Genomic DNA, 461,373 nt, shown 5'->3' with positions numbered 1-461,373 from the left:
GTAGTTCGCTCATTGCAGCTGTCGTTCTGGTCGCCCTTATCTTCGCTGGGGTGACCCTGCTCGGTGCTTTCGACCCGTTCAACGCACAACCGACTGCCGAAACAACTCGAATCGACGGCGGGAGCGCCGCCGGCCTCGACCAGCGGCCTGACTTCGCGACCGGATCGCCAGCACTCCTTCAGAGCGAAATGTCCGAGGCCCCGATTCAGGCGGTCTCCGCAAGCGCGGCGGGCCCGCCACCACGGCTCGACGCCGACGGGCGCAGTGACGCGCTCTCCGGTGAACTGGCCGGCGCGCGCAGGGAGCTCGAAGAGGCGGTCCAGCGCACGCATGCAGCGGAAACTGCCACGGAGGAGCTGCGGCAGTCTCTTCAAACTGAGCGAGCCCGCAGCGCCGCCTTCGCGGACGAACTTGCCGGAACCCGCCGCGAAGTAGAGGCTCGTATCGCGCAGGCGCGCGAGGCGGACGAGGTGGCCGCACAGCAGAGGGATGCGGCGGCGTGGGAGATCGCTGAACTGCGGCAGTCCCTGCAGCAGGAGCGGGAAAAGAGCGCCGTCCTGGCGAAGCGAGTGAGCGCCGCGCAGGCGATAGCGGCAAGCGCTGAGCAAGAACGCTACGAGGCGCAGTCACGCGCCGCCGCCCTCGCGAGCGAGCTTGCCGGCATGACTGGCGGATCGGCTACGGCCGACGGTGCGACGGCGGAGCAAAGCGAGGCGGTGGGCGGGGAGATCGCGGAATTGCGGCAGTCCTTGCAGCAGGAGCGCGAAAGGAACGCAGCCCTCGCGCAACAAGAGGACGCCGCGCGGTCGGCAACGGCGAACGCCGAGCAACAACGCCGTGCCCTCGAAGAGGCCCAGGCTCATGCTGCCGCGCTGGAGAGCAAGCTTGCGCAAACGCGCGGCGTCATCGAATCGCTGAACGGGCATCTGCGCGAGGCGAACGATGCAGCCTCGCAGCAGAGACAGGCAGCGAACCGGGAGATCGCCGAACTGCGACAGTCGCTGGAGCGGGAGCGGAGCAGGACTGAAGCCAGGGAGAGCGAGATCGCCTCGGTATCGCGCCTTATCGATCAGCACGCCCCGGCGGCGCAAAGAAACGGCGGCCCGACCTTGTCGACGGCGCAGAACGTGACCGCAACGGAGCCGCCGACGAATCCAGGCCAGGACGAGGTGGAGGCCCGATTGATCCCGCGTGCCAGAGCGTTGCTCGATCAGGGCAATATCGGTGCAGCACGGATTGTGCTCGAGCTTGCGGCTGAGAAGAACAGTGCGCAGGCGACCTTCATGCTCGCGGAGACATATGATCCGGCGGTTCTGTCGGCTTGGGGTGCCTATGGAACGCGCGGCGAGGCGGCCAAGGCGCGCGAGCTCTACGCGAAGGCACAGAGGAGCGGCATTCGCGGAGCCAAGGAACGACTGGATGCATTGCATCACTGAGAGTGGGCTTTGCATTCATGCCGGGAAGAGTGGTGACGGTGGGCAATCCGGAAAGGAACGACATGAACAAGCTGCCAAGGTCGCTCTCGTCGCTCGTGCTCGCCGCGCTGGTGCCGATTGCCGTGCTGCTTCAAACGACTTGCCTGGAAGCACAAACCGCAAGATCGGCCAAGGCGGATGCACAAATGCTCCGACGGCCGCTCCCTCAGGAGAGCGAAAAGGGCCGGATGAACGCCTGGACCGTCGGGCTCGCGGGCGGCCTGCTCGAGGGCGCGCCGATCCGCCTCGCGGCAGAAATGGCCCGTGTCGTCGACGACGGAGCAGAGCTGCATCTCCTGCCGATCGTCACCCGGGGCGCCACCGACAATCTGAATGCGCTGCTCTATCTGCGTGGTGTCGATACCGCGATCATCAATTCCGACGCGCTCGAGGAGTACAAGCTTCAGGTTCCGCAGATCCAAAGCCGCATCACTTATCTGCTCAATCTGTTTCCGTCCGAGTTGCACATCTTCGTGCGGCCGGAGATCACGAGCCTGCAGGACCTTGCCGGCAAGAAGGTGAACTTCAATACTCAGGGCACCGCAGCCGCCTATTCCGGTCCGCTGATCTTCAGCCGCCTCGGCATCGACGTCGACAAGACGTTCATTCCGCATCAGCTTGCCCTGGAACAGATGCGCAAGGGGGAGATGTCGGCCGTCGTGTTCATCACGTCGAAGCCCGTGGACGCCTTCGTGCGAGGCCGCTGGGAAGCTGGATTCAAGTTCCTGCCGGTCCATTACGACAGGAAATTCGAGGACTATTATCTGCCGGCGACCTTGAACGCCAACGAGTATCCCAATCTGATCAAACAGGGTGAGCGGGTTGCGACTCTTGCCGTGCCGACGGCTCTCGTTGCATTCAACTGGCCGCCACGCTCAAACCGCTATCAACGCGTGGCGCGCCTCGTCGAGTACCTGTTCTCGCGGATTGACCGCCTGCAGGCACCAGGCTTCGATCCGAAATGGCAGTCCATCAATCTCGCGGCGTCCGTCCCCGGGCTCACCCGCTTCCCGGCTGCGCAGGAATGGCTGGATCGCAAGGCACGCAGCGTACAGGCGAGGCCATGAAGAGTGCCGTTCCTCCGTTCGCCGTCGCCTTGAACGTAGCCTGCGGAATCGCTTACGCGCAAGACACGGGCGATGCCGTCGAATCACTTCGGGCTTGTTCGGCGATGGAAGGGCGGGGCCGGCTGGAATGCCTGCAAGAACTGTCACGTAAGATTCCGCCGCCCGGGCGGCGGGCGTCAGACGGCGGCTGGCTGATCAGCGAGACCACCTCGCCGGTCGACTATTCACCCGTCGTCACCGCCACCACCTTTTCGGTTGGCGGCTCGGATGGAGCCACGATGCAACTCGCAATCCACTGCCGCAAAGGCCGAACGGAAGTCACGGTCGCCGGACCGGCGCTGTCACGGAGCGCCAACGAATACGTCATCTCCTTTCGGCTGAATGCGGACACGCCGATGCAACTCGCGGCGGCGTCGCCGTCATTCGGCTCCGGCGTCGCTTTCGGGGGCGACGTCGTAAAGTTGCTGAACGCGCTACCCGACGAGGGTCACATCGTCGTGCGCCTTTTCGCCCGCACTGGTCAGGTGCAAGACGGACAGTTCCTGCTCAGCGGATTCGAGAACGTGCGCAAGAGAATGGCGGCTGCATGCAAATGGCCACATAGCGTCGCCAGACCGGGAAGGTGATGGTCAAGGAACGGGAGACACGAGATGATCAATCCGAAGTTGACGATAGCAATCATCGGCGGCCTGGCGATGGTGCTTCTGGTCGAACCAAGCGCGCAGGCGCAACAGGACAACCAGTTGATCCCGCAGATGAGCGAGAAGAATCAGGCACGCGATCCGAAGCAACCGACTAGACGGATGCACGTGAGCAAGCCGGGGCAGACTCACACGAGCAAGCAAACCGCTGCGACACGGGCGGCGATGGCTCAGGCGACAAAACCCGATATCGTCAAAAAGCCGCACCAGCTAATATTGCAGGTCAATTCCAACGAACCTGCGATGATGAACCTCACGCTCAACAATGCCACCAATGTCGCGCAATATTACCGCGATCTCGGTGAACCAGTCTCAATCGAGATTGTCACCTTTGGTCCCGGTCTTCATATGCTGCGCGATGATACCTCGCCGGTAAAGCCACGCATCGAGGTGCTCGCGATGAGCAATCCCGAAATCTCCTTCAAGGCCTGCGGCAACACCCAGGAAAATATGCGGAAGGCGGAGAACAAGGACATCAATCTGATTCCGCAGGCGACGGTGGTCAAATCGGGTGTCGTCCGCGTCATGGAGCTGCAGGAACAGGGCTGGAGCTACGTCAAACCGTGAGGTCCGGCGACAATGAGGCTGTCGGATGCGCAGTTAGAGCGGAATGGCTTTAGGTTGAATCGATTGCCACGGGCTCGGTGCAACCTCTCCCGCTCTTGTCAGCCGAAGCCTTGGCGAAGGCGGATGCGGGAGAGGTCACGCCACCGGCTCGCGCCCACGGCGCGCCCGACGACAGGCTCCGGCGCGGGTCAGGGCTTTCTCCTCTCGGGGCTATCCCATTCCGGAAACATTCCCCAGCCCTCTCTCACAAGCGGGAGAGGGAGTGCACTTGCCTTGTAGCAATCTCCTTCACCAGCTCGGCGAGGAGATCGGTACGGCGCGCCACGCCGATGACGCGCACGCCTTCGGCGGCGAGGCCCCTGGCGATGGCGCGGCCGATGCCGATGCTCGCGCCGGTGATGACAGCGGTTTTCGATTTGAGCCCGAGGTCCATGGTCGCACGCTCCCTTGGTCCTGCCTGCTTTTTGTTGTTCGTTTGCCGCTCTGTCCCGCGGGCTTGCGAATTGCCCGACCGGGACGAGCAGTGGTAACCAAGAGGCTTGCCGAAGGACAAGAGCCTTGTTTAAGGACAAAAGCCTTGGCGAAGGAAATACGAAAAACAAAAGGCGTCGAAGGATGGTCTGGGATCCGCAGCAATATCTGAAGTTCTCCGGCCATCGGCTCCGGCCCGCCGTCGACCTGTTGATGCGGATTCCCGATTTTGCCCCACGCGCGATCGCCGATCTCGGCGCCGGCGCCGGCAACGTCACCAAATTGATCAGGGAGCGCTGGCCGGAGGCACGCGTGACCGGGGTCGAGGGCTCGACGGAGATGGTCGCGGCAGGACGCAAGGCCGCGCCTGACGTGGAATGGTCACATGAGGATCTCGGCCATTGGAGTCCCGCTGGGCAGTACGACTTGATCTATTCCAATGCCGCACTGCATTGGCTGCCCAATCATGCGGCACTGTTTCCGTCGTTGATGGAGAAGGTGACGCCCGGGGGCGTGCTCGCGGTGCAGATGCCGCGCAATTTCCTCGCGCCTTCGCATGTGCTGATCGGCGAGACTGCGCTCGACGGCCCATGGCGCTCCAAGGTGGAGCATCTCGTCACCCCGCCGCCGGTGGAAGGGCCGGGCTTCTATCACGATCTGCTCGCGCCGATGTCGGCCAACATCGACATCTGGGAGACCGAATATCTGCAGGTGCTCGAAGGCGACAATCCCGTGAAGGAATGGACCAAGGGCACCTGGCTGACGCGCTATCTCGACGTGCTCCAAGGCGAGGAGAAGGCCGCGTTCGAAGCCGCCTACGGGATGCGCGTCGCGAGCGCCTATCCGAAGAATGCGGCGGGGCAGACGCTGTTCCCGTTCCGGCGCCTCTTCATGGTCGCGCAACGGAAAGGCTGATGGCGCTGCCGCAATGCGGCATAGCACGCGTTGCCTTGGACTCGCGCGGATGCCGGCTTGCGCATCCGGCGGTCATCACGTTAGCTTGGCAGCGCTTAGCTCTCGTTGTTACCGACGGCTGCGGCCCAATAACAACAGTACCAACGGTCGGGGGCAATTGCGCTCCCGGCCGTTGCGCTTGAATGATCCAATCCGGGGGGACCAAGTTGCTGCGTGTGCTGAATCGCTTTCTCGATCATCTCGAGGAATGGCTGATCGCGACGATGATCGCGGCTGCGACGTCGCTCATCTTCGTCGCGGTGGTGCACCGTTACGGCGCCGGGCTGTCGATCGACCTCGCCAAATGGGCGGAAGCCCGCAACCTCACCGTCCTCGCCGTGCCCGCGCGCGCGACGTTCGCCTGGCTTGCCGCCCTCGATTTGTCATGGGCGCAGGAGCTCTGCATCTACATGTTCATCTGGATGGCGAAGTTCGGCGCCGCCTACGGCGTGCGGACCGGCATCCATGTCGGCGTCGACGTGCTGGTCAACATCCTGCCGGGCGGCTCGCGCCGCCGCATCATCACCTTCGGCCTCCTGTGCGGCGCGCTGTTCACCGCCATCGTGGGCTATTTCGGAGCCGCCTTCGTCAGCCACATGTGGCACAGCGGCCAACAGTCCAACGACCTCGAGGCGCCGATGTGGGTGGTGTATCTCACCATTCCGATCGGCTCCGGCCTGATGTGCTTCCGCTTCCTGCAGGTCGCCTGGTCGTTCTACCGCACCGGCGAGCTGCCGCATCACGATATGGCGGGCGTCGAGGGCGTCGAGGCGGATCCGGTGCATCCGGCGCCGGTCACGCCCACCCAGGTGGTCCGGGACGAGCGCAGCCCGCTCGGCTGGATCCTGATGCTGCTGCCGGTCCTGATCGTCGCGCTGTGCTTCGCGCATGCGGCCCATGTCATCACCTTGCCGCAGGGCCTGCGCGTCTTCATCGTGTTCGCGCTGCTGCTCTCGCTGATGCTGACCGGCATGCCGATCTCGATCGCGCTGGGTCTGACCGTGCTCTCCTTCATGTTCACGCTGACCGACGTGCGAACCGAATCGGTGGCGCTAAAGCTGTTCACCGGCATCGAGAATTTCGAGATCATGGCGATCCCGTTCTTTATCCTCGCCGGCAACTTCCTGACCCATGGCGGTGTGGCGCGGCGGATGATCACCTTCGCAACCTCGCTGGTCGGCCATTGGTACGGCGGGCTCGCGCTGTCGGGCGTGGTCGCCTGCGCGCTGTTCGCCGCGATCTCCGGCTCCTCGCCGGCGACCGTGGTGGCGATCGGCTCGGTGATCCTGCCCGCGATGGTCGCGCAAGGCTTTCCGAAGCGGTTCGGCGCCGGCGTGATCACGACGTCGGGCTCGCTCGGCATTCTGATTCCGCCGTCGATCCCGATGGTGCTGTACGCCGTCTCGACTAACAGCTCGGTCGGCAAGCTGTTCATCGCCGGCATCGTGCCGGGGCTTGCGCTCGCATCGCTGCTCGGCGCCACGACGTTCTATCGCGCCTGGCGCAACGACTATCCGCGGATGCCGAAGGCGACCTTCATGGAGCGTCTCGATGCGTTCCGCAAGTCGATCTGGGGCATCCTCCTGATCGTGATCGTGATCGGCGGCATCTACAGCGGCCTGTTCACGCCGACTGAAGCTGCGGCCGTCAGCGCGGTCTACGCCTTCATCGTCGCCGTGTTCATCTACAAGGATCTGAAGCTGCGCGACGTGCCGCGCGTGCTGCTGTCGTCGGCCAACCTCTCGGCGATGCTGCTCTACATCATCACCAACGCCGTGCTGTTCTCGTTCCTGATGACCTACGAGAACGTGCCGCAGGCGCTGGCGCAATGGATGATCGACCAGGGCCTGGGCTGGATCGGTTTCCTGCTGCTCGTCAACATCCTGCTGCTGCTCGCAGGCAATGTGATGGAGCCGTCCTCGATCATCCTGATCATGGCGCCGATCCTGTTTCCGGTCGCGGTCAAGCTCGGCATCGACCCGATCCATTTCGGCATCCTGATGACGGTCAACATGGAGGTCGGCCTTTGCCATCCGCCGGTCGGCCTCAATCTCTACGTCGCCTCGGGCATCGCCAAGATGGGGATCACCGAGCTCACGGTCGCAGTGTGGCCGTGGCTGCTGACGATGCTGGGCTTCCTCGTGGTGGTGACCTATTGGCCGGGCCTGTCGCTGTGGCTGCCGCGGCTATTGGGGATGTAGCGGTGCGACAGGTGTACCCTCTCCCCTTGTGGGAGAGGGTGGCTTCGCGAAGCGAAGCCGGGTGAGGGGTTTCTCTCCTCACGAACAGTTCTGCGAGCGGAGACATACCCCTCATCCGGCGCTTCGCGCCACCTTCTCCCACAAGGGGAGAAGGGAAGAGACCGGCAGCGATGTAGAAAGTCTACTCTGCGCTGCTCACCAGCTTGATCCGCGGTGCCTGCGCCTCGGTCAGGCTGCGATATGCGGCGAGGTAGTCCAGGGCCATGCGCCGCGCGGTGAAGCGCGTTTCGAACTGCTTGCGGATCGCGGCGCGGTCGAGTTGCGGAAGCCGGGTCACCACGCCCGCGGCGCTGATGACGTCCTCGACGATGAAGCCGGTGAGGCCCTCGTCGATGATCTCCGGCACCGAGCCGCGGTTGAAGGCGACGACCGGCGTTCCGCACGCCATGGCCTCGATCATGACGAGGCCGAACGGCTCCGGCCAGTCGATCGGCAGCAAGAGGCCGAGCGCGCCGCTGAGGAAATCCGATTTCTCGTGATCGCTGATCTCGCCGATGAAATCGACCAACGGATTGTTCTCGATCATCGGCCGGATCAGCTCGTCGTAATAATCCTGGTCGGCACGGTCGACCTTGGCCGCGATCTTGAGCGGAATGCCGCAATGGGTCGCGATCTTGATGGCGCGATCGACGCCCTTCTCGGGCGCGATGCGGCCGAGCACGGCGAGGTATTCCTGTTTCGCCGGCTTCGGCGTCAGCAGCTTCTCCGGCAGGCCGTGATGGATCGTCGTCACCCAGTTCGCCTGCGGCACCGGCCGCCGCTGCGCATTGGAGATCGAGATGACCGGCATCTTGGTGAAGGTGTTGAAGACCGGCTGATGCTCGGGAAGATCGAGCCGGCCGTGCAACGTCGTCACGAACGGGGTCGGCTGGCGGTGGAACAACGACCAGGGATAATAGTCGAGATGGAAGTGGAGGAAATCGAACTCCTCGTCGTCACATTTTTGCCGCACCCGCTCCAGTAGCACCATGTGCAGCGCGTTGGGATCGCGCACGGAACCGTCGAGCCGAAGCGCCCGCGGCCATAATGCATCGAGCTTGGCCGATGTCCGCGAGTCGCCGCTGGCGAAAAGCGTCACGTCATGGCCCAGGGCCACCAGCTCTTCCGTCAACCAATGCACCACCCGCTCGGTGCCGCCATACAGCTTGGGTGGAACAGCCTCCGTCAACGGAGCTACCTGCGCGATGCGCATCTCACCATCTCCTCTGCGATCATGAAGTTGAAACCCCCGCCTTAACGGCACCGGCAATGCCAGACGAGGGAACGTTCCCGCACCTGCGAAGTTCCTTCCCCCGAACGTTACATATTCGACACGTCGGCGGAGCGTCGCGATGCTGCCACTACATCTTCGCACATCGTCCGCATCCGCATGTCGTGATGGGATTGCCCGGGAACCGAGGCGAAGCGGTCGATGTTCACTCGACCAGTAACGAAACGAAAAATCAGCATAACGGGGCGACAGCCATATGGATCAGCTTTCTGGGTACGCGCGTAGGCCATTTGCCTTTGTCCTGCGCTATCTCCGGCGTCGTCTCGCGTCGCATTTGGTGATCCTGACCGCGGTCGTGGGGGCCGTTGCCTGCTCCGTAGGCACCCAGTATGGCGTCAAAGCTCTGGTTGACGCCTTGTCGGCCGGTCCCTCGTATGGCGGTGGCGTATGGCTGGCATTCATTCTGCTCATGTCACTGATTGCCGCCGACAACTTCCTGTGGCGGATCGCAAGCTGGACGGCGAGCTTCACCTTCGTCCGGGTCACGGGCGATTTACGGCGTGACATATTTCGTCATCTGACCGGGCACGCCCCGAGCTACTTCTCGGACCGGATGCCCGGCATGCTGACGAGCCGCATCACCGCGACCTCGAACGCGGTGTTCACCGTCGAGAACATGTTCGTCTGGAATGTGTTGCCGCCGTGCATTGCCACAATTGCGGCAATCATCCTGATTGGAACCGTCAGTCCCTACATGGCGCTCGGCCTGATCGCGATCGCGGGCGGCATGGTGGTTGCGATGTTTCGCCTGGCCGCGGCCGGCAAACCGCTGCATGACGATTTCGCCGACAAGGCCGCATTGGTCGACGGCGAGATGATCGACGTCATCAGCAACATGCCGCTGGTGCGCGCCTTCTGCGGCATCAGCCACGAGCATGAGCGGTTCGACGCGACCGTGAACCAGGAGCTGACCGCGCGCAGCCGCAGCCTGCGTTATCTGGAGAAGCTGCGGCTGTTGCATGCCGTCATCACCGTGCTTCTGACCATTGCGCTGATGGCCTGGGCGATCTCGCTCTGGCAGAAGGGCCAAGCGACGACCGGCGACGTCGTGCTGGTCTGTACGCTCGGCATCTCGATCCTGAGCGCGACGCGCGATCTCGCGGTGGCGCTGGTCGACGTCACCCAGCACGTCGCGCGTCTGACAGAGGCGATCGCCACGCTGCTGGTGCCGCACGAGCTCCGCGATCATCCCGAGGCCGAGCCCCTGGTCAAAAGCGGCGCGGCCATCGCGTACAACAACGTCACCTTCGGCTATCCCGGCAGCGACAAGATCTTCGAGCGCTTCAGCCTGCGCCTCCAGCCCGGCCAGCGCGTCGGACTGGTCGGCCAGTCCGGCGGCGGCAAGTCGACGCTGTTCACGCTGCTGCAGCGCTTCTACGACGTCGACGAGGGCAATATCACCATTGACGGCCAGGACATCTCGAAGGTGACGCAGCTGAGCCTGCGCGAGGCGATTTCCGTCGTGCCGCAGGACATTTCCTTGTTTCATCGCTCGATTCGCGAGAACATCCGTTATGGCCGGCCGAACGCGACCGACGACGAGGTGCTGCGCGCGGCGATCGCAGCGCGCTGCGACTTCGTCGAGAGCCTGCCCGAGGGCCTCGACACCATGGTCGGCGACCGCGGCGTCAAGATGTCGGGCGGCCAGCGCCAGCGCATCGCGATCGCGCGCGCCTTCCTGAAGGACGCGCCGATCCTGCTGCTGGACGAGGCGACCGCCGCGCTCGACAGCGAATCCGAGGAGGCGATCCGCGAGGCGCTGTCCCGCCTGATGCGCGGCCGCACCGTGATCGCGATCGCTCATCGCCTTGCGACGCTGCGCAATTTCGATCGTGTCGTGGTGTTGAGGAATGGTAAGATCATCGAGGACGGCTCGCCCGAGCGCCTGATGCAGGGTCACGGGCCGTATCGTGAGCTGGTCACGCAGGAAATGAGCCGGCTCGCGCAAGCCGCCGCGTAAACCAACAGTCGCGTTCTCGAGTCGGTCGCGTTTCGAATCAAGCGCAGGGGAGCAGCTCATGTCGGCAGAAGCCGTAACCCAGTTCGTCTCCGTGACGCGGACCCCGGAACAGGTCGCGGAACAGCCCTTCTACATTCCGATGACCGGGCCCTCGGCCCGGCCGCGGCGTTCGCTCAAGCACGACGACACCTTTATCGTGCTCGACAGCCACGGCGACATCGGCGCGTCCGCTGGCGGGCCGGACGGGCTGTTCCATCACGACACGCGCTATCTTGCGCGGCTGGAGCTCGTGCTCGACGATCTCCAGCCGCTGCTGCTCGGCTCGAATCTGCGCGACGACAATTCGGCGTTGACCGTCGATCTCACCAATCCGGACATCTACCGGCAGGGCAACCTCGTTCTGCAAAAGGACCTGTTGCACGTCGTGCGCACCATCTTCCTGTGGCGCGGCACCGCGTACCAGCGCATCGGCGTGCAGAACCATGGCGACCGGCGCACCAGCTTCGAGCTGACGCTGCTGTTCGGCAACGACTTCGCCGATCTGTTCGAGGTCCGCGGCGAGCGGCGGCCGCGCCGCGGCGTCGGAACCGGCCGGCTGCTCGGGCCGACCGACGTCCTGTTCGAGTATCGCGGCCTTGACGACGCCGAGCGGACCACCGGCCTGCATTTCGATCCGCGTCCGACGCGGCTCTCGGTCAACGCTGCGACCTGGGAGCTCGACCTGGAGCCGCACCAGGCCAAATCGCTGTTCGTGGCCGTGTCCTGCAACCGGCCGCTGACGGAGAAGCCGGTGCGGTTCTTCCCGGGTCTGCTGGCGCACCGCCGCGAGATGCGGCAGTCGACCATGGGCGCGGCCAGCATCGAGACCTCCAACAACATCTTCAACGAGGTGCTGTGCCAGGCCATGGCCGACCTCAACATGCTGATGACCGAGACGCCGCAGGGACGCTATCCCTATGCCGGCATTCCCTGGTACTCGACGACGTTCGGGCGCGACGGCCTCATCACCGCGCTGCAGATGCTCTGGGTCGATCCGCGCATTGCCAAGGGCGTCCTGCGCCGGCTCGCGCATTTCCAGGCCGCGGCGGTCGATCCGCTCGCGGACGCCGCGCCCGGCAAGATCCTGCACGAGATGCGCGGCGGCGAGATGGCGGCGCTCGGGGAAGTCCCGTTCGCGCATTACTACGGCAGCGTCGATTCGACCGCGCTGTTCGTGCTGCTCGCAGGCAGCTATTTCGAGCGCACCGGCGACGAGGCCACGTTGATCGAGCTGTGGCCCGCGATCGAGGCGGGGCTCGCCTGGATCGACGGTCCGGGCGATCCCGATCAGGACGGCTTCGTCGAGTACCAGCGCGCGACCGAGAAAGGGCTGGCGAACCAGGGCTGGAAGGATTCCTATGACGCGATCTTCCATGCCGACGGCCGGCTTGCCGAGGGCAATATCGCGCTCGCGGAGGTCCAGGGCTACGTCTTTGCCGCCAAGCAGCTCGCGGCGCGTTGCGCGCTGCGGCTCGGCAAGCCGGACCGCGTGCGCAAGCTCGAGGCCGAAGCCAGGGCGCTCGCCGAGCGCTTCGAGCAGGCGTTCTGGTGCGAGGAGCTCGGCACCTATGCGCTCGCGCTCGACGGCAAGAAGCGGCCCTGCAAGGTGAGGACCTCGAATGCCGGGCAGATCCTGTTCAGCGGCATGGTCCGCGAGGACCGCGCGCGTCTCGTCGCCGCCGATCTGATGCGGCCGCATTTCTTCTCGGGCTGGGGCATCCGCACCGTCGCGCAAGGCGAGGTGCGCTACAACCCGATGTCCTACCATGACGGATCGATCTGGCCGCACGACAACGCGCTGATCGCGCTGGGGCTGGCGCGCTACGGCCTCAAGCATTCGGTGGCGCATGTCTTCAAGGGGCTGTTCGACGCCGCGACCTACATGGATTTGCGCCGGCTGCCCGAATTGTTCTGCGGCTTCCGGCGCGAGAAGCGGCGCGGGCCGACGCTGTACCCGGTCGCCTGCGCGCCGCAGGCCTGGGCCAGCGCGACGCCGTTCACGTTGCTGGAGGCGGCGCTCGGCCTCGAGTTCGACGTCGCGCGCGGCGAGATTCGCCTGCGCAACCCGCATCTGCCGGCGTTCCTCAACGAGGTGATCCTGCGCGATCTGCGCCTTGGCGAATCCAGCGTCGATCTTCGCGTCAGCCGTCACGGCGACGACGTGGCGCTGGAAGTGTTGCGCACGCGCGGTCAGATCCAGGTCTCGATCGTGCTGGCGCGCTAGAGGCGCGAGGAGGAGGTCATGCGTGCGATCGGAAGGTTGATCTTGGGCGTGGCGATCGTCGCGGGCTTGACGGTCGCCGAATCGCGCGCGGCCGAGGAGCCGCCTGCATCCCCGAGCGAGGCAAAGGCACCGGCAAATGTGCAACCGCCGGCTTCCACGGTGCCCGTCACGCCCAAGGACGCCGCGCCGCCGCCATCGGTGACCATCATCGGCGCGAGCGAGGCCCACGGCGTTCTCGGCCGCGACGTTCGCAGCGCCGCCGGCGAGGACATGGGTCGCATCGTCGACGTCATCGTCGATCGCACCGGCCATGTCCGCGCTGCGGCGATCGATTTCGGCGGCTTCCTCGGCGTCGGCAGCCGCAAGATCGTCGTCGACTGGAACGCGCTGCGCTTCGGCAAGATCGCCAACAAGAAGGACAGCATCACGCTGGAATTGACCAAGGCGCAGGTCGCGGCCGCACCGGAATACAAGGAGGACACGCCGATCGTCGTGCTCGGCGCGTCCGGCAGCCTTCAGCCGCTGCAAGCGATTCAGTGAGGTGCAGGGAGGGCTGACCGCCCGTGCTGTTGTCGAGGAAGCCGAACCATGCAGATCGCGGCGGCGTCGTCGAGCAGGACAACGTCGTGGAGCCGGCGGCTGCGGGCATTCCGGCCCCGTCGCGGCAGAGCCTCCGCGGCCTCGACTGGTTCATCTTCTTCCTCGCCGACGTGCAGACCGGATTCGGTCCCTTCATCGCGGTCTATCTGACGACGCAGAAATGGACCCAGGTCGAGATCGGGTTCGTGCTGTCGATCGGCGGCATCGTCGCCCTGATCGGCCAGATGCCGGGCGGCGCGATCATCGATGCCGCGAAATCGGAGCGCCTCGTCGCCGCCCTCGCGATCGCGACCATCGGCGCCTGCGCGCTGGCCTATGCGGCGATGCCGATCTTCGCCGTCGTGGTGACCGCCGCCACGCTGCATGCGATGGCGAGCTGCGTGCTCGGGCCGGCGATCGCCGCGATCAGCCTCGGCCTCGTCGGCCCGCTCGCGATCGGCGAGCGGCTCGGGCGCAACGCGCGCTTCGCCTCGCTCGGCAACGGCGTCGCGGCGGCGGTGATGGGCACCGCGGGCTACCTGTTATCGAGCCGCTCGGTCTTCCTGGTCACCTTCCTGCTCGTGATTCCAACCCTGATCGCTCTGTCGCGCATCCGCGAGAACGAGGTCGACATCAGGCGCTGTCACGGCGAGCTGCCGCCTGAAGCCGCCGACCGCGGCGATCCCAATATCTGGCACCTGATCCGGCAGCGCCCGCTCATCGTGTTCGCGCTCAGCGTGCTGCTGCTGCAGCTCGCGAACGCCGCGATGATGCCGCTGATGGCGAGCGCGGTGACGGCGCGATCGAGCCAATGGGCGACCGTGCTCGTCGCCTTTTGCATCGTCGTTCCGCAAGCGATCGTGGCGCTGCTGTCGCCGACGGTCGGGCGCAAGGCGCAAGCGTGGGGCCGGCGCCCGCTGCTGCTGATCGGATTCGGTGCTCTGGCGATTCGCGGCCTGTTGTTTGCGACCGTGCGCGATCCGTATCTGTTGGTGCTGGTGCAGGTGTTCGACGGCATCACCGCGGCGGTCTTCGCGGTGATGATCCCGCTGATCGTCGCCGACGTCGCGTTCGGCAGCGGGCATTTCAACCTGGCGCAGGGGATCGTCGGCACCGCAACGGGCATCGGCGCGTCGCTGAGCACGGTGCTTGGCGGCTATGTCAGCGACAAGTTCGGCAATGCCACCGCATTCATCGGGCTGTCCGGCGTTGCCGCAGCGGGGCTCCTGCTGATCTTCTTTGTGATGCCGGAGACGCGGCGCACGGGTCTGACAGCCACCAAAGAAATGGCCGGCTGAACGAATTCAGCCGGCCAAAGTGGGTGGGGAGGAAGATTGAGGATCAGGCGTCGAGATTGTGCAGACGCTGGCGGTTGCGCAGCACGATCTGGCGGGCACCGGAGAAACCGAGAATGCCCTGAGCGTGAAGCTGCGACAGCGCGCGCGACACGGTCTCCAAGGTGAGGCCGAGATAGTCGCCGATGTCGCGCCGGCACATCGGCAGTGCCATCATGCCGGCGACGGCGAGGCGGCGGTCCATTTCGAGCAGGAAGGTCGCAACACGCTCCATCGCAGTCTTGCGGCCCAGCAGCAGCATGTGGTCCTCGGCATGGCGCAACTCGCCGGCCGTCATGGCCCAGAGCTTGCGGGCGACCTGCACGTCGGTGCCGGCGGCCTTTTCCAGGCTGGCGCGCTTCACGAGGCGGACTGTGGTGTCGATGATGGCTTCAGCGGCGAGGCGGTGAGTGGGACCGGATTCGAGGCCGAACACGTCGCCGGGAAGATGGAAGGCGCCGATCTGGCGGCGGCCGTCGGAGAGAAGCTTGTAGCTGCGCACCGCGCCGGTCACGACCTGATAGACATATTCGGCCGCCTCCTCCTCGCCATAGATCTCCTCGTCCTTGCCGTAGGAGAACTCGGTGGCGACCAGGCCGACATGGCCCGCGATCGCGCCGAACTGGTCGGTAACGGGGTGGGCAGGAGCAATCCTGCCACCGATTTGGGTGTTGATCGCCTGGGTGTTGAGCGTCTGGGTCAGCATCTGCGCCATCTCCGTTGTGATGGAGCACTGCTACGATGAAACACGCAATCCGGAAATTTCGCGCGTTATCTTAGGGATGTTTACCTACGTAGAGTCCCTAGGTCCCGCTCCGGGGCGGTCCTGGATGGCGTGGCGGATGCACTTGACCAGGTTTTCGTCGAGAAGCGGCTTCAAAACCACGTCCTTGATGCCCGCCATCGCGGCCCGGGCCGAGATGTTCTCGTCGGGATAGCCGGTGATCAGGATCACGGGCGCGTCGCGGTGGGATTTGCGAAGCCGGCCGGTCAAATCGATGCCGTTGATGTCGGGCATCTTGTAGTCGATGACGTAGCAGTCCGGCCCGGGCGCGGCGCCGAGATTGAGCAGCGCCGTGCCACTCCTGAAGGTCCGCACGGCGAAGCCGTCGGTCTCCAGCAGGAACCGCAGGGATCCGAGAACTGCGGCATCATCGTCGACCACAAAGACGGTGGGTTGTGGGGAGGACGACGGCCGCGCACGATGTGGGCTGACCTCAACCATGCTGTCTGGCTAGCACTGCGCCGTGAAGTCGCCTTGACCTGCCTCAATCGTTGAGCATGCCGGCGCGCATCGCGAGGCGAACCAGTTCCGAAAGGCTGCTCGCCTGCATCTTGGTCATGACGTTGGCCCGGTAGACCTCGATGGTCCGCGGGCTGATGTCGTATTCGCGGGCGATCAGCTTGTTGGAGAGGCCCGCGACCAGCCCCTCCATGACCTGGCGTTCCCGCGGGCTCAAGGACGCGACGCGGGCAGCGATGTCCTGCGCGACGGCCTCGTTCTTGGCGGCGGGCTCGGCCTGGCGGAGCGCCGACTCGATCATGGCGGTGAGACGGTCGTCATCGAATGGCTTTTCCAGGAAGTCGACCGCCCCGAGCTTCATCGCCTCGACCGCCAGCGGCACGTCGCCGTGACCGGTCATGATCACGATCGGGAATGGGCTTTGCTGCGCCTTCATCCGCTTCAAGAGCTCGATGCCGTCGAGGCCGGGCATGCGCACGTCGGAGACGACGCAGCCGAAACCGAGGCCGGGCAGGGCTTCGAGAAAGGCGAGCGCGTCGTCGAACAAAGTGACGGCGAAGCCGGCGGAATCCAGCAGGAAGTTCAGCGAGTCCCGCATCGCTGCGTCGTCGTCGATGACGTAAACATTTCCCTTGGTCGTCATGGATCAGCTCTCGTCGGTTGCCGGCAGGGTGAAGCGGAACGTCGCTCCGCCCGCTGCGTTGCTCTCGGCCCACATGCGGCCGCCATGGGCCTCGATGATCGAGCGGCTGATGGAGAGTCCCACGCCCATGCCGGTGTCCTTGGTGGTGAAGAAGGTCTGGAACAGGTTTGGAATGATGTCTTCCCGGAAGCCGATGCCGGTGTCGGAGACCTCCACCTCGATCATGCCGTCGGCGACACGGGTGTTGGCGACAACGAGCTCGCGCCGCTGCGACTGCGCCATCGCCTCGAGCGCGTTGCGGAACAGGTTGACCAGCACCTGCTGAATCTGCACCCGGTCGGCGAGAACGAGGTCGGCGTCGGGATCGAGGCTGAAGCGCAGCTGCACGTTCTGCTCGCGCGCGCCGGCGAGCCCGAGCGCGCCGGCTTCCTCGATCAGCTTGGACAGGCTCTCGACCCGCTTCTCGGATTCGCCGCGGGAGACGAAGTCGCGCAGGCGGCGGATGATCTGGCCGGCGCGCAACGCCTGCTCCGCCGCACGGTCCAGCGCGCTTTCGACCTTCGGCATGTTGGGATCGGTGCTGCCGGCGAGGAGGCGCCGCGATCCCTTCATGTAATTGCTGATCGCCGCCAGCGGCTGGTTGAGCTCGTGGGCGAGCGCGGAAGCCATCTCGCCCATCGCGGTCAGCCGCGACACGTGCACGAGCTCGGATTGCAGCTCCTGGAGCCGCGCCTGGGTCTGCTGGTGCTCGGTGAGATCGCGCACGAAGCCGGTGAAATGGGGCTCGCCCGCGCGTTGCGTCTTCCCGACGGACAGGTGCATCGGGAAGGTCGTGCCGTCGCGGCGTTTGCCCGTCACGATCCGGCCGATGCCGATGATGTGCGGATCATTGGTCCTGAGATAGCGCGTGAGATAGCTGTCGTGACGCGACTGATCGGGTTCCGGCATGAGAATGCTCACGTTCCGGCCGATCGCTTCCTGCCTGCTGTAGCCGAACAGCCGCTCCGCCGCGCTGCTGAAGAGCTGCATGATGCCGCGTGAATCGATGACGATCATGGCATCGGGCACCGTTTCGAGAATCGAGCGAAGATGATTCTCCTGGGACCGCAGGGCCTCTTCGAGCTGCTTCTCCTCGTTGATGTCGAGGAATATCCCGCTGAGGTGACGCGGCGTGCCCGCATCGTCCCGGATCACACCGGCCCTGACCCGGATCCATTGACCGTTTCCGGCTGCGCCGCGGACCTTGAAGGACAGGTCGAGACCCCCGCCGCCTTCCGACGTGCGCCCGATCGCCTTCAGGAGGTGGTCCCGATCGCCCGGCTCCAACAGGGAAAGAAAGAGATCGTAGCTGACGGCCTGGTCCGGCTGCAGGCCGAACAGCCGCCTGGCCGTGTCCGACCAGTCGAGTTCGCGAGTCTGCAGGTCGAGGTCCCAGGTGCCGACCCCGAATCCCTCGATGCGGACTCGGAAATGCTCGCCCCGACCATCGTCTGCCGGATGGTTCCCGCGGGTCGGCGCCAAGGCTCTGCTCCTCTTCTCGGCGGACCGGCAGGATGCCGTTACCGCTTCAGCAATGTCGCCCAAGGCTCGGCCGGAGGCAAGCGCGGACGTTGAATCCACTGGCGGATTCCCCATCGCCGGGAGAGCGGGCCACCAGAGGCGTCGGATTTGATCTAGCTCAGCCTGTTGCGCGGCAGCGGGTCTAGGATTCAAAAAATTCTGTAATGCTGGAGATTCCCGATGACATACGCCACCGTCATGGTCAGCCTGGCGCTCGATCAGCCCAACGAAGCGCGTCTTCAGGTCGCAGGCGAGCTCGCCGAACGATTCGAGGCGGCCATCGTCGGGGTCGCTGCGGCGCAGTTCGTCCCGCCGCTCTATTTCACCGACGGCGCAGAGGCGCAAGCGCTGATCGACGAGGGCGAAGCTTCGATCAAGCGGCGGCTGGCCGGGCTCGAAGCGCAATTCCGGGCGGCCGTGAAGAATCGCGGTGGGCATGCGGAGTGGCGCAGCGCGATGGATTATCCGGCCCGCTTCGTCACGGCGCAGGCGCGTTGCGCCGACATCGTCGTCAGCGGCGGGCAGAGCCCGGCCTTCTCCGATGCTTTCTCGCTGGCGAGTCCCAAGGACCTGGTGATGCAGACCGGCCGCCCGCTGCTCGTCGTTCCCGACCGGGCCAACTGGCTCGACCTGCGCAGCGTGCTGGTGGCGTGGAAGGACACGCCGGAAGCGCGGCGGGCGGTGGCGGGCGCGCTGCCGATGCTGCACAAGGCGAAGGACGTCACCATCGTGGAAATCCCGGAGCGGGGCGACGAACGTTCGGCCGTGATGGCCGGTGTCAGCGACGTTGCCGCCTGGCTCGGCCGCCACGGCATCACCGCGACGGCGCGCGTCCTCGAGGCCGCAGGATCCGAAACCGCTGCTGCGCGGTTGGAGAAGGCCGCCGCCGACACCGGCGCGGGCCTGATCGTCGCGGGCGCCTATGGTCATTCGAGATTTCGCGAACTGATCCTCGGAGGCGTCACTCAATATCTGGTGACGCAAACCGTCCGCAGCGTGCTGCTGTCGCACTGACCACCGGCCGGCCAGTTTGAGGAATCGAGGAGGACGCGCCGTGTACCAATTTCTTGAACAGACCGTCGACGGCTACATGACGCGCAACGTCAAGACGGTGCAGCGCGACCTCGACTTGTTCCAGCTCAGCGAGATGTTCGAGACCGACGATTTCAATTCCTATCCGGTCGAAGACGACGGGCAGGTGGTCGGCATCGTGACCAAGTTCGACATCCTGAAGTGCTTCGCCTTTACGCCGAGCCAGATGTTGCCGCGCTACGACGACCTGATGAGCCGCAAGATCGGCGACGTCATGACGCCCGAGTTCATCTATGTCAGCCCCGACACGCGGCTGACGCGCGTGCTCCAGATCATGGTCGAGCACCGCATCAGGAGCATCATCGTGCTCGACGGCGCGCAGAAGCTGGCCGGCATCATCGCGCGCGAGGACGTCATTGCGGCGCTCAAGGCGACGGCGCGGGAGTGACGTCTGGATCCTTCTGTTCCAACCTCCGTGATTTCACGGAGGTTATCTATCTTTCTTCCCTTCTCCCCTTGCGGGAGAAGGTGGCGCGAAGCGCCGGATGAGGGGTCGGCTTCAACGAAAAAACTTTTCGTGCGGAACCAACCCCTCACCCAAGTGAGTTTGCCGCACCTTTCTCGCTGCCCTCTCCCACAAGGGGAGAGGGCATTTCAACCGGCACTGCATCGGCTCACATTAACAGAAATCCATCTATCTTGATTTCAATCAATTCCCCGCGAGGGTGGATGTGGTTTCTGGCAGCGTGTTCTTTCAGAGAGAATCCGCATGAGCCAGCCCTCCATCTCAAAATCCATGACCATCGGTGAAAGCGGCTTGGCTGTCGTATTCGCAGTCACCGCTTTCCTCTGCGTGATCGCCTCGGCCAAGGCGCTCGATGCGCCCTTCGCGTTCCACGCTGCGCTCAGCGCGGCGGCGAGCCTCGCTGCGGTGTTCTTCATCGTCAACCGCTACTTCGAGCGGCCGGCGGCGCTGCCGGCCCAGGAGATCAACGGCCGCCCGAACTACAGCATGGGGCCGATCAAGTTCTCGGCCTTCATGGCGATGTTCTGGGGCATTGCCGGATTCCTCGTCGGCCTCATCATCGCCTCGCAGCTGGCCTGGCCCGCGCTGAACTTCGATCTGCCCTGGATCAGCTTCGGCCGCCTGCGCCCGCTGCACACCTCCGCCGTGATCTTCGCCTTCGGCGGCAACGTGTTGATCGCGACCTCGTTCTACGTGGTGCAGAAGTCCTGCCGCGCGCGCCTTGCCGGTGACCTCGCGCCGTGGTTCGTCGTGCTCGGCTACAACTTCTTCATCCTGATCGCCGGCACTGGCTATCTGCTCGGCGTCACCCAGTCGAAGGAATATGCCGAGCCGGAATGGTACGCCGATCTGTGGCTGACCATCGTCTGGGTCGTCTATCTGCTCGTCTTCCTTGCCACCATCTTCAAGCGCAAGGAGCCGCACATCTTCGTTGCGAACTGGTTCTATCTCGCCTTCATCGTGACGATCGCGGTGCTGCATCTCGGCAACAACCCGGCGCTGCCCGTTTCGGTGTTCGGTTCGAAGTCCTACGTCGCCTGGGGCGGCATCCAGGACGCCATGTTCCAGTGGTGGTACGGCCACAACGCGGTCGGCTTCTTCCTGACCGCCGGCTTCCTCGCCATCATGTACTACTTCATCCCGAAGCGTGCCGAGCGGCCGATCTATTCCTACCGGCTCTCTATCATCCACTTTTGGGCGCTGATCTTTCTCTACATCTGGGCAGGTCCCCACCATCTGCACTACACGGCGCTGCCGGACTGGACGCAGACGCTCGGCATGACCTTCTCGATCATGCTGTGGATGCCCTCCTGGGGCGGCATGATCAACGGCCTGATGACGCTGTCGGGTGCCTGGGACAAGCTGCGCACCGATCCCGTGCTGCGCATGCTCGTGGTCTCCGTCGCCTTCTACGGCATGTCGACCTTCGAAGGCCCGATGATGTCGATCAAGGTGGTCAATTCGCTCAGCCACTACACCGACTGGACCATCGGCCACGTGCATTCCGGCGCGCTCGGCTGGGTCGGCTTCGTCTCCTTCGGCGCGCTGTATTGCCTGGTGCCGTGGGCCTGGAATCGCAAGGGCCTCTACAGCCTCAAGCTCGTCAACTGGCACTTCTGGGTCGCCACCCTCGGCATCGTTCTCTACATCTCGGCGATGTGGGTGTCCGGCATCCTGCAAGGCCTGATGTGGCGCGCCTACACCTCGCTCGGCTTCCTCGAATATTCCTTCATCGAGACCGTCGAGGCGATGCATCCCTTCTACATCATCCGCGCCGCAGGCGGCGGCCTGTTCCTGATCGGCTCGCTGATCATGGCCTACAATCTCTGGATGACGGTTCGCGTCGGCGAACAGGAAGTCCAGATGCCCGTCGCTCTTCAGCCGGCGGAATGAGGAGCTCAAGCAATGTCGTTCTGGACACGTCACCAAATCTTCGAAAAGAACTCGATCATCCTGATTGTCGGCATCCTGCTGGTGGTCGCGGTCGGTGGTCTCGTCGAGATCACTCCGCTGTTCTACCTCAAGAGCACGATCGAGAAGGTCGATGGGGTCAGGCCCTACACGCCGCTGGAGCTGGCGGGGCGCAACGTCTATGTCCGCGAGGGCTGCTATCTCTGCCATTCGCAGATGGTCCGGCCCTTGCGCGACGAGGTCGAGCGCTACGGCCATTTCTCGCTCGCCGCCGAGAGCATGTACGATCATCCGTTCCAGTGGGGCTCCAAGCGCACCGGCCCGGATCTCGCCCGTGTCGGCGCCAAATATTCCGACGAGTGGCACGTCACCCATCTGGCCAATCCGCGCGCGATCGTGCCGCAGTCCGTGATGCCCGGCTATCCGTTCCTCAGCAAGGCCGAGATCGACCCGGATGCGATCGCCGGCGACATGCGCACCCTCAGGACCGTCGGCGTGCCCTATAGCGACGAGCAGCTCGCCAATGCCGCCGCCGACCTGAAGGCCCAGGCCGATCCGGACAATGCCGGCACCGACGCCTTCACCAAGCGCTACGCCAAGGCCGTCGTACGCAATTTCGACGGCAAGACCGGCACGCCGACCGAGATGGACGCGCTGGTCGCGTACCTGCAGATGCTCGGTACGCTGGTCGACTTCAAGATCTACAACGAGAAAGCCAATCTTCGCTGAGAAGGCATGAACGATGAAAGCCATCCTGACCGTCCATAATCTTGCGTCCGATCTCGTGACGACGATCTGGACACCGGTGTTCGTCGCGATCTTTCTCGCGATCATCGCCTACGCATTTTGGCCCCGTAACAAGGCTGCGTTCGACAAGGCAGCGCACCTGCCCTTGCGGGAGGAGTGAGAAACCATGACCGATCATTCTAGCGACATCGATTCCGTCTCCGGCAAGTCCACGACCGGACACGAGTGGGACGGCATCAAGGAGCTCAACACGCCGCTGCCGCGGTGGTGGGTGATCACCTTCTATCTCACCATCGTCTGGTCGATCGGCTACTGGATCGTCTATCCGGCCTGGCCGCTGATCCAAAGCAACACCACCGGCCTGTTCGGCTACTCCTCGCGCGCCGACGTCGCGGTCGAGCTCGCCAACCTCGAAAAGATCCGGGGTGACAAGATGGCGGCGCTGGGCACGGCCTCGCTCGCCGACATCCAGAAGGATCCGGCTCTGCTCGCGCTTGCGCGCGCCAAGGGCAAGACGGTGTTCGGCGACAATTGCGCGCCGTGCCACGGCACGGGTGCGACGGGGTCCAAGGGCTATCCCAACCTGAACGACGACGAATGGCTGTGGGGCGGCTCGCTCGACCAGATCATGCAGACCATCCAGTTCGGCGTGCGGTCGGGCCATGCCAAGACCCATGAGGGGCAGATGCTCGCCTTCGGCAAGGATGGCGTGCTGAAGGGCGACGAGATCGTCACCGCCGCCAATTACGTGCGGTCGCTGTCGGGCCTGTCGACCCGCAACGGCTATGACGCCGCCAAGGGCCAGAAGATCTTCGCGGAGAATTGCGCCGCCTGCCACGGCGACGCCGGCAAGGGCAACCAGGAGATGGGCGCACCTGATCTGACCGACAAGATCTGGCTCTACGGCTCCGACGAGGCGAGCCTGATCGAGACCATCGGCCAGGGCCGCGCCGGCGTGATGCCGGCCTGGGAAGGCCGGCTCGATCCCGCCACCATCAAGGCGATGGCGGTCTACGTCCACTCGCTGGGCGGCGGCAAATAGGCCGATCCGCGACCGACGACTTCCGGCGGGGGCGAAGAAAAGCGCCCCCGTTTGCGTTGGATCAACCTGCGCGGCGGTGCCGGGTCTAGGTTTAATCGCACCTTTGAAGAAGCTCGAGGCGATGAACAAGACCGTCAATCCGAACGAACTGAAGCCCGCGGACGACGTCGGGCCGCTCTATGCGGCCCGCAAGAAGGTCTATCCCCAGAGCGTCTCCGGTACTTTCCGCCGGATCAAATGGGGCCTGATGGCATTCTGCCTCGGCGTCTACTACTTCCTGCCCTTCGTGCGCTGGAATCGCGGTCTCGGCGCGCCGAGCCAGGCGGTGCTGATCGATCTTCCCAACAGCCGCTTCTATTTCTTCTTCATCGAACTGTGGCCGCAGGAGGTCTATTACTTCACGGGCCTGTTGATCGTCGCCGCGGTGGCGCTGTTCCTGATGAACTCCATCGGCGGGCGGATCTGGTGCGGCTATCTCTGTCCGCAGACGGTGTGGACCGACCTGTTCTACGCGGTCGAACGCCTGATCGAGGGCGACCGGCGCGAGCGGATGAAGAAAGACAAATCGTCCGATCCGATGAAGCTGGAGCGCATCTCCGAGATCGTGCTCAAGCATTCGATCTGGCTCATGATCGCCTGGTGGACCGGCGGCGCCTGGGTGCTCTATTTCAACGACGCGCCGACCCTGGTGAAGGAGCTCGTCACCTTCCAGGGGCCGATGCTCGCCTATATCTGGATCGGCATCCTCACCGCGACGACCTATCTGCTCGCCGGCTTCATGCGCGAGCAGGTCTGCACCTATATGTGTCCGTGGCCGCGCATTCAGGCCGCACTCACCGACGAATGGGCGCTCAACGTCACCTATCGCTATGACCGCGGCGAGAAGCGCACCTCGGTGAAAAAGGCCGCCGAGCTGCGCGCCCTCGGCCAGCAGGTCGGCGATTGCGTCGACTGCTACCAATGCGTCGCGGTCTGCCCGACCGGCATCGACATCCGCAACGGGCCGCAGATGGAATGCATCCAGTGCGGCCTCTGCATCGACGCATGCGACAACGTGATGACAAAGATCGGCCGGCCGAAGCGGCTGATCGGCTACGACAACGACATCAACATCCATCGCCGCCAGGAAGGCAAGGCGCCGATCTACCGGATCGTCCGGCCTCGCACCGTCGTCTATAGTGCCATTATCGCGGCCGTCGGCGGCTTCATGATCTATACGCTGGCGACCCGCAGCCTGCTCGACGTCAACGTGCTGCACGACCGCAACCCGGTCGCGGTCAAGCTGAGCGACGGCTCGATCCGCAACGCCTATACGGTGCGGCTGCTGAACAAGAGCGGCTACGACCGCGTCATCGCGATCGACGTCGAGGGGCCCGTGAACCCCACGATGCACGTCGTCGGCATCGATTCGGTCACGCCGGACCGTCCGATCATCGTGATCCCGCGCGATGCGACCAGCGAGCTGCGGCTGCTGGTCACCGCGCCGGCCGAAAACAATCCGGAGAAATCGATTCCGGTCCGCTTCCACGTCATGGACATCGGGCTCGGCGTCGCCGCGAGCGCCACCGACAATTTTGTCGCGCCGTAAGATCAGGAGACCACCATGTCATCCAAGCCGCTGACCGGAACCAAGGTCTTCCTGATGCTGGTCGCTTTCTTCGGCCTCGTGATCGGCGTCAATGCCACCATGATGAAGCTCGCCATCGCAACGCTGCCCGGCACCGACGTCGACAGCCCCTATGCCGCGGGCCTCGTCTACGATCGCGAGATCTCGGCGGCGCAGGACCAGGCCGCGCGGAAGTGGAAGGTCAACGCCCATGTCGAGCGCCGCAACGATGGCGGCGCCTCGGTCCAGGTCGAGGCCCGCGACGCCGGCGGCCAGCCGATCTCCGGGCTGAAGTTCGGCGGCCGGCTGGAGCGGCCGACTGACAAGCGCGCCGACCTCGCCGTCGAGCTCAGCGAAGCCGGCATCGGCCTCTATCGCGGCAATGCGGCGTCCGTCGCGCCGGGCCAATGGGACCTGGTGATCGAGGGCGAGGCGCGGGGGACGCGCGTGTTCATGTCGCGCAACCGCGTGATCCTGAACTGAAGGATTCCGTCATGCAGGTCACGCGCGATTTCTCTCATTACGTCCGCGATGCGGGCGAGGGCCTCCGGCACATCGATCTCGCCGTCGAGGGCGTTCACTGCGCCGGCTGCATGGCCAAGATCGAGCGCGGGCTCTCGGCCATCCCCGACGTCACCCTGGCGCGCGTCAACCTCACCGACCGCCGCGTCGCGCTGGAATGGAAGGCGGGCACGCTCGACCCCGGCCGTTTCATCGACCGGCTCGAAGAGCTCGGCTACAAGGCCTATCCGTTCGAGACCGAGAGTGCGGAAGTGGCCGAGGTCGCCGAATCCCGCTTCCTGCTGCGCTGCCTCGGGGTCGCCGCGTTCGCCACCATGAACGTGATGATGCTGTCGATCCCGGTGTGGTCCGGCAACGTCTCGGACATGCTGCCGGAGCAGCGCGATTTCTTCCACTGGCTGTCGGCGCTGATCGCGCTGCCGGCGGCGGCCTATGCCGGCCAGCCGTTCTTTCGCTCGGCCTGGCGCGCTCTGTCGGCCAAGACCACCAACATGGACGTGCCGATTTCGATCGGCGTGATCCTGGCGCTCGGCATGTCCGTGGTCGAGACCATCCACCACGCCGAGCATGCCTATTTCGACGCCGCGATCATGCTGCTGACCTTCCTCCTGGTCGGCCGCTTCCTCGACCAGAACATGCGGCGGCGGACCCGCGCGGTCGCCGGCAATCTCGCCGCGCTGAAGGCTGAGACGGCCGCGAAGTTCATCGGGCCCGACGAGATCTCGCAGGTGCCGGTGGCGGCGATCAATCCGGGCGACATCGTGCTGCTCCGGCCCGGCGAGCGCTGCGCGATCGACGGCACCGTGATCGAAGGGCGTTCCGAGATCGACCAGAGCCTGATCACCGGCGAGACGCTCTATGTCACGGCCGAGCAGGGCACGCCGGTCTATGCGGGATCGATGAACATCTCCGGCAGCTTGCGGGTGCGGGTCTCGGCCGCCTCCGAGGCGACGCTGCTCGCCGAGATCACGCGGCTGCTCGACAACGCGCTCCAGGCGCGCTCGCGCTACATGCGCCTTGCCGACCGGGCCTCGCGGCTCTATGCGCCGGTGGTGCATGCGACCGCGCTCCTGACCATTCTCGGATGGGTCCTCGCCGGTGCGAGCTGGCACGATGCGATCGTGACCGGCGTCGCCGTGCTGATCATCACCTGTCCCTGCGCCCTAGGGCTTGCGATCCCGACGGTGCAGACGGTGGCCTCGGGCGCGATGTTCAAGGCCGGTGTTCTGCTCAATGCGGGCGATGCGATCGAGCGGCTGGCTGAAGCCGACCATGTGATCTTTGACAAGACCGGCACGCTGACGCTGCCCGAGCTCGAAGTGATGAATGCCGCCGACATTCCCGCCGATGTCTTCGAACTCGCCGGCCGGCTCGCACTGTCGAGCCATCACCCGGTGGCTGCCGCCGTCGCGCAAGCTGCCGGTGCGAAGTCTCCGATCCTCAGTGCGGTGGAGGAGGCCGGGCAGGGTGTCCGTGCGACCGTCGACGGCCTCGAGCTTCGCCTCGGCCGTCCCTCCTTCTGCGGTGCCGAGGCGCTGGTCGCCAGCGCCTTGGTCGATCCCGAAGCTTCCATCGTCGCGTTCAGCAAGGGCAGCGAAAAATTCATCCTCTCGGTTCGCCAGGGCCTGCGACCCGATGCCAAGGCGGTGATCGCGGCTCTGAAGGCGCGCAACATCGGCATCGAGATCCTGTCCGGCGATCGCGAGCCGGCCGTGAAGGCCGCGGCCCAATCGCTCGACATCCCCGAGTGGCGCGCCGGCGTCACCCCGGCCGACAAGATCGCGCGGATCGAGGAGCTGAAACGGCGCGGTGCGAAAGTGCTGATGGTCGGCGACGGCATGAACGATGCGCCATCGCTCGCGGCGGCCCATGTCTCGATGTCGCCGATCTCGGCCGCGCATCTCAGCCAGGCCACCGCCGATCTCGTCTTCCTCGGCCGGCCGCTGGCGCCGGTGGTTGCCGCCATCGACGCCTCGCGCAAGGCGCTGCATTTGATGCGGCAGAACCTCTGGCTTGCGATCGGCTACAATGTGCTCGCGGTGCCGGTTGCGATCAGCGGCGTCGTGACGCCCCTGATCGCCGCTGCCGCCATGAGCGGATCGTCGATCCTGGTGATGCTGAACTCGCTGCGCGCCCGCAGCGCCTCGCGGGAGATCGTGTAATGGAGATACTGGTCATCCTGGTCCCGCTAGCATTGATGCTCGGAGGTGCCGGTCTCGTCGCTTTCCTGTGGTCGCTCAGGAGCGGCCAGTACGACGATCTCGACGGCGCCGCCTGGCGCGCGATCGCCGACGACGAGCCGCCGCAGGAAGCGCCGGCCAAGCGCTAGCGTTTCAGGGTGAATGTAAGCAGGGCTGCGGCAGCGAGCGCCGCGCCCACGCCGAATACGCACGCCTGCCATCCGAAAGCGTCGAACAGGCGCCCGAGCACGGCGGTGCCGACCAGTCCGCCGCAGAAGTAACACGTAAGATAGATCCCGCTGGCGATGCCGCGATTGTCGGCTGCGGCCTGTCCGACGAAACCCGTCGCGGCGGCCTGTGCGAAGAATGTGCCGACCCCGACCAGGACCATGCCGGCGAGCACTTCGCCCAGACGCGGCGACAGCATCAAGGGCAGGCCGAGCCCGGCAACAGCGAGCGCGCCCCAGATCGTGGGCCGCGTTCCCAGCCGCGCCGCCACCCTGCCGGCCAGAAGCGTCGTGACGATCGACGGCAGGAAGACGAAATAGACGAGGCCGAGATCCATCATGCCGAGCGACAGCGGCGGCCGCACCAGCACGAAATTGACGTAGGTGAAGGTGCCGATGAAGGCGAACAGGATGCAGAAGCCGATGCCGAAAGAGGCGCGCAGCTGCGGATTGCGCCAATGCGCGATGGTGGCGGCGAGCGGCGAAGCCGCCGGCGTCATCGCATGCATCGGCGGCACGCAGTTGACGGTGAAATAGACCAGCGCTGCGCCGGTAAGATTGAGCGCCGCGAAGAAGTAGAAGTTCCAGGCGAGGCCGAGGCCATCGGCCAATGCGGCCGAGATCAGCCGGCCGACGAGATTGCTGGCGACATTGCCGGTGATGTAGGCGGCAAAGGCGCCGCCGGCGTCCATGGCGCTGCATTGCTCGCCGAGATAGGCGAGGGTGAGCGCGAAGGCGGACGCCATGCACAGGCCCTGCGCGACCCGCAACGCGGTGAAGACGGCAAGATTGGGCGCGACAGCAAGCAGGCTGGTGGGAACCGCAAGCAGGGCCAGGCTGAGCAGGATGCCCGTTCGCCGGTCGATACGCGGGCTGAAGAAGCCGACGACGAGGCTGGCTGCGGCCATGCCGAAGGTGCTGGCATTGACGGCAAAGCCCATTGCCGCGGGTGTGACGCCGTAGTGCCGTGTCAGCGAGGGCAGGATCGCCTGCGTCGCGAAGAGATCGACGACCGTCAGGAATGCGGTGAGGCCGATCACGAGCGAGCGAAACGCGAAGCCAGGGGAATGCGCATTCATCGTCGTCGCGGTCGGTTTGATCGATGCGGAAAGATCGGTCATGTCGTTGCGCTCCCTCATGCCCCGGCATGCCCCGAGCGCGCGCCTCGTCCTTTGAGACGACCGCGGAGCCTGTCATCGGGCCGCGCTCTGCGCGGACCCGGTGGCGGTCTCCTCAGGATGAGGCTAAGCGACATCGTGGCCGCCGAGGCTGCTGCCGCACACTCCGTCCTCATCCTGAGGAGCCCGCCTGAAGCGGGCGTCTCGAAGGATGGCCGCACGGAATTACATATGGCGGTCGTTGGGATCCTTGCGGACGTCGCCGACATAGAGAATGACGGTCTCCTTGCCGAGGTTCTTCCACCAGTGCGAGGTGCCGTGGACTTCGGGGCGGATGTCGCCGGCCTTGTGCACGATCGGGTCGACGCAGTTGGAGGCGTATTCGACGATCTCGCCCTGCTGCACGAAGATCAGGGCCGGACGGTCGTCATGGCTGTGCCAGGGCACGATGCCGCCGGGCTCGATGGTCAGCTTGCGGAAGCGCAGCTCGCGGCCCTCAATACGGGCGGGCTGCTTGCCGAGATCGATCGCGCCGAGCGTCACGTCGGTAACGCCGACAGGCTTGTAGTCGACCATCGGCTGCGCATTCGGCTTGGTCTTGCCGGCCGGACATTCGCCGGCGAAAACCGGCGTCGCAAATGTCAGCGCGCCGAGAACGGCAACGCCTGTCCAAACCACGCGCGACATTGTGAGATGGCTAGACATGGAAAGTCTCCTCTGTTGGCCGCGAGCCCTGATGGCCGCGGGCTATGGCAGGAGCTTCGTCGAGACCTTTTCCATGTTGAAATGCCGGCTTGCTTTCGATGCGATAGCCCCGCGCTATGCCGATAGGCGGCAGCTATCGAACCGATTGGGCATCGGCATTTCCGCTTTCGCAGCATCCGGCGTCCGATGCCAGCAGGCCCGATTGCGGTCGCCCCTTGCGGGCGGGCGAACCGGGAAACTAATATTCGCCCGCAAGGAAGCCGGAGCAGGAAGATGACGTCTCTCTCGCCAGCCGATGCCGAACAGCTCAGGCTCGCGTTCCAGCGCTGCCGCGACATGGACAGCACGCTGAACGAACAGCTCCGCGCCTATGCCGATGCCAGCCGCGAGGTCTTTCCGGCCTATGGCGAGGCGGTCGATCGCCTGGTCGCGCGATTGAGCGACAACGGCGGCGGCGAGACCGCGCCGCGGCCGGGCGACCCGATGCCGCCGTTCATGCTGCCCGACGAGGGTGGCCGTCTCGTGTCGCTGCCCTCGCTGCTGGAGGGAGGCCCCGTCGCGGTGATGTTCTTCCGCGGCCATTGGTGTCCCTATTGCCGGCTCAATGTCCGCGCCGTGGTCCAGGCGCTGGACCGCATCAAGGCGATGGGGGCGCAGGTTGTCGCGATCGTGCCGGAGACGCAGGAATATACCGGGCAGCTCAAGGCCGAATCCGGCGCGCCGTTTCCGATCCTGACGGATCTCGACAACGGCTATGCGCTGTCGCTCGACCTCGCGATCTGGTTAGGTGCCGAGATCCAGCAATTGCTGTCCTATCAGGACATGGCGAAATTCCACGGCAATGACGGCTGGATGCTGCCGATCCCGGCCGTGTTCCTGGTCGGACGCGACGGCATCGTGAAAGCCCGCTTTGTCGATCCGGATTTCCGCAAGCGCATGGAGATTGACGATCTGATCGAAGCGCTGGAGCGCGCGAGCCAGGAGAATTGAGCTACGCTTTCTTCCTTCTCCCCTTGTGGGAGAAGGTGGCGCGAAGCGCCGGATGAGGGGTTGCCTCCGCAATCACAAAAGAGGATTGGAGTCGCGGAGAGATACCCCTCACCCGTCTCGCCGCTATGCGGCGAGCCACCCTCTCCCACAGGGGGAGAGGGAAGGGCGGTCGACACTGTAAAGACTACCCCGCGATCTCGCGCCAGTCGGCGCCGCGCAGCATGCGCATCACGGCGTTGCCCACGGCGGTGCGTTGCCGGCCGGCGACCCCATAGAGATTGACGGTGCGGCGGGCGTCCAGCCCCGTGACCGCGGCGCGGGTCAGCCGCTCCGGCACGGGCGAGGTGTGCGGCACCATGGCGATGCCCATCTCGGCCTCGACCAGCTCGATCAAGTCGCGCTCGTTCGAGACCTCATGACCCTGTTCGATGTCGATGCCGTGCTCGCGCAGGCTCGCGGAGATGCGGCGCGCGTGCTCGCAGAAAGTTCGGCTCAGCAGCAGCTCCGATCGCAGATCGTCCAGTTCGACCGAGCTGCGGCCGGCCAGCCGGTGCCCATCGCCGACGACGAGCTCGAAGCTCTCGGTGAACAGCGGCCAGACATCCAGCCGGTCCCAGGCCTCGTCGATCTCGGCCGCAATGCCGAGCTCGGCTTCGCCCTTCTTCAGGAAGTCGCCGACCTCCCGGCCCGAGCCGCGCAGAAAGCGGAATTCGAGCCGGTTGAACTGCCGCTTGATCTCGTTGAGATGCGGAATCAGCAAAGCGAGGTCGATCGAATGCGTCAGCGCAATGCGGAGCGCACCGATCTCTCCGCTCCTGAACGAGGAGGCGAGCGAGCGCGCGCCGATGGCCGCGTCATAGCACTGCTTCAGGAGTGGATGCATGCGCTGGCCGAGCTCAGTCAATTGCGCGGCGGGGCGTTCGCGGCGGAACAGGTCGCCGCCCAGCTCGGCCTCGAGCTGCTTGATCGCGCGCGTCAGCGAGGGCTGCGTGACGTTGCATTCCTCGGCCGCGCGCGTGAAGTTCAAGAGCTGCGCCACCGCGAGGAAATAGCGGACCTGGTGCATTTCCATGGATCGGCTCCCAGCAAATATCGACCGGAAATCTAGCCGATCAGGGCGAAAAATGACATCCCGCCTGCGATAGCGCGGACGTATCGACTCGGAAGCCAACCGGCATTTCCGCAAATCCCGGAGATCCCGCACATTTCGCTCCGGCCTGGCGCGGTGTCGCGCTGAGAAGAGGTCTGGATCATGAATATTCCCATCAAGACGCAGACGTCCGCTTCATCACGCGTGCTTGCCGGCAAGGTGGCGCTTGTCACCGGGTCCACCAGCGGCATCGGTCTCGGTATCGCGCGGGCCCTCGCCGCCTCGGGCGCCGACATCGTGCTCAATGGCCTTGGTGTCGCCAGCGAGATCGGCCGGACGCGCGAGCAGATCGCCGCCGAGTTCGGCGTCAAGGCCAGCTATTCGCCGGCGGACATGACGAGGCCGAAATCGATCGCCGAGATGATCGCGGCGACGGTGGCCCAATCCGGCCGGCTGGACATCTTGGTCAACAACGCCGGCATCCAGCATGTCGCGCCGCTCGACCAGTTTCCGGTCGAGAAGTGGGACCAGATCCTCGCAATCAACCTGTCCTCGGCCTTCCACACCACGCGGTTGGCCTTGCCGGCAATGCGGCAGCACGGTTTCGGCCGGATCATCAACATTGCCTCCACGCACGGCCTGGTCGGTTCGCCGTTCAAGGCAGCCTATGTCACCGCCAAGCATGGCATCGTCGGCCTCACCAAGGTGACGGCGCTGGAGACGGCGGAGCAGGGCATCACCTGCAACGCAATCTGCCCTGGTTATGTCCATACGCCGCTGGTCGAGGCGCAGATCGACGGCCAGGCCAAGGCCCATGGCATCTCCCGCGATCAGGTGATCCGCGACGTGCTGCTGGCGCAACAGCCGAACAAGCGCTTTGTTGCGGTCGAGGAGCTCGGCGCACTCGCGGTGTTCCTGTCGGCGGACGCGGCGGCCTCGATCACCGGCGTTGCGCTGCCGGTCGACGGCGGTTGGACCGCGCATTGACATGGGCCGGCGCAGCAAGTCGAATACTCGAACAGTGCAAGCTCACCAGGAGCGAGACATGGGCACGCAGGACAATTCTCAGCATAAGCAGCACGACCTGCCGGGTCAGGTCGTGCTCGTGCTTCAGGGCGGCGGCGCGCTCGGCTCGTACCAGGCCGGGGTCTACCAGGCCTTGCACGAAGCCGGCATCGAGCCGGACTGGATCATCGGCACCTCGATCGGTGCGATCAATGCGAGCCTCATCGCCGGCAACGCGCCCGAGCACCGGCTCGCGCGCTTGCGGGAGTTCTGGAAGCGGATGGAGCAGAAGCCGGTCTGGGACTGGCGAGCCGCGTTTCCCGGCTTCAACGAGAAGCTGGCCTATTGGTCGACCGTGACCCACGGCATTGCCGGTTTCTTCCGGCCCAATCCGCTGGCCCATGCCGGCGATTCCTATCCGCTGGGCGCCGATTACGCCGGCTATTATTCGACCGCGCCGCTGGAGAAGACGCTGAGCGAGCTCGTCGATTTTGATCTCGCCAACCGCTGCGCGCCGCGTCTGACGGTCGGTGCGGCTCATGTCGGCACCAGCGAAATGCGCTATTTCGACAGCCGCGACGGCGAGCTGACGGTGAAGCATGTGATGGCTTCGGGCGCGCTGCCGCCGGCTTTCCCCGCCGTGCGCATCGACGGCGAGCTCTATTGGGACGGCGGCATCCTGTCGAACACGCCGACCGAAGCCGTGTTCGACGACAATCCACGCAGGAACTCGCTGATCTTCTCCGTGCATCTGTGGAATCCGGTCGGGCCGGAGCCGACCACGATGGCGGAGGTGCTGAACCGGCACAAGGACGTGCAATATTCCAGCCGCATCGCCAGCCAGATCGTGCGACAGCAGCAGGCCCATCGTCTGCGCCACGTCATTAACCAGCTCGCGGCGCGGCTGCCCGAGAGCGAGCGCAACGATCCCGCGGTGAGGGAACTGACGAGCTACGGCTGCCCGACCCGCATGCATGTGGTGCGTCTGCTGGCGCCGCAGCTCGAGCACGAGACCCATACCAAGGATATCGACTTCAGTCCGTCCGGGATCACGCGGCGCTGGCACGCCGGCTATGCGCACACGAAATCGGTGCTGGCGCGCAAGCCCTGGGTCGGCGAATTCGATCCGCTCGCCGGCGTCGTGCTGCACGAGCATATGGACGAGATGCCGATGGCGGCGGAGTGAGGCTCTGTCCGTCATAGCCTCGCACGACGACGATTTTGCGGGCGCGCGGTCCGGAGTATGGTCGCCGTATCTTCGTCGCGAGGCTTGCAGTTGGTCGCTGAGAAAGATCTGGAGGAGTCGCTCGATACGCTGCGTGCCAACGCGGCGGGACCGGTCGCGGGCGTATTCGGTCCGGCCTCACTGACCTGGCAGATCGACCGGGAGGCCGTGCTCTTTCTCGGCGCCGGCCGTGCGCTGCTGCTGCAACTGGCCCATCCCTGGGTGGCGGCGGCGATCGCCGAGCATTCGCGTACCCTCGCCGATCCGATCGGCCGCTTCCATCGCACCTTCGACATCGTCTTTACGATGGTGTTCGGCTCGCTGGACCGGGCGCTGCTGTCGTCCCGGCAGCTGCATCGGCGTCACAGCATGATCGTCGGCGAGATGCCCGAGACCGTGGGGCCGTTCGCGGCCGGCTCGCGCTACTGCGCCAACGACATCCCCGCGCTGCGCTGGGTCCACGCCACGCTGGTCGAGACCGCGCTTATGGCACATGATCTGGTGCTGCCGCCACTCTCGGCGGAGGAGCGCGATCGCTATTGGAGCGAGGCCAGGCTGTACGGCGCCCTCTTCGGATTAAAGGGGGATGATTTGCCGGCGGACTGGTCCGGCTTCGTCGCCTACGCCAAGGCAATGGCGCAGTCGGAGACGCTGACCGTTGGCCCTGCGGCGCGCGAGATCGCCGCGCAGATATTCAGCGGCGCGCGCCCGTGGCTGCGGCCGCCGCGCTGGTACTGCGCGCTCACCGCGAGCATGCTGCCCGAGCGCTTGCGCGCGGGCTTCGGCTTCGAGCTCGACGCGCGTGCGATCCGATCCGCCGATCACGCGCTGCGGTGGATCCGGCGCGTCTATCCGAAATTGCCTGGCCGGCTGCGCTATGTCGGTCCCTACCAGGAAGCGCAGGCGCGGCTGCGGGGCGAAGCGCGGCCCGACTGGATGACGCGGTGTCTTAATCGCGCCTGGATCGGCCGTCCGCAGATGGATGTGCGCGGGAAATAGGGACTCGAGGCAAGCTCGTTGCAGCTTGTCATTCCGGGGCGCGCGGAGCGCGAGCCCGGAATCCATTTCTCCGAGCGTTCCGGCCGCACGATGGATTCCGGGCTCGCGCCAAACGGCGCGCCCCGGAATGACAGCGGTGCCTCACACCGACGCCAGCTTGCGGTACAGCGCGCTGTAGCTGCCGGCCGAGATGCTCCAGGAGAACGAGCGCCCCATGGCGCTGCGGCGCATCGTGTCGAGCTGGTCGTGGGCCATGAAGGCCGAGAAGGCGCGCCGCACGCCGCCGAGGAAGGACTCGCGCGACGGCCTCGAGAACAGGAAGCCGGTCTCGCCGTCGCTGATGGTCTCGGCGAGGCCGCCGGTCTGGTGACCGATCGGCAGCGAGCCGAAGCGCTGGGCGTACATCTGGCTGAGCCCGCACGGCTCGAACCGCGACGGCATCAAGGTGAAGTCGCTGCCGGCGAAGATGCGCCGCGCCTGGGCCTCGTTGAAGCCGATCGCAACCCCGATGGCGTCGGGGCGGCGGCGGTGCGCGTCGATCAAGGCCTGCTCGAGCGCCGGCTCGCCGGAGCCGGTGACCACGATCTGCCCGCCGGCATCGACGATCTCGTCCGCCGCCGATAGCACGAGGTCGATCCCCTTCTGGTGCACGAGGCGCGCAACGATGCCGAACATCGGCCCGCGCGAGACCGCCAGCCCGAACTGCTTGCGGACGTAATCCGCATTCGCCTTCTTGCCGACCCAGTCGCCGGCGCCGAATTGCTGGGCGAGCTGGGCGCAGGAGCGCGGGTCCCAGCTCTCGTCGATGCCGTTGAGGATGCCGGTGAGCTCGGCGGCGTCCGAGCGCAGGCGGAGCAGGCCCTCCAGGCCACAGCCGAACTCGGCCGTGGTGATCTCCCGCGCATAGGTGCCGCTGACCGTGGTGAGGTGCGAGGCGTAGACGAGGCCCGCCTTGAGGAAGGAGACCTGATCGTAGAACTCGACGCCATCGATGTGGAAGGAGCTCTCCGGTGCGCCGATCCGCCGCAGCGAGTCCTTCGGGAAGAGGCCCTGATAGGCGAGGTTATGGATGGTCAGGATGGACGGCAGCTTGGCGCCCTGCCAAGCCAGATAGGCCGGCACGAGCGAGGCCTGCCAATCGTTGGCATGGATCAGGTCTGCTGCCCAATTCTTGTCCAGCTTGCCCATGGCGAGCTCAGCCGCGGCCGAGGCCAAGCGCGCGAAGCGGATGTCGTTGTCGGGCCAATCGCGCCCGAGCTCGTCGCCATAGGGGTTGCCCGGTCGGTCGTAGAGCTGCGAGCACAACAGCACATAGACCGGCAGGCCGTCCTTGGTCGCGGCACGGCCGAGCGAGCAGGCCGGCATCTCCGCGAATGCGGGACAGCGGCCAACGACCTGAATATGCGTGAGTTGCTCGATGATGTCGCGATAGCCGGGCAGCATGATCCGGATATCGGCGAAGGAGCGAAGTGCGCGGGGGAGGGCGGCGGAAACGGCGCCCAATCCGCCGACGCGAACGAAGTCGTCCATCTCTGTGGTGACGAACAAGACCCTCAAGAACAACCGCCCTCTTTCGACCCCGCTTGCTGCTATGCAAGAACGGGTCCAGTTGTGCTGGAAATCCAAAGCCCGCCCACGCGGCACGTCTGTTCGGTAAACACTTTCCTACTCAGCCGCCGCCCTCTAGGGTCGCCGCATCAACAACAAAGATCTTCGATGGTTCCACGAGTTCAAGGGCGCAGGCAGGCATGCAGCTAGCAGATAAGCATGAGGGGACGACGACAAAGGCCTTCGCGGGCCTGCGGGTGCTGGATTTTTCGACCACCATCGCCGGGCCCCATTGCACACGGATGCTCGCCGACATGGGTGCCGAGGTCATCAAGATCGAGACCGATGGCGGCGAGACGATGCGGACGCGGCCTCCCCTCCGCAACGGCTGCAGCACCGCGTTCGGTCAGCTCAATGTCGGCAAGAAGAGCGTGGTCCTCGACCTCAAGTCCGAGGATGGCAAGGAGGCGGTGCGCCGGCTGGCCGCGACGTCGGACATTCTGGTCGAGAACTTCCGTCCCGGCGTGATGCGCCGCCTTCGGCTCGACTACGACAGCCTGCGTCAGGTCAACCCGAGGCTGATCTACTGCTCGATCTCGGGCTATGGCCAGACCGGCCCTTCGGCCGAGCTGCCGGCCTACGCCCCGGTGATCCACGCGGCCTCGGGCTACGACATGGCCCATCTCGCCTACCAGCCGGGCCGCAACCGTCCCGACTATTGCGGTATCTACCACGCCGACGTCGTCACCGGGACCTATGGTTTTGGCGCGATCGCGTCGGCGCTCTATCAACGCAGCGTGACGGGCGCCGGCCAGCACATCGACGTCTCCATGCTGGAAACCATGCTGTCGCTGACGCTGACCGAGCTGCAGAGCTCGCAATTCGCGGTGCCGCCGCCGCCACGCCCGATGTTCGGACCGACCGAGACGGCAAGCGGCTACGTCATGATCACGATCGCCAGCGAGAAGACGTTCCAGGCCCTGATGGGGGTGATCGGCCGCCCGGACTGGGTCTCCGATCCACGCTTCGCCACCTATGCTGCGCGGCGCGCGAACTGGGCCGAGCTGATGGACGGCGTCGAAATCTGGTCGCGGCAGCTTTCGACCGATGCGTGCTTGCGCGTGCTTGGCGCTGCCGGCGTGCCGGCCTCGGCCTATCGCAGCGTGTCCGAGGCCTTGGCCGATCCGCAGCTTGCGCACCGCCAGGCACTCTCCGAGGTGCGGGACGAGGGCGGCTCGTTCCAGGTGCTCAACCTGCCGTTTCGGATGTCGGGGGCTGACACGGCGCCGGCCAAGACCGTGTCCGTGCTCGGGGAGCACACCGACGCGTTGCGCCAGGAGATCGGCCTTGCGGACGGTACGGCAATTCCGCCAGGCAAAACGGCCGCGACATCCTGAGTCTCATCGCCGCCACATGCGGCGTTCGAACTCTCGTTCGTTCCTCTTGCCGAGGCGGGCATTTGTCGCCAAGCTCGCCTCCGAGTCATTCACGATCCGAAACATCGGACGAGGGATCCCGGGAGGAACCATGACGAACGCGGCGGCCTTGGCACGCAGGCGCGTGCCTATTTTCCTCGTTGCGGCATTTGCACTGGCTACGCCAGCGCAGGCGCAGAAATCAGGCGGCAGCATCACCGTCGGTCAGGAGCTGGAGATCGCAGGCTTCGATCCGCTCAAGGTCGGCGTCTACGACACCTCGACCTTCACCGCTGCCGCCGCGATCTTCGACACGCTGACGACGCTGAATGACAAGGGCGAGGCCGCGCCGAAGCTCGCGGTGTCCTGGAGCCATTCCGAGGACTACAAGACCTGGACCTTCAAGCTCCGCGAAGGCGTCAAATTCCACGACGGCACGCCGTTCAATGCGCAGGCCTTCAAGGAGAATTTCGACCGGCAGAAGGACCCCGCCAACAAGTGCCGCTGCGCCTTCTACATCACCAACGTCAAGGAGGTGCTGGCGCCGGACGAATACACAATCGTCTATAATCTCACCGATCCTTCCGTGAACCTGCCGGCGACGATCACCATCCAGAGCCAGAACAACGTCATCCATTCGCCGACCGCCTGGAAGACCAAGGGCGACGATTACAACCGCAATCCCGTCGGCACCGGCCCGTACATCCTGAAATCATGGACCGCCGGCGACCGCATGGTGCTGGAGAAGAACCCGAACTACTGGGACAAGGGTCGCCCGTATCTCGACCGCATCGTCCTGAAGCCGCTGCCCGACGCGCAGTCGCGCTTTGCCTCGCTGCAATCGGGCGAGGCCGACATCATCTGGGATGACGAGAACGACGCCGACAACATCATGAGGGCGCAGAAGGACCCCAAGCTCACCGTGCACACCTACAAGGGCTCGGGCGCGCAGGTCTACGCCTTCAACACCAAGGTGGCGCCGTTCGATGACGTGAGGGTGCGGCAGGCCCTGGTGATGGCGATCGACCGTCCCAAGATGTCGCAAGCGATCAGCAACGGCCTGAGCCGGCCCGCGAGCAATCCTTACGGCGACGGCTCCTGGGTCAAGTGCAAGGACGACGGGGCGCTGCCGTTCGACGTTGAGAAGGCCAAGGCGCTGATCAAGGAGTACGGCAAGCCGGTCGAGTTCAAGATGCTGGTGACGGCGACGCCGCGCGGCCGCATGGTCGGCCAAGTGCTGCAGCAATTCTGGAAGCGCGTCGGCGCCAACATGGAGATCGAGCAGGTCGACCAGGCCACGATTCCGACGCGCGCCTTCACCCGGCAGTTCCAGCTGACGCCGTGGCGCATCGTCGATCTCGCCGATCCCGATCCGCAGATGTACGCGAATTTCCGCAGCGGCAGCCCGCTGGCGCTCGCCGGATACGCGAACCCCGAGCTCGACAAGCTTCTGGACCATGCGCGCGTCACCGCCGACATCGGCCAGCGCACTGAGGATTATTGCGCCATCAGCCGTCTGATCAACAAGGAGGCGATCTGGTTCTGGACCTTCCAGAATACCTATTACGCGCTGTCCAGCGCCAAGCTGAAGGGCTTTCCGAAGATCTACAACGGCGTGATCGACGTCTCGACCACCTGGCTGGAATGACCGCGCGATGCTGAACTTCGTCGCGCGGCGGCTGCTTGCCATGCTGCCGGTCCTGCTCGCCGTCTCGTTGCTGACGTTCCTGATCGCCTCGCTGCTGCCGGGCGATCTCGCGCTCGTCATCCTGGGCGATCAGGCAACGCCGGAGAACGTCGCGGCGCTGCGCCGCGACATGGGACTCGACCAGCCGCTGTGGTGGCGTTACCTGAGCTGGCTCGGCCACGTGGTGCAGGGCGATCTCGGCCGCTCGTTTCGCACCGGGCAGACGGTGCTGCAGGCGGTGGCCGAACGCATCCCGGTCTCGCTGCAGCTGATGCTGATGGCCGAGTTCATCGGGCTCCTGATCGGTGTTCCCGTTGCGATCGCCTGTGCCGCGCGCGCCGGCGGTGCGTTCGACCGCTTCATGACCGGCAGCGCTTTCGCGATGCTGTCGATGCCGTCGTTCCTGACTGCGATCCTGCTGATCTATCTGTTCGCGGTCGAGCTGCGCTGGCTGCCGGCGACCGGCTATGTGCCGTTCACCGAGGCGCCGCTGGCCAATTTGCGCTTCTTCGTGCTGCCGGCGCTGACGCTGGCGCTGGCGGAATGGCCGGGCATCATGCGGGTGCTGCGCTCCGACATGATCGCGACGTTGCAGGAGGACTATATCGCGCTGGCGAAAGCAAAGGGTCTCAAGCCATCGCGCATCCTGTTGGTGCATGCGCTGAAGCCGTCGTCGCTGACCCTGGTGACGGTGACGGGCATCAATATCGGCCGCCTGCTCGGCGGCACGCTGATCGTGGAATCGATCTTCGCGCTGCCCGGCATCGGCCGGCTGCTGGTCGGGGCGATCTACACCCGGGACCTCGTCATTCTCCAGGGCGTCGTGCTGCTGGTCGCCTGCGGCTTCGTCATCGTCAACTTCATCGTCGACATGCTCTATGCCGTGCTCGATCCGAGGATCCGCCATGGCCACGCTTGAGCTGTCGATCCAGGACGAGGAGGTAGCTGCGCCGGTCGGCCGCAAGCCCAAGCTCGGCCTGTTGTTCTGGATCGCAAGCGCCTGGGTTGCGATCATCCTTTCGCTAGCGATCCTGGCGCCGGTGCTGCCGCTGCAGAACCCGACCGATATGGACATGCTGGAACGGCGCGCCGCCTTCTCCGGGGAACATTGGCTCGGCACCGACGGGCTCGGCCGCGACGAGCTCGCCCGGCTGATCTTTGGCGCGCGGGTGTCGCTAACGGTCGGGCTGATCGCGCCCATGATCGGCCTCGTCATCGGCGGCGCGCTCGGCCTGCTGGCCGGCTATTTCCGCGGCCGGTTCGAGACGCTGGTGGTCGGCAGCATGGATGTGTTGCTCGCCTTTCCGCCGCTGATCTTCGCGCTCGCGGTGGTCGCCTATCTCGGGCAGTCGGTCCCCAACCTCACTATTGTCCTCGGCGTGCTCGGCATTCCCGCTTTCATGCGCGTGGCGCGCGCGGCGACGCTGACGCTGGCGCGGCGAGAATTCGTGATCGCCGCCGAGGCGTTAGGGGCGAGCCATGCGCGCATCCTGCTGCGCGAGCTGCTGCCGAACGTCATCCTGCCGCTGCTCGCCTTCTTCCTGCTCGGCGTCGCCGTCACCATCGTGGTCGAGGGCGCGCTGTCCTTCCTCGGCCTCGGCGTGCCGCCGCCGATGCCGAGCTGGGGCAGCATGATCGGGGAGGGACGTGACAGTCTGGACGTCGCGCCGCGCCTCGCCTTTCTGCCGGCGGCAGCACTGTTTGCGACCGTGCTGGCGTTCAACCTCGTCGGCGACACCTTGCGGGCTCTCACCGACCCACGTCAGGGGGCACTGTGACCGCGCCGCTCCTGGCCATCGAGGATGTCGCGGTCGAGCTGCCGACCCCGCGCGGAAACCTGCGCGCGGTCGATCACGTCGACCTTTCGCTGCAGGCCGGCCGCACGCTCGGAATCGTCGGTGAATCCGGCTGCGGCAAGACCATGCTCTCGCGCGCCGTGCTGCAGCTGCTGCCGAAGAAGGCGAAGCTGACGGGCCGGGTGATGTTCGACGGCGAGGATCTGGTGCGGCTCGAGCCTGAAAGCCTGCGGCGGCTGCGCGGGCGCGACCTCGCGGTCGTATTCCAGGACCCCATGACCTCGCTCAACCCTGTGCTCACCATCGGCACGCAGCTGATGGAGACGATCCAGGAGCACCTCGAGCTTGACGCTCCCGCCGCGAAGGCCCGCAGCATCGAGCTGCTCGCCGCCGTCGGCATTCCCGCCCCGGAGCAGCGGCTCGCGCAATATCCGCATCAATGCTCCGGCGGCATGCGCCAGCGCATCGCGATTGCGATCGCACTGTCCTGCGAGCCGAAGCTCCTGATCGCGGACGAGCCGACCACCGCGCTCGACGTCACCATCCAGGCGCAGATCCTCGATCTGCTCGCGCGCGAGCAGCGCCGCCGCCACATGGCGATGATCATCATCACCCACGATCTCGGCGTGGTAGCCGGCCGCGCCGACGAGGTCGCGGTAATGTATGCCGGCCGGGTGGTGGAGCGCGCGCCGACGCAAGCCTTGTTCAAGCGCATGCACATGCCCTACACCGAGGCGCTGCTGGCGGCGATCCCGAAGCTCGATACCGCGCCGCATACGCCGCTGCCGGCGATCTGGGGCCGTCCACCCGATCCGACGCGCCCGCTGAAGGGCTGCTCCTTCGCGCCGCGCTGCAGTTATGCCGGCGGGCGCTGTCATGAGGCCAAACCGGTTCTGACCAGCGCCGAGGTGTCGGGACATCTCTATGCCTGCTTCCATCCGATCCGGATGACGGAGGGGATCGAGGCATGATGCAGCTTGCCGCGCGCCCCGCGCCGCTTCTCAACGTCGACAATCTCGTGGTCGAATACGGCCTCGGCAACAAGATTGTTCATGCCGTCTCCGGTGTCAGCCTCCAGGTCGCGCGCGGCGAGACGCTTGGGCTGGTCGGCGAATCCGGCTGCGGCAAGTCGACGCTCGGGCGCGCGGTGTTGCAACTGCGCCGCGCCAAGTCCGGCCGCGTGATGTTCGACGGCGAGGACCTCACCGCGATGGAGGGCGAGGCGCTGCGCCGGATGCGCCGCCGCGTGCAGCTGATCTTCCAGGATCCGATTGCTTCGCTCAATCCGCGCCGGCGCATCGGCGACATCGTCGCCGAGCCGCTGATCATCGCCGGGATCAAGGATGCCGCCGAGCGCAAACGGCGCGTTCACGAGGTGCTCTCCGCGGTCGGGCTCGACCCCGATCTCGTGGCGACCCGCCTGCCGCACGAATTCTCCGGCGGCCAGTGCCAGCGCATCTGTATCGCACGCTCGCTGGTGCTCAACCCGGAGTTCATCGTCTGCGACGAGCCGGTGTCGGCCCTCGACGTCTCCATTCGCGCGCAGATCCTCAACCTGCTGGAGGAGATGAAGGCGCGCTTCGGTCTGACGCTGCTGTTCATCGCGCACGACCTCGCGGTGGTCAAAGCGGTCAGCGACCGCGTCGCGGTGATGTATCTCGGCCGGCTCTGCGAGGTCGCCCCCTCCGAGCAATTGTTCGCGCGGCCTGCGCATCCCTACACCGCGCTGCTGTTGCAGGCGATCCCGGTGCCGGATCCGGACGTGCGACCCGCCGAAAGTGTGGCGGCCGGCGAGCCGCCATCGCCGATTGCGCCGCCATCCGGCTGCCGCTTCCGCACCCGCTGCCCGCGCGCAGATCAGCGTTGCAGCGCGGAGATACCGGAGTTGCGCCAGGTCGCACCCGGCCAGTTCGCGGCTTGCCATCATCCGCTGGCCTGAACTAAGACCGGTTTGTCTGGTCGCGCCGACCATGGCATGGTGGCGCGACAACAAGAAGCATGCGGGAGGACGCCGATGAAGAGTTTCAAGGTTGCCGATTTCAAGGCGCCGCTGCAGGAGGTCGACGAGGCGACGCCGCAGCCCTCGGGCACGCAGGTGCTGATCAAGGTGAAGGCCGCCGGCGTCTGCCACAGCGACCTCCACATCTGGGAAGGCGGCTACGATCTCGGCCATGGCCGCAAGCCGCTCTCGTTGAAGGACCGCGGCATCAACCTGCCGCTGACCATGGGCCACGAGACGGTCGGCGAAGTCCTCGCCTTCGGCCCCGACGTGAAGCCGACCGACCAGGGCGACCTGAAGGTCGGCGATGTCGGGCTGGTCTATCCCTGGATCGGCTGCGGCAAATGTGCAACGTGCCTCGCCGGTGACGAGAACATGTGCCTGACGCCGCGCTCGCTCGGGGTCTACTGCGACGGCGGCTATTCCGATCACATGCTGGTGCCGCATCCGCGCTACCTGCTCAATCTGAAGGGCCTCGATCCCGCGACGACGGCGCCCTATGCCTGCTCGGGCGTCACCACCTACAGCGCGCTGAAGAAGGTCGAGCAGCATTTCGACACGCCGATCGTGATGTTCGGCGCCGGCGGCCTCGGCCTGATGGCGTTGTCGCTGCTCAAGGCGATGGGCGGCAAGGGCGCGATCATGGTCGATATCGACGCGAGGAAGCGCGAGGCGGCGGAGAAGGCCGGTGCGCTTGCGACCGTCGATCCCAAGGCCCCTGACGCGCTGGAGCAGCTTGCCAAGAAGGCGGGCGGCCCTATCCGCGCCGTGATCGACCTCGTCGGCAACGCTGCTACGACGCAGCTCGGCTTCGACTGCCTGACCAAGGGCGGTAAGCTCGTCCTTGTCGGCCTGTTCGGCGGCGGCGCGACCTGGGCGTTGCCGCTGATTCCGATCAAGGCGGTGACGATCCAGGGCAGCTATGTCGGAAACTTGCGCGAGACGCAGGAGCTGCTCGACCTCGTGCGGTCGAAGAAGGTGCCGCCGATCCCGGTGACGCCGCAACCGCTCGCCAAGGCCAACGACGCGCTGCTGCAATTGCAGCAGGGCGCGGTGGTCGGGCGTACGGTGCTGACGCCGTAACGAATGCTCTCTCCCTCGTCATTGCGAGGAGCGAAGCGACGAAGCAATCCAGAATGTCTCCGTGGATGCAGTTCTGGATTGCTTCGCTTCGCTCGCAATGACGACCTGGTTGACACCTCCCTTGAGGCCTTAAATGTCCGCAAACAACGCCTTCCACATTGCCGTGCTCGCCGGTGACGGCATCGGCCCTGAAGTCATGGCGCCGGCGCTGGAGGTGCTGCGCAAGGTCGGCGAGAAGTCCGGCCTCGGCTTCCGCTTCACCGAGGCGCCGGCCGGCGCCAATCATTATCTCGCGACCGGCAAGTCGATGCCGGATAGCACCATCAAGCTCTGCGAGGAGGCGGACGCGATCCTGCTCGGAGCCTGCGGCCTGCCGTCGGTGCGCTACCCCGACAACACCGAGATCGCGCCGCAGATCGAGCTGCGCTTCATCTTCGATCTCTATGCCGGCGTGCGTCCGGCGCGCCTCATTCCGGGCGTACCGAGCCCGATCGTCGGCGCGGACCAGCGCGGCATTGATCTCGTCGTGATCCGCGAGTCCACCGAAGGCCTGTTCGCCTCGATGGGCAAGGGCGTCGTCACCCACGAGGACGCGCGCGAGACCATGGTGATCACGCGCAAAACCTCCGAGCGTTTGTTCGAGTTCTCGTTTCGCCATGCCGAGCGGCGCAAGGCGCGCGGCAAGCCGGGCGCGCTCACCTGCGTCGATAAGGCGAACGTATTCAAGGCGTTCGCGTTCTTCCGCGGCATCTTCGACGAGATCGAGAAGAAGCATCCTGACGTGAAGACCGACCGGCTCTATGTCGATGCCTGCTCGGCGATGCTGGTCAAGCGTCCCTGGGATTTCGACGTGATGGTGATGGAGAACATGTTCGGCGACATCGTCTCCGACATCACCGCGAGCCTGATCGGCGGCCTCGGCATGGCGCCGTCCGCCGACATCGGTGACAAATACGCGGTGTTCCAGCCGTGCCACGGCACGGCGCCTGACATCATGGGGCAGGGCAAGGCCAACCCGACCGGCATGATCCTGTCCGCCGCGATGATGCTGGATTGGCTCGCCGACAAGCACGGCATCGAGAGCGCTGCGGAAGCCGGCGAGACGATCGAGCGTGCGGTGGACCAGGTCTATGCCGGCGGCATCAAGCCGATGGAATTCGGCGGCGGCAATGGCACGGCTGACATCACGAAAGCGGTGCTGGGAGCGCTGTAGGGGCTGTGCTCTTCGCTTCTCTCCACGACGAAATTACTTCCCCCTAAACTGCGGCTTGCGCTTTTCCATGAAGGCCTGCCGGCCCTCGCGGAAATCCGCGCTGTCCATGCAGGCATTGCCGATCACCTTGATCGCCTCCATGTCGCGCCGGCTCTCGTCCTTCAGCACCTGCGCGATTGTGATCTTGGCCGCCTTGATCGCGAGCGGGGCGTTCTGCGCGATCGTCTCGGCCATCGCCATGGTCTCGCCCCAGAGCTCGCCTTGCGGAAACACGCGCTCGACGAGCCCGATGCGCAGCGCCTCGGCGGAATCGATGCGCATGCCCGTATACATCAGCAGCCGCGCCCAGGACGGCCCGACCAGCGACACCAGATGCCGCAGGCCGTCATAGCCATAGGCGATGCCGAGCTTGGCGGCGGGAATGCCGAACTGGCTTTCATGCGAGGCGAGGCGGATGTCGGCGAGCATTGCGACCTGCATGCCGCCGCCGAGGCAATAGCCGTCGATGCAGGCGATGGTCGGCTTGGGATAATCGGCGAGCAGCGTGCGCTGGGCGGCGCTGCGCTTGGCGTATTGCTCGGACGCCGCCGCATTGTGCCTCACCTTCTCGAACTGGCTGATGTCGGCACCCGAGACGAACGCCTTGCCACCGGCGCCGCGCAGGATCACGACGCGCACCGTGTCGTCGTCGCGCAAGGCCGTCAGCGCCTCGCCGAATCCCTCCCACATCTCCAGCGACATTGCGTTGCGCTTGTCGGGATTGTTGAAGGTGATCACGCCGACGCCATCGGCCGTGTGCGTCAGAATCTTGCCGTCGGCGTATGGTGTTCCGGTCGTGCTGATAACGTCTGGCATCGCGCGCTCGCTGCTCGGTGGCGAGGCGCAATGTGCGGCGCAGGCGCCGCCGCGGTCAACCGGCGCGGGAGAGCAGAGCCTGCATCCGGCTGTGCTGCGGTTGCATGGCGCGCGGCGTTCGACGGAGGCCGAAACGTCGAAGAAAGACCGCCAAGAAAAAGGGGCGGCCAGGCCGCCCCGAGACAGGCCGCGCGCAGTTGCACGCAGACTTCTTTCGGCCGATCTCGTGCAATCCGGCCGCGCCCCCGTGACGCGGCGGATTGAACGTCGGCCGCGAAGGCCGGACCGTCGACCGGCCTCAGCTCTCGTTCGCCGCGATCGATTCCATCAGCGAGACGAGCTGACGCTGCACCGTCTGGTCCTTGATCTTGCTGTAGGCGCGCAGCAGGCGGAGGCTGAAGGCCGAATCGAGAAAGAGCAGGCTCTCGACTTCGCGGGCCTTGTTGTCGCCGTCGTAGAAGAAGGTCACGGGCACATCGAGGGCGGAGGCGATCTGCTGAAGCCGGGCCGCGCCGACGCGATTGACGCCCTTCTCGTATTTCTGCACCTGCTGGAAGCTGACGCCGAGCTTCTCGCCGAGCTCGGCCTGCGAGATCTTCATCTCGACGCGCCGCAGACGGATCCGCTTGCCAAGCTCGATGTCCGGCTTGCCCGCGCTGCGCTGCTTCATTCTTTTCGCCGCTGCTTTCATCTCTGTTTTCACCTTTGTTCTTCGGTTGAAAATCCCCCGAAGAGCTGGGTCAGGGGTTCGCCCATATACGAGTCCTTGAATTCATGCGGGTGCACGAACTCTTCCTTAAACCACGGGAAGCGGGCCGGATTGAAAGCGTCGATCAGCCAGTCAATCATGTGCCGCACGCGCGGGATACGGCCGCTACCGGGGTGGTAGGACAACCAGATATCCAGCGGCCGGTTCAGCTCGACCTCCAGTGGAATTAGTTTCCCGCCGAGCGCAATGGCGTAGCTCGGGAAGACGCCGATGCCGGCGCCGTTCGCGACCGCCCAATAATTGGCGCTCGAGACGTTCGTCTTCATGACCAGAAGGTCACGTTCCGACACGCCCGGGAAGAAGCTCTCGAAGGATTCCTTGGCGGCGAGCTGGTCGGCGAATTGCAGCACCAGACGATGCTTGATCAATTCCGCCGCCGAGCGCGGCGCGCCATGCTTTGCGATGTATTTCTCGGAGGCCCAGAACATCAGATGCATGCGGCCGAGCCGCACCAGCTTGATGTCCAGCGCCGAGGGACGAGACAGATGAATGGCGACGTCGGCCTCGTGGCGCGAGACGTCGGCCGAGCGCATCGCGCAATGCAGGTCCACCAGGATTTTCGGATAGGCCTGCTGGAATTCGACCAAGCGGGGGGCAAGCCAGAATGTGCCGAGCCCTTCGGTGACGGCCACGCGGACCTCGCCCGACAGCGCGTTGGCCATCGAATCGCTGGCGCGCAGCACGTCGAAGGTGGCCGCCTCCATGCGTTCGACAGCGGAGACTACCAAGGCGCCCTCATCGGTCAGATGGGTGCCGTGGACGTCGCGCGTGAATAACGTGGTGCCGGTCTGGCGTTCGAAATCGTCGATTCGGCGCCGCACGGCGTTGATCGACAGAGACAGGCGCTCGGCCGCCGAGCGAAAGCTTCCGCATCGGACGACTTCCAAGAATATGCGGGCGGCGTCCCAGTCGGAGAGGCCGCTGATATTTGTCTTTGGGCGTTCCTCCAGAGGAACGCCCCTTTCCGCCAAGGAGTGCATACAATTCCCTTTGGAACGCTAAACTGGCAGAATCTGGCGCAAACCACAACCACGACGGGTTGGGGAACGACGAGTTTTGAACGTCATCCTTACTACCTTAGGGCGGTATTTGGATGCTCCCATGGGCTGGGAATTCGGGCGAGGCTATCGGCTCGAGTGAGGGGTATGACGTGAGTTCCGTTGCGAGCCGCGAGATGGCTGAGGGAGTGCCGGCGCTGACTGCAATGAACGGTCTTGCGCAGGAGTCGGTGCTCTTCGCCGTTGCTGGATCAATCGCACCGCGTCAGGCGTTCGCTCCCGGAGCATTGCGGCGGTCGCCAAAGGCACCGCATGGCGATGCGAGCGGGAACCCGGTTCCACAGCAGAAACACACTGAAATCAGGTTCGAAGGCGCAGTCGCCTCGTGCTATCTATCGTCTTCCATGGGGGCCAAGGGGGCGTGACAGATACGTCTCGCAGGCCGAATTAACGGAAAGAACGCCGGTGTCGCATTCAGACGAACAGTTGCAGTCGGTGCTGGAAACGCTCGAGGAGTGCCGCAGGGTTCTCAATGCCTGCAACAGCCGCGAGTCGGCCGAGATGCTGTCCATCGTCATCCTCGACGTCAGGATGAAACTGAAAGGAATCGACAGTGCCGATCTCAAGGCGCTGTGCGACGAAATGCTGCGGAGCGCTGCCAGCGAGCCGCCGCCCCCTTCCAAGCAGACGCAGGACCAGCCCCGGCGTCCGCTGCTCCGCGTGGTGAAGTAGCCGCGCCGCCCAATCTCGCTTTCCGGCGAGGTTTGTGCGCGTCCCGATGCCGCATCTGTGATCACGGAGGGCATCGGGCGGAGCCCTGGCTTTGTGCGCCTCTGTTGCGCATTCTCCGGCATGGGCTACACCAGAGCCGGTTCGGCTCCGGGCCGGGCGCGGTCCCTGCGCGCCCTGACGGGGCCTGAGATGGCTCCGATTGCATCATGCAAAATGTTTCGATTCCGGCCGCACTGATTGCGGGCCTCGTCAGCTTCCTCTCGCCTTGCGTCCTGCCTCTGGTTCCGCCCTATCTGGTCTACCTCACGGGCGCCACGATCGAGCATGTCGAGAGCGACGAGCCGGTCGCGGCCTCCAAGCGCGCGATTATGATGTCGGCGCTCCTGTTCGTGCTCGGTTTCTCCACCATCTTCGTGGCGCTCGGCGCCAGCGCTTCGCTGATCGGCGGGCTGATCCGTGCCTGGTCGGCGGAGCTGTCGATCCTCGCCGGCATCGTCATCATCATCATGGGCCTGCACTTCCTCGGCCTGACGCGGATCGGCTTTCTGATGCGGGAAGGACGCCTGCCGATCCCCAAACCGGTCGGCCTGTGGGGCGCCTATATCATGGGCCTCGCATTCGCGTTCGGCTGGACACCCTGCATCGGCCCGATCCTCGCCGCGATCCTCTCGGTCGCCGCGGCGGAAGCCACGGTGACGAGGGGCGCCGGCCTGCTCGCGGTCTATTCCGCGGGCCTCGGCATCCCATTCCTGATCGCCGCGCTGATGATCGAACAGTTCTCCGCGCTGTTCGCGCGCATGAAGGGCCACCTCGTCAACGTCGAGCGCGCAATGGGCGTCCTGATGGTGCTCACCGGCATCGGCTTTCTCACCGGCGCGGTCTCGAATGTGAGCATCTGGCTGCTGGAGACGTTTCCGGTGCTGCAGACGATCGGTTAGGGCGCGCGGGGACCGGGTTTTCACGGACGAAAAAGTAGAGGAACCGTTGAAATCGGTCAGGCATGCTGTCACGGAACGACGATTCCAAACCTTTCCGGTCCCAAGGCGTTGCATCGGGGGACAACTCGCATGGTGGAGATCACGTGACCAAGACACTGCGCTTAGAACCCCTGTCGGACAACGCGGCGTTGGTTGCCTGGCAATTTCTGGGGCAGCCGCTGCAGGAGTGGCCGAGCTGGGTTCAGTCGAATTGCTCGCTGCAGAAGGATGCCGACGGAAAATTCGAGCTTCGGCACGAGCGGCGCAGCGGCACACAGATCGTCTACCTCGGCGAGTGGCTGGTGAGAGATCTCGATGGCGGCGTGGACTTCTACACGGACGCTGAGATCTGGTCGCGGTTCGCTGCCAAGCGCTGACGCGCTGAGAGATTGAGCCAACGCGTCGATCGCGCCTTAGTCTTTCCTGCTCGTGCTCCGGACGATCAAAAGCCTGTGTCGTCGGTGGGGCAAAAGGCCTCGCGGCAGGGCCCATCCACAGAATGCAATCTGTGGTAATATTCTCTCGTACTGCACCCTGAGGGGCAATTCTTCAGAACGTATACTGAAACGAGTATTTTAGGCCAATCGACATCTTCGGCGCCCCTCTCCCCTAAAGCATTTGAGCAGGAGCAAGCGATGGGAACCGACGTGAATGTTCATCCCGGTCACGGCAAGGCCGGACGTCAACCGACGCGACAATTTCTGGATACGCTTTCCGGACACGACGATCCGGGCATGTTTGGCCGGATGTTTCCGACCCTGGAGCCGCTGGCTGTCGACGACGGTCCGCTGCGCGATCTCGCCGACGCGATGAAGGATCCCGCCCCCGGCGACGCCGCGGGAAACAACCTCAATGTCCCCGCGGGTTTCACCTATCTCGGCCAATTCGTCGATCACGACATTACGCTCGATCTGACCTCCTTCGGCGAGAAGGAAGCCGATCCGACGGCGGTCACGAATTTCCGCACGCCCGCACTCGATCTCGACAGCGTCTATGGTCTCGGCCCCGACGGCAGCCGTCATCTCTACGCGCGCAATTCGGCCAGCGACAGCGGCAAGACACCGGGCCCCAAGCTGCTGATCGGCAAGACCGTCAACGTCGATGACATCACCGGCGATCATCGCAACGACCTGCCGCGCAATCCCGAGGGGTTTGCCCTGATCGGCGATCACCGCAACGACGAGAACCTGGTCGTCGCGCAAACCCACCTTGCGATGCTGAAGTTTCACAACAAGGTCTGCGATCAGCTCGCGGCGTCCGGCAAGCCGGCGGGCGAGATCTTCGAGGAAGCGCGCCGGATCGTGACCTGGCACTACCAATGGATGGTCTTGCACGATTTCGTGGAGCGGATTACCGAGAAGGGGATCGTCGCAAAGATCCTCGAGCAGGGTCGGCGCTTCTACCGCTTCAAGAAGATCCCCTACATGCCCGTCGAGTTTTCGGGGGCGGTCTATCGTCTCGGCCACAGCATGGTGCGCCAGGTCTATAGCCACAACCGGATCTTCACGCCCGGTGGCCTCGCGCCGGCGACCCTGGACCTGCTGTTCAGGTTCACCGGGCTGTCGGGCGGCATCATCGGCGATCTGGCACCAAACCCGATTCAGCCACCGCTCCCGCTTCCGGTGCTTTCGAGCAACTGGATCATAGACTGGCGGCGCTACTATAAGCTGTTGCCGAACAATCCTGCGGGCGTGGGCTTCAATCCCTCCCGCAAGATCGACCCGTTCATCGTGCCGCAACTCCATACCCTGCCTGGTGACGGCGGCAGCCTGCCGTTCCGCAACCTCAAGCGCGGCGTGTTGCTGGGATTGCCGTCCGGGCAGGACGTCGCCAAGGCCATGAAGATCAAGAATCCGCTGACGCCGGAAGAAATCTCGAAGGGGAGCGACGGCGCCGTGGCGAAGAAGCATGGCCTGCACCAAAACACCCCGCTCTGGTACTACATCCTCAAGGAGGCGGAGCAGCGGGGCAGCGGCGAAAGGCTCGGCCCGGTCGGCGCGACCCTGCTTGCCGAGGTCTTCGTCGGCCTCGTCCATGGCGACCACCAGTCGTATCTCTGGCTCAAGGGCAAGACCTGGAAGCCGACGCTGCCGTCGCAAGTGCCGGGCGAATTCACGATGGCCGACCTGCTGCGTTTCGTCGGGGATGTCAGCCCGATCGACGGCATCTCGACCGTCTAGACCAGACGCCCGCCAGCGTTGCAGACGATGGGCCGGACCGGCGCGCATGGCGCGCCGGTCTGGACGTTTGCAACAATGCTCAGGGCTTGAACACGTAGCCCGGCGTGATCGCCGCCGTCTCCGGGATCGGCGGCAGGTCGGCGAACAGCTGAGGACGGTCTTTCATGACCTTGAGAATGTGCTTCGGCTCAATATGCGCATTGACGTCGAAGGTCGATTTGAGGATGCCGAGCCGGGTGAGCCGGTCCTGGGCGCTCCACAGCGCGCGGTAGTTGTTCGCCGACAGCCGGCGGTCCGCCTGCTGGATGTTGAACTGCATCGCGGCCTCCGCGACCTCCTGCTTCAGGCCTGGAATCCAGCGCGTGGCGACTTGTGCCGCCAGCTTCGGGTTCTTGCGCATCCATTGGTCGGCCTCGGAGACGGCGGCGAGGAATTTCTCGATGGTCTCGCCGTTGGCCTGCACCCATGGGCGTAGCGCGACGTTGAAGCCGATATAGGAGATCACGTCGCCGCCCCGAATGATCTCGACGGCGCCCGGCACGTCCTTGCCCGCGACGATCGGCCAGGGGTCCCAGCCCGAGAACGCGTCGATGCCCTTGGCGAGCAGGGCGACGGTCATGTCCGGCGGCGGGGTGTTGACCAGTGTTACATCGTCGGGCTTCAGCCCGGCCTTCTCCAGCGTCGCCAGGATGTAGAGATGGTTGATCGTGCCGAACGACGCCGCGATCTTCTTGCCCTTCAACGTCGACAGGTCGCCCTTGACGATGCCCGAGCCTTCGCGCGCGATGATCGCCATCGTGGCATCGGAGCCGGCCTTGGTGGCGTTGCCGCTGTAATTGCCCAGCGCGACGAGGTCCATGCCGCGCAGCACCGCGCCGATCATGGGTACGCCGACCTGCACGATCTCGCTCTCGCCGGCCTGCAACGCGTTCAGCGCGTCGACGCCGGTGGCGTAGGGGCGTGCGATCGTGACGTCGAGCCCGTACTTCTCGAAGAAGCCGCGCTCGAGCGCGATGGGCAGGCCGATCTGGTCGATGCCGGTGACCATGCCGGCCTTGAGTTTCGTCAGGGTTTGGGCGCTTGCCGGCACCATGCCGGCCAGAAGCGCCAATCCAAGCAGCAAGAGTCGTTTCATAGTCTCAGCCTCCCTCTTTTATCGGCCCCACCGCCGTCACCCAATAGGGCCGGGCCACGGCATTGAGGTCCGTTCTTTTGACACCGCGCAGCTCGATCGAATGCTCGTCCGTGCCCGAGACGCGTCCGTATTGCTGGAAGGCGAGCACGTGGAAACGCTCCGGCGTGAACGGCAGCTCGATCTGCACGTTCACCTTTTCCGACGTGCCCGTGAGCTGCGGCGAGATCTTTCCGGGCGCCGCGATGGTCAGCCAGAGCTGAAACAGTGCCCATGCGGCCACCGCGCCGAGAACGACACGGCTCTTGGGCGAGCGAAGAACGTCGGCGGCGATGCTCATGCTGCGCGCACCATCTGCAGCACGCGCGCCGAGAGCTGCTTGAACTCATCATCCCTGACGAGATCGTCCCAGATGCGAGGACGCGGCAGGTCGACCGCGATCTCGTCGAGCACGCGTCCCTTCGAGAGCACGACCACGCGATTGGCGAGAAACACCGCTTCCGACACGTCATGGGTGATGAAGATCACCGTCGGCTTGCGCTCCTGCCAGATGCGCGTCAGCTCCTCCTGGAGCGTCATGCGCGTCTGCGCGTCGACGCTGGCAAACGGCTCGTCCATCAAGAGGACGTCAGGGTTGTTGGCGAGTGCGCGCACCACGCCGACGCGCTGCTGCATGCCCCCGGAAAGCTCGTTGGGATAGCGGTGCGCCGCATGCGAGAGCCCGGCAAGCGCGAGATATTCATGCGCGATGCGGTCGCGCTCGGCCTTCGGCACGCCGCGCATCTTCGGCCCGAAGCCGACATTGTCGAGCACGGTCTTCCAGGGAAACAGCGCGAACGACTGGAACACGACGCCGCGCTCGGGGCCGGGCCCGTGCACCGGCTTGCCGTCGAGCAGGATGTCCCCCTTCGAATAGGGAATGAAGCCGGCGATCATGTTCAGGATCGTCGTCTTGCCGCAGCCGGAGGGGCCGACCACCGAGATGAACTCGCCGGGCTCGACGTCGAGTGAGATGTCGTGGACGGCGGTGACATGCGCGCCTGCATAAGGGTCGAAATAGGTCTTGCCGAGATTGCGCAGCGAGAGCGTCTTCATGATGTCACCAATCCCCAACGCTGGCCGGTCGCACGCTCGAGCGGGGCGAGAATCCAGGCGTCCACGATGTACCAGAGCAGTCCGAGAATGATCATGCCGAGGATGATCTCGACGGTCGACCCGGCGCGGCGCGCATCGAACATCATGAAGCCGATGCCCGACGTGCCGACGATCATCTCGACCGCGATCAGCGCGCGCCAGCCGTAGCCGAGTCCGTTGCGCAGGCCGGTGATGATGTTGGGCAGGGCGCCGGGCAGCGTCACCTCCCAGAGCACGCGCGCCCGCGAAGCCCCGAGGCTCAAGGCGGCGCGTGACAGATCGCGCGGTACCGATTCGACGCCGAGCACGGTGTTGAGCACGACGGGGAACAGCACGGTGTAGACGATGACGAAGGTCATCGTCGTCAGACCGAAGCCGAACCAGATCAGAAGGATCGGCAGCCAGGCGATGTCGCCGATGGCCTGGAAGAACAGCAGCACCGGCCAGCAGATGCGATGCGCCCAGCGGCTGGTGCCGATCAGGATGCCCAAGGGTATGCCGAGCGCCATGCCGACCGCGGCGCCGGTCGCGAGCCGGATCAGGCTGTCCTGGAGATAGTCGGGCAGGATGCCCTTGTAGGTCAGCGTGAAGAATGCGCGGATGACGTCGGCCGGGCCGGGGAAGAACGCGCGTGGAAACAGCCCGGCCTCGCTGACCGCGGTCCACAGCGCCAGCACCGGGATGAAGGGAATGATCGCGGCGATGCCCGGCCAGCGCCGGGTCAGGCGGGCATAGCCGGCCCAGATTTGCAGCAGGACGTTCATGCGCGCCTCACCATGCCCCAGCGCTCGATGGTCGCGCGTTCCAGCGGGACGAGCAACAGACGGTCGATCAGAAGCCAGAGCACGCCGATCACGATCATGCCGAACACGATCACCTCGGTGCGGTAGAAATCGCGCGCGACGAACAGCATGTAGCCGAGCCCGACATTGGTCGCGATCATCTCCGCGGCGATCAGGCCGCGCCAGGCAAAGCCCAGGCCGGTGCGAATGCCGGTGACGATATTGGGCAGCGCGCCCGGCAGCAGTACTTCGGTCAGCAGCGCCCAGCGGCCGGCGCCGAGCGAGGCGGCAGCGTTGCGCAGCGTGTGCGGGATGGTCCTGACGCCGAGAAGCGTGTTGTAGGCGACGACGAAGAATACGGCGTTGAAGATCACGAAGACGATCGCGCCGAAACCGTAACCGAACCACAGCGTCGCGATCGGGATCCAGGCAATGCCGGCGAGCACCGAGAAGAACCGGAACAGCGGCGTGAGAAAGGCCGCGACCGTCGGGCTGACGCCCATGGCGATACCGAGCGGCACCGCGGTGGCGATGCCGATTAGGGTCCCCAGGCCGACGCGCAAGAGGCTGGCGCCAACATGGGCGAACAACGTGCCGTCCCGGATCGAGTCAAGCGCGGCGGTGCCGACCGCGCCGACCGAGGGAAACACGCGCGGATTGACGTTGAACAGCGGGATCACGGCGGCCCAGACCGCGACCAGCGCAAGCAGCGGCGCGACGAACATTGCAGCGCCGGCCAGCGAGTTGACGCTGCGCATCAGCCGCGACGATCGGCCTTTCAGACTGCCCGTCAGCTGCATTCGACCTCCCTGAGGCTCAGCTATGCCTGTACCGGCATTTCCCACTGATCATTGCTGGTATCGTAGCCGCGTCTCGCGCAATCGCATATCTGTATCGGTTGCGACCCTCCTCGCGATCCGCGCGGAGCGGGGATCCGGGCCGAGCCCCTCATGTCACGGTGCATGGCGCTTTCTCTTGCGGTTGAGGCTCGGCTTCCTGACGGCGCGCAGGGTCGATCCATCCGCTTTGCGAGCCGCCGCGGCGATAATGGTCTTTCGGTTCGACAGCTTCGATCGGGTGTAGCCCAGCAGCCGTTCCATCGCGGCGCGCGCCTTCTCCGGGTTGCCGCTCTCGATGGCCCGCGCCGCCGTGACGTGGTTCGGCAGATTGTCCTTGAACCAGCCGCCGGGGCCGCCGACGGCAACGGTGAAGACGGTGCCCAGAATGGTATCGATCGCCCCGCGAAAGCCCTGGAGGACCGGATTGTGGGTCGCGTCCAGGATGGCGAGATGGAAAGCCTTGTCGGCAGCGAGGGCGCTGGCCTGGTCCTTTGCAGTCTGCATCGCCGCCAGGGCCGTGTCGATCCGCCAGCGGTCGTTCCTTGTTGCACGCTCGGCCGCAAGCGCTGCGGCAGCGGGCTCGATGATCGAGCGCACCTCCTGGATTGCCAGCAGAAGGTCCCGATCCGGCTCGTCCTGACCGACCAGCCAGCTTAGCACGTCGCGGTCGAGCAGGCTCCATTCGTGGCGCGGCAGCACGTGCGTGCCGTGGCGCGGCCGCACGCTGACCAGACCTTTGGCGGCGAGCGTCTTGATGGCTTCGCGCACCACGCCGCGCCCGACTCCGAAGCGGGCTTCGAGCTCAGGTTCCGGCGGCAGGGCTGTCCCGACCGGAATGAGATCCTGCGCGATCTCCCGGCCGAGCGTCGTCAGCACGGCGCGAATGCGGCCGGGCTTGATCGGCTTGTCGACGGGGCTCGGGCGCGCTCTTGCCACTCGTACGTTTCTCCCGTCCGGCCTGTCGCGGCTGGTTCGTTTGTATTTGGCTGCCACGCCCCGGCAGCTGCAATCATCGGATGTTTAACATCGGATGAATGGATGAGCGCAAGCGCAATTGTCGCAGCACACCCCGTGTTGCGTTGCGATATGCGCGTGGACCGCGGATCAAAGCGTCTCCTCCAGCGTGCAGGTCACAGTGCAGACGACGCCGCGCGGCAGGGGCAAGCCCCCGTGATCCGCTGCACCTCGGCATCGAGCACCATGCGCATGCTACGCACCGTTTCCAGCAAACGGCGCGCAGCCTCGCTGCGATCCTGATGGTAGTTGTAATAGGCAAGGCCCACCGCGAAAACGATCAGCGGTAGCGTCGTTCCGGCGACAAGGAGGCGAGCCGAACGGGCAAGGTAAGCTTTGGCGAACGCAGGCGTCCCGGTTCCAGCGCGGCAGCACCGGACAATGATTTTGAAGAGACCATAGGCGCAGGAATTGTGCTGCGCCACGAATTTTCGCCGTCCGTCCAGCGCGCTCCTGATCGCCGGAGACCTCGCGCCTCCGCCGCATACCGAAGCGGCGAGTTGCAGTGCAGCAGGCGTTTACGTGCAGTCCTGCGACGAAGGGGTAGCTCCAGCCCACGCGAAATGACTTCCGTCCCGCCGAGGTTTTTCATACGCTTGCCTCTCGCAAGCCGCATAACGGCTGCGCTCACGGCCCGGCGACAGGGCCGGAGCATCAAAGGGAGGGGAGACGATGAAGCGAAGGTCATTTCTCGCTGGGATCGGTGCAACCACTGCGGCAGCTGCCATCGGCATGCCGTCGATCCTGAGGGCGCAAGCCCCGATCACACTGAACGGTGCCGTGCAGTTCAATGACGACCATGCCTTCAATCGGGCCCTGCTGCGGTTCGAGGAGCTGGTGAAGAAGTATTACGGCAAGCCCGTCAACTTCACCCTGCACAGGAACTCTTCGCTCGGCCTCGAGAAGCAGTATTTCGAGTACATGTCGCAAGGCAAGGCAGTCGATTACGGCATCGTCTCGCCGGCTCACATGTCGACCTTCGCCAAGGCCGCCCCGTTCATCGATGCGCCCTTCGTGTTCAAGGGCATCGAGCACATGAACAAGGTGGTCGAAGCCAATATCCTGGCGCCAGTCGCCGACGAGGTCGCGGCCAAGGCGGACGTGGTTCTGATCGGTTATGCCGGCGGCGGCATCCGCAACATCTTCGCCAACAAGCCGCTCAAGAACCTCGCCGACCTCAAGGGCCTCAAGGTGCGCGTGCAGGGCGCGCCGATCTGGTCGAAGACCTTTGCGGCCGTTGGCATGAGCCCCACGGTGATCGCCTATAACGAAGTCTACAACGCGATCCAGAACGGGGTGATATCAGCCGGCGAGAACGAAGCGGCCGGCGTCGAGGCGATGAAGTTCTATGAAGTGGCGCCGCATCTCAACCTGACCCAGCACGCCGTGTCGATCCGGCCGATCTGCTTTTCCGTCAAGACCCTGAAGACCCTGCCGAAGGATCTGCAGGACGCGATCATGAAAGCGGGCAAGGAGGCCGGCGATTACGGCCGCCAGCTCGAGTCGAGCGAAGAGGTCGTCAAGCTCGACACGCTGGAGAAGGCCGGCAAGCTCAAGCGCGTTCCTTTCGAGGAGCGGGATGCCATGAAGAAGCTCGCCGACCCCGTGATGGCCACCTACGCCAAGGAGATCGGCGCAGAGGGCATTTTCGAGAAGATCAACGTCGTCTGAGGCCGCCCAGTCCGCCGACAGCATTCCGGGCAGGCCCCGCTTCCTGCCCGGACATGGCGGATGAGCGCCGTACGGAGCTCCAATGTCCGAAATGCACGTCCCGTCCACACCGTCGCTGTGGCGTCGCGTCACCGCGGCCTATGCGAAATTGTTGGAATTCCTGCTTGCCGCCTGCGTCGGCATCCTGGTCATCCCCGTCACATTGCAGATCGTCTCGCGCTACACGCCGTTCATTCCCTCCTACATCTGGACCGAAGAGATGGCGCGATTCCTGTTCATCTGGACGATCATGATCGGCGCCATGGTGGGCATTCGCGAGGCTCAGCATTTCGAGGTCGACGTGTGGCCCGATTTGTCGCGGCGGTCGGAGGCCGCGGTGCGGATCATCGCGCGGCTCGGCGTGCTGGCACTGGCCCTCGTGTTCGTGTCGGCCGGCATCGAATTCACCCGCTTCGCCTGGAACAGGACGTCGGAGCTGGCCGATCTGCCGCTCTGGCTGATCCACGTCGCCTGGCCGGTGGCCGGCGTGACATGGATCGTGTTTGCGGGCGAACAGATGCTCGATGAAATGCGCGTTCTGGTCGGGGCACAGCAATGAACGGCACCGTACTTTCTGCCGGACAGGCCGCCATGGTGCTGTTCGGGGTCTTCGTCGGCCTGCTGATCGTGCGCGTGCCGGTCGCCTTCGCGCTGGGCCTTGCCTGCGTGCCGATCCTTCTGATCGAGCCGCGCCTGTCGCTGATGACGCTCGCGCAGGAGACTTTCAACGCGTACAACTCGTTCATCCTGCTCGCGGTGCCGTTCTTTCTGTTGACGGCGAACCTGATGAGTATCGGCGGCATCACGGATCGCCTGGTGGCGCTGTCGCGCTCGATGGTCGGGCACTGGCCGGGGTCGCTGGCGCAGATCAACGTCGTGCTGTCGGTGTTCTTTGCCGGTATCTCCGGCTCCTCCACCGCGGATGCGGCGAGCCAATCGAAGATCTTCATCGATGCGCAGACCAAGGAGGGCTACGATCTCTCGTTCTCCATTGCCATCACGGCGGCCTCCGCGGTTCTTGCGGTCGTCATCCCGCCCTCGATCCTGATGATCGTGTGGGGCGGGCTGATCTCGACCTCGATCGCAGCGATGTATCTGGCCGGTATCGTGCCCGGGCTGCTGATCGCGGGCGCGCAGATGGCGACGGTGCACGTCTATGCGGTGCGCCGCGGCTACCCGACCTATCCGAAGTCGACCTGGGTCGACATGCGATGCGCCATCTGGCGGTCGATACCCGCGTTAATAACGCCGTTCATCATCGTCGGCGGCATTCTGCTCGGCTGGTTCACCGCGACCGAGTCCGCCTGCGTTGCCGTGCTCTATTCCGTCGTGCTCTCGGCGTTCTTCTACCGCGAGACGGGAATCCGCGAATTGTACAGAGCCTTGCTCGACACTGGGCGCCTCGCCGGCGTGGCGCTGTTCTGCGTCGGCACCGCCAGTGCGTTCGGCTGGCTGCTGGCCTATTACAAGATCCCGCAAGAACTGCTGGCGAACGTTTCGACATGGGGCATGGGTCCCGTCGCGGCCGGCTTCTTCATCGCCTTCTGCTTTCTGGTGGTGGGCTGCTTTCTCGACGCCATCCCCGCGATCATCATCGTCGGCACCGTGCTGGAGCCGCTCGCCAGGTCCGTCGATCTGCATCCGGTCCAGTTCGCGATCATCTCCATCGTCTCGCTGGCCTTCGGATTGGTGACGCCGCCCTACGGCCTCTGTCTGATGATCGCCTGTTCGATCGCGGGCGTGCGGCTGCGCTATGCCCTGAAGGACACGGTCATCATGCTGATCCCGATGCTACTCGTGCTGGCGGCGGTGATCATTTGGCCCAGCGTGTCGCTGTTCCTGCCGCGCCTGATCGTGCCGGAAATGCTCAAGTGAGGGGCGATGGCGTGATCCCGCGGCCGGCGTCGCGGGGTCGTTGCGGTGGACTACAGATTGCTTTCGGTGATCGCGGCGTAGACCATGCTGCGCAGCTCGCGGCGGATCGGATAGGCGCTCGACGGCAGCACTTGCGTCATGAAGATCGCGATCAGGTCCTCGGCCGGATCGATCCAGAACGAGGTCGTGGCGGCGCCGCCCCAATTGTATTCGCCGGGGCTGCCGGCGATCAATGTCTCGGCCGGGCGCATGGTGACGGCGAAGCCGAGACCGAAGCCGATGCCGTTATAGGTCGCTTCCGAGAACAGCGAGCGCGAGACTTCCGGCAGCGCACGGCCGCCCGGAATGTGGTTGGTCGTCATCAGCGCCAGCGTCTTCGGCCCGATCAGCCTGACGCCGCCGAGCTCGCCGCCATTGAGCAGCGCACGGCAGAAGGTCAGATAGTCGGCAACGGTCGAGCACAGCCCGCCGCCGCCGGAGATGAACGAGGGCGGCGACAGGAACGAGCTCGTTGCCGGGTCGTCCTGGAGCGTCAGCCCCTCGCGGCGCTGGCTCGCATGGAAGGTCATGCCGCCGCCGGGATCGGCGGAATAGCAGGCGGCGAAGCGATGCGCCTTCGAGGCCGGGACGTGGAAGTCGGTGTCGGTCATGCCAAGTGGATCGAGGATGCGCTGTTTCAGGAACTGCTCGAACGGCATGCCGGAGATCTTGCCAATGAGATAGCCGATCACGTCGGTTGCAACGGAGTAATTCCAGGCCTCGCCCGGCGAAAACTCCAGCGGGATCTTGGCCAGGCCCTCGACCATGGTCTGGAGTGTGCCTGACTTCTCGACCTCGCCGATCTTTTCAGTGCGATAGGCGGCATCGACGTTGGAGCGTTGCTGGAAGCCATAGGTGAGCCCAGAGGTGTGGCGCAAGAGGTCGACGATCAGCATCGGCCGGGACGGCGGCCGGGTCAGGAACGCCGGGTAGGTGCCGGCGACGAACACGCCGAGGTCCTTCCACTCCGGAATGTATTTGGCGACGGGCTCGTCGATGGCGACGAGGCCTTCCTCGACCAGCATCATGAAGGCGACGCTGGTGAGCGGCTTGGTCATGGAATAGATGCGATAGATCGTATCGTCCTTCACCGGCACCTTGCGCTCGACATCGGCAAAGCCCTGCACCGAGCTGTGCGCGACCTTGCCGCGGCGGTAGACCAGGAGATGCGTGCCCGGGAAACGCCCGGCATCGATGTACCGGCGCTTGAGATGCGCATCGACGCGGTCGAGCGCGGCCTTGGACATGCCGACGGATTCGGGCGAAGCGGGGGTGGGGGCGAGCATCAGTTCCTCCGGGGCGTTTTGTCGGAAAGTTGATACCGAAATGACGGCCGCATTCCAAGCCGGTTGCGCTTAACGAGGCCGGGCCGGCTGGTGTAGACTCGGGCTCGGAACGCAAGGAGCCCGCCGGGGCCAACGAGAAGAACGCGAGGGCAAACGCACCATGACTCAGTTCACCGAGACCGAACTCACCGAAGCCGTCGTCAGGAGCTTCGACCACACGCCCGACACGCGCGCGAAATTTCTGCTGCAGGAATTGGTGAGGTCGCTGCACGATTACGTGAGCAAGACCGGTCTCACCTTCGCGGAATGGGAATATGCCATCGATTTCCTGACCCGGACCGGGCAGAAATGCACCGACACCCGCCAGGAATTCATCCTCTTGTCCGACGTGCTCGGCGTCTCCATGCTGGTCGACGCCGTCAATCACAGGGATCGCGACGGTGCCACGGAGACCACAGTGCTCGGCCCGTTCTATGTCGGCGAGCACAAGGTGACTGCGCACGGCACCGACATCTCGCCGAACAACCAGACCGGCGAGCGGATGTTCGTGCAGAGCCGCGTCACCGATCTCGCGGGCAAGCCGCTCGCCGGCGTTCCCGTCGACGTCTGGCACGCCGATGACGACGGCTTCTACGATTCCCAGAAGCCGAACTACGATGAGGTCGGCGCCTCGGCGCGGGCGCGCTTCATCACCGATGACGATGGCCGCTTCTTCTTCCGCACCATCCTGCCGTGCAGCTATCCGATCCCGACCGATGGTCCGGTCGGCGAGATGATCGTGCAGACCGGCCGCCACCCGATGCGCCCGGCGCATGTGCACTTCCTGGTCAATGCCAGAGGCTATGAGCCGCTGATCACGCACGTCTTCATGGACGGTGACAAATATCTCGACTCCGACGTGGTGTTCGGCGTGAAGGACGACCTCGTCGCCAAGGTCGAGCCGCGCAACGACCTTGAGATGCCCGACGGCACCAGGGCGAACGGGCGGTGGCATTTGATGACTTACGAATTCCACCTCAAGCCGGGCGGCGGCATGGCGCCGAAGCCGCTCGGGATGAAGGCGACCGAGCCGGCGTGAGGATGCGAAATCTCAGTCATCCCCCGATATAGGCTGCCAACTCGTCGGGCGTACCCTTTGGAAAGGCGTCTTTCAGATGATCGAGGAAAGCGGAGACGCGCGCACTGAGCAATCGCCGCGAGGGATAGAGCGTCCATAGGGCGATGTCGGCTCCCTCGACGTCGCCCCAGCGAACGAGCGTGCCGGCGGCAAGATCGTGGCTGACGAGCGACAGCGGCAGCCTCGCGGCGCCGATACCGGCTCTCACGGCATCGCGAACCATCATCAGGGATGACAGTCGAAGCACGGGATCGATCGCGATGCGCGATGGGCCGCTTGGCCGTCTGATGTCCCAAGTCGCAGCTTTGTCATCGCCGCGCACGATGGCCGGAACGGCGAGGTTTCCTCTCGGGTGCTTCAGAGCGGGGCTGGCGACGACCAGCATTCGGTCGCGCAAGAAGATGCGGCCGACCAGGCTTTCATCCGGATCGGGATTGACCCGGATCACGAGATCAAAGCCTTCCTCGATCATGTCGACGTAGCGGTCATCGGTCGTGACTTCGAGCCCGACTTGCGGATGCCGAAGGGCGAAGCCGGCCGCGAGACGGCCCATCGCGGTTTGCGAGAAGAGCAGGGGTGCGCTGATCCGCAACCTGCCCTTTGGCTTGTCCCCGCCCGAGGCGATCGCGGCCGCGGTCTCGTCGAGCTCGGTGAGGAGTGCGCCCGTCCGCTCATAGAGCGCGCGCCCTTCCTGGGTGAGCTTGAGCGTGCGCCCGCCGCGCTCGAACAGACGCAGATCAAGACTGCTCTCCAGTTCGGACACACGTCGAGACAAGGTCGCTTTCGGACGCCCCGCTGCTCGCGCGGCCTTTCCGAACCCTCCGTGACGGGCGACGAGATTGAAATCGGCGAGCGCAAGCAAATCCATCTGTTCCACCAATGAGACGGTCTGTCCAAATATAACGACTATCGGCTCGCATGTGGATCATTAGTTTCCGGGTGTCTTCCAATACCCAACCGGAGTGATCCCATGACCATCCTCGTTACCGGCGCCACCGGCACCATCGGCCGCAACGTCGTCGAGCAACTCGTCAAGCGCGGCGCCGATGTGCGCGCACTCGTCCGAAATCCCGAGAAGGCCAACCTTCCGGCAGGTGTCGCCGTCGCCCAGGGCGACTTGCTGGACGTCGATTCCGTGCGCACTGCGTTTTCGGGCGTCTCGACGCTGTTCCTGCTCAACGCCGTGGTGCCCGACGAATTCACTCAGGCGCTGACTGCGCTCAACCTTGCCCGCGAAGCCGGCATCGAGCGGTTCGTCTATCTTTCGGTCATTCACAGCGACCTCTACGTGAATGTGCCGCACTTCGCCGGCAAGTTCGGGGTCGAGCGCATGATCGAGCAGATGGGCTTCAAGGCGACCATCCTGCGGCCCGCCTATTTCATGAACAACGAACTCATGATCAAGGATGCCGTGACCGGATATGGCGTCTACCCGATGCCGATCGGCAGCAAGGGCCTTGCGATGATCGACGCGCGCGACATCGGCGAGATCGCTGCGATCGAACTGATCCGCCGCGAGACATCCGCAGCGCCGCTTCCGCTCGAACGCATCAATCTTGTTGGCCCTGAGACACTCACTGGCGCGAAGGCCGCCGCGATCTGGTCGGAGGTGCTCGGCCGCGCGATCGCCTACGGCGGAGACGACACCGCGGGGTTCGAGAAGAACCTCAGGCAGTTCATGCCGCCCTGGATGGCTTTCGACATGCGGGTGATGGGCGAGCGCTTCCTCACCGAGGGAATGATCCCTGAGCCCGGCGACGTCGAGCGTCTGACCGGCATGCTGGGCCGTCCCTTGCGCTCCTATCGCGACTTCGTCGCCGAGATCGCGGCCCCCGTTTGAGGCTTGCCAGAGCAGAAGCGCAGGCGGGCTGGCTGCGCCGCTCGCTATCGATCATGTGGCGAGCGGCAATCTTGATCAGCGCGCATGCAGCAAGGCCAGCAGCACGACGACGGCGCAGGCGAGCGCCGCCGTTGTCAGCTTCCAGAACATCAGCGGGCTGCGCTCCAGGAGCGGTGTGATGCGCGTGTCGAGATAGGCCGGGTTGGGCGTGCGAAGCTCGAAGATGAATTCCGAGAGATCCTCGTGCCGCTTGTAGGGATCGGGATGGAGCGCGCGCCGGAGCGCGCCGTCGACCCAGGCGGGAACGTTGCGGTCATCGTCGGCGGCGCGATATTTAAGCTTTCGCACATCCGCCTTGCGCCGGATTTTGGCGATTTGGGTGCCGTAGGGCAGCTTTCCCGTCAGCATCTGGTAGCAGATCACGGCCAGAGAAAACATGTCGGAGCGCGGCGAGCCGCCTTGCCCCAGGAAATATTCCGGCGCCGTGTACTGGACGGTGCCCAGGATTTCGTCGGCCTCCCCTGGCGACGCCGCCTCGGCCACGCCGGCGACCCTGACCGATCCGAAGTCGATGATCTTGGCGGTGCCGGTCTTGTCGATCAGGATGTTGTCGGGCCTGAGGTCTTGATGCAGCATCTCCATGCGATGGAAGGCGCGCAGGCCTGCGGCGATCTGCTCGATGAGGCCGCGCACGGTTTCGAGATCGGGCCGCGGATTGTCGGTCATCCACTGCTTCAAGGTCTGCCCCTCGACGAACTCGGTCGCGACGTAGAGATAGCCGCGTCGCCGCGACTGCGACAGCGGCTTGAGCACATGCGGGCTGTCGATCCGGCGTGCGATCCATTCTTCCATCAAGAAGCGCTTGAGATAGGCGGCGTTGTCGCGTAGGTCGACCGACGGCAGCTTGAGCGCGACCGGCTGCTCGGTCTCGGTGTCGACGGCGAGGTAGATATGGCTGCGGCTGCTGCCGTGGATCTCGCGGACGATCCGGTAGCCGTCGAAGATCGCCCGCGGCTCCGGCAGCGTCGGCAGCGGCAATTCTGAGCTCTGATTGAAGATGCCGGCCGGATCGCGCTGCGGCACCGCATCGATCCGCAGGATCTGCACGGTGATGTTGTCGTCGCTGCCGCGCCGATAGGCTTCCTCCACGATCGCCTTCGCCGCCCCGTCCAGCTCGGCTGCGTGCTCGTCGATTGCACTCGTGACGAAACGCGCATCGACGAACTCGTACGCACCGTCGGTTGCCAGCAGGAACGTGTCGCCGGCCTCGATTTCGATCGCCTGATAGTCGATCTCGAGCTGCGGATTGATGCCGAGCGCGCGGCCGAGATAGGTCTGCTCGGACGAGACGATGATGCGGTGATCGTCGGTCAGTTGCTCCAGCGCCTTGCCGGCGACGCGATAGACGCGGCAATCGCCGACATGGAAGATGTGCGCGGTGGTTGCCTTGATGACCATGGCGCTGAGCGTGCAGACATAGCCCTTGTCGCGGTCATAGGCATATTGGCTCTTGCGCGTCTGCGCATGCAGCCAGGAATTGGTCGCCTCCAGCACACGGCGGGCGGAGGTCTTCACCGTCCACGACTCCGACGTGCAGTAATAGTCCATCAGGAAGCTCTTGACCGCCGACTCGCTGGCGATCTGGCTTACCGTGCTCGAGGAAATTCCGTCGGCGAGAACGGCCGCGATGCCCTTCAGGCTGAGCAGCGGCTCTTCCGGAATCAGGACGCCGTGAAAGTCCTGGTTGATGGGCTTGCGACCCTTGTCGGAATGCTGGCCGACCGAAATCTGGAGTCCGCGGGGCATCGTCATCACCGGGAGAGGGGAGCCTCACCGTGCTTGGGCGAGGCTCCCCTGTCGATACCTATTCGATCAGGCCGCGACGCGGGGCCTTGCAGCCTTCTCCGCCTGGCGCTTCGGCAGGGTCATGACGTGGGTGGCATAGAGGGTCATGCCGGTGAAGGCGAGGCCGCCGACGAGGTTGCCGAGCACGGTCGGGATCTCGTTCCAGATCAGATAATCCATGATCGAGAACTTCGCGCCGAGCAGCAGGCCCGACGGGAACAGGAACATGTTCACGACGGAATGCTCGAACACCATGTAGAAGAACACCAGGATCGGCATCCACATCGCGATGACCTTGCCGGGGACGGAAGTCGAGATCATGGCGCCGACGACGCCGGTCGAGACCATCCAGTTGCAGAGCATGCCGCGCAGGAACAGCGTCGCCATGCCGGCCGCGCCGTGCGCGGCATAGCCAAGGGTTCGGCCCTCGCCAATATTGCCGATGGCGGCGCCGACCTTGTCGGGCGCCTGCGTGAAGCCGAAGGTCGTGACGAAGGCCATCATGAAGGCGACGGTGAAGGCGCCGGCGAAATTGCCGACGAAGACGAGACCCCAATTGCGCAGCACGCCGTTGAGCGTAACGCCCGGGCGCTTGTCGATCAGCGCGAGCGGCGAGAGCACGAACACGCCGGTCAGGAGGTCGAAGCCCAGGAGATAGAGCATGACGAAGCCGACCGGGAACAAGAGCGCGCCGACCAGCGGCTGGCCGGTGTTCACGGTGATCGTGACGGCAAACCAGGCTGCGAGGGCCAGGATCGCGCCGGCCATGTAGGCGCGGATGATGGTATCCCGGGTGGACATGAAGATCTTGGACTCGCCCGCATCCACCATCTTGGTGACGAATTCCGAAGGCGCGAGATACGACATCAATGGTTCCTTTTGCTTGGTAAGTGAGATCGACACGCCCCCGACGAGGGCGCGGCTGAACGTCATCGGCCGTGCGGGCAGCCTGCCGCGCACGAGGGCTATGGAAAGTCTGGAAGCCTTGGGAATCGCGTCACGAGGACTCTGAAGCCGGAGACCGCGAAGCAGGTGAGCTTCCGGGATGCAGCCGCCAGAGGCTGCATCAATGCGGCCAAGCCGCAGTCGTCGTTGACGCAACCTTAGAAGCAATTTGTGTGCCGTGGTGCGTCGATCGAAAAAGCGAGCAAATTCAGCTGGATGTCAGCTGCAGGGGGGATGATTGGCAGAACTGCGCCGCCTCTTGCTTGAGCGACTGCACAACGTTTGTGCGACGCACAAGGATTGAGCAGATCGCAAACTTCGCGTGCGGAACAGGGCTGCGTTAGTCAGACGCGGAATTACCAAGCATCTGATTATCCATCATTTTTGGCGGTGGCAGGCTTGGCATGAAGCTTGAATAGTTCCAGGCCGACGCCATTGAAGCCGTCCCGCGAGACTTCTCATCCGAATTGCTGACGCACCCAAACGGGGTCTCCCCGTCGCGCGTTCGCATGCGCCTTTTTCTGGCGTCACGGACGGACGGGCTGCTCGTGCGCACTGACGCAATCATTCCGCAACGACGCAAAAGGACGACACGACCTATGACCAAGCGCATTCGCCGGCCCTCCGAGACTGGCCTCAGCCGCCGTCAATTGTTGAAAGCCACCGGCTCGACCGCCGCACTGCTCGCCGCCGCCAAGCTGAATTTCCCCGCCGGCGCCTTCGCGCAGGACGCAGGCCCCGAGGTCAAGGGAGCCAAGCTCGGTTTCATTGCGCTCTCCGATGCCGGCCCGCTGTTCGTCGCCAAGGACAAGGGCCTGTTCGCCAAGCACGGCGTGCCTGACACCGACGTGCAGAAGCAGGCGTCCTGGGGCACCACGCGCGACAACCTCGTGCTCGGCTCCGAAGGCAACGGCATCGACGGCGCGCACATCCTCACCCCGATGCCGTACCTGATCTCGGCCGGCAAGGTGACGCAGAACAACCAGCCGACGCCGATGTACATCCTGGCGCGGCTCAATCTCGATGCGCAGTGCATCTCGGTCGCCAAGGAATATGCCGACCTCAAGCTCGGCACCGATGCGGCGCCGTTCAAGGCGGCGCTTGAGAAGAAGAAGGCGTCCGGCAAGGCCGTGAAGGCTGCGATGACCTTCCCCGGCGGTACCCACGATCTGTGGATCCGCTACTGGCTCGCCGCCGGCGGCATCGATCCCGACAAGGACATCGAGACCATCGTGGTGCCGCCGCCGCAGATGGTGGCGAATATGAAGGTCGGCACCATGGACTGCTTCTGCGTCGGCGAGCCCTGGAATCTCCAGCTCATCCACCAGGGCATCGGCTACACCGCCGTCAACACCGGCGAGATCTGGAATAAGCATCCGGAGAAGTCCTTCGGCATGCGCGCGGCCTTCGTCGACAAATACCCGAAGGCCAGCAAGGCGATCCTAATGGCCGTGCTGGAAGCCCAGCAATGGGCCGACAAGGCGGAAAACAAGCAGGAGCTGGCCGCCATCATGGCCAAGCGGCAGTGGATCAACTGCCCGGTCGAGGACGTCTACGATCGCACCGCCGGCAAGTTCGACTATGGCATCCCCGGCAAGGTGGTCGAGAACTCGCCGCACGTCATGAAGTACTGGCGCGATCATGCCTCCTATCCGTTCCAGAGCCACGATCTCTGGTTCCTCACCGAGGACATCCGCTGGGGCAAGTATGAGCCGAACTTCGATACCAAGGCGCTGATTGCCAAGGTCAACCGCGAGGACATGTGGCGCGATGCGGCCAAGACCCTCGGCGTCGCCGCCGCCGACATTCCGGCCACCACCTCGCGCGGAAAGGAGACCTTCTTCGACGGCAAGGTGTTCGACCCCGAAAATCCGGCCGCCTATCTGAAGTCGCTCGCGATCAAGCGCGTCGAAGTCTGATGGAGCCCTGCGGCCGCCTTTAGGGGCGGCCGCATCGTCCCTGCCACGCCGGAGAGAGATAGCGATGAACATGACTGCCACGAAGATCGAGGTTGAGACCGCGACGCCTGCCGCAACGATTGCGCCGGTCGTCACGCTGACGCCGAAGCGTCCCCCGCGTACTGAGGCTTACGCACGCATGGCACGCGAGACCGCCGTGCGCGTGATCCCGCCGCTGATCGTGATCGCTCTGCTGACGCTGGTGTGGGAGCTGGTCTGCCGCAGAGCCGGCTCGGCGCTGCCGCCGCCCTCAAAAGTGTTTGCGGATACGAAGGAGCTGATCTTCGATCCGTTCTTCGACCGTGGCGGCATCGACAAGGGCCTGTTCTGGCATCTGTCCGCCAGTCTCCAGCGCGTCGCCTTCGGCTACTCGCTCTCGGCGATCGCCGGCATCGCGCTCGGCGTGCTGGTCGGGCAGTCGGTCTGGGCGATGCGCGGGCTCGATCCGCTGTTCCAGGTGCTGCGCACGATTCCGCCGCTGGCTTGGCTGCCGCTCTCGCTCGCGGCCTTCCGCGACGGCCAGCCTAGCGCGATCTTCGTCATCTTCATCACGTCGATCTGGCCGATCATCATCAACACCGCGGTCGGCATCCGCAACATCCCGCAGGACTATCGCAACGTCGCCGCGGTGGTGCAGCTCAATCCGCTGGAATTCTTCGCAAAGATCATGATCCCGGCGGCGGCGCCCTACATCTTCACGGGCCTGCGCATCGGCATCGGCCTGTCGTGGCTCGCGATCGTCGCCGCCGAAATGCTGATCGGCGGCGTCGGCATCGGCTTCTTCATCTGGGACGCCTGGAACTCCTCGCATATCAGCGAGATCATCCTGGCGCTGTTCTATGTCGGCATTATCGGCTTCGTGCTTGACCGCCTGATCGCGGGGCTCGGCAAGGTCGTCACCCGCGGCACCGCGCAGAACTGAGGAGAGGGGACATGACCGCCTACTTGAAACTCGACCACATCGACAAGGTCTTCACCCGCGGCACCGCCACCACGGAGGTGCTCAAGGACATCAATCTGACGATCGAGAAAGGCGAATACGTCTCGATCATCGGCCATTCCGGCTGCGGCAAGTCGACCCTGCTCAACATCATCGCAGGGCTGACCGGCGCCACGATGGGGGGCGTGCTGCTGGAAAACCGCGAGGTGAACTCGCCAGGGCCCGATCGTGCCGTGGTGTTCCAGAACCACAGCCTGCTGCCGTGGCTGACCGTCTACGAAAACGTCAGGCTTGGCGTCGACAAGGTCTTCGCCAAGACCAAGTCCCGTGCCGAGCGCGACGCCTGGGTGATGCACAATCTCAACCTCGTGCAGATGGCCCATGCCAGGGACAAGCGTCCATCGGAGATCTCCGGCGGCATGAAGCAGCGCGTCGGCATCGCGCGGGCGCTGGCCATGGAGCCGAAGGTGCTGCTGCTCGACGAGCCGTTCGGCGCGCTCGACGCGCTGACCCGCGCCCACTTGCAGGACTCGGTGATGGCGCTGCATCAGAAGCTCGGCAACACCATCCTGATGATCACCCACGACGTCGATGAGGCCGTGCTGTTGTCCGACCGCATCGTGATGATGACCAACGGACCGAGCGCGCGCATCGGCGAGGTGCTGGAAGTGCCGCTGGCGCGGCCGCGCAAGCGGCTCGACCTCGCGACCAACGCCACATATCTGAAGTGTCGCCAGCGCGTGCTCGAATTCCTCTACGAGCGTCATCGCTTCGTCGAAGCCGCGTAAGTCACGCGTTCACGCGGGATACGCCCGCGCTTAATTAATCGACATCAAGCTCAATCCTTGTGCGTCGCACAGGGATTGAGCGAAACGCAAATTTTGCGTGCGGAAAAGCCCTGCAAACGATTCGGGCAATACGAATAACATCCTGAAATCCCTGTGTTTCCTGCGTGCGCGCAACTGGCACGGAAATTGAAACGTCTTCGCGCGACGCCAACGACGACGTCCCTCAACATCATCAATCAGCATCGTGATCTCGCCACCGGGGTGAAGCCTCGGAGCGCGCCTCCGTGACCGGAGGCAGAGCCTGCAACGACGCAGCGGTGAGCCTGGAAGGGATACGCAATGACGAAGAATCCGACCCTGAACTCCAGCTGGATTTCAGACTGGCGCCCCGAGGATGAGGCGTTCTGGAACAATACTGGCAAGTCGATCGCGCGGCGCAACCTGATCTGGTCCATCGTCGCCGAACATATCGGCTTCTCGGTCTGGCTGATCTGGAGCATCGTCACCACCAAGCTGCCGCAGGCCGGCTTCCACTACACCACCGACCAGCTGTTCCAGCTCGTCGCCGTGCCGGGCCTGATCGGCGCCTTCATGCGCTTTCCCTACACTTTCGCGGTGACGACGTTCGGCGGCCGCAACTGGACCATCTTCAGCGCGGCGATCCTGTTCATCCCGACCTTGTCGCTCGCCTATTTCGTCAGCCAGCCCGACACGCCGTTCTGGCTCATGCTGCTGGTCGCCTCGACCGCGGGTCTCGGCGGCGGCAACTTCGCCTCCAGCATGACCAACATCTCCTTCTTCTTTCCCGACCGGATGAAGGGATGGGCGCTCGGCCTCAACGCGGCCGGCGGCAATATCGGTGTCTCCAGCGTGCAGCTCCTGACCCCGATCCTGATGACGCTCGCCGTCTTCAACCTGTATCAGGCGACGCCCGTCGACGGCATCTTCCTGCAGAATGCCGGCCTGATGTGGGTGCTGCCGATCGGCATCGCGGTGTTTGGCGCGGTGTTCTTCATGAACAACCTCACCACGGCGAAATCGTCGGTGAAGAACCAGCTCGCGATCGTCAAGCGCAAGCACACCTGGATCATGGCGTATCTCTATATCGGCACGTTCGGGTCCTTCATCGGCTATTCGGCGGCGTTTCCGCTGCTGCTGAAGACGCAGTTCCCCACCGTGACCATCTCGATCGCCTTCCTCGGCCCGCTGGTCGGCTCGCTGTCGCGTCCGCTCGGCGGCTGGCTCGCGGACCGGGTCGGCGGCTCCATCATCACGTTCTGGAACTTCATTGTGATGGCGGGCGCCACGGTCGGCGCGCTCTACTTCGTGGGGCACAAGGATTTCATCGGCTTCCTGTCGATGTTCCTGATCCTGTTCGTGACGACGGGCATCGGCAACGGCTCGACCTACCGCATGATCCCCTCGATCTTCCGCGAGGAGAACCTGTTCAAGGTGCGCGGCAAGGGCGATGCGGCACGCAGCGCTGCCCTGAAGACCGCGAGCATCGAGAGTGGCGCGGCGGTCGGCTTCATCGGCGCGGTCGGTGCCGTCGGCGGCTATCTGATCCCGAGCGGATTCGGCAAGTCGATCGCCATGACCGGCGGGCCGCAGCTCGCGCTCGTGGTCTATCTCGCCTTCTACGCCTCCTGCCTCGCTCTGACCTGGTGGTTCTACCTGCGTCGCAGCCCGCAGGGCGAAGGCGCGCCAAGCCTCGCCGAGGCGCGTGTGTGAGCACGACAAACTGGCACGAATGTCGCTTCTCCCCGTACGCGGGGAGAAGTCTCTCTGATGACGTTTGATCCATGAACTTTGTCCGCAATGGCGCGGACGAAGGCAGACCGAAACAGACAGGAGAACATCATGACGCCCGAGCAGATTACTCTCATTCAGCAGAGCTTCGCCAAGGTCGCCCCGATTTCGGAAGCCGCCGCGGTGCTGTTCTACGACCGCCTGTTCGAGGTGGCACCGTCCGTGCGCGCGATGTTTCCCGAGGACATGACCGAGCAGCGCAAGAAGCTGATGGGCATGCTCGCCGCCGTGGTCGGCGGCCTGTCGAACCTGGAATCGATTCTTCCCGCGGCCTCCGCGCTCGCCAAGCGTCACGTCGACTATGGCGCCAAGGCCGAGCACTACCCCGTGGTCGGCGCGACCTTGCTGTGGACCCTCGAAAAGGGCCTTGGCGAGGCCTGGACGCCCGAACTCGCCACAGCCTGGACCGACGCCTACGGCGTGCTGTCCGGCTACATGATGTCCGAGGCCTACGGCGCGCAAGCGCAGGCCGCCGAATAGGAGATGCGTTGTGAGTGAACCGCTGGTCATCGTCGGCAACGGTATGGCGGCCGCGCGTCTGGTCGACGAGCTCGCCAAGACCGCGCTCGGCCGCTATGCGGTCGCCGTGATCGGCGAAGAGCCGCGGCTCGCTTACAATCGCGTGCTCCTCTCCTCCGTGCTGGCGGGCGAGACCGGCTCGCACGAGATCGAGCTGCGGCCGGCCGGTTGGTGGCGAGACCGCGGCGTCACGGTGCGCTACGGCTATCGCGTCAGCGAGATCGATGTCGGCCGCCGTGAGCTCAAGATCGCGGGCGAGGAGAGCATGGAATATTCCAAGCTCGTGCTCGCCACGGGATCGACGCCGCTGCGGCTCAACGTGCCAGGCGCCGATCTTGCCGGCGTGCACACGTTTCGCGACACCCGCGACGTCGACCTGCTGTTGACACTGGCCGCGGCCAGGAAGCGCGTCGTCGTGGTCGGCGGCGGCCTGCTCGGGCTGGAAGCGGCCTACGGTCTCGCCAAGGCCGGCGCGCCCGTGACGCTGCTGCATCTGATGGATCGACTGATGGAGCGTCAGCTCGACGCGCCCGCGGCCGACCTGCTCAAGACGCTGGTCGAGCGCAAGGGTATCCGCGTCATGCTCAATGCCGCGACGGCCCGCATCCACGGCGAGGGCCAAGTCCAGGCCGTCGAGCTCGCCGATGGCAGCCGCATCGAGGCCGATGCGGTGATCTTCGCCGCCGGCATCAAGCCGAACGTCGCGCTGGCGAAAGAGGCGGGGATCGCGGTCAACCGCGGCGTCGTCGTCAACGACGTGATGCAGACCTCCGCGTCCGACATCTTTGCGCTCGGCGAATGTGCCGAGCATCGCGGCACCTGCTATGGCTTGGTCGAGCCCGCCTACGAGCAGGCGCGCGTGCTGGCGCGGCATCTGGCCGGCCGGCCCGCCGCCTATCAGGGCAGCGTGGTCTCGACCAATCTGAAGGTCTCCGGCGTCAGCGTGTTCTCCGCCGGCGACTTCATGGGCGGGGAGGGCAGCGAGAGCCTCGTGCTGTCGGATCGCAGGCGCGGTACTTACAAGAAGCTCGTCATCGCCGACGGTCGGCTCACCGGGGCGGTGCTGATCGGCGATACGATCGATGCGCTCTGGTACCTCGAGCTGATCCGCAATCGCGACAAGGTCGCTTCGATCCGCACCGACATGATGTTCGGCCGCGCGCTGGCGCAGCCTTCGAAAGCGGCGTGATATGACGGCGATCGATCCAAATCTCCGCACCACCAAGACCACCTGTCCCTATTGCGGCGTCGGCTGCGGCGTCCTGGCGACGCCCGACGGCAAGGGCGGCGCGGCGATCGCGGGCGACCCCGATCATCCCGCCAATTTCGGCCGGCTGTGCTCAAAGGGCTCCGCGCTCGGCGAGACCGTCGGCCTGGAAGGGCGGCTGCTCTATCCGATGATCCGCTGCAAGGGCGTGCTGGAGCGGGTCGCCTGGAGCGATGCGCTGGACCACGTCGCCCACCGCATGCAGCACATCGTGGCGCGCGATGGCGCCAACGCGGTCGCGTTCTATCTCTCCGGCCAGCTCCTCACCGAAGACTATTACGTTGCCAACAAGCTGATGAAGGGGTTTGTCGGCACCGCCAATGTCGACACCAATTCGCGGCTCTGCATGTCGTCCTCGGTCGCCGGCCATCGCCGCGCCTTCGGCGCCGACACCGTGCCCGGCTGCTATGAGGATCTCGACCAGGCCGATCTGCTCGTCTTCGTCGGCTCGAACGCGGCCTGGTGCCACCCGGTGCTGTTCCAGCGCATGCTGAAGAACAGGCAGGAGCGCGGCGCCCGCATGATCGTGATCGATCCGCGCCGCACCGACACCGCCGGCGATGTCGACCTGTTCCTCGGCCTCAGGCCCGGCACCGACACCGCGCTGTTCTCCGGCCTGTTCGTGCATCTCGCCGACAATGGCGTGCTGGACCGGGATTACATCGCGCAGAACACGTCTGGCTTCGATGATGCGCTGGCGCGCGCGCGCAACATCGCCGGCAGCGTCACTGCGACCGCGCTCGCCACGGGCCTCTCCGAGCAGGAAGTCGCCACCTTCTTCAGGATGTTCCGCGATACCGAAAGGGTCGTCACGCTCTATTCGCAAGGCGTCAACCAGTCGGCGCAGGGCACAGACAAGGTCAACGCCATCCTGAACTGCCATCTCGCCACGGGGCGGATCGGCAAGCCGGGCGCCTCGCCATTCTCGCTGACCGGCCAGCCCAACGCGATGGGCGGCCGCGAGGTCGGCGGCCTCGCCAACATGCTCGCCGCCCATATGGGCTTCACGCCGCCCGACATCGACCGCGTCAGACGGTTCTGGAAGGCGCCGCGCATCGCCACCCATGAGGGGCTGAAAGCGGTGCAGCTGTTCGAGGCGATCAACCGCGGCGAGGTCAAGGCGCTCTGGGTGATGGGCACCAACCCCGCGGTGTCGCTGCCCGATGCCGACATGGTGCGCGATGCCCTGAAGAAGCTCGAGCTGTTCGTGGTGTCCGAGAACGTGCTCTCCAACGACACCGTCGCGGCCGGCTCGCACGTGCTCCTGCCGGCGCTGGCCTGGGGCGAGAAGTCAGGCACGGTGACCAATTCCGAGCGGCGCATCTCGCGCCAGCGCGCGTTCCTGCCGGCGCCGGGCGAAGCGCGTCCCGACTGGTGGATCCTGAGCGAGACCGCAAAGCGCCTCGGCTTCGGCGACAGCTTCAATTACAAATCGGCCGCCGATATCTTCCGCGAGCATGCCGCGCTCTCGGCGTTCGAGAACAATGGCAGCCGCGATTTCGACATCGGCGCGCTGACCTCGCTGTCGGACGATGCCTTCGATGGTTTGAAGCCGGTGCAATGGCCGGTGCGCGAAGGCGGGATGCCCGGCGAGCGCTTCTTCGCGCAAGGCGGCTTCTTCACCAATGACGGCAAAGGCCGCTTCATTGCACCGGAGGTGCCGGCGCTACGCGGCGAGACCGGTCCGTCGCGTCCCCTGAGGCTCAACACCGGGCGCATCCGCGACCAGTGGCACACCATGACGCGTACGGGGCTGAGCCAGCGCCTGGGCGCGCATCTGCCCGAGCCTTTCGTCGAGATCCATCCCGACGACGCCGGCAAATACGGCATCGTCCATGACGGCTATGCCCGCATCAGCACCGATTACGGTCAGTGCATCCTGAAGGCCGTCGTCAGCGAGCGGCAGCAGCGCGGCACGCTGTTCGTACCGATCCACTGGAGCGCGATGAACGCCTCGCACGGCCGCGTCGGGGCGATGGTCGCACCGTTCACCGATCCGTTCTCGGGGCAGCCGGAAGCCAAGGCGACGCCGGCCGCGATCGCGCCTTACGAATTTGTCTTCCGCGGCTTTGCATTGTCGCGCAAGCCGCTCGATCTGCCGCAGAACCTGTTGTGGACGCGCGTGACCGTCAGCGGCGGCTTCGGCTATCTTTTCGCCGACAACGCGGATCTCGCCCGCTGGCCCGCCTGGCTCGAGAGCGTCGCCGGCGAGGACGTTGCCGAATATCGCGATTTCGGCGGCGGGGTTTTTCGCGCAGCTTCGTTCGCAGGCGATCGCATCGAGACCTGCCTGTTCGTCGGCCCCGCGCATGATGCCGGCGACTGGGAGGTGGTGAAGAGTCTGTTCGCGGCCGATCAGGTCAGCGACGAGCAGCGCCGCATGCTGCTGTCGGGCAGGTCAAGCGAAGGCGCGGCCTCGACCGGCCCCATCGTCTGCGCCTGCTTCGGCGTCGGCCGCGGCACCATCTGCGACAGCATCGCCAGCGGCGCGCGCACCGCCGCCGACATCGGCGCCAAGCTCAAGGCCGGCACCAATTGCGGCTCCTGCATCCCCGAGCTGAAACGCCTGATTGCGATGACGGAAGTGCCTGCACAGCAGGCGAAGGTCGCGAGCGCGGCGGGATAGGTCTCGTAGGGTGGGTTAGCGCAGCGTAACCCACCACTCTTCGTCAATGCGGAAGCGAAAGAGGGGGGTTACGCCAAGGGACTGCGCTTCGCGCAGCCCCGGGGCTAACCCACCCTACGCAGCGCCCGCACCATTGCAATGTGGACCACCCCAATCGACGCGCCGGCTAATGTGCCGTATGGTGCCGCGCTCCTTTCAACATCCACAACGACCATGATGTACCTGGAAACGCCGCCGCGCCTGATCGAGACCAGGCTGTTCACCGCCATGCCCGACAAGTTTCGCCGCAAGGGCGTGCGAACCGATTGGGCCGACGCCAACCGGCCGAACATACCGACCGAGAGCTTCATCGAGGGGCCGTCATTCGACAAGGACGGTAATCTCTATATCGTCGACATTCCGTTCGGCCGCATCTTCCGGATTGCGCCCGACGGCGAATGGTCGCTCGTGATCGAATATGAGGGCTGGCCGAACGGGCTGAAGATCGCAGCCGACGGACGCATCCTGGTCGCCGACTACAGGCATGGCATCATGGAGCTCGATGCCGCAGCCGGCCGCGTCAAGCCGGTCCTGACCGGGCGCAATTCGGAATCGTTCCGCGGCTGCAACGATCTGCATCTCGCCTCCAACGGCGATATCTACTTCACCGATCAGGGCCAGACCGGGCTGCATGATCCGAGCGGGCGGGTTTATCGGCTGGCATCGAACGGCCGGCTCGACTGCCTGCTCGACACCGGCATCAGTCCGAACGGCCTGGTGCTCGACCCAACCGAAACCGTGCTGTTCGTTGCGATGACGCGCGACAACGCGGTGTGGCGGCTGCCGTTCATGAAGGACGGCAGCGTGTCCAAGGTCGGCCGCTTCTGCTCGCTGTTCGGCACCAGCGGCCCCGACGGCTTGACCATGGATGCCAAGGGCCGCCTGTTCGTCGGCCACCCCTCGCTCGGCCACGCCTTCGTGTTCGCGCCGAACGGGGAACTGATCGCGCGCATCAAATCGTGCGCGGGACCGAACTGCACCAATGTCGCGATCGGTGGCGAAAACAAGGATCGGCTCTATATCACGGAGTCCGCGACCGGCAGCGTGCTGGTGGCGGATATCGGGGGATTGTAGCGCGGACTCTTCGCCTCTCCCCGCTTGCGGGGAGAGGCCGACGCGCAAAGCGCGGCGGGTGAGGGGGGCCTCCGCGAGTCTCTTTGTTATCGAGTTTGCGGAAGCAGCCCCTCACCCCGACCTTCTCAGCGCGAGCGAAGCTCGTCGCGGCCCCGTAAGAACGGGGAGAGGGAAAAATAACAGCGGAGATCGGAGCGACCATGAACAAGAAACCCTTCGGCAAGATCGGCGCCAGCGTCTCCGTCATCGGGCAGGGCACCTGGTATCTCGACCACGGCGACCGCAAGCGCGCGATCGCGGCGCTGCAGCGCGGGCTCGATCTTGGCATGACCCACATCGACACCGCCGAGATGTACGGCGATGCCGAGCTCGTCATTGCGGATGCGATCGCAGGCCGGCGCGATGAAGTGTTCCTCGTTTCGAAAGTGCTGCCCAGCAACGCCTCGCGCCGCGGCACCATCACCGCCTGCGAGCGCTCGCTGAAGCGGCTGAAGACCGACCGGCTCGACTGTTATCTGTTGCACTGGCGCGGCTCCTATCCGCTGGAGGACACCGTCGCTGCGTTCGAGGAGCTGGTGCAATCAGGCAAGATCAAGTCCTGGGGCGTCTCCAATTTCGATGCCGACGATCTCGATGAGATTCTCGACGTCTCCGGCGAGGGGCGGATCGCCTGCAACCAGGTGCTCTACCACCTGAAAGAACGCGCGATCGAGCATGCGGTGATCCCGTGGTGTGAACGGCATAATGTTGCCGTCGTTGCCTACTCCCCTTTCGGCCACGACGATTTCCCCGCAGGCAGCAGCAAGGGCGGCGCCGTGCTGGCGCGCATCGCGGAGGCGCGACGTGCGACGCCGCGTCAAGTTGCGCTGAGCTTTCTCACCCGTGCGACTACGGTGTTCGCCATTCCGAAGGCCTCGTCTGCGGAACATGCCGGCGAGAATGCGGCGGCAGGCGACCTCGTGCTGACGAAGGACGAGATTGCGGCGCTCGACGCGGTGTTTCCGCGCGGGCCGAAGCCGCGCGGCCTGCCCATGCTGTAGTGCACAACGGGCAAGATTAACGGAGCATTGACGCGCGCGGCGGCTCGCGCATATCGGCATCCTGTTTTCGGAAGTTGTGAATGCGGAGCAGATGTCGTTTTTTACGGCTGTTCTCGATTCGCATTTTGCCCGGGTTCCAGCTGTGACACCGCCGCCCGCCGCAGCCGCAAGGCTCGACAGTATTCCCATGCCCGTTCCGGAGAAGAAGCAGCAGGCTCGCCGCGCGCCTGCGCGCGTCGATCATCCCTTCAAGGGCATTGCGCTGGTGTTGCTCTCGACGATCTTCCTCGGCTGCTCCGACGTCACCGCGAAATATCTGTCGACCAGCCTGCCTTCGATCGAGATCACCTGGATCCGCTTCGTCACGTTCGCGCTGCTATTCACGCCCGTGATGCTGCCGGGCTCGCCACTGCATGCGATGCGCACCGAGCGGCTCGGTCTGCAATTGATGCGCGGCGCCGCACTCCTCGGCTCGTCGCTGTTCTTCATCACCGGCCTTGCATTTCTGCCCATCGCCGAAGCCTCCGCCACCGGCTTCGTCTCGCCGCTATTCGTCACCGCACTGTCGATCATCTTCCTGAGCGAGAAGGTCGGCATGCGGCGCTGGATCGCGACCGCGATCGGCTTGACGGGCGTTCTGATCATCCTGAGGCCCGGCACGAGCGCGTTCCATGCCGCCGCATTCTTCCCGATCATCTCGGCGTTCTGCTGGGCCGCCGCGCTGATCCTGACGCGGATGATGAGCGGTCGCGAAGCGGTGCTCACCACCATGGCCTATTCCGCGCTGACCGGCGTTGCGATCCTCAGCGTCATGGTGCCGTTCGTCTGGGTCACGCCGAGCTGGACCGCGATCGGGCTGGGCATCGTGATCGGCGTCGCCTCGACCGTGGGCCAGTGGATCATCGTGCTGGCCTATCGCTACGGCGATGCCTCGGTGCTGGCGCCGTTCTCCTATACGCAGTTGCTCTGGGTCAGCATTCTGGGCTTCTTCATCTTCGGCGAGGTCCCGGATATCTGGACGGTCGTCGGCGCCGCCTTCATCGTCGCCAGCGGTCTTTATATCGCCCATCGCGAGCGGGTGCGCCGCGCCCAGCTGCTGGTGCTGGAAGAGCGGTCCCCGAACCCCTGACGCAAGTTTGCACGTCCTGCTTCGTGCTATCACTCGCTCCAAAGGGGAGGAGCCGGATGCGCGCCGCGATTTTCAGGAACGGTGAGATTGTCGTTGGCCGGATGGCCGAGCCGACGCCGGGCCCAGGTCAGGTTCTGGTCAAGACGCTCGCCTGCGGCATCTGCGGCTCCGATCTGCACGCGCGCCAGCACGCCCATCGCATGGTGGAGATGGCGCGGAAGACCGGGCGCAAGCCGATGGACCTCAGCCGCGACGTCGTGTTCGGCCACGAGTTCTGCTGCGAGATCGTCGATTACGGCCCCGGCACATCGCGCAAGCTGAAGCCGGGAACCCAGGTCTGCTCGCTTCCCGCGCTGGTGACGCCGCAGGGCATCGAAGGGATCGGCTATTCCAACGACAATGTCGGTGGCTATGCCGAGGCGATGCTGCTGAGCGAAGCGCTGCTGCTCGAAGTGCCCAACGGCCTCGCGCCGGAGCATGCCGCGCTGACCGAGCCGCTCGCCGTCGGCGTTCATGCCGTCGCCAAAGCCAATATCCGTGGCGGCGAGGTGCCGCTCGTGATCGGCTGCGGCCCGGTCGGACTCGCGGTGATCGCCGCGCTGAAGCTCAAACGGCTGCATCCGATCGTCGCGGCCGACTATTCGCCGGCGCGGCGTGCGCTCGCCGCAAAACTCGGTGCCGACATCGTCGTCGATCCCCGCACGTCGCAGCCTTACGCGACCTGGGCCGAGCACGCGCAGATGTCGGAGGCCGAGAAGGCGGCGCGGCCGCCGTTCCAGGCCATGCTGCCCGCGCTAAAGCCCGCGATCATCTTCGAATGCGTCGGCGTGCCCGGCCTGTTGCAACAGGTGTTCGAGGGTGCCCCGCGCGATGCGCGCATCGTCGTGGTCGGCGTCTGCATGGAGAGCGACAGAAGCGAGCCCATGCTCGGCATCATGAAGGAGCTCAACGTCCAATACGTGCTCGGCTACACCCCGGAGGAGTTTGCTGCGTCGCTGCGCCTGATCGCCGAAGGGCAGGTGGACGCGGCCGCGATGGTCACCGCCGAAGTCGGCCTCGACGGCGTCGCCAAGGCCTTTGCCGATCTCGCCAACCCCGAAGCCCACACCAAGATCATCGTGCAGCCGTGGCGGTAGGAGTGTCAGTATTTCGCCGGCACGTACATCTCTGGCGGGACCGGGCCTCGCTGATAGTCGGGATGTCGCACGCGCGGCGGCAGCGTTACCGGAGCCCGCACGACCTCCTGGTACGGGATCTGAGTCAATAGGTGTGCGATGCAGTTGAGCCGGGCGCGCTTCTTGTCCACGGCATCGACGATCCACCACGGGCTATCCGGCAGATGCGTGTGCTCCAGCATCGTCTCCTTGGCCTTGGTGTACGCCTCCCAGCGACTGCGGGACTCGACGTCCATCGGGCTCAGCTTCCACTGCTTCAGGGGATCCTTGATGCGCATGGTGAAGCGGAATTGCTGCTCGTCGTCGGTAATCGAAAACCAGTACTTGACCAGGATGATGCCGGATCGGATCAGCATGCGCTCGAATTCCGGCACGGTCTTGAAGAACTCCTGGTACTCCGCCTCCGAGCAGAAGCCCATCACGCGCTCGACGCCGGCGCGGTTGTACCAGCTTCGGTCGAATAGCACGATCTCGCCGCCGGCCGGCAGGTGCGCGACGTAGCGCTGGAAATACCATTGCGTACGCTCGCGCTCGTTCGGCGCGGGGAGCGCCGCGACGCGGCAGATACGCGGATTGAGCCGTTGCGTGATGCGCTTGATCACGCCGCCCTTGCCGGCGGCGTCGCGGCCCTCGAACAGCACCACGACCTTCTTCCTCTCGCTCTGCACCCAGTCCTGGAGCTTGATCAACTCGCCCTGGAGGCGAAGCAGTTCCCGGAAATAGAGCCTGCGATCGACCATCGGCCTCAGGGTTCCGGTCTCGTCGAGGAGCTCGTCGAGACGGGTATCATCCATCTCCATCTCGAGTTCCTCGTCGAGATCGTCGGCCATTTCCTGGATGATGCGCTCGCGCTTGGAGATCTCGGATTTGCGATCGGCTGCGGTCATGGGCTCTTCTCTCGGCTCGGATACCAGCACAACGACCATCGGCGGGGTTTGTTGCGCCCATGTGACAACATGCAATCCGGCGGACGCTTGGTTACACCGGCAGCGCGATCGAATATTTCACTTGGCTCAGCGCAAAGCTCGATTCGATCGAGGCAATGCCGTCGAGCCGGGTCAGCTTGGTCTTCAGGAACGTCTCGTAGGAGGCGAGGTCGGCGGCGACGACGCGGAGCAGATAATCGCGGTTCCCGGTCATCAGATAGCATTCCAGCACCTCGTCCCATTTCGAGATGGCGCGGGCAAAGCGGTTGAGATCCTCCTCCTTCTGCCGTGCCAGCTTGATCGAGATGAACACGCTGACATGCAGTCCCAGCGCCTTCTGGTCGACGGTCGCGACATAGCGCGAGATGACGCCGCGCTCCTCCAGGAGCTTGACCCGGCGATGGCAGGGAGAGACCGAGAGCCCGACCTTGTCGGCGAGCTCCTGCATGGTCAGGCGGCTGTCGTTCTGAAGGTGGCTGAGGATCTTGCGGTCGATGGCGTCGAGCTCGGGCATTGGGATGAAACCTGCATTTTGTCCGCTACGTTGGTAAAGTATCCCAATATCGGCGGGGATGGCGCGAAAAATTGAGAAGTTTGACGCACCGCGCAGGCGTATGATCGGTGCATATTTCCCGGAGCATCGCCATGCCCGTTGACCCCGCCCGTCTTGACATCCTGACCGCCCTCAGCCGCAAGGCGCTGTGGCTGTCGTCCTGGACCATCCACCACGCCAATCACATCCGCTCCAATGCGGATGGCCTCAAGGTCGGCGGCCACCAGGCCTCGTCCGCCTCGCTCGCCACCATCATGTCGGCGCTGTACTTCCACGTGCTGAGGCCGGAAGATCGCGTCGCGGTGAAGCCGCATGCGAGCCCGGTGTTCCACGCCATCCAGTATTTGTTTGGCCGGCAGAGCCGCGAGAAGCTGGAGAACTTTCGCGGCTTCAAGGGCGCGCAGTCCTATCCCTCGCGCACCAAGGACGTCGACGACGTCGACTTCTCCACCGGCTCGGTCGGCCTCGGCGTCGCGCAGACGCTGTTCTCTTCGCTGGTGCAGGATTACGTCAAGGCGCATGGCTGGATGAAGGATCGCCGCGAGGGGCGGATGATCGCGCTCGTCGGCGACGCCGAGATGGACGAAGGCAACATCTTCGAGGCGCTCGCGGAGGGCTGGAAGCACGGCCTGCGCAACACCTGGTGGGTGGTCGACTATAACAGGCAGTCGCTCGATGCCGTTGTGCGCGAAGGTCTTTGGGAAAAGTTCGAGACCATGTTCCGCAATTTCGGCTGGGACGTCGTCATCGTGAAATACGGCCGCCTGATGCGCGAGGCCTTCGCCGAGCCCGGCGGCGAGGCGCTGAAGACGTGGATCGACAATTGCCCGAATGCGCTCTACGCGGCGCTGTGCTTCCAGGGCGGCGCGGCCTTCCGAAAACACCTCCATGACGAGATCGGCGACCAGGGCCCGATTACAAAGCTGATCGACAAGCGCAGCGACGAGGAGCTGCTGGCGCTGATGTCGAACCTTGGCGGCCTCGACATGGCGAGCGTGCTGGAGGCGTTCGATTCCATCGACCACGACCGCCCCGTCTGCTTCATCGCCTACACGATCAAGGGCGTCGGCTTGCCTTTCCAGGGCCACAAGGACAATCACGCCGGCCTGATGACGGTCGCGCAGATGGAGAAATATCGCGACAGCCAGAACATCCGGCCGGGCCACGAATGGGACAAGTTCGAAGGGCTGCCGCAGGATGCGGCCGAGCTCGAGGCCTTCCTCGCGCGGGTGCCGTTCAATCAGGATGGCCGCCGGCTCACGGCGCCCGTCGTCGAGGTGCCGCAACAGCTCGCCTTCAAGCCGTCGCCGCAGATGTCGACCCAGCAGGGCTTTGGCCTCGTGCTGAACGAGATCGCGCGCAGCGACAGCGAGCTCGCCAGGCGCATCGTCACGACCTCGCCGGACGTCACCGTCTCCACCAATCTCGGCCCCTGGGTCAACCGCCGCGGCCTGTTCGCGCGGGCCGAGAAGGCGGACTTGTTCCGCAGCGAGAAAATTCCCTCGACCTACAATTGGGACGCTTCGCCAAAGGGCCAGCATCTGGAGCTCGGCATCGCCGAGATGAACCTGTTCATCATGCTCTCGGCGCTCGGCCTGTCGCACCAGATCAACGGCGAGCGGCTCTTGCCGGTCGGCACGCTCTACGATCCTTTCATCGAGCGCGGCCTCGATGCGCTGAACTACGCCTGCTACCAGGACGCGCGCTTCATGGTGGCGGCGACGCCGTCCGGCATCACGCTCGCGCCCGAAGGCGGCGCGCATCAGTCGATCGCAACGCCCTTGATCGGCATGGCGCAGGACGGCCTGGCCTCGTTCGAGCCGGCCTTCGTCGACGAGCTCGCCGTGATCATGGCTTTCGGCTTCGAGCACATGCAGCGCGAACCGGGCGAGGGCGGTTCGGTCTATTTGCGCCTCTCCACACGCGCCATCGAGCAGGCGCAGCGGATCATGACACCGGAGCTGCGACAGGGCATCACCGACGGCGCCTATTGGCTGCGCAAGCCGGGCCCGAATGCCGAGGTCGTGATCGCCTATACCGGCGCGGTCGCGCCCGAAGCGATCGAGGCGACCGGCTTCATCGGCGAGAGCCGCCGTGACGTCGGCCTGCTCGCGATCACTTCGGCCGACCGTCTGCATTCGGGGTGGACCGCCGCGCGGAAATTGCGGCGCGACCGCCGCGGCGTGCAGCATCTCAGCCACATCGAAAAGCTGCTCGCGCCGCTGCCGCGCGACTGCGGCATCGTGACCGTGATTGACGGCCATCCGTCTGCGCTCGGCTGGCTCGGCAGCGTCCGTGGCCATCGCGCCGAGGCGCTCGGTGTCGAGCAGTTCGGCCAGACCGGCAGCATCGCGGACCTTTATCGGCACTATGGCATCGACGCCAACGCCATCATCGATGCGGCCGAAAGCCTCACCACCGGCGCGCCGGTGCTGCATCGGAAGATGGCGGTGTAGCGGAGGTAACTGCCTCGTCATTCCGGGGCGACGCGAAGCATCGAACCCAGAATCTGGAGATTCCGGGTTCGCGCTAATGCGCGCCCCGGAATGACGCCGTCGTCCACCTTGCCTCGTTCCCGCCATCGGCTCATATAACCTCCGCTCGCCGCAACGCTGGCCCCGCATATGGCGGGTTCAATTGCCGGCGCTTTCGTGCAAGGATGCCTGCCGAAACGCCCCCTCCAAGCCCCCAAGAAGAGGTTAACGATGGTCAATCGCATGCAATTCTACATCGACGGCGCCTGGGTCGACCCCGCCGTCAAGAAGTCCACCGCCGTGATCAATCCGGCGACGGAAGAGGCGATGTACGAGGTTGCGCTCGGCTCCAAGGCCGACGTCGACAAGGCGGTTGCCGCCGCCAAGCGCGCTTTCGCGACCTTCTCCCAGACCAGCCGCGAGGAGCGCGTCGCGCTGCTCAGCAAGGTCATCGAGGTCTATAAGGGCCGCCTCAAGGAGATCGGCGCCGCCGTCTCCGACGAGATGGGCGCACCGCTGCCGATGGCGGAGAAGCTGCAGGCCGGCGCCGGCCTCGGCCATCTCATGACCACGCTCGACGTGCTCAAGAACTATCATTTCGAGGAGCCGGTCGGCACCGCCATGGTGCTGCGCGAGCCGATCGGCGTGGTCGGCATGATCACGCCCTGGAACTGGCCGCTGAACCAGATCGCCTGCAAAGTCGCGCCCGCGCTCGCCGCCGGCTGCACCATGATCCTGAAGCCCAGCGAGTTCACGCCGACCTCGGCGCTGATCTTCGCGGAAATCCTCCATGAAGCCGGCGTGCCCAAGGGCGTGTTCAACCTCGTCAACGGCCTCGGCCCCGAGGTCGGCGCCGCCATGAGCGAGCACCCCGACATCGACATGATCTCCTTCACCGGCTCGACCCGCGCCGGCATCGACGTCGCGAAGCGCGCCGCGCCCACGGTGAAGCGCGTCAGCCAGGAACTCGGCGGCAAGTCGCCGAACGTCATCCTCGAAGGCGCCGACCTCACGAAGGCGGTGACCGGCGGCGTGATGCACATGTTCAACAATTCCGGCCAGTCCTGCAACGCGCCCTCGCGCATGATCGTGCCGCTGTCGAAGATGAAGGAAGTCGCCGCGATCGCGAAGGCCGTCGCCGACAAGACCAAGGCGGGCGATCCCCGCGCCGAAGGCACCACCATCGGCCCGGTCGTCAATCGCGGCCAGTGGGACAAGATCCAGGGCCTGATCAAGAAGGGCATCGACGAGGGCGCAACGCTCGTCGCCGGCGGTCCTGGCCTGCCCGAAGGCGTCAACAAGGGCTTCTATGTCCGTCCGACCATCTTCGCCGACGTCACGCCTGACATGACGATCGCGCGCGAAGAGATCTTCGGGCCGGTGCTGACCATCATCGGCGCCAAGGACGAGGCCGACGCGGTCAAGATCGCCAACGATACGCCGTATGGCCTCGCCGGCTACGTCACGGGTGCGACGGTCGAGGACGCCAAGCGCGTCGGCCGCCAGATCCGCGCCGGCAACGTCAACCTGCAGGGCGTGCCCAACGACCGCACCGCGCCGTTCGGCGGCTACAAGCAGTCCGGTAACGGCCGCGAGTGGGGCAAGTTCGGCCTCGAGGACTTCCTCGAAGTGAAGGCGGTCGCCGGCTTCAACGCGGCGTAAGTTCTTCCGTCTGAACAAACGAAGCGCCGGAGCGGGCAACCCCTCCGGCGTTTTTTAGCGCTGTCCTGTCATTCCGGGGCGTCGCGAAGCGACGAGCCCGGAATCCATTCCTCCACAAACTCCGTCGCACAATGGATTCCGGGTTCGCGCCGAACAGGCGCGCCCCGGAATGCGCCAGAGAGTTTCGCATTCCGAGGAAAGATCTCGTAGGGTGGGCAAAGGCGCGCTCTTTGCGCGACGTGCCCACCATCGCGCGACGAACGAGAGATGGTGAGCACGCTTCGCTTTGCCCACCCTACGAGACCGTGCTCGCGGCGCGTCTATCCCCCCACAGCACCTTGCGTGTTCACGTAAAGCGCGTAGATCGACTGGCTCGCGGCCATGAACAGGCGGTTGCGCTTGACGCCGCCGAAGCAGACGTTGGCGCAGCGCTCGGGCAGGGCGATGCGGCCGATCAGGACGCCGTCGGGCGCAAACACCACGACGCCGTCGAGCTCGGGATCGCCCATGCCCCAGCCGCACCAGAGATTGCCGTCGATGTCGCAGCGCATGCCGTCGGGCGTGCCCGGCCCGGCATCGATATGGATACGCTTGTTCGAGATCGTGGTGCCCTCGGGCGAGACGTCATAGGCGAGGATCTTTCGGTTCGGAACGCCCCGCGATTCCACGACATAGAGGATCTTCTCGTCCGGCGAGAAGCACAGCCCGTTCGGCCCGAGCACACCCTCGGCGACGATCGTCGCCTTGCCGGTCGCGGGATCGAGTCGATAGACGTTCGGATCGATCTCGGGCTCGGCCTTGTAGCCCTCGTAATTGCCGAGCAGGCCGAAGGTCGGGTCGGTGAACCAGATCGAGCCGTCCGATTTAACGACGACATCGTTCGGCGAGTTCAACCGCTTGCCGTTGAATTGATCGATCAGCACGGTGATGCTGCCGTCATACTCGGTGCGCACCACGCGCCGGCCGCCGTGCTCGCAGGTGATCAGCCGGCCCTGCCGGTCTCGCGTGTTGCCGTTGGCAAAATTCGAGGGCTTGCGGAACACGCTGACCGCACCGGTCTCTTCCTCCCACTTGAGGATGCGCTGGTTCGGGATGTCGCTGCACAGCAGATAACGTCCGTCGCCGAACCACACCGGCCCCTCGGCCCAGCGCAGGCCGGTCGCCAGCCGCTCCACCGCCGACAGTTTCAGCCAGTATTTTTCGAAGCGGGGATCGAGCGCTTTGATCGCGGGATCGGGATAATAGGTCGCCGGCCGCCAACCAGGCCGTTCCTCCGTGTGGGACGATGCCTCATTCATGCCGGTTCTCTCGTTTCGTTCCCTCTGGACAATCCTGCTATCATTAGAGACACGTGATCGCAAATTCGGTCACCAACGGCGAGGGACGACATGCCGCGTATTTTGATGACGGGAGCTTCGGGCGGAATCGGCACGAGCCTGCGGAAGCTGTTGCCGCCGATCTACCCGGATCTCCTACTGTCCGATATCAAGCCACCGGCTGATCTCGGCCCCGATGAAAAATTTAAGGCCGCGGACCTTGCCGATCTCGCGCAATGCGAGGCGATCTGTGAGGGCGTCGACGGCATCCTGCATTTCGGCGGCTATTCGGTCGAAGGCACCTGGGATCAGATCCTCCAGGCCAACATCATCGGCGGCTACAATCTGTTCGAGGCCGCCTACCGCAAGGGCGTCAAGCGCGTGGTGTTCGCCTCGTCGAACCACGCCGTCGGCTTCTATCCGCGCCATCACAAGATCGGCACCGACGTCACCCCGCGCCCCGACGGCCGCTATGGCGTCAGCAAGGTGTTCGGCGAGGCCGTCGGCGCGCTCTACGCCGACAAGCACGGGATGAAGGTGACTTGCCTTCGCATCGGCAATTTCGGCGACATGCCGCTCGACAAGCGCCGGCTCTCGATCTGGCTCAAGCCGGACGATCTCGTGCAGCTCTGCCGCATCGGGCTCGAGCATCCCGACATCCATTTCGAGATCTTCTACGGCGCCTCCTTCAACGAGCGCGCCTGGTGGGACAACCACCGCGCCTACGAATTCGGCTATCGCCCCACCGGCCGCGCCGAAGAGTTCCGCGACCACGCCATGGCCGAGCAGGCCAAGCTGAAGCCGGATCCGGTCGGCGATTATTTCCAGGGCGGCACGTTCTGCAGCATGGAGTTCGACGCTGATCCGGATCGTGTGATCGACTGGAATAAGCGGTAGAGATCGTTCACCGGCCGAGCGTCAACAGCGGCTTGCCGGTCTCGACAATGTAGGTCGCAAGCTCCGCGGCGTTGCCGCTGCCGACATTCTTCACGGCGTGATGCACTCCGTGAGGAATGAGCAGCACGTCCCCGGCTTTCAGGATGACGGGCGGCCTGCCGTCGAGCCGATATTCCAGCTCGCCTTCGATCAGATAGACGAGCTCTTCGCCCGGGTGACTGTGCCTGACGGCAACGACGCCCGGAGGAAAGTCGACGCGAACCTGGATGACCTCGCGCCCGGGCGCACTCAGCGCTTCCTTCATGAGATGTGTGCGCTTGATGTCGCCCAGTCGTGGCTCTTCGGATCGTGCCGAGAGTGAAGCCAGGCTGATTGCGGCGATCAGCGCCGCCGCAACCACGGTTCCACGTTTCGTCATGTGAATGTCCTTTCGGATTGTGCAGGATGTTGTCGGTGAGCGCATCAGCCGGCGGCAGCCGCCGGCATTGCGCGAAAGCTGATGGCCATGCGGTTGTAGGCGTTCATCAGGCTGATCGCGATCGTGAGGTCCACGAGCTCACGTTCTTCGAACACAGCGCGTGCGGCCTGGTATGCCTCGTCGGGCACGCCGGTCTCGGCAACCCGTGTCACCGTCTCCGCCCAGGCAAGGGCGGCTCGTTCGCGTTCGTCGAACAGATTGCCGGCCTCGCGCCATGCCTGCAGCAGCGCGATCTTCTCGACCTTTTCTCCCTTGTTGAGCAGGTCGCGGGTGTGCATGTCCAGGCAGTAGGCGCAATTGTTGATCTGAGAGATCCGCAGATAAACCAGCTCGATCAGCGTGGCGGAAAGCCGGCTCTGCAGGACGTAGCCGTAGACGCCGCCGAGCGCCTTGATCCCTGCCGGGGCGATCTGGTTATAGTCGAGACGCTTACTCATGTTTCTCTCCTTGACGATGATTCTGCTGGACGGCGGTGGTCAGATCCTTCTCGCTGCTGTCACGACGAACATTGTGAGCAGCGTGAGCCCCGCCGAGGTTGAATCGTATTTTCAGGGCGGGACTCTTTTTCGATTTCGGTTATTGCGCTGTGGTGTGAGCTCTCACCTGCGGATGACAGCCTTCAGCGAGTCCGTGAACACCCAGAAGGAAGCGGCGAGCAGGCCGACGTCCTTCAGCAGGAACTGACCCGGAGCGACCGTGATCGCGGGGACCCCGAGCTCCGGCACGACGACGCCGGGCGTCGAGATCATGAAGCTCAGCGTGGTGACGAACAGCCCGGCCGACAACAGGCCGCCGGCCGCGGAGTAGATCGGGCTGGACAGGCGGAGCGCGATCAGGAGCCCGATGCTGAGTTCGACGAAGCCGAGAAAGGTCGAGAAGCCGCGCACCGAGAACAGCGTGTAGAACCATCGCAGCAGCGGACTGTTCTCGACCAGGGGCACCAGTCCCTGTGCTTCGTAGTCGGTGAATTTCATCCCGCCGAACCAGGCGTAGATGATTGCGAGCGAGGCGTAGAGACCGATCCGGCTGATCGGTTCGGCGTAAGCGAGCAGGCGTTCAGAACGTTCGCGCCAACTGATCGTGCGGCGCAGGGCGATGGATAAGGTGGACGATTGGCTGATGATGCGTGACATGGTGATCTCCGTTTGATGCCGGTTGTTCGCTCACGCATTCACGTGCGTGTGCAGGTTGTAGCGAGGGGCGGGAATAGTGCTCGAGAGCTTGTTCGTCATGGCAAGCCGCGCGCTCTCGTGGCGATCCCACTCCGACTTGTCGGCCAGCGCCGGGATCGTCACGACTTCGCCGAGGTCGAGACCGGCGAGGGCGGCGTCGACCAGGTCGTCGGCCGACATGACGATCTCTGCCGGAAGCTGGTGAACCGGCGTGCCCGCGATGTCCCAAAACTCCGTCGCAGTGGCGCCCGGCAGCACGGCCTGAATGCGGATGCCCTTCCCGGCGAGCTCGTGAACGAGTGACTGGGTGAATGCGAGCACGAAAGCTTTCGAGCCGCCGTAGACGCCGTTGAGCAGCTCCGGCGCGATCGCGACGATGGAAGCGATGTTGATGATCGTGCCGTGGCCGCGGGCGATGAATCCGGGCACCGCTGCGTAGGTCAGGCGCGTCAGTGCACCGACGTTGAGACGGATCATGTCTTCCATCTTGTCGATGTCGGAATCGATCAGCGGGGCCGAGGCGCCGACGCCGGCGTTGTTGACCAGCACCGAAATGTCGCCGTTGGTTCTGATGAGTTGCTCGACGCGGCGGAGGTCGGCAGGGGATGTGAGATCGGCTTCCACCGTTTCCACCTTGCGGCCAGTTTCGTTGCCGAGCCTGCGCGCGAGCGATGCGAGCCGCTGCCTGTTGCGCGCAACGAGGATGAGGTCGTGGCCGCGCTTCGCCAGGCGATCGGCGTAGATCGCGCCGATTCCGGTCGAAGCTCCGGTGATGAGGGCAGTGCCTGTTCTGGTCTGGGTCATTTTCGTCTCTCCTTCGGATTGGGTGCGGAGAGGAATAGGCACTTCCGGAAATGGTGGGTATCTGGCAAAATCGGGATCTTTCCTTCCAGAATATGGAAGTGTCCCATGGATCGTCTCGAAAGCATGTCGGTGGTCCTGGCGGTGGCGGAGGCGGGCAGCCTGTCTGCCGCCGCGCGCCGTCAAAAAATGCCGTTGGCAACGGTGAGCCGGAAGGTTTCGGAGCTCGAGGAGCACCTCCAGACCAAGCTGTTTCATCGCTCGAGCCGCGCGCTCGTCCCAACGGACGCCGGTCGCTCCTACATCGCCGCGGCCAAGCGAATTCTCGCCGACCTCACCGAAGCCGAGCGCGTTGCCTCCGGCGAATACACCACGCCGCGTGGCGATCTCAGCATCACGACGCTGGTCGCGCTCGGTCGGCTATGCTTGCAGCCGATCCTTGCCGAGTTTCTTGCGGCATTTCCGGAGGTGGATGTTCAGCTCATCTTGCAGGACCGGACGCTTAACCTTCTGGACGAGAACATTGACGTCGCGCTTCGCGTCGGCGATCTCGCCGACAGCGGCCTGATCGCCGTGCGCGTGGGGGAAATTCACCGCGTCGCCTGCGCCAGCCCGTCCTATCTGAAGCTGCGGGGAACGCCGAAGGCTCCCGATGATGTCTCCGCCCACGACTGCATCAGCTATCCTCCGCTTCAATCGCCGGGCACGTGGAGATTCAAACGAGGGCAGACCGAGTATGCAGTGCCGGTGCGGTCGCGCTTCATTGCAAGCAATCTGGAATCGGCCATCGATGCCGCGCGCGCAGGCATCGGGATCACCGTCGTGTTCTCCTATCTGGCGTCGGATGCGCTGAGGTCTGGAGAGCTCGTTGCGGTCCTGCAGGACTTTCAACCGCCGCCGCAGCCGGTCAGCTTCGTCTACTCGCCCAACCGCTTCATGCCGGCGAAGCTGCGAGCGTTTCTCGACTTCGCAGGGCCGCGCCTGAGGGCGCGCTTGGCCGACAGTCCCGGCAACGTTGCGCCGCGGAGGCCGCGGGCGTAACTGCGGGCCCGCACATCAGAAATGCAGGTTGAGCCGCAACAGCGCCTGGTGCCGCTCGAGCTGATCGAGGTTGAGGCTGCGAACGTCGCCGATCGCCTGGCCGGCAACCTGCATCTGCCAGGTGCCGGAGATGCCGACCTCCTTCGAGATGTTGTAGGAGAAGGTTGGGCCAGCAAAGACTGCGTCTCCCAAAAAGCGGTCGAGGCCGCCGCCGTCATAGGCCCGCGCGTAGCGTACGCCGAGGCCGAGCACGAGGTCGGGATGCACTGCGTACGAGATCGCGGCCTGGAGCTGCATCTCGGAATCGTGTCGCCAAAGATTGGTTAGGGTCTCGCGGGTTCCGCCGGTCCCGTACCAGACGTTGAAGGCGGCGAACAGCCTGTCCTTGACCAGCTCGCGATCGAACAGGGCGGCAAATTCTGCGCCATATTGCGCGATGTGCATGCCGCTGCCGTCGTCGATCCGGCTCCAGCCGGGCTGCGCATGGAGAGTCAGCCCAAAGGGCGCGACGGCACGATCGAGCAGCTTGTAGCGCAGTTCGAGCGCCACCCCGCCGAAAGCGAGGTCGCGATGATCGGCAAGTCCCGGAACGCCATTGATGTGATGTCCGGTCAGTGCAAATCCTGGCGCGATCCGGAAGTTGTCCGAGACCGTGTATTTGACCTGATTGAGATTGGCCCAGGCTGCGTAAGTGCCGGAGCGCTTGCCGAATGCGCCGACATTCTCGAACTCGATCTCCATTTCGCCGGGCTTGCCGATGTCGGAGCCCATGCTGAAACCGAAGATGTGCTCGGTGTCGATTTCCGAATGAGCCGACGGCAAACCTCCCGTCAGCTTGCTGACGCCGGGGGCCGGTTCTGAGCCGGGCCAGGCATAGGCGAGGCCGCGTGGACCGTCGTCGGCAGAGGCGGAGACGCAACTCGCCAGATGACCGGCGACGACAATTGCGGCCGTTATTGCGCCCCGCAAGCTCAACTTTCTCAGCACGACATCCACCAACCCGCGCGAACCAAGGACACTGATCGACGCAAGGAGCTTGGTTCACGCGAAGCCCCTGCGATTGCAAGTCATTCGCAAGAACAATTCCACAGAATGGCCGGCCGTGCAACTACTTGCTAATCATTCTTAGTTGCGTTCAATGGAATTCACTTCGGCTGGGCGGCGGGTCGGGTCCGATCCACGCTGGAGAGGCTGGAAACGGGAGATTCCCTGCGCGTTCGGCGCCGTCCCGTGCGGCAATGCCGCGCGGTGCTCAGGAGTGCCAGAAACCAAGCGTCAGGCCTGCAAGTCGAGTTATTGACAATCAGGGCGCTGGCCTTACCACCACGACAAAAGCTGAAGGGAGCGCCCTGATGACGAGTGGCTTGCGCAAGGGTCTGACGAGCTATGGCGATGCCGGCTTCTCGCTGTTCCTGCGCAAGGCGTTCATCAAAGCCATGGGCTATTCCGACGACGCGCTGGAGCGCCCGATCGTCGGCATCACCAACACCTATAGCGACTACAATCCCTGCCACGGCAACGTCCCGCAGATCATCGAAGCCGCCAAGCGCGGTGTGATGCTGTCGGGCGCGATGCCGTTCGTGTTCCCGACCATCTCGATCGCGGAGAGCTTCGCGCATCCGACCTCGATGTACCTGCGCAATCTGATGGCGATGGACACCGAGGAGATGATCCGCGCCCAGCCGATGGATGCGGTGATCGTGATCGGCGGCTGCGACAAGACGCTGCCGGCGCAGGTGATGGCCGCGATCAGCGCCGACCTGCCGACCGTGGTCATCCCCGTCGGGCCGATGGTGGTCGGTCATCACAAGGGCGAGGTGCTGGGGGCCTGCACCGATTGCCGCCGCCTCTGGGCGAAATATCGCGCCGGCGACATGGACGATGCCGAGATCGAGGCGGTGAACGGCCGGCTGGCGCCATCGGTCGGCACCTGCATGGTGATGGGCACGGCCTCGACCATGGCCTGCATGATCGAGGCGATGGGCCTGTCGCTGCCGATGAGCGCGACGATTCCCGCGCCGCATGCCGAGCGTTTCCGTCTCGCCGAGGCCAGCGGCAAGGTTGCCGCGGAGATGGCCAAGGCCAAGGGCCCGAAGCCGAGCGACGTGTTGACGCCGGCCTCGTTCAAGAACGCGCAAGTCGTGCTGCAGGCGATCGGCGGCTCGACCAACGGCCTGATCCATCTGACCGCGATGGCGCATCGCTCGCCGCACCGGCTCGATCTCGCAGCGTTCGACCAGATCGGTCGCGAGGTGCCGGTGCTGGTCGATCTCAAGCCGTCCGGCGAGCATTATATGGAGCACTTCCACCACGCTGGTGGCGTGCCGAAGCTGCTGGCGCAGCTCGGCGATCTCGTCGACCTCGATGCCAAGACCATCAGCGGCCAGACGTTGCGGGAGATCGCGGCGAATGCGGAGGACGTGCCGGGCCAGGATGCGATTCGTCCGCGTGATAATCCGATCAAGAAGGAGGGCGGCCTCGCCATCCTGCACGGCAATCTCGCCCCGCGCGGCGCGGTCATCAAGCAATCCGCCGCCAGCCCGAAGCTGCTGCAGCACACCGGGCGCGCCGTCGTGTTCGAATCCGTCGAGGACATGACCTTGCGGGTCGACGATCCCGATCTCCACGTCAACGCCGACGACGTGCTGGTGCTGCGCAACGCCGGCCCGAAGGGCGCGCCGGGCATGCCGGAAGCCGGTTATCTGCCGATCCCGAAGAAGCTCGCGCGCGGCGGCATCAAGGACATGGTGCGCATCTCGGATGCGCGCATGAGCGGCACCGCGTTCGGCACCATCGTGCTGCACATCACCCCGGAATCCGCCGTCGGCGGGCCGCTGGCGCTGGTTGAGAACGGCGACATGATCCGCCTTGATGTGGCCAAGCGCAGCATCGAGCTCTTGGTTGACGCCGCCGAGCTGGAGCGGCGCCGCGCTGCGTTGAAGCCGGTGGCCGCGCCGGAAGAGGCGCGGCGCGGCTACGCCTGGCTGTTCAACGAGACCATCCTGCAGGCCGACGAGGGCTGCGATTTCGACTTCATGCAGAGAACGGGCCCCGCGAAGGGCTGAGCCACCGCCTCGCTACTTCCCCTTGCTCGTGAACTTCTTCACGGCGGTGCGGAACGCTTCCGTGTTCATTGCCATGATGATCTTGTGCTCCTCGGCATCGAGCTGCTGCTTCACCGGCGTGGTCGCCGCTTGATAGACCAGCTGCTTGGTGCCGGCGATTGAAGCCGGCGGGTTCTGCGCGAGACGCTCGGCAAGTTTTCGCGTCGCGGTCTTCAACTCGGCCGCGGGGACGGTCTTGGCAACCAAGCCCCATTCATAGGCCTGCTGCGCGGTAAAATTATCCTCGGCGAGAAAGATCTGCAGCGCCCGGCGGGAGCCGACCGTGCCGACGATGCCGACCGTCGAGCCGCCGTCCGGCGACACCCCGATCTTGGCATAGGCCGGCGTGAACTTGGCATCGTCAGCGGCGATGCAGAGATCGGTGACGAAGGCGAGGCCCATGCCGGCGCCGGCCGCCGAGCCGTGCACGCTCGACAGCGAGATCTTCGGCATGCGCCTGATGATCTCGATGAAGGCGTGATAGTGTTTCAAAAGCTCGCCGACCACTGGCGTCACCGTGCCGGCTTCGGCGGCGGCGCCGATCGTTTGCAGATCGCCGCCGGCGCAGAACGCGCGGCCTTCACCTTCGAGCACGACGACGCGGATGTCGTCGGCGCCTTCGAGATAGGCCGCGAGCTGCTCGAGCTTCTGCGCGATCGTAAGGTCGATCGCATTGAACGCGGCAGGGCGGTTCAGCGTGATGGTCGCGATCGGGCCGTCGACCTTGAGCAGGGCGGGATCGTTGGGCTTTGAGACGGGAGCGGTCATCTTAAATTCTCCGGCAGGAGGTCGAGGCTCGAACTAAATCGCAGAAGGGCAGGGGTGACAATCCCCGAACCGCCGCTCTTGCGCCGGGCGGAACGATAGGCTCAAATGGAGCCGCTTTCGCCAAGGGACGGACACGAGCGCCGGCTCCTCGCAAGGCCAGCAAGCAAATCAGCGAGAGAGGAGGCGGCATGGGTCACGCTCGTGTCTTCCGGAAATGGGCTGTCCGATGAGCGGCCCTGTGATCATTGTCGGTGCCGGCCATGGCGGCTACCAGGTCGCGGCATCGCTGCGCCAGGCCGGCTTTGCCGAGCGCATCTGCCTGATCAATGACGAGCCGCATCTGCCCTATCAGCGGCCGCCGCTGTCGAAGGCCTACATCAAGGGCTCCGCGGGGCCGGAGAGCCTGATGTTCCGGCCTGAGAAGTTTTACCATGACCAGAGCATCGAGCTGATCGCGGGCCGCGCCGCCTCGATCGACCGCGCCGCGCGCAAGGTGCATCTCGCCTCGGGCGAGACGCTGGACTATTGGCACCTCGTGCTGGCGACCGGCGCGCGCAATCGCCTGCTCGATCTGCCCAATGCCAATCTGCCTGAGGTGAAATATTTGCGTATCCTCAACGACAGCGAGGCGCTGCGCGCGATCATGCCGTCGAAGAAACGCGCCGTGATCATCGGCGCCGGCTTCATCGGCCTCGAATTCGCCGCGACCGCCCGCATCAAGGGCCTCGAGGTCGACGTGCTCGAGCTCGCCCCGCGCGTGATGGCGCGGGCGGTGACGGCGGAGGTCTCGGAGTATTTTCAGGACCGCCACCGCGAGGCCGGCATCCGCATCCATCTCGGCGTGCAGGCGACCTCGATCGAGGCCGAGGGCGGCAAGGTCACCGGCGTGTCCTTGAGCGACGGGCGGCATCTGCCGGCCGACCTCGTCGTGGTCGGCGTCGGCGTGCTGCCGAACATCGAACTCGCGGCCGAGGCAGGGCTGCCGGTCGCCGCCGGCATCATCGTCGATGAATATCTGTCGACAGCCGATCCCGACATTTCCGCCATCGGCGATTGCGCGCTGTTCGCAAGCCCGCGCTTCGGCGGATCGCTGCGGCTGGAATCGGTGCAGAACGCCACCGATCAGGCCCGCTGCCTCGCGGCAAAGCTGACCGGGGACAAGAAGCCGTATGACAGCCATCCCTGGTTCTGGAGCGACCAGGGCGAGGACAAGCTTCAGATCGCGGGGCTGACGACCGGCTACGACCGTGTCGTGCTGCGCGGCGATCCCGCCAGGAAGGCGTTCTCGGCGTTCTGCTATCACGGCGACAAGCTGCTCGGCATCGAATCGATCAACCGCGCCGGCGACCACATGTTCGGTCGTAGATTGCAGAGCATGGACCGCTCGATCACGCCGGAGCAGGCCGCCGACGAGAGCTTCGACCTCAAGAGCGCGCTGGCATGAAGTTCTTCTCCCCCGTTCTTACGGGGAGAGGGTCGGGGTGAGGGGCTCTATCCGCAGGATGAAATGATCGCGAGACCTGTACCCCCTCACCCGGATTGCATCTGCGATGCAATCCGACCTCTCCCCGCAAGCGGGGAGAGGTGAAGAAAGCCAGCGCCTATAAAACCGCCGCCACGTCCGCCGCCGTCGGCATCGACGGCCCGGCGCCCATCCGCTGCACGCTGATCGAGGCGGCGGCGTTGGCGAAGGCGAGGGCGGCGGGAAGGGGCGCACCATCAGCGAGTTGCGCGGCGAGCGCACCGACAAAACAGTCGCCGGCGCCCGTCGTGTCGACCGCCTTCACCACACGGCCCGCCACCGCAATCTCCTCGCGTGCGGCCAGCGCGAGCACGCCGCGCTTGCCGAGCGTGACACAGATGGTCTGGTCCGCGCGCGCCTGAAGTTGTCGCGCGACATCGATGATGCGGGCGGCCGCGTCGCTCTCTGAGAGCTCCACGCCGGCGAGGAAGCCGAGCTCGGTCTCGTTCAGCACGAGGATGTCGACCAGCGCCAGCAACTCGCCCGGCATCTTCTGCGCCGGCGCCGGGTTCAGCACGGTCACCGCCCCCGCCGCGCGGGCGCGGCGGAAGAACGTGGCGATGGTCGGCAGCGGAATCTCGAACTGGCTGACGGCGACGTCACCCTTCAGCAGCGGTACGACGCTGACATCATCAGCGCCGACCAGCCCGTTGGCTCCGGGAACGACGACGATGGTGTTGTCGGCCTCGGCCACCGTGATGATGGCCGTCCCGGTGTGCGCCTCGGCCGTTTCGACGACGTAGCCGAGGTCGATGCCCTGCTCGCCGAGAAAGGCCTTCAGTTCAGTGCCGAACGAATCCCTGCCCAGCCGGCCGATCAGCGTGGTCTGCGAGCCGAGCCGTGAGGCCGCGACCGCCTGGTTCGCGCCTTTGCCGCCCGGAAAATACAGCACCTGGCGGCCGGCGACGGTCTCGCCGATGCGGGGATGGCGATCGGCCGTCGCCACCACATCCATGTTGATGCTGCCGGCGACGAAGACGCGCCCCATCTTTGTCTAGACCCTGACCTCGAACTCGTGCCTGACCTTGGCGATATCGACCAGCGTCGGCAAGCCTGCCTCGTTGCCGAGGCGCTGGATCTTGAAGGTCGAGGCGGCGCGGGCGAAGTCGAAATGCTCGCGCCAGCTTTTGCCGGGATGGGCGAGGTAGGAATAGACATAGGCGCCGTGGAAGACGTCGCCGGCGCCGTTGGTGTCGATCACGCGCTCGCGCGGGATCGGCATCGCCGGCATCACCTGCACCGTCCCGGTTTCGTCGTACCAGAACAGGCCCTTCTCGCCCATGGTGACGCCGCCGATCTTGCAGCCGCGGCTCTTGAGGTAGTCGAGCATCTTCTCCGGCGTCAGATCCATCTGCTCGCACAGGCGCTCGGCGACGATGGCGACGTCGATGAATTCGAGCAGCTCATGGGTGTTGGTGCGCAGGCCGCCGCCGTCGAGCGAGGTCAGGATGCCGGCCTCGCGGCACACCTTGGCGTAGTGGATGGCGGCATCCGGCTGGTGGCCGTCGACATGCAGCGCGCGGCAGCCGCCGAGATTGAGCATCGGAAAGGGGTGGATGTGCTCGTCGTCGCGGCAGCGGACGATGGCGCGCTTGCCGTCCTTGGGCATGATGAAGGAGAGCGAGGACTGGTTGACCTTGCGCCCATGCAGCGAGATGCCGTACTTCGCGCACATGTCCTGGAACATGCGCCCCAGCCAGTCATTGGCTGCGGTCGCGATCAGGTCCGGCACGATGCCGAGCTTGGCGCAGCAGAACGCCGCCGTCACCGCATTGCCGCCGAAGGAGACCGCGTAGTCACGCGCCACGTGCTTCTCGTCGCCGGTCGGCATGTGGTCGGTGATGAAGACGACGTCGATATAGGTCTGTCCGATGAAGAGAGCCTGCATTGCTTGTCCGTGATGCGCTTGTGGTCCCGGCCGGCGAGATTACTCTAGCACCGGTTCCGCTCCGGAGGGACGCTGAAATTATTCGCAAAACTGCCGTCCGAAGCGCTTGAGGTCAGCATGGTCCGGGAATACGACCATCACTGGCCCATGCCAAGCCCGGACAAACGCCGTCTTTCGCTCCCGGGGTTCCCGGTCCACAAAAAGGGTGCAGAATGATCACCGGCCTCGATCACATCGTCGTTCTCGTAGGCGATATCGGCGCGGCCAAGGCGGCCTATCAGACGCTGCTCGCCCGCGCGCCGGCCTGGCAGAACTCGGGCGAGGGCGCCGACCGGGTGCTGTTCACCCTCGACAACATGACCATCGAGCTGATGGCCCCTCACGGCTTCAGCGTCACCGCCGACCGTATGCGCGCACTGCTCGGCGACCAGGAAGGCATCCTCGCCAGCCTGTGCTTTCGTGTCGCCGACATCGGCAAGATGCACCGGCGGCTGGAGCGGGTGGCCCTGAGGCCTGATACGGTCGCCGAGGTCGAAAGCAGCCACGCCGCCACCGACGCCGTGCTGCACTGGAAGCGCACGCGGGCCGCGACGGAGCTGACACGCGGCGTGCGCATGTTCTTCCTGGAGCTGGCCGACGAGCGTCCGAAATCGGCCGCGACCGACATCGCGCCGATCGAGGGACTCGACCACGTCGTCGTCACCACGGAGGATTCCGAGCGCGCCGCCGCGCTCTACGGCGCCCGGCTCGGTCTTGATCTCGCGCTCGACCGCTCGCACCAGGACTGGGGCCAGTTGATGTTCTTCCGCTGCGGCGACCTCATCGTCGAGGTGGTGCGCCGCCCGGTCGCGGGCGGCGATGCCGCGCATGACCGGCTCTGGGGCCTGAGCTGGCGGGTCGGCGACATCGACGCCACCCGCGCCCGCCTGATCGCGAGCGGACTCGACGTCAGCGAGGTGCGCACCGGCCGCAAGCCGGGGACGCGCATCATGACCGTGCGCAACGGCACCTGCGGAATCCAGACCGTGCTGCTGGAGCGTTCGCCGAAGCCGGTGGAGTGATTCTGTCATTCCGGGGCGATGCGTAGCATCGAACCCGGAAATCCATTTCGCGGCTGACTCTGCCGCCCAATGGATTCCGGGCTCGCGCCAAGAGGCGCGCCCCGGAATGACGAACATTCTCAAACTCACGCTCGCGTGCTACACGCGTCTTGTCGGCACCCAGCGAGCACCCGGTTTGGCGAAGGCAAAGCGAACTCTGAAATGGCAGCGTGACCCCGAGGGGATGCGGCTGCGCATTCTCGAAGCCGCCAAGCAGGAGTTTTCCGCCCATGGCCTTGCCGGCGCGCGCGTCGACCGCATCGCCGCCAAGGCCGGCGCCAACAAGCGCATGCTGTACTATCACGTCGGCAACAAGGACGAGCTCTATCTCGCGGTGCTCGAAGGCGCCTATGACAAGATCCGCAGCGAGGAGCGGGGGCTCGACCTCGAACATCTCGATCCGCCCGAGGCGATCCGCCGCCTGATCGAGTTCACCTGGAACTACTTCCTGCGCAATCCCGAATTCCTGTCGCTGCTGCAGACCGAGAACCTCGCGCGCGCCAAGCACCTGAAGAAATCGACCAAGGTCAAGTCGATGCACTCGCCCTTCGTCGAGATGATCCGCACCGTGGTGCGCCGCGGCGTCGACAGCGGCGACTTCCAGGTCGCGGTCGACCCCGTGCAGCTCTACATCTCGATCGCAGCGCTCAGCTTCTTCTATCTCTCCAATTCGGCAACGCTCAGCGTGATCTTCGGCCGCGATCTCCTGGACAAGAAGGCCAAGGACGAGCGGCTGGCGCACATGTCCGGCCTCGTGCTGGCGGCGCTGACAGGCAAGTCCGCCGCGCTGTTCGAGATCGGCAAGATGCCGAAGCCGCACGCCGCGGTCGTGCAAGCGGTGTAGTTCTCAAAGCTTTCCGTATCCGTCATGGCCGCGCTTGTCCCGGCCATCCACGTGCATCCGCGCGTAGGAGAGACGTGGATGCCCGGGACAAGCCCGGGCATGACGGGGAACTGCCGCCGCAAAACGTCACAGGAAAAGCTCTGGACAGTATTTATCCAACGGGTTAATTTCTCCCCATAATGAAGAAGACTGCCGGGAGTGAAAATTGGCCGAGCCGAAGCCGCAAAACGCTGTTTCCAAGCTGCTGAATGCAGCCTGGGTTCGGCCGTTCTTGTTCCTGGTCTTCATCGTCGTCGCCTGGGATCTCGCGATCCGGTTGTTCAGAATCCCCGCGTACCAAATCCCGGCGCCGCTCGATGTCGTCGCCGTGCTGCGCACCGAATGGCCGGAGCTGCTGCGCCAGTCCTGGCCGACCACCTATGCGACCGTCTGCGGCTTCCTGCTGTCGGCACTGTTCGGCATTCCCGTCGCGATGCTGATCGCGGGCTCGAAGACGGTGGAGAGCTACGTCTATCCGCTGCTGGTGTTCTCGCAATCGGTGCCGAAGATCGCGATCGCACCGCTGTTCGTGGTCTGGTTCGGTTTCGGCATCATTCCCAAGGTGATCTCGGCGTTCCTGCTCGGCTTTTTCCCAGTGGTGGTCTCCGCGGTGCAAGGCTTCAAGTCGGTCGACCCCGACATGGTCGATCTCGCCCGTGCCATGCAGGGCAGCCGCCTGCAGGTGTTCCGCGCGGTGAATCTGCCGCATGCGCTGCCGGCGATCTTCTCCGGCCTCAAAGTCTCGGTGACGCTGGCCGTGGTCGGCGCGGTGGTCGGTGAATTCGTCGGCTCCAATTCCGGCATCGGCTACGTGATGCAGCGCTCGATCGGCACGTTCGACCTGCCGACCATGTTCGCGGCGCTGGTGATCCTGGCGCTGCTCGGCGTGATCCTGTTCTGGATCGTCGACCGGATCGAGAAGCTGGTCATTCCCTGGCATGTCAGCCAGCGCGAGGACGTGATCTTTGCATCCTGACTAAAGCAACGAGCGGCCACCAACGGCCGACGCAACCAACGGCAAGGGAGAGAAACGATGAAGCGGTTGATTGGAGCTGCATCCTTAGCACTGATGGCGTTCGCAGCCATGCCGGCGCAGGCAGCCGACAAAGTCGTGCTGATGCTGAACTGGTACGTCTATGGCGAGCACGCGCCGTTCTATTACGGCAAGGCCAAGGGCATCTACGCCGCCGAAGGCATCGAGCTCGAGATCCAGGAAGGCCGCGGCTCGGCTGCGACCACGCAGGCGGTTGCCGCCAAGACCGCGGACTTCGGCTATGTCGACGTCCCCACCATGATGCGCGCCGCGATCAAGGGCGCGCCCGTGGTCGCAACCGGCGTGCTGCTGCAAACGAGCCCGATGTCCGCCATGGGCTTCGCCGACAAGAACATCAGGAAGCCTGAAGACATCAAGGGCAAGACGGTGGCGATCACGCCGGCCGATTCCATGACGCAGATCTGGCCGCTGTTCCTGAAGAAGACCGGCCTGAAGGAAAGCGACTTCAAGACCGTCGCCGGCGACGGCCAGACCAAGCTCAACGCCGTCATCAACGGCCAGGCCGATCTCCTGCTCGGCTACGTCATGGACCAGTCGATGAAGATCAAGGACGCCACCGGCAAGGATGTCTATCCGATCAAGTTCGCCGACTACGGCATCAACATGGTCTCCTCGGGCGTCATCGCCAACACCGACTACGTGAAGGCCAATGCGGACCTCGTCCGCCGCTTCATGTCGGCGACGACCAAGGCGGTCGAAGCTGCCGAGAAGGAGCCGAAGGCGGCGGCGCAATCGACCCTCGATGCCAACCCCAAGGGCGGCAAGATCGACACGCTGACGCAGGGTTTTGAGCTGACCATCCCGCTCTACCGGACCGCGGAGACCAAGGGCAAGCGGCCGTTCCAGGTCACCGACCAGAACATGACCGAGACCGTCAACCTGCTGGTCGAATATGGCGGCCTCGACGCCAAGGCCAAGGAGAACCCGAAGGCTTTCTACACCAGCGATTACCTGCCGAAGAGCGGCTCGTGAAACCTGCGACTGTCATGAGTGAAACCGCGCAGTCGGCCGCTCATCTGAGACTGGTGAGCGACCGGGCTGCCGGCGATGCGTCGGGCATCAAGCTGTCGGGCGTGTCGAAGACCTACCGGACGCGCGACGGCGATGTGCCGTCGCTGCGGCCGCTCGACTTCCACATCAATGACGGCGAGTTCTTCGTCGTGGTCGGCCCATCCGGTTGCGGCAAGTCGACGCTGCTCAAATTGATCTCGGGTCTGCTGGCGCCGACCACGGGCGAGATCCTGGTCGAGGGCCAGAAGGTGACGACGCCGCACGGCAATGTCGGCATCGTGTTCCAGAACGCGCTGCTGCTGCCCTGGCGCAACATCCTCTCTAACGTGATGCTGCCGATCGACATGAAGCGGCTGCCGCGCCAGGAATATCTCGACCGCGCCAAGTCGCTGCTGAAGCTGGTCGGCCTCGAAGGCTTCGAGAAGAAGCTGCCCTGGCAGCTCTCCGGTGGCATGCAGCAGCGCGCCTCGATCTGCCGCGCGCTGGTGCATGATCCGAAGATCATGCTGATGGATGAGCCGTTCGGCGCGCTCGACGCGCTGACACGCGAGCGCATGAATGTCGAATTGATGCGGATCCAGCGCGAGACGAAGAAGACCGTACTCTTGATCACGCATTCGATTCCGGAAGCCGTGTTCCTCGCCGACCGCGTGCTGGTCATGACCGAGCGCCCCGGCGCGATCGCCGCGATCTACGACGTGCCGCTGCCGCGCCCGCGCTCGCTCGACGCGATGGCAGACCCGGTGTTTACGGAGCTGGTGCAGCGCATCCGCAAGCATTTCTTCTCGCAGGGCGCGCTGGATTAGGGCGATGGCGTCAACTCCGAACTTTCGGCCGTCATGGCCGGGCTTGTCCCGGCCATCCACGTCTCGCTCCGCCTGGCAAAGAACGTGGATGCCCGGGACAAGCCCGGGCACGACGACCTTCATAGGACTATGTCGGTGCGCCTGAAGCTGCGAGACATCGCCTTCTTCGAACGTCCCGTGCAGTTCGCGCGGCCGTTCCGCTTCGGTGCGATCACGATCAACGCGACGCCGCAGCTGTTCGTGCGGGCCGAGATCGAGGTCGAGGGCCGGGGCACCGCCGTCGGTGCCAGCGCCGAGCTGCTGGTACCAAAGTGGTTCGACAAGCGGCCGGAGCTGTCGCCAGCGCAGACGGTGGACGAGTTGCGTCGGTCGCTGGAGATCGCGCGCGGACTCTATCTGGCACGGACCGGCTTCCAGACGGCGTTCGATCTGCATGCCTCCTGCATCGGTGCCCAGATCGCGACCTGCGCGAAGAAGAATATTCCGGCGCTGGCTGCGACTTATGGCACCGCGGAAATCGACAAAGCGATCCTCGACGCGCTGCTCCGCGGCGTGGAGAGCAGTTTCTTTGACGGGATGGCCGCGAACATCCCCAGCGTCGATGCGCGGCTTTCTCCTGACCTGAGCGAGCGGGACATCAGGACGTTTCTCTCCGGACGGATGCCGCTGCAGCGTGTTGCCATAAGGCATACGGTCGGCCTTGACGACGTCGTAGAAGGCGAGGGCGGCGTTGTCGACCCGCGCGAGAATACCGGTGCGCGCTACTTCAAGCTCAAGCTGTCCGGCGATCCGGCTGCCGATGCGGCGCGGCTCACCCGGATCGGCAAGGAGCTCGACGCGCTCGGGCGCGACTACAAGGTGACGCTCGATGCCAACGAGCAATACGCGGATCTCGCCGCGTTACAGGCCCTGATGGACCGGCTCGATCATGACGCCACGCTGCGCCCGATCTCAACGCGCCTGCTCTATGTCGAACAGCCGATGCCGCGCGACATCACGCGGCAATCGCCGCTCGGCTCGCTCGCCGCGCGCGGCTTCATCATCGACGAAGCCGACGATTCCTACGACGCGTTCCCGGCAGCACGGGCGCTCGGCTATCGCGGCATCTCCTCGAAATCTTGCAAGGGACTTTACAAGTCCATCATCAACGCCACGCGTGTGGCGAAATGGAGCGCGCAAGGCGAAGCCTTCTTCATCACTGGTGAGGACCTCACCTGCCAGGCCGGCCTTGCCGTGCAGCAGGATCTTGCGCTCGGTGCCTTCATCGGCGTCACCCACGCCGAGCGCAACGGCCACCACTACGTCGATGGCTTCGGTGAAACGCCCATAGCAGAAGCTCAGGCCTTCGCCGCCGCGCATCCCGATCTCTATGCCGATGCCAGGCGGGGCATCCGGCTCTCCATTCACGACGGCGATCTCCTGACGGGATCGCTTCATTGCGCGGGCTTCGCCTCGTCGGTCCATCCGGACTGGTCGGCATTGCGCCCGCTCGCCCAGCCAAGATCTCAGGAGCAATTGGCATGACCACCCAACGCCTCGGCCTCATCATGAACGGCGTCACCGGCCGGATGGGGCTCAACCAGCATCTGATCCGCTCGATCGTCGCGATCCGCGACCAGGGCGGCGTGCGCCTGAAGAACGGTGACCGTGTCATGCCCGACCCGATCCTGGTCGGCCGCAGCGCCGACAAGGTCGAGGCGCTGGCCAAACGCTACAACATCACGCGCTGGACCACCGATCTCGATGCCGCGCTCGCCGACAAGAACGACACTATGTTCTTCGACGCCGCGACGACGCAGGCCCGTCCCGGCCTGCTGACCCAGGCCATCAACGCCGGCAAGCACGTGTATTGCGAGAAGCCGATTGCGACGAATTTCGAGGAAGCGGTCGAGGTCGTGAAGCTCGCCAATGCCAAGGGCGTCAAGCACGGCACGGTGCAGGATAAGCTGTTTCTGCCGGGGCTGAAGAAGATCGCTTTCCTGCGCGATTCCGGCTTCTTCGGCCGCATCCTCTCGGTGCGCGGCGAGTTCGGCTATTGGGTGTTCGAAGGCGGCTGGCAGGAGGCGCAGCGGCCCTCCTGGAACTATCGCGACGAGGATGGCGGCGGCATCATCCTCGACATGGTCTGCCATTGGCGCTACGTGCTCGACAACCTCTTCGGCAACGTCCAGAGCGTCAGCTGCATCGGCAACACCGATATCCCCGAGCGTTTCGACGAGCAGGGCCAGAAGTACAAGGCAACCGCGGACGATTCCGCCTACGCCACGTTCCAGCTGGAGGGCGGCATCATCGCCCACATCAACATGTCCTGGGTGACGCGGGTCTATCGCGACGACCTCGTCACCTTTCAGGTCGACGGCACGCTCGGCTCGGCGGTCGCGGGCCTCACCGATTGCATGATCCAGGCGCGGCAGGCGACACCGCGCCCGGTGTGGAATCCCGACGAGAAGCGGCTGCACGACTTCTACGGCGACTGGCAGAAGCTGCCCGACAACGTCACCTACGACAACGGCTTTAGGGAGCAATGGGAGATGTTCATCCGCCACGTCTACGAGGACGCCCCTTACAAGTTCACACTGCTCGAAGGCGCCAAGGGCGTTCAGCTCGCCGAATGCGCGCTGAAGAGCTGGAAGGAGCGGCGCTGGATCGACGTCGCGCCCATCAAAGTGTGACATTCCGATGCTCATGATTTCGTCATTGCGAGCGAAGCGAAGCAATCCAGACTGCCTCCGCGGAAAGACCCTGGATTGCTTCGTCGCTTCGCTCCTCGCAATGACGGAGAGAGGACCAAAATGAACAAGCCAGTCCAACCGATGTCATCCCTGTCGCTGAAGCTGCCCAAAGCCGATCGCTCGATCGAGACCTATCGGCTCGCGGCCTCGCGCACGTTCCCCGCAAGGCTCGAAGGGCCGCTGAACCGCATCGCCTTCTCGGCCGTGCACACGGTCGCCGATCCCTTCGCCGACAACGATCCCTGGCTGTCGGTTGCGGTCGACTGGGACAAGACCATCGCCTTCCGCGAGCACGTCTGGGACCTCGGCCTCGGCGTTGCCGAAGCCATGGACACCGCGCAGCGCGGCATGGGGCTGGACTGGCCGACCTCGCTGGAGCTGATCACGCGCTCGGTCGCCGCCGCCAAGCGGCGCAATGCGCTGGTGTTCTCCGGTGCAGGCACCGATCATCTCGCGGTCGAGGACGCTGGGAGCCTCGACGACGTGATCCGCGCCTATGAAGAGCAGATCTCGGCGGTGGAGAAAGTCGGCGGCCGCATCATCCTGATGGCCTCGCGGGCCCTCGCAAAACTCGGTCGCAATGCCGACGATTACGCCAAAGTCTATGACCGCGTGCTCTCGCAAGTCCGTGAGCCCGTCATCATCCACTGGCTCGGCGACATGTTCGATCCGGCGCTGGCGGGCTATTGGGGCACGAGGGATCTCGACAAGGCCATGGACATTGCCGTCGCCATCATCAACGGCAATGCCGCCAAGGTCGACGGCGTCAAGGTCTCGCTGCTCGACAAGCAGCGTGAGATCGACATGCGTCGGCGTCTGGACAAGCGGATCAAGATGTATACCGGCGACGATTTCAACTACGCGGAGCTGATCGCCGGCGACGAACAGGGCTTTTCGCACGCGCTGCTCGGTATCTTCGATGCGATCGCGCCGGCGGCGTCCTACGCGCTGTCGCGGCTGGCGGCAGGCGACGAGGCTGGCTTCCACGACGTGCTGGGCCCGACGGTGCCGCTGTCGCGTCATATCTTCAAGGCGCCGACTCGGTTCTATAAGACCGGCGTCGTCTTCATGGCCTACCTCAACGGCCACCAGGATCATTTCACCATGGTCGGGGGACAGGAGAGCACGCGGTCCACGCTGCATTTGGCCGAGCTGTTCCGTCTCGCTGACAAGGCCGGCCTGCTCGCCAATCCTGAACTCGCGACGCAACGGATGAAAACCGTGCTGGCCTCGCATGGACTTGAAGCCTGATGCGCGATTTTTCGTCCGATCACCGCTGGCTGTCGCTGAACACGGCGACCGTCCGCAACCAGGGTGACCTCATCGAGATTATTGATGCCTGCGCACGTCACGGCATCCGAGCCATCGATCCCTGGCGCGACCAGGTCGCGAACGTCGGTCTCGGCCGCGCCGCGCGCGCGGTGCGCGAGGCTGGCCTTGATCTCTCAGGCTATTGCCGCGGCGGCATGTTCACCTCGGATGTCTCGCGCCGGGGCGAAGTGCGCGACGATAACAGGCGCTGTGTCGATGAAGCCAAGGCACTGGGCGCGCCCTGTATCGTCCTCGTCGTCGGCGGCCTGCCGCAATACTCGCGGCCGGGCAGTGAGGCTTCGAAGGATCTGGTGGCAGCGCGCGGGCAGGTCGAGGAAGCGCTCGCTGACATGCTCGACTACGCGAGGCAAGCCAAGCTGCCGTTGGCGATCGAGCCGTTGCATCCGGCCTATGCGGCCGACCGCGCCTGCGTGAACACAACCAAGCAGGCGCTCGATATCTGCGACCGGCTCGATCCCGGCCGCACCGGCATGCTCGGCGTCGCGCTCGACGTCTATCACATCTGGTGGGACCCGGAGCTGATGGACCAGATCGCACGCGCCGGCCGGGATCGCCTGCTCGCGTTCCACGTCTGCGACTGGCTGGTGCCGACCAGGGACATCCTCAACGACCGCGGCATGATGGGCGACGGCGTCATCGACATTAAATCGGTGCGCAAGGCCGTCGAAGCGCAGGGCTTTGCCGGCTATTCCGAGATCGAGATCTTCTCCAACGATTGGTGGGGCAAGCCGATGGACGAGGTGCTGAAGACTTGCATCCAGCGACATCGGACGGTGGTGTAGTTGCCTCGAAGGGTCTCGTGAAAAGTCAGACGATTGCGCTATCATCGATTTTACCGTCGAATCCCGGACTATCACTCGTCAGTTCGATCTGCGAAGCTCTGCCGACACAAATGCGCTTGCGACCAAGCAGGCGCGGAGGGAGGTTCGCAGTGGAGAAAGTGCGACGCTTGCGTGCGATGAGCTCACTGTGCCGTCAACAGGCCGCGTACAACAGCATGAACAAATGGAAGCTGCTCGCAGAGGCAGAATACTGGGATCATCTGGCTGACCTCGAGCAATCTTCCCATTTCCAACAGTGCAACGCCATCGTCTTGAATGAGGTAGAGCAGCCTCAAGCGATCACAGATGCGAAGTGCTGAGCGGAAGCCGATTTCCGCCGCGTGAGGAAAGGCCGTGTACTCATTAAAGGAAGGTCGGGCTGATCGTCCAGAGCAGCACTGCTTGTGACCCACAGCGGAATTGCCTCATGTTCAGATCCAATAACGCAAGTACAGGGTTGCCGTATCGCCCGTGTGCTCGTTGGATGGCAACGTCTGAAGCTTGAAAAGGCGCGCGATCATGATCGGGAAAGCTCCTCCATGAGCGCCTTGGCGGAACGAAGGTCCGGCGTTTCGAAGCCTTCCGTAAACCAGCCGTAAACCGAGCCAAGAAGGCACCGCGCGTCGGCTATCCTACCCTGGTCGTGCCAAAGCCGAGCCAAACTCATTGCGGCACGTAATTCAAAGGACTTTGCGCTCTGGCTTTGGGCGACCTTGAGTGCAGTTTGCAAATACCCCTCGACCTCGTCAGCTGGAGCACCACGAATCCGGTGCAGTTCGCCATCGATGCATGCAAGTTCTGCCTCCCACATATGCTCGTCACTGCGCGCGGCAAGGACCTTTGCTTCGGCAAGGGCAGCGACGCCGTTGTCGTAGTCACCTAAGTGGAGGTAGGTGGCCGCGAGCATCCATAAGTACCGAACCTGGTACCAACTGGCTCCGAGCCTGTTCCGCTCGTTCAGACTGAGGCGCATGAGCGCCAGGCCGCCCTCCACGTTGCCCTCTTGGGCCATGGCCCAGCCCCGCAGGATGAGGCCGCTCTCGCGCCAATAGTTCAAGCTGTTCTGATCGGCGAGATCGATGATGGACTCGGCGTGCGCTTTGACGGCCGCCACGTCACCCATTAGCTCCGCAGTGGCCGCCCCGGCATAGACCTGCACATGCGCGGTAAGGTTCGTCTGATTCAACTCAATAGCGTATTGAGATGCGGCACGGCTAGTCCGCTGAGCCTGTTCGGGGTAACCCAGAATCCAAAGCACAATCGCCAAGTAGGGTAGCGCCGAGGCCTTCGGGTCATGTACGTAGTGCACAGGCGGCGGCCGATGCGCCCCTGGTTGATAGCGCCTCAAGATCGTTTCGAACTCCGAGCGTGCGGTCAGAAAATCACCGGCGTGCATGGCGGTGAGCGCAGCCAGACGATGCGCAGCTAGTTCCAGTGCTGTGTCACTGGTGCGCTCGGCGGCGCGCTGCGTTTCGGCAACGAGGCTCTGCATGGCAGCAAAGTCGCCGCGCACGAAGTGGAAGATGAATTTGCCGCTAAGGGTGGAGAACAACGCACCCGTGTCGTCGAGTTCATAGCAGAGCGCATGAGCCCTGTTGAAGGCTGTGCCAAGCTGCGGAGCCGTGTATCCGTGGATGGCAATCAGTGGACCTCCGATTGCTGTTTGCAAAGCGAGTTCCTGACGATCGCGCTCCGGGCCTGGTGGATTGGACTTGAGCGCCTCCAGCCCCCTTGTGAGATGAGTGATCGCTTCGAGATTTGCGGAACGCCCAGCCGCAATGCGGCCGGCCCGCAGCCAATAGTCCACCGCCTTTCCTACCAGTCCACCCTCGGTGAGATGCAGAGCGATCGTCTCCGGCTCTGCCTCAGCACGGGCAGGGTAATGTTGTTCGAGAGCTGCAGCTATGCGGGCATGGATCTGCTGCCGCTTGCTCTTTAGAAGACTCTCGTGCGCGATGTCCTGCACCAGCGCATGTTTGAAGCTGTAGCCAACATTCGGAGGCACGCCACGACGGAATATCAGTTCCGCCGCCAATAGATCATTGAGAGCATGCTGGAGCGCGTGTTCGTCGAGCGCCGTTACGGAGCGGAGAAGATCGTGTCCGAATTCGCGTCCGATGCAAGCTGCAATCTGGGCAACCTCCTTGACCGGCGCCAACCGATCAAGGCGGGCCATCAACGAGTCCTGCAGCGTCGTCGGAATCGCTAGCGGCGGCAGCGGGCCGATCAATTCATAGCGGCTGCCGTGGTCTTTGAGCAGTCCGGATTCCACGACGGCCTTGGTGAGCTCCTCGACGAACAACGGCACGCCATCGGTCTTGGCCAAAATCTGCTCAAGCACCTCCTGGGGGAGTATCTTGCCGCCCGTAATCCGGTCAACGACTGCCGCCCCTTGCCTACGTCCTAATCGGCTTAGAAAGAGCGCTGTCACGTGTCCATGACCCGTCCAGCGCGGAACGAACTCGGGCCGGAAGGTAATGATCATCAAGATCGGAAGCCGCTGCATCTCGTCGACAAGCCGATCGAGAAATTCGAGCATGGTAGGGTCCGCCCAATGGACGTCCTCGTAAATGGCAAGGACCGGCTGTCTTGCCGCCAAGCCTTGTATCTGTTCCAGAAGGGCCTGGAATGTTCGCTCCTTCTTCTGGTGTGGACTAAGTGCAAGGGGTGGGTATCTGTCCCGTGTCGGGATTGCCAAGAGGTCCGCGAGAATCGGCGCGCTCTCCTGCACATCGTCCGTACCAAGCGCGAGCATGGCCTCGAGCTTGTCGAGCTGTTCGTCGGAAGCGTCCTCCCGCCGTATTGCCGCTGCTCGTTCAAGGAGGCCAACGACGGGATACAATGCGGTGTTGGTATGAAATGGTGAACAGAAATGGCTCAGTGGCGTGTGCGGCACACGTGCGACTTGGTCGCGTAAGGCTCGCACGAGCCGCGACTTGCCAATGCCGGCTTCGCCGCCGAGCAGGACGATCTGTCCTTCCCGCTCCTTTGCCTGCTCCCAGCGGTCCAAGAGCAATGCAAGTTCTTCATTCCGTCCGACCAGTGCGGTCGTTGCCATGCCGTGCTGGGCCTCGAACCTGCTCTCTGCTGCGCCTTCACCAATGACCAGCCACGCCTGCACCAATTCCGGGAACCCCTTGAGAGGCACTCTGCCGAGGTCGTGGTATGTGAAAGCTTCTCCGAGTAGGCGGCGCGTTGACTCGGCAATCACCACGTCACTGGGCTCGGCCAAACCCTGCAGTCGGGCTGCTAAGTTTGGTGTTTCGCCGATGACTGCGCGCTCGCGAGCCTCTCCCTCGCCAATCAACTCGCCGACGACGACGAGACCCGTTGCGATGCCGACGCGAGCGGCGAGCGCTGCACCACTGGGTTCGGTAAGCGATGCGACCGCCTTGGTCACCCGAAGCCCAGCGCGAACGGCGCGCTCCGCCTCATCTTCGTGCGCCCGCGGCCAGCCGAAATAAGCGAGTACGCCATCGCCCAAGAACTTGGCTATGTGGCCTTCGAATCGGTCGATCTCGCCGACCACGGTGTTGTGGTAGGCCTGCAAGAGGTCACGCAGCTCCTCGGGATCGCGCCCTGAAGCAAGTGCAGTCGAGCCGACCAGGTCGACGAACATGACCGTGAGCTGTCGACGCTCCGCGTCCGAAGGGATCGATGGCTTCACGTAGCCGGCAGGGCGATTGGCCTCGACCGCCACCCGGGTGATCGGTGGAGCGAGTGCATGGATTGCTCTTAGCACAGCCTTGCGCGGGCCGAGTGGCAAGCCAAGCTCCCGCAGGTCGGCTTCGGTCAGTTCTGGCAAAACCTCGGACGTGATTTCAGCGTCACAAAAGGTCTTTATGTAGCGCTCCAGCCCGAGACCGCGAAGCCATTGCGCGATATCCACGACAAGCCTCCTCGTGCCGCATCAGGCAACGGTCAGCTCAATTGAACGTATGCAGCTTCAGCTTCAGCGAACCATCTTCCTGTCGCTCAAACACGTGGGTTGCGATCCCGCCTGCAGGTTGGCTGGCGCCATCCGCTGTCTTACCGTTGGCGCTCCAATGGGCCGTGCCGTAGACGATCTTCTCATCTCCGCCGGCGTCGATGACGACCAACCTGTGATCGGTGAATCCGCTTGAAAACAGCCCAGCAAAGAAGCTCTCGATCTCTGTCGGACCGGATATCACTTGATGCGTTGGCGGCAACAATTTGGCGTCTGGCACGTAAGTCGCCGCGATAGCCCTGGCATCTGCTTTGTTGAATGCTGAGTCCCACGCGGCGTACGCCGCAGCAATATCGTGTTTTATGGAGGAAGCTAAGGCTGTCATGATCCCTCCCTCAATCGCGGGCTTGCTTTCGTTGGAGAACGATTACGTCACCTGACGTCGTTCGACCGCTGCAAATTGCAACGAGGGAACGCGACGCCCTCATTGGGCTGCGAACTGTTGCAGCCTGTTGAAGCGCGCCTTCTGCTCGCTACTCAGCGTGGCATAGAACTCGTCCAGGGCGGGTTCGACCAGCTTGGCGGCCGTCAGCATGGCCTCGAGCCGATGCTGCATCGTCTCCAGCCGTCCGACAGGTGTCAGCGGCGCATCGTTCGGACAGGCCGCCTGTAAGCCCTCAACGCCCTTCGCCGTCGCTTCGCTGAGGCGGTCGAGCGCCTCCTTCTGCTTGCCGGCCGGGTGGAGCACAGTTTCGATCCTCTGGATCGGCAACTGCGTGAGCCCGGACTTCGGATCGCCACAGCCCTCGCTACTCGCCTCCTGCTGCTGCGGCGAGCGCTCGCCGACATTGGGGCCAAGCGCGTTGAAGCGGGCCTGCTGCTCGTCACTGAGCGAGTTGTAGAAATTCTCCAGTGCCGGTCGAACGATCTTGACGGCTTCAAGCGTCGCGCTGATGCGGTTCATCATCGCGCGCAAGCGGCCAGGGGGAGTCAGTGCATAAGTCTCCGCGCAGGAATCCTTGAACACACCGGCAGCGTTGGCCGCCGCCGTCTTCAGCTCATCCAACAATGCGCGTTGCTCCGGCGTCGGCCGCACCGCCTGTGCGATATCGGCAAGCGGCCAGGCGGTCACGCCCTTGTCCGGCGTGGCACACAATTGCTGAAGCGTCTGCGGGCTCACGCTGGCACGCTGGCGCGCGCGGTAGCCGCCGCCGGCTTGCGGAGTGTCATACGGGTTGGTGCTGGCATAAGCGGAGTAAGGGCCGTCACCGCCCCAGAACACGGTGTCGACGAAGTCGTCATAGGCGTACGCCCAATATCCGGGCTCGTAGCCATAGGACCAGAACGTGTAGTTGAAGATGTCGGAATAGGCGTAAGGCCAGAACACGGGCCCAAGCCAAGCCACGAACACCGCGGGATGACGGTGACGCCAGGCCTGCCGGGGTGCCCAGCCGCTTTGGCGCGTGACGAGAGCCGCTTGGGTCAGCGCAGTGGACTGCTCGCGGAAGCGTTCCGCAAACCGTCCGCGCTCGGCGGCCTGCGCAGCGGCCGCAAGTGCCGGAGCGCGCTCCGCCGGAGCCTGCAGCCCAAGCCGCTGCTGGCGCGCCAGGTCAATTTGCTGCGCGCGCTGCTCTCGGCCAAGCAAGCGGTTTTGCGCCTGGAGCATTCGCTGCTGCGCCCGTTGCGCTTGCACGCCTTCCGGCTTTTGCGACTGCAATTGCTGCACCCGCTGCTGCAGACGTTCGATACGGGCCTGGCGCTCCGTTGTTTGGCGCGACAGCATGTCGCGCTGCCGTTGCTCCACCTGCTGCGAACGCTGTTGCACGCGTTGCTCGCGCTCCAGAAGTCGGCTCTGCGACTGCAGCAACCGTTGCTGCTGTTGCTGCGCCCTTGCGCCTTCCGGCTTCTGCGATTGCAATTGCTGCACGCGCTGCTGCAAGCGGTCGATGCGGTCTTGGCGTTCCGCGGATTGGCGCGAAAGCATCTCACGCGGCGGTCCCGATCGCTCGCTCACGGCCGGGGGGGCACTTGGGCGCGAAGGGGCGGCGATCTGCGGCGCCGGCCGCGGCGCCATCGCCGGACGTTGCGGCGCTGCCGGCGGGCGCTGGAATTCGCGGCGGGGCGCTGCCACCTGCGGGGCGGCTCGGGGAGCACTGATTTGTGGGGTCGGACGCGGTGGCGGTGAGGCGATGTGCGGCGCCGGACGTGGCGCCATCGCCGGTCGCTGCGGCATGGCTGGCGGCGCGGCGGGACGCGCCATGGCTGGCGGAGCCGCCGGACGTGCCATGGCTGGCGGAGCCGCCGGACGTGCCATGGCTGGCGGAGCGGCCGGACGTGCCATGGCTGGCGGTGCTGCTGGCGGTGCGGCTGGACGAGCCATAGCCGGTGGTGGTGCTGCCGGGCGTGCCATGGCCGGTGGTGCTGATGGCGGCGCTGCGGCTGGTCCTGGTGGTCCTCCACCCCGTCCGTGTCCGTGAGGTCCCTGAGCCGACGCGCTCGTCGTCAGCATCGAGACGCTAACCAAAACAGCCGTCAGGCAAACGCCACGCGGAAGCATGATCCTAGCTCCCAACTCGTAATCGCCCACGACTTTCAACGCACAGACTGTGGAATCGTTCGTCCTTGGTCACAGCCGGCATTGCGATCTTCCGACGCAGCCAGTCTCAAGAGAAATCCTGCGTCAGGATCGCGGCGAACCGCTCCAGCGCCCAGTCGACCTGGTCGCTTGTGATCACCAGCGGCGGGGCGATGCGGATCGTATGCTCATGGGTATCCTTGGCGAGGATGCCCTTGCCCTGAAGCGCCTCGCAATAGCGGCGTGCCAGCCCGGCCTCGGGATGCAGCTCGACCGCCAGCATCAGGCCGCGCCCGCGCACCTCGCGGATCGTATTGGCGCGAATGTCCTTCAAGCCCTCCAGAAAGCGCGCGCCTTGCCTCGCCGCGTTCTCGATCATGCCTTCCTCGACCAGCACGCGCATCGCCGCGCGGGCCACGGCGCAGGCAAGCGGGTTGCCGCCGAAGGTGGAGCCATGCTGCCCGGGTCGCAATGTCCCGAGCACGTCGTTGTTCGAGAGCACGGCCGAGACCGGATAGAAGCCGCCGGACAGGGCCTTGCCGAGCAGCGTCACGTCCGCCTCAATTCCCTCGTGCTGTTCGGCGAGCAGCTTGCCGGTGCGACCGAGCCCGGTCTGGATCTCGTCGAGCACCAGCATCACGTTGTTGGCGGTGCAGAGCTCCCGGACCTCAGTGAAATAGCCGGCCGGAGGAATGACGACACCGGCTTCGCCCTGGATCGGCTCGACCAGAAAGGCGACCGTGTTTGGGGTGATTGCTTCCGCAAGCGCCGGGGCGTCGCCGAACGGGATGACCTTGAAGCCCGGCGCGAACGGCCCGAAGTGTCCGCGTGTCTCGGGGTCGGTTGAAAAGCCGACGACGCCCAGCGTGCGTCCGTGGAAATTGTTGGCACAGACGATGATCTCGGCCTGGCCGTCCGGCACGCCTTTCACCTCGTAGCCCCATTTGCGGACCGACTTGATCGCGCTTTCGACCGCCTCGGCGCCGCTGTTCATCGGCAGTACCTTGTGGGAACCGGTGAGCGCGGCGATCTCCTCGTAGAACAAGGCGAGCTGGTCGTTGTGGAAGGCCCTCGAGGTGAGCGTCAGCCTGTGCGCCTGTTCGACCATCGCCGCCAGGATCTTGGGGTGGCAGTGGCCCTGGCTGACCGCCGAATAGGCGGACAGACAATCGAGGTACCGGTTGCCTTCGGTATCCCAGACCCAGACACCTTCGCCACGCGACAGGACGACCCCAATCGGCTCGTAATTACGGGCCCCGAAGCGCGCTTCTGTCGCGATGAAATCAATGACCGACGCGCTCATCTGCCGTCACTCCATTGCTGCGCGCGGGGGCGTCAATCGACTGCACCAGCGGGTCGCGCCCAAATGAATGTGGGTATCGGTTTGTCAGCTCGGAAGCCTTGATGCGCCGATGGCGCGGCGCGGCCTGATAGTCCCGAAATGTCAGGTGGTTCTGCCGGGCCACAGGGCACCGTTCCGCGACCCAGGCTCTACTGTGCATGGGGTTGTTTTCGCAGTTTGGTTGCCGGCCCCTCAGCCAAGCGCGCAGGGCACGCTCAAAAAGCCGCGGAACCGCACCCGTCCGCCGCGCACCGGCTGACCGCTGACGGCATAGTTCGGAAAGCGCGCCAGGAAGCGCGAGATCGCAATCGCCCCCTCCAGCCGCGCCAGGGCCATGCCTGCGCATTGATGCGCGCCTGTGGCGAAGGCGAGGTGCCGGTTCGGCGTGCGCGCGATATCGAAACGCTCGGGGTCGGGAAACTGCGCGGGGTCGCGATTGGCAGCCCCGATGCACAGCGTCACCGACGTGCCGGCATCGAGCATGACGCCGCCGAGCTCGACCTTCTCGGTGGTCATGCGGTTGCCGAGCTGGTTGGAGCTCTCGTAGCGCAACATCTCCTCGACCGCAGTCTTGATCATGTCCGGGTTCTCGATCAGGCGCTGCTTCTGGTCGGGATGGCGGTCGAGCGCCACGAGGCCGTTGCCGATCAGGTTGGTGGTGGTCTCGTGGCCGGCATTGAGCAGGAAGATGCAATTGTGCAGAAGCTCCTTCTCGGTCAGCCGCTCGCCGTTCTCTTCCCCCTGGATCAAACGCGTCAGCACGTCGCGCTCGGGATTGCCCGGCTTCGCGCGCCGCCGCGACACCAGCGTCTGCAGATAGGCGAGGAAGTCCGCCACCGCCTTGTTGCCGCGCGCAGCTACTTCGGGCGACACTACAGGTTCGAGAGCACCCAGGATCGCCAGCGACCAGTCGCGCAGCGGCCCGCGCTCCTCGTGAGGCACGTCGAGCAGGTTGCCGATCACCTCGATGGGAATCGAAGCGGCAAAATCCTCGATCAGTTCGCAAGCGCCCTTGGTTTCGATGGCATCGAGCAGGCCGTCGACCAGCTTGATCAGGTCCCCCTCCATGCTGGCGATCGCGCGCGGCGACAGCGCGCCCATGATCAGGCGGCGCACGCGGGTATGGGACGGTGGATCGTTGAAGACGAGGCTGGTGGTGTGATGCTCGTAGAGCAGGGTGTCGCCGTATTTCGGCGCGAACTCGCGCTTCTTGTCCGAGCTGAACGACTTGGTGTTCTTGTAGGTGGTGACGAGATCATCGTAGCGGGTCAGGAACACGGTGCCGTTGCGCAGGCGCTTGACCGGCTCGTTCTCCCGCAGTGCACGATAGGTCGGATAGGGGTTGTCGTAGAACTCCGGCGTCAGCTTCTCGAGGTCGAAGCTTGCCGCCAGCGCCTTCGCATCTGCGTTCATCCCGTTATACTCGCCGGTTAAAGCCGATATGCCGTTTTTGTTGTTCTGGTCGGCGCATGCATGCGTCTACAGTCTTTCTACCTTGCTAGCCGACCGGACAGGAAAATGCACGCACGCGCTGACGCTGCCGACACGGCGCCGAACTGGCCCGACGATATTTTCGCGACCCTCCAGCGCTTTGACGTCCGGCAGGTGCCTTACGTTCCGGACGCCGGTCATTCCAAGCTGATCCAGCGCGTATTGGCCTCATCCACCATGCGCGGCATTGCGCTGACGACGGAGGAGGAAGGCGTGGCGCTGCTCGCCGGCGCCTGGGCGGGCGGACAGCGCGGCGTGCTGCTGATGCAATCGAGCGGCGTCGGCAATTGCATCAACATGCTGTCGCTGATCCCGATCCTGCGCTTTCCGTTCCTCACGCTCGTGACGATGCGCGGCGAGTGGGGCGAGTTCAATCCGTGGCAGGTGCCGATGGGCTCGACCACGCAAGGCGTGTTCGAGCTCTCCGGCGTCAAGGTGCTGCGCGCCTCGCACGCTGCCGAGGTGCCTGCCGTCTTGGAAGCGGCCGCGGCGCAGGCCTACAACGCGCTGACGCCAACCGCCGTCCTTCTGTCGCAGCGCCTGATCGGCGCCAAGGTTTTCACCAAATGAGCAAGGCCAATCTCCTCGACCGCCGGCAGGTGGTGTCCACGTTGCTGGCGAACCGCAAGAACGTCGTCGCGATCGGCGGCCTTGGCGCTTCCACCAACGACATGTGCGCCGCCGGCGACCACGCCCGCAACTTCTACCTCTGGGGCGGCATGGGCGGCGCCGCGATGATCGGGCTGGGTCTGGCGCTGGCGCAGCCGAAGCTGCCGGTATTGGTCATCACCGGCGACGGCGAGATGCTGATGGGCATGGGCAGCCTTGCCACCATCGGCCTGCAGAAGCCGGCCAACCTCTCGATCGCAGTGCTCGACAACGAGGCCTATGGCGAGACCGGCGGCCAAACCAGCCACACCTCCGCCGCCGCCGACCTCGTCGGCATCGCCAGGGCTTGCGGCATTAACGACAGCCGGGCTGTCACGACCATGGCCGAAGTCGAAGCCTTCGCCAAAGCCGTCCACGACGTCTCTGCGGGTCCGCGCTTTGCCAATGTGAAGATCGACAGCGCCGGCCTGGAGCGGATTCTGCCGACGCGGGACGGGACCTACATCGTCAACCGGATCCGTGCTGACCTGGGCTTCCAGCCGATCTAGGCGGTCCGCCAATCCCTTGCTGAACGTCTGCACGCGGGCCGTGCAGGCTCGGCCAATTTCCATTGATTCTAGGTCGCACGCAGGTTGCGATGCAACATAGTGCTTGACTCCTGCGTGGGTGAGTGCTTACTCACCCAGCATGAGCTCATTGCGTATGACGAGCGACCTGAGGCGTCAATTGATCCTCGGCGCCGCAAAGCGCTGCTTTGCCCGACACGGCTATAACGGCACCACGACCAAGAGCGTGGCGGCCGCCGCTGCCATTTCTGAAGCGCTGCTGTTCAAGCATTTCCCGTCCAAGGCGGCGCTCTACGCCGAGATCCTCAGCGACGAATGCGAGGCGGATCCCGCTCTGATGGAGCTGCTCGAGCGCGAGCCGTCGACGGCTACGCTGGTCGAGGTGATCCGCGGCATGGTCGAACACTTCCTCCAGATCGCCGACGGTCCCGATCAGGAAGAGGCCCAGCGCCTGCGGCTAATGGCCACGAGCCATTTGGATGACGGCGAATTCGCCCGATTGCTGTATGCCAAGATCGAGACGCTGATCGGCGCTGTCTTCGTCGCCTCGCTCGAGCGTGCGGTTGCGAGCGGTGACGCGCGGCCCTGCGCTGGCGATCCGCTCAACCTGTTCTGGTTCGCGCATCATGCGGTGATGACCGCGGCGCTGACCAGGCTGCCGGCCACGCCCTGTCTTGCTTACGGCAGGGCGACCGACCTGGAGCGGCAGCTCTGTGAGTTTCTCCTGAGGGGTATCGGACTTAACGACGCCGCAATTGCTTCGCATCTGGGCCGCAATCAGGCCGCGGATGCGAACCGGGCGGCGATTGCAGAAAGTGCATGACATGAACATCGTGGCCGAAAACAAGATTTCGGGGCAACCGATCGACAACAAGGCTCCCAAGCGTCCGGTCCGGCCAGTGCGCTGGTTCATCATCGTTGGCACGCTTCTGGCCGTGCTCGTCGGAGGGCTCGTCTGGTTCAATTACTTCCGCGGCCAGATGATCAAGCAATTCTTCGCCAACAACAAGCCGCCGCCGACCGCTGTCAGCGCGGCCGAGGCGAAGTCCGAGGTGGTGCCGAACCTGCTCACCGCGGTCGGCAGCCTCGTCGCCGTGCATCAGGTCGACGTCAGCGCCGACGTCAACGGCCGTGTCACCGCGATCAAGTTCGAGCCGGGCACGCGCGTCGAGGCCGGCACGCCGCTGGTGCAACTGTTCGACGCGCCCGAGCAGGGCGATCTCGCCAATTACAAGGCGCAAGCGACCGTCGCGCAGCTGTCGCTTGAACGCGCCAAGCAGCTGGCCTCGCGCCAGTTCGGTCCGCAGGCGACCGTCGATACCGCGCAGGCTGCCTATGACCAGGCCCAGGCGGGCATCGCCAAGACCGAGGCGTTGATCTCGCAGAAGCTGGTGCGCGCGCCGTTCGCCGGCGATCTCGGCATGCGCAAGGTCGAGGTCGGCCAGTATCTGACCGCCGGCACGGCGATCGTGTCGCTGACCGATCTGTCCGAGCTGTGGGCCAACTTCACGGTGACGGAAAAGGATTCCGGCAGCCTCAAGGTCGGCCAGGTCGTGCGGTTGAAGGTCGACGCCTATCCGGGCCGCACCTTCGAGGGCAAGATCACCACGATCGAGCCCCAGATCTCGACCGATACTCGCAACATCCGCGTGCAGGCCACGATTGCCAATCCGGAGAAGATCCTGAAGCCCGGCATGTTTGTCACCACGACCGTGGTGCTGCCGGAAAAGCCGGCCGTGATCACGGTGCCTGAAACGGCAGTCGATTACACGCTGTACGGCGACTCGGTGTTCGTGATCACGGAGAAGAAGGAAGAGGACGGCAAGACCAGCCTGTCGGCGGTGCGCACCTTCGTGCAGACCGGCAACCGGGTCGAGGGTCGCGTCGAAATCGTCAAGGGCCTGAAGGTAGGCGACAAGGTCGTCGCTCTCGGCCAGCTCAAGCTGCAATCAGGCGCGCCGGTATCGATCTCGACCGATCCGGCCCCGCAGATCCCGGCGCAGCCGCCGCGCTACTGACAATATCCTCGCGTGATCCGGCCCGGCCGGATCACGCGTCTTGAAAAAAAGAAATCGAGATCGCCCGCGATGGCCTTTACCGACATTTTCATCAAACGACCGGTCCTGTCGGTCGTCGTCAGCCTGCTGATCCTGCTGATCGGCCTGCGCGCGGCAATGGTGCTGCCGATCCGGCAATATCCGAAGCTGTCGAATACGGTCATCAACATCACGACCGTCTATCCCGGCGCGTCCGCAGACCTGATCCAGGGCTTCATCACCACGCCGATCGAGCAGGCGGTCGCGTCCGCCGAAGGCGTCGACTACATCACCTCGTCCTCGGTGCTCGGCACCTCGACGATCCAGGTCTACATCAAGCTGAATTTCGATCCGAACCAGGCGCTCACCGAGGTGTTGGCGAAGACCAATTCAGTGAAGTACCTGATTCCGAAGGAATCCAACGACCCGATCGTCACCAAGACCACCGGCCAGACCACGGCCGTGATGTATCTCGGCTTCTCCTCGGACGAGCTGTCGGGCTCGGCCATCTCCGACTATCTGACGCGTGTGGTGCAGCCGGTGCTGTCGACCGTCGACGGCGTCGCCTCGGCCGACATTTTGGGCGGCCAGACCTTTGCGATGCGGCTGTGGCTCGATCCCGTGAAGATGGCGGGCCGCAACGTATCGCCGGCTGACGTTGCGGCGGCGATCCAGGCCAACAACTTCCAGTCCGCGGCCGGCCAGACCAAGGGCTATCTGATCGTCTCGAACGTCTCGACCAACACGGGCCTGACCAACGTCGATCAGTTCAAGAAGATGATCGTCAAGGCCAAGGACGGCGGCTTCGTGCGGATGGAGGACATCGCCACCGTCGAGCTTGCAGCCCAGAGCACGGATGCCAGCGTCGCCTTTAACGGCGAGCGCGCGATCTTCATTGGCGTGCAGGCGACGCCACAGGGTAATCCGCTGACGCTGGTCAAGGGTGTGCGCGCGCTGTTCCCCGAGCTCGAACGCAACCTCCCGCCCTCGATGAAGATGAAGGTCGCCTACGACTCGACCAAGTTCATCCAATCTTCGATCGACGAGGTGCGGAATACGTTGGGCGAAGCCGTCATCATCGTGATCGTGGTCATTTTCCTGTTCCTGGCCTCGCTGCGCTCCGTCATCATTCCCGTCGTCACCATTCCGTTGTCGATGATCGGCGTCTGCACGATGATGCTGGCGCTGGGCTTCAGCTTCAACCTGCTGACCCTGCTCGCGATGGTCCTGGCGATCGGCCTCGTCGTCGACGATGCCATCGTCGTGGTGGAGAACATCCATCGCCATCTGGAGGAGGGCAAGACGCCGGTCCAGGCCTCGCTACAAGGCGCGCGCGAAATCGTCGGGCCGGTCATCTCCATGACCATCACGCTCGCCGCCGTGTACGCGCCGATCGGGTTCCTCGGTGGCCTCACCGGGTCGCTGTTCCGCGAATTTGCCTTTACCCTCGCAGGCTCGGTCATCGTATCAGGCGTGATCGCGCTGACGCTGTCGCCCATGATGTGCTCGGTGCTGCTGAAGAACACCGAAGAGGGCCGCTTCGCCAAGTTGGTGAACCGGGTGTTCGGCGCCATGACGCGGTGGTATGGCCGCAAGCTCGACCGCTCGCTCGACTACAAGGCCATCACCGGCCTGTTCGCCGTGACGATCCTGGGACTCGTCGGCTTCCTCTACATGAACACTTCGAAGGAGCTGGCGCCCGAGGAAGATCAGGGCATCGTGTTCGCGGTGACCAAGGCGCCGAAATACGCCAACATCGACTATGTCGATTTCTACGGCGAGAAGCTCGACAAGGAATTCCAGAAATTCCCCGAGACCGATCTGCGTTTCGTGCTGAACGGCATCAACGGCCCGCAAGGCGGCATTGCCGGCATGCTCTTGAAGCCCTGGGACGAGCGCACACGCTCGTCGATCGCCTTGAAGCCGCTGGTGCAGGCCGAGCTCTCCAAGATCGAGGGCGTGCAGGCGTTCGCGTTCAACCTGCCGCCATTGCCGGGCGGACCCGGCGGTCTGCCGATCCAGATGGTGATCAATTCCACGGCCAGCTTCCAGACCGTCTATGAGCAGATGGAGAAGCTGAAGGAGGCTGCACGCAAGAGCGGCATGTTCATCGTCTCCGATAGCGACCTCGCCTACAACCAGCCGAACGTCGAGGTGACGATCGACCGCACCAAGGCTCAGGACCTCGGCGTCAACATGCAGAACCTCGGCTCGACGCTCGCGGTGCTGCTCGGCGGCAATTACATCAACCGGTTCAACCTCGAGGGCCGCTCCTATCAGGTGATTCCGCAGGTGCCGCGCGGCAAGCGGCTGTCCCCGGAATCGCTCGGTGGCTACTATGTGACGACCAACACCGGGCAGCAGCTTCCGTTGTCGACCGTGGTCTCGATCAGGACCAAGACCGATCCGAATTCGCTGACGCACTACAACCAGCTCAATTCGGCGACGTTCTCCGCCGTGCCGATGCCCGGCGTGACCGTCGGCGCTGCGGTCGACTTCCTCGAAGGCGAGGCCAAGAAGCTGCCGCAAGGCTTCAGCCACGACTATCTGGCTGACTCCCGGCAATACGTGCAGGAAGGCAATCAGCTTGCCATCACCTTCGGCTTCGCGCTGATCATCATCTTCCTGGTGCTGGCGGCCCAGTTCGAGAGCTTGCGCGACCCGCTGGTCATCATGATCTCGGTGCCGATGGCAATCGTCGGTGCGCTGATCCCGCTGTTCTTCGGCATGGCGACCATAAACATCTACACCCAGGTCGGTCTGCTCACCCTGGTCGGCCTGATCACCAAGCACGGCATCCTGATGGTGGAGTTCGCCAACGAGCTCCAGGTTAACGAGCGGCTCGACCGCCGCTCGGCCATCGAGATGTCGGCCCGCATCCGTCTGCGGCCGATCCTGATGACCACGGCCGCGATGGTGACCGGCCTGATCCCGCTCCTGACCGCGACCGGCGCGGGCGCGGCCAGCCGCTTCTCGATCGGTCTCGTTGTCGTCGCCGGCATGTCGATCGGCACGCTGTTCACGCTGTTCGTGCTGCCGGCAGTCTATGTGGTGCTGGCGACCGACCATCGCGCGGCGGCCGATTCGGAGCGGAACAAGCAGATCGGCGAGCTGGACCTCGATTCAAAGGCGCTACGGCCGACCTGAGGCCGCCGGCAGGCTAGTCCCGAAAGGGCGGCAGCGGTGATCCGCTGCCGCCCTTTTCGTTGGGTCTCGGGCGAGCTCCTTGCCGCGCTTGCGAGAGACAAGGTCCGGTCTTCTTGCTAGGTTCCGTGGAATGAGCCTGTCCCTCCACCCCGATACACCTCGAGCCGGGACATTGCCGAGCGCGGCCCCAGGCGAGGTCGCCTCCGGCGACACTGCGGGGCGCGGAATCCGGACCCGGCTCTTCGCCAAATACGTCGCGCTTTTCGTGGCGGTCGTCGCCATTGCGCTGCTCGCCAATGGCCTGTTCGAGGTCTACTTCTACTATCGCGAGCACAAGGCCTCTCTGATCCGGGTCCAGCACGAGCAGGCCGAGGCGGCCGCTGCCAAGATCGGCCGGTTCGTCAAGGAGATCGAGAGCCAGCTCGGCTGGACCACGCAGCTGCCCTGGTCGGGCGGCTCGATCGAGCAGCGCCGGTTCGACGCGCTGCGCCTGTTGCGCCAGGTCCCTGCGATCACCGAGCTGGCCCAGGTGGATTCGACTGGCAAGGAGCGGCTGCGGGTCTCGCGGCTGGCGATGGACGTGCTCGACAGCGGGATCGACCTGTCGAGCGATCCGAAGTTCACCGAAGCGGTCGCGCGCAAGGTCTATTACGGGCCGGTCTATTTTCGCCGGGAGTCCGAGCCCTACATGACGCTGGCGCTGGCGGGCGCACGCAAGGATGCCGGCGTCAGCATCGCCGAGGTCAATCTCAAGCTGATCTGGGACGTCGTGTCCCAGATCAAGGTCGGCGAGCACGGCAACGCCTACGTGGTCGGCCCGGAGGGCCGCTTGATCGCGCATCCCGACATCAGTCTCGTGCTGCGCAACACCGACATGTCCGGCCTTGCGCAGGTACGCGCCGTGCAAGCCGGCGGCGCCATGCCAGACGTGCTTTCCGAGGCCCACAACATCCAGGGGCAGAAGGTGCTGACCGCATCGGCCCCGATCGAGCCGCTGCGCTGGACCATGTTCGTCGAGCTGCCGGTCGAGGAAGCCTATGCCGCGCTTTATGCTTCGCTGCAGCGCCTTGCAATCGTGCTGCTCGCGGCATCCATCTTCGCGGTGCTGGCCGGGATCTTCCTGGCGCGCCGCATGGTCGGGCCGATCCAGGCGCTGCGGAGCGGCGCGGAACGAATGGGCGGTGGTGATTTCTCCCAGCGCATCTCGATCAAGACCGGCGACGAGCTCGAAGGACTCGCCGACCAGTTCAACGACATGGGCGCGCGCCTGCAGGAATCCTATGCCGACCTCGAAAAGAAGGTGGAGCAGCGCACGGCCGAGTTGCGGGAGGCGCTCGAACAGCAGACCGCGACGTCGGAAGTGCTGGAAGTCATCAGCTCCTCCCCCGGCGAATTGGAGCCGGTGTTCCGCAAGATGCTGGAGAATGCTACGCGGGTTTGCGGGGCTCAATTCGGTACGATGAATCTGTGGGACGGCAGTAAATTCAATATCGCCACGGACTACAACATTCCGCCCGAATTCTCCGCCTACCGCAAGCGGACGCCGATCCTTCCACACCCAGGATCGATTCTGGCTGCAGTCGTTTCGACGCATCAGCCGGCGCAGATCCGTGATTTGAGAGAGAGTCCGACCTACAAGGCCGGCGTTCCCAATGTCGTTGGAATGGCAGATATTGCCGGGGCCCGGACGCTCCTCGTCGTTCCAATGCTGAAAGAGGACGATCTGATTGGCGCGATCACCATTTTCCGACAAGAGATTCGCAGCTTCACGGATAAGCAGGTCGCTCTCGTCCAGAACTTTACCAAGCAGGCCGTCATCGCAATTGAGAATACGCGTCTGCTGAAGCAGCTTCGGGAGCGCACCACTGAGCTGTCGCAGTCGCTCGATGAGTTGCGCACCGCGCAGGACCGCCTGATCCAGACCGAAAAGCTCGCTTCCCTCGGCCAGCTCACCGCCGGCATCGCCCACGAGATCAAGAATCCGCTCAACTTCGTCAACAACTTCTCCGCGGTCTCGACCGAGCTGATCGACGAGCTCAACGAGATCCTGCAATCGGCCGCGCTCGACGGCAAGACGAAGAAGGAGGTCGACGAGCTGACCGGCATGCTCAGGGCCAATCTCGAGAAGGTGGTGCAGCACGGCAAGCGCGCCGATTCCATCGTCAGGAACATGCTGCTGCATTCGCGTCAGGGTTCCGGCGAGCATCGCGCCGTCGACATCAATGCGGTGGTCGAGGAGAGCCTCAATCTCGCCTATCACGGCGCGCGCGCCGAAAGGCCCGCCTTCAACGTCACGCTCCAGCGCGATTTCGACCCGGATGCCGGCATGATCGAGGTGTATCCGCAGGAGATCACGCGCGTCTTGCTGAACCTGATCTCGAACGGCTTCTATGCCGCGGCCAAGCGCAAGGAGAGCGAGGGCGATGCATTCGAGCCCACTTTGCGCGCGGCAACGAAGAATCTCGGCGACAGGGTCCAGATCCGGATTCGCGACAACGGCACCGGGATTCCAGCCGAGGTGAAGGAAAAGATGTTCAATCCCTTCTTCACCACCAAGCCGGCCGGCGAGGGCACGGGACTCGGCCTTTCAATGAGCCACGACATCGTGGTGAAACAACACGGCGGCACGATCGACGTGGACACCACACAAGGTGTATTCACCGAGTTCATCATCACGCTGCCGCGGACGATGGCAGCGGGCGACACTTCCGGAGGAAAGTCTTGAACGTTTACATCCTGGTCGTCGATGACGAGCCCGACGTCGAGGCACTGTTTCGGCAGCAGTTCCGGCGCGACCTGCGCGCCGGCCGGTTTCAGATGGAGTTTGCCCTCTCGGCCCCCGAGGCGCTCGAGCGCGCCGCCGAAGTCCGTGATCCCTCGCTGATCCTGATCCTGTCGGACATCAACATGCCCGGCATGAGCGGGCTCGACATGCTGCCGAAGGTGCGTGCCGCGCATCCCGATGTTCCCGTCATCATGATCACGGCCTATGGCGATGCGGAGACGCGCCGCAAGGCGATCGAACGGGGCGCCGTCGGGCTCCTCACCAAGCCGATCGACTTTGCGCTGCTGCGGCAGGAGATCGACACGAGGCTCGAGCAAGCCGCATGACTGCGACCATCCTCTTCGTCGACGACGAGCCGGATCTCGAGGCGCTGATCCTGCAGAAATTCCGCAGGCAGATCCGCGATGGGCAGCTCGCGCTGATCTTCGCGCGCGACGGCCTGGAGGCGCTGGAAGCGCTGGAGCAGAATCCGCATGTCGACATGGTGGTCTCCGATATCAACATGCCGCGAATGGACGGCCTGTCGCTACTCGCGAAGCTCCAGGAGGCCCAGGAGAAGAAGTCGACCATCATCGTCTCGGCCTACGGCGACATGAGCAACATCCGCACCGCCATGAACCGCGGTGCGTTCGACTTCCTGACCAAGCCGATCGACTTCGCCGACCTCGAAGCTACGATCGAGAAGACCGTCCGCCATGTGGAGATGCTGCGCGAGGTGCGGCGGCGCCAGATGGAAGCCGAGCGCGCCCATGCCTCGCTGTCGCGCTTCTTCTCGCCGGAGATTGCAAGGCGGCTGGCCGCGAACGTCGATGGCGACGGCATTGAGGTGCAGTGGCGCGATGTCGCCACCCTGTTCACCGATATTACAGGCTTCACCTCGCTGGTCGAGACCGCGCCTCCGCAGACCCTGGGCGAGCTCCTCAACGAATATGTCGGCGGCATGACCGAGATCGTCTTCGCCCATGAGGGGACGGTCGCCAAGATCATCGGCGATGCGATCCAGGTGCTGTTCAACGCCCCCGGCGACCAGCCGGACTATGCAACGCGCGCGGTCGCCTGTGCCCATGCTCTCGACGCCTGGGCGGAGGACTTTTCGGCGCGCTGGAAGGCAAGAGGCGTGAATTTCGGAGCTACCCGCATCGGCGCTCATGCCGGTCCGGCGCTGGTTGGCAATTTCGGCGGCAACCGCTTCTTCGACTACACGGCCTATGGCGACACCATCAATATTGCGGCCCGGCTTGAGGCGGCGAACAAGCACCTGGGAACGCGCATTTGCGTTAGTGCCAGCGTTGCGAATGGGGCCGAAAACTTTCGTGGCCGTCCCGTGGGCGACCTGATGCTGCGCGGACGCAGCGAGCCGCTGCGCGCATTCGAGCCGCTGCCGCAGGCGAGGTTCGAGGCGCCAGCGACGGCGCAATATGCCGAAGCGTTTGCCAAAATGGAGGCCGGCGATGCCGCGGCCATGCCGTCCTTCGCCGCGCTGGTCGGCATGCACGCCGACGATCCGCTGGCCGGATTTCACCTGAAGCGCCTGCTCAACGGCGCCAAGGGCACTCGCATGCAACTGGAATAGGAGTCCGTCATGACGCGCGAATTCTCGGCCGGCAACTATCGTTTCATCCCGTCCGTCTTCCAATATTCCGCCGGTGCTGCCGCGGATGAGGGCTACGAGATCGAGCGGGTCCGGTTCGACCGCCTGGTGCCGCTCGCCGAAGGATTTGCGCTGGCGGCAAAGTTCATCCAGGAGGCGGGCCGCCCGCTGACGGCGTTCTGCGCCTGCGAGCTGCGCTCGCCAGCGGCCTTCAGCGAAGAAGGCTTTCGCGCGTTCAATCTGCACTATGTGAAGACGCTGTCCGAATGGGGCATCTTCGACGGCAGCACCAATCCGGTGGCGCGCAGCAATGTCTGCCCCGAGATCGATCCGCCGTCCGAACCCTCGTTCTATGCGTTCTCCTTCACGCGTCCGACGCGGTCAAATTTGCCGAGCTTCGTCATCGCCGGCGGCGCCGAGGCGCGCGAGGGCAGCGGCACCTATGTCGAGCGCACGGTGCGCTACCGCGACCTCAGCCCGGAGGGGCTGCGCGAGAAGGTGCGCTTCACCACCACGTCGCAGATGGAAAACCGGATGGCAGCCTTCGGCTTCGGCTGGAAGGATACAACCGGGGTGCAGGCCTATTCCGTGCACGACTTTCACCATGCGCTGGTGGACGAGTTGGTCCGCCGTGGCGCGCTCCGCTCCGGGCTGACCTGGCATTTCGCCCGTCCGCCGGTGGTCGATCTGGAATTCGAGATGGATTGCCGCCGCGTGCTGCGGGAAGTGGTGATTTGAGGTCCTCACCAAGAGGAATAATCAGCGCTGCCTTGGGTCGAGTGCGTCGCGCAGCCCGTCGCCGAGCAGGTTCAGCGACAGCACGACGAGGAAGATCGCAAGGCCTGGCCAGATTGCCATCCAGGGCGCCTGGGTCAGGAAGCGTTGTGCCGCGTTGAGCATGCTGCCCCAGGACGGCGCCGGCGGCTGCTGGCCGAGGCCGAGGAAGGAGAGGGCGGCCTCGGCGATGATGGCCGCAGCGATCGAGAGCGTCGCCTGCACCAGAAGCGAGGGGAGGATGTTCGGCAGGATGTGCGAGAGCGCGATCCGCCACGGCGGACTGCCGAGTGCGCGTGCGGCCTCGACATAGTCTTCGGCTTTGACGACGAGCACCTGGCCGCGGGTCAGGCGGATGAAGATCGGCGTCGCCGAGATGCCGATCGCAATCATGGCATTGCCGAGGCTCGGGCCGAGGAACGCGGCGAGCGCGATCGCCAGGATCAGGAACGGGCAGGCCAGCATCGCATCGGTGATGCGGCTGATCAGCGCGTCGGTGAAGCCGCCGCGGTAGCCGGCGAGGAGACCGAGCGGCACGCCGATGCCGAGCGCGATCGCGACCGAGATTAGGCCTGCGAGCAGCGAGGCGCGCGCGCCGTAGACGACGCGGCTGAGGATGTCGCGGCCGAGCTCGTCGGTGCCGAACCAGTGGGCCGAGGTCGGCGGTTTGCGCACAAGGCTCCAGCTCGTCGCGATGGGATCATAGGGCACGATGAGCGGAGCGAGCACGGCAAGGGTGATGAATATCGTGAGCACGACGAGCCCGAACACCGCTGCCTTGCGCTTGAACAGCCGCCGACGCGCGCGGCGAGCCGGGCTATCCAGCTCGTCGGCTCGCGTGAGAGGACTCGGCAGTGCGGCGTCGGTCATGATCAGCCCCGAAGCCGCGGATTGACGAGGATGTAGGCGATGTCGGCCACCAGATTCAGCGTGATGTAGACCGTGGCCGTGACCAGGACGACGCCCTGAACCACGGCATAATCGCGGTTGAATACGGCATCCACGATCAGCTTGCCGAAGCCGGGAATGGAGAAGATCTGCTCGGTCAGGACCGCGCCTGAGAGCAGCGTACCGAGCTCGAGCGCGCCGAGCGTGATGACGGGGGTCAGCGCATTGCGCATGGCATGCTTGAGGATCACCGTGCGCTCCAACAGCCCTTTGGCGCGCGCGGTGCGCACGTAGTCGCTTTCCAGCACCTGAAGCATGGCGCTTCGCGTATGCCGCATCAGGATCGCGGCGATCGCATTGCCGAGCACGAAGGCCGGCATGATGGTGACGGCCAGGCTCGCGCGCCAGTTCTCGGTGAGCGGCACGTAGCCGGAAGCCGGCAGCCATCCAAGCTCGATCGAAAACAGGAAGATCAGCATGATCCCGAGCCAGAAGTTCGGCGTCGAGATGCCCCACAGCGCAAACAGGTTCGCGCCGTAGTCCCACGCGGAACCCTTCTTCACGGCCGCGACGATGCCGGCGGGAATGCCGATCAGCAGCGCGATCAGGATCGCCATCGAGCCGAGCTGCAGCGTCACCGGCAGCTTCTGCGCGATCAACTCGCGCACCGGCATCTTGTTGCGCAGCGACTCGCCGAAATCGCCAGAGAGCACGCCCTTGATCCAGTAGGCGTACTGCACCGGGACGGGCTGATCGAGCCGGTACTGGCGGCGGATCTGCTCGATCACGGCGGGATCGCGCTCCTCGCCCGCCATCACCAGCGCGGGGTCACCCGGCAGCAATTGCTGCAGCGAGAAGATCAGCACCGAGACGAAGAACAGCGTCGGCACGATCTGCACAAGTCGGCGGGCGAGGAAGTTCAGCATCCTCGCAGCGTCACTTCAGCTTGAGGCCGACAACGCGGACGAGGCCGTCCGGCATTTGCCTATAGCCTTCGAGCTTGGTCGTGTGCGCGATGATGATGCGGCGGTGATAGAGGTAGAGGATGGCGTGATCTTCCAGCTCCAGCTTCGCAAGTCTCTCGTAGGCGGCCTTGCGCTGAGCCATGTCCGACGTACGGCGGGCATCGTCGAGCGCCTTGTCCGCGTCGGCGTTGGTCCAGGCACTGTAGTTCTGCGGCGCATCCTTGCGCAGGAACACGTAGGAATTGCCATCGGGATCGATGCGTCCGCTCCATGCCAGCATGAAGGCCTGGTATTCGCCGGACTCGGCCTGCTTCAGCGACGTCGCAAACTCGGTGACGCGGATCTTCATATCGAAGCCCGCCTCGCTCGCCATGGATTGCACCACTTGAGCCACCGCTTCGGTCTCGGCACCCTTTGGTACCAGGAAGTCAACGCTGACTGGCCCAGTGACGCCGGCTTCCTTCAGGAGGGCCTTGGCTTTGGCGATGTCGCGGCCGTGGATCGGAAATGCGCCCTGATAATAGGGGTGATCGGGATTGACCCATTGGTTGCCCGGCTTGAATTCGCCGTTGAACACCACTTGGTTGATCGCCTCGCGGTCGATCGACCAGTCGAGTGCCTGCCGCACCTTGGCGGATTGGCTGAGCGGGCCCTTGGCCTTGTCCTTGCCGATGTTGAGCGTGATGCCCTGATAGCCGAGCTCGATGGCGGTCGCGACCTTCAGCCGCGAGTCGGCGCGCACCTCCTTGAGATCGGTGGCGAGCACGCGCTCGATCAGGTCGAGGCCGCCGGATTTCAGGTTTGCGAGCCGCACGGTCGCATCGACGATCGGCTGGAACACGATCTTGTCGATGAAGACGTTGTCCTTGTTCCAGTAGTCGGCGAATTTCTCGAACACAATGCGGTCCTGCTGCACGCGCTCGACGAACTTGTAGGGGCCGGCGCAGACCGGGCGAAGGCCGAACTTGTCGCCGGCCTCCTTGGCCGCCTTCGGCGACATCATCATTCCGGCGCGGTCGGTGAGCTGAGCGAGCAGGGGCGAGAACGGCGACTTCAACACCAGCTTGACCGTGAGGGGATCGACGATTTCGACGTGATCGACCGAGGCGAGCTCCGGCTTGCGGAACGAGCCGGGGAACGTCAGATGCCGCTCCAGCGAGAATTTTGCGGCCTCGGCATCGAACGGCTCACCGTCGTGGAATTTCACGCCGGGCCGCAGCTTGATGACCAGCGCCTTGCCGTCGTCGGCGGTTTCGCTCGAGAGCGCCAGCTGCGGCACGATGTTGAGCTTCTCGTCGATGTCGAACAGCTTGTCGCAGAAGGAGGAGAACACGATGCGGCCGACATAGGTGCGCGCCATCGTAGGGTCGAGGATATCGGGGTCCTCGGCGAGGCCGATGCGCAACGTGGTCTGGGCCTGCGCGGCCCCGATCGACACCAGCACAGCGGCGGCTGTTGCGGCCAGGCGAAACATCTTCATCGGTCAATCCCCATTGCTTCGGCTATTTCGTTGCGGACGCGGCGCACTGTATACCAACCCCGTCGGGGCTGCTGCCTTCCGTCTTTTGGCTGAAGGCCGCGACCAGCTTTGCAAGCGCCGGCGAAAACCCGCCGGCGGTGGGTAGAATGGCGTCGGCAGACGGCAGCTCCGCGGTGCGGTGACAGGCGGTGGCATGGCCGGTGCGGTCAGCTAGAAGCGCAGGCGCCTCATTGCGGCAGCGCTCGATCACGAACGGGCAGCGGGTGTGAAAGCGGCAGCCGGCGGGCGGATTGAGGGCGCTCGGGATTTCGCCCTCCAGCAGCACCGTCGTTCGTTTCGCCTTCGGCTGCGGCAGCGGGATCGCCGACAGCAGCGCCCGGCTGTAGGGGTGGCGCGGCGCGGCGAACAGCGCGTCGGCTTCCGCCGTCTCGACGATTTGGCCGAGATTCATCACCGCGACGTGGTCGGCGATGTGCTTGACCACGGCAAGGTCGTGCGAGACGAAGATGTAGGCGAGGCCAAGCCGGTCCTGGAGCTCGCGCAGCAGATTGAGGATCTGCGAGCGGATCGAGACGTCGAGCGCCGAGACCGGCTCATCGCAGATGATGAGCTTCGGCTCGACCGCGAGCGCGCGGGCGATCGCGATGCGTTGGCGCTGGCCGCCGGAGAATTCATGCGGATAGCGCCGGGCGAGGCGCGGCTCCAGCCCGACCAGCCGCAGCAGTTCGGCAACGCGCTCGGCCCGCCGCACCGGCGGCACCAGATCGTGCAGCGCCAGCGGCTCGGTCAGAATCTGGCCGACCGTCATGCGCGGATTGAGCGAGGCGTAGGGATCCTGGAAGATGATTTGCGCCTCGCGGCGGAAGGCGCGCAAGGCGCCGGCGTCGAGCGCGAGCAGGTCGCGGCCGTCGAAGCGGATCATACCAGCGTCTGGCTCGATCAGCCGCAGCACCAGGCGGCTGACGGTGGACTTGCCGCAGCCGGATTCGCCGACCAGGGCCAGCGTCTTGCCAGCCTCCAGCGAGAAGGACACGCCATCGACCGCCTTGACGTGCGCCAACGCGCGGCCGAGCAGCGAGCGCTGAGCGACGAAATGCTTGACCAGGCCTTCGACTTCGAGGAGCGCCATCACGACACCAGCAATTCGAGCGGCGCGCGGATGCAGCGCGAGAGGTGGCCGTCGCTGAGTTCGACCAGTGGCGGCGGCACCTTGGTGCAGGCGTCGAGCACGAAGGGGCAACGCGCGGCGAAGCGGCAGCCGGCGGGCGGCTGTGCCATGTTCGGCACCATGCCTTCGATCGTCGCAAGCTGCTCGGCGCGGTGGTCGAGCCGCGGGATCGAGCCGAGCAGGCCGACCGTGTAGGGATGCTGCGGCGCGGAGAACAACTCGTCGACCGGCGCCCGCTCGACGATCTCGCCGGCGTACATCACCGCGACCTCGTCGCAGACCTCGGCGACGACGCCGAGATCGTGGGTGATCAGGATGATCGCGGCGCCGCTCGCGGCCTTCAGCTCGCGCATCAGCTCCAGGATCTGGGCCTGCAGGGTGACGTCGAGCGCGGTGGTCGGCTCGTCCGCGATCAGCAGCCGCGGGTCGCAGGCGAGTGCCATCGCGATCATCACGCGCTGGCGCATCCCGCCGGAGAGCTTGTGCGGGTAGTCGTCGATGCGACGCTCGGGTGAAGGGATATGGACCCGGCGCAACAGCTCGATCGCGCGCTCGCGCGCGCTCCTCCGCGAGCCGCCGCGGTGACGCAGGATTGTCTCGATGATCTGGTCGCCGATCGTAAAGCTCGGATTGAGCGAGGTCATCGGCTCCTGGAAGATCATCGCCAGCCGGTTGCCGCGCAGATCGCGCAGGGTCTGGTCCGGCGTCGTCAGCAGGTCGAAGCCGTCGAAGCGGATCGCGCCACTTATTTCCGCGCTCTGCTTCGGCAGCAGGCCCATGATCGCCAGCGACGTCACGCTCTTGCCGCAGCCGGATTCCCCGACGAGACCGAGCGTCGCGCCATTGGCGACGCTGAGATCGACGCTGTCGACCGCGTGGGTGATACGGCCGTCGTCGCCATGAAAGCGGATACGCAGATCCTTGATCTCGATGAGGGGGCTGGCGCTCATGATCGTCTCGCCCGCGCCGCTTCGATGCTGGCGTCGATGACGCTGCGATCGGTGTTGCCGGCCGGGTTCTGCCGCGTCGGCATGGAGGCGCGGAAGTGCACCCAGAGTTCGTGGCTGACGCGCTCGAGGCGTTCGAGCTCACCGAGCGGATCGGGATGGTCGTCGGCGCGAATGTCCAGCGCTGGCCATTCCTCCTCGCCGTGGATCACGAGCGCGGCCGATTGCTTGCCGCGCTTGTCGCCGCCGGCGGCTTCGCCGGCGCGCATCGCCGCGAGCAGACGGCGTGGGAAGGGCAGGCTGTCGCTCGCGATATAGGTCCTCGCTGTCTCGTCGAGCACGTCGGCCCCCGCGAGCATGTTGCCGGCGATCGAGAAGCCGCTGCCGGCAATATGGCCGCACCAATCGACGCAGTCGCGCCCGGTATGCGCGGCGATGGCGCCGCTGGCATCCATCAAATGGACCTGCCGGCTCTCGCGGCCGTCATCGGTCGCCAGCAGCGTGGCGAGCACGTCGTGGGCGTTGAGGCCCTCGCGCAAGAGCTTGACGCCGTCGATGCCGTAATAGGGATTGACGAAGGCCTGCGTCGCGATGGCGCCGAGGCCAGCGGCGATGTAGGGCACGCGCGCGCCGACGGCGAAGAAGCGGGTCGCAACCGCGATGCCGAACTGGCCGGTGGCAGGATCGCGCGCGATGATCGACCAAGTCATGTGCTGCCTTCAGCGTCCCGCCGCGTAGCCCTGCATGCCGCGCGGATTGGCGGCGGCGCGCCGGCGCGGACCCACGCGTGAGGCCGCGGTCAGGCGTCCCTCGGACCAGTCGGGACCGATCTCGACGATATGCCCTCGCTCGCGCAGGTTCTCGATCGTTGCCTTCGGCACGCGGTTCTCGACCACGAGCACGCCGGGACGCGCGGTGCGCGGCCAGAACGAGATCGGGAAATGTTCGGAATGCCAGGCCGGCGCGTCGATGGCTTCCTGGAGATTGAGGTTACAATGGACGTGGCGCAGGAAGAACTGCGTGATCCACTGGTCCTGCTGATCGCCGCCCGGCGAGCCCCAGGCGAGGTAAGGCTCGCCGTCGCGCAGCGCCATGGTCGGAGAGAGGGTGGTGCGCGGCCGCTTCCCCGGCGCGAGCGCGGCGGGATGGCCTTCCTCCAGCCAGAACATCTGAGCGCGGCTGCCGAGGCAAAAGCCGAGCTCGGGAATGATCGGCGAGGATTGCAGCCAGCCGCCCGACGGCGTCGACGACACCATATTGCCGTCCCTATCGATGATGTCGAAATGCACGGTGTCGCCGCGCACCTCGCCGAAGCGGCCCACGGTCGGCTCGCCGGCGCCGAGCGCGCCGACCGCCTCGCGCTGGCCCTCCGCGCGGCGCAGCTTGACGACACCGCCGAAGCCCTCAACCGAGCCCGGAATGAAATCGAGCGAAGCCTTGTCGGTGACGAGCTTGCGGCGCTCGTCGTTGTAGGTATCCGACAGCAGCGTTGCGATCGGGATCTCGTTGAACTTGGGATCGCCGTAAAATTTTTCACGGTCGGCGAAGGCGAGCTTGGCGCATTCGATCTGGAGATGGATGAACTCCGGCCCGGTCGGATCGAGGCCGTCGAGTGCAAAGCCCTTCAGCAGCGCGAGCTGCTGCAAGGTGACCGGACCCTGACTCCAGACGCCGGCCTTGCAGACGGTGTAGCGGCCATAGTCGTAGGTGAGTGGCGCCTCGACTGTCGGCTGCCAGCGCGCCATGTCGTCGGCGGAGAGCACGCCGCGATGTGGCGAGCCGCTGACGTCCATCACCTCCTGGGTTCGGCAGAACTTGTCGACGGCTTCCGCGACGAAGCCTTGCGACCAGGCTTTGCGCGCGCGCTCGATCTCCGCATCGCGGCCACCGCCGCCGCTTTCCGCCTCGCTCAGGATCCGGGCGTAGGTCGCAGCCAGTGTCTTGTTGGTGAACAGCGTGCCTGGCTTCGGCACTTCACTGTTCGGGAGGTAGACCGCGGCGGACGTCGGCCAGTGCTTGCGGAACAGCTGCTCGACGGTCTGGATCGTGGCGCAGGCGCGCTCGACCAGCGGATAGCCGTCGCGGGCGTAGGAGATCGCCGGCTCCAGCACGTCGCGCACGCGCATCGTTCCGTAGTCGCGCAGCAGCATCATCCAGGATTCGAAGGTGCCGGGAACGCAGGCGGCGAGCAGACCCGTGCCCGGCACCATGTCGAGGCCTTCGCTTCTGTAATGCGCGATGGTGGCCCGCGCCGGCGCCGGGCCCTGGCCGCAGATTACCTCGGTGCGGCCGCGCTTGACGTCATGCACGATGATGGGCACGTCGCCGCCGGGACCGTTCAGATGCGGCTCGACCACCTGGAGCGTGAAGGCGGTGGCAACGCCGGCATCGAAGGCATTGCCGCCCTTTTCCAGGATGGCCATGCCCACGGCAGTCGCAATCCAGTGCGTCGAGGCGACGACCCCGAACGTGCCCTCGATCTCGGGCCTCGTCGTGAACGGATCGGGATTGATATTACTGCCCATGGGACTTCACCACCTTATTTCCGGCGCGTGCAATTGATCACAGGGCCACGCCGCTTCCAAATGCGCAGGCTGCATGGCACGCGCGCGTCACGCCGGGACCGGCGCGGTGTTGACCGCATGGCAGGCGACGCCGTCGATCAGTTCCGGGGTCTCCTTGCGGCAGAGATCGAACGCCAGCGGACAGCGCGGATTGAAGGCGCAGCCGGAGGGCGGATTGATCGGGTTGGGGATCTCGCCCTTGACCGGAATGCGCTGGCGGCCGCTCATGGCAAGATCAGGCACGGCGCCCAGCAGCATCTTGGTGTAGGGCATGCGCGGATTTGCGAACAGCTCGCGTCCGTCCGCGATCTCGACGATGCGGCCGAGATACATCACGCCGACGCGGCTCGCCATGTGGCGCACCACGGCGAGGTTGTGGCTGATGAACATGTAGGTCAGGCCGAACTTGTCCTGGAGGTCGCGCATCAGGTTCAGGATCTGCGCCTGCACGGAGACGTCGAGCGCCGAGGTCGGCTCGTCGCAGACGATGAATTCGGCGTCGGACGCGAGCGCGCGCGCGATCGCGATGCGTTGGCGTTGGCCGCCGGAGAATTCGTGCGGATATTTCAGCCGGTCGTCCGGATGCAGGCCGACGAGGCTGAGCAGCTCGCCGACGCGAGCCTGGATGTCGCGCTCGCCCTGGATCAGGTCGAAGGCACGGATCGGCTCGGAGATGATGGCATCGACCCGGAAGCGCGGGTTCAGGCTCGCATAGGGATCCTGGAAGATCATCTGGATGCGCCGGCGCAGCTTCCGCCGCGCTGGCGCCTGCCGCGGGTCGGTCATGGAGACGCCGTCGATCAGCACGTCGCCGGCGCTTGGCGGCAGCAGGCCGACGACCATGCGTGCCACCGTGGTCTTGCCGGAGCCGGACTCGCCGACCAGGGCAAACGTCTCGCCCTTCCTGATGTCGAAGGTAACGTGATCGACTGCCTTGAGATATTCGAGATGTCCGCCTTCAAGCACGCGGTTGAGCCAGGGTTTCGAGACGTCGAAGACGCGGCGCAGGTTTGTGGCCTGGACGAAGGGAGCACTCATGCCACGCTCTCCGCCGGCACGTCGTCATAGAGGTGGCAGGCCACCGATTGCGCGCCGCGCGGCAGCGGCTCCGGCCGATCGACACGGCAACGATCGAAGGCGAAGGCGCAGCGCGGATTGAACGAGCAGCCGCGCGGGATCGCCGACAGGCGCGGCATCGAGCCCGGGATCTGCACCAGGCGCTTGTCCTCGCCCGCAAGCGTCGGGATCGCGCCCATCAGGCCCTTGGCATAAGGATGCAGCGGATTCTTCACGAGGTCCTGCACCGGGCCGATCTCGGCGACGCGGCCGGCATACATCACCGCGACGCAGTCGGAGGTTTCGGCGATCACGCCCATGTCGTGCGTCACCAGCATCACCGCGGTGCCGTGGTCGCGTCCGAGCCGCTTGATCAGCGAGATGATCTGGGCCTGCACGGAGACATCGAGCGCGGTGGTCGGCTCGTCCGCGATGATCAGCTCGGGCTCGGCACAGATCGCGAGCGCGATCACGACGCGCTGGCGCATGCCACCGGAAAACTCGTGGGGATAGCCGTCGATACGCTTTTCCGGCGCGGGAATGCCGACTTCGGCCAGGAGGTCGATGGCGCGGCGGCGGGCGGCCGACTCGGACAGATTGAGGTGGGTGCGGATCGTCTCCACGATCTGGTCGCCGACCTTGTACAGCGGATTGAGCGATGTCAGCGGATCCTGGAAGATCATGCCGATGCGCTTGCCCCTGATACGGCGCATCTCCTCCGGCGGCAGATTGTCGATGCGCAGGCCCGCGAGATGAATCTCGCCGCCGGCAATGCGGCCGGGCGGATCGATCAGGCCGATCACCGCGAGGCCGGTGACGGACTTGCCGGCTCCGGACTCGCCGACGACGCCGAGCACCTCGCCCTTGGCAATGTCGAAGGAGACGCCGTCGATGGCGCGCAGCGTGCCGCGGCGGGAGGCAAACTCCACGTGAAGATCGCGCACGGAAAGGACGGGTTCGGTCATGGACGAGGCGTATTCATCGAAGCTTCGGATTGAGCGCGTCGCGCAGCCAGTCGCCGAGCAGATTGATCGATAGGATCAGCGTTGCGAGCGCGAGCCCCGGGAAGGCGACGATCCACCATTCGCCGGCGAACAGATAATTGTTGCCGATGCGGATCAGCGTGCCGAGCGAGGGCATGGTATCGGGCAGGCCGACGCCGAGGAAGGACAGCGTCGCCTCGGTGATGATGGCGAGCGCAAGGTTGATGGTGGCGATGACCAGAATCGGGCCCATCGTGTTCGGCAGCACGTGCCGCAGCATGATCTTCGGCGCCGGCAGGCCGATCAGCTGTGCGGCGGCGACGTAGTCCTTGTTCTTCTCGACCATCACGGAGCTGCGCACCGTCCGGGCATAGCCGACCCAGAAGCTCAGGCCGATCGAGATCACCAGCACCACCAGCATGCTGGTGGCGTCCAGCCGGTTGCCGAGGATTGATTTCGCGATGCCGTTGACCAGCAGCGCGATCAGGATTGCAGGGAATGTCAGCTGCACGTCGGCGATCCGCATGATCACGCCGTCCACTGCGCCGCCGAAATAGCCGGCGATCAGGCCGAGGGCGATGCCGAGCGCGCCGGCGAAGATCACGCCGGCGACACCCACGGCGAGCGAGATGCGCATGCCATAGAGAATCGCGGAGAACACGTCGCGGCCCTGCTCGTCGGTGCCAAGCAGGAACGGGCTCTGGCCGTCCGCAGTCCACAGCGGTGAAATCCGCGAATTCATCAATTGCAGCTGTGCCGGATCGAACGGGTTCTGCACCGCGAGCACGGATGCAAAGATCGCAAGCAGGAAGAACAGGACCGTGATAGCCGCAGCCACCATGGTGAGCTTGGAGCGGCGGAACGAATAGAACAAGTCGCTGTCGAGCGTGCGGCTGAACCAGCCATGGGCGGCCTGCACCGGCTGCGCGCTCTGCTTGTCGGAATTGGAGACGACTGCGTCGGACATTGCAGGCTGCCCTATGCGGCGCGACCGACGGTCGAGCGCAGGCGCGGATCGACCACCGTGTAGAGAATGTCGACCACCAGATTGATGGTGACGAAGATCAGTGAAACCATCAGCAGGTAGGCGGCCATGATCGGAATGTCGACGTTTTGCACGGCCTGGACGAACAGAAGCCCCATGCCCGGCCATTGGAACACGGTTTCGGTGATGATCGAAAATGCAATAACCGAGCCAAACTGAAGCCCGGCCACGGTGATCACCGGAATCAGCGTGTTCTTCAGCGCGTGGCCGAAATGGATCGCACGCGTGGTCAGCCCCCTCGCGCGGGCGAAGCGGATATAGTCGGTCCGCAACACTTCCAGCATCTCCGCGCGCACCAGCCGCATGATCAGGGTCATCTGGAACAGGCCGAGCGTGATCGAAGGCATGATCAGTGCCTTCAGTCCCGACACCGTGAGCAGGCCGGTCGTCCACCAGCCGAGCTTGACCACCTCGCCGCGGCCGAACGAGGGCAACCAGCCCAATGTCACAGCGAACAGGTAGATCAGGAGAATGCCGATCAGGAAGGTCGGCAGCGAGATGCCGATCAGCGAGACCGCCTGGAATAGTTTGGCCAGCACGGTATCGCGCTTGAGCGCCGAATAGACGCCCATCAGGATGCCGAACACCATTGCAAACACGGTCGCACAGATCGCAAGTTCCAGCGTCGCGGGCATGCGCTCCATCAACAGCGTCGCGACCGGCTGGCGGAACTGGTAGGAGACGCCGAACTTGAACTGCGCCGCATCGGCGAAATAGCGCACGAACTGCACCGGCACGGGGTCATCGAGGCCGAGCGACTTGCGCACGATCGCGCGTTCGGCGGCCGAGGTGTCGATCGAGACGATCTGGTTGACGGGGTCGCCGGCGAAGCGGAACATCGAGAACGCGATGATGCCGACGGCGAACATGACGCCGATGGCCTGAACGGCGCGGCGAAGCGTGAAAGCGAGCATGCCTTCCACTGTCCTTGGGTGAGCGTACGGCCGACGTCCTTGGCGGCCGGAAAAGAAAGGTCCCGGAAGGCGGATGCCGCCGGGACCTCGTGTTCAACCGATCCTATTCCTTCTTGGTTGCCCAGTGGAACATGACGAGATTGTCGGCGCGCTGCGGCAGGTTCACCTTCTTCGAAACGCCCCAGGCCAGCGCCTGCTGGTGCAGCGGGATGTAGGACCAGTCCTTCATGCCGATTTCGTAGGCCTGCTTGATCAACTGGTTGCGCTTGGTGGTGTCGGCTTCGACCAGCACCTTGTCGGTGATGGCGTCGAACTCCTTGTTGCAATAGCCGCCGAGATTGGCCTCGCCGCGCGAGGATTTCGCATCGTCGCGGCAGCCCATGATGTCGTAGAGCACGTTGTGGGAATCCATCGTGCTCGGAGTCCAGCCCAAAAGGTAGAACGAGGTCTGGTAGCCGCCCTGCTTCAGCACCTTGGCGAAGTACTGCGCCTTCGGTTGCGCCAGGAGATTGATCTTGACGCCGATGCGGGCGAGCATGCCGACCACGGCCTGGCAGATCGCGGCGTCGTTGACGTAGCGATCGTTCGGGCAGTCCATGGTGACCTCGAAGCCGTCGGGGTAACCGGCTTCGGTCAGGAGCTTCTTGGCGCCGTCAGGATCGAATTTCGGCCGCGTGAACTCCTTGGACAGCACGAACAGTTCCGGTGCGATCATCAGCGCCGACGGCGTCGACAGCCCGCGCATCACGCGCGTCTTGATCAGCTCGATGTCGATCGCCTTGTAGAAGGCCTCGCGGACGCGGACGTCCTTGAACGGGTTCTTGCCCTTGATGTTGGAGTAGAGCAGCTCGTCACGCATCTGGTCAAAGCCGAGGAAGATGGTGCGCAGCTCCGGTCCCTTCAGCACCTGGGCGTTCGGGCTGGAATCGACGCGGGAGATGTCCTGGATCGGAACCGGCTCGATGACGTCGACTTCGCCCGAGAGCAGGGCGGCGACGCGGGTGGCGTCGGAAGCGATCGGGGTGAAGATGATCTCCTTGAGATTGCCTTCGACCTTGCCCCAGTAATTGGGATTGGCCTTGAACACCGTCTTCACGCCGGGCTGATGGCTTTCGATGATGAAGGGACCGGTGCCGTTCTCGTTCAGTGAGGCATAGCTCGGCGTGGTCGCCGCCACCGGCGTCGGATCGACGACGTTGTTCTCCTCGGCCCATTTCTTGTTCATGATGTACCAGACATCCCACGCGTTGTGCAGGATGGGATTGGGCGAGGGCAGGACGAAGTCGACCGTGTAGTCGTCGACCTTCACTACCTTGACGTCGGGCGCAAGGCGGGTCTGCATGTTCGACCCCTTCTTGCGGACGCGATCGGCCGAGAACACCACGTCGTCGGCGGTGAATGGGTTGCCGTTGTGGAATTTCACGCCCTTGCGCAAATGGAAGCGCCAGCGGGTCGGCTCCGGGGTTTCCCAGCTTTCCGCCAGTGCCGGAATGATCTTGAGGTCCTTGTCGCGCGCGGTGAGGCCCTGATAGACGTGGCCGAGATGGGCGTGGGTGGTGCTCTCGTTCAGGGTATAGGGGTCGAGCGACTTCAGGTCACCCTGGTTGGCATAACGTAGCGTCTGGCTGGTCGCTGGCGAGACCGCCAACGCAAGCGTACCTGCGAGCGTCGCCGCAAACAGACTTTGACCGATTGACATTCTTGACCCTCTCCACACTGCCGCGCCGGTGATTTTTGATTGTTCGGCGGGGCTGACCGATCCATGTTGCCCAGAGTTCTCGACCCGTGCAAGCGTCATTCCAGCAAGGAACGCGCCAAGTTGCACCGCTGTGCAGCAATGCTGCCCGGCGTCCCCCGCGGCCGGCCGGCGAGCTTCTGCGCGGGTCGCGGGCCAGCCAATTTGATTGATTGACCATACGAGCCGATTGGGGAAGCCGATCCCAGCGGCTTCCCCTCAGGTCGCTTGCCTTGCAGACCTTCTCGCGGTGATACTCCGACGGGCCGCTCGAATCTCATCTGGAGGGGACATGAAGGTTAACATCGAAATCGACTGCACCCCCCTTGAGGCCCGCCAGTTCTTCGGTCTGCCCGATGTGGGGCCGATGCAGACGGCCGTGATGGACAAGCTGCAGCAGCAGGTTCTCAGCAACATCGAGAAGGTCTCGCCGGAATCGCTGATCCAGAGCTGGTTCACCTTCGATCCCAAGATCGCCGAGCGGTTTCAGGACATGTTCGTCGCGATGGCAGGCCTCGGCGGCACGCGCAGCGGCGACAAGAAAAAATAGTGTCGCCCGGGCCGGACGGGGCGCTGCAAGAAGGCCGGCTTCGTCCGCCGGGTCTCGGCCTGCTGCTCGCCGAGGCCCGTGGGCTATTCGAGTTGAATGCGAGCCTCTTGCTGTCGCCGCTCCTGATCCGGGCGCCGCGGGGCGATGGCCATCCGGTGCTGGCGCTGCCGGGCTTTCTCGCCAGCGACCTCTCGATGGTGCCGATACGGCGCTACCTCAGCGAGCTCGGTTATGCGGCGCATGCCTGGCGGATGGGCCGCAATCTCGGCGGGCTCGGGCGAATGCGGGATTCGCTGCGCATGCGCTTGGCCGAAATCCATGCCGCCACGGGACGCAAGGTCAGCCTGGTCGGTTGGAGTCTCGGCGGCGTCTATGCCCGCGATCTCGCGCTTTGGGCGCCGGACAAGGTCCGCTACGTCGTCACGCTCGGCAGCCCTTTCGCCAACGATGTGCGGGCGACCCACGCGACGCGGCTCTATGAGACGTTATCCGGCGAGAAGGTGGAGGACTATGCGGAAGCACGCGAGGCGATTGCCGGCGATCTGCCGGTGCCGGCAACGTCGATCTATTCGCGCGCCGACGGCGTCGTGAACTGGCGGACCTGTCTGCTGCGCCCCTCCGACCGTGCCGAGAACATCGAGGTGCACCTGGCGAGCCATATTGGGCTTGGCGTGAACCCGGCGGTGCTGTGGGCCGTGGCGGATCGCCTGGCGCAACCGGAGGGAGACTTCCGGCCATTTGACCGGGCGGGGCCGTTTGCCATTGCATATGCCCCGCCGGACCGGGCAGTATCGGCCTGACGAGAAGCGCCGCCAAGGCGCCCGTCGAATACTCGGGAGGGAACCATGGCTGACGGTAAGAAGCTGTCGTCGCTTGACGCGTCGTTTCTCTATCTGGAAACACCGGAGATGCCGATGCATGTCGGCAGCATGGCGATCTTCCGCCTGCCTGACGACTACAAGGGCGATTTCTTCGAAGAGTTCAAGGCGATGATCGTCTCGCGCCTGCACATCGCGCCGATTCTCAAGGCGCGGCTGGAGAAGGCGCCGCTCGACATCGATCATCCCTCCTGGGTCGAGGACGACCAGTTCGACATCGACCGCCACATCTTCCGGGCAAGCCTGCCGCAGCCGCGCGACCGCGCCACGCTCGAGCGCATCGTCGGCTGGATGCATGCCAAGCTGCTCAACCGCGCCCGTCCGCTCTGGGAGTTCTACGTGTTCGAGGGCATGAAGGACAACGAGGTCGGGCTCTATTCCAAGATGCACCATGCCGCGATCGATGGCGGCGCCGGTGCGGCGCTGACCAACATGATCTACGACATCTCGCCGATCCCGCGGAAGGTCGATCCGCCGACCGCGGGCAGCAAGCCCGGGCAGGAGCCGCGCGACATCGCCGCCAACCTGCTCGACTCCTATCAGCAGCTGTTCAGCCAGCCGCTGGAGGCTTCGCAAGCGGCGAAGAACCTGCAGCTGCCCCGCACCGGCAAGAGCGATATCGGCTCGATCCTGTTCGACAACGCTATGTACCAGATCGAGAGCGCGGTGCGCTTCGCCGGCAACATCCCGACCGTGCTCAAGAGCGTCTCCGACGTGCTCGGCAAGATCGCCGATCCGAAGTCGCGCGAGAGCCTTGCCAGCATGGTGTCGCCGCCGACCATGCTCAACAAGACGATCTCCTCGGAGCGGAGCTTTGCCGGCGTATCGATCCCGCTGTCGCGGGCGAAGGCGCTGGCCAAGCAGGCCGGCGGCAAGCTCAACGACGTGGTGCTGGCGCTCGCCTCCGGCGTCGTCCGCCGCTATCTCCTGCGATACGGCACGCTGCCGGCGAAATCCCTGACCGCAGCGGTGCCGATCTCGCTGCGGGAGGAGGGCAACACCGAGGCCAACAACCAGGTGTTCGGCATGATCTGCTCGATCGCCACCAACATCGAGGATCCCAAGGCGCGGCTGGAAGCGATCATCGCGCAATCAACCAAGTCCAAGGAGATGTCGCATCCTTTGCGGGCTTTGATGCCGCAGGTCTCCAACATCTCGATGCTGGGCGCGCCGATCATGGTGCAGATTCTGGCGCTACTCTATAGCCGCTCGAACCTCTCCGACGTGCTGCCGCCCGCGGCCAACATCACCGTGTCCAACGTGCCCGGGCCACGGCAGACGCTCTATGCCGCCGGTGCCGAGCTCTTGCACATCTTCCCGGTGTCTATCTCGACCCACGGGCAGGCACTCAACATCACCGTGCAGAGCTATCGCGACCAGCTCGATTTCGGCTTTATCGTCGGTGCCAACATCATTCCGCATGTGCAGGTGATGTGCGACATGCTGCCTGAGGAATTCGCCGCGCTGGAGGCGGCGTACACGCCGCCGGCCGCTGATATCAAGGGCGCCGCCGAGTAAGGACTTTGCAATGATTGAAATGCCGCCGCTCAAGTTCGCGACGACGAACGGAATCCGCATGGGCTATTACGAGGCGGGCCCGTCCGATGACAAACCGCCGGTCGTGCTGTGCCACGGCTGGCCGGAGCTCGCATTCTCCTGGCGTCACCAGATCAAGGCACTAAGCGAGGCCGGCATCCGCGTAGTCGCGCCCGACCAGCGTGGCTACGGCGCGACCGACCGGCCCGAGCCGGTCGAAGCCTATGACATGGAGCACCTGACCGGCGATCTCGTCGGTCTGCTCGATCATCTCGGGATCGACAAGGCGATCTTCGTCGGCCACGACTGGGGCGGCTTCGTCGTCTGGCAGATGCCGCTGCGGCATCCCACGCGCGTCGCCGGAGTCGTCGGCGTCAACACCCCGCATTGGGACCGCATGCCGATCGACCCGATCGCGCTGTTCCGCCAGCGTTACGGCGACCAGATGTACATCGTCCAGTTCCAGGATCCCGCGCGCGAGCCGGACAAGATCTTCGGCAGCCGCGTCGAGCAGACCTTCGACGCCTTCATGCGCAAGCCGCTGGCAAAGCCGGCAGCGAAACCGGACGAGCCGCCGATCGCGGGTGTCGGCGCCTCGTCGAAAACCAACCTGGCTTTCCCGCAGATGATTGCGGCGTACGACGCCAAGGTCGATCCGCGCACGCCGATCCTGTCGGCTGATGAGAAGAAGGTGTTCGTCGACACCTTCACGAAGACCGGCTTCACCGGCGGCATCAACTGGTACCGCAACTTCACCCGCAACTGGGAGCGCGCCGAGGGGCTGGACCACCACATCCACGTGCCCTCGTTGATGATCATGGCGGAGAATGATGCCGTGCTGCCGCCCTCGGCGGCCGACGGCATGGAGAAACTGATCGATGATCTCGAGAAGTATCTGGTGAAGGACAGCGGCCATTGGACGCAACAGGAGAAGCCGGAGGAGGTCAGCGCCAAGCTGATCGAGTGGCGGAGAAGGCGGTTTGGCTAGCGGTCGTCATTGGGAACGCGTCATTGCGAGGAGCCCGCGACAAATTGCCAAGCAATTTGCGCTGGCGACGAAGCAATCCAGACTGCCTCCACGGATACATTTCTGGATTGCTTCGCTTCGCTCGCAACGACGACATTGAGGCAGGGGGACTACATTTCGATGTCATCCAAGAACCGTCTGGACCCGATTCCGCAGCCGCCGACCAAGCCAGTGGTCGGCAATATGCTGTCGCTGGACGCGGCCGCTCCCGTGCAGCACCTGACGCGGCTTGCCAAGGAGCTCGGTCCGATCTTCTGGCTTGACATGATGGGCTCGCCGATCGTCGTCGTCTCCGGCCACGATCTCGTCGACGAGCTCTCCGACGAGAAGCGGTTCGACAAGACGGTGCGCGGCGCGCTGCGGCGCGTGCGTGCGGTCGGCGGCGACGGCCTCTTCACCGCCGACACCCGTGAGCCGAACTGGAGCAAGGCGCACAACATCCTGCTGCAGCCTTTCGGCAACCGCGCCATGCAGTCCTATCACCCGAGCATGGTCGACATCGCCGAGCAGCTCGTCCAGAAATGGGAGCGGCTCAACGCCGACGACGAGATCGACGTCGTCCACGACATGACCGCGCTGACGCTGGATACGATCGGCCTGTGCGGCTTCGAGTACCGCTTCAACTCGTTCTACCGGCGCGACTACCATCCTTTCGTCGAGTCACTGGTACGATCGCTCGAAACCATCATGATGACGCGCGGCCTGCCGTTCGAGCAGCTCTGGATGCAGAAGCGGCGCAAGACGCTGGCCCAAGACGTCGCCTTCATGAACAAGATGGTCGACGAGATCATCGCCGAGCGGCGCAAGAGCGCGGAAGGCATCGACGACAAGAAGGACATGCTCGCCGCGATGATGACCGGCGTCGACCGTTCCACCGGCGAGCAGCTCGACGACGTCAATATCCGCTACCAGATCAACACCTTCCTGATCGCAGGGCACGAGACCACCAGCGGCCTGTTGTCCTACACGCTGTACGCGCTGCTCAAGCACCCGGAGATTCTCAAGAAGGCCTATGACGAGGTCGACCGGGTCTTCGGCCCCGACGTCAACGCCAAGCCGACCTATCAGCAGGTGACGCAGCTCACCTACATCACGCAGATCCTCAAGGAGTCGTTGCGGTTGTGGCCGCCGGCGCCGGCCTACGGCATCTCGCCGCTGAACGACGAGACCATCGGCGGCGGCAAGTACAAGCTCAGGAAAGGAACGTTCGTCACCATTCTGGTGACGGCGCTGCATCGTGATCCAAGCGTGTGGGGTCCCAATCCCGACGCGTTCGACCCCGAGAATTTCAGCCGCGAGGCGGAGGCAAAACGGCCGATCAATGCCTGGAAGCCGTTCGGCAACGGCCAGCGCGCCTGCATCGGCCGCGGCTTCGCCATGCACGAGGCAGCGCTCGCGCTCGGCATGATCCTGCAGCGCTTCAAGCTGATCGACCACCAGCGCTACCAGATGCACCTGAAGGAGACGCTGACCATCAAGCCGGAAGGCTTCAAGATCAAGGTGCGGCCGCGCGCCGATCGCGAGCGCGGCGCCTATGGCGGGCCCGTTGCCGCTGCGTCCTCGGCGCCAAAGGCGCAGCGTCAGCCCACCACGCGGCCCGGCCACAACACGCCGATGCTGGTGCTCTACGGCTCCAATCTCGGTACCGCCGAGGAGCTCGCAACGCGCATGGCCGATCTTGCCGAGATCAACGGTTTTGCCGTGCATCTCGGCCCGCTCGACGACTATGTCGGCAAGCTGCCGCAGGAGGGCGGGGTGCTGATCATCTGCGCCTCCTATAACGGCGCGCCGCCGGACAATGCGACGCAGTTCGTCAAATGGCTCGGTGAGGATCTGCCGAAGGATGTCTTCGCCGGTGTGCGCTACGCCGTGTTCGGCTGCGGCAACAGCGACTGGGCCGCGACCTATCAATCGGTGCCGCGCTTCATCGACGAGCAATTGTCGAAGCATGGTGCGCGCGCGGTCTATCCGCGCGGCGAGGGCGATGCCCGCAGCGATCTCGACGGCCAGTTCCAGAAATGGTTCCCCGCCGCCGCGCAAGTCGCGACCAAGGAGTTCGGCATCGACTGGAATTTCACCCGCACCGCCGAGGACGATCCGCTCTATGCAATCGAGCCGGTCGCGGTGACCGCCGTCAACACCATCGTCGCCCAGGGCGGCGCAGTGGCGATGAAGGTTCTGGTCAATGACGAGCTCCAGAACAAGTCCGGCGCGAATGCTTCCGAGCGCTCGACGCGCCACATCGAGGTGCAGCTGCCGGCCAACCTCAGCTACCGCGTCGGCGATCACCTCAGCGTCGTTCCGCGCAACGATCCTACGCTGGTTGATTCAGTTGCCCGCCGCTTCGGCTTTTTGCCGGCCGATCAGATCAGGCTTCAGGTGGCCGAAGGCCGGCGCGCGCAATTGCCGGTCGGCGCGGCCGTGTCGGTTGGCCGCCTGCTCAGCGAGTTCGTCGAGCTGCAGCAGGTCGCGACGCGCAAGCAGATCCAGATCATGGCCGAGCACACCCGCTGCCCCGTCACCAAGCCGAAGCTGCTGGCCTTCGTCGGCGAGGAGGCGGAACCGCTCGAGCGCTATCGCTCCGAGATCCTCGCCAAGCGCAAATCGGTGTTCGACCTGCTGCTCGAATATCCGGCTTGCGAACTACCGTTCCACGTCTATCTCGAAATGCTGTCGCTGCTGGCGCCGCGCTATTACTCGATCTCCTCCTCGCCGTCGGTCGACCCCGCGCGTTGCAGCGTCACGGTCGGCGTGGTCGAAGGTCCGGCTGCCTCGGGCCGCGGCACCTACAAGGGCATCTGCTCGAACTATCTCGCCAATCGGCGGGAGGGCGATACGATCTATGCCACCGTGCGCGAGACCAAGGCGGGCTTCTGCCTGCCGGACGATCCTTCCGTGCCTGTTATCATGATCGGTCCGGGCACGGGACTTGCGCCGTTCCGCGGCTTCCTCCAGGAGCGCGCGGCGCGCAAGGCGAAAGGGGCCGCGCTCGGCCCGGCCATGTTGTTCTTCGGCTGCCGCCATCCCGACCAGGATTTTCTTTACGCGGAGGAGCTGAAGGCGCTGGCGGCGAGCGGCATCACCGAGCTGTTCACGGCATTCTCGCGCGCGGACGGGCCGAAGACCTATGTGCAGCACGTGATCGCGGCGCAGAAGGACAAGGTCTGGCCGCTGATCGAGCGGGGCGCGATCATCTATGTGTGCGGCGATGGCGGCAAGATGGAGCCCGACGTGAAGGCGGCGCTCGTCGCGATCCACCGCGACAAGAGCGGCAGTGATGCCGCGGCAGGCGCGCGCTGGATCGAGGAGATGGGCGCGAACAACCGCTATGTGCTGGACGTCTGGGCGGGCGGGTAGCCGCAGATCGTGGGGTGGGTTAGCCCCGCGGATTGCGCGAAGCGCAAACCACTAGGCGTAACCCACCAATTCTGTCCGAGCGGCGGGTTACGCCTTCGGCTAACCCACCCTACGATCCTGTTCGTGCTAAAGCATTCCCATGATTCCCTGGGAAAAGATTGACACCGCCAAAATTCCCGGTTCCGACGAGGAGCTTCGCCTGATGCGCCGGGGCAAGGAGTTCTCCATCAAGCTCGGCACCAACGAGCTGATGAACAGCCGCCTGTCGGGGTCGGAAGCAGCGCTGGCAACCCTTGCCGCGAAGCAGATCGAGAAAGTCGCAAAGCCCGTCGTTCTCATCGGCGGTCTCGGCATGGGTTTTACGCTACGCGCGGCGCTGGCCGTGCTCGGAGCCCAGGCGAAGATCGTGGTCTCCGAGTTGGTGCCGTCGGTGGTCGCCTGGGCACGAGGCCCGATGGCGGAGGTCTTCGGAGATAGCCTCGATGATGCCAGGGTGAGCATTCGCGAGATCGATGTTGGCGAAGTCATCCGGGCGAAGCGTTCGGCCTTCGACGCCATCCTGCTCGACGTCGACAACGGTCCCGAGGGGCTGACCCGGAAAGGCAATGACGCGCTCTACGATGCGCGCGGGCTGCAGGTTGCGAAGACGGCGCTGCGGGCGGGAGGCGTGCTGGCCGTCTGGTCGTCTGGACCCAATGCGGCATTCACAGGGCGCCTCAAGCGCGCCGGCTTCGACGTCAACGAAGTCAACGTTCGCGCCACCGGCAGAGGCGGCGGCGCGCGCCACGTGATCTGGATCGCGCGGAAGGGCTAGGCCGCCTGCGCCGCCGCGCCATGCGCATGCTTGTCGATCGCGTCGATGATCTCCGGCCAGAAGCGCATGGGCAGCGCGTGGCCCATGCCCTCGATCATCAGCAGCTTTGCGTTCGGGATCGACGCGGCCGTATCCTTGCCGCCTTCAGGGCGAACCAACGGATCGACGGTGCCGTGAATCACGAGGGTCGGAACCTTCACGGCGTGCAGCCGCTCCTTGCGGCTGCCGGAGGCAAGCACGGCGCGGAGCTGGCGGCCGACGCCGGCCGGATTGAGCCCGCGTGCAAACACCCGCTCGGCGCGGCCAGGGTCGAGCGCTTCCTCTTCCGGGAAATGCCCGGCGCGCAGCACCTTCCAGGTCTGGCCATAGCGGACGATGAACTCCTCCTTGCTGCGCGGCGGCGGTGCCATCAGCACCGCGGCGGCCTCGCGCGTCGGCGGCGGCACGCGCGGATTGCCCGTCGTCGACATGATCGAGGTCAGCGAGCGCACGCGGTGCGGAAACGACAGCGTCACCTCCTGCGCGATCATGCCGCCCATGGACGCCCCGACGAGATGCGCCGACTTGATGCCGAGCGCATCCATCAGCCCGACCGTGTCCTTTGCCATGTCGATCAGCTTGTAGGTCGCGGCCACCGGGATGCGCAAGAAGCGCAGCTTCAGCAGCTCGAACGGCGTCAGCCGCTTGCCGCCGGTGAGATGGCTCGACTTGCCGATGTCGCGATTGTCGAAGCGGATCACGCGGAAGCCGCGTGCGGCGAGCTGCTCGCAGAATGCATCGTCCCAATGGATCATCTGCGCCCCGAGGCCCATGATCAGCAGCAGCGGCTCGGCATTGTCGTTGCCGAAGATCTCGTAGCAGATGTCGATGCCGTTGGCGCGGACGGTCTGGGGTGGTTGATGGGCGGTCACGGGTTCCTCCTGCTGACCGATGCTGTATCGCACGGTTTCATTTCACGAAGAAGCCGCGTCTCCGACGTTGCGTCGGTTGCTTGCCGGTTGACCGGCACCGCGCAACGGTGTGGTATGGCGGGACAAGAAGGGTGCAAAGCCCTCCGCATTGGGAGGACGCCGATGACCGACAAGATCACCGATCCGGTCGCCTTGTGGCAGAAGATGGTTGGCGAAATGGAGAAGGGTTTCAACTCCTTCGCGACCAAGGCGATGGAGACGCCCGAATTCTCGCAGGCCATGAACCGCGCCGGCGGCGTTGCTGCAGGTGCTCAGAAGCAATTCGGCGATCTCATGGAGAGGTACCTGATCTCGATGAACCTGCCGAGCCGCGAGCAGATGACCGGCATCGCGGAACGGCTCCAGTCGATCGAAGGCCAGCTCGGCGAGATCAAGTCGATGCTGAGCCAGATGTCGGCCACTTCGGGCGCGCCGCAACCCGGCGCCGCGCCGCGGCCACCGCGAACCAAGCGTCCGCCGTCCGAAGGCGGAGACCAAAAATGAACGCGCCGGCGGGACTTGATCTTGCCTCGATCCCGGAGCGCATCCAGTCCGAGGTGCAGCGCGCGATTCAGCGCAGCATCAAGGGCGTCGAATATTTCTCGACCTCGGGCCCCTCGCTCGGCTCGACGCCAAAGGACGTGCTGCACTCGCGCGGCACCATGAGCCTCTATCACTACCGGCCGATGTCGGACGAGATCTACCGCGTGCCGGTGCTGATCGTAATGGCAACCACCAATCGCGGCTACATCCTCGACCTCGTGCCCGGCCAGAGCTTCATCGAGTTCCTGCTGAAACGCGGCTACGACGTCTACATGCTGGACTGGAGCGCGCCGAGGCCGGAGGAGAAGAGCCTGCGCATGGAGGACTATGTCCTCGACTTCATTCCGGACTGCGTCCGCCGCGTGCAAGCCGATTCCGGCGAGCAGGACGTCTCCGTCATCGGCTATTGCTTTGGCGGCGTGCTGTCGCTGCTCTACGGCTCGATCCACAAGGACGGGCCAATGAAGAACCTGATCTGCTTCACCACGCCGATCGACTTCCGGGAGATGAAGCTGTTCTCGAACTTCTCCGACCGCCGCTATTTCGACGTCGACCACCTCGTCGACAGCGTCGGCAACGTGCCGCCGGAGATGATCCTGTCCTCGTTCGAGATGCTGCGGCCGGCCTCGCGCACGGTGAGCCAGATCCAGCTCTGGGAAAACATCTGGAACGACGAGTTCGTGAAGTCGTACCGCATGTTCGACCGCTGGGCGACCGACACGCTGCCGCTCGCCGGCGAATATTTCCGCACCATCACCAAGGACCTGATGTGGGATAACAAGCTGTTCAACGGCACCATGTCGGTCGGCGGCCGTGCGGCCAGGCTCGAGAACATCACGGTGCCGATCCTGCATGCGGTCGCCGAGCACGATCACATCGTGCCCTATGAGGCCGCCAAGCACCTGATCGCCAAGATCGGCTCGACCGACAAGGAAGAGGTGATCCTGAAGGGCGGTCACGTCTCGCTCGTCGCCGGCGCCAACGCGGTGAAGCGGCTGTGGCCGAAACTGGATTCCTGGCTGGGAAAGAGATCGATATGAGCGAGCAGCGTTCCTATCCGCGCCATGTCAAGACCGACGCCGGCACTATCGAGATCCGCCTGATGTTGCCCGCGGACGAGGCCGCGGTGCTGGCTTTTGGCAAGGGCCTGCCGACCCATGACCTGTTGTTCCTGCCACGCAACATCAGCGAGCCGAAGGTGCTGTCGGCCTGGGTCAAGGAAATCGAGCGCGGAGCTATTCAGAGCCTGCTCGCGGTGAGAGAGGGCAGGGTCGTTGGTTGCGGCACGCTGGTGCGCGATCCCCATTCCTGGTCGCCTCATGTCGGTGAGATCCGGATGGTGGTTTCGCCTGAGGTCCGCGGCAAGGGCGTGGGCAAGGCGCTGTCGCAGGAGACTTTTGCGCTGGCGCTCGGAGCGGGCCTGGAAAAGCTCTCGGTCCAGATGACGGTGGATCAGCAGGCGGCGATCGCCCTGTTCGAGAGCCTCGGCTTCAAGGCCGAGGCCCTGCTGCGGGACCATGTCCGGGACGTCGACGGCAAGACCCACGACATCGTCGTGCTCGGCCACAACATCGCGCAGGTCCAGGCTCAGATGGAGGCCTACGGCCTGCCTGGCGCCGTGCAGCACTAAACAGGGGGCGTCCGACATTGGGTCCGGATCGAACCCATTCACGTGCCCCCATGGCTACGGAAGCATCAGGATGCCTCTCGCGAGGGCTGTTCACTATTTCGTGATATCGCACTGCAATATCAATATTGCGATGCACAATTAACCGTGCCATATAGGTCGTGCCCCGGGCCAATGCGGACGGGGTGAGCCCATAGCTCAAACCATTGAGGATGGAGAGAACCCCATGACCACTGAAACCAACACCGCTTTCGAGGGCTTCAAGGACGCTTTCAAGAACATCCAGAACCTGGAAGTTCCCGAGGCCGCCCGCGAATTCGTCAAGAAGACTGCCAACACCGCCAAGGACCGTGCTGCCGAGGTGTTCGCTGGCTCCGAGCGCGTGACCGCCGCCGTCGAGAACGCGGTGACCGAGTCCATCACCGAGGCCGGCAAGATCAGCCGCAACATCCAGCAGGCGATCTACGAGGACGCCGAGGCGTTCTTCTCGGGCATCGACAAGCTCGCGTCCGCCAAGTCGGTCAGCGAAGCCGTCGAGATCCAGTCGAGCCTGCTCCGCTCCCGCGGCGAAGTGTTCGTCTCGCGCGCCAAGGCGACCGCCGACTATCTCGGCAAGCTCGCCGCCAACGGTGCGAAGTCCGCTCAGGACAATTTCGCCAAGGTCTACAGCAAGACCGCCTGATCTGGCACCTGAGCACAAACTGAATTTGAGGCCCGCTTCGGCGGGCCTTTGTTTTTGCGCCGCCGTCATTGCGAGGAGCTCGCGACAAAATTGCGTAGCAATTTTGCGCTGATGCGACGAACAATCCAAAGTCTTTCCTCTGAAAGATTCTGGATTGCTTCGCTTCGCTCGCAATGACGAGTACTGTGATGCAGTCATGGACTCGTCTGTCACCTTTTCCTTCGACGCCCCCGGCGATGCTGCACGCGCGGCCGAGCTGCGCCGCGTCAAGACGCTGGCGACTTTGGTGCTGGCCGCGACGCTGGCACTGTTCGTCGTCGCGAAATGGCTACTGCCCGTGCATCCCGTGTTCGGCTTCATTGCCGCCTTCGCCGAGGCCGCGACTATCGGCGGGCTCGCCGACTGGTATGCCGTGGTGGCGCTGTTCAAGCGGCCGCTCGGCCTGCCGATCCCGCACACCGCGATCATCCAGAGCAACCAGGCCCGCATCGCCGACAAGCTCGGCGAATTCATCCAGGTGCATTTCCTCGAGGCGGGTCCCGTCGAAGCCAAGCTGAAGGAGATCGATTTCGGCTCCTTCGTCGCCGACTGGTTGCGCGACCGCAAGCGCAGCGACGACCTCGCGCGCTTTGCCCTGCGTCTCTTGCCGGAGGCCGTGTCCGCAACCGAAAGCTCCGGCCTGATGACCTTTATCATCCGCCGCATGTCCTCGCAGCTCCAGGCGATCGACCTTGCGCCGCTCGCGGCCGGCACGCTGCGCGGCTTCGTCGCGGAGGGACGGCACCAGATCCTGTTCGACGATCTCCTGCGCGTGATGCACGAGACCTTGAACCAGACAGAGACGATGGCGATGATCCGCGAGAAGGTGCGCGCGGAATTGCCGACCCTGCTCAAACTCTATCGCGCCGACAAGTTTTTGGTGAACAAGATCGTGGCCTCCGCCACCGCCTTCTTCAACGAAGTGCGCAGCGATCCCAAGCATCCGTTCCGCGGCGAGTTCGACCGCATGGTGCTGAACTTCGTCGACAGGCTCGGCACCGATCAGGCCTATATCGACCGCATCGACGGCCTGAAACGCGATCTCCTGGCGCGGCCGGAGCTTGCCGATCTCGCCCGCACCGTCTGGGCCAACACGCGCTCCTTCATCGAGCGCAGCGCGAGCGGCGAGACGCAGGTGCTGCAACATCATCTCGCCGGGATGTTCGTCTCGGCTGGCGAGGCGCTCGCCGGCGATGCCGAGCTGCGCGGCGAGATCAACAAGGGTCTCGTGACCGTGCTGCGCAGCTTCGTCGCGGACCAGAAGAGCGGCGTCTCCACCTTCATCTCCGATCAGGTCAAGGCGTGGAATATGACGCAGCTGATTTCGCTGATCGAAATCAACATCGGCCGCGACCTGCAATACATCCGCTTCAACGGCTCATTGATCGGCGGGCTCGCCGGGCTCGCGCTCTACACCGTAGAATCCCTGCTTCGATGGTTGTGACTTTTGCGTCACGGCCGTTAGCATTAACGCGCGGACCTATTGTCGCCCCGCGTCTCTCCCGCTTGAATGTCGGGAACCGGCCGCCTAGCTGATTCATGTTGCGCTGCGGAACGATCAAGAAGCCGGCGAGTTGGAATCTGTCTACGCATTTGCCGGCCTCGCCGGCCTCCTTTTCAGCGATTCTTCCCAGGGGACCATTGATGACCGCTACTGCCCAGACGCTGCGCCCGCCGTCCCGCACCTTGATGTTTCTGGAGGGGCGCGCGATCCACGAGTTCGGCGCATTCCTCGGCGCGCTGCCGCTGCTGAGCCTTGCGCCGCGCGGCGATGGGCATCCGGTGCTGGTGCTGCCGGGCCTCGTGGCCTCCGACACCTCCACTGGCGCGCTGCGCACGTTTCTGAGCAGCAAGGGCTATGCAGTGGCTGGTTGGCGCCAAGGCCGCAACTACGGCCTGCGGCCCGGCGTGCAGGATGCGATGCTCGGTCAGATCCGAGAGCTCAACGACACCCACGGCCGCAAGATCAGCTTGGTCGGTTGGAGCCTCGGTGGCATCTATGCGCGCCAGCTTGCCAAGATGGTGCCGGACAGCGTGCGCCAAGTGATCACGCTTGGTAGCCCCTTTGCCGGCGATCCACGCTCGACCAACGCCTGGCGCGTCTATGAATGGGCGAGCGGCCGCAAGGCCGACGAGGTTGATCCGCGTTTCGGCGGCGAGCTTGCCGCTCCGCCGCCGGTGTCGACCACCGCCATCTTCAGCCGTACCGACGGCGTCTGCGCCTGGCAAGGCTGCATGGAGAAGACGGGCGCACAGACCGAGAGCATCGAGGTCGAGAGCAGCCATTGCGGCATGGGCCATCATCCGGCCGCCGTCTATGCCGTAGCCGATCGCCTCGCGCAGAAGGAAGGCCAGTGGCGCCCGTTCGATCGCAGCGGCTGGCGCAGCGTGGTGTATCCCGATCCGCATCGGTAGCGCTCCTCTTCACCTCTCCCTGCAAGCTGGGCGAGGTCGGATTGCATCGGAGATGCGATAGCGGGGAGAAGGAGAAGAGCCGTCGTCCCCCTCCATTGTCGCGCCTGCACCAAACGCGCTAAGCCTGCCGCATGGCGCATCCGCTCTCCCGCATCATCGACCAGCTCAAGCGCGAGCCCTCGCGCACCGGCTCCATCGTCATCACAGTGTTTGGTGATGCCATCGTGCCGCGCGGTGGCTCGGTGTGGCTCGGCACGCTTCTGGAATTCTTCGAAAGCCTCGACATCGACAGCGGCGTGGTGCGCACCGCAATGTCGCGGCTTGCCGCCGACGGCTGGCTGACGCGCGAGAAGGTCGGCCGCAACAGTTTCTATCGCCTGGCCGACAAGGGCCGCCAGACCTTCGAGGCCGCGACGCGCCACATCTACGATCCGCCGCCGTCCGACTGGACCGGACGCTTCGAACTGCTGCTGATCGGCAATAGCGAGGATCGCGAGGCTTCGCGCGAAGCGCTCCGCAATGCCGGCTTCGGCAGCCCTCTGCCGGGCGTATGGGTCGCACCATCGGGCGTTCCGGTGCCGGATGAGGCGGCGGGCGCGATCCGCCTCGAAGTCTCGGCGGAAGACGACAGCGGCCGCCGTCTGCTCAGCGCGAGCTGGCCGCTCGATCGGACCGCCGACGCTTATCTGAAATTCATGAAGACGTTCGAGCCGCTGCGCGCCGCGATCACGCGCGGCACGGATCTGTCCGAGGCCGACGCCTTCACCGCGCGGATCCTCTTGATCCACCATTACCGCCGCGTCGTGCTGCGCGATCCATTGCTGCCCGAGAGCCTGCTGCCGCCGGATTGGCCGGGCAGGGCCGCCCGCGAACTCTGCGGCGAGATCTATCGCGCGCTGCTTGCTCCGTCCGAACAATGGCTCGACAGCCATGGAACCAATGAAAAAGGGCCGTTGCCGCCCGCGCGAAAGCTGCTGGAACGAAGGTTCGGCGCTTGACCATTATGTTACAGAAATATCTTGCATGATGTAAATCTTGTTATATATTCCTTCCCCAATAAGCGGGAGGATGCGCATGTACACCCAGGCGCTGAACACGGCCGAGACCGCTGATCGCGATCTCGAGGACGCAGGCAAAGCTGCGCAATTCCAGGCCCGCGTCGATGCCGAGGAGCGCATCGAGCCGAACGACTGGATGCCCGCGGCCTATCGCAAGACGCTCACCCGCCAGATCTCCCAGCACGCCCATTCGGAAATCGTCGGCATGCTGCCCGAAGGCAACTGGATCACGCGCGCGCCGACCTTGCGCCGCAAGGCCGCGCTGCTCGCCAAGGTGCAGGATGAATGCGGCCACGGGCTCTATCTCTATGCCGCCGCCGAGACGCTCGGCTCCTCGCGCGAGGAGCTGGTCGACGCCATGCTCGCCGGCAAGGCCAAATATTCATCGATCTTCAACTATCCGACGCTGACCTGGGCGGACATCGGCACGATCGGCTGGCTGGTCGACGGCGCCGCGATCATGAACCAGATCCCGCTGTGCCGCTGCTCCTACGGGCCTTATGCGCGCGCGATGATCCGCGTCTGCAAGGAGGAGTCCTTCCACCAGCGCCAGGGTTACGAGATCATGGTGACGCTGTGCCGCGGCTCGGAGGAGCAGAAGGCGATGGCGCAGGACGCGCTGAACCGCTGGTGGTGGCCGGTGCTGATGATGTTCGGTCCGCCCGACGCGACGAGCCAGCACAGCGACACCTCGACGAAGTGGAAGATCAAGCGCTTCTCCAATGACGAGCTGCGCCAGAAGTTCGTCGATGCCACCGTGCCGCAGGCGCAATATCTCGGCCTCACCATTCCCGATCCCGGCATGATTCAGGACGCTGACGGCCACTGGCGCTACAGCGAGATCGACTGGACCGAATTCAAGCAGGTGCTGGCCGGCAACGGCCCGTGCAATCGCGACCGCATGGCCGCGCGCCGCAAGGCACACGAGGAGGGCGCCTGGGTGCGCGAGGCGGCAGCTAGCTATGCCGCCAAGCGCGCCCAGCGTCAGACCGCCCAGGCTGCCGAATAGGAGAGCGATATGGCCACGCCGAACACGCCGCTGTGGGAAGTCTTCATTCGCAGCCGCAACGGGCTCGCGCACAAGCATGTCGGTTCGCTGCATGCAAGCGATGCGACCATGGCGCTGCAGGCCGCCCGCGACATCTACACCCGGCGCGGCGAGGGCCTGTCGATCTGGGTCGTGCCCTCCAGCGCGATCACCGCGAGCGATCCCGCCGAGAAGGGCATGATGTTCGAGCCGGCGGAATCCAAGATCTACCGGCATCCGACATTCTACGAGGTGCCGGAAGAAGTGGGGCACATGTGATGGGGATGATGTGATGTCTTGCGCCAACATCCAGGTCTCCGAAACGCCGCTGGTGCTTTACGCATTGCGCCGCGCCGACGATGCGCTGATCCTCGGTCACAGGCTGTCGGAATGGTGCGGGCATGCGCCGATGCTGGAAGAGGACATGGCACTCTCCAACATCGCGCTCGACCTGATCGGCCAGGCGCGGGAGCTCTACACCTTTGCCGCCAAGGTCGAAGGCAGGGACAACGACGAGGACAAGCTCGCTTACTTGCGCGACGTGCGGCAGTACCGCAATCTTCTCCTAGTCGAGCAACCCAACGGCGATTTTGCCCAGACCCTGGTGCGGCAATTCTTCTATTCCGCCTTCGCCGATCTCTACTGGCGCGCGATGATGAATTCGCGCGATGCGACGCTGGCGGCGATTGCTGCGAAATCGGAGAAGGAGAGCGCCTACCATCTGCGCCATGCCTCGGAATGGATTATCCGGCTCGGCGACGGCACTGAGGAGAGCCACGCGCGCACGCAAGGAGCGATCGATCATCTCTGGGCCTTTACCGGCGAGATGTTTGCCGTCGACGACGGCGAACGCGCGCTGATCCATGCCGGCATTGCCGTCGATCCCGCAAGCTTGCGCGGGCGCTGGCTGGCGACGCTCTCGGACGTCACGCGTGAAGCAACGCTCGCGCTGCCGCAGAACGAGTGGATGCAGCAGGGCGGCCGCTCCGGTCGTCACAGCGAGCATCTCGGCCACCTCCTGTCGGAGCTGCAATCGATGCAGCGGACTTTTCCGGGGCTGACATGGTGATGGTGACCGATGACGCCGCGCTGCGCCAGCGCGCCTGGGACGCCGCCGCCAGCGTGGTCGATCCGGAAATTCCGGTGCTGAGCATTGCCGATCTCGGCGTGCTGCGCGACGTCGTTCTCGACGGCGATCATGTCGAGGTCGCGATCACACCGACCTATTCGGGTTGCCCGGCCATGAACATGATCGCGCTCGAAATCGAGGTTGCGCTGGAGCGCGCCGGTCTTCAACATGCAAAGGTACGGACGGTGCTGTCGCCGGCCTGGACCACGGACTGGTTGACCGAGGACGGACGCAAGAAGCTGCGCGCCTACGGCATCGCGCCGCCGCAAGCTTCAAACTCGCGCCGCGCGCTGTTCGGCGATCAGACGGTGGCGTGCCCGCAATGCGGCTCGGACAAGACCGAGCTGCTGTCCGAATTCGGCTCGACCTCCTGCAAGGCGCTCTGGCGCTGCAAGGCCTGCCGCGAACCCTTCGACTATTTCAAGTGCCATTGACCATGTCCGCAGCCGCACCGCGCTTCCATCGCCTCGCCGTCAGGGACCTCCGCCGCGAGGCCACGGACGCCGTCTCGATGACCTTTGCCATCCCCAACGAACTCGCCGGCGATTACGCCTTCACGCCCGGCCAGTATCTGACGCTGCGCGCCACGCTCGACGGCGAAGAGGTGCGCCGCTCCTATTCGATCTGCTCCGGCCCTGACGACGGCGAGATCCGTATCGCCGTCAAGAAGGTCGATGGCGGCGCATTTTCGAGCTGGGCCGCCGAAGATCTCAAATGCGGCGACGAGCTCGACGTGATGACGCCGACCGGCCGCTTCGGTCTGGTCCCGCCGACAGATCGTGCGCGCGTTCATGTCGGCTTCGCCGCCGGCTCCGGCATCACGCCGATCCTGTCGATCGTGAAGGGCGTGCTCGCGCGCGAGCCGGGCAGCCGCTTCTTTTTGTTCTACGGCAACCGCACCACCGACAACATCATGTTCCTCGAAGCGCTCGAGGAGCTCAAGGACCGCTTCATCGATCGTCTCTCGATCTTTTACGTGCTCTCCGGCGAGGAGCAGGACATTCCGATCCTGCATGGCCGGCTCGACGGCGACAAGGTGAGGGTGCTGCTCCGCGCGCTGGTGCCGGCGGCCAGCGTCGATCACGTCTTCATCTGCGGTCCTCTTGGCATGAGCGAGGACATCGAGGCGACCTGCCGCGATCTCGGCATCGCCGACGAGCGCATCCATGTCGAGCGCTTCGTTTCCGAGTTCGGCGGCAAGCCGCGGCCGAAAAAGGCGGTTGCGCCCGACGCGCCGCCGAAGGCGATCGCCTCGCTGATCATCGACGGCAAGCGCCGCGACGTGCCCGTCGCCGAGGACGAGGCCATCCTCGATGCCGCGCTGCGCGCCGGCGTCGATCTGCCCTTCGCCTGCAAGGGCGGGATGTGCTCGACCTGCCGCGCCAAGCTGGTCGAAGGCGAGGCGCCGATGGACATCAACTATTCGCTGGAACCGTGGGAGCTCGAGGCCGGTTTTGTTCTCACCTGCCAGGCCAAGCCGTCCACCGAGCGTGTCGTGGTCGATTATGATCATGTCTGATCAGGCGTTCTGCGGCTCCGCAATGCAAATGCGTCGCAATATTTGACAGAGTGAGCCAACCAGAACAACATCATGAGCAACCGTCTGGCCGGGAGAAGCGCGTGAACGTCAAAGCCGCCCTGTCGCCTGAGGATATTGCCCGTGCCTGCGCCGAGGCGATGTGGGCCGAGGACGATGCCTCCAAGGGTCTCGGCATGGAGATCGTCGAGATCGGCCCGGGCTTTGCGACGCTCGCCATGACGGTGCGGCCTGATATGGTCAACGGCCAGCGCATCGCCCATGGCGGCTTCATCTTCACGCTCGCCGATTCCGCCTTCGCGTTCGCCTGCAACTCGCACAATGAGCGCGTCGTCGCGGCGCAGGGCCAGATCACTTTCATCAAGCCCGGCAAGCTTGGCGATCGTCTCATCGCAAGAGCGCGGGAGATCACCCGCGGCGGCCGCTCCGGCATCTACGACGTGCGTGTCACGGTGGGCGAGGTCGTCATCGCGGAATTCCGCGGACATTCCCGCGTCATTCCCGGCAAATGGCTGCCGGCGCAAGATCAATAAAACCAAACAAAAAAGAACAGGCAATGTGGGGAAACGAGGATGGCTCTGACGAGGCTCAAGGAAGGTGGCAACGCCTATAGCGCCGAGATGGATGCGCATGAGCGCGCCTCGCGCGGCGAGATCATGGCGCTGCAGAAGCAGCGGTTGGCGTGGTCGCTGAAGCACGCCTACGACAACGTCGCGCATTACCGCAAGGCGTTCGACAAAGCGGGCGTGCATCCGTCCGACTTTCGCGAGCTCTCTGATCTCGCCAAATTCCCGTTCACGGTCAAGACGGACCTGCGCGACAATTATCCCTTCGACATGTTCGCCGTGCCGCGCGAAAAGCTGGTGCGGGTGCATGCCTCATCCGGCACGACCGGAAAGCCGATCGTGGTCGGCTATACGCAGCGCGACATCGACACCTGGTCCGAGGTGATGGCGCGCTCGATCCGCGCCGCCGGCGGCCGCACCGGCATGATCATCCACAATGCGTATGGCTATGGACTCTTCACCGGCGGTCTCGGCGTGCACTACGGCGCCGAGAAGCTTGGCTGCACGGTTGTCCCCATTTCCGGGGGCATGACCGAGCGGCAGGTGCAGCTCATCAATGATTTCCGGCCCGACATCATCACGGTGACGCCGAGCTACATGCTGGCGATCCTCGACGAGTTCAAGCGCCAGAAGCTTGATCCGCGCCAGTGTTCGCTCAAGATCGGCATCTTCGGCGCGGAACCCTGGACCAACGCGATGCGCGCCGAGATCGAGGACGCCTTCGACATGGACGCGACCGACATCTATGGCCTGTCCGAGGTGATCGGCCCGGGCGTCGCTCAGGAATGCATCGAGACCAAGGATGGCCTGCACATCTGGGAGGATCATTTCTACCCGGAAGTGATCGACCCCGAGACCGGCGCGGTGCTGCCCGACGGCGAGAAGGGCGAGCTGGTCTTCACGTCGCTCACCAAGGAAGCCTTTCCGGTGATCCGCTATCGAACCCGCGACCTGACGCGGCTGCTGCCGGGAACGGCACGGCCGGGCATGCGGCGGATGGAGAAGGTGACCGGGCGCTCGGACGACATGATCATCCTGCGCGGCGTCAATCTGTTCCCGACCCAGATCGAGGAGGTGCTGCTCGCGACCGACTGGTGCGGCGGCCATTTCATCCTCGAGCTCACCCGGGAAGGCCGCATGGACGAGCTCACCATCATCGCCGAGGCGCGGCCCGAGAGCTGGGACGGCCGCGGCCTCGTCGACCATGCGGATCGAATTTCGACCCACATCAAGAATACGATCGGCGTCAGCTCCAGGGTGCAGGTAGTTGCGCCGGCCACGCTGGAGCGCTCGCTCGGCAAGGCCAAGCGGCTCTTCGACAAGCGGCCAAAGGACTGACCGGACGGATTGACTCGACCGGCGCCAGAGGCGACAAGGCCCGCGAGAAATCGCGGGTCTTTTCATGTCAGCCGATGCCAAAACCGTCGAAGCGCGCTGTGTGCGCCTCAGCGCCAAAGCTGAAAATGCCGCTGCGCTTGCGCCGACAATTGAGCGGCAGATGCTTGCGCGCGGGCCGAACGATCTTCTGATCGAGGTGAAGGCTGCCGCGGTCAATCCCTCCGACGTCAAGGCTGCGACCGGGCTGATGCCCTATGCCGTGTTCCCCCGGACCCCCGGCCGCGACTATGCCGGCGTGGTGATTGACGGGCCCGCCGCCACCATTGGGAACGAAGTGTTCGGCTCGTCCGGGGACCTCGGCATTCGTCGTGACGGCACTCATGCGAGCCATCTCGTGGCCGAAGCCGATGCGGTCGTGGAGAAGCCGAAGACTGTGTCCTGGGAGGAGGCCGCCGGCATCGGCGTGCCCTTCGTGACCGCGATGGAAGGCTTTCGCAGGGCGGGCGTGCCGAAGCGCGGCGAGACCGTTCTGGTTTTCGGGGTGAATGGCAAGGTCGGTCAGGCCGCGGTGCAGATCGCGACCTGGCAGGGCGCGCGCGTGATCGGTGTGGTGCGCAGGGCGGAAGCCTATGAAGGCCACACCAACGCGCCCATCGAGGTGATCGACGCCTCCGCCACCGAAATCGCCGCGCGCGTGCACGAATTGACCGGCGGCAAGGGCGCCGACGTCGTCTTCAACACGGTCGGCGATCCCTATTTCCAGGCCGCGCACAAATCGCTCGCGCTTCGCGGCCGCCAAATCCTGATCGCCGCGATCGACCGCGTCGTGCAGTTCAACATCCTCGAATTCTATCGGGGCCAGCACACTTATGTCGGCATCGACACGCTGGGTCTATCCTCGGCCGCGACGGGTGCGGTGCTGCGCGACATCGGGCCGGGTTTTGCGAGCGGCCATCTGAAGCCGTTTCCGATCAGGGCGAATGCGATCTATCCGCTGGAGCGCGCGAAGGAAGCGTATGTTGCGGTCGCCGGCTCCTCGCGTGACCGGGTGATCCTGAAGCCGTAACCATGGAATCCACGCAACTCGTTATCCTCGCCGGCCTGGCCATCGGTCTCGTCTACGGTGCCGTTGGCCTGCTCAGCGGTTTCTGCCTGATGAGCAGCATGCGCGGGTTACTGGCTGAGGGCGACGGGCGGCTGGTGCGGACCTACGCGCTCGCAATCGCTGTTGCGATCGCCGCGAGCCAGTTCCTCGCCGGCAGCGGCACGGTCGATCTCGGCAAGTCGATCTATCTGCAGCAATCGTTTTCGCCGGCGGTGCTGTTCCTCGGCGGCCTGCTGTTCGGCTACGGCATGGTGCTTTCGAACGGCTGCGGCTCGCGGGCGCTGGTGCTGCTCGGCCGCGGCAATCTCCGCTCCTTCGTGGTCGTGATCGTGCTCGCGATTGCCGCGCAGATGACGCTGAAGGGCCTCATCGCACCGGCGCGCATTGCGCTGGTCCAGGCAACGCAAGCCACGGCTCCTGCCAATTCGCTGCCGTCGTTGCTGGCGACGCTCGGCTTCACGGAATCGCTTTCACGCGCGCTCGCCGCGGCCGCGACAACCGTCGCGCTGAGCCTGTTCGCTTTCGCGCATCCTGCGTTCCGTCGCTCGCCCGGTCAGGTCGTAGCGGGCATCATTGTGGGCCTCCTCGTCGCCGGCGGCTGGCTGGCCACCGGCTATCTCGGTGCCGACGACTTCAATCCGGTCCCCGTGACCTCCCTTACGTTCGTCGCGCCGATCGCCGATAGCCTGCAATATGCCATGCTCTCGACTGGACTGACGCTCAACTTCGGCATCGCGACGGTGGCCGGCGTCTTCGCCGGCAGTCTGGTGACGGCACTCGCAACTGGCCGCTTCAAGCTCGAAGGCTATTCCTCGCCGCGCCACATGCTCCGCTCAGGGACCGGTGCCGCGCTGATGGGGATCGGCGGCGTGATGGCGTTCGGCTGCTCGATCGGGCAGGGGCTCACCGGCGTGTCTACGCTCGCGCTGGGATCGTTCGTCGCGGCTGCCGGCATCCTGCTCGGCACCGCGGCGGGCCTGCGCGGGGTTCTGCGGGTTCAGCCTCTCGCGGTGGCCTGACTGCGCAACAACCGATCGCCCAGCGTCGCAAGGCCGATGCCGGAGACGATCAGCGCGGCCGCGACGGCAAGGCTCGCGTCGATGGGTTCACCCAGAAGGATCGCAGCGCTGGCGATGCCGACCAGCGGTGTCCCGGTGGTGCCGAGCGACGTCGTCAGGGCTGAGATGCTCTTGTTGACCATCGACATCGCCCAATAAGCCAGGACCGTTCCGACCAGGCCCGAATAGAGAAACAACAATACGCGCCTCCACGACCACTCCACATGCGGGAGGCCATCCACAGCTGTCGCGCCGACCGACAGCACGATCGTTGCCACGAGCACCTGCCAAAGCAAAAGCTGAAGCGGAGATCCGATCCAGCGATGCGCGCGGATATAGATGATGTTCGCAGCCCAAGAGATCGCGGCCAGGATGACCATGCCGGCGCCGAGCAGCACGTTTGGGTTGGTCCAGTCGATCGAGGATGGATTCAGGATGACGGCAAGGCCGATCAGCCCGAGCAGAGCGCCGGCGAGCTTCGGCGCCGTCAGCGTGTCCTTGCCGAAAAGGGGCGCGGCGAGTGCGACCCAGAGCGGCGTGGTGTAGCCGAGCACGATGCCCTTGCTTGCGGGCAGGAAGCGAAGGCCGCTGGCAACCAGGATCGAGAACAGCGTCATATGCAGCAGCGCCACGCTCAGGATCACGGGAAAGTCGCGTCGCTCCGGGATCACGAGATTGTTGCTCAGTCCGAGCAGCACGAACAATCCAGCCAGCGCGATCCAACTCCGGATTGCCGCGCTCCACAACGGCGGGACGAACTGCACGAGCTGCTTGGTCACCGACCAATTCACGCCCCAGGCCAGCACCACGATGAGGAACAGGCCGATGGCCGCACGGGGTGACAGGGTGTTCATGTCGCAGGTCCTTGAAGCAGTCCGAGCCGCCGGATAGCATCCCGACTGGCATTTGAAAAAGTGCCAGATTGGAGAAGAAGAGAGTGCCAGTATCCGACACGACGATCTCCGCGTTGATCGAGCTGAAGCGGACCGATGGCGAGGGGCTGGTGGCGCAACTGACGAGCCAGCTGCGAGGCCTGATCGCGACCGGCCGCCTCGGCAAAGGCCGCGTGCTGCCGTCGAGTCGACGGCTTGCGAGCGATCTCGGCGTCTCGCGCAACACCGTCACATACGCGTTCGAGCAGCTCGCGGCCGAGGGATATGTCGCAGCGTCTCATGGCCGCCGTCCCGTGGTCATGATCGACGGCCACGAACGCATCGAACGGGGCGCCGTCGCAGCGGGCGAATGCGTCGGCAAACTGCGGCTCTCGCCTTGGGCTACGAAGCTCCAGCAGGCCGACTGGCCGATGTCTTATCGGGGGGAGCTCAAACCGCTGCGCCCGGGGCTGGGCGATTTCAGGGAGTTTCCGAACGAGGTCTGGGCACGCTGCCTGCGCCGCAGTGCCGTGCATGCAGGCAGGCGCGAGCTGGGACCGGTCAACCGGCTGCGCCTGCGGGAGGCGCTGACGCATTATCTGGCGACGAACCGGGACGTCCGCGCCACGGCGGAGCAGATCATGATCCTGCCGAGCGCGCAGGCCGCGCTGACCTTGATTGCTGCCACACTCATTTCACCGGGCGATCATGTATGGGTTGAAGACCCCGGCTATCCCGGCGCGGCGGCTGCCTTTCACGCATCCGGCGCGCGCCTGACCGGCATCAGCCTGGATGAACAGGGCATGCAGCGAATGCCAGGCCTTGGAGCTCCCAGGCTGATCTTCATGACGCCGTCGCATCAGCACCCAACCGGCCGGTTGATGTCGCTAGCCCGTCGAACCGAGTTTCTCGCGGCAAGCCGGCCCGGCAGGACCTGGATCGTCGAGGACGATTACGACGGCGAATTCCACTACGACAGCCGGCCGGTGCCGGCCTTGCAGGGGTTAGATGCCCATGGCCGTGTGTTCTATGTCGGCACATTCTCGAAGGCGATGAGGTCGGACATCCGGCTCGGCTATCTGGTCGCGCCGGCGGCGCTGGTCAGCACCTTGGAGATCGCGCAGCAGCACATGGGACTGATCGCCGCCAGCCACATTCAGGAGGCGCTGGCCGAATTCATCGCCGATGGGCACTTCCTCGCGCATCTGCGCCGCATGCGCCGGCTCTATCACGCGCGCCGCGATCATCTTGTCGAGGAGCTGCAGCGGCATCTCGGTGGCATGCTCTTGGTCGAGGTGCCCCCCGGCGGTATCCAGCTCGTCGCCCGTCTCGAGCGCGGCCGCACTGATCGGGCGGCGGTGAAGCGGCTGGTCGAGGCGGGCGTCGAAACGCGCGCCTTGTCCAGCCTAGCGCTCGGCAAGCCGCGCGATCACGGCCTGCTGCTCGGCTTTGCGGCGTGGCGCGAAAACGAGATCAGCGCGGCCGTGCGCACGATGGCGTCGTGCTTCTAGCGGGGCATCGCTACTCCACCGCTTTCGTCACGATCCGGATCTCCGATGTCAGCGTCCGGTGCACCGGGCACTTGTCGGCGATCTCCATCAGCTTCTTGCGCTGCTCGGCATCGAGGGCGCCGTCGATCGCGATGTCGCGCTCGATCTGGTCGAGCATGCCCTCGCGGGTCTCGCACTCCGCACAATCCTTGGCGTAGATCTTGGAATGCTTCAGCGTGACCGTGACGCGGTCGAGCGGCAGCGACTTGCGGTCGGCATAGAGACGCATGGTCATCGAGGTGCAGGCACCTAAGCCGGCGAGCAGGAAATCGTACGGGCCGGGCCCGGCATCCGCGCCGCCGGCTGCAATGGGCTCGTCCGCCACCAGATGATGCGGGCCGACGATGATGGTCTGGTTGAACTTGCTCTTGCGGGTCTCCTGCACCACGACCTTCCGCGGCTCCTCCGGCAGATCCATCGCCTTTGCGGGCGTCGCTGCATCGACGTAACGGCTGGCCCAAGCCACGATCACGTCGGCGGCGTAGAGCGCGTCGGCAGGCTTGGTCAGAAGATGATCGGCATGGTCGAGCGAGACGAAGCTCTTGGGGTGTCTTGCTGCAACGAAGAGCTTCGTTGCGTTGTCGATGCCGACGGTATCGTCGAGGGGCGAATGCATCACCAGCAGCGCCTTGTGCAGGCCGGTGACGTCCTTCATCAGCTCGTGCTCGGCGATGTCGTCGAGGAATTCGCGCTTGATCCGGAACGGGCGTCCCGCGAGCGAGACTTCGACCTCGCCTTGCGCGCGGATGTTGTCGAGATGCTCCCTGAACAGGCCGGTGACGTGGGCGGGATCCGAGGGCGCCGCGATGGTGGCCACCGCTCGTGCCTCGGGAATTTGTCCGGCAGCGGCTAGGATCGCGGCGCCACCCAGGCTATGGCCGATCAGGATCGAAGGCGCCTTGCGGGTCTCGCGCAGATGATCGGCCGCGCGCACGAGATCGGCAACGTTGGAGGAGAACGTCGAATTGGCGAAATCACCGCCGCTGGAGCCGAGCCCGGTGAAGTCGAAGCGCAGCACCGCGATGCCCTTGGCGGCGAGCGCGACCGAGATGCGCTTTGCCGCCAGCGTGTCCTTGCCGCAGGTGAAGCAGTGCGCGAACAGCGCGAACGCCGCGGGCTCGCCGTCAGGCAGCTCCAGCGCGGCCGCGAGCTGGTGGCCGCCTTCGCCGGTGAATTGAAAGCGTTCCGTCGGCATGGGCTTCCCCCGTCTTGCTCGAACCTAATCGCCCGAATAGCGCTGCTCGGCCCAGGGATCACCGCGGTTATGATAGCCGCGGACTTCCCAGAAGCCCGGCGCGTCCTCGGTCAGGAATTCGATGGCCTGGAGCCATTTCGCGCTCTTCCAGAAATAGAGGTGCGGCACGACCAGCCGCACCGGGCCGCCATGCTCCTCCGTCAGCGGCTGGCCGGACCAGCTGTGGGCGAGCAGCGCGTCCTCGGCGGCAAAATCCTCCAGCGCGAGATTGGTGGTGTAACCGTCATAGGAATGCAGCACGACGAAGCGGGCATCCTCGCGCGGCTGGCAGGCCGCCAGCAGCTCACGCGTGGCGAGCCCTTCCCATTCGTTGTCATAGCGCGACCAGGTCGTGACGCAATGGATGTCTGAGGTGAACCGGGACTGCTTCTGCGCGGCGAATTCGGCAAAGGTCCAGAACACGGGGGTCTCGACCGCGCCATAGACGTCGAGCCGCCAGCGCTCGCGCGAGACCGGCGGCGTGACCCCGAGATCGAGCACCGGCCAGTCCTTGGTGAGGTGCTGCCCGGGTGGAAGCCTTTGATCCTCCGGGCGTGTCATCTTGCCGGTGAGAAAGCGGCCCTCGCGCGCCCACTTCTCCTTGGTGCGCGTCAGCTTGCTGTCGGATGGCGTCTCGTCGGTCATGGCCTGTGCTCGTGGCGATGCATGGCGGAGGCGTGCTTGGTGTCGCGCCCGCCATGAAAGGCCTGTCCGCTTCCTTTGGGAAGGCCTTACATCGCCTTTCCGAGCAAAAATGGCAACTGGCGGGGGCCGCGCACCGTTCCTTGCGACCAAGTCACAGTGCCTGCCGGATCGAGCCGGAAGTCGGGAATCCGCTTCAGCCATTCCTCCAGCGCCACCTGCATTTCCATGCGCGCGAGGTTGGAACCGACGCAGCGGTGGATGCCGAGGCCGAAGGCCGCATGGCGGTTCTCGCGCCGGTCGATCACGACTTTGTCAGCGTCCGGAAACATCTTGGGGTCGCGGTTGGCTGCCGGGAACGACAGCAGCACCATGTTGCCCGGCTTGACCGGACAGCCGGATACCGTGGTCTCCTTGACCACTTCACGCGCCATCGTCACCGGCGAATAGGCGCGCAGCAGCTCCTCCACGGCTGTCGGGATCAGTCCGGGCTCGGCGATCAGCCGCTCGCGGTCGGCCGGCGTCTTCGCAAGATGCCAGAGCGAGGAGCCGATCGCGCTCCAGGTGGTGTCGATGCCGGCGATCAGCAGCAGGCGCAGCGAGCCCATCACATGGGTGTCCTCGAGCGGATTGCCGTTCTTGTCCCTGGCGTTCATCAGGTAGGAGATCAGATCGTCGGTGGGCTTGCTCTTGCGCGCTTCGATGTGGCCGCCGAAATAGGCCGTCATCTCCTGCACGGCCTGGAGCAGCTTGCTCTCGTCCTTGATGCCGAGCTCGAGGATCATGTGGATCCAATTGATGAAAAGGTCGCTGTCGCTCTCGGGAATACCGAGCATGTGCGCGATCGCCCGAACCGGGATGTGCTTGGTGTAGCGCGCCGCAGCGTCCACCCTCTGCTCGGCGATGAAGTCGTCGATCAGCTCGTTGCAGATGGCGCGGACGCGCGGCTCGAGCTTCTTCATCGCGTCCGGGGTGAACGGCGGCAGCAGCAATTGCTTGGCCGGCTTGTGCTCGGGCGGATCGGAGGTGATCGGCGGGGCTGCGTTCCTGCTGGTGATTTCCGGCCGTACGTCGCGGACGATGATGCGGCGGGAGGAGAAGTGCTCGGTGTCGTTGGCGATCTCGCGCACGGCCTCATAGGTCGTCGGCAAATAGCAGCCGAGGAAGCGTTTCGTGTGCACCACGGGGCTTACGGCTCGCAGCTCGTCCCAGATCGGGAACGGGTCCTCGGTCCATTGCGGATCGGTGTGGTCGAAATCATGAACCCAGTCGGTGACGGGCGGATGGGCGACAGGCTGGTCGACGTCGGACATGGCAGGGAATCCCTTGGCTCGTATTCGCTGAACGCAGCGGGGCGGCAACGGCCGCACTATTCCTCGATCACATCGATTGCGATTTCCGGGCAGTTGGATTTCGCAAGCCAGGCCTTGTCCTCAAGTCCCGGAGGGACGGTGCCGTCACCAGCTTCGTGCGCGTTGCCGTATTCGTCGAGCTCGAAAAGCTCCGGCGCGAGCGCCTTGCAGCGGGCATGGCCCTGGCATTTGTCGGGATCGACGTGAACCTTCAGTCGCTCTGCCATTCTCGGCTTCCTTTGGTCGTGTGCGCGCGAGGGCCCGAAGGCGGCGCGTTTTCCTCATCTCGGTTCTATTTAAGTTATATACTATTACATTCGCGGCGGGCTTCCCTTGTCAAGCGGGAACTTGTAGGCTTCGCCCCGACATGCGTTCACGACCAGCCCGAAAGCCCGCGAAGACCTACCACCATGGCGATCTTCGCGATGCGCTGATCGAGGCCGCGCTGCAAGAGGCGGAGCGGGGCGGCGCGGAGGCGATCAGCATCAAGGCGCTTGCCAAGAAGCTCGGGGTCTCGCAGCCGGCGCCATACCGGCATTTTGCCGACCGCGAGGCGCTGCTCGCCGCCGTCACCGCGCAAGCATTCCGGCAGCTCTCGGCGCTCTTGCGTGATGCGATGGCAAAGCCGTCGCAGCAATCGAAGCTCTCGCGGCTCGCACAGGCGACGCTCGATTTCGGCTTGCGCCGGAATGGCATCTACCGCCTGATGTTCGCCTCGCGCACGGTGTCCTGCGCGGCCAAGGGCAGCGAGCTGCACGAGGCAACGCGGGAGACCTTTGCGCTCGTCATCGAAGCTCTGGAAGCGCCCGCCGTGGGCTATTTGCGCGAACGGCAGGCGCTCAAGATCTGGGCGGCGCTACACGGCGTGGTGATGCTGGCCGAGCAGGGCCTGTTCACGGGCGAGGCGGCGCATGCCACGCGCGAGGAGCTGGTCGAGGATTTCGTCAACGAGACGAAGGCTGCGCTTGCGGTCGCGATCAAGGATGCGCGACGTCGGACCAAGGCCGGCGCTTAACCCTTCGCCTTCAGCAGCTTCATCAGCTTTTCGACCGCGCTGTCCGGCGTGGTCACGACGGGGCGGCCGGCGGCCTCCGCGACCAGCGGCGCCGTCGCGGCGATGCTGAATTGCGCCAGCGCGATGACGTCGCAATCGCGCAAGCTCCGTGAGGCCTCCGCGATCAGCCGGTCATGCGTGGCGCGGTCGCCGCGGTCGAGCGCGGCCAGCGCGCCGTCGGCGAGCTTCGGCACCACCTCGACGGAGGCGGGAAACTCGGGCGGCATCGACGCCAGCGTCGGCGGAAAGGTCGAGAGCAGGCCGATGCGCCGGCCCATGGTCACCGCCCTGTCGATCATGGCCTCGTTCGGCTTCAGCACCGGCATCGGCGCATGCGCGCGCGCGACGGCCTCGATGCACGGGCCGAAGGCGGAGCAGGTGAACAGGATTCCATCCGCTCCCGTCGCCGCTGCATAGTCGCCGAGCGCGAGGAACCGTTCCGTCATGGCATCGTTGAGTTGCCCGTCGCGGGCGAGATCCGCCGAGAGACTGTCGTCAAGCAGGTTCATCAGCCGCGCCTCGGGCCACGCCTGCGCAAACGCTGCCTCGATCGGGGCGATGGAATGCTTGAGGGCGTGGATAAGGGCGATGCGCATGGGGGGCTCGATGCTTCTTCTCCCTCTCCCCGTTCTTACGGGGAGAGGGTCGGGGGTGAGGGGCTCTCTCGGCACAAAAAGGTGAGAGTTGGACGCGCGGAAACTCCCCCTCACCCGGATTGCTGCGCAATCCGACCTCTCCCCGCAAGCGGGGAGAGGTGAACTCCCTTACTTGAACGGAATGGCGTACATCAAGCCGCCTTTGCTCCAGAGCCCGTTGAGGCCGCGATCGAGCTTGAGCGGGCTGGCCTTGCCGACATTGCGCTCGAAAATCTCGCCGTAGTTGCCGCCGGCCTTGATCGCCTTGACCAGCCATTTGTTGTCGAGCCCGAGCCGCGAGCCGAGGTCGCCGCTGGCCCCCAGCAGCCGCTGGATCGCAGGCGTTTGCGACTTCGTCATCTCCTCGACATTGGCTTGCGTGACGCCGAGCTCCTCGGCCTCGATCAGGCCGTAATGCAGCCAGGCGATGATGTCGCTCCAGACCTCGTCGCCATTGCGGGTGAAGGGTCCGAGCGGCTCCTTGCTGATGGTCTGCGGCAGCACAATGTAGTCGGCTGCGTTCGGCGCGGCCGTGGTCACCGCGCCGGCGAGGGCCGAAGCGTCCTGGGTCATCGCATCGCAGCGGCCGCCGAAGAAGGTCTGGTACATGGTGTCGACGCGGTCGAACACCAGGGGCTTCCAGTCGATGCCGTTGGCGCGGCCGTAATCGCCGAGCGTGACCTCGTGCGTGGTGCCCTGCGCGACGCAGACGGTGGCGCCCTTGAGGTCCTTCAGCTCCTTGACGCCGAGGTCCTTCTTCACGACAAAGCCCTGGCCGTCGTAGAAGTTGATCGGACCCTGCCGCAGGCCCAGCGTCGCGCCGCGCAAATAGGTCTGCGTCGAGTTGCGATAGAGCACGTCGATCTCGCCCGATTGCAGGGCGGTGAAGCGGTTCTGAGCCGTCAGCGAGACGTAGCGCACCTTGGTAGGATCGCCGAGCACGCCGGCCGCCAGCGCGCGGCAATAATCGACGTCGAGACCCCTGTAATTGCCTTGCGAGTCCGGCGCCGAGAAGCCGGCAAAACCGGCACTGACGCCACACACCAGCGTGCCGCGGCTCTTCACCGTATCGAGCGTCGCTGCCGCTGCGATCATCGTCGATGCCGCGAGCAGGCCCGCTGCGATAACCACTTTCCTCATACTACTCTCCCCTCACTGATTGACACTACGCAACACGCTGTCGACGGCCGTGCCCAGCTTGTCGACGATCAGGTCGATTTCGTCCGCCGAGGCGATATAGGGCGGTGCCAGCAGCACGTGGTCGCCGCGCACGCCATCGACGGTACCACCGCTGGGATAGCAGCCGAGGCCACCGGCAAAGGCCTCCGCCTTGATCTTCTGGTGCAGCTTGAGGGCCGGATCGAACGAGATGCGGCTAGCGCGATCGGCGACCAGCTCGATCGTCCAGAACAGGCCGCGGCCCCTGATGTCGCCGACATGGCGATGATTGCCGAAGCGTTCGGTCAGGCGCTGCTCGAGCTGCTTGCCGCGCTCCTTCACGCGGTCGAGCAGGCCATCCTCGCGGATCACATCCTGCACCGCGAGCGCCGCAGCGCAGGCGAGGGGATGCGCCAGATAGGTGTGGCCGTGCTGGAACGCGCCCGAGCCTGCGCGGATGGTGTCGATGATCTTGCCGCTTGCCAGCATCGCACCGATCGGCTGATAGCCGCCGCCGAGCCCCTTTGCGATCGCCTGGATGTCGGGGGCGGCACCTTCTTGCTCCCACGCATGCATCGTGCCGGTGCGGCCCATGCCGCACATGACCTCGTCGAGAATGAGCAGCGCACCGTGACGGTCGCAGATCTCGCGCATCGCTTTGAAGTAGCCGTCCGGGGCGGTCACGGCGCCGGCGGTGGCGCCGACGACGGGCTCGGCGAGGAAGGCGGCGACGGTGTCGGGGCCGAGCCGCTGGAACTCGGCTTCGAGCTCGGCGGCGAGGCGCGCGACGAACCGCGCGTCCGACTCGCCCTCGCGCTTCTCGCGATAGGCGAACGCCGGCGTGACGTGGCTGAAAGCGGTCGAGAGCAGCGGCGCATAGGGAGCGCGACGCCAGGCATTGCCGCCGGCGGCGAGCGCGCCGAGCGTGTTGCCGTGATAGCTCTGCCGCCGCGCGATGAAGTGCTGCCGCTGCGGTTCGCCGCGCTCGATGAAATATTGCCGCGCCAGCTTGATGCTGGCTTCGATCGCCTCCGATCCGCCGCTGACGAAATAGGCGTAGGCGAGCCCGCCGGGCTCGTGTCCGACCAGTGTTTCAGCAAGTGCTTCCGCCGGCTCGGAGGAGAAGAAAGCCGTATGCGCATAGGCGAGGGTGGACGCCTGCTTGGCCATCGCCGCGATCACGCGCGGATGCTGGTGGCCGAGGCAGGAGACCGCCGCCCCGCCGGAGGCATCGATGATGCGACGTCCGTCCTCGGCGAAGAGATAAACGCCCTCGCCGCCGATCGCCTTTGGCGGGGTTTCGCGCAGCGAGCGATGCAGCACGCGGCTGGTGCGAGTGCTCATGGGTCAACCTTTCTCCGGGACGTAGGTGGAGGCAGCAGTGAGCCGCGCCTCGGTGTTTTCCAGCCGCTTCTTCGCGGCGGCGCCGCCGAGCGAGAATGTGACCGCCGCGAGCGACTGCGCGATCGCGATCGCGCCCGTGAGACTGGGGAAAAAGCCGGGCGAGGAAGCTGCCTCGAACAGCAGCACATGGTCGGCGCCTTCGGCCATCGGTGCCGACAGGCTGTCCGCAATCGCGATTAGCGTCGCGCCGCTGCGATGCGCGGCCTGCGCGACGCGGACGCTCGCATGCGTGTAAGGCAGGAAGCCGATGACGATGACGGCTTCGCCGGGACGGAACGCGCCGAGATCGAGGTCGTCGGGCCCGGACGTGCCGACGAGCTGCACCTGTTCGGGCCGGAACAGGCGCAGTTCGTAGTTCAGGAGCTCCGCGACGCTGCGGCAGCTGCGGTAGCCCGCGATCCAGATCCGCTTGGCTTCGTGCAGCGCGCGCGCCGCTTCCGCGATCGGCTGGGCCGGGATGCGCGGAAGGCCGGCGGCCTCGGCCTCGAGCTTGTCGAGGATGAGCGTAACATCGGCGTTCGGCCCGTGACGGCGGCCTCTTGTGCGGCCGGAGAAGGGCGCGGTCTGGGACGGCCGCCGCGCCTCGGTCAGCGCCGCACGCAGCTCGTCCCATCCGGAATAGCCGATCGCTTTCGCAAGCCGCGTGAACGCGGCGGGATCGGCACCGGCTTCCGCCGCGAGATCGCGCATCGAGCGGGTGGTGGCATCGTAGTCGTTGGCGGCGACGAAACGGCCGACCTCCTGTAAGCGCAGGGGGAGCGACGGCAATGCGATGCGCAGTTCGCTCAGGGGCGAGGATTTCGCGGGCTCGGCCATGAAACATTTGTTGCATGAATTCGAATTCGGTGCAACAGTTGACGTGCGCGCCGGAAATCGCTGCATTCGACGAAGGATTGTTGTGCTGTGACCGCCGATCATCCCAGGCCGCCGCCGCGCCGCCGCTTCGTGCTCGGCCGCAACCAATTGATGGGCCTGTTCTGGCAGGTCCTGGTGGTCGGCATCGCGATCGCAGTGATCGCCTTCCTCTGGTCCAACACCGTCACCAATCTGTCGGCCCGCCGCATCACGACCGGCTTCGCCTTTCTCGGCCGCGAGGCCGGCATGCCGATTGCCGACAGCCTGCTCGCCTACAATCCTGGGGATACCTATCTCTGGGCCTTCGTCGTCGGCGTCGCCAACACCTTGCGCGTCGCCGTGATCGGTATCGTGCTCGCGACGATCCTCGGCACGCTGATCGGGATCTCGCGGCTGTCGGCCAATTGGTTGCTGTCGCGGCTTGCCGCGGTCTACGTCGAAACGCTCCGCGACATCCCGCTGCTGCTCCAGCTACTGTTCTGGTACGTGCTGATGCAGGCGCTGCCGGCTGCACGTGCCGCCTGGCGGCCCGTCGAGGGCATATTCCTGTCCAATCGCGGCCTGATCCTGCCTGCGATCCCGTTCGGTCCGCCGCAGCTCACGGTGCTCGGCACCGCGGTGCTGGGCTGTGCGGTGTTCTTCCTCTTCCGTCGCTGGTTGGTCGCACAGCAGATGCGCGACGGCAAGCCGCGGCCGGCCTGGCCGTCTGCGCTCGGCCTCATCGTCGTGGTGCCGGCGGCGGTCTCGCTGGTGCTCGGCGTGTCCTGGACGGTCGAGTGGCCGCAGCTGCGCGGCTTCAATTTCGTCGGCGGGCTGACGCTCGCGCCGGAATATTTCGCGCTGCTGATCGCACTGGTGACCTACACCTCCGCCTTCATCGCCGAGATCGTGCGCAGCGGCATCCAGTCGGTGCCGCGCGGGCAATGGGATGCCGCCAACGCACTCGGCCTGCGTCGCAGCTTCATGCTGCGGCAGATCATCTTGCCGCAGGCGCTGCGCGTCATCGTGCCGCCGATGACGAGCCAGTATCTCAACCTGACCAAGAACTCCTCGCTCGCGGTCGCGATCGGCTACCAGGACGTGGTCTCGATCGCCAACACCACGCTGAATCAGACCGGACAGGCCATCGAAGCCATCGCGCTGATCATGGCGGTGTTCCTGACCATCAGCCTTTCGATCAGCTTCTTCATGAACTGGTACAATGCGCGCATCGCGCTGGTGGAGCGCTGATCATGACCGCGATCACGGACATCCCCGATGCACCCCGGACCGCTCGCCGACCGCAGCTGGGTAATCCGGCGCTGCACTGGCTGCGCAAGAACCTGTTCTCCTCGATCCCGAATGGGATCATCACCGTCCTGCTAATGGTGCTGCTCGCCAAGGGCGTTTTCAGCTTCGTGCAATGGGGCATCGCCAATGCGGTCTGGCTGACGCCCATCAACGATTCCAGCGCCTGTCGCGCCGCGCGTGGCCTCGGCGCCTGCTGGGCCATCGTCCCCGAGAAGTATCGCTTCATCCTGTTCGGCACCTATCCGTTCGACGAGCAGTGGCGGCCGGCACTGTCGGTCGTGCTGTTCATCGCATTGTACTACCTCTCGACCCGCCGCGCGCTATGGCGGCGCGAGCTTGTCTATCTCTGGATCGGCGCACTGGCGCTGATCAGCGTGCTGATGTGGGGCGGCGTGATCGGCCTGTCGTTCGTCTCGCAGGACCGCTGGGGCGGCTTGCCCGTGACGCTGATCCTGGCGACGTTCGGCCTCGCTGTCGGCTTTCCGCTCGGTATCCTGGTCGCGCTCGGGCGGCGCTCGAAGCTGCCGGCGATCCGCTCGCTCAGCGTGCTCTATGTCGAGCTGATCCGCGGCGTGCCGCTGGTGAGCCTGCTGTTCATGGCGAGCGTGATGTTTCCGCTGTTCATGCCGGCCGGATTCAACATCGACAAGCTGCTGCGCGCACAGATCGCGATCATCCTGTTCGCCGGTGCTTACCTCGCCGAAGTGATCCGCGGCGGGCTTCAGGCCGTGCCGCGCGGGCAATACGAAGCCGCCGACGCGCTCGGCCTGTCCTACTGGCGCAAGCACCGGCTGATCATCCTGCCGCAGGCTATCCGCCACGTCATCCCGCCGCTGGTCAACACCTTCATCGCCTTCTTCAAGGACACCAGCCTGGTGCTGATCATCGGCATCTTCGACCTGCTGACGACGGCGAAGACCGCGATCATCGATCCCGCCTGGCAGCAGTTTTCGGTCGAGGTCTACATCTTCGTGGCCGCGATCTACTTCGTCTTCTGTTTCGCGATGTCGCGCTACAGCCGGAGCCTGGAGGCGCCGACAACGCCGAAGTGACGGTTTCTCGTTTGGTGCCGCTTGTTTGCGCTTGCGCCGATTTCCGATCTTGATCTCTAATACCAGAGGTTGCTCCTGCGGTCGATTTGGCGAGGCTGTCATGCGCGTGGCCGTTTTGCGGCAATTCACCGCCGCCCAGATTTGCGTCCTGATCTTCACAACCGCTCTCGGCGTGTCATCGTGCGCCGCGGAGGGGTTGCGGCGCTATCGCGCGCCGATCGGTGAGAGTTCGATTTCGGGAATTTCGTCGGGCGCGTTCATGGCCGTTCAGTTCGGCACGGCATGGTCGTCGGTGATCAAGGGCGTCGGTGTGGTCGCGGGCGGCCCTTACTGGTGCGCAAAGGCGGATGCGTTTGATGCCGTCACCTGGTACTGGGGGCCGATCCGGCGGGCCACGGGTGCATGCATGAAAGGGCCGGCGTCGGATCTGAATCCGAAGGATTTTACGGCAAAGGCCGACGCGAAGGCCGCAGCGGGCGAGATCGACCCTCTCAGCAATGTCGGCAGGCAGAAGATCTATCTCTTTCACGGCTACAATGACGCGATCGTCGACAAGGCCGCGACCGATGCGGCCGCCGATTTCTATCGCCATTATCTGGGGGATGCCAATCGCGGCAACTTGTTCTATCAGGCCACGCTCGGCGCGGGCCACTCGTTCGTCGTGGCGAAACAGGGCGCACCCGGGCTCAACGAGTGCAAGGCCAACACGGCGCCCTATATCGACCAATGCGGCTATGACCAGGCCGGCGTCATCCTGCAGCATATTTACGGCCGCCTGAATCCGCCCAATGCCGCGCAGCTTGCAGGTTCGGTGAAGAGCTTTGATCAATCGATCTATACCACGCCGCATCTGCCCGACGCGTTGAGCATGGGCGATACCGGCTATGTGTTCGTACCCAGGGATTGCGAGCAGGGCAGTCCGTGTCGAGTCCACGTCGCGCTCCACGGATGCAAGCAGGACGTCGCCGATATCGGACGCAAATTCGTGGATGAGGCCGGCTACAATGAGTGGGCGGACACGAACCGCATGATCATTCTCTATCCGCAGACCAAGACCAGCCCATACTGGCCAAGCAATCCGCAGGCCTGTTGGGATTGGTGGAGTTACGTCAACCATCAGGATAGCTACGTGACGAAGTCCGGATCGCAAATCAAGGCGATCAAGGCGATGCTGGATGCGCTCACGGCCGCTGCCGCGGCGCCCGCCGGCGCGACCGCGCCCTCGCTATCGGCGCCGCAGTCGCTCACGGTGATCGATACGTCGGATAGCGGCGCTGACCTGGCCTGGTCTCCAGGAGACGACGGAACAACCTACCGGGTTTCGCGTGCGGGACCCGATGGTGCGTTCCAATCGGTTGGCGACGTGACAGGCGCGAGCTTTGGGGATTCCGGTCTGACGCCGCAAACAACATATCGATGGCGTGTCTCGGTCATTCTGAACGGGGCGGTGGGCCCGAGCTCCGAGGAGGCGACCGGCACCACGCGATCGACGCCTCCTCGCTGCGCTAATCCCGGCTCCTGCCCGATCGCCAAATAGCGAACCGAGCAACCGCCCCAGCCTGGAGGCGGCCAGCGGGAGGTGAGGTCTCGTGTCCCGGCTCTGCGACGCAGCGCTGGCGCGCTGCCCCTTGTCCGGGACACGAGAGTGAGGCTAGTCCTTCACCTTCGGATCGATCGGCGTCGTACCGCGCAGGCCCAGAATATCCTCCAGCACCTTCGCTCCGGCGATCACCTGCGCGTCGGCGCGCGGCGCGCCGACCACCTGCACGCCGACCGGCAGGCCCGAGGCCGTGAAGCCGCAGGGCAGGGAGAGAGACGGGCAGCAGGCCAGCGTGATGGCGTAGACGATGCCGAGCCACTCGACGTAATTGTCGAACCTCTTGCCGGCGCATTCGGCGACATAGCGATGCTCGATCGGGAAGGGCGGAACGATCGTGGTCGGCGTCAGCAACAGATCGTAGCTCTTGAAGAACTCGACTGCCCGCGCCGTCATGCCGACGCGCTGCGCCTCGGCGCGCGCGAGCTGCTCGACTGTGAGCTTGAGACCCTCCTCGATGTTCCAGATCACCTCGGGCTTGAGCAGGTCGCGCTTGGTGCGCAGCAGATTGGCCTTGGTGATCGCAAAGTCGAAGGCGCGCAGCGCGTGGAAGCATTCATGCGCCTCGCGCCAGTCCGGATGCGCCTCCTCGACGATGGCGCCGGCTTCGGCGAAACGTTCGGCGGCCTTTCGTGTGATCGCCTTCACTTCGGGATCGACCGGGGTGATGCCGAGATCGGGCGAATAGGCGATGCGCCTCGGCCGCTTGCCCGCCTGGGCCGCCGACAGGAACGAGGTTGCGGGAGCCGGCAGCGACAGCGGATCGTCGGCATAGTCGCCGCTCATGGCATCCAGCAGCAGCGCGAGATCCTCGACGTTGCGCGCCATCGGGCCGACCACGCCGAGATTGCGATCGATGCCGGACTTTGGGGTATGCGCGACGCGGCCGATGCTAGGCCGCATGCCGACGACGCCGCAGAAGGCCGCGGGGCTGCGCAAGGATCCGCCCATGTCGGAGCCTTGGGCGAGCCAGGCCATGCCGGTTGCCAGCGCCACCGCCGCGCCGCCGGAGGAGCCCGCGGCCGATTTCGTCGTGTCCCAGGGATTGAGCGTCGCGCCGAACACCTCGTTGAACGTGTTGGCACCGGCCCCGAACTCCGGCGTGTTCGACTTGGCGTAGACGACCGCGCCGTTGGCCTCGAGGTTCTCGACCATGAGGTCAGACTTCGCGGGAATGTTGTCCTTGAAGATCGGCGAGCCCTGCGTATTCAACACACCCGCAACGTCGGTCAGATCCTTGATCGGCACCGGCAGCCCGGCGAGCAGCCCGCGCGCACCGGCCGGCTTCTGCATCAGTGTCTTCGCACTCTCCCGCGCGCGATCGAAGCACAGCGTCGGCAGCGCGTTGACCTTGCCGTCGACCTCCTGGATGCGCGTCTCCACCACGTCCAGGAGCTCGAGCGGCGAGACGTCGCCGGAGCGCAGCTTGTCGACGACGGTGCAGGCGGTTTCGCGGATCAGGTCTTGAGACAACTATCTTACTCCCGTGCTTGTTGTGTCGTCATTGCGAGCGCAGCGAAGCAATCCAGACTGTCACTGCGGCAAGATTCCTGGATTGCTTCGCTGCGCTCGCAATGACGAGAATAGAGTTAACCCCACCCGGCGCTGATGCCGCCGTCGACGGTGTAGATCACGCCCGACGTATAGCCGGCGCGATCCGACGCCAGGAACGCCATGAGGTCGCCGATCTCGCGCGCATGCGCGGGACGGCCGAGCGGCAGGCTCTTCTGGAATTCCTTGTAGCGGCTCTCGTCGCCGAACTGGTGCTTGGCCCGCGTCTTGAGCAGGGTGACGTGGCGGTCGGTGCCGACGGGGCCGGGATTGATGCCGACCACGCGGATGTTGTCGCCCAGGCTCTTGCCGCCGAGCGCCCGTGTGAACGCCATCAGCGCGGCATTGCCGGCGCTGCCGCAGATGTAGTTGGCGTCGAACTTCTCGCCGGCCGCGCCGATGTCGTTGACGATGACGCCGCCGCCCCTGGCTTTCATCTGAGCGTAGACGTAGCGCGTCAGGTTGATATAGCCGAACACCTTCAGTTCCCAGGCGTGCCGCCAGGTCGCCTCGTCGATCTTGTCGATCGAGCCGCCCGGGATGTCGCCGGCATTGTTGACGAGCACGTCGATGTCGGCGGCTTCCTTCGCCAGCCGGGCCACGTCCTCCTCCTTGCGCAGATCGACGATGCTCGTTGTGGCGTCGATCTGGTGCGCGGCGCGCAAACGGTCGGCCAGCGCCTTGAGCTGATCGCCGCTACGCGCCGCGAGGAGGAGATGCGCGCCTTCCTCGGCGAAGGCCTCGGCGGCGGCTGCGCCAATGCCCTTGGACGCGCCGGTGATCAGGACGCGCTTGCCGCGCAGATGCAGATCCATGGGGATACTCGTTCGTGGGAACAGCATCAAATCAGTAGGCGCTTGGCCGCGCCATGGTCAACATTGCAGTGCAGCGTTGCACTGCCGCCGCGTTTGGTCCATTGCAGTGCAGTCAGAAGGCGGCGACTGCCGGACCAACCAAGGACGTTCTCGATGAGCAAGAAACAATACCGGATCGCGGTCATTCCCGGCGACGGCATCGGCAAGGAGGTGATGCCCGAGGGCCTGCGCGTTTTGGAGGCGGCGGCGAAGAAGCACAACGTCTCGCTGCATTTCGACCATTTCGACTTCTCGTCTTACGACTATTACGAGAAGCACGGCCAGATGATGCCCGACGACTGGAAGGAGAAGATCGGCAAGCACGATGCGATCTATTTCGGTGCGGTCGGCTGGCCGGCCAAGATCCCGGACCACGTCTCGCTGTGGGGCTCGCTGATCAAGTTCCGCCGCGAGTTCGACCAGTACGTCAACCTGCGCCCGGTGCGGCTGATGCCCGGCGTGCCGTCGCCGCTGGCGGGGCGCAAGCCGGGCGACATCGATTTCTGGGTGGTGCGCGAGAACACCGAAGGCGAATATTCCTCGGTCGGCGGCCGCATGTTCCCGGACACCGACCGCGAGTTCGTGACGCAGCAGACGGTGATGACCCGTACCGGCGTCGACCGCATCCTGAAATTTGCCTTCGAGCTCGCGCAGTCGCGGCCCAAGAAGCACCTGACCTCGGCGACCAAGTCCAACGGCATCTCGATCACCATGCCCTATTGGGACGAGCGCGTGGAGGCGATGGCCAAGAAGTTTCCAGGCGTGAAGTGGGACAAGTACCACATCGACATTCTCACCGCGAACTTCGTGCTGCATCCGGACTGGTTCGACGTCGTGGTCGGCTCCAACCTGTTCGGCGACATCCTCTCCGATCTCGGCCCGGCCTGCACCGGCACCATCGGCATCGCTCCGTCCGGCAACATCAACCCGGAGGGCGATTTCCCATCCGTGTTCGAACCGGTGCACGGCTCGGCGCCCGACATCGCAGGCCAGGGCATCGCCAACCCGATCGGCATGATCTGGTCCGGCGCGATGATGTTCGAGCATCTCGGGGAGAAGGAAGCCGGCAAGTCGATCGTCGAGGCGATCGAGCGCACGCTCGCCGAACGCACGCTGCGCACCAAGGATCTCGGCGGCAATGCCGACACGACGGCGTGCGGCAAGGCGGTTGCGGATATGGTGGATTAGTTCGCCGCTTCACCCTCTCCCCTTGTGGGAGAGGGTGGCTTCGATGCGAAGCATCGAAGACGGGTGAGGGGTCTGTTTCCGCAGAGGCAGACCTATCAGCCGTAGAATTGTTCGCCGAGAGAACCCCTCATCCGGCGCTTCGCGCCACCTTCTCCCACAAGGGGAGAAGGGAACGGCAGCAGTGCTTTGGCCTACGCCTTACACATACGACTTCCGCGACGGATCGAATATCGGCGGATAGTCGTTCTCGTCGAGCAGATCGAGAAACGGATCGAGCCCCCTGGACTTGATCAGCCCGAGCTCCTGATGCGAGATCAGGTTCACGGTCAGGATCTCCACCGGATCGCCCGCAATCTCCAGCGCCTCGGCGATCTCCTTGTCGGGGCCGATGATCGGTGTGAGCAACAGGAACGTCTGGAAGTCCGTTCCTGCAACCGGCGGCCACGGAAGCGCGACGCGATGGCCGAAGCCGAACCAGGTCGTGTCGATGAACGGCAGATTGGCCAGCCAGCGCAGATTGGCGCAAACGTCCTGCGTCGGCTCGCGGACGTACCACATCAGCTCGGCCCGGGGCTTCGCGTCGCCGGGGACGCCGTGCATCCGTTGCTCGCTCATGCCGTTGGTGAGAAGGACATAGCCTTCGTCGGAGCCCTCCTGGCAGACCGGGACGAAATCGCGGCCGAAGGCGTGGATGTCGATGCGGCGCTCTGCGTTATCAGTGAATGTGCGCTCGGGCTCGCCAAGCTCGCTCTCGTAGATGGCGAGCCGTTGCCGGTAGAGATCGGATCCGGGCGACGGAAGGTTTGAGCCGGACACGAATTTTGCGAGACGGGAGAGCATGCGAACCTCGGGCGGATGCAATCGGATATCCGCATTGTCGCAAGGTCATGCGGGGCGGTTCAAACCCGTGCCGTGCGCACGTCGACATTTCGCCGCCGTCCAGTCTCTCTTGCGCGATTGGTCATGAGGCGCGAGGCGACGCCGAGGAGCGCGCCTCGCTCCGATCAGCTCGCGATCTTCTCGATCGCCGTCTGTTCCAGCCCGAACTTCTTCCCGGCATCCAGGATCTCCTGCCAGGTGGTTGGGTCGACCGGGATGCCCTCGGCGAGACGTTTCTTCTTGATCTCGCGCTCCGGCTCGCCCGCGATTCTGACCTTGTCGACGCCGGGGGCAGGCGGCGAGCCGGTGTGCCAGCTCACGAAGCTCTCAACTTCGCGTGCAAGGTTCTCGCTGGTGCCGAGCTTGCCCGGATCGATGACGATCGAGAGCATGCCGTTAAGGACGTTGTACTTGCCGTCGGACGAGCCCTTGACCACCTGGCCGCCGGAGAGCGCGCCGCCGAGGATCTCGCACACCAGCGCAAGGCCCGAGCCCTTGTGCTCGCCGAACGGGAGGATGGCACCGTAGGGCGGAATCACGGTGTAGCGCGGATTGATCGTGGGCTTGCCCTCGTGATCAATGATGGTGCCGACCTCGAGCTCGACGCCCTTGTTATGGGCAACACGGGTCTTGCCCTGCGCGATCCTGCTGGTGGCGAAGTCGAGCACGATCGGATCCTTGCCGGCGCGCGGGATGCCGACGCAGAACGGATTGGTGCCGTGGCGTGCGTCGCTGCCGCCCCAGGGCGCCACGATCGGGCGCGAGATCACGTTGACGAAGTGGATCGAGACCAGCCCGTGGTCGATGCACTGCTCGGCCCAGTGGCCGATGCGGCCGATGTGATGCGAATTTGAGAGGCCGACAAGGCAAACACCGTTCTTCTTTGCGCGCTCGGCCGCGAGCTCCATCGCTTCATGGCCGATCACCTGGCCGTAGCCGGTGAGGCCGTCGAGGGTGAGAAGCGGGCCGGTGTCGAGCACGATCTTGACGTGCGAGTTCACGGCGAGGCCGCCATTGGTGACGCTCTGGACGTAGCGCGGAATCATGCCGACGCCGTGCGAGTCGTGTCCCTTCAGATTGGCTTCGACGAGATTGGTGGCCACGAGCTCGGCCTCGCGGTCCGAGGAGCCGCCGGCCCTGACGATGGCATGGATGGCCTTGGTGAGCGACTCTGCCTTGATGATGCGATAGTCGGCCATTGTTGTTGCTCTTATCCCTTCACGATCCGGCGGCAATGGACCAACGCCGCTTCAATCAGGTTCTCGCTCGCCTCCGGTGTGCGGAAGGCCGAATGCGCCGACAACGTCACGTTCGGCAGCTTCGTCAGCGGATGATCGCCGGGCAGCGGCTCGATGTTGAAGACATCAAGGCCGGCGTGGCGGATATGGCCGGACTTCAGCGCCTCGATCATGGCGGCCTCGTCGACAACAGCGGCGCGGGCGGTGTTGATGAGAATGACGCCGCGTTTCATAGCAAGGATCTTCTCGCGCGTGATCATGCCGCGCGTCTCGTCGTTGAGCAGCAGGTGCAGCGACACCACGTCGCTTCTCGCCAGCACGCTGTCGAGATCGGTAAATTCGACCCCCGGATAGCTCTTCGGCGAACGGTTCCAGGCGATCACCTTCATGCCGCTGCCGGACGCGATGCGCGCGACCTCCGCGGCGATGCCGCCGAAGCCGATCAGGCCGAGCGTCTTGCCGGTGAGCTGCATGCCGTCCTCGCGCAGCCAGTTCCCGGCGCGCATCTCGCGGTCCATCATCGCAATGACGCGGGCCGACGCCCACATCAGCGCGATCGCGGATTCCGCAACCGCCGTGTCGCCGTAGCCCTTGATCAGATGCACGGAGATGCCGAGCTCGGCGAGCTCTTCCGGATTCATGTAGCTGCGCGCGCCGGTACCGAGGAACACGACGTGCTTCAGCCCGGTGCATTTCTTCGCGACTTCGGTCGGCAGTGCGGTGTGGTCGACGATCGCGATCTCGGCGCCGTCGAGAATATCAGGATATTGCTCGGGCGTGATGTCGGGATTCCTGTTGATCCGCACCTTGGGATCGCCGGGCTTCTCCAGCCGCTCCATGATCACGGCCAGCGATTCATTGGCGTCGACGAAAACTCCGCGCATGGTTCTCTCCGCTCAGGATGCGACGCCGGCGATCGCCAGCACGGTATGCATGAGGACGTTGGTGCCCGCGGCGCAGTCGCCCTGCGTCGCATCCTCCAGCTCGTTGTGGCTGATGCCGTCCTTGCAGGGCACGAACACCATCGCCGCCGGCATGATCGTGTTGAGATTGCAAGCGTCGTGGCCGGCGCCGGAGGTGATGCGGCGCGAGGAATAGCCGAGCGTCTTCGCGGCGTTCTCGACGGCAGCAATCAGCTTCGGATCGAAATGCGTCGGCGGCTTGCGCCATACCAGATCGATCTTGACCTCGACCTTGCGGCGCGCGGCGATCTCGGCGATTGCCGCCCGCAGATCGCGGTCGAGCGCATCCATGATGGCGCCATCGGCACTGCGGCAGTCCATGGTGAAGGCGATCTCGCCGGGAATGACGTTACGCGAGGGATTGGCGATGACGGCCTCGCCGATCGTGCCGACGGCGTTCGGTCCGTGCTTCGTCGCAATCGACTCCATCGCCAACACGATCTCCGACAAGGTCGCCAGCGCGTCGCGCCGGAGCGGCATCGGCGTGGAGCCCGCATGGCTCTCGAAGCCGGAGATCTTGCCGTCGTACCAGAGCACGCCCTGGCCGGAATCGACCACGCCGATGGTCTTGCCTTCGGCTTCCAGGATCGGCCCCTGCTCGATGTGCAGCTCGACGAAGCAGCCGAGCTTCTGGAAGCCGACCGGCTTGGCGCCGCGATAGCCGATGCCGTCGAGCGCCTGGCCGACGGTGGTGCCCTCGGCGTCCTTGCGCGACAAAATGTCGTCTGTGGTGAAGTCGCCGACATAGGCGGCGGAAGCCATCATCGCCGGTGCGAAGCGCGAGCCTTCCTCGTTGGTCCAGTTCACGACGCAGATTGGCGCCTCGGTCTCGATGCCGGCATCGTTCAGCGTGCGGATCACCTCCAGCGCGCCGAGCGTTCCCAGGATGCCGTCATACTTGCCGCCGGTCGGCTGGGTGTCGAGGTGCGAGCCGATGCCGACGGGCAGCTTCGACATATCGCGGCCCTTGCGCAGGCCGAACTGTGATCCGAGCGCGTCGACGTGGACTTCCAGTCCGGCATCCTCGCAGGCCTTGCGGAACCAATCGCGCACCTGCTTGTCTTCACGGCTCAACGTCAGCCGCCGCACGCCGCCTTTGGCCGTCGCGCCGAATTGCGCGGTCTCGTGGATGGAGCCCCACAGGCGGGCGGAATCGATTTGCAGGTTGGTCGCGGCTCGGCTCATGCGGTCGTTCTCTCTTTTGTCCGGCGCCTTTTTCAATGACGCGCCTGTGCGGGCGCGTCAACCGCGAGGCTGCTCTGCGCAATTTGCCGTGCAAGCTCGGCGACGCGCTCCACGGCGACGACATCGGGCGAGGCCAGCCAGCTCGCGGTGAAGGTCAGCGGCGCGATGGAAAGATCGGTGTCGAGCAGCTGCAGCCGTCCGTCGGCGAGCTCGTTCTCGACGATGGCGTCGGGGATCACGGCGATGCCAAGGCCCTCGACCGCCATGTGGATGACGGTCGCCAGCGAAGCGGACGCATGCAGGCGGATCGGCGGCAGCTCCGGCCGGTCGAACACCTCGCGCACGACCTCGTAGGGCTTGGTCTTGCGCGGGAAGGTGATGATCGGAAACCGCGCGAGGTCCGCCGGCGTCACCGGGCCCTTGCCGAGCCCGAGCGAGGGACTCGCGAGGAAGCCGATCGGATAATCGGCGAGCACGCGGTTGTGCACGCCGGAGGCGGACAGCGGTCCGACCACGAAGGCGAGCTCGATCTCCTGTGCGAGCAGGCGCGCGGTGAGGTTCGGCGTGATGTCGACCTCGATCTCCAGCGACAGGTTCGGATAGACCTCGTTGACGCTCTTGACGAGCCGCGGCAGCCAGGTGTGCACGATGGTCTCGGCGACGCCGAGCCGCATCACGCCGCGCATCGCCGAAGCATCGCCGATCTCCGCCATCATCGCAGCGCGCAGGCCGATCAGCTTCTCCGCGTAGACCATCATCTGCCGGCCGCTCGGGGTCGGGGAGGCGATGCGATGGTCGCGGTTCAGGAGCTTCACGCCCATCTCGCGCTCGAGCTGGGCGATGCGCTGGGAGATCGCCGGCTGGGTGGTGTTGAGGCGTTGCGCGGCGCCACGAAAGCTGCCGAGCTTCACGACCCATAGGAATGTCTCGATCGACCTGAAGTCCAGCATTGGAAGGATTTTCCCAATCGATAAATCAGATTTATCGAGATTGATTAGAAACGAAGATTAGACTTTATAGCACGCTTGGTGTTGGCTTGTCTTTGTCGAGTTTGTAGGCAGGTCGATCACATGACTGTTTTGGTGGCAGCGCAGCAAACTGAAACACCAGACGCCCTCCCGAGCCGCAAGGCCCGGCTCGCCTACCGCGAGGGGCTGGTCGCATCCACCGCCGGCGCCGCCCCCGGATATGTCCAGGGCAATCTGGCGATCCTGCCGGCGGAATATGCCGGTGCGTTCCACCGCTTCTGCCAGCTCAATCCCAAGCCGTGCCCGATCATCGGCATGTCCGATGTCGGCAGCCCTTACATCCCCTCGCTCGGCGCCGATCTCGACATCCGCACCGACGTTCCGCGCTACCGCGTCTGGCGCGACGGCGAGGTCGTGGACGAGCCCACCGACGTGAAGAGCTACTGGCGCGACGATCTCGTCACCTTCGTGCTCGGCTGCTCGTTCTCGTTCGAGGAGGCGTTGCTCGAGGAGGGCATGCCGATCCGCCACATCGAGAAGAACGTGCGCGTGCCGATGTACCGCACCAACATCGCCTGCGGTGTATCAGGTCCGTTCGCCGGCCCCATGGTGGTGTCGATGCGTCCGTTCAAGCCGGCCGATGCGATCCGCGCGGTGCAGATCACCTCGCGCTATCCGGCCGTGCACGGCGCGCCCGTGCATCTCGGCCATCCGCATCTGATCGGCATCAAGGATATCGCCAAGCCCGACTACGGCGATCCGGTGCCGGTCGCCGACGACGAGATTCCGGTGTTCTGGGCCTGCGGGGTGACGCCGCAATCGGTCATCAACGCCGCGAAGCTGCCGTTTGCAATCACGCATTCGCCCGGCCTGATGCTGGTGACCGATCTCAAGAACAGAAACATGGCCGTGATTTAGTGGGCAGCGTCTGCTGCTTCTTCAGGCTTTACCGCATCCACCAATCGCTTCATTCGATCAGCCGAAATTCAGTAACAGGGGACTTTGCCATGACGATCACTCGCCGCGACGTGTTGTTGGGGGCCACCGCCACTGCCGCCCTCGTGCCGCTGGCGGCGCGCGCACAGAGTTCGGAAGTCGTGATCGGCGTGATCTATCCGTTCTCCGGCGGCAGCGCGCAGCAGGGCGTCGACGCGCAGAAGGCCTATGAGACCGCGCTCGAAGTCATCAACAAGGACAGCGATTTCGACCTGCCGCTGGCGAAGGGCGAAGGCCTGCCGGGCCTCGGTGGCGCCAAGATCCGCCTCGTGTTCGCCGACCACCAGGCCGATCCGCAGAAGGGCCGCGCCGAGGCCGAGCGCCTGATCACGCAGGAGAAGGTCTGCGCCGTCGTCGGCACTTACCAGAGCGCGGTGGCCGTCACCGTCAGCCAGATCTGCGAGCGCTATCAGGTCCCGTTCCTGTCCGCCGACAATTCCTCGCCGAGCCTGCACCGCCGCGGCCTGAAATATTACTTCCGCGCCTCGCCGCACGACGAGATGTACTCGGCTGCGATGTTCGACTTCTTCGACGCCATGAAGAAGAAGGGCACCAAGATCGAGACGCTGTCGCTGTTCCACGAGGACACCATCTTCGGCACCGATTCCGGCAATGCCCAGACCAAGATCGCCGGCGAGCGCGCCTATAAGATCGTCACCGACATCAAGTATCGCGCCAACTCGCCCTCGCTCTCTGCCGAGGTGCAGCAGCTCAAGACCGCCAATGCCGACGTGCTGATGCCGTCGAGCTACACCACCGACGGCATCCTCCTGGTCAAGACCATGGCCGAGCTCGGCTACAAGCCGAATGCGATCGTGGCGCAGGACGCCGGCTTCTCCGAGAAGGCGCTCTACGATGCCGTCGGCGACAAGCTCGAAGGCGTGATCTCGCGCGGCACCTTCTCGCTCGACCTCGCGCAGAAGCGGCCGATGGTCGGCAAGATCAACGAGATGTTCAAGGCCAGGTCCGGCAAGGATTTCAACGACCTCACCTCGCGGCAGTTCATGGGCCTGATCATCCTCGCCGACGCCATCAGCCGCGCCAAGTCGACCGACGGCGAGAAGATCCGCGACGCGCTTGCCGCGACCGACATCCCGGGCGAAAAGACCATCATGCCCTGGAAGCGCGTCAAGTTCGACGAGATGGGCCAGAACAACGACGCCGATCCGGTGCTGCTGCAATATGTCGGCGGCAAGTTCGTCACCATCTTCCCGCCGCAGGCCGCGATCGCCGAGGCGATCTGGCCGATGAAGTAAGAGCTGCGGAGGGCAGCGGAGCAAACTGCTCCCACCGTCATTGCGAGGAGCGAAGCGACGAAGCAATCCAGACTGCTTCCTTCGAAACATTCCTGGATTGCTTCGCTTCGCTCGCAATGACGAAGCCTGTCGTGACGTTTCGAACGGGGGACCAGAGTTGACAGCCCAAGCCATTATCCAGAGTCTCGCGAGCGGCCTCCTGATGGGCCTGCTCTACGGATTGATCGCGGTCGGCCTCGCGCTGATCTTCGGCCTGATGGACGTCACGAACTTCGCCCATGGCGAATTCCTGATGATCGCGATGTATCTGTCTTTCTTCCTGTTCGCGTTCTTCGCCATCGATCCGCTGTTGTCGGCCCCGTTGGTCGCCGCGGCACTCTTCATATTCGGAGCGGTCGTCTACCTGCTCCTTGTACGTTTCGCCATGCGGGCCAAGGCCAACGCCGGCATGGTGCAGATCTTCACCACCTTCGGCCTCGCCATTGTCATGCGCGGCCTTGCGCAGTATTTCTTCACGCCGGACTATCGCAGCATCCCACAATCCTGGCTCGGCGGCAAAACCATCTCGGTCGGCGGAATCTTTCTGCCGGAGCCGCAACTGGTCGGCGCGCTGGTCTCGATCGCCGCTTTTGCAGGTCTCTACTTCTTCATCCACCGAACCGATTTCGGCCGCGCGATCGAAGCGACCCGCGAGGATCCCGGTGCAGTCGCGCTTGTCGGCATCGACAAGAACCGCGTGTTTGCATTCGGCTGGGGGCTCGGCGCCGCGCTGGTTGGTCTCGCCGGCGCGATCATGGCGGTGTTCTTCTACATCTATCCCGACGTCGGCGCCTCCTTTGCGCTGATTGCCTATGTCACGGTGGCGCTCGGCGGCTTCGGCAGCGTGTTCGGCGCCTTCGCCGGCGGCATCATCGTCGGTCTCGTCGAAGCGGTCACCGCGCTGGTGCTGCCGCCGTCGCTGAAATCGGTCGGCATTTACTCGGTCTATCTGCTGGTCGTCTTCATCCGGCCGCGCGGCCTGTTCGGATCGATGTGATGGACAAGGATTTTGCAGCGCGGCGCCGCCGCAACCTCATCATCGCCGCAGCGCTCGCTACCATTGCCGCGCTGACGCCGTTGTTCGTGAAGGACGTCGTCGTCCAGAACATCCTGATCCTGACACTGATGTATGCGGGATTGTCGCAGAGCTGGAATATCCTGTCCGGCTATTGCGGGCAGATCTCGCTCGGCCACGCGCTGTATTTCGGTCTCGGGGCCTACACCACCGAGCTGCTGTTCACGAAGTTCGGCGTGCTGCCTTGGTTCGGCATGCTGGCGGGCGGAGTGGTGTCGGCGCTGATCGCGATGGGGCTCGGCTATCCCTTCTTCCGCCTGCGCGGCCATTACTTCGTGATTGCCACCATCGTCATCGCCGAGATCGGCTTGCTTTTGTTCCACAACTGGGAATGGGCCGGTGCCGCGATGGGTATCACCATTCCGATCCGCGGCGACAGCTGGCTGAAATTCCAGTTTCTGCGCACCAAGCTGCCCTACTTCTATTTCGCGCTGGCGCTGTGCTGCCTCGCCTGGTTCGTGACATGGTGGCTGGAAAACTCCAAGTGGGGATTTTGGTGGCGTGCCGTCAAGGACAACCCGGAGGCGGCCGAGAGCCTCGGTGTCGACGTGTTCAATTCCAAGATGGGTGCGGCCGCGGTCTCCGCCTTCCTTGTCGCCGTGGGCGGCAGCTTCTACGCCCAGTTCGTCTCCTACATCGATCCGGAAAGCGTCATGGGCTTTCAGTTCTCGCTGCTGATGGCGCTACCGGCCGTGCTCGGCGGCATCGGCACCCTGTGGGGGCCGGTGTTAGGGGCGGCCATCCTGATCCCGCTGACTGAGCTGACGCGCTTCAAGTTCGGCGGCTCGGGGCGGGGTGTCGACCTCATTGTCTACGGCACGCTGATCGTTCTGATCTCGCTGGCCCTGCCGCGCGGCCTGCTGAGCCTGTTTTCACGCCCGAAGAAGACGGGAGCTGCCCGATGAGCGCGCTGCTCGAAACCCGCGGCGTCTGGCAGCGCTTCGGCGGCCTTGTCGCCAACAGCGACGTCTCGATCTCGGTCGGCCGCGGCGAGATCGTCGGCCTGATCGGCCCGAACGGCGCCGGCAAGTCGACGCTGTTCAATCTGATCGCCGGCGTGCTGCCGCCGACGCAAGGCTCGATTTGGTTCGACGGCGAGGACGTCACCCGCATGCCGGCGGCGATGCGCTGCCAGCGCGGGGTAGGACGCACCTTCCAGGTGGTCAAGAGCTTCGAGACCATGACTGTCATCGACAACGTCATCGTCGGTGCACTCGTGCGCAACACCGTGATGCGCGAGGCCCGCCGCAAGGCGCATGAGGTGCTGGAGTTCACCGGCCTTGCCGCGCGCGCCGACGTGCTCGCCAGCGACCTCGTACCGGCCGAGAAGCGCCGCCTCGAAGTCGCGCGGGCGCTTGCGACCGAGCCGAAGCTGCTGCTGCTCGACGAAGTCCTCACCGGCCTGACGCCGACCGAGGCGCAGACCGGCGTTGCCCTGGTGCGCAAGGTGCGCGATGCCGGTATCACCGTGCTGATGGTGGAGCACGTCATGGAGATCGTGATGCCGCTGGTGGACCGCGCCATCGTGCTCGACCTCGGCAAGGTGCTGGTCGAGGGCAAGCCCGCCGACGTCGTGCGCGATCCCAAGGTGATCAAGGCATATCTGGGAGATCGTCATGCTGTCGGTGCGTGAAGTCACCACCGCCTATCAGGGGCTGGTCGCCATCTCCGCGGTCTCGATCGAGGTCCAGAAGGGCGAGATCGTCTGCGTTGCCGGCGCCAACGGCGCAGGCAAGTCGACGCTGCTGAAATCCATCGCCGGCGCCGAGCGTCCGCGTTCCGGCACGGTGACGTTCGACGGCAAGCGCCTCGACGGCATGGCGCAGCATCACATCACGGCCACCGGCATCGCCTATGTGCCGGAAAACCGCCGTTTGTTTCCGCGTCTGTCGGTGCGCGACAACCTTCGCCTCGGCAGCTATCTCTACAGGGGCGAAGCGAACCGCGAAGAGCCGCTCGATCTCGTCTTCAAGCTCTTCCCGCGCCTTCAGGAGCGCCTGGAGCAGCGCGCCGAGACGCTCTCCGGCGGCGAGCAGCAGATGCTCGCCATCGGCCGCGCGCTGATGACGCGTCCGCGGCTGTTGATGCTGGACGAGCCCTCGCAGGGCATCATGCCGAAGCTGGTCGACGAAATTTTCCAGGCGGTGAAGCTCATCCGTGACTCCGGCATGACCGTCCTCATCGTCGAGCAGCGCATGGCCGAGTGCCTCGAGATCGCCGACCGCGCCTACATCCTGCAGACCGGCCGTGTGCTGATGCAGGGCGCAGCCAGCGAGATCAAGGGCAATCCGGATGTGCGGAAGGCATATCTGGGGCTGTAGCCGAATAGTATCGGGCACGCCCGCGCAACATACCCGGTGTCATCGCCCGACTTGATCGGGCGATCCAGTACTCCGAGACGTCAGAGATATGCGGAGAAGCCGCGGCGTACTGGATTCCCCGCTTTCGCGGGGAATGACAGCGGTGGTGAGGCGACGCTCGTCCACCCCTTACCGCAAGTCGCTAATACTCGTGCCCGTGCTCCGGCAACGTCACCCCGAACACCTGCACCAGATCCTTCACCTGCTCCGGCGACAGGTAACGTGGGTTCATCCCGCGCAGCAGCAGGTACAGCTTCGCCGTCTCCTCCAGCTCTTCCGTCGCGAACACCGCCGCTTCCAGCGTGTCGCCGGCGACGACCGGGCCGTGATTGGCGAGCAGCACGGATGAGTACTTCCCAGCCAGCCCCTTGATCGCATCTGCGACCGCGGGATCGCCAGGGCGGTAATAGGGCACGAGCGCGGTGGCGCCGCATTTCATCAAATAATAGGCCGTCATCGGCGGCAGCGCGGCGCGCGGATCGATCTCGGGCAGCATCGACAGCGCCACCGAATGCGTGGAGTGCAGATGCACGATGGCCCGCGCGCTGCCGCGCGTGTCGTAGAGCGCATTGTGCAGCGGAACTTCCTTGGTCGGGGCATCGCCCGAAACCAGCCGGCCCTGCTGGTCCAGCCGTGATAGTCTTGCGGGATCGAGGAAGCCGAGCGAGGCGTTGGTCGGCGTCACCAGCCAGCCGCCATCGTCCATCTTGACGCTGATATTGCCGGAGGAGCCCGGCGTCAGCCCGCGCTCGAACAGGGACCGTCCGAAGCGGCAGATGTCCTCGCGCAGCAATGTCTCATTGCTCATGGCCGTCATGCCTGCTTGTCTCACGCTTTGGCAGCGCGGCCAAGCCGTGTTATTCGGTTGCCAAGCTGCCGCAAAGGGCGGCCATCCGGGAAACGCTCGCAAGGGTCAGTTGCATATGTCCGCCTCCACCTCACAAAATCAGCGTATTGCCGTCGTCGGGCTCGGCTCGATGGGATTTGGCATGGCGACCTCGCTCAAGAGCGCCGGCCATGCCGTGACCGGCTGCGACGTCTCGGCGGATGCCGTCGCGCGCTTCGTGAAGGACGGCGGCGCGGGGGCCAAGACGCCGGCCGAAGCGGCCAAGGACGCAGACATCGTCGTCAGCGTGGTGGTCAATGCCGCGCAGACCGAAACCATCCTGTTCGGCAAGGATGGCGCCGCCGAGACCATGCCCAAGGACAGCGTGTTCGTCTCCTCGGCGACGATGGATCCCGACGTGGCGCGCCGTCTTGCCAAGCAGCTGGAGGCGACCGGCCGGCACTATCTGGATGCGCCGATCTCCGGCGGGGCGCAGCGCGCCGCGCAAGGCGAATTGACGATTCTTGCCTCCGGCAGCTCGGCCGCTTTTGCCAAGGCGCGGCCGGCGCTCGATGCCATGGCTGCAAAGCTCTACGAGCTCGGCGATGCCGCCGGGCAGGGCGCTGCGTTCAAGATGATCAATCAGCTGCTCGCCGGCGTTCACATCGCCGCCGCAAGCGAAGCCATGGCGTTCGCAGCCAAGCAGGGCCTCGACATCCGCAAGGTCTACGAGGTGATCACGGCCTCCGCCGGCAATTCATGGATGTTCGAGAACCGCATGCCGCATGTGCTCGACGGCGACTACACGCCGCGAAGCGCGGTGGAGATCTTCGTCAAGGACCTCGGCATCATCCAGGACATGGCGCGCAGCGCCCGATTCCCCGTGCCGGTCTCCGCCGCCGCGCTCCAGATGTTCCTGATGACATCGGCCGCCGGCATGGGCCGCGACGACGACGCATCGGTCGCGCGCATGTATGCGCAGGTCACCGGCGTCAAGCTGCCCGGCGACAAGTAACAGAGGACCTCCAATGCCCCGTTTCGCCGCCAATCTCTCGATGATGTTCACCGAGGTACCGTTCCTCGACCGCTTCGATGCCGCCGCGCAAGCGGGCTTCACCGCGGTGGAATTCCTGTTTCCGTACGAGCATCCCGCCGAGGCTGTCGGCGAACGGCTCAAGCGCAACGGCCTGACCCAGGCGCTGTTCAACCTGCCGCCGGGCGACTGGAACGCCGGCGAGAAGGGCTTTGCTGCGCTGCCATCGCGCTTTTCCGATCTCAAGGCGAGCCTGGAGACGGCGCTGCCTTATGCCAAGGCGACGGGCGTCAAGCGCCTGCACCTGATGGCCGGCATCGCCAATCGCGGCGAGCGCGTCGCGATCGAGGCCTTCTACAAATCGGTGGCCTGGGCCGCCGAGTTCTTCGCGCCTCACGGCATCGATGTCGTGATCGAGCCGATCAACGCCCGCAACGTGCCCGGCTACTTCCTCAACGATTTCGGCTTTGCGCGGGATCTGATCCAGGAGCTGAGGCTTGCGAACCTGAAGCTCCAGTTCGACATCTATCACTGCCAGATCATCCATGGCGACGTCACCATGCGGCTGCGCGAGATGATGCCGATCATCGGCCACATCCAGATCGCGAGCATTCCCTCGCGCAACGAGCCAGACGGCGAGGAGCTGAACTATCCGTTCCTGTTCGATGAGCTCGACCGGCTCGGCTATGCCGGCTTCGTCGGCTGCGAATACAATCCGCGCGGCAAGACCACCGATGGCCTCGCCTGGTTCAAGTCCTATGCGGGAGTGAAGCCGTGACCCCAGCGTTGGGCTGCATCGCCGACGACTACACCGGCGCCTCCGATCTCGCTAACACGCTGACGCGCGCGGGCCTGCGCACCGTCCAGACCATCGGCATCCCTGCCGACGATCTGATGCTGCCCGAGGTCGATGCCGTCGTGGTGTCGCTGAAGAGCCGCTCGATCGAGGCCGGCCTTGCCGTGTCGCGCTCGCGCGCGGCGGACAAATGGCTGCGCGGCCGCGGCGTGGGCCACGTGCTGTTCAAGATCTGCTCGACCTTCGATTCCACCGACGCCGGCAATATCGGCCCGGTCATGGATGCGCTGCGCGCCGATTGCGGCGAGGGAGCCGTGCTGGTGACGCCGGCCTTTCCGGAGACCGGGCGCACCGTCTATCAGGGCAATCTGTTCGTCGGCGCCGTGCCGCTCAGCGAGAGCCCGCTGAAGGACCATCCGCTCAACCCGATGCATGATTCCAACTTGGTGCGCGTGCTGGCGCGCCAGAGCAGCACGCAGATCGGCTTCGTCGATCTCGCCACCGTCGCGCGCGGCGCGGAGGCCGTGCGGGCACGGCTGGCTGAGCTCGCCGCCAGAGGCATCGGTGCTGCGATCATCGACGCCGTGTTCGACCGCGACCTCGAGACCATCGGTCTCGTCGCCGCTGAACATCTTCTGTCGGTCGGCGCGTCCGGCATGGGCCTCGGGCTTGCGCGCGCGCTGGTGTCGACGGGCAAGGTGAAGCCGGCACCGAGCAGCGAAACCGGCGCGGCCGTCGGCGGCCTGGCGGCATGCCTTGCCGGCAGCTGCTCGCAGGCGACGCTTCAGCAGATCGCCAGCGCCGAACGCATCATGCCGGTGCTTCATCTCGATCCGGAGCGGATCGTCGCGGGCGCCGCTGAAGCGCAGCGTGCGCTGGACTGGGCGAGGCCGCGGCTTGCGGAAGGTCCGGTGCTGATCGCTTCGAGCGCGACGCCGGACGCCGTTGCGGCCGTGCAGGCACGCCATGGCCGCGATGCCGCAGGCCACGCCATCGAGCAGGCCATGGCCGGCATCGCCGAGGGTCTGGTGCAGGCCGGCGTCCGTCGCTTGATCGTCGCCGGTGGCGAGACATCTGGCGCCGTGGTCGATCGGTTGAAGATTCCAGGATTTCTCGTAGGAGTAGAAATCGCGGCGGGAGTCCCGGTGCTGCGCGCGGTCGGTGCAAGCTCCGGCGAGATGTTGCTCGCTTTGAAATCTGGAAACTTTGGCGGTCCGGACTTCTTCTCCGACGCGCTTAGGCTCATGCGCTGAGCGCAGAGCCTCCTTAGTCCATCGTTCATTTCTTTCGGCTTCGGTACTCGTACGGAGCCGCAGTTAACATTTGCGCAGGTGCTCTGCGCTCAGATGTCGCCGCAGCTCCTCTTTGGTTGATTCTTAGAGCTTCGACGCGCATCCGCGCCAGCACAACGAGATCCGATTATGTTCGCCAACATTTCCATCCGCGCCAAGATCATCAGTGTCGTCGCGTTCCTGCTCGTCGCGATGGCCGGCATGGGCCTGCTCGCCATCATGAAAATGCGGTCGATGAACGCCAACACGGTCGACATCACGATGAATTGGATGCCCAGCGTGCGGGTGCTGGGCGAGCTTCGGGCGAGCGTCATCACCTATCGCAACGTGGTCCGCCAGCACATGCTTTCCGACACGCTGGACGAGAAGCTCGCCAACGAAAAGACGGCCATGACGGTGCTCGAGGCGCTTGCCAAATACCGCAGCCGCTACGAGCCGATGATCACCTCGCCGGAGGAGCGGGCGCTCTACACCCAATGGGCAAAGCTCTGGGACGATTACAAGAGGGGCACCGAAGAGGTGATGGCGCTCTCGCGCAAGGAAGCCGGCAAGATCCCACACGAGGCCCGGGAGCTGAATACGAAGACCGTCAACAAGCTCGGTCTTCAGGCAGACGAGGTCCTGACCAAGGACATCGAGCTCAACACCAAGGGCGGAGAACAGGCCGCTCAGGACGCCGCCGACAGCTACGCCTACGCCTTCATGCTGGTCTCGGCAATTCTCGGCGCCGCCATCGCCATCGGCATCGCCGTCGGCTTCTATCTCGTCCGCGACGTCTCTAGCGGCATCAACTCGATCACCCTGCCGATGCAGGCGCTGGGCCGAGGCGACCTCTCCGCCGAAGTCCCGCATCGCGGCGAGAAGACCGAGATCGGTGCCATGGCCGACGTGCTCCAGATCTTCAAGGAGGCGTTGATCGCCAAGAAGGCCGCCGACGAAGCCGCCGCGGCCGACGCCGAAGCCAAGATCGAGCGCGGCCGCCGCGTCGACGACATCACCCGCGAATTCGAAACGATGATCGGCGAGATCGTCCAGACCGTGTCATCGGCCTCGACCCAGTTAGAGGCCTCTGCATCGACCCTGACTGCGACCGCCGACCGCTCGCAGCGGCTGGCGACCACGGTGGCCGGCGCTTCGGAGGAAGCCTCCACCAACGTGCAATCGGTGGCCTCGGCGACCGAGGAGATGGCCTCGTCGGTCGGCGAGATCAGCCGCCAGGTGCAGGAATCGGCGCGGATGGCGGGCGATGCAGTCGGTCAGGCCCGTGCCACCACCGAGCGCGTCAGCGAATTGTCCAAGGCCGCCGCGCGCATCGGCGACGTCGTCGAGCTGATCAACACCATCGCCGGCCAGACCAACCTGCTGGCGCTGAACGCCACCATCGAGGCGGCGCGCGCCGGCGAAGCCGGCCGCGGTTTTGCCGTCGTCGCCTCCGAGGTGAAGGCGCTCGCCGAGCAGACCGCGAAGGCGACCGGCGAGATCGGCCAGCAGATCTCCGGTATCCAGGCGGCGACCAACGATTCCGTCGGCGCCATCAAGGAGATCTCCTCGACCATCGAGCGCCTGTCGGAGATCTCGTCGGCCATCGCCGCTGCGGTGGAAGAGCAGGGCGCCGCGACGCAGGAGATCGCCCGCAACGTTCAGCAGGCGGCGCATGGCACCCAGCAGGTGTCGTCCAACATCACCGACGTGCAGCGCGGCGCGACCGAGACCGGCACGGCCTCCTCGCAGGTGCTGTCGGCGGCGCAGATGCTGTCGAACGATTCCGGCCGGCTGAAGAACGAGCTCAGCAAGTTCCTGACCAACGTCCGCGCCGCGTAGACAGACGTGGGTTCCACAAGCAAGGGCGGCGCCATCGGCGCCGCTCATAGTTTTTCCTGCGCGCGTTGCGCTGTCGATATGCCCGTAGAATTGCGACGTACTCTTCAGCGAAAGCTCCGTACTACTGCGTAGCGTCGTTAAACCTAACAATCCTGAGCGACGGTAAGATCGTGGCGGAAGTCGTAGCACGATCGGAGCCGGTCCGGACCAGCAACTCCCGACCGTCAGCATTGGGGAGGATTTAATGTCTTGGATCAACAACCTTCGTATTTCCATTAAGGTTTCCGCCGTATTCGCGGCGATCTGTCTCGTCGTCGCCGGCAGCACCGCAGCCATCTACAACTCGCTGAGCGTAATGAATTCCACGGCGAAGATGACAGTGCATACCTATCAGGTGCTGGAGCAGCTTTCCGAGCTTGTCGGTGCGATGGTCAATCAGGAAACCGGCGTTCGCGGCTATCTCGTGTCTGGCGATGCCGGCTTTCTCGCTCCTTACGAAGCCGGGCTGAAACAATTTCAGACTGCGGCGGCCAAAGTCGGCAGCCTGACCTCGGACAACGCCACGCAGCAGAAGCGACTCGAGCAGGTCAAGGCGCTTGCCAACGACTGGGCAACCAACGTCGCGCAGCGCGAAATCGCGCTGATGAAGGATCCGGCAACCCAGGCGAAGGCGCGTGAGCTCGAGGCTTCCGGAGCCGGCAAGAAGTCGATGGATGGCCTCCGCGCCGTCGTCCAGGAAATGGACAGGGAAGAGCGGTCGCTGTTGTCAGTGCGGGCGGCTGCCTCCGACGCCGCCTCGTCCAGCGCCACCATGGCCATGCTGATCGGAGGCCTCGTCACCCTGCTGCTCTCGCTCGTGGGCGCCTTCGGCGTCGCCTTCGCGGTCACCCGCCCGATCCAGCGCATCACGACCGAGATGGGTGTTCTCGCGAATGGGGACACCTCGGTGATCGTATCGGGTATCGAACGCAAGGACGAGATCGGTGAGATGGCTCAGGCGGTCCAGGTGTTCAAGACCAATGCCATCGAGGTCGAGCGGCTGAAGGCGGAACAGGTTGAAACCGAGCGTCGCAATGCCGAGCAGCGCAAACGCGACATGGTCAGGCTCGCCGACGACTTCGAGAGCGCCGTCGGCCAGATCATCGGAACAGTGTCGTCGGCATCGACCCAGCTGGAAGCATCGGCCACCACCCTCACAGGTACGGCCGAGCGGTCCCAGAAGCTCGCGACCACGGTGGCCGGCGCTTCGGAGGAAGCCTCCACCAACGTGCAGTCGGTGGCCTCGGCGACCGAGGAGATGGCCTCGTCGGTCGGCGAGATCAGCCGCCAGGTGCAGGAATCGGCGCGGATGGCGGGCGATGCAGTCGGTCAGGCCCGTGCCACCACCGAGCGCGTCAGCGAATTGTCCAAGGCCGCCGCGCGCATCGGCGACGTCGTCGAGCTGATCAACACCATCGCCGGCCAGACCAACCTGCTGGCGCTGAACGCCACCATCGAGGCGGCGCGCGCCGGCGAAGCCGGCCGCGGTTTTGCCGTCGTCGCCTCCGAGGTGAAGGCGCTCGCCGAGCAGACCGCGAAGGCGACCGGCGAGATCGGCCAGCAGATCTCCGGTATCCAGGCGGCGACCAACGATTCCGTCGGCGCCATCAAGGAGATCTCCTCGACCATCGAGCGCTTGTCGGAGATCTCGTCGGCCATCGCGGCTGCGGTGGAAGAGCAGGGCGCCGCGACGCAGGAGATTGCCCGCAACGTGCAGCAGGCGGCGCAGGGCACCCAGCAGGTGTCGTCCAACATCACCGACGTGCAGCGCGGCGCAACCGAGACCGGCACGGCCTCCTCGCAGGTGCTGTCGGCGGCGCAGATGTTGTCGAACGATTCGAGCCGGCTGAAGAGCGAGGTCAGCAAGTTCCTGACCAACGTCCGCGCCGCGTAAGGCGCGGCCGTGGATTGATCAAACCAGGAGCGGTGCCAAAAGCGCCGCTCTTTTTTTCTGCGGTAGCGCGATGTCGTCTGGCGGTAGGATCATGGGGAGCCGACCGTAAACATACGGGGCGCCCATTTCATGGATAGTTAAATTCGCCTTACGAGAATTGAGGGAAGACGCCTCGAACAGCGGCCGTCCTGTCTGGAATGAACGCATATCGCATTGTTTGGGGGCTCTGATGCGCAAGAATCTTCCCGTCACCACCGTTGAATATCCGGTCAGTGATGAGACGTTGATCGTTTCGCGGACCGATCTGAAGGGCAAGCTCACGTACTTCAACGAGGACTTCCTCGCGGCCGCCGGCTTCACGTCCGCGGAACTGATGGGCCAGCCGCACAATATCGTTCGTCACCCGGACATGCCGCCGGAGGCATTCGACAATCTCTGGGACACGCTGAAGGCCGGCAAGCCCTGGCTCGGCGCAGTCAAGAACCGCCGCAAGAACGGCGACTTCTATTGGGTGCTGGCGACGGCTTCTCCGATCCGCGAGAACGGCGAGGTCAAGGGCTATACGTCGATCCGCACCAAGCTGCCGGCCGACCAGCGCAAGCTCGCCGAAGAGGTCTATGCCGCCATCCGCGAGAAGAAGCCGCATGGCTATCGCATCGACGCCGGCATCATCCGCCGCCGCTCCTGGCTCGACCACTTCAGCATCTTTACCGGGACGCTGAAGGCGCGCCTGATCACGATGATGGTGCTGCAGTCGCTGTTCATGCTCGCGCTCGGCATCGGTGGCGCGGTCGCCACCGGCGGTTCGACCAGCCTGATCCTGTCGCTGCTGGCTGTCGCCGGTGCGGCTATCGTCGGCTTCGCAGGCCTTGCGACCATGCGTGCTATTCAGGGACCGATGCGGCAGCTCAACGACACGCTGGTCAACCTCGTGCAGGACAAGCTTGACAATCGCATCGTGATCGAGCGCGACGACGAGATCGGCGAGGCGCTGCGCAACCTTCAGACCGTGCAGACCATCGTCCGTTTCAGCCGCGACGAGGTGCAGGCGGTGCAGCGCCGCGCCGAGGCGCAGCGCAAGGCCGACATGACCAAGCTTGCCGACGGTTTCGAGGCGGCGATCGGGGAAATCGTCGAGACCGTATCGGCCGCCGCGACTGAGCTTGAGGCATCGGCCTCGACCCTGTCCTCGACCGCGGGCCGGGCGCAGGAGCTGGCCACGGTAGTTGCGTCCGGCTCGGAGGCCGCCTCCAGCAATGTCCATTCGGTGGCTTCGGCTGCCGAGGAGATGTCGTCCTCGGTGCGCGAGATCGGGCGGCAGGTGCAGGATTCCTCCCGGATCGCGAGCGAGGCGGTCAGCCAGGCGCATGCCACCACCGAGCGTGTTAGCGAGCTGTCGCGGGCTGCGGCGCGGATCGGCGATGTCGTCGAGCTCATCAATGCGATTGCCGGCCAGACCAACCTCCTGGCACTCAACGCTACCATCGAGGCGGCGCGGGCTGGCGAAGCCGGCCGCGGCTTCGCGGTGGTGGCCTCCGAGGTCAAGGCGCTCGCCGAGCAGACGGCCAAGGCCACCGGCGAGATCGGCCAGCAGGTCGGCGGCATCCAGGCGGCGACGCAGGATTCGGTCAGCGCCATCGGGGAGATCAGCGGCACCATCGCGCGTCTGTCGGAGATCGCTTCGGCCATCGCGACGGCCGTGCAGCAGCAGGGCGCAGCGACCCAGGAGATCGCCCGCAACGTGCAGCAGGCCGCCCTGGGCACCCAGCAGGTCTCGTCCAACGTCGGCGACGTGCAGCGCGGCGCCTCGGAGACGGGATCAGCGTCCACGCAGGTGCTGTCGGCGGCCCAGATGCTGTCCCGCGATTCCAACCGCCTCAAGCTCGAGGTCGGCAAGTTCCTGAACTCGGTTCGCGCCGCCTGACTCTCGACCGCGTCGGAAAAAACAGGCGCCGAAGGGCTGAGATCTCGTAGGGTGGGCAAAGGCGCTCTTGCGCCGTGCCCACCATTCTTTCCGGATCACACGAAGGCCGTGGGCACGCTTCGCTTTGCCCACCCTACGAGATCACGCCACCCGCCACTCGGGCACGTTATCTTCTGCCATAGCGATTTCGCCGAACGAGCCGACCGGGGTGCGATCCATGGCGAGCAGCTGCGCCAGCGTCGCGCCGTCGCTCGCCGGGACCCGCGCCAGCGTGCGGCGATCGTCCTCTGTCCGCAGCATCACGACGCCATGCTCGATATTGCCGCCGCGGCCGTAAAGCACGGTGAAGCTCTCGACCGTGCCCTTGCCAGTGGCCTCCGCGACGAACTCCGGCACCGCGCGCTTGTTGCGGTCCGCATCGGCCTGCACGCTCGTTTCCTGCACCAGCGCCTCGCGCGGCGCCGTCTTCGACACCACCAGCGCGTGGTGCTTGGTGACGAAGCCGCCCTGGCCATAGAGCAGGCCGAGCTTGGCGCCGTCGCGCAGCCGCCGCACCATAGCGCAGGCGGCATGCGTCATGTAGGTGTTGAGCGGCGCGCCGAAGAAGGTGAGGCCGCCCGTCACGGTCGGCTGCACGTCGGCACCTAAGCCCAGTGTCCGCCGCGCCATTTTGGGCACGCAGGGGAAGCAACTGTAGAGCTCGATCGCGTCGAAGGACTTGCCGTCGCCGCCGGCGAGGTCCATCGCCGCTTTCAGCACGGCGTTCTGCGGGTGGCTCTCGTAAAACTGGTCGCGCAGCAGATAGTCACGCGGCTCTTCCGCGGAGGCGCCGCCGAGCGGGTAGACCAGTTTGTCTTCGGCGATCCCGGCTGCGCGTGCCTTGGCGAGACTGGTGAGCAGCAGCGCACCGCCCATGTTGACGCTGGGGTTCGCCACCATCAGCTTGTTGTAGGGCCAGGCGATCAGGCGATTGTCCGCGGTCGGCGTCGTAATCTCCTCCGGCGTGTAGCGCCGCTTCAGCCAGGCGTTCGGGTTCTCCGCGGCGGCTTCCGAATAGCGCGACCACAGCGTGCCTGACTCCGCCATGGCTTCGCGTGGCGTCTGACCCCAATGCGCGGAGGAGGCCGCTTCATAGAATGGATAGACGGTCACAGGTCGAAACACGCCGAGCTTCACCGCCAGCGGCTTCTGGAACGCCGCGCCGCGCTTGGGTTCCTCGACGTCATAGGCGAACGGCGTCCACGGCAGCTTGACGCCGGCGCGCTCCGCCTTGGTAGCGCTCGATTGCGCTTCCGCGCCGCACACCGCCGCCACGCTGCACTCGCCGCGCGCGATGCGCTTGGCCGCCTCGTGGATGTAGCGGATCGGGCTCTCGCCGCCGACTGGGCCGTAATAGCAATGCGCGGGCGAGATGCCGAGGCGCTGAGCCAAAAGCTGCTCCGGATCGCGATAGCGCCAGCTCAGGAAATTGACGACGTCGAGCGATTGCACCTCGCCGAGCAGCTTTGCGCCGGCGTCTTGTTCAGCCCGCCGCAGCGCCTGTTCGAGCAGGTCGAGCGGTTCGAGACCCTCGGCGATCTCCTTGGGGCGATCGACGATCTCGCCGATGCCGACGATGACGGGGATGCGGTCTTCGGGGATATTGGTCATTTCTTCTTGCTTCAGTTCACGATGTCAGTTGTTCGTCATTGCGAGCGCAGCGAAGCAATCCAGGATCTTTCCGCGGAGGCAGTCTGGATTGCTTCGCTGCGCTCGCAATGACAAGTGGGATCGTCACTCCGCCACCAGCGCATTCATGTGCTCGACGGCTTCGGCGAAATCCTGCTTGAACTCCTGTACCACCGCACCCGCCGACTTGACGCTGTCGATCAGGCCGACGCCCTGGCCGACGAAATAGCTGACGAGATCGCGCGCCCTGGCGTTGCCGCCCGCAGCGGCACGGTCGATCGAATGGAAGGCGTCGCGGCTAATGATGCTTTGCAGCGGCATCGGCAGCGCGCCCGGGCTATCCGGCGCGCGGTCCCAGGCGTCGATCCAGACCGAGCGGAGCTGCCGGGCCGGCTTGCCGGTGCGGCCCTTCGAACGCACCGCATCGCGCGAGGATGCCGCGATCATCTTCTCGCGAAAGATCTCGCTTGTCTCGGACTCGACCGTGGCCAGCCACACCGAGCCGGTCCAGACGCCGGCCGCGCCCATCGCCATGCAGGCCGCCATCTGCCGTCCCGTCATGATGCCGCCGGCTGCCAGCACCGGCACGTCTCGGATAGTCTTGATCGCCTTGATCACCTCCGGCACCAGCACCATGGTCGAAACCTCGCCGCAATGGCCGCCGGCCTCGGTGCCCTGCACCACGAGGATGTCGACGCCGGCGGCGACCTGGCGCAGCGCGTGCTCCTTGGCGCCGACCAGCGCTGCAACCGGCACCCCGTGCTTCTTGCCCATCTCGATCATCGCCTTCGGCGGCACGCCCAGCGCATTGGCGATCAGGCGGATCGGATGATTGAAGGAGACCTCGAGCAGCTGAAGCGCGGTCTTGCCGTCGAACGGCTGCGGCTGGTTGTCCGCGACCTCGGTGGTGGTCAGCTCGATGTCGTACTTCTTCAGGAGATCGCGCGTGTAGTTGCGGTGCTCCTGCGGCACGCGCGCTTCCAGGCTCTTCCAGGTGACGTCCTTCTCGCCGGCCGTCGAGATGTTTTCCGGGATCAGCACGTCGATGCCGTAGGGCTTGCCGTCGACGTGATCGTCGATCCATTTCAGCTCACGCTCGAGCGTCTCCGGCGTATGCACGGTCGCGCCCAGCACGCCGAAGCCGCCGGCGCGGCTGACGGCGGCAACGACGTCGCGGCAATGGCTGAAGGCGAGCAGCGGGAATTCGATCCCCAGCATGTCGCAGATCGGCGATTTCATGGCTCTCTCCCGGCGGCAGGCTTCGCATTCTCGTTGCTTTCGCAGGCAAAGCAAAGTGACGCTAGCGGATCGATGACACGCCGGATCTGGCGAGGCATCTTGTGTATAGACGTCGCTCTATCCGCGCGCCGCAGGCCCTGCGGGCACCCCGGAATGACGGAGGGGAGGGGCTGCCATGACAAAACGCAGAGTTGTCCCATCCGGCAATGCATTGTGGCGCCCTTGTCATCGGCCGTTTGCGGGCTAATTAATGCAGACGCATCTTTTTGCCCGGAGCCCCGCATGACCGACGCCCCTTACGTGCCGCCCAAAGTCTGGACCTGGAACAAGGAGAACGGCGGGCAATTCGCCAACATCAACCGCCCGATTGCCGGGCCCACCCACGACAAGGAGCTGCCAGTCGGCAAGCATCCGCTTCAGCTCTACTCGCTGGCGACGCCGAACGGGGTCAAGGTCACCGTGATGCTGGAGGAGCTCCTGGCGCTCGGCCACAAGGGCGCCGAATATGACGCCTGGCTGATCAGGATCGGCAATGGCGACCAGTTCGGCAGCGGCTTCGTCGACATCAATCCGAATTCCAAGATCCCGGCGCTGATGGACCGTTCCGGCCCCGAGCCTGTCCGGGTGTTCGAGTCAGGCTCGATCCTGTTCTACCTCGCCGAGAAGTTCGGCGCCTTCCTGCCGAAGGACGTCAAGGCCCGCACCGAGGCGATGTCCTGGCTGTTCTGGCAAATGGGCAGCGCGCCCTATCTCGGCGGCGGCTTCGGCCATTTCTATGCCTATGCGCCGACCAAGATCGAATACGCCATCGACCGTTTCGCAATGGAGACCAAGCGCCAGCTCGACGTGCTCGACCGGCGTCTCGCCGACAACGAATATCTCGCGGGCAAGGACTACACCATCGCCGACATGGCGGTGTGGCCCTGGTATGGCGCGCTCGCCAAGGGGCTGGTCTATGGTGCCGGCGAATTTCTGTCGGTGCAGGACTACAGGAACGTGCAGCGCTGGACCGACCAGATTGCGCAGCGCCCCGCCGTGAAGCGCGGCCGCATGGTCAACCGCGTCTCCGGCGATCCCGCCAGCCAGCTCCACGAGCGCCACGACGCGAGCGACTTCGAGACCAAGACCCAGGACAAGCTCGTGCCCGCGACGTAGCTGACGGGTTCATCACCTCTCCCCGCAAGTGGGGAGAAGGCGAATTCGATCGCAGATCGAATTCGGGTGAGGGGGTACAGGTCCCTCGACAGTCTCGCGCGTGGAGAAAGGCCCCTCACCCCAACCCTCTCAGCGCGAGCCAAGCTCGTCGCGGCCCCGTAGGAATGGGGCGAGGGAGCGCACCGTTGCTGCGGCCTATTTCTTCATGCCCTCCGCCGCCGGAAACACCACGCGGTCATCGGTGCGGCAGTAACGGTCGGCGAACATGCGGCCGATCGGGTGATAGCGGTCCATGTGCACCCGCATCGCCTTGTCGTCCCAGAGCTCGTCGCGGATGTGGAAGTGGAGGCCTTCGCCCATGATCAGCCGGCGATCGTCGTTGACGTCGATCAGCTTCCAGAGCTTGCACTCCATCGCCCAGGGCGTGTCAGCTAGCCGTGGCACCCCGATCTTCGTCGAGGGCGCAAGCTTCAGCCCGAGATAATCGGGCTCGCTGATCTCAGGCGGAAAATCGCCGCTGCTCTCGTGCATGCCCGCGCCAGCGGCTCGTCCGTGAGGTTGACCACGAATTCACCGGTGCGCTGGATGTTGAGAAACGTGTCCTTGTCCTCGCCGTTCGGCTTGCGGTTGGCCGCGAACATGCAGAGCGGCGGATCCTCGCAGAAGGCGTTGAAGAAGCTGAACGGGGCGGCGTTGACCACGCCGGTCGGCCCGAGCGTGGTCACCCACGCGATCGGCCGCGGCAGAATGAAGGACGTCAGCACCTTGTAGCGCTCGCGTGGCGTCAGCTCGCTGGCGGCGTAGTCCATGGTGGCTCCTCGGCTTTCTTCGCCTCTCCCCGCCTGCGGGAAGAGGCCGATGCGCGGAATGCGCGGCGGGTGAGGGGGCTCTCCGCGAGTCCGACTGTCACCGTCCTCGCGGAGAATCCCCCTCACCCTCTCCCCGCAAGCGGGGAGAGGGGAAAGAGATAAGGCGCCTTACGCCATGCTCAGCTCGTGGCGGCCCACCACCATCCAGTGCACCTCGTCCGGACCGTCGGCGAAGCGCAGGTGCCGCACGTCCTGGTACATCTCGGCGAGCGGGGTCCAGTGCGAGATGCCGGTGGCGCCGTGCATCTGGATGGCCTGATCGATGATCCTGCAGGCGCGCTCGGGCACCATGGCCTTGACCATGGAGACCCAGACGCGGGCCTCCTTGTTGCCGAGCACGTCCATTGCCTTCGCCGCTTTCAGCACCATCAGCCGCATCGCCTCGATCTCGCAGCGCGCCTGCGCGATGATCTGCATGTTGCCGCCGAGATGGGCGATCTTCTTGCCAAAGGCCTCACGGGTGAGGCCACGCTGCACCATCAGGTCGAGCGCCTTCTCGGCCTTGCCGATGGTGCGCATGCAGTGATGGATGCGGCCGGGGCCGAGGCGGAGCTGCGAGATCTCGAAGCCACGGCCTTCGCCGAGCAGGATGTTCTCCTTCGGCACGCGCACATTGTTGAAGCGCATGTGCATGTGGCCGCGCGGGGCGTGGTCCTGGCCGAACACGTACATGGGACCGAGCACCTCGACGCCGGGCGTGTCGCGCGGCACCAGGATCTGCGACTGCTGCTTGCTCGGCGGCGCGTCCGGGTTGGTCTTCACCATCACGATGAGGATCTTGCAACGGGGATCGCCGAGACCCGAGATGTAATACTTCTCGCCGTTGATCACCCATTCGTCGCCGACCAGCTTTGCGGTGGTCGAGATGTTCTTGGCGTCGGAGGAGGCGACGTTCGGCTCGGTCATGACATAGGCCGATCGGATCTCGCCGTTGAGCAGCGGCTTCAGCCATTTCTCCTTCTGCTCCTTGGTGCCGACGCGTTCCAGCACCTCCATGTTGCCGGTGTCGGGCGCCGAGCAATTCATGGTCTCCGAGGCCAGCGGGCTCTTGCCGAGCTCGGCCGCGATATAGGCGTAGTCGAGATTTTTCAGGCCCTGGCCGGTCTCGTCATCGGGCAGGAAGAAGTTCCAAAGGCCTTCCTGCTTGGCCTTGTTCTTGGCCTTCTCCAGCACCTCGAGCTGCTTCGGCGTAAAACTCCAGCGATCTTCCTTGCCCTCGCCGGCCTTGGCGAACTCGATCGACATCGGCTCGACGGTATCGCGGATGAACTTCTTGACGTGATCGTAAAGCGGCCGGACTTGGTCCGACATCCGCAAGTCGTTGAGCTCGTCGCCGGGATTGAGCGTGTAGTTGGTGGTGCGGGGAATGTAGGTGTGTTTTGTCATTGGTCCTCCCGGGATCGTTGGAATGTGTTGTGCGCAAGAATAGTCGCAGCGCCGTCAAAGTGCGAGCGCGCATTTTCTCGCGTGAGGCCATGCCATGCGATGGAATATCGCAAGGCCGTTTGAAATGTTGTTTGAATGGGCGCGGCGCGCTGGGCACGCCCGCGCCACGCTCTCCGCCGTCATCGCCCGCCTTGTGCGCACTTGCGCACTGGGGCGGGCGATCCAGCACTCCGAGACGGCAGTGATTGAACAGAGTAGCTGCGGCGTATGGGATTCCCCGCCTGCCGCCTACGCTAAAGCTTCGGCGCCCCTGGACCTCAACCCCGGCGAAGCCTTGGCGTAGCCGGGTCGCGGGGAATGACAGCAGTGGATGTGGCTAGTTCGCCATCCGATGCATCGCGCAGATCTTGTTGCCATCGAGATCGCGCAGGTAGGCCAGATAGAGCTTGCCGCCCGGGCCCTGGCGAATGCCGGGCGGATCCTCGATCGATTTTGCGCCGGCTGCAACGCCCGCCGCGTGCCACGCATCGACCTGTTCCGGCGAATTGGCGGCAAAGCCGATCGTGCCGCCGTTGGCGCAGGTCGCCGGCTCGCCGTTGATCGGCTTCGATACCGAGAACACTCCGGTCTTGGTGATGTAGAAGATGCGGTGGCCGTCGACCCTGGCCGGCCGCACCTCGAGCGTGCCGAGCAGTTGGTCGTAGAACGCCTTGGCCTTGTCCAGGTCGTTGGTACCGATCATGACGTGTGAAAACATTTGCCCGTTCCCTCAGTGTTGTAGCCCGGATGGAGCAGAGCGAAATCCGGGTCTTGCTTGCTTTTGGCCGTCCCGGATTCGCTGCGCTCCATCCGGGCTACGAGAATCAAAACGCGGTATAGCCGCCGTCGATCACGAACGTATCCGCGGTGTGATACGACGACGCCTTGCTCATCAGATACACCGCGATGCCGCCGAAATCGGAGGCTTCGCCGAAGCGCCGCATCGGAATCCGCGGCATCACGTTGGCTACGAACTTGTCGTTCGCCATGAGCCCTGCGGTCATGTCGCTCTTGATCCAGCCCGGCAGGATCGCATTGGCGGTGACGCCGTGACGTGCCAGCTCGACGCCGAGCGCGCGCACCAGCGCGTTGATGGCGGCCTTGGTCGCGGCATAATGCTCGTTGCGCGCCGTGCCGAAGATCGAGGCGAGGCTCGAGGTCGCGACCAGCCGGCCAAAGGGATCGCCGGCATTGGCGCGATCCGTCATGTGCTTGGCGGCGGCCTGGAACGCGTGGAACACGCCGTCGAGATTGGTCGCGAACATCGTGCGCCATTCCTCCTCGGTGCGCTCGATGAAGGCGCGCCGGCCACCGCCGCCGATGCCCGCATTGGCGAAGCAGCCGTCGACCCGGCCGAAGGTGTCGAGCGTCGCCTTCATCGCTGAAGCGACCGAGGCCGGGTCGGTGACGTCGCAGACGCGGCTGCCGACCTTGCCGGAGAGGCCCGCCATGCTCGCGGCAGCGGCTTTGTTCTTGTCAGCATTGCGGCCCCAGATCGAGACGTTGCAGCCCTGGCCCGCGAGCGCCTGCGCGATACCGAGCCCGATGCCGCCATTGCCACCGGTGATCACGGCCACGCGGCCGGAAAGGTCGAAGAGGTTCATGGCGCGTTTCCTGTTTTTAGACTGCGGCGCATCAGCCGCTGCGCACAAGATTGCTTGCTATGCTCCGATCACCATGGACAAGACCGCGCCAAAAATCAAATATGCGCCCCGGCAAAACGAATTCCGGCCTGCGAAACTGGTGCGGGCCGCAACTGATGAGGAAACCATGCAGTTCAAACACGTCACGCTCGACTTCGATGGCTCGGTCGCGATCCTCAAGCTCGACCATCAGGAGGTGATGAACGCGGTCTCCGTCGACATGCTGGGCGGTCTTTCCGAGGCGCTCGATGCGATCGAGGAGAAGAAGGACGAGGTGCGCTGCGTGGTGCTGACCGGTGCGGGGCGGGCGTTCTGCACGGGCGCCAATCTGCAAGGCCGCAACAACCAGGCGAAGAAGACCAAGGCCGGCCTTACGCTGGAGACCGGCTTTCATCCCTTCCTGCGCCGCATCCGCAACCTGCACTGCCCGATCGTCACCGCGGTCAATGGCCCGGCCGCCGGCGCCGGCATGAGCTTCGCGCTGCTCGGCGACATGATCCTATGCGCGCGCTCGTCCTATTTCCTGCAGGCCTTCCGCCGCATCGGCCTCGTGCCGGATTGCGGCTCGACCTGGCTGCTGCCGCGCCTCGTCGGCCGCGCGCGCTCGATCGAATTGTCGTTGATGGGCGAGCGCTTGCCGGCCGAGAAGGCGCTGGAATGGGGCCTTGTCAACCGCGTCTATGATGACGGCGACTTGATGGAGGAAGCGATGAAGCTGGCGCGCGATCTCGCCAGCGGGCCGACGGTGGCGCTGTCGCTGATCCGCAAGCTCTATTGGGACAGCCCGGAAAATTCCTTCGAGGATCAGCTCAATCTGGAATTCCAGTGCCAGCTCCGCGCCGGCGACACCGAGGATTTCCGCGAGGGCGTCGGAGCGTTCCTCGAGAAGCGGCCCGCGCAGTTCAAGGGCAAATGATCGAGGCGGCGCTTTCACGCAGCGTCCGGCGCTGGTGCAAAGGGGCGACCGGCGTCACCGGGGCGGCTAAATTGTCGGGCGGCGCCAGCCAGGAAACCTGGCGCTTCGACATCACCCATCCCGACGGGCCGATCGGCGCGATCTTGCGGCGCTCGCCAAAGGGCTATGGCGCCGCGCCGACCCGTGCGGCTGGCCTTGGCGCGGAAGCGCAGCTGATGCAGCTCGCCTATGAGGCCGGCGTGCCGTCGCCGCGCGTCCTGCATGTGCTGGTGCCGGAGGACGATCTCGGCACCGGCTTCATCATGCAGCGGGTCGAGGGCGAGACCATCGCGCGCAAGATTCTTCGCGATGAGGAATACGCGGCGGCGCGGCCGCATCTGGCGCGGCAGATCGGTGGCATCCTCGCGGGCCTTCACAGGCTACCGCAGGAAAAATTGCCTGCGCTGCGCAACAGGGGCGCGACCCAGGAGATCGCCGAGTTCGAGCGCGACTATCGCAGCCTGAACTGGCCCAAGCCCGTGTTCGAGCTGGCGCTGCGCTGGCTCCGCGACCACGATCCGGGTCCCTCAGTCGAGACCACGCTGGTGCACGGCGATTTCCGCAACGGCAATCTCATCATCGGCGCGGATGGCGTTCGCGCCGTGCTCGACTGGGAACTCGCCCATCTCGGCGATCCCATGGAGGACCTCGGCTGGGTCTGCGTGAACTCCTGGCGCTTCGGCGAGATCGACAAGCCCGTCGGCGGCTTTGGCTCGCGCGAGGAATTGTTCGCCGGTTACGAGGCTTCGGGCCGCAAGGTCGACCCTGAGCGCGTCAAGTTCTGGGAAGTGATGGGCACGCTGCGCTGGGGCATCATGTGCGGCGGCATGATGCAGCGCTTTCGCGAGGGGCCCGACCATTCCATGGAGCGCGCCATGATCGGCCGCCGCGCCAGCGAGACCGAGATCGATCTGTTGCGGCTTCTGGCGCCGCGCGGGAGCTGACACATGCAGGACGAGCCGACCCCGATCGAGCTGACCAAGGCAGTCGCCGATTTCCTCCGCAGCGACATCACGCCGCTGATCTCCGGCCACCAAGCCTTCAAGCTGCGCGTCGCCATCAACATCCTCGACCTCGTCACGCGGCAGCTGACGCGGGAGGAGGGAAGCGATGCGAAGGAGGTGGAGCGCCTGCGCGCGCTGCTCGGCATCGACGGCTCGGTCATGGAGCTCAACCGTGTTCTCGCACATCGCATCGCGAGCGGGGAGATGGATCTCGCGACCCCAGGCCTCGCCGAGCACCTGTGGGCAACCACGATGGACAAGCTGGCGGTCGATCAGCCGAATTATGCGTCGTACAAGCGCGAACTAGGACGAAGCGGGTAGGTCTCTCCCCGTCATTGCGAGGAGCCCTTGCGACGAAGCAATCCAGACTGTCTCTGCTGGGCAGCCTGGATTGCTTCGCTACGCTCGCAATGACAGTGTTGAGAGAGGGGGCGCTCCTCTCTCCGCTCATTCCGGGGCGTCGCGAAGCGACGAACCCGGAATCCATTCATCCGCACGTTCTGTCGCTCAATGGATTCCGGGCTCGCGCCTGTCGGCGCGCTCCGGAATGACGAGTGGGGAGACCCGTTTCCTACTTTCCCACCCATTTCGGCGGCCGCTTCTCGGAAAACGCCTTCGGGCCCTCGATATAATCCTGCGAGGCGACCATCGCCTGCACGGCCGGATAGTCCCGTTGCTCCGCGATCGCCTGCTCCAGCGACACGCCAAGCCCCTTCTGAATCGCCTGCTTCGAGGCCCGGATCGACATCGGCGAATTCTTGGCGATCATCTCGGCCCAGCGCAGCGCGGCCGCGAGCGCCTCGCCCTGCGGCACCACCTCGTTGACGAAACCGAGCTCGAGCCCTTCCTTGGCGCTGACATGGCGCGCGGTGAGGATCATGCCCATGGCGCGCTTCAGCCCGATCTGGCGCGGCAGCCGGTGCAAGCCGCCGGCGAGCGCGGCAAGGCCGACGCGCGGCTCGGGCAGGGCGAAGGTCGCGTTCTCCGCGGCGATGATGAGGTCGCAGGCGAGCGCGATCTCGAAGCCGCCGCCCATGGCAACGCCGTTCACCGCGGCGATGATCGGCTTGTCGCAGTCGAAGCGTGAGGTGAGGCCGGCGAAGCCGCCCTTGTCCCAGCCGCGTTTTCCCCCCGCTGCCTGCCACTTCAGATCGTTGCCGGCGCAGAACGCCTTATCGCCGCTGCCCGTGACGATCGCGATCCACTGCTCGGGATCGGCGGAGAAATCGTCAAACACCTTCTGAAGCTCGAAGTGCGCATCGGTGTGCAGCGCGTTGTAGACCTCGGGCCGCGACAGCGTCACGATCGTGATCGGCCCCTTGCGTTCCACCTTTGAGAATTTCAGCTCCATCGCGCGCTCCCGGATTTTCTTTCGAAGGAATATTGGCCCCATACTACCGTGCGGGTGCGCCAGAGCACCATCGAATTGCGCGGGCGCGCCTTGCGCTCCTCACATCTCGGCTTGCTTGACTTGCACGCGCTCTTCTCACCTTAATCGCACCAAGCAAGAATGCGCCCAGCGCCTTAACGCAAAACGATAAAATCAATCCGGGAGAGAACCTGTGGATTTCTCATTGCCTGCCGATCTCGTCGCCTATCTCGGAGAGCTCGACCGTTTCATCGAACGCGAGATCAAGCCGCTGGAACGGGCCGACGACAACATCCGCTTCTTCGACCATCGCCGCGAATGGGCGCGGACCGATTTCGAGAATGGCGGCCTGCCGCGCCACGAATGGGAGGCGCTGTTGCGCAAGGCCAAGGACCTCGCGGATGCCGCCGGGCATTTGCGCTTTCCTGTGCCGAAGCAATATGGCGGCAAGGACGGCTCCAACCTCTGGATGGCCGTGATCCGCGAGCATTTTGCCGCAAAGGGTCTCGGCCTGCACAACGACCTCCAGAACGAGCATTCGATCGTCGGCAACTTCCCCGTCGTCACCATGCTCGACCGCTACGGCCGCGACGACCAGAAGGCGATGATCGACGGCTCGATCAGGGGCAAGTACCGCATCACCTTTGGCCTGACCGAGCCGCATCACGGATCGGATGCCACCCACATGGAGACGCGCGCGGTGGCAGCCACGCGCGACAACGTCAAGGGCTGGATCATCAACGGCGAGAAGATGTGGACGACCGGCATGCACGTCGCCACGCACTGCGCGCTGTTCGCGCGCACCAGCGGCAACGATGGCGACGCCCGCGGCATCACCTGCTTCCTGGTACCGGCGAAGACCCATGGTGTGAAGGTCGAGGAGTACATGTGGACCTTCAACATGCCGACCGACCATCCGCGCGTCAGCTTCACCGACGTCTTCGTGCCGGAGGATGCGCTGTTCGGCGAGGTCGGCCGCGGCCTGTCGCTGGCGCAATGCTTCGTGCACCAGAACCGCATTCGCCAGGCGGCAAGCTCGCTCGGCGCCGCGGTCTACTGCATCAACGAGAGTGTGAAATACGCGCGTGAGCGCAAACCGTTCGGCAAGGCGCTGGCCGAGAACCAGGCGATCCAGTTCCCGCTGGTCGAGCTTGCGACCCAAGCCGAGATGCTGCGCCTCCTGATCCGCAAGACCGCCTGGGAGATGGACCAGCTCAACGAGGAGCAAATCGAGCGCACCCTGTCCGACCGGGTCTCGATGTGCAATTATTGGGCAAACCGCCTCTGCTGCGAGGCCGCCGACCGCGCTATGCAGGTCCATGGCGGCATGGGCTATTCACGCCACAAGCCGTTCGAGCACATCTATCGCCACCATCGCCGTTATCGGATCACCGAAGGCAGCGAGGAGATCCAGATGCGGAAAGTGGCGGGGTTCTTATTCGGCTATATGGGGCCGGGGAAGCATTAGAGGCTCGCACTGCTATCGTAGGGTGGGTTAGCGCTGCGATTGCGCGAAGCGCGATCGCAGGGCGTAACCCACCAGCGCCATCCGCGTGGATTGCAAAGAGGTGGGTTACGCCTACGGCTAACCCACCCTACGGCACCGCGGATCAATTCACCCGCCGATCCTTCCCCGCCCAATACGGCTCGCGCAGCTGCCGCCGCAGGATCTTGCCTGACGGATTCCTCGGCAGCGCAGGCAGGAATTCCACGCTCTTCGGCGTCTTGTAGCCGGCGATGCGCGTCCGGGTGAAGTTGATGATCTCGGTGGCAGTCGCCTGCTTGCCCGGCTTCATCACCACGATCGCCTTCACGGCTTCGCCCCATTTGTCGTCAGGCACGCCGATCACGGCGGCTTCCGCGACATCGGGGTGGTCGCACAGAGCGCTCTCGACCTCGGCCGGATAGATGTTCTCGCCGCCGGAGATGATCATGTCCTTGATGCGGTCGTGGATGTAGAGATAGCCGTCCTCGTCCATGTAGCCGGCATCGCCGGTGCGCAGCCAGCCGTCGCTGCGCAGCGTGGATGCGGTCGCCTCCGGCAGGTTCCAGTAGCCGGCCATGTTGGAGCCCGAGCGCGTTGCGATTTCGCCGACCTGCCGCGGCGGCAGCGGCTTGCCGTCCGGATCCAGGATCGCGATCTCGACGCCCGGCAGCGCCTTGCCGGCCGAGCGCATCCGCTCCAGCCCCTCGACGTGATCCTCCGGCGGCAGCGCGACGATGGTGCCGGTGGTCTCGGTCATGCCGTAGAGCTGCACGAAGCCGCATTTGAAGACCTCGATGCATTCCTTCAGCAGCGCTGCGGGAATCGGCGAGGCGCCGTACAGCATGTATTTCAGCCGCGAGAAGTCGACCGTCCTGGCGCGTGGCTGCCGCACCACGAACTGCATCGCCGCCGGCACCATGAACAGTTTTGTGATGCCCGACTGCTCGAAGAAATCCAAAACCTTGGTCGGGTCGAACTCGCGCGCGATCACGCCGCGGGCGCCGTGATAGAGCCCCATGACGCCCCACCCCGAACCGCCGATGTGAAAGATCGGCATCGCCACCAGCGAGACATCGTCGGTCGACCACCGGTTCCACTCCGGCTTGTCCTCGGCATTGCCGGATTGCACCAGGTTGAGGAAGTTGGCATGCGACAACATCGCGCCCTTCGGCTTGCCCGTCGTGCCCGACGTGTAGAGCTGGATCGCGATGTCCGTGGTGTCGATCGGCACCTTCGGATCATCGCCGCTCTGCGCATCGCGCCATGCCGTAAAATCCGGCCATTCCGGCGCGCCGCCCTCGGTGGTGATGACGGTGCGCACGCTTGGTATCTGCTCCCGGATCTGGCGCACTTGAGTGATGAACTCCGGCCCGACGAACAGCACCGGCGCCCTGCAATCCGAGACGATGAAGGCGACCTCGGGCCCTGCCAGCCGCCAGTTCACCGGCGCCATCACGACGCCTGTCTTCATCGCCCCCATCAGGAGCTCGAAATAGATGTCGCTGTTCTTGCCGAGATAGGCGATGCGGTCGCCCTTCTTCACGCCCATTGCGAGGAGCGCGTTCGCCACCTTGTTGGTCTTGATGTCGAACTCGGCGAAGATGGTGGTGCGGCCCTCGAATTCATAGGCGATGGCGCTGCCGCGGCTCTTTGCACGCTCGCGCACCATGTCGGCGAGGTTCGCCAGTTTCTGTATGGACATGTTTCTCCCGCAGGCGTTTGTTTTTATGCCCGGGAGTGTGGCGTCATCCGCCGGTGAAGACAAGATGGGCTCCGCTGTCGTCCCGGACAAGCGCGCGCCTCAAGCGCGCGCAGATCCGGACCCATAGCCACAGGAAGTTGTTTGGCGAAGACACGCAGTTACCTGTCTCGCGCCACGACTGCTCCCTGTGGTTATGGGTCCCCGCCCCCGTGCGCTTTGCGCACTAGGCGGGGACGACAACTGGGGGCGTGGTGAAAACGTCAGCCCCTTACATGTCCGCGCATTTGCAATGCGCCGTCATCCCCGCTTCGCGCGGTCCTTCTCGTTCTGCGCCATGATGCTCTCGCGCGCGGTCTTCCAGTCGTCGTCGCTCCAGTCGCGGAGCTGGTAGAAGTTGCCGCCCATGGCGAGCGCCTGGGCGCCGTCCATGGCGATGGTCTCGCCGTTGATCCAGTCGCAGCCGCCGGAGATCAGGAACACGGCCACGTTCTGCAGTTCCTCCATGGTGCCGACCCGGCCCATCGGGTTCATCGCCCTGGTGCGCGCGCCGGCTTCGTCACCGGGCTTGATGCGCTTGCTCATGCCCTCGGTCGGGATTTCGCCCGGGGCGATGGTGTTGAGGCGGATGCCGTGTCGTCCCCATTCGGTGGCAAGCGACATCGTCATGGCGTGGATCGCCGACTTGCTCATCGCCGAGGGCACCACGTAAGGCGAGCCGTTGCGCACCCAGGTCGTGGTGATCGAGACGACGTTGCCGGGCTGCTTCAAGGCGATCCAGCGCTTGCCGACCGCATGTGTCACGTAGAACGTGCCGTGCATGACGATGTTGGCGACCGCATCGAAGCCGCGCGGCGAGAGCTCCTCGGTCCGAGAGATGAAATTGCCCGCGGCATTGTTGATGAGGTCGGTGAGGGGGCCATCGCGGAAGATGCTCTCGATCATCTCCTCGACCGCAAGCGCGTTGCGGATGTCGACGCCGTGGCTGGTGACGCGGCCGCCATACAGATCCATCAGCTCGGTTGCGGTCTCGTCGCACACGATCTTGCGCCGACCGCAAATGTGCACCTCGGCGCCGAGCTGGAGAAAGCGCGCCGCCATCGATTTGCCGAGACCGGTGCCGCCGCCGGTCACGAGAATGCGCCGGCCGGCCAGAAGATTTTCCTTGAACATGGCTGTTTCCCCCGTAGGGATTGTCAGTTAATTGGTCGATTGACTAAATCCGGCCGCCGGCGTCCTGTAAAGCGGCACTGAACAAGAACAGGCAAGAACTAGGGGAGAATTCGTCCATGGAAGATCGCGTCTCGATCTCGATCTCGGAAGGCGTTGCCGACGTGCGCCTGGTGCGCGCCGACAAGATGAACGCGCTGGATCAGCCCATGTTCGAGGCCCTCGTCGCCGCAACCGACCGGCTTTCGAAGGAGAAGGGCGTGCGCGCCGTCGTGCTCTCGGGCGAAGGCCGTGCCTTCTGCGCTGGATTGGACATGGGGCGTTTTGCCGCCATGAAGGAGAAGGGCGGCAACGGAATTCCGGGTGGCGAAAATCGCGATCTCACGGTGCGGACCTATGGCAAGGCCAACTTCGCGCAACAGGCGGTGTGGGGCTGGCGTCAGCTTCCGATGCCCGTGATCGCGGCCGTGCATGGCGTCGCCTTCGGCGGCGGCTTCCAGCTCTCGCTCGGCGCCGACATGCGCTTTCTCAGCTCGGATGCGCGCATGTCGATCATGGAGATCAAATGGGGCCTCGTGCCCGACATGGCTGGCACGCCGATCCTGGCCTCGCTGGTGCGCGATGACATCCTGCGCGATCTCACCTACACCGGGCGGATCTTCTCGGCGCAGGAGGCGCTGGCTTACGGCCTCGCCACGCGCATCTGCGACGATCCGCGCGCTGCAGCGCTTGATGTCGCGCGCGAGATCGCAGGGAAAAGCCCCGATGCGATCCGCGCGGCCAAGCGGATGCTGAACAATCTCTCGGTCGATCCGGGCCCGGCGCTGCTCGCCGAATCCGTCGAGCAGCAGAAGCTGATCGGCAGCCCCAACCAGACCGAGGCCGTGCGCGCCAATCTGGAAAAGCGCGCGCCGAATTTTGCGGATTAGCTTTGGGTCATTCCGGGATGCGCCGTAGGCGCAGGCCCGGAATCCATCGAGCCGCATCGTTCGCTGTGAAATGGATTCCGGGTTCGATGCTGCGCATCGACCCGGAATGACGGCACAAACAACAACAAAGAAAAACAACAATGAGCCAAACGTCCCCCTTCCTCGGCATCGTCTCCGGCGAGCGCCGCCGCTCTCACGGCGAGGTCACTGAGCGCGCCGACCGCATCGCCTCCGGCCTCGCCAAGATCGGCGTCCGCCAAGGCGATTGCGTCTGCATGCTGATGCGCAACGACATCGCCTTCCTGGAAGCCGCCTACGCCGCGATGCGGCTGGGCGCCTATGGCGTGCCGATCAACTGGCACTTCAAACCGGAGGAGATCACCTACATCCTGAAGGATTCCGGCGCCGCCGTGCTGATCGCTCATGCCGACATGCTGCACGGTTTGCGCGATGCGATTCCTGAGGGAGTCACCGTGCTCAGCGTGCCGACGCCGCCGGAAATCCGCTCCAACTACAAGATCGATCCCGATCATCTGAAGACGCCGGACTTCGCGATCGATTTCGAAGCCTGGCTCGCGCAACACCCGCCCTATGACGGCCCGATCGTGCCGCAGCCCATGAACATGATCTACACGTCGGGCACGACAGGCCATCCCAAGGGCGTCCGCCGCAACGCGCCGACGCCGGAGCAGCAGGCTGCCGGTGAGCGCATGCGTGCGATGATCTATGGGCTCAAGCCCGGCGCCCGCGCATTGCTGCCGGGGCCGCTCTATCATTCCGCGCCGAACTCGTTCGGCATCCGCGCCGGCAAGCTCGGCGGGGTGCTGGTGCTGATGCCGCGCTTCGAGGCGGAGGAATTCCTGCAGGCGATCGAGCACTACAAGATCGACACCATCTTCATGGTGCCGACCATGTTCATCCGCCTGATGAAGCTGCCCGAGGAGGTGCGCAGGACGTACGACGTCTCCTCGCTCCGCCACGTCATCCACGCCGCCGCGCCGTGCCCGGCCGACGTCAAGCGCGCCATGATCGAATGGTGGGGGCCGGTGATCTACGAGTTCTACGGCTCGACCGAATCCAGCGCCGTGACCTTCGCGACGTCGGAGGACGCGCTGAAGAAGCCCGGCACCGTCGGCAGGATCTCGCCCGGCGCCGAGCTGCGCTTCATCGGCGAGGATGGAAGCGTGCTCGGGGTCGGCGAGATCGGCGAGATCTATTCGCGCATGGCCGAGATGGCCGATTTCACCTATCACAACAAGCCGGAGAAGCGCGCCGAGATCGACCGCGACGGCTTCATCACCTCCGGCGACGTCGGCTATATCGATGAAGACGGCTACGTCTTCATCTGCGACCGCAAGCGCGACATGGTGATATCAGGCGGCGTCAACATCTACCCGGCCGAGATCGAATCCGTGCTGCATGCGGTGCCCGGCGTGCATGATTGCGCCGTGTTCGGCATCCCCGACGCCGAGTTCGGCGAGGCGCTGATGGCGGTGGTGGAGCCGCAACCCGGGGTCACGCTCGCTGCTTCCGATGTCCGCGCCGCGCTGAAGGCGCATCTGGCCGACTACAAGGTGCCCAAGCACATCGAGATCCGCACCGGCCTGCCGCGCGAAGATTCCGGAAAAATCTTCAAGCGCCGCCTGCGCGATCCCTATTGGGAGCAGGCGGGCCGGAAGATCTAGCTACTTCGTAGCCCGGATGGAGCGAAGCGTAATCCGGGATCTCTCGCCCTGGAAAGATCATCCCGGATTACGCTTCGCTCCATCCGGGCTACGCCCCGCGCGCTGGAAGCGTCCTGGCACGAACAAATTCCGAGCCTATATGAATGGGATCATCCACCTCCGGATCATCCCATGGCCCCCGTTTCCATCCTTCTCAACATCCTCTGGATCCTCATCGGCGGCGCCTGGATGGCGTTCGGCTGGCTGATCGCGGCCGTTGTCATGGCGATCACCATCATCGGCCTGCCCTGGGCGCGGGCGGCGTTCAACATCGCCGTCTACACGCTGCTGCCGTTCGGCTCCCGGGCGGTCAACCGCTACGATGTCACCGGCGTCGAGGATATCGGCACCGGCCCGCTCGGGGTGATCGGCAACATCATCTGGTTCGTGCTCGCTGGCTGGTGGCTGGCGCTCGGTCACCTCCTGACCGCGCTCGTTCTCGCCGTCACCATCATCGGCATCCCCTTCGCCTGGGCCCATCTGAAGCTCGCCGGCATCGCGCTCTGGCCGATCGGCAAGGTGATCGTGCCGGCTTAGGACGTTGCCTCAACATCGGCGCTCGGCGGCAGAGCGGAGCCGTGTGGCGCCGTCGCGGACTCAATCGCGCGCGCTACTTCTTTTTTGGTGTCAACCAGTCCTCGTCTTCCAGGGACGGTGCTTGTTTCTGCTGTTCCAGGATTTTTCTGTACTCCTCCGGGATCACCTGGCTGCGAGATGCTTCATGCAGCGTGTGCGGGAACCAGGTCGCAATGCCGGGGAAGGCAATCATCAGGCCAACGCAGATCACCTGCAGCACCATGAACTGGAACATGCCAGCGTAGATCGTTCCGAGACTCCAGCCCTTGACCACCTGCTTGAGATAGTACGCTGACATGGCGACGGGCGGCGACAGGAAGGCGGTCTGCAGCACCACCGCAACCAACGCTCCGAACCATATGAGGTCGATGCCCATGCCTTTCACGACAGGATAGAAGATCGGCAGAAACACCAGGATGATGGCCGGCCACTCAAACGGCCACCCCAGCAGGAAAATGAGAAGGAGCACGACAATCAGCATGAGGCTCGGCGGCAACTGCAGGCTGAGCATCGTCTCGGTGATCCAGTTCGCTGAGCCAAGGCGGGCGAACACCGCACCGAAAATGTTCGACGTGACCGCCAGCAGGAGGACCATGCTCGACGTCGCCATCGTCGAGATCAGCGCCCGTTGCAGTCCGCTGAGCGAGAACCTGCGATATGCGATGGCCAGGATCAGCGCGCCGACGCTGCCGATGCCGGCGGCCTCCGTCGGCGTCGCAAGCCCCCCGATGATCGAGCCGAGCGTCGCCGTGATGAGCCCGAGCAGCGGCAGCGTTCCGACGGCCACCTCGCGTGCAATGTATCCAGCGGAGTAGATCCGCTCATCCTTTGGCACTGGCGGCCCGAGCTTGGGATTGATGAAGGAGCGGCCCATCAGATAGATGATGTAGACGCCGGCCAGCAGAAAGCCCGGTCCGAAGGCTGCAGCATAGAGATCGGCGACCGAAACCCCGAGCACCGGCCCCATCACGATCAGCATGACCGACGGGGGAATGAGAATACCGAGCGTGCCGCCCGCCGTGATGGTGCCCGCTGAAAGCTTGGCATCATAGCCCGCCTTCGTCATGATCGGCGATGCCATGATGCCAAGAACGGTGACGGCTGCGCCGACGATGCCTGTCGCCATCGCGAACACGGTCGAGGTCAGGATGACGACGAGGAAGAGTGCGCCGCGCACCGGCGCAAGCAGCATGCGGAACGCCGTAAAAAGGCGCTCCATGAGTCCCGCCTGCTCGGTGATGAAGCCCATGAAGATGAACAGCGGTACGGCGGCGAGAAGTTCTTCCTTCATCATGCCGATGGTCTGGAAGTAACCAAGCTCGAAGACCGTCCCGCCCATGCCCCAGTAGCCGAACGAGAAGGCGAGAAACAGCAACGTGAACGAGATCGGCACACCGATGAAGATCGCGCCCAGCAGCACCAGCAGCATGATGAGGCCGATGAGCGCTTCTGCGGTCATATCTCGACTTTCTCCTTATGCTCCAGCTCGACGCCGGTGCGCGCCATGTAGATGCTCTTGATCAACTCGGACACGCCCTGGACCAGCAGCAGGAGGCAGGCGAGCGGCACGACGAATTTGAACGGCCACAGCACGGGCCGCCAGGGAGTCTGGTCCGAAGTCTCGTTGATCAGCCAGGCGTAGTGAAATTCGTTCCAGCTGATCAGGAACAGCATGATCAGGCTCGGGAAGAAGAAGACGACATAGGAGATCGTATCGATCCAGCCCTTCCTACGGATCGAGAACTTCTCCCAGAAGAAGTCGGTACGGATATGAGCACCCTTGTGCAGCGCGTAAGCGGCGCCAAGCATGAAGAGCGAGCCGTAGAGCATGTAGGTTGCGTCGTAGGCCCATATGGTCGGCGCGTTGAACAGGTAACGCGCCCCAACCTCATAGGCGACGGCGAGAACCAGCGGCACCGAGAGCCACGAGATGATCGTGCCGGTCCGGTCGGTGAAGCCGTCGATCATCCTGATGATAGCCAGAAGCGCCGGTGGCTGCCCGCCTGTTATCTCAGCCATGCCTCGCCCCTTTCGCCGATCATTCGTGCGGCGCAAAGCAGGCCGCCTGCGTGCGAATTGAGGGCGGTCAAATCGGCCGCCCTCGGAGGAAGTCCTATTTCTCGGTTGGGAAGTAGTAGTTCGCCATGAAGGAGTATGGCGGGAAGTAAGACCTCTTGTACGGGACCACAGCGCTGGCATACGCCTTCTGCGAGTCGTGCACCTTCTTGAAGAACGGGTTCCTGGCGCCCTCGGCGGCCGCGATCTCGTCCCACTTCTTGATGAAGGCCAGCAGGATCTCCGTCGGCGTGCGGAGAATCTGTACGCCGTGCTTCTGCTGCATCTCAATCAGCGCATCGGCGTTCTGGCGCTGCCACTTGGTCCACCAGACGAGGAATGTCTCGTTGGCCGCCGACTTGATGATCTCCTGATGTTGCGGGCTGAGCTCCTTCCACACATCGCCGTTGATGACGAGCTCGCCGACCGTCACGTTCTCATGCAAGCCGGGTGAATAGTGATACTTCCAGACGTTGTGGAAGCCGAGCTGCATGTCCTCGATGCCGCCGACCCATTCGGCGCAATCGATCACGCCGCGTTGCGCGGAGGGAATGATTTCTCCGCCCGGCATGTTGACCACCGTGAAGCCGAGCGCCTGCCACACTTCGCCGGCCATGCCGGTCTGGCGGCATTTCATGCCCTTCATGTCCTCGACCGTCTGGATCGGCTTCTTGAACCAGCCGAACGCCTGCGGCCCTGCAGGCAGGATTGGAAACACGACGAGGTTGAGCTTGAGCTCCTTCTGATAAAACTCGTTGTAAAGCTCGAGGCCGCCGCCGTGATAGAGCCAACCCATCACGTCCATGAAGTCCATGCCGAAGGTGCCGCCGGGACCGCCGGTGAACAGGATCGCGGTCTTGTTCTTGCCGGTCCAGTAGCCGGCCCACGCATGCGCTCCGTCGAGCACCTTCTTGTTGGTTGCGTCCAGCACCTCGAACGCCGGCACGACCTGGCCGGCGGGCATCGCCTCGATCTTCAGCGCGCCGGCTGACAGCTTGTTCACTCGATCGACGAAATAGGTGAAGTTGTCATAGAGCGTGAGCGACGCCGGCCATGTGGCCTGCATCTTCAACACCTTCGTCTGCGCCATGACTGTTGTGGTGGATACGACAAACGCCGAAGCGATCAGGGCAACGGCGACCAGTCCCAGAAACATGCGTTTCATGAGCCATCTCCTCCCTTGGACAACGTGACCGCGGCGAACTATTCTCTTCGTTGTTCTTGGTCGCCAAGTCTTCAAACCACGTCTGTCATCATTCTGCCACCATCGCCGCAAGTTGTCATCTTGCTTTCTGGCGGTGGCAAGCGCTGGAATTGGACATGGTCGAGACGTCAGCTCTTTGACCCTTCGGCGACGAACCTCCATTCGTTTGTTGCGCTGGCTGTCGGTGGCAAACCAGACGCCGGGGGCGCCTTTGGCTGCGGCGGGACGCGGCCAGGCGATGCGGCGCACACCATGCCTCGCGTTGCCCGACGGGCAAAACACGCCAATGCAGGTCAAGTGGCGGGAGTGCAAATATTCTGATTGACCGAATTCGCTGTTTCGGGTAAACCGCAGCACATCCCGGCTCGTCAAAGGGACGTTTCGCGATCGTCACGATATGTAGGCCAGGATGCGATGGACGCGGCAGCGCCGGCGCGTGACGGGATGGCAGGGCGGGCAAACCCGTGAGCCATCGCGATCCGCGGCACGACACGGTGTGGTCTCAACGTTGCTTTTCGGCATTGGGGGCGAGCACGCGCGAGCTTCCGACAGTCCGGGAGAGACGTCCGCGGACGGCAAAAGCGTGTGGTCCTGACGCCCGGGGTCTGTGCGTCAAGGCTTGCGGTGGTGAAGCGGCCCGACCGGGTGCGCGCATCAGTGATCCGCAAGGCGACTGGGGCAATAGTGCATCGCTCCCCGGGGAGAGCGCGCCATAAGCCGTAAAACCATTGCGCAGGGAAGGCCCGGATGTTCCGGCATCACCTGTGGTCACCCCGCGTGCGTCTTGTCGCGTGCGGACCTTGGGTGCCGGCTGGCGCCCGGCCTTCCCTGCGCCCTTGCTTCTCGATGAGGGCGAAACGGAAAGCAAAACTTCGGGCGCCTGCGCCGCGAGACCGCGAAGGCATGCTTATTATACGACTAGCTATTTTCTCGTGCCCCGGACGCAGCGCAGTGCGCCGCTCCTTCGCGGCGTGGTGCGCTGCAGAGCCGGGGCCCATTGCGGCGATGTGCTCTGAGGCTCCTGGGTCCCCGCTCGGCGCAGCAACGCTCGAAGGCGTTGCTGCTTGTCCGGGACACGAGGACGTCGCACTCCGATCCACGGTGCGTCGCCCCAACTTCATCTTGCACTGCGGTAGAAAAGTATCGCACACTCCGCCGGACCGGGCCGCCAAGGGCGCGAGCAGGGGAGCGAGCCATGTCCCTCCAGACCGTACCATCCGACAGCACTGAGCAGCGCCCCAACCGCCCTGAGGATGTCCAGGCGATGGAGGCCGATGCCCGGCTGCGGGACGATATCCGCCTGCTCGGGCGCATTCTGGGCGACACCGTGCGCGACCAGGAGGGCGCCGACGTGTTCGACCTGGTCGAGCGCATCAGGCAGACCTCGATCAGGTTCCACCGCGACGAGGACCGGCTCGCCCGCCGCGAGCTCGAGCAGATCCTCGACAGCATGTCGACCTCCGAGACGGTGCGGATCGTCCGCGCCTTCAGCTATTTCTCGCACCTTGCCAACATCGCCGAGGACCAGAACAACATCCGTCAGATGCGCGCGCGCGCGGCGGCCAAGAATGGCGGCTCCGGCGTGCTGGCGGAGACACTGGCGCACGCCAAGGCGGCGGGCATTGGTCCCGACCAGCTCCGCAACTTCTTCAAGACCGCGCTGGTCAGCCCGGTGTTGACCGCGCATCCGACCGAGGTCCGCCGCAAGAGCACCATGGACCGCGAGATGGAGATCGCAGCCCTGCTCGATCGCCGCGAGCGGGTTGCACTGACCGCGGAGGAGGCGGCTGCCAGCGACGAGCAGCTCCGCCGCGAGGTGCTGACGCTGTGGCAGACCAACCTCTTGCGCCGGACCAAGCTCACCGTGCTGGATGAGGTCGCCAACGGCCTGTCGTTCTACGACTACACCTTCCTGCGCGAGGTGCCGCGGCTCATCAACGCGCTGGAGGATCGGCTGGAGGAGAGCGGCGAGCAGGCGGCCGGCGACCTTGCCTCGTTCCTGCGCATGGGCAGCTGGATCGGCGGCGACCGCGACGGCAATCCCTTCGTCACCGCCGACGTGATGCGCGGCACGCTGCGGCTGCAGTCGAGCCGGGTGATGCAGTTCTATCTCAACGAGCTGCACGTGCTCGGCGCGGAGCTGTCGATCGCAGCCCATCTCGCCGACGTCTCCGAGGAGCTGCGCACGCTTGCGGAGCGTTCGCCGGACACCTCGCCGCACCGGAGCGGCGAGCCCTATCGCCTGGCAGTCTCAGGCATCTATGCCCGCCTCACCGCGACGGCCGAAAAGCTCGAAGTCGAGATCACGCGCCGGCCTGTCGGCAAAGCGGCGCCTTACGAGAGCGTCAGGGAGCTGCTAGCCGATCTCGACGTGCTGCATCGCTCGCTGATCTCCAACAACGCCCGCGTCATCGCGCGCGGCCGGCTGCGGCTCTTGCGCCGCGCGGTGGATTGCTTCGGCTTTCACCTGGCCCGGCTCGACATTCGCCAGAACTCGGCCGTCCACGAGCGCACCATCGCCGAGTTGATCGACGCCGCCAATCCCGGCATGTCCTATCTCGCGCTTGGCGAGGACGCTCGCATCTCGCTGCTGACCAACGAATTGCGCTCGACGCGCGCGCTGGTCTCGCCCTTCGTCAAATACAGCGACGAGACGATGGGCGAGCTCAACGTGTTCCATGCCGCCGCGGAAGCGCATGCGAAATTCGGCTCGGACGCCATTCCTCAATGCATCATCTCGATGTGCAAGGGCATGTCGGACATGCTCGAGGTCGCCGTGCTCCTGAAGGAGGTCGGCCTCGTCCATCCCTCCGGCCGCAGCGCCATCAACATCGTGCCGCTGTTCGAGACCATCGAGGATTTGCAGGCTTCGAGCAGCATCATGGACCGCATGCTGTCGTTGCACGATTACCGCCGGCTCGTCGACAGCCGCGGCAGCGTGCAGGAGGTCATGCTTGGGTACTCCGACAGCAACAAGGACGGCGGCTTCGTCACCTCGGGCTGGGAGCTCTACAAGGCCGAGATCGGCCTCGTCGAAGTGTTCGAGCGGCACCACGTGCGCTTACGCCTGTTCCACGGCCGCGGCGGCTCGGTGGGGCGCGGCGGCGGGCCGAGCTATGACGCCATCATCGCGCAGCCCGGCGGCGCGGTGAACGGCCAGATCCGCATCACCGAGCAGGGCGAGATCATCTCGTCGAAATATTCCAACACCGAGGTCGGCCGCAACAATCTGGAAATCCTCGCCGCGGCGACGCTGGAGGCAAGTCTGCTGCATCCGCGCCAGAGCGCGCCGCGCCGCGAATATCTGACCGCGATGGACGAACTCTCGAACCTCGCCTTCAAGGCCTATCGCGGCCTCGTCTACGAGACCGAAGGCTTCGTCGAGTACTTCTGGTCGTCCACCGTCATCAACGAGATCGCCACGCTCAACATCGGCAGCCGTCCGGCTTCGCGCAAAAAGACCCGCGCGATCGAGGATCTGCGCGCGATTCCCTGGGTGTTCTCCTGGGCGCAATGTCGCCTGATGCTGCCGGGCTGGTACGGCTTCGGCAGCGCGGTCGAGCAGTGGATCGCGGAGCATCCAGAGCAGGGCATGCCGTTCCTGAAAGAGCTCTACCAGGAATGGCCGTTCTTCCGCATGCTGCTGTCGAACATGGACATGGTGCTGGCCAAGAGCTCGATCGCGATCGCCTCGCGCTATGCCGAACTGGTGCCGGACGAGGCCTTGCGCGAAAAAATCTTTGGCCGCATCCGCCGCGAATGGCATTCCTGCATCGAGACGCTGCTCGACATCATGGGCCAGGACCGGCTGCTCCAGGGCAACCCGCTGCTGGAGCGCTCCGTGCGCCACCGCTTCCCCTATCTCGATCCGCTCAACCACGTGCAGGTCGAGCTCTTGAGAGAGCACCGCGCGCAGAACCCCGACGAGCAGGTGCTGCGCGGGATCCAGCTGACGATCAACGGGATTTCGGCGGGCTTGCGGAATACGGGGTAGGGCAAATTGCGAATGGCGAGTAGCGAATAGAAACCCTATTCGCCATTCGCCACTCCCTATTCGCGCAATCTCACACCGGATCCCAGGTGAAGATGTCGGCCGAACGATCGAGCTTGTAGAACGAGCCCTTCAGCGCCGGCATGCCGTGTTCCGCGATCGACTGCGGAGTCCAGCCTTCGCTCCGCTGCACCGAGCGGATCGGACGGTTCTGGCTGAACAGGAAGATCTCGTTCATGCGCACGCCAAAGATCTGGCCGGTGACGTCCTTGGCGGAATCGCCGAGCAGATAGCCGCAGAGCGGGGCGATCTTCTCCGGGCCCATCTGCTTGATCTTCTCGACACGCGCCTTCTCGGCGTCGGTCTCGGTCGGAATGGTGCCGATCATGCGGGTCCAGGCGAACGGCGAGACGCAGTTGGAGCGGACGTTGAAGCGGCCCATGTCGAGCGCGATCGACTTCGACAGCCCGACGATGCCGAGCTTGGCCGCGGCGTAGTTGGCTTGGCCGAAGTTGCCGATCAGGCCGGAGGTCGAGGTGAAGTGCACGAACGAGCCCGACTCCTGCTCGCGGAAGATGCGCGCTGCGGCGTGGCTGACGTAGAACGAGCCCATCAGATGTACCTTGATGACGGCTTCGAACGCTTCCACGCTCATCTTGTGGAAGATCATGTCGCGCAGGATGCCGGCATTGTTGACGACGCCGTCGAGCCGGCCGAAATGATCGGTCGCGGTCTTCACGATCTTGCTGGCGGGGATCGCTTCCGCGACGCTCTCGAAATTGGCGACCGCCGTGCCGCCGCGCTTCTTGATCTCCTCGACCACCTCCTCGGCGGGCGCCGCGTTCGCGCCCGCGCCGTCGGCGGCTCCGCCGGGATCGTTGACGACGACCTTGGCACCCTCGGCGGCGCACAGAAGCGCAATCTCGCGCCCGATGCCACGGCCTGCGCCGGTGACGATGATGACCTTGTCTTGCAGTGATTTGCTCATGTGGGTTCTCCGCTATGCGTTCCGGCGTTTCTTACCTCGCCCCGCTTGCGGGGAGAGGTCGGATCGCATCGAAGATGCGATCCGGGTGAGGGGGTACAGGTCTCGCGGCCATCTCATCCGTGGAGAGAGGCCCCTCACCCCAACCCTCTCCCCGTAAGAACGGGGAGAGGGAGAGGCGAGCGGCGCATTACCTCTCGTTCGTAAACACGATCGTGCCACTCGCGGCGAACATGCCGCCGACACCATGGCACACCGAAATCTTCGCGTTCGGCACCTGTGCCGGCGCGATGCCGCGCATCTGGCGCACGCTCTCCTGCAGCGCGTACATGCCGTACATGCCCGAATGCATGTAGGACAGGCCGCCGCCATTGGTGTTGAGCGGCAGTTTCCCGCCGGGACGCGTGTTGCCGTCGGCGATGAACTGGCCGGTTTCCTCGTAAGGCATGAAGCCGAGGTCGCCGAGTCCGAACAACGGCAGATGCGCGAAGGCGTCGTAGATCATGAGATGGTCGACATCCCCGTGCGCGATGCCGGCTTCCTTGAACGCCAGCGGCCCGGCGGTCTTGAACGCACGCGAGGAGTTGAACGTCTCCATCTGGCTGACCATCGGCGTCTCGACGCTCTCGCCGGTGCCCATGATGTAGACCGGCTTGCGCGGAAAATCCCTGGCGCGGTCGGCCGAGGTCAGGATCAGCGCGCCGCCGCCGTCGGTGACGAGGCAGCACTGCAGAAGCCGGAACGGATAGGCGATCATGCGCGAGTTGAGGACATCGTTGACCGTGATCGGCTCCTTCATCATCGCGCGCGGATTCTTCGCCGCCCATTCCCGCTGCACCACCGCCACTGAGGCAAGCTGCTCGTGGGTGATGCCGTAGGTCTTCATGAAGCGCAGCACGGGAATCGGGAACATGCTTGGCGGGCCGTAGACGCCGTAGGGCGCCTCGAACTGGCCGTTGAGGCTGTCGGCCGGCGTCGAGCGCGGCAGTTTGCCGATCATCGACTTGCCGCTCTCGGCATGGGTGATCAGCACGGTCTTGCACAGGCCGGCCTCGATCGCCGCAGCGGCATGGCGGACATGCAGCATGAAGGAGCAACCGCCGACCGAGGTGCCGTCCACCCAGGTCGGCTTGATGCCGAGATAGTGGCAGACCTGCTGCGGCGTTTCGACCGCGGTGGCAAAGCCGTCGATGTCGGACAGTTTCAGTCCGGCGTCGGCAATGGCGTTGAGCGCGGCATCCGCGTGCAGCTGGAGCTGCGAGGCGCTGGGAATGACACCGAGCTCGGTGGTCTCGGCCGCGCCGACGACGGCAACCTGGTTCTTGCGCATGGCCTTACCCCTCCGCCGGGCGGAAGACGGGGAGGGTGATCTTGTCGTCGAGCTCCTGGAACGCGACCTCGAGCTTCATGTCGAGTTCGAGCGCCTCGGGGGTCTGCGGGCAGTCGATGATGTTGCTCATCATCCGCGGGCCCTCGTCGAGCTCGACCACCGCGATGGCGTAAGGCGGCGTGAAGCCCGGCGCGGCCGGACGATGGTTGATCACGTAGCTGTAGAGAAAGCCCTTGCCGCTGGCCTTGAAGATGCTGACCTTGCGCGAGGCGCAGGAGGGGCAGAACGGGCGCGGCGGGAAGTAGACATGGGCACAGGCATCGCAGCGCTGCAGGCGCAATTCGCCGGCCTTGGTGCCGTCCCAAAAGTGCTGGGTCTCCGGCGTCGGTTTCGGTCGCGCGCGCTGCGGTTCGGCCATGTGGGCGGCTCCTCCCAAAAGCAGGCCTCGCGCCCGCCGGTTTCGAACTTGATGCGACAATCGACCATGGCGCGTCAACGGTCCAGCAATGCGCATGCATGCCATCATGCGCACAATGCTTGTGTCGAGCTGAGCCAGCGCTATAGATTGCGCGCGAAATATTCCGTGAGACAGACATGCCTGATTTTCCGACACTGGCGCAGCTTGCCGAAGACCTCGAAAGCGGCCGCACCACCTCCCGCAAATTGGTCGAGGCCTGCCTCGCCAGGATCGCCGACCCCGCGGGCGAGGGCCAGCGCGCCTTCATCCATGTCGACAAGGACGCCGCGCTCGCGGCGGCCGATGCGATGGATGGCTTGCGCAAGGCCAAGGCGGCGCCGTCGCGCTATGCGGGCATCCCGGTCTCGATCAAGGATCTGTTCGACATCAAGGGCCAGGTGACGCGCGCCGGCTCGCGCGCGCTGGATGACTCAGCCCCTGCCGAGCACGATGCCGCGACGGTGGCGCGGCTGCGCAAGGCCGGCTTCGTCGTGATTGGCCGCACCAACATGACCGAGTTCGCCTATTCTGGCATCGGCATCAATCCGCATTTTGGCACGCCGAAGGGGGTCTGGAACCGGTCCGAAGGCCACGTGCCCGGCGGCTCGTCCGCCGGCGCGGCGGTGTCCGTGCTCGACGGCATGGCGCATGGCGCGCTCGGCACCGACACCGGCGGCTCCTGCCGGATTCCGGCCGCCTTCAACGGCATCGTCGGCTACAAGCCGACGCAGCGCCGCGTGCCGCTCGACGGCTCGGTGCCGCTGTCGTTCTCGCTCGATAGCATCGGGCCGCTGGCACGATCGGTCAGTTGCTGTGCCATACTCGATGCCGTGCTCGCGGCCGAGCCGATCGTCGCCTTGAGGCCGCGGCCGATCCAGGGCATGCGCCTCGCGGTGCCCACCACGATCGCGCTCGACGACCTCGACGCAGAGGTGGCCAAGACCTTCGAGCGCGCGCTGAAGACGCTGTCCGATCACGGCGCCATCGTCGAGCGTATCGAGATGGCGGAGTTCCATGACGTCGGTCCGATGAACGCGAAGGGCGGTTTCGCGGCGTCCGAGAGCTATGCCTGGCACCGCTATCTGATCACGGCCAAGGGCGATGTCTACGATCCCAGGGTGGCCGTGCGCATCATGCGCGGCGAGGCGCAGAGCGCGGCCGACTACATCGATCTGCTCAACGAGCGCCGCTCGCTGATCGCGCGCGTCAATGCGCGCATCGCGCCCTATGACGCCCTGGTGCTGCCGACCACGCCCAACACACCGCCGAAGATCGCCGACCTCGCCGACGATCAGGCGTTCGCCCGCGAGAACATCCGCGCCTTGCGCAATTGCAGCCTGATCAACCTGATCGACGGTTGCGCCATCTCGCTGCCCTGTCATCGCGAGGGCGACGTTCCCGTCGGCCTGATGCTGGCGGGCGCAGGCGGCTCGGACCATCGCATCTTCGAGCTTGCTGCTGGCATGGAGGCCGTCATTCGTGTTTGATCTCACGTTCACTGTCGATGCCCAGGACACCACCACGCCGCTGACGCTGGCGATCGACCAGCTGGTCATTGCCGGCTGGACCGGCCGCGACACGGTCGCGCGCGACAAGCACATCGCCGAGCTGGAGGAGATGGGCATCGCCCGCCCAGCCTCGACGCCGATCTACTATCGCGCCTCGGCGCGCCGGCTGACCCAGGAGGACAGCATCGAATGCACCGGTGGCGATTCCTCCGGCGAGGTCGAATTCGTGCTGATCGGCTGGCAGGGCCGCATCTTCGTCGGCTGCGGCTCCGACCACACCGACCGCAAGGTCGAGGCCTACAACGTCACTGTGTCCAAGCAGATGTGCGACAAGCCGATCGCCTCGACGCTGTGGGAGCTCGAGGACGTCATCGGCCATTGGGACAAGATGATCCTGCGCTCCTACGCCACCATCAAAGGCGAGCGCGTGCTCTACCAGGAGGGCACGTTGGATGCGATGCTGCCGGTCGCCGACCTCATCGCGCGCGGCTTTGACGGTGGCAAGTTCCCAGACGGCTGCGCCATGTTCGGCGGCACGTTCGCCGCCAAGGGCGGCATCCGCCCGGCGGATCGATTCGACTTCGAGCTGGAAGACCCCGTGCTGAAGCGGACCATCAGGCACGGCTACGACGTGACGACGTTGCCGGTGAGGGGGTAACTCGCGCCACAAGCGACGGCCTCGTAGGGTGGGCAAAGCGAAGCGTGCCCACGTCTTGCGAAGACGTGGGCACGGCGCAAGAGCGCCTTTGCCAACCCTACGAAACTGCCGGTGAGGGGCTGATCTCTCTCCGCGTCATTGCGAGCGAAGCGAAGCAATCCAGGGTCTCCGCGGAACCAGTCTGGATTGCTTCGTCGCGAGGGCTCCTCGCAATGACGGTGGAGACGATCATCGGAAATCGGGTGGTTGTGGCGCCCGGGATCTGCGACACCCACATCCGTCATTCCGGGGCGCGCTCACTTGGGCGCGAGCCCGGGAATCCATACTCCCGATCGTGGTTATGGATTCCGGGCTCGCGACTGCGTCGCGCCCCGGAATGACGGATGTGGATAGGATCGTCGCCATGGCCATCGCGAAACTCGTTTCCGCTCTCGATGAAACAGCCAACCTCGCCGCCCATGTCGATGCCCTCGACTGGCCGCAGATCACCGCCGAGCTCGACACCCAGGGCTGCGCCGTCCTGAAGAACCTGCTGACGCCTGACCAATGCCGCGCCATCGCCGCATTCTATCCGGACGATGCGCACTTCCGCAGCCGCATCGTGATGGGCCGCCACGGCTTCGGCCGCGGCGAGTACAAGTACTTCGCCTATCCGCTGCCCGATCTGATCGCGCAGCTCCGCCCGGCGCTCTACGCGCATCTTCAAGCCGTCGCCAATCGCTGGAACGAGGCGATGGGGATCGATATCCGCTATCCCGCCGCACACGCGGCGTTCCTGAAGCGCTGCCACGATGCCGGGCAGGCGCGGCCGACGCCGCTGCTGTTGCAGTATGAGGCTGGCGACTACAATTGCCTGCACCAGGACCTCTATGGCGAGCACGTGTTCCCGCTCCAGGTCGCGATCCTGCTATCCGAGCCCGGACGCGATTTCAGCGGTGGCGAGTTCGTGCTGACCGAGCAGCGCCCGCGCATGCAGTCCCGCGCCGAGGTGGTGCCGCTGGCACAGGGCGACGCGGTCGCCTTCGCTGTGCATCATCGTCCGGTGCAGGGGACACGCGGCACCTACCGCGTTAATCTCCGCCACGGCGTCAGCCGGATCAGGTCCGGCCAGCGCCACACGCTGGGTGTGATCTTCCACGATGCCAAATGAGCGCTGCCATTGACGGGTGATCTGTTCGACAGCCTCGCCGAGGCGCAGCCATCGCGCGAAAAGATCGCCGACGGTGCCGTGCTGCTGCGCGGCTTCGTCAAGCCGATCGAGAGCGGGCTGATCGAAGCGGTGCGCGCCGTCGTCGCGCAATCGCCGTTCCGGCGGATGACGACGCCGGGCGGCCATCTGATGTCGGTGGCGATGACCAATTGCGGCGAGCGCGGCTGGATCACCGATCACACCGGCTATCGCTACGACCCGATCGATCCGCACACCGGTGCGCCATGGCCGGCGATGCCGCCGCTGCTCCGCGATCTCGCCCGCCGCGCCGCGGAGCAGGGCGGCTTTGAAGGCTTTGCCCCCGATGCCTGCCTCGTCAACCGCTACGAGCCGGGCACGCGGCTGTCGCTGCATCAGGACAAGGACGAGCTGGACTATTCCGCGCCGATCGTCTCGGTCTCGCTCGGCCTGCCCGCGACCTTCCTGTTCGGCGGCCTTGCGCGCGCCGACAAGCCGCGCCGCTTCCGCCTCGTCCATGGCGACGTCGTGGTCTGGGGCGGGGCCAGCAGGCTCGCCTATCACGGCGTCGCGCCGCTCGCCGACGGCGAGCATCCGCTGCTCGGCCGGAAGCGGATCAATCTGACCTTCCGCAGGACGCGCTGACGCGTTTCCTCGCCACCTTCGCTCGTCTAAGCTTCGGGCGGAGAGGCGGCGACATGACCACCACACAGAGCTCGGCCGGCACGGGCACGGCGAACCGCACGGGGCTTTATCTCGCAGGCCTGCAATTGGTGTTCACGCTGGGCTGGACGACCTACGTCGTCTACCTGCCAAAGCTGGCCGCAGAGGTCGGCATCGCGCCGTCCGCCGTGATCCTCATCCTGATGCTGGATCAGGCGATCTTCACCATTGCCGACACCGCGATGGGAATCGCCGCCGACAGGCTCGCGCCCCATGTCGGCAGGCTCGGCCTGTTCGTCGCCCTCGTGACCGCGATCTCCTGCGGCGCCTTCGTCGCGCTCCCCTTCGTCGCCGGAGCCGGCGCGGCGGCGCAGGGCTGGTTCATCGCGCTGATCGTGGTCTGGTCGATCACGTCCTCCGCGTTGCGGGCGCCGCCGCTGACCTTGCTCGGCAAGTACCGCGCCAAGCCGCAGGTGCCGTTCCTCGCCGCGCTGACCATGCTCGGCTACGGCGTCGCCGGCGCGCTCTCGCCCTATCTCGGCGTGGTGCTGCGCGAGCACGATGCGCGGTTGCCGTTCGTGATCTCCAGCGTGGTGCTGCTCCTGACCGCGCTCGGGCTGTCCTGGATCGAGCACGACGTGGCGCGCGACACCGTGCCGCCCACACCGGACGAAGCGGCAGCACCGCTCGGTCTCGTCCCGATCACCTTCATCGTCGCGATGGTCGCGCTCGCACTCGGCTACCAGCTGCACTTTGCCATGAACAGCGCGCCGTTCTATTTGCGCTTTGCAGCTCCCGGCGACCTGCAATGGCTGATGCCGGTGTTCTGGATCGGCTTCAACATCGCAATGTTTCCGGCAAGCCTCGTCGTCAAGCATCGCGGCGGCCTCGTCGTGATGGGTGCCGCGGGCTTGTTCGGTGCGGTGGCGATTGCGGCGGCCGAGTTCGCCGGCAACCTCAACACGCTGATCGCCGCGCAATTTCTCGCCGGAGCTGCCTGGGGCTGCATGCTGATGAGCGCGGTCTCGGCTGCGCTCGCGATCGGCTCGACCGGCGCGGAAGGCAAGGTCACGGGCCTCGTCTTCTCCGCGCTTGCCCTCGGCACCTTCGCGCGGATGGCGGCGGTTGCCGGCGGCCTGCAGAAGATGCCGGAATACGCGCCGCTGCTGCACTGGGCGCCGGTCGCCTGCTGGTCGGTCGCAGGCGCCGGTCTGCTGGTGATTGCAGCCGCGCGGCTGCAGGGAAGGTCCGGCCTCAAGGCTTCGGCGGGTGAATGAAGGCCCACGGGCTGACTTCGGAATCCCTGGGCACCTCGACGGAAATCAGCACCGGCCCGCCGTGGCCGAGCGCCTTCTCCATCGCCGCGTTGAACTGCTCCGGCGCGGTGACGCGCGCCGCGGCCACGCCAAAGGACTCCGCAAGCTTGACGAAATCCGGATTGATGAGGTCGGACGCCACCACGCGGCCATCGAAATGCTGGCGCTGGTCGCGGCGGACATTGCCATAGGCGTTGTTGTTGAACACCAGCGTCACCACACCGATGTTGAACTGCACGGCGGTGGCAAGCTCCTGCACGCCGAACATGAAGCCGCCGTCCCCGGTGATGGCCACCACCGGCTTGTCGGGATTGGCGACCTTGGCGCCGAGCGCGGTCGGAAAGCCCGAGCCGAGTGTGCCCTGGTAGCCTGAGGTGATGAAGGTGCGCGGCTGGTACACGGGAAAGCCGTACCAGGAGGCGAAGCCGACCTGCGATAGTTCGTCGGTGACGATCGCGTTCGCCGGCAGTACCTCGCGCAGGATGTTGAGATAAGCCATCTGCGGCTGGACCCGCTGGATCTCGGCTTGCGCGGCCGCGGTGGCCTCGCGGATCGTGCCGCGCCGTCCGGAGGTCTTGCTGTAGCCGGCCTTGCCCACGGCGGCAGCGAGATCGCGGGTCGCGGCCCTGGCGTCGGCGACGATCGCAGTGTCGGACGAGAACCGCCGCATCTCGACCGGATCGATGTCGATGCGGATGCACTTCAGGCCAGCGGGCCGATACGGCCAGCGCGACATGGTCGGCAGCTCCAGCCGCGTGCCGATGCCGATCATGAGATCGGTGTTCGGCCACAGCCTGTAGGCCGCGGCCATGGTGAGCCCGAGCTCGTGCGCATTGGAGACGATGCCGCGGCCGCTACGGAAGGCGACCACGGGCGCATCGATCATCTCGGCGAGTTCGAGGATCTCCTCACCCGCTTCGATCGCGCCGCTGCCGACGAAGATCATCGGCGCCTTGCTGGTCCTGATGAGCGCGGCGGCCTGCTTGATCATATCAGGATCGGGCTGCGGCGCCGGCAGCGGCTCCAGCACCTGCGCAGGCACTGTTGCCGCGCGCTGCGTGAAGACGTCCCAGGGCATCTCGACCGAGGCGGGGCCGCGCCGTCCCGACATCATCTCCTGGAACGCGCGTGCCACGATCGTCGGCGCATTGCCGGGATATTCGATGCGCTCGGCCCATTTCACATAGGTGCGCAAGGTTGCGAGCTGGTCCGGCATCTCATGCAGATGGCCGCGACCCTTGCCCAGGAACGAAGTCGGCACCTGGCCGGTGACGCACAGCACCGGCTCGTTGCAGCCGAACGCGGTGAGCAGCGCCGCGCTGGCATTGAGCACGCCCGGGCCGGGCACCACGCTGAACACGCCGGGCCGGCCGCTGGAGCGCGCATAGCCGAATGCCATGTAGCCGCAGGCCTGCTCGTGCCGCGCGCCGATCACCTTGAGCTGGGCCTGGTGGAAGGCGTCGAACAGGCCGTAGACCTGCGCGCCGGGCAGGCCGAACACGGTGTCGACGCCGTGGGCGACAAGCCCGCTTACGATCGCTTCGCCGCCGGTGAGGCTGGTCATTTGGCTATTCCATTTCGCTTGTTGTTCAGGCTTCGTCGACCACGCCGTTGCGCAAGCGTCCGATCCCCTCGGCCTCGACCTCGACGATGTCGCCGGGCTTCAGATATCGCGGCGGATCGAACCGCGCACCCGCGCCGGTCGGCGTGCCCGTGACGATGATATCGCCGGGGACGAGGGTTGCGAAGGTCGAGATATAGTTCAGGAGATAGCGGAACGAAAACATCAGCCGGCTGGTGCGATCATCCTGTCTGAGCTCGCCGTTGACATGCGTGGTGAGCCTGATGTCGGCGGCCTGCGATTCCCGCGTGTAGGGCACGAGCCACGGGCCGAGGCTGCCGCTGGAATCGAAGTTCTTGCCTTGCGTCACGTTGAACTTGGCGTGGCGCAGCCAGTCGCGCACCGAGCCCTCGTTGCACAGTGTCAGCGCCGCGATGTGATCGAGCGCTGTGCTTTCGGGGATATGCCGGCCTGGCTTGCCGATCACCAGCACGATCTCGCCCTCATAGTCGAGCTGCGCGGAGGCGCGCGGGCGCACCAGCGGCGTGTCGTGGCCGACGAAGGAGCGGGGCGAGCGCATGAACATGCTGGGATATTTCGGCGCCTCCTGGCCGTCCTTGTACTCGGCGTTGCGGTCAGGATAGTTGACGCCGATGCAGATGATCTTCTCCGGCGCGGGGACCGGCGGCAACCAGGTGATCTCAGTGAGCGCGTGATCCGGTTTGCGGCCGGCGGCTTCCTCTGCAAGGCTGATGAGCTTGCCCGCGGCGATCACCTCGCGCAGCGTGGGATAGTCTCTTGCATGACGCGCGGAGAGATCGACGAAGCCGCCCTCCAGGACAGCGCCATACCTGACATCACCCTTGACGGAATAGGTGGCAAGACGAGGCAGCTTCATCAGTCCGCCACCAGCACATCGGCCACGAATTTCGGCTCGCGCACGGCTTGGCCCGTGAACGGCGAGCCCTGCTCGAACCAGGAACGCGGGGCAGGGGCGCCCCACAGCGTCTGGCGGCGCGGATCGCGCAGCGACCAGCGCAGCGGCTCGTGGTCGTGATCGCCCGTAAAATAGTCGCTGGTGTAGAGCTCGAGGCGGTGTCCGTCGGGATCGCGCACATAGAGGAAGAACGCGTTCGAGATGCCATGGCGTCCGGGCCCGCGTTCGATGCTCTTCACGAAGCCCTGCGAAGCTATGACGTCGCAGAGATGGATGATGTTCATCGCCGTTGGCGTCCAATAGGCGAAGTGGTGCAGGCGCGGGCCCTTGCCGTTGGTGATGGCGAAATCGTGGACGTTGCCCTTGCGATGCATCCAGGCCGCGGCGATGCGCCCGTTTGGCCCGTCCTCCTCGGCATATTCGGTGAGGCGAAAGCCGAGCCGGGCGTAGAATTCCATCGTGTCCTGCACTTCGGCCGCGAAGACGTTGAAATGGTCGAGCCGCTGCGGGTGGCAGCCTCGATAGAGGTCGTAGCGGCGCAGGAGATGCGGCCGCCGCTCCATCGCCGCGTAGAGCTCGATTCTAAAGCCGAAGGGGTCGGTGAATTGCAGCGTGCGGCCCTGGAACGGCTGATCGACGAAGGCGTAGGCGAGGCCGTTCTCGGACAGGAACGCGGCGGCCTTGTCGAGGTCTTTGTCATTGCCGACCTTGAAGCCGAGCCGGGCGCAAGCCGGCACGGCGGCCTTGCGCAGCACCAGCGAGTGATGCTGGTGCTCCTCGGCCGCGCGCAGGTAGACGGCCTCGTCGTCGGCGTCCTCGACATGCAGGCCGACAATGGTCTCATAGAACTCGCGGCTCAGCTTCAAATCGGTGATGTCGAGCACGACGTGGCTGGAGCGGATGATGTTGAACGGCGGTTCGAAGACATGTTGCGGTACCGGCATGTGCGTTTCCCCTCTCTCGGCTTCGTCATTCCGGGGCGTGCGAAGCACGAACCCGGAATCCATTCATCCACCAACTCTGCTGCTCGATGGATTCCGGGTTCGGCTCTTCGAGCCGCCCCGGAATGACACCGCCGCTAAATTCCCAGCTTCTGAATCTTGTGCGTGCCCCGCGCCAGCGAGACGTGCTTGGTTTCCATGTAGAAGTCGAACGAGTAGTCGCCGCCGTCGCGGCCGATGCCTGAAGCCTTCATGCCGCCGAACGGCGTCGGCAGGTGGCGGACATTCTCCGAGTTCAGCCAGATCATGCCGGCCTCCAGCGCATCGGCAACGCGCAGCGCGCGTCCCATGTCATTGGTCCAGACATAGCCGGTCAGACCGTAACGGATGTCGTTGGCGATCTCGATCGCGTCCGCCTCGTCTCGGAAGGGCAGCACGGTCAGGAACGGCCCGAACACTTCTTCCTGCGCCACGCGCATCTTGCCGTGCGCGCCAGTGACCAAGGTGGGCTCGACGTAATGCCCGCCGCCGGGGCCGTCGTAGGCTTTGCCGCCGACCGCGATCGTCGCGCCGTCCTGGCGCGCCACGTCGAAATAGGAGCAGACCTTTGCTAGATGCCGCTCATGGATCAGCGGCCCGATCTCGGTGGCGGGATCGAGGGGATGGCCGACCTTGAGCGCCTTCACCCGCGCCGTCAGCTTCTCCACGAATTCTTTCGCGATGCTCTGCTGGATCAGCAGGCGGCTGGAAGAGGTGCAGCGCTCGCCGTTGAGCGAGTAGATCATGAACACGACGGCATCGAGCGCGCGGTCGAGATCGGCGTCGTCGAACACGATCACCGGGTTCTTGCCGCCGAGCTCGAAATGCACGCGTTTCAGCGTGGGCGCGCCCTGCATCATGATGGCCGAGCCGGTCGCGCTCTCGCCGACGAAGCCGATCGCCTTGATGGCGGGATGCTCGGTCAGCGCCTTGCCCGCTTCCTCGCCAAAGCCGTGCACGGTGTTGAGCACGCCGTCGGGGACGCCGGCTTCCTTCACGAGCCTTCCCAGAATGGAAGCGGTCACCGGCGACCACTCGGCTGGCTTGTGCACGACGGTGCAGCCGGCCGCCAGCGCTGGCGCTATCTTCCAGGTCGAGAGCATGAATGGCGTATTCCATGGCGTGATCACGCCGACCGGGCCGATCGGCACCCGCGTCGAGACGTTCCAATGCTCGTCGCTCGGCGTGTTGAGGCCGTCGCGCGCCTCAGCGCATTTGTCGGCGAAGAAGCGGAAATTCTCGGCGGCGCGGATCGCGGCCTTGGCCATGAAGCGATAGGCCTGGCCGGTGTCGATGCATTCGAGCACGGCGATGTCGTCGGCGTTGTCCTCGATGGCGTCGGCCACCCGATGCAGCAGCTTCTTCCGCATGGCCGGACCCATGTCGCGCCAGGACTTGAAGGCGAGCGCAGCCGCAGTCGCCGCCGCGTCGATATCCTCGGCCTTGCCCCGCGCGACACTGGCGAGCACGGCACCATCGACCGGCGACCTGGTCTCGAACGTCTCGCCGGAGATCGAGGCGACGGTCTTGCCGTCGATCATGTGGCCAATGCCGTCCGCGCGTAGAGTCTTCAAAAGCGGCGCGAGGCGGTCACGGTTGGCCTGGAACAGATCGGCTTTCGGCGTGGGCTTATCCATGAGCGGCCTCCGCTTTCAGGGCGTCGTGAATGTTGTTGCGCTTCCAGCTGGTGTCCGTGTCGTTGATCTGCATGTCGAACGACAGGGCGAACTTGCTGGCGGCGAAGACGGGATCGAGATGTCTCGAGAGCGCCTGGAAGACGTGCTCGCCGGCCTTCTGGCGGGTGGGCAGGTCGCGGCCCGCGCCGATGCGCAGCACCATGTCCAGGAATCCGTAGTCCTGCCGCGCGTCCGCGATCGCATAGTGCTCGCACCTGACAGCACGAACGCGGATGCCGCCGAGCGGGAAGATACCGGTCTCGCTAGCTGCCTTGCGCACGACCTCGCACACCGCGGCGATGTCGAGGCGGCCGTCGAGATTGGCCGAATATTCGATGGTGAAATGCGGCATCGCGGTTTCACTCCCTGTCTTCAGGCGAAGTAGCAGCTGACCGAGCCATAGGCGCCATAATCGGCCTGGATTGTGTCGCCCTTGCGGGTCTCGATCGGACGGATGAAAGAGCCGGCGAGCACGACCTGGCCCGGCTCCAGCGCCAGCCCAAGCGGGGCGATCTTGTTGGCGAGCCAGGCGACGGCGGTGGCGGGATGGTTGAGCACGCCGGCGGCAAGGCCGGTCTCTTCCAGCTGGCCGTTCTTGAAGCACAGCGCACCGATCCAGCGCAGGTCAGCATCCAGCGGGCGGATCGGCCGCCCCCCGAGCACGATGCCGGCATTCGCCGCATTGTCGGCGATGGTGTCGAAGATCTTTCGCGTCGCCTTGGTCTTGGGATCGACGCGCTCGATCCGGGTATCCAAAATCTCCAGCGCCGGCACCACGAAGTCGGTGGCGTTGAGCACGTCGAATAGCGTGCAGTCGGGCCCAGAAAGGCGCTTGCTCATGACGAAGGCGAGCTCGGCCTCGACGCGCGTCGCGATGAAGCGCTCGGTCGGCACCAATCCGCCATCGGCGAAGAACATGTCGTCGAGCAGCACGCCGGAATCCGGCTCGTCGATGCCAAGCGCGCTCTGCATCGCCTTCGAGGTCAGGCCGATCTTGTGGCCTTTGACCACGCGCCCCTCGGCGATCTTGACGTCGACCCAGGCCTTCTGAATCGCGTAGGCCTCCGCGATGCTGATGTCCGGGAAGTCCTGCGAGAGCTGCCGGATCTGCGTGCGGGTCTTCTCCGCCTGGTGCAGACGCCTCGCGCAAGCTTGGATATCGTCGTTGGAAAGCGCCATTTGTGATCTTACAAATCGTGGTGCCGCGAGATACTTAACATGTTAAGTGAATGCGTCAAACACAAATTCGGCTTGCTGCACTGCAAACGTTTTGCGGCTTGAAAGGGCGTCATGACCAAGAAATCCGCCGATCCCGCCAATGGTCACCCGCCGGCTGCGCGCCAGGTGCCGATGCGCGATTTCTCTCGCTCGCTGCCGATGTCGCTGCTGCGGGCCCGGGAAGCGGTGATGCGGCAGTTTCGTCCCTCGCTGCGCGAGCACGGCCTGACCGAGCAGCAATGGCGCATCCTGCGGGCGCTGGCGGCGATCGAGGCGGTCGAGGTCACGGAACTCGCGCGCACCGCGTTCCTGCTCGGGCCGAGCCTGTCGCGCATCCTGCGAGACCTCGAGGCGCGCAACCTGATCGAGCGCAAGACGGCGAAAGCCGACCAGCGCCGCAGCATGGTCTCGATCTCGAAGGAGGGGCTCAAGCTGATGGCGTCGGTCGCGCCGACGTCGGAAGCGATCTATGCCGAAATCACGCGGCGCTTCGGCGCACGCAAGCTCGCCGAATTGCAGGAGATGCTCGGCGAGCTCGAACGGAGCCTTGCGGGGCTCGGAGGCACAGATGATACCCTCGCGGAGGGATGAACCCTGATATGCGTGCGTGCGCGGCGAGAGCCATGGACATTCACGCTTTTTTTCGCTCAAAGTGCGGCCCAACCGATCCGCGGCGAAGTGAGAGCAACAGGGAAGGAAAGGCACGTGGCGAATAAAGTCAAAGAGATCTGGAAGTCGGGCAAGGCGGTCGTCAACGCGTGGCTTGCCATCCCGTCCGGCTTCTCGGCCGAGATGGTTGCGCAATGCGGCTTCGACAGCGTCACGGTCGACATGCAGCACGGCGTGCAGGACTATCTCTCGATGGTGCAGTGCTTCCAGGCCATGGACAAGCATCCGGTCACCCCGATGGTCCGCGTGCCCTGGAATGAGCCCGGCATCATCGGCAAGGTGCTCGATGGCGGCGCCTATGGCGTGATTTGCCCGATGGTCAACACGCCGCAGGAAGCCCGGAACCTGGTCTCCTATTCGAAATATCCGCCCAAGGGCGTGCGCTCCAACGGCCCGATCCGCGCCGGCATGTACGGCACCGCCGGCTCCTATCAGAAGACGGCCAACGACGAGATCGTGCTGCTGCCGATGATGGAGACGCGGACCGCCGTCGAGAACATGGAAGCGATCCTCGACGTCGAAGGCATCGACGGCGTCTATATCGGCCCGTCCGATCTCGGCTTCTCCTATGGCCTCGAGCCCAAGCTCGACCGCAGCGAGCCCGAGATTCTCGCGATCTACGAGAAGATCATCAAGGAGTGCGGCAAGCGCGGCCTCAACCCGGGCATCCATTGCAGCGGCGCCGAAGGCGCGGCGCGCGCGATCAACATGGGCTTCAAGCTGGTGACGCTGTCCAATGAGGTCGGCCTGATGACCACCTACGCCAAGATGCAGGTGAACGCGACCCGCAAGGATTCGGGCGGCAAGGCCTGATAAACTCGCGAACGGCGAATGGGGAGTAGCGAATAGGGCTACTCCCTTTTCCATTCGCCACTCGCCATTCGCTATTCGCCTCCGAAGGAGACTCCCATGACCATCAGCCCCGTCATCCGCCTGCATCCCGATGATGGCGTGGTGATCGCGCGCGCGAGCTTGCCGCCGGGCACATTGGTGGCCGACGGCGTGACCGCGGTCGATCGCATTCCCTCCGGCCACAAGGTCGCGATCAAGCCGATCGCCGAAGGCGAGCCGATCAGGCGCTACGGTCAGATCATCGGCTTTGCCACGCAAGCGATTGCGCCGGGCCAGCACGTGCACGTGCAGAATTGCGGAATGGGTGATTTCGCCAAGGACTATGCCTATTGCGCCGACGTCAAGCCCACGCCGAACTTCGACCTGCCGGCGACCTTCGAAGGCATCCGCCGTCCGGACGGCCGCGTCGCCACACGCAATTATATCGGCATCCTCACCTCGGTGAATTGCAGCGCGCATGTCGCCAGCCTCGTCGCCGACGTCTTCAAGAAGAATCCCTTCACCGGCGACAATCCGCTCGCCGATTTCCCCAACGTCGACGGCGTGGTCGCGCTGACCCACAAGACCGGCTGCGGCATGACGCAGAACGAGCCGCTTGCATTGCTCCGCCGCACCCTCGGCGGCTATGCCCGGCACGTCAATTTCTCCCACGTCATCGTGCTCGGTCTCGGCTGCGAGGTGAACCAGATCGGCGGCCTGATGGAAGAGCAGAAGCTTGCCGGCCGCCTGCGCGCGATGGACATCCAAGAGGTCGGCGGCACCCGCAAGACGGTCGAAGCCGGCATCGCCTTCGTGCGCGAGGCGCTGACTGACGCCAACAAGGTCCAGCGCGAGACGGTGCCGGCGAGCGAGCTCACCGTGGCGCTGCAATGTGGCGGCTCGGACGGCTATTCCGGCGTATCGGCCAATCCTGCGCTCGGCGCAGCCAGCGACCTCATCGTGCGTCACGGTGGCACCGTGATCCTGTCGGAGACGCCGGAGACCTACGGCGCCGAGCATCTCTTGACGCGCCGCGCCGTCAGCCGCGAGGTCGGCGAGAAGCTGGTCGACCTGATGCGCTGGTGGGATGAGTACACCGCGCGCGAAGGCGCCGAGATGAACGCCAATCCGAGCCCCGGCAACAAGGCCGGCGGCCTTACCACCATTCTGGAGAAGTCGCTCGGCGCGATGGCGAAGGCCGGCACCACCAATCTCGTCGAGGTGCTGCGCTACGCCGAGCCCGTCACCAAGAAGGGGTTCGTGTTCATGGACACGCCCGGCTACGACCCCGTGGCCGCGACCGGGCAGGTCGCAGGAGGTGCCAACCTCGTCTGCTTCACCACGGGCCGCGGCAGTGTGTTCGGCTGCAAGCCGGCGCCGTCGATCAAGCTCGCCACCAACACGCCCATGTACAGGCGCATGGAAGAGGACATGGACGTCAATTGCGGCACCATCCTCGAAGGCGAGGAGAGCGTCGAACAATGCGGCCAGCGCATCTTCGATCTCATCCTCAAGACCGCCTCGGGCCAGCCGACCAAGAGCGAGAGCTTCGATTTCGGCGGCGCCGAGTTCGCGCCCTGGGTGCTCGGCGCGACGATGTAGTCGCGCGTCGCGCGAGCATCGCCGCGCAACCCAATCAAGCGCCGCCGGTATCCGATGATCGCAACCGGAATTGGGACGCGTGTGGCGATCCGAAATGCAACGGCCGTTCGCTAAGTAATGATACGGAGGTGGGCGCCTCCCGTGAGAAGTTCCCGGCTTACATCTGGTTAACACTGTTGCCGTAGACAGGAGGCGATGCGGCTTCACAGCGTGGTGGGGCCGGCGTGATTTGAGGATCGAGCCGATGCAAGCGATACGTCCCACTGGGGTGGAAAATCTCCTCGGTGAGGAGGAGCTGATCGTATCGAAGACCGATCTCAAAGGCCGCATCACCTACGCCAACGACGTCTTCATCCGCATGGCGAAGTACTCGTGGAAGGAGCTGATGGGCGCGCCCCACAGCCTGATCCGCCATCCCGACATGCCGCGCGCCGTCTTCAAGCTGCTCTGGGACACGCTGCAGTCCAAGCAGGAGATCTTCGCCTACGTCGTCAACCTGGCGAAGGACGGCAGTCACTATTGGGTATTCGCCCACGTCACGCCGACATTCGACGAGCGCGGCAACATCGTCGGCTATCACTCCAACCGTCGCAAGCCGGATCCCGCGCAGATCGAGCGCATCAAGCCGATCTACAAGACGCTGTGCACTGAGGAGGCGCGGCATGCCAACGCCAAGGAGGGCATGCAGGCGAGCTTCGAGGCGATGGTCGGCCTGCTCAAGCAACAGGGTGTCGGTTACGATGAATTTGTGCTCTCTCTCTAAGGCGCAGGGAGCAACCGCGCTCGCGTGTGGTCTTGCCGTCCTTGCGTTCGTTCTCTCGCTTCTCGGCATGACCGGGATCGCGAGTGCCGCTTCTCTCGGCGCGACGATCGCGCTCTCCGGCTATGTCGTCTGGTGCCAGCACCGCACCGCGGTTGCCGTCGACGAGGTCGCCGCTGTGTGCCGCAAGGCGGCGGGCGGCGATCTCGAGGCGCGCATCCTCAGTGAGCGGCAGGCCGGGCGCATCGGCGCCATCCAGAGATCAGTCAACGACATGCTCGACATTACCGATGCGTTCCAGCGGGAAGCTTCGGCATCGATGGAGTATGCCAGCCGCGGCAAGTATTTCCGCAAGATCCTGGCGCGCGGATTGCCCGGCTCGTTCCGCCGCTCGGCGACCGTCATCAATGCCGGCACCGACAGTCTCGGCCGCCGCGTCGAGGAGATCGCCGGCCTCGCGCGGCAGTTCGGCACGCATCTCGATCAGGTTGCGGGCACGCTGATGGGCGCCGCGACCGATCTCGAATCAGATGCCGGCCAGATGGCGGCGGCGGCGGAGAAGACCAGCCTGCAAACCTCCGGCGTGCTCTCCGCGTCCGACCAGGCCTCGCGCAACGTCGCCACTGTCGCCAGCGCCGCCGAGCAGCTCGCATCGTCGATCGCCGAGATCAATCGCCAAGTGGCCGGCTCGACCGCGAGCACGGGACGGGCGGTGAACGAAGCCAATCGCGCCGGCAGCGAGATCCGGAGCCTTGCGGACGCCGCGATGCAGATCGGCGACGTCGTCAAGCTGATCAGCGAGATCGCCTCGCAGACCAACCTGCTCGCGCTCAACGCCACCATCGAGGCGGCGCGGGCAGGGGACGCCGGCCGCGGCTTCGCGGTGGTCGCCTCAGAGGTCAAGAGCCTCGCCAACCAGACCGCCAAGGCGACCGAAGAGATCAGCGCCAAGGTTGGCGAGATGCAGCAATCGACCACCAATTCGGTCGCGGCCGTCGAGGCGATCGCGCAGACCATCGCCGAGATCAACGGCATCACTGCCTCGATTGCCGCCTCGATCGAGCAGCAGGGCGCGGCGACGCGCGAGATCGCCCGCAACGTTCACGAAGCCTCCGCCGGCACCTCGCAGGTCTCCTCCAACGTGACGGGCATCAGCGAGGCCGCCGCCGACACCGGCCGCGTCGCTGCACGCGTCAACCACGCCTCCGAACGCGTCCACGGCGAAGTCGAGACGCTCCGCCGCGAAGTGACCCAATTCCTGCAAAGGCTGACCTCGGCGGCGTAGGGCTTTCAAACCCTCTCCCCTTGTGGGAGAGGGTGGCTTCGCTGAAAGCGAAGCCGGGTGAGGGGTCTCTATCCTCACGAGCGGTTTTGCGGGTTGAGAGAGACCCCTCATCCGGCGCTTCGCGCCACCTTCTCCCATAAGGGGAGAAGGGAAGAGCCTCGCCGGCGCGGCCCAATAACAACCACCATCACCCGCTCCGCATCTTACCTAGGCACCCCGTGCCCGTTGTTAGTGCTTGATCGCGCTGACCTCAGGTGTTCTGCTCAAAAAAGCTGCTGGAGCACCGCATCCCGTGTCGATCTACGTCGCGCTACACCACGTCACGCACTACAAATACGACCGCCCGATCGACCTTGGCCCGCAGACGATACGGCTGCGGCCGGCGCCGCATACGCGCACGCCGATCCTGAGCTATTCGCTCAAGGTCACGCCTTCCAATCATTTCGTGAACTGGCAGCAGGACCCGCAGGGCAACTGGCTGGCGCGCTACGTCTTTCCGGAGAAGACCACCGAGCTGAAATTCGAGGTCGACTTCACGGCGCAGATGACGGTGGTCAACCCGTTCGACTTCTTCGTCGAGCCGTATGCCGACAGCTTTCCGTTCGACTATCCCAAGGATCTGAAGACGGAGCTCGCGCCTTATCTCGAGACCATCAAGCCCGATCGCCTGTTCGCCAAGTTCCTCGACACCATCCCGCACGAGGCCCCGAACACCGTCAATCTCCTGGTCGACCTCAATCGCGAGATCCAGAAGAAGGTCCGCTACATCATCCGCATGGAGCCGGGCGTGCAGACGCCGGAGGAGACGCTTGTCTCCGGCGCAGGCTCATGCCGCGACTCCGCCTGGCTCTTGATCCAGACCTTGCGCCATCTCGGGCTCGCCGCCCGCTTCGTCTCGGGCTATCTGGTCCAGATCCGTCCCGACATCGATCCGATCGAGGGGCCACCGGAAGTCGAGAACGATTTTACCGATCTGCACGCCTGGGCCGAGGTCTATCTGCCGGGTGCAGGCTGGATCGGGTTCGACGCGACCTCGGGCATGCTCGCAGGCGAGGGGCACATCCCGGTCGCAGCCACGCCGCACTACCGTTCGGCGGCGCCGATCTCTGGTGGGGCCGGCTTTGCCGAGGTCGAGTTTTCCTTCGACATGAGCGTGAGGCGCATCCGCGAGGCGCCGCGCATCACAAAGCCGTTCTCCGACGAATCCTGGGCGCGCCTCGACGATCTCGGCGAGCAGGTCGATGGCGATCTCGCCAGCGCGGACGTGCGCCTCACCATGGGCGGCGAGCCGACCTTCGTCTCGGTCGACGATCTCGAGGCCGGCGAGTGGAACACGGAGGCCGTCGGTCCGACCAAGCGCACGCTCGGCGACGATCTGATCCGCCGCCTGCGCACGCGCTTCGCGCCGGGCGGGCTGCTGCATTACGGCCAGGGCAAATGGTATCCGGGCGAGAGCCTGCCGCGCTGGGCCTTCGGCCTCTATTGGCGCAAGGACGGCGTGCCGATCTGGAAGAACGCCGACCTCATCGCCAGGATCGAGAATCCCAGGAGACCGGAGGTCAAGGATGCCGAGGCCTTCATGGAAGGCACGGCGGCGCGGCTCGGCGTCGACCTCGGCTACATCATGCCGGCCTATGAGGATCCCGCCTATTGGCTGCAGAAGGAAGCGGAGCTTCCGGTCAATGTCGATCCCACCGATTCCAAGCTGTCCGATCCCGAAGCGCGCGCACGCATGGCGCGGGTGTTCGACCAGGGCCTGAATACGCCGCGCGGCTTCGTGCTGCCGATCCAGCGCTGGAATGCACCTCCGCGCTGGCGCAGCGAACGCTGGCCGCTGCGGCGCAATCATCTGTTCCTGACGCCGGGCGATTCACCGCTCGGCCTGCGCCTGCCGATCGGCTCGCTCGGTCACGTCCCGCCCAACCAATATCCCTACATCGTCGAGCAGGATCCGATGGAGCCGCGGGGCAGGCTGCCGGTGTTCACCCGCATGGCGCGTCCGCCATCGCCGCCGCGTACGGCCCCCGAGCATCTCAACACCGCTATACCCGTGCGCACGGCGATGGCCGTGGAGATCCGCGACGGCCTGATCTGCGCCTTCATGCCGCCGGTCGAGCGCATCGAGGATTATCTCGAGCTGATCTCGGCGCTGGAAGACACCGCCGAGGAGATGCAGCTTCCGGTCCATATCGAGGGTTACCCGCCGCCGTTCGACCCGCGCATCGAGGTGATCAAGGTGACGCCCGACCCCGGTGTCATCGAGATCAACATCCAGCCGGCCAAGAGCTGGCGCGATGCGGTCGAGATCACCACCGGCCTCTACGAGGATGCGGCCAAGGTCCGCCTCGGCGCCAACCGTTTCTTGGTCGACGGCCGTCACACCGGCACCGGGGGCGGCAATCACGTCGTGGTCGGCGGCTCCTCACCGCAGGACTCGCCGTTCCTGCGCCGGCCCGATCTTCTGAAGAGCCTGGTGCTGTATTGGCAGCGCCATCCGGCGCTGTCCTATTTCTTCTCCGGTCTTTTTATCGGCCCGACCAGCCAGGCGCCGCGCATCGACGAGGCGCGCCACGACAGCATCTACGAGCTCGAGATCGCGCTCTCGCACGTGCCGCCGCCCAGCTACCAGACGCCGCTCTGGCTGGTGGACCGGCTGTTCCGGCATCTATTGGTCGACATCACCGGCAACACCCACCGCGCCGAGATCTGCATCGACAAGCTCTATTCGCCGGAAGGAACGACGGGGCGGCTCGGCCTCGTCGAATTCCGCGCGCTCGAAATGCCGCCGGATCCACGCATGTCGCTGGCGCAGCAGCTCCTGATCCGCGCGCTGATCGCAAAGTTCTGGCGTGAGCCGCTGAGCGGCAAGTTCGTGCGCTGGGGCACCGCGCTGCACGACCGCTTCATGCTGCCGCATTTCATCTGGGAAGATTTTCTCGATGTGCTCGGCGAGCTCAAGCAATCGGGCTATCCGTTCGAGCCGGAATGGTATCTGGCCCAGCTCGAATTCCGCTTTCCCGCTTTCGGCCGCATCCACCATGGCGGCGTGACGCTGGAGCTGCGGCAGGCGCTGGAGCCCTGGCACGTGCTCGGTGAGGAGGGCTCGGCCGGCGGCACCGTGCGCTATGTCGATAGCTCGGTCGAGCGGCTCCAGGTCAAGGCCGAAGGCTTCGTCGAGGGCCGCCACGTCGTCACCTGCAACGGCCGCCGCCTGCCGATGACCCCGACCGGCCGCTCCGGCGAGGCTGTGGCTGCCGTCCGCTTCAAGGCCTGGCAGCCGGCCTCCGGCCTGCACCCGACCATCCCCGTGCACGCGCCGCTGACCTTTGACCTGATCGATACCTGGAACGGCCGCTCGCTCGGCGGCTGCGTCTACCACGTCGCCCATCCTGGCGGGCGCAACTACGACACCAAGCCGGTCAATACCTACGAGGCCGAGGCCCGGCGGCTGGCGCGCTTCCAGGACCACGGCCACACCCCGGGTCCGATGCAGCCGCCGCCTGAGGAACGCACAAATGAATTTCCGCTGACCCTCGACTTGCGGACCCCGCTCCTGCAATGAGTATGATGGTGGGGGAGGGAAAGGCCCATGGGCGAGGGCGCAGCCGAAGACAACGACCAGGCGGGCAGGGCAAATGCCCAGCAGCGGATTGCGCAGTGGGTCCGCGACTATAGCCGCCTGCCCGGCATCCCCGACGAGTTTCTGGGGCCCGACGGTGCGCCGCGCGCGGTCTGGAGCCGCTTCTTCGACGCCTTCGGCGCGCTGGCGCCCGACGAGATCGAGCGCCGCTTCGGCATGGCCGATCGCCATCTCCGCGAGGCCGGCGTCACCTACCGCGCGCCCGGCGATAGCGCCGACCGGCCCTGGTCGATCAGCCATCTGCCGCTTTTGATCGACGAGGCCGACTGGCAGCAGCTTTGCGCCGGCATCACCCAGCGCGCCGAGCTGCTCGAGCGCGTGCTGCGCGACATTTATGGCGAGGGGCGCCTCGTGGCCGAAGGCGCGCTCCCGGCCGCGGCGATCGCCGGCAGTCCCGAATATCTCCGTCCGGTCTGCGGCGTGCCGCCGCCCGGCGGACGTTATCTCTCGATCTATGCCGCCGATGTCGGCCGCGGGCCCGACGGCCGCTGGTGGGTGCTCGGCGACCGCACCCAGGCGCCATCGGGTGCGGGCTACGCGCTGGAGAACCGCCTGGTGCTGTCGCGCGCCTTCTCCGATCTCTACAAGTCGATGAACGTGCCGCGCGTCGCGCCGTTCTTCGAGGCGTTCCGCGACAGCTTGCGCGCGCGCGCCGATCGCGACGAGCCCAGGATCGGCGTGCTCACCCCCGGCAGCTTCAGCGAGACCTATTTCGAGCACGCGACGCTAGCGCGCTATCTCGGCTTCCTGCTGGTCGAGGGCGACGATCTCGCGGTCAGCGACGACCGCGTCCACATCCGCACCGTCGCCGGCCTGAAGCGGCTGGATGTGCTGTTGCGCCGGGTCGATTCCAACTCGCTCGACCCGCTCGAGCTCGATGCCTCCTCGCGGCTCGGTGTGCCCGGCCTGATCGACGTGCTGCGCAAGGACGGCGTCGTCGTCGCCAACATGCCGGGCTCGGGCGTTTTGGAGGCCCGGGCGCTGCTCGGCTTCCTGCCGGCGCTCAGCCGTCGCCTGCTCGGCGAAGACCTGAAGATGCCGCACATCGCGACCTGGTGGTGCGGCCAGCGCGTGGCGCGCGACGAGGTGCTGGCGCGGCTCGACGAGGTCGCGATCGAAGGCGCCTATCGGCGCGGCGTTCCCGGTTTCGACAGCAATGGTCCGGTGCTCGCGAGCGAGCTCGACGCGAGCGGACGGCAGCGTCTGATCGATGCGATCAGCGCGCGCGGCATGGACTATGTCGGCCAGGAGGTGGTGCGGCTCTCGACCATGCCGGTGTGGGAGCACGGGCAGCTCACGCCGCGGCCCTTCGTGCTGCGCGTGTTCGCCGCCGCCACGCCGGACGGCTGGGCCATCATGCCCGGCGGCTTCTGCCGCATCGCCGAGCAGCCGGACGCGCGCGCGGTGTCGATGGGCGACGGCGCGCGCGCCGCCGACGTCTGGGTCGTCTCCGACAAGCAGGTCGCGACCGCGACGCTCCTGCCGGCGACCGACAAGGTGCGCATCCGCCGCATCGCTGGCGTGCTGCCGAGCCGCGCCGCCGACAATCTGTTCTGGCTCGGCCGCTATCTCGAGCGCGCCGAGGCGACGCTGCGGCTGGTGCGCGCTTTGGGCTCGCCGAGCGGGCCGAACAAGGGCACGGCGGCCTCGGTGCAATCGGCCGAACGCATCCAGCGCCTCCTTGTCGCCTGGGGCGCGGTCTCGCAATCCTCGCGCACGGCCGCGGGGCGTATCGTCGCCGAAGCGCTGCAGGGCGCGGATCGTTTCGGCTCGGCCCTGTCGCTGGTGAGGGCGGCGCAGCGCACGGCGACCTCCTTGCGCGAGCGGCTGTCGCCCGATGCCTGGCAGGTGATCACCGAGATGGCCGAGCGCCTCGCCATCGAGGTGGAGGACGACGACAGCGTGCTGAGCGCCGCCGAGCTGACCTTGCAGGAGCTGGCGAGCTTCGCAGGGCTCGCGCAGGAGAATATGAATCGCGCCGCGGGCTGGCGCTTTCTCGATATCGGCCGCCGCATCGAGCGCGCCATCAACACCACGCGCTTCACCCGCCAGTTCGCCTATGACGAGGCCGGCGACGAGGATCTCGACATCCTGCTGACGCTGGTGGATTGCCAGATCACCTACCGCTCGCGTTATCTGCTGGCGCCCATTCTGGCCCCGGTGCGCGACCTCGCGGTGCTCGACGGCTACAATCCGCGTTCGGTGGCGTTTCAGGTGACGACGCTGAACGAGCACATTGCGGCGCTGCCGAGCCTGAAGGAGCATGGCCTGATCGAGAAACCGCAGCGTCTCGCCGTGGCGATGCAGGCGATGCTCGCGACCGCCGAGGCCGAGAAGCTCGAGGTCAAGACGCTGTTCGCCCTGGAGCAGGATCTGCTCAGCCTCGGCGAGGCGATCGGGCAGCACTACTTCCCGCACGGTCCCAATGCCAGCCGGCCGGAAAAGTTGACGGGGCTGGCGTGATCTACGACATCCGCCACGTCACCACCTACGAGTACGAGAATCCCGTCAGCTTCGCCCGCTGCACGCTGCGGCTGGAGCCCAGAAGCGGCGTCGGCCAGGAGCTGATCTCGCACGAGGTCGAGATCCAACCGCGCCCGGCCGAGCGCAATGTGCGGCGCGACTTCTTCGGCACGCTGACCGAGAGCGTGACGATCGAAGCCGCGCATCGCAATCTGCGCATCGACTCGCGCTCGCGGGTTTCGATCTCGCGCCGACCGCCGGCGCGCGATGCGGTCAGCCCGCCCTGGGAGAGCGTCCGCGACATCGCGTTCGAAGCCACCAGCCTCGGGCCGTCCTCGCCGGTCGGTTATGTCTTTGCCAGCCCCCTGGTGCCGGTGCTGCGCCCGGTCAGCGCCTACGCCGGGGTGAGCTTTCCGCCCGGCGTGGGCATCCTCACCGGCGCCGTCGACCTGATGCGACGCATCCGCGGCGAATTCCGCTACGATCCGAAGGCGACCGTGATCTCGACACCGCTCGACGAAGTCTTCGACAAGCGTCACGGCGTCTGCCAGGACTTTGCCCATGTCATGATTGCTGGCTTGCGCGGGCTCGGCCTGCCGGCGGCCTATGTCAGCGGCTATCTGCGCACCATTCCGCCGCCGGGCCAGCCGCGGCTGCAAGGGGCCGACGCCACCCATGCCTGGGTGTCGCTCTGGTGCGGGGCCGAGCTTGGCTGGGTCGATCTCGATCCGACCAACGATCTCCTCATCGGCAACGATCACATCGTGCTCGCAATGGGACGCGATTTTTCCGACGTCTCGCCGGTCGACGGCATCATCGTCGGCTCGCCCAAGCAGAAGCTCGGCGTCGCCGTCGACGTGCTGCTGGTGGAGTAGGGTGGGTACGTCAGCCTCTTCGATGCAGAACAACCACATGCCCAGGAGTGGCGTATGCCACCCTCTTTACAGCGCTAAGCGGTCAGCACGTCTTCGATTCGGATCGGCAGGGTGCGGACGCGCTTGCCGGTCGCATGAAAGACGGCGTTTGCGATCGCGGGGGCGATACCGACCAGGGCGATTTCGCCGAGACCCTTGACCCCGAGTTCATTGACGTGCGGATCAGCCTCCTCGACGAAGTGCGCTTCGATCTGGGGAATGTCCAGGTTGACGGGCATCAGGTAGTCGGCCATGTGAGCGTTGACCGGCCGGCCGTCGCGCGCGTCGAGAACGGTGCACTCCATCAGCGCCATACCGATGCCGCCGACCATGCCGCCGGTGCATTGGCTGTGGGCGAGACGCGGGTTGACGACGCGGCCGATGCCATAGGCGCCGACCGCGCGGCGAACGCGGATCGTGCCGACGTCGGGATCGACGGCGACCTCGACGAAGACGGCGCCGAACGAGTGCATCGAGAACCTGGCGGCAGCCTCGGGATCCCGTTGAGACGACGCCGTGGCTTCGATCGGCCGATCGTTCCGGCTCTTCGCGGCCTGTTCTCGCACGGCGATGCAGGCAGCGCGGATCGCGGAGCCCACCGAGGCCATGGTCCAAGAGCCGCCGTGGGATGGGGCAGGCGGATAATCGGAGCGACCAAGGCTGAAGCGCACCTTTTCGACAGGGAGCCCGAGAGTCTCGGCGGCGACCTGCGTCATCGACGTATAGGTGCCCGGACCCATGTCGCTGGCCGCGATCTCGACCTCGGCTGTCCCGTCCCGAAGCAGCCGCGCCCGCGCGGTGGCCGGCGCGTGAAAGGCCGGATAGCTTGCCGAGGCTACTCCCATCCCGATCAGCAGGCGGCCGTCGCGCATCGAGCGCGGTTCGGGCGTACGGCGCGACCAGCCGAACCGTTCGGCCCCGAGATCGTAGCATTTCATCAGCGATCGGCTGGAGAAGGGCTTGTTTTCTCCCTCGTCGATCTCCGGCTCGTTCCGGCGCCGCAGATCGATCGGATCCAGGCGGAGCTTATAAGCCAACTCGTCCATGGCGCATTCGAGCGCGAAAACGCCGCTGGCCTCGCCAGGGCCACGCATGTGGTTTGGCGTTCCGGTATCGAGCGGGACCAGACGGTAGCGCGTCCGCACGTTGGGCGAGGAGTAGAGGAACGTCGTGACCGAGGTCAGAGCTTCCATGAATTCTTCGTAGCGACTGGTCTCGCCCGTGCCTTCGTGCACCACGCTGATGAGCGTTCCGTCCGCCGTGGCGCCGAGAGCGATCCTCTGCACCGTGCGCGGCCGATGTCCGGTGGTGAAGAACATCTGCTTACGCGTCAGGACGAGCTTCACCGGGCGCCCCACGTGCCGGGCGGCCATGGCCGCGAGCGTCACATGGGGCCAGGTTCTGAGCGAGGTCCCGAAGGCCCCGCCGATGAACGGGCAGATGACCGTCACTTTTTCGGGCGACAGACCGAAGATCGCCGCGATCTCGGCCTGCTCGTTGACGACGAACTGGCTCTTGCTCCAAAGCGTCAGGCGGTCGCCGTTCCAGCTGGCGATCGTCGCATGCGGCTCCATCGGATTGTGGTTCTCGCGCGCGATGTCATAGGTCTCATCGACCTTCACCGGCGCGTCGGCCAGGGCCTTATCCGCACTTCCGCGCGCCTTGTCGGCGGGCAGCCGGGCGTCCGGCTGTTTGCCAGCCTCGGGCACGATGGGACGGGCTTCGGGACCTGCGGAATCGATGATTGGCCGCTCGGCCTTGTAGGTGAGGCGCAGCGCCGCGGCGGCGCGCTCCGCCTGCGCAATGGTTGCGGCAACGACGAGCGCCACCGGCTGTCCGTGGAAGCGCACATGGTCGTCCTGCAGCACATGCAGCCGCTCGCCCGTCGCCGGATCGATGTAGCTCTTGTGCGGGCGGTACGCCAGGCGTGGCGCGTTGAGATGCGAGAGGACGGCGAGAACGCCCGGCATCTTCTCGACCGCCGCGCTGTCCACGCCGGTCACTCGTCCAAGCCCTATTGTGGCGCTGACGATCACGGCATAGGCCTGGCCGGGCTGATTAAAATCGGCCGCGTACCGCGCGGAGCCCGTGACCTTGGCACGGCCATCCACGCGGGGCAGCGGCTGTCCGATGACGCTGATGGTCATGCAATTCCTCCCGTCATTTCGAAGGCGCGGACGATCGTCCGCGGCAGGAGTTCGAGTTTGTAATGATTGCCGGACAGCGGGCGGGCCCCTTCCAACGCCGATCGGGCGGCCGCCTCAAACACCTGCCGGCCCGGTACCTTGCCGATCAGCGCCGCTTCCACCGCGCGCATGCGCCAAGGTCGGGTGCCGACCCCGCCAACCGCGAGCCGCGCGCCGCGGATCACGCCGTCCACGACGTCGAGCGCCGCTGCCGCGGAGACCAGCGCAAATTCGTAGGACGCGCGGTCGCGCACCTTGAGATAGCGCGCCCGGCGGCTATCAGGCCCCCCGGGGACCCGCACTTCAACGATGAGCTCGCCCGGCAGCAGCGTGTGTTCGAGATGGGGAGTGTCGCCGGGCAAGCGAAACAGCTCCTCGACCGGGAAAGTGCGCTCGCCCTTCGGCCCCCTGACCCGCATAGTGGCATCGAGCGCGACCAGCGCGACCGCAACGTCCGAGGGGTGCGTCGCCACGCAGTGATCGCTGGTGCCGAGAATGGCGTGACCGGCATTCAGGCCGTCGCGTGCGGCGCAACCCGAGCCAGGGCTGCGCTTGTTGCAGGATGCGTCGAGCATCCGAAAGTAGGGGCAGCGCACGCGCTGGAGCAGGTTGCCGCCGATCGAGGCCATGTTGCGCAGTTGCGGCGAGGCGCCCTCGATCAGGCTCTCGGAGATCAGCGGGTAAAGACGCTGAACATCGGAATGGGCGGCGATGTCGGCCATCCGCGCGAGCGCGCCGATGACGAGGTCGGACCGGTCGACGCGAATACCGGACAGCGGAAGCGCATTGATGTCGACGAGCTGCTGTGGCTGCTCCACCTCGTCGCGCATGAGATCGACCAATGTCGTGCCGCCGGCGATGAGGCGGCCTCCGGAGGATGCGGCGGCGACGGCGGCCTCGATGGAGGTCACCTTCTCGATCGTGAACGGGAGCATGGTCAGACCCTCTTGGCGGCGTCGGCAACGGCGGCGACGATCCCGGGATACGCCCCGCAGCGACAGATATTGCCGCTCATCCAGAACCGAATGTCCTCCGGCGAGCCCGCATGGCCTTCGGCGATGCAGCCGACGGCCGACATGATCTGCCCGGGGGTACAGAAGCCGCACTGCAAGCCGTCGTGCTCGACGAATGCGCTCTGGAGCGGATGAAGCTCACCATTCTTCTCGAGACCCTCGATCGTCTCGACAATGGCCCCGTCGTGCATCGCAGCCAGCGTCAGACACGACACGACCCGCCTGCCGTTGAGCAGGATGGTGCAAGCGCCGCAGGCGCCCTGATTGCAGCCCTTCTTCGTACCGGTGAGACCGAGATCTTCGCGCAGAAGGTCGAGCAGGGATTGCCGCGTATCCAAGTCGAGCTCCTGTCTCGTTCCGTTCACGTTCAGACGAACCCGTGCCGTCGATGCAGCGGGCTTGCTTTCGGATGCGGGTTGCGCGGTAACCTGGGGCACCACCGCCATGGAAGCCGCTCCGCCGACAGTCAGCAGGAGCGAACGGCGCGATACTCCGCCCCGCGTGCTTTCGGTCTCAGCAGCGCCGGCGGCGAACGGTTCTTGGTTTGTCATGGTGGTCGGGATCCCCTCGGATGATCCGGCCCAGTAGGCCATGATCCCGACGGACGCACCGTTCCGATATTGCGGCGACTATCGCAATCTTGCGACGAAGTGGCGCCCGCGCCTGTGGACTCTGCTTCTCGCCCATCGCGGCCAAGGCAGCCCAGCTGTGAGTGGTAGACCGGGCGCAATGAGATCAAGCCCAACCCACGTGCCACTTGCCATCGGAGTTGTCTCGATACCGCGAAGTCAATCATGCGCACTATTTGTGCAATCAGCCAGACATTGCGACATTTCGACCGCAGCTTCCATTCCCGCCATGTCGTGAAACATGGTATGTCGATGAAGCGCCTGTCGCGGGTGCGGCCAAATATGACATAACCAAAGCGATGCCTGATCGAAATCCTTTTCAGACGATGGTCCGGCTGCTATCGGAAGCCCCGCCGCCTTTGGCACCCATCCAGTTGAACTGCGGCACACAACTCACTCATCGTTTTGTTCGTGGCACGCGTTATGGCTATGCCCCAGGCATGCCCGGACACCTTGTCGGCACCTACTATGGAGAGCCTCAGCACAGTGCGTGGACGGTTGAGCGACGGCGGCTCTCTGCCCCGCTGCGGCCGAATTCTATCACTGTGATTCCCGACCGGCATGATGGAGATTGGGAAGTTGAAGGACCGCTCCACGTGTCCCATGTCTATCTCACCAACGAACGACTGGAGCATTGCCGAACACTCATCGGGGGGCGAGGCAAGGTAGAGCTGGCGCCACGCGTCGGCAGCGAAGACGCTGTGACCTCACAGCTTCTTGCAATCCTCAGCGACCCCGACGTCATTGTCGATCCTTCGGCAAAGTTGCTGGTCGATCGCGCGGTTGACCTACTCTGCATCCAGCTATTGCGTTCGCACAGCATAGTGCAGCTGCCGCAGAGCCTCGCTTATACTCGCGGCGGGCTCGCGCGCTGGCAGCTCAGGCGTGTGACCGAATACATGCTGGCGCATCTCGACAAGCCGATCGGCCTTGACGAACTAGCGTCCCTGGTCGGCCGCAGCCGCTATCATTTTTGCTCGGCGTTCCGTCTCTCGACAGGATTGACGCCGCATGTCTGGCTAACTCGGCAACGCATGTTGCTTGCACAACGCCTGCTGAATGATCCAAATCTATCGATCAGTGAAGTTGCGCTCGCAGTCGGATATTCAACGCCGTCGGCTTTCGCCCAGACTTTCCGCAGAATTGTCGGCACGACGCCGCGAAATTTCCGCCGATCCTTGTAGCCTCACATCGGATGTCAGCTTCTGGCCCATCTCCGACCCGGGCGAGGACGCCAGCGCGCTGCTATCGAGGTGGAGCGGACTCTCCAAGGAGTGCAGCGCGGGCTTATGAATACGCGCCCCTGGAAAGGGTCGGCGCTCGCCGTCACCGCACCATGGTCTCGCGATCCCAGGCCTTGTAGTCGGGCGAACCTTGGATGCGGATCGGACCGTCGTAGCCGTATTCCACCATGTGCACGGTCACATAGTCCTCCCCGAAAAATGCGACGCCGTAGGATTGCGGCAGGTCGCAGGCGCTCAGCAGCTTCGTCTCGGAGAAGAGCGGGAAGCTCGCATGGTTGGTGCCCCGCAGCGACGAGACGGGGACGCCTGCAATCGAGCCTGCAAGCGGCAAGTGACAATGCCCGAAGAAGACGTGGCGGATCTTGGCCCGGTGGCGACTGACGAGATGCCGGAATGGAGCCTCGTCGATCAGGCCGATCTGGTCGAACGGGACGAGATGCACAGGCATCGGGTTATGGTGCATGAAAAGCAGGAACGGCCCGTCATGCTCGGTAAGCCGGGCCTCGAGCCAGCCGAGACGATCGTCGCAATAGCGGCCGGCGTGCGTTTCCGGATGGGCGGTGTCGAGGAACAGGCAGCGGCCGGCAGCCGTATCGTGGATGCCCTGGACGAAGCCGTTCTCGTCGGCGAGGTCGGGGAACACGCTCAGGAAGGCGGCGCGCCGGTCGTGGTTGCCGATGCACAGCCGCACCGGCAGCGGATATGCGTCGAGGCGCTGCTTGAGCCATTGATAATCGGCGAGATCGCCCCAATCCGAGAGGTCGCCGGTGATCACCATCAATTCGGCGTCGTGATGATCGTGCAGCGCATGCGCCAGCGCCCGCTCGAAATTGACGCGCGGATCGCGGCCGCCGATGGTCGCACCGGGCGCCGTCAGGTGAATGTCGCTCAGATGCAGCAGTTTCATCGCCAGCTCCGGTCATCGAGGCGGCACGGGACGCCGAGGGCGTCCCGTGCCGGGGGATGTGAGGATGGTCAGCGCGCCGCGCCTGTGGTCTTCGGCAGCAGCTTCTGCACGTCAGCCGTCATGTCGGCGAGGACGGCCTCCGGCTCCTTGGCGCGCGCGCCCGACATGATCGAGTTGAGATGGTCCTTGATCACGTCGGTGATCTTCAGGCCGTTGTCGCCGGGGAAGGCGTACCATTTGGTGAGCAGCGCGAGCTGGCTGACCGCGGTGTAGTTGTTGGGGTTCTTGACGTAGAAGTCCTTCAGATAGACCTCGTTGGCGACCTTGTTCGGCGGCATGTAACCGGTGGTCTCCGCCATGATCGCGGCGCCCTTGGGGCCCGTCCAGAATTTCACCGCTTCCCAGGCGGCATCGCGCTTGGCCTTGTCCTTGGCGAGGATCAGCACGACGTTGCCGCCGGCCGGCAGCCTGCCCTTGGTGGAGGCGACGTCCGGGAACGGAATCGTCTTCAGCGCGAACTTGCCGCCGGTCATCTGCGTGACCTTGTTGAGGTCCGAGGTCGAGGTGACGTGGAAGCCGGTCTTGCCGGCCGCGAACGCCGCGCGCATCGACGGCTGGTCGAGATTGGGCATGCCGGCCTCGTTGACGAGCCGCGCGATCGTATTGATGGCGAACTTGCCTTCCGCTCCGTCGAACGCGACCTTGGTCTCGTCGGCATTGAGCATGGTGCCGCCGCGCGCGAACACCGGCGCCTGCCACAGCCAGTTGCCGGTGATGTCCCAGGCATAGGTGACGCCGTTGGTGTCGTTGCCGAGCGCCTTGATCTTCTTGGCCAGCGCGATCAGCTCGTCCCAGCTCTTCGGCAGATTGTTCACGTCGCCGCCGGCCTGCTTGACCAGGTCGAGGTTGACGTAGACGATCGGCAGCGAGATCGCGAAGGGCAGGGCGTAGACCTTGCCGCTGGCGGTGCCGATGTCGAACATCGCCTGGTGGAAGCCCTGCTTGTCGAAATCCTTCTCCGCGGCGATGTAGCCGTCGAGCTCGGCCGGGATGTTCTTGTCGACCAGGACGCGGATGCGGTTCAAGCCCTGGAACGAGACGTCAGGCATCTGATTGGTCACGGCCTCGCGCAGCACCTTCTGGGTGCCGTCCTCGTAGGATTCGTAAGGCGCCCGCATCGTGACCTTGATCTCCGGGCGCACCTTGGCGAATTCCTCGGCGATGCGCTTGTGCGTCTCGGTGAACAGCTCCGGATAGGGATATTGCATCACGATCTCGGTCTTTGTCTGCGCGAGCGCAGATCCGGCCGCAAGCGACAGAGCCGCCGCGGCGATGATGGTCTTCAGCATGATAGACTCCTTGTTTGAGGTGACGTGGCTACTTGATCCCGGTGAGGGTGATGCCCTCGATGAAACGGCGCTGGGCAAAGAGGAAAGCGATGACGAGCGGCGCGATGATCACCATCGCCGCCGCCATCAGCGGGCCGTAGCTGGTGCCGGCCTCGCTGTTGCGGAAATGGGCGACCGCGAGCGGCGGCGTGCGCAAATGCTCGCTGTTGAGCACGATCAGCGGCCAGAAATAGTCGTTCCAATGCGCGACCACGGAGAAGATGCCGAAGGCGGTCACTGCGGGAATCGCGGCCGGCAGCATCACCCGCCAGACGATGCCGAATTCGGAGATGCCGTCCATGCGCGCGGCGTCGACGAGATCGTCGGGCACGGTCTTGAAGAACTGGCGCATCAGGAAGATGCCGAACACCGAGATCGTGAAGGGCATGACGAGTGCGGCATAGCTGTCGAGCAGGCCGATCTTGTGCAGCAGCAGGAAGACCGGGATCGCGGTCGCCTGCGGCGGGATCAGGATCCCGAACAGCACCAGCGCGAACAGCGTCTCGCGGCCGAGGAAGCGAAGTTTTGCCAGCGCGTAGGCCGCCGGCAGCGCCACCATCACCTGCAGCACGAAGATCGAGACCGTGACGATGATTCCGTTGAGCAGGAAGCGCAGCAGATTGGCCTTGGCGAAGGCCTCGCGCAGGTTTTCCATCAGCGCGAACCGGTAGGGGATCAGGTGCAATTCGCCGGAGAAGATCTCGGTCTGCGGCTTGGAGGCGGTCGAGATCATCCAGATGAAGGGGGCCAGCATGAGCGCGGCGCCCGCGATCAGCAGCACGTGACGGAGGATCGCCCGGAACGGGATGGGATGCGCGTTGCTCATGTGTAGTGCACGCCGCGATCGGAGAGCCTCGATTTGATCAGCGTGAGCAGGAGGACGAAGACCAGGAAGACCACGGTGATCGCCGCGGCGTAGCCCGAGCGGAAGAACTCGAAGCCTTCCGTGTACATGCTGTGGATCAGCACCTCCGTGGACTTCGACGGGCCGCCCTTGGTCAAGACGTGCACGGTGTCGAACACCTGGAACGAGCGGATGCCCGAGATCACGACGACGAAGGTCGTGACCGGCCCCAGCATCGGCCAGGTCACGAGGCGGAAGCGTGCCCAGCCGCTCGAGGCACCGTCGATTTCCGCCGCTTCGTAAAGCTGCTTGGGAATGGAGACGAGGCCGGCGAGAAACAGCACCATGTTGAAGCCGACGGCCTGCCAGATGCCGATCGCGCACAGCGCATAGAGCGCGGTGTTGCGGTCCTGCAGCCAGGCGAAGGCCGGCAGGCCTGCGCCGCGGAGCAGCCCGTTCACCAGGCCGAATTGTGGATGCAGCATGAATTCCCACACCACCGCCATCGCGATCAGGGTCGCCATGACCGGCAGGAAATAGATCGTCCGGTAGAGGCTGCGCAGGCTGGTGCCGCTCTGGATCAAAAGCGCGATCGCAAGGCCGGCGATCACCGCGCCGGGCACCGCGATCACGACGTAAGCCAGCGTGTTGCGCAGCGCGGTCCAGAACACCTTGTCGGCGAACAGGTCCTGGTAGTTGGCGAGCCCGATCCAGGAGAAATGCGGCGCGCCGAGCTGATAGTCGGTGAAGGAGAGGGCGATCACGCCGGCGAGCGGACCGAGCAGCATGACCAGCATGAGCGCGGCGGCCGGCGTCACCAGCGCGTAGGCGGCATGGGCCCGCCTGCTGCCATGGGCCGGCAGCGTGCGCCTTGTCGTGGCCGCGGGAGCGCCGGCCGCGCCGATGGTCATGGAGCCGTCAGACATGGGCGGGCTCTCGGATGCGCTCGGCCTGCTCCACTCTGAGCTCGATCCGTTTCCCGGCCGGATCGAACATCCGCACCGCGTCTGGTGCGAAGCCGAAGGCGACGGAGCTTGCCATCGCCGGCAAATGTTTGACGTCCGCGAGCCGCGCGATCAGGCGCGACCCGGTGCCTTCGACCGCCAGATGCACGAAGGCCTCGGCGCCGAGATTCTCCAGATGGACGACGGTTCCGGAGAACGGCCCGGTGCCGAGCTCGATCCGCTCAGGACGGACCCCGATGCGGCAATCGCCGACCGCCGCATTGCACGTAAGTTTCAAGGCGGTCCCCAGCACATCGACGCCGCCGTCCTTGCGGATCCGGCCGGGGAGGATGTTGATCTTGGGGCTGCCGATGAATTCGGCAACGCGGATGTCGCCGGGCTCGTTGTAGATCTCGGCCGGCGTGCCGGCCTGGATCAGCTCACCGCCCATCATGACCGCGATCCGGCTCGACATCGTCATCGCCTCGGCCTGGTCGTGCGTGACGTAGACGAACGTCGCGTTGAGGCGGCGGTGCAGCTCGGCGAGTTCTGCGCGCATGTGGACGCGCAGCTTGGCGTCGAGATTGGAGAGCGGTTCGTCGAACAGGAAGGCGAGCGGCTCGCGCACCATGGCGCGTCCGACCGCGACGCGCTGCCGCTGTCCGCCGGACAATTGCCCGGGCTTGCGCCGTAGCAAGGGAGCGATGTCGAGCTGCTCGGCAATCGCTTCGACGTCGGCGCGGATGTGCCGCTCCTTGGCGCGCCTGCCCGGCAGCAGCGCCCCCAGCAGCGGCAGCCGTTCGATCGCCGAGAGGCGCCGCATCCGCAGCGGCACCGCGATGTTGTCGAAGGCGCTCAAATGCGGATAAAGCGCATAGGATTGGAACACCATCGCAAGATTGCGTGCGCTGGGGCGAATGCCGTCCACGGGGCGGCCGTCGATGCGGACCTCGCCGGAATTCTGCGGTTCGAGCCCGGCGATGATGCGGAGCAGGGTCGACTTGCCGCAGCCGGACGGCCCGACCAGCGAGATGAACTCGCCGTCCCCGATCCGGAAATCGATGCCTTTCAGGACGTCGGTGCCGTCAAAGGATTTGCGGATTGCGGAAAGTTCGATTTGCGCCATGCGCGCTGATCCCCTGCTGGCCCGTTTGCGGCGCATGAGGAGTAGGAAGCGCATCTGACATTCACATAACGGTCAATGGCCCAGCTTATGGTCGTCCCAGGTTTTGCTTTCGGGTCCGGAAGACGGGGAATGTTGATCTTGGGTTGCTTGTCGTGGCGTTGACGTCCTCGCGCGTCCGGGCGGTCAATGCGGTGTTCGAGACCGGTAGCTTTGCCGCTGCGGCGAGGCGGCTCGGCGTGTCGCAGCCGGCCGTTGCGCAGCTGGTGCGCGACCTGGAGGCCGAGTTCGGGGTGGCGCTGTTCGACCGGCACGGCCAGACCCTGATTGCGACGTCGCTGTGCCGGCGGCTCTATGCCGCGACGAGCCGCATGCAAGCGGTCGAGGCGGATGCGCTCGCCATCCTGCAGCAGCGCGACGAGCTCACGGGGGGTGAGCTTCGCATCGGGCTCGGCAACGCCATGCCCGGCATGGCGTTGATCGCGGCGTTCCGCAACCTCTATCCGAAGATCCAGATCAACATCGAGATCGGCAGCTGGTCGGCGATCATGGCCGCGGTGGTCGACCAGCGCGTCGACGTCGCCGTATTGCCGGAGGTGCCGCATGACAACCGCTTCCGGCGCGAGCCCTGCGTGCAGCAGCGCGTCGTTGCGATTTGCCATCCCGTTCACGATCTCAGCCGCCAGTCGCGCGTGTCCATCGCCGGCCTCATGCAATATCCGCTGGTGTTCCGGACCCGGGATTCCGCGACGCAGCGCGCCGTGGACCGGGCGTTTCGCGCCCTCAACCTGCGCGCCAGTCCGGCGATCATCGTCAATACGCGCGAAGGAATGCTGGAGGCGGTGGCCAACCGGCTTGGTGTCGGCTTCGTCTGGGAGCACGGCTCGAGCCGCATCGACCGGATCGCGAAGGTGGCGATCGCGGAAATCGAGGCGGAGTCGCCCGAATACATCTTCTCGCTGGCCGGCAAGCGCGGCAAGCTGGTCGAGTTGTTCTACCTGGCCAGAAGCCTCTCGCGTCCGGCCGACGGCGCCGATATTCTGGCCGCGCCCTGAGCGGCGGCCGCCTTCCCGCCGCCTTGGGTTGTGCTAAACTGTGACGGCAACCGTGATGTTGCGCAGCGGGACGGAAAGGTATTTGCGCATTTTCCGTTCCCGAAGTTTGGTTACCCGGCCCAAGATGGGCTATGCTCCCCGCTGCGTCGATGACAAGAATGAGACGTCGGGAGACGGCATGGGATACCAGCGGCGGACGGGGCTGCATCCATGATGACCTTACCCAGACTGGCGGCGGAAACCCTGGAGAAGATGCTGGGTACGTTCATGCGTCGCCGGTACGACGAAGCTTCCGCTCGGGTCTTGGAGGGCTCGACGCGTACAGCGATGGAGTGTATCGGCAACAGCGATGCGCTCTACCACAACATCGAGCATACCATGCTCGTGACGCTGGCCGCTCAGGCGATCCTCTCGGGGCGCAATCTCCATGCGCATCTTGCGGCGGAGGACTATCTTCACATCCTGATTGCCTGTCTTGCGCACGACATTGGCTATGTCCGCGGCCTGTTTCCGGAGGATGACGAGGACGGTTTCATCATCGACGAGGCCGGGACCAAGGTGTCGCTGCCGCGCGGTGCATCGGATGCCAGTTTGATGCTGTATCACGTCGATCGCTCGAAACTCTTTGTGCGGCGGCGATTGCCCCCGATCCGCGGTATCGATTCCGAGCGGATTGCCCGCGCCATTGAGGGCACTCGCTTTCCCGCCCGTGAAGGGCAGGAATATGATAAGGAAGCCTCGATCCTGCGTGCGGCCGACTTCATCGGCCAGCTCGGCGATCCCAACTATCTGCGCAAGGCCAACGCGCTCTATTACGAGTTCGAGGAGGTCGGCATCAACCGCCAGCTCGGCTACGACTCGCCCGCCGACATCGTGAACCGCTACCCGCAATTCTATTGGAACAGCGTCGCTCCGCACATCCAGACCGAGATCGGCTATCTCAACAAGACCGAGATCGGCCGGCAATGGATCGCCAACCTCTACAGCAACGTGTTCCGCGCCGAACGTGACATCTCGCTGTCCGGTCCGCAGAAATAGACCCCTTGTAGCCCGTAGCCCGGATGGAGCGTAAGCGAAATCCGGGATTCGCGGATACAGGCGTCCCCGCATTGCGCTTCGCTCCATGCGGGCTACAAGAGCTCTGCGCAACGAGATCATCCGTGAGCAAATCATGCAACAAAAAACCATCACCACTGATATCCTCGACATCGCTTATCGCGAATACGGTGCGCCGGACGGCTGGCCCTGCGTCATGGGGCATGGCTTTCCCTATGACGCGAACGCCTATGCCGAGACCGCGCCGATCCTCGCCGAGGCCGGCGCCCGCGTGCTGGTGCCCTGGCTGCGCGGCTACGGGCCGACGCGGTTTCGCTTCGCCGAGACGCTGCGCTCCGGCGAGCAGGCGGCGTTAGGTGCCGATCTCTTGGCCTTCATGGATGCGCTCGGGATCAAGCGCGCCGTCGTCGGCGGCTACGATTGGGGCGGGCGTGCCGCCTGTGTGGTCTCGGCGCTCTATCCGGAGCGCGTGGTCGGTCTCGTCTCCGGCAATTCCTACAATATCCAGAACATCGCCCTCGCCATGGAGCCGGCTTCGCCGCCGGAGGAGGCGGCGTTCTGGTATCAATATTTATTCCACAACGAGCGCGGCCGCCGCGCGCTGCAGCGCAACCGCCGCGGCTTTGCCCGTCAGCTCTGGACGATGTGGTCGCCAAAATGGGTCTTCGACGACGCAACGTTCGAGACGAGCGCCGTGTCGTTCGACAATCCTGATTTCGTCGACGTCGTGATCCATTCCTACCGCCATCGCTACGCGCTGGTGGCGGGCGATCCCGCCTATGCGGGGATCGAGGCAAAGCTCGCCGCGCAGCCGACGATCCGCGTCCCGACGATCGCGATCGACGGCGACAGCGACGGCGTCAATTCCGGCACCGCCCACCACGCGCGCAAGTTCGAGGGATTTTTCGAGCGGCGCGTCTTCACCGATGCCGGTCACAATTTGCCGCAGGAGCGGCCGGCCGAATGGGCACAGGCCGTGATCGACGTGCGGAAAGCGGCTGCGTCATAGGCGGCCCCGAGGCGCCCTCGGCGCACCTCATCATGAGGGGATTGGCGGGTCGGCACTAGGCCATCCATCCGTTCCCCAAATTTCCCCGACTTTCAGGAACCTTTTCCGATTGCGGCGGTCCAAGCTGTGGGCCCGCTTCCATATGCGGGCTCGTTGCAGGGGAGAAGCTTGATGAAGTCACAAGTGCGCAAGCTGGAACGTGTCGCCGTGGCGCAGACGCCGTCCGATCGGCCTGACAGGGCGGAGGTCGAACAGGCGATCCGGACCATGATCCGCTGGGCCGGCGATGATCCCGCGCGCGACGGTTTGCGCGAGACACCTGCTCGCGTTGCACGCGCGTTCGCAGAGTATTTTTCCGGATACGCGCAGGATCCGACCGAGATCCTGCAAAAGACCTTCGAGGAGATCGAGGGCTATGACGAGATGATCGTCCTGCGCGGCGTTCGCTTCGAGAGTCATTGCGAGCACCACATGGCGCCGATCGTCGGTCGCGCCTGGGTCGCCTATATTCCGCAGGGGCGCGTCGTCGGCATCTCCAAGCTCGCACGCGTGGTGGACGTCTACGCAAAACGGCTCCAGATCCAGGAGAAGATGACCGCACAGATCGCCAACACCATCAACGACGTGCTCAAGCCCGAAGGCGTTGGCGTCATCATCAAGGCGACGCATCACTGCATGACCACGCGCGGCGCGCACAAGCCCGGGACCGATCTCGTCACCAGCCGTATGCTGGGTGTGTTCCGCGACAATGCGCTGACGCGCCAGGAACTGCTGGGGCTCGCCAGTTCGGACGATTGACCTGCGCTCGGCGCTGACCCGCCGCATTCGATCTTGATTTGCGTCAAGGTTGCGGCAGGTGAGGTCTGCTCTGCTGGGTGTTGTCTCGGTCGGGTGCGTGCTATCATGGCGTGTGCCCGGGGGCTTCGCATGCAGGAGTGGCCCATGACAACTGCGTCAGATACGTCTCATCCGTCCGGTCTCGGCTCGGGAATGGCTGCGCTACACGCCAAATGGGGCTGGATCGTTGCGCTCGGCGTCGTCTACCTGATTGCCGGCTTCGTCGCGCTCGGCAGCATGGTGATGGCAACGGTGGCGAGCGTGATCGTGGTCGGCGCAATGATGATCGTCGCCGGCGTCACCGAGGTGATCGGCGCATTCCAGATGAAGAGCTGGGGAAAGTTCCTGATCTGGGCCTTGCTCGGTGTGCTCTACATCGTTGCCGGCTTCCTCACCTTCGCGAACCCGCTCTTCGCCGCGGTTCTGCTCACGCTGTTCCTCGGCGCCTCGCTGCTGGCCTCCGGCGCGGTCAGGCTGTTTCTCGCCTTCAGCATGAAGCGCGAAAGCCCGTGGGGCTGGGTGGCGGTGTCGGCCGTCGTCACGCTGCTGCTCGGGCTGCTGATCCTGGTGCGCTGGCCGGTGAACAGCGTCTACATCCTCGGCCTGTTCCTCGGCATCGACCTGATCATGGCCGGTGCCGGATGGGTCAGCTTGGGCTTCGCCTTGAAGCGGCGCGGCTAAAGCATGATCCGGAAAAGTGCCGAAGCGGTTTTCCGGAAAGCTCATGCGTCAAGAACAACCTGACGCACGATGACGATTCATCAAAATCTCGTCGCGCTTCAGGCGATGCCATCAGCAACTCGACGCAAGACCATCTTGATGAACTCCGCTGATCTGACGCGCTGACAAGAAGCAGCGCGCCGCGCGGTCGTTTCGCCGCGGCGACAATCATTGGGGAGAAACCATGAAAGCCGCTTTGGCCCTGGCCGCAGCGCTGGCTGCCGCCTGCTTGTCCGCTCCTGTCTCCGCGCAAAAATCCTACGGTCCTGGAGTTAGCGACACCGAGATCAAGATCGGCAACACTATGCCCTATAGCGGCCCGGCATCGCCGCTCAGCATCACGGGACGGGTGATCTCCGCCTATTTCGACGAGATCAACGAGAAGGGCGGCGTTGGCGGCCGCAAGCTCAACCTGATCTCGCTCGACGATGCCTTCTCGCCGCCCAAGACCATGGAAGCCGCGCGGCGCCTCGTCGAAGGCGACGGCGTCGCCTTCATCTTCGCCACCATGGGCACGGCGCCGAGCTCGGCGATCGCAAAATATCTCAACAGCAACAAGGTGCCGCAGATCTTCCTGATCAGCTCGGCCTCGAAGTGGAACGATCCCGCCAACATGCCTTGGTCGATCGCGCTGCCCTGGGCGCCGAACTACACCAGCGAGGCTGCGATCGACGTCGCCTATGCCCGCGCCAGGAACCCGAATGCGCGCTTTGCGGTGCTCTACCAGAACGACGACGCCGGCAAGGAATATCTTCGCGGCGTCAAGGAGGCGCTCGGTGCCGACGCCGACAAGGCGATCGCGATGGCCTCGAGCTTCGAGGTCGCCGATCCCACCGTCGATTCCCAGGTCCTGACGCTCGCCAATACCAAGGCCGACGTCTTCATGATCTATTCGGTGACGCCGCGCGCCTGCGCGCAGGCGATCCGCAAGGCGCACGAGGTCGGCTGGCAGCCGACGCGCTTTCTGGCCTCCGGCTGCGCCAACAAGGCCACCGTGATGGCGCCCGCTGGCCTGGAGGCCGGCAAGGGCGTGCTGTCGCTCGGCGCGCTCAAGCCGTTCGTCGAGGCGCCGAAGGACGATCCGGCGATGACGGCCTATATCGACTTCATGAAGAAGCGCCTGCCCAATGCCGACATCAACAACGTCGCCGGCCTCTATGGCTACACCGTCGCCGAGGCGCTGGTGGCGCTGCTGAAGCAGTGCAAGGACAACCTGACGCGCGAGAACATCATGGCGCAGGCCGCGAATCTGAAGAACGTGCCGCTGTCGCTCCTGATGCCCGGCATCACCCTCAACACCACGCCGCAGGATTTCCGCCCGATCAAGGACGGCTACATGCTCCAGTTCGACGGCAACGACTGGGTGGTGGCAAGCGAGCTGTTGCGCGGGACGTGAGAGGCGGGTTCTCGCGGCGGATGCGAAATCGTAGGGTGGGCAAAGGCGCACTTGCGCCGTGCCCACGATCTATCAATGATGACCGAGAAAGAGCGTGGGCACGCTTCGCTTTGCCCACCCTACGAGACTGATGTCTCCATCACGTCATGGCCGGGCTTGTCCCGGCCATCCACGCATTTCCCCGCGGCACGAAGAACGTGGATGCCCGGGCCTTCGCCTCGCCGAAGCGGCTTCGGCCGCGCAGGCGGGATAAGCCCGGCATGACGACCTCAAATGTAGCGAACAGGAGACCACCATGGACTTTCACCACTCCGCCCGTTCGCTGGAGCTCCAGGACCGCGTTCGCCAGTTCATGCAGGCCCATGTCGAGCCGGTCGAGGAGCTCTACTACGAGCAGGTCAAGCCGGAAGCTTCACGCTACAAGACTCCGCAAATCCTTCAGGATCTGAAGCGGCGGGCGCGCGAGCAGGGGCTCTGGAACCTGTTCCTGTCCGGCGAGCACGGGCCGGGTCTGACCAATCTCGAATACGCGCCGGTGAAGGAGATCATGGGCCGCATCCTCTGGGCGCCCGAGGTCTTCAACTGCTCCGCGCCCGATGTCGGCAACATGGAGGTGCTCGCAAACTACGGCACCAAGGCGCAGCAGGAGCGCTGGCTGAAGCCGCTCCTGGAGGGGCGCATCCGCTCCGGCTTCTCGATGACGGAGCCGCAGGTCGCCTCCAGCGACGCCACCAACATCCAGTGCGAGATCCGGCGTGACGGCGACGACTACGTGATCAACGGCCGCAAATGGTTCACCTCGGGCGCGATGAACGAGGATTGCGAGATCCTGATCGTGATGGGCAAGACCGCACCCGACCATCCCGACCGCCATCGCCAGCAATCCATGATCCTGGTGCCGAAGAATACGCGTGGGGTGCGCATCCTCCGCGACATGCTCACCTACGGCTATGACGATGCGCCGGTCGGCCATCCCGAGATCGTCTACGACAACGTCCGCGTCCCCGCCGAGAACATTCTGCTCGGCGAGGGCCGCGGCTTCGAGATCGCGCAAGGCCGGCTCGGCCCCGGCCGCATTCACCACTGCATGCGCCTGATCGGCTGCGCCCAGCGGGCGCTGGAATTGATGTGCCAGCGCGCGGTCTCGCGCGTCGCCTTCGGCAAGCCGCTCGCAGAGCAGGGCTCGGTACGCGAGGACATCGCGCACTCCTTCTGCGAGATCGCGCAGGCGCGCCTGCTCACCTTGCAAGCCGCCGACAAGATGGACCGCGAGGGCAACAAGGCCGCGCGCGACCTGATCGCCGCGGCCAAGATCGTGGTCCCGAGCATGGCCGCCCGCGTCATCGACCGCGCCATTCAGATCCACGGCGCCGCCGGGGTCTCGCAGGACACGTTCCTCGCGCGCGCTTACGTCTATGCCCGCTTCATCCGCATCGGCGACGGGCCGGACCAAGTGCATCTCGCGGCCGTCGGCAAGGAGCTGATCAGGCGCGGCGGGGTGATGGGGTAGCGCCGTGGCCCTTGGCCGGATTGCGCATCGGCGGCGCTTCGAAGCGCCGCGACGGGCAAGTCTTTTGGCCGCGATGCAGTATGGCCTCAGATCAGTGTAGTACGATAGTAACTGCTGACCGAGAGTGACCCTGCACGCCATGGCGGGTTCACCCAGGTGAAAGAGCACAGATCGCTTTTGCGCGAGAAAACGTCCGATGCCGAAGGCGAGCGCGCAAGACTGGACAGCATCATCGATTTCGAGCGGCGGCACTTGCTCGCGGACCTGCGCGCCGGTCGTCCGGATGTGATCCTCGTGGATACCCGGCTGCTCAGCGCGGTCCCGTTCGACTGGCTGGCCTGGGCAAGGTCCGATCCGGAGCTCCAGGCCGAACTAAGTCGTTACCGCGAGCTCGAGGATGCCGGCGGCCGCGTCCGGATCTTGGTCGCTCGATCGGGTTCGGAGCGGTAACCCCGTTCGGTTGCCAGCCGCGGCACAGGCGCCACGCTCGGCATGCTGACATCATGCCCCTGTTTTGCCCGACGAGTCAAAATCGGTCCGTAAAAACAGCAGGGCTTCGCGCCGGGCCGCCAAGCCATTGAAAAAGCTGACCCCCGTCTACTGTGCATGGGGTTGTTTTTCCGTTTTTGCTGGAGCGACCGTTTTCGCGGCGCCAGGCGGGCAGCTACCCCGCCTTGGCGATGCGACCGTCCGCCGACCCCGCGCGCAGATTCTGGAAGAACGTCTCCACCTCCCGCGACAGCGTCTGCGCCGTCTCGGTCAGGCTGCTGGCTGCGGTGAACACCGAAGCCGCCGCGGTATCGGTCTCGCCGATGGCATCGCGCAGCGAGGTGATGTTCGCCACCAGCGTCTCGTTGCCTTGGGCAGCGCTTTGCGCGTTGGAGGAGATCTCGCGCGTGGCCTGGTCCTGCTGACTGACGGCGCCGGCAATCGCGGACGTGACCTCGTTGATCTCGCGCACCGCCCCGCCGATCTCGCGCACGGCGTCGACGGCGTTCCGCGTCGAGGCCTGGATCATCGCGACGTTCTCGCTGATCTCGGCCGTGGCCTTGGCGGTCTGGCCCGCGAGCGCCTTCACCTCGTGGGCGACGACGGCAAAGCCGCGGCCGGCATCGCCGGCGCGCGCCGCCTCGATGGTGGCGTTCAACGCGAGCAGGTTGGTCTGCTCGGCGATCGCCTGGATCAGGTTGAGCACGCCGTCGATGCGTTGCGTGGCTGCAGCGAGGCTCTCGATCTCGGAGATCGACTTCTCGGTGCGCTGGCCGGTCTGCTCGACCGCGCCGGCGCTCTGTCGCACCTGGCGGCCGATCTCCACCACCGAGGCCGAAAGCTCCTCGGCCGCGCCCGCCACCGCGGTGACGTTGTGCGAGGCCTGCTCGGTGGCGTTCGCCGCGGTGCCGGCGCGGCTGCTCGCATCCGCAGTGACACGCGTGATGGTCTGCGCGGTCTCGCGCATGACGGAGGCGTTGTCGCTGAGGCCGCGCATGATCGCGCCGATCGCCTCGCGAAATTGCTCGACGGACCGCTCGACGTGACGGGCGCGCTCCTCGCGCGCGGCGGCGTCTTGCGACACTTGCGAGGCGAGATTGCGGTTGCGCCCCATCGAGTCCTGGAACACCTGGATGGCGCGGGCCAGCGCGCCGATCTCGTCGGCGCGGTCGGAGTGCGGCACCACGACATCGGCGGCGCCGTCGGCGACCTGCTTGATGGTTGCGGTGATCGCGGCGAGCGGCCGGGCGATCGAGCGGGCAATGATGACGATGCCAGCGACGACGAGGGCCAGCGCCACGCCGCCGAGGCAGGTGAGGATGAACGACAATGTGCGGGCGGTCTCGGTCTGCTGCGCGATCTGCCTGCCGCGCTCGGCATAGACCTTTGACAGCGCCTCGAGGTCCTTGTTCAGCGCCGAGCGGACGCTGCGGTTGGCGTCGTTGTCGCCCCATTCGCGGCCCGCTGCCGCGTTGATCTCGACGCCGCGCCGCACCAGCTCCTTGCGGAACTCGACGAACTGCTCGATGCGCTTCTTGAAGGTCGCGAACTGCTCGGCATCGTCGGCCTTGACGATGGTCTCCCAGCGCTTCACGACGTCGAGGATCTGGGCGTTGAACTTGAGCAGGCCGTCGCCGTATTTCTTCACCACGGCCGGCTCGGTCGACATGTAGATGCCGCGCGATTCCATCACCACCGCATAGACGAGGGAGTTGACCCGCTCGACGTTCAGCGCGGCGGCATTGGCCGTCTCAATCGCGACTGCGAGGTCCGCGCTGCGGCGGCTGTTGTAGTCGGACAAGATCGCGATCGCTGCCGTGAGCAGCGCGAACAGCGCGAAGATCGCATAGAGCTTGCTGGCAAGCGTGAAGCGGCCTGCCGGCTTGGCGGCATTCCCAGATCGGTCGGATGTCATGATGTTCAAGGAGCCCGGATTGGCCTGACCGGCCGGTGAACGGGGTCAGGCAAATTGTTGCAAAACTATGCAGAACGAAGATGGACGCCTCGTTAACGCGCGGCCTGGCCGCCTCCGTCCTTGGTCAAAGGAAAGGTAAGTCATTTCAGCGCCTTGATCCGAAGGTTTAGTTTCAGGATAGTCTTTTGGGATAGTCTTGGAGTCGGCCGTTGGCCGAGCAACCCCGGAGAGACCCTTGGTCTACCGCCACAGCATCGACGCCACGACCTACAGCTTCCCTGACCTGCGCGACCTGCTCGCCAAGGCGACACCCCCGCGCTCCGGCGACCGGCTGGCCGGCATTGCCGCTGCCAGCTCCGAGCAGATGATCGCCGCGCGGATGGCGCTCGCCGATGTGCCGCTCGGCCAGTTCCTGCAGGAAGCCGTCGTTCCCTACGAGGCCGACGAGGTCACCCGCCTCGTCATCGACAGCCATGACGCCAAGGCGTTCGCGCCGGTGGCATCGCTGACGGTCGGCGCCTTCCGCGACTGGCTGCTGTCGGACGCCGCAACGCCCGAGATCCTGCGCAAGCTGGCGCCCGGCATCACGCCGGAGATGGCGGCCGCGGTGTCGAAGCTGATGCGCAACCAGGATCTGATCCTGGCGGCGCGGAAATGCGAGGTCACCACCGCCTTTCGCAACACTATCGGCCTGAGGGGGCGGATGAGCACACGCCTGCAGCCGAACCATCCCTTCGACGATGCCAGGGGCATCACCGCCTCGATCCTCGACGGCATCCTGCTGGGGGCGGGCGATGCCTGCATCGGCATCAATCCCGCCAGCGACGACCCCGCCGTCATCGCGCAATTGCTGCGGCTGCTCGACGAGATCATCGCGCGGCTACAGATCCCGACGCAAGGCTGCGTCCTGACCCATGTCACGACGACGCTGTCGCTGATCGGGCAGGGCGTGCCGGTCGACCTCGTCTTCCAGTCGGTAGCGGGCACCGAGGCCGCCAACCGCAGCTTCGGCATCGACCTCGCACTGTTGAAGGAGGCGCAAGAGGCCGGGCTGTCGCAGTCGCGCGGCACGGTCGGGCGGAACCTGATGTATTTCGAGACCGGCCAGGGCTCGGCGCTGTCGGCGGGCGCCCATCACGGCGTCGACCAGCAGACCTGCGAGGCGCGCGCCTATGCGGTCGCCCGCGCCTTCGCTCCGCTGCTGGTCAACAGCGTGGTCGGCTTCATCGGCCCGGAATATCTCTATGACGGCAAGGAAATCATCCGCGCGGGGCTGGAGGATCATTTCTGTGGCAAGCTGCTCGGCCTGCCGCTCGGGGTCGACATCTGCTACACCAACCACGCCGAGGCAGATCAGGACGACATGGACAATCTCCTGACGCTGCTCGCCGCCGCCGGCGTCACCTTCATCATGGGTGTTCCCGGTGCCGACGACGTCATGCTGAACTACCAGTCGACGTCTTTTCACGACGCGCTCTATGTCAGGGACGTCTTCGCGCTGCGCCGCGCGCCGGAATTCGACGACTGGCTGGCGCGCTCGGGCATTGCAGGTGCCGATTTCCGGATTGCCGGCGATGCAGGCCTGCTGCCCGATTTTGCCGCGCGGCTGATCGCATGAGGCGGAAGGTCAACTCGGTTGGGAAACCATCGGCGCCTCTCGGAATTATGCTTACGCCACAATATTGAGAAATTCCGGCGACAGCATTACGCTATGTGTCGGGCTGGCAATTTCCGCACCATCGGTTGAGTGTGGCGGGGGAGCTTTGATGCGAGCTGAAAGTAACGGAACGTCCCGGCGGATTCTCTGCGTGTTTCCGCGCTACACCTCGTCCTTCGGCACGTTCGAGCATTCCTATCCCCTGACCGATGGCGTCCGCGCCTTCATGCCGCCGCAGGGCCTGCTGCTGATCTCCGCCTATCTTCCGAAGGAATGGCAGGTAAAATTCGTCGACGAGAACCTGCGCCGCACGACGAGGGAGGAGTTCGAATGGGCGGAAGCCGTCTTCGTCAGCGGCATGCACATCCAGCGCCAGCAGATGAACGACATCTGCCGCCGCGCCCATGAGTTCGATCTGCCGGTCGCGCTCGGCGGGCCTTCTGTCAGCGCCTGTCCCGACTATTACCCGTCCTTCGATTATCTGCATGTCGGCGAGCTCGGCGATGCCACCAACCAGCTGATCGAGATCCTGTCGCGCGGCACCTCGCGGCCCGAACAGCAGGTCGTGCTCACGACCAAGGACCGCGTGCCGATGACGGAGTTTCCGATCCCGGCCTACGAGCTCGCCGACGTGAAGAAGTACTTCCTCGGCAGCATCCAATATTCCAGCGGCTGTCCCTACCAGTGCGAGTTCTGCGACATCCCCGGCCTTTACGGCCGCAATCCGCGCATCAAGACGCCGCAGCAGATCATCGCCGAGCTCGACCGCCTGCGCGAATGCGGCATGACCGACACGGTCTATTTCGTCGACGACAATTTCATCGGCAACCGCAAGGCGGCCATGGACCTGCTGCCGCACCTGATCGAGTGGCAGAAGCGGACCGGCTACGTGGTGCGGCTCGCTTGCGAGGCGACGCTCAACATCGCCAAGCGCCCCGAGATCCTCGAGAAGATGCGCGAGGCCTATTTCATCACCATCTTCTGCGGCATCGAGACGCCGGATCCCGACGCGTTGAAGGCGATGCAGAAGGACCACAACATGATGGTCCCGATCCTGGAGGGCGTGCGCACCATTAACTCCTATGGCATGGAGGTGGTCTCGGGCATCATCATGGGGCTCGACACCGACAAGCCGAACACCTCGGAGGCGCTGCTCGCCTTCGTCGAGGAGTCCCGGATTCCGCTGCTCACCATCAATCTGCTGCAGGCGCTGCCGAAGACGCCGCTATGGGACCGGCTTGAGCGCGAGGGGCGGCTGGTCGAGGACGATGGCCGCGATTCCAACGTCGACTTCCTGCTGCCCTATGACGAGGTCGTCGCGTCCTGGAAGCACGCCATGGCAGTCGCTTACGCGCCCGACAAGGTCTACGCGCGCTATCAGCACCAATGCGACCACGTCTATGTGAACCGGCTCAAGGTACCGGTGCCGGACGAGATGAAGACCTGGCGCAGCATCCGGCGCGGCCTCGTCATACTGCGCAACATCTTCTGGAAGGTCGGCGTGCTCGGCGACTATAGGCGCGTGTTCTGGAAGTTCGCGCTGGGCCGCATCAAGCGCGGCGACATCGAAGGCCTGATCGGCTGCACGCTGGTCGCGCACCATCTCATCACCTTTGCGCGCGCGGCCTCCAGCGGCAAGCAGAACGCCTCGAACTATTCGATCCGGCTGCGCGAGGCCGCCGTGCCCGCCGAATGATGCCACATGTCTGACCCGGCCCTGCCGCGCCGTCCGACCCTCGATTTGCGCTCGTTTACGCCTGCGCGCGTCGCGCTGGGGCGCAGCGGCGCGAGCCTGCCGACGAGAGCGTTGCTCGATTTCACGCTGGACCATGCCCGCGCGCGCGATGCTGTGCATGCGGCCTTCGACACGCCGCGTCTCATCGCCGATCTCGACGCACTCGGTGTTGCGGTGACCGAGGTCAGGAGCCGGGCGGTCGATCGCGGCGACTATCTGCGGCGGCCGGATCTGGGACGACAGCTCGACCCCGGCTCGGCCCAGCGTCTGGCACGAAGCATCTCGGCGCCGTGCCAGCTCGCGGTCGTGATCGGAGACGGCCTGTCCGCGGCGGCGGTCCATAGCCATGCGGCGATCGTGGTAAGGCGCCTGTTGCAATCGCTTGCACAGGGGGATGCTGTCGCGGTTCGCCATGTCGTCGTCGCATCGGGCGCGCGCGTCGCGCTCGGCGACGAGATCGGCGCCATTCTCGGTGCGCGCATGGTCGCGATGCTGATCGGCGAGCGGCCCGGCCTGTCCGCGCCCGACAGCCTCGGCGCCTATCTGACCTTTGCGCCGAGGCCCGGCCGCGCCGATGCCGAGCGCAATTGCGTCTCCAACATCCACCACGCCGGGTTGAGCCACGAGGAGGCGGCGTTCAAGATCGCCTGGCTGGTCCGCGAGGGGCTGGCCCGGGAGATCACCGGCGTGGCGCTGAAGGACGAGAGTGCGGACCGCGCGCCGCGCCAGATTGGCACATCCTCGCCGGGATGACGGTCATTCCAGGCCCGGATCGCCGCTTTTCGATCGATTCGGCCGGGCTTGGCCTGCTTGCGAAAAGACCTATTGACCTGCTAAACCGCTGCCGGCGATTTTCCGCGCGTTTTCAAAGGGCAAGCCTCCCATTGGTATGGCGTTTTCAAGCCGTTCGCGCGGCCCGATAAGCTCACAGCCCGAGCCGATTTAGGAACTGGACAAGGCATGCTCGAAAAGCACAGCGAGAGTGAGGTTCATGTCGACAAGGTCGAGCAGGGATCTACGTCCTCCATCGCCTTCGGGCTGGAGCGTCTCGGGCTGATCGCCGTTCGGGCCCCGATCGTCTCCTGCATCGTCCTGCTCGCGCTGATCGTCGGCGCGGTGTTCGGCATCTACCGGATCAAGATCGACGATTCGCTGTCGCAGCTGTTCCGCTCCGACACCCGCGAATTCAAACAATATGAAGAGGTGACCAAGAAGTTCCCGGCCGAAGAGTTCGATGTACTCGTCGTGGTCGAGGGCAAGACCCTCCTGGAACGCAGTAACCTCGAGAAGCTGCGCGACTTCGTCACCGACCTGCAGCTGGTCGAAGGCACGCGCGGGCTGGTCTCGCTGTTCTCGGCGCGCCAGGCGCCGGCCCCCGGCAAGCTGCCGGCGGCCCTGTTCCCGCCCGAGCTACCGGAGGGCGCGGCCTATGACAAGTTCATCGAGACCGTCAAGAACAACGAGATCATCCGCGGCAAGCTGCTGTCGGAGGACGGCACATTGGCGCTGGTCGTGCTGTCGCTCGATCCGGAGGTGGTCGCTTCCAACAAGTTGACCAAGACCGTCGCCGACATCCGTGCGCTGATGAAGGAGACGCTCGGGGACACCGGCCTCAACGTGCAGCTCTCCGGCGTCCCGGTGATGCAGCTCGAGATCCGCAACGCGGTTGAGCGCGACGGACTGACCTACAACATCCTCGGCATCCTCGCCGGCTGCATCATCGCCATCATCTTCTTCCGCAAGATCTCGTTCATGATCGCGGCGGCATTCCCGCCGATGATCGCTATCCTGCTGGCGCTAGGCGCGCTCGGCTGGGCCAATTTCAACCTCAACATGTTCCTGAACGTGATGACGCCGCTCATCATGGTGATCAGCTTCTCCGACTCGATGCAGCTGACCTTCGCCGCGCGCGATAGGCTGATCGCGGGCCAGGACAAGTTCACCGCGTTCAAGAACGCGGTGCTGGTGGTGGGTCCGGCCTGCGTGCTGACGCATGGCACCGCCGGCATCTCCTTCATCGCGCTGCAATTCTCCGATTCCGATCTGATCCGCAAGTTCGGCGAGGCGGGCCTTGCCGCCACCATCATCGCGCTGGTCGCGGTGCTGTCGCTGGTGCCTGTCTTCGGCGTCCTGTTCGTGCGCAACGAGAAGGTCTTTGCAGTCAAGTTCCAGGGCGCTGATGCCGGCGTACAGGCGCTGCGCAATTTCTGCTACTGGATTGCGGTGCGCATGGTCGGCCGGCCCGGCCTGTTCAGCCTGCTGGCGGTGCTGTTCGTCGGCGGCCTCGGCGTCATCTATGCCAATCTGGAGCCGCGCTACCGGCTCGCCGACCAGGTGCCGGACAAGCGCCAGGCGGTTGCCGCCAGCGACCGGTTAGACGCCAAGCTGACCGGCGCCAATCCCGTCAACGTGCTGATCGTGTTCCCGAAGGGTGAATCGCTTTATTCGCCGCAGACGCTCCAGACCATCGCCGAGGTGCACGCGACAGTCGAGAAGTCCGCAGGGGTCGGCAACGTGTGGTCGCTGGAGACGCTGCGCCGCTGGCTGGCGGAAAAGGCCGGCAGTGCCGACGTCGCGACGCTGAAGGAATATGTCAGCGTCATCCCCGAGCACCTGGTGCGCCGCTTCATCGACGCCGAGCAGGACGCTGTCGTGGTGGCCGGCCGCGTGCCGGACAAGGATTCCAGCCAGCTCCTGCCGATCGTCGACAAGCTCGATTCGGAGCTCGACGCCGTCCGCAAGAAGCATCCGGGCTATGAGATCGCCGTGACGGGTCTCGCCGCCATCGCCGCGCGTAACTCGGCCAACATGATCGAGAAGCTGAACCACGGCCTCACGATCGAATTCGCGCTGGTCGCGATCTTCATCGGCCTCGCCTTCCGCTCCTGGGTGGTGACACTCGCCTGCATCCTGCCGGGCATCTTCCCGGTGGTGATGTCGGGCACGGTGCTGTGGGCGATGGGCGAGGGGCTGCAATTCGCCAGCGTCGTTGCGCTCACGGTCTCGTTCGGCCTCGGCCTTTCCGCTACCATCCACTTCCTCAACCGCCTGCGGCTGGAGAACAAGCCGGGTGTCGGCTCGGCGCTCGCGGTGGAGCGGGCCACCGTGCTGGTGGGACCTGCGCTGATCCTGACCACGGTGGTGCTCGCCTGCGGCCTCGTCGTCACCGTGTTCTCCGACCTGCCATCGCTGCGTCTGTTCGGCTGGCTCAGCGCCTTCTCGATGGTGATGGCATTGGTCGCTGATCTCTTCATCCTCCGGCCGACGGCGATGTGGCTGATCAATCTGCACGCCAAGCTGCATGGCGCGGACAAGCCGGCGATCTGAGGGGCTTCATCCACCGGACATGGAATCGGCGCAGTCTGAATGACTGCGCCGGAGTTCCGGTCGGGGACGAATCATGCAGCACGACGGCGCGATCGTGGCGTTTCAGCAGAAGCGAGGCGGCGATTCAGCCGCCTTTTTCGTCCCGTTCCTGACATCGGGTATGACCCTGCTCGACGCCGGCTGCGGGCCCGGCACCATTACGGCAGCGCTGGCGGGGCACGTCGAAAGGGCCGTCGGCCTCGATATCGAGCCGACGGCCATTACCGCCGCCAATCGGCTCGTGTCGGCGGCGGGCTCGACCAATCTGGCCTTTGTCGAAGCCGACATGACGGCGCTGCCGTTCGACGATGGAACGTTCGATGCCGTGTTCTTTCACGCGGTTCTCTACCATCAGAGCCAGGAGATATTGGCGCGAACGCTGGCCGAAGCGCGACGTGTGCTGAAGCCGGGCGGCCTCGTCGCAACGCGCGATGCCGACGTCGGCGGCAACGTTCTTCACCCTGAAATCGACGGCGTGCGGCTCGCGCTCGATCTTTGGCAACGCTGGTACCAGCACGAGGATCCGGAGGCGCTTCGCTTCGGGCGCCGGCAGGGCTCCATCCTCCGAGCCCACGGCTTCGCGCCGGTCTGGGCCGGTGCGAGCTACGTCAACCACAGTGCCGATGCGCAGAGCCGCAGCGAGGCCGTTGCCGATGCGCAGCGGAGCCTGCTGGGGCTCGGACCGCAACTCGTGGCCAGGCGGCTCGCGACAGACGATGAGATCCGGGCCGCGCTTGCCGGCTGGGAGGCCTGGGAACGCGATCCGGACGCGGTCTATTTCCGATGCCGCTGCGAATGCATCGCGCGAAAGGACTGATCCGGCGCGGTTCGGCTCACGCCTCGACGCGGACGATTCCATAGGGATTGAACTTGAAATCGCCCTCGGCGTAGTCCTGCTCCCGCGACAGCGCGAGCTTGCGGTCGCGCAGCGTTGCCTCGATGCCGCGCTCGGCCATTGCGTCCGCGATCTCGTCCATCAGCTTCGCTGCGTTCCGGTCGCTGCCGCGCGATCGCGCGACATAGATTTCCGGCAGTCCGACGAGGTGGAAGCCGACGCTTTCGTTGTAGGTGTCGCCGGCAAGCGGACGCTTGGCGAAGGCGAGGCGGCAGGTCCGGGCCATGGCTGCCGTGACGGCAAGGCCCTGGCTCGGGTTCGCGGCGGCCTTGCACTCCTGGGCCAGTTGCCGCCATCGCGTGAGTCCGTGGGCAACGCCCGCGCTTTCTCCTTTCACGGCCGTGGCGCCGGCCTCGATCATCTCCTCGACAATTCGCAAGGCGGCAGCTGAATAGGCGACCGTCTTGTGCTGCTCCATCGGCGGGCTCAGCACGTAGAGGACCGCTTTGTGATTGAGTACGGCCATTTCGTCCGCCTCGGACCACGCTTTCGGAAAGACGCGGTCCCAGCACACACCGAAAGAGCGCTCCATGTGCGGATCGGGTTTGGCTTGCGAATAGGTGCGGTCGATCTCGAAGCCGAAATCGGCGATCGTCTTCGCCACCGCCTTGGGCGGATGCAGCAGGCTTTCATTCTTGCCGAGGAAGCAGAGCACGTGACGCGGCTTCACGGACGAAGGCTGCATGTTCGCTCCCTGCTGATCGCTGGCGAAGGCGCGGCTGGCCACGAAGAGCCCGGCGGCCTTCAGCAGATGTCTGCGGATCGGGTCCATCTCAGCAAATCCAGCCGGTCAGTTCGTGTCAGCAAAAAGCCCCCGGCTCGCGAGAACCGGGGGCATGTTCCTCATTGCGTGCGAAAGGCCTTCAGCCCTTCGTCATCGTGATGTTGACGCCGCGGATCTCGCCCTTGGACGAGATCTGCACCGTCTGCTTGGTGCCGTTGGTGCGCAGCGACAGGTTGGCGGCAAAGCCGTTGGCCTCGACGAAGACCTCGATCTGGCCGCCGCCGGCGGTGCCCTGGAGATTGCCGAAGATGTTGCGGCTGGACTCGCTCCAGTTGCCGGAGATGCGGTCGCCCTGGCTCGTCACGTCGCTGGTGAGGTTGAACTTGTAGCTGTCGGAGGCGCAGCTCAGCGCCTGCTTCAGGTTGAGGCCGCTGCCGGCGACCTTATAGTCCGCTTTGCAGCGAATGCGCTCGGTGGAGCCGTCGGACAGCGACACCGTGCCGGTTCCGGTCCACGCGCCGTCGAAACCGGCAAACGGTCCGGACGACTGAGCGTGACTTGCCGATACCGAGAAGAGCAGCGCCGCCCCAATGCCGGCCGCCTTGATTGCCAGTCCAGATCGCCAAAAGAATGTCATCTCGAATATCCCGCTTTGGAACGACGTTCGCTTCGATCGAGAACGTCTCGCCACATCGAAAGTTTAGTGCTCCGAGCAAGTCGCAGGTTCAAAGCCCGGCGGCCAGAGACGGCGGTTCACGCGGCCGCGCCGTGCTTCCAGGGGCCGCGATTTGCCGCGCTTCGTCATGTTTCCGGCAGCCGAGGACGGGCGAAGAGATGCAGCGCGGCAACAGGTCTGCATTAAAGCGCAATGCTCCCGAATTGCGATGTAGTATCAAGCCCTTACATCTGTCAATGAAGGCGCGGGGAAGACCTGATTCGGTGGGGCGGCGCCAATTTGGCCGCATTTGCCAGTGCTTGTGCCTTCCCTGAGGCCGCTACAAGCGGCGACTTGCCATCAGAACCAATCCGTTCCGGCCATCCGCCCTGCGCAGTCCGGGATCGGTGCGATTCTGCCGTCAGAATGAAGGAATACAATGCGCAATCTTCTCGTCGCTCTCACCCTGCTGTCGGCCTCCCTTTCGACGGCAGCGTTCGCCCAACAAGGGCGTGGCACGGACGCCGAGCAGAAGGCCTGCACCCGCGATGTGCAGAAGTTCTGCCGCCCGGTCATCGACCAGGGCGATTTCACCATCCTGGCCTGCCTCAAGGAGAACCGGGCCAAGATCTCGCAGGCCTGCGACCAGGTGCTGAAGAACCACAATCAATAAACTCGGCCATTGGCCTAGAAAGGCGGCCCTCGGCCGCTTTTCCGGGCCCAATTCGAAGGGGCAGCCATCGACGGACAGGATTGGTTTTGCGGCCGTATTCCCCTATATGGGGGCCGCGGCGGCGTCGCCGGCGTGAGCCCGCCCGAGCGAAAAAGCCCTTCCTGTCCAAACGATTGTAAACCAGCCCTCGATGACCTCTGCGAGCGAATTGCGATCCGGCAAGGGTGACCGCGACGAGAATTTTCCCGTCGCGTCCTGGATCATTCATCCGCGTCATCGCGCCCTGATCCTGGCCTATTACAATTTCGTCCGCACCGCGGACGACATCGCCGATCACGCCACGCTCCCCCCCGACCAGAAGCTCGCTTATCTCGATCTGCTCGAGGCGGAACTGCTCGGCAAGGGTGACACCCAGCCTGAGGCCGTCAGCTTGCGCCGCGCGCTGGCCGAGCGCGGCATGGCGCCACGTCATGCGCTCGACGTGCTGATCGCCTTCCGCATGGACGTGACCAAGCTCCGCTATGAGACCTGGGACGAGGTCATCCATTATTGCCGCTACTCGGCGATGCCGGTCGGCCGCTTCATGCTCGACGTTCACGGCGAGAGCACCTCGACATGGGCCGCCTCGGACGCGCTCTGCGCGGGCCTTCAGATCAACAATCACCTGCAGGATTGCGGCAAGGATTATCGCGAGCTCAACCGCGTCTATCTGCCGCGCGATGCGCTGGCAGCACACGGCGCCACCGTCGAGCAGCTCGGTCTCGCGCAGTCGCCGCCGGCGATGCTGGCCTGCCTGCAGTCCCTCGCCGCACGCAACGAGGCGCTGCTCGGAGAGGGCAGGTCGCTCGCAGCCGAGATCCGGGATTTCCGTCTCGGCGTCGACGTCTCCGTCATCCAGGCCTATGCCGACCGCATCGTGCGCTTGCTCAAGGTACGCGATCCCTTGCGGGAGCGCGTACATCTGAACAAATTCGAGCTGCTCGCCTTCAGCCTCGCCGGGATCATCGGCGAAGTTGGCCGCCGTGCGATCCGTCGCAAGGCCATTTCCAGACCGGGGACTGCCCATGACGCTTGAGGCGACCACGCCCGGCGCCAATTACGGCTCGACCGCATCCGGCAGCTCGTTCTATGCCGCGATGCGCATCCTGCCGCGTGATCAGCGCGAAGCGATGTTTCAGATCTACAGCTTCTGCCGCCAGGTCGACGACATCGCCGATTCCGACGGCCCGCGCGACGAGCGGCTCGCCGCACTTCAGGAATGGCGCAACGATATTGACGCGCTCTATCAGGGCCATCCGCCGCCGCGGCTGAAGGACTACGTCGCCTCGGTGAAGACCTTCGGGCTCAAGCGCGAGGATTTCCTCGCCATCGTCGACGGCATGGAGATGGACGTGCCGCAGGACATCCGTGCGCCCGACATGGCGACGCTGGATCTGTATTGCGACCGCGTCGCCAGCGCCGTGGGGCGGCTGTCGGTGCGCGTGTTCGGCATGCCCGAGGAAGACGGCATCCTGCTCGCGCACCACCTCGGCCGCGCGCTGCAGCTCACCAACATCCTGCGCGACATCGACGAGGACGCCGGCCTTGGCCGGCTCTATCTGCCGCGCGAGGCGCTGCTGCATGCCGGCATCACCTCTGATGATCCGAACCGCGTGATCGCCGAGCGCGCGCTGCCGAAGGTCTGCATGCCGCTGGCGCAGCGCGCCAAGGTGCACTTCGAGAAGTCGGACGAGATCATGAACCGCAACAGGCGCCGCGCCGTGCGCGCGCCGCGGATCATGTCGAAATACTACCATTCCATTCTGGACCTCCTGATCGCGCGCGGCTTCTCCGCGCCGCGCGAGCCGGTGCGTGTGTCGAAGATCACGCGCATCCTGATCCTGCTCCGTTACGCTTTCATCTGATGCAAAACACAGCTCACATCATCGGCGCTGGAATTTCCGGCCTCTCCGCCGCCGTGCGGCTCGCCAATGCCGGCTTCAAGGTCGCCGTGCACGAGGCGACGCACCAGGCCGGCGGCCGCTGCCGGTCCTATTTCGACGGCGCCACCAATCTCACCATCGACAACGGCAATCATCTGCTGCTGTCGGGCAACAGCCATGCGCGCGCCTATGCGCGCGCGATCGGCACCGAGGCGGGCCTGGTCGGCCCCGAGCGGGCGCAATTTCCGTTCGTCGATGTCAAAACCGGGCAGCGCTGGCAGATCGATCTCGGCGATGGCCGGTGGCCGACCTGGGTGCTCGACGAAAGCCGCCGCGTGCCCGACACCGGCCTTTCCGATTATCTCAAGCTGGCGCCACTGATCTGGGCGTCGGAGGAGACGCTGGTCGGCAAGTCGATTCCGACCGAGGGCATCCTCTATCAGCGCCTGGTGCAGCCGCTGCTGCTGGCAGCTCTCAACGTCGATCCGCCCGAGGGCTCGGCCGGGCTCGCCGGCGCGATCGTGCGGGAGACGCTGCTTGCGGGCGGGCAGGCCTGCCGTCCGCTGATCGCGCGCGACGGTCTCAGCGCGGTTCTGATCGAACCCGCCGTGAAGTTTCTGCAGGAGCGTGGTCACAGCGTTCAGCTCGGCCACGAGCTGCGCTCGTTCGTCAGCACGGACGGCAAAGTGACCGCGCTGAATTTCGGCGGCGAGGATTTGATCCAGCTCGGTGCGGGCGATGTCGTCGTGATGGCGGTGCCGCCGCGCGCGGCCGCTAGCCTGCTGCCGGGGCTGAAGACGCCGACCGAATTCCGCGCCATCGTCAATGCGCATTTCCGCATCACACCGCCGCCGGGCTCGGCGCCCATCCTCGGCGTGATCGGCGGCGTGGTGGAATGGCTGTTCGCGTTCCCGAACCGGCTCTCGGTGACCATCAGCAATGGCGACCGCCTGGTCGACATGCCGCGCGAGGAACTGGCGCAGACGATCTGGAACGAGGTCTGCGAGGCGGGCGGTGTCTCCGGTGAGCTGCCTCCTTGGCAGATCGTGCGCGAGCGCCGCGCCACATTTGCGGCGACGCCGGCCCAGAACGCCCTGCGTCCCGGGCCGGTCACTGCGCTGAAAAACCTGTTCCTCGCCGGCGACTGGACTGCTACGGGATTGCCAGCAACCATCGAGGGATCGGTCCGGTCGGGTGACCGCGCCGCCGATCTGGTTCTGGCCGCCAAAGGATCCTGAAAGGCGGCCCGACGGGCAATTCTCCCGGTCAACTTTCAATCGACTATCGGAGCAATCGAGCGACATGGATTCCGTGACCGCGACCAGCCGCGAAGCTTTGGAATCGAGCATTGCGTCGGCCACCCAGGGCCTCCTCGGCTTCCAGCAAGCCGACGGCCATTGGGTGTTCGAGCTCGAGGCCGACTGCACGATTCCGGCCGAATACGTTCTGCTGCGCCATTATCTCGCCGAGCCCGTCGACACCGTGCTCGAGGCCAAGATCGGCAACTATCTGCGCCGCATCCAGGGTACCCATGGCGGCTGGCCGCTGGTGCATGACGGCGAGTTCGACATGAGCGCCAGCGTGAAGGCGTACTTCGCGCTGAAGATGATCGGCGACTCCATCGACGCGCCGCATATGGTGCGGGCGCGCGAGGCAATCCATGCCCGCGGCGGCGCGATCAACAGCAACGTCTTCACCCGCTTCCTGCTCGCAACCTTCGGCGTCGTGACCTGGCGCGCGGTGCCGGTGCTGCCGATCGAGATCGTATTGCTGCCGTTCTGGTCGCCGTTCCACCTCAACAAGATCTCCTACTGGGCGCGCACCACGATGGTGCCGCTGATGGTGATCGCCGCGCTGAAGCCGCGCGCGAGGAATCCGAAGGGCGTCGGCATCGACGAATTGTTCCTGCAGGATCCGCGCTCGATCGGCATGACCGCCAAGGCGCCGCACCAGAGCATGGCCTGGTTTCTGTTGTTTCGTTCGCTCGATGCGATCCTGCGCGTGATCGAGCCGCTGTTTCCGAAGAGTCTGCGCAAGCGCGCGATCGACGCCGCGCTCGCCTTCACCGAGGAACGGCTCAACGGCGAGGACGGCATGGGCGCGATCTACCCGCCCATGGCCAACATCGTCATGATGTACGACGCCCTCGGCAAGGACGAGAACTTCCCGCCACGCGCGATCACGCGCCGGGGCATCGACAAGTTGCTCGTCATCAAGGACGACGAAGCCTATTGCCAGCCCTGCGTCTCTCCGGTGTGGGACACGACGCTCACCGCGCATGCGTTGCTGGAGGCCGGCGGTGACAAGGCGGTGCCGGCCGCCAAGCAGGGCCTCGACTGGCTGATCCCGAGGCAGGAGCTCGAGGTGAAGGGCGACTGGGCGGTGAAGCGGCCCGACGTGCGCCCGGGCGGCTGGGCCTTCCAATACAACAACGCCCATTACCCCGATCTCGACGACACCGCCGTCGTGGTGATGTCGATGGACCGCATGCGCCGGGAGCACGGTGCGGCCGGCTATGACGACGCGATCGCCCGCGGCCGGGAGTGGATCGAGGGCATGCAGAGCGACGACGGTGGCTGGGCCGCCTTCGACGTCAACAACCTCGAATATTACCTCAACAACATCCCGTTCTCGGACCATGGCGCGCTGCTCGATCCGCCGACTGAGGACGTCACGGCGCGATGCATCTCGATGCTGGCCCAGCTCGGTGAGACCGCCAAGACCAGCAAGCAGGTGGCCGCCGGGGTCGCCTATCTGCGGAAGACCCAGCACCCGGAGGGGTCCTGGTACGGCCGCTGGGGTATGAACTTCATCTATGGAACCTGGTCGGTGCTGTGCGCCCTCAACATGGCCGGCGTCGACCACAAGGACCCCATGATCCGCAAGGCGGCGGACTGGCTGACCTCGATCCAGAACGACGACGGCGGCTGGGGCGAGGACGCCGTCAGCTACCGGCTCGACTACAAGGGCTGGGAAGCCGCCCCCTCGACCGCCTCGCAAACGGCATGGGCTTTGCTTGCCCTGATGGCGGCAGGCGAGGTTGATCACCCGGCCGTCGCCCGCGGGGTGGAGTACCTGATTGCAACACAAGACAAAAAAGGACTGTGGGACGAGCAGCGGTACACCGCCACAGGCTTCCCCCGCGTGTTCTATCTACGTTATCATGGTTACCCAAAGTTCTTTCCGCTGTGGGCGTTGGCGCGGTATCGGAACTTGCGGAACACCAACAGCAGGGTGGTAGGGGTCGGAATGTGACTTTGGGGACGGGGGACTATGTTACCGCGGGTCAGGCCATCGACCCGCGGCCGATACTGATCGTGACCGGATTGGTTCAGGAGGCCCGCATCGCGGCTGGGCCCGGAATGGCGGTCATCTGTTCATCCAGCAGCCCGACCCAGTTGCGGGCGCTTCTGACGGTGGTGGATCCTGAGACGATTCGCGGTGTGATCTCATTCGGCGTGGCCGGCGGGCTCGACCCGAGCTTGCGCTCCGGCGACGTCGTGCTGGCGACCGAGGTGCTCTCCGGCGACACCCGCTGGGCCGCCGGCCTGTCGCTCGGCGACGATCTGATCGATCGCCTGACGTCCGGCCGCCGCCGCGTCGTGCGCGGTAGTCTCGCCGGTGCCGAGGAAGTGGTCACGAAGCGCTCCTGCAAGGCGGCCCTGCACTCCGAGACGGGGGCCGCCGCGGTCGACATGGAAAGCCACATCGCCGCGGCCTACGCCGCCGACGCCGGGCTGCCCTTCGCCGCCGTCCGCGTCATCAGCGACCCCGCCCACCGCGCGCTGCCGGCGCTGGCCCGCGCCGCGATCAAGCCGAACGGCCAGATCGACCTCGGAGCCGTGCTGCGCGGCATCGTGCGCAATCCGGCAACGCTGCATGCCCTGGTCTCGACCGGCATCGACTTCAACCGCGCCCTGCGGTCGTTGCGCGGCTGCCGCGATTATCTGATCGGGACGGAGTTCGTCGAGAGCGAGGCCTTGGTGTCGAAGGCGGCGTGAGCGGGGGCTTCGATCTGAGAATAAAGAAAGGGCCCGGTCGCCATTGGCGTCCGGGCCTTTTTGTTTCGACGTTCGTAGCCCGGACGGAGCGAAGCGTAATCCGGGGCCTTGGAGAGACCATCCCGGATTTCGCTTGCGCTCCATCCGGGCTACGGGCTCTGCGCTTTACGCCGCCGTCGAAGCCTTTTGCGCGGCCTTTGCCTGTGCGGCAGCGGCTTCGTCCTTGCGGATCTCCGAGAGCTTCTTCTGGACCTGCTCGGAGAAGATGTACTGCGCCGGGCGCTGCTTGGAGAGGTCGATCTCCGGCGCCATCGGGCCGCTCGTCCGCACGCCGCGCAGCGCCACCCACATCGCCTTCAGCGGGTTGTTGAGCGCTGCGGTCGCAGCCGTGGGCTCGTAGCCGCAATGGGCCATGCAGTCGGCACACTTCTCGTACTTGCCGGTGCCGTAGGAATCCCAGTCGGTGGTCTCCATCAGCTCCTTGAAGGTCTTCGCGTAGCCTTCACCGAGCAGGTAGCAGGGCTTCTGCCAGCCGAAGATGTTGCGCGCGGGCATGCCCCACGGGGTGCATTCGTATTCCTGGTTGCCGGCGAGGAAGTCCAGGAACAGTCCGGAATGCATGAAATTCCACTTCTTGCCCTTGCCCATCGCAAAGACGTCGCGGAATAGCTTCTTGGTCTTGGTGCGGTTGAGGAAGTGCTCCTGGTCCGGCGCGCGCTCATAGGCGTAGCCCGGGGACATCGAGACGCCGACGCCGAGCTCGGTGGTGAGGTCGAGGAATTTGGCGATCTCCTCGGCCGGGTGGCCGTCGAAGATGGTGGCGTTGACGTTGACGGTGAAGCCGCGCGCCTTGGCCGCCTTGATCGCCGACACCGCGCGGTCGAACACGCCCTTCTGCGACACGGCCTTGTCGTGGTGGTCGCGCAGGCCGTCGAGATGCACCGAGAAGAACAGATAGGGCGAGGGCTCGAACAGATCGAGCTTCTTCTCCAGCAGCAGCGCGTTGGTGCAGAGCGAGACGAACTTCTTGCGCGCGACGAGGCCGCGCACGATCTCGCCGATCTCCTTGTGGATCAGCGGCTCGCCGCCGGGAATGGCGACCATCGGCGCGCCGCACTCGTCGGCGGCGTCCCAGCACTCCTGCGCCGTCATGCGGCGGTTGAGGATCGCATCGGGATAATCGATCTTGCCGCAGCCGACGCAGGCGAGGTTGCAGCGGAACAGCGGCTCCAGCATCAGCACGAGCGGATAGCGCTTGCGGCCAAGCAGTTTCTGCTTGAGCAAATAGCCGCCGATACGCATTTCCTTGAAGAACGGGATAGCCATTACAGGTTTCTTTCTGGGCTTTTCAATTCGGGTGGGTCAGCTCGCGGCCAGTTGGGCCGGAAGCCGGAATTCGATGTTTTCCTCGCGGCCCGGCAACACCGAGACCTTTACCGGTCCGATCCGCCGCATCGCTTCGATCACGTCATCCACGAGTACCTCGGGCGCCGAAGCGCCGGCCGTGACGCCGACGGTCCTGGCATCCTTCAACCACTCCGGATTGAGCTCGCTGCCGTCGGCAATCAAATAACTCGCGACGCCGGCCTCAGTGCCGATTTCGCGGAGCCGGTTCGAGTTCGAGCTGTTGGCAGCGCCCACCACCAAGATCACGTCGACCAGCTTGCTCAAGTCCCTTACCGCAGATTGGCGGTTCTGTGTCGCATAGCAGATATCCCGGATATCCGGACCTTGAATGTCTGTAAAGCGGGCCTGAAGGGCCGCGATGATGTCCTTGGTGTCGTCGACCGACAGGGTGGTCTGGGTGATGTAGGCCACTGGCGTATCCGCCGGCAGGGTCAGCGCCTTAACCTCTTCAACGCTCTGGACAAGCTGCACCGGCCCCGGGACCTGGCCCATCGTGCCCTCGACCTCGGGATGGCCGGCGTGGCCGATCAGGATCAGGGTGCGGCCCTTGCCGATGTAGCGCTTCCCCTGATTGTGAACTTTCGTGACCAGCGGGCAGGTGGCATTGAGCACCGGAAGGTCGCGCGCGACGGCCTCTTCCTCGACGCTGCGGGCGACGCCATGCGCGCTGAACACCGTCACCGCCTTCGGCGGTACCTCGGAGAGTTCCTCGACGAAGATGGCTCCTTTGGCCTTCAGGCTCTCGACGACGTATTTGTTGTGCACGATCTCATGGCGCACGTAGACGGGCGGGCCGTACTTCTCCAGCGCCCGCTCCACGATTTCGATTGCTCGTACCACCCCCGCGCAGAAGCCGCGCGGTTGCGCCAGATAAACTTCCATTGGACGCCCATCACGCAAGTTGCACCAATCCGCTCTTTGCAGTCCCCAAGCGGCACTCCGATACTGACCAATGAGTTGCAATATCCGCACCATTGGTTCGCGCCTGCGGTAGCCACCCACCCCTGTGGACGGCTCCGGCGCATGGAGGCGCAATACTTTGTGTCAAAAAATCGGCGGTAGGGGAAGGTGGAACCGCTGAGGGAGGCGTCTGTGAGGTATTTTAGTAGGGATTGCGGTGTGCCTGCGTGCGCGACATTCCTGCATAGTCCTTCGTCACGTTCCCGCCTCAACTCCCTGCCTATACCGGCCGCCCCGCATGATTTTGCCACGGTCTCCCGCCGTTTACCTCGAACCTTCTGGCGGCGAGAACCACCCAAAACAGCAATAGGTTTCGGCCGGGAACTCCGATAAACAGCGGGCGTTTCCGGCAAGCTGTTAACCGCAGAAAGAAAAGAAGTGCTGCAAAGCGTCGTCGTTGCCATCGTCAGGGCCTGCACCCGGTTTGCCTCCCTCGTCGTCGTTCTCGGGCTCCTGCTGTCGGTGGGGGCGGGCTATTACGCTGCGCGCCACTTTGCCATCAACACCGATATCAACTCGCTGATTGCCCAGAATCTGGACTGGCGGCAGCGCGACCAGCAATTCGACAAGGCGTTCGATCAGAACGAAATGATCCTCGCTGTGGTCGAGGCCAGGACGCCGGAAATGGCGAGCGCCGCGGCAGACGCGCTCTATGCCAGGCTGAAGGACGACAGGACCAACTTCCACTCGATGCAGCAGCTCGGCAGCGGCGCGTTCTTCGAGCGGAACGGCCTGTTGTTCCTGCCGACCGAGGAGGTCGGCAAGATCACCGGCCAGTTCGAAGCCGCCGCGCCGCTGATCGAGATCATGGCCGGCGATCCCTCGATCCGCGGCCTGACCGGGGCGCTGGAGACCGGCCTTGCCGGCGTCAAGCGGGGCCAGGTCAAGCTCGACAGCACCGAGCGGCCCTTCAACCTGATCGCGCAGACAGTCGAGACCGTGCTCAACAAGGGCAACGCCAGCTTCTCCTGGCGCGAACTCGTCAGCGACGAGCCGCTCAAGGATTCCGACAAGCGCACCTTCATCGAGTTCAAGCCGATTCTCGACTACAACGCGCTGGAGCCCGGCAAGGATGCGACCGACGCGATCCGGAAAGCGGCGGCGGATCTGGATTTTGCTGGCAAATACCAGGCGCGGGTGCGGCTGACCGGTCCGGTGCCGATCGCCAATGAGGAATATGCCACCGTTCAGGAGGGCGCGGTCGTCAACGCCGTCGGCACGATTCTCGTCGTGCTGGTCATCCTGTGGCTCGCACTGCATTCGTCGAAGATCATCTTCGCGGTGTTCGTCAATCTGTTCGTCGGCCTGGCGATCACGACAGCGGCCGGCCTGATGATGGTCGGATCGTTCAACCTGCTGTCGATCGCGTTCGCGGTGCTGTTCGTCGGCTTAGGGGTCGACTTCGGCATCCAGTACAGCGTCCGCTACCGCTCGGAGCGCTACAAGCACGATGATCTCGCGGGCGCGCTGGTGCTGGCAGCCAAGCGCTCGGCGGTGCCGCTGTCGCTGGCGGCGATGGCGACGGCCGCGGGCTTCCTTTGCTTCATGCCGACCGACTACAAGGGCATCGCAGAGCTCGGCCAGATCGCCGGCGTCGGCATGCTGGTGGCGTTCATCTCGTCGATCACCGTGCTGCCGGCGCTGCTCAAGCTTTTGAACCCGCCCGGCGAGCCGGAGCCTGTCGGGTACGCCTTCCTGGCGCCGCTCGATCACTTCCTGGAAAAGCATCGGGTGCTGATCGTCGGCGGCACGCTGCTGCTCGCGCTCGGCGGCCTGCCGCTGCTCTACTTCATGAAGTTCGACTTCAACCCGATGAACCTGCGCAATCCGCACGCCGAGTCGATCGCCACCTTCCTCGATCTGCGCAAGGACCCCAATACTGGTGCCAATGCCATCAACGTGATGACCACGTCCGAGGAGCAGGCAAGGCAGGTCGAGGCGAAGCTGGAGAAGGTGCCCGAGGTGCTCAGGGTGATGTCGCTCGACAGCTTCGTGCCGCAGGACCAGCCGCCGAAGCTGAAGCTCATCGCGCAGGGCGCCAAGGTGCTGAATCCGGCGCTCAACCCCGATCAGATCGACGCGGCGCCGACGGACCAGGAGAATGTCGAATCGCTGAAATCGTCGGTCGACAATCTGCGCCGGACCGCGGGCGACGCGAAGGGCCCGGGCGCTGTTGCCTCGCGCCGTCTTGCCGACGCGCTCGAGAAGCTCGCCAACGGCGACGAGGCCACGCGCAACAAGGCGCAGGACGTGTTCGTCGCGCCATTGAAAATCGTGTTCGACCAGCTCAGGAACGCGATGCAGGCAGGTCCCGTCACCCTGAGCTCGCTGCCGCCCGATCTCGTCAGCGCCTGGAAGAGCAAGGACGGCATCATCCGCGTCGAGGCGCTGCCCAAGGGTGATCCCAACGACAACGATACGCTGCGCAAATTCGCGGCGGCGGTTCTCCAGGCCGAGCCGACTGCGATCGGCGGTCCGGTCTCGATCCTGAAATCCGGTGACACCGTTGTGAAGGCGTTCATCCACGCCGGCATCTATGCGCTGCTGGTGATCGGGCTGCTGCTGTGGATCACGCTGCGCCGCTTCGTCGACGTGCTGATGACGCTGGTGCCGCTGCTGGTTGCCGGCGCGGTGACGCTCGAGATCTGCGTATTGATCGGCCTGCCGCTCAACTTCGCCAACATCGTCGCGCTTCCGCTGCTGCTCGGCGTCGGCGTCGCCTTCAAGATCTATTATGTCGTGGCCTGGCGCTCGGGCAGGACGAACCTGCTCCAGACCAGCCTGACGCGCGCGATCTTTTTCAGCGCGCTGACGACCGCGACCGCGTTCGGCAGCCTGTGGCTGTCGAGCCATCCCGGCACGTCCAGCATGGGCAAGCTGCTGGCACTCTCGCTGGTGACGACGCTGGCCGCCGTGCTGCTGTTCCAGCCGGCCCTAATGGGCAAACCCCGCAATCTCAGCGAGTAGGCAGATGTCGCCGACCGGGTCGGCGGCGCCCTTCTGACCGGGCTTGGCTGCGCCGGCGGCCTTGGGAGCTGCGGGCGCAGGCGTGGTGGTGCCGCTCCCGGCTTGGGCTGCTTGGGGCCCTTGCCCCGCTTGCCCCCCTTGGGGCTTCGGCGCAGTGCCGCTGGATTTCGCTGCGCCCTTGGCCATGGCGTTGGCAGGGCTCGAAGGGATCGGCGGGCCGACCCGGGTCCAGGTTTCGCCGCCGCAGAGGAAGCCCATGACGCAGCCCTTGATCTCGAGCTGGTCGGGACCGGCCGGCGTGATGGTCGCGCTGTAGAGCTGGCCGTCCTTGGCGTTGTAGACCTGTCCTTCCCACTGATCGACGCCGGGCTTCTTCTTCATGTCGATCAGGGTTGCCATGCCGAGCGTCGGCCTGTTCTTTTTCGAGGCGTCCGGATTGTTCTCGTCGCGTCCGCCGGGCTGTTTTTCCCAGGAAACCGCGCCCCACATGCTGCCATAGCATTGGGCGACGCGAATGTTGGCAACGCCGTCGGCGACCCGCCAGTCGCCGGTCGGATCCGCGGCGAGCGCGGGCGTCAGGCCGGCGTAACCGCCAGCCAGTATTAGTCCGGTGTAAAGGGCCAAACGCATGTGTGTTCCTTGGCAGTGCAACATGGTCTAAAGCTGTGCTTGCGAAGATGGTCCGAAAAAGGGCAAAAGGCCGCACAGACCGTTTTCAGTAACGGTCCGTTTTCAGTTGACGAGACGGCCCTCAACCGAAGTATGTAGCGGATGCACAGCCCAAATCCAGACATGTCTCAGCTATTCGCGGACCGTCAGGCCCAGCGCAGCACCCTGCATAACCGGTATCTGAACGAGCAGTTCGTCCGGGTTCTCAAGACCATCGGCTACGATGTCGGCTTTCAGAAGGGGCATGGGCAGTATCTCTACGACCGTGAGGGCGCGCGCTATCTCGACCTGTTGTCCGGCTTCGGCGTGTTTGCGATCGGGCGCAATCATCCGGTCATGCGCGAGGCGCTCAAGAGCGTGCTCGATGCCGACCTGCCCAACCTCGTCCAATTCGACGTCTCGACGCTCGCAGGTGTGCTGGCTGAGCGCCTCCTGAAATACGTTCCCTATCTCGACAAGGCGTTCTTCGCCAATTCCGGCGCCGAATGCGTCGAGGCCGCGATCAAGTTCGCGCGCGGCGCGACGGGGCGTCCCGGCATCGTCTATTGCGCGCACGGCTATCACGGACTGACCTACGGCGCGCTGTCGCTGACCGGCGATGCCAATTTCCGCACCGGCTTCGAGCCGCTGCTGCCGGGCTGCACCGCGATCCCGTTCAACGACCTGGCGGCGCTGGAAAAGGCGCTGGCCTCGCGCGAGGTCGCAGCCTTCGTGGTCGAGCCGATCCAGGGCAAGGGCGTCAACATGCCCACCGACGAGTTCCTGCCCGGCGCGGCCGCGCTCTGCAAGAAATACGGCACGCTGTTCGTCGCCGACGAGATCCAGACCGGCATGGGCCGCACCGGCCGCTTCCTCGCGGTCGAGCACTGGAACGTCGAGCCCGACATGGTGCTGCTGTCGAAGTCGCTGTCGGGCGGCCACGTGCCGGTCGGCGCCGTGCTGACGCGCAAGAGCATCTTCGACAAGATCTTCAACCAGATGGACCGCGCGGTGGTGCACGGCTCCACCTTCTCCAAGAACGACCTCGCGATGGCCGCGGGCATAGCCACGCTCGACGTCATGGAATCGGAGAAGCTGATCGATGCGGCCGCCAAGCGCGGCGCCGAGCTGCGCCTCGCGCTGACGCGCATGGTGCCAGGCTACGAGCTGCTCAAGGAAGTCCGCGGCAAGGGCTTGATGATCGGTATCGAATTCGGCCCCCCGAAGTCGCTGCGCCTGCGGGCCTCCTGGAACGTGCTGGAGACCGCCAACAAGGGCTTGTTCTGCCAGCTCATCACCGTGCCGCTGTTCAAGGATCACAAGATCCTCACGCAAGTCGCCGGCCACGGCAGCCACACCATCAAGCTCTTGCCGCCGCTCACGATCACCGAGGAAGACTGCGCCTGGATCGAGCGCGCCTTCGACGATGTCATCGCCGGCAGCCACAAGGTGCCCGGCGCGATCTGGTCGCTCGGTAAGACACTGGTGGACAACGCCGTGCGACGGTCGGCCTAGAGACGATCGCTCAGGCCGCCTCGTCCGCGGCCGAAACTTACTCGGCAAACTCGCGCACGGCTTCCACCACGTGCTCCGGCACTTCCTGCGCGACGCTGGCCGGCATTCTCGAAAACCCGTGTGGTCACACCCTGGATCAGCGACACAGCGCGTCGCGCCATCTCCTTGTAGATTGGACCCGACTTCGCCGCTGTCGTGACGCGCACCGGGCAGTCGATCTCGCTGAGCATCGCGAACGGATTGCCGCGGCCATCCCCAATGTAGACCTGCTCCATCGCCTCGTAGATGGGAAGCAAGATCGCGGCTTCGATTTTGGGCGTGCAGCAGAGCCGGACGCGGCCGTCATCCAGGGGCGCGAAGCCGTGGCGCACATACGTCCGTAGCGAGGTTTCGGTCCAATCCGCAAACGCCGGTGCTGCGCGGTAACGTTCGAACACTGCGTCGGGACTGTCGAACTCGGCGCGTCGGCGTAGCGTGCCCTGCACGCGGGCGAGCGATTCTTCGCTCAATCCTCCGGAGCGCGCCGCGCGCGGGTCCATGACGGTCGGCTCCATCACGAACAGGCGTGCGAAGCGACCGGGCAGGAGTTTCGCCGCGAGAAGGAGATCGGTCGCACCCGCGCTGTGGCCGATCCCGTAGATGTCGCGGAGATCGAGCGTATCGACCACCCGGCAGATGTCGTCGGCGTAATCAAGGAAGTGATAGGCGCCGGGTTTGTGGCTTGCGCCATGACCGCGTCGGTCGAGGGCATAGACGGTGTAGGTCGATGCGAGCTCGCGCGCGACCTCGTGCCAGACGTCGGCGACGAAGCCGGTGCCGTGTACGAGCAGGGCAGGCGGCTTGCCGCTCTCGCCCCATTGCAGCATGGCGATGTTGGCCTCGGCCGGGCCGATCGAGAAGCGGTGCGGGTCGATCATGGTGGCAAGATGCTACTTGGCATCCTCCAGGATCATCGTGCTGCCCTTCTCCGCGATCATCGCGGTCGGCGTATTGGTGTTGCCCGAGGTGATCGTCGGCATGATCGAGGCATCGACAATGCGCAGGCCGTCGAGGCCGTAGAAGCGCAACCGCTCGTCCACCACCGCCATTGGATCGTTCGCCGTGCCCATCTTCGCGGTGCCGACGGGATGGAAAATGGTGGTGCCGATGTCGCCGGCGGCTTTCGCGAGGGAGGCATCGTCGTCGCCGACGGAGGGGCCGGGCAGATATTCGCTGGGGCGATATTTGGCCAGCGCTTTCTGCTGCATCAGGCGCCGCGTGGTGCGAATGGCGTCGGCGGCGACCTGGCGGTCGTCGTCGGTCGACAGGTAATTTGGCGCGATGATCGGCTTCTCGTCAGGCGTTGTCGCGCGCAACCGCACAGTGCCGCGCGAGGTCGGTTGCAGATTGCACGCGCTCACCGTGATCGCAGGGAAACGGTGCAGGGGATCGCCGAACTTGTCGAGCGAGAGCGGCTGCACGTGGAATTGGATGTTGGCGCGGGCGCGCGTCGCATCGGAGCGCGTGAAGATGCCGAGCTGCGACGGCGCCATGGTGAGGGGGCCGCGGCGGCGGACAGCGTAGTCGAGCCCCATCAGGCCGCGGCGCAACAGATTGTAATAGGTCTCGTTCAGCGTGCGCACGCCCTCGACCTTGTAGATCGCGCGCTGCTGCAGGTGATCCTGCAGGTTGCGCCCGACGCCGGGCTTGTCCATGACGATGTCGATGCCGAGCGGCGACAGCCAGTCGGCCGGTCCAATGCCGGAGCGATGCAGCACCTGCACCGAGCCGATCGAGCCTGCCGAGAGCACCACCTCGCGCTTTGCGCGCGCCTCGATGATCTCGCCGTTCTGGATGAAGCGCACGCCGACGGCGCGGCCCTGCTCGATGATGAGGCGGTCGACCAGCACGTGCTTCTCGAGCCGCAGATTGGGGCGCCTCAAGGCCGGCTTGAGGAAGCCGCGCGCCGAGGACCAGCGCCGGCCGCGCTTCTGGTTGACGTGGAAATAGCTGGTGCCTTCGTTGTCGCCGGTGTTGAAATCCGGGATGCGCTTGATGCCCATCTCCTCGGCGGCGTCACCGACCGCGTCGAGAATGGCCCATGACAGCCGCGGCGCCTCGATGCGCCAGCCGCCGCCGGCGCCGTGATGCTCGCTGGCGCCGAGGAAGTGGTCCTCGAGGCGCTTGAACAACGGCAGCACGTCGTCATAGCCCCAGCCGGTCAGGCCAAGCTGACGCCAATGATCGTAGTCGGCAGCCTGTCCGCGCATCGAGATCATGGCGTTGATTGCCGAGCAGCCGCCGATCACCTTGCCGCGCGGATAGGCCAGCGAGCGGCCGTTCAGACCGGGCTCGGCCTCGGTCTTGAACATCCAGTCCGAACGCGGATTGCCGATGGCGAAGAGATAGCCGACCGGGATATGGAACCAGATCCAGTTGTCGTCGCCACCAGCTTCAAGGATGAGAACGCGGTTGCCTGGGACAGCCGACAGCCGGTTGGCGACGATGCAGCCCGCGGTGCCGGCTCCGACGACAATGTAGTCAAACTCACCTTCAAGTCGCCTCGGCATTCTGCTTCCACCCGGATGGTCTCTTTGCTTTCCGTTAATAGGCAGACGCAGCCGACCGGGACAAGCCCGGCCATGCCGGGTGAACAGGGCTAGACCCCGATTGGCGGCGGTTGGGTGGACCGACGCTTGCATGGTAGACAGACCTGCATTTCCAACAGTTCGAGACCTTCCATGCCCATCGTGAACCGCGTCGCCGACCTTCAACCCGATATCCAGGCCTGGCGGCGGGACATCCATCAGCACCCCGAGCTGTTGTACGATGTCCACCGCACCGCAGCATTCGTTGCTGACCGGTTGCGGGAGTTCGGCTGCGACGAAGTCGTGACCGGTCTCGGCCAGACCGGCGTCGTCGGCGTAATCAAGGGCAACAAGCCAACCGGCGAGGGGCTCAAGGTGATCGGCATGCGTGCCGACATGGACGCGCTGCCGGTCGAGGAGCAGACCAATCTGCCTTACGCCTCCAAGATCCCCGGCAAGATGCACGCCTGCGGCCATGACGGCCACACCGCGATGCTGCTCGGCGCGGCCCGCTATCTCGCCGAGACGCGCAATTTCGCCGGCGATGCCGTGGTGATCTTCCAGCCCGCCGAGGAGGGTGGCGCCGGCGGCGCGGCCATGGTCAAGGACGGCCTGATGGAGCGGTTCGGCATCGAACAGGTCTATGGCATGCACAACGGCCCGGGCATCCCGGTCGGCTCGTTCGCGATCAGGCCAGGCCCCATCATGGCGGCGACCGACGAGGTCGACATCATGATCGAGGGCGTCGGCGGCCACGCCGCGCGTCCACACAAATGCATCGATTCCGTGCTGGTCGGCGCGCAGGTGATCACGGCCCTGCAGTCGATCGTCTCGCGCAGCGTCGATCCCCTGGAATCGGCGGTCGTATCGATTTGCGAATTCCACGCCGGCAACGCCCGCAACGTCATTCCGCAGACCGCGACCCTGAGAGGCACTATCCGCACGCTGTCGCCTGAGGTGCGCAAGCTGGTCGAGAAGCGCGTGCATGAGGTCGTGGCGGGCATGGCGCAGATCACGGGCGCCAAGATCGACCTGCACTACAAGCGCAATTATCCGGTCGTGAACAATCATGCGGCGGAGACCGAAGTGGCACGGCGCATCGCCACGCAGGTCGCGGGCGAGGCCCATGTCCACGAGATGGCGCCGCTGATGGGCGGCGAGGATTTCGCCTACATGCTGGAAGCGCGGCCCGGCGCCTTCATCTTCTGCGGCAACGGCGACAGCGCCGGCCTGCATCATCCCGCCTACAATTTCAACGACGAGGCGATCGTCTACGGCACGTCCTATTGGGTGAAGCTGGTCGAGGAGCAGCTCGCGGCGTCGTAGGACCGGGTCCGAAGCACAGATGAAGGGCCCGTGCATTCCACGGGTCCTTGTCTATTTGAGAAATCGGATCGTCGACAACGGCGTGAAGCCATTTCCCACTGTATTCACGCAGCCCGTGCGGCCTTCTTCTGCAGGCCGGCGGCGATCTTCAGATCTTCGACGAAGCGCCGATATTCCAGAACCTTGGCTTCGGGATCAGGCAGTCGCAGCAAATAGGACGGGTGCACGGTCACCAGCGCCTTGCGGCCTTCGGGAAGCTCGATCAGCCGGCCGCGGTTCTTGCCGATGGGGGTGATCTTGCCGAACACGCTCTGCGCGGCAGTGGCGCCCATTGCCACGATGAGATCGGGCTGGATTGTCGAAACTTCCCGCTCATACCATTGCCGGCACGCCCGGATCTCAGGTGTGTTCGGCTTCTGGTGCAGGCGGATCTTTCCGCGCGGCACGAATTTGAAGTGCTTCACCGCGTTGGTGACATAGACCTTCTTGCGGTCGACGCCGGCCTCCTCCAGTGCGCGATCGAGCATTTGCCCGGCCGGGCCGACGAAGGGATGGCCGGCGAGGTCTTCCTTGTCGCCGGGCTGCTCGCCGACCAGCATGATGTTGGCATTCTTCGGCCCTTCGCCGAACACGGTCTGTGTCGCGTCCTTGTAGAGATGGCAGGCGCGGCAATGCGCGGCCTCCTCGCGGAGCGTTTCGAGATCGTCGGCAGCTGACTTGCGTTTCATCGGAGCCTCCGGCCGCTTCTGAGGCTTGTGCGGATCGGTTGCGGCATTGGCGATCATGGCGCCGGTCATGCGCTCGGCGTCCTCGATCAAGGGCTTAATGATCGAAGCCTCGGGCAGGTTCCTCCAATATTTCTTCGGCATCTCGGCCTGCATCGCCTTCACCTTGAGCCGGGCCGGATTGAAGATGCTGGCATAGTAGCGCCGCCAGGTTTCCTCCAGCCGGTCTTCGCCCGGCGCGTCGCTCTTGCTGACGCCCGGCGTGAACGAGAGCGCATGGCCGTCCCAATGCGCGCAGAGGTCCGGCGTCAGGATCGACCAGGGCATGTCGGCAAAGCGCTTGGCGAAGAACGGCGCGGCGAGCTCGACGACGTGATGCTCCGGCTCGAACCAGGCGACGTAGTGCGCCTGGCGTTCCCGGCCGATCTCGCGGAAGCGCACGAAGGCATGCATCTTGTGCTCGTCGCGATAGACCGCTTTCGCCATGGCCGTGACAAGCGCGACATCGGGGTCGGTCGCGACCTCGATGAGATCGTGATTTTCCTTCAGCCGGAACAGCAGGCGATAGAGGATCGCAAAGCGCTCGCCGTCGCGATGCAGGATCGCCGCCTTGGCAAGCTCGACGAATTTTGCCGAGACGGTGAACGTGCCGTCGTTCACCTCGAGGATCGGAGACGGCGAGGACGGTGCGAACAGCTCGGCTTCGTGGCCCTGCACGGTCCAGGTGACCGCGCCGGGCGGCACGTGATGGAGCACGAGGCTGCGCGCGGCTTTGCGCCAGCCGTCGAAATCGGTTTCGGTGTCGAGCCTGATGTACTGCATCAGAAGCCAAATCCCAGTTGCGTTGCTTTCGGCTTGAACCGTTCGATCAACCCGGCGGCATCGAGACGATGCGGTGAGGGGCGGTGATCGCTGAGGACGATGAACGGCAGCGCCTTGTTGCGGGGCACATGCAGCCGCGCGAGATCGGCGAGGCGGATCGTGGTGGTGCGCCGCGTCGCGATGATGCGTTCGACCGTCCTGGTGCCGAAGCCCGGAACGCGCAGCAGCTCCTCGCGGCTGGCGCGGTTGACGTCGAGCGGGAAGCGGTCGCGGTGGCGCAGCGCCCAGGCCAGCTTGGGATCGATGTCGAGCGGCAGCATCGCGCTGTCGTCGACGATTTCGCCAACGTCGAAGCCGTAGAACCGCATCAGCCAGTCGGCCTGGTAGAGCCGGTGCTCGCGCAGCAGCGGCGGCGCGCGCAGGGGCAGCGCGCGGCTGGCATCGGGGATCGGGCTGAAGGCGGAGTAATAGACGCGCCGCAGCCGGTAGGCGCCGTAGAGATTGGCGCTGGTGTGGAGAATGGTGTGATCGGAGGCGCTATCTGCGCCGACGATCATCTGCGTGCTTTGTCCGGCGGGCGCGAAGCGCTGCGGTTTGGCCTTCGTCTTGGCGCTGCGGCTCTCCTCGGCCTCGTCCAGCTTCAGCCGCAGCCGGCCCATGGTGCGGCGGATCGCGCGCACGTCCTTCTCCGGCGCGAATTGCTGCAGGCTCGTCTCCTCAGGCATCTCGATGTTGATCGAAAGGCGGTCGGCATATTTGCCGGCCTCGGCGATCAGCGCGTCGTCGGCCTCGGGAATGGTCTTCAGATGGATGTAGCCGCGGAAATGATGCTCCTCGCGCAGCTTTCGCGCGACGCTCACCACTTGCTCCATCGTGTAATCAGGGCTGCGGATGATGCCGGAGGAGAGGAACAGGCCCTCGATGTAATTGCGCCGGTAGAAGTCGAGCGTGAGCTTGACCAATTCGTCGATGGTGAAGCGGGCGCGTGGGACGTTCGAGGAGGCGCGGTTGACGCAATAGAGGCAATCGTAATTGCAGGCGTTGGTCAGCAGCACCTTGAGCAGGGAGATGCAGCGTCCGTCCGGCGCGTAGGAATGGCAGATGCCCATGCCCGGCGCGGTCGAGCCCATGCCCTTGCCGTCGGTGGAATCCCGCTTCTCGGTGCCGCTGGAGGCGCAGGATGCGTCGTATTTGGCGGCGTCCGCCAGAATCTCCAGCTTGCGTTGTACGTCCATGTTTGAATCTCTTTGATTCCACTCATGAATCTTTGGATGCGCCAATTCGATTGACTCTGCCGGCGCCGTTAGCTTTATATTAGAACATATCATGAACAAATGAGCCAGCCGCTGGTTCTCTTTTTGAGAGCCATCGGCAATCACCTCTGAGGAGCGGCGAGCATGAGCGGCGCACGTATGAGCGCGCTTGCGATCCTGCGCGGCCAGATCGAGCGCATCGAGACGGCGGAAGTCGTGCATCCGCGCGATCGCATCGCGCTCGGCCATGGCGCGGCCGACGCCGCGCTGAAGGGCGGGCTCGCGCGCGCGGCGATCCACGAGGTGTTTTGCGAAGGGCGTCAGGGCGCGGCCGCGACGGGGTTTGTCATGGGCCTTGCGGGACGCGTGAGCGCGCGCCGGCCGCTATTGTGGGTGCGGCAAGATTTTTCGGAGCTCGAAACCGGCGCGCTGTCGATGAGCGGGCTATCCGAGCTCGGTCTCGATCCGCGCCGTGTGGTGATGGTGCGCGCCGCCGATGTCGAGAGCGCGTTGCGCACCTCGGCCGATGCGCTCGCCTGCGATGCGCTCGGCGCCGTCGTGCTTGAGCTCTGGGGCGAGACCAGGCAGTTCGATCTGGTGGCGAGCCGCAAGCTGACGCTGGCCGCGCAAGGCTCGGGCGTGACCGGCCTCTTGCTGCGGATGGCCGCGCAGCCGCTGCCCTCGACCGCGGAGACACGATGGATGCTGCGTGCGGCGCCTTCGCCGCCGGGCTCGGTGTGGAGTGCCTGGGGCGCGCCGGTGTTCGATGCCGAGCTCTTGCGCAATCGTCATGGCCCCTGCGGCCGGTGGATCATGGAATGGAATTGTGATGAGTGCCAGTTCAGTGAACCGTCGACGTATCCTCAGCCTGTGGCTGCCGCGCCTGCCCATCGACAGGATCCAGCGGTTCTTCAGCAGCGCCGGGCTGGGTAAAACCAACCATGAGCCGAGCATTGTCGTCATCAAGGACAACAATGCGCTGGTGATCCATGCGCTGGACGAGGCCGCCGAGCGCCTCGGCCTGTATATCGGCCAACCGCTGGCCAATGCGCGGGCGATGTGCCCGGATTTGCGTGTGTTCGACGCCGATACCGTGGCCGATACGAAGACGCTCAGCGACATCGCCGATTGGTGCGACCGCTTCACGCCGCTGGTGGCGCTCGATCCACCGCACGGGCTGTTCCTGGACATCACCGGTTGCGCGCATCTGTTCGGCGGCGAGGCCGCGCTGTTGCGGACATTGGTCCGGGCGCTCGACCGGCAAGGCTTTGCCGTCAGCGCGGCGATCGCGGGCACCTCGGTCTGCGCCCGCACGCTGACGCGGCAGGTATCCGGCACCATTGTGGCCGATGGCGGCGAGGCGGAGGCGATCAGGTCGTTTCCAGTCTCCGCGCTCGGTGCGGGTGAAGCCATCACCACCGGCCTGCGCCGTGCCGGGCTGAAGACCATCGGCGACGTCGCCTCGCGCAGCGCCTCCGAGATCACGGCGCGGTTCGGCGCGCGCTTCTCCACGCTGCTCGCCCATGCGCTGGGGCAGGGTGATGCGCCGATCAGCCCGCGCAAACCGCTGCCCGACTACATCGTGGAAAAACGCTTTGCCGAGCCGATCGCGACCGACACCATGATCGCGATGACGCTGTCGCGGCTCGCCGACACGTTGATCGCGTCCATGGAGAAGCAGGGCAAAGGCGCGCGGCGGCTTGAAGCCGCGTTCTTCCGCACCGACGGCGTGGTGCGCACGATCACGGTCGAGACCGGACGTCCCGTGACCAGAAGCGCCGTGGTCGACCGCTTGTTCCGCGAGCGGCTCGATGCCCTCGCCGATCCCCTCGATCCCGGTTTCGGCTTCGACATGGTGCGATTGTCGGCGAGCCGCACCGAGATCGTGGTGCAGGAGCAGCGCGATCTCGATGCCCATGTCCACGACAATGACGAACTCGCGGCGCTGATCGACCGCATCGCCGCGCGGATCGGCGGCAGGCGTGTCGTCGTGCACCTGCCGCAGGATACCCACATCCCCGAAAGCGCGGTGCTGGCCGCATCGGCGCAGCATCATCTCGCTGCTGCCATGCAGGCCGAATGGCCGGCGCGCGTCGCGAGCGAGCCGCCGCTGCGTCCCTTGCGGCTGTTCGACAAGCCGGAGCCGATCAAGGTGCCGTTCGCGACCGTGCCAGACGGTCCGCCGCATCAATTCACCTGGCGGCGCGCGCTGCATGCGGTGGTGCGGGTAGAGGGGCCCGAGCGCATCGCGATGGAATGGTGGCGGCAGGACGGCAAGCAGCTGACGCGGGATTATTTCCGCATCGAGGATGCCGAAGGCCTGCGCTTCTGGATCTTTCGCGACGGTCTCTATGAAGGCGAGGTGTTCGACGGTGACGGCAAGCCTGCGTCTCCCGGCTGGTATGTGCACGGTCTCTTCGCATGAATACGCTTAGCTATGCCGAGATCGGCATCACCACCAATTTCTCCTTCCTGCGCGGCGGCTCGGATCCGCGCGCCTATGTGCATCAGGCGAGCAAGCTCGGGATTCCCGCGATCGGCATTGCCGACCACAACACGCTTGCCGGCGTGGTGCGCGCCTATCAGGAGCTCGACAATGACGAGGTGCTGCACAAGCCGAAACTGTTGATCGGCGCTCGCATCGTCTTCATCGACGGCACGCCCGACATCCTGGTCTATCCACGCGATCGCGCGGCCTATGGCCGGCTGTGCCAGCTCCTGACAAGGGGCAAGCGTGGCGATGACATCATGCGGATCGAAAAGGGCGAGTGTCATCTCAGGCTTGACGATCTCCTGGAATTCTCGGAAGGCCAGCTCCTGGTGTTGACGCTGCCGCATCGTTTCGAGCTGGCGCGGGCGCTGGATGTCCTCGCAAAGCTGAAGGCGAGCCGTGCCGAGGGCGTGTGGCTGGCGGCGAGCCTGCTCTATCGCGGCGACGACAAGCGTCGCCTCTTGCGGCTCGATGATCTCGCCGCAAAGGCAAAGGTGCCGCTGCTCGCAACCAATGAGGTGCTGTATCACGATCCCCGCCGCCGTCCGCTCCAGGACGTGCTGACCTGCATCCGGGAAAAGACCACGATCGAGGCGATTGGGCGGAAGTTAGAGGCCAATGCCGAGCGCTTCCTGAAGACGCCGCGTGAAATGGCGCGGCTGTTCCGCGATTTTCCCGAGGCGATTGCGCAGACCATGCGCTTTGCGGACGCAATCGAGTTCTCGCTCGATCAGCTGAAGTATCAATATCCCGACGAGCCGGTACCGCCGGGCAAGACCGCGCAGGGGCATCTGGAGGACCTGACCTGGGCGGGCGTCGACAAATATTTCGGCGGCAAGATCGACGACAAGCTGCGCGCGACCCTGAAGAAGGAGCTCGCGCTGATCGCCGAGCTGAAATACGCGCATTACTTTCTCACCGTGCACGATATCGTCCACTACGCGCGCAGCCAGAACATTTTGTGCCAGGGCCGCGGCTCGGCGGCGAACTCGGCCGTGTGCTACGTGCTCGGCATCACCTCGGTCGACCCGACCAAGGTGGACCTCTTGTTCGAGCGCTTCATCTCCAAGGAGCGGCTGGAGCCGCCCGACATCGACGTCGATTTCGAGCATTCGCGCCGCGAGGAGGTGATGCAATATGTCTATCGCCGCTACGGCCGCCACCGCGCCGCGATCATCGCCACCGTCATTCATTATCGCCCGCGCAGCGCCATCCGCGACGTCGGCAAGGCGCTCGGCCTGACCGAGGACGTCACCGCCGCGCTCGCCGACACCGTCTGGGGCAGCTGGGGCAAGGGCCTCAACGACATGCAGGTCCGGCAGGCCGGACTCGATCCCGGCAATCCCATGATCAACCTCGCGGTCGAGCTTGCGACCGAGCTGATCGAATTCCCGCGCCATCTCTCCCAGCATGTCGGCGGCTACGTGCTGACCCAGGACCGGCTCGACACCTATGTGCCGATCGGCAATGCCGCGATGGACGACCGCACCTTCATCGAATGGGACAAGGACGACGTCGATGCGCTTCATATGATGAAGGTCGACGTGCTGGCGCTCGGCATGCTGACCTGCATCAGGAAATGTTTCGATCTGATCGACCAGCACAAGGGCGAGCGTTTTATGCTGGCGAGCGTCCCGCAGGACGACCCCAGGGTTTACGACATGCTGTGCCGCGGGGAATCGCTCGGCGTGTTCCAGGTCGAGAGCCGCGCCCAGATGAACATGCTGCCGCGGCTGAAGCCGCGCACCTTCTACGATCTCGTCATCGAGGTCGCGATCGTGCGCCCCGGGCCGATCCAGGGCGACATGGTGCATCCTTATTTGCGGCGGCGGAACGGGCTGGAAAAGGTGAGCTATCCGTCTCCGTCGCCGGAGCATGGCGACAAGGACGAACTCTACAAGGTGCTGCACAAGACGCTCGGTGTCCCGCTGTTCCAGGAGCAGGCGATGCGCATTGCGATCGAGGCCGCGCATTTCACCTCCGAGGAAGCCAACGGCCTGCGCCGCTCGATGGCGACCTTCCGCAATGTCGGCACCATCGGCCAATATGAGGAGAAGCTGATCGGCAACATGGTGGCGCGCGGCTACGATCCCAACTTCGCCAAAAGCTGCTTTGACCAGATCAAGGGATTTGGCTCCTACGGCTTTCCGGAGAGCCATGCCGCGAGCTTTGCACAGCTGGTCTACATTTCGTCGTGGCTGAAGCACTATCATCCCGACGCCTTCTGCTGCGGTCTGTTGAATTCGCAGCCGATGGGCTTTTATGCGCCGGCGCAGATCGTCAGCGACGCCCGCAAGAACGGCGTCGAGGTGCGCGACATCGACGTGTCCTACAGCTTTGCACAGAACACGCTGGAGGAGGGGAGCGGTCAGTATTGCGCCGTGCGCCTCGGCTTTCGCCAGATCGATGGATTCCACTGGCTGGACGAGGATGAGGAGCGCCTGAAGCGCTCTCAGTCGTCATTCCGGGGCGCGCGTAGCGCGAACCCGGAATCCATCGCGCCGCATACGCCTGGCGGAGGAATGGATTCCGGGCTCGACGCTGACGCGTCGCCCCGGAATGACGGTGTGGAGAGAGTACCCGATTGGGCCGACCGCATCGTCGCCGCGCGTAACCGTCGTCCCTTCACCTCGCTAGAGGATTTCGCCCGCGACACCGGTCTGCCCAAGCGCGCGCTGATCCTCTTGGCGGATGCCGATGCGTTCCGCTCGCTCGGGCTCGACCGCCGCGAAGCGCTGTGGCAGGTGCGGCGGCTGCCCGACGACGTGCCGCTACCGCTGTTCGAGGCGGCGACCGCGCGCGAGCAGCCGGACGAAGGCGCAAAACCGCTGCCGGCGATGCCGCGCGCCGAGCAGGTGGTCGCGGACTACCAGACCATCCGCCTGTCGCTGAAGGGCCATCCGATGGAATTCCTGCGCCAGATGTTTACGCGCGAGCGTATCGTCGCCTGCAAGGAGATCAGCCATGAGAATGAGCGGCGCCGCGTCCGCTGCGCCGGCGTAGTGCTGGTGCGGCAGCGGCCGGGCAGCGCCAGCGGCGTCGTGTTCATGACGCTGGAGGACGAAACCGGCATCGCCAATGTCGTGGTGTGGCCCAAGATCATGGAGCAGTACCGGAAAGAAGTGATGGGCGCGCGCCTCATCCTGGTCGAAGGCTACATCCAGAGCAGCCCGGAGAAGGTGACGCATCTCATCGCCCAGCGCATGGTCGATCGCTCGCACGATCTGGTCGGATTGGCCAACGATGCGCTCGGCCGCAAGCATCCGCTGCCCGCAGGCGCCACCGTGGTCGAACCGCTGAACGAAGACCCTCGCGCGCTTACGGACATGCCCGCGCAAAAAATCCGTCACCCCCGCAACGTCCGTATCCTGCCGCCCTCGCGGGATTTTCATTGAGCGAGCGCGGGCTACTGCCGACGTTTGTTGCGATGATTGCGCCTCATTCTCAGTCGTCATGCCCGGGCTTGACCCGGGCATCCACGTCTTTCGGAGTGCGCAGCAGTGCGTGGATGGCCGGGTCAAGCCTGGCCATGACGGAGGAGAGAGCTCGGCAAGCTGCCCTCAAAAATTCACCCGGTTCGAGATGGCGCCATCCACGACCAGATTCGATCCCGTGGTGAACCCCGACACCGGGCTCGCCAGAAACACCGCCGCGCTCGCGATGTCCTGCGGCGTTGCCATGCGGCCGGTCGGGTTGCGCTTCATCGCGTCCTGGTACCGCTCCGGCATGTTCTTCTCGATCATCTCCCAGACGCCGCCTTTGAAATAGACGGTGCCGGGCGACACGACATTCACGCGGATCTTCTTCTTCGCGTATTGCCGCGCCAGTCCCTTGGCCATGTGGATCAGCGCGGCCTTGATCGGGCCGTAGGAGCTGGCCGTGTCCGCCTGCGCCGCGGAGATCGACGAGATGATCACGAAGGCCGCATCGCCGCTGCCGGCGCCGCTTGTCTCGAGGAATGGCCGGGCGGCGTCGAAGGCATGCACGGCGCCGAGCAGGTCGAGGCGGAAATTCTGCTCCCAGGACGCCGGATCGTGCCCTTGCGCCATTGCGCCGGCATTGGAGAATAGCAGGTCGATGCCGCCGAGCTCTTTTGCTGCAGCCTCGATCCAGCTTTTGAGCGCCGCGCCGTCGGTGACGTCGACCGCGCCGCCGGTGGCATTGATGCCGCTCGCCTTCAGCTCAGTGACGGTTGCCGCAACCTGATCGGCGTTGCGCGCGCACACCGCGACATTGGCGCCTTCGCCGGCCAGCGTCGCCGCAATCGCCCGCCCGATGCCACGCGTGCCGCCGAGCACCACAGCGTTCTTGCCTTTGAGACCGAGATCCATTGTTGGCTCCTTTTTGTTGGTGCTGCGAGTGTAGCTGTTTCGCGAGGCGCCCAGAAGCCTCCACGTCGTCATTGCGAGCCACCGGGTCCGCGCAAAGCGCGGCCCGATGACAGGCTCCGCGAAGCAATCCAGAAATGCATCCGCGGAAGGATCCTGGATTGCTTCGTCGCAAGGGCTCCTCGCAATGACGCGGAGAGACTTCACTCCGGCGCCGCTCCCACCGGCGGGCCGCCGGGCGGGCGGTGCAGGAAGGTCAACGAGGCATAGGCGCCGGCCCAGGAGCCGATTGCGGCAAAGGCAACGTAGAAGACGTTCTCGGTGTAGCTGATCACGGCGTAAGAGGAGAGCAGGTACCAGACCGCGCTCCAGTTCGCCGCCGGGATGCGCTTGCGCGCGATCACGGCCGAGGTGAACATGACATAGACGGCGTCGGTGGCCGCCGTCGCGATGAACACGGCACCTGCGATGAGGGGATCGATGGCGGCCATTGCAATCCTTTCTGCGATCATGACACGGTCGCGAAAAGTACAGCAAATGAGCGGGGAGAGAAGCAGCGATGCAGAGCCCCGCCGACATTCTGGCTGTGGAATCTCGGTCGGCTCGAGGGCGGATTGAATACCCCCGATGTCCCGGGACAGGCCGTACATGCTGCGTTCATAGAGCACATGCAATCTGGCTTCGGCACGTTGAAGGCGGTGCAGCATTCCGCTCGGCTGTCGAAGACGCCGGCGCAATGGAGCCGCCCGGCGATGCCGCTCGGCAGTCATTCGGCACAATGGCCGGGCCGAAGCTGACATGAAGCTGACAAGTCCCAGAATTTTAACGCAAACGGAAAGGGCCGACGCGTTTTTTAGGTTGTTTGAACTCCCAATTCGGCACTATTAGCGCGACCGATGAGGCAATCATTTGCCGAGATCGTCGCAGACACGACCGGGCCCCATGGCAGTTGAGAATACCAAGCGATTGCACGTGATTGCAAAACAACGGGTGATCGCATTCGTAGTCTTACTAGCTGTCGCCGGCGCCGGTGTCGGAGCGTACGGCTTGTTCTCTTCGGGCCCGAAGGCAAAGAAGCACTCCGAGATCTCCAGCCAGTCGCGCAGAAACGCGCAGACCTTCACGCCGACACCGTCCGAATGGGCGACGTTGACGATCGAGCCGGTCGCCGCCAGGAGCTTCCGGGCCGAGTATGTCACCGAGGGTAAGGTCGCGGTCGACGAGGATCGTTCGACGCCGGTGTTCTCGCCCTATGCAGGCCGTGTCACCAAGCTGCTCGCCAAGCCCGGCGAGACGCTGAAGCAAGGTCAACCGCTGTTTACGATCGAGGCCGCCGACACCGTGCAGGCCCAGAACGATTTCATCGCGGCGATGACCTCGCAGAACAAGGCGAAGTCGGCGCTCGAGCTTTCCGACATCCAGTTCAAGCGCGCCAAGGACCTCTACGAGGGCCATGCCATTCCGCTCAAGGATTACCAGCAGGCGGAAGCGGCCCAGGTGCAGGCGCAAAACGACATGCGCTCCTCGGTGGCGGCGCTGGAAGCCGCGCGCAACAAGCTGCGCATCCTCGGCTTCACCGACGAAGCCACCAAGACGTTCCAGGAAAAGGGCGTCATCGATCGGGAGATCACGATCTACTCGCCGATCTCCGGCACGGTCGTGCAGCGCAAGATCGGCCCGGGCCAATACGTCAATTCCGGCGCCAGCGATCCGGTCTTCGTGGTCGGCGACCTCTCCACGGTCTGGCTCACCGCCTTCGTGCGCGAGAGCGATGCGGCCGCGGTGTGCATCGGGCAGGACATCACCGTCAATGTGATGGCGCTGCCGGGCCGTCCGTTCAGCGCCAAGATCAACTACGTTGCTGCCGCGATCGACCCCGCCACCCGCCGCCTGCAGGTCCGCGCCACGATCGACAACAAGGACGGGCTGCTCAAGCCGGAAATGTTCGCGAACGTCACGATCTATTCGGCCGGCGACCGCGCCGCGCCGGCGGTGCCGAAGCATGCGCTGATCTACGAGGCCGACAAGGTCCGCCTCTGGGTCGCGCGCGAGGACAAGTCGGTCGAGCTGCGCCAGATCAAGATCGGTCTCATCAACGGCAACCTCGTCGAGGTCACCAGCAATCTGAAACCCGGCGAGCAGATCGTCACCAAAGGCAGTTTGTTCATCGACCGCGCGGCGTCCGGCAGCTGATCGACGACCCAAGAAAATTGAAGACCTGAATGGATCGTCTCGTTGCCCTTGCCGTCAACCGGCGTTTCCTGATGGTCGGCATGTTCGTCGCCGTGCTGATCGGCGGCTCGATCGCGTTCAACCGGCTCAACATCGAAGCCTATCCCGATCCGACTCCGCCGATGGTCGACATCGTGACGCAGAGCCCGGGCCTGTCGGCGGAAGAGATCGAGCGCTACATCACGATCCCGATCGAGACCCAGGTTGCCGGTCTGAAGAACGTCACGACCATCCGTACCATCTCGCTCTACGGCCTCTCCGACGTCAAGATCCAGTTCTCCTTCGCCTACACCTATGACGAGGCGTTGCAGCAGGTCTTGAACCGCCTGGCTCAGCTTGCGCCGCTGCCCGGCAACGTGCAGCCGCAGATCTCGCCGCTCAGCCCGATCGGCGAGATATTCCGCTACCGTCTCGTCGGGCCGCCGAACTACAGCGTGCTCGACCTCAAGACCATTCAGGACTGGATCCTGCAGCGCCGCTTCCGCGCCGTGCCGGGAGTCATCGACGTCACCGGCTGGGGCGGCAAGAGCAAGACCTACGAGATCCAGGTCGACTTCAACAAGCTGGTCGCTAACGGGTTGACGTTGCCGCAACTGCTGCAGGCGGTCGGCAATTCCAACGTCAATGTCGGCGGTAACACCGTTGATATCGGCCAGCAATCGGCGGTGGTGCGCGGCGTCGGCCTGATCCGCTCGATCGACGACCTCGCCAACACCATGGTGGCGCAGACCGGCGGCAATCCGGTGCTGGTGAAGGACGTCGCCACCGTCACCGTCGGTCAGAAGCCACGTCTCGGCATTGCCGGCCTCGACGATTCCGACGACATCGTGCAGGGCATCGTCCTGATGCGGCGCGGCGAGCAGAGCTCGCCGACCATCAGGCGCGTCCACGAGCTCGTTCAATCCATCAACAACTCCAGCATCCTGCCGCCCGGCGTGCGCATCGAGCGCATCTACGACCGCGGCGACCTGATCGAGCTCACCACCCACACCGTGCTGCACAACATGGTGGTGGGCATCCTGCTGATCGTGCTGTTGCAGTGGATCTTCCTCGGCGATCTCCGGAGCGCGCTGATCGTCGGCGCCACCATCCCGTTCGCGCTTTTTTTTGCGGTCATCATCCTGGTGCTGCGCGGGGAATCGGCCAACCTTCTGTCGGTCGGTGCGATCGATTTCGGTCTCATTGTCGATGCCACCGTGATCATGGTGGAGGCGATCTTCCGCCGCCTGACGCAAACGACACCGATGTCGGAATCCGAGCATATGTCGCCCGAGACGCTGTTCGGCATGAAGAGCCATGCCATCCTCAGCGCGGCGGCCGACGTCTCGCGATCGATCTTCTTCGCCGCGGCGATCATTATCGCGGCGTTCCTGCCGCTGTTCACGCTCTCTGGCGTCGAGGGCAACATCTTCGGACCGATGGCGCGGACCTATGCCTACGCACTGGCCGGCGGCCTGCTTGCCACCTTCACCGTGACTCCCGCGCTGTCCGCGATCATCCTGCCGGCGCATGTCGAGGAGACCGAGACGAAGGTGATGCTGATCCTGCACCGGCTCTACATGCCTGTGCTGAATTGGGCGGTCGCCAACCGCAACATCGTCCTCGGCGCCGCGGTCGGTCTGGTGTTGATGACGGTCGCGCTCGCCCGGCTGCTCGGCCTCGAATTCCTGCCGAAGCTGGAGGAGGGCAACCTCTGGATCCGCGCTACGCTGCCGCCGACCATCTCGCTTCAGGAAGGCAACAGCTACGTCAATGAGATGCGCAAGGTGATCCGCGCCCGGCCCGAGGTCGAATCCGTCGTCTCGCAACACGGCCGTCCCGACGACGGTACCGACGCCGCCGGCTTCTTCAACGCCGAGTTCTTCGCGCCGCTGAAGCCCGTGAGCCAGTGGCCCGGTACCCGCGACAAGGAAGAGCTGACCGCGCAGCTGCTCAAGCAGCTCGACGATCGCTTTCCCGGCGTCGAGTTCAACTTCTCGCAATATCTCCAGGACAACGTCTCCGAAGCCGTCTCCGGCGTGAAGGGCGAGAACTCGATCAAGCTGTTCGGAAGCGATCTCCAGGCTCTCACCGACACCGCCAACAAGATCAAGTCCGTGCTCGCCACCGTGCAGGGCGTCACCGACCTTGCGGTGTTCACCTCGCTGGGCCAGCCGACCGTTCAGATCGACATCGACCGCGCCAAGGCGGCGCGCTACGGCCTTGCACCGGGCGACATCAACGCGACCATCAAGGTCGCGATCGGCGGCGACACCGCCGGCGACCTCTATGAGCCCGGCAGCGACCGCCACTTCCCGATTATCGTGCGCCTCGCGCCGGAATACCGCCGCAGCGCCGAGGCGATCCAGAATTTGCGGATCGGCGCGCCCGGGCCGAACGGCTCCGTCACGCAGATCCCCTTAAGCGAGGTCGCGACCATCAGCCTCGTCTCGGGTGCGGCCTACATCTATCGCGAGCAGCAGGAGCGTTATCTGCCGATCAAGTTCTCGGTGCGCGAACGCGATCTCGGCAGCGCGATCCGCGAGGCGCAGGACAAAATCGCCGCGCAGGTGCAGCTGCCGCCGGGCTCGCACATGGAATGGGTCGGCGAGTTCGGCAACCTCCAGGACGCGATCCGGCGGCTCTCGATCGTGGTGCCGATCTCGCTGGCGCTGATCGGCGTGCTGCTCTGGTTTAATTTCGGCTCGATGACCGACACACTGCTCGCGATGAGCGTGATCCCGATGGCGATCTTCGGCGGCGTGCTCGGCCTCCTGATCTCGGGCACCGCGTTCAGCGTCTCCGCGGCGATCGGCTTCATCGCGCTGTTCGGCATCGCGGTGATGGACGGCATCATCATCCTGTCGCAGTTCAACCAGCTGATCGAAGAGGGCATGGACCGCAGGAGCGCGGTGGTACGCACCGGCGAGCTGCAGCTCCGGCCGGTGCTGATGACCTGTGTCGTCGCAGGCGTCGGCCTCCTGCCGGCAGCGCTGTCCGAAGGCATCGGCTCGCAGGTGCAGAAGCCGCTCGCGGTTGTCGTCGTCACCGGCATGATGCTGGCGCCGGTCGTGATTCTGGTGACCTTGCCGGTGCTGATCTCCTTCTTCTCCCGCCGCGCGCGCTGACCCTCAGAACCCGTAGAGCCGCGCCGGATTGTCGACCAGGATCTTCTTGCGCACCTCGGCATCCGGCGCCCACACCGGAAGCTGGTTGAGCAGGCGGCCGTCGTCGATCTGATAGAGCGGCGCGATGTCGGTGGGCTTGCGGCCCTCGACGCGGCTCGAATCCGGATGCGGCCAGTCGGTGCCCCAGACGATGCGGTCAACATTGGCCGCGATCAGCGCGCGGGCATAGGGCACCATGTCCTGATAGTCGGGCGCCAGCTTCGACGAGCGATAGGCGCCCGAGATCTTCACATAGGCCTTGCCGGACTTCACCAGCGCGACGAGGTCGGAGAAGCCCGGCTGCTCCAGCCCGAGCGAAGCGTGAAGGCCGCCGAAATGGTCGAACACGACCGGCACCGGCGCCGTCTCGACGAGGTCCTTGATCGCGGAGATCATGGCCAGCGTGGTGTAGAGCTGTACGTGCCAGCCGCGCGCCTTCATGCGCTCGACGGCGGCGGTGAAGCGCGGCCGGCCGACATTGGGGTCGTTGACGCCGCCGGTCGCCAGATTGAGGCGGATGCCGCGGAAGCCGTCCTGGTGCATCGTATCGAGCGCGCTCTCCGGCGTCTTGTCGTCGATCACGGCGACGCCGCGCGCGGTCGCGCCGCGCGCCTTCATGCCGAACAGCGTGGAGGAATTGTCGGTGCCGTAGACGCTCGGCGTCACGATCACCACGCGCTCGATATGCAGCGCCTTGTGCAGCGCCGCCATTTCTTCCGGCGAAGCCGGCTCCGGCGTATAGACGCGGCCAGTGAAGAACGGAAATTTTTCGACATCGCCGTGAATGTGGGTGTGGCAGTCACAGGCATGCGCCGGCACATCGAAATTGATCGGCGTCGCAGGCTGCGCCGCGCGGGCATGGGCTTTGCTGGTCATTGCTACTCCGGCCGCAAGGGAGGCAAGCAGGACGCTGCGTCGGCTGAGCACGATTTCTCTCCCGGTCTGTTTTTTTATCGGCGAGTGGGAGGAGAATATCACATCAGCCGGGTAACCGCTCCGCTTCGCTGCATAGCTGCTCGACAAGCTCCGCAAGCGGACGTGAGCCGTCCACGCGTACGACCGGGCAGGGCAGGCCGGCGAGCCAGGCTTCGTGCTTGGCGAGACTGCGGCCTTCGCGATCGCCGGCTTCGTAATGGGAGGCCCATTCGACGAAGTCTTCGGTCTCGCCATGGCGCCAGCCGCCCGGCGCGACGGCATCAGCGCCGAAATGGGCGGCTTCGCGGGCGCGCAATCGCTTCATACGAATCTCGCGCGGCGCGGTCACGAAGACGACCAGGTCGAAGTACGAAACGAGCTCTTCGCCCCAGCCGGTGACGGACCCGCTCAGCACCCAGTCGAGACGCGGCAAGAACATCTCGTGCATCAGGCGCAGGCGGTCGGCGGCCGGGCGGGTCGTCCGATAGGGCGGCACGGTGGGCAGCCAGAAATAGTCGTCGCTGTCGTGATGCGGCAGCGCAAGCTGCCCCGCGAGCGCACGACCGATCGTGGTCACGCCGCAGCCCGAGGCTCCCATCAGATGGATGCGGCGGCTTTTCATCGGCATCCACCAGAGAGATTTGAGGCTACTGCCCCGACGGCGTGCGCAGGCCGTGCCAAGCGTCGCGGACCTGGTGGTAGTGCACCTCGGGCAGATAATCCGGCGTGTTCAGGTTCAGCGTCTTGACGTCGAGATGGCCGATGGCGCTGAGCAGCGTGTAGGAGGCGATCACGCGGTCGCGTTGCGCGCCGATCAGGCGGGCCTTGGCCTGGATCAGGTCGGCCTGCGAGTTCAAGACGTCCACCGTCGTGCGCTGGCCGCCGGCGGCCTCGCGCTGCACGCCCTGCAGCGCGACGGTGGCCGCCTTCACCTCGGACTCCGAGGCCGAGACCGTGATCTTGGCGCCTTCGTTGGCAACCCAGGCGCTGACCGCCGCCGTACGCGCTTGATTGCGCACCTGGTCGAGCACGAGGCGGCTCTGCGCCGTGATCTCCTTGGCCTGCCGGGTCTGCGCCGCGGCCTGGCCGCCGTCGTAGATCGGCGCGGTGACGTTGGCGACGATCGAAGCCTGGTCCTCGGCGAAGGTGCCGAGCGTCGGGTCGTTGTTGCGGCTTTTGCTGGCGCTGCCCTGGATGGTCGCGCTCGGCAGCAGCGTGCCTTCGGCGATGCGGATGTTGGTGGAGGCGACATCGACGTCGAAGCTGGCGGCCATCACCGCCGGATGCTGGCGGATCGCCATCGTCATGGCGTCCTCGCGGCTCTTCGGCAGATAGCGGTCGACGGCCTCGGCAGGCCTGAGCTGCGAGGGCGCATTGCCGATCACTTGCGCATAAGTGGCCTGGCTGACCGCAAGCGCGACCTCGGCCGCGTTGAGATCGGCAAGGCCACGATTGAGGCGGGCCTCGGCCTGCGCGGTGTCGGTCGGCGTGACGTCGCCGGCGTTGAGCCGGCGCTGGGTGACGGAGAGCGTCTCGCGCAGGAAGGCGACATTGGAGCGCTGCGCCTCGACCAGCGACTGGTTGGCGAGAACATTGGTGTAGGCGGTGACCGCATCGAGCAGCACGCCCTGGCCGACGTTGCGGAGCGCTTCGCGGCCCGACTGCACCTGGAGCTCGGCGGCCCGCACGCCGTTGGCGGTGCGGAAGCCGTTGAACAGGCTCTGCGTCACGGTGACGCCGATGATCCAGGGCTTCAGATTGCCGGTCTGGATGGTGTTGTCCGGCAACAGATTGCGCACCGATTGCAGGCCGGCGCTGAGGCTCGCCACGATCTGCGGCCGGTAGCCGGCCAGCGCCTGCGGCACGTTCTCATCGGTGGCGCGCTGGCGCGCACGCTCGGCATTGAGTTGCGGATTGGTCTGATAGGCTTTTGCCAATGCGTCCGGCAGGGCTTCGGCCCATGCCGCGGAGGGAAGGGCGCACGAGAACGCCAGCGTGGTCCATGTCGCAAGCGCATGACCCGCGCTCGATCGACGTCGCGTCACCCCGCGACCAGCTCTGGCGGTACGCCCAATCATGTAATCTCGCTTAACCCCGGCTGTCCGCCCCCGCCGACGATGGCCTCTTAGCTGTTTAGCCAGCCGAGGTCCCGCAGGCAAACTGCCGCGGGCAAAACTCCCATGTATTCCGTGCTTGTTGCAGGCGCGTCACAGGCTGTGCGCGGGAAAGCGCCAGAGCCTTACACCGGCCTGACCGGCTCGTGCGCTACCGGTTCTTGTTCACAGGCTTGCGCTTCTCGATGAACGCCGCCATGCCCTCCGAGCGGTCCTCGAGCGCGAAGGTCGAATGGAACAGGTTGCGTTCGACGCTCATGCCTTCGGAGAGCGTGGTCTCGAAGGCGCGGTTCACCGCTTCCTTGGCCATCGCGGCCGCAGGGCGCGACATCGCGGCGATCTTCTCGGCGGCCGCCATGACCTCGTCCATCAGCTTGTCGGCGGGTACGATACGGCTGACCAGGCCGGAGCGCTCGGCTTCGGCGGCGTCCATCATCCGGCCGGTGAGGCAGAGGTCCATGGCCTTGGACTTGCCGATCGCGCGCGTCAGCCGCTGGGTGCCGCCGATGCCGGGAATGGTGCCGAGCGTGATCTCGGGCTGGCCGAACTTCGCGGTGTCGGCGGCGATGATGAAATCGCACATCATGGCGAGCTCGCAGCCGCCGCCGAGCGCGTAGCCGGCCACCGCGGCGATGGTTGGCTTGCGACAGCGCGCGATGCGGTCGCCCCCGATCGCGGCGAAATCCTCGGAGAACATGTCGATGAAGCCCTTGGGCTGCATCTCCTTGATGTCGGCGCCGGCGGCAAAGGCCTTCTCGTTGCCGGTCACGACGATGCAGCCGATGGCGTCATCGGCCTCGAGATCGTCGACCGCAGCTGCGATCTCGCGGAAGACGCCGAACGAGAGCGCGTTGAGCATCTTCGGCCGGTTCAGCTTGACGATGCCGACCGCGCCGACGCTCTCGACGATGATGTGTTCGAACGTGCTCATGCTCCACCCACGCTTTCGATTGAGCGGGCAATGTGCCCGCTGGCGCGGATGCCTTCAAGGGGGCCGGACGCGGGAAGCGCGCGGGGTCGCGTCCCGGCGGAACCGGCCATCAGGCCATGAACATGCGCGCGGCGGAGGCCAGGGTCAGCAATGTGCCGACGCCGATGAAGATCTTGCCGATCAGGGAGCTCTGGTCCCAGGCCGAGCTCTGCTGGCTGCTGGCCATCACCGGCGCCGGCCGCGGCTGCGCCTCGGTTGCGGCGATCACCGCCTTCTGCGGCGGCGGGGTCTCCTGCAAGGCCCGATCGATGTCGTTGAGTTGATCGGGCGCGACGACCTGGCTTTCGGGGCTCTCGGCGCTGGTATTATCGGCGGCTGCCTGGACGTTGTCGTTGGCGCGGTTCGTCATCGCGGAGGCTGCCGCGGCAGTCGGCGTGTCGGCGGCGAGCTGCGCATTGGCGTTGGCGACCTCCGGAGCCAGCTGGCTCGAGGCCGGGACCTGACTGTCGGCCTTGTCGTTCTTGGCTTCGTCGGGCTTGGCCGCCGTGTCCTTCTTGTCGGCCTTGTCCTCGGATTTCTGCCCCGTCTTCCTGCTGTCGGTGCGGCGCGAGTCTTGGCGCCGGTGCTTGGCCGTATCGGCCCCTTTGTCGGCGCTCTCCGATTTGTTGCCTGCGGCCGAGTTCGGCGCCGCCTGTGCGAGGCCCCCGGATAGCAAGACAAGCCCGGCCAAAACGATCAGGGCCGCGCGCGCGCTGGTTTTCATCATGTCGACGATCTCCCCAATTCCGCCCGTCCCGGCAGCGAACAGAGACCCCGGGGCGTGACGACAGCGGGGCAGAAAATGGGAATCTTCGGGCTACACCGGGCAAAAACGCGGCAGACCCCTCCCGCAGCCGCCCGCCCGATGCAGGACGCACCGATCGGTGTTAAGAGCCGTCGCAGATGTTTGCGGCCGCATCGGTCGCGCGGCCCGGATCTTGATCACGACTTCGTGATATGTTTGGCGCCCGCGTAACAAATTGAAAGAGCGGCCGAATTGCATGGTGAGGGGCGCGCGTGCGCGGACGTGAGGACGAATGGACCGGCCTGATGCGGTCGGCCATGGCTGGCGATGATGCGGCGTATCATCGTCTGTTGAAGGCAGTCACGCCGGTGCTGCGGGCCGCCGCGAGGCGTGGCTTGGCGCGGGCGGGTCAGCCGCCCGACCAGGCCGAGGATATCGTGCAGGAGATTCTTTTGGCGGTACATCTGAAGCGGCATACCTGGGACAGCGAAGCCCCCTTCGCGCCCTGGCTGTTTGCGATCGGCCGCAACAAGCTGATCGATGCGCTCCGGCGGCGCGGCAGGCGCGTGTTCGTCAACATCGACGATTTCGCCGAGACGCTGCCGGGCGAGGCGCCGCAGGACACCGCTTCGGCCGGCGAGGTCGCCGCCCAGCTCGGAACCCTGCCGCAACGTCAGCGCGACGTGCTGCAATCGATCGCGGTCGAGGCCGCCTCGATCAAGGATACGGCGGCAAGGTTGTCGATGAGCGAGGGTGCGGTCCGGGTCGCGCTGCATCGCGGACTTGCGGCGCTGACCGCCAAATTGCGGGACCATTGATCATGGACACCGATCAACTCATTCGCTCGCTCGCCGCCGACAATCCGCACCGCGCGCCCCGCGTCGGCGCGGTGCTGAGCATGGCGCTGCTGGTGGCTGCGCCGCTGTCGATCCTGATCTTTGCGACGTTCTTCGGCGTGCGCGCCGACGTCATGAGCGCCATGCGCAACCCGTTCTTCGACATGAAGTTCGCGGTGACGTTGTCGCTCGCAATCCCCGCCATCATCGTCAGCCTTCATATGTCGCGTCCCGAAGCCCTGCTGCGCGGCTGGGGCTGGCTGCTGCTGCTTCCCGTCGCCCTGCTCGCCGTGGCGATTGGCAGCGAGGCGATGATGGCGCCGGCGATGCCGATGACGATGCGCCTGGTGGGTAAGAACTCCAGGGTCTGCATGGTCGCGATCCCCGCAATGGCGCTGCCGCTGCTTGCGGGGGCGCTGTTCGGCCTGCGCCACGGCGCGCCGTCTCGTCCCGCGCTCGCCGGAGCGCTCGCAGGGCTGGTGTCGGCGGGACTTGCGGCGACCCTCTATGCCTCGCACTGCACCGACGATTCCCCGCTGTTCGTCGCGACCTGGTACACGCTCGCAACCGCGCTGGTGACGGCGATCGGCGCGGCGGTCGGATCGAGGGTCTTGCGGTATTAAAGCATGATCCGGAAAAGTGCGAAGCGGTTTTCCGGAAAGATCATGCGCAACCAACAACCTAAAGCGCGATGACGATCCATCGAAATCTCATCGCGCTTTAGTCGCGCCGGCTTCATGCCGCCGGCGTCGCGTGCAACTGCATGCGGTGGAAGCGCAGCGCCTGTTGCGCGGTGGATGGGCGCAGCGCCTCATAGGTGTCGCGCAGCTTCAGCATGTCGGTCTGCGACCCGCCGGAGAGCTTCTCGCGCAAGGCGATGATGGCGCGCACGCTCGACCATTGCATGCCCGCGGCCTTGGCGAGGATCATCACGCCTTCGGTGCGGCTCTCGATCATCATGGTCTCGGCGGTCTCGACCGCGATCCCTGCGAGTGCGGCCAGCGCCGCGTTCGTCTCGTCGAACTTGCCCTGCTCGGCGAAGGTGGCGACCTGGAGCTCGTTGAGGCGGCCGTCCTCGTGCAGCGACTTCACCAGCGCGCGAGCCATCTCCGTCTGTTTCGTCCTGGCGACGGCGCGAACCCGTTGGGCCGCTTCCTCGACGGCCCTCGACACCTCGTCCGCGAGCTTGGGATGCGCAGCCGCGAGCTTCGTGCGCACGCTCGAGGATGCCTTGGCGACCAGCCTCAGATAGTGATGGCGCGGCAGGTCGGGCCGCAGGCCGATGCAGCCGGCGAGGTCGTCGTCGCGCTCGGCGCGGACGACGAGGTCGGCGAGACACTCCTCCGAGAACCGCGCGCCCGGATTGCCGGCCGTCGACTGCACCACGTCCTCATTGCCCCGCGCCACCAGCACGTCGGTCAGCGCTTCCGACAGCGTCCGCCGCAGCGAGATCGCCTTGAGATGCGCCTGGCTCCTGGTGCGCGCAATCTCGACCAATGTTGCCTCATCCAGCCGCTCCGACTTCGACAGCACGGGGCCGGAGACCTCGATCACCTCGTCGAGCGCGAGCGTGCGGATGATCTGCGGCGGCGCAGCTGCGATCGGCGCGAGCCGCTCGGCGAGCAGCGCCTTGGCCGACGTCTCGATCTGCTCGATCAGGCACTGGAACACGTCGTCGAACACGCGGATATGGTCGTCGGAATAGTCGACCGCGTTGCCCACGAAGAGATCGGTGACGCGGCGGAGCGTCTCCAACCGGCGCGCGACGGTGCCGTGCGAGAGGGCGGCCTGCAATTCCTCGAGCAGGCTTTCGGATGGTCTTGCGGAATTAAATCTCATTGCTCTGTCCTGGAGCGGTCGGCCCGGCAGCGGCTTCCGTCGCACCGGAGGAAAATGGATCGGTCAGCTCGTTGCAATGCAGTTGCGCCCTCGCGCCTTGGCGGAATAGAGCGCGCTGTCGGCGCGCGCGAGAAACGTGTCGGCAGTATCGACGTCGCGCAGCGTCACGACGCCCGCGGAAATGGTCACCCGCATGCTGGGGGAGAACGCGCCCCAGTCGAGATCGGCGACGATGCCGCGCAGGCGCTCGAGCGTGCGGAGCGCGACGTCGCCCGACGTATCCGGCAGCAGCAGCAGGAATTCCTCGCCGCCGTAGCGGCCGAAACTGTCGGCCGGGCGGATGTTGGCGAAAATGGTGATCGCGAAGGTGCGCAGCACCTCATCGCCAATGGGATGGCCGTAAGCGTCGTTGATGCGCTTGAACCAGTCGAGATCGATCAGCGCGATCGCGAAGGGCGTGGATGCCCGCCGCGACTTTTCGATCTCGGTGTCGAGAAGCCGCATGATGCAGCGGCGGTTGTAGGAGCCGGTGAGCTCGTCGAGCTCGGCCAGTTCCTCGATGCGTCGATAGGCGGCCTTCAATTCGATGCTGCGCTTGTACAGGATCTTGCGTAACGTGGCGCCGAACAGGCCGAGGAAGGCGCACTGCCCGATCACCAGCACGAAGCAGAGCATCGAGGCGGTCCGCTGCAGCCGGGTCGCGACCGGCAGTCCGATCGGCAGGTCCGATCCCAGGAAAACCACGGTGAGCCCGCAGGTGGCGAGGCCCCAGGTGAGCATGGCCTGGCTCGACGTCATCCGCAGCGTGCCGAACGCGAAGATCAGAAACAATACGGCAAGGAACGCGACCCCGATGGTGGGCACCGCGAGCAGGAACACCAGTTGCAGCGCCATATGCAGCGAGATCTGATAGACGGTGAGGTAATGATCGTCGAAACGGTCGCCGAAACCTGCCTCCGACAGCACCGTGAAAGTCCCGATGATCAGAAGGCCGCCGAGCCAGAACAGCGTCGGAACGGCCATGGAGACCGCGCCGTCATAGGCGTAGAGCAGCAGGACCGCGCCGCCCAGCGAGTAGCTCGCGACCTGGCCGATATACATCTGGCGACGCTGCCAGACGCGGCGCGCCCTGACCTCGGGCGCCGTCGTCTCGGGCGCAAGGACGAGATCCGCGACCTCTGCGGCATTCCTCTCTGGAAAGGACGTCGCGGCCGTACCCATGGTCCCGCCAATGGTGGATGTCAGCGTAAAAACCTACGTGGCAAGCCTTTAGGTTTGGTATCCTTTGAAATCGAATCCGAACCGTGCAGCAGGGAACAAGGCGATCATCTAGCGTGAGAATTTTACCGATGATCACGCATCGTGTGCGCTGCGGTCGAGCCGAAGCGAGGCTTGGCGCGACAAAGGTGGTGCGGGGCTGCTATGGAACCGGATGAGGCCGGGCTGCCTACGTCCGGGCAGGCATTCCGCAGGGAATATCGCAGTATTATGGTACCGATTCGGATGAGCGACGCTGACCACCACGGGTTGGACAAGAAAAATGCCCGGATGTGGGGTAGCTCACACAAGCCCCCGTATGACTGCGGTAGGTTCAACAATTTTGCCCCCCACATCGAACCGGCCACCGCATCGACCCGACCAACCTTGCGAGACGGCCATTGAGCGCGACACAGGCGGCTTCAGACGAGATCCTGATCGCCAGGATCGCTCAAGGTGACCGGCTCGCCATGCAGGTGCTGTACGGGCGGCACCATGTCAGGGTTTACCGGTTCGGGCTGAGGCTCGTGCGGGACGAGCAGGCGGCGGAAGACCTCATCAGCGAGGTGTTTCTCGACGTCTGGCGTCAAGCGGGCAAATTCGAGGGCCGATCGGCCGTTTCCACCTGGCTGCTGGCAATCACCCGATTCAAGGCCCTGTCTGCGCTCCGGCGCAGGAAGGATTTCGAGCTGGACGAAGACGCCGCCAACGCGATCGAGGATACGTCCGACGATCCGGAAACGGTGGTGCAGAAGAAGGATACCAGTGAGGCGTTGCGGGAGTGTCTGACGGGCCTCTCGCCGGATCATCGGGAAATCGTCGATCTTGTCTACTACCACGAGAAGTCCGTGGAAGAGGTGGCCGAAATCGTCGGGATACCGGAGAACACTGTGAAGACGCGCTTGTTCTATGCGCGCAAGAAACTGGCCGAACTGCTGAAGGCAGCCGGCGTCGAGCGAGGCTGGCCATGATGGCTTTGAGCAAGAAGATGCTGGAGCAAGAGCCCAGTGAAATTGAACTGCTGCTGCCCTGGCACGCTGCCGGCACGCTGAACGCGCGCGATGCGCGCCGTGTCGAGGAAGCGCTGGCGCGCGATCCGGACCTGGCGAAGCAATATGCGGCGATCCGCGGCGAGTACGAAGAGACCATTCATCTGAACGAGAGCCTGGGCGCTCCGTCGGCGCGCGCGATGCAGAAGCTGTTCGCCGCGATCGATGCCGAGCCGGCGAAGGCGAGCGGCTCGCTGCCGCTGTCGGCGCGTATCTCGACCTTCTTCGCGAGCTTGTCGCCGCGCACGCTGGCGTGGTCGGCGAGCCTCGGTGCCGTCGCGCTCGTGCTGCAGGCCGGCATCATCGGCGCCGTGCTGATGAAGAACCAGCCGGCGACCTTCCAAACCGCTTCGCTCTCGACCAGCGCACCGATCACGCGCGAGCTTGGTAGCGCCGCCGCGCCGGCGCGCGCGCTGGTGCGCTTCGCCCCTGAGGCGCGCGTCGCCGACATCACCGCGCTGCTCGACAGCTACCAGGCTTCGATCATCGGCGATGCCAAGGGCGGCATGTTCCGCCTCCAGTTCGACAAGGCGATGGGCCAGGACGAACTCGCTTCGCTGCTCGGCAGGATGCAGCGCGAGAAGTTCGTCAACCTCGCCGTCGCGGCGCCCTAGGCGCGCCGCCGAGCCAATGACGGGCAAATCCGAGAGCAGGGTGCGCACTGGGGCCCGCGCTTCATCCGTCGGCGTTGCGCTTCTGGTCGCCTTCTGTTTCGGCGTGGAGCTTGCGCAGGCGCAGGCGATCATGCGCACGCCGACGATCAGCGTTCCCTCGCGCACGCCGACCGTCTCTCCAAACATCACCCCGCGGGTCAGCCCGAACATCGCTGCGCGCGCGGTGAGCGTTGGCCGCGGCCCGCGGACGATGGCGAGCATTCCCACGACGTCGCGCATCCGGCCGACGACGCCGGTGCTGCCCCATGCGCGTTACTCGCCGAATCTCTATCCGGCCTGCACCGCAGCCTATCGCAGTGCCGACGGCGAATGTCTGGCGCAGCCGAACGCGGGCGGCGAGGGCACCGGAAAATCCGGCAAGAAGAGCGCCGGCAAAGGGCGTGGGAACAACACGCCGGTGGTGCTGACCTCGCGCAGCTTCGCAGGCGAATTCGTCGCCGAGATCGACGGCGCGCTGTCGACGGCCGAGGCCGACGAGCTGGCGCGTCGCCACGGCCTGACCCGCCTCGCTTCCGAGAATTTCCCGCTGATCGGAGCCACGTTCGGCCTGTTCCGCATCGCCGACGGCCGGCCCTATGAGACCGTGCGGCGCGAATTCGCGGCCGACGGCAGCGTGCGCTCGCTGCAGCCGAACTTCCGCTACGTGCTCCAGGACCAGAAATCGTCGGCCGCCACCGAGGGCGATCCTGCGCAATACGCGCTGGCAAAGCTGCGCCTGCCGCAGGCGCATACGTTGGCGCATGGGGCCAACGTCACGATCGCGGTAATCGATTCCGGCATCGACGCCCGGCATCCCGAGCTCGCCAATTCCATCGCCGACAATTTCGACGCGCTCGGCAGTGCCGAAGGGCCGCACGTCCATGGCACCGGCATCGCCGGGGCGATCGCGGCCCATGCCCGTCTGATGGGCAGCGCACCCGAGGCCCGCATCATCGCCATCCGCGCCTTCGGCGGTGCCAATGGCGGTGCAGAGAGCTCGTCCTATATCATCCTGCGTTCCCTGAATTACGCCGCCGAGCACGGCGCGCAGATCGTCAACATGAGCTTTGCCGGTCCGAAGGACGCGGTGATCGAGCGCGCGATCGCGGCGACGGCCGCGCGTGGTCTCATTCTGATCGCCGCCGCCGGCAATGCCGGGGCGAAATCGCCGCCGCTGTATCCGGCGGCCAACCCCAACGTGATTGCGGTCAGTGCGACGGATCGGCAGGACAGGCTGTTCTCCGCCTCCAACCGCGGCAACTACATCGCCGTCGCGGCCCCCGGCGTCGACATCTTCCTGCCGGCACCCGACGGCAAATACCAGGTGACGTCGGGAACCTCGTTCTCGGCCGCCTATGTCTCAGGCGTCGCGGCGCTGCTGCTCGAGCGCAACCACACACTCAAGCCGGAAGCGCTGCGCATGACGCTGGTCAAGACCGCACGCGACCTCGGCTCTCCCGGGCGCGACGACCTCTTCGGCGACGGCCAGGCCGACGCGTTTGCCGCCGTCATGGCTGTTCCTGCCGACAGCGCGACGCCGGTCGCTGCTGCCCCCGGTACAACAAAACGTGAAGATGCTCCGAAGCGTCGCGAGGAGCCCGGCGCACGCGCGATCGAGCAAACCTCGCTGTCGAGCGCGGAGGATAAATCCGCGGTTTCTCAGGCGGATAGGCCGCCGGCGCGATAGTCGCTGCGACAACTTTACGCTCACGCCAAAGGGTAAAAAATCAAACCGCGCATTTGAACGTTCAGCCCGCTGCCCCGACCAACTGATGTGGGAGCGGTCATCCCTCCCCATCAGTCATATCAGGCGCGAGCGCCCATCCACCCCAAGCGCCCATATGGCTCGACCCGTCCGGTTGTCCCCCCGGACGGGTCTCTTCTTTTCAGAGCGTTTTCGAGCGAAGCGGGTGTCGGTTCGCGTGAAGAAAACGCGTCAAGACAAGATTCTGGCGTCCGATTTTTCGAAGCTTCGCATCCGTTCAGCTTGCAGTTGAAGGTCGCCGTGGCCTCGGTCGCCGTCGCGAGCGAGTCCCGCCGCAACTCCGTCATGCTTGTGCGAAGCTTGACTCGAAAACACGGAAAATCACCGCACGACTACGGTGTTTGACGACGAATGCCGCGTCGTTGCTGGACAAGTCAAAACTTTTCCACAAAATATTCATGTCGCGTCTAAATTGATTCGTGTGCGTTGCGTCCCCCGCGTCCGTGTTTTCTCCTGACGGGCTGGTTCATGACACATCGCCAAGAATTTGCTCGCGAAGAGTTCGTTCGCGACGCGGCCGGCAGCCGCCAAATCGCGGCACGCTGGTGCGCTCTCGCCGAGCAGCGCCTGCAACATCTCTCCGAGATGTTTGAGACCGGCCGCTGGCGCCGCTATCATTCCGAGATCGCCTTCCTCGAAAACATCCAGGAAGCCAAGCGCGCCGTCCAGACTTGGCGCGCCCTTGCGACGGGGGCGGACGTCGCCGAGGCGGCTGCGAGCGTGACGCCGGCATTCGGTTGGTCGCCGGCGACGATGCCTCGCATGGCGCCGCGCGAGCAGCAGGCGCAAACGATGCAGCCCAAGGCCGTTCACATCGCTCCCGAGACCGTCATGCCGGTGAGGCTCGATCCGAAGCCCGACGTGCTCGCGGAGATCACCGAAGCCCCGATCGCGCCGCTTGCTATGCCCGTAGCTTGGCCGTCGTTCACCGCGCCTGCCGAGATGCCGCCGCTGAGGGCACCCGCTGCGAAGGCACCGTTCACTGCGCCTGCCGTGAGATCGCCGCTCGCGGAGCCGGCCGCAACACGGCCATTCGCCGCGCCGGAAGTGAGGCCGCCGGTGCCTGCCGCGAAGCCGCCGAAGACCGCGCCCGCAGCGATGGCGGCGCTCCTGCCGCAGTTCGCCCCGCCCGCCGGGGAAATCGTCGCCGCCCCCGAGCGCGTCGTCGAATTCACTTTCAGCCTCGACGGCCTGGAAGCGAAGTACCCGCTGCTGCGGAACGCCTTCTAGCGCCGCACCGCATTGCCGCCGACCACCAGCTGCGCAAAACGTTGTGCGCCGTCGGCGGATAGATCCGACGTCACCGCGCGGGCGTGATCGAGGCCGACCACGGCGCCGCGCGGCGTCTCGGAGATCATGTTGTTGTTGACGAGCGCGGTGCCGGCGCCCGGCAGCACGGAGACGCCGACGCCGGCCAGCGCCTTGCGGATCACGTTGCCCGTGATCGCGACGTCGCGCAGATATCTGCCCCAGCCGGCGACGATGCCGTAGGACGGCGCGTTCTCGATCACGTTGCCGGTCACCGAAGAATCCGCCTCGATGTAGATGCCGACGCCGGCATCATCGTCGGGCGCGGTGCCGATCGGCCGCTTCGGGATCAGGTTGCGGATGATGTTGCCCTGGACCACCGCGATGCGGCCGCCCTCGTTGAAATTGCAGACCGAGACGCCGACGGCCGCGCCGTCCACGATGTTGTTGGCGATCACCGCGGCCTCGAATGCGAACTCGGAATAGAGCGCGACCTCGCGCACGTCGCTGACGCTGTTGCCACTGATGTGGATGTTCGAAGCCGAGTTGCCGCGCACCGCCGAATAGTCGCAATTCCTGATACGGTTGCCGCGCACGATCACGTTGCTGGCGCGAAAGGCGTTGATGGCATTGCCGAACTGGCCCGAGCCGCCGGGGCCGGCCTTGATGTTCTCGATGCGGTTGTCGGCGACCAGCGTGCCGTCATCGCCGATCGCGGTGCGCAGGATCTCGATCCCGTTGTCGTTGGTGCCGAGAATCGTGTTGCGGCAGACGCTGAGGCCCCTGGCGTCGAACGACACGACCGCTGTCACCGCGATGTCGGTGAAGATATTGCCGGAGATGTCGCCCGCGACCTGCTCGAGCCAGATGCCGCTGCCGCCCGAGCTCGTGATAGCGCATTCGCTGATGCGCACGTCGCGCCCGCCGAGGGCGTGGATCAGGCCGCGCCGTGTCGGCAGCGGGATGCCGCCGCCGTCGAAGGTGATGCCGGTGAGGCCGATCGCATCGGAGCCGTCGCTCTGGATCGCCGAGGCGCCGCCGGTGAAGACGAGCTTGGTCGCGCCGCGCACGCCGATCAGCTGCGCGCCGTTCGGCAGCCGCAACAGACCGGTCCGGTACACGCCGGGTGGCAAGGCGAGCGGCAGTTGCGCCCGAGCGGCCTCGTCGATGGCACGCTGCAGCGCGCGGGTCTGGTCCTCGCTGCTGCCGGGCCGCACACCATATTGCGTGGCATCGCGGCCGAGCAGCGACGTCAGCGGCGCGGCGCGCGCGGCATCGGCCGGTATGGCCAGCGCACCGGCAATGCCCGCGGTCGAAGCCCCGATGAGATGACGGCGATTGAGGTTCATGACGCGTCCTCCGGCGGACGCGGGAGGTGTCCGCAGCGGTTTCGTAGCGTAGCAGGGCGAGGACCGTGAGGATTGTTCGCGGTAGGGTTAAATGTTTACGCAAAAGACGGTGCCGTAGGACCTCCTAGCCTTGGTCAAGAGGTTTCGTGCCTTAATGCAACAGGGTAGCGCGGTGCTCACCGCTGTCCAGGACGCTTCGCGCCGGCTACGCCGGTGCCGATGGCATCCTGGACAGCGGCTGCGCGCCGCGCTGTTGGGCTCGGCAGGTCGGGACGAAGGAATGGTCACAAGCGGCCGAACAAAGGAATAAGGCTTACTGGCTGCTGACAGCCTGAGCACTCCTGTGATTGGCGTCGTACAGCGTTCGGTTCTTGAGGGCCGCGCAGAGGGCCGAGAGCAGGCGATCGCCCACGCCTCGCAACGCGCGTGCACGGCCATGGCCGCGCCGCCGCAAGGCATCATAGCGGTGCCGAGCGGCCGGGTCGTGCTGGACCGGCAACGCGTGACCAGTGATGGACAGCGGTCTGCAGCCGCTTGTTGCAGGCAAAGCGCCGGATCACGAAGCGTTGCTTGCCGCTTTGCCGTGTGATCGGGGCAGCCCCTGCCAGAGCACGCAAAGCGTGGTAATCTCGGGCGCGCAGCGGTTGTGCTGCCTCGGTGAGCAGTGTGGCGAGAACAATCCTGCCGATTCCCGGCCAGGAGCGAAGGATTGCCACGTCACGCTGCTCATAGCTCTGCCCCGATGAGTTCTCCTCGCCCTGTGCCGCCAGACTATCGCAAAGGCCGTCCAGGGCAGCGTCGGCTTGCTTGATCTGCTGATTGACCAGGCGCACGCGCGCGACAAGGCTGCGGATATGGACGCACGCTGCCTCCGTGGTACCTGGTGCGACGAACAAGGCCGTCTTGCGCAGGGTCTGCAGCACGGTGGCGGCGTCGACACGGCGGATACGATGCTCCTTGAGGATACGCGCAATCGTCTTCTCCGATGCCTTGGCGGCCGCAGCGGGTGTCGGCACCTTCTGCCACAAGCTCAGGAACCAGTCGTCTGCGACATCATCGGTCAGCTCGGCCGCTTGCGGGTAATAACGCCACAACTGCTGACGCAGGCGGTTAGACAGACGCGTCCGTTCCTGCTGCAGCTCATCTAGCAGGCGCGACCATTCGCGCAACCTGATCACCGCCGGATCGTCCATGGCAAGCTGCCGGAAGGCCTTGCGATCGGTACGCAAGGAATCCCCTAGGACAAGAGCGTCACGGCTGTCATCCTTGGCACCCGCGACCGTGAAGCGATCACGGAAGCGATCAAGCTGCTTGGGATTGATGGCAAAGACCAGGAACCCACACTCAAGCAGCATCTCCACCACAGGACCGTGCGGCATCTCGATTGCCACGGCGATCTGCGCCGGTGCAGCCTTCGTCTTCTCGAGCAGCCAGTCGCGCAACTCCACCAGATCGGCTCCGCCATGGGCGAACTCTCGCTCTCCCACCCGCCCTCCTTCGGCATTGAGCAAGCAAACGCGATGGCTTTGCGTTGCCCAGTCGATCCCGACAAACCAATGCACATTCTCGACCATTTGATGGACCTCCTCGCTTCCAAAAGGCGGGCCAACTGCGATCCCAATCAATCCCTGTACCGGCGCTCGCGGCGCAAACCTCCTAGTGGATCTCGATCGCAGATGCTCCGCCAGGACGCGGGTCCTACGTCGGTGCTCTAGGCACAGGTGGGCAAGGCGGCTCCCGGCGGATCGGCCCGGCGACCAGCCTACACCAACTGACTGGCCTCCGAACGCCAGAAGGGTACAGGGTGGGTTAGCCGTAGGCGTAACCCACCATGTCACCGCGAGTACGGAACCGTTGATGGAGATGAGGTGGATTAGGCTTTGCCAATCCACCCTACGAAGCGCGCGCCCTCCGTGCCAACTGCACCATCTCCATCAGCATCGCTTCCCCCGCATCGACCAGCTCCTCCAGCGTGATGCGGGCTGCGCCCTTGCGGCGCGCACCGCCGCTGCGCGCGAGCAGGGGAATGTGGATGAACGCCGCAAGCCTGGGTCCGCCCGCCTTCACGCGCTCGATCGCGCGCCAGCTTAAGTAGTTGCAGAGATAGGCGCCGGCGTCGCGCGAGGGACGCGCGTCGATGCCGGTGAGTCGCGCGGCGCGCAGCAGCCTTGCGGTGTGCGGGCCGAACATCATCGCGTCGGCATGGCCGGCGATGCCGCGCTTGGTCGAGCGGGTGTTGGCCGCATCGGGCCAGAGCATGGTGACGGCGTTGCGCGCCCGCGTCTCGATGCGCAAGTAAGGCGTGCGGGCGGCGAGGCCGAACATCAGCAGCGCGTCGGGCTTTTGCGTGGCGAGCACGTCGGGCAGTTGGCGGTCAACCGCGGCATAGGTGACCGGAAAAATGTGGCTCGAGAGCACGACATCGTCGAGCGCGGGCCGGCGCAACTGCGCCAGCCGCGCCACCAGCGGCTGGGTCGGATTATGGGGTGCGCCGGGAAACGGACCGAAGCCGGTGAGGAGAATGCGGAGCTTGTCGCTCATTGCAGCAACTCCAGCATCTGCTCGGCGGCGAGCGCCGGCGTGAGATGGCCATCGGCGACATCGGCCTCGATCTTTCGAACCTTGCTCCGCACCGAGGCCTCGCTGCGCAGCCGCGCCAGCATGCGCTGCTCCAGCATCGACCACATCCACTTCACCTGCTGCTCGCGCCGCCGCGCGGCGAAATCGCCGGAGGCGTTCATCGCCTTACGGTGATCCAGGATCTTTTGCCAGATCTTTGCGATGCCATCGCCGGTCAGCGCCGAATAGGTCTCTACCGGCGGATGCCAATGCTCGGACCGCGGCGCCAGAATATGCAGCGCGCCGCGATAATCGGCCGCGGTGATCTTGGCGCGCTTCAAATTGTCGCCGTCGGCCTTGTTGATCGCGATCATGTCGGCGAGCTCGACCAAGCCCTTTTTGATGCCCTGCAGCTCGTCGCCGCCGCCCGGCAGCATCAGGGCAAGGAAGAAGTCGGTCATGTCGCAGACGGCGGTCTCGGACTGACCGATGCCGACCGTTTCCACCAGCACGACGCCGAAGCCGGCGGCCTCGCACAGCAGCATCGCCTCGCGCGTCTTCGCCGCGACACCGCCGAGCGTGCCCGAGGACGGCGAGGGACGGATGAAGGCTGCATCGGAAGCTGACAGCCGCGCCATCCGCGTTTTGTCACCGAGAATCGAGCCGCCGCTGCGCGCCGAGGACGGATCGACCGCGAGCACCGCGACCTTGTGGCCCTGCTCGATGAGATACGTACCCAACGCATCGATCGTGGTGGATTTGCCGACGCCGGGCGAGCCGGTGATGCCGACGCGATATGCCTTGCCGGTGTCCGGCAGCAGCATCTGCACCAGCTCCCGGGCCAGTGCCTGATGGTCGCCGCGCCGGCTCTCCACCAGCGTGATGGCCCGCGCCAGCGCCGCGCGGCTGCCGGAGCGAAGGTCACGGGCGAGGGATCTGATGTCGGTGGATTTGGGAACAGTCATCATTGCTTATGGGCGCGCGAGTCCACGTCAACTCGACGGTCGCACGCGCCCTTCGACGAAAGATTTCAATGGAGAGAGATGATCTTGAACGGTCGCCCATACAATCCCAACATCCGTTGCATGATAGGCGTGACGCAAACGATTGCCGAAATTCACCATTGCTTGCCAATCTATGCTCGACGCATCTTTCTTCATCTCGTCGGGCAACCGCCGTGCGGCCTCGCAAATGACTTCCAAATAGCGTTCAGTGGCCATACGGCTGGTCTTGTCGGCGGTGAATCGCGCGAAGTCATAGCCCGCAAGCAACGCCTCGATCTCGACAATGGCCTCGAGAATGTCTCGCAACCGGTCCTCGACGGTGGGCGGCATTCAGAACACCTCGACCAAATCGTCGGCGATGCGTTCTGCCATGCGGGGCTTCAGTAAGTTTCGCATCGATATTTGAGTTTCGAGGCCGATGTGATCCTCGATCAGTTTCACAGCCTTGAAGTAATCGAAACGTGGCTCTTCCCCATGCGCAGTCGTCTCTACCAAAACATCGAGGTCGCTGTCGGGGCGCGCGTCGCCGCGCGCTCGGGACCCAAACAGGAACAGGCGATTGATGCCCGCAGCCCTCAAGGCGGGAGCAAGCTCTCGGAGCTTTCCGACAATCGTCTGGAGTGGAATGTCTGCGACCTCGGTCATGGCCGGACATTAGCACAGGGCGAGGGCCCGGCCCAGCGATAGCGGGCCTGCTCGGCCTGCCCCGGCGGGGCAGGCGAGGCCCGCCCGCTCGATATCACCGGGTCGTTGCCGCGGCGGTCTGCGGCTGTTTCGCCTTGCGCCAGATCCACACCATGACCGGCCAGAGCAGCGCGCCGATCGCCATCGCGGCGAGGATGGCCGCGACCGGACGCTCGAAGAACGGCAAGATGCTGCCGTCCGACTTGATCAGCGAGGTGACGAAGGCCTGCTCCACCATGGTGCCCATGACGATGCCGAGCACCATGGCGGCGACGGGATAGCCGTTCGTCTCCATGACATAGCCGATCACGCCGAAGGCGGCGACGGTGACGACGCCGAACATGTTGTTGCCGATCGCGAACGAGCCAACCGCGCAGCACAGCATGATGATCGGCATGATCGCCGAGCGCGGTGCCAGCAGGATGTAGGTGGCGACGCGGATCATCGCGATGCCGAGCGGGATCATCAAGATATTCGCGATGATGAACATCAGGTAGATCGCATACATGCTCGACGCCTTCTCGGTGAACAGCGTCGGGCCGGGATTGAGGCCCTTCATGTAGAGCACGCCGATCGCGATCGCGGCGATGGTGTCGCCGGGGATGCCGAACAGCAGCGAAGGCACCCAGCCGGAGGCGATGCTGGCATTGTTGCTGGCGCCGGCCTCGACCAGGCCCTCGACATGGCCGGTGCCGAACTTTTCCGGCTCCTTGGAGAAGCGCTTCGACATCGCATAGGAGACCCAGGCGGCCATGTCGGCGCCGGCGCCGGGCAGCACACCGATGATGATGCCGACGATGTTCCCGCGCGTCATCTGCCAGCGATAGAGCTTGGTCAGCTTCCATTGGCCGGCCATGATGCTTCCGAATTTGCGCCGCGGCAGCGGCGGCGGTTCGGGCGTCAGCATCGCGCGCATCACCTGCGCCACCGCGAACACGCCGACGAGAGCCGGGATCGGCTCGATGCCGCCGAACAGATCGGTCAGGCCGAAGGTGAAGCGCGGGATGCCGCCGGGATTCTCGATGCCGATGCAGGCGACGAGCAGGCCGATGAACATGCCAGCGATCGCCTTCACGGGCGAGGAACGCGCCACCAGGGTGGCGCACATCAGGCCGAGCAGCGCCAACCAGAAATATTCGAAGGTCGAGAACGACAGCGCGATCTCGGCCAACGGCGGCGCCAGGATCATCAGCGACAGCACGCCGGCGATGCCGCCGACCGCGGAGAACCAGACGCCGGCCCCTAGCGCCAGCTCGGCCTGGCCCTTGCGCGTCATGGCGTAGGCTTCATCCGCGTAAGCCGCGGATGCGGGCGTGCCCGGGATACGCAGCAGCGCGCCGGGAATGTCGCCGGAGAAGATCGCCATCGAGGACGCCGCGACGATAGTCGCGATCGCCGCGATCGGTGACAGATAGAAGGTGACCGGGACGAGCAGGGCGGTCGCCATCGTCGCCGACAGGCCCGGCAGCGAGCCGATCACCAGCCCATACACGGAGGCTGCGAACATGGAGATGATGACCTCCCAGGTGGAGATCAGCGCGAACGCATCAATCAGGGTCTTCAACATCGATCACCAGGGCGTCGGCAGCAGGCCAACCGGTAGCGGCACGCGGAGCAGCTTGCCGAAGATGAGATGGATGGCGAATGGCGAGAGCATCGCGAGCGGCAGCGCCAGCTTCCACTTCGCCCCGAGCGCGGTCGAGGTCACGTAGACCATGATTGCCGCGGTGATGATGAATCCCAGCCGGTCGGCGGCAACAACGTAGAACAGCAGCAGCGCCGGCGGCAGCAGCGCGCGCAGGCCGTAGAGCTTGCCCTGCGGTGGCGGGGCAGCCGCCTGGCCGTCCTCGAACGGGACCAGCTCTTCCTCCTCCTCGAAGGAACGGCCGATGCCGAACACGATCGCGAGCCCGCACAGTGCAAGGCCGCAGCCGATCACCAGCGGAAATACATTGGGGCCGACCGGCTGCCCCGGCACCGGCGGCAGAATGTAGCCGCCATAGGCGGCAGCCGCGCCGAGCGCGACGAGAAACGATCCCGTGACGGAGTCGGGAAGACGCATAGGGGGAGTCCTACAGGGGGTGCGCTCCCTCTCCCCGCTTGCGGGGAGAGGGTTGGGGTGAGGGGGAGTCTCCGCGGAGGAGGTGAGAGATGGACTTGCGGAGAGTTCCTCGCACCCCGATCAAGGCGTCGCAGGTGCGGATCACGCCTTGCTCAGGCCCGCGGCCTTCATCGCCTCGCCCATCTGGGCGTCGCCCTTGTCCATGAAGCCCGCGAAATGGGCCGCATCGCCCCACACGGTGCCGAAGCCGCGATTGCTCATGAAGTCCTTGAACTCGGCGGAGTCGTAGACCTTCTTCAGCGCCGCCGTGAGCTTGGTTGCGATCTCCGGCGGCAGATTTTTCGGCCCGGCAATGCCGCGCCAGGCGCCGGTTGCGTAGTCGATGCCCATGGCCTCCTTCAGCGTCGGCACGTCCTTGAACACCGGATTGCGCGCGGGCGCCATGATGGCAAGGCTCCTGGCCTTGCCGGCCTCGATGATGGCGCGCGCTTCCGGCACCGAGCAGGTGGTGAGATCGACACCGCCGGCCGCGAGATCCTGCATTGCGGGTGCCGCGCCGTTCGACGGCACCCAGGCGACCTGGTTGGCGGGCAGGCCCATCGCCTGCATCCAGCCGACCAGCGCCAGATGCCAGATGCCGCCCTGGCCGGTGCCGGAAGCCTTGAACTTCCCCGGAGGCGCCGCCTTGATCGCGTCGGCGAGCTCCTTGACCGTCTTGTAGGGCGAGGAGGAGGAGACCTGGATGCCGGGCGGATCCTCGTTCATCAGCGCCAGCGGCGTGTAGCTCTTCGGCGTCAGGTCGGTGAGACCCTGCCAGTGCATCATTGAGATTTCGACGGTCAGCATGCCGATGGTGTAGCCGTCGGGCTGCGCGGTCGCGATCGCGCTATGGCCGACCACGCCGGAGCCGCCGGTGCGGTTGACCACGTTGAAGGGCTGGCCGAGGTCTTTCTCCAGCAGCGCTGCGACGATGCGCGCGGTGGCATCGGTGCCGCCGCCGGCGCCCCAGGGCACGATCACGGTGACGGGCCGCGCCGGATAGGCTTGTGCGAGCGCGGGCTTGAAGCCGAAAGCGGCGGAGGCCGCGAGAGCGGCGGTGGAAGCCGCAAAGCTGCGGCGCGAAATCTTGGACATTTAATGCCTCCCAGCGGCGCCCGTGATGTCAGGCGCTCTTGTCAACTCCGGCATTCTAGTCGGCTTTACGTCGCCGCCGCAAGGTAGCGCTACCAACTGGAATCGCCATGTTGTGTGAAAGCAGACGGCCCGTCGAATGGGCGGTCGGAAATCGGGTGGGTTTTGTCCGCGCGCCTAGCCAACCTGTGCGCGCAACGAAACCAAAGGCAAGCCACCGATGACCCAAGCCTATTACAGCGCCGTGCTGGACCACCCGCTCGACGACGTCTGGTCCCTGATCCGCGATTTCAACAACTACCCCGCCTATATCGACGGCGTGAGCGAGAGCGAGATCGAAGACAACAGGCGCGGCGATGAAGTCGGCGCCGTCAGGCGCTTCTGCTATCTCGGAAACTGGATCCGCCAGCGCCTGGTCGATCACTCGGACCTGCAGCACAGCCTGACCTATGCCGGTCTCGAAGCGATACCCTATCCGCAAGACGACGACGGCCCGAGTCCGGCGCCGGCGCGATACCAAGGCACCATGCATCTGCGTCCGATCATCGAGGGCAACCGAACCTTCATCGAATGGTCGGTTGCGCTCGAAACTGAACCTGCGGACCCCGAGCGCTGGAAAGCGCTGTTTGCCTCCTGGATTCCCGATTGGACGGATTCCCTCGCGCGGACATTGGCCCGGACCCGTTTGCGATCCCGTTAGCCTCAGCTCACGGCTCGTCCGCGTCGCCCTTGGGCCGCGCGCCGCCGAAGATGCGGGCGCCCTCCGATGTGAGGTAAGGCTTCAGCGTCTCCCACGGCACGAAAGCGACATACTCGCCCTCAGCGTAGGGGCCGACGGCATAGGGCGGATAGTGGAAGTTGAGGCCGGAACTCCTGCCGGCCTCGGTGGAGGGCGCGAGCGTCACCGCGCCGATCTTGAGGAGGCGCGGCTCCACGGACTTGAACCACTCGTCGGTCGCGGTCTCTCCGGCGCCGCGCTTCTTCTTCTCGTCCGTCAGCGAAGCGATGATGGCCTTCACCATCGCCTTCATGGTGGGGCCGCCATCGGCGGTCTCGGTGAAGAATGGACGGATCGAGATACGCTTGTTGGCGGCCTTGTCCCACAGGATCGTGTTCACGTCCGAATTAGGATGGGCGCCGCGTGTGTTCATGTAGTCGTTGCGCAGGACGCTGACATAGCGGTCGGCAACCACGGAGCGGATTTCATATTTGCGCTCGAACTCCCAGCCGCCCTCCTTGAAGAACTGCGGGTCCGCTTTGCGCGCGGCAGCGGCTTCCGCGGCATTCTTGTCGAGCCACTTCTTGCCCTCCGCGAGGCAGTCCGCCGCCAGCGCCGCATCCGCCTTGATCCTGTCGCCGAGGAAGACGCGCGCTTCGATGCTCTTGGTCTTGACGATCGCATCGGGCTTGGGATCGGCGGCGTGGGCGGAAAACGCACATGTTGCGCTCAGCGCCAGGGCGACGCTCAAACCGGCGATGAACTTCAAGGTTAGTGCTCCTGCGTGAGCGTCAGAATATTTCGACAATATCGTCTGCGATCCGCTCCGCAAAGCGGGGAGAGATGGAGCGGCGAACAGTTGCCTGTGCTTGCAAGCCAGTCGCATCCTCGATGATGTGCTCGACATCGATCAAGTTGAGCAGCGAAAACGAGGTGTCCGGCTCGATCTCGACGAGCACGTCGATATCGCTATCAGGCCGATAATCGTTGCCGGCTCGCGAGCCGAAGATGGCAAGCTTTGCTACGCCCTTGCCTCTGATGGCATCCGCGTTCTTGCGTATCGCAGCGACGATTTCGTCACGCGTCATGGACACACCTGGCCGTCACACGGCCAGTCTATCATCTACTCCGCCGCCTCGCTATGCCCCAGCCGGGCGTTCAGCTTGCGGATCAGCTCCTCGGCGGCGTCCGCGATCACCGTGCCGGGCGGGAAGATCGCCTCGGCGCCGGCGGCATAGAGCGCATCGTAATCCTGCGGCGGCACCACGCCGCCGACGATGATCATGATGTCGTCGCGGCCCTGCTTCTTCAGTGCGGCTTTCAGCTCCGGCACAGCGGTCAGATGGGCGGCGGCCAGCGAGGAGACGCCGAGGATGTGCACGTCGTTCTCGACCGCCTGCCGCGCGGCTTCGTCGGCGGTGGCAAACAGCGGCCCGATGTCGACGTCGAAGCCGATATCGGCGAACGCCGACGCGATCACCTTCTGGCCGCGGTCATGGCCGTCCTGGCCGATCTTGGCGACCAGGATGCGCGGGCGGCGGCCCTCGGCCTCCTCGAAGGCGTCGATCAGCGCCTGAACCTTCTCGACCTGGGTGCCCATGCTGGACGCCTCCCGCTTGTACACGCCGGTGATGGATTTGATCTCGGCGCGGTGCCGGCCGAACACTTTCTCCATTGCGTCAGAAATTTCGCCAACGGTCGCCTTGGCGCGTGCCGCGTCGATCGCAAGTGCCAGCAGATTGCCGTTGCCTTCGCCGGCCGAGCGCGTCAGCGCGGCGAGGGCTGCATCGACCTCCTGCTGGTTGCGCTCGGCTTTCAGCCGCTTGAGCTTGTCGATCTGAAGCCGGCGCACATTGGTGTTGTCGACCTTCAGGATCTCGATTTTGTCCTCGTCGGTCGGCTTGTACTTGTTGACGCCGATCACCGCCTGCTTGCCGGCGTCGATCCGCGCCTGCGTTTTGGCTGAGGCCTCCTCGATGCGCAGCTTTGGCACGCCGGCCTCGATCGCCTTCGCCATGCCGCCGAGTTCCTCGACCTCCTGGATGTGGCCCCAGGCCTTGGCGGCGAGGTCGCGCGTGAGCCGCTCGACATAATACGAGCCGCCCCAGGGATCGATGATGCGGGTGGTGCCGCTCTCCTGCTGCAGGAACAGCTGGGTGTTGCGGGCGATGCGGGCCGAGAAATCGGTCGGCAGCGCCAGTGCTTCGTCGAGCGCGTTGGTGTGCAGCGATTGGGTATGGCCTTGGGTGGCCGCCATCGCCTCCACCGTAGTGCGCATCACGTTGTTGAAGACGTCCTGCGCGGTCAGCGACCAGCCCGAGGTCTGGCTGTGCGTGCGCAGCGACAGTGAGCGCGGGTCTTTCGGATTGAACGGCTTGAGCAGCTTCGCCCAAAGCAGGCGCGCCGCGCGCAGCTTGGCAACCTCCATGAAGAAGTTCATCCCGATCGCCCAGAAGAACGACAGCCGCGGCGCGAAGCGGTCGACGTCGAGCCCTGCGGCAAGGCCGGCGCGCAAATATTCGACGCCGTCAGCCAGCGTATAGGCGAGCTCGAGATCCTGCGTCGCGCCGGCCTCCTGCATGTGATAGCCGGAGATCGAGATCGAATTGTACTTCGGCATCTTTTGAGAGGTGTAGGCGAAGATGTCCGAGATGATCCGCATCGAGGGCGCCGGCGGATAGATGTAGGTGTTGCGCACCATGAACTCTTTCAGAATGTCGTTCTGAATGGTGCCCGACAGCTTCTCCGGCGGCACGCCCTGTTCCTCGGCGGCGGCGACATAGAGCGCGAGGATCGGCAGCACCGCGCCGTTCATGGTCATGGACACGCTCATCTGGTCGAGCGGAATCCCTGCAAACAGCGTGCGCATGTCGTAGATGGAATCGATGGCAACGCCGGCCATGCCGACATCGCCGCCGACGCGCGGATGATCCGAGTCATAGCCGCGATGGGTGGCAAGATCGAATGCGACCGAGAGGCCCTTCTGCCCCGCCGCGAGATTGCGGCGATAGAACGCGTTGGAATCCTCCGCCGTGGAGAAGCCGGCATATTGCCTGACCGTCCAGGGCTGGTTGACATACATGGTCGGGTAGGGGCCGCGCAGGTACGGCGCGATGCCCGGATAGGTCTCGAGGAAATCGAGCCCGGTCAGATCAGCCTCGCCATAAGCGGGCTTCACCAGGATGCCCTCCGGCGTCAGCCACGGCTCGGCGCTGCCAGTGGGCGCGGCGGTTGCGGTCCGCTCGAAGGCGACGTCGGCGAAATTCGGAATGCGGCTCATGGCTTCAACCATTTCATAAGCGCTCAATCATGATCCGGATGCTGATGGCTGACGATGGTCGCCATCTTCTCCGGTCCGTAGTTCTGTTGCGTGGTCTGGCTCGGCAGATTGGCGATGCCGACCACCCAGCCGAGGCGGGATTCGATGCCGAACTGCCGCGTCGGCACGACCCGGTCAGGGCGATCGAAGGTACCGGTCATGATCTCGATGCGATCGCCGTCGATGCGGCCGAAGCTCAGCGGCGTGCCGCAGGCGGCGCAATAGCCGCGATCGGCGATCGAGGAGGAGCGGAAGAACGACGGCTTGCCCTTGGTCCAGGCGAAATCGGTCTTGTTGATGTCGGCCAAAGAGGCGAACGGCGCGCCGCTCGCCTTCTGGCACATCCGGCAGTGGCAGATCGAAATCCTGGTCGGCGCCGTCATGACCGCAAATCGCACGGCGCCGCATTGGCAGCCGCCGGTGAGAACGGGTTTGCTGGTGTCGGTCATCGCTGTTCCATCCGTCGGTAGGCGTCCTGCAGTGCCGCAAGCGCATCGCCTCCGGCGAAGACAAAGCCCGTGACGCCGGCGGCTCGCAGCGCCGCCTCGGCCTCGGCCGGCCGGCCCGCCAGGTAGATATGTCGCCCGCCGGCCAATTGCAGGGCCTTTGCCGCGGCTTCGGCGTGTTCCGCATAGACCTTGTCGCTGGAACACAGACAGGCCAGCTCGGTGCCGGAGGCCTTGAAGGCCGCGGCCAGCTTGGCCGGATCGGCAAAGCCCTCGCTGCCTGTGGCCTCAATGCCGCCCGCCTCGAAGAAGCTCTTCGCGAACGTCGCGCGCGCGGTGAAATCGGCGGGCGTGCCGAGATTGGCCAGGAACACCTTTGGCCGTGCGCCCCGAGCCTTCAAACTCGCGTCGGATTTGTCGCGCAGAGCCTCGAACGGTTCCGCGAGACGGATCGGAGGCAGCGCCTCGAACTTGTAGGTCTCTCCGCCGTAGGGCGGAAGCGCGATCGGCGCTGCCTTCAGGACAGTGGCTTCGCTCTCGTGCAGGTTCGGAAACTCGCTGGCGCCGGTCAGTATGTCCCGGCGCTTCGCGATATTGGCCTCGCGCGCCTTGCGCGTGGCCGCGACCTTGCTTTGGAACACACCCTGCTGAAGCGCCGCGAACGCGCCACCGGCGCTCTCGCTCTCCTGGAACAGGGCCCACGCGGCATCGCACAGCTGCGCCGTCAGCGTCTCGATGCCGCCAGCCCCCGCCGCGGGATCGCTGACCTTGGCGAGGTTGCATTCTTCCAGCAGCAGAAGCTGCGTGTTACGCGCCACGCGCCGCGCGAACGGATCGGGCAGGCCGAGCGCCAGCGTATGCGGCAGCACGGTGATGGCGTTGGCACCGGCCAGTCCCGCGGCAAACGCCGCCATGGTCGCGCGCAGCATGTTCACGTAGGGATCGCGTTGCGTCAGCATGCGCCAGGCGGTATCGGCCGCGATGAACAGCGGTTTCGGCGTCAGCCCGCAAGCGGTCTCGATGCGCGCCCATAGCAGCCGCAGGGCGCGGAACTTGGCCATGGTCAGGAATTGGTCGGCATCGGCGGCGAGCCGCGCATAGACCATGTCCTGCGCGGCTTTCAGCGGAATGCCCGCGCCTTCGATCGCGCGCAGGTAAGCGACGCCGCAGGCAAGCACGAAAGCGAGCTCCTGCACCTCCGAGCCGCCGGCATCATGGATCACGCGGCCGTCGGCGGAGGCGAACGGCCCCCTGAAGCCGAGCCCGGCGAGTCCCTTGATGGCGCCCGTAATCGCGGGGGCAATTTCGTCCCAGGTATAGGGGCTGTGGCCCCACACCGCGCCCGCCGCGAGCGGATCGAGCCCGAAGCGGATGTTGCAGGTGCCGGGATCGAGGCCGTTGCTCTTCACATATTCCGCGACATGGATCGCGGCCATCCGCGATTGCGGTCCGATCTCGAGCTCGATGCCGATGCCGGCGTCGAGGTGAATGTCTTTCAGGATCTTTGCCACCGCCTCGGCCGACGGTTCCAGGCCGAAACCGCGCGCGCCATTGGCGCCGGCGAACACCAGCGCGAGCCCGGTCGCACCGTTCTCCAGATCCTGCAGTGCCTGCGCATTCGCGATCCCCGCATCGGGATGGTCGATCCGCTGCACGACCTGCCACGGTGCGGCCGGCGGCCGGCCCATCACCGGCGCAACGCCCTTCGCGCGCGGATAGAGCGGTTCGATCTTGATGCCGTCATAGGTCTTGCCGACCAGCTTCTCGAACGGCGCGCTCTTCAGCACGCCGTCGACCAGCTTGCGCCAGTCCTCAGGCGTGGCCTTGGGAAAATCCGCGGCCAGCGGCAGGTCGTCAGTCACGGAGGTCATGCGGCGCGGGGCTCCCGAAACGTCTTGTTATTCGCAGGCGAAATTGCCACGGCGGACCGTTCCTGCAAACGGTTGTTTTTGGTTAACCGGTATCCGGAAGCCGCTCAATGCCTTGCGTCGAGACGCCGGCGAGCCCGTCACGCACACGAATGCCCGAGATCACGCGGTCAGGTGCGATTTCGGCCAGCGGCACCAGCACGAAGGCGCGTTCGAACAGGCGCGGATGCGGCAGCGTCAGGTCGGGCTTCCGCAAGGAGACATCGTCATAGGCGATCATATCGAGATCGAGCGTGCGCGGACCCCAGCGCCGCGCCTTGGTTCGCGCGCGGCCGAACTTCTGCTCGACTTTCTGCAGCACGAACAATAGCGCATGCGGATCGAGGCTGGTCTCGATCTCGATGCAGGCATTGATGAAGGGATCCTGGTCCTCGTCGCCCCAGGGCGGGGTCGTATAGTCGGACGAGCGCGCGATCAGCGCCGCCTGTGCCATGCCGCAGATATGAGCGATCGCCTTCTTGAACGTCGCGCGGACATCGCCGACATTGCCGCCGAGTGCGATCAGCACGCTCGCCATGCTAGGGATGCCGCGAGCGCGTCAGCACGATGCCGACATCGTCGAAGATCGCGGCGATCGGCGCGTGCGGCTTGTGCACGGTGACCTTCACGGCGCGGATGCGCGGAAAGTGCGACAGGATGGCATCGGCCACCGCGCCGGCCGCGCGCTCCAGGAGTTTGTAATTGGTGTTCTTGAACGCCGCCGTCGTCGTCGCCACGACATCGGCGTAGGACACCGTGTCCGCGAGCCGGTCGCTGCGCGCAGGCTCGGACAGGTCGGTATAGAGCTCGAGATCGATGACGAAACGCTGGCCGACCTCGGTTTCGTGATCCATCACGCCGTGGCGGGCATGGATCGACAGGCCGGTGACGAAGATCGTGTCGGTCATTGCTTGCTCTCGATGGCCTGCGCCACCCGCAGGGCCTGCAGGGTTTCGGCGACGTCGTGGGTCCGGATGATCTTGGCGCCGCGCTGCGCGGCGATCAGATGCGCGGCGATCGAGCCGGCGAGCCGCTCCGATGGTTCCGACGGCGACACCGAGGCGATGAAGCGTTTGCGCGAGGCGCCGACCAGGATCGGCAGGCCGAACATGTCGAGCTCGCGCAAGCGCGCGAGCGCGGTCATGCTCTGCTCGGCGGTCTTGCCGAAGCCGATCCCGGGATCGAGCACGATCTTGTCGCGCGCGATGCCTGCCTTCGCGGCAATATCGAGCGAGCGCAGGAAGAATGTCTTGATATCAGCGACGATGTCGATGGCGGGATCGACGCTGTCGCGGTTGTGCATGACGATGACGGGCACGCCCCTGGCGGCGATCAGCGGCGCCATGCCGGCTTCGCGTTGCAGGCCCCAGACGTCGTTGGCGATCGCCGCGCCCTGGTCGAGTGCGAAGGCCACCACCTCCGCCTTCATGCTGTCGATCGAGACGGGTACACCGAGCGCCACGACGTCCGATAACACCGGCTTCAGCCGCGCGAGCTCTTCCGACGCCGTGACCGGCCGGGCGCCCTTGTAGGGCCGGGTGGATTCGGCGCCGATATCGATGATGTCGACGCCGGCGGCGACCATCGCCCGCGCCCGCTCCAGCGCCCGCGCCGGCGCGATGAACTCGCCGCCATCGGAGAAGGAATCCGGGGTGATGTTGAGCACGCCCATCACCGCAGGAAGCCGCCGGCCCACGAGCGTCCGCAGTGCGCCGATCCCGGCCGAGCCGGCCGGCGGGACGGAAGGGGAGGGCGAGGCATTCATGCGCGTGGCATTGCGCTGTCGGGCAGGGGGAGTCAAGACGGGATTGGGGCCAGTCGCGGCCATTCCGATGCGTGCAGACGGCCGAGAGGATGCGATGTTCTTGCTCACCCTCCGTCATTGCGAGCGCAGCGAAGCAATCCAGACTGTCACCGCGGCAAGATTCTGGATTGCTTCGCTGCGCTCGCAATGACGATCTGGGAGCAGTGGTACCCCAACCTCTCCAGCTTGGTCCGCAGCGCTAATACGTAATCTTCGGCGGCAGCTTCTTGGCCTTGGCGATGATGTCGCCGACCGACTTCTCGGAAGGCAGGACGCGGACCAGCTTCTTCTTCTCGTTGGCCTCGCGCATGCTCTGCGCCAACCTTGCCGGATTTCGATAGGCGAGCTCCCGCACCGTCGTGACGCCGGCGGCGCGGACGAGCCCGACCTTGGCCCTGCCCATGCCGGGGATGCGCATGTAGTCGGAGACGTTGGCCCATTCCAGCAATTGCTGCTCGCTGATGCCAGTCTTGGCCGAAAGCGCCTTGCGGCCCTTCACGGTGGACGCCGCCTCGAGCAGCGCGTCGGTGGTGCGGATTCCTTGCGCCTTCAACTTGTTGGCGGCAAAGGCCGGCAGGCCCTCAATCTCGGAAATCGGATATGTCATGATGCTCGATATGAAAAGCGTCGCTCAGGCGAACTGGCTGAGGCCCGGCGTCCCCGCGATGATCTTGCCCATCTGATCCGCTCCGATTTTGTCTCGCCCGTAGCGGAAAAGTTCACGGGCGACGTTTTGAATCTCGGACATGCCGAGCCCCAGGCCCATCAGGCGGGTGCCGACGGCCATCAAGCCGCCGCCCATCAGCCGCGACAGACCGCCACCGCTCTTGGAGGCTTCGATCGCAGCTTCCGCTCCGGGGATATGGTCGATCAGGGCCTGCACACTGTCGGAAGGGCCCTCGTTGCGAAGGAAGGCCAGGATAATGCCGACGGTCTTTTCAGCGACAGCACCATCTATGCTGGCGTTTGTCGCCAGCCGTCCGATCAGCTCGTCCATAAGACCCCGCCCCTCAGCCGGTTTGCATGCCGGAATATTGCTTTCGAAAATGATCTTGAGCCTGTGTGATGTGAAATACAAGCGATGAACGCAGGCGCCGTCGCGAACGCGCGAAAAGTGTTGCCGCCGTGCAAGAGCCTAGAACGAATCGGCAAAAAATTGCCGCTATGCGAACGCCCCATTCCGACTTTCGGCCGATGTTGTCCGTCTGTTTCCGACAATGTCGCATGCGCAGGAGCCGCTGAACCGATTTAATCGGCGCACGAGATGCGTTAAACTACGGAATTGGTGCATTCGGGTTTCGCGACGCGAAACTCGGCAGAAAGATCAGAGAGAATAATGACCGCACAGGACAGCAAGCTCGGCGATACCGACGACAAGATCTTCGTCGGCAAGGGAGACGAGCAGGCTTGGCTGACGCTTGCGCTGGCCAATCGCCACGGCCTCGTCACGGGTGCAACCGGAACCGGCAAGACCGTGTCGCTGCAAGTGATGGCGGAAGGATTTGCGCGCGCCGGTGTTCCGGTCTTCGCGGCCGACATCAAGGGCGACCTCTCCGGCATCTCGGAAGTCGGCGAGGCCAAAGACTTCATCCTCAAGCGCGCCGGCGAAATGGGTCTCAAGTTTCAGCCGGACCAGTTCTCGACCGTGTTCTGGGACGTGTTCGGCGAGCAGGGACATCCGGTCCGCGCCACCGTCACCGAAATGGGGCCGCTATTGCTGGCGCGGATGCTCGACCTGAACGAGGTGCAGGAAGGGGTTCTCAACGTCGCATTCCGCGTCGCGGACGAGAACGGCCTGCCATTGTTGGACATGAAGGATCTGCGATCGCTGTTGGATGCGATCGTACCCGCCAGCGGCAAGAAGGGACCGGATGCTGAAGAAGATCCTTTAGCCGAGATCCGGAAGGCCGCGCAGAGCTTCGGCAATGTGAGCAAGGCGACGGTTGGAACCATTCAACGCCAGCTGCTGGTGCTGGAAAACCAGGGCGGAACGAAATTCTTCGGTGAGCCTGCACTGGAGCTGAAGGATTTCATGAAGACCGATAGCGACGGTCGCGGCATCGTCAACATCCTGGTTGCCGACAAGCTGATGGAGAGCCCCAGGCTCTACGCTACCTTTCTGTTGTGGTTGCTGTCGGAGTTGTTTGAGGAATTGCCGGAAGCCGGCGACCTGCCGAAGCCAAAACTGGTGTTCTTTTTCGACGAGGCGCATCTGCTGTTCAACGATGCGCCGAAGGCGTTGATGGACAAGATCGAGCAGGTGGTTCGTCTGATCCGCTCCAAGGGCGTCGGTGTCTATTTCGTCACCCAGAATCCGATCGACGTGCCGGACAAGGTGTTGGCCCAATTGGGCGGTCGCGTGCAGCATGCGCTGCGCGCCTTCACGCCGCGCGACCAGAAGGCGGTCGCCGCTGCGGCGCAGACCTTCCGGCCCAACCCGAAACTCGACACCGCCAAGGTGATCACGGAGCTCGGCAAGGGCGAGGCGCTGGTGTCCTTCCTCGAGGGCAACGGCACGCCTTCGATGGTGGAGCGGGTGATGATCCGGCCGCCGACGGCGCGGATCGGGCCGATCACGCCCGAGGAGCGCAAGGCGATCATGAGCAGGAGCCCGGTGAAGGGCAAATACGATACCGCGGTGGATCGTGAGTCCGCCAATGAGATGCTGCAGAAGCGCGTAGCCGGCACGGCTGCGCCTGCCGACGCACAAAATGGTGGAGCCGGCGCAGGCGGCGGAATCCTTGGCCAGATCGGCTCGATCGTCGGCACCATCTTCGGCACCAACGTCAAGCGAGGTCGTCTTTCGACCGGCCAGGTCATTGCCCGCGACGTGACGCGATCGGTCACCAACCAGGTGATCGGCGGGATGGCCGCCAATATCGGCAAGTCGCTCGGCGGCCAGCTCGGCGGCTCGATCGGCCGTACGCTGGTCCGCGGCGCGCTCGGCGGATTGCTACGGCGTTAGGCAGAGCGCCCGACGGGAGGGCAATTCGTCCGCGGGGCCCATCGACCTCTCCCCTGATCTGATCCTGATGGGAGGGACCGAGATACACATTCACGAGATACACATTCAGGTGAGGGGACTCTCCAAGCTTCTGCGGGTCTGTTACGTCCTGTTTCGCCGCCGCACAGGACCACACCGTGACCCCGCCCGCCCCGTTAGCCAAGCCTGACGCACCCAGACGCCCGTCGCTGGGTGCGCCGCTGGATCTGCTTTTTCTGCTCTGCTGCGTCCTCCTGATCGCCGACGTGCTCGTCCCCGAGATTTTCGGCCGCGGCAAGACCAAGGACTACTCGCTCTGGTACTGGGCCGGACAGCAGGTCCTGGAGGGTGGGCCGCTGTATCCTGCCACGGCCGTCGAGCATTTCGATTTCATCTATCCACCGCTGCCGGCAATCCTGCTGGCGATCCCGAGCTGGTTCGGCAAGATCCCGCTCTATGTCGTCCTGTCGATCTTGAACGCCGTGGCGTGGTGGTACACCGCGGCGTTCTCCCAGGTCATGACCGGCTCCGACCGCGCGCCGGGTCGTTGGCTCGAGGCGCTGCCGGTCGTCGCCACCGTGACCTTCGTGTTCGACATGTTCGACCTCGGCCAGCCGAACCTCCTCCTTCTGGCGATGATGCTCTACGGCTTCTGGAGCTTGCGGCATCAGCGATCGTGGCTGGCCGGCTTCATGTTCGCGTTCGCCGCCGCCATCAAGGTGTTCCCGATCGCCGTGCTGCCCTATCTGGCCTGGCGGCGCAAATGGGCGGCCCTGGTCAGCGCGATCGTCTTCACCGGCATTCTTCTCTATGTCGTGCCGGCACCGATCCGCGGCTTCGAGCGCAACGCGGCCGAGCTGGCGACCTGGTACCAGGGCATGGTCGGGACCAGCTCGGAAAAGGGCTTTGGCCAGCGTGACGAGCAGAACTGGTCGTGGGTCAACCAGTCCCTCATTGCCGTCACGCATCGGCTGGTCCGGCCGATCAACTACAATCAGGACGATCCCAGCAAGCCGCCGCGCACCATGAATCTGATCGAGGTCGACTACAGGACGGCGAACTGGATCGTGCTCGCGCTGTCGGCGCTGCTCGGGCTCGGCTTTGTTGCGGTCATGCCGCGGCAAGCGCGGCGGACGGCGCGCTCGGATGCCGAAGAGCTCGGCATCTTGTTCTGTCTCATGACGGTCGCCTCGCCTCTGGCCCGGCAATACTATTTCATGTGGCTGTACTTCCCGGTGACGGTGTTGATGCATCGGGCCGCCTTCGACGAGCGAGCGCATGTGCGCCTGGGAACCTGGCTTGCCCTCAGTGCGGCCGGCATCCTCATGCTGTTGTCGCTGCCGTGGTTTCCGCTCGCCTTCCAGGCTTGGGGCAACAACCTCGCTGCGACCGCCGTCCTCGCAGGGTGTCTCGCCTGGCACATCCGGCATCCGCCGCTTGCGGCTAGCCCTAAGGCCGCACCGGCGCTAAAACCCGGACCTCTTGAGACTCAACAATCAGGATAGCAATCATGGCCAACGCGCAGCTCCAATCCGTGCTCGACCACATCGACAAGGATTTCGATAACAGCCTGCAGCGCCTGTTCTCGTTGTTGCGGATCAAGTCGATCTCGGCCGATCCCGCCTTCGCCGATGATTGCAAGGCTGCCGCCGAGCATCTCGCCAGGGACATCGCCAGCCTCGGTGTTGCCACCGAGGTGAGGCCGACCGCGGGTCATCCCGCCGTCGTCGGCAAGACCGGCGCGGGCGGCCGGCCGCACGTGCTGTTCTACGGCCATTACGATGTGCAGCCGGTCGACCCGCTCGATCTCTGGCACCGTCCGCCGTTCGAGCCCGTCGTCACCGATCATGCCGACGGCCGCAAGATCATCGTCGCGCGCGGCGCCGAGGACGACAAAGGGCAGGTGATGACGTTCGTCGAGGCCTGCCGCGCCTGGAAGAAGGTGACGGGCTCGCTGCCGGTCGACGTCACCTTCCTGATCGAGGGCGAGGAGGAGGTCGGCTCGAAGAACTTCGTGCCCTTCATCGAGGCCAACAAGGACGAGTTCAAGGCCGATTACGTGCTGGTGTGCGACACCAGCATGTGGGACCGCAACACGCCGGCGATCACGACCTCGCTGCGCGGCCTGCTCTATGAAGAGCTCAAGATCACCGCCGCCAATCGCGATCTGCATTCCGGCGTGTTCGGCGGCACCGCGATGAACCCGATCCGCCTGCTCACGAAGATCCTGGGTGGCCTGTTCGACGACGACAACCGCATCACCATCCCCGGCTTCTATGACGGCGTGAAGGACACGCCGCCCGATATCCTGGAGCAGTGGAAGAAGCTCGATTTCACGCCCGAGACCTTTCTCAAGCCGGTCGGGCTGTCGCTCCCGGCTGGCGAGAAGGGCAGGCTGCTGGTCGAGCAGGCCTCGACGCGCCCGACCTGCGATGTCAACGGCATCTGGGGCGGCTATATCGGCGAGGGCTCCAAGACCGTGATCCCCTCGCATGCCTCGGCCAAGGTCTCGTTCCGCCTGGTTCAGGGCCAGGACCCGCAAAAGATCCGCAAGGCCTTCCGTGATTACGTGACGGCGCGCATTCCCGGCGACTGCAAGGTCGAGTTCGGCGACCATTCCGCCGCGCCCGCAGTCGCGCTCGACTGGACCATGAAGCCGCTCGCCGCCGCCAGCAAGGCGCTCGCGGAGGAATGGGGCAAGGAGACCGTGCTGATGGGCTCGGGCGCCTCGATCCCGATCGTCGCCGACTTCAAGCGCACGCTCGGCCTCGACTCGCTGCTGGTGGGGTTTGGCCTCGACGACGACAACATCCACTCGCCGAACGAGAAATACGACCTGCAGAGCTTCCAGAAGGGCATCCGCTCCTGGGCAAGGATCCTCGCCGCGCTGGCGGAGGTGAAATAGGCACGGTGCGGTAGGGTGGGCAAAGGCGCAACGCGCCGTGCCCACCATCTCTCCGGATGACGAAGGAAGAAGACGGGGGCACGCTTCGCTTTGCCCACCCTACGAGAGTATTCGCTACGAAGACTCTCTCCCGTCATTGCGAGCGCAGCGAAGCAATCCAGACTATCTCCGCGGAGGGATTCTGGATTGCTTCGCTGCGCTCGCAATGACGACTCAAACAAAAACGCCGCCCGGAATTGGGCGGCGTTTCATTCCAATACGTGCAGAGGTAGTTCGACGGAAACACTACCTCAATTTCGTGAATATCTCAAGACCGGTAGCCGGGATTGACGCGGTCGAGCTTGCGCAGCAAGGGCGGCCACACGAGGTTGTTTGCGCGCAGCTCGGCGCGGTCGCGGTTGGCGAGCAGCTCGGTGTTCTTCTCGATCGCGATCTCCTCGACCGGATAGACCGGCGTCCCGAGCGCGCGCGTGCGCACCTGCATCGAGCAGGCGCGCTCGAGATGGTACATGCGCTCGAACGCGGAGGCGATCGAGCGGCCGACCGTCAGCGTGCCGTGATTGCGCAGGAGCATGTGGTTGTGGTCGCCGAGATCCTTCTGCAGCCGTGGCCGCTCCTCGTGGTCGAGCGCGATGCCTTCATAGTCGTGATAGGCGAGGTCGTGGGTGACGAGCTGGGCGGTCTGGTTCAGGGGCAAGAGCCCTTCCGCGCTGCTCGACACCGCGGTTCCGTCGAGGGTGTGGAGATGCAGCACGCAGATCGCGTCCTCGCGCACCTCGTGGATCGCCGAATGGATGGTGAAGCCGGCAGGATTGATGCTGTACTCGCTCTCGGAGAGCTGATTGCCGTGCAGGTCGACCTTGACGAGGCTGGAGGCCGTGATTTCCTCGAACATCAGCCCGTAGGGATTGATCAGGAAGTGATGGTCGGGACCGGGCACGCGCGCGGAGATGTGGGTGTCGACCAGATCGTCCCAGCCGTACAGCGCGACCAGGCGATAGCATGCGGCGAGATTGACCCGTTGCTGCCACTCCGCCTCCGTCATGTTGGAGGGGACTTCCCTCAGGCGGGCTTCTGCTGGCGACATGGCTGATCTCTCCGAACCTCGTTGTTGCGGAGGAGGAGCGTAGTCGCGGGAGAGGCTTGCGGCAAGGCGCGAGGAGCGTGGCTGTCAAGCGTGGCCCGCATGGAGCGCGTAGCCCGCATGGAGCGAAGCGGAATGCGGGGCAGCTCGCACGATGCCACAGGTCCCGGATTACGCTTCGCTCCATCCGGGCTACGGATACGGAGAAATCCTACGGTGCCGGGATCGACAGCAGGCTGGAAATGCCGCGCCCCCGGATGTCGTAGACGCGGGCGAACACCACGTCGTCGCGCTTGATCTCGACCATGACCGGGGCGGTGAGGCCCTTGCAGTAGAACTCGCCGAGCGTCATGGCGAAATCGGCCGCGTTGGAATCCCAGCCGATGGTGAAGTCGGGCCCGAGCGCCACCTGGGCCGGGCGCTGCGGACCGCACACCGCCACCTTCCATTTGCGGTTGCCGGGCGGCACTTCCTGGCGCTCGACGAGCTGCTCGCGCAATCCGTCGGAGGCCTGCTTCAAGGCGAGGCCCCAATAGTCCAGCATGAAGCGGTCGTCGGCGCCGCGCACGGTGCCGGCAATGTGGTTGAAGTGCGTGTATTGATAGGGGTGCAGCCGGATCATCTCGGCGAGCGACAGCGCAAGGCCGAAGCAGAAGGTGGCGAGCACGACCGGCTGCCAGGTGCGGTGATTGGCCCGCAGGCGCTCCATGGTCCAGGCGAAGGCGACGCCGCCGAGCACCGCCATCGGCGGGATCACGAAGACGAAATGGCGGATGCCGTTGTAGAGCGCCGGGCGCTTCACCATCGCGATCGCGAGCGGCAGGGTAGCAGCCAGCGTCAGCATCAGGAGGATGGTCTTGCGGCGTGCCGGAACCTCGCGCCGCGGCAGCATGGCGAAGGTGCTGACGATCGCACCGCCCATCAGAACCAGCATCACCTCGGGCAGCTGCAGGGCGAACAGCGTCGGCAGATACGACCAGGGCATGTCGGGCACCGACACGATCGCACCGTCGAACATCTCCTTCCATGGCTTCTCGAAGAAATGCGAGAAGTAGGTCAGCGCCGCCAAGGGATTGCCGGGCTCCATGATCGACCACGGCCAGATCAGGCCCATCACGAGGTAGCCGAGCACGAGGCCTGGCAGCAACACATAGACGACATGGGCGAAGCGGCGAACGGATTCGCGCGGACCTTCGGTGCGCAATTCCTCCAGGAACAGCGGCACGAAGCCGACCACGGCGTAGACCAGCGCGAGTCCGCCGAGAACACGGCAGCCGAGCGAAAGGCCGGCCCCCAAGCCGACGATCAGGATCGTGCGCGGCGATGGCTGCGGATATTCCTCGGCGAGCCGGACGAGGCCGAGCATCAGGACGACCATGGCGACCGCGAAGGGTGCATCCTTCGGGTTCATGAACATGTGGCCGTAAAAGGTCGGGCAGAGCGCAAGCAGGAGGAGGGAAGCCAGACCGGCAAGCGGTCCGCCGATGCGGCGGCCGAGCCGCCATGTCACGGCAAGCCCGATTACGCCGACGATGGCGCCGACCAGACGGCGGGTCTCGAACAGCTCGAGCGGAATGACCTTGTGCAGCAGGGCCGCGACCATGTCGAAGCCGCCGCCATACATGTAGAGATTGGCGAAGGAGAGCGCCGCGGTGTCCTTGAAGCCGGAACCGAACATGCGCAGCAGCAGGTCGGCATATTCGGCGTGGGTGTAGTCGTCCCAGCCGAGCCCGTAGTCGCGGAAGGTCAAGCCTGCAATGACGGCGACCGCGGCCAGCACCAGCATGGCGAGATCGTCGCAAGTCCGTTCGATCGAGCGCCGCTGAGGCGTGTCGATCGCCGAAGTCGTGATGGATGTCATGGCTATCGGTGCCCCGGAATCCCCTTTTGGCCCTGCTGGCGCGCGCGGGCCTCAACCCCGGACTCCCTATAGCGCAGTTCCATTACCAAGTAATTGGGCATTATGGCTAAATTCCTGATGCGACGCAGCAATTCCGGTTGGCACCCATTCAGATGACTTTGCGAGCAGCTTTAGCAGTAGCGAGCCCCGGCTGAAGGGAATGTGAATAAGTCCCTGATTTCCTTCCCTTTAGGAACACTGCCCAGAATTGGCCGTTGGCGTGGAACAGCGTATGACGGTATCGTGGCGTAGCGGTTCTCGCGCGTGATGCGCGGCCGGGGGTGAGTTCGATGAATTTGGCATTGCTGATCGTGGGGATTTGCGCCGTGCTGGCGGGTCTCCTCGCGGTGATTTTCGGCATGACGATCAGGGAATTCAGCCTCGGTGGGACTCTCATAGTCTCCGGCACCATTGGCGTCTGCTCCGGAATGTTACTGGTCGGCCTGCATCTGGTGCTGCTCGAGCTCAGGGGCATCGCACGCCGGCTGGCCGGTGCGGTCGCGCCATCCGAGGTTCGGGTCAGGCCCGCGCTGCCGGGCCTCGCTGTGCCTGGGGTAGTTGCGCCCGAGCCGGTGCCCGCTGCGGCGGTGAGAGCCGAGCCGGCGCCGCCGCCACCGCCCGCAAGTCCGCCGCCGTGGCAGAGCGAAGCTGCAGCGCGCGAGCGGCCGCGTGCCGAGGCACCGCAGCAGGAGCCGGAAGCCCCGACACCGCCTCCCGCTCCGGAAGCGTCGCGCCGGCGCAACCTGCTGTTCGCCTCGACCTCGCGCAAGGAGCGCGAGCGCGCGGAAGCAAAATCCACTGAAACTGCCCCTCCGTCTAAGGAGCCCAGCGAGGCCCCGAACCTTTCGCCCCCTGCGAGCTTCGACGTTGCTTGGCCGAAGCCGGACCGTGCGCGCCCGCCGGAGCCGCCGGCCGACCAACGCCGTCCGCCGCCGCCGCCGCGCTCGCCGTCGACCTTCGCGGAGACCGCTCCTGCGCCGGCGCCCGAGCTGCCGCCGCCCGTGGAGCCCCCGCCGGTGACGGTGCTCAAGTCCGGCGTCGTCGATGGCATGGCCTATTCGCTCTATTCCGATGGCTCCATCGAGGCGCAGATGCCGGAGGGCATGATGCGCTTTGCCTCGATCGACGAGCTCCGTGCCCATCTCGACCAGCGCGGTTGAAGCGGCCGCGCGCTCAAGTAGACCGGCGCTTTTCACCAGTAATCAGTGCCTCGCCGTCAGTCATCGTGTTTCAGCCGAATGTATTCTTGACAGGGAATACTTCGGTGTCGTCAATCCTGTAAGCCACAAGCGGACAAGGGAGGGCGCATGTCGGATGCGGGGGCGAAGAATTTCATCGAGCTGACCGCGAGCATCGTGTCGGCCTATCTGAGCAACAATCCGACGCCGGCGGCCGAGATTCCGAACCTGATCAGTCAGGTGCATGGCGCCTTGGTGCGGGTTTCGTCAGGCCGCACCGAGACCGCGCCGCTGGAGCCGGCCAAGCCCGCCGTCTCGCTCAAGAAGTCGATCGCGCCCGATTATCTCGTGTGCCTCGAAGACGGCAAGCGCTTCAAGTCGCTGAAGCGCCATCTGCGCACGCAGTACAACATGACGCCGGAGCAGTACCGCGAGAAGTGGGGCTTGCCGGCCGACTATCCCATGGTCGCCCCAAACTATGCGGTGGCGCGCTCGCAATTGGCCAAGCAGATGGGGCTGGGGCAGCAGCAGCGGAAGCGGAAGTAGTCCGGGTCTTGTAGGGTGGGCAAAGGCGCAAAGCGCCGTGCCCACGAGTTTTCATTATACACAGGAGGTGGGCACGCTCCGCTTGGCCCACCCTACGAGAGCATCTTACGACGCTTCCGCGAGCGCCTCTCTCGCATCGGTCTTGATGCGCTCGACCATCGAGCGCAGGCCGTTGGAGCGCTGCGGCGTCAGATGATCGCGAAAGCCGAACTCGTTGAACACGGCGATCGCGTCGGTATTGAGGATCTCCCGCGGCGTGCGGCCCGAATACAGCGCGAGCACGATCGCGACCAGCCCGCGCACGATATGGGCGTCACTGTCGCCGCGATATTTCAGGACCGGCTCGCCATTGCTGCGATCGACCGTCTTCTGCAGCCAGACCTGGCTGACGCAGCCCTGCACCTTGTTCTCGGCCGAGTGTTCCGCCTCCGGCATCGGTTCCAGAGTGCGGCCGAGCTCGATGACGTACCGGTAGCGGTCGTCCCACTCGTCCAGAAGTTCGAAATTGTCCCTGATTTCGTCGATCGTCGTCATATCGGCCCGCAGTTCCCGCTTACCGCCAATATAGAGACGCGAAGCCCTGAAATCGATAGGGCCTGGACGCTTAATTCGCCGGCCCCGGTCCGCGCCATTCGAGCGCAAGGTCGTCCTGGGTCAGGGTATCGCGCGGCGCCTCGCTCGCTGCAAGATCGCCTTCGCCGGCCAGCGCGATCGAGCCGGTATGGTCGGGCGCCTTCTTGCTGTCGGTCTTGCTGCCGTCGTTCCTGCCGCCGTCGTTCTTGTCGTTGGTGATCTGCTCTTTCTTGTCGTTGATGATCTGATAGAGCTTCTTCGCGCCGTCCTGGGCGCGCTGGCCGATGATGGTCGCGGCCTGGCCGCCGACCTCGCAGGCCGCCGGCTGGCGCTTGCAGAACTGGGTCACGTCGGAAACGGCCGCGGTCGCGGCTTGCACCGCATCGGCGGCGCCGATCTGCGGCAGCTTGTCCGATTCGGGCGTCTTGTCCCGCGGCAGGAGCACCAGCACCAGCCCGAGCCAGAATGTGATGCGGAGCAGAAAGCGCATCTTATCGACCTGTCCGTTAGACTCCGCCCGCGGCGATCTCCCGCGGATGTCGGACCTAGCGATCCTCGATAAATCGCAAGTGATTGCCTTGAGCTTAATTCGCGGAAAATTGACGCAAGATTCTTCGGGAGCGACGTTCCGGTAAATTTTCGATTGACGCCCGTACCCATGGTTCTGCCGGCCGCCCGCATCCACCAATTCGAAACCATGCGGAGCAGGGTGAAACCCTGCGTTCACCATTCGCAGCGAAGACGTCGCCAAATCGTCTAAAAAGCTCCGCGATAACGCGGTGTCCGGCCACACGCTGTGCCGCCTTAGCACTCGTTTAAGGTCGCTCTGACACGGTGGCTCAACGACAAGGAGGCGTTCCGGCGCGTCTTCCAAGAGACGATTGAGCCGAAGCGCGAGACCCGTGACAGTTTTGAGTATCATCCGCGATTGTCTCGATGCACTGCTGCATCCCTCCGCGCGCTACGATGCGCTGATGCGCGCGCGCCATCGCGCCTTCATGGCACCGCGGCTGCTCGGCAGCCTCGCCGCCTTCGCTGCATTTCCGGTCTATCTCGCCATGCGCGGCGCGCCGAGCGCGATCGAGGTCGCGGCCTTTGCCTGGCTGATCGCGCCGATCATGTTGTCCTGGTTCCTGTCGCGCACCGGCCGTTACGAGGGCGCGCACGTGCTGTCGTCGCTGGCGCTCGCCGGCCTGATCATGGCTGTCGCGATCACGACGGGCGGCATCGAATCCTTCGCCGCGGTCTGGCTGATCGTGGTTCCGCTCGAAGCTGCGCTATCGGCCTCGCGCCGCGTCGCGGCGTTTGCCTCGCTGCTTGCGCTGTCCTGCGCCGGAATGCTGATTCTGGTCAGCCAGCTCAGCTGGCTGCCGGTGGTTGAGCCGAGTGCCGCCGAGCGCGGCGTGCTGATGGCTTTCGGGGTCACGTCTGCCACTCTTTATGCCGCCGGCCTCGCCTTCGGCGCGGAATCGCTCGCGCGCACCAGCGTCGCGCTGTTGTCGCGCGAGGAGGAGCGTTACCGCCTGCTGGCGCGCAACATGAGCGATGTCATCTCGCGGCATCAGCGCAACGGTGCGGTGCAATTCATCTCGCCGGCGGTGGAGGCCATGCTCGGAGCGCAGGTGGCGCAACTGCTCGGCCACGGCCTGTTCGACCGTGTCCATGTCGCCGATCGGCCGGCCTATCTCACGGCACTGTCCGACGCGGCGCGCGGCGAGGTGCGCAGCGTCGAGTTCAGGCTGCGGCGCGAGCCCGCCGCCGAGCGCGGCCAGGTCGATTTCATCTGGGTCGAGATGCGCTGCCGTCCGCTCGATCAGGACAGCGCGCGTGACGTCACGTGCGAAGCCGAAGTCGTCGCGGTGATGCGCGACGTCACCGACCGCAAGCTTTTCGAGCAGGCGCTGGACCAGGCGCGCAGCGCCGCCGAGGCGGCCGATGCCGCCAAGACGCGCTTCCTCGCCACCATGAGCCACGAGCTGCGCACGCCGCTCAACGCCATCATCGGCTTTTCCGAGATGATCGCGCAGGAGCAGACCCTGATGCTGGGCGCGGCCCAGCGCAAGGAATACGCCCAGCTGATCAATGATTCCGGCCAGCACCTGCTGTCGGTCGTCAACGGCATCCTGGACATGTCGAAGATGGAATCGGGCAATTTCGAGATTGCGTCCGAGCCTTTCGCGCCGCGCGCTTCGCTGTTGCATTGCTGCAATCTGCTGGCTCTGAAGGCGCGGGAGAACGGCATCGACCTCATCACCGACGCGCCGCAGGATCTGCCGGTCATGACCGGCGATCCCAGGGCCTTCAAGCAGATCGTGCTCAACCTCGTCGCCAACGCCATCAAGTTCACCGAGCGCGGCGGCCAGGTTTGCGTATCGGCCGCGGTGTCCGGTTCGCAGCTGACGCTGCGCATCAGCGACACCGGCGTCGGCATCGCGCCCGACGATCTCAAGCGCATCGGCGCGCCGTTCTTCCAGGCCGGCACGACCTATCAGCGCCGTCACGAGGGCACCGGCCTTGGACTTTCGATCGTGAAGAGTCTCGTGGCGTTGCATCTCGGCGAATTGACGGTACAAAGCAGGTTGGGCGAGGGCACCGCGGTCACCGTCAAGCTGCCGCTGGTCTACACGCCGCCGCAAGCCAAGCCGGCCGAGCGCAAGATCGCGACGCTGACGCCGGCGCTGCGTCAGGATCTTCAAGACCAAGCTCACGATCAGTCTCAGGACCAACCCGCTCTGGTGAAGAAAAGTGCCTAAGAAGTCTGCCAAGGACGAAGCCGCTCCGCGCCGCCGTGGTGCCAAGGCGGCGGTCATCGATGTCGAGACCGAGCGCAACCTCGTGATGCGCGTGCTGCTGCACAGCCCCAAGGACACGCTGGCCGGCCTCGTCGCCGTCGCTGCGATCGCCGCGATCGTTGCCAATGCGCTGTTCCTCCAGATCGGCCGGCACCCCGCGCCGATGTTCGGCACGGTGATCAATCTTCCCGCGCCGTCGTCCGTGCCGCTGTCGAATCCCATGCCGCGTCCGCGGCCCGTCGGCGCCGATACCTCGCCGCTCGAGCCGCGCGCGACCGAGTTCCGCGTCGAGCCCAAGCCTGCAGAGCCCAAGCCTGCAGAGCCTAAGCCTGTCGAGCGTGCCGCCGAGAAGGCGCCCGAAAAGCCGGTCGAGGCGACCGCCTCGACGCGCTCGAATGATCCGATGACCAATCTGGTCAAGGCGACGACCTCGACGGCGCCCGCGGCCCTGCGTCCGCCGGCGCCGATCCCGGCGCAAAGCCCGGCTGCACGCCGCATCGCCGGCGTGCAGCGCGCGCTGTCCGAATACGGCTACGGCAATCTGAAGATCACGGGCACCATGAGCGGCGAGACCCAGGCCGCGATCCAGAAGTTCGAGCGCGAGCACAAGATGCAGGTCACCGGCCAGGTCTCCGACCGGCTGCTGCGCGAGCTTGCCGCTGCGATCGGCCGTCCGGTCGAATGATTGTCACGCTCGCGCGCAAGGCTGGTGCTGATGGCGGCACTGGCCTATCGTGCGATTCATGCGTTTGAAATCCAACATTTGGGTGGCGGCTTACCTCCGCCGCTGCCAGACTGAGGGCGTGTTCGGCGCCGTGCGGCGTCGCGGTGCCGAGGAGGCGGGCGCGGTGTTCGTGAAGGTGTCGCTGCTCGACGGCCATGCGATGCTGTATGCGCCGGCGCCGCAGACCGTCTATGACGATGGCCGGCCGGTCGATCGCTTCTTCGTCCCTGTCGCGCCGCAGCCTCTGCCGGATCACACGATCGAGGAGCGGCTGATCAAGGAAATCCGCTTCGATCCGGATGCCTGGATCGTCGAGACCGAGGATCGCGCGGGCCGGCATTTTCTGGAATTGGCCAAGGCGTAGCCTCAACCGTCATTGCTCGCAATGACGGGGTTGGAGTTCGTTGCGTGCCTCACCGCTGCCGCTCGCTGAGGCGGCGTAAGCAAATCAGCGATCCGACGGATTAGTCCCCGTCCGCACCGCCGGGCTCGAGCCGGGCTGCACGCCCGGCCGCGTCTGGCTCGCGCCGGCGCGTGCGCGCTGGCGCTCCCCGTCATGCAGCGAGGACTGATACTTCGCGCGGGTGACCGCGAGCGTCGAGCCGCGCCAGGCCGCCAGCATCACCAGCGCCGATCGCTCGGCGAGACGGTCATAGAGCCGCGATAGGCGGTACACGGCGTTCACGGACGTTCCGATCTCCGGCTTGAAGAACAAGAGAATGCGCTGGAACACCGGGCTCGGCATGTCGAGCGCGCGTGCGGCAACGGCAAGCGCCTCGCCGCCGGCATCGTCGACGATCTGGGCTGCGACGCGCGAGGGCAGGATCAGGCTGTCGCCGAGCTCGAAGGTGAAGCTTTCGATATCGCCCGCGATCGCCGCCATCTCCAGGATCTGGATCGCGCGCTTGGCGCGCACGGTCGCAATACGGGGGGCGGCTTTCAGCGGGGTCTGCGCCAGATTGTGCAGGATCAGCGCGCGCTCGGAGGCGCCGGCGCGGAAGAACATGTCGTGGATCTCGGCCGCCTCTTTCGGCTGCATCGCCAAGTTGGCGGCCATGCGTTGCTCGGCCTCGGTCGGCACGCGCGCCGGAGCAGACGCGCGCGGCGGGGCGGGGATCTCCCGGGCCAGTGGAACCCTGCGGCCTTCCTGGGTGGCGACCAGGCCGAGCTTCTGCAGGATCGGGACGGGCGTCTGCGGATAGACCGCGAGGCGGGCCTTGACGGCCGCGCGCGTCGCATCGTCGACTTGGTCGATCAGCCGCGTGGCGAGCTCGACGAATTGCCGCTGCTCGTCGTCGCTGTGGGTGCTCGTCTGGACATAGAGGTCGGTCAGCACGCGCAGCAGCGTCGGACGGACATCGACACCTTCGCGACGGGACAGGGTCATCAGCCCGTCGAATCCGGGAAACAGCGACTTGGTCATGGAGGCGTACGCAACTCGGGAAAGATACTTGGGGGCGAGCCTAGCGCAGCTTCGTTTAAAGCCTCGTTAAGGAAAACGAGGCGTGAAGCCGGCCCTGCAATTTGAGGCGTTGTCGTGCCGCAACGGGACGGCGCGGCGCGGTCCGTGCGGCTACGGTTGAAGCGGCCTGTTTACACCCCGTTAACCATGAGCTGATCTTAATGAATGCATGTTGCTGGGGCGCGTTCGGTCGCGCGGCAATTGAAGAGAGCTGACATGGGGACCATCATCGAATTTCCGGCCGGTCGCCGGGTGGGCTCGTCCGGGGATGTCGCTCCGCGCGCGGACATGGGAACGGTTCTGATCCTTCCCGTGATTCGAATCGAGCGCGAGGCGGACGAAACCAGCGGCGATCGCGGGCCGGAGCAGGGCACAGCGCCGGGGCGCCGTCGTCGCCGCCGCTGACATCCGGCTTCATGCAATGCCGGACGTCATCCGCCAGATCCGGCCTGTCCTATCGGCCGTCCTGCTCACGCTGCTGGGCGCCTTGCTCGCGGCGTGTAGCGGCGGCGACTTCGGCCGCACCCGCGAGAGCATGCGCAGCGACGACATGCATCGCTGGCTCGGTGCGGAGGTCACCTCCAGCGTCGGCCTGAGACCATCGCAATTCCAGCTCACCGACGAAGAGCGCCAGCTTCGCGATCTCGCCTATCCCATGATCGAGCCGCCGCTGTCGCGCCCCGCATGGAAGAGCGTGTTCGGCGACTACAAGGCGCTGCCCTCGCCGTGGCGGCAGAAGGTCGTGTTCGACCGCACCATGTACGGGCGCACCCTGATCGACGAGCCGCACCGCTCGCATTCCTCGCGCTATGCGCAGCTGATCGAGGACGTGCGCAACGACATCACCCGCTTCGAGCCGTTCTTCGCATCCGCGATCCGCGTCATCGATCTCGACAGGAAGCGCGATGCCAGCATGGCGCGCGTCTCCGCGCTGTCGCCTAGGGAGAGGGACGACGCGGTCGCGCGCATGCAGGAGAACTCGCTGATCATCCAGTGGGTGCAGCAATGCCTGGAGCAGCGAATCTCGTCCTACCGCTGGGCGCTGGAGCGCCTGGTGATCCAGGCCCCCGACGGCATGGCCGCCGATGCCGACCGCCTGATCGGCGAGCTCGCCGCCCAGACCGCCAATCCGCCGGTTCAGGGGCAACCGCCCTATGGTCGCGCGGTGGTCTCGAAGGGCTAAGCACGCGTCCTCAGCCCTTTGAGCGCGGCCGCCCCGCGGCCGATCGGCCCGATTCCCCGGGCCGCCTGACCGGTTCCACAGGAGTGCGCCGCCTGTCGCCGCCCACCAGTTGAGGTCCTCCGGGAACCGCATTGATTGCCCTTGTCCTTCCGCGCAGGCCGGATAGGATCACCACGTTTCTTTCGAATTCATTTTGTCCAAAGGTCCTTCGAGATGAGCTTAGACGCCGCGCGTCTGCGCAAGTGCCGTCGGGACATTTCCTCGCGCCGCCTGTTGGCAGTTGCCATTCTGCTCGGATCGACCGGCTCCGCAGTCGCGCTGACCAAGGATGCGGCGCTCGATAATTGCCGGATGAGGGTCGGCAAGCCGATCGTGCAGGCCTGCATGCGCGCCGGCGGCGGACCTGCCGGAGGCGCAAATCTCGAAGCCTGCCGGGCAAAAGCAACGCCGCAGGTCAGGGCCTGTGTCATGGCGGCGCTCAATGCCGCCAATGGCCGCGCCAATGTCGCCGTCGAGCTTCCCAAGGAAACGGCGCCCAAGCTCGATGCAGGCACGGCACTGCCGAAGGATTTCGTCGCCCCGCCGCGCAGCATCTCCGACATCACGGCGATCCTCGACGGCGACAAGCCCAACGAGAAGATGATCGCGGAATTGAAGTCGGAGGCCGACGCCGTGCCCACGGGCAAGGAGTCCCGCCAGGACCTCGCGCAGCTCTATTTCGATCGCGCCAATGCACGCGCGCAGCTCGGCCGGCTCGCCGAAGCGATGGCTGACGCCGACAAGGCCGTGGAGGTCGGGCGCGGCGCAGTCGGCCCGAATTTGCTGGGGCGCATGTTGCAGCTCCAATCCCTGCAACACTCGCTCGCGGGCGATCCGAAGCGCGCGCTCGAGATCATGCAGAGACTTTTGCGCGAATCGGCCAGCATGCCGGGCGCCAAGGGATTTCAGTTCGTGACAAACCGCGGGATCGCGGTCGTTCTCATCCAGATGGGCGACCTCGCACAGGCCGAAGCCTATCTCCGCCGCACCCAGACCGCGATCCAGGAGGCCCGCACCAGCGGCCATCCCAATTGGCGTGCGGCCTATGCGAAGTTCGGCCAGAGCTGGGAAGGCGAGCTGGAGCTCACTCGCGCCGCGATCTTCGAGGCGCGCGGACAGTTCGCAGACGCCGAGGCCGCCTATCGCACCGCCGAGCTGCGCAAGCGCGCAAGCACGAAGGCCATCATGGCGTCGGACAGTGCGCCGGCCGAGACCCTTCTGCTGCAGGCGATCGATGGCACCGTGTTGAGCCAGGCGCGCATGAAGGCGAAGCAGGGCAAGCTGGCCGAGGCCGAGGTGGATGCGCGCCGCGCGCTGCTGTCGCGCCTGAAGGATACCGGCAAGTACAATCCGGTCACGCCGCGCTTCGTCATGGGGCTGGCGGGCATTTTGGTCGACCAGGGCCGCTACGAAGAGGCCGAGAAGCTCGGCCGTGTCGCCCTCGACATCAACAAGACGGTGGGTGTGCCCGAGGATTCGCAGGCGACGGTGCAGCTGCTGTCGCAGCTTGCGGGCATCCTGACGCTTCGCCGCCAGAACGCCGAAGCGGGCGAAATGTTTGCGAGGATAGAAAAGGCCGTCGCCGGCTGGGACCCGCAGCGCCGCCAGGTGTTCGAGCTCAATCCCTCTCGCATCCTGTCCCTCTATGATTCCGGGCAGCTGGACGCCGGCATTGCCGCCGCGGAGCAGCTCGTGAAGAGGCAGATCGCGCGGGTGGGGGAGAATCATTTCGACGCCGCCTCGGCGCGCGGCACGCTGGCGGTCGGGTTGATGCGCGCCCGCCGCGATGCCGATGCGATCAGGGAGTTCAAGGCCGCCATCCCGGTCATGATGGCGAGCGCCAACGATAACGCCGACGACGAGAACACGACGGTGGTGGCCGCGCGCAGCCAGCGGCTGCAGACCATCGTCGAGAGGTATCTGCTGCTGCTGGGCAGGGTGGAAGGAGGCGGCACCAATGTCGGCGAAGAGACATTCAGCCTGGCCGATGCCGTCCGCGGCCGCTCGGTGCAGCAGGCGCTGGCTGCCTCGAGTGCGCGTGCGGCGGCAAAGGATCCCGCGCTCGCCGAGCTCGTGCGCAAGGAGCAGGATCTGAGCAAGCAGGTCAACGCCCAGCTCGGTACGCTTAACAACGTGCTCGCGCTTCCCGCAGCGGAACGCGACGAGAAAGGCGTGCAGCAGATACAGGCCTCGATCGCGGCGTTGCGCGGCCAGCGCGACAAGGCGCGCCAGGAGATCAAGCAGAAATTCCCGATCTATGCCGATCTCGTCTCGCCCAGGCCGCCGAGCGTCGCCGAGATCCGCGCGACGCTGACCGACGGCGAGGCCATGCTGTCGTTCTATTTCGGCCAGAACGGCAGCTTCGTCTGGGCCGTGCCGAAGTCGGGGCCGGTGGCATTCGCCGCCGTCCAGGCCAGGATCGGCGACATCGAGAGCAAGATCCGCAAGCTGCGCGAGGCGCTCGAGCCGCAGGCGGCGATGATCTCGGACATTCCACCGTTCGATCTCAAGCTCGGTCATGAGTTGTACGAGCTGCTGCTCAAGCCGGTCGAGAGCGGCTGGAAGCCGGCCAAGAACCTGATCGTTGTCACCAACGGTGCGCTGGGCCTGCTGCCGCTCGCCTTGTTGCCGACGGCACCGGCGGAGGTGGCCGCCGACGAAGACCCGCTCTTCGTCGGTTATCGCAACGTGCCGTGGCTGGCGCGAACCCATGCCGTGTCGACGGTGCCGTCGGCGGCGGCGCTGCGTACGCTGCGGCAGTTGCCGCCCGGCAAGCCCGGCCGCGGCGACCTCGTAGCGTTCGGCGATCCCTATTTCAACAGCGATCAGCACGCCGAGGCGGAAGGCACGGGTGAGAAGATTCAGCTGGCCGATGCCGGCGGCAACATCACGCGCGGCGGGCCGCTGAAGCGGCGCAACAGTCCCAAGCTCGACGGCGTCGATAGCGCCGAACTCGGTCTGTTGCCCCGTTTGCCCGACACCGCGGACGAGTTGAAGTCGATCGCGCTGGCCTTGCAGGCGGATCCCTCGAAGGTGCTGTTCCTCGGCAAGAGCGCGACCGAGAGCGCGGTGAAGACGATGAATCTCTCCGGCTTCAGGATCCTGGCCTTTGCGACCCACGGTCTAGTCCCGGGCGAACTCAACGGGCTGACGCAGCCGGCGCTCGCTCTGTCGTCGCCGGTGGTGACGGGCGAGGGCGGCGACGGACTGCTGACGATGGAAGAGATTCTCGGTCTCAAGCTCGATGCGGACTGGGTCGTCCTGTCGGCCTGCAATACCGGCGCCGGCGCAGGCGCAGGGGCCGAGGCGGCCTCCGGGCTGGGCCGCGCGTTCTTCTACGCCGGCACGCGCGCCTTGCTGGTGACGAACTGGTCGGTGCACTCCCAGTCGGCGCGGCAATTGGCGACGGACCTGTTCAAGCGGCAGGCCGACGATCCCAAGCTGTCGCGCAGCGAAGCGCTGCGCCAGGCGACGATGGCTCTTGTCGATGGTCCCGGCTATCTCAACAGCGAGGGCAAGACCGAGTTTGCCTATGCGCATCCGCTGTTCTGGGCGCCTTACACGATCATCGGCGATGGCGGCTTTCGTTGACGAATGGGAAAGGGGGCAAGGAAAATGAAGCGGAATGCTCTACTGGCTCTGGTGGTTGCGGGTCTGTTGGCCGCGGGATCCTCGCTCGCCGCGCCATTGATCACGGAAGAGGAGGCCAAGCTGCCGCCTCCCAAAGGCGCGGTCGCCGTCGATCAGCGCGGCATCATGCGCGGCCCGAAAATCGAGTTCGTCTCGCCGGGCGCTCCCGCGAATTCTCCTCTGCGGCTGGTGTTGAAATTCCAGTCCTATGGCGGGGCCAAGATCGATCCGGAATCGGTCAAGGTGATCTTCCTCCGAACGCCGAACGTCGACCTGACGCCTCGGGTCAAGCCCTTCGTGCAGCCAGATGGCATCAACATGCAAGATGCGGAGTTGCCGCCGGGCGAGTACACGATGCGTGTCGACATCAAGGACAGCGATGGCCGGCCGGGCACGACCGTCTTCACCCTGAAGGTTGCGCCCAAGTGAGCTCGCAGGTGAACTCGCAAGTGACGTGCCCCTACTGTCGGTCCGAAGGTGCCGAGGGTGCGCTGGTCTGCGCCTCGTGCGGGCGCGACATCGCCGTTCCCGCCACGCTGCTTGCCGAGCGCGACGATCTCCAGCGCAAGCGCGAGGATCTGCGCGATGAACTGAAGCGGGCCAGAGGCGAGATCGAAGCCATTATGAGGCGAGGGAAGTCGCGCTAGCGATGGAATGTCCGTTCTGCGCCGAGACGATCAAGGACGAAGCCATCGCGTGCAAGCATTGTTCGCGCGACTTGCGCGTCGTGCGACCGACGCTCCTCGAGATCGACGAGATCGTTGCCGAGCTGGACAAGCTCAGGCGGGATCTCGATCGCGTCAACGTCCGTCTGGAGCGCTACAACAATCCGTTGCGCTATTACGGAACGCATGCGGTGCTTTATGTCGCGATCCCATCCCTGCTGCTGGTGATCGCGCATGTGCTCGTGACCATCACCTTCAACCTGTCGCCGATCCCGCTTCGGATCGCGTCGATCGCCGTACCGCTCTTGTTCGGATTCGTTGCTTATCCGCTGCACAGGGTCTACGTCCTCACGGCATTGGTGCTCGCGTTTCTCGCCGCTTGTGTCAGCATCCTGGCGATGCTGACGATCACCGGAATTCACGATGACGTTCCGATCCTTCCGACGATCTGGATCGAATGGCGTGAAGTGTTCGAATATGGCGCGAGCATCCTGCTCGCCTTCGTCTCGGGCAACATCCTCAGCGTCGTGATCTTCCAGATCGTGCCGCGCGTGCTGACCCAGGGCGGCAAGCCGAACGCTTTCGCATTCAGGGTGGCGCGGCTGCTCGGACAGCATGTCGGCGAGGAACAGCTGCGCCGTCGTGCCCGCTTGATACAGGACCTCATGCAGACCGCGGGGCCGCTCGCCGGCGTTGCCGCGACCGGCGTCGGCTCGATCTATGCGGGATTGAAGGGCTTGCTGGGCTAGCTCGACTGCATCTGTCTCACGGCGCGCCTTCAGGCCTAGCGCGCTTCCACCACCTCGCCGTCCTCTTTCACGAACCGGCCAACCGGATTGTCCAGGAGATCGACCACGGCTTCCGACGGCCGGCACAAGCGCGTGCCCTTTGGCGTCACCACGATCGGCCGGTTGATGAGGATAGGGTGGGCGATCATGACATCGAGGAGCTGCTCATCGCTCCATTTGGGGTCGTCCAGGCCGAGCTCCTTGTAAGGCGTTCCCTTCTCGCGCAGCAGCGCGCGGACCGGAATGCCCATGCTCGCGATCAGTTCCTTGAGCTTGTCCCGCGAGGGCGGAGTCTTCAGATATTCGATGACATCAGGCTCGACGCCGCTCTGCCGGATCATCGCCAGCGTGTTGCGCGAGGTGCCACAGGCGGGATTGTGATAGATCGTGACGGTCATCGAACTGTCTCCGTGATTGCGACCGAGGCGGACGCGCGTGAGCGGCCGAGCAACCAGGTCATCAGCAGCATGCCCGCGAAGGCGCCGCAGAGTTCCGCGAGGATGAATCCGGGCAGGTCAGCGGGGCGAATGCCGGCGAACGTGTTCGTCAGCGACCTTGCGATGGCCACCGCAGGGTTGGCAAACGACGTGGAAGCCGTGAACCAATAGGCGGCCGTGATGTAAAGGCCGACCAGCCAGGGGATGGCCGTCCGCTGAAACCGGATGCCGGCCAGGATCGTCGCGACCAGCCCGAACGCAGCGACCGCTTCGGCGAACCATTGCGGCCCTCCGGTTCGGACCTTCGTCGAGAGGTCGAGCAGCGGCAGGCCGAACATCAGATGCGCCGCCAGCGTTCCCGCGATGCCGCCAGCGATCTGCGCGATCACGTAAAGCGCGGCCTCGTTGACCGGCAGCTCGCGCTTGCCTGTGAAGACGAGCGTCACTGCGGGATTGAAATGTGCGCCGGAGATCGGACCGAGCACCGTGATCAGGACAACCAGGATGGCCCCGGTCGGCAAGGTGTTGCAGAGCAGCGCAAGGGCGACGTCCTTGGTCAGCGTTTCCGCCATGATGCCGGAGCCGACCACGGTGGCGACGAGAATACCCGTGCCGAGCGCTTCAGCCGCGAGGCGCCGCGGGAGATCGAAACTGTCCATCAGCCGGCTCGCTCCTTTCGTTTTGGCAAGCAGCACGATTGCAAGGTCTCGACGACGGGCTCGCAAACCTCCGGCCGTCCGCCGCAGCAATCGCGCAGCAGGAAGAGCGCGACGTCGCGGAATTCGTCGAGATTGGCGCGGTAGACGATCGAGCGACTGTGCCGCTCGGAGGACACGAGGCGGGCGCGGCTCAGAATCGACAGATGCGCCGACAGCGTGTTTTGCGGGACTTCCAACAGGCGGGCGAGATCGCCGGCCGCAAGACCGTCAGGCTCGTGCCTGACCAGCGTCCGGAACGCCTCCAGACGGGTCGGTTGAGACAGCGCGGCGAGCGCCAGGACGGCTTGCTCTGTTTCCATATATCCAGATTTATGGAATTATAGGGGGCAAGTCAATCTGGAAACCTCCGGTCCATGGAGTCAGCGGTAATTTCCAATATTCTAGAAATATGGTTTGACGATTGATGCGCACGGGCGCATCATGTCGCGCATGAAGATCGACGACGCAGCAGCACGCCTGGAAGCCCTGGGGAATCGGACCCGCCTGCAGATTTATCGCGCGCTGGTCCGGGCCGGGCACGCGGGCATGCCGGTCGGCCGCTTGCAGGACAAGCTGAAGGTCCCGGCCTCGACGTTGTCGCACCACATCAAGACGCTGGTCTCGGTCGGATTGGTCAGTCAGATCAGAGAATCGACCACCCTGATCTGCCGCGCCAATTTCGACGCCATGCGCGGGCTGGTCGATTTCCTGGCCGCGGAGTGCTGTGCGGAAGAAGCGGGATGCAAGGCTGCGCAGACCGCAGCCTGACTCATTTGATCAGTTATTCCATAATTCTAGAAGGATGGAGAGTTCGGAATGGACAAGACGGTAGCCATCATCGGGGCGGGGCCGGTCGGCCTCGCGGCCGCCGCTCATGTGCTCGAACGCGGCATGTCCCCTGTCGTGCTCGAAGCCGGACCCGAGGCCGGGCATGCGGTACGGCAATGGCAGCACGTCCAGCTCTTCTCGCCGTGGGAATACAACGTCGACAAGGCCGCGGCGCGCCTGCTTGCGCCGACGGGATGGAATTCGCCGGATCCAAGCTCCTATCCGACCGGCGGCGAACTGATCGAGCGCTATCTCTCGCCGCTGGCAACGCGAACGCCGCTGCGCGAGACGATCCGGACCTCGAGCCGCGTCACGGCGATCAGCCGCGCCGGCTTCGACAAGGCGAAGACGAAGGGGCGGGACCAGGCCCCGTTCGAAATCCGCTACCAGAACGGCAAAGGCGATGAGGTGCTGCGCGCCGATGCCGTCATCGACGTCTCCGGTACGTGGTTCTCGCCCAATCCGGCCGGCAGCAACGGTCTGCCGGCGTTCGGCGAACGCGAATGCGCCGGCCGCATCGCCTATGGCATGCCGGCTGTGCGCGGCTCCGCTCGCGACAGATATGCGGGCAAGGCCGTGGCTGTGCTCGGTGCCGGCCATTCCGCGCTGGGCACGCTGATCGATCTCGCGCGGCTCGCCGAGGAGGCGCCCGGCACCAGGCCTGTTTGGCTGCTGCGCGGCGACGATCCGGCAAAGGCCTTTGGCGGCGGCCGCAACGACAAGCTTGCCGCGCGCGGCGAGCTGGGCTCAGCCTTCGCCGCGCTGGTGACTGCCGGAAAGATTGCGGTCGAGACCGGCTTCGCTGTCACTCACATTTCGGAGATCGAAAGCCGCCTCAGGATTTCGGCAGGCGCCGGCTCGGCTGCGCTGAGTGTGATTGCCGATGAGCTGGTGGTGTCGACCGGCTTCCGGCCTGATCTCTCGTTTCTGTCCGAGCTGCGGCTGCGGCTCGATCCGGCGATCGAGGCGCCCCTCGCGCTCGCGCCGCTCATCGATCCCAACGAGCATAGCTGCGGAACGGTGCGGCCCCACGGCGCGCGCGAGCTGGCGCATGATGAGCCGGGCTTTTATCTCGCCGGCATGAAATCCTACGGACGTGCGCCGACCTTCTTGATGATGACGGGATACGAGCAGGTCCGATCGATCGCCGCCGACATCGCCGGCGACAAGAAGGCCGCGGCACGGGTCGAGCTCGTGCTCCCGGAGACCGGCGTCTGCACACGCGCCGGCGTGGATTCCGCCGCCGCAGCGGGATGTTGCGGCGGCCCGGCCAAGGCCGAACCTTCGGCCTGCTGTGCCGCCGATGAATCCGCCAGGAAGGCAGGCGGTGCGGGGTGCGGCTGCTCATGAGCCGAGGCACTGCGGGCCCGCTCACCGTCGTCATCGCGCTCGGCACCGCGCAGACCATCGCGTGGGCGTCGAGCTACTATCTTCCTGCGATCCTGGCCGCGCCGATCGCGAGCGATCTCGGACTTGCGCCGACTTACGTGTTCGGCGCGCTGTCGGGAGCGCTCGTCATCTCCGGCCTGCTTGGTCCGCGCGTTGGGCACGCCATCGATACGTTCGGTGGGCGCGGCCTGCTTGCCGTCTCGAACCTCGTTTTCGCGGCGGGCTTGCTGCTGCTGTCCGTGGCCTATGGCGTAGCGGTACTGATCGCAGCCTGGATCCTGCTCGGCATCGGCATGGGCATGGGCCTCTATGAAGCCGCGTTCGCGACGCTTGCGCGCATTTACGGCGCCGATGCGCGACGAACGATCACCGGCATCACCCTGATCGCCGGTTTCGCCAGCACACTCGGCTGGCCTCTCACGACATGGCTCGCCACGGAGTACGGCTGGCGCGCGGCCTGCCAGCTTTGGGCGGTGATCCACATCGGCCTTGCCTTGCCGCTCAACCTTGCGCTGCCCCGTGCCGCTCCGTTGCATCAGGAGGCCGGACCGAGCACAGGCGCAAGCCAGCAATCCGGCCGCCAGAGCGAAACCTTTGCAATGATATTGCTGGCGTACATGTTTGCGGCCGCGAGTTTTGTCAGCTCCGGAGTCTCGGCCATTCTGCCCACCATGCTGGTCGCGTTCGGTGCCACGCCGGCACAGGCGTTGCTGGCGGGAGCACTGGTCGGACCGGCGCAAGTCGGCGCCCGCCTTCTGGAAGCAGGATGGCTTGGCCGGTTTCATCCGCTGCTGTCGGCGCGGCTCGCCATGCTCATGAATCCGATCGGGGTGCTTGCGCTGGTTGCAGGCGGCCCTTTGCTCGCACCGCTCTTCACGGTGCTGTATGGCGCGGGCAACGGCATCATCACCATTGCCCGTGGTACGCTGCCGTTGGCGCTGTTTGGGCCGGTCGGGTTCGGCAGACGGGTCGGGATGATTTCGCTGCCTTCGAGGGCAACGGGCGCCTTCGCGCCGCTTGCGCTGGGACTGATGGTGGAGCATCTCGGCAGCAGCGCGCTCTGGATCGGCGCGCTGGCCTCGGTCTCTGCATTCTTCGCGCTTCTGCTGCTTCGTGGGGATCACACGACATGAGTCGCAATAGGCGAGGCAGGATGCGGGTGGTCGGCCTGAGAGGCCTCGGAGCCTCAGTCACGAATGCTTGACTTCGATCAAAGAATGCATTCGGCCACGGACTATGCTACTCAGGCTGTGTTGCGGTTCCAAAAGGTATCCAAAAGGTTAAAAGCACGCTTCATGCGGATTGTCCGGACCATCCTGGCATTCGCCATCGCCATATCCCTGGCGATGCTGCCGGTTGGCGCGTCCGCTTCCGGCGTCGCGATGTCGTCGGGTGACATGAAGGCGGCGATGCAGGTCGGCGGCGACGACGATATGTCGGTGCACGATTGTTGTCCCGACATGAAGGGAACGGGCTCCGACACCGGCTACCAATGCGGGATGGGCTTCTGCTGTGTCGGCGGCACCGTCGCACTGGCAGACATTCGTCCCCTGGCGTTCGAATTCCTTGCCGTCGCGGCAGCGGAAACCGCTATTCCTGCCGATCAGGTCGTCGACTCGCGCGGCGGCAGTCCTCCCTTCCGGCCTCCTCGAATCTGATCTCTCAAGACGCGCGCGGGCACGCCCCGCGCGGCGATGACTGATGTGCGCATTCATGCGTCGCGGTCGAGATCAATTCATGAGGACAGGACAATGCTTTCCAAGTTCAGCACCGCGGCTGTTGCCGCCACCCTTTCGCTCGCCGCTTCAGTCGCCTTGGCGGGTGCCGGCGATTACGCTTTCGAGCCGGTCAATCCCGAGATGAAGAAGGGCGACGACGTCACGCTCGCCGTTCGCCTGACCAACAAGCAGACCGGCAAGCCGGTGCTTGATGCCGTCATCTTCAAGACGCGCGTCGACATGGCTCCGGACGGCATGGCCGAGATGGAATCGGCGGTCGCGCCACTGCCCTCCAAGGAGCCGGGCGTCTACGCCTTCAGGACGGACCTGCCGATGGCCGGCCGCTATGAGGTCACGCTCTCGGCGAAGGTGCAGGGCGAGCCTGAGACGGTCACCGGCAAGGTCATCGTCAAGGCGACCAAGTGAGCTTTCGGGCGCCGTCGGACGGCGCCCGAACTTCTCTTTCCCATTCACATGGACGCGCGCTCCGAGCGCGCGAAACAACCATGAAGACGTTGCGTCTCTTGACGACTCTCGCTCTCGGCAGTGGTCTCGCCCTTGGCGCGTACTGGTTCTCGAACGAGGGGCGCTGGTCGGTCCATGCCGAGGTGACCCCGGCTGCGGCGCCAGCGGACCGGACTCCGCTCTACTATCGCGATCCGAGCGGCGCGCCGCTTTGGTCCGCCGGGCCAAAGAAGGACGACCGCGGGCGGGACTATCTGCCGGTCTACGATGACGACAAGGCCGCCCAGGCAGAGCCGAAGCCGCAGGCGGCTTCATCGCGAAAAATCCTCTATTACCGCAATCCGATGGGGTTGCCCGACACCTCGCCGGTGCCGAAGAAGGACCCGATGGGGATGAACTATATCCCCGTCTACGAAGGCGACGACGCCGATGACGGCACGGTGAAACTGTCGCCCGGCAAGATCCAGCGCAGCGGCGTGAAGTCCGAGCCGGTGGCGCGGCGATCGGTCCAGGTCCTGGTCAAGGCGCCCGGTACGATCCAACTAGACGAGCGCCGCGTCTCGGTGATCGCGATGCGGGCCGAGAGCTTCGTGCAGAAGATCGCGGACGTCACCACCGGCTCCCGCGTCAAGGCGGGCCAGCCGCTGATGGAGATCTACAGCTCGGCGGTCGCCTCCGCGGCGGCCGACTATCTCGCGACCATCACCTCCAAGACCGTCGGCGGGGTCGAGATCTACGGCCGCGGCTCGCGGCAACGGCTGATCAATCTCGACGTCCCCGAGCGGGTGATCGCCGAGATGGAGAGAACGCGTGTCGCGCCCGTCACCATCCATTGGTCGGCGCCGCGCGACGGGATCGTGCTCGAGCGCAACGCGATCGAAGGCATGCGCGCCAATCCCGGCGACGTGCTGTTCCGCATCGCCGACACCTCGCTGGTCTGGGCGCTGGTCGACGTCGCCGAGCGCGATCTCGGCAACATCGCGGTCGGGCAGTCTGTCGCGGTGCGCGCGCGCAGCTTCCCCGGCCGAAGCTTCACCGGCAAGATCGCGGTGATCTATCCGCAGGTGAACCGCGAAACCCGGACGGTTCGCGTCCGCATCGAGCTCGCCAATCCCGAAGCGTTGCTGCTGCCGGACATGTATGTCGATGCCGACGTCGACACGGCCGATAGCGCGCTTGTCCTGGCGATCCAGGACAGCGCGGTGCTCGACACCGGCACGCGGCAGGCCGTCCTCGTCGACAAGGGGGACGGGCGCTTCGAGCCGCGGGAGGTGAAGCTCGGCCGGCGCGGCGGCGGCTTTATCGAGGTGCGCGACGGCCTTGCCGAAGGCGAAGCGGTGGTCACATCCGCCAACTTCCTGATCGATGCGGAAAGCAATTTGAAGGCCGCGCTGAAAGGCTTTGCCGAGGCTGCGCCTCAAGCCGCCGACGGCGGCCATGCGACGGGAGAGCACAAATGATCGCCCGCATCATCGCCTGGTCGGCGCGCAACCTGCTGCTGGTGCTGTTCGGCACCGGCTTTGCGGCGGCCGCCGGCTTCTACGCGCTGCTTCATCTGCCGCTGGATGCGATCCCCGACCTCTCGGACACCCAGGTCATCGTCTACACCGAATATCCCGGCCAGGCGCCGCAGGTGATCGAGGACCAGGTCACCTATCCCTTGACGACGGCGATGCTGACCGTGCCGAAATCGAAGGTGGTGCGCGGCTTCTCCTTCTTCGGCGTGTCGTTCGTCTACGTGATCTTCGAGGACGGCACCGACATCTATTGGGCGCGCTCGCGCGTGATGGAGTTCCTGAACGGCGCCACGTCTCGGCTTCCCGTCGGCGTCACCCCGACCATCGGGCCCGATGCGACCGGCGTCGGCTGGGTCTATCAATACGCCGTGATGTCGAAAGAATTGAACCTCGCCGACACGCGCACGATCCAGGACTGGAATCTGAAATTCGCGCTCGCCAAGGCCGAAGGCGTGGCCGAGGTCGCCAGCATCGGCGGCTTCGTCAAGCAGTACAACGTGGTGCTCGACCCGCAGCGCATGCGCGACCGCGGCATCAGCATGCAGAAGATCCGGGAGGCGATCCGTGCCAGCAATGCCGACGTCGGCGGCCGCACGGTCGAGCTGTCGGAGTTCGAATACGTCATTCGCGGCAAGGGCTACATCAAGAGCATCAACGATCTCGGCAACATCGTCCTGAAGACCAGCAACGGCACGCCGGTGCTGCTGCGGGACGTCGCCAATGTCGAGCTCGGACCCGACGAGCGGCGCGGCATTGCGGAGCTGAACGGCGAGGGCGAGGTCGCAAGCGGCATCGTGCTGCAGCGCTTCGGCGTCAACGCGCTCGACGTCATCGAAAACGTCAGGAAGCGTTTCAAGGAGATTGCGAGCAGCCTGCCGAAATCGGTCGAGATCGTCCCGGTCTACGACCGCTCGGGCCTGATCTATTCGGCGATCGACACGCTCAAGCACACGCTGTTCGAGGAGAGTATCGTCGTCGCGCTCGTCTGCATCGTGTTCCTGCTCCATGTCCGCAGCGCGCTGGTCGCGATCCTGATGCTGCCGGTCGGCGTGCTGATGGCGTTCGGCGCCATGAAGCTGCTGGGCCTGGGATCCAACATCATGAGCCTCGGCGGCATCGCGATCGCGATCGGCGCCATGGTGGATGCCGCGATCGTCATGATCGAGAACGCGCACAAGCACCTTGAGCGCGCCGAGCCCGGTCAGTCGCGCGTCCAGATCCTGATCGACGCGGCATCCGAGGTCGGGCCGGCACTGTTCTTCAGCCTCCTCATCATCACGGTCTCGTTCATGCCGATCTTCACGCTGGAATCGCAGGAGGGGCGGCTGTTCAGCCCGCTGGCGTTCACGAAGACCTTCGCGATGGCGGCCGCGGCCCTGTTGTCCGTCACGCTGGTGCCGGCGCTGATGGTGATCTTCGTCCGCGGCAGGATCGTGCCGGAGAGGAAAAACGTCATCAACCGCTTCCTGATCTTTATCTACCGCCCGGTCATCAAGGGCGTGCTGCGCGCCAAGACGCCGGTGATCCTGGCTTCGCTGGTCGTGCTCGCCGTTACGATCTGGCCGGCGCGGCAGCTTGGCACCGAGTTCATGCCGACGCTGAACGAGGGCACGCTGCTCTACATGCCGACGACGCTGCCCGGTATCTCCGTGACCAAGGCGGCCGAGCTGATGCAGACGCAGGACCGCATCATCAAGTCGTTCCCGGAGGTCGAATCGGTCTACGGCAAGGCGGGGCGGGCGGCGACCGCGACCGATCCGGCGCCGACCGAGATGTTCGAGACGGTGGTCAGTCTGAAGCCGAAGGAGCTTTGGCGGGAAGGCGTCACCATCGACAGCCTGATCGCGGAAATGGACAAGGCGCTGCAGTTTCCGGGCGTCTCCAACGCCTGGACTATGCCGATCAAGGCGCGCATTGACATGCTGTCCACCGGCATCCGCACCCCCGTTGGCGTCAAGGTGATGGGCACCGACCTCGTCGAGATCGACCGGCTGGCGAAGCAGGTCGAACGGGTGATCAAGACGGTGCCGGGCACCTCAGCGGCCTATGCCGAGCGCGGCATCGGCGGCTACTATCTCGAGATCGTCCCGGATCGCGAGGCGCTCGCCCGCTATGGCATCCTGATCCAGGACGTTCAGGACACCATCGCGGCCGCGCTCGGCGGCCAGACGGTCACGACGACGGTGGAGGGGCGGCAGCGCTTCACGGTGAACATGCGCTATCCGCGCGACCTGCGCGACAATCCCAAGGCGATCGCCAGCGATATCCTGGTGCCGATGCCCGCAGGCGGCGCGGTGCCGCTCGGCGAGGTCGCGAAGGTCGAGCCGGCACGCGGGCCGACCTCGATCCGGACCGAGAACGGCCAGCTCGCGACCTACGTCTACGTCGACATCCGCGATCGCGACATCGGCAGCTACGTCGCCGATGCGCAACGCGCCGTGACTGACAGCATCCAGTTCCCATCAGGATATTACGTGGTCTGGAGCGGTCAGTACGAATATCTCCAGCGCGCCGCGGCGCGCCTGAAGATCGTGGTGCCGGTGACGCTGACGATCATCTTCCTGCTGCTGTACCTGAATTTCAGGGCCATGACCGAAACCCTGATCGTGATGCTGTCGCTGCCCTTCGCGCTGGTCGGCGGCATCTGGATGATGTGGTGGCTCGGCTTCAACATGTCGGTCGCCGTCGCCGTCGGCTTCATCGCGCTTGCCGGCGTCGCCGCCGAGACCGGCGTCGTGATGCTGATCTATCTCGAGCATGCCCTGGCCGAGATCAAGGCGACGTGCAGCGCCGAGGGCAGGGGCCTCACCCGGCAGGATCTCCACGAGGCGATCATGGTGGGCGCGGTCGAGCGCGTCCGTCCCAAGATGATGACGGTCGTCGCCATCATGGCGGGCCTGCTGCCGATCATGTGGAGCACCGGAACCGGGTCGGAGATCATGCAACGAATCGCGGTGCCGATGATTGGCGGCATGATATCGTCGACGCTGCTGACGCTGATCGTGATCCCGGCGATCTTCGGGTTGGTGAAGGGTGTCCGCCTGCCGCCCACGCGCGAGGACAGAGAACAACCGGCTGAGATGCCCAAGCCGATCGGCGCCAGATTGCGCGTCGTGGAGCCGGCCGGATGAGGCGAGCCGTGACGCACGATCATATGTCAGGGCGACGGAGTGACAGAAGAGGAATCCGAAGATGAAGCCGAAGATGAAGCAACGCGCATACCTGATGACCCGCCGGTCCCTTGTCGGGCTGATGGCCGCGGCAGCTTTTGCAAGGCCCGCCGCGGCAGCATCCGACGCAGCCGCGCTCACGGTGCACCGGGATCCGAGCTGCGGCTGCTGCGCCGGCTGGGTGCAGCATCTGCGGGACGCAGGATTTACCGCCCAGGTGGAGGAGACTCCCGACCTCGAGCCGATCCGGGCCCGTCTCGGCGTCCCCTCGAACCTGGTCGCGTGTCACACGGCAGAGGTCGCCGGTTATGTCGTCGAGGGGCACGTGCCGGCCGCGGCCGTGCGACGCCTCCTCGCGGAGCGTCCAAACGCGAAGGGAATAGCCGTGCCGGGCATGCCGGTCGGATCGCCGGGCATGGAAGGCGGCAAGCCGCAGCGTTACGAGGTCGTGCTGTTCGGTGCCGACGGTCAGAAGCCGTTCATGCGCTTCATCGGCTCGGAGGCGATTGATTGATGAAGGAGCGCTGGACATATTCCGGCATCAATGATGCACCGAGCAGTGCGGGGGCTATCGCATTTGAGAGCTCTTCCCTGCGACCATCCTTCGAGACGCCCGCTTGTGGCGGGCTCCTCAGGATGAGGGCGGAGTGCGCGGCAGCAGATTCAACGAGCACTGATGCCGATCAGCCTCATCCTGAGGAGGCGCGTAAGCGCCGTCTCGAAGGACGAGGCGTGCGCACCGGCCGCGCTACAGAGTCGTATGTGATAGCCTCCGGGCTGTGCGAGGGACCATCCGACTGTGCTGCGCGATGTCTGGCCATCACTACGGCTGCGGCGGATAGCGCTCGAAGGCCGGCAGTTCGTGCGCATGCTCCATCCAGCGCAGGCGCTCGGCGACCTGGATCTGCATCGTGGCAGGCACGGCCTCGGGATCGTCGTAGGTCGCGCTCTGGATGTCGATGACCCCCGGCAGCATGTTGGCATTGACGTAGAACAGCCCGGTTCCGCACGCGCTGCAAAAGTGCCGCCGCCCGTGTTCCGAGGAGCGGTAAACCTTCGGCTCGCCCTTGGTCACCTTGACCGCGCCCTCGGGGTACATCGTCCAGCCGACGAGCGGAGCCCCGGCGTGAAGCCGGCAATCGCGGCAGTGGCAAAGCGCGTGCACGATCGCCTCGCCCTCGACCTCGTAGCGGATTGCACCGCAGTGACAGCCGCCCGTGATTTTGCTCATGCGTTCCTCCGATCGAAGATGACTTCGGATCGATAGCTCTCGAGCCTTTTGGCTTCAACAACGCAACCAATTCGAGATTGCGTCCTACTGTCGCCTGACAGCTGCTGCCATTTCCGACGAGCGCGACCAGGCTAAGTTCGCGCCCGTGTGCGCTCGATCCGCATCAGCCGTTGCTTCACCGTCCGCGCGATCGCAGCCGGCGCCTCCTCGGGGATCGCAAAGCACGAGCTCGCGTTGATCTCGCAGAGCACGTAGGTGTCTGCGCCGGCCGCATCTTTCGGCCCGTACAGGAAGTCCGCATCCCAGATCACCGGCAATGACGACTCATCGATGCCGAGCGTTGCCATCATCTGCGGCGTCCATTCGTCCTCCATCGCTCCTCGCAGCGCCTGGAATGGCGGAGCATCAGGCCCGTGCATGATCCGCGGCCCGGGCTGCGCCTCAGGCGCCTCCGGTCCCTCCGGCGGCGGGATCAGCGCCTTGATCTTCTGGTGTCCGAAGCCTGCGACTTTGGCGCCGCTCATGTAGCAGCGGATCATGCCGTCGGGCAGGCGCGGTTGAAACGCCTGGTCGATGATGCAGCCGCCCCAACCGAAATAGGGCTCGCACCGTGCGAGCAGCGCATCGATCGGCATGTCCTCAGGCGTGCTGCCGCGCTGCGCATGCAGCACACGAACCATGCCTTCGGTATCGGGCAGGGCCTCAACCTTCCAGACCCCCTGGCCGCCATTGCCGCGGTTCTGCTTCAGCACGCGCGGGCCGCTGGCACGAAGGCGCGCCGGAAACTGGCTGCGGAAGCTTGTGGCGGTGTCATAGCGGTGCGTGTCGGCGCCCCAGCCCAGATGCCGTGTCCGGTAGAGCACCTCCTTGACGCCCATCTTCAGAATGATGTCCGGATGCGCGCTCACCCATGGCCCTTGCGCCGCGACGTCGCGCAGCAGGGCGTCGAGCTCGGCGCGGGTCTTGCCCTGGTGGATCGGATCGACCCAGACCAGCACGCCGTCGGCTGCAAGCAATTGGTCGCGGACCGCGCCCGCAAAGCTCTCGTCATAGATCACTGGGAAGGCGTCGATGCCCGCGGCGGCGAGCGCTTCGAAGACGCGGACGAAGCGGCTGTTCTGCGCCGTTGCCTCGCGCCGCGCGGCAACGTCGCCGCGCGAAAGGATGGCGATGGTTCGGAGGGGAGAGGGGTGACGGTCGGTGTCCATGCGCAAGCTCCACGTAGTTGCGTGCTGCGCAGAGCTTGGACCTGGGTCTCACGGGGAGTCTGCATCGTCCCCACGCCGACAATGTATGTGAAACCGCCTCGTCGTTTCAAGATGGCGGCTGGCGGGTTCCTTCAAAGGGTGAACTCTTCGTGACGTGACGCGGCCGTGCGCCGGTTGACAGTTCTGCCCTGCGGGTTTTTAGTCAGCGCGACGGGGATGTGCGATCTCCCCGCGAGGCGACATGCCCAAGCATCGCGTCCTGATCACCAAGGGCGCAGCATGTTCACACACCGCAACTCCATTCCACGACCCTCTCGGCTTGCCGGCATCCGAACCGCCATGGCATGCGCTCCGCGGCGAGTCCGCTGTGTGTGGCGGAACGGCCGGAGCGGCCTCACTTATCCGATTGGGGCAGGGATACACCCAGAGCTCAAGGGAGCTGATCCATGCATAAGACGGTTTCGGCACTGATCGGCGTCGCTGCCTGCTTCATCACGAACGCTCACGCGCAGGGCATCGACTGGCAAAAGGTCGATGAGGCACTGGGCCGCAAGCCAACCGTTGCGGACGATGTCCATCGCTACGGCTTCCCGCGCACCGATCTCACCGTGACGTTGGATGGCGTCACGATCAAGCCGGCGCTGGCGCTTGGCGGCTGGCTGGCGTTCAAGCCTGCGCATGACGGAACCATGGTCATGGGTGACCTCGTGCTGCTTGAGACCGAGATCAATCCAGTGATGGCTAAGATGATGGCGAGCGGTCTCGAGATTACCGCCGTGCACAACCATCTGCTGCGCGCAAGCCCGGCGACATTCTACATGCACGTCGCCGGACACGGCGACCCTATCAAGCTGGCGTCGGCAATCCGTGATGCGCTCGCCGAAAGCAAGACGCCCCTGACGGTCGCCGCAGCCGGGAATCCGCCCTCTATCGATCTCGACACCGCAAAGCTCGATCAGATCATCGGCGTCAAGGGGCAGGGCAATGGCGGCGTCTACCAGTTCAATGTGAAACGGCGCGACCCGATCACGGAGAACGGCATGCTGCTAACCCCCGTCGGTCCAATGGGCGTCGCGACGCCATCAATTTCCAGCCGACCGGCGGCGGCAAGGCCGCCATCACCGGCGATTTCGTGCTGACCAGCGACGAGGTGAATCCAGTCATCGCGGCGCTGCGGACGCATGGCATCGAGGTGACGGCGCTGCACAGCCATATGCTGAACGAACAGCCGCGACTCTTCTTCATGCACTTCTGGGCCAATGACGACGCGATCAAGCTTGCTGAAGGCTTGCGCGCGGCGATCGACAAGACCGCCAGCACCAAGAGCTGATCCAAGGCACAGAAAATGCACCGTGAGGCGTTTCAATGATTGAATGTCTGACGTGTTGGGGCAGCCGACGATGCGCGCCGCTTTGGCCTTTGCGTCGCGGGCGTCGGCACGGGCCGGTCTCGTCCTGGCGCCTATGCTTGGCTGTGCTGATGGGAGGGAACGCCATGGCCGAGAGCCTGAATTTTTGACGACGCTCCTGCAGGAACAGCGCCGGCAGGGTCCGAAATTTCCGGCCTTCTGTCGATGGCAGGACCCATGGAGAGCCAGCCGGCGATACAGAAGCTGCGCGCCATCCTGCCGCCGCAAGAGCCCATCGCACATGCCCGCGAGTGGGCGAAGTCGCACCGCCCGAGATATTGACCAAGGCCTGATCCGGCTTGCAGGGCGAGGACAATCTCGGTGACTGTGGACGACGTTCGAGCAGCATCAGCTTGCCGACACGGCTTCGCTTACGCCGTCCTCATTGTCCGCGAGGATCGTCTCCGATAGCAGCGCAGCGGCCTTCTGCAGGGGAGCTATGAACCGATCCAGCTCGGTGAAGCTCACCCGTGCCACGGGAACAGACACACCCAGGCACGCGATCAGCTCGCGATCCGGTGAGAGGATGGGAACGGCACAGCCGACCACGCCTCGCACATATTCTTCATTGGTCTTGGCCCAGCCGCGCTTGCGGGTCTCATCGAGCACCTTCATCAGGTGCTCGACGTCCACGATCGTGGTTTCGGTGTATCGCGTCAGCGTGAGCGCGTGGCACAGCTTCTCGCGCGCGCGTTCCGGCAGCCGGCTCATGTAGATCTTGCCGGTCGACGTGCAGTGGAGCGGGGCCGCTTCGCCGGGATTGAATTGCAGGCCTTGAGGTTGCGATACGCGGACGCTGTCGACGTAAGCAACGACGTTGTCCCGCACGACGCCGATCTCGCATTGCTCGCCGATTTCGGCGGCGACGGCGCGGAGCACCGCGTGCCGGCGGGCGGTACGGAAAGCTGCGCCGATGACGCGGGCCGACAGCGTGACCATTTGATTGCCGACCACGTACCGCTTCGTTCCCACGGCTTTCTGAAGCAGCCCGCGCTGCTCCAGATTTCCGATGAGCCGATGCGCAGTCGGCAGCGGCAGGGACAGCGCAGCGGCGATGTCAGCGACCGAGGCTGCTCTGGTCTGGCTGGCGACATAGCCAATGATCGCGAAGGCGCGGTCCAATGGCCCGTCGGTACTCGGCTGCTGCATTTCGCCAGTCTCCACCCGAAGTACAAATTATCATTTTTCGGAATGAAATATACTGGAATATGAAAATTTTTATAGGCACTTTTGTGTCGTGCCCATATCGTTGGCGCTGCTCGGTGGTGAACAGGATTTGTGCAGTGCGAGCCACCGGGGAAGTGCTTCAGGAGATCGGGATGTCAGGCCATTACGACGTCGATGCCGTGCGGAGGGAGTTTCCGGCTGCCGAGCGGATCACCTATCTCGATTCCGGCTTCCAGACGCCGCTTGCGCGCCCCGTCAAAGCGGCGATCGATCGTTTTCTGCGCGCAGGTCTCGAGACCGCCGGCCCGAAGAGCGTCTGGCTCGATCGCGTCGAGCAGACGCGCGAAAAGCTGGCGCGGTTTCTCGGCGTATCGGGCGACGGGATCGCCTTCACCAAGAACACCTCGGAAAGCATGAACATCGCCGCGAATGCGCTGCCGCTGCGCGCCGGTGACAAGGTCCTGATGATCCACGGCGATCATCCGAACAACGCCTACGCGTTCCTCAATCTGCGGCGCAAGGGTGTGACCGTCGCATTCGTGCCGATGACGGAGATCGTGAACGCCGACAGTCTTCGTCCCTACATCGATGCGAGCACGAGGGCGATCTCGATCTCGCAGGTGACATTCCATGCCGGCCATCGTTTCGACATCGAAAGCATCGGCGCCCTCTGCGCGGAGAAGGGGCTCCATTTCGTCGTCGACGTGATGCAGGCGATCGGTGTCGTGCCAATCGATGCGAAAGCCATGCGCGCGACCTTCATCGGTTCGGGCAGCCATAAGGGGCTGCTCGTGCCGCAAGGGCTGGGCCTGCTCTATTGGGACAAGTCGAGGGCTGAGCTCGAGCCGACCTATCTTGCGGCCGCGAGCCTCGCTGAAGTCCCGGCCGATCTGATCGCCCGGCCTGACAGGCTCGATCCGGCCCCGAGCGCGCGCCGCTTCGAGCTCGGCAATTTCAATCTTCCGGCGATCCATGCCCTCGATGCCTCGCTCGACATGATCGAAGCGCTGGGCGTCGAGAACATCCAGAACCATTGTTTCGATCTCGGCGATCATCTCATCGCCCGGCTCGATGTGCTGGGCGTTCGCCTGGTCGGCCCTCGCGCGCGGCAGCATCGCGCGCCGCACATCTACGTCATTGCGCTGCCCGCGGCCGAATGGCTCGGCCATTTCGAGGAGAATAACGTCCGCGTGTCGCCGGAGCGGGACGGCATTCGCGTGTCGTTCGGGATGTTCAACACGATTGCCGACGTCGACCGCCTGATCGACGTCATCCAGCGGCGCGGCGTGAAGCCATCATCGAGAGCCGCATAGGCTGTCCAGCAAGGAGACGTACATGACGAAGTTTGCATGTGTCTTGAGCATTCTGTCGGTCATTGGCGGCCTCGGCAGCGCCGCTTCTGCCGCCGACAGCCCCACGCTGGCCAGGATCAAGTCGAACGGCGCCATCACCATCGGTCATCGCGAGGCCTCGATCCCGTTCTCCTATCTCGGTCCCGACCAGAAGCCGATCGGGTTCTCGCTCGACCTCTGCGCGGCCATCGTCGAGCGCATCAAGGCGGAGACCGCCTTACCCAATCTCAAAGTCAATTACGTTCCGGTGAACTCGTCCAATCGCATCCCGCTGATCCAGAGCGGCACCGTCGACATCGAGTGCGGCGGCACGGCCAACGACAGGAAGCGGCAGGAGCAGGTCTCGTTTTCCGTCGCCACCTTCGTCAGTCAGCCGCGCTGGCTGGTCAAAGCGGACAGCGGCCTGAAGACGGCCGGCGATCTCAAGGGCAAAACCATCGTCGTCACCCAGGGCTCGAATGCCGTCGGCTTCGCGCAAGGCGTGAATGCGAAGGAGCAGCTCGGCTTCAACATCGTCCAGGCAAAGGACCATGCCGAATCCTTCCTGATGCTGAACACCGGCCGCGCGGCCGCGTTCATGGAGGACGACATTCTGCTCGCCGGCCTCAAGGCCGCAGCTCCGAAGCCGGATGCGCTGATATTTCTCCCCGATGGTTACGCCAAGATCTATTATGGCCTGATGTTCACGAAGGGCGATACCGGCTTCAAGGCGCTGGTCGACGACGTTCTGTCGAAGCAGATGGCGTCGGGCCAGTTCGAAAAGACCTACGCCAAATGGTTCACTAGGCCAATTCCGCCCAAGAATGAGAACCTGGCGTTTCCGCTGACGGTCGAGCTCACGGAACGGATCGCGCGTCCCAGCGACGCGGTGGACTAATTGCGAGGTCGGCGGAGAGTGTCCCGCAAACCGAGCCCCGAGGTTCGCCATGTTTGCAGTGCTTCTTGAACAGACAGCGGACGGCCAGCGCTATATCGACTGGCTCGTGTCGGGCCTCGGCTGGACCTTGGCGCTGGCGTTCTTCGGCTGGTGGATCGCCTTCGCGGTCGGAGTAGTCGTCGGCATCGGCCGCACCGTGCAGAACCGGGCCGTCGCGGCGCTTGCCCGCCTCTATGTGGAGATATTCCGCAACATCCCCGTGCTGGTGCAGATGTTTCTCTGGTACTTCGTCCTGCCGGAGATTCTTCCCGCCTCGCTCGGGAACGCCATCAAGCAGATTCCGCCGCCCTGGGGATCGTTCTTTCCGGCGCTGGTGTGCCTCGGTCTCTACACCGCCGCCCGGATCGCCGAACAGGTGCGTGCCGGGATCGAGGCCCTGCCGAAAGGTCAGGTCGAAGCGGCAAGCGCGCTCGGGCTCGGCGGCTATCCGACCTATCGCCATGTCATCGTTCCGCAGGCGCTGCGCCTGATCATCCCGAGCCTGACCAGCGAGGTGATGGGCATCTACAAGAACACCTCGGTCGCGCTCACCATCGGGCTGATGGAGCTGACGGCGCAGGCCCGCCAGATCAGCGAAGCGACGTTCCAGACCTTCACCGCTTTCGGCGCCGCGACGCTTGTCTACCTCGCGCTGGCGCTCATCGCCTATCAGGGGATGGCGCTGATCGACAGGGCCGTGCGCATTCCGGGCACGAGCCCTGCGGACGATGCTGTCAAGCCGGGCGCGACGCACGCCATCCAACCGATTGATGCCCTGCCTGACGCGATGGAGGTCGTGAAGTGACCAGCCTCGATTTCTCCGTTGTGCTTCAGGCGTGGCCTTACCTCTGGTCGGGCCTGCTGTTTTCGCTGGCGCTGACCGCCGTTGCTTTCGTGGTCGGCCTGGTCCTCGGCACCTGCCTGGCCCTCGTGCAGCACTTCGAAGTGCCCGTGCTCGGCAAGCTCGTGCGCGGCTATGTCGCCCTGATGCGCTCGATCCCGCTGATCCTGGTCCTGTTCTGGTTCTTCTTCCTGGTGCCGATCGTGCTCGGTCATTTCGGCGGAAGCGGGCGACCGGTCCCGATCGGCGCCACCTGGACCGCCTTCATCACCTTCGGCCTGTTCGAGGCCGCCTATTATTCGGAGATCATCCGCGTCGGATTGCGCGCCGTGAACCGGGGACAGTTCGAGGCCTGTCAGGCGCTCGCACTCTCCACCTTCGACACCTATCGCTCCGTGATCCTGCCGCAGGTGCTCCGCGTCGCCAGCCCGATCGTCCTGAGCCAGACCATCATCCTGTTCCAGGATACCTCGCTGGTCTACGTGCTCTCGCTCACCGATCTGCTTGGCGCAGCCTCGAAGCTGGCGCAGCTCAATGGCCGTCTGGTCGAGATGTATCTGGTCATTGCGGTGGTCTACCTCGCGATCAGTTCGGCGGCATCGCAATGCGTGGCGTCCTTGCGCAAGCGAAATGCGATCGCGGGACTACGCCGCTAGCGCTGCGCACGGTCATCCCAGTCTTTGGAGAGGAAAAATGCTTGAGTTCGCTGAGGGGAATCGGGCGTCCATCGTCACCGTTGAAAATTTGGTGAAGCGGTTCGGCCATTTCACGGCCCTGAACGACGTCAATCTCACGGTCGCGGTCGGCGAGAAGATCGTGCTGTGCGGCCCCTCCGGCTCGGGCAAGTCGACCTTGATCCGCTGCATCAACCACATCGAAAAGCACGATGCGGGGCGCATCGTCGTCGACGGCATCGAGCTGTCGGACCGGATGACCGACGTCAACGGCATACGTCGCGAGGTCGGCATGGTGTTCCAAAGCTTCAACCTGTTTCCGCACCTCTCCGTCGTCGAGAACTGCATGCTGGCGCCGATGAAGGTGCGGGGCCTGTCCCGCACTGATGCGCATGAGCGCGCGATCAGTCTGCTCCGCAAGGTGCGCATTCACGACCAGGCGAACAAATATCCGGGGCAGCTCTCCGGCGGCCAGCAGCAGCGCGTCGCCATCGCGCGGGCGCTGTGCATGCAGCCGAAGATCATGCTGTTCGACGAGCCGACCTCGGCGCTCGACCCGGAGATGGTCAAGGAGGTGCTCGACACCATGGTGGAGCTCGCGAAAGACGGCATGACCATGGTCTGCGTCACGCACGAGATGGGCTTTGCCCGCGAGATCGCGGACCGGGTGGTGTTCATGGATCGCGGCTCGATCGTCGAGGAAGCCGATCCCGAAACCTTCTTCCGCGCGCCGAGGACGGAGCGGGCGAGGGATTTCCTCGGCCAGATCATCCATTAAAGCGCGATGCGATTAGGATGAATCGTCATCGCGCTTTAGGTTATTGTTTGAAGCATGATCTTTTCGGAAAACCGCTTCACACTTTTCCGGATCGTGCTCTAGCGATCCGTCTCGATCTGCGAACCGATCGAGGGCGCATCGCCGGTTGCGGCATGGTTTCGAACCAGCCTACTCATGCCGCCAGATTCTCACCGCCGAAATGACCAGGATCACGGCCAATCCCGGCAGAAGAATCGAATTCGGGACGACGCCGAGAAGCAGGCCGCCTATGAATGTCCCGACGACCGACCCGATGGCCATTGCAAGCATGAACTGCCAATTCGCGCGGAGCACCGAAAAGCTCTGGTCGCGACTATAGCGCGCAAATCCCACCAGCATGGTCGGCAGGCTCACCGCGAGCGAGAGGCTGCCCGCGAGCTTCACGTCCGCGCCGAACAACAAGATCAGGGTCGGGATCAGGAATTCCCCTCCGGCAACGCCGAGCAACGATGCCACGATCCCGATCGCAAAGCCCGCTGCTATGCCCGCGACGATCAGGCTCACGCCTATCAGCGCCGGTGGGGTTGCCGCCTCGTTGCCATGTGCGAACAGAAGCATGCCGGCGATCAGGAGCAGCAGGACGGCAATGATCCTGTAGAGCGTCCCGGACTCCAGACGCGTCGCCCAGGATGCCCCCGCATAGGCGCCGACGAGGCTGCCCGCCAGCAGGTTCAGGATGATCGGCCAATGGGCATGTATCTCCGCGAACGGAACGGCGCGTGCGCGAAACGGCAGTGCGCTCGCCACCACGATCAGGCTCGTCGCCTTGTTCAGAATCACGGCCTCGAGGCCGCGAAATCCGAACAGGCTGATGAGCAGGGGCAGCCGAAATTCTGCACCGCCGAGACCGATCAAGCCGCCCAGAGTGCCGATGATTGTGCCCGAGCCGAACGCGGCAGGATTGTTTCGCATGGACACGGAAAGATGCGCCAAAGACAACACCCGCGACGGACGGCTCCGTGCGGGTGTGATCAACTCTCGATGATGCCAGTATGCCCCTGTTTTGCCCGACGAGTCAAAGGTACGCACGCGTCCCCGGCGGTATCGTTGCGGTCGGCGGAAGAGCGTAATGATTTCAACGCCCCGCTACTGTGCATGGGGTTGTTTTCGCACTTTTTGTTGGCGGCCGCGCTCACCGCCGGCTGCGCGGTGCCTCGGCCTTGGCCGGCGGCTCGGTCTGCGGGGCGCAGGTCGCAGCCTGGAGCGAGCCTTGCGCCTGCTGCATCAAGCCGGGCTCGGGCGCGAGCGCCTTCATCAGGATCAGGCCGGTCGTGGTCGGGGAATCGATGATCAGGCGGTCGGCCGCGGTGACCTCTTCGTCCTCCGGCAGCTCGCTACGCTGCGCTTCCGTCATCAGGTCGAGCTCGATCACCTTGCGGCCCGCGGAGCGGTCGTTGATGGCGTAATAGGCGATCTCGTTGCGGGTGTAGAACGACACCGAGGTGTAGGCCTGGCTCACCGGCACGGTGAGCTTGATCGGCCCGCCAGACAGATCATAACGACAGATCGCCAGCGCGAAGGCCGGATCCATGAACGGCATCGGCGAATTGTTGGGATCGGCGAGGGGAAGCTGGGTGACGGCGTTCACCCTGGTCATCGGCGTCAGCCGCGAATAGGCATCCTGTGTGGCAATCCGCGGCAGCGCCAGCACGCTGACGAGATGGACCACGAGGCCCAGCACCACGCCGGCGACGACGGTGAAGACGAGCCGGATCATGAGCAGCCCACCGTGGTGATGCTCGGCATCGGCGCATCGCGCTGGGTGCGCGTTCCAACGCCGACCGGCGTGTCGTAGAGACGCAGCATCAAGGCATAGCGCTCGATGCCGCCGGTCGGCAGCCAGTTGCCGGCGCGCGAGCGCGAGGCGATCCGGATCTCGAACGAGCCGTCGGAGGCGCGCACGATCTCCTGGCTGGTGAAGCCGTAGCGCTGCAGCGAATTGGCGACGAGATGGCCCTTGCGGTCGTAGAGCGTCAGCGTCCAGAACCGCGCCGGCGGCGTCACGCCGGAGACGACCACGTCGCAGCGGCCGTCGAGCGCCTTCTTCCTGTCGTCGGTGGTGGCGGTGAAGGCGACACCGTCGCCGGTGCCGATCGGCAGCTCGCCGTTGCGGACGATGGTGGCGCGCGAATAGGGGTCGACGTCGGCGGTGCCGGTCCGCGGCCGTGCCGTCCAGGGGCCGATGGTCAGCGCGCCGATCTCGGTGCCGCGCGTCGTGGTCATCCACGTCGCGCCGACGCCGACGACCGTCGCGAGAAGAAGCGCCGTCAATGTGGTCAGGATCAGCCGCACTTGCTTTCGATCAGTTCTTGCGCGGGGCAGAGGCGTTGGCGTTGTCTTCCGCATAGTTCTGCGGGAAGGCGAGCGCGCTCGTCGACGAGGACGGCCTGGCCGGCTTGCTGTCATTCGCCGTCGATTTGTTCGCGGCCTTGGCCGCATCATCCAGCAGCTTCTCGACCCGCACCAGGATGTCCGCGCCGCGCTTGGTCAGCACCGGCGGCGGACCGGGCTTGGTCTCCAGCACCTTCGGCGCCGCGTTGGCCTGCGCGTTGCTCAGATGCTGCGGCGGCAGCTTCTGGCCCATGCCGATGCCGGGAATCTCCCGGACCTCCACGCCCTGATGCGCCACGAGCATGATGTCGTGCCAGGTCTGCGCCGGCAGCGAGCCGCCGGTCATGCGGTTGGTCGGCGAGTAATCGTCGTTGCCGTACCACACCGCGCAGGTGAAATTGCCGGTGAAGCCGACGAACCAGGCGTCGCGATAGGCATTGGTCGTGCCGGTCTTGCCCGCGGTCGGAATGCCGTCCAGCGCGGCGCGCCGTGCGGTGCCTTCGCTGACGACGTGGCTCATCATGCCGGACATGTCGGCGGCGACGGAAGCCGGGATCGCCTGCCGCGGCTTCGGGCCGTCGCGGTCCCAGCGCCAGACCAGGTCGCCCGCGCCGGTGCGCACTTCCAGCACCGCATGCGGCGTCACCGCCTTGCCGCGATTGGGGAAGGTCGCGTATGCGACAGCGTGCTCGAGCACGTTGACCTCGTCCGAGCCGATCGGCAGCGACGGCGTGTCGGGCAGCGGCGCCTTGATGCCGAAGCGGCGCGCGACCTCGACGATCTTGGCGCGGCCGACCTTGGCGGGGTTCTGCGTCTTGGGCTCGTTCTTCCGGCCGATCTCGATCGACAGCTTCACCGGCACGACGTTGATCGAACGGGTGATCGCCTGCGTCAGCGTCACCGAGCCGGAATAGGAATGGCCATAATTCTGCGGGCACCAATTGCCGATGCAGACCGGGCCGTCGACCACGATCGAGTTGGGCGTGTAGCCGTTCAGCAGCGCGGTGGTGTAGACGTAGGGCTTGAACGAGGAGCCGGGCTGGCGATAGGCGTCGGTGGCGCGGTTGAACTGGCTGGCGCCGTAGTCGCGGCCGCCGACCATGGCGCGGATGCCGCCGTCGAGATCGGCGACGACGGTCGCGGCCTGCGTCGCGTGATAGTCGCGGCCGAACTGGCGCAGCTGGTTCTCGACAGCGTCTTCGGCCGCCTTCTGCACGTTGGCATCGATGGCGGTGCGCACCACGAAGACGCGCTCGGTGTAGGACTTCGGGAAGGTATCGACCAGCTTGCGCATCTCGTCGAAGGCGTAGTCGAGATAATAGTTCGGCGAGGCCTCGTCGCGGCGGTCGACCGCGAAGGCGGGGTTGCGGCGGGCGCCGAACACCTGGCCCTCGGTCATGAAGCCGGCATCGACGAGGTTGTCCAGCACGACGTTGGCGCGCGCGCGGGCGGCGGGCAGGTTGATGTGCGGGGCGTACTTGGTCGGCGCCTTGAACAGGCCGGCGAGCATCGCCGCTTCCGCCAGCGTCACGTCGCGCGCGGACTTGTTGAAGTAGAAATGCGCCGCGCCGTCGACGCCGAAGGTGCCGCCGCCCATATAGGCGCGGTCGAGATAGAGCTTGAGGATCTCGTTCTTGGTCAGGCGCCATTCCAGCCAGATCGCGAGGAAGGCCTCGTTGACCTTGCGCTCGATGGTGCGCTCGTTGCTCAGGAACAGGTTCTTGGCGAGCTGCTGGGTGATCGAGGAGCCGCCCTGGCGCACGCCGCCGGCTTGCGCGTTGGTGACGAGCGCGCGCGCGGTGCCGGCGATGTCGATGCCGAAATGCTCGTAGAAGCGGCGGTCCTCGGTCGCCAGCGTCGCCTTGATCAGCACGTCCGGAAAGTCTTCCAGCGGAATGGAGTCGTTGTGCTTGATGCCGCGGCTGCCGATCGGGTTGCCGTAGCGGTCGAGGAAGCTCACCGCGAGATCGGACTTCTTCAGCCAATCCTCGTCCGCGGTCTCGCGGAAGGCCGGAATGGCGAGGGCGAGCATCACGACGAGGCCGCCAAGCCCGAGGGTTGCGGCCTCCGAGAATGGCTCGATGAACACCCAGCGCTTCCACCGCCCGACATAGAAGCGGTCCATGAAGGTCGAGTAGCGCTCGTAGAGCTCGCGGATGCCCTTGGCCGAGGAGAACAGCGAGGAGTCGATGCGCGCATCGAGATCCAGGAAGAAATTCCGGATCCTCTGCTTCCAATGCGGTGGTATGATCTGGCGCACCTAGAACCCTTGCGGCTTGCTTCGAAAGCGTTCAAGCACCCGGCCGGGGCGGCATCGAGACGTCTTGCGGGTATGTTGCGGCAAACCCAAGGCGCCCGGCCAGCATCCGAGGGACTTGCTGTTCCTTCTAACCGAGCGGGGCTCATAAACCAATGGCCACGCTCGCTATTTTGAACAACAGGCCTAATTGACCCCCGGTTCATTACGGGCCTCAAAGGGGCCCGCTTGCACCATTGCCGCCGCGCGCCCTAGATGGCGTTGCCGTAGCTCTTTCGAACTGTTGTTGAGGCGCATGACCGCAGCTCCCAAACGATCTCAAGGCCAGGAAGGATTCTTCTGGAAAACCAAGACGTTGGAACAGATGTCGGAGCGCGAGTGGGAAAGCCTGTGCGACGGCTGCGGCCGCTGCTGTCTGAACAAGCTCGAAGACGAGGATACCGGGCAGATCTACTTCACCCATATCGGCTGCAAGCTGCTCGACGGGACGAGCTGCGCCTGCAAGGACTATCCGAATCGTTCCGACAAGGTTCCGGACTGCGTCCGCCTGACCCCGGCCAATGTCCGCACCCTGAACTGGCTGCCGCCGAGCTGCGGCTACAAGCTCGTCGCCGAAGGGCGCGACCTCTATTGGTGGCATCCGCTGGTTTCGGGTGACCCCAACACCGTGCACGAAGCCGGCGTCTCCGTGCGCGGCCGCGTCGAGGGCAGCGAGGAGGAGGTCCCGGACGAGGAGCTCGAGGACCACATCGTGCAATGGCCGGCGACCTTGCCGAAGCGAGCGCGCCTGAAGAAGCGACCTTGAACAGCTGTGCGCAGCGGTCGCATGCAGATGCGCTTCACATTCAGGGGTTGAGGTGCTAAGCTGGTTGTAGATTCTGCTATGGCTATATTCAGGTTGTTTTGAATTGCTGAAGGTACCCTAGGATTTTTGGGGGCCCCATGATTACCGATCCGGTTCACCCGATACCGACCGACGACGAGAACAAGCCGCTGGAACCAACCACTGCGCTCTGCCTTTCCGGCGGAGGATATCGCGCGATGGTGTTTCATGTCGGCGTCCTGTGGCGCCTATATGAAACAGGACTGCTGAAGAACGTCAGGCGCATATCGAGCGTTTCCGGCGGGTCGATCACTGCCGGCATGTTGGCGCTGGCGTGGCCGGGCCTCAGCTTCACACCCGACAGCGTCGACAGCGATTTCATTCCGAAATTCGTCGCGCCGTTGCGCGCCTTCGCCGGCATCACAATCGATGCCGAGTCGGTCATCCTGGGCGCGCTGTTACCAGGCAGCATCGGCGACCGGATTGCCGAGTCGTATGACGATCACCTGTTTCGCGGCAAGACTCTGCAGGATATGCCTGACGAGCCGCGCTTCGTGATCAATGCGACGAACGTGCAGTCAGGCGCGCTCTGGCGCTTCATGAAGCCCTATATGCGCGACTACCGCGTCGGCGAGGTGAAGAATCCAGAAATTCTGCTGGCGCAAGCCGTGGCGGCGTCCTCCGCTTTTCCTCCGGTCCTCTCTCCCTTCGAATTGCGCCTCAAGGACAGCGATTTCGTGCCCGGTACCGGGCTCGACCTGCAGCGGCCTCCATTTACAACGCGCGTCGTTCTCAGCGATGGCGGCGTCTACGACAATCTCGGCCTCGAGACCGCATGGAAGCGCCACCAGACCGTTCTGGTCAGCGACGCCGGCGGCAAGATCGAGGCTGAGGAGGAGCCGGAGACGGATTGGCCGCGGCATTCCTACCGGATCCTCAATCTGATCGACAATCAGGTGCGTTCGCTGCGCAAGCGCCAGGTCATCGACTCCTTCAAATCGGGAACGCGCAAGGGCGCCTATTGGGGCATCCGCACCGACATCGCCGACTATCAATTGCCCGATGCGCTCGACTGTCCGCCAGAGCGCACATGCCGGCTTGCTGAATTGCCGACACGGCTGAAGCGGCTCGACGATCTGACACAGGATCGGCTGATCAACTGGGGTTATGCTGTCTGCGATGCGGCTTTGCGCAAGCATGTGGACCCGGCAGTGCAGCCGAAACCTGCATTCCCCTATCCCCGATCGGGAATCTGACACGAAGGAGAGGGGCGGGGGCGTGGCGAAGGAACGTAAACAGAAGAAGGCTTCGCGGAAGAAGTCGAAAGCGGCCGATGACGTGACCGGGACAAAGACCGAGGCAGCGGCCTCGGGCGACTCGACGCCAGCGGCGCCAACGCCCGCAACCGCGGCATCGAGCGCAACTCCGGAGCCCCCGGTGCCCGTAGGACCGCCATCGACTGGAGAGTCGCGGCCGAAGCAATTTTCAATTCCGGCCGAACTGGTCGAGCACATTCTGCTCGGTCCCGCCGACGATCGCCGCGTGCTGCAGGATTCTCCGCTGCTCGGAGACGTCTGGGCGGCCTATGCCCTCGATCCCGGCAATGTTCAGGACGTCTTGATCACGCCGCATCGCGTGGCTACGGCCGCGAGCGTTGCGAGCATTATTCCGAAGGGAATCGAGCTCAGAACCGCTCAGCGCTCACGAGAAACCAATCCCACGCCGGCATTGCGCGAAAAGGAGAAGCCCGAGGTCGCATATTTGCAGGGATTGGTCGGGGCCCGTCTGTTCTTCGACGAAGTGCTGTGCATTCTCGTCCCCTTGACGCAATGGTGGCATCAGCCGCGCGTCGCCGACAGGATTGTCAAGACTGGTGAAAATAAAGCGAGGCTGGAGAAATTGCTCCGGCGCGGTGCACGCAAGCAAACGACCTTGCCGCCAGGCGCCGATGATTTTACCTCACTCGAGCGATATATTGTGCTCGCGGGATTGATTTTCTGGGTCAGCAAGCTGGAACGTCCGGCGGAATTCCAGCGCCCGTCTCTTCCGCAAGGGAGCGTAGAGCTTCTGCCGCATCCGGAGCTTCCGGAGCTTCCGCGGCGCCCGCCGCTTCCGCCACTTCCGCCGCTTCCGCCACTGAGCTTCCAAGAGGCCTTCGATAAATATCAGCCGTTCGTCGATGAGATCATCGACGGCATTCTTGCGGCTTATCCCACGGTCGTGGACAACGCCGCCGCGTTGATGGCGTTAGCGGCCGGCGACACGGCCGATGGCGTCGATCCCCATCCCGCCGGCTATATCTTTCAGGTCTCACTGAACCGGCGGGCGTCCACAGCGCTCGACCGCTCCGTGCCCGCCGTGAAGGCCGATGCGGCGCAGTCGCTGTTCAACGTGAGCTGCAAGAACATCGTGTGGGCCGTGCTCGATTCCGGCATCGACGGCAGTCACAAAGCCCTGGCCGATCCGGAGAGGGCGGGAAGGTCGCGCGTCAGGAAAACCTTCGACTTCACCCGTATCCGCCAGATCGTCAGCAACGACGAGAACGACCTCGATCCGGCGGAAATCGTGAACATCGCGGCCGCCGCCGGCATCGGGCCGCAAGAGGCGGTCGACCACCTGAAGACGATCGCCAAGGATGCCAGATTAAAGCGCCCCATCGACTGGGAGATCGTCGAAAAGCTGATCACCCAGAAGAACCCGCCGCAGCCATCAAGCCCGCATGGCACGCACGTCGCCGGGATCATTGGCGCCAGCAAGGGGGATGGCTCTGACGGTGCTGACGGCATGTGCCCGGACATCCGGCTTTATGACTTCCGTGTGCTCGGCCGAACGCTTGAAGATACGGAATTCGCCGTCATCGCTGCCTTGCAGTACATCCGTTACGTGAACGAGAGGCACAGCTACATCACGATCCACGGCGCTAACGTGAGCCTGTCCATCCCGCACAACGTCCGCAACTACGCTTGCGGACGCACGCCGGTGTGCAACGAATGTGAACGGCTGATCGAGAGCGGCGTCGTGGTGGTTGCCGCCGCCGGGAATCGCGGTTTTCAGAAGCTCACTACGACGGATGGCGGCGTGTTCGAAAGTTACGCGGCTTTCAGCATCACCGACCCCGGCAACGGTGAGAGCGTGATCACGGTCGGCTCCACGCATGGAAACTGGCCCCACACTTATGGCGTGAGCTTCTTCTCCAGCCGCGGCCCGACCGGTGACGGGCGCCTGAAGCCGGATCTCGTGGCGCCCGGCGAGCGCGTCCAGTCGTGCATTACCGGCGACAGCCATCGGGAATGGGGGCCCGAATCCGGAACCAGCATGGCGGCGCCGCATGTGAGCGGCGCGGCCGCGATGCTGCTGGCGCGCTACGAGGAACTCATTGGCCAGCCGCGCCGCGTCAAGCAGATCCTGTGCGACAGCGCCACGGACCTTGGTCGTGAACGCACTTTCCAGGGCCACGGCATGTTGGACGTGCTGCGGGCTTTCCAATCAATCTAGGGAGGGAAGGATGATCCTCAGTCTCGATGTTTTGCGCGCACGTAAGGGCGACTGCCTGATGCTGCATTTCGGATCGAAGGATGACCCGCACCTCATTCTGATCGACGGCGGTCCGTCTAATGTCTACAAGCCTTTTCTCAAGCGGCGGCTGGAACTCGTTCATGAGGCGCGCGAGCTCGATGAAGAAGCCCCCTTGCCGGTCGACGTCGTCATGGTGAGCCACGTCGATGACGATCATATCAAGGGTATTCTCGACTTGACCAAGGAACAGCGCGGCAAGAATCCGGATTTGCGCCTCGACGTGACGAGCCTGTGGCACAACAGCTTCGACGATCTGCTCAAGACCAAGCCCGACGAACTGGTCGCGGGGTTCGGCACGGCATCCGTCGGAGGCGCGGCCGCAGGCGGCGAAGCGGACTTCGACTCCGGGAGCGTGCTGGCGGGGCTCGGGGCCAAGATGCTTGCCAACGACGACATCGAGGACGAGGACCTCCATCAGACGGTCGAGGTGCTGTCCAGCATCCCGCAGGGTCGTACCTTGCGTGACGACGCCGCGGCCCTGCATTGGAAGCCGAACCACAAGTTCAAGGGCAAACTGATCCTGGCCACGAAAGCGGCGAAGCCCGTGACGCTCGGCGACCTGAAAGTGACGGTAGTGGGGCCGATGCAACCGGAATTGCAGGCGCTGCAAGCTGAACATGACAAATGGCTGCGCGCGCAGAAGGAGAAGAAAAAGAAATCACCCGAATCCGCGCTTGCGGCCTTCGTGGACAAGTCCATTCCAAATCTGTCGAGCATCGTGGTCTTCGTCGAACTGGAAGGAAAGAGCATTTTGCTGACCGGTGATGCGCGCGGTGACAAGATTCTGGAGGGAATGAAATTGGCGGACCTCCTGGAGGAGGGCGGCACGAGGCATGTCCACGTCCTGAAAGTTCCTCACCACGGCAGCGACAACAATATGGAGACGATCTTCTTCGAACGTGTGCCTGCCGATCACTACGTCTTCTCAGGCGATGGCGAGCACGGTAACCCCGAACGAGCGACCCTGGAAATGCTGCTGGAAGCACGGGGCGTCGACGCCGAATACACGATCCACCTGACTTACCCGATTGACGAGATAGATATCGAGCGCCAAGCCGACTGGGAAAAGGAGCAGGCGAAGGAGAAGGCGCGCAAGAAGAAGAATCCGGCAACCAAGAAGCCGGTTCGAGAAAATTGGTCGCCGGAAAAGCACAGCCTCGGCGCTCTGTTCCGGAGCAATCCCAAGTTCGGCAAGAAAGTGGTCATCGTTGATCCCGGCAAACCGCATCTGATCAACTTGCTGGACCCGATCGAGCTTTAGTGGGCTGGGGGCACTCAGGCTCCAAGTAGTACCTCAATACGGCGCCGCTCCGCCTGCCGATCACGGAGCCGCGAGGATGCGTCGGCGGGATGCACCCATGCGTCGCGGTGCCTGCCTGGGAAGAAATTTCCCCTCTACATTGGGCTGCATAGTACGAATCCTTCGCGGTGTTGCACCGCGTCACGACGCCCGATCGAGATGAACAAGTTCGACCGGCAGAGCGATTCTGCCGACATCCAGGCCTTGCCCGACGATATTGCCGAAGAGCTGTCCCGCCTGCCGAGCGAGGTCATCAGCGTCGACGACGCGCCCTCGATCGCCCCGCCGGTGCCGCTGAGCTCCGACGAGGTCCGCACCATCGTTATCAGCCTGATGCTGACGATGTTCCTGGCCGCGCTCGACCAGACCATCGTGGCGACGGCGCTGCCGACCATCGGACGCCAGTTCCAGGACGTCTCCAATCTGTCCTGGGTGATCACCGCCTATCTGCTCGCCTCGACTGCGGTTGCGCCGGTGTTCGGCACGCTCAGCGACATCTACGGCCGCCGCGTCATGATCATCATCTCGCTCAGCCTGTTCGTCGCAGGCTCGGTGCTGTGCGCGATCGCGCCGAACATGCCGATGCTGATCCTGGCACGCGGGCTTCAGGGCCTCGGCGGCGGCGGCATCATGCCGGTGGTGCAGACCGTGATCTCCGACGTGGTGAGCCCGCGCGAGCGCGGGCAGTACCAGGCCTATTTCTCGAGCGTCTGGATGGTCGGCGGCATCCTCGGCCCGGTCATCGGCGGCGTGTTCGCCGAGCATCTGCACTGGTCGATGATCTTCTGGATCAACCTGCCGCTTGCGGCCGCAGCACTCGCATTGCTGCTGCCGAAGATGAAGAAGATCCCGGTGTTCCACCGCAAGCGCAAGGTCGACTGGCTCGGCGGCCTCTTGCTGATGGCGTCCGCCGTGGTCTTCATGCTGGTGCTGACCTGGGGCGGGACGCGCTATGCTTGGCTTTCGCCGACGGTGCTGGCGATGGTGGGCGGTGCCGTCGCGCTCGCGGTGACCTTCGTGTGGCACGCCCGGCGGGCCGACGAGCCGTTCTTGCCGCTGCCCTTGTTGACGGGATCGGTGGCGCCGTTCGCGCTGACCGCGGGCGGCTGCGGCCTCGGGGCGATCACCGGCCTGACCGTGCAGCTGCCGCTCTATTACGAGCAGGTCTATCATCTCACCGCCAGCGAGGCGGGGCTTGCGCTGATCCCGCTCGCGGCGGTCTCGACCGTCGGCGCGGCCGTCGCCGGCCGCACCATGGCTCGGGCCAAGCACTACAAGCGCGTCGCCATCGTCGGCACGTCATGGGCCGCGCTGTGCGGTCTCGTTCTCACGGTCACCACCTTGCCGCTCTGGGGCCTGCTGCTGCTGATGGCCGCGTTCGCGCTGGGACTCGGCACGACTTTTCCGGTGTGCGTGGTCTCGCTGCAGAATTCGGTGGCGCGTCCGCAAGTCGGCACCATCACCGGCGCGATGAACTTCTTCCGCTCGCTGATGTCCTCGTTCACGGTGGCGGCCTTCGCCGCGATCCTGCTCATCGCGCTCGGCACCGACGTCCCGCTCGCCGGCGAGCATCACGCCGCGGGCGCCGTCGCGATCCCCGCCGACGACATGCGGCACGCCTTCCGCTACGTGTTCGGCGCCGCCACCGCGCTGATGACGATCGCTGCGCTGTGCCTGATCGCGATGGAGGAGCGGCCGCTGGCCGGACCGTCGGCCAAGCAGCCCGTGGAGATGGCCGAGTAGGCTAGCCGCCTCGATCGGCGTAAGGCTCGTTGGCGACATTGCCCTCGGCGGCTTTTCGCGCCGCCGCCGCAAGATGGGTCTTGAGCTGCGCCAGCGCGTCGGCGGACCAATCATGGACATCGGTGACGGCGACCCAGGCATCGACGTAATGTTCGGGCGCATAGACATGGCCAAAGCCCATCGGCGTATTGGTCGCGACCGCCATGTCGAGGGCGAGCTGCAGCATCGTCACGACTGGATACCATCGCAGCTCCGGTGACACATCCGGCCCGCGCGGCGCCGTCATCCAGTCAGGGGCCCGATAGGCGTCGTGATAGGCGAAGAAGGTGATCGCGTCGCTCGCATATTGCAGATAGACGACGCGCATCGGACCCCAGGGCGCATCTGCCGGCACCGTCGGTCCATTCTGGTTCATGAAGCGCACGAAGCGGCCGTCGCGGAATTCCGGCAGCCAGGCCGGCGTGCCCGGATTGCGGTTTGCCGTGATCGAGCGCCAGATGCGACTTTCGAACGGCGCGCCGCTCAAAAGTGCGCCCGCAATCGGATCGCCGATCATCTCAAACAGCTCTGCGGATTTTTCCGAGTTCATCGCGCCGAGGCTCAGTCCGTGCAGGTACAGCTTCGGCCGCCGGTTCTTCGGCAGCGTCGCCCAGTAGCCGTAAATTTCCGAAAACAGGGCGCGCGCCGCTTCTGCACCGGATTCGGGCTGAAACAGCAGCGACAGCGGACTGTTGAGATAGGAATACTGCATCGCGACACTGGCGACGTCGCCATGGTGGAGATATTCGACGGTGTCCATCGCGGCAGGGTCGATCCAGCCGGTTCCGGTCGGCGTAACGACGATGAGTGTGTCGCGTTCAAACCCGTGCTGCCGCTTGAGCTCGTCGAGCGCAAGCCGGGCGCGCGCTTGCGCCGTCTCGGCGCCGCCAAGGCCGACATAGACCCGCACGGGCTCCAGCGCGGGCCTTCCTGTAACGGCGCTGATCTCCGTTGCGGTCGGCCCCGAGGCAATAAATCTGCGCCCCATGCGTCCAAGCTGCGTCCACTTCACCAGCGAGGCGGCACTTCCCGTTCGTTCGGGCGCGGTCGGCTGCGGCCGCTCGGGCTCGAGCAAGGCGTCGACTTCGCGAAAGGACACATCGAGCGCGTTGAACGCCGTGCGGATCAGGACATTGCTGGCGATTGACCAAAACAACAGGCCCGCGGCGAGCACGCCGATGACGTTCGCGATCCTCCGCGGAATGACGCGCCTCGCACGCGCGGCGATGAGGCGCACGGCAAGCGCGAACAGCCGCGCCAGCACCAGCAGCACGACGAACGTCATCACGGCGATGGCGCAGACCTTGAGCGGATGGGCGGTCTCGACTGGCGCCATCTTCATCACGGTGCGGATCGAGTTCTGCCATCCGGCCGCCCGCCACAGAAAAACAATGACGACGAGCAGGCAGGCGGCCGCCACCAGCGCGTTTGCGGTCGATCTCAGGCGCGCCGGCGGCTCGGGCAATTCCAGATAGTGCCACAGCCAGCGCCAGACGTTGCCGGCGAGATAGCCGATCCCGAAGCAGGCGCCGGCGATGGCGCCCTGCGTGAGATAGCTCCGCGGGATCAGCGTCGGCGTCAGCGCGGCTGCGAAGAACAGGGCGCCGAGCATGAGGCCGACGCCGGAGAACGACAGCAATTGCTGCCGAATGAGCGACGCCAGTTTGCCGAAAGCACCCACCGCGCGATTCAACCTCAGCTATTGCCTGACAGACCACTCTTGCGCGGCAGCACGATCGTGAATTCAGTAAACTTGCCCGGCTCGGTCGCGACGTCGATCGTGCCGCCGTGCTGCTTCACGACGATGTCGTGGGTCATCGACAGCCCGAGGCCGGTGCCTTCGCCGGCTGGCTTGGTGGTGAAGAACGGATTGAACATTTTCTCCTTCACATCGTCGGCAATGCCGGTGCCGTTGTCGCGGATCGTGATCTCGACGTCATCGCCGCGATCGCGCGTCGCGGCGGTCACAATCGGCTCGTAACCGGCGGCACCGTCGGCCTTGCGCCTGATGACCGCGTGGAAGCCGTTCGAGATCAGGTTCAGGAGCACGCGGGTGATTTCCTGCGGAAACACTTCGGCCTGTCCGGCCGCTGGATCGAGCGCGCGCTTCAGCGTCACGTGGAATCCGGGCTTCTCGGCGCGTGCGCCGTGATAGGCGAGATTCAGGCTCTCCTCGACCAATGCATTGATGTCGCTCAGCCCATGCTCGCCGCCGCCTTCGCGCGAATGCAGCAGCATGTTCTTGACGATGGAATCGGCGCGGCGGCCGTGCTGCACGATCTTGCCGAGGTTGTCCTGCAGAAGCCCCGTCAGCTCGTCGACCTCGCTGCGGACATTCTCGGGGAGCGGGACCGGCGCGAGCACCTCGTTCAGCTCCTCGGTCAGCTCGGCAGACAGCGAGGCGAAGTTGTTGACGAAGTTGAGCGGGTTCTTGATCTCGTGCGCGATGCCGGCCGTGAGCTGGCCCAGTGACGCCAGCTTCTCGGTCTGGATCAGGCGGTCCTGCGCGGCGCGGAGATCATCGAGCGATTTGGCGAGCTCGCTGGTGCGGTCCTGAACCTCGTTGAACAGGCGCGTGTTCTCGACCGCGATCACGGCCTGGTCGGCAAAGGTCTTGAGCAGGTTGATGGCTTTGTCCGGAAAATAACCGGGCTCCCGCCGCGTGACGGCGATGGTGCCGATCGCAAGGCCATCGCGCAGCATCGGCACCACGAGGATGCTGCGATAACCGCGTGTTCGCGCCAGCTCCTTCATGGCCTCGGTAAGATCAGGCTCGTTCTGCATGTCGCTGCGGAAGGCATACTCGCCGCTGCTCGCCACCCGACTGTGAATGCCCGATGAGGACAGCGGCGTCGGAAATGAGTTCAGCAGATCGGCATTGCCGGCCTCATTGTCGGTCGTGAAGGCGGCCAGATGTAGCATGCCGTCGACGACGCAGGTGACAGTGGAGGAGTGCGCTCCGATCAGCGCCTTGGCGCTGTCGGAAATGGCCTGGAACACCGGCGTGACATCGGACGGTGAAGCCGCGATCACCTTGAGAATGTCGGCAGTCGCAGTCTGACGTTCCAGTGCTTCCTTGGTCGCGTTGAACAGGCTGACATTCTTGATCGCGATCACGGCCTGGTCGGCGAAGGTCTGCAGCAGGCGCACATGATGCTCGGCGAAGTTGCCGGTCGCGCGTCGCGTCGCGATGATGATGCCGATGGCTTCGCCTTCGCTCATCAGAGGCGCGAACAGCATGCTGCGATAGCCGCGGGCCCGCGCGATGTCGCGCGCGGCCGGCTCGACCTCGGTGTCGGGCAATTGCGCCGCGGTACCATTGGCCACGAGCTGATAGGGCGGGAATTGTGCGAACGGCACCGGGAACGAGGCCTGGAGCACGCGGTCGCCCGCGGGATCCGTCGGGGTGAATGCCGCAAGGTGCACGGCGCCGTCGACATAACGCAGCACCGCGGTGGAGAAGCCGCCGATCAGCCGGTTGGCGTTGGTGGCGATGGCCTCGAATACCGGCTGCACGTCGGACGGGGAGGCCGCCATCACCTTCAGGATATCGGCCGTCGCGGTCTGGCGTTCCAGCGCCTCCTTCGTCTCGTTGAACAGGCGCGCGTTCTCAATCGCGATCACGGCCTGGTCGGCGAAGGTCTGCAGCAGCTGGACGAGGTCGGGCGCGAATGATCCTGGCTCGGCGCGGGTGACGCTGATCATGCCGACCGGCGCGCCCCGGTTCATCAGCGGCATGAATAGCACACTGCGGAAGCCGCGCAGCCGCGCCAGCTCCCGGTTCAGTTCAGGGACGTCGGCCGCCTCGCTGTCGGGAAACTGGATCGTCTGGCCCTCCCGCACGAGGCCAAAAGTCGGGAAGTCCGCGATCTTGCGCGGGAACGACGCCTTGAGCCCCGCGTCCGCCTCCGGATTGGTCGGCGTGAACGCCACGAGGTGAAGCTCGTCGCCGATGAACTGAAGCACGGTGGCGGAGAAGCCGCCGAGCAGGCGCTTTGCGCTGGCGGCGACCGCCGTAAAGACCGGCCGCGCATCGGACGGCGAGGCCGCGATGGTACGCAGGATCTCGGCGCTGGCGCTCTGGCGATCCCGAGCCGTCGCAAGCTCGGCCCGCAGCTGCGCAATCTCGGCGGCGGCCGACCCCAATCGGCGCTCGAGTTCCTCGATTTCCTGCAAAACGGTCGTCATTCCCGGTCCAGCTTGATGCCGCGGCGTGCGCGGCACCGGGCCGGATTATCACAACTTCTGCGGCCGGAGCCAGCGCCTCGCAGCCGTGCCCGCACCGGCTCCGCTCACGTGCCGGGCCGCGACACCTCGGTCTCCTTGGCTGTGATGAACTCCAGCAGCACCGGCACGCCTTCCCTCGTCTTCGCGATGCCGCGCTTGATCGCGGGCACGATGTCCTCCGGCCGCGTCACCCGCTCTCCGTAGCCGCCGAAGGCGCGGGCCATCGCGGCGTAGTCGCCGGAAATGTCGGTCGAGCGATATTTTTCGGTCGAGATCGGCATCACCTTCAGCTCGATCGCCATCGAGAAATTGTTGAGCAGGATCGACATGATCGGGATGCGCTCGCGCACCGCGGTCTCGAAATCCATGCCGGTGAAGCCGATCGCAGCATCGCCCCAGACGTTGATGCAGAGCTTGTCGGGCTTTGCCAGCTTGGCGCCCATCGCAAGACCGAGGCCGTAGCCAAGCTGCGTGGTTTTGCCCCAGCCGAGATAGGTGAGGGGCTCGACCGATCGCCAGAACGGCGAGAGCTGGTCGCGCGGGCTGCCCGCATCGTGGGTGATGATCGTATTCTCGATGTCAACGGTGTGCTGGAGATCCCACAGCACGCGGTAGGGGCTGAGCGGCGCGTCATTGCTGGTCAGCTTCGGCATCCATTTCGCCAGCCATTCCTTGTGCGAGGCTGCGATCTCGGCCGCGACGGCGGATGCATCGCGATCCGCGGTGACGGTCTTGCCGATCTCCTCCAGCAGCGCGTCGAGCACGAGGCCGGCATCGCCGACCAGGCCGATCTTCGCTTCGACGTCCTTGTTGAGATGATTGGGATCGAGCGTCGAATGAATGATGGTCTTTCCCTTCGGCATTGCGATGCCGAAATTGGTCTCGGTGAAGGAGCAGCCGATGCCGAAAATGACGTCGGCCTCGGCCAGAAACTTCGGCACCGCGCGCGGCACTGCAAGGCCGCCGGAGCCGAGCGACAGCGGATGCGTCTCCGGAAACGATGATTTGCCACCCAAGCTGGTGGTGACGGGGATCGCCAATCGCTCGGCGAGCCGTTTCAGCTGCGGCCAGGCCTGCGCGTAATGCACGCCCTGGCCGGCATAGATCACCGGCCGCTTTGCATTCACGAGCAGGCTGGCGGCTTCCTTGACGTGAACGGGGTCGGCGCCGTAGCGGGTGCGCAACACCGGCGTATAGTTCAGTGGCTCCGACACCTCCTCGTTCCACATGTCCGAGGGGATCTCGACGATGACGGGTCCGCCGCGGCCGTTCTTCAGCTTCGTGAAGGCGCGGCGGAAGATGTTGACGACTTCGCTCGCGAGGATGATCGGCTCGGACGATTTCGCGAACGGCTTCATCGCCTCGCTGGAATTGAAGTTCGGCTCGATATGCGCCAGCCTGCGCTGATAGCCCATCGGCAGCACCAGCACGGGAACGGATTCGCCAAAGCATTGCGCCACGCCGCCCATCGCATTCTCCGCGCCCGGCCCGTGCTGCATGCAGAAGGCGCCGATGCTGCGCCCCGACGTTACCCGCGAGATCGCATCCGCCATGTGGATGCCGACGCGCTCCTGCCGCACCATCACGGGGCGGATCTCGGCCTTGGCTGCGTGCTCGATCAGATGGTTGACCGGATAGCCGCAGAGGATCTCGATCCCCTCGCGCCTCATGATTTCCGCAATGGCGGTGCCGAGCTTCATGGCGTCTCTCTCCCTGGCAAGGCCGGTTGATCCGGCTTGTTGGGAGGAGAGGATCAGGAATTTCCGGAAGCGTAAAGCGCGGGGCGGCGAGCGCGGCGGTAGGCCAGCTATGCGTCGCGAGCGTGTACCGGCTCCATCCCGTGATAGTCGCCGCAGCCGCTCGCAGTCGGCCGCAGGCGCTGCAGCAGGCGCTTGGCCGCAAGCAGATCCGGCGTCGCGAAGCCCTCGGTGAACTCGTTATAGATCGGGGAGAGCAGCCGGACAGCCCTGGATCTGCGGCCCATCGCGATCCAGTGTGCCGCGAGATCGGTCGCGATCCGCAACTGAAACGTCAGCGCACCTATGGTGCGCGCTTCGGCGAGCGCCTGCTGAAGCCGTTTCTCGGCGCGCAGCGGCTCGCCGGTGTGGAGAAGGATCGCGGCGTCAACCCTCTGGAGCTCCGGCCGGCACCAGCGCTCGCCCTGGCGTTCCTGATGCTCGATCGCCCGGGTGATGGCTTCTTGCGCTTCCGCGATCCGCCCTTGCCTCAGATAGGCGCGGGCGAGGACCGCGAGATAGCTGCCGATCCGCATCAAGAACCGGCATTCTATGAGCTCGTCGATCGCGGCTCGAATATCTTCCACCGCGCGTGGATCGCCCCGCAGCTCGCGAAGGCAGGCGGAGAAATAGCGCTCGACCGGAACCCAGCGTGAGATGCGCTCGCGTTCAAGGTTGCGACGCAATCGCTCAGTGTAGCTCGCGAGCGCGTCAAGATTGCCGGTTTCGAGCGCAACGGGAAGGGCGGCGAGCCCAAATGCGTTCGACTGTGACACCCAATGGCCGCTGCGGTCCGCGGCATCGATGGCGTCCTTGGCGAGCCTCGCCGCGTAGTCCGCTTGCCCTTGCATCCACGCGACGAAGGGCAGATTGAAGCGGACGGTGATGAACCGATAGACTTCGTTCGCGTCCTTGCGCGAACGCCCTTCGGCCAGCGAGTAGGTCGCTGCAAGACGGTCGAGAACAGGGCGGCTCCTGCTCAATTCGCCGGCAAAAGCGCGAGCCCAGGCCAGCGCGCGATCGGTTTCGGACGTCGCCGTCAGATCGCGATCGCGGTCGGCGAGCTCAGTGGCCTCTTCAAGATAAGATATGGCGCGCTCGACCTGGCCGATCTGCAGCAGGTAGAAGCCGAACCCGACCAGCGCCCGCTGCTGATATTCGATGTTGCCGGCCCGCTTTGCAAAGAGGATGGCATCGAGCCAGGCAATCTCGTTCTCATTCGACATCTTGCGGGCGTAGAAGAGGCTCCACCCAAGGGCGCAGGCGAGTTTTGTCTTCGACAGATCGTCGCACGGGACGGTCTTGGCCAATGCGAGCGCGTCCGCATACCGCGCCTGCGCTTCCGACAGGATCGACGTCTCCGACCACAAGGTGATCGCCGCAACCGTGAGCCTGATCCCGAGTACGGCATCGCCGTGCTCGCCGAACGCCCATGAAAGAGCGGCGCGCAAGTCGGCGATGCGGCCAAGGTAACGCTGGGTCCAATCGGCCGGCTCGCGCCAGTTCCACTCCTCCTCGGACTGCTCGAACAGCGTGAGGACACGTTGCGCATGACGGCGCAGCGCCTGGTCGCAGGGAGGATCGGCCCGGCGCCGCTCGCCCGCGTAGCGGCATGTGCTGTCGAGCAGGCGATAGCGGAGGCTCGCGCCATGTGCCTGCGCGCTCAGGAGCGATTTGGCAACGAGACTGCCGAGGCCGGTGACGACGTCGACCGGCGTGAGCCCTGCCGCTTCGGCGACGAAGACCGCGTCCTCAACCTCGAACGCGTCGCTGAACACCGAGAGCAGGCCGAACAGTCTGGCTTCCCGCTGGGACAGCAGCCTGAAGCTCCAGTCGATCGTCGCCATCAGCGTTTCATGGCGCGGCGGCGCACCATCGGCGGCGGGGGCACGAAAACCCAGATTCTGGTCGAGCAACTCCACCAATTGGCGAGGATTGAACCTGCCGATCTGGGCTGCCGCCAATTCGATCGCCAGCGGGAGGCCGTCGAGCGAGTGGCAGATTGCGGCGACGGCCTCGCAATCATGGTCGACGAATTGGTAGTCCGCCCATTCAGCGGCGCGGCTGACGAACAATTGCACTGCCGGAAACCTGACGGCTTGATCAGCAGTCAGGGCGTGACCGGGTTTGGGTGAGGCCAGGGAGCCGAGCCGGACGACATGCTCGGTCGCGGTGCCGAGCGGTTCGCGGCTCGTCGCAAGCAGCCTGCACGGCGATGTGTCCGCCATGAACCTGCCGGCGAAGATCGTTGCGGCCGGCAGGACGTGCTCGCAATTGTCCAGAATGACCAGCATCTGCCGTTGTCTCAGATAGTCGATGGCCGCAGCCAGGCTGTTGTCCGGATTACCCCTGATGCCGAGGGCCGTCACCAGTGCGGCGCCGAACAGCGTCGGGTCGGAGATCGTTGCGAGATCGACGAAGCACACGCCGTCGCGGCACTGTGGCGCAAATGCCTGGGCGACGGCCAAGGCAACCGTCGTCTTGCCGATTCCTCCCGCGCCAGCCAGAGTCACGTGCCTGTTGCCGGTCAACAGGCCCGTGATCTCGTCGATTTCCGCTTCACGACCAACGATGCCGCGCAGCAATGGCGGACCGGACGAGGGGAGCGGTTCGGCGAGCGCAAGATCGTCGTCGACCTCGCCGATGCTGATCTGCACCTGCGCGATGAACTTGTATCCACGGCGCGCCACGGTCGCGATGTAGAGGGGCTCGATCTGGGTGTCTCCCAGCGAACGCCGCAAGCTCCACATGTTGACCTTGAGATTGCTGTCGTGGAGGAAGGTGCCGGGCCAGGCGGCCGCCATCAGGTCGTTCTTGCTGACCAGCTCGCCGCAGCGCTGCACCAGCAGCTGCAAAAGCTCGAATGCGCGTCCGCCCAGCTTGACGGGGCGCCCTTTGAGAAGGAGCAACTGGCGGCTGGGTATCAGTCGAAAGGAGCCGAAGCTGTAGGTTAGCTCCCGGCGGCCTGTGCCCCGTTGTCGTGTCTCCGTGGCAGCCCGCATTGATCATTGCCAATCGATCGAATAGATCGACTGGTATTATCATGCACTGCAATATTTTTGAAGGGAACCCTTCCGGGTCGTACGATTTGCCGCAGGACAATTGACACACGCGCGCCGGACGGCTCGGCTATTTTTTGGGCTTGCCAAGAACGGCCATGCGCATGACTTCGACGCCGCCGTCGGCAAGTTCCGGAAGCTTGGCGAACCAATCCTTCACATAAGGCATCGCGTTGTGTGCGTCGAAATCGGCCTGGCTGGCGAACACTTCGTAGAAGATGAAGTGGCCCGGCTTGGCGCGGTCTTCCTGAAGGAAATAGATCAGGTTCTTGGGATCGCCGCGGACCAAGTCGATCAGCGGCAAGGTGGCGGCACGCAGCATGTCTTCCTTTCCAGGCTTGGCGCGCACCTGGGCCACCACGGAATATGCCCCCTCCGGGATCTCCCCATAGTGCATGCGCGGCGCCTCCTGAGCCATGGCCGGAAGCGTCGCCGGCGCCACGGAGGCGATCAGCAGGGCGGCAAGCGAGTTGCGGACGAGAGTTTGCATGGTGAAGTCCTCGACATGTGATTGGATCGCAGAGTGACCAGCCAGGACACCTGACAGCCGCCCCGCACGAGAATCTAGCGCAGGATCTTCTGTTGCCGTTTTGCCAAGGCCTCGCTGAAGCGCTTCTTGACCGGACCGAGCGCCTTGACGAATTCGAGCTGCTCGCCTTCGGGTCCTTTGCAATAGATCAACTCCCAGCCGTTCGAGGGTTCGGCGGTCACCCGGTTCGTGTTGGTGCTGCGGGGCGCGGCCTTCCGATCCGCTTCCGTCATGACGCGGATGGTGCGGTTCGCCCTCACCTGCGTCATGCCGCGGCGCGCCGATTCCGCTTCGAGATCCGCAATGAACTTGTTGAAGTCGACATCGTCGCGAACATAGAAACAGATGTGCATCATGCGCGGAAAGGCCGGGCTCATGTGCTCCAGCGGTTCGGCGAAACTCTTGGCGCTGCCCATGGGCTGATCAGCCTCGCGATATTGCAGCAGCTCCAGCACCATGTTGTCGAACTGGATGAACCGGACATCGAGCCGCTGTGCCCCGCTTCGCAAGTCGGGCACGCCAATTGTTCGCGGATTGATCCCGCGTGCGTTCGCCTCGATCTCCTGGTCGGCCAGCAGCGTATTCTGCACCCCGTCCCCCTGGAAGTCGCCGTGCCGGAACACCTCGGTGCCGCCAAGCACCTCCGTGTAGAACTGGTACGCCCGCTCCATGTTCTGGACCGTCAGCCCGAAATGCTGGACGCCCTGGAGCCGCGCGCCGAGCGGTGCCTCGTCGCGCTCCGCATCCTGTGTCGCGGCCCGTGCGTCGATTGCCGTGCCGGCTATGATGCCGGTGACGACGGCGGCGCCGGCGGTTTGAAGCAGGGCGCGGCGACCCATCTCGGTGGTGTTGTCGGTTTCATCTGTCATGTTGCTCTCCTTGGTCGTTCGGTGGATTGGTTAATCAGCGGCGGGAAGCGGAGCTGCGGGGCTGACCAGCCCCTCGGAGCGCAGCTCGCGCCAGAACTCCGCCGGGATGGCTTCCTCGAGCGCCGCGCGATCCTCGGCGATGCGGCTTGGGCGGCTCGCACCGGGAATGACGGCGGCAACCACGGGATTGGCGAGCGCGAACTGCAGGCCGGCCGCCTTCATGCTGATCCGATAGCGGTCTGCGATCGCCTTGATCCGCGCCACCTTCTTGAGGATTTCGGGAGGCGCCGGCGCATATTCGAAGTTCGGGCCGCCGACGAGCGCGCCGGAACTGTAGGGGCCGCCGACCACGATCGCGAGCTCGTGCTCGGCGGCCATCGGCATCACCCGCTGCAGCGCCCTTGCATGGTCGAGCAGCGTGTATCGGCCCGCGAGCAGGAAGCCGTCGGGGCGCGGCTCTTCGAGCGCGAGCAGCAGCTCGATCGGCTCGACCCGGTTGACACCTAGTCCCCACGCCTTGACCACGCCTTCGTCGCGCAGCCGGTCGAGCGCCCTGAAGGCGCCCTTGCGGGCGCTTTCGAACACCGAGAGCCACTCGTCGCCGTAGAAATCCTGCGCAACGTCGTGCACGAAAGCGACGTCGATGTGGGAAGTCGCGAGCCGCTTCAGGCTGTCCTCGATCGAGCGCAACGTTCCGTCCCGGGAATAATCGTTCACGATCCGGTTCGGGCGGCCGTACCTGAATACGCCGCCCTTCTCGCCGAGGTCGCGGGCATCGACGTCCTCGATCTCGTCCAGGATCAGGCGGCCCACCTTGGTGCTGAGCACGTAGTCGCTCCGCGGCCGGCCGGCGAGTGCGGCGCCGATGCGGATCTCCGCAAGCCCCGCGCCGTAGAACGGCGCGGTGTCGAAATAGCGAATGCCGTCGTCCCAGGCTGCGTTCACCGTCGCGAGCGCTTCCCGCTCCGGGATGTCGCGGAACATGTTGCCGAGCGGCGCCGCGCCGAACCCTAGTCGTCCCGGCAGAATATCCTTGAGGGACATGTTGCTAGTCCTTGTCTGCGAGGGCCAAGTCCGTCGGTGTGCGGCGCAGCCGATCTCAGTCGGTCGCTGACGTGTCTGCGCTTCTGATGAACGCCGCGACCTCGCGCGGATGCGACAGCATGACGGCGTGGCTGCTCTTCATCTCCGTCACCTTCGCGCCGGAACGCTTGGCCATGGTGCGCTGTGCCGTCGGCGGGATCATGCGATCCTCGCTCGTCACCATGTAATAGGTCGGCTTCGTCTTCCACGCCACGCGATCGACCTTGGTCTGCACCGCCTGCAATCCCCAGGGCAGCTGCGCGGCGCCCATGAAGCGGGTCGTGGCCGGGTCGACATCGGCCGCGAAAGAGGTGGGGAATTTTGCGCGGTCGACGAGCAGATAATTGCCCTCGGTGACCAGCGGAGCTTTGTGCTCGCCGGCGGGCACCGGGGCTTCCGCCAGCGTGCTGACGGACTCTCCGGCGTCAGGAGCAAAGGCAGCGAGATAGACCAGGCTGCGAACCTTGGGATTGTCGCCGGCTTCCGTGATGACCATCCCACCATAGGAATGCCCGACCAGAATGACGGGATGCCGCGCCTTGGCGATCACGCGCTCGGTCTCGGCGACATCGTCGCGAAGCGTGATCGTCGGCTGCTGAACGACGAGCACCTCGTAGCCCGCGTCCGAGAGGATGCCGTAGGTGTCCTTCCAGCCCGAGCCATCGACGAAGGCGCCGTGCACGAGAACAATCGAAACATTCCTGTCGGCGGCGGCCGCGGGGGCGGCGGTTGCGATCGACAACGCGGCAAGCGCGGAGGTAAGCGGCTTCATGTCAGGCTCCTGTCCTCTATACGGCGACATTGTCGTTGGTGCGCCTTCACTAGCGCGCGCCCGTATTGCGATATTTCCGATTCCTGCGCGATGACGCACGCATCTTGCTAAGGTGCGACGAGGTCAGACTTTCGAGGCCGAACACGCCTGGCACCAAGCCTTTGCCTTGGCTGTCTTTTACCTCTTTTAACCGCGCAACCTCTGGACTTCGCCGTCACCGCTTGTGAGTAATTCGCGATCGGCGTGGCAGTGACCGGGCTGCAACTCACCACCGGATGGAATGATCGCTCGCGCGATACGGGGCCGGGAATCGCCGCAACGAAGCGGAGGTCGTGATGGCGCTCGTGACGCATGGAGATCAGAAGTACAAGAACAGCGAGAAGCTCGCGGAGGCCAATGATTGGCCCGGGCTGAGCATCGAGCATCGCAAATTCGAGGCGGGCCGTCAGGCAACGCCCGTTCCCATCTGCACCGAGCTCGTCATGCTGCTGTCGGGCGGGGGGATGGTGTGCCGCGCCGGCAACGGCGAAGTCCAGAAAAGCCTCGCGCGTCCAGGCATGAGTTATCTCGTGCCGGTGGGGACGCAGGAGAGCCATCTCGAGCTCTCCGACCGCATGGAATGTCTTCATCTCTACCTGCCGCCGGCGCTGCTGGACCACAGCGCACTTGCGGATTTCGGCATCGATCCGGCCAAGGTCGAGATCGCCTACGCTCACGGTCTGGCGGACCAGGTGCTCTTCCATATCTGCTCGCCGCTTCGGGATCTGCTCCATCGCCCGCACCAGCCGACCGACGCGCTGTTCGTGGAGGGGATCCAGGTTGCGCTCGCGGCGCATCTTCTGGGCAATTACACGATCGACCGCTGGCGCGCGCCCGACAGGTCGCCGGCGCTCGATCCGCGGCGCCTCCAGCGCGTGCTGGACTATATCGAGGCGTCTCTCGGCAGCGACATCAGGCTCGAGGATCTGGCGGCCCAGGCCTGCCTCAGCCCCTATCATTTTTCCCGGCTGTTTCGCGAGGCGACCGGACTGTCACCGCACCGTTACGTCACCGATCGCCGCGTCCACGCCGCGCGACAGGAGCTCGCGCGCGACCACCTGTCGCTGGTCGAGATTGCCCTGGAGTTCGGCTTCGGCTCGCAGGCCAATTTCACGCGCGTATTCCGCAAGGCCGCAAATCTCACGCCGGGGCAGTTTCGCGAATTGTGCTGCGGCCAGGCCGAGGTGAAGAGCGATCGTTCGGATACGGCACTCCGCAGGGATTGCGCATGATTCCGCAGGAATCGGGAATACGGCTCAGCGTCTATCAGGCAGTGCTGTTGTGCGGACCATATCCGCTAGGAGACATATCGATATGATCGAGCTCACGGTGAACGGGATCAAGCGCCAGGTGGACGTCCTTCCCGAGATGCCGCTGTTGTGGGTGCTGCGCGACGAACTCGGCATCACGAGCGCCAAATACGGTTGCGGCGTCGCGCAATGCGGCGCTTGCACCGTTCACATCGACGGCCTGGCCGTGCGGTCCTGCCAGTCGCATATCGGCGAGGTCGCGGGCAAATCGGTCGTGACGCTCGAAGGCCTGGACAACAGGGATCAGCACCCGGTCTTGCAGGCCTGGATCGAGCATCAGGTGCCGCAATGCGGCTACTGCCAGACCGGACAGATCATGCAGGCGATCTCGCTTCTTGGCTTGATCCCGAGGCCCACCGACGAGCAGATCGATCAGGTGATGTCCGGCAATCTCTGCCGCTGCGGCACCTATCCGCGCATCCGTGCTGCGATCCACGCGGCTGCGGCGGCGAACAAGACGGCGGAGAAGTGAGATGGGCCATATGCAGACCCTTTCCCGTCGGGCTTTCGTTTTCGGCTCCGCCGCCGTCGCCGGTGGCATCGCCTTCGGTGCCTATGGTTGTGCCGAAGCGGCCGCGCCGAGCGCCGACGGCAATCCGCTGGCCGCCGGCCTCGGCGCGAATTCGGTGACCTTCAACCCCTGGGTCGAGATCAGCCCGGACAAGATCACGCTGATCGCGCAACATGCCGACATCGGCCAGGGCGTCGGATCGGTGCAGCCGATCATGATCGCCGAAGAAATGGATCTCGACCCCGGCCAGTTCGAGATCCGGTTCGCCGGCCCGAGCCCCGCTTACTTCAACACAGGCTTCGCCGACGAGTTCGCGCCGTTCGTGGCTGCGGACCAGAGTCCTGCCGCAGAGGAAGCGCGCGCCGCCACGCTCGAATGGCTGCGCAAGTCCGGCCTGCAGATGACGGGTGGATCGAGCACGATCCCGGACACCTACCAGAAGCTGCGTGTTGCCGGCGCGGTCGCACGCGAGACGCTCAAGGCCGCCGCGGCCAAGCGTTCGGGCGTCGCGGTGGCCGACCTGCGCACGCAATCGGGCCATGTGATCCTGCCGAACGGAAGCAGGATCGCCTATGTCGCGCTCGCGGCCGAGGCGTCCAGAATTCCGCCGGTGCTCGATGCGCAGCCGCGCGACCCCTCCAAATGGCGCATGCTCGGCAAGCCGATGATGCGGCTCGACGTCCGCTCGAAAGTGATGGGCGAGCTGAAGTTCGGCATCGATATGAAGATGGACGGCATGCTCTACGCGTCCGTCAAGCTGAACCCGAACAAGGGGCAACCGTTGAAATCGTACGACGCCCGCAAGGCGCAGACGATGCCGGGCGTCAAGAAGGTCCTTGAGATCAAGAACGGCGTCGCGGTGATCGCGACGAACAGCTGGTACGCGATGAAGGCTGTCGAAACCATCGCCTGCGAGTGGGCGCCCTCGGCCTATCCCGCCGAGCAGGCCGACCATTGGAAAGTTCTGGAATCCTCGTTCAAGCCCGAGTTCTTGGGCAAGGAGTGGAAGAAGATCGGCGACATCGACGCCGGCCTGAAGACGGGCAGGCTCGTAGAAGCCGAGTATCGCGCGCCCTATCTGGCCCATCAACCGCTGGAGCCGCTGAACGGCATCGGTCTCGTCACCGACAAGGGCATGGAGATCTGGGTCGGCCATCAGAGCCCCCGCTTCGTGCAATGGGTCGCGGCGACCGCAATCGGCCTCAAGCCGGAGCAGGTCACGTTTCACAACCAATGGACCGGCGGAAGTTTCGGCCATCGTCTGGAATACGAGAACGTTCGCGTGCTCGCCGAGATCGCCAATCAGATAAAGGGCACGCCGATCAAGCTCGTGTTCTCGCGCGAGGAAGATTTCCTCCAGGACATTCCGCGGCAGATTGCGATCGCACGGCACCGCGGCAGCGTCGACAAAAGCAAGATCGTCGCCGCCGATCTGCAACTGGCTTCGACCACGCCGCTCAAGGGACTGCTCGAGCGTTCGGGCACGCCGTCGAAAGATCCCGACGGGCAATTGGCCGCCGGCCTGTGGAACGTCTATTACGACATCCCCAATTTCCGGGCCACCAGCTACGAGGCGCAAGGATTGTCGCCAAGTACCACATGGCGTTCGGTCGGCGCCTCGACATCCGGCTTCTTCACCGAGAGCTTCATCGACGAATTGATTCATGCGGCCGGTCTCGATCCGATGAAGGCGCGCATCGCGATGTGCACCGTGCCGCATTATCGGAAAGTGCTGGAGACCGTCGCGGAGATGTCGGACTGGAAGGGACCGCTCGGCAACGGCCGTGGCCGCGGCGTCGCCTTCGTGGAGTCCTTCGGAACGCCGGTCGCTGAAGTCGTCGAGGTGACGGCGACGGAGCGCGGCATCCGGATCGACAAGGTCTGGGTCGCGGCCGACGTCGGCAAGGTCGTCGATCCCGTCAATTTCGAGAACCAGGTCCAGGGCGGCGTGGTCTGGGGGCTTGGCCACGCCATGAACTGCGAGCTCACCTACTCAAAAGGCGCAGCGCAGCAGACCAATTACAATCACCATGAGGCGATGCGGATCTACCAATGCCCGGTCATCGAAGTGCGCGGGCTGGAGAACGATCCGAAGGTGAGGGGGGTCGGCGAGCCACCGGTGCCACCCGCCGCGCCTGCGCTCGCCAATGCAATCTTCGCGGCGACCGGGAAGCGCATCCGCGAAATGCCCTTCAACAAGTTCATCGATTTCGTGTGAGACGAGCCATGCAGAGATGTCTGATCGCGTTAGTCTTGGCAGCCTCAGCCGTCGCGGCCCTTACCGGGATCGTCGCGGCCAAGGATGAGGCCGCCAAGGACGTGCTGCCGCCCGGCAGCGTCAGTCGCGCCGAGGGGCTGGAGGCGTGGAAGCGGATCGAGGCCGTCGTAACACATCCACGTTGTGCCAACTGCCATGTCGATGCCAAGGCCATCCCGATCTGGACGCCGGCCGGCGAAACCAAGCCACGCCCGCATGGCATGAACATTCACGGCGGCGAGAGCCGCATCGGCGCGGAAGCGATCCCGTGCTCGACCTGCCACATGACCTCCACCCAGGCGAACGAGCCGTCGCCGTCGCCGCCGCGCGCCGGCATCGACTGGCAGCTCGCCCCGGTGGCTTTCATCTGGTTCGGCAAGAGCGGCGCCGAGATCTGTGCCCAGATGAAAGATCCCAAGCGCAACGGCGGTCGCGACGCCGCTGGTCTCGTCGGGCATTTGCGGCACGATGCCTCGCTGAGCGGCTTCATCCCGCGCGGCTGGGCGCCCGGAGCCGGCCGCTCAACGCCGCCCGGCACCTTCGAGGATCACGTCAAGGACATGGCGATGTGGGGCGCGGCCGGACAGCCGTGTCCGAACTGATCACTCTCTCAACGAGAATATTTTCGGCCAGTCGTGGTGTTCTGGCCGCTTGAACGTACAGCGCTATCGAACGGAGAAAACCATGACCCAACATGTCCTCTTCATCGTTACCAATGCAGCCGTGATCGGTCCGCATAGTCGCAAGACCGGCTTCTTCTTCGCCGAGGTCGCTCACCCTTTCGAGGTGCTCGACAAGGCTGGCGTCGCGGTGGAGTTCGCGTCGCCGGCCGGGGGGTGGACGCCTTACGATGCATATGACGAGAAAGATCCTGCTCAGAAGGATTTCCTCGCCAGCAAAGCCTTTCGCCGCCTGAATCACAGCCGTAAATTATCCGAGGTGGATGCCGCCGACTACGACGCCATCCTGATACCCGGCGGTCTTGGTCCCATGGTGGACATCCAGCGCAATGCGGCGGTCCAAAGTGCCGTTGTGCGAGCCTGGAGCACCGGCAAGCTCGTCGCCGCTGTCTGTCACGGGCCGTGCGCGCTGCTTGGCGTCGACCTCGGCGATGGCGTCCCGTTCGTGCGCGGCAAGAAGCTGACATCCTTTTCGAAGAAGGAAGAGTACGACTATGCGCGCGATGACGTACCTTACGAGCTCGAGGATGCGTTGAGGGCAGAGGGTGCCGAGTACTCGTCCGCGGCCAATTGGCAACCTCACGTCGTCGTCGATGGCCGGCTCATCACGGGCCAGAACCCCGCCTCTGCCGGAGCGCTCGGAAAAGAGTTGCTGGCCGCCCTCAAGGATAGGAGCAGCGGCGCGAAAACCTGAAGATTCGCAAGGACGAATTCGAGCGGGATGGGCGCGGCATCTGAAGCTGTGCTTACATCCCTCTTTGCAGCAGGGCTATCGCATTTGGGAGTTTCCCCGGCGGCCATCCTTCGAGACGCCCGCTATGGGCGGGCTCCTCAGGATGAGGGCGGAGTGCGCGGCAGCCATTTCAACGAGCACTGATGCTGACTAGCCTCATCCTGAGGAGGCGCGTCAGCGCCGTCTCGAAGGACGAGGCGTGCGCGCAGGCCGCCGCCACAAGTCATATCCGATTGCTCTGCTATTTGCAGCTCTGGCAGATCATCAGCTTTCGCTTCAACGCCTCATCTTCTTGATCGAGACCATCCGGATTGGACCTGGCGTCCCTTGCTGCGCGTGAACGCACGGCCGGCGTCACGCGGCTCGGCGTGTCGACGTCATCGACGGTGCCGACGCTGAAGCCATCGTAATCGGCGGCTGGATTCGGTTGAGGCCGGCCAATCACGGAAGGCTCTCTGCTGGACGTCGCTGCTGGAGTTCCGTTCGTCGTTACCCGGGCGGGCTTGGTGGCACCCGGGCGTGGCGGCGCTGCATCGGGCCGAGCAAGCGAAACCGGCGGCGCGGCCGAAGTTTGGCCTCTGGCGCTGTCGTGCGGCCAGGCGACGACAGACATGAGGCCGATCGTCAGGAGCATCACGCGTCTCATCCGCATTCTCTCGGCAGCGCTGGTTGATCGATTGACGGCATGGCTCGTCGAGCCCGTTCCGCCGGAGAATATCAGCACCCAGAGGGCCGTCAAAGCGCCGTAGCCTGGATGAAGCGAGGCGCAATCCGGATTATTGTTTCCGCCAGCGCTACGCCGTTTCCTGCAGCGCCCGCCGCAGCCTTCGGATGATGACGCCGCGGGCGCGGTCGTCGGCGGCGGCTGCGACGCGATCGTTGATGTCGAGCATCAGCTCGGACATCTCGTTGTGCCAGTCGAGACGCGTCACGGCCTCCGGCGACAGTCGCCGGCGACGATCGGCGTCGAGCACGCGCGGTTCGGGTGCCGCGAGCTCGAAAGTGTCGTCCAGCATCGGCTGGTAGATCCTGGCCGCGGGAATGATGCGCTCGGCGACGCGCTCGGCCAGGCCCGCAACCGCCGCTTCCTCGCCGTGGACCAGGAACAGCCCGCGCGCGATGGGACGACGCGCCGCGATCCAGCTGGCCATGCCGGCGCCGTCGGCATGGCCCGAATATTCGTCGATCATGCGGATGCGGGCAGCGACCTTGATCTCGTCGCCCTGGATGCGGACGGCCTTGGCCCCGTTCTGAAGGAAGCGGCCGAGCGTGCCGTTGGCCTGGAAGCCGGCCAGAAGCACGGTCGCGCGCTCGTTCCACAGCCAGCGCTTCAGATGATGGCGGATCCGGCCCGCATCGCACATGCCGCTCGCGGCGATGATGATGTGAAATCCGGACAGACGCATGATCGCCTTGCTCTCGTCCGCGGTCTCGGTGAACTTCAGATGCGGCGAGTTGAGCAGGCGCGTGGCGTCGACCGACGGATCGAGGCTCTCGGAATGGCGGCGGAACACTTCGGTCGCGCGGATCGCGAGCGGTGAATCGAGGAAAATCGGCGCCGTCGGAATCTCGCGGTGATCCATCAGGTCGACGAGATCGACGATCAGCTCCTGGGTGCGCTCGACCGCGAAGGCCGGCAGCAGCAGCGCGCCGCCGGCCGCCGCGGCATCGCGCACCTCGGCCGCGAGGTGCTTGCGGCGAAGCGCAGGTGTCGCGGCCTCGCGCACGCGGTCGCCATAGGTCGATTCCGAGATGACGTAGTCGAAATCGCTCGGCGCTTCGGGATCGGGCTGGAGCAGCTTGGCCTCCGGCCCGACGTCGCCGGAGACGAGCACGCGCAGCGGCCGCGCCGCGCCTTGCTCGGCGATTTCCAGCTCGATCGAGGCGGAGCCGAGCAAATGGCCGGCGTTCCAGTAGCGTGCGCGGACGCCGGGGATCACGTCGGTCCATCGTTCGTAGTCGACGGCGCGGAACGATCGCAGCGATGCGATCGCGTCGGCCTGCGTGTAGATCGGCTCGACCTCCTTGCGCCCGCGCGAAGCATTGCGCCGGTTGAGCTGCTTGACCTCCGATTCCTGGATGTTGCCGGCATCGGGCAGCATGTAGGAGCAGAGGTCGATCGTGCCGCGCGTCGCCAGGATCGGCCCCTCGAAGCCCGCGCGCACGAGCTTCGGCAACAGACCGCTATGGTCGATGTGAGCATGCGTGAGCAGCACCGCATCAATGTCGGCGGGGCGAAACGGAAAGGCGCGGTAATTGAGCTCCTTCAGCGTTTTCTGGCCCTGGAACAATCCGCAATCGACCAGGAAACAGCCGCTTGCGGTCTGGAACAGATAGCTCGAGCCGGTCACGGTGCGGGTGGCACCGCAAAATCGAACGGTGATGCTCATCTGTCATTCTCCGAGGGGCTTGCCGTTGATCGCATAGCCATCGTCGGCCGCAGTCGCGCTGGCCGCCAAATCGTGCTCCGACCGGCCGAACGTGTAGACGCGATAGAGTGGCTCGCCCTGCTCGACGCGATCGCCGATCTTCTTGAACAGGCGGATGCCTGCGCCCTTGTCGAGCGGCGCGCCGGCGGTGCGGGCGAGGCGGTTCAGACGCAGGCAGTCGATTGCGGACACGATGCCGTCATGCCTCGCCTCGACGTCGAAGCTGAGCGGTCCGAGCTCGTTGCTGCATGTCGAGGGGCCCTGTGCGTCGATGATCTTCTGCATCTGCTTCAGTGCCGCGCCGCTATCCAGCAGTTCGCGCGCCCGGGCATAGCCGGCCCCGCCGCGCAGCTTGGGATCGTATTCCAGCAGATGGGCGGCGAGCCGGAGCGACTTCTCGCGCAAATCGCGCGGCGCATCCTTGTCATTGCCGAGCACCGCCATGACGTCGTTGGCCTCCAGCACCGGCCCAATGCCGTTGCCGATCGGCTGGCTGCCGTCGGTCGTGATCACCTCGACCGTCCGGCCGAAGCGGTCGCCGACGAATTCGAACAGCTTTCGCAGCCGCATGGCCTCGACGCCGCCGGTGACCTTCGCGGTCGGCCCGACCGGAATGTCGATCAGCAGATGGGTCGAGCCTGCCGCGATCTTCTTGGACATGATGGACGCGACCATCTGCTCGCGAGTATCCAGGCTCAGCGGGCGCTCGACCGAGATCAGGACGTCGTCGGCCGGCGACAGGTTCACGTGCCCGCCCCAGATCAGGCAGCCGTTGCAGGAGGAGACGATCGCCTTCATCTCCTCGACGGCGATATTCACCCGCGCCAGCACCTCCATCGTGTCGGCGGTGCCGGCCGGCGAGGTGATCGCGCGCGAGGAGGTCTTCGGGATCGGCAGGCCATGCGCGGCGACGATCGGCACCACCACCATCGAGGTGCGGTTGCCGGGGATGCCGCCGATGCAATGCTTGTCGACGACGACAGGGGTCGGCCAGACCAATTGCGTGCCGGCCTGCGCCATGGCTCCCGTGAGGGCGAGCAGCTCGTCGCTGGTGATGAAGCTCGCCGACCCGATCAGGAAGGCGGCGATCTCCATGTCGGAGTAGCGATAATGGGCAAGGTCGCTGATGATCGCGCCGATCTCGGCCTGGCTCAGAGTTCGTCCGCGGATCTTCGCACGCACCGCTTCCAGGCTCTCCGGAGGCGAGGCGGGCCTGACCGTGACCTCCGTTCCGACCGCTTCGGCGAAGCGCCGGAACGCAGGCTCGGAGAGGCCGATCTCGTCGGGAGCCGCGAGCGTATCGTCGTCCGTGATCAGCAGGGTCGCCAGCAGAACCTTGCCGCCCTGACGAAGCTCGACGCGGCTGAAACCGCGGAAGATCTCCGCGCGCAGCGCCTTGGAGCGCCTCGAGACGACGACGACGTTCTCACGGCCGGTGTCGAGGCGGACGCGGCGGATCTTCAGTTGGGAATGCGGAAGGTCTGGATGCATGGACGGGCCGGCAGCAGGGAGTCGGACCTCCATGCTTAGACGCCGCCGTCCCGATGCTGTTGACCCAGATCATGGCCCGCCGCTCCGGCGGGCAGCCGCTGCGCAGGCCGTTGGCCGGCGGTTACTTCATCGCCGTGCTGACCGAGTTGAACTTGTTGTTGAGCAGCGCAGCGCCCGTGCTGTTGACGATGGTCACGATTGCCAGAGCGATCCCTGCGGCGATCAGGCCGTACTCGATTGCGGTTGCGCCATTCTCATCGGCAAGGAAGGACCTAAGCAGACGCATTGCCAACTCCTGTTCATCCGATCCGATGGATGGTCGCGTCGTTATCGGACTTGCAAATCGATCGAATAAATCTTCGAGCGCGCCAAAACACGGCGATCGCACCTTACCTCGTACGACGGCATTCATTAAATTAGGGTTCCGTCGATCCGTTCAAATGAAGTCAAACCGACAGCCTGTTGCATTGCCCCCATTGGCTTGGCCGCTTAACCGATTGTTGAGCCTGTTCGTCAACGAAGGCAAGGATGTCTCGATCGCGCTCATCCGCGCCGGCCGTCCGCATTCAGCGCCCGCAACATCGCGATGCGGGCGAACATCACCCAGCCGCCGCCGGTCTCGGCCGCATTGATCAAGGTCTCGATCGCCGTCTGCCAATGCGCCTCGTGCTGGGCGTCCTCGGGCAGCTCCATGATGTAGTCGGCGGCTTCTTGAAGCGTGAACAACTTGCGCTTGTTGCTCACGCGGACGGGATCGTCGAACGTCGTCGACCAGGGCATGTCAGGCCGGCCGATCGGCGAGGAGAGACATCACGGCGTGATCGCGGGGCGTGGTGCTGTCAGCCGGCCTTCTTTGCCCGCGCCGGCGCGCGCACCGGCTTGTCGGCGGCCTTCTTCGGCGTGGTCGCAGCCTTCGCCGCAGCGTCCTTGCCGCCCTTGCCTGATATCGGCAGCAGCATCTCGCGCTGGCCCTCGACGCGCTTCTTCGGCTTCTTGGCCTTGGTGTCCTTGGCGGTCTCCTTGTCCGTGTCCCTGGCGACTTTCGCCGCGGGGGCCGCGTCCTTCTCGTTCGCGATGCTCTTCTTCAGCGCGTCCATCAAGCTGATGACGTTGCCGCCGGTCTTCGGTGCGGCCTTGGCGGTGATCGGCATGCCGCTGCGCTTCTTGTTGATGAGATCGATCAGAGCGGTCTCGTAATGATCCTCAAACAGCTCGGGCTCGAACGCGCCGGACTTCTTCTCGACGATGTGCTTGGCGAGGTCGAGCATGTCCCTCGTCAGCTTCACGTCCTGGATGTCGTCGAAATATTCCTTCTCGCTGCGGACCTCGTAGGGGTAGCGCAGCAGCGTGCCCATCAGCCCGTTCTCGAGCGGCTCCAGCGCGATGATGTGCTCGCGGTTGGTCAGCACCACGCGGCCGATCGCGACCTTGTCCATGCTGCGGATGGTCTCGCGGATCACCGCATAGGCGTCGTGGCCGACCTTGCCGTCCGGCACGAGGTAGTAGGGGCGGATCAGATAGCGGTTGTCGATGTCGGCCTTGGGCACGAACTCGTCGATCTCGATCGTGTGGGTGGAATCGAGCGCGATGTCGTCCAGCTCGTCCTTGGTGACCTCGATATAAGTGTCGGTGTCGACCTTGTAGCCCTTGACGATGTCCTCGGACGTCACCTCGTCGCCGGTCTCGGCATCGACCTTGAGATACTTGATGCGGTGGCCGGTCTTGCGGTTGATCTGGTTGAACGAAACCTTCTCCGTATCCGAAGTGGCCGGATAGAGCGCGACCGGGCAGGTCACGAGCGACAGACGCAGAAAACCCTTCCAATTGGCGCGGGGGGCCATGGGCTACTCCAGACGCAACAGCGGACAAGCTTTGAGGATACCATCGCCCAGTTGCGAATCATAGCAACCGCCGGCGCGGAATCTTGCAACGGCGTTAATCCCCGCCTGCGCCGTGTTTGCTGGACCGGAACATCGCCCGAGATGACGCGTTGCCCCGGCAATTCATCGCCGAGGAGGTCGCGGCCATCCGACGCGACAGCCACAGATCGAGGTCACCATGGCAACCAGGCGAGAGCAGAACCGGATCGTCGAAACTCCGACCGAGGCGCGCCAGGGCGAGCCCGGACCTTCGGTGGCGGCGCTGCTCGCCATCTCGACCGGGCTTGCGATCCTGATCCTCGCCGTCGTCTGGTTCGTGTTCTTCCGGACCTGACGGCCGGATCAGCACGCCGGCACCTTCCGGCTCGCCGCGCGATGCGGCACGTTGCGCCCACCATGCCACCGGCTCCTCCGGCGGCATGGTGGGCGCAGTCGCATTTGCGCGCGCCGGGTCGTATATGACCAAAAAGTAACGTAGCCCGGTTCCCTGCGTTCATATTCAGTTCACGCCGGAATTGCTCATCTGTGGCGGTGTTCATGTCGCCTGTTCTTGCAGCCTATCCTTGGAGAGAAGCGTGCGCCTGCTCGTTGTTGAGGACGACCCCGATCTCAATCGCCAGCTCACCAAGGCGCTGACCGACGCCGGCTATGTCGTCGATCGGGCTTTCGACGGGGAGGAGGGGCACTATCTCGGCGACAACGAGCCGTATGACGCCGTGGTGCTCGATATCGGCCTGCCGAAGAAGGACGGCATCTCGGTGCTGGAAGCCTGGCGCCGCAACGGCCGCACCATGCCGGTCCTGATCCTCACTGCACGCGACCGCTGGAGCGACAAGGTGCAGGGCTTCGATGCCGGCGCCGACGACTACGTCGCAAAGCCGTTCCACCTCGAGGAGGTGCTGGCGCGCATCCGCGCCCTGCTGCGCCGCTCCACCGGCCATGCCCAGAGCGAATTGACCTGCGGCCCGGTTACGCTCGACACCCGAACCGGCCGGGTCAGCGTGTCGGGCAATCCCATCAAGATGACCTCGCACGAATATCGGCTTCTGGCCTACTTGATGCACCATTCCGGGCGGGTGGTCTCGCGCACCGAGCTGGTCGAGCATCTCTACGACCAGGATTTCGACCGCGACTCCAACACCATCGAGGTCTTCGTCGGCCGCATCCGCAAGAAGCTCGACGTCGACATCATCCAGACCGTCCGCGGCCTGGGCTATCTCCTGACCCCGCCGCCGGCCCCGGGCGCCTGAGGCGTTCCGGCCTTTGAAGTATCTTGGCTTGACGGGAGGCCGAACAGGGCCCTTGGTCCGGTCATGACGTCCGACCACCTGCTATCCTGCGCCGCCCGGGATCATTCCGATGGCCGCTAGCTCGCTTGCGAACCGACTGTTCCTGTCGGCGACCGCCTGGCTCGTGGTGATCCTGGCCATCACAGGCGTGGTGCTGTCGTCGGTCTACAAGAACGCCACCGAGCGCGCCTTCGACCGCCGGCTCAATCTCTATTTGCGCACCCTCATCGCCGAGGTCGCAACGCCCGATGAGCCGCCGGACCGCCAGTTCCAGTCGCTTGGCGAGCCCCTGTTCGACCTGCCGCTGTCCGGCTGGTACTGGCAGATCACGCGGACCGACACCGAAAAGCCGGAAGTGCGCTCCTCGCGCTCGCTTTGGGACAAGAAGCTACCGAAGCTCGAAGAGCAGGGTGCCGAGCTCACCGCCGCCGGCATCCGCCTCGCCTATGTCGACGGGCCGGAAGGGCAGAATCTGCGCATGGTGGAACGGCCGGTCGATCTCGGTGCCGACGGCAAATTTCTGGTCAGCGTCGCCGGGGACGATACCGAGATTTTCGACGAGACACGCAGCTTCGACTACTATCTCGGCGGCACCTTCACGGCGCTCGGCATCGTGCTGCTGCTGACGACCGTGTTCCAGGTCCGTTTCGGCCTTGCACCGCTCAAGCGCATCTCGGACGCGATCGCCGACATCCGCTCCGGGCGGGCCGAACGGCTCGAGGGTGAATTCCCGGTCGAGATCGCGCCGCTGGCGCGCGAGACCAACGCGCTGATCGACGCCAATCGCGAGATCGTCGAGCGGGCGCGCACCCATGTCGGCAATCTCGCTCATGCGATCAAGACGCCGCTTTCGGTCATCGTCAACGAAGCCAGCGCGCATGCCGCCGATCCGTTCGCGGAGAAGGTGATGGAGCAGGCGGATGTGATGCGCGACCAGATCGCCCATCATCTGGAGCGCGCCCGCATCGCGGCACGGGTCTCGGTGGTCGCGACCGTGACGGAGGTAGCGCCTGCCATCGAGGGGCTGCGGCGGACCATGGAGAAGATCCATCGCGACCGCGGCATCGTGGTCGAGGCCAAGGCCGATCCATCCGCCAAGTTCCGGGGCGAGCGGCAGGATCTTGAGGAGATGGTCGGCAATCTCGTCGACAATGCCTGCAAATGGGCGGCCTCCCGCGTCCTCATTGAGGTCCTGGTCGAGCCGCAACAGCGGGCCGGCGCCGGCCCGCGTTTGCGGGTCATCGTCGACGACGACGGCCGTGGTCTGTCGGAAGCCGAGCGCGCCCAGGTCGCCCGGCGCGGCAAGCGCCTCGACGAGTCCAAGCCCGGGTCGGGACTGGGGCTGTCGATCGTGACCGACCTCGCGGCCCTCTATGGCGGCAGCCTTTCGCTCGGCAGCGCTCCGACTGGGGGTCTGCGCGCCGAGCTGGTTCTTCCCGGACTATAATCCCTTGTTTCGACGACAATTTCCGGCGTGGCCGAGGCTCCTCCAGCGAAGCATGGGAGGCATTCGAGGCAGCTTCCTAAACGGCTTCTTAAGTGGGGACCCCCTATGATCGCGCCGGACCCATCCCATGTCCGCCATTTTACCGTGCATTACCCGGGCGCATGAGCCAGACATCGATCGAGCGGCTGAGGGAATATCTCGCGCAGCTCCCGCCGCAGTCGCAGGCACTGCTGATGCGGGAGTTCGAGCGTGCGCTGGAGCGCGGCCAGGACACGGCGGTGGCCACCCTCGTGCTCGAGCAGCTGCGCAAGATCGTCCGCAAGAGCGAGGCCGACGAGGCTTTGCCGCCGCGCACGGACGATCTGTCGCGGCTCCTATTCCAGGTGTTGGAACCGTTCCTCGTCGAAGCGGGCACTCCTGTCAGGGCCGGCCAGATTCGCCGCTCCTCGCTGCAGCCGATCTGGCAGTGGCTTGGCCGTGACGGCGCACCGGACAAGGTGAACGAATTCGAGGCGGCGCTGGCGCGCATGCCGGCGGACAGTGCTGGGCAGGTCGAAGCCCTGGCGCAGAAGCTTCAGGCGGTGGCCGCGGACGCCATCTTCGAGCTGACGGGGCCGGGCGGCGGCGACAAGTCGCGGGCGCTGGCCCGGGTCGGACCGCCCAACGTGATCGAGGATCTCTATTCGATCGGTGCGGTGCTCCAGGTCCGGGACGCCATTGCGACATTGAACGAGAAATTGCCGCGCACCTTGCGGGCCTTCGGGGATTCCCAGATCGCCTCGGTGACGTCGGCGCTCAACATTCCGGCGCTTCAGACGCCGCAGATGCTGCCTTTCGCCTTGTCGATCGTCGTGCAGCGGATGACCGCGCCCTGGCAGATCATCCGCCTTGCGGTCAAGATAGCGGCGTCCGATGACGAGATCCGCGTCGCGGCGACGCCCTACGGTATGGCCGTCACGATGGCCCTGCACGATTTGTCCTGCGTCGCCGCGGTCCTGCGCATGGACATCAAGCGCGGCCATTTCGACAATGTCGCCGGCAACCTCAAGACGCTGCACGACGGCGTGCGCGGACTGCGCACCGAGCTCGACCTGCGCAACGATTCGACCTGGGGCAAGCAACTGACGTCGATCCGGGCCGACATCTCCAATGCGCTGCAGTCCGAGATCGACAGCGTTCCCGGCCGCGTCCGCCGCATCCTGCGCCAGCGCCCCGAAAAGGACATTCCGCCGGGCGCGCGGATCGACAGCACCGAAGTCGAGGAAACGGTGGCACTGATCGACTTCGTCGCGACGTGCCGCAACTATGCGAGCGAGCTTGCGATCAACGAGGTGACGCTGCGTACCTTCTCCGATCTCCAGCAATATGTGGAACGGTCGACCGAGCAGCTGGTGCAGTCGCTGCGTGCCGCCGATCACAAGGTCCGCACCTATCGGCAGCAGCAGGTGCAGGCCGCGATCCGCTTCTGCCAGGTGCTGTTCGGCGACGATTACGCCTCATTGATGAGCCGGGCCGCCGAAAATGCACTCACGGGCGAGCGCAAATCGTCGCGCGCAGGCTGATTGGCGCGCATTTTTCCTGATCACAATTTTAAGTTGACGACGCCGATGGCGCACCGTACTTTCGCGGTGCAAGTCTGGAAATTTCCATCTGTAGGCGCATGAAACCGGTCATCAGCTCGATTGAAATTGAGAACCGCGTCATCGTTGCCAAGTATCAACGGCTGATGGTTGGAGCCAAGGTGGTGCTGGTCGAGAAGGCCAGCGATCGGCAGCTGCCTGAGACCGCCACCAGGGTTGCATCTCGGGTTCCGGTCGGAGCGCTGCGCATCAGATTGCCGGATGCAATCAAGCCGGGAACATACTTCCTGAAGGCCTTCGACGGGCACGGCGAGCAGGCCGCGCAAAGTATCGACTTCGAGATCGGCTAAGCCGTTGGATTTTCACCTTTTCGGCACTACATGCGGTTGCGCCGCCTTGACAATTGTCAATTGCCGCATCGTCCGGCCGTGGTGTAAAGGCACCTACAGGCGCGGTTCGGGCGCCGCCGGAAGCTTGCCAGATGACGCTATGGTTCGTGTTCGCGCTGATGACGGTCGCGGCGATTTTCGCCGTGCTCTTGCCGCTTGGCCGCACCAGCCGCGCACAAGATCAGGGCAGCGAGGTCGCGGTCTACAAGGACCAGCTGGCCGAGATCGAGCGTGATCTCGCCGCAGGGTTGATCTTGGCGCCGGAGGCGGAGGCTGCGCGCGTCGAGGTCAGCCGCAGGCTGCTCGCGGCGGCGGCCAGCGAGCCGGCAACGGCGCCGAAGTCGAACCTCAAATGGCGCCGTGCGGCGGCCGTGCTGGCGCTTGCCGGACTGCCGCTCATCGCGGCCGGCGTCTACATGCCACTCGGCTCGCCCCGGCTGCAGGACTTTCCCCTTGCGCAGCGGGAGCGCGGGGGTGGCATGGCGCAGTCGCTCGAGAACCTCGTCGTGCAGGTCGAGCAGCATCTTGAGAAGAATCCGACGGACGGGCGCGGCTGGAACGTGCTCGCGCCGGTTCTGGAGCGGCTCGGCCGCTTCGACGACGCGGTGCGCGCCTATCGCAACTCGCTCACTTACAACGGTGAGAGCGCGGAGCGCCGGTCCGATCTCGGCGAAGCGATCTCGGCTGCCGCCGGCGGCGTGGTGACCGCCGAGGCCAAGGCCGAATTCGAGCGCGCACACGCCTTGAACGCCGACGATCCCAAGGCGAATTACTTTCTGGGCCTTGCCGCCGAGCAGGACGGCCGCAAGGACGACGCGGCCAATATCTGGCGCGCGCTGCTTGCGAAAGCGCCTGCGGATGCGCCGTGGCGTGCCCTGGTGCAGTCCTCGCTGGCGCGGGTCGGTGGCGGCGGCACGCTGCCGGCGCTGTCCGACGAGACGATTGCTGCCTCCAAGGACATGGCCGAAACCGATCGCAACGCCATGGTGCGCGGCATGGTCGATCGTCTCGCGACGCGGCTGAAACAGAACGGCGACGATGTCGAGGGCTGGCTGCGTCTGGTGCGCGCCTATCTGGTGATGGGCGAGCGGGACAAGGCAATGGGCGCTTCGGCCGATGCCCGGCAGGCGGTTGCCAGCAACGCCGAGCGGCTGCGCCAGCTCAACGAAGGCCTGAAGACTCTCGGGATCGGCGGATGATTTCGGGACGACAGATGCGGAGAACGGATACGCCATGACGCGCAAGCAGCGACGTATGACCATCATCGGCGGATCGCTCGCCGTGCTCGCGCTCGCGGCCGCGCTGGTGCTCAACGCGCTGCGCGACTCCATCGTGTTCTTCTCGACCCCGACCATGGTCGCCGAGAAGCATGTCGAGCCCGGCAAGCGGTTTCGCCTCGGCGGCCTGGTGCAGCCCGGCTCGCTCCAGCGCGGCGACAATCTTGCGGTGACGTTCGAGGTCGCCGACGGCAACGCCAAGCTGCCGGTCGCCTTCAAAGGCATTCTGCCCGATCTGTTCCGCGAAGGGCAGGGCGTCGTCGCGGAAGGCGCACTCGATGCCAACGGCGTGTTCAAGGCCGATACCGTCCTTGCCAAGCACGACGAGACCTACATGCCCAAGGACGTCGCCGATGCCCTGAAGAAGCAGGGGCACTGGAAGGACGATTACGGTACCCAAGGTTCCGGCACCCAAGCTTCTGGCGCTGCCACCCCCGCGGCGACGACCGCGCAGGGCAATCCGCAGGGAGCGGTGCGGTGATCGCGGAATCAGGACATTACGCGCTGGTGCTGGCGCTCGCCCTCGCACTGATCCAGTCCGTCGTGCCGCTGGTCGGTGCGCGCCTTGGCGACGCCGCCCTGATGAACGTGGCGCGCTCGACCGCACTGGCGCAGCTGCTGTTCGTCGGCGCCTCGTTCACCGCGCTGGTGATGCTGCACGTGAACTCGGATTTCTCCGTCGCCAACGTCTACGAGAATTCCCACTCGATGAAGCCGCTGCTCTACAAGATTACCGGCGTGTGGGGAAACCATGAAGGCTCGATGCTGCTGTGGGTGTTGATCCTCGCGCTGTTCGGCGGCTTGGTCGCCAGCTTCGGCAATAATCTGCCGCTCTCGCTGCGCGCGCATGTGCTGGCTGTGCAGGCCTGGGTCGCCAGCGCGTTCTACCTCTTCATCCTGATGACATCGAACCCGTTCCTGCGCATCGCGAGCCCCCCGATCGAGGGACGCGATCTCAATCCCGTGCTCCAGGACATCGGTCTCGCCGTGCACCCGCCGATGCTCTATCTCGGCTATGTCGGCTTCTCGATCTCGTTCTCCTTCGCGATCGCGGCGCTGATGGAGGGACGGATCGATGCGGCCTGGGCGCGCTGGGTGCGGCCCTGGACGCTGGTCGCCTGGATCTTCCTGACCCTCGGCATCGCCATGGGCTCGTATTGGGCCTATTACGAGCTCGGCTGGGGCGGCTGGTGGTTCTGGGATCCGGTGGAGAACGCTTCGCTGATGCCCTGGCTCGCCGGCACCGCGCTATTGCATTCGGCGCTGGTGATGGAGAAGCGCAACGCGCTGAAGGTCTGGACCATCCTGCTCTCGATCCTGACCTTCTCGCTGTCGCTGCTCGGCACCTTTCTGGTGCGCTCGGGCGTCATCACCTCGGTGCACGCCTTCGCCACCGATCCGACCCGCGGCGTGTTCATCCTCTTGATCCTGTGCCTGTTCATCGGCGGCAGCCTCTCGCTGTTCGCGGGCCGCGCCACCTCGCTGAAGCAGGGCGGCCTGTTCGCACCGATCTCGCGCGAGGGCGCGCTGGTGCTGAACAATCTGCTGCTCACGGTGGCTTGCGCCGTGGTGCTGTTCGGCACGCTTTATCCGCTCGCGATGGAGATGCTCGCCGATTTCAAGATGTCGGTCGGCGCACCCTTCTACAATCTGAGCTTCGCGCCGCTGTTCGCGCTGCTGCTGCTCGCGGTGCCGTTCGGGCCGATGCTGGCGTGGAAGCGCGGCGACCTGCTCGGCGTGATGCAGCGCCTGCTCGCGGCCGGCGTTGCCGGGCTGGTCGTGGTCGCCATCGTCTGGGCCTGGGTGCGGGGCGGCAGCGCGCTGGCACCGCTCGCGATCGGGCTCGGCGTCTTCGTCATCGCCGGCGCGGTCACCGACCTCGTCGAACGGACGGGCCTGGTGCGCCTGCCGTTCGCAACGGTGCTGCACCGGGCGCGCGGCCTGCCGCGCTCGGCCTGGGGCACCGCGTTCGCGCATGCCGGCCTCGGCGTTGCGCTGATCGGGATCGTCTGCGAGACCACCTGGAACAGCGAATACATCGCGACCATGAAACCGAACGAGACTGCCCATGTCGCCGGCTACGATCTGAAGCTCGACGGGCTGTTTCAACGCCAGGGCCCGAACTACCGCGAGATGATCGCAGAGTTCAAGATCAGCCGCGATGGCGAGGCGGTCACGGTGATGACGCCGTCCAAGCGCAGCTTCACCACCCGCGGCTCCTCGACGACGGAAGCCGCGCTGTTGACCAGCGGCGCGAGCCAGCTCTACGTCTCGCTCGGCGACGCCACCGCCGAAGGCGCCATCGCCGTGCGCATCTATCACAAGCCGCTGGTTCTCCTGATCTGGTGGGGACCGGTGCTGATGGCGTTCGGCGGCGTGCTCTCACTCTCCGACCGCCGTCTGCGGGTCGGCGCGCCGAAGCCGGCGCGGGCCAAGCAGCGCCTCCAGCCCGCGGAATGACCCGATGCGCCGGATGATGGCCGCGTTCATCGCGTTGGTGTTGCTGGCTTTGCCGGCGGCCCACGCCGTGCAGCCCGACGAGATCATGCCGGATCCGGTGAAGGAATCGCGCGCGCGCGAATTGTCGCGCGAGCTTCGCTGCATGGTTTGCCAGAATCAGTCGATCGACGATTCCGATGCGCCGCTGGCACGCGATCTCAGACTGCTGGTGCGCGAGCGCATCGCGGCCGGCGACAGCAATTCGCAGGTGCTCGATTTCCTGGTGGCGCGGTACGGCGAGTTCGTGCTGCTCAAGCCGCGCTTCGAGCTGCAGACCCTGCTGCTGTGGCTGCTCGGGCCGGTGCTGCTGATCGGCGGCGGCCTGGCGCTGTGGCTGCAAATCCGCCGCCGCTCGCGAACTGGTGTGGACGTACCGGCACCGCCGCTCACGCCCGACGAGAAGGCACGGCTCGCGGCCTTGATGTCGGACGAACCCAAATCGCCCTGAAGCCGTCTACGTCGTGCCACGCAGTGCGCGGCAACGGCTGCGTGGTTCATGCTAAATTGACCTTTGTCTGGAAGCTTGTCGCGAGATTTGATTCCAGCTCCTGAGTCCCCCGATGTTCGCGAACAGCAATCTGACGATCCGCTTCCTGGTCGGCGCCGTCGTCGCTGCGTTATTGTTCCTGCTTGGCATCGGCGGCGGCACCGGCTTCATCGCGGTGCTCTATCTCAACAACGAGATCACCAGCCTGTCCTCGAACTTCGCCGCGCTGAGCGGCCCGGCGCGCGACCATGCCATGCAGATCTACCAGCAGGCGCAGACCGCGTTTTCTTATTTCCTGGTCGCCTGCGGCGTGATCGCCGTCGTCGCTTTCGCGATCTGCTTCACGACCTGGTTCGCCGTGCGCAACGGCATACTCAATCCCCTCGCGGCCATCGTGCATGCCATGCGCGAGGTTGCCGACCAGAAGTTCGAGACATCAGTTCCGGGGCTCGGCCGCACCAACGAGATCGGCCTGCTTGCCGGTGCGCTGGAGGTGTTCAAGACCAACGGCCTCGAGCGGCGCCGCCTCTCCGAGCAGCAGCTGCATGAAGCGCAGCACCAGGCCGAGCGGTCGAAATTCCTCGATAACAGGATCAAGCGCTTCAACGATCTTGTCGCCAGTGTCGTCGCCAGCGTGGCGTCATCGGCCGTGCATCTGAAGACCAACGCGGAGACGCTGTCGCGGACCGCCAACGACACCAGCACCAAGGCCAATGCGGTCGCGAGCGCGGCGAGCCAGGCCAGCGCCAGCGTGCAGACGGTTGCAGGGTCTGCCGAGGCGATGACGAACTCGATCGGCACGATCAGCCGCCGCGTCACGGACGCGACCCAGCGCGCCGAGGGCGCTGCAAGCCAGGCGGAGAAGAGCCGCGATACCATTCACACGCTGTCGGATGCCGCCGAAAAGATCGGCGAGGTCGTCCAGCTCGTCCAGGCGATCGCATCGCAGACCAATCTCCTGGCGCTCAACGCCACCATCGAGGCGGCACGGGCCGGCGAAGCGGGCAAGGGGTTTGCGGTGGTCGCCTCGGAAGTGAAGAACCTGGCGCATCAGACCAGTAAGGCGACGGAGGAGATCACCTCGCAGGTCGCCAGCATTCAGGGCATCACCGCGGAGACCCGCGGCGCGATCGACGGCATTTCCAGGACGCTGTCGGAGATCTCGTCGATCATGTCGGGCATCGAGGTCGACACCGCCCAGCAGCGCAACGCCACCCAGGAGATCACGCGCAGCGCCCAGGACGCCGCGCGCGGAACCCTCGACGTCTCCAACCATATCGTCCAGATCACCTCCACCTCGGCCGAGACCGGCCGCATGGCGGCCGAAGCCAGGGATTCGGCCGTCGATCTGTCGCGGCAGGCCGAGACCTTGAAGCGCGAAGTCGACGAGTTCATCGTCAGTGTCAGGGCGAGCTGAGGGGCCAGAATTCGCGCTTGGCGCGTGGTCGGGGGAACTCGATTAAGTTCCTGTAAGGCCACGATTTTTGGCCTGTGCTAAACTGCCGCATCGGCCCCGACCATCATTACGAAAGTTTAACCCCGCCGCCAGCGCGCGGTAAGGCGGGAGTCCCCATCTTCAGGTCCGCAAGGTGCCGGCATCCGGCACCAACAGGAATTCAGGGCTCTGGAGATTTCCGCATGAACGATCGTATCGACCTTTCGAACCTCCCGTCCTACCGGCAGCCGCGCCGGTCGGTGTTTTCCGCGCGCAAGCTCGCGCTGATGGCTTCGGTCGTCGCCGGTCTCGGCGCGGCCGTCTATGGCTTCAGCCCGTCGACCTCGCCGGCCGACCTGTTCTCCAGCCCGGCGCATGCGCAGGTCAACAACGAGGTCCGCAAGGTCGAGCGTCCGGTCGGCTTCGCCGACGTGGTCGAGCGCGTGAAGCCTTCGGTGATCTCGGTGAAGGTCAACATGAAGGAGAAGACCGCCAGCAATGACGACGGCGACGATTCCTCCTCGCCGTTCCAGCCGGGCTCGCCGATGGAGCGCTTCTTCCGCCGCTTCGGTGGTCCGGATGGTTTGCCCCCCGGCCTGAAGGGCGGCCGTGGCCGCGTCGTGCAGGGGCAGGGCTCCGGCTTTTTCATCTCGGCTGACGGCTATGCCGTGACCAACAACCACGTGGTCGATGGCGCCGACAAGGTCGAGGTTACCACCGACGACGGCAAGACCTACACCGCCAAGGTGATCGGCACCGACCAGCGCACCGACCTCGCGCTGATCAAGGTCGAAGGCAGCACGAACTTCCCGTTCGCCAAGCTCGCCGACAGCAAACCGCGGATCGGCGACTGGGTGCTCGCGGTCGGCAATCCCTTCGGTCTCGGCGGCACCGTGACCGCGGGCATCGTCTCGGCGAGCGGCCGCGACATCGGCAACGGCCCGTATGACGATTTCATCCAGATCGACGCGCCCGTGAACAAGGGTAATTCCGGCGGTCCGGCCTTCGACACCAACGGCGAGGTGATGGGCGTCAACACCGCGATCTACTCGCCCTCCGGCGGCAGCGTCGGCATCGCGTTCTCGATCCCGGCCAACACCGTCAAGAGCGTGGTTGCGCAGCTCAAGGACAAGGGCTCGGTCAGCCGCGGCTGGATCGGCGTCCAGATCCAGCCCGTCACCTCCGACATCGCCGACAGCCTCGGCATGAAGAAGGCCGAAGGCGCGCTGGTGGCGGAGCCGCAGGCCAACGGTCCGGCCGCGAAGGCCGGCATCGAGTCCGGCGACGTGATCACCGCGGTCAACGGCGACCCCGTCAAGGATGCCCGCGAGCTCGCCCGCACGATCGGCGGCATGGCGCCCGGCGCGTCCGTGAAGCTCAACGTGCTGCACAAGGGCCAGGACAAGATCGTCAATCTCACCCTCGGCCAGTTGCCGAATACGGTCGAGGCCAAGGCCGATACCGACAAGGACAGCGGCAAGGGCGCCAGCAAGGGCACCGACGTGCCGAAGCTCGGCATGACCGTTGCGCCGGCCAATTCCGTGGCCGGTGCCGGCAAGGAAGGCGTCGTGGTCACCGAGGTCGATCCGAAGAGCGCGGCGGCCGAACGCGGCTTCAAGGAAGGCGACGTGATCCTCGAGGTCGGCGGCAAGAGCGTGGCGACCGCCGGCGAAGTCCGCGACGCCATCAATGCGGCGCGGACCGACAACAAGAACAGCGTCCTGATGCGCGTGAAGAGCGGCGGCCAGTCGCGCTTCGTCGCGGTGCCCATCGCCAAGGGCTGAGGCCTTCAGGAGGCCCACGAGATGAAGGGTACCGCCGGCATCAGTCGCCCCCGCCGCCGGTGCCCTTCTGGGAAGCAGCGCAACGCTGGCTTCCCTCATCTACCTTCCGGTGGAATTACGCCCCCCTCCGTCGGAAGGCCTAGGGCGGTGAGGTCCCCCCAGCTTCACCGCCCGCCTTTTTCCCCGCTTCGAGCCTCTCCTGCTCGGCTTGCATGCGGTCGCCGCTCGCGCCATGTTTAGAGAAGGTTGACCTCCTTGACCGCCGCCGAACGCACGATGCGCCTCCTCATCATCGAAGACGACCGTGAATCCGCCGATTACCTCGCCAAGGCGTTTCGCGAAGTCGGACACATCGCCGACCACGCCGCCGACGGCGAGGAAGGCCTCGCCATGGCCGAGAATGGCGAATACGACGTGCTGGTGGTCGACCGCATGCTGCCCAAGCGCGACGGCCTGTCGCTGATCGGCGCATTGCGCGACAACGGCAATACGACGCCGGTGCTGATTCTCTCCGCGCTCGGGCAGGTCGATGACCGCATCAAGGGTCTGCGCGCCGGCGGCGACGATTATCTGCCGAAGCCCTATTCCTTCGCCGAGCTGCTGGCCCGCGTCGAAGTGCTGTCGCGCCGCCGCGGCGGTCCCGCCGAGGAGACGCTTTATCGCGTCGGCGATCTCGAGCTCGACCGGCTCTCGCATCGCGTCGCCCGCGGCAAGGACGAGCTGACGCTGCAGCCGCGCGAATTTCGCCTGCTCGAATATTTGATGAAGCACGCCGGCCAGGTGGTGACGCGCACCATGCTGCTGGAGAACGTCTGGGACTATCATTTCGATCCGCAGACCAACGTCATCGACGTGCACATCTCGCGGCTGCGCTCCAAGATCGACAAGGGCTTCGAGCGCCCGCTGCTGCACACGATCCGCGGCGCCGGATACATGATCCGTGACGGCATGAGATAGGGCGTTCGGCGTCGATCTACGGCGCGCCTGCAATCATCGGCTGCGTCTTCATTTGCACCGCCGTCCGAGGGTTGCGGGCGATACTGGCCTAACGCCTCGTCCGATGGCAAGAATATCCGACGTGTGGTAGTGGACGTTTCACCGGGGTGAATCCGTCCACGATCAGGAAGGATATTCAAGCTTGCAAGTCGCCGCCTTCCCGTCCGACCGAGCTGAAGAGATCCTCGTGTCGGCTTCCAAGCTGTTTGCCCGCCATAGCTATGCGAATGTGACGATGGAGCAGGTCGCAGCATCGGTTCGATCGGTGCCGGGAGCGCTGTACCACTACTTCCGCGACAAGGAAGACCTGATCTTTCACTGCTACCTGCGCGGTCTTGCGATCTACAGGCACGAAATCGAGACGGCGGCCGAACCCGGGATAGACGGGCTCGAAATCGTCAGGCGCTTCATAAGAGCCCGGCTGCGGCCTGAAGGCCAGCGCATGATCCTGTTCTCCGACATCGATGCACTGGCTGCGTCTTACAGCAAAGACGTGCATGCCAGGCGCTGGCAGAATGCCGCGCTGCTCGCCGACTTTCTGAAGCGTGGCATTGCCGACGGCTCGATTGCCTGCGAGGAGCCGCTCCTTACGGCCGTCGCCCTCATCTCCATCCTGGATTGGGTTCCGTTCTGGTTCTCCGAGCGCGACTATTATTCGCGCCAGCAGGCGATTGATGCCATTGACGACATCATCACGCACGGGGTGTATCGGCGTGAGATTGCCTTACCGGACATGCCTGAAGCGCCGAGCCTGGCACCATTTCTCCAGTCCCGCTCGAAATTGAACAAGCGCGCCGCGAAGCTGGACAGGATGCTCTCGATTGCTTCGGACAGTTTCAATCGAAGGGGCGCGTCCGGTACGTCGCTCGAGAGCATCGCGGCGGAGGCAGGCATGACCCGCGCCGGCATCTATTATCATTTCAGCGAGAAGGAGCGCCTCTTGCTGGCTTGCCTGCGAAGAGGTCTGGCCGGTGAGATCGGGATTCGAGAATATTTGCAGGACCTGAGGCTCGGGGCGTTCGATTACGTCGTCCAGAGAGTCCGCCTGTTGTTGATGCTGCACGATACCCCTTGCGGCCCGAAGGCGACCTACCACAACATCAACTATCTCAACGACGTTGACCGCAAGCACTATGTCAGACAGGTGCTCGCAACGATCCAGCAGGACCAGAGAAACCACCAGTGTTGGATCGACGAGGGATACTTCCGCAGCGTCGACACTTACTTCGCCGAACGCGTTCTGACTGGAATGGGCCACTGGTACCCGATCTGGTTCAGGGACGAGCGGAGCTGGTCTCCGATGCAGATTGCCGATTATTTTTCGCGGCTGTTCCTTTTGGGGCTCAAGCCCCGTCGGGCAGTGGTATAAAGCAACCAATCTGAGACCCTGATCGCGCTCTTCATCCTTTCCCGTTCGGACTTGATGACAGCCGCAGATTGAGCGCGGCTTTGATCCCAAAAGTTGCCTGTGAATTCAATATTCCGGACGGCGCGCGGCAATCTTCACGTTGAGGCCGCAATTACTTCTTGCACCAAAACTTTACACAGTATTCAATATTGGAGTAGCGAAGAGTGGGCGCGACCGACGTTGTGAGTCAGCTTCGATCGCCAAGGACAAGAACATACAAAAGGGAGAAGGCCAGGATGCACAAGCTCGCAATTGCTGCGGCGGCAGCGCTGACGATGCTCGGAGGAGCGGCATTCGCGCAGGAAACAATCAAGTTCGGCTACATCGATCCGCTGTCCGGCGGTGGCGCCAGCATCGGTGAAGGCGGCTTGAAGACGTTCCAGTATCTGGCTGACGAGATCAACGCCAAGGGCGGCATATTGGGCCGCAAGATCGAGATTCTGCCTCTCGACAACAAGACCAACCCGCAGGAAAGCCTGGTGCAGGCGCAGAAGGCCATCGATGCCGGCGCCCGCTTCATCACGCAAGGCAACGGCTCGTCGGTCGCCGCAGCGCTGTCCGACTTCGTTACCAAGAACAACACGCGCAATCCCGGCAAGGAAGTGCTCTACTTCAACTATGCCGCCGTAGATCCGAGCCTGACCAACGAAAAGTGCAGCTACTGGCATTTTCGCTGGGATGCGAGCTCCGACATCAAGATGGAAGCGCTCACCAGCTACATGAAGGACGTCCCCGCGATCAAGAAGGTGTACCTGATCAACCAGGACTACTCCTTCGGCCAGTCGGTGCGTGCGGATGCGCGCAAGATGCTGGGCGCCAAGCGGCCCGACATCCAAATCGTCGGTGACGAACTGCATCCGCTGTTGAAGATCACCGACTTCTCGCCTTATATCGCCAAGATCAAGGCTTCGGGCGCCGATAGCGTCGTGACCGGCAACTGGGGCCAGGACATCGCACTGCTGCTCAAAGCCGCGGCGGACGCCGGCCTGAAGGTCAATTGGTACACCTACTATGCCGGCGGCGCTGGTGGTCCGACCGCAATCAAGCAGACCGGTCTCGACCATCAGGTCTTCCAGATCACCGAGGGCTTTGCCAATTCCGGCCACCAGCCGGCGATGGACTTCGAAAAGACCTTCCGTGCCAAGGTCAACATGTCGCTTTGGTATCCGCGCGCCGTCAACGAGATGCGCATGTTCAAGGCCGCGGCCGAGAAGGCCAACTCGCTCGACCCGGTGAGGGTCGCGGCTGCCCTCGAGGATCTCAAGTTCGAGGTGCTGGATGGCGGTGAGGGCGTCATGCGCAAGGACGATCACCAGTTCTTCCAGCCGATCTACATCTCCTCCTTCGGCAAGCTCGCTGCAGACGAGCCGTTCGACGAGGAAGGCACCGGCTGGGGATGGCATCTGGTTTCCAAGATCGACACATCCAAGACGATGGTTCCCACAACCTGCAAGATGACCCGGCCGTAAGCCTGGAATAGCTTTGCCTTCCCGCAGCCGACAGCGGCTCGCGGGAAGGTTGCTGCTCGCATCCGGACCGACTTCGCCGGGGCCGTTTCTGTCCCGGCCAGAGCTGTGATTACTGTGCTTGAACTGATCGTTATATCGACGCTGAACGGTCTGCTGTTCGGCATGCTGCTGTTCCTGCTGTCGAGCGGCCTGACCGTCATCTTCAGCATGATGGGCGTGCTCAACTTCGCCCATGCCAGCTTTTACATGCTCGGCGCCTTCTTCGGTTTCCAGCTCACCAAATGGATTGGCTTCTGGCCGGCCCTGCTGCTGGCTCCGCTGCTGGTCGGCGCGATCGGCATGGCGGTCGAGCGCTACGGCCTGCGCAATACGCACAAGCACGGCCATGTGGCGGAGTTGCTCCTGACCTTCGGTCTTGCGTTCGCGATCGAAGAAATCGTGGCGATGATGTGGGGCAGGAGCCCCGTCGATTACCGCGTGCCGGCGCTGCTCGACTTTCCGGCCTTCACGATCTTCTCGACGAATTATCCCGCCTACAAGATTTTCATGCTGGCCGTGTCGATCCTGATATTCATCGTGTTGCTGATGGTGCTCAAGCGCACGAGGGTGGGCCTGATCGTTCAGGCCGCGCTGACGCATCCTCATATGGTGGGGCATCTCGGTCACAATGTCGGACGCATATTCATGCTGGTGTTCGGCGTCGGCAGCGCGCTGGCGGGAATTGCCGGCGTGATCGCCGGTCCGGCGCTGGTGACGCAGTCCGACATGGCCGCGGCGCTGGGACCGATCCTGTTCGTCGTCATCGTGTTTGGCGGCCTCGGCTCCTTGCCGGGCGCCTTCATCGCCTCGCTGGTGATCGGCCTGATACAGACCTTCGCGGTGGCGCTGAACGGTTCGTTGGCGAGCGCCTTCGGTCCGCTCGATCCGTCGGCAGGGCCGTCCGTGCTCACCGACATCTGGAACGTCACCATTGCCCAGGTGGCGCCGATCGTACCCTACCTGCTGCTGGTGATCATTCTGATCGTACGCCCCATGGGCCTGATGGGGACGCGCGAGACATGAACGCCAAAACGACATCGACGCCGACATCGACAATCGCAGGGAAGCCGGCCGGCGACGGCCTGCGCTTCTACGGCATATGGCTTGCCGGCATCGCCGTGCTGATCGTGCTGCCGCTGATCTTCTCCTCCGGCGGCTCGCTGACGTCCTTCAGCCTGATCGGCATCGCGATCGTGTTCGCGCTGTCCTACAACATCCTGCTCGGCCAGACCGGCCTCTTGTCGTTCGGCCATGCGGTGCATTACGGCCTCGGCGGCTTCGCAGCGTGCCACATGATGAATGCAGTGGTCTCGCACGGCTGGCCAATCCCGCTGCCGTTCATACCGCTGTTCGGTGGACTCGGCGGCCTCGTTTTCGCGATCATCATCGGCTGGCTGATGACCAAGCGGGCTGGTACCGTGTTCTCGATGATCTCGCTCGGCATTGCCGAACTGGTGGCGTCGTCCTCGCTGATCCTGCGTTCGGTGTTCGGCGGCGAGTCCGGAATATCGACCGACCGCACGGCTTTGCCGAAGATCTTCGGCTTGAGTTTCGGCCCGCAGCTTCAGGTCTATTACCTCATCGCGTTCTGGCTGGTGATCTCGGCCGTCGCGATGTATGCGCTGACGCGGACCCCGCTGGGGCGAATCAGCAATGCGGTGCGGGACAACCCCGAGCGCGTCCAGTTCATCGGTTATGATCCGCACGTGGTGCGCTACATCGCCTTCTGTTTTGCCGGCTTCTTCGCTGGCGTGGCAGGGGGCCTGGCCGCGATCAACTTCGAGATCGCCAACGCCGCCTATCTCGGCGCGATCCAATCCGGCCTCGTGCTGTTCTCGACCTTCATTGGCGGCGTCGCGTACTTCTTCGGACCCATCCTGGGTGCAATCCTCGTGACCTATCTTCAGCTCGGGCTGACCAGCGTCACCGGCGTGTGGCAGCTCTATTTCGGCATTATCTTCATCGGCATCGTGATGCTGTCCCCCGGCGGCATCGCCGGGCTGGTCATGATGCACCGGCCGCTGGTTCGCGCCGGAACTCTGCCGACGGTGATCCCTTCCTATCTGATCGCGGCGGTGCCGACCTTGGCACTGGCTTGCGGTGTGATCCTGACGATCGAATCGATCGCGCGCACGCATAGCGGTCAGGGCAATCCGATCAACCTGTTCGGCGTTGCCTTCAGTCCGGCGTCGCCGCTGACGTGGGCGAGCGCGGCGGTCCTCCTCATCGGCGGCTTCTTCGTCGCGCGCCTGAGCTGGCGGCGCGTCGCCGAGGCATGGGACCGCGCGGCGACGGTCGCGCGCGATCGGGGGTACTTGGCATGACGGCAGCGATCGAAGTCCGCGCCGTTGAGAAGCGCTTTGGCAATGTCGGCATCATCCGCGATCTCAATCTCAGCGTCGCGCAAGGTGAGCGTCACGCCATCATCGGTCCGAACGGTGCCGGGAAATCGACGACGTTCAATCTCATCAGTGGCCACATCAAGCCGACCTCGGGCGAGGTGAGACTGAACGGCGATGTGATCTCCGGCCTCAGGCCGTTCGAGATCAACCGGCGCGGCCTGTCGCGGTCGTTCCAGGTCACCAACGTATTCGCGCGCATGTCGGTCTGGGAGAACGTCCGCTGTGCCGTGCTGTGGGCGACGGGGCACCGTTACGCCTTCTGGAAGAACGTCGATAGCCTGCCGGAGGTGCGCGAGCGCACGGCGCAAATCCTCGACGACATCCATCTGACGCATCGGCGCGATGTTCCGGCCGGCTTGTTGACCTACGCGGAGCAGCGCGAACTCGAGATCGGCATCACCATCGCCAGCGGCGCGACCGTCGTGCTGCTGGACGAACCGACGGCGGGCATGAGCCACGCCGAGACCGACCGCGCGGTGTCGCTGATCCGGCGCCTGACCGAGGGCAAGACCCTGGTCATCGTCGAACACGACATGAGCGTTGTGTTCGGCCTGGCCGACCGCATTTCCGTGCTGGTCTACGGCCACATCATTGCTTCCGGCACGCCGGAGGAGATCAGGCGGGACCCGAAAGTTAAGGAAGCCTATCTCGGCGAGGAGGCGCACTGATGCTGGAGGTCAGGGACCTGCACGCCTATTACGGCAAGAGCCACATTCTCCAGGGCGTCGATCTCGACGTTGCGGCAGGCGAGGTCGTCAGCCTGCTCGGCCGCAACGGCGTCGGACGTTCGACCACTGTCAAGGCGATCATGGGCGAGGTTGCGCCGCAAGGCACGATCCGCTTCAAAGGCAAGGACATCGCGGGGCTGCCGAGCTACAGGATCGCGCGCCTCGGTCTCGGCTATGTGCCGGAGCATCGGGACATCTTTCCGGGGCTGACGGTCCGCCAGAATCTGCTCCTCGGCATCAAGGATACGCGGCGTCCCGGCAAATGGCAGCTTCAGGACATGCTCGACATGTTTCCGAATCTTGCCGCGCGGGCAGATACGCCTGCGGGGGTGCTGTCAGGCGGCGAGAAGCAGATGCTCACGACGTGCCGGACCCTGATGGGCGACCCCGATCTCATCATGATCGACGAGCCGACCGAAGGTCTTGCGCCCTTGATCGTGCAGCAGGTCGGCGATCTCATCGCCCGCATTGCGCAGGCCGGCGTCGCAATTTTGCTCGTCGAGCAGAAGCTGTCGATTGCGATGAAGATCTCCAACCGCGTCTACGTCATGGGGCACGGTCGTGTGGTCTTCGAAGGTACGCCCGAGCAACTGAAATCAAACAGCGACGTTCGCGCGCAATGGCTGGAAGTGTGAGGGAAGCCGGCGGGTTCGACCGCAATGGCGCGATGCCCTCGACAAGGACGTCCGCCCGTAACGGCTGATGTTCCTCAGCGTGGTCGGAAGGGGAGGCCCACAGCGGATCACTGCTCCCGCAGGCTCCGTCCGGTGTCCGCATGGCCCGAGCTTGCGGGGATTTAACTTGGTTCCGATCGAGTGCCCCTTTAACGTTCCGCGTGCGCCTATCACGTGTGGTCACGAATGCCTTTCGCGTTGCTCGTTCCACAAGGGACCTAGGCGCAGGTGCGACAATCTAAAGGCTATGTTATTGTAAACAAAGCGAAATACGTGAGTGTCGATGCTCGTGATGCAGGCGCGTGGTTGAAACTGGGTACATGATCCGTGACGGCATTCGGTAAACTCGTCCGCACCACGGCGTTCCGGCTGACGCTGGTCTATCTGCTGCTGTTCGCGATGTTCGCGGCCTCGCTGCTGGCCTATTTCGCCTGGAATACGCGGCGGCTGATCACCGAGGAGATCACGCAGACCGTCAATGCCGAGACCTCGGAGATCAACGAGATCTACGACCGCCGCGGCCTAGTCGGTCTCGTGCGCACGATCGAGTATCGGGCGCTGCGGCCAGGCGCCAATCTCTATCTCGTGACCACGCCGACGGGCCAGGCGATCGCCGGCAATGTCGGCTCGCTGGCGCCGGGCGTTATGGCGACGCGCGGCTGGTCGGAGACAGCCTACCGGCGGATCGAGGACAGCGATGACCGCGATCATCGCGCGCTCGTTCGCGTCACCGAATTGGAGAACGGCTTCCGGCTTCTGATCGGCCGCGACTTGGCCGAGCGGCGGCGCCTGTTCGGCATCGTCGCCAAGGCGGCGCAATTTTCGGTCCTGATCGTCGTCGTGCTCGGCCTCGGCGGCGGCATCTTCGTCGCGCGGCGGGTGCTGAGGCGCATCGACGCGATGACCGGCACGGCGCAGCGGATCATGACCGGCGATCTCAGCGAGCGCCTGCCCGTAGGGCGCAGCGGCGACGAGATCGATCGCCTCGCCGAGAACCTGAACGCCATGCTGGAGCGGATCGAGGCGCTGATGGCGGGACTGAAGGAGGTTTCCGACAACATCGCCCACGACCTCAAGACGCCGCTGACACGGCTGCGCAATCGCGCCGAGGAGGCGCTGGCGAGATCGGGCTGCGAGGCGGATTATCGCGCCGCGCTGGAGCGGACCATCGAGGAGTCCGACGGGCTGATCCGGACCTTCAACGCGCTGCTGATGATCGCGCGCGCGGAATCCGGACAGGCGCGCGGCAACATGGACGACTTCGACGCCGCAGAGGTCGCGGAGGGCATCCACGAGCTCTACGAGCCGCTCGCCGAGGACGACGGCATGACCCTGAAGGTCAAGTGCGAGCCGACGCCGGTTCATGCCAATCGCGAGCTGATCAGCCAGGCGCTCGCCAATCTTGTCGAGAACGCGATCAAATACGGCCAGCCCGCGGCACAGCCAGCGGGAACCGTGGTCAGCATGGACGCGAGGCAAATCACGATCGAGGCGAGGCGCGACGGCGACCAGGTGCTGCTCAGCGTCACCGATCGCGGCCCCGGCATCCCCGAAGCCGACCGCAAGCACGTCATCGAGCGATTCGTGCGGCTGGAGGCCAGCCGCACGCTGCCGGGCTCGGGCCTCGGCCTCAGCCTCGCCTCGGCGGTGGCGACGTTGCACGGCGGCGAATTGCGCTTGGGCGATGCCCATCCCGGCCTCGTCGCCACGCTCGTGCTGCCGGCGCGCGCGGGCGCCGGCGACAGGGTTGCTCCGCCAACACCGGATGTGCCACAGAAGGTGGCATGAACCACTCCGCGCCGGGAAACGCGGACAAGCATGGTGAGAGGCTGGCCGCACGCTTCGCGGAGGCTCCCCATATTGCCGCTTCCGCAACCGATGAACCCCGTTTCGAAAGCTGGCTGGCCGAGCTCGAGCCGGCACAATCGGCCCGTCTCGAAACGCATCTCGGCCATCCCTTAGCCCGCGAGATCCTGACCGGGATTGCGGAATTCTCGCCCTATCTGTTCGAACTGGTGCGCGCCGATGCCTTGCGCCTGATCCGGCTGCTCGAATGCGATCCGGATGCGCATCTGACGGCGCTGATCGCGGAGGCGCGCAGCGCGGTGCTCGCGGCTTCGGAGGAGGCCGAGGTGATGCGGCTGCTCCGCCGCATGAAGGCTGAGGCTGCGCTCCTGATCGCGCTGTGCGATATCGGCGGTGTCTGGCCGGTGATGCGGGTGACGGCGGCGCTGACCGATGTCGCGGTGTCCTCGGTGCAGGCGGCACTGCAATATCTGCTGCGGCAGGAAGCCGCACGCGGCAAGCTCTCACCGCCCAATCCCGAGGCACCCGAAGAGGGCTGCGGGCTGATCGTGCTCGCGATGGGCAAGATGGGTGCGGGCGAGCTGAACTATTCCAGCGATATCGATCTCATCGTGTTCTTCGATCCCGATGCGACGACCCTCGCGCCCGATATCGAGCCGCAGCCGTTCTTCGTCCGCGTGACGCAAGGCATGGCGCGCATCCTGCAGCAGCGCACCTATGATGGTTACGTCTTCCGCGTCGATTTGCGACTGCGGCCCGATCCGTCCTCGACGCAGGTGGCGATCTCGCGGGACGCCGCGCTGAACTATTACGAGCGGGAAGGGCGCACCTGGGAGCGCGCCGCGATGATCAAGGCGCGGACCTGTGCCGGCGATTCAAAAGCGGGCGAGGCATTGCTCGCCGAGATCGCGCCGTTCGTCTGGCGCAAGCATCTCGACTTTGCCGCACTTGCCGACGTACACGACATGAAGCGGCAGATGCAGACCTATCGCGGCCAGAGCGAGGTTGCGGTCGAGGGCCACAACGTCAAGGTCGGACGCGGCGGCATTCGCGAGATCGAATTCTTCGCGCAGACCCAGCAATTGATTGCCGGCGGCCGCCATCCGGAATTGCGGGTGCGGCCGACACTGCGGGCGCTTGACGTGCTCGCCGCCAGCAACTGGATCACTGTGGCGGCGCGTGACGAGCTGGCGACCGCCTACGAATTCCTGCGCCGTGTCGAGCATCGCCTGCAGATGATCGCCGACGAGCAAACCCACACGCTGCCGGAGGACAAGCAAGCGGTCGAGCGCTTTGCGTGGTTCTTCGGCTATCGGACTCGGGAGGCCTTTGCGCGCGACCTCTTGCGCCAGCTCCAGATCGTCCAGGGCCATTACGAAAAACTGTTCGAGGGCGATGACCCCACCGGCACGGCGAGGCTGCCGGCGCTCGACTACGGTGCGGGCCCCGATGATCCGCGCCTGCTGCAGCACCTCGCGACGCTCGGCTTCAAGAAGCCCGCCGCGGTCGCGCAGACGGTGCGCGACTGGATCACCGGCGACTATCGCGTCTTCCGCGTTGAGGCGACGCGAAGCGCCTTCGTCGAGTTCGTGCCGGCCTTGATCGACGGCCTTGCCCATGCCGAAGAGCCGGATCGCGCCGTCGTTTCGTTCGATCATTTCCTCGGCGCGCTGCAGCGCGGCGGCCGGCTGATCACGCTGCTCGGCCAGAACCGCGATCTCGTCGCGCTGGTGGCGCTGGTGCTGGGAGCCGCGCCGCGGCTCGGCGACATGCTGGCGCGGCAGCCTCAGCTGATGGATGGCCTGATCGATCCGCGCTTCTTCGGCGCCATGCCCGACAGGCAGGAATTGTCGGGGCGGCTCGCGACCACCGTGCAGGACGCCGGCTCATACGAGGAGTTCCTCGATCGCCTGCGCCTGTTCGGGCAGGAGAGCCTGTTCCTGATCGGCACACGCATCCTCTCCGGCACCGTCTCGGCGCAGCAGGCGAGCACGGCCTTCGCCGACGTCGCGGAGGGAATCGTCCACACCGTGCACGGTCTCGTCGCCGATCGCTTCGCCGCCCAGCACGGCCGCATCAAGGGTCAGGAGACCGCGATCGTCGCGATGGGCCGGCTCGGCAGCCGCGAGATGACGGCCTCGTCCGATCTCGACCTGATCCTGCTCTATGATTTCGACGGCGACCATCCGGACTCCGACGGGGTGAAATCGCTTCACGGCGCACACTATTTCGCCCGTTTCACCCAGCGCCTGATCAGCGCCTTCACGACCCGCACCAATTACGGCGTGCTCTACGAGATCGACATGCGGCTGCGGCCCTCGGGACGCGCAGGTCCGGTGGCTTCGAGCCTCGTCTCGTTCGCGGACTACCAGGCGAACGAAGCCTGGACCTGGGAGCACATGGCATTGACGCGTGCGCGCGTAGTCTCGGCTTCGTCCGAATTCCGGGAACGGATCGAGCGCGTCATCCGCGATGTCCTGACCCGCCGCCGCGATCCCGCCATCACTGCCAACGACGTCGCCGACATGCGGCGCGCGATCGCGCAGGAGAAGGGCGAGGCGGATTGCTGGGATCTCAAGCATGCCGCCGGCGGCATGGTCGATATCGACTTCATCGCGCAGTATCTCCAGCTCGTGCACGCGCACGACAAACCCGAGATTCTCGACGTCAGCACCATGCAGGTGCTGGAGAATGCCTGCAGGATCGGCGTGCTCGCGCAATCCGAGACGGAGATTTTGCGGGCCGCGGCGCGGCTCTATCACGACCTCACGCAGATCCTGCGTCTCTGCGTCAGCGAGCGCTTCAAGCCTGATACCGCCGGCACCGACCTGCAGCGCGTCATGGCGCGCGCCGGCGACGCGCCGGACTTCTCCTCACTGGAGGCGCGGGTGAAGGAGACCCAGAGCGAGGTGCGGCGCGTGTTCAGGGCGCTGCTGGAAGGGTCATAGCCTGCTTCAGCGCGGTGACCGAGCTCATCGCTCAGAAGCTGCGATTGCGGATTCGGACCGATTTGCAACCGCAATCGATCGATACGGATTGGTCATGAAAGTTGGGTCGGCTGCGGGTTTTTGCGTGTTGGTGCAGGCCCGGCGTGCTAGCTTGCGTGCCACGATGGAATCCGAGGGGACGGCCGGTTGATCGACAAGCTTGAACTATTGCTGGCGCTGGCGAAGGAGCGGCATTTCGGACGCGCGGCCGAGGCCTGCGGCGTGACGCAACCGACGATGTCGACCGGGCTCAAGCAGCTCGAGGAGATTCTCGGCGTGATGCTGGTCCAGCGCGGCTCGCGCTTTCAGGGATTTACCCCCGAAGGCGAGCGGGCGCTGGACTGGGCGCGGCGGATCGTCGGCGATGCCCGCGCAATGCGCGACGAGATCAACGGGCTGAAGCATCAGCTCTCCGGCGAGATCCGGATCGCGGCGGTCCCGACCGTGCTCGGCATGGTCGCCGCGCTGACGACGCCGTTCCGTGCCAAGCATCCGGAGGTGCGCTTCCGCATCCAGTCCACCACCTCGTCCGAGGTGCTGGGGCTCTTGGAAAATCTCGAGGTCGATGCGGGGCTGACCTATATCGAGAACGAGCCGATCGGCAAGGTGCGCACCATCCCGCTCTACAACGAGAGCTATCGCCTGCTCACCGCGCCGGACGCCATGTTCGGCGATCGCGAGACGGTGACCTGGACCGAGGTCGGGCAGGTGCCGCTGTGCCTCTTGACGCCAGACATGCAGAACCGCCGCATCATCGACCGCGCATTGCGATCGGTCGGCGCGGAGGCGACGCCGACGCTGACCTCGAACTCGCTGCTGGTGCTGTTCACGCACGTCAAGACCGGGCGCTGGGCCAGCGTGATGCCGGCCAAGCTCGCCGAGACACTCGGCCTGTCCGACACCGTGCGGTCGATCCCGATCGTCGACCCCGAAGTCAATTACAGCATCGGCCTGGTGATCCCGCAGCGCGATCCCATGACGCCACTGATCGCGGCTCTGGTCAACGTCGCGCGCGAAGTCGCGCCGACGCTGCAATCGTAAGCGGAAGGTCTTTTGGCTGAGCCGAGTGAACCGAGAGCTCTTCTTCCCCTCTCCCCTTGTGGGAGAGGGTGGCTCGCCGCGTAGCGGCGAGACGGGTGAGGGGTATCTCTCCTCCCGAAAGTATTGCGCGTGGATAGACACCCCTCATCCGGCGCTTCGCGCCACCTTCTCCCACAAGGGGAGAAGGGCATCCCAGATCGAAACTGACTCGATCGTTGCTCGCGGTTTTAAGCCGCAGCCGATATCCCCGATCCCGCCTTCACCGCATCCCGCGGAAGGGTCACGCGGACGACGGTGCCGACCTCGATCTTCGAGCGCAGGCGCATGGAGCCGCCGTGGAGCTGCGCCAGTGAGCGGGCGATGGCAAGTCCGAGGCCGGAGCCGTGATAGGTCTTGGTGAGCTGGCTCTCGACCTGCTCGAAGGGGCGCCCGAGCCGCGCCAGCGAATGCGGTGCGATGCCGATGCCGGTGTCGGCGATCATCAGCACGATCCTGTCGTCGAGCTGCCGGCTGCGCACCACGACGCGTCCGCCGTCCGGCGTGAACTTCACGGCGTTGGAGAGCAGGTTGACGATGATCTGCTTGGTGGCGCGGCGGTCGGCGACGACCGAGATGGATTTTGCGATGTCGGCATCGAGCGTCAGGTGCTTGTCCTGCGCACGGCCGGTGACGACCCTCAACGATTCGGCGAGCGTCTGCGCGAGGTCGAGCTCTTCCATGTCGAGCTTCATGCGGCCGGCCTCGATCTTGGACATGTCGAGGATGTCGTTGATGACCTCGAGCAGATAATGGCCGCTGGTCAGGATGTCCTGGCAATATTCCTGGTACTTCTCGCTGCCGAGCTCGCCGAACATGCCCGACCCCATGATCTCGGAGAAGCCGATGATGGCATTGAGCGGCGTGCGCAGCTCGTGGCTCATATTGGCGAGGAATTTCGACTTGGTCTGGTTGGCTTCCTCGGCGCGGGTCTTCTCGCGCTGGTACTTCTCGGCGAGGTCGGCGAGCTCGACCGCCTGGCGCTCCAGCGCGGCCTGCGAGCGCTTGAGGTCGATGACGGTGGCGCGCAGGCGCAGATCGTTGTCGACCAGCTTCTGCTCGTGCTCCTTGATGCGGGTGATGTCGGTGCCGACCGAGACGTAGCCGCCGTCCTTGGTGCGGCGCTCGCTGATGTGCAGCCAGCTGCCGTCATCGAGCTGCGCCTCGAAGGTGCGTGCGCCCGGGCCCTGGGCCGCGGTCTCGTTGTGGCGGGTGCGCACCTCCGGCATGCGGCCGACCTCGAGCACGGTCTCGTAGGAGGTGCCGGGGATGACGGCGCTGTCGGGCAGCTTGTGCAGGCGCTGGAAGTGCGAGTTGCAGAGCACCAGGCGGTCGCTCGCATCCCACAGCACGAAGGCCTCCGGAATGGTCTCGATCGCGTCGCGCAGGCGGAGGTCGGCTTCCACGGTCCTTTCGGCGAGGCTCTTCTGCTCGGTGATGTCGACGGCGATCCCGATCAGGTGCACACTGGAATCGGTCGCCCCGCGGGTCTTCTCGCAGCGGACGCGAAGCCAGATCCAGTGGCCGTCGACATGCTGCATGCGGAAGGTCTGGTCGATGTGGTCGATCTTCTCGGAGATGAGCTGGTCGGCGATCTCGAACAGGTCGATGTCGTCGGACTTCACCAGCGCATTGACCTCGCCGAAGGTGAGGAGCTCGTGGCGGCCGTCGAGGCCGAGCATCGAGAACATCGATTGCGACCAGAAGATCCGGCCGCGCGACAGGTCCCAGTCCCACAGCCCGCAGCGGCCGCGGTTGAGCGCGGTGTCGATGCGGCCGCGCACCGCGTCGTTGATGAGATCGCCTTCGCGGGCGCGGGTGGACTGCCAGTGGAAGGCGAAGCCCAGGATCAGGACGACGAAGCCCGTGGTCGCCGACAGCGTCACCGAGAGCGCGGCGTCCGAGCCCCAGATCGGCTCGTTGCGCTCCTGGATCACGGTGACGAAGCCTGGCAGTGACTTGATCTGTCGGGAGGTCGCCATCGCCGCATTGCCGCTCGGCAGCGTCATGTCGGAGACGCTGGCATCGCGTGGCGGCGCCGCGATCAGCTGCGCGGTCGTGATCGCATCGAGCAGGCGATCGTTGCCCGAGGGGTCGCTGTCGGCCGGGATGCGGGCAAGGATGCGGCGGTCGATGCCGGCGGAGGTAACGATGACGTGGCGGCCCGAAGCCGTGGCCCAGGACGGAATGAGATCGGGCAGCAGCGTCGGCAGGCTCTCGATGTTCTTGAGCCGCTCCTGCCGAACCGAGGAGAGGCGATCGATGCGCTCGGCGAGCAGGTCGGCGAGGGCCGATATGTCGTGGCGGATCACCAGCCGCTTCTGGCGCGTCTGATCGACCACCTGCACGAAGGCACCGAGGCAGATCGTGATCAGGAAGGCGATGATGAGCGTCGGCACGGCGCGACGAAGCGCCGGCTCCGCGATCAACAGCCGATGATAGGCAGGTTTCGCGATCGATTGCGCCAATCCCTTGATCGAATCGGATTGGACGCACGCGTTCGCGGCGTCTGCACGCGACATGCCTTCGGCCCCCTGAAAAACGAGTTCCGGAAGCAGCCCCACGTCACTTCCGAATCACAGCGATTTGAATCCAGTTTTCGCGGGCTGTCGAGAGTCAACGAATCGTTAACGCGAAATTATTCTTATCCAACACGCAGTTTGTGCGTCGCGCGTCCGCAAAGGCACGGGTGCAGCGAGTCCGAAACGAGAACGTGTGACTCGTCGCGCATTCTTCATCACGCCCGCGGCGGCTCGGCGTGGCTGATGACGCGCTTCACGCTCGGGAACGCGCGCCGCAACGCACGCTCGATCGCGTCGACATGCTCGTGCACCTTGATCACGCTCATCGACGGTGTTGCGCGGCAGTGGAAGTTGACGATCTCGCCGGCGTCGGTGTTGCGGACCCGCACATTGTGGATGTCGTGGATCTCGCTGCCGGCGGCATATTCCGTCAGCGCGGCGGCGATGGTCCGCACCCGGTCCGGCGTGGCATCGACCCCGAACGGAAGTTCCGGTTCCAGCGGCTCGATGTGAACGTCGACCTCGACGTCCTCGCCGAACTCCTCCTGGATGTTGCGCTCCAGCGTGTTGGCGATGTCGTGCGCGGCCTCGAGCTGCATGTTGGCATCGACCTCGAGGTCGATGCTGACGATCAGCTTGACGCCGAGATCGTGCACCGTGACGTGGTGGACGGCGAGGGCGGAATTGCGCGCGATCACCATGATGCGGTCGCGCACGGTCTCGTTGTCGCGCGCGACGGGCACTGCGGCGAAGGTAAGGTCGGCATCGCCGAAAGCCTTGGCGACGGCGGCCTGCGCGTTGCGCTTGATGTCCTCGACCCGGTCGATCGGATAGGTCCGCGGCACCTTCGCGATAGTGTCGATGAACGTGGTCGCTCCGACCATGCGCACGCGCAAGCGTTCGACGTCGATCACGCCGGGCACGCTGCGGATCGCCGCTTTGGCCTTCTCCTGCGCGCCTTCGGGGGCGCGATCGACCAGCGTCTGCACGGTCGAGCCGGCCATGCGCAGGCCGAGCGCTGCGATCATCACGGCAACCGCTGCGGCCGCCGCGGTGTCACCCCACCAGAAGCCGAGCCCGGCCAGGATCAGGCCCACGATCACGGCGCAGGAGCCCATCACGTCCGAGGCGAAATGCAGCGCGTCGGCCGCCAAGGCCTGGCTTCTGGTCTCCCGCGCGGCACGGTGCAGGGCGCGGGCGCGCCAGAGATTGACGGCGATATCGATCACCAGCACCACGAACGGCACGGCCGAGATGGTCGGCGGCGGGGTTCCCTCGCGCAGCCGGCTATAGGCCTCAACCAGGATGCCCCCGGCCAGCACGTAGAGCAGGGCGGTGACGCCGAGCGCGGAGATGCTTTCCAGCTTGCCGTGGCCGTAATGGTGCTCCTCGTCGGCGGGCTTGTCGGACACCCGCACCACCGCCCAGGTGATGATGGTCGCAACCAGGTCGATTAGGGAATGCAGGGCTTCCGAGATCAGCGCCAGCGAGCCGATCGCGATCCCGACCGCGAACTTGGCCGCCGCCATGCCGCCGCTGGCGAAGATCGAGATGGCCGCGACCGAGGTTTTGTCATGCTGGGAGGTCATGGGCGGGGATTTAGCAGCCCCGTGTGGGACATCAAGCGATGATCCACAGGATGTAGTCGCTAGTGAGTTGCAGGAGCGGTCTACGCCTTGCTCCGGCCCCGTAGGGTGGGCAAAGGCGCGTTAGCGCCGTGCCCACCATTCGTCCGCGATGGATGCAGATCGTGGGCACGCTTCGCTTTGCCCACCCTACCGGGCCGCTGCCGGCGCCCTACGGCACCGTCACCACGATCTTCCCCAGATGCCTGTTCGCTTCCATGTGCTCGAACGCCTGGTCGATGTCGTCGAACGCGAACACCTTGTCGATCGGCAGTTGCAGCTTGCGCGATTCCACCGCGCCCCAGATGTCCCTGCGGACCTCGGCAAAGATCTCGCGGACCTCCTCGATGGTACGGCTGCGGAAGGTGACGCCGACATAGTCGATGCGGCGGGCCGCGTGCAGGTCGAAATTGAAGTCGGCATGGGTGCCGCCGAGGCGGCCGACATTGACGATGCGGCCCTTGATCTTCGTCGCGGCGAGGTTCTGGTTGGCGACCTTGCCCGAGACCTGGTCGACGATGAGGTCGACGCCTTCGCCGTTCGTCGCCTTCAGCGCCTCGTCGACCCATTT

Annotated in this window: 397 protein-coding genes and 7 pseudogenes (2 of these 404 running past the window's edge); 235 read left to right on the top strand and 169 right to left on the bottom strand. The window is 65.0% G+C overall.

The genetic code is table 11. The annotated features are described in order from the left end of the window. From ACTEK7_RS10535 to ACTEK7_RS10520, 4 genes are all read left to right on the top strand, one after another. Positions 1-1,436 carry the 3' portion of a coiled-coil domain-containing protein gene (locus ACTEK7_RS10535; protein ID WP_051056872.1) on the top strand. Its footprint begins 184 nt before the window's first position, so only the last 1,436 of its 1,620 coding nucleotides appear in the window; its start codon lies off the left edge, out of view; the stop codon is at positions 1,434-1,436. A gap of 62 nt (positions 1,437-1,498) precedes the next feature. After that, entirely contained in the window at positions 1,499-2,542 is a 1,044-nt protein-coding gene (locus ACTEK7_RS10530; RefSeq protein ID WP_157783996.1) for a TAXI family TRAP transporter solute-binding subunit, read from the top strand. Next, on the top strand, positions 2,539-3,168 hold the full coding sequence (locus tag ACTEK7_RS10525) for a hypothetical protein (protein WP_074447514.1): 630 nt from the start codon (positions 2,539-2,541) through the stop codon (positions 3,166-3,168). The genes ACTEK7_RS10530 and ACTEK7_RS10525 overlap by 4 nt, the downstream gene beginning before the upstream one ends. 24 nt (positions 3,169-3,192) lie before the next feature. Continuing rightward, complete coding sequence (locus ACTEK7_RS10520) at positions 3,193-3,810, top strand: DsrE family protein (protein ID WP_074447513.1); 618 nt, start codon at positions 3,193-3,195, stop codon at positions 3,808-3,810. Between the two features lie 274 nt (positions 3,811-4,084). On the opposite strand, the pseudogene ACTEK7_RS10515 reads toward ACTEK7_RS10520, so the two are convergent. Continuing rightward, a pseudogene (locus ACTEK7_RS10515) lies at positions 4,085-4,243 on the bottom strand (SDR family NAD(P)-dependent oxidoreductase); the annotation flags it as partial. Between the two features lie 182 nt (positions 4,244-4,425). Here ACTEK7_RS10515 and ACTEK7_RS10510 point away from each other — a divergent pair. The 3 genes and pseudogenes from ACTEK7_RS10510 (at position 4,426) to ACTEK7_RS10500 (ending at position 7,436) form a co-directional block, all read left to right on the top strand. Then, positions 4,426-5,196 carry a methyltransferase domain-containing protein gene (locus ACTEK7_RS10510; protein WP_036025954.1) on the top strand — a complete coding sequence of 257 codons (771 nt, stop codon included), beginning with the start codon at positions 4,426-4,428 and terminating at the stop codon, positions 5,194-5,196. A gap of 182 nt (positions 5,197-5,378) precedes the next feature. After that, positions 5,379-5,939 (top strand): annotated as a pseudogene (locus ACTEK7_RS10505) (TRAP transporter small permease); the annotation flags it as partial. A 216-nt stretch (positions 5,940-6,155) separates the two neighbouring features. After that, a complete protein-coding gene (locus ACTEK7_RS10500; protein ID WP_225146237.1) occupies positions 6,156-7,436 on the top strand; it encodes a TRAP transporter large permease in 1,281 nt (426 codons plus the stop codon). A 181-nt stretch (positions 7,437-7,617) separates the two neighbouring features. Here the strand turns inward: ACTEK7_RS10500 and ACTEK7_RS10495 are convergent, their stop codons facing one another. Beyond that, entirely contained in the window at positions 7,618-8,688 is a 1,071-nt protein-coding gene (locus ACTEK7_RS10495) for a glycosyltransferase family 4 protein (protein WP_225146144.1), read from the bottom strand. Positions 8,689-8,962: 274 nt separating this feature from the next. Here ACTEK7_RS10495 and ACTEK7_RS10490 point away from each other — a divergent pair, with 274 nt between their 5' ends. From ACTEK7_RS10490 to ACTEK7_RS10475, 4 genes are read left to right on the top strand one after another with little or no spacing between them, the layout of a single operon-like run. Next, positions 8,963-10,726, top strand: coding sequence for an ABC transporter ATP-binding protein (locus tag ACTEK7_RS10490; protein ID WP_036004382.1), 1,764 nt, complete (start codon positions 8,963-8,965; stop codon positions 10,724-10,726). Positions 10,727-10,784: 58 nt separating this feature from the next. Then, on the top strand, positions 10,785-12,989 hold the full coding sequence (locus tag ACTEK7_RS10485) for an amylo-alpha-1,6-glucosidase (RefSeq protein WP_036004384.1): 2,205 nt from the start codon (positions 10,785-10,787) through the stop codon (positions 12,987-12,989). An 18-nt stretch (positions 12,990-13,007) separates the two neighbouring features. Next, positions 13,008-13,529 (top strand): PRC-barrel domain-containing protein, encoded by a 522-nt coding sequence (locus ACTEK7_RS10480; RefSeq protein WP_057026798.1) that lies wholly within the window; start codon positions 13,008-13,010, stop codon positions 13,527-13,529. Between the two features lie 23 nt (positions 13,530-13,552). Then, complete coding sequence (locus ACTEK7_RS10475) at positions 13,553-14,866, top strand: MFS transporter (RefSeq protein WP_225146143.1); 1,314 nt, start codon at positions 13,553-13,555, stop codon at positions 14,864-14,866. 43 nt (positions 14,867-14,909) lie between these two features. On the opposite strand, the gene ACTEK7_RS10470 is transcribed toward ACTEK7_RS10475, so the two are convergent. The 4 genes from ACTEK7_RS10470 to fixL form a co-directional block, all read right to left on the bottom strand. Beyond that, on the bottom strand, positions 14,910-15,608 hold the full coding sequence (locus tag ACTEK7_RS10470) for a helix-turn-helix domain-containing protein (RefSeq protein WP_225146142.1): 699 nt from the start codon (positions 15,606-15,608) through the stop codon (positions 14,910-14,912). Positions 15,609-15,692: 84 nt separating this feature from the next. Then, positions 15,693-16,127 carry a response regulator transcription factor gene (locus ACTEK7_RS10465; protein ID WP_036004393.1) on the bottom strand — a complete coding sequence of 145 codons (435 nt, stop codon included), beginning with the start codon at positions 16,125-16,127 and terminating at the stop codon, positions 15,693-15,695. Between the two features lie 43 nt (positions 16,128-16,170). Next, positions 16,171-16,788 (bottom strand): response regulator FixJ, encoded by a 618-nt coding sequence (fixJ, locus tag ACTEK7_RS10460; protein WP_225146141.1) that lies wholly within the window; start codon positions 16,786-16,788, stop codon positions 16,171-16,173. 3 nt (positions 16,789-16,791) lie between these two features. Next, positions 16,792-18,309 (bottom strand): sensor protein FixL, encoded by a 1,518-nt coding sequence (gene fixL / locus ACTEK7_RS10455; RefSeq protein ID WP_225146140.1) that lies wholly within the window; start codon positions 18,307-18,309, stop codon positions 16,792-16,794. A 219-nt stretch (positions 18,310-18,528) separates the two neighbouring features. On the opposite strand from fixL, the gene ACTEK7_RS10450 reads away from it, so the two are divergent. From ACTEK7_RS10450 to ccoS, 10 genes are all read left to right on the top strand, one after another. Further along, positions 18,529-19,362: a universal stress protein gene (locus ACTEK7_RS10450; RefSeq protein ID WP_225146139.1), complete on the top strand. Its 834-nt coding sequence runs from the start codon at positions 18,529-18,531 to the stop codon at positions 19,360-19,362. A gap of 40 nt (positions 19,363-19,402) precedes the next feature. Beyond that, the gene (locus ACTEK7_RS10445) at positions 19,403-19,828 is read left to right on the top strand and encodes a CBS domain-containing protein (RefSeq protein ID WP_225146138.1); all 426 of its coding nucleotides are present in this window, start codon (positions 19,403-19,405) and stop codon (positions 19,826-19,828) included. Positions 19,829-20,149: 321 nt separating this feature from the next. Then, the gene (gene ccoN / locus ACTEK7_RS10440) at positions 20,150-21,799 is read left to right on the top strand and encodes a cytochrome-c oxidase, cbb3-type subunit I (RefSeq protein WP_036004408.1); all 1,650 of its coding nucleotides are present in this window, start codon (positions 20,150-20,152) and stop codon (positions 21,797-21,799) included. A 12-nt stretch (positions 21,800-21,811) separates the two neighbouring features. Beyond that, the gene (ccoO, locus tag ACTEK7_RS10435) at positions 21,812-22,546 is read left to right on the top strand and encodes a cytochrome-c oxidase, cbb3-type subunit II (RefSeq protein ID WP_036025943.1); all 735 of its coding nucleotides are present in this window, start codon (positions 21,812-21,814) and stop codon (positions 22,544-22,546) included. Positions 22,547-22,559: 13 nt separating this feature from the next. Further along, on the top strand, positions 22,560-22,724 hold the full coding sequence (locus tag ACTEK7_RS10430) for a cbb3-type cytochrome oxidase subunit 3 (protein ID WP_025034779.1): 165 nt from the start codon (positions 22,560-22,562) through the stop codon (positions 22,722-22,724). 6 nt (positions 22,725-22,730) lie between these two features. Continuing rightward, positions 22,731-23,606 (top strand): cytochrome-c oxidase, cbb3-type subunit III, encoded by an 876-nt coding sequence (gene ccoP, locus ACTEK7_RS10425; RefSeq protein ID WP_036025941.1) that lies wholly within the window; start codon positions 22,731-22,733, stop codon positions 23,604-23,606. Between the two features lie 121 nt (positions 23,607-23,727). Further along, positions 23,728-25,194, top strand: coding sequence for a cytochrome c oxidase accessory protein CcoG (gene ccoG / locus ACTEK7_RS10420; protein ID WP_036037795.1), 1,467 nt, complete (start codon positions 23,728-23,730; stop codon positions 25,192-25,194). Between the two features lie 15 nt (positions 25,195-25,209). Then, positions 25,210-25,695 carry a FixH family protein gene (locus ACTEK7_RS10415; protein ID WP_057026793.1) on the top strand — a complete coding sequence of 162 codons (486 nt, stop codon included), beginning with the start codon at positions 25,210-25,212 and terminating at the stop codon, positions 25,693-25,695. Positions 25,696-25,706: 11 nt separating this feature from the next. Then, positions 25,707-27,896, top strand: coding sequence for a cation-translocating P-type ATPase (locus ACTEK7_RS10410; RefSeq protein ID WP_225146137.1), 2,190 nt, complete (start codon positions 25,707-25,709; stop codon positions 27,894-27,896). Then, positions 27,896-28,063 carry a cbb3-type cytochrome oxidase assembly protein CcoS gene (gene ccoS / locus ACTEK7_RS10405; protein WP_008550618.1) on the top strand — a complete coding sequence of 56 codons (168 nt, stop codon included), beginning with the start codon at positions 27,896-27,898 and terminating at the stop codon, positions 28,061-28,063. The genes ACTEK7_RS10410 and ccoS overlap by 1 nt, the downstream gene beginning before the upstream one ends. Here ccoS and ACTEK7_RS10400 read toward each other — a convergent pair. Together ACTEK7_RS10400 and ACTEK7_RS10395 are read right to left on the bottom strand one after the other, a co-directional pair. Then, complete coding sequence (locus tag ACTEK7_RS10400) at positions 28,060-29,262, bottom strand: MFS transporter (RefSeq protein ID WP_225146136.1); 1,203 nt, start codon at positions 29,260-29,262, stop codon at positions 28,060-28,062. The genes ccoS and ACTEK7_RS10400 overlap by 4 nt on opposite strands. A 222-nt stretch (positions 29,263-29,484) precedes the next feature. Next, entirely contained in the window at positions 29,485-29,964 is a 480-nt protein-coding gene (locus ACTEK7_RS10395; protein WP_225112673.1) for a cupin domain-containing protein, read from the bottom strand. Between the two features lie 273 nt (positions 29,965-30,237). On the opposite strand from ACTEK7_RS10395, the gene ACTEK7_RS10390 reads away from it, so the two are divergent. After that, a complete protein-coding gene (locus tag ACTEK7_RS10390; RefSeq protein WP_225146135.1) occupies positions 30,238-30,954 on the top strand; it encodes a peroxiredoxin-like family protein in 717 nt (238 codons plus the stop codon). Positions 30,955-31,138: 184 nt separating this feature from the next. Here the strand turns inward: ACTEK7_RS10390 and ACTEK7_RS10385 are convergent, their stop codons facing one another. After that, a complete protein-coding gene (locus tag ACTEK7_RS10385) occupies positions 31,139-32,026 on the bottom strand; it encodes a LysR family transcriptional regulator (protein ID WP_036004434.1) in 888 nt (295 codons plus the stop codon). Positions 32,027-32,206: 180 nt separating this feature from the next. Between ACTEK7_RS10385 and ACTEK7_RS10380 the strand changes: the two genes are divergently transcribed. The 3 genes from ACTEK7_RS10380 (at position 32,207) to ACTEK7_RS10370 (ending at position 35,273) form a co-directional block, all read left to right on the top strand. Continuing rightward, entirely contained in the window at positions 32,207-33,031 is an 825-nt protein-coding gene (locus ACTEK7_RS10380; RefSeq protein WP_225146134.1) for a 3-hydroxybutyrate dehydrogenase, read from the top strand. 58 nt (positions 33,032-33,089) lie between these two features. Next, positions 33,090-34,235: a DUF3734 domain-containing protein gene (locus ACTEK7_RS10375; RefSeq protein WP_225146133.1), complete on the top strand. Its 1,146-nt coding sequence runs from the start codon at positions 33,090-33,092 to the stop codon at positions 34,233-34,235. A 90-nt stretch (positions 34,236-34,325) separates the two neighbouring features. Further along, complete coding sequence (locus tag ACTEK7_RS10370; RefSeq protein WP_225146236.1) at positions 34,326-35,273, top strand: oxygenase MpaB family protein; 948 nt, start codon at positions 34,326-34,328, stop codon at positions 35,271-35,273. Between the two features lie 141 nt (positions 35,274-35,414). On the opposite strand, the gene glgA is transcribed toward ACTEK7_RS10370, so the two are convergent. Continuing rightward, positions 35,415-36,830, bottom strand: a complete 1,416-nt coding sequence (gene glgA / locus ACTEK7_RS10365) for a glycogen synthase GlgA (protein ID WP_128263538.1) — start codon at positions 36,828-36,830, stop codon at positions 35,415-35,417. A gap of 191 nt (positions 36,831-37,021) precedes the next feature. Between glgA and ACTEK7_RS10360 the strand changes: the two genes are divergently transcribed. The 8 genes from ACTEK7_RS10360 (at position 37,022) to ACTEK7_RS10325 (ending at position 46,014) form a co-directional block, all read left to right on the top strand. After that, positions 37,022-38,218, top strand: coding sequence for a CaiB/BaiF CoA transferase family protein (locus ACTEK7_RS10360; RefSeq protein WP_036025930.1), 1,197 nt, complete (start codon positions 37,022-37,024; stop codon positions 38,216-38,218). A gap of 130 nt (positions 38,219-38,348) precedes the next feature. Further along, on the top strand, positions 38,349-39,884 hold the full coding sequence (locus ACTEK7_RS10355; RefSeq protein WP_109144553.1) for an ABC transporter substrate-binding protein: 1,536 nt from the start codon (positions 38,349-38,351) through the stop codon (positions 39,882-39,884). 7 nt (positions 39,885-39,891) lie between these two features. Further along, entirely contained in the window at positions 39,892-40,842 is a 951-nt protein-coding gene (locus tag ACTEK7_RS10350) for an ABC transporter permease (RefSeq protein WP_036037769.1), read from the top strand. Next, positions 40,829-41,701: an ABC transporter permease gene (locus ACTEK7_RS10345; RefSeq protein ID WP_036004454.1), complete on the top strand. Its 873-nt coding sequence runs from the start codon at positions 40,829-40,831 to the stop codon at positions 41,699-41,701. The genes ACTEK7_RS10350 and ACTEK7_RS10345 overlap by 14 nt, the downstream gene beginning before the upstream one ends. Then, the gene (locus tag ACTEK7_RS10340) at positions 41,698-42,690 is read left to right on the top strand and encodes an ABC transporter ATP-binding protein (RefSeq protein WP_225146132.1); all 993 of its coding nucleotides are present in this window, start codon (positions 41,698-41,700) and stop codon (positions 42,688-42,690) included. Before ACTEK7_RS10345 ends, ACTEK7_RS10340 begins: the two co-directional genes overlap by 4 nt. Beyond that, positions 42,687-43,658, top strand: coding sequence for an ABC transporter ATP-binding protein (locus ACTEK7_RS10335; protein ID WP_074447511.1), 972 nt, complete (start codon positions 42,687-42,689; stop codon positions 43,656-43,658). Before ACTEK7_RS10340 ends, ACTEK7_RS10335 begins: the two co-directional genes overlap by 4 nt. 75 nt (positions 43,659-43,733) lie before the next feature. Beyond that, a complete protein-coding gene (locus ACTEK7_RS10330) occupies positions 43,734-44,801 on the top strand; it encodes an alcohol dehydrogenase (RefSeq protein WP_036025902.1) in 1,068 nt (355 codons plus the stop codon). A gap of 133 nt (positions 44,802-44,934) precedes the next feature. Next, a complete protein-coding gene (locus ACTEK7_RS10325) occupies positions 44,935-46,014 on the top strand; it encodes an isocitrate/isopropylmalate dehydrogenase family protein (RefSeq protein WP_225146131.1) in 1,080 nt (359 codons plus the stop codon). Between the two features lie 33 nt (positions 46,015-46,047). Here the strand turns inward: ACTEK7_RS10325 and ACTEK7_RS10320 are convergent, their stop codons facing one another. The 3 genes from ACTEK7_RS10320 to ACTEK7_RS10310 form a co-directional block, all read right to left on the bottom strand. After that, complete coding sequence (locus ACTEK7_RS10320; RefSeq protein WP_225146130.1) at positions 46,048-46,869, bottom strand: enoyl-CoA hydratase; 822 nt, start codon at positions 46,867-46,869, stop codon at positions 46,048-46,050. 298 nt (positions 46,870-47,167) lie between these two features. Then, on the bottom strand, positions 47,168-47,539 hold the full coding sequence (locus ACTEK7_RS10315; protein WP_020608151.1) for a helix-turn-helix domain-containing protein: 372 nt from the start codon (positions 47,537-47,539) through the stop codon (positions 47,168-47,170). Between the two features lie 29 nt (positions 47,540-47,568). Continuing rightward, positions 47,569-48,618, bottom strand: coding sequence for a LysR family transcriptional regulator (locus ACTEK7_RS10310; protein ID WP_036004499.1), 1,050 nt, complete (start codon positions 48,616-48,618; stop codon positions 47,569-47,571). 483 nt (positions 48,619-49,101) lie between these two features. On the opposite strand from ACTEK7_RS10310, the gene ACTEK7_RS10305 reads away from it, so the two are divergent. The 4 genes from ACTEK7_RS10305 (at position 49,102) to ACTEK7_RS10290 (ending at position 52,525) form a co-directional block, all read left to right on the top strand. Further along, positions 49,102-49,368, top strand: a complete 267-nt coding sequence (locus ACTEK7_RS10305; protein ID WP_025034806.1) for a hypothetical protein — start codon at positions 49,102-49,104, stop codon at positions 49,366-49,368. Between the two features lie 206 nt (positions 49,369-49,574). Next, positions 49,575-50,306: a cytochrome c biogenesis CcdA family protein gene (locus tag ACTEK7_RS10300; protein ID WP_036004503.1), complete on the top strand. Its 732-nt coding sequence runs from the start codon at positions 49,575-49,577 to the stop codon at positions 50,304-50,306. Positions 50,307-50,449: 143 nt separating this feature from the next. Continuing rightward, on the top strand, positions 50,450-50,722 hold the full coding sequence (locus tag ACTEK7_RS10295; protein WP_036025895.1) for a hypothetical protein: 273 nt from the start codon (positions 50,450-50,452) through the stop codon (positions 50,720-50,722). 258 nt (positions 50,723-50,980) lie between these two features. After that, positions 50,981-52,525: a peroxidase family protein gene (locus ACTEK7_RS10290; protein WP_225146129.1), complete on the top strand. Its 1,545-nt coding sequence runs from the start codon at positions 50,981-50,983 to the stop codon at positions 52,523-52,525. 79 nt (positions 52,526-52,604) lie between these two features. Here ACTEK7_RS10290 and ACTEK7_RS10285 read toward each other — a convergent pair whose 3' ends face one another. The 7 genes and pseudogenes from ACTEK7_RS10285 to ACTEK7_RS10255 form a co-directional block, all read right to left on the bottom strand. Then, the gene (locus tag ACTEK7_RS10285; protein ID WP_036004511.1) at positions 52,605-53,660 is read right to left on the bottom strand and encodes an ABC transporter substrate-binding protein; all 1,056 of its coding nucleotides are present in this window, start codon (positions 53,658-53,660) and stop codon (positions 52,605-52,607) included. A gap of 4 nt (positions 53,661-53,664) precedes the next feature. Beyond that, entirely contained in the window at positions 53,665-53,997 is a 333-nt protein-coding gene (locus ACTEK7_RS10280) for a hypothetical protein (RefSeq protein WP_225146128.1), read from the bottom strand. Further along, on the bottom strand, positions 53,994-54,752 hold the full coding sequence (locus tag ACTEK7_RS10275; RefSeq protein ID WP_225146127.1) for an ABC transporter ATP-binding protein: 759 nt from the start codon (positions 54,750-54,752) through the stop codon (positions 53,994-53,996). The genes ACTEK7_RS10280 and ACTEK7_RS10275 overlap by 4 nt, the downstream gene beginning before the upstream one ends. Continuing rightward, on the bottom strand, positions 54,749-55,555 hold the full coding sequence (locus ACTEK7_RS10270) for an ABC transporter permease (protein ID WP_036004520.1): 807 nt from the start codon (positions 55,553-55,555) through the stop codon (positions 54,749-54,751). The genes ACTEK7_RS10275 and ACTEK7_RS10270 overlap by 4 nt, the downstream gene beginning before the upstream one ends. Then, positions 55,552-56,373, bottom strand: coding sequence for an ABC transporter permease (locus ACTEK7_RS10265; protein ID WP_225127429.1), 822 nt, complete (start codon positions 56,371-56,373; stop codon positions 55,552-55,554). Before ACTEK7_RS10265 ends, ACTEK7_RS10270 begins: the two co-directional genes overlap by 4 nt. Before the next feature lie 153 nt (positions 56,374-56,526). Continuing rightward, positions 56,527-57,348 carry a FadR/GntR family transcriptional regulator gene (locus ACTEK7_RS10260; protein WP_036004523.1) on the bottom strand — a complete coding sequence of 274 codons (822 nt, stop codon included), beginning with the start codon at positions 57,346-57,348 and terminating at the stop codon, positions 56,527-56,529. 197 nt (positions 57,349-57,545) lie between these two features. After that, a pseudogene (locus tag ACTEK7_RS10255) lies at positions 57,546-57,826 on the bottom strand (hypothetical protein); the annotation flags it as partial. 272 nt (positions 57,827-58,098) lie between these two features. Between ACTEK7_RS10255 and ACTEK7_RS10250 the strand changes: the two are divergent. The 3 genes from ACTEK7_RS10250 to ACTEK7_RS10240 all read left to right on the top strand — a co-directional run bounded on the left by ACTEK7_RS10250 (position 58,099) and on the right by ACTEK7_RS10240 (position 61,011). Further along, complete coding sequence (locus ACTEK7_RS10250; RefSeq protein ID WP_036004529.1) at positions 58,099-59,097, top strand: TRAP transporter substrate-binding protein; 999 nt, start codon at positions 58,099-58,101, stop codon at positions 59,095-59,097. An 82-nt stretch (positions 59,098-59,179) separates the two neighbouring features. Beyond that, a complete protein-coding gene (locus tag ACTEK7_RS10245; protein ID WP_225146126.1) occupies positions 59,180-59,695 on the top strand; it encodes a TRAP transporter small permease in 516 nt (171 codons plus the stop codon). Then, positions 59,692-61,011, top strand: coding sequence for a TRAP transporter large permease (locus ACTEK7_RS10240; RefSeq protein ID WP_036025880.1), 1,320 nt, complete (start codon positions 59,692-59,694; stop codon positions 61,009-61,011). The genes ACTEK7_RS10245 and ACTEK7_RS10240 overlap by 4 nt, the downstream gene beginning before the upstream one ends. 50 nt (positions 61,012-61,061) lie before the next feature. Here ACTEK7_RS10240 and ACTEK7_RS10235 read toward each other — a convergent pair whose 3' ends face one another. Then, positions 61,062-62,336, bottom strand: coding sequence for a serine hydrolase domain-containing protein (locus ACTEK7_RS10235; protein ID WP_225134150.1), 1,275 nt, complete (start codon positions 62,334-62,336; stop codon positions 61,062-61,064). A 160-nt stretch (positions 62,337-62,496) separates the two neighbouring features. Here ACTEK7_RS10235 and ACTEK7_RS10230 point away from each other — a divergent pair, with 160 nt between their 5' ends. Then, a complete protein-coding gene (locus tag ACTEK7_RS10230) occupies positions 62,497-63,414 on the top strand; it encodes an intradiol ring-cleavage dioxygenase (protein ID WP_225146125.1) in 918 nt (305 codons plus the stop codon). 16 nt (positions 63,415-63,430) lie between these two features. Here the strand turns inward: ACTEK7_RS10230 and ACTEK7_RS10225 are convergent, their stop codons facing one another. Continuing rightward, entirely contained in the window at positions 63,431-64,321 is an 891-nt protein-coding gene (locus ACTEK7_RS10225) for a LysR family transcriptional regulator (RefSeq protein ID WP_225146124.1), read from the bottom strand. Between the two features lie 102 nt (positions 64,322-64,423). Here ACTEK7_RS10225 and ACTEK7_RS10220 point away from each other — a divergent pair, with 102 nt between their 5' ends. Next, the gene (locus ACTEK7_RS10220) at positions 64,424-65,293 is read left to right on the top strand and encodes an SDR family oxidoreductase (protein WP_057026771.1); all 870 of its coding nucleotides are present in this window, start codon (positions 64,424-64,426) and stop codon (positions 65,291-65,293) included. Between the two features lie 75 nt (positions 65,294-65,368). Here the strand turns inward: ACTEK7_RS10220 and ACTEK7_RS10215 are convergent, their stop codons facing one another. Together ACTEK7_RS10215 and ACTEK7_RS10210 are read right to left on the bottom strand one after the other, a co-directional pair. After that, positions 65,369-67,105 carry a bifunctional protein-serine/threonine kinase/phosphatase gene (locus ACTEK7_RS10215; protein ID WP_225146123.1) on the bottom strand — a complete coding sequence of 579 codons (1,737 nt, stop codon included), beginning with the start codon at positions 67,103-67,105 and terminating at the stop codon, positions 65,369-65,371. Positions 67,106-67,165: 60 nt separating this feature from the next. Next, positions 67,166-68,005: a formate/nitrite transporter family protein gene (locus ACTEK7_RS10210; RefSeq protein WP_036025912.1), complete on the bottom strand. Its 840-nt coding sequence runs from the start codon at positions 68,003-68,005 to the stop codon at positions 67,166-67,168. Positions 68,006-68,682: 677 nt separating this feature from the next. Between ACTEK7_RS10210 and ACTEK7_RS10205 the strand changes: the two genes are divergently transcribed. The 11 genes from ACTEK7_RS10205 to ACTEK7_RS10155 all read left to right on the top strand — a co-directional run bounded on the left by ACTEK7_RS10205 (position 68,683) and on the right by ACTEK7_RS10155 (position 82,408). Beyond that, positions 68,683-70,002, top strand: a complete 1,320-nt coding sequence (locus ACTEK7_RS10205) for a CmpA/NrtA family ABC transporter substrate-binding protein (RefSeq protein ID WP_036004553.1) — start codon at positions 68,683-68,685, stop codon at positions 70,000-70,002. Between the two features lie 64 nt (positions 70,003-70,066). Beyond that, positions 70,067-70,963: a nitrate ABC transporter permease gene (gene ntrB / locus ACTEK7_RS10200; protein WP_225146122.1), complete on the top strand. Its 897-nt coding sequence runs from the start codon at positions 70,067-70,069 to the stop codon at positions 70,961-70,963. A gap of 11 nt (positions 70,964-70,974) precedes the next feature. Then, on the top strand, positions 70,975-71,769 hold the full coding sequence (locus tag ACTEK7_RS10195; protein ID WP_036004558.1) for an ABC transporter ATP-binding protein: 795 nt from the start codon (positions 70,975-70,977) through the stop codon (positions 71,767-71,769). A 339-nt stretch (positions 71,770-72,108) separates the two neighbouring features. Continuing rightward, on the top strand, positions 72,109-73,500 hold the full coding sequence (locus ACTEK7_RS10190) for an MFS transporter (protein WP_225127413.1): 1,392 nt from the start codon (positions 72,109-72,111) through the stop codon (positions 73,498-73,500). A 129-nt stretch (positions 73,501-73,629) separates the two neighbouring features. Beyond that, a complete protein-coding gene (locus ACTEK7_RS10185; protein WP_212368566.1) occupies positions 73,630-74,058 on the top strand; it encodes a globin family protein in 429 nt (142 codons plus the stop codon). 10 nt (positions 74,059-74,068) lie between these two features. Next, on the top strand, positions 74,069-75,286 hold the full coding sequence (locus ACTEK7_RS10180) for an NAD(P)/FAD-dependent oxidoreductase (protein ID WP_225112658.1): 1,218 nt from the start codon (positions 74,069-74,071) through the stop codon (positions 75,284-75,286). A 1-nt stretch (position 75,287) separates the two neighbouring features. Next, complete coding sequence (locus ACTEK7_RS10175) at positions 75,288-77,990, top strand: nitrate reductase (protein WP_225146121.1); 2,703 nt, start codon at positions 75,288-75,290, stop codon at positions 77,988-77,990. A gap of 216 nt (positions 77,991-78,206) precedes the next feature. Next, complete coding sequence (locus ACTEK7_RS10170) at positions 78,207-79,103, top strand: SMP-30/gluconolactonase/LRE family protein (RefSeq protein WP_225134242.1); 897 nt, start codon at positions 78,207-78,209, stop codon at positions 79,101-79,103. A 200-nt stretch (positions 79,104-79,303) separates the two neighbouring features. Next, a complete protein-coding gene (locus ACTEK7_RS10165; RefSeq protein ID WP_225143717.1) occupies positions 79,304-80,143 on the top strand; it encodes an aldo/keto reductase in 840 nt (279 codons plus the stop codon). A gap of 187 nt (positions 80,144-80,330) precedes the next feature. Further along, the gene (locus tag ACTEK7_RS10160; RefSeq protein ID WP_057027221.1) at positions 80,331-81,272 is read left to right on the top strand and encodes a DMT family transporter; all 942 of its coding nucleotides are present in this window, start codon (positions 80,331-80,333) and stop codon (positions 81,270-81,272) included. Between the two features lie 56 nt (positions 81,273-81,328). Then, positions 81,329-82,408 carry a zinc-binding dehydrogenase gene (locus ACTEK7_RS10155; RefSeq protein WP_036025860.1) on the top strand — a complete coding sequence of 360 codons (1,080 nt, stop codon included), beginning with the start codon at positions 81,329-81,331 and terminating at the stop codon, positions 82,406-82,408. A gap of 5 nt (positions 82,409-82,413) precedes the next feature. On the opposite strand, the gene ppk2 is transcribed toward ACTEK7_RS10155, so the two are convergent. After that, complete coding sequence (ppk2, locus tag ACTEK7_RS10150) at positions 82,414-83,334, bottom strand: polyphosphate kinase 2 (protein WP_036025906.1); 921 nt, start codon at positions 83,332-83,334, stop codon at positions 82,414-82,416. 91 nt (positions 83,335-83,425) lie between these two features. Beyond that, positions 83,426-83,887 carry an Lrp/AsnC family transcriptional regulator gene (locus tag ACTEK7_RS10145; RefSeq protein ID WP_027571162.1) on the bottom strand — a complete coding sequence of 154 codons (462 nt, stop codon included), beginning with the start codon at positions 83,885-83,887 and terminating at the stop codon, positions 83,426-83,428. A 131-nt stretch (positions 83,888-84,018) separates the two neighbouring features. On the opposite strand from ACTEK7_RS10145, the gene ACTEK7_RS10140 reads away from it, so the two are divergent. Then, positions 84,019-86,382: a transketolase gene (locus ACTEK7_RS10140; RefSeq protein WP_036025856.1), complete on the top strand. Its 2,364-nt coding sequence runs from the start codon at positions 84,019-84,021 to the stop codon at positions 86,380-86,382. A gap of 249 nt (positions 86,383-86,631) precedes the next feature. Next, positions 86,632-88,062 carry an aldehyde dehydrogenase family protein gene (locus tag ACTEK7_RS10135; RefSeq protein WP_036025855.1) on the top strand — a complete coding sequence of 477 codons (1,431 nt, stop codon included), beginning with the start codon at positions 86,632-86,634 and terminating at the stop codon, positions 88,060-88,062. Between the two features lie 320 nt (positions 88,063-88,382). Here ACTEK7_RS10135 and ACTEK7_RS10130 read toward each other — a convergent pair whose 3' ends face one another. Next, positions 88,383-89,360: an SMP-30/gluconolactonase/LRE family protein gene (locus tag ACTEK7_RS10130; protein WP_036025854.1), complete on the bottom strand. Its 978-nt coding sequence runs from the start codon at positions 89,358-89,360 to the stop codon at positions 88,383-88,385. Between the two features lie 90 nt (positions 89,361-89,450). Between ACTEK7_RS10130 and ACTEK7_RS10125 the strand changes: the two genes are divergently transcribed. Beyond that, positions 89,451-90,275, top strand: a complete 825-nt coding sequence (locus ACTEK7_RS10125; protein WP_036025853.1) for an NAD-dependent epimerase/dehydratase family protein — start codon at positions 89,451-89,453, stop codon at positions 90,273-90,275. 7 nt (positions 90,276-90,282) lie between these two features. Here the strand turns inward: ACTEK7_RS10125 and ACTEK7_RS10120 are convergent, their stop codons facing one another. From ACTEK7_RS10120 to ACTEK7_RS10105, 4 genes are all read right to left on the bottom strand, one after another. Next, positions 90,283-90,693 carry a cupin domain-containing protein gene (locus ACTEK7_RS10120; protein ID WP_036025852.1) on the bottom strand — a complete coding sequence of 137 codons (411 nt, stop codon included), beginning with the start codon at positions 90,691-90,693 and terminating at the stop codon, positions 90,283-90,285. 44 nt (positions 90,694-90,737) lie between these two features. Continuing rightward, positions 90,738-91,190 (bottom strand): carboxymuconolactone decarboxylase family protein, encoded by a 453-nt coding sequence (locus tag ACTEK7_RS10115; RefSeq protein WP_036025851.1) that lies wholly within the window; start codon positions 91,188-91,190, stop codon positions 90,738-90,740. A 162-nt stretch (positions 91,191-91,352) separates the two neighbouring features. Then, a complete protein-coding gene (locus tag ACTEK7_RS10110; RefSeq protein WP_225146120.1) occupies positions 91,353-91,886 on the bottom strand; it encodes a YkgB family protein in 534 nt (177 codons plus the stop codon). A gap of 30 nt (positions 91,887-91,916) precedes the next feature. Further along, positions 91,917-92,729: an SDR family NAD(P)-dependent oxidoreductase gene (locus ACTEK7_RS10105; RefSeq protein ID WP_036004628.1), complete on the bottom strand. Its 813-nt coding sequence runs from the start codon at positions 92,727-92,729 to the stop codon at positions 91,917-91,919. A 105-nt stretch (positions 92,730-92,834) separates the two neighbouring features. On the opposite strand from ACTEK7_RS10105, the gene ACTEK7_RS10100 reads away from it, so the two are divergent. Continuing rightward, the gene (locus tag ACTEK7_RS10100; RefSeq protein ID WP_109144533.1) at positions 92,835-93,767 is read left to right on the top strand and encodes a LysR family transcriptional regulator; all 933 of its coding nucleotides are present in this window, start codon (positions 92,835-92,837) and stop codon (positions 93,765-93,767) included. A 15-nt stretch (positions 93,768-93,782) separates the two neighbouring features. Here the strand turns inward: ACTEK7_RS10100 and ACTEK7_RS10095 are convergent, their stop codons facing one another. Then, positions 93,783-94,754 (bottom strand): transporter, encoded by a 972-nt coding sequence (locus ACTEK7_RS10095; RefSeq protein ID WP_225146119.1) that lies wholly within the window; start codon positions 94,752-94,754, stop codon positions 93,783-93,785. Between the two features lie 365 nt (positions 94,755-95,119). Here ACTEK7_RS10095 and ACTEK7_RS10090 point away from each other — a divergent pair, with 365 nt between their 5' ends. Further along, positions 95,120-96,832: an IlvD/Edd family dehydratase gene (locus tag ACTEK7_RS10090; RefSeq protein ID WP_225146118.1), complete on the top strand. Its 1,713-nt coding sequence runs from the start codon at positions 95,120-95,122 to the stop codon at positions 96,830-96,832. 12 nt (positions 96,833-96,844) lie between these two features. On the opposite strand, the gene ACTEK7_RS10085 is transcribed toward ACTEK7_RS10090, so the two are convergent. Further along, the gene (locus ACTEK7_RS10085) at positions 96,845-97,639 is read right to left on the bottom strand and encodes an enoyl-CoA hydratase/isomerase family protein (RefSeq protein WP_225146117.1); all 795 of its coding nucleotides are present in this window, start codon (positions 97,637-97,639) and stop codon (positions 96,845-96,847) included. Positions 97,640-97,865: 226 nt separating this feature from the next. Between ACTEK7_RS10085 and ACTEK7_RS10080 the strand changes: the two genes are divergently transcribed. Continuing rightward, entirely contained in the window at positions 97,866-99,083 is a 1,218-nt protein-coding gene (locus tag ACTEK7_RS10080) for an NAD(P)/FAD-dependent oxidoreductase (protein WP_225146116.1), read from the top strand. Between the two features lie 157 nt (positions 99,084-99,240). On the opposite strand, the gene ACTEK7_RS10075 is transcribed toward ACTEK7_RS10080, so the two are convergent. Together ACTEK7_RS10075 and ACTEK7_RS10070 are read right to left on the bottom strand one after the other, a co-directional pair. After that, on the bottom strand, positions 99,241-100,149 hold the full coding sequence (locus ACTEK7_RS10075; RefSeq protein ID WP_225146115.1) for a ribokinase: 909 nt from the start codon (positions 100,147-100,149) through the stop codon (positions 99,241-99,243). A gap of 6 nt (positions 100,150-100,155) precedes the next feature. Next, positions 100,156-101,049 (bottom strand): sugar kinase, encoded by an 894-nt coding sequence (locus ACTEK7_RS10070; protein ID WP_157281072.1) that lies wholly within the window; start codon positions 101,047-101,049, stop codon positions 100,156-100,158. A gap of 212 nt (positions 101,050-101,261) precedes the next feature. Between ACTEK7_RS10070 and ACTEK7_RS10065 the strand changes: the two genes are divergently transcribed. From ACTEK7_RS10065 to ACTEK7_RS10025, 9 genes are all read left to right on the top strand, one after another. Next, positions 101,262-102,110 carry a VOC family protein gene (locus ACTEK7_RS10065; protein WP_225146114.1) on the top strand — a complete coding sequence of 283 codons (849 nt, stop codon included), beginning with the start codon at positions 101,262-101,264 and terminating at the stop codon, positions 102,108-102,110. A gap of 175 nt (positions 102,111-102,285) precedes the next feature. Continuing rightward, the gene (locus ACTEK7_RS10060; protein ID WP_193374958.1) at positions 102,286-102,993 is read left to right on the top strand and encodes a TetR family transcriptional regulator; all 708 of its coding nucleotides are present in this window, start codon (positions 102,286-102,288) and stop codon (positions 102,991-102,993) included. Positions 102,994-103,198: 205 nt separating this feature from the next. Beyond that, positions 103,199-104,008 carry an ABC transporter permease gene (locus ACTEK7_RS10055; protein WP_109144530.1) on the top strand — a complete coding sequence of 270 codons (810 nt, stop codon included), beginning with the start codon at positions 103,199-103,201 and terminating at the stop codon, positions 104,006-104,008. A 57-nt stretch (positions 104,009-104,065) separates the two neighbouring features. Continuing rightward, positions 104,066-105,058 carry an ABC transporter substrate-binding protein gene (locus ACTEK7_RS10050; RefSeq protein WP_225146112.1) on the top strand — a complete coding sequence of 331 codons (993 nt, stop codon included), beginning with the start codon at positions 104,066-104,068 and terminating at the stop codon, positions 105,056-105,058. A gap of 14 nt (positions 105,059-105,072) precedes the next feature. After that, a complete protein-coding gene (locus ACTEK7_RS10045) occupies positions 105,073-105,903 on the top strand; it encodes an ABC transporter ATP-binding protein (RefSeq protein ID WP_192893460.1) in 831 nt (276 codons plus the stop codon). A 129-nt stretch (positions 105,904-106,032) separates the two neighbouring features. Further along, positions 106,033-107,427 (top strand): enolase-like domain-containing protein, encoded by a 1,395-nt coding sequence (locus ACTEK7_RS10040; RefSeq protein ID WP_225146235.1) that lies wholly within the window; start codon positions 106,033-106,035, stop codon positions 107,425-107,427. Beyond that, the gene (locus tag ACTEK7_RS10035; RefSeq protein WP_225146111.1) at positions 107,424-108,575 is read left to right on the top strand and encodes a Gfo/Idh/MocA family protein; all 1,152 of its coding nucleotides are present in this window, start codon (positions 107,424-107,426) and stop codon (positions 108,573-108,575) included. Before ACTEK7_RS10040 ends, ACTEK7_RS10035 begins: the two co-directional genes overlap by 4 nt. A gap of 120 nt (positions 108,576-108,695) precedes the next feature. After that, positions 108,696-109,886, top strand: a complete 1,191-nt coding sequence (locus tag ACTEK7_RS10030) for a dihydrodipicolinate synthase family protein (protein WP_225146110.1) — start codon at positions 108,696-108,698, stop codon at positions 109,884-109,886. Continuing rightward, positions 109,886-110,749 carry a sugar phosphate isomerase/epimerase family protein gene (locus tag ACTEK7_RS10025; RefSeq protein WP_225146109.1) on the top strand — a complete coding sequence of 288 codons (864 nt, stop codon included), beginning with the start codon at positions 109,886-109,888 and terminating at the stop codon, positions 110,747-110,749. Before ACTEK7_RS10030 ends, ACTEK7_RS10025 begins: the two co-directional genes overlap by 1 nt. A gap of 556 nt (positions 110,750-111,305) precedes the next feature. Here ACTEK7_RS10025 and ACTEK7_RS10020 read toward each other — a convergent pair. From ACTEK7_RS10020 to ACTEK7_RS10010, 3 genes are all read right to left on the bottom strand, one after another. After that, positions 111,306-114,677: an AAA family ATPase gene (locus tag ACTEK7_RS10020; RefSeq protein ID WP_225146107.1), complete on the bottom strand. Its 3,372-nt coding sequence runs from the start codon at positions 114,675-114,677 to the stop codon at positions 111,306-111,308. A 37-nt stretch (positions 114,678-114,714) separates the two neighbouring features. Continuing rightward, positions 114,715-115,101: a YybH family protein gene (locus ACTEK7_RS10015; RefSeq protein ID WP_225146106.1), complete on the bottom strand. Its 387-nt coding sequence runs from the start codon at positions 115,099-115,101 to the stop codon at positions 114,715-114,717. Positions 115,102-115,200: 99 nt separating this feature from the next. Then, complete coding sequence (locus ACTEK7_RS10010; RefSeq protein ID WP_225146234.1) at positions 115,201-116,700, bottom strand: Spy/CpxP family protein refolding chaperone; 1,500 nt, start codon at positions 116,698-116,700, stop codon at positions 115,201-115,203. 197 nt (positions 116,701-116,897) lie between these two features. Here ACTEK7_RS10010 and ACTEK7_RS10005 point away from each other — a divergent pair, with 197 nt between their 5' ends. After that, positions 116,898-117,098 (top strand): hypothetical protein, encoded by a 201-nt coding sequence (locus tag ACTEK7_RS10005; RefSeq protein WP_225146240.1) that lies wholly within the window; start codon positions 116,898-116,900, stop codon positions 117,096-117,098. A 281-nt stretch (positions 117,099-117,379) separates the two neighbouring features. Here the strand turns inward: ACTEK7_RS10005 and rocD are convergent, their stop codons facing one another. After that, complete coding sequence (gene rocD, locus ACTEK7_RS10000; RefSeq protein ID WP_225134124.1) at positions 117,380-118,594, bottom strand: ornithine--oxo-acid transaminase; 1,215 nt, start codon at positions 118,592-118,594, stop codon at positions 117,380-117,382. Positions 118,595-118,825: 231 nt separating this feature from the next. Further along, a complete protein-coding gene (locus ACTEK7_RS09995) occupies positions 118,826-120,046 on the bottom strand; it encodes a cytochrome P450 (protein WP_109144523.1) in 1,221 nt (406 codons plus the stop codon). Between the two features lie 105 nt (positions 120,047-120,151). Between ACTEK7_RS09995 and ACTEK7_RS09990 the strand changes: the two genes are divergently transcribed. The 9 genes from ACTEK7_RS09990 (at position 120,152) to cnbZ (ending at position 131,596) form a co-directional block, all read left to right on the top strand. Next, positions 120,152-120,694 (top strand): phosphonopyruvate decarboxylase, encoded by a 543-nt coding sequence (locus ACTEK7_RS09990; protein WP_036004713.1) that lies wholly within the window; start codon positions 120,152-120,154, stop codon positions 120,692-120,694. Further along, a complete protein-coding gene (locus ACTEK7_RS09985; RefSeq protein WP_036043107.1) occupies positions 120,691-121,281 on the top strand; it encodes a thiamine pyrophosphate-dependent enzyme in 591 nt (196 codons plus the stop codon). Before ACTEK7_RS09990 ends, ACTEK7_RS09985 begins: the two co-directional genes overlap by 4 nt. A 139-nt stretch (positions 121,282-121,420) precedes the next feature. Continuing rightward, positions 121,421-122,122: a TetR/AcrR family transcriptional regulator gene (locus ACTEK7_RS09980; protein WP_063822469.1), complete on the top strand. Its 702-nt coding sequence runs from the start codon at positions 121,421-121,423 to the stop codon at positions 122,120-122,122. A 1-nt stretch (position 122,123) separates the two neighbouring features. Beyond that, complete coding sequence (locus ACTEK7_RS09975; protein WP_036004727.1) at positions 122,124-123,317, top strand: efflux RND transporter periplasmic adaptor subunit; 1,194 nt, start codon at positions 122,124-122,126, stop codon at positions 123,315-123,317. A gap of 69 nt (positions 123,318-123,386) precedes the next feature. Further along, positions 123,387-126,482, top strand: a complete 3,096-nt coding sequence (locus ACTEK7_RS09970; RefSeq protein WP_036025801.1) for a MexW/MexI family multidrug efflux RND transporter permease subunit — start codon at positions 123,387-123,389, stop codon at positions 126,480-126,482. Between the two features lie 130 nt (positions 126,483-126,612). Continuing rightward, positions 126,613-129,207, top strand: coding sequence for an ATP-binding protein (locus tag ACTEK7_RS09965; protein ID WP_036025799.1), 2,595 nt, complete (start codon positions 126,613-126,615; stop codon positions 129,205-129,207). Continuing rightward, positions 129,204-129,593 carry a response regulator gene (locus tag ACTEK7_RS09960; protein ID WP_025034870.1) on the top strand — a complete coding sequence of 130 codons (390 nt, stop codon included), beginning with the start codon at positions 129,204-129,206 and terminating at the stop codon, positions 129,591-129,593. Before ACTEK7_RS09965 ends, ACTEK7_RS09960 begins: the two co-directional genes overlap by 4 nt. Next, positions 129,590-130,840, top strand: a complete 1,251-nt coding sequence (locus ACTEK7_RS09955; protein WP_036004735.1) for an adenylate/guanylate cyclase domain-containing protein — start codon at positions 129,590-129,592, stop codon at positions 130,838-130,840. Before ACTEK7_RS09960 ends, ACTEK7_RS09955 begins: the two co-directional genes overlap by 4 nt. Positions 130,841-130,849: 9 nt before the next feature. After that, complete coding sequence (gene cnbZ, locus ACTEK7_RS09950; RefSeq protein WP_036025796.1) at positions 130,850-131,596, top strand: 2-amino-5-chloromuconate deaminase CnbZ; 747 nt, start codon at positions 130,850-130,852, stop codon at positions 131,594-131,596. Positions 131,597-131,617: 21 nt separating this feature from the next. Here cnbZ and ACTEK7_RS09945 read toward each other — a convergent pair whose 3' ends face one another. From ACTEK7_RS09945 to ACTEK7_RS09890, 12 genes are all read right to left on the bottom strand, one after another. Continuing rightward, positions 131,618-132,502, bottom strand: coding sequence for an ABC transporter permease (locus ACTEK7_RS09945; RefSeq protein WP_036025794.1), 885 nt, complete (start codon positions 132,500-132,502; stop codon positions 131,618-131,620). 2 nt (positions 132,503-132,504) lie between these two features. Next, positions 132,505-133,446 (bottom strand): ABC transporter permease, encoded by a 942-nt coding sequence (locus tag ACTEK7_RS09940; RefSeq protein WP_025034874.1) that lies wholly within the window; start codon positions 133,444-133,446, stop codon positions 132,505-132,507. A gap of 10 nt (positions 133,447-133,456) precedes the next feature. After that, a complete protein-coding gene (locus ACTEK7_RS09935; RefSeq protein ID WP_109144517.1) occupies positions 133,457-134,965 on the bottom strand; it encodes an ABC transporter substrate-binding protein in 1,509 nt (502 codons plus the stop codon). A 22-nt stretch (positions 134,966-134,987) separates the two neighbouring features. Next, the gene (locus tag ACTEK7_RS09930; RefSeq protein ID WP_225146105.1) at positions 134,988-136,094 is read right to left on the bottom strand and encodes an ABC transporter ATP-binding protein; all 1,107 of its coding nucleotides are present in this window, start codon (positions 136,092-136,094) and stop codon (positions 134,988-134,990) included. Beyond that, a complete protein-coding gene (locus ACTEK7_RS09925; RefSeq protein WP_225146104.1) occupies positions 136,094-137,083 on the bottom strand; it encodes an ABC transporter ATP-binding protein in 990 nt (329 codons plus the stop codon). The genes ACTEK7_RS09930 and ACTEK7_RS09925 overlap by 1 nt, the downstream gene beginning before the upstream one ends. Next, the gene (locus ACTEK7_RS09920; protein WP_036004762.1) at positions 137,080-137,790 is read right to left on the bottom strand and encodes a DUF1028 domain-containing protein; all 711 of its coding nucleotides are present in this window, start codon (positions 137,788-137,790) and stop codon (positions 137,080-137,082) included. The genes ACTEK7_RS09925 and ACTEK7_RS09920 overlap by 4 nt, the downstream gene beginning before the upstream one ends. A gap of 9 nt (positions 137,791-137,799) precedes the next feature. Beyond that, positions 137,800-139,605 (bottom strand): gamma-glutamyltransferase family protein, encoded by a 1,806-nt coding sequence (locus ACTEK7_RS09915; RefSeq protein ID WP_225146103.1) that lies wholly within the window; start codon positions 139,603-139,605, stop codon positions 137,800-137,802. 87 nt (positions 139,606-139,692) lie between these two features. Continuing rightward, entirely contained in the window at positions 139,693-140,682 is a 990-nt protein-coding gene (locus ACTEK7_RS09910) for an ABC transporter ATP-binding protein (RefSeq protein WP_036025780.1), read from the bottom strand. Beyond that, positions 140,679-141,665, bottom strand: coding sequence for an ABC transporter ATP-binding protein (locus tag ACTEK7_RS09905; protein ID WP_225146102.1), 987 nt, complete (start codon positions 141,663-141,665; stop codon positions 140,679-140,681). Before ACTEK7_RS09905 ends, ACTEK7_RS09910 begins: the two co-directional genes overlap by 4 nt. Before the next feature lie 13 nt (positions 141,666-141,678). Beyond that, complete coding sequence (locus ACTEK7_RS09900) at positions 141,679-142,650, bottom strand: ABC transporter permease (protein ID WP_225146101.1); 972 nt, start codon at positions 142,648-142,650, stop codon at positions 141,679-141,681. A gap of 11 nt (positions 142,651-142,661) precedes the next feature. After that, positions 142,662-143,642 carry an ABC transporter permease gene (locus tag ACTEK7_RS09895; RefSeq protein WP_036025775.1) on the bottom strand — a complete coding sequence of 327 codons (981 nt, stop codon included), beginning with the start codon at positions 143,640-143,642 and terminating at the stop codon, positions 142,662-142,664. Positions 143,643-143,745: 103 nt separating this feature from the next. After that, a complete protein-coding gene (locus ACTEK7_RS09890) occupies positions 143,746-145,341 on the bottom strand; it encodes an ABC transporter substrate-binding protein (protein WP_225139583.1) in 1,596 nt (531 codons plus the stop codon). Positions 145,342-145,669: 328 nt separating this feature from the next. Here ACTEK7_RS09890 and ACTEK7_RS09885 point away from each other — a divergent pair, with 328 nt between their 5' ends. The 6 genes from ACTEK7_RS09885 to ACTEK7_RS09860 all read left to right on the top strand — a co-directional run bounded on the left by ACTEK7_RS09885 (position 145,670) and on the right by ACTEK7_RS09860 (position 153,539). Continuing rightward, positions 145,670-145,927 carry a DUF6489 family protein gene (locus ACTEK7_RS09885; RefSeq protein ID WP_036004778.1) on the top strand — a complete coding sequence of 86 codons (258 nt, stop codon included), beginning with the start codon at positions 145,670-145,672 and terminating at the stop codon, positions 145,925-145,927. Continuing rightward, the gene (locus tag ACTEK7_RS09880) at positions 145,927-146,727 is read left to right on the top strand and encodes an esterase/lipase family protein (RefSeq protein WP_225146100.1); all 801 of its coding nucleotides are present in this window, start codon (positions 145,927-145,929) and stop codon (positions 146,725-146,727) included. Before ACTEK7_RS09885 ends, ACTEK7_RS09880 begins: the two co-directional genes overlap by 1 nt. 45 nt (positions 146,728-146,772) lie before the next feature. Then, on the top strand, positions 146,773-148,323 hold the full coding sequence (locus ACTEK7_RS09875; RefSeq protein ID WP_036025769.1) for a WS/DGAT/MGAT family O-acyltransferase: 1,551 nt from the start codon (positions 146,773-146,775) through the stop codon (positions 148,321-148,323). Between the two features lie 10 nt (positions 148,324-148,333). Continuing rightward, positions 148,334-149,329, top strand: coding sequence for an alpha/beta fold hydrolase (locus tag ACTEK7_RS09870; protein WP_036004787.1), 996 nt, complete (start codon positions 148,334-148,336; stop codon positions 149,327-149,329). Between the two features lie 159 nt (positions 149,330-149,488). Next, positions 149,489-152,725 carry a bifunctional cytochrome P450/NADPH--P450 reductase gene (locus ACTEK7_RS09865; protein WP_225146099.1) on the top strand — a complete coding sequence of 1,079 codons (3,237 nt, stop codon included), beginning with the start codon at positions 149,489-149,491 and terminating at the stop codon, positions 152,723-152,725. 139 nt (positions 152,726-152,864) lie between these two features. Next, positions 152,865-153,539, top strand: coding sequence for a polyamine aminopropyltransferase (locus ACTEK7_RS09860; protein WP_036025757.1), 675 nt, complete (start codon positions 152,865-152,867; stop codon positions 153,537-153,539). Here ACTEK7_RS09860 and ACTEK7_RS09855 read toward each other — a convergent pair. Then, on the bottom strand, positions 153,536-154,450 hold the full coding sequence (locus tag ACTEK7_RS09855; protein WP_225146098.1) for an alpha/beta fold hydrolase: 915 nt from the start codon (positions 154,448-154,450) through the stop codon (positions 153,536-153,538). The two genes, ACTEK7_RS09860 and ACTEK7_RS09855, sit on opposite strands and share 4 nt — an antisense overlap. Positions 154,451-154,612: 162 nt before the next feature. Here ACTEK7_RS09855 and ACTEK7_RS09850 point away from each other — a divergent pair, with 162 nt between their 5' ends. The 16 genes from ACTEK7_RS09850 (at position 154,613) to ACTEK7_RS09775 (ending at position 168,574) form a co-directional block, all read left to right on the top strand. Continuing rightward, the gene (locus ACTEK7_RS09850; RefSeq protein ID WP_036004795.1) at positions 154,613-154,993 is read left to right on the top strand and encodes a hypothetical protein; all 381 of its coding nucleotides are present in this window, start codon (positions 154,613-154,615) and stop codon (positions 154,991-154,993) included. Continuing rightward, positions 154,990-156,072, top strand: a complete 1,083-nt coding sequence (locus ACTEK7_RS09845; protein WP_225146097.1) for a PHA/PHB synthase family protein — start codon at positions 154,990-154,992, stop codon at positions 156,070-156,072. Before ACTEK7_RS09850 ends, ACTEK7_RS09845 begins: the two co-directional genes overlap by 4 nt. Next, on the top strand, positions 156,069-156,662 hold the full coding sequence (locus ACTEK7_RS09840) for a GNAT family N-acetyltransferase (RefSeq protein WP_225146096.1): 594 nt from the start codon (positions 156,069-156,071) through the stop codon (positions 156,660-156,662). The genes ACTEK7_RS09845 and ACTEK7_RS09840 overlap by 4 nt, the downstream gene beginning before the upstream one ends. 223 nt (positions 156,663-156,885) lie before the next feature. Beyond that, complete coding sequence (locus ACTEK7_RS09835; protein WP_036004804.1) at positions 156,886-157,341, top strand: phasin; 456 nt, start codon at positions 156,886-156,888, stop codon at positions 157,339-157,341. Between the two features lie 196 nt (positions 157,342-157,537). Continuing rightward, positions 157,538-158,824 (top strand): DUF445 domain-containing protein, encoded by a 1,287-nt coding sequence (locus ACTEK7_RS09830; RefSeq protein WP_036004806.1) that lies wholly within the window; start codon positions 157,538-157,540, stop codon positions 158,822-158,824. Positions 158,825-159,024: 200 nt separating this feature from the next. Next, on the top strand, positions 159,025-159,795 hold the full coding sequence (locus tag ACTEK7_RS09825; RefSeq protein ID WP_225146095.1) for an esterase/lipase family protein: 771 nt from the start codon (positions 159,025-159,027) through the stop codon (positions 159,793-159,795). Between the two features lie 131 nt (positions 159,796-159,926). Then, positions 159,927-160,793, top strand: coding sequence for a phenylacetic acid degradation operon negative regulatory protein PaaX (paaX, locus tag ACTEK7_RS09820; protein WP_225146094.1), 867 nt, complete (start codon positions 159,927-159,929; stop codon positions 160,791-160,793). A gap of 76 nt (positions 160,794-160,869) precedes the next feature. Then, the gene (gene paaA, locus ACTEK7_RS09815; protein ID WP_225146093.1) at positions 160,870-161,862 is read left to right on the top strand and encodes a 1,2-phenylacetyl-CoA epoxidase subunit PaaA; all 993 of its coding nucleotides are present in this window, start codon (positions 160,870-160,872) and stop codon (positions 161,860-161,862) included. Between the two features lie 9 nt (positions 161,863-161,871). Further along, positions 161,872-162,159: a 1,2-phenylacetyl-CoA epoxidase subunit PaaB gene (gene paaB, locus ACTEK7_RS09810; protein ID WP_015687593.1), complete on the top strand. Its 288-nt coding sequence runs from the start codon at positions 161,872-161,874 to the stop codon at positions 162,157-162,159. 13 nt (positions 162,160-162,172) lie between these two features. Continuing rightward, a complete protein-coding gene (gene paaC / locus ACTEK7_RS09805; protein ID WP_036004817.1) occupies positions 162,173-162,949 on the top strand; it encodes a 1,2-phenylacetyl-CoA epoxidase subunit PaaC in 777 nt (258 codons plus the stop codon). After that, the gene (paaD, locus tag ACTEK7_RS09800) at positions 162,943-163,443 is read left to right on the top strand and encodes a 1,2-phenylacetyl-CoA epoxidase subunit PaaD (RefSeq protein ID WP_463671644.1); all 501 of its coding nucleotides are present in this window, start codon (positions 162,943-162,945) and stop codon (positions 163,441-163,443) included. Before paaC ends, paaD begins: the two co-directional genes overlap by 7 nt. 2 nt (positions 163,444-163,445) lie before the next feature. After that, positions 163,446-164,528 (top strand): 1,2-phenylacetyl-CoA epoxidase subunit PaaE, encoded by a 1,083-nt coding sequence (paaE, locus tag ACTEK7_RS09795; protein WP_036043142.1) that lies wholly within the window; start codon positions 163,446-163,448, stop codon positions 164,526-164,528. Between the two features lie 101 nt (positions 164,529-164,629). After that, the gene (paaI, locus tag ACTEK7_RS09790) at positions 164,630-165,079 is read left to right on the top strand and encodes a hydroxyphenylacetyl-CoA thioesterase PaaI (protein ID WP_225146092.1); all 450 of its coding nucleotides are present in this window, start codon (positions 164,630-164,632) and stop codon (positions 165,077-165,079) included. 39 nt (positions 165,080-165,118) lie between these two features. After that, on the top strand, positions 165,119-166,450 hold the full coding sequence (paaK, locus tag ACTEK7_RS09785; RefSeq protein WP_036025742.1) for a phenylacetate--CoA ligase PaaK: 1,332 nt from the start codon (positions 165,119-165,121) through the stop codon (positions 166,448-166,450). A 64-nt stretch (positions 166,451-166,514) separates the two neighbouring features. Continuing rightward, complete coding sequence (locus ACTEK7_RS09780; protein ID WP_225146091.1) at positions 166,515-167,516, top strand: quinone oxidoreductase family protein; 1,002 nt, start codon at positions 166,515-166,517, stop codon at positions 167,514-167,516. 2 nt (positions 167,517-167,518) lie between these two features. Further along, a complete protein-coding gene (locus tag ACTEK7_RS09775) occupies positions 167,519-168,574 on the top strand; it encodes a YeeE/YedE family protein (RefSeq protein ID WP_036004835.1) in 1,056 nt (351 codons plus the stop codon). On the opposite strand, the gene ACTEK7_RS09770 is transcribed toward ACTEK7_RS09775, so the two are convergent. Further along, complete coding sequence (locus ACTEK7_RS09770; protein ID WP_225114444.1) at positions 168,553-169,467, bottom strand: DMT family transporter; 915 nt, start codon at positions 169,465-169,467, stop codon at positions 168,553-168,555. The two genes, ACTEK7_RS09775 and ACTEK7_RS09770, sit on opposite strands and share 22 nt — an antisense overlap. Positions 169,468-169,550: 83 nt before the next feature. Between ACTEK7_RS09770 and pdxR the strand changes: the two genes are divergently transcribed. Beyond that, a complete protein-coding gene (gene pdxR, locus ACTEK7_RS09765) occupies positions 169,551-170,996 on the top strand; it encodes a MocR-like pyridoxine biosynthesis transcription factor PdxR (protein ID WP_225146090.1) in 1,446 nt (481 codons plus the stop codon). Positions 170,997-171,006: 10 nt separating this feature from the next. On the opposite strand, the gene ACTEK7_RS09760 is transcribed toward pdxR, so the two are convergent. From ACTEK7_RS09760 to ACTEK7_RS09745, 4 genes are all read right to left on the bottom strand, one after another. Beyond that, positions 171,007-172,230, bottom strand: a complete 1,224-nt coding sequence (locus tag ACTEK7_RS09760; RefSeq protein ID WP_225146089.1) for a bifunctional alpha/beta hydrolase/OsmC family protein — start codon at positions 172,228-172,230, stop codon at positions 171,007-171,009. A 24-nt stretch (positions 172,231-172,254) separates the two neighbouring features. Continuing rightward, positions 172,255-172,914, bottom strand: a complete 660-nt coding sequence (locus ACTEK7_RS09755) for a sulfite oxidase-like oxidoreductase (protein WP_225146088.1) — start codon at positions 172,912-172,914, stop codon at positions 172,255-172,257. 86 nt (positions 172,915-173,000) lie between these two features. Beyond that, a complete protein-coding gene (locus ACTEK7_RS09750; RefSeq protein WP_225146087.1) occupies positions 173,001-174,224 on the bottom strand; it encodes a cytochrome P450 in 1,224 nt (407 codons plus the stop codon). Between the two features lie 56 nt (positions 174,225-174,280). Continuing rightward, positions 174,281-174,490 carry a ferredoxin gene (locus tag ACTEK7_RS09745; protein ID WP_018648108.1) on the bottom strand — a complete coding sequence of 70 codons (210 nt, stop codon included), beginning with the start codon at positions 174,488-174,490 and terminating at the stop codon, positions 174,281-174,283. A gap of 140 nt (positions 174,491-174,630) precedes the next feature. Here ACTEK7_RS09745 and ACTEK7_RS09740 point away from each other — a divergent pair, with 140 nt between their 5' ends. Next, the gene (locus ACTEK7_RS09740) at positions 174,631-175,278 is read left to right on the top strand and encodes a TetR/AcrR family transcriptional regulator (protein ID WP_036025733.1); all 648 of its coding nucleotides are present in this window, start codon (positions 174,631-174,633) and stop codon (positions 175,276-175,278) included. On the opposite strand, the gene ACTEK7_RS09735 is transcribed toward ACTEK7_RS09740, so the two are convergent. From ACTEK7_RS09735 to ACTEK7_RS09720, 4 genes are all read right to left on the bottom strand, one after another. Continuing rightward, the gene (locus ACTEK7_RS09735) at positions 175,275-175,913 is read right to left on the bottom strand and encodes an aspartate/glutamate racemase family protein (RefSeq protein ID WP_225134095.1); all 639 of its coding nucleotides are present in this window, start codon (positions 175,911-175,913) and stop codon (positions 175,275-175,277) included. The two genes, ACTEK7_RS09740 and ACTEK7_RS09735, sit on opposite strands and share 4 nt — an antisense overlap. Positions 175,914-176,081: 168 nt before the next feature. After that, positions 176,082-177,092: an amino acid ABC transporter substrate-binding protein gene (locus ACTEK7_RS09730; RefSeq protein WP_057027076.1), complete on the bottom strand. Its 1,011-nt coding sequence runs from the start codon at positions 177,090-177,092 to the stop codon at positions 176,082-176,084. A 12-nt stretch (positions 177,093-177,104) separates the two neighbouring features. Beyond that, complete coding sequence (locus tag ACTEK7_RS09725) at positions 177,105-178,454, bottom strand: aspartate aminotransferase family protein (protein WP_225146086.1); 1,350 nt, start codon at positions 178,452-178,454, stop codon at positions 177,105-177,107. 3 nt (positions 178,455-178,457) lie between these two features. After that, positions 178,458-179,330, bottom strand: coding sequence for a MurR/RpiR family transcriptional regulator (locus ACTEK7_RS09720; protein WP_225146085.1), 873 nt, complete (start codon positions 179,328-179,330; stop codon positions 178,458-178,460). Positions 179,331-179,417: 87 nt separating this feature from the next. On the opposite strand from ACTEK7_RS09720, the gene ACTEK7_RS09715 reads away from it, so the two are divergent. From ACTEK7_RS09715 to ACTEK7_RS09705, 3 genes are all read left to right on the top strand, one after another. Next, the gene (locus ACTEK7_RS09715) at positions 179,418-180,599 is read left to right on the top strand and encodes an amino acid ABC transporter permease (protein WP_225146084.1); all 1,182 of its coding nucleotides are present in this window, start codon (positions 179,418-179,420) and stop codon (positions 180,597-180,599) included. 2 nt (positions 180,600-180,601) lie between these two features. Continuing rightward, the gene (locus tag ACTEK7_RS09710) at positions 180,602-181,711 is read left to right on the top strand and encodes an amino acid ABC transporter permease (protein ID WP_225146083.1); all 1,110 of its coding nucleotides are present in this window, start codon (positions 180,602-180,604) and stop codon (positions 181,709-181,711) included. A 100-nt stretch (positions 181,712-181,811) separates the two neighbouring features. After that, a complete protein-coding gene (locus ACTEK7_RS09705; protein ID WP_225146082.1) occupies positions 181,812-183,248 on the top strand; it encodes an extracellular catalytic domain type 2 short-chain-length polyhydroxyalkanoate depolymerase in 1,437 nt (478 codons plus the stop codon). A gap of 114 nt (positions 183,249-183,362) precedes the next feature. Here the strand turns inward: ACTEK7_RS09705 and ACTEK7_RS09700 are convergent, their stop codons facing one another. Continuing rightward, a complete protein-coding gene (locus tag ACTEK7_RS09700; protein ID WP_225127340.1) occupies positions 183,363-184,781 on the bottom strand; it encodes an amidase in 1,419 nt (472 codons plus the stop codon). Between the two features lie 116 nt (positions 184,782-184,897). Then, positions 184,898-185,674 carry an SDR family oxidoreductase gene (locus tag ACTEK7_RS09695; RefSeq protein WP_036004871.1) on the bottom strand — a complete coding sequence of 259 codons (777 nt, stop codon included), beginning with the start codon at positions 185,672-185,674 and terminating at the stop codon, positions 184,898-184,900. Between the two features lie 153 nt (positions 185,675-185,827). Between ACTEK7_RS09695 and ACTEK7_RS09690 the strand changes: the two genes are divergently transcribed. Then, positions 185,828-186,901 (top strand): tartrate dehydrogenase, encoded by a 1,074-nt coding sequence (locus tag ACTEK7_RS09690; protein WP_036004872.1) that lies wholly within the window; start codon positions 185,828-185,830, stop codon positions 186,899-186,901. A 198-nt stretch (positions 186,902-187,099) separates the two neighbouring features. On the opposite strand, the gene ACTEK7_RS09685 is transcribed toward ACTEK7_RS09690, so the two are convergent. The 5 genes from ACTEK7_RS09685 to ACTEK7_RS09665 all read right to left on the bottom strand — a co-directional run bounded on the left by ACTEK7_RS09685 (position 187,100) and on the right by ACTEK7_RS09665 (position 192,115). Beyond that, positions 187,100-187,741, bottom strand: a complete 642-nt coding sequence (locus tag ACTEK7_RS09685) for a suppressor of fused domain protein (RefSeq protein ID WP_036004875.1) — start codon at positions 187,739-187,741, stop codon at positions 187,100-187,102. A 164-nt stretch (positions 187,742-187,905) separates the two neighbouring features. Beyond that, positions 187,906-188,979 carry a malate/lactate/ureidoglycolate dehydrogenase gene (locus ACTEK7_RS09680; RefSeq protein ID WP_225146081.1) on the bottom strand — a complete coding sequence of 358 codons (1,074 nt, stop codon included), beginning with the start codon at positions 188,977-188,979 and terminating at the stop codon, positions 187,906-187,908. An 11-nt stretch (positions 188,980-188,990) separates the two neighbouring features. After that, positions 188,991-189,902: an NAD(P)-dependent oxidoreductase gene (locus tag ACTEK7_RS09675; RefSeq protein WP_225139555.1), complete on the bottom strand. Its 912-nt coding sequence runs from the start codon at positions 189,900-189,902 to the stop codon at positions 188,991-188,993. Positions 189,903-189,914: 12 nt separating this feature from the next. Next, positions 189,915-191,165: a Zn-dependent hydrolase gene (locus ACTEK7_RS09670; RefSeq protein ID WP_225146080.1), complete on the bottom strand. Its 1,251-nt coding sequence runs from the start codon at positions 191,163-191,165 to the stop codon at positions 189,915-189,917. Positions 191,166-191,197: 32 nt separating this feature from the next. Then, the gene (locus ACTEK7_RS09665) at positions 191,198-192,115 is read right to left on the bottom strand and encodes a LysR family transcriptional regulator (RefSeq protein ID WP_036004923.1); all 918 of its coding nucleotides are present in this window, start codon (positions 192,113-192,115) and stop codon (positions 191,198-191,200) included. 120 nt (positions 192,116-192,235) lie between these two features. On the opposite strand from ACTEK7_RS09665, the gene ACTEK7_RS09660 reads away from it, so the two are divergent. The 6 genes from ACTEK7_RS09660 to ACTEK7_RS09635 all read left to right on the top strand — a co-directional run bounded on the left by ACTEK7_RS09660 (position 192,236) and on the right by ACTEK7_RS09635 (position 197,820). Then, the gene (locus tag ACTEK7_RS09660) at positions 192,236-193,051 is read left to right on the top strand and encodes a putative hydro-lyase (protein WP_057027085.1); all 816 of its coding nucleotides are present in this window, start codon (positions 192,236-192,238) and stop codon (positions 193,049-193,051) included. An 89-nt stretch (positions 193,052-193,140) separates the two neighbouring features. Further along, complete coding sequence (locus tag ACTEK7_RS09655) at positions 193,141-194,385, top strand: ABC transporter substrate-binding protein (RefSeq protein WP_192893276.1); 1,245 nt, start codon at positions 193,141-193,143, stop codon at positions 194,383-194,385. 157 nt (positions 194,386-194,542) lie between these two features. Next, positions 194,543-195,421 carry a branched-chain amino acid ABC transporter permease gene (locus tag ACTEK7_RS09650; protein WP_036004931.1) on the top strand — a complete coding sequence of 293 codons (879 nt, stop codon included), beginning with the start codon at positions 194,543-194,545 and terminating at the stop codon, positions 195,419-195,421. Then, complete coding sequence (locus tag ACTEK7_RS09645; RefSeq protein ID WP_057027087.1) at positions 195,421-196,404, top strand: branched-chain amino acid ABC transporter permease; 984 nt, start codon at positions 195,421-195,423, stop codon at positions 196,402-196,404. Before ACTEK7_RS09650 ends, ACTEK7_RS09645 begins: the two co-directional genes overlap by 1 nt. Continuing rightward, positions 196,401-197,132 carry an ABC transporter ATP-binding protein gene (locus ACTEK7_RS09640; protein ID WP_225114877.1) on the top strand — a complete coding sequence of 244 codons (732 nt, stop codon included), beginning with the start codon at positions 196,401-196,403 and terminating at the stop codon, positions 197,130-197,132. Before ACTEK7_RS09645 ends, ACTEK7_RS09640 begins: the two co-directional genes overlap by 4 nt. After that, the gene (locus ACTEK7_RS09635; RefSeq protein WP_036004938.1) at positions 197,116-197,820 is read left to right on the top strand and encodes an ABC transporter ATP-binding protein; all 705 of its coding nucleotides are present in this window, start codon (positions 197,116-197,118) and stop codon (positions 197,818-197,820) included. Before ACTEK7_RS09640 ends, ACTEK7_RS09635 begins: the two co-directional genes overlap by 17 nt. Positions 197,821-198,001: 181 nt before the next feature. Here the strand turns inward: ACTEK7_RS09635 and otnC are convergent, their stop codons facing one another. Further along, positions 198,002-198,676: a 3-oxo-tetronate 4-phosphate decarboxylase gene (gene otnC, locus ACTEK7_RS09630; protein WP_225114878.1), complete on the bottom strand. Its 675-nt coding sequence runs from the start codon at positions 198,674-198,676 to the stop codon at positions 198,002-198,004. Between the two features lie 106 nt (positions 198,677-198,782). Here otnC and ltnD point away from each other — a divergent pair, with 106 nt between their 5' ends. The 6 genes from ltnD to ACTEK7_RS09600 all read left to right on the top strand — a co-directional run bounded on the left by ltnD (position 198,783) and on the right by ACTEK7_RS09600 (position 207,484). Continuing rightward, positions 198,783-199,700, top strand: a complete 918-nt coding sequence (gene ltnD, locus ACTEK7_RS09625; protein ID WP_225129494.1) for an L-threonate dehydrogenase — start codon at positions 198,783-198,785, stop codon at positions 199,698-199,700. A 13-nt stretch (positions 199,701-199,713) separates the two neighbouring features. Further along, complete coding sequence (gene otnI / locus ACTEK7_RS09620) at positions 199,714-200,496, top strand: 2-oxo-tetronate isomerase (RefSeq protein WP_225146079.1); 783 nt, start codon at positions 199,714-199,716, stop codon at positions 200,494-200,496. Continuing rightward, positions 200,493-201,767 (top strand): 3-oxo-tetronate kinase, encoded by a 1,275-nt coding sequence (gene otnK, locus ACTEK7_RS09615; protein ID WP_225146078.1) that lies wholly within the window; start codon positions 200,493-200,495, stop codon positions 201,765-201,767. The genes otnI and otnK overlap by 4 nt, the downstream gene beginning before the upstream one ends. A 168-nt stretch (positions 201,768-201,935) precedes the next feature. Continuing rightward, positions 201,936-203,627: a methyl-accepting chemotaxis protein gene (locus ACTEK7_RS09610; protein ID WP_225146077.1), complete on the top strand. Its 1,692-nt coding sequence runs from the start codon at positions 201,936-201,938 to the stop codon at positions 203,625-203,627. Between the two features lie 244 nt (positions 203,628-203,871). Then, positions 203,872-205,560, top strand: a complete 1,689-nt coding sequence (locus ACTEK7_RS09605; RefSeq protein WP_225146076.1) for a methyl-accepting chemotaxis protein — start codon at positions 203,872-203,874, stop codon at positions 205,558-205,560. Between the two features lie 229 nt (positions 205,561-205,789). Continuing rightward, positions 205,790-207,484 (top strand): methyl-accepting chemotaxis protein, encoded by a 1,695-nt coding sequence (locus ACTEK7_RS09600; RefSeq protein ID WP_225134082.1) that lies wholly within the window; start codon positions 205,790-205,792, stop codon positions 207,482-207,484. Between the two features lie 141 nt (positions 207,485-207,625). On the opposite strand, the gene ACTEK7_RS09595 is transcribed toward ACTEK7_RS09600, so the two are convergent. Further along, complete coding sequence (locus ACTEK7_RS09595; RefSeq protein WP_225139547.1) at positions 207,626-209,134, bottom strand: acetyl-CoA acetyltransferase; 1,509 nt, start codon at positions 209,132-209,134, stop codon at positions 207,626-207,628. 123 nt (positions 209,135-209,257) lie between these two features. Beyond that, positions 209,258-210,391 carry a nitronate monooxygenase gene (locus ACTEK7_RS09590; RefSeq protein ID WP_225146075.1) on the bottom strand — a complete coding sequence of 378 codons (1,134 nt, stop codon included), beginning with the start codon at positions 210,389-210,391 and terminating at the stop codon, positions 209,258-209,260. Between the two features lie 282 nt (positions 210,392-210,673). Here ACTEK7_RS09590 and yghU point away from each other — a divergent pair, with 282 nt between their 5' ends. After that, positions 210,674-211,546, top strand: a complete 873-nt coding sequence (yghU, locus tag ACTEK7_RS09585) for a glutathione-dependent disulfide-bond oxidoreductase (RefSeq protein ID WP_109144471.1) — start codon at positions 210,674-210,676, stop codon at positions 211,544-211,546. 195 nt (positions 211,547-211,741) lie between these two features. Here yghU and ACTEK7_RS09580 read toward each other — a convergent pair. The 4 genes and pseudogenes from ACTEK7_RS09580 to ACTEK7_RS09565 all read right to left on the bottom strand — a co-directional run bounded on the left by ACTEK7_RS09580 (position 211,742) and on the right by ACTEK7_RS09565 (position 215,444). Then, positions 211,742-212,355 (bottom strand): annotated as a pseudogene (locus ACTEK7_RS09580) (flavin reductase family protein). Between the two features lie 168 nt (positions 212,356-212,523). Beyond that, positions 212,524-213,801: an acyl-CoA dehydrogenase family protein gene (locus ACTEK7_RS09575; RefSeq protein WP_225143807.1), complete on the bottom strand. Its 1,278-nt coding sequence runs from the start codon at positions 213,799-213,801 to the stop codon at positions 212,524-212,526. A 376-nt stretch (positions 213,802-214,177) separates the two neighbouring features. Continuing rightward, positions 214,178-214,558 carry a VOC family protein gene (locus ACTEK7_RS09570; protein WP_036023004.1) on the bottom strand — a complete coding sequence of 127 codons (381 nt, stop codon included), beginning with the start codon at positions 214,556-214,558 and terminating at the stop codon, positions 214,178-214,180. A 106-nt stretch (positions 214,559-214,664) separates the two neighbouring features. Next, positions 214,665-215,444, bottom strand: a complete 780-nt coding sequence (locus ACTEK7_RS09565; protein ID WP_036016250.1) for an SDR family NAD(P)-dependent oxidoreductase — start codon at positions 215,442-215,444, stop codon at positions 214,665-214,667. A gap of 166 nt (positions 215,445-215,610) precedes the next feature. Here ACTEK7_RS09565 and ACTEK7_RS09560 point away from each other — a divergent pair, with 166 nt between their 5' ends. The 3 genes from ACTEK7_RS09560 to ACTEK7_RS09550 are packed head-to-tail and all read left to right on the top strand — an operon-like array spanning position 215,611 to position 217,763. Continuing rightward, positions 215,611-216,399 carry an enoyl-CoA hydratase/isomerase gene (locus tag ACTEK7_RS09560; RefSeq protein WP_036016260.1) on the top strand — a complete coding sequence of 263 codons (789 nt, stop codon included), beginning with the start codon at positions 215,611-215,613 and terminating at the stop codon, positions 216,397-216,399. Then, complete coding sequence (locus ACTEK7_RS09555) at positions 216,396-217,382, top strand: phosphotransferase family protein (protein ID WP_036016252.1); 987 nt, start codon at positions 216,396-216,398, stop codon at positions 217,380-217,382. The genes ACTEK7_RS09560 and ACTEK7_RS09555 overlap by 4 nt, the downstream gene beginning before the upstream one ends. A 3-nt stretch (positions 217,383-217,385) precedes the next feature. Then, on the top strand, positions 217,386-217,763 hold the full coding sequence (locus ACTEK7_RS09550; RefSeq protein WP_036016253.1) for a DUF6285 domain-containing protein: 378 nt from the start codon (positions 217,386-217,388) through the stop codon (positions 217,761-217,763). 250 nt (positions 217,764-218,013) lie between these two features. Here ACTEK7_RS09550 and ACTEK7_RS09545 read toward each other — a convergent pair whose 3' ends face one another. Continuing rightward, positions 218,014-218,793, bottom strand: coding sequence for an enoyl-CoA hydratase-related protein (locus ACTEK7_RS09545; protein ID WP_036016254.1), 780 nt, complete (start codon positions 218,791-218,793; stop codon positions 218,014-218,016). Between the two features lie 211 nt (positions 218,794-219,004). Between ACTEK7_RS09545 and ACTEK7_RS09540 the strand changes: the two genes are divergently transcribed. After that, the gene (locus ACTEK7_RS09540) at positions 219,005-220,279 is read left to right on the top strand and encodes an acyl-CoA dehydrogenase family protein (protein WP_036016255.1); all 1,275 of its coding nucleotides are present in this window, start codon (positions 219,005-219,007) and stop codon (positions 220,277-220,279) included. A gap of 142 nt (positions 220,280-220,421) precedes the next feature. Here the strand turns inward: ACTEK7_RS09540 and ACTEK7_RS09535 are convergent, their stop codons facing one another. Both ACTEK7_RS09535 and ACTEK7_RS09530 read right to left on the bottom strand, forming a co-directional pair. Beyond that, on the bottom strand, positions 220,422-221,999 hold the full coding sequence (locus ACTEK7_RS09535; protein WP_225146074.1) for a fatty acid--CoA ligase: 1,578 nt from the start codon (positions 221,997-221,999) through the stop codon (positions 220,422-220,424). Between the two features lie 297 nt (positions 222,000-222,296). Further along, positions 222,297-223,169: an SDR family oxidoreductase gene (locus tag ACTEK7_RS09530; protein WP_036023013.1), complete on the bottom strand. Its 873-nt coding sequence runs from the start codon at positions 223,167-223,169 to the stop codon at positions 222,297-222,299. 116 nt (positions 223,170-223,285) lie between these two features. On the opposite strand from ACTEK7_RS09530, the gene ACTEK7_RS09525 reads away from it, so the two are divergent. From ACTEK7_RS09525 to ACTEK7_RS09515, 3 genes are all read left to right on the top strand, one after another. Beyond that, complete coding sequence (locus ACTEK7_RS09525) at positions 223,286-224,095, top strand: crotonase/enoyl-CoA hydratase family protein (protein ID WP_109144462.1); 810 nt, start codon at positions 223,286-223,288, stop codon at positions 224,093-224,095. Between the two features lie 140 nt (positions 224,096-224,235). Next, on the top strand, positions 224,236-225,780 hold the full coding sequence (locus ACTEK7_RS09520; RefSeq protein WP_225146073.1) for an acyl-CoA synthetase: 1,545 nt from the start codon (positions 224,236-224,238) through the stop codon (positions 225,778-225,780). Positions 225,781-225,951: 171 nt separating this feature from the next. Further along, entirely contained in the window at positions 225,952-226,356 is a 405-nt protein-coding gene (locus ACTEK7_RS09515) for a YccF domain-containing protein (protein ID WP_036023017.1), read from the top strand. 73 nt (positions 226,357-226,429) lie between these two features. Here ACTEK7_RS09515 and ACTEK7_RS09510 read toward each other — a convergent pair whose 3' ends face one another. The 3 genes from ACTEK7_RS09510 to ACTEK7_RS09500 form a co-directional block, all read right to left on the bottom strand. After that, complete coding sequence (locus ACTEK7_RS09510; RefSeq protein ID WP_225146072.1) at positions 226,430-227,854, bottom strand: TRAP transporter large permease; 1,425 nt, start codon at positions 227,852-227,854, stop codon at positions 226,430-226,432. Next, complete coding sequence (locus ACTEK7_RS09505) at positions 227,851-228,414, bottom strand: TRAP transporter small permease subunit (RefSeq protein ID WP_085968941.1); 564 nt, start codon at positions 228,412-228,414, stop codon at positions 227,851-227,853. Before ACTEK7_RS09505 ends, ACTEK7_RS09510 begins: the two co-directional genes overlap by 4 nt. Positions 228,415-228,508: 94 nt before the next feature. Then, a complete protein-coding gene (locus tag ACTEK7_RS09500; RefSeq protein WP_036006206.1) occupies positions 228,509-229,615 on the bottom strand; it encodes a TRAP transporter substrate-binding protein in 1,107 nt (368 codons plus the stop codon). Between the two features lie 1,234 nt (positions 229,616-230,849). Between ACTEK7_RS09500 and ppc the strand changes: the two genes are divergently transcribed. Beyond that, positions 230,850-233,648, top strand: coding sequence for a phosphoenolpyruvate carboxylase (gene ppc / locus ACTEK7_RS09495; RefSeq protein ID WP_074447500.1), 2,799 nt, complete (start codon positions 230,850-230,852; stop codon positions 233,646-233,648). Between the two features lie 70 nt (positions 233,649-233,718). On the opposite strand, the gene ACTEK7_RS09490 is transcribed toward ppc, so the two are convergent. The 3 genes from ACTEK7_RS09490 to ACTEK7_RS09480 form a co-directional block, all read right to left on the bottom strand. Then, positions 233,719-234,633, bottom strand: coding sequence for an SDR family NAD(P)-dependent oxidoreductase (locus ACTEK7_RS09490; protein ID WP_109144458.1), 915 nt, complete (start codon positions 234,631-234,633; stop codon positions 233,719-233,721). A 187-nt stretch (positions 234,634-234,820) separates the two neighbouring features. Further along, complete coding sequence (locus ACTEK7_RS09485) at positions 234,821-235,960, bottom strand: thiolase C-terminal domain-containing protein (protein WP_225146071.1); 1,140 nt, start codon at positions 235,958-235,960, stop codon at positions 234,821-234,823. Positions 235,961-235,964: 4 nt separating this feature from the next. Beyond that, the gene (locus ACTEK7_RS09480) at positions 235,965-236,378 is read right to left on the bottom strand and encodes a Zn-ribbon domain-containing OB-fold protein (RefSeq protein WP_225146070.1); all 414 of its coding nucleotides are present in this window, start codon (positions 236,376-236,378) and stop codon (positions 235,965-235,967) included. Positions 236,379-236,554: 176 nt separating this feature from the next. Between ACTEK7_RS09480 and ACTEK7_RS09475 the strand changes: the two genes are divergently transcribed. The 5 genes from ACTEK7_RS09475 to ACTEK7_RS09455 all read left to right on the top strand — a co-directional run bounded on the left by ACTEK7_RS09475 (position 236,555) and on the right by ACTEK7_RS09455 (position 241,691). Next, positions 236,555-237,904, top strand: a complete 1,350-nt coding sequence (locus ACTEK7_RS09475) for an amidase (protein ID WP_225146069.1) — start codon at positions 236,555-236,557, stop codon at positions 237,902-237,904. Beyond that, the gene (locus ACTEK7_RS09470) at positions 237,897-238,583 is read left to right on the top strand and encodes a DUF2848 domain-containing protein (RefSeq protein WP_225146068.1); all 687 of its coding nucleotides are present in this window, start codon (positions 237,897-237,899) and stop codon (positions 238,581-238,583) included. The genes ACTEK7_RS09475 and ACTEK7_RS09470 overlap by 8 nt, the downstream gene beginning before the upstream one ends. 403 nt (positions 238,584-238,986) lie before the next feature. Next, complete coding sequence (locus ACTEK7_RS09465; protein ID WP_225146067.1) at positions 238,987-239,733, top strand: 2OG-Fe(II) oxygenase; 747 nt, start codon at positions 238,987-238,989, stop codon at positions 239,731-239,733. Positions 239,734-239,742: 9 nt separating this feature from the next. Then, positions 239,743-240,396 (top strand): DNA oxidative demethylase AlkB, encoded by a 654-nt coding sequence (gene alkB / locus ACTEK7_RS09460; RefSeq protein WP_225146066.1) that lies wholly within the window; start codon positions 239,743-239,745, stop codon positions 240,394-240,396. Positions 240,397-240,449: 53 nt separating this feature from the next. Further along, positions 240,450-241,691 carry an MFS transporter gene (locus tag ACTEK7_RS09455; protein ID WP_225146065.1) on the top strand — a complete coding sequence of 414 codons (1,242 nt, stop codon included), beginning with the start codon at positions 240,450-240,452 and terminating at the stop codon, positions 241,689-241,691. On the opposite strand, the gene ACTEK7_RS09450 is transcribed toward ACTEK7_RS09455, so the two are convergent. The 6 genes from ACTEK7_RS09450 to hpaH all read right to left on the bottom strand — a co-directional run bounded on the left by ACTEK7_RS09450 (position 241,669) and on the right by hpaH (position 248,063). Further along, positions 241,669-243,294 (bottom strand): thiamine pyrophosphate-dependent enzyme, encoded by a 1,626-nt coding sequence (locus tag ACTEK7_RS09450; protein WP_225146064.1) that lies wholly within the window; start codon positions 243,292-243,294, stop codon positions 241,669-241,671. The genes ACTEK7_RS09455 and ACTEK7_RS09450 overlap by 23 nt on opposite strands. A 25-nt stretch (positions 243,295-243,319) precedes the next feature. Beyond that, on the bottom strand, positions 243,320-244,189 hold the full coding sequence (locus ACTEK7_RS09445; RefSeq protein WP_225146063.1) for a fumarylacetoacetate hydrolase family protein: 870 nt from the start codon (positions 244,187-244,189) through the stop codon (positions 243,320-243,322). Continuing rightward, entirely contained in the window at positions 244,189-245,172 is a 984-nt protein-coding gene (gene hpaD / locus ACTEK7_RS09440) for a 3,4-dihydroxyphenylacetate 2,3-dioxygenase (protein WP_225146062.1), read from the bottom strand. The genes ACTEK7_RS09445 and hpaD overlap by 1 nt, the downstream gene beginning before the upstream one ends. Before the next feature lie 134 nt (positions 245,173-245,306). Next, the gene (gene hpaE, locus ACTEK7_RS09435; RefSeq protein WP_225146061.1) at positions 245,307-246,845 is read right to left on the bottom strand and encodes a 5-carboxymethyl-2-hydroxymuconate semialdehyde dehydrogenase; all 1,539 of its coding nucleotides are present in this window, start codon (positions 246,843-246,845) and stop codon (positions 245,307-245,309) included. Continuing rightward, positions 246,838-247,236 carry a 5-carboxymethyl-2-hydroxymuconate Delta-isomerase gene (locus ACTEK7_RS09430; RefSeq protein ID WP_225146060.1) on the bottom strand — a complete coding sequence of 133 codons (399 nt, stop codon included), beginning with the start codon at positions 247,234-247,236 and terminating at the stop codon, positions 246,838-246,840. Before ACTEK7_RS09430 ends, hpaE begins: the two co-directional genes overlap by 8 nt. A gap of 20 nt (positions 247,237-247,256) precedes the next feature. Further along, positions 247,257-248,063: a 2-oxo-hept-4-ene-1,7-dioate hydratase gene (gene hpaH / locus ACTEK7_RS09425; RefSeq protein WP_036006171.1), complete on the bottom strand. Its 807-nt coding sequence runs from the start codon at positions 248,061-248,063 to the stop codon at positions 247,257-247,259. 111 nt (positions 248,064-248,174) lie between these two features. Here hpaH and hpaR point away from each other — a divergent pair, with 111 nt between their 5' ends. The 8 genes from hpaR to ACTEK7_RS09385 all read left to right on the top strand — a co-directional run bounded on the left by hpaR (position 248,175) and on the right by ACTEK7_RS09385 (position 260,227). Then, positions 248,175-248,693 (top strand): homoprotocatechuate degradation operon regulator HpaR, encoded by a 519-nt coding sequence (gene hpaR, locus ACTEK7_RS09420; protein ID WP_036006169.1) that lies wholly within the window; start codon positions 248,175-248,177, stop codon positions 248,691-248,693. Positions 248,694-248,807: 114 nt separating this feature from the next. After that, positions 248,808-249,584 (top strand): HpcH/HpaI aldolase family protein, encoded by a 777-nt coding sequence (locus tag ACTEK7_RS09415; RefSeq protein WP_124160740.1) that lies wholly within the window; start codon positions 248,808-248,810, stop codon positions 249,582-249,584. 96 nt (positions 249,585-249,680) lie between these two features. Continuing rightward, complete coding sequence (locus ACTEK7_RS09410) at positions 249,681-251,204, top strand: UxaA family hydrolase (protein ID WP_225146059.1); 1,524 nt, start codon at positions 249,681-249,683, stop codon at positions 251,202-251,204. Between the two features lie 244 nt (positions 251,205-251,448). Then, on the top strand, positions 251,449-251,967 hold the full coding sequence (locus ACTEK7_RS09405) for a PAS domain-containing protein (RefSeq protein ID WP_036006163.1): 519 nt from the start codon (positions 251,449-251,451) through the stop codon (positions 251,965-251,967). Further along, the gene (locus ACTEK7_RS09400; protein WP_225146058.1) at positions 251,945-253,249 is read left to right on the top strand and encodes a methyl-accepting chemotaxis protein; all 1,305 of its coding nucleotides are present in this window, start codon (positions 251,945-251,947) and stop codon (positions 253,247-253,249) included. Before ACTEK7_RS09405 ends, ACTEK7_RS09400 begins: the two co-directional genes overlap by 23 nt. Before the next feature lie 292 nt (positions 253,250-253,541). Then, positions 253,542-256,811 carry a transglutaminase family protein gene (locus ACTEK7_RS09395; RefSeq protein ID WP_225146057.1) on the top strand — a complete coding sequence of 1,090 codons (3,270 nt, stop codon included), beginning with the start codon at positions 253,542-253,544 and terminating at the stop codon, positions 256,809-256,811. 27 nt (positions 256,812-256,838) lie between these two features. After that, positions 256,839-259,352 (top strand): circularly permuted type 2 ATP-grasp protein, encoded by a 2,514-nt coding sequence (locus tag ACTEK7_RS09390; RefSeq protein ID WP_225146056.1) that lies wholly within the window; start codon positions 256,839-256,841, stop codon positions 259,350-259,352. Further along, positions 259,349-260,227, top strand: a complete 879-nt coding sequence (locus tag ACTEK7_RS09385) for a transglutaminase family protein (RefSeq protein ID WP_225146055.1) — start codon at positions 259,349-259,351, stop codon at positions 260,225-260,227. The genes ACTEK7_RS09390 and ACTEK7_RS09385 overlap by 4 nt, the downstream gene beginning before the upstream one ends. 74 nt (positions 260,228-260,301) lie before the next feature. Here the strand turns inward: ACTEK7_RS09385 and ACTEK7_RS09380 are convergent, their stop codons facing one another. From ACTEK7_RS09380 to ACTEK7_RS09370, 3 genes are read right to left on the bottom strand one after another with little or no spacing between them, the layout of a single operon-like run. After that, complete coding sequence (locus ACTEK7_RS09380; RefSeq protein ID WP_225146054.1) at positions 260,302-262,413, bottom strand: xanthine dehydrogenase family protein molybdopterin-binding subunit; 2,112 nt, start codon at positions 262,411-262,413, stop codon at positions 260,302-260,304. Then, positions 262,410-263,387, bottom strand: a complete 978-nt coding sequence (locus tag ACTEK7_RS09375; RefSeq protein ID WP_036006148.1) for an FAD binding domain-containing protein — start codon at positions 263,385-263,387, stop codon at positions 262,410-262,412. Before ACTEK7_RS09375 ends, ACTEK7_RS09380 begins: the two co-directional genes overlap by 4 nt. A gap of 2 nt (positions 263,388-263,389) precedes the next feature. Beyond that, the gene (locus ACTEK7_RS09370; protein WP_036006185.1) at positions 263,390-264,016 is read right to left on the bottom strand and encodes a (2Fe-2S)-binding protein; all 627 of its coding nucleotides are present in this window, start codon (positions 264,014-264,016) and stop codon (positions 263,390-263,392) included. A 674-nt stretch (positions 264,017-264,690) separates the two neighbouring features. Between ACTEK7_RS09370 and ACTEK7_RS09365 the strand changes: the two genes are divergently transcribed. Next, positions 264,691-265,278, top strand: coding sequence for a helix-turn-helix domain-containing protein (locus tag ACTEK7_RS09365; protein ID WP_051056896.1), 588 nt, complete (start codon positions 264,691-264,693; stop codon positions 265,276-265,278). Between the two features lie 142 nt (positions 265,279-265,420). Here ACTEK7_RS09365 and ACTEK7_RS09360 read toward each other — a convergent pair whose 3' ends face one another. The 5 genes from ACTEK7_RS09360 to ACTEK7_RS09340 all read right to left on the bottom strand — a co-directional run bounded on the left by ACTEK7_RS09360 (position 265,421) and on the right by ACTEK7_RS09340 (position 270,547). Then, positions 265,421-266,245 (bottom strand): phosphodiesterase, encoded by an 825-nt coding sequence (locus tag ACTEK7_RS09360; protein WP_225146053.1) that lies wholly within the window; start codon positions 266,243-266,245, stop codon positions 265,421-265,423. Between the two features lie 68 nt (positions 266,246-266,313). Continuing rightward, entirely contained in the window at positions 266,314-267,594 is a 1,281-nt protein-coding gene (locus ACTEK7_RS09355; protein WP_225146052.1) for an ABC transporter substrate-binding protein, read from the bottom strand. Between the two features lie 28 nt (positions 267,595-267,622). After that, on the bottom strand, positions 267,623-268,459 hold the full coding sequence (locus ACTEK7_RS09350) for a carbohydrate ABC transporter permease (protein ID WP_225146051.1): 837 nt from the start codon (positions 268,457-268,459) through the stop codon (positions 267,623-267,625). Beyond that, a complete protein-coding gene (locus tag ACTEK7_RS09345; RefSeq protein ID WP_225146050.1) occupies positions 268,456-269,403 on the bottom strand; it encodes a carbohydrate ABC transporter permease in 948 nt (315 codons plus the stop codon). The genes ACTEK7_RS09350 and ACTEK7_RS09345 overlap by 4 nt, the downstream gene beginning before the upstream one ends. Next, the gene (locus ACTEK7_RS09340; RefSeq protein ID WP_225146049.1) at positions 269,396-270,547 is read right to left on the bottom strand and encodes an ABC transporter ATP-binding protein; all 1,152 of its coding nucleotides are present in this window, start codon (positions 270,545-270,547) and stop codon (positions 269,396-269,398) included. Before ACTEK7_RS09340 ends, ACTEK7_RS09345 begins: the two co-directional genes overlap by 8 nt. A gap of 152 nt (positions 270,548-270,699) precedes the next feature. Between ACTEK7_RS09340 and ACTEK7_RS09335 the strand changes: the two genes are divergently transcribed. The 8 genes from ACTEK7_RS09335 (at position 270,700) to ACTEK7_RS09300 (ending at position 278,577) form a co-directional block, all read left to right on the top strand. Beyond that, entirely contained in the window at positions 270,700-271,599 is a 900-nt protein-coding gene (locus ACTEK7_RS09335; RefSeq protein WP_225113516.1) for a LysR family transcriptional regulator, read from the top strand. Positions 271,600-271,809: 210 nt separating this feature from the next. Then, positions 271,810-272,637 carry an HD domain-containing protein gene (locus tag ACTEK7_RS09330; RefSeq protein ID WP_225146048.1) on the top strand — a complete coding sequence of 276 codons (828 nt, stop codon included), beginning with the start codon at positions 271,810-271,812 and terminating at the stop codon, positions 272,635-272,637. Between the two features lie 133 nt (positions 272,638-272,770). Beyond that, positions 272,771-273,664 carry an alpha/beta fold hydrolase gene (locus tag ACTEK7_RS09325; protein WP_225146047.1) on the top strand — a complete coding sequence of 298 codons (894 nt, stop codon included), beginning with the start codon at positions 272,771-272,773 and terminating at the stop codon, positions 273,662-273,664. A gap of 171 nt (positions 273,665-273,835) precedes the next feature. Next, positions 273,836-274,462 (top strand): GTP cyclohydrolase I FolE, encoded by a 627-nt coding sequence (gene folE, locus ACTEK7_RS09320; protein WP_036006126.1) that lies wholly within the window; start codon positions 273,836-273,838, stop codon positions 274,460-274,462. Between the two features lie 144 nt (positions 274,463-274,606). Further along, positions 274,607-275,182, top strand: a complete 576-nt coding sequence (locus ACTEK7_RS09315; protein ID WP_036006124.1) for an HdeD family acid-resistance protein — start codon at positions 274,607-274,609, stop codon at positions 275,180-275,182. 223 nt (positions 275,183-275,405) lie between these two features. Then, positions 275,406-276,617 carry an ABC transporter substrate-binding protein gene (locus tag ACTEK7_RS09310; protein ID WP_036006122.1) on the top strand — a complete coding sequence of 404 codons (1,212 nt, stop codon included), beginning with the start codon at positions 275,406-275,408 and terminating at the stop codon, positions 276,615-276,617. A 295-nt stretch (positions 276,618-276,912) separates the two neighbouring features. Beyond that, entirely contained in the window at positions 276,913-278,127 is a 1,215-nt protein-coding gene (locus tag ACTEK7_RS09305) for an acyl-CoA dehydrogenase family protein (RefSeq protein ID WP_225145147.1), read from the top strand. A gap of 156 nt (positions 278,128-278,283) precedes the next feature. Beyond that, on the top strand, positions 278,284-278,577 hold the full coding sequence (locus ACTEK7_RS09300) for a hypothetical protein (protein ID WP_225127281.1): 294 nt from the start codon (positions 278,284-278,286) through the stop codon (positions 278,575-278,577). Between the two features lie 214 nt (positions 278,578-278,791). On the opposite strand, the gene ACTEK7_RS09295 is transcribed toward ACTEK7_RS09300, so the two are convergent. Next, a complete protein-coding gene (locus ACTEK7_RS09295) occupies positions 278,792-280,531 on the bottom strand; it encodes a methyl-accepting chemotaxis protein (protein WP_225127280.1) in 1,740 nt (579 codons plus the stop codon). 235 nt (positions 280,532-280,766) lie between these two features. Between ACTEK7_RS09295 and ACTEK7_RS09290 the strand changes: the two genes are divergently transcribed. The 5 genes from ACTEK7_RS09290 to ACTEK7_RS09270 all read left to right on the top strand — a co-directional run bounded on the left by ACTEK7_RS09290 (position 280,767) and on the right by ACTEK7_RS09270 (position 288,106). Next, the gene (locus ACTEK7_RS09290) at positions 280,767-282,149 is read left to right on the top strand and encodes an ethanolamine ammonia-lyase subunit EutB (protein ID WP_225133428.1); all 1,383 of its coding nucleotides are present in this window, start codon (positions 280,767-280,769) and stop codon (positions 282,147-282,149) included. Positions 282,150-282,297: 148 nt separating this feature from the next. Continuing rightward, positions 282,298-283,884, top strand: a complete 1,587-nt coding sequence (locus tag ACTEK7_RS09285; protein WP_036023085.1) for a B12-binding domain-containing radical SAM protein — start codon at positions 282,298-282,300, stop codon at positions 283,882-283,884. 6 nt (positions 283,885-283,890) lie between these two features. Then, complete coding sequence (gene eutC / locus ACTEK7_RS09280) at positions 283,891-284,676, top strand: ethanolamine ammonia-lyase subunit EutC (RefSeq protein WP_225146046.1); 786 nt, start codon at positions 283,891-283,893, stop codon at positions 284,674-284,676. A gap of 207 nt (positions 284,677-284,883) precedes the next feature. After that, complete coding sequence (locus ACTEK7_RS09275) at positions 284,884-287,250, top strand: efflux RND transporter permease subunit (RefSeq protein WP_225146045.1); 2,367 nt, start codon at positions 284,884-284,886, stop codon at positions 287,248-287,250. Positions 287,251-287,323: 73 nt separating this feature from the next. Continuing rightward, positions 287,324-288,106, top strand: coding sequence for a class I SAM-dependent methyltransferase (locus tag ACTEK7_RS09270; protein WP_225146044.1), 783 nt, complete (start codon positions 287,324-287,326; stop codon positions 288,104-288,106). Positions 288,107-288,122: 16 nt separating this feature from the next. On the opposite strand, the gene ACTEK7_RS09265 is transcribed toward ACTEK7_RS09270, so the two are convergent. Further along, the gene (locus ACTEK7_RS09265) at positions 288,123-288,956 is read right to left on the bottom strand and encodes a hypothetical protein (RefSeq protein WP_225146043.1); all 834 of its coding nucleotides are present in this window, start codon (positions 288,954-288,956) and stop codon (positions 288,123-288,125) included. 91 nt (positions 288,957-289,047) lie between these two features. Further along, positions 289,048-289,545 carry a hypothetical protein gene (locus ACTEK7_RS09260; RefSeq protein ID WP_036042873.1) on the bottom strand — a complete coding sequence of 166 codons (498 nt, stop codon included), beginning with the start codon at positions 289,543-289,545 and terminating at the stop codon, positions 289,048-289,050. Between the two features lie 457 nt (positions 289,546-290,002). On the opposite strand from ACTEK7_RS09260, the gene ACTEK7_RS09255 reads away from it, so the two are divergent. The 6 genes from ACTEK7_RS09255 to ACTEK7_RS09230 all read left to right on the top strand — a co-directional run bounded on the left by ACTEK7_RS09255 (position 290,003) and on the right by ACTEK7_RS09230 (position 296,159). Next, a complete protein-coding gene (locus ACTEK7_RS09255; RefSeq protein WP_025035011.1) occupies positions 290,003-290,236 on the top strand; it encodes a hypothetical protein in 234 nt (77 codons plus the stop codon). A 190-nt stretch (positions 290,237-290,426) separates the two neighbouring features. Next, positions 290,427-291,311, top strand: coding sequence for a squalene synthase HpnC (gene hpnC, locus ACTEK7_RS09250; RefSeq protein ID WP_036023092.1), 885 nt, complete (start codon positions 290,427-290,429; stop codon positions 291,309-291,311). Next, positions 291,301-292,140, top strand: a complete 840-nt coding sequence (gene hpnD, locus ACTEK7_RS09245) for a presqualene diphosphate synthase HpnD (protein WP_225146042.1) — start codon at positions 291,301-291,303, stop codon at positions 292,138-292,140. Before hpnC ends, hpnD begins: the two co-directional genes overlap by 11 nt. Beyond that, positions 292,140-293,396 (top strand): hydroxysqualene dehydroxylase HpnE, encoded by a 1,257-nt coding sequence (gene hpnE / locus ACTEK7_RS09240; protein ID WP_225145162.1) that lies wholly within the window; start codon positions 292,140-292,142, stop codon positions 293,394-293,396. The genes hpnD and hpnE overlap by 1 nt, the downstream gene beginning before the upstream one ends. 64 nt (positions 293,397-293,460) lie before the next feature. Then, positions 293,461-295,413: a squalene--hopene cyclase gene (shc, locus tag ACTEK7_RS09235; protein ID WP_225146041.1), complete on the top strand. Its 1,953-nt coding sequence runs from the start codon at positions 293,461-293,463 to the stop codon at positions 295,411-295,413. After that, the gene (locus tag ACTEK7_RS09230) at positions 295,410-296,159 is read left to right on the top strand and encodes a phosphorylase (protein ID WP_036006088.1); all 750 of its coding nucleotides are present in this window, start codon (positions 295,410-295,412) and stop codon (positions 296,157-296,159) included. The genes shc and ACTEK7_RS09230 overlap by 4 nt, the downstream gene beginning before the upstream one ends. 165 nt (positions 296,160-296,324) lie before the next feature. On the opposite strand, the gene hpnH is transcribed toward ACTEK7_RS09230, so the two are convergent. Together hpnH and ispH are read right to left on the bottom strand one after the other, a co-directional pair. Beyond that, entirely contained in the window at positions 296,325-297,485 is a 1,161-nt protein-coding gene (gene hpnH / locus ACTEK7_RS09225) for an adenosyl-hopene transferase HpnH (protein WP_036006086.1), read from the bottom strand. A gap of 36 nt (positions 297,486-297,521) precedes the next feature. Then, the gene (gene ispH, locus ACTEK7_RS09220; RefSeq protein WP_036006084.1) at positions 297,522-298,448 is read right to left on the bottom strand and encodes a 4-hydroxy-3-methylbut-2-enyl diphosphate reductase; all 927 of its coding nucleotides are present in this window, start codon (positions 298,446-298,448) and stop codon (positions 297,522-297,524) included. Positions 298,449-298,904: 456 nt separating this feature from the next. Between ispH and hpnN the strand changes: the two genes are divergently transcribed. After that, a complete protein-coding gene (hpnN, locus tag ACTEK7_RS09215) occupies positions 298,905-301,493 on the top strand; it encodes a hopanoid transporter HpnN (protein ID WP_109144425.1) in 2,589 nt (862 codons plus the stop codon). Here hpnN and ACTEK7_RS09210 read toward each other — a convergent pair. Continuing rightward, positions 301,461-302,123: a DUF2147 domain-containing protein gene (locus ACTEK7_RS09210; RefSeq protein ID WP_192893272.1), complete on the bottom strand. Its 663-nt coding sequence runs from the start codon at positions 302,121-302,123 to the stop codon at positions 301,461-301,463. The genes hpnN and ACTEK7_RS09210 overlap by 33 nt on opposite strands. Before the next feature lie 141 nt (positions 302,124-302,264). On the opposite strand from ACTEK7_RS09210, the gene hpnO reads away from it, so the two are divergent. Then, entirely contained in the window at positions 302,265-303,656 is a 1,392-nt protein-coding gene (gene hpnO / locus ACTEK7_RS09205) for an aminobacteriohopanetriol synthase HpnO (RefSeq protein WP_036006078.1), read from the top strand. A gap of 37 nt (positions 303,657-303,693) precedes the next feature. Here the strand turns inward: hpnO and ACTEK7_RS09200 are convergent. Together ACTEK7_RS09200 and ACTEK7_RS09195 are read right to left on the bottom strand one after the other, a co-directional pair. Further along, positions 303,694-304,573 (bottom strand): annotated as a pseudogene (locus ACTEK7_RS09200) (alpha/beta fold hydrolase). A 12-nt stretch (positions 304,574-304,585) separates the two neighbouring features. Further along, entirely contained in the window at positions 304,586-306,205 is a 1,620-nt protein-coding gene (locus ACTEK7_RS09195; RefSeq protein ID WP_225146040.1) for a GMC family oxidoreductase, read from the bottom strand. A 171-nt stretch (positions 306,206-306,376) separates the two neighbouring features. On the opposite strand from ACTEK7_RS09195, the gene ACTEK7_RS09190 reads away from it, so the two are divergent. Beyond that, a complete protein-coding gene (locus ACTEK7_RS09190; protein WP_225113506.1) occupies positions 306,377-307,549 on the top strand; it encodes a M20 aminoacylase family protein in 1,173 nt (390 codons plus the stop codon). A 104-nt stretch (positions 307,550-307,653) separates the two neighbouring features. On the opposite strand, the gene ACTEK7_RS09185 is transcribed toward ACTEK7_RS09190, so the two are convergent. Both ACTEK7_RS09185 and ACTEK7_RS09180 read right to left on the bottom strand, forming a co-directional pair. Beyond that, positions 307,654-309,096 carry a UdgX family uracil-DNA binding protein gene (locus tag ACTEK7_RS09185; protein ID WP_225146039.1) on the bottom strand — a complete coding sequence of 481 codons (1,443 nt, stop codon included), beginning with the start codon at positions 309,094-309,096 and terminating at the stop codon, positions 307,654-307,656. Then, positions 309,096-310,331: a putative DNA modification/repair radical SAM protein gene (locus ACTEK7_RS09180; RefSeq protein WP_225127265.1), complete on the bottom strand. Its 1,236-nt coding sequence runs from the start codon at positions 310,329-310,331 to the stop codon at positions 309,096-309,098. The genes ACTEK7_RS09185 and ACTEK7_RS09180 overlap by 1 nt, the downstream gene beginning before the upstream one ends. 162 nt (positions 310,332-310,493) lie before the next feature. On the opposite strand from ACTEK7_RS09180, the gene ACTEK7_RS09175 reads away from it, so the two are divergent. From ACTEK7_RS09175 to ACTEK7_RS09165, 3 genes are read left to right on the top strand one after another with little or no spacing between them, the layout of a single operon-like run. Further along, entirely contained in the window at positions 310,494-311,282 is a 789-nt protein-coding gene (locus ACTEK7_RS09175; RefSeq protein WP_225146038.1) for an ImuA family protein, read from the top strand. Continuing rightward, positions 311,179-312,774, top strand: coding sequence for a Y-family DNA polymerase (locus ACTEK7_RS09170; RefSeq protein ID WP_057027152.1), 1,596 nt, complete (start codon positions 311,179-311,181; stop codon positions 312,772-312,774). Before ACTEK7_RS09175 ends, ACTEK7_RS09170 begins: the two co-directional genes overlap by 104 nt. Then, on the top strand, positions 312,771-316,235 hold the full coding sequence (locus tag ACTEK7_RS09165; protein ID WP_225146037.1) for an error-prone DNA polymerase: 3,465 nt from the start codon (positions 312,771-312,773) through the stop codon (positions 316,233-316,235). Before ACTEK7_RS09170 ends, ACTEK7_RS09165 begins: the two co-directional genes overlap by 4 nt. A 165-nt stretch (positions 316,236-316,400) precedes the next feature. Here ACTEK7_RS09165 and ACTEK7_RS09160 read toward each other — a convergent pair whose 3' ends face one another. Further along, on the bottom strand, positions 316,401-317,171 hold the full coding sequence (locus tag ACTEK7_RS09160) for an SDR family NAD(P)-dependent oxidoreductase (RefSeq protein WP_225146036.1): 771 nt from the start codon (positions 317,169-317,171) through the stop codon (positions 316,401-316,403). 200 nt (positions 317,172-317,371) lie between these two features. Beyond that, positions 317,372-317,659, bottom strand: coding sequence for a hypothetical protein (locus tag ACTEK7_RS09155; protein ID WP_036006055.1), 288 nt, complete (start codon positions 317,657-317,659; stop codon positions 317,372-317,374). A gap of 90 nt (positions 317,660-317,749) precedes the next feature. Here ACTEK7_RS09155 and ACTEK7_RS09150 point away from each other — a divergent pair. From ACTEK7_RS09150 to ACTEK7_RS09140, 3 genes and pseudogenes are all read left to right on the top strand, one after another. Then, positions 317,750-317,965 (top strand): annotated as a pseudogene (locus tag ACTEK7_RS09150) (CoA transferase); the annotation flags it as partial. Positions 317,966-318,110: 145 nt separating this feature from the next. Then, positions 318,111-319,361, top strand: a complete 1,251-nt coding sequence (locus ACTEK7_RS09145; RefSeq protein ID WP_225146035.1) for an efflux RND transporter periplasmic adaptor subunit — start codon at positions 318,111-318,113, stop codon at positions 319,359-319,361. Positions 319,362-319,390: 29 nt separating this feature from the next. Next, complete coding sequence (locus ACTEK7_RS09140) at positions 319,391-322,507, top strand: efflux RND transporter permease subunit (protein ID WP_225146034.1); 3,117 nt, start codon at positions 319,391-319,393, stop codon at positions 322,505-322,507. 3 nt (positions 322,508-322,510) lie between these two features. Here the strand turns inward: ACTEK7_RS09140 and ACTEK7_RS09135 are convergent, their stop codons facing one another. The 5 genes from ACTEK7_RS09135 to ACTEK7_RS09115 form a co-directional block, all read right to left on the bottom strand. Continuing rightward, positions 322,511-323,473 carry an amidohydrolase family protein gene (locus ACTEK7_RS09135; protein ID WP_036006044.1) on the bottom strand — a complete coding sequence of 321 codons (963 nt, stop codon included), beginning with the start codon at positions 323,471-323,473 and terminating at the stop codon, positions 322,511-322,513. A 52-nt stretch (positions 323,474-323,525) separates the two neighbouring features. Continuing rightward, positions 323,526-324,083, bottom strand: a complete 558-nt coding sequence (locus ACTEK7_RS09130) for a P-loop NTPase family protein (RefSeq protein ID WP_225113499.1) — start codon at positions 324,081-324,083, stop codon at positions 323,526-323,528. Positions 324,084-324,108: 25 nt separating this feature from the next. Then, a complete protein-coding gene (locus tag ACTEK7_RS09125; protein WP_085968932.1) occupies positions 324,109-325,539 on the bottom strand; it encodes a TolC family outer membrane protein in 1,431 nt (476 codons plus the stop codon). A gap of 187 nt (positions 325,540-325,726) precedes the next feature. Continuing rightward, the gene (locus ACTEK7_RS09120) at positions 325,727-326,506 is read right to left on the bottom strand and encodes an enoyl-CoA hydratase (protein WP_036006037.1); all 780 of its coding nucleotides are present in this window, start codon (positions 326,504-326,506) and stop codon (positions 325,727-325,729) included. A 109-nt stretch (positions 326,507-326,615) separates the two neighbouring features. Then, a complete protein-coding gene (locus tag ACTEK7_RS09115) occupies positions 326,616-327,272 on the bottom strand; it encodes a hypothetical protein (RefSeq protein WP_225146033.1) in 657 nt (218 codons plus the stop codon). Positions 327,273-327,562: 290 nt separating this feature from the next. Between ACTEK7_RS09115 and ACTEK7_RS09110 the strand changes: the two genes are divergently transcribed. After that, positions 327,563-328,108, top strand: coding sequence for a sigma-70 family RNA polymerase sigma factor (locus ACTEK7_RS09110; protein ID WP_036042899.1), 546 nt, complete (start codon positions 327,563-327,565; stop codon positions 328,106-328,108). A 2-nt stretch (positions 328,109-328,110) separates the two neighbouring features. Continuing rightward, positions 328,111-328,749, top strand: a complete 639-nt coding sequence (locus tag ACTEK7_RS09105) for an NrsF family protein (protein WP_225146032.1) — start codon at positions 328,111-328,113, stop codon at positions 328,747-328,749. A gap of 112 nt (positions 328,750-328,861) precedes the next feature. Here the strand turns inward: ACTEK7_RS09105 and ACTEK7_RS09100 are convergent, their stop codons facing one another. Both ACTEK7_RS09100 and ACTEK7_RS09095 read right to left on the bottom strand, forming a co-directional pair. After that, positions 328,862-329,965 carry a DUF2336 domain-containing protein gene (locus ACTEK7_RS09100; RefSeq protein WP_225146031.1) on the bottom strand — a complete coding sequence of 368 codons (1,104 nt, stop codon included), beginning with the start codon at positions 329,963-329,965 and terminating at the stop codon, positions 328,862-328,864. A gap of 63 nt (positions 329,966-330,028) precedes the next feature. Continuing rightward, complete coding sequence (locus ACTEK7_RS09095) at positions 330,029-331,186, bottom strand: GGDEF domain-containing protein (protein WP_225127245.1); 1,158 nt, start codon at positions 331,184-331,186, stop codon at positions 330,029-330,031. A 437-nt stretch (positions 331,187-331,623) separates the two neighbouring features. Here ACTEK7_RS09095 and ACTEK7_RS09090 point away from each other — a divergent pair, with 437 nt between their 5' ends. From ACTEK7_RS09090 to ACTEK7_RS09075, 4 genes are all read left to right on the top strand, one after another. Then, positions 331,624-332,193 carry a sigma-70 family RNA polymerase sigma factor gene (locus ACTEK7_RS09090; protein WP_036006024.1) on the top strand — a complete coding sequence of 190 codons (570 nt, stop codon included), beginning with the start codon at positions 331,624-331,626 and terminating at the stop codon, positions 332,191-332,193. Continuing rightward, positions 332,190-332,885 carry a hypothetical protein gene (locus ACTEK7_RS09085; protein WP_225146030.1) on the top strand — a complete coding sequence of 232 codons (696 nt, stop codon included), beginning with the start codon at positions 332,190-332,192 and terminating at the stop codon, positions 332,883-332,885. The genes ACTEK7_RS09090 and ACTEK7_RS09085 overlap by 4 nt, the downstream gene beginning before the upstream one ends. Positions 332,886-332,901: 16 nt before the next feature. Beyond that, complete coding sequence (locus ACTEK7_RS09080; RefSeq protein ID WP_036023137.1) at positions 332,902-334,611, top strand: S8 family serine peptidase; 1,710 nt, start codon at positions 332,902-332,904, stop codon at positions 334,609-334,611. Positions 334,612-335,157: 546 nt separating this feature from the next. Further along, complete coding sequence (locus ACTEK7_RS09075; RefSeq protein ID WP_225146029.1) at positions 335,158-335,919, top strand: TIGR03809 family protein; 762 nt, start codon at positions 335,158-335,160, stop codon at positions 335,917-335,919. Here the strand turns inward: ACTEK7_RS09075 and ACTEK7_RS09070 are convergent. The 9 genes from ACTEK7_RS09070 to ACTEK7_RS09030 form a co-directional block, all read right to left on the bottom strand. Next, the gene (locus tag ACTEK7_RS09070; RefSeq protein WP_225146028.1) at positions 335,916-337,286 is read right to left on the bottom strand and encodes a TIGR03808 family TAT-translocated repetitive protein; all 1,371 of its coding nucleotides are present in this window, start codon (positions 337,284-337,286) and stop codon (positions 335,916-335,918) included. The genes ACTEK7_RS09075 and ACTEK7_RS09070 overlap by 4 nt on opposite strands. A gap of 458 nt (positions 337,287-337,744) precedes the next feature. Then, positions 337,745-338,860 (bottom strand): IS110 family RNA-guided transposase, encoded by a 1,116-nt coding sequence (locus ACTEK7_RS09065; RefSeq protein ID WP_225146027.1) that lies wholly within the window; start codon positions 338,858-338,860, stop codon positions 337,745-337,747. 319 nt (positions 338,861-339,179) lie between these two features. Then, positions 339,180-339,827 carry a pyroglutamyl-peptidase I gene (locus ACTEK7_RS09060; protein WP_225146026.1) on the bottom strand — a complete coding sequence of 216 codons (648 nt, stop codon included), beginning with the start codon at positions 339,825-339,827 and terminating at the stop codon, positions 339,180-339,182. Continuing rightward, positions 339,824-340,810 carry a methylmalonyl Co-A mutase-associated GTPase MeaB gene (gene meaB, locus ACTEK7_RS09055; RefSeq protein WP_225145180.1) on the bottom strand — a complete coding sequence of 329 codons (987 nt, stop codon included), beginning with the start codon at positions 340,808-340,810 and terminating at the stop codon, positions 339,824-339,826. Before meaB ends, ACTEK7_RS09060 begins: the two co-directional genes overlap by 4 nt. Before the next feature lie 27 nt (positions 340,811-340,837). Next, a complete protein-coding gene (locus ACTEK7_RS09050) occupies positions 340,838-341,179 on the bottom strand; it encodes a HepT-like ribonuclease domain-containing protein (protein ID WP_225145176.1) in 342 nt (113 codons plus the stop codon). Beyond that, positions 341,180-341,494, bottom strand: coding sequence for a nucleotidyltransferase family protein (locus tag ACTEK7_RS09045; protein ID WP_057027169.1), 315 nt, complete (start codon positions 341,492-341,494; stop codon positions 341,180-341,182). A 94-nt stretch (positions 341,495-341,588) separates the two neighbouring features. Further along, positions 341,589-343,100, bottom strand: a complete 1,512-nt coding sequence (locus tag ACTEK7_RS09040) for a tripartite tricarboxylate transporter permease (protein ID WP_036006009.1) — start codon at positions 343,098-343,100, stop codon at positions 341,589-341,591. Between the two features lie 3 nt (positions 343,101-343,103). Beyond that, positions 343,104-343,595, bottom strand: a complete 492-nt coding sequence (locus ACTEK7_RS09035; protein WP_109144402.1) for a tripartite tricarboxylate transporter TctB family protein — start codon at positions 343,593-343,595, stop codon at positions 343,104-343,106. A 141-nt stretch (positions 343,596-343,736) separates the two neighbouring features. Further along, entirely contained in the window at positions 343,737-344,729 is a 993-nt protein-coding gene (locus tag ACTEK7_RS09030) for a tripartite tricarboxylate transporter substrate binding protein (RefSeq protein WP_036006004.1), read from the bottom strand. Between the two features lie 217 nt (positions 344,730-344,946). Between ACTEK7_RS09030 and ACTEK7_RS09025 the strand changes: the two genes are divergently transcribed. Beyond that, a complete protein-coding gene (locus tag ACTEK7_RS09025; protein WP_225146025.1) occupies positions 344,947-345,426 on the top strand; it encodes an SRPBCC family protein in 480 nt (159 codons plus the stop codon). A 7-nt stretch (positions 345,427-345,433) separates the two neighbouring features. Here ACTEK7_RS09025 and ACTEK7_RS09020 read toward each other — a convergent pair whose 3' ends face one another. The 10 genes from ACTEK7_RS09020 to ACTEK7_RS08975 form a co-directional block, all read right to left on the bottom strand. Continuing rightward, positions 345,434-346,204: an RsiV family protein gene (locus ACTEK7_RS09020; RefSeq protein ID WP_370103193.1), complete on the bottom strand. Its 771-nt coding sequence runs from the start codon at positions 346,202-346,204 to the stop codon at positions 345,434-345,436. Between the two features lie 31 nt (positions 346,205-346,235). Then, a complete protein-coding gene (locus ACTEK7_RS09015) occupies positions 346,236-346,532 on the bottom strand; it encodes a nucleotidyltransferase family protein (RefSeq protein WP_109144401.1) in 297 nt (98 codons plus the stop codon). Positions 346,533-346,567: 35 nt separating this feature from the next. Further along, positions 346,568-348,724 carry a methylmalonyl-CoA mutase gene (gene scpA / locus ACTEK7_RS09010; protein ID WP_109145873.1) on the bottom strand — a complete coding sequence of 719 codons (2,157 nt, stop codon included), beginning with the start codon at positions 348,722-348,724 and terminating at the stop codon, positions 346,568-346,570. A 23-nt stretch (positions 348,725-348,747) separates the two neighbouring features. Continuing rightward, positions 348,748-349,212 carry a GFA family protein gene (locus ACTEK7_RS09005; protein ID WP_057027174.1) on the bottom strand — a complete coding sequence of 155 codons (465 nt, stop codon included), beginning with the start codon at positions 349,210-349,212 and terminating at the stop codon, positions 348,748-348,750. Further along, entirely contained in the window at positions 349,209-351,080 is a 1,872-nt protein-coding gene (locus ACTEK7_RS09000) for a methylmalonyl-CoA mutase subunit beta (protein WP_225146023.1), read from the bottom strand. The genes ACTEK7_RS09005 and ACTEK7_RS09000 overlap by 4 nt, the downstream gene beginning before the upstream one ends. An 82-nt stretch (positions 351,081-351,162) precedes the next feature. Beyond that, a complete protein-coding gene (gene folK / locus ACTEK7_RS08995) occupies positions 351,163-351,654 on the bottom strand; it encodes a 2-amino-4-hydroxy-6-hydroxymethyldihydropteridine diphosphokinase (RefSeq protein ID WP_036042932.1) in 492 nt (163 codons plus the stop codon). A gap of 1 nt (position 351,655) precedes the next feature. Next, entirely contained in the window at positions 351,656-352,024 is a 369-nt protein-coding gene (gene folB / locus ACTEK7_RS08990; protein WP_036005989.1) for a dihydroneopterin aldolase, read from the bottom strand. After that, entirely contained in the window at positions 352,021-352,881 is an 861-nt protein-coding gene (gene folP, locus ACTEK7_RS08985; RefSeq protein WP_225144057.1) for a dihydropteroate synthase, read from the bottom strand. Before folP ends, folB begins: the two co-directional genes overlap by 4 nt. 238 nt (positions 352,882-353,119) lie before the next feature. Further along, positions 353,120-353,527 (bottom strand): DUF4332 domain-containing protein, encoded by a 408-nt coding sequence (locus ACTEK7_RS08980; RefSeq protein ID WP_036005985.1) that lies wholly within the window; start codon positions 353,525-353,527, stop codon positions 353,120-353,122. 24 nt (positions 353,528-353,551) lie between these two features. After that, entirely contained in the window at positions 353,552-353,917 is a 366-nt protein-coding gene (locus ACTEK7_RS08975; protein ID WP_225146022.1) for a DUF2267 domain-containing protein, read from the bottom strand. A gap of 339 nt (positions 353,918-354,256) precedes the next feature. Between ACTEK7_RS08975 and ACTEK7_RS08970 the strand changes: the two genes are divergently transcribed. From ACTEK7_RS08970 to ACTEK7_RS08960, 3 genes are all read left to right on the top strand, one after another. After that, on the top strand, positions 354,257-355,885 hold the full coding sequence (locus tag ACTEK7_RS08970) for a helicase HerA-like domain-containing protein (RefSeq protein ID WP_057027177.1): 1,629 nt from the start codon (positions 354,257-354,259) through the stop codon (positions 355,883-355,885). 176 nt (positions 355,886-356,061) lie between these two features. Further along, positions 356,062-357,408 (top strand): glycosyltransferase family 87 protein, encoded by a 1,347-nt coding sequence (locus tag ACTEK7_RS08965; protein WP_225146021.1) that lies wholly within the window; start codon positions 356,062-356,064, stop codon positions 357,406-357,408. 5 nt (positions 357,409-357,413) lie between these two features. Continuing rightward, complete coding sequence (locus ACTEK7_RS08960; protein ID WP_157281489.1) at positions 357,414-358,808, top strand: M20/M25/M40 family metallo-hydrolase; 1,395 nt, start codon at positions 357,414-357,416, stop codon at positions 358,806-358,808. A gap of 307 nt (positions 358,809-359,115) precedes the next feature. Here ACTEK7_RS08960 and ACTEK7_RS08955 read toward each other — a convergent pair whose 3' ends face one another. Together ACTEK7_RS08955 and ACTEK7_RS08950 are read right to left on the bottom strand one after the other, a co-directional pair. Beyond that, positions 359,116-359,895 carry a class II aldolase/adducin family protein gene (locus tag ACTEK7_RS08955; protein WP_225146020.1) on the bottom strand — a complete coding sequence of 260 codons (780 nt, stop codon included), beginning with the start codon at positions 359,893-359,895 and terminating at the stop codon, positions 359,116-359,118. Positions 359,896-360,103: 208 nt separating this feature from the next. Continuing rightward, positions 360,104-361,753 (bottom strand): glycosyltransferase family 39 protein, encoded by a 1,650-nt coding sequence (locus ACTEK7_RS08950; protein ID WP_074447486.1) that lies wholly within the window; start codon positions 361,751-361,753, stop codon positions 360,104-360,106. A gap of 329 nt (positions 361,754-362,082) precedes the next feature. Between ACTEK7_RS08950 and ACTEK7_RS08945 the strand changes: the two genes are divergently transcribed. Both ACTEK7_RS08945 and ACTEK7_RS08940 read left to right on the top strand, forming a co-directional pair. Next, positions 362,083-362,952: a DUF308 domain-containing protein gene (locus ACTEK7_RS08945; RefSeq protein WP_225146019.1), complete on the top strand. Its 870-nt coding sequence runs from the start codon at positions 362,083-362,085 to the stop codon at positions 362,950-362,952. 147 nt (positions 362,953-363,099) lie between these two features. Then, positions 363,100-363,516 (top strand): Ros/MucR family transcriptional regulator, encoded by a 417-nt coding sequence (locus ACTEK7_RS08940; protein ID WP_036005917.1) that lies wholly within the window; start codon positions 363,100-363,102, stop codon positions 363,514-363,516. 105 nt (positions 363,517-363,621) lie between these two features. On the opposite strand, the gene ACTEK7_RS08935 is transcribed toward ACTEK7_RS08940, so the two are convergent. Both ACTEK7_RS08935 and ACTEK7_RS08930 read right to left on the bottom strand, forming a co-directional pair. After that, the gene (locus ACTEK7_RS08935) at positions 363,622-364,050 is read right to left on the bottom strand and encodes a SufE family protein (RefSeq protein WP_225146018.1); all 429 of its coding nucleotides are present in this window, start codon (positions 364,048-364,050) and stop codon (positions 363,622-363,624) included. A 70-nt stretch (positions 364,051-364,120) separates the two neighbouring features. Continuing rightward, the gene (locus ACTEK7_RS08930) at positions 364,121-364,579 is read right to left on the bottom strand and encodes a DUF5330 domain-containing protein (RefSeq protein ID WP_036042942.1); all 459 of its coding nucleotides are present in this window, start codon (positions 364,577-364,579) and stop codon (positions 364,121-364,123) included. Between the two features lie 412 nt (positions 364,580-364,991). Here ACTEK7_RS08930 and ACTEK7_RS08925 point away from each other — a divergent pair, with 412 nt between their 5' ends. Genes ACTEK7_RS08925 through ACTEK7_RS08915 form a run of 3 tightly spaced genes read left to right on the top strand, consistent with a single transcriptional unit; the run spans position 364,992 to position 367,969 of the window. Further along, on the top strand, positions 364,992-366,842 hold the full coding sequence (locus ACTEK7_RS08925; RefSeq protein WP_225146017.1) for a sensor histidine kinase: 1,851 nt from the start codon (positions 364,992-364,994) through the stop codon (positions 366,840-366,842). Continuing rightward, complete coding sequence (locus tag ACTEK7_RS08920) at positions 366,835-367,566, top strand: peptidoglycan-binding domain-containing protein (RefSeq protein WP_225146016.1); 732 nt, start codon at positions 366,835-366,837, stop codon at positions 367,564-367,566. Before ACTEK7_RS08925 ends, ACTEK7_RS08920 begins: the two co-directional genes overlap by 8 nt. Before the next feature lie 58 nt (positions 367,567-367,624). Beyond that, positions 367,625-367,969 (top strand): DUF1491 family protein, encoded by a 345-nt coding sequence (locus ACTEK7_RS08915; protein WP_225144051.1) that lies wholly within the window; start codon positions 367,625-367,627, stop codon positions 367,967-367,969. An 84-nt stretch (positions 367,970-368,053) separates the two neighbouring features. On the opposite strand, the gene ACTEK7_RS08910 is transcribed toward ACTEK7_RS08915, so the two are convergent. Then, positions 368,054-369,028 carry a DUF2336 domain-containing protein gene (locus tag ACTEK7_RS08910; RefSeq protein WP_225146015.1) on the bottom strand — a complete coding sequence of 325 codons (975 nt, stop codon included), beginning with the start codon at positions 369,026-369,028 and terminating at the stop codon, positions 368,054-368,056. A 255-nt stretch (positions 369,029-369,283) separates the two neighbouring features. Here ACTEK7_RS08910 and ACTEK7_RS08905 point away from each other — a divergent pair, with 255 nt between their 5' ends. The 6 genes from ACTEK7_RS08905 (at position 369,284) to ACTEK7_RS08880 (ending at position 375,333) form a co-directional block, all read left to right on the top strand. Beyond that, entirely contained in the window at positions 369,284-369,472 is a 189-nt protein-coding gene (locus ACTEK7_RS08905) for a hypothetical protein (protein WP_036005903.1), read from the top strand. A gap of 16 nt (positions 369,473-369,488) precedes the next feature. After that, positions 369,489-370,250 carry a hypothetical protein gene (locus ACTEK7_RS08900; RefSeq protein WP_036023191.1) on the top strand — a complete coding sequence of 254 codons (762 nt, stop codon included), beginning with the start codon at positions 369,489-369,491 and terminating at the stop codon, positions 370,248-370,250. A gap of 213 nt (positions 370,251-370,463) precedes the next feature. Then, positions 370,464-373,880 carry a CHAT domain-containing protein gene (locus ACTEK7_RS08895; RefSeq protein ID WP_463671643.1) on the top strand — a complete coding sequence of 1,139 codons (3,417 nt, stop codon included), beginning with the start codon at positions 370,464-370,466 and terminating at the stop codon, positions 373,878-373,880. A 24-nt stretch (positions 373,881-373,904) separates the two neighbouring features. Further along, on the top strand, positions 373,905-374,348 hold the full coding sequence (locus tag ACTEK7_RS08890) for a hypothetical protein (RefSeq protein ID WP_225111717.1): 444 nt from the start codon (positions 373,905-373,907) through the stop codon (positions 374,346-374,348). Between the two features lie 8 nt (positions 374,349-374,356). After that, complete coding sequence (locus tag ACTEK7_RS08885) at positions 374,357-374,566, top strand: hypothetical protein (protein WP_225146013.1); 210 nt, start codon at positions 374,357-374,359, stop codon at positions 374,564-374,566. 2 nt (positions 374,567-374,568) lie between these two features. After that, positions 374,569-375,333: a hypothetical protein gene (locus ACTEK7_RS08880; protein ID WP_225146012.1), complete on the top strand. Its 765-nt coding sequence runs from the start codon at positions 374,569-374,571 to the stop codon at positions 375,331-375,333. A gap of 35 nt (positions 375,334-375,368) precedes the next feature. Here ACTEK7_RS08880 and arsC read toward each other — a convergent pair whose 3' ends face one another. Genes arsC through ACTEK7_RS08865 form a run of 3 tightly spaced genes read right to left on the bottom strand, consistent with a single transcriptional unit; the run spans position 375,369 to position 376,827 of the window. Beyond that, positions 375,369-375,770, bottom strand: coding sequence for an arsenate reductase (glutaredoxin) (gene arsC, locus ACTEK7_RS08875; RefSeq protein ID WP_036005892.1), 402 nt, complete (start codon positions 375,768-375,770; stop codon positions 375,369-375,371). Beyond that, the gene (locus tag ACTEK7_RS08870) at positions 375,767-376,468 is read right to left on the bottom strand and encodes an aquaporin (RefSeq protein ID WP_225111718.1); all 702 of its coding nucleotides are present in this window, start codon (positions 376,466-376,468) and stop codon (positions 375,767-375,769) included. Before ACTEK7_RS08870 ends, arsC begins: the two co-directional genes overlap by 4 nt. Continuing rightward, positions 376,468-376,827 (bottom strand): ArsR/SmtB family transcription factor, encoded by a 360-nt coding sequence (locus ACTEK7_RS08865; RefSeq protein ID WP_225146011.1) that lies wholly within the window; start codon positions 376,825-376,827, stop codon positions 376,468-376,470. Before ACTEK7_RS08865 ends, ACTEK7_RS08870 begins: the two co-directional genes overlap by 1 nt. A gap of 130 nt (positions 376,828-376,957) precedes the next feature. On the opposite strand from ACTEK7_RS08865, the gene ACTEK7_RS08860 reads away from it, so the two are divergent. From ACTEK7_RS08860 to ACTEK7_RS08825, 8 genes are all read left to right on the top strand, one after another. After that, entirely contained in the window at positions 376,958-377,275 is a 318-nt protein-coding gene (locus ACTEK7_RS08860) for an ArsR/SmtB family transcription factor (protein WP_109145872.1), read from the top strand. Between the two features lie 48 nt (positions 377,276-377,323). After that, positions 377,324-378,685: an NAD(P)-binding domain-containing protein gene (locus tag ACTEK7_RS08855; protein WP_225146010.1), complete on the top strand. Its 1,362-nt coding sequence runs from the start codon at positions 377,324-377,326 to the stop codon at positions 378,683-378,685. Then, entirely contained in the window at positions 378,682-379,857 is a 1,176-nt protein-coding gene (locus tag ACTEK7_RS08850; RefSeq protein ID WP_249786346.1) for an MFS transporter, read from the top strand. Before ACTEK7_RS08855 ends, ACTEK7_RS08850 begins: the two co-directional genes overlap by 4 nt. 63 nt (positions 379,858-379,920) lie before the next feature. Then, positions 379,921-380,382: a hypothetical protein gene (locus ACTEK7_RS08845; protein ID WP_345944071.1), complete on the top strand. Its 462-nt coding sequence runs from the start codon at positions 379,921-379,923 to the stop codon at positions 380,380-380,382. Between the two features lie 93 nt (positions 380,383-380,475). Next, the gene (locus ACTEK7_RS08840) at positions 380,476-380,868 is read left to right on the top strand and encodes a FixH family protein (protein ID WP_225146008.1); all 393 of its coding nucleotides are present in this window, start codon (positions 380,476-380,478) and stop codon (positions 380,866-380,868) included. Positions 380,869-380,948: 80 nt separating this feature from the next. Further along, positions 380,949-382,367 (top strand): efflux RND transporter periplasmic adaptor subunit, encoded by a 1,419-nt coding sequence (locus ACTEK7_RS08835; RefSeq protein WP_225146007.1) that lies wholly within the window; start codon positions 380,949-380,951, stop codon positions 382,365-382,367. Continuing rightward, positions 382,364-385,555: an efflux RND transporter permease subunit gene (locus tag ACTEK7_RS08830; protein ID WP_225146006.1), complete on the top strand. Its 3,192-nt coding sequence runs from the start codon at positions 382,364-382,366 to the stop codon at positions 385,553-385,555. Before ACTEK7_RS08835 ends, ACTEK7_RS08830 begins: the two co-directional genes overlap by 4 nt. A gap of 73 nt (positions 385,556-385,628) precedes the next feature. Beyond that, positions 385,629-386,108 (top strand): DUF411 domain-containing protein, encoded by a 480-nt coding sequence (locus ACTEK7_RS08825; protein WP_109144386.1) that lies wholly within the window; start codon positions 385,629-385,631, stop codon positions 386,106-386,108. Between the two features lie 309 nt (positions 386,109-386,417). Here the strand turns inward: ACTEK7_RS08825 and ACTEK7_RS08820 are convergent, their stop codons facing one another. Together ACTEK7_RS08820 and ACTEK7_RS08815 are read right to left on the bottom strand one after the other, a co-directional pair. Further along, positions 386,418-386,825, bottom strand: a complete 408-nt coding sequence (locus ACTEK7_RS08820; RefSeq protein ID WP_225144040.1) for a GFA family protein — start codon at positions 386,823-386,825, stop codon at positions 386,418-386,420. 131 nt (positions 386,826-386,956) lie between these two features. Next, positions 386,957-388,033: a Cj0069 family protein gene (locus ACTEK7_RS08815; RefSeq protein ID WP_225146005.1), complete on the bottom strand. Its 1,077-nt coding sequence runs from the start codon at positions 388,031-388,033 to the stop codon at positions 386,957-386,959. Positions 388,034-388,479: 446 nt separating this feature from the next. On the opposite strand from ACTEK7_RS08815, the pseudogene ACTEK7_RS08810 reads away from it, so the two are divergent. Next, a pseudogene (locus tag ACTEK7_RS08810) lies at positions 388,480-389,363 on the top strand (DUF1259 domain-containing protein). A 426-nt stretch (positions 389,364-389,789) separates the two neighbouring features. On the opposite strand, the gene ACTEK7_RS08805 reads toward ACTEK7_RS08810, so the two are convergent. Next, entirely contained in the window at positions 389,790-390,590 is an 801-nt protein-coding gene (locus ACTEK7_RS08805; protein ID WP_036005860.1) for an IclR family transcriptional regulator, read from the bottom strand. Positions 390,591-390,760: 170 nt separating this feature from the next. Between ACTEK7_RS08805 and ACTEK7_RS08800 the strand changes: the two genes are divergently transcribed. The 5 genes from ACTEK7_RS08800 to ACTEK7_RS08780 are packed head-to-tail and all read left to right on the top strand — an operon-like array spanning position 390,761 to position 395,169. Next, the gene (locus ACTEK7_RS08800; protein WP_225146004.1) at positions 390,761-391,921 is read left to right on the top strand and encodes an aminotransferase class V-fold PLP-dependent enzyme; all 1,161 of its coding nucleotides are present in this window, start codon (positions 390,761-390,763) and stop codon (positions 391,919-391,921) included. Between the two features lie 22 nt (positions 391,922-391,943). After that, positions 391,944-392,837: an amino acid ABC transporter substrate-binding protein gene (locus tag ACTEK7_RS08795; protein WP_225146003.1), complete on the top strand. Its 894-nt coding sequence runs from the start codon at positions 391,944-391,946 to the stop codon at positions 392,835-392,837. Between the two features lie 49 nt (positions 392,838-392,886). Beyond that, complete coding sequence (locus ACTEK7_RS08790; protein WP_109144378.1) at positions 392,887-393,681, top strand: amino acid ABC transporter permease; 795 nt, start codon at positions 392,887-392,889, stop codon at positions 393,679-393,681. After that, on the top strand, positions 393,678-394,373 hold the full coding sequence (locus tag ACTEK7_RS08785) for an amino acid ABC transporter permease (protein WP_225146002.1): 696 nt from the start codon (positions 393,678-393,680) through the stop codon (positions 394,371-394,373). The genes ACTEK7_RS08790 and ACTEK7_RS08785 overlap by 4 nt, the downstream gene beginning before the upstream one ends. A gap of 37 nt (positions 394,374-394,410) precedes the next feature. Then, positions 394,411-395,169: an amino acid ABC transporter ATP-binding protein gene (locus ACTEK7_RS08780; protein WP_109144376.1), complete on the top strand. Its 759-nt coding sequence runs from the start codon at positions 394,411-394,413 to the stop codon at positions 395,167-395,169. A gap of 168 nt (positions 395,170-395,337) precedes the next feature. Here the strand turns inward: ACTEK7_RS08780 and ACTEK7_RS08775 are convergent, their stop codons facing one another. The 4 genes from ACTEK7_RS08775 to ACTEK7_RS08760 all read right to left on the bottom strand — a co-directional run bounded on the left by ACTEK7_RS08775 (position 395,338) and on the right by ACTEK7_RS08760 (position 399,799). Further along, positions 395,338-396,120: a sulfite exporter TauE/SafE family protein gene (locus ACTEK7_RS08775; protein ID WP_225146231.1), complete on the bottom strand. Its 783-nt coding sequence runs from the start codon at positions 396,118-396,120 to the stop codon at positions 395,338-395,340. A gap of 220 nt (positions 396,121-396,340) precedes the next feature. Further along, positions 396,341-396,925, bottom strand: a complete 585-nt coding sequence (locus ACTEK7_RS08770) for a DUF1254 domain-containing protein (protein ID WP_225146001.1) — start codon at positions 396,923-396,925, stop codon at positions 396,341-396,343. After that, entirely contained in the window at positions 396,922-397,500 is a 579-nt protein-coding gene (locus ACTEK7_RS08765; protein ID WP_225146000.1) for a DUF1214 domain-containing protein, read from the bottom strand. The genes ACTEK7_RS08770 and ACTEK7_RS08765 overlap by 4 nt, the downstream gene beginning before the upstream one ends. Before the next feature lie 10 nt (positions 397,501-397,510). After that, complete coding sequence (locus ACTEK7_RS08760; protein WP_225145999.1) at positions 397,511-399,799, bottom strand: transglycosylase domain-containing protein; 2,289 nt, start codon at positions 399,797-399,799, stop codon at positions 397,511-397,513. Positions 399,800-400,091: 292 nt separating this feature from the next. Between ACTEK7_RS08760 and ACTEK7_RS08755 the strand changes: the two genes are divergently transcribed. From ACTEK7_RS08755 to ACTEK7_RS08735, 5 genes are all read left to right on the top strand, one after another. Further along, positions 400,092-400,601, top strand: coding sequence for a YcgN family cysteine cluster protein (locus ACTEK7_RS08755; protein WP_036042979.1), 510 nt, complete (start codon positions 400,092-400,094; stop codon positions 400,599-400,601). Positions 400,602-400,738: 137 nt separating this feature from the next. Next, positions 400,739-401,875, top strand: a complete 1,137-nt coding sequence (locus ACTEK7_RS08750) for a patatin-like phospholipase family protein (RefSeq protein WP_225145998.1) — start codon at positions 400,739-400,741, stop codon at positions 401,873-401,875. A 22-nt stretch (positions 401,876-401,897) separates the two neighbouring features. After that, a complete protein-coding gene (locus ACTEK7_RS08745) occupies positions 401,898-404,114 on the top strand; it encodes a S8 family peptidase (protein WP_225145997.1) in 2,217 nt (738 codons plus the stop codon). Positions 404,115-404,124: 10 nt separating this feature from the next. Then, the gene (locus tag ACTEK7_RS08740; protein ID WP_225145996.1) at positions 404,125-405,456 is read left to right on the top strand and encodes a ComEC/Rec2 family competence protein; all 1,332 of its coding nucleotides are present in this window, start codon (positions 404,125-404,127) and stop codon (positions 405,454-405,456) included. Positions 405,457-405,654: 198 nt separating this feature from the next. Continuing rightward, on the top strand, positions 405,655-407,238 hold the full coding sequence (locus ACTEK7_RS08735; protein ID WP_109144370.1) for an MDR family MFS transporter: 1,584 nt from the start codon (positions 405,655-405,657) through the stop codon (positions 407,236-407,238). Position 407,239: 1 nt separating this feature from the next. Here the strand turns inward: ACTEK7_RS08735 and ACTEK7_RS08730 are convergent, their stop codons facing one another. The 8 genes from ACTEK7_RS08730 to ACTEK7_RS08695 form a co-directional block, all read right to left on the bottom strand. Beyond that, complete coding sequence (locus ACTEK7_RS08730) at positions 407,240-408,889, bottom strand: alpha/beta hydrolase (RefSeq protein WP_225146230.1); 1,650 nt, start codon at positions 408,887-408,889, stop codon at positions 407,240-407,242. An 83-nt stretch (positions 408,890-408,972) separates the two neighbouring features. Then, the gene (locus tag ACTEK7_RS08725) at positions 408,973-411,465 is read right to left on the bottom strand and encodes a GAF domain-containing sensor histidine kinase (RefSeq protein ID WP_225145995.1); all 2,493 of its coding nucleotides are present in this window, start codon (positions 411,463-411,465) and stop codon (positions 408,973-408,975) included. A gap of 104 nt (positions 411,466-411,569) precedes the next feature. Further along, a complete protein-coding gene (locus ACTEK7_RS08720; protein WP_225146229.1) occupies positions 411,570-413,258 on the bottom strand; it encodes a thiamine pyrophosphate-requiring protein in 1,689 nt (562 codons plus the stop codon). A gap of 53 nt (positions 413,259-413,311) precedes the next feature. After that, a complete protein-coding gene (locus ACTEK7_RS08715) occupies positions 413,312-416,149 on the bottom strand; it encodes an ATP-binding protein (protein WP_225145994.1) in 2,838 nt (945 codons plus the stop codon). Between the two features lie 220 nt (positions 416,150-416,369). Further along, the gene (locus ACTEK7_RS08710) at positions 416,370-416,789 is read right to left on the bottom strand and encodes a putative quinol monooxygenase (RefSeq protein ID WP_036023255.1); all 420 of its coding nucleotides are present in this window, start codon (positions 416,787-416,789) and stop codon (positions 416,370-416,372) included. 74 nt (positions 416,790-416,863) lie between these two features. Further along, positions 416,864-417,697, bottom strand: a complete 834-nt coding sequence (locus ACTEK7_RS08705; protein WP_036005827.1) for a VOC family protein — start codon at positions 417,695-417,697, stop codon at positions 416,864-416,866. 30 nt (positions 417,698-417,727) lie between these two features. Continuing rightward, positions 417,728-418,741 carry an aldo/keto reductase gene (locus ACTEK7_RS08700; protein WP_109144365.1) on the bottom strand — a complete coding sequence of 338 codons (1,014 nt, stop codon included), beginning with the start codon at positions 418,739-418,741 and terminating at the stop codon, positions 417,728-417,730. 55 nt (positions 418,742-418,796) lie between these two features. Beyond that, the gene (locus ACTEK7_RS08695; RefSeq protein WP_225145993.1) at positions 418,797-419,552 is read right to left on the bottom strand and encodes an alpha/beta hydrolase; all 756 of its coding nucleotides are present in this window, start codon (positions 419,550-419,552) and stop codon (positions 418,797-418,799) included. Between the two features lie 335 nt (positions 419,553-419,887). Between ACTEK7_RS08695 and ACTEK7_RS08690 the strand changes: the two genes are divergently transcribed. The 5 genes from ACTEK7_RS08690 to ACTEK7_RS08670 all read left to right on the top strand — a co-directional run bounded on the left by ACTEK7_RS08690 (position 419,888) and on the right by ACTEK7_RS08670 (position 425,043). Next, positions 419,888-420,823: a helix-turn-helix transcriptional regulator gene (locus ACTEK7_RS08690; RefSeq protein WP_036042991.1), complete on the top strand. Its 936-nt coding sequence runs from the start codon at positions 419,888-419,890 to the stop codon at positions 420,821-420,823. Positions 420,824-420,905: 82 nt separating this feature from the next. Beyond that, entirely contained in the window at positions 420,906-421,373 is a 468-nt protein-coding gene (locus ACTEK7_RS08685; protein WP_225145992.1) for a (2Fe-2S)-binding protein, read from the top strand. A 1-nt stretch (position 421,374) separates the two neighbouring features. Next, entirely contained in the window at positions 421,375-423,630 is a 2,256-nt protein-coding gene (locus ACTEK7_RS08680) for a xanthine dehydrogenase family protein molybdopterin-binding subunit (protein WP_036042993.1), read from the top strand. 35 nt (positions 423,631-423,665) lie between these two features. Continuing rightward, positions 423,666-424,271: a hypothetical protein gene (locus ACTEK7_RS08675; protein ID WP_225145990.1), complete on the top strand. Its 606-nt coding sequence runs from the start codon at positions 423,666-423,668 to the stop codon at positions 424,269-424,271. Positions 424,272-424,353: 82 nt separating this feature from the next. Beyond that, positions 424,354-425,043: a type 1 glutamine amidotransferase domain-containing protein gene (locus tag ACTEK7_RS08670; RefSeq protein WP_225133480.1), complete on the top strand. Its 690-nt coding sequence runs from the start codon at positions 424,354-424,356 to the stop codon at positions 425,041-425,043. A 280-nt stretch (positions 425,044-425,323) separates the two neighbouring features. Here the strand turns inward: ACTEK7_RS08670 and ACTEK7_RS08665 are convergent, their stop codons facing one another. From ACTEK7_RS08665 to ku, 6 genes are all read right to left on the bottom strand, one after another. Beyond that, positions 425,324-425,716: a hypothetical protein gene (locus ACTEK7_RS08665; RefSeq protein ID WP_463671642.1), complete on the bottom strand. Its 393-nt coding sequence runs from the start codon at positions 425,714-425,716 to the stop codon at positions 425,324-425,326. Between the two features lie 160 nt (positions 425,717-425,876). Continuing rightward, entirely contained in the window at positions 425,877-427,472 is a 1,596-nt protein-coding gene (locus tag ACTEK7_RS08660; protein WP_225145988.1) for an MBL fold metallo-hydrolase, read from the bottom strand. 3 nt (positions 427,473-427,475) lie between these two features. Next, on the bottom strand, positions 427,476-429,002 hold the full coding sequence (locus tag ACTEK7_RS08655; protein WP_225146228.1) for a thymidine phosphorylase family protein: 1,527 nt from the start codon (positions 429,000-429,002) through the stop codon (positions 427,476-427,478). Positions 429,003-429,123: 121 nt separating this feature from the next. Continuing rightward, the gene (locus ACTEK7_RS08650; RefSeq protein WP_036005811.1) at positions 429,124-429,288 is read right to left on the bottom strand and encodes a Flp family type IVb pilin; all 165 of its coding nucleotides are present in this window, start codon (positions 429,286-429,288) and stop codon (positions 429,124-429,126) included. Positions 429,289-429,545: 257 nt separating this feature from the next. Further along, complete coding sequence (locus tag ACTEK7_RS08645; protein ID WP_036005807.1) at positions 429,546-429,782, bottom strand: hypothetical protein; 237 nt, start codon at positions 429,780-429,782, stop codon at positions 429,546-429,548. 59 nt (positions 429,783-429,841) lie between these two features. After that, on the bottom strand, positions 429,842-430,843 hold the full coding sequence (ku, locus tag ACTEK7_RS08640; RefSeq protein WP_036005804.1) for a non-homologous end joining protein Ku: 1,002 nt from the start codon (positions 430,841-430,843) through the stop codon (positions 429,842-429,844). A 217-nt stretch (positions 430,844-431,060) separates the two neighbouring features. Here ku and ACTEK7_RS08635 point away from each other — a divergent pair, with 217 nt between their 5' ends. The 21 genes from ACTEK7_RS08635 (at position 431,061) to ACTEK7_RS08535 (ending at position 456,619) form a co-directional block, all read left to right on the top strand. Continuing rightward, on the top strand, positions 431,061-431,216 hold the full coding sequence (locus ACTEK7_RS08635) for a hypothetical protein (protein ID WP_167361642.1): 156 nt from the start codon (positions 431,061-431,063) through the stop codon (positions 431,214-431,216). Positions 431,217-431,457: 241 nt separating this feature from the next. Further along, positions 431,458-432,132 (top strand): response regulator transcription factor, encoded by a 675-nt coding sequence (locus ACTEK7_RS08630; protein WP_036005801.1) that lies wholly within the window; start codon positions 431,458-431,460, stop codon positions 432,130-432,132. 109 nt (positions 432,133-432,241) lie between these two features. After that, positions 432,242-433,618: a sensor histidine kinase gene (locus ACTEK7_RS08625; protein ID WP_225145987.1), complete on the top strand. Its 1,377-nt coding sequence runs from the start codon at positions 432,242-432,244 to the stop codon at positions 433,616-433,618. 161 nt (positions 433,619-433,779) lie between these two features. Further along, entirely contained in the window at positions 433,780-435,180 is a 1,401-nt protein-coding gene (locus ACTEK7_RS08620) for a hypothetical protein (protein WP_036023270.1), read from the top strand. Between the two features lie 98 nt (positions 435,181-435,278). Continuing rightward, positions 435,279-435,548, top strand: coding sequence for a hypothetical protein (locus ACTEK7_RS08615; RefSeq protein WP_036005792.1), 270 nt, complete (start codon positions 435,279-435,281; stop codon positions 435,546-435,548). Positions 435,549-435,679: 131 nt separating this feature from the next. Further along, positions 435,680-436,786, top strand: a complete 1,107-nt coding sequence (ccmI, locus tag ACTEK7_RS08610; protein ID WP_036005789.1) for a c-type cytochrome biogenesis protein CcmI — start codon at positions 435,680-435,682, stop codon at positions 436,784-436,786. A gap of 34 nt (positions 436,787-436,820) precedes the next feature. Further along, positions 436,821-437,345, top strand: coding sequence for a cytochrome c maturation protein CcmE (gene ccmE / locus ACTEK7_RS08605; protein ID WP_057027208.1), 525 nt, complete (start codon positions 436,821-436,823; stop codon positions 437,343-437,345). Continuing rightward, entirely contained in the window at positions 437,342-439,324 is a 1,983-nt protein-coding gene (locus ACTEK7_RS08600; RefSeq protein ID WP_225139470.1) for a heme lyase CcmF/NrfE family subunit, read from the top strand. Before ccmE ends, ACTEK7_RS08600 begins: the two co-directional genes overlap by 4 nt. A 4-nt stretch (positions 439,325-439,328) precedes the next feature. Then, positions 439,329-439,811, top strand: coding sequence for a cytochrome c-type biogenesis protein (locus tag ACTEK7_RS08595; protein ID WP_036005780.1), 483 nt, complete (start codon positions 439,329-439,331; stop codon positions 439,809-439,811). Between the two features lie 112 nt (positions 439,812-439,923). Next, positions 439,924-441,267: a methyl-accepting chemotaxis protein gene (locus ACTEK7_RS08590; RefSeq protein ID WP_036035201.1), complete on the top strand. Its 1,344-nt coding sequence runs from the start codon at positions 439,924-439,926 to the stop codon at positions 441,265-441,267. A gap of 221 nt (positions 441,268-441,488) precedes the next feature. Continuing rightward, a complete protein-coding gene (locus tag ACTEK7_RS08585; RefSeq protein WP_036035199.1) occupies positions 441,489-443,069 on the top strand; it encodes a Do family serine endopeptidase in 1,581 nt (526 codons plus the stop codon). Between the two features lie 276 nt (positions 443,070-443,345). Then, positions 443,346-444,026, top strand: a complete 681-nt coding sequence (locus ACTEK7_RS08580) for a response regulator transcription factor (protein ID WP_057027240.1) — start codon at positions 443,346-443,348, stop codon at positions 444,024-444,026. A 181-nt stretch (positions 444,027-444,207) separates the two neighbouring features. Beyond that, a complete protein-coding gene (locus ACTEK7_RS08575; RefSeq protein ID WP_225145986.1) occupies positions 444,208-445,434 on the top strand; it encodes a TetR/AcrR family transcriptional regulator in 1,227 nt (408 codons plus the stop codon). 275 nt (positions 445,435-445,709) lie between these two features. After that, positions 445,710-446,942: a branched-chain amino acid ABC transporter substrate-binding protein gene (locus tag ACTEK7_RS08570; RefSeq protein ID WP_225145985.1), complete on the top strand. Its 1,233-nt coding sequence runs from the start codon at positions 445,710-445,712 to the stop codon at positions 446,940-446,942. Between the two features lie 114 nt (positions 446,943-447,056). Continuing rightward, the gene (locus ACTEK7_RS08565; protein WP_036005767.1) at positions 447,057-448,004 is read left to right on the top strand and encodes a branched-chain amino acid ABC transporter permease; all 948 of its coding nucleotides are present in this window, start codon (positions 447,057-447,059) and stop codon (positions 448,002-448,004) included. Next, positions 448,001-449,305, top strand: coding sequence for a branched-chain amino acid ABC transporter permease (locus tag ACTEK7_RS08560; protein ID WP_225111756.1), 1,305 nt, complete (start codon positions 448,001-448,003; stop codon positions 449,303-449,305). Before ACTEK7_RS08565 ends, ACTEK7_RS08560 begins: the two co-directional genes overlap by 4 nt. Further along, positions 449,302-450,051: an ABC transporter ATP-binding protein gene (locus ACTEK7_RS08555; RefSeq protein WP_036005761.1), complete on the top strand. Its 750-nt coding sequence runs from the start codon at positions 449,302-449,304 to the stop codon at positions 450,049-450,051. Before ACTEK7_RS08560 ends, ACTEK7_RS08555 begins: the two co-directional genes overlap by 4 nt. Then, a complete protein-coding gene (locus ACTEK7_RS08550; RefSeq protein WP_036005758.1) occupies positions 450,051-450,746 on the top strand; it encodes an ABC transporter ATP-binding protein in 696 nt (231 codons plus the stop codon). The genes ACTEK7_RS08555 and ACTEK7_RS08550 overlap by 1 nt, the downstream gene beginning before the upstream one ends. Before the next feature lie 366 nt (positions 450,747-451,112). Beyond that, positions 451,113-452,573: a sensor histidine kinase gene (locus ACTEK7_RS08545; protein ID WP_225145984.1), complete on the top strand. Its 1,461-nt coding sequence runs from the start codon at positions 451,113-451,115 to the stop codon at positions 452,571-452,573. After that, positions 452,570-455,539, top strand: a complete 2,970-nt coding sequence (locus ACTEK7_RS08540) for a bifunctional [glutamine synthetase] adenylyltransferase/[glutamine synthetase]-adenylyl-L-tyrosine phosphorylase (protein WP_225145983.1) — start codon at positions 452,570-452,572, stop codon at positions 455,537-455,539. Before ACTEK7_RS08545 ends, ACTEK7_RS08540 begins: the two co-directional genes overlap by 4 nt. A 186-nt stretch (positions 455,540-455,725) precedes the next feature. Continuing rightward, a complete protein-coding gene (locus tag ACTEK7_RS08535) occupies positions 455,726-456,619 on the top strand; it encodes a LysR family transcriptional regulator (RefSeq protein WP_036005748.1) in 894 nt (297 codons plus the stop codon). A 227-nt stretch (positions 456,620-456,846) separates the two neighbouring features. Here ACTEK7_RS08535 and ACTEK7_RS08530 read toward each other — a convergent pair whose 3' ends face one another. The 3 genes from ACTEK7_RS08530 to ACTEK7_RS08520 all read right to left on the bottom strand — a co-directional run. Continuing rightward, complete coding sequence (locus tag ACTEK7_RS08530) at positions 456,847-459,177, bottom strand: PAS domain-containing sensor histidine kinase (protein WP_225145982.1); 2,331 nt, start codon at positions 459,175-459,177, stop codon at positions 456,847-456,849. Between the two features lie 215 nt (positions 459,178-459,392). Then, positions 459,393-460,766, bottom strand: a complete 1,374-nt coding sequence (locus ACTEK7_RS08525) for a cation-efflux pump (RefSeq protein ID WP_128262575.1) — start codon at positions 460,764-460,766, stop codon at positions 459,393-459,395. Between the two features lie 208 nt (positions 460,767-460,974). Further along, positions 460,975-461,373: the final stretch of a zinc-binding dehydrogenase gene (locus tag ACTEK7_RS08520; protein ID WP_225145981.1), read on the bottom strand. Its footprint extends 573 nt past the window's final position; 399 of the gene's 972 nt are visible here — the last part of the coding sequence; the start codon falls outside the window, past its right edge; its stop codon occupies positions 460,975-460,977.

It is taken from the genome of Bradyrhizobium sp. JHI2711, assembly GCF_056156565.1.
This window is presented reverse-complemented; position numbering and strand designations above follow the sequence as displayed.

Bases quoted from the DNA above. Each gene is read 5' to 3' on its own strand.
- ACTEK7_RS10530 (WP_157783996.1), top strand. From the start codon at position 1,499: ATGAACAAGCTGCCAAGGTCGCTCTCGTCGCTCGTGCTCGCCGCGCTG.
- ACTEK7_RS10525 (WP_074447514.1), top strand. From the start codon at position 2,539: ATGAAGAGTGCCGTTCCTCCGTTCGCCGTCGCCTTGAACGTAGCCTGC.
- ACTEK7_RS10520 (WP_074447513.1), top strand. From the start codon at position 3,193: ATGATCAATCCGAAGTTGACGATAGCAATCATCGGCGGCCTGGCGATG.
- ACTEK7_RS10510 (WP_036025954.1), top strand. From the start codon at position 4,426: ATGGTCTGGGATCCGCAGCAATATCTGAAGTTCTCCGGCCATCGGCTC.
- ACTEK7_RS10495 (WP_225146144.1), bottom strand. From the start codon at position 8,688: ATGCGCATCGCGCAGGTAGCTCCGTTGACGGAGGCTGTTCCACCCAAG.
- ACTEK7_RS10490 (WP_036004382.1), top strand. From the start codon at position 8,963: ATGGATCAGCTTTCTGGGTACGCGCGTAGGCCATTTGCCTTTGTCCTG.
- ACTEK7_RS10485 (WP_036004384.1), top strand. From the start codon at position 10,785: ATGTCGGCAGAAGCCGTAACCCAGTTCGTCTCCGTGACGCGGACCCCG.
- ACTEK7_RS10480 (WP_057026798.1), top strand. From the start codon at position 13,008: ATGCGTGCGATCGGAAGGTTGATCTTGGGCGTGGCGATCGTCGCGGGC.
- ACTEK7_RS10470 (WP_225146142.1), bottom strand. From the start codon at position 15,608: ATGCTGACCCAGACGCTCAACACCCAGGCGATCAACACCCAAATCGGT.
- ACTEK7_RS10465 (WP_036004393.1), bottom strand. From the start codon at position 16,127: ATGGTTGAGGTCAGCCCACATCGTGCGCGGCCGTCGTCCTCCCCACAA.
- fixJ (WP_225146141.1), bottom strand. From the start codon at position 16,788: ATGACGACCAAGGGAAATGTTTACGTCATCGACGACGACGCAGCGATG.
- ACTEK7_RS10450 (WP_225146139.1), top strand. From the start codon at position 18,529: ATGACATACGCCACCGTCATGGTCAGCCTGGCGCTCGATCAGCCCAAC.
- ccoN (WP_036004408.1), top strand. From the start codon at position 20,150: ATGAGCCAGCCCTCCATCTCAAAATCCATGACCATCGGTGAAAGCGGC.
- ccoO (WP_036025943.1), top strand. From the start codon at position 21,812: ATGTCGTTCTGGACACGTCACCAAATCTTCGAAAAGAACTCGATCATC.
- ACTEK7_RS10430 (WP_025034779.1), top strand. From the start codon at position 22,560: ATGAAAGCCATCCTGACCGTCCATAATCTTGCGTCCGATCTCGTGACG.
- ccoP (WP_036025941.1), top strand. From the start codon at position 22,731: ATGACCGATCATTCTAGCGACATCGATTCCGTCTCCGGCAAGTCCACG.
- ccoG (WP_036037795.1), top strand. From the start codon at position 23,728: ATGAACAAGACCGTCAATCCGAACGAACTGAAGCCCGCGGACGACGTC.
- ACTEK7_RS10415 (WP_057026793.1), top strand. From the start codon at position 25,210: ATGTCATCCAAGCCGCTGACCGGAACCAAGGTCTTCCTGATGCTGGTC.
- ACTEK7_RS10410 (WP_225146137.1), top strand. From the start codon at position 25,707: ATGCAGGTCACGCGCGATTTCTCTCATTACGTCCGCGATGCGGGCGAG.
- ccoS (WP_008550618.1), top strand. From the start codon at position 27,896: ATGGAGATACTGGTCATCCTGGTCCCGCTAGCATTGATGCTCGGAGGT.
- ACTEK7_RS10400 (WP_225146136.1), bottom strand. From the start codon at position 29,262: ATGACCGATCTTTCCGCATCGATCAAACCGACCGCGACGACGATGAAT.
- ACTEK7_RS10395 (WP_225112673.1), bottom strand. From the start codon at position 29,964: ATGTCTAGCCATCTCACAATGTCGCGCGTGGTTTGGACAGGCGTTGCC.
- ACTEK7_RS10390 (WP_225146135.1), top strand. From the start codon at position 30,238: ATGACGTCTCTCTCGCCAGCCGATGCCGAACAGCTCAGGCTCGCGTTC.
- ACTEK7_RS10385 (WP_036004434.1), bottom strand. From the start codon at position 32,026: ATGGAAATGCACCAGGTCCGCTATTTCCTCGCGGTGGCGCAGCTCTTG.
- ACTEK7_RS10380 (WP_225146134.1), top strand. From the start codon at position 32,207: ATGAATATTCCCATCAAGACGCAGACGTCCGCTTCATCACGCGTGCTT.
- ACTEK7_RS10375 (WP_225146133.1), top strand. From the start codon at position 33,090: ATGGGCACGCAGGACAATTCTCAGCATAAGCAGCACGACCTGCCGGGT.
- ACTEK7_RS10360 (WP_036025930.1), top strand. From the start codon at position 37,022: ATGCAGCTAGCAGATAAGCATGAGGGGACGACGACAAAGGCCTTCGCG.
- ACTEK7_RS10355 (WP_109144553.1), top strand. From the start codon at position 38,349: ATGACGAACGCGGCGGCCTTGGCACGCAGGCGCGTGCCTATTTTCCTC.
- ACTEK7_RS10350 (WP_036037769.1), top strand. From the start codon at position 39,892: ATGCTGAACTTCGTCGCGCGGCGGCTGCTTGCCATGCTGCCGGTCCTG.
- ACTEK7_RS10345 (WP_036004454.1), top strand. From the start codon at position 40,829: ATGGCCACGCTTGAGCTGTCGATCCAGGACGAGGAGGTAGCTGCGCCG.
- ACTEK7_RS10335 (WP_074447511.1), top strand. From the start codon at position 42,687: ATGATGCAGCTTGCCGCGCGCCCCGCGCCGCTTCTCAACGTCGACAAT.
- ACTEK7_RS10330 (WP_036025902.1), top strand. From the start codon at position 43,734: ATGAAGAGTTTCAAGGTTGCCGATTTCAAGGCGCCGCTGCAGGAGGTC.
- ACTEK7_RS10325 (WP_225146131.1), top strand. From the start codon at position 44,935: ATGTCCGCAAACAACGCCTTCCACATTGCCGTGCTCGCCGGTGACGGC.
- ACTEK7_RS10320 (WP_225146130.1), bottom strand. From the start codon at position 46,869: ATGCCAGACGTTATCAGCACGACCGGAACACCATACGCCGACGGCAAG.
- ACTEK7_RS10315 (WP_020608151.1), bottom strand. From the start codon at position 47,539: ATGAAGCAGCGCAGCGCGGGCAAGCCGGACATCGAGCTTGGCAAGCGG.
- ACTEK7_RS10310 (WP_036004499.1), bottom strand. From the start codon at position 48,618: ATGCACTCCTTGGCGGAAAGGGGCGTTCCTCTGGAGGAACGCCCAAAG.
- ACTEK7_RS10300 (WP_036004503.1), top strand. From the start codon at position 49,575: ATGCAAAATGTTTCGATTCCGGCCGCACTGATTGCGGGCCTCGTCAGC.
- ACTEK7_RS10290 (WP_225146129.1), top strand. From the start codon at position 50,981: ATGGGAACCGACGTGAATGTTCATCCCGGTCACGGCAAGGCCGGACGT.
- ACTEK7_RS10285 (WP_036004511.1), bottom strand. From the start codon at position 53,660: ATGAAACGACTCTTGCTGCTTGGATTGGCGCTTCTGGCCGGCATGGTG.
- ACTEK7_RS10280 (WP_225146128.1), bottom strand. From the start codon at position 53,997: ATGAGCATCGCCGCCGACGTTCTTCGCTCGCCCAAGAGCCGTGTCGTT.
- ACTEK7_RS10275 (WP_225146127.1), bottom strand. From the start codon at position 54,752: ATGAAGACGCTCTCGCTGCGCAATCTCGGCAAGACCTATTTCGACCCT.
- ACTEK7_RS10270 (WP_036004520.1), bottom strand. From the start codon at position 55,555: ATGAACGTCCTGCTGCAAATCTGGGCCGGCTATGCCCGCCTGACCCGG.
- ACTEK7_RS10265 (WP_225127429.1), bottom strand. From the start codon at position 56,373: ATGCAGCTGACGGGCAGTCTGAAAGGCCGATCGTCGCGGCTGATGCGC.
- ACTEK7_RS10250 (WP_036004529.1), top strand. From the start codon at position 58,099: ATGAAGCGAAGGTCATTTCTCGCTGGGATCGGTGCAACCACTGCGGCA.
- ACTEK7_RS10245 (WP_225146126.1), top strand. From the start codon at position 59,180: ATGTCCGAAATGCACGTCCCGTCCACACCGTCGCTGTGGCGTCGCGTC.
- ACTEK7_RS10240 (WP_036025880.1), top strand. From the start codon at position 59,692: ATGAACGGCACCGTACTTTCTGCCGGACAGGCCGCCATGGTGCTGTTC.
- ACTEK7_RS10235 (WP_225134150.1), bottom strand. From the start codon at position 62,336: ATGCTCGCCCCCACCCCCGCTTCGCCCGAATCCGTCGGCATGTCCAAG.
- ACTEK7_RS10230 (WP_225146125.1), top strand. From the start codon at position 62,497: ATGACTCAGTTCACCGAGACCGAACTCACCGAAGCCGTCGTCAGGAGC.
- ACTEK7_RS10225 (WP_225146124.1), bottom strand. From the start codon at position 64,321: ATGGATTTGCTTGCGCTCGCCGATTTCAATCTCGTCGCCCGTCACGGA.
- ACTEK7_RS10220 (WP_057026771.1), top strand. From the start codon at position 64,424: ATGACCATCCTCGTTACCGGCGCCACCGGCACCATCGGCCGCAACGTC.
- ACTEK7_RS10215 (WP_225146123.1), bottom strand. From the start codon at position 67,105: ATGACGATGCCCCGCGGACTCCAGATTTCGGTCGGCCAGCATTCCGAC.
- ACTEK7_RS10210 (WP_036025912.1), bottom strand. From the start codon at position 68,005: ATGTCGTATCTCGCGCCTTCGGAATTCGTCACCAAGATGGTGGATGCG.
- ACTEK7_RS10205 (WP_036004553.1), top strand. From the start codon at position 68,683: ATGACCAAGCGCATTCGCCGGCCCTCCGAGACTGGCCTCAGCCGCCGT.
- ntrB (WP_225146122.1), top strand. From the start codon at position 70,067: ATGAACATGACTGCCACGAAGATCGAGGTTGAGACCGCGACGCCTGCC.
- ACTEK7_RS10195 (WP_036004558.1), top strand. From the start codon at position 70,975: ATGACCGCCTACTTGAAACTCGACCACATCGACAAGGTCTTCACCCGC.
- ACTEK7_RS10190 (WP_225127413.1), top strand. From the start codon at position 72,109: ATGACGAAGAATCCGACCCTGAACTCCAGCTGGATTTCAGACTGGCGC.
- ACTEK7_RS10185 (WP_212368566.1), top strand. From the start codon at position 73,630: ATGACGCCCGAGCAGATTACTCTCATTCAGCAGAGCTTCGCCAAGGTC.
- ACTEK7_RS10175 (WP_225146121.1), top strand. From the start codon at position 75,288: ATGACGGCGATCGATCCAAATCTCCGCACCACCAAGACCACCTGTCCC.
- ACTEK7_RS10170 (WP_225134242.1), top strand. From the start codon at position 78,207: ATGTACCTGGAAACGCCGCCGCGCCTGATCGAGACCAGGCTGTTCACC.
- ACTEK7_RS10165 (WP_225143717.1), top strand. From the start codon at position 79,304: ATGAACAAGAAACCCTTCGGCAAGATCGGCGCCAGCGTCTCCGTCATC.
- ACTEK7_RS10160 (WP_057027221.1), top strand. From the start codon at position 80,331: ATGCCCGTTCCGGAGAAGAAGCAGCAGGCTCGCCGCGCGCCTGCGCGC.
- ACTEK7_RS10155 (WP_036025860.1), top strand. From the start codon at position 81,329: ATGCGCGCCGCGATTTTCAGGAACGGTGAGATTGTCGTTGGCCGGATG.
- ppk2 (WP_036025906.1), bottom strand. From the start codon at position 83,334: ATGACCGCAGCCGATCGCAAATCCGAGATCTCCAAGCGCGAGCGCATC.
- ACTEK7_RS10145 (WP_027571162.1), bottom strand. From the start codon at position 83,887: ATGCCCGAGCTCGACGCCATCGACCGCAAGATCCTCAGCCACCTTCAG.
- ACTEK7_RS10140 (WP_036025856.1), top strand. From the start codon at position 84,019: ATGCCCGTTGACCCCGCCCGTCTTGACATCCTGACCGCCCTCAGCCGC.
- ACTEK7_RS10135 (WP_036025855.1), top strand. From the start codon at position 86,632: ATGGTCAATCGCATGCAATTCTACATCGACGGCGCCTGGGTCGACCCC.
- ACTEK7_RS10130 (WP_036025854.1), bottom strand. From the start codon at position 89,360: ATGAATGAGGCATCGTCCCACACGGAGGAACGGCCTGGTTGGCGGCCG.
- ACTEK7_RS10125 (WP_036025853.1), top strand. From the start codon at position 89,451: ATGCCGCGTATTTTGATGACGGGAGCTTCGGGCGGAATCGGCACGAGC.
- ACTEK7_RS10120 (WP_036025852.1), bottom strand. From the start codon at position 90,693: ATGACGAAACGTGGAACCGTGGTTGCGGCGGCGCTGATCGCCGCAATC.
- ACTEK7_RS10115 (WP_036025851.1), bottom strand. From the start codon at position 91,190: ATGAGTAAGCGTCTCGACTATAACCAGATCGCCCCGGCAGGGATCAAG.
- ACTEK7_RS10110 (WP_225146120.1), bottom strand. From the start codon at position 91,886: ATGTCACGCATCATCAGCCAATCGTCCACCTTATCCATCGCCCTGCGC.
- ACTEK7_RS10105 (WP_036004628.1), bottom strand. From the start codon at position 92,729: ATGACCCAGACCAGAACAGGCACTGCCCTCATCACCGGAGCTTCGACC.
- ACTEK7_RS10100 (WP_109144533.1), top strand. From the start codon at position 92,835: ATGGATCGTCTCGAAAGCATGTCGGTGGTCCTGGCGGTGGCGGAGGCG.
- ACTEK7_RS10090 (WP_225146118.1), top strand. From the start codon at position 95,120: ATGACGAGTGGCTTGCGCAAGGGTCTGACGAGCTATGGCGATGCCGGC.
- ACTEK7_RS10085 (WP_225146117.1), bottom strand. From the start codon at position 97,639: ATGACCGCTCCCGTCTCAAAGCCCAACGATCCCGCCCTGCTCAAGGTC.
- ACTEK7_RS10080 (WP_225146116.1), top strand. From the start codon at position 97,866: ATGAGCGGCCCTGTGATCATTGTCGGTGCCGGCCATGGCGGCTACCAG.
- ACTEK7_RS10075 (WP_225146115.1), bottom strand. From the start codon at position 100,149: ATGGGGCGCGTCTTCGTCGCCGGCAGCATCAACATGGATGTGGTGGCG.
- ACTEK7_RS10070 (WP_157281072.1), bottom strand. From the start codon at position 101,049: ATGCAGGCTCTCTTCATCGGACAGACCTATATCGACGTCGTCTTCATC.
- ACTEK7_RS10065 (WP_225146114.1), top strand. From the start codon at position 101,262: ATGATCACCGGCCTCGATCACATCGTCGTTCTCGTAGGCGATATCGGC.
- ACTEK7_RS10050 (WP_225146112.1), top strand. From the start codon at position 104,066: ATGAAGCGGTTGATTGGAGCTGCATCCTTAGCACTGATGGCGTTCGCA.
- ACTEK7_RS10045 (WP_192893460.1), top strand. From the start codon at position 105,073: ATGAGTGAAACCGCGCAGTCGGCCGCTCATCTGAGACTGGTGAGCGAC.
- ACTEK7_RS10040 (WP_225146235.1), top strand. From the start codon at position 106,033: ATGTCGGTGCGCCTGAAGCTGCGAGACATCGCCTTCTTCGAACGTCCC.
- ACTEK7_RS10035 (WP_225146111.1), top strand. From the start codon at position 107,424: ATGACCACCCAACGCCTCGGCCTCATCATGAACGGCGTCACCGGCCGG.
- ACTEK7_RS10030 (WP_225146110.1), top strand. From the start codon at position 108,696: ATGAACAAGCCAGTCCAACCGATGTCATCCCTGTCGCTGAAGCTGCCC.
- ACTEK7_RS10025 (WP_225146109.1), top strand. From the start codon at position 109,886: ATGCGCGATTTTTCGTCCGATCACCGCTGGCTGTCGCTGAACACGGCG.
- ACTEK7_RS10015 (WP_225146106.1), bottom strand. From the start codon at position 115,101: ATGACAGCCTTAGCTTCCTCCATAAAACACGATATTGCTGCGGCGTAC.
- ACTEK7_RS10010 (WP_225146234.1), bottom strand. From the start codon at position 116,700: ATGCTTTCGCGCCAATCCGCGGAACGCCAAGACCGCATCGACCGCTTG.
- rocD (WP_225134124.1), bottom strand. From the start codon at position 118,594: ATGAGCGCGTCGGTCATTGATTTCATCGCGACAGAAGCGCGCTTCGGG.
- ACTEK7_RS09995 (WP_109144523.1), bottom strand. From the start codon at position 120,046: ATGAACGCAGATGCGAAGGCGCTGGCGGCAAGCTTCGACCTCGAGAAG.
- ACTEK7_RS09990 (WP_036004713.1), top strand. From the start codon at position 120,152: ATGCACGCACGCGCTGACGCTGCCGACACGGCGCCGAACTGGCCCGAC.
- ACTEK7_RS09985 (WP_036043107.1), top strand. From the start codon at position 120,691: ATGAGCAAGGCCAATCTCCTCGACCGCCGGCAGGTGGTGTCCACGTTG.
- ACTEK7_RS09980 (WP_063822469.1), top strand. From the start codon at position 121,421: ATGAGCTCATTGCGTATGACGAGCGACCTGAGGCGTCAATTGATCCTC.
- ACTEK7_RS09975 (WP_036004727.1), top strand. From the start codon at position 122,124: ATGAACATCGTGGCCGAAAACAAGATTTCGGGGCAACCGATCGACAAC.
- ACTEK7_RS09970 (WP_036025801.1), top strand. From the start codon at position 123,387: ATGGCCTTTACCGACATTTTCATCAAACGACCGGTCCTGTCGGTCGTC.
- ACTEK7_RS09965 (WP_036025799.1), top strand. From the start codon at position 126,613: ATGAGCCTGTCCCTCCACCCCGATACACCTCGAGCCGGGACATTGCCG.
- ACTEK7_RS09955 (WP_036004735.1), top strand. From the start codon at position 129,590: ATGACTGCGACCATCCTCTTCGTCGACGACGAGCCGGATCTCGAGGCG.
- cnbZ (WP_036025796.1), top strand. From the start codon at position 130,850: ATGACGCGCGAATTCTCGGCCGGCAACTATCGTTTCATCCCGTCCGTC.
- ACTEK7_RS09945 (WP_036025794.1), bottom strand. From the start codon at position 132,502: ATGACCGACGCCGCACTGCCGAGTCCTCTCACGCGAGCCGACGAGCTG.
- ACTEK7_RS09940 (WP_025034874.1), bottom strand. From the start codon at position 133,446: ATGCTGAACTTCCTCGCCCGCCGACTTGTGCAGATCGTGCCGACGCTG.
- ACTEK7_RS09935 (WP_109144517.1), bottom strand. From the start codon at position 134,965: ATGAAGATGTTTCGCCTGGCCGCAACAGCCGCCGCTGTGCTGGTGTCG.
- ACTEK7_RS09930 (WP_225146105.1), bottom strand. From the start codon at position 136,094: ATGGCGCTCCTCGAAGTCGAAGGCCTGGTCAAGCATTTCGTCGCTCAG.
- ACTEK7_RS09925 (WP_225146104.1), bottom strand. From the start codon at position 137,083: ATGAGCGCCAGCCCCCTCATCGAGATCAAGGATCTGCGTATCCGCTTT.
- ACTEK7_RS09920 (WP_036004762.1), bottom strand. From the start codon at position 137,790: ATGACTTGGTCGATCATCGCGCGCGATCCTGCCACCGGCCAGTTCGGC.
- ACTEK7_RS09915 (WP_225146103.1), bottom strand. From the start codon at position 139,605: ATGGGCAGTAATATCAATCCCGATCCGTTCACGACGAGGCCCGAGATC.
- ACTEK7_RS09910 (WP_036025780.1), bottom strand. From the start codon at position 140,682: ATGAGTGCTCCCTTCGTCCAGGCCACAAACCTGCGCCGCGTCTTCGAC.
- ACTEK7_RS09905 (WP_225146102.1), bottom strand. From the start codon at position 141,665: ATGACCGAACCCGTCCTTTCCGTGCGCGATCTTCACGTGGAGTTTGCC.
- ACTEK7_RS09900 (WP_225146101.1), bottom strand. From the start codon at position 142,650: ATGTCCGACGCAGTCGTCTCCAATTCCGACAAGCAGAGCGCGCAGCCG.
- ACTEK7_RS09895 (WP_036025775.1), bottom strand. From the start codon at position 143,642: ATGCTCGCTTTCACGCTTCGCCGCGCCGTTCAGGCCATCGGCGTCATG.
- ACTEK7_RS09890 (WP_225139583.1), bottom strand. From the start codon at position 145,341: ATGTCAATCGGTCAAAGTCTGTTTGCGGCGACGCTCGCAGGTACGCTT.
- ACTEK7_RS09885 (WP_036004778.1), top strand. From the start codon at position 145,670: ATGAAGGTTAACATCGAAATCGACTGCACCCCCCTTGAGGCCCGCCAG.
- ACTEK7_RS09875 (WP_036025769.1), top strand. From the start codon at position 146,773: ATGGCTGACGGTAAGAAGCTGTCGTCGCTTGACGCGTCGTTTCTCTAT.
- ACTEK7_RS09870 (WP_036004787.1), top strand. From the start codon at position 148,334: ATGATTGAAATGCCGCCGCTCAAGTTCGCGACGACGAACGGAATCCGC.
- ACTEK7_RS09865 (WP_225146099.1), top strand. From the start codon at position 149,489: ATGTCATCCAAGAACCGTCTGGACCCGATTCCGCAGCCGCCGACCAAG.
- ACTEK7_RS09860 (WP_036025757.1), top strand. From the start codon at position 152,865: ATGATTCCCTGGGAAAAGATTGACACCGCCAAAATTCCCGGTTCCGAC.
- ACTEK7_RS09850 (WP_036004795.1), top strand. From the start codon at position 154,613: ATGACCGACAAGATCACCGATCCGGTCGCCTTGTGGCAGAAGATGGTT.
- ACTEK7_RS09845 (WP_225146097.1), top strand. From the start codon at position 154,990: ATGAACGCGCCGGCGGGACTTGATCTTGCCTCGATCCCGGAGCGCATC.
- ACTEK7_RS09840 (WP_225146096.1), top strand. From the start codon at position 156,069: ATGAGCGAGCAGCGTTCCTATCCGCGCCATGTCAAGACCGACGCCGGC.
- ACTEK7_RS09835 (WP_036004804.1), top strand. From the start codon at position 156,886: ATGACCACTGAAACCAACACCGCTTTCGAGGGCTTCAAGGACGCTTTC.
- ACTEK7_RS09830 (WP_036004806.1), top strand. From the start codon at position 157,538: ATGGACTCGTCTGTCACCTTTTCCTTCGACGCCCCCGGCGATGCTGCA.
- ACTEK7_RS09825 (WP_225146095.1), top strand. From the start codon at position 159,025: ATGACCGCTACTGCCCAGACGCTGCGCCCGCCGTCCCGCACCTTGATG.
- paaX (WP_225146094.1), top strand. From the start codon at position 159,927: ATGGCGCATCCGCTCTCCCGCATCATCGACCAGCTCAAGCGCGAGCCC.
- paaA (WP_225146093.1), top strand. From the start codon at position 160,870: ATGTACACCCAGGCGCTGAACACGGCCGAGACCGCTGATCGCGATCTC.
- paaB (WP_015687593.1), top strand. From the start codon at position 161,872: ATGGCCACGCCGAACACGCCGCTGTGGGAAGTCTTCATTCGCAGCCGC.
- paaC (WP_036004817.1), top strand. From the start codon at position 162,173: ATGTCTTGCGCCAACATCCAGGTCTCCGAAACGCCGCTGGTGCTTTAC.
- paaD (WP_463671644.1), top strand. From the start codon at position 162,943: ATGGTGATGGTGACCGATGACGCCGCGCTGCGCCAGCGCGCCTGGGAC.
- paaE (WP_036043142.1), top strand. From the start codon at position 163,446: ATGTCCGCAGCCGCACCGCGCTTCCATCGCCTCGCCGTCAGGGACCTC.
- paaK (WP_036025742.1), top strand. From the start codon at position 165,119: ATGGCTCTGACGAGGCTCAAGGAAGGTGGCAACGCCTATAGCGCCGAG.
- ACTEK7_RS09780 (WP_225146091.1), top strand. From the start codon at position 166,515: ATGTCAGCCGATGCCAAAACCGTCGAAGCGCGCTGTGTGCGCCTCAGC.
- ACTEK7_RS09775 (WP_036004835.1), top strand. From the start codon at position 167,519: ATGGAATCCACGCAACTCGTTATCCTCGCCGGCCTGGCCATCGGTCTC.
- ACTEK7_RS09770 (WP_225114444.1), bottom strand. From the start codon at position 169,467: ATGAACACCCTGTCACCCCGTGCGGCCATCGGCCTGTTCCTCATCGTG.
- ACTEK7_RS09760 (WP_225146089.1), bottom strand. From the start codon at position 172,230: ATGCCGACGGAACGCTTTCAATTCACCGGCGAAGGCGGCCACCAGCTC.
- ACTEK7_RS09755 (WP_225146088.1), bottom strand. From the start codon at position 172,914: ATGACCGACGAGACGCCATCCGACAGCAAGCTGACGCGCACCAAGGAG.
- ACTEK7_RS09750 (WP_225146087.1), bottom strand. From the start codon at position 174,224: ATGTCCGACGTCGACCAGCCTGTCGCCCATCCGCCCGTCACCGACTGG.
- ACTEK7_RS09745 (WP_018648108.1), bottom strand. From the start codon at position 174,490: ATGGCAGAGCGACTGAAGGTTCACGTCGATCCCGACAAATGCCAGGGC.
- ACTEK7_RS09740 (WP_036025733.1), top strand. From the start codon at position 174,631: ATGCGTTCACGACCAGCCCGAAAGCCCGCGAAGACCTACCACCATGGC.
- ACTEK7_RS09735 (WP_225134095.1), bottom strand. From the start codon at position 175,913: ATGCGCATCGCCCTTATCCACGCCCTCAAGCATTCCATCGCCCCGATC.
- ACTEK7_RS09730 (WP_057027076.1), bottom strand. From the start codon at position 177,092: ATGAGGAAAGTGGTTATCGCAGCGGGCCTGCTCGCGGCATCGACGATG.
- ACTEK7_RS09725 (WP_225146086.1), bottom strand. From the start codon at position 178,454: ATGAGCACTCGCACCAGCCGCGTGCTGCATCGCTCGCTGCGCGAAACC.
- ACTEK7_RS09720 (WP_225146085.1), bottom strand. From the start codon at position 179,330: ATGGCCGAGCCCGCGAAATCCTCGCCCCTGAGCGAACTGCGCATCGCA.
- ACTEK7_RS09710 (WP_225146083.1), top strand. From the start codon at position 180,602: ATGACCGCGATCACGGACATCCCCGATGCACCCCGGACCGCTCGCCGA.
- ACTEK7_RS09705 (WP_225146082.1), top strand. From the start codon at position 181,812: ATGCGCGTGGCCGTTTTGCGGCAATTCACCGCCGCCCAGATTTGCGTC.
- ACTEK7_RS09695 (WP_036004871.1), bottom strand. From the start codon at position 185,674: ATGGATCTGCATCTGCGCGGCAAGCGCGTCCTGATCACCGGCGCGTCC.
- ACTEK7_RS09690 (WP_036004872.1), top strand. From the start codon at position 185,828: ATGAGCAAGAAACAATACCGGATCGCGGTCATTCCCGGCGACGGCATC.
- ACTEK7_RS09685 (WP_036004875.1), bottom strand. From the start codon at position 187,741: ATGCTCTCCCGTCTCGCAAAATTCGTGTCCGGCTCAAACCTTCCGTCG.
- ACTEK7_RS09680 (WP_225146081.1), bottom strand. From the start codon at position 188,979: ATGGCCGACTATCGCATCATCAAGGCAGAGTCGCTCACCAAGGCCATC.
- ACTEK7_RS09675 (WP_225139555.1), bottom strand. From the start codon at position 189,902: ATGCGCGGAGTTTTCGTCGACGCCAATGAATCGCTGGCCGTGATCATG.
- ACTEK7_RS09670 (WP_225146080.1), bottom strand. From the start codon at position 191,165: ATGAGCCGAGCCGCGACCAACCTGCAAATCGATTCCGCCCGCCTGTGG.
- ACTEK7_RS09665 (WP_036004923.1), bottom strand. From the start codon at position 192,115: ATGCTGGACTTCAGGTCGATCGAGACATTCCTATGGGTCGTGAAGCTC.
- ACTEK7_RS09660 (WP_057027085.1), top strand. From the start codon at position 192,236: ATGACTGTTTTGGTGGCAGCGCAGCAAACTGAAACACCAGACGCCCTC.
- ACTEK7_RS09655 (WP_192893276.1), top strand. From the start codon at position 193,141: ATGACGATCACTCGCCGCGACGTGTTGTTGGGGGCCACCGCCACTGCC.
- ACTEK7_RS09645 (WP_057027087.1), top strand. From the start codon at position 195,421: ATGGACAAGGATTTTGCAGCGCGGCGCCGCCGCAACCTCATCATCGCC.
- ACTEK7_RS09640 (WP_225114877.1), top strand. From the start codon at position 196,401: ATGAGCGCGCTGCTCGAAACCCGCGGCGTCTGGCAGCGCTTCGGCGGC.
- ACTEK7_RS09635 (WP_036004938.1), top strand. From the start codon at position 197,116: ATGCTGTCGGTGCGTGAAGTCACCACCGCCTATCAGGGGCTGGTCGCC.
- otnC (WP_225114878.1), bottom strand. From the start codon at position 198,676: ATGACGGCCATGAGCAATGAGACATTGCTGCGCGAGGACATCTGCCGC.
- ltnD (WP_225129494.1), top strand. From the start codon at position 198,783: ATGTCCGCCTCCACCTCACAAAATCAGCGTATTGCCGTCGTCGGGCTC.
- otnI (WP_225146079.1), top strand. From the start codon at position 199,714: ATGCCCCGTTTCGCCGCCAATCTCTCGATGATGTTCACCGAGGTACCG.
- ACTEK7_RS09610 (WP_225146077.1), top strand. From the start codon at position 201,936: ATGTTCGCCAACATTTCCATCCGCGCCAAGATCATCAGTGTCGTCGCG.
- ACTEK7_RS09605 (WP_225146076.1), top strand. From the start codon at position 203,872: ATGTCTTGGATCAACAACCTTCGTATTTCCATTAAGGTTTCCGCCGTA.
- ACTEK7_RS09600 (WP_225134082.1), top strand. From the start codon at position 205,790: ATGCGCAAGAATCTTCCCGTCACCACCGTTGAATATCCGGTCAGTGAT.
- ACTEK7_RS09595 (WP_225139547.1), bottom strand. From the start codon at position 209,134: ATGACCAATATCCCCGAAGACCGCATCCCCGTCATCGTCGGCATCGGC.
- ACTEK7_RS09590 (WP_225146075.1), bottom strand. From the start codon at position 210,391: ATGAAATCGCCGATCTGCGACATGCTGGGGATCGAATTCCCGCTGCTC.
- yghU (WP_109144471.1), top strand. From the start codon at position 210,674: ATGACCGACGCCCCTTACGTGCCGCCCAAAGTCTGGACCTGGAACAAG.
- ACTEK7_RS09575 (WP_225143807.1), bottom strand. From the start codon at position 213,801: ATGACAAAACACACCTACATTCCCCGCACCACCAACTACACGCTCAAT.
- ACTEK7_RS09570 (WP_036023004.1), bottom strand. From the start codon at position 214,558: ATGTTTTCACACGTCATGATCGGTACCAACGACCTGGACAAGGCCAAG.
- ACTEK7_RS09565 (WP_036016250.1), bottom strand. From the start codon at position 215,444: ATGAACCTCTTCGACCTTTCCGGCCGCGTGGCCGTGATCACCGGTGGC.
- ACTEK7_RS09560 (WP_036016260.1), top strand. From the start codon at position 215,611: ATGCAGTTCAAACACGTCACGCTCGACTTCGATGGCTCGGTCGCGATC.
- ACTEK7_RS09555 (WP_036016252.1), top strand. From the start codon at position 216,396: ATGATCGAGGCGGCGCTTTCACGCAGCGTCCGGCGCTGGTGCAAAGGG.
- ACTEK7_RS09550 (WP_036016253.1), top strand. From the start codon at position 217,386: ATGCAGGACGAGCCGACCCCGATCGAGCTGACCAAGGCAGTCGCCGAT.
- ACTEK7_RS09545 (WP_036016254.1), bottom strand. From the start codon at position 218,793: ATGGAGCTGAAATTCTCAAAGGTGGAACGCAAGGGGCCGATCACGATC.
- ACTEK7_RS09535 (WP_225146074.1), bottom strand. From the start codon at position 221,999: ATGTCCATACAGAAACTGGCGAACCTCGCCGACATGGTGCGCGAGCGT.
- ACTEK7_RS09530 (WP_036023013.1), bottom strand. From the start codon at position 223,169: ATGTTCAAGGAAAATCTTCTGGCCGGCCGGCGCATTCTCGTGACCGGC.
- ACTEK7_RS09525 (WP_109144462.1), top strand. From the start codon at position 223,286: ATGGAAGATCGCGTCTCGATCTCGATCTCGGAAGGCGTTGCCGACGTG.
- ACTEK7_RS09520 (WP_225146073.1), top strand. From the start codon at position 224,236: ATGAGCCAAACGTCCCCCTTCCTCGGCATCGTCTCCGGCGAGCGCCGC.
- ACTEK7_RS09515 (WP_036023017.1), top strand. From the start codon at position 225,952: ATGGCCCCCGTTTCCATCCTTCTCAACATCCTCTGGATCCTCATCGGC.
- ACTEK7_RS09510 (WP_225146072.1), bottom strand. From the start codon at position 227,854: ATGACCGCAGAAGCGCTCATCGGCCTCATCATGCTGCTGGTGCTGCTG.
- ACTEK7_RS09505 (WP_085968941.1), bottom strand. From the start codon at position 228,414: ATGGCTGAGATAACAGGCGGGCAGCCACCGGCGCTTCTGGCTATCATC.
- ACTEK7_RS09500 (WP_036006206.1), bottom strand. From the start codon at position 229,615: ATGAAACGCATGTTTCTGGGACTGGTCGCCGTTGCCCTGATCGCTTCG.
- ppc (WP_074447500.1), top strand. From the start codon at position 230,850: ATGTCCCTCCAGACCGTACCATCCGACAGCACTGAGCAGCGCCCCAAC.
- ACTEK7_RS09490 (WP_109144458.1), bottom strand. From the start codon at position 234,633: ATGAGCAAATCACTGCAAGACAAGGTCATCATCGTCACCGGCGCAGGC.
- ACTEK7_RS09485 (WP_225146071.1), bottom strand. From the start codon at position 235,960: ATGCGCAAGAACCAGGTTGCCGTCGTCGGCGCGGCCGAGACCACCGAG.
- ACTEK7_RS09480 (WP_225146070.1), bottom strand. From the start codon at position 236,378: ATGGCCGAACCGCAGCGCGCGCGACCGAAACCGACGCCGGAGACCCAG.
- ACTEK7_RS09475 (WP_225146069.1), top strand. From the start codon at position 236,555: ATGCCTGATTTTCCGACACTGGCGCAGCTTGCCGAAGACCTCGAAAGC.
- ACTEK7_RS09465 (WP_225146067.1), top strand. From the start codon at position 238,987: ATGGCCATCGCGAAACTCGTTTCCGCTCTCGATGAAACAGCCAACCTC.
- ACTEK7_RS09455 (WP_225146065.1), top strand. From the start codon at position 240,450: ATGACCACCACACAGAGCTCGGCCGGCACGGGCACGGCGAACCGCACG.
- ACTEK7_RS09450 (WP_225146064.1), bottom strand. From the start codon at position 243,294: ATGACCAGCCTCACCGGCGGCGAAGCGATCGTAAGCGGGCTTGTCGCC.
- ACTEK7_RS09445 (WP_225146063.1), bottom strand. From the start codon at position 244,189: ATGAAGCTGCCTCGTCTTGCCACCTATTCCGTCAAGGGTGATGTCAGG.
- hpaD (WP_225146062.1), bottom strand. From the start codon at position 245,172: ATGCCGGTACCGCAACATGTCTTCGAACCGCCGTTCAACATCATCCGC.
- hpaE (WP_225146061.1), bottom strand. From the start codon at position 246,845: ATGGATAAGCCCACGCCGAAAGCCGATCTGTTCCAGGCCAACCGTGAC.
- ACTEK7_RS09430 (WP_225146060.1), bottom strand. From the start codon at position 247,236: ATGCCGCATTTCACCATCGAATATTCGGCCAATCTCGACGGCCGCCTC.
- hpaH (WP_036006171.1), bottom strand. From the start codon at position 248,063: ATGGCGCTTTCCAACGACGATATCCAAGCTTGCGCGAGGCGTCTGCAC.
- hpaR (WP_036006169.1), top strand. From the start codon at position 248,175: ATGACCAAGAAATCCGCCGATCCCGCCAATGGTCACCCGCCGGCTGCG.
- ACTEK7_RS09410 (WP_225146059.1), top strand. From the start codon at position 249,681: ATGACCATCAGCCCCGTCATCCGCCTGCATCCCGATGATGGCGTGGTG.
- ACTEK7_RS09405 (WP_036006163.1), top strand. From the start codon at position 251,449: ATGCAAGCGATACGTCCCACTGGGGTGGAAAATCTCCTCGGTGAGGAG.
- ACTEK7_RS09400 (WP_225146058.1), top strand. From the start codon at position 251,945: ATGAATTTGTGCTCTCTCTCTAAGGCGCAGGGAGCAACCGCGCTCGCG.
- ACTEK7_RS09390 (WP_225146056.1), top strand. From the start codon at position 256,839: ATGGGCGAGGGCGCAGCCGAAGACAACGACCAGGCGGGCAGGGCAAAT.
- ACTEK7_RS09380 (WP_225146054.1), bottom strand. From the start codon at position 262,413: ATGACCATCAGCGTCATCGGACAGCCGCTGCCCCGCGTGGATGGCCGT.
- ACTEK7_RS09375 (WP_036006148.1), bottom strand. From the start codon at position 263,387: ATGCTCCCGTTCACGATCGAGAAGGTGACCTCCATCGAGGCCGCCGTC.
- ACTEK7_RS09370 (WP_036006185.1), bottom strand. From the start codon at position 264,016: ATGACAAACCAAGAACCGTTCGCCGCCGGCGCTGCTGAGACCGAAAGC.
- ACTEK7_RS09360 (WP_225146053.1), bottom strand. From the start codon at position 266,245: ATGAAACTGCTGCATCTGAGCGACATTCACCTGACGGCGCCCGGTGCG.
- ACTEK7_RS09355 (WP_225146052.1), bottom strand. From the start codon at position 267,594: ATGCTGAAGACCATCATCGCCGCGGCGGCTCTGTCGCTTGCGGCCGGA.
- ACTEK7_RS09350 (WP_225146051.1), bottom strand. From the start codon at position 268,459: ATGAGCAACGCGCATCCCATCCCGTTCCGGGCGATCCTCCGTCACGTG.
- ACTEK7_RS09345 (WP_225146050.1), bottom strand. From the start codon at position 269,403: ATGTCTGACGGCTCCATGACCATCGGCGCGGCCGGCGCTCCCGCGGCC.
- ACTEK7_RS09340 (WP_225146049.1), bottom strand. From the start codon at position 270,547: ATGGCGCAAATCGAACTTTCCGCAATCCGCAAATCCTTTGACGGCACC.
- ACTEK7_RS09330 (WP_225146048.1), top strand. From the start codon at position 271,810: ATGATGACCTTACCCAGACTGGCGGCGGAAACCCTGGAGAAGATGCTG.
- ACTEK7_RS09325 (WP_225146047.1), top strand. From the start codon at position 272,771: ATGCAACAAAAAACCATCACCACTGATATCCTCGACATCGCTTATCGC.
- folE (WP_036006126.1), top strand. From the start codon at position 273,836: ATGAAGTCACAAGTGCGCAAGCTGGAACGTGTCGCCGTGGCGCAGACG.
- ACTEK7_RS09315 (WP_036006124.1), top strand. From the start codon at position 274,607: ATGACAACTGCGTCAGATACGTCTCATCCGTCCGGTCTCGGCTCGGGA.
- ACTEK7_RS09310 (WP_036006122.1), top strand. From the start codon at position 275,406: ATGAAAGCCGCTTTGGCCCTGGCCGCAGCGCTGGCTGCCGCCTGCTTG.
- ACTEK7_RS09305 (WP_225145147.1), top strand. From the start codon at position 276,913: ATGGACTTTCACCACTCCGCCCGTTCGCTGGAGCTCCAGGACCGCGTT.
- ACTEK7_RS09295 (WP_225127280.1), bottom strand. From the start codon at position 280,531: ATGACATCCGACCGATCTGGGAATGCCGCCAAGCCGGCAGGCCGCTTC.
- ACTEK7_RS09285 (WP_036023085.1), top strand. From the start codon at position 282,298: ATGCGAGCTGAAAGTAACGGAACGTCCCGGCGGATTCTCTGCGTGTTT.
- eutC (WP_225146046.1), top strand. From the start codon at position 283,891: ATGTCTGACCCGGCCCTGCCGCGCCGTCCGACCCTCGATTTGCGCTCG.
- ACTEK7_RS09275 (WP_225146045.1), top strand. From the start codon at position 284,884: ATGCTCGAAAAGCACAGCGAGAGTGAGGTTCATGTCGACAAGGTCGAG.
- ACTEK7_RS09270 (WP_225146044.1), top strand. From the start codon at position 287,324: ATGCAGCACGACGGCGCGATCGTGGCGTTTCAGCAGAAGCGAGGCGGC.
- ACTEK7_RS09265 (WP_225146043.1), bottom strand. From the start codon at position 288,956: ATGGACCCGATCCGCAGACATCTGCTGAAGGCCGCCGGGCTCTTCGTG.
- ACTEK7_RS09260 (WP_036042873.1), bottom strand. From the start codon at position 289,545: ATGACATTCTTTTGGCGATCTGGACTGGCAATCAAGGCGGCCGGCATT.
- ACTEK7_RS09255 (WP_025035011.1), top strand. From the start codon at position 290,003: ATGCGCAATCTTCTCGTCGCTCTCACCCTGCTGTCGGCCTCCCTTTCG.
- hpnC (WP_036023092.1), top strand. From the start codon at position 290,427: ATGACCTCTGCGAGCGAATTGCGATCCGGCAAGGGTGACCGCGACGAG.
- hpnD (WP_225146042.1), top strand. From the start codon at position 291,301: ATGACGCTTGAGGCGACCACGCCCGGCGCCAATTACGGCTCGACCGCA.
- hpnE (WP_225145162.1), top strand. From the start codon at position 292,140: ATGCAAAACACAGCTCACATCATCGGCGCTGGAATTTCCGGCCTCTCC.
- shc (WP_225146041.1), top strand. From the start codon at position 293,461: ATGGATTCCGTGACCGCGACCAGCCGCGAAGCTTTGGAATCGAGCATT.
- hpnH (WP_036006086.1), bottom strand. From the start codon at position 297,485: ATGGCTATCCCGTTCTTCAAGGAAATGCGTATCGGCGGCTATTTGCTC.
- ispH (WP_036006084.1), bottom strand. From the start codon at position 298,448: ATGGAAGTTTATCTGGCGCAACCGCGCGGCTTCTGCGCGGGGGTGGTA.
- ACTEK7_RS09210 (WP_192893272.1), bottom strand. From the start codon at position 302,123: ATGCGTTTGGCCCTTTACACCGGACTAATACTGGCTGGCGGTTACGCC.
- hpnO (WP_036006078.1), top strand. From the start codon at position 302,265: ATGCACAGCCCAAATCCAGACATGTCTCAGCTATTCGCGGACCGTCAG.
- ACTEK7_RS09195 (WP_225146040.1), bottom strand. From the start codon at position 306,205: ATGCCGAGGCGACTTGAAGGTGAGTTTGACTACATTGTCGTCGGAGCC.
- ACTEK7_RS09190 (WP_225113506.1), top strand. From the start codon at position 306,377: ATGCCCATCGTGAACCGCGTCGCCGACCTTCAACCCGATATCCAGGCC.
- ACTEK7_RS09185 (WP_225146039.1), bottom strand. From the start codon at position 309,096: ATGCAGTACATCAGGCTCGACACCGAAACCGATTTCGACGGCTGGCGC.
- ACTEK7_RS09180 (WP_225127265.1), bottom strand. From the start codon at position 310,331: ATGGACGTACAACGCAAGCTGGAGATTCTGGCGGACGCCGCCAAATAC.
- ACTEK7_RS09175 (WP_225146038.1), top strand. From the start codon at position 310,494: ATGAGCGGCGCACGTATGAGCGCGCTTGCGATCCTGCGCGGCCAGATC.
- ACTEK7_RS09170 (WP_057027152.1), top strand. From the start codon at position 311,179: ATGAGTGCCAGTTCAGTGAACCGTCGACGTATCCTCAGCCTGTGGCTG.
- ACTEK7_RS09165 (WP_225146037.1), top strand. From the start codon at position 312,771: ATGAATACGCTTAGCTATGCCGAGATCGGCATCACCACCAATTTCTCC.
- ACTEK7_RS09160 (WP_225146036.1), bottom strand. From the start codon at position 317,171: ATGGATCTCGGTCTCAAAGGCAAGAACGCTGTGGTGCTCGGCGGCACG.
- ACTEK7_RS09155 (WP_036006055.1), bottom strand. From the start codon at position 317,659: ATGGCCGCCATCGATCCCCTCATCGCAGGTGCCGTGTTCATCGCGACG.
- ACTEK7_RS09145 (WP_225146035.1), top strand. From the start codon at position 318,111: ATGGCAGTTGAGAATACCAAGCGATTGCACGTGATTGCAAAACAACGG.
- ACTEK7_RS09140 (WP_225146034.1), top strand. From the start codon at position 319,391: ATGGATCGTCTCGTTGCCCTTGCCGTCAACCGGCGTTTCCTGATGGTC.
- ACTEK7_RS09130 (WP_225113499.1), bottom strand. From the start codon at position 324,083: ATGAAAAGCCGCCGCATCCATCTGATGGGAGCCTCGGGCTGCGGCGTG.
- ACTEK7_RS09125 (WP_085968932.1), bottom strand. From the start codon at position 325,539: ATGATTGGGCGTACCGCCAGAGCTGGTCGCGGGGTGACGCGACGTCGA.
- ACTEK7_RS09120 (WP_036006037.1), bottom strand. From the start codon at position 326,506: ATGAGCACGTTCGAACACATCATCGTCGAGAGCGTCGGCGCGGTCGGC.
- ACTEK7_RS09115 (WP_225146033.1), bottom strand. From the start codon at position 327,272: ATGATGAAAACCAGCGCGCGCGCGGCCCTGATCGTTTTGGCCGGGCTT.
- ACTEK7_RS09105 (WP_225146032.1), top strand. From the start codon at position 328,111: ATGGACACCGATCAACTCATTCGCTCGCTCGCCGCCGACAATCCGCAC.
- ACTEK7_RS09100 (WP_225146031.1), bottom strand. From the start codon at position 329,965: ATGAGATTTAATTCCGCAAGACCATCCGAAAGCCTGCTCGAGGAATTG.
- ACTEK7_RS09095 (WP_225127245.1), bottom strand. From the start codon at position 331,186: ATGGGTACGGCCGCGACGTCCTTTCCAGAGAGGAATGCCGCAGAGGTC.
- ACTEK7_RS09085 (WP_225146030.1), top strand. From the start codon at position 332,190: ATGATGGCTTTGAGCAAGAAGATGCTGGAGCAAGAGCCCAGTGAAATT.
- ACTEK7_RS09080 (WP_036023137.1), top strand. From the start codon at position 332,902: ATGACGGGCAAATCCGAGAGCAGGGTGCGCACTGGGGCCCGCGCTTCA.
- ACTEK7_RS09075 (WP_225146029.1), top strand. From the start codon at position 335,158: ATGACACATCGCCAAGAATTTGCTCGCGAAGAGTTCGTTCGCGACGCG.
- ACTEK7_RS09070 (WP_225146028.1), bottom strand. From the start codon at position 337,286: ATGAACCTCAATCGCCGTCATCTCATCGGGGCTTCGACCGCGGGCATT.
- ACTEK7_RS09065 (WP_225146027.1), bottom strand. From the start codon at position 338,860: ATGGTCGAGAATGTGCATTGGTTTGTCGGGATCGACTGGGCAACGCAA.
- ACTEK7_RS09060 (WP_225146026.1), bottom strand. From the start codon at position 339,827: ATGAGCGACAAGCTCCGCATTCTCCTCACCGGCTTCGGTCCGTTTCCC.
- meaB (WP_225145180.1), bottom strand. From the start codon at position 340,810: ATGACTGTTCCCAAATCCACCGACATCAGATCCCTCGCCCGTGACCTT.
- ACTEK7_RS09050 (WP_225145176.1), bottom strand. From the start codon at position 341,179: ATGCCGCCCACCGTCGAGGACCGGTTGCGAGACATTCTCGAGGCCATT.
- ACTEK7_RS09045 (WP_057027169.1), bottom strand. From the start codon at position 341,494: ATGACCGAGGTCGCAGACATTCCACTCCAGACGATTGTCGGAAAGCTC.
- ACTEK7_RS09040 (WP_036006009.1), bottom strand. From the start codon at position 343,100: ATGTTGAAGACCCTGATTGATGCGTTCGCGCTGATCTCCACCTGGGAG.
- ACTEK7_RS09035 (WP_109144402.1), bottom strand. From the start codon at position 343,595: ATGCGTCTTCCCGACTCCGTCACGGGATCGTTTCTCGTCGCGCTCGGC.
- ACTEK7_RS09030 (WP_036006004.1), bottom strand. From the start codon at position 344,729: ATGTCCAAGATTTCGCGCCGCAGCTTTGCGGCTTCCACCGCCGCTCTC.
- ACTEK7_RS09025 (WP_225146025.1), top strand. From the start codon at position 344,947: ATGACCCAAGCCTATTACAGCGCCGTGCTGGACCACCCGCTCGACGAC.
- ACTEK7_RS09015 (WP_109144401.1), bottom strand. From the start codon at position 346,532: ATGACGCGTGACGAAATCGTCGCTGCGATACGCAAGAACGCGGATGCC.
- scpA (WP_109145873.1), bottom strand. From the start codon at position 348,724: ATGAGCCGCATTCCGAATTTCGCCGACGTCGCCTTCGAGCGGACCGCA.
- ACTEK7_RS09005 (WP_057027174.1), bottom strand. From the start codon at position 349,212: ATGACCGACACCAGCAAACCCGTTCTCACCGGCGGCTGCCAATGCGGC.
- ACTEK7_RS09000 (WP_225146023.1), bottom strand. From the start codon at position 351,080: ATGACCTCCGTGACTGACGACCTGCCGCTGGCCGCGGATTTTCCCAAG.
- folK (WP_036042932.1), bottom strand. From the start codon at position 351,654: ATGGCGAGCGTGCTGATCGCACTCGGCGGCAATGTCGGCGATGTCCGC.
- folB (WP_036005989.1), bottom strand. From the start codon at position 352,024: ATGACCGACACGATCTTCGTCACCGGCCTGTCGATCCATGCCCGCCAC.
- folP (WP_225144057.1), bottom strand. From the start codon at position 352,881: ATGAATGCCTCGCCCTCCCCTTCCGTCCCGCCGGCCGGCTCGGCCGGG.
- ACTEK7_RS08980 (WP_036005985.1), bottom strand. From the start codon at position 353,527: ATGACATATCCGATTTCCGAGATTGAGGGCCTGCCGGCCTTTGCCGCC.
- ACTEK7_RS08975 (WP_225146022.1), bottom strand. From the start codon at position 353,917: ATGGACGAGCTGATCGGACGGCTGGCGACAAACGCCAGCATAGATGGT.
- ACTEK7_RS08970 (WP_057027177.1), top strand. From the start codon at position 354,257: ATGACCGCACAGGACAGCAAGCTCGGCGATACCGACGACAAGATCTTC.
- ACTEK7_RS08960 (WP_157281489.1), top strand. From the start codon at position 357,414: ATGGCCAACGCGCAGCTCCAATCCGTGCTCGACCACATCGACAAGGAT.
- ACTEK7_RS08955 (WP_225146020.1), bottom strand. From the start codon at position 359,895: ATGTCGCCAGCAGAAGCCCGCCTGAGGGAAGTCCCCTCCAACATGACG.
- ACTEK7_RS08950 (WP_074447486.1), bottom strand. From the start codon at position 361,753: ATGACATCCATCACGACTTCGGCGATCGACACGCCTCAGCGGCGCTCG.
- ACTEK7_RS08945 (WP_225146019.1), top strand. From the start codon at position 362,083: ATGAATTTGGCATTGCTGATCGTGGGGATTTGCGCCGTGCTGGCGGGT.
- ACTEK7_RS08940 (WP_036005917.1), top strand. From the start codon at position 363,100: ATGTCGGATGCGGGGGCGAAGAATTTCATCGAGCTGACCGCGAGCATC.
- ACTEK7_RS08935 (WP_225146018.1), bottom strand. From the start codon at position 364,050: ATGACGACGATCGACGAAATCAGGGACAATTTCGAACTTCTGGACGAG.
- ACTEK7_RS08930 (WP_036042942.1), bottom strand. From the start codon at position 364,579: ATGCGCTTTCTGCTCCGCATCACATTCTGGCTCGGGCTGGTGCTGGTG.
- ACTEK7_RS08915 (WP_225144051.1), top strand. From the start codon at position 367,625: ATGCGTTTGAAATCCAACATTTGGGTGGCGGCTTACCTCCGCCGCTGC.
- ACTEK7_RS08910 (WP_225146015.1), bottom strand. From the start codon at position 369,028: ATGACCAAGTCGCTGTTTCCCGGATTCGACGGGCTGATGACCCTGTCC.
- ACTEK7_RS08905 (WP_036005903.1), top strand. From the start codon at position 369,284: ATGGGGACCATCATCGAATTTCCGGCCGGTCGCCGGGTGGGCTCGTCC.
- ACTEK7_RS08900 (WP_036023191.1), top strand. From the start codon at position 369,489: ATGCCGGACGTCATCCGCCAGATCCGGCCTGTCCTATCGGCCGTCCTG.
- ACTEK7_RS08895 (WP_463671643.1), top strand. From the start codon at position 370,464: ATGAGCTTAGACGCCGCGCGTCTGCGCAAGTGCCGTCGGGACATTTCC.
- ACTEK7_RS08890 (WP_225111717.1), top strand. From the start codon at position 373,905: ATGAAGCGGAATGCTCTACTGGCTCTGGTGGTTGCGGGTCTGTTGGCC.
- ACTEK7_RS08880 (WP_225146012.1), top strand. From the start codon at position 374,569: ATGGAATGTCCGTTCTGCGCCGAGACGATCAAGGACGAAGCCATCGCG.
- arsC (WP_036005892.1), bottom strand. From the start codon at position 375,770: ATGACCGTCACGATCTATCACAATCCCGCCTGTGGCACCTCGCGCAAC.
- ACTEK7_RS08870 (WP_225111718.1), bottom strand. From the start codon at position 376,468: ATGGACAGTTTCGATCTCCCGCGGCGCCTCGCGGCTGAAGCGCTCGGC.
- ACTEK7_RS08865 (WP_225146011.1), bottom strand. From the start codon at position 376,827: ATGGAAACAGAGCAAGCCGTCCTGGCGCTCGCCGCGCTGTCTCAACCG.
- ACTEK7_RS08860 (WP_109145872.1), top strand. From the start codon at position 376,958: ATGAAGATCGACGACGCAGCAGCACGCCTGGAAGCCCTGGGGAATCGG.
- ACTEK7_RS08855 (WP_225146010.1), top strand. From the start codon at position 377,324: ATGGACAAGACGGTAGCCATCATCGGGGCGGGGCCGGTCGGCCTCGCG.
- ACTEK7_RS08850 (WP_249786346.1), top strand. From the start codon at position 378,682: ATGAGCCGAGGCACTGCGGGCCCGCTCACCGTCGTCATCGCGCTCGGC.
- ACTEK7_RS08845 (WP_345944071.1), top strand. From the start codon at position 379,921: ATGCTTGACTTCGATCAAAGAATGCATTCGGCCACGGACTATGCTACT.
- ACTEK7_RS08840 (WP_225146008.1), top strand. From the start codon at position 380,476: ATGCTTTCCAAGTTCAGCACCGCGGCTGTTGCCGCCACCCTTTCGCTC.
- ACTEK7_RS08835 (WP_225146007.1), top strand. From the start codon at position 380,949: ATGAAGACGTTGCGTCTCTTGACGACTCTCGCTCTCGGCAGTGGTCTC.
- ACTEK7_RS08830 (WP_225146006.1), top strand. From the start codon at position 382,364: ATGATCGCCCGCATCATCGCCTGGTCGGCGCGCAACCTGCTGCTGGTG.
- ACTEK7_RS08825 (WP_109144386.1), top strand. From the start codon at position 385,629: ATGAAGCAACGCGCATACCTGATGACCCGCCGGTCCCTTGTCGGGCTG.
- ACTEK7_RS08820 (WP_225144040.1), bottom strand. From the start codon at position 386,825: ATGAGCAAAATCACGGGCGGCTGTCACTGCGGTGCAATCCGCTACGAG.
- ACTEK7_RS08815 (WP_225146005.1), bottom strand. From the start codon at position 388,033: ATGGACACCGACCGTCACCCCTCTCCCCTCCGAACCATCGCCATCCTT.
- ACTEK7_RS08805 (WP_036005860.1), bottom strand. From the start codon at position 390,590: ATGCAGCAGCCGAGTACCGACGGGCCATTGGACCGCGCCTTCGCGATC.
- ACTEK7_RS08800 (WP_225146004.1), top strand. From the start codon at position 390,761: ATGTCAGGCCATTACGACGTCGATGCCGTGCGGAGGGAGTTTCCGGCT.
- ACTEK7_RS08795 (WP_225146003.1), top strand. From the start codon at position 391,944: ATGACGAAGTTTGCATGTGTCTTGAGCATTCTGTCGGTCATTGGCGGC.
- ACTEK7_RS08790 (WP_109144378.1), top strand. From the start codon at position 392,887: ATGTTTGCAGTGCTTCTTGAACAGACAGCGGACGGCCAGCGCTATATC.
- ACTEK7_RS08780 (WP_109144376.1), top strand. From the start codon at position 394,411: ATGCTTGAGTTCGCTGAGGGGAATCGGGCGTCCATCGTCACCGTTGAA.
- ACTEK7_RS08775 (WP_225146231.1), bottom strand. From the start codon at position 396,120: ATGCGAAACAATCCTGCCGCGTTCGGCTCGGGCACAATCATCGGCACT.
- ACTEK7_RS08770 (WP_225146001.1), bottom strand. From the start codon at position 396,925: ATGATCCGGCTCGTCTTCACCGTCGTCGCCGGCGTGGTGCTGGGCCTC.
- ACTEK7_RS08755 (WP_036042979.1), top strand. From the start codon at position 400,092: ATGACCGCAGCTCCCAAACGATCTCAAGGCCAGGAAGGATTCTTCTGG.
- ACTEK7_RS08750 (WP_225145998.1), top strand. From the start codon at position 400,739: ATGATTACCGATCCGGTTCACCCGATACCGACCGACGACGAGAACAAG.
- ACTEK7_RS08740 (WP_225145996.1), top strand. From the start codon at position 404,125: ATGATCCTCAGTCTCGATGTTTTGCGCGCACGTAAGGGCGACTGCCTG.
- ACTEK7_RS08735 (WP_109144370.1), top strand. From the start codon at position 405,655: ATGAACAAGTTCGACCGGCAGAGCGATTCTGCCGACATCCAGGCCTTG.
- ACTEK7_RS08730 (WP_225146230.1), bottom strand. From the start codon at position 408,889: ATGCTCGGCGCCCTGTTCTTCGCAGCCGCGCTGACGCCGACGCTGATC.
- ACTEK7_RS08725 (WP_225145995.1), bottom strand. From the start codon at position 411,465: ATGACGACCGTTTTGCAGGAAATCGAGGAACTCGAGCGCCGATTGGGG.
- ACTEK7_RS08710 (WP_036023255.1), bottom strand. From the start codon at position 416,789: ATGCAAACTCTCGTCCGCAACTCGCTTGCCGCCCTGCTGATCGCCTCC.
- ACTEK7_RS08705 (WP_036005827.1), bottom strand. From the start codon at position 417,697: ATGACAGATGAAACCGACAACACCACCGAGATGGGTCGCCGCGCCCTG.
- ACTEK7_RS08700 (WP_109144365.1), bottom strand. From the start codon at position 418,741: ATGTCCCTCAAGGATATTCTGCCGGGACGACTAGGGTTCGGCGCGGCG.
- ACTEK7_RS08695 (WP_225145993.1), bottom strand. From the start codon at position 419,552: ATGAAGCCGCTTACCTCCGCGCTTGCCGCGTTGTCGATCGCAACCGCC.
- ACTEK7_RS08690 (WP_036042991.1), top strand. From the start codon at position 419,888: ATGGCGCTCGTGACGCATGGAGATCAGAAGTACAAGAACAGCGAGAAG.
- ACTEK7_RS08685 (WP_225145992.1), top strand. From the start codon at position 420,906: ATGATCGAGCTCACGGTGAACGGGATCAAGCGCCAGGTGGACGTCCTT.
- ACTEK7_RS08680 (WP_036042993.1), top strand. From the start codon at position 421,375: ATGGGCCATATGCAGACCCTTTCCCGTCGGGCTTTCGTTTTCGGCTCC.
- ACTEK7_RS08670 (WP_225133480.1), top strand. From the start codon at position 424,354: ATGACCCAACATGTCCTCTTCATCGTTACCAATGCAGCCGTGATCGGT.
- ACTEK7_RS08665 (WP_463671642.1), bottom strand. From the start codon at position 425,716: ATGCTCCTGACGATCGGCCTCATGTCTGTCGTCGCCTGGCCGCACGAC.
- ACTEK7_RS08660 (WP_225145988.1), bottom strand. From the start codon at position 427,472: ATGAGCATCACCGTTCGATTTTGCGGTGCCACCCGCACCGTGACCGGC.
- ACTEK7_RS08655 (WP_225146228.1), bottom strand. From the start codon at position 429,002: ATGCATCCAGACCTTCCGCATTCCCAACTGAAGATCCGCCGCGTCCGC.
- ACTEK7_RS08650 (WP_036005811.1), bottom strand. From the start codon at position 429,288: ATGCGTCTGCTTAGGTCCTTCCTTGCCGATGAGAATGGCGCAACCGCA.
- ACTEK7_RS08645 (WP_036005807.1), bottom strand. From the start codon at position 429,782: ATGCCCTGGTCGACGACGTTCGACGATCCCGTCCGCGTGAGCAACAAG.
- ku (WP_036005804.1), bottom strand. From the start codon at position 430,843: ATGGCCCCCCGCGCCAATTGGAAGGGTTTTCTGCGTCTGTCGCTCGTG.
- ACTEK7_RS08635 (WP_167361642.1), top strand. From the start codon at position 431,061: ATGGCAACCAGGCGAGAGCAGAACCGGATCGTCGAAACTCCGACCGAG.
- ACTEK7_RS08625 (WP_225145987.1), top strand. From the start codon at position 432,242: ATGGCCGCTAGCTCGCTTGCGAACCGACTGTTCCTGTCGGCGACCGCC.
- ACTEK7_RS08620 (WP_036023270.1), top strand. From the start codon at position 433,780: ATGAGCCAGACATCGATCGAGCGGCTGAGGGAATATCTCGCGCAGCTC.
- ACTEK7_RS08615 (WP_036005792.1), top strand. From the start codon at position 435,279: ATGAAACCGGTCATCAGCTCGATTGAAATTGAGAACCGCGTCATCGTT.
- ccmI (WP_036005789.1), top strand. From the start codon at position 435,680: ATGACGCTATGGTTCGTGTTCGCGCTGATGACGGTCGCGGCGATTTTC.
- ccmE (WP_057027208.1), top strand. From the start codon at position 436,821: ATGACGCGCAAGCAGCGACGTATGACCATCATCGGCGGATCGCTCGCC.
- ACTEK7_RS08595 (WP_036005780.1), top strand. From the start codon at position 439,329: ATGCGCCGGATGATGGCCGCGTTCATCGCGTTGGTGTTGCTGGCTTTG.
- ACTEK7_RS08590 (WP_036035201.1), top strand. From the start codon at position 439,924: ATGTTCGCGAACAGCAATCTGACGATCCGCTTCCTGGTCGGCGCCGTC.
- ACTEK7_RS08585 (WP_036035199.1), top strand. From the start codon at position 441,489: ATGAACGATCGTATCGACCTTTCGAACCTCCCGTCCTACCGGCAGCCG.
- ACTEK7_RS08580 (WP_057027240.1), top strand. From the start codon at position 443,346: ATGCGCCTCCTCATCATCGAAGACGACCGTGAATCCGCCGATTACCTC.
- ACTEK7_RS08570 (WP_225145985.1), top strand. From the start codon at position 445,710: ATGCACAAGCTCGCAATTGCTGCGGCGGCAGCGCTGACGATGCTCGGA.
- ACTEK7_RS08560 (WP_225111756.1), top strand. From the start codon at position 448,001: ATGAACGCCAAAACGACATCGACGCCGACATCGACAATCGCAGGGAAG.
- ACTEK7_RS08555 (WP_036005761.1), top strand. From the start codon at position 449,302: ATGACGGCAGCGATCGAAGTCCGCGCCGTTGAGAAGCGCTTTGGCAAT.
- ACTEK7_RS08550 (WP_036005758.1), top strand. From the start codon at position 450,051: ATGCTGGAGGTCAGGGACCTGCACGCCTATTACGGCAAGAGCCACATT.
- ACTEK7_RS08540 (WP_225145983.1), top strand. From the start codon at position 452,570: ATGAACCACTCCGCGCCGGGAAACGCGGACAAGCATGGTGAGAGGCTG.
- ACTEK7_RS08530 (WP_225145982.1), bottom strand. From the start codon at position 459,177: ATGTCGCGTGCAGACGCCGCGAACGCGTGCGTCCAATCCGATTCGATC.
- ACTEK7_RS08525 (WP_128262575.1), bottom strand. From the start codon at position 460,766: ATGACCTCCCAGCATGACAAAACCTCGGTCGCGGCCATCTCGATCTTC.